This window comes from Nocardiopsis sp. MT53 (assembly GCF_019598965.1).
Classification (GTDB): Bacteria; Actinomycetota; Actinomycetes; order Streptosporangiales; family Streptosporangiaceae; genus Nocardiopsis; species Nocardiopsis changdeensis.
The window spans coordinates 518,745-980,117 of record NZ_CP080599.1; the positions used below are offsets into that span (position 1 = coordinate 518,745).

General features: G+C 73.0%; 381 protein-coding genes, 7 tRNA genes, 3 rRNA genes, 2 pseudogenes and 2 riboswitches (1 of these 395 cut by a window edge). Of the genes and pseudogenes, 138 read left to right on the forward strand and 255 right to left on the reverse strand.

Annotated features, from left to right (window positions below; translation table 11 throughout):
• Positions 1 to 2,009, reverse strand: partial view of a tetratricopeptide repeat protein gene (locus K1J57_RS33930; protein ID WP_220562811.1) — the 5' portion only. Its footprint begins 1,276 nt before the window's first position; the window shows 2,009 of its 3,285 coding nt (coding positions 1-2,009); it begins with the start codon at positions 2,007 to 2,009; its stop codon lies off the left edge, out of view.
• 160 nt (positions 2,010 to 2,169) lie between these two features.
• Complete coding sequence (locus K1J57_RS02175; RefSeq protein ID WP_220562812.1) at positions 2,170 to 3,063, reverse strand: aldo/keto reductase; 894 nt, start codon at positions 3,061 to 3,063, stop codon at positions 2,170 to 2,172.
• 44 nt (positions 3,064 to 3,107) lie between these two features.
• On the opposite strand from K1J57_RS02175, the gene K1J57_RS02180 reads away from it, so the two are divergent.
• Positions 3,108 to 3,485, forward strand: coding sequence for a MerR family transcriptional regulator (locus K1J57_RS02180; protein WP_338151190.1), 378 nt, complete (start codon positions 3,108 to 3,110; stop codon positions 3,483 to 3,485).
• A 184-nt stretch (positions 3,486 to 3,669) separates the two neighbouring features.
• Here K1J57_RS02180 and K1J57_RS02185 read toward each other — a convergent pair whose 3' ends face one another.
• Positions 3,670 to 4,113, reverse strand: a complete 444-nt coding sequence (locus K1J57_RS02185; RefSeq protein WP_220562813.1) for a hypothetical protein — start codon at positions 4,111 to 4,113, stop codon at positions 3,670 to 3,672.
• Between the two features lie 382 nt (positions 4,114 to 4,495).
• Between K1J57_RS02185 and K1J57_RS02190 the strand changes: the two genes are divergently transcribed.
• Positions 4,496 to 6,913: a glycosyltransferase family 4 protein gene (locus tag K1J57_RS02190; RefSeq protein WP_220562814.1), complete on the forward strand. Its 2,418-nt coding sequence runs from the start codon at positions 4,496 to 4,498 to the stop codon at positions 6,911 to 6,913.
• Here K1J57_RS02190 and K1J57_RS02195 read toward each other — a convergent pair.
• A complete protein-coding gene (locus tag K1J57_RS02195; protein ID WP_220562815.1) occupies positions 6,894 to 7,865 on the reverse strand; it encodes a hypothetical protein in 972 nt (323 codons plus the stop codon). The two genes, K1J57_RS02190 and K1J57_RS02195, sit on opposite strands and share 20 nt — an antisense overlap.
• 373 nt (positions 7,866 to 8,238) lie before the next feature.
• Between K1J57_RS02195 and K1J57_RS02200 the strand changes: the two genes are divergently transcribed.
• From K1J57_RS02200 to K1J57_RS02210, 3 genes are all read left to right on the forward strand, one after another.
• The gene (locus K1J57_RS02200; protein WP_220562816.1) at positions 8,239 to 9,315 is read left to right on the forward strand and encodes a pilus assembly protein TadG-related protein; all 1,077 of its coding nucleotides are present in this window, start codon (positions 8,239 to 8,241) and stop codon (positions 9,313 to 9,315) included.
• Positions 9,316 to 9,387: 72 nt separating this feature from the next.
• On the forward strand, positions 9,388 to 10,278 hold the full coding sequence (locus tag K1J57_RS02205; protein WP_220562817.1) for a hypothetical protein: 891 nt from the start codon (positions 9,388 to 9,390) through the stop codon (positions 10,276 to 10,278).
• A gap of 646 nt (positions 10,279 to 10,924) precedes the next feature.
• Positions 10,925 to 11,707: a hypothetical protein gene (locus K1J57_RS02210; RefSeq protein WP_220562818.1), complete on the forward strand. Its 783-nt coding sequence runs from the start codon at positions 10,925 to 10,927 to the stop codon at positions 11,705 to 11,707.
• A gap of 732 nt (positions 11,708 to 12,439) precedes the next feature.
• Here K1J57_RS02210 and K1J57_RS02215 read toward each other — a convergent pair.
• The 6 genes from K1J57_RS02215 to K1J57_RS02240 form a co-directional block, all read right to left on the reverse strand.
• A complete protein-coding gene (locus K1J57_RS02215; RefSeq protein WP_220562819.1) occupies positions 12,440 to 13,486 on the reverse strand; it encodes a polysaccharide lyase family 1 protein in 1,047 nt (348 codons plus the stop codon).
• A gap of 202 nt (positions 13,487 to 13,688) precedes the next feature.
• Positions 13,689 to 15,398 (reverse strand): ABC transporter family substrate-binding protein, encoded by a 1,710-nt coding sequence (locus K1J57_RS02220; RefSeq protein WP_220562820.1) that lies wholly within the window; start codon positions 15,396 to 15,398, stop codon positions 13,689 to 13,691.
• Between the two features lie 77 nt (positions 15,399 to 15,475).
• Entirely contained in the window at positions 15,476 to 17,677 is a 2,202-nt protein-coding gene (locus tag K1J57_RS02225; RefSeq protein ID WP_220562821.1) for an ABC transporter ATP-binding protein, read from the reverse strand.
• Between the two features lie 13 nt (positions 17,678 to 17,690).
• Entirely contained in the window at positions 17,691 to 18,602 is a 912-nt protein-coding gene (locus tag K1J57_RS02230) for an ABC transporter permease (protein WP_220562822.1), read from the reverse strand.
• Between the two features lie 79 nt (positions 18,603 to 18,681).
• Complete coding sequence (locus K1J57_RS02235; protein ID WP_220562823.1) at positions 18,682 to 19,662, reverse strand: ABC transporter permease; 981 nt, start codon at positions 19,660 to 19,662, stop codon at positions 18,682 to 18,684.
• A 580-nt stretch (positions 19,663 to 20,242) separates the two neighbouring features.
• Positions 20,243 to 22,030, reverse strand: a complete 1,788-nt coding sequence (locus K1J57_RS02240) for a family 2 glycosyl transferase (protein WP_220562824.1) — start codon at positions 22,028 to 22,030, stop codon at positions 20,243 to 20,245.
• 600 nt (positions 22,031 to 22,630) lie between these two features.
• Here K1J57_RS02240 and K1J57_RS02245 point away from each other — a divergent pair.
• Positions 22,631 to 23,056, forward strand: coding sequence for an ATP-binding protein (locus tag K1J57_RS02245; protein WP_220562825.1), 426 nt, complete (start codon positions 22,631 to 22,633; stop codon positions 23,054 to 23,056).
• Positions 23,057 to 23,063: 7 nt separating this feature from the next.
• Here the strand turns inward: K1J57_RS02245 and K1J57_RS02250 are convergent, their stop codons facing one another.
• From K1J57_RS02250 to K1J57_RS02260, 3 genes are all read right to left on the reverse strand, one after another.
• The gene (locus tag K1J57_RS02250) at positions 23,064 to 23,243 is read right to left on the reverse strand and encodes a hypothetical protein (protein ID WP_220562826.1); all 180 of its coding nucleotides are present in this window, start codon (positions 23,241 to 23,243) and stop codon (positions 23,064 to 23,066) included.
• A gap of 147 nt (positions 23,244 to 23,390) precedes the next feature.
• Entirely contained in the window at positions 23,391 to 26,597 is a 3,207-nt protein-coding gene (locus tag K1J57_RS02255) for an efflux RND transporter permease subunit (RefSeq protein ID WP_220562827.1), read from the reverse strand.
• 554 nt (positions 26,598 to 27,151) lie between these two features.
• Positions 27,152 to 27,508 (reverse strand): helix-turn-helix transcriptional regulator, encoded by a 357-nt coding sequence (locus tag K1J57_RS02260; protein ID WP_220562828.1) that lies wholly within the window; start codon positions 27,506 to 27,508, stop codon positions 27,152 to 27,154.
• A 110-nt stretch (positions 27,509 to 27,618) separates the two neighbouring features.
• On the opposite strand from K1J57_RS02260, the gene K1J57_RS02265 reads away from it, so the two are divergent.
• From K1J57_RS02265 to K1J57_RS02285, 5 genes are all read left to right on the forward strand, one after another.
• Positions 27,619 to 28,539, forward strand: coding sequence for a cation diffusion facilitator family transporter (locus K1J57_RS02265; RefSeq protein WP_220562829.1), 921 nt, complete (start codon positions 27,619 to 27,621; stop codon positions 28,537 to 28,539).
• Positions 28,540 to 28,658: 119 nt separating this feature from the next.
• Positions 28,659 to 30,113: a TrkH family potassium uptake protein gene (locus K1J57_RS02270; protein ID WP_255646791.1), complete on the forward strand. Its 1,455-nt coding sequence runs from the start codon at positions 28,659 to 28,661 to the stop codon at positions 30,111 to 30,113.
• A 25-nt stretch (positions 30,114 to 30,138) separates the two neighbouring features.
• On the forward strand, positions 30,139 to 30,810 hold the full coding sequence (locus K1J57_RS02275; protein WP_220562830.1) for a TrkA family potassium uptake protein: 672 nt from the start codon (positions 30,139 to 30,141) through the stop codon (positions 30,808 to 30,810).
• A 67-nt stretch (positions 30,811 to 30,877) separates the two neighbouring features.
• Positions 30,878 to 31,930, forward strand: coding sequence for a metal ABC transporter substrate-binding protein (locus tag K1J57_RS02280; RefSeq protein ID WP_220562831.1), 1,053 nt, complete (start codon positions 30,878 to 30,880; stop codon positions 31,928 to 31,930).
• Positions 31,931 to 32,211: 281 nt separating this feature from the next.
• A complete protein-coding gene (locus K1J57_RS02285) occupies positions 32,212 to 32,445 on the forward strand; it encodes a DUF397 domain-containing protein (RefSeq protein WP_220562832.1) in 234 nt (77 codons plus the stop codon).
• 235 nt (positions 32,446 to 32,680) lie between these two features.
• On the opposite strand, the gene K1J57_RS02290 is transcribed toward K1J57_RS02285, so the two are convergent.
• Together K1J57_RS02290 and K1J57_RS02295 are read right to left on the reverse strand one after the other, a co-directional pair.
• On the reverse strand, positions 32,681 to 33,559 hold the full coding sequence (locus tag K1J57_RS02290) for a helix-turn-helix transcriptional regulator (RefSeq protein ID WP_220565304.1): 879 nt from the start codon (positions 33,557 to 33,559) through the stop codon (positions 32,681 to 32,683).
• A gap of 220 nt (positions 33,560 to 33,779) precedes the next feature.
• Positions 33,780 to 34,277: an ATP-binding protein gene (locus tag K1J57_RS02295; RefSeq protein WP_220565305.1), complete on the reverse strand. Its 498-nt coding sequence runs from the start codon at positions 34,275 to 34,277 to the stop codon at positions 33,780 to 33,782.
• A gap of 297 nt (positions 34,278 to 34,574) precedes the next feature.
• Here K1J57_RS02295 and fabG point away from each other — a divergent pair, with 297 nt between their 5' ends.
• Entirely contained in the window at positions 34,575 to 35,315 is a 741-nt protein-coding gene (fabG, locus tag K1J57_RS02300) for a 3-oxoacyl-ACP reductase FabG (protein ID WP_255647101.1), read from the forward strand.
• Here the strand turns inward: fabG and K1J57_RS02305 are convergent.
• The 4 genes from K1J57_RS02305 to K1J57_RS02320 all read right to left on the reverse strand — a co-directional run bounded on the left by K1J57_RS02305 (position 35,312) and on the right by K1J57_RS02320 (position 38,404).
• Positions 35,312 to 36,298: a serine hydrolase gene (locus tag K1J57_RS02305; protein ID WP_220562834.1), complete on the reverse strand. Its 987-nt coding sequence runs from the start codon at positions 36,296 to 36,298 to the stop codon at positions 35,312 to 35,314. The genes fabG and K1J57_RS02305 overlap by 4 nt on opposite strands.
• Positions 36,299 to 36,441: 143 nt before the next feature.
• Positions 36,442 to 37,056 (reverse strand): energy-coupling factor transporter transmembrane protein EcfT, encoded by a 615-nt coding sequence (locus tag K1J57_RS02310; RefSeq protein WP_220562835.1) that lies wholly within the window; start codon positions 37,054 to 37,056, stop codon positions 36,442 to 36,444.
• Positions 37,053 to 37,748 (reverse strand): energy-coupling factor ABC transporter ATP-binding protein, encoded by a 696-nt coding sequence (locus K1J57_RS02315; RefSeq protein WP_220562836.1) that lies wholly within the window; start codon positions 37,746 to 37,748, stop codon positions 37,053 to 37,055. Before K1J57_RS02315 ends, K1J57_RS02310 begins: the two co-directional genes overlap by 4 nt.
• Positions 37,748 to 38,404, reverse strand: coding sequence for a biotin transporter BioY (locus K1J57_RS02320; protein ID WP_220562837.1), 657 nt, complete (start codon positions 38,402 to 38,404; stop codon positions 37,748 to 37,750). Before K1J57_RS02320 ends, K1J57_RS02315 begins: the two co-directional genes overlap by 1 nt.
• Positions 38,405 to 38,678: 274 nt before the next feature.
• On the opposite strand from K1J57_RS02320, the gene K1J57_RS02325 reads away from it, so the two are divergent.
• Entirely contained in the window at positions 38,679 to 39,662 is a 984-nt protein-coding gene (locus K1J57_RS02325) for a hypothetical protein (protein ID WP_220562838.1), read from the forward strand.
• 39 nt (positions 39,663 to 39,701) lie between these two features.
• Here the strand turns inward: K1J57_RS02325 and K1J57_RS02330 are convergent, their stop codons facing one another.
• A complete protein-coding gene (locus K1J57_RS02330) occupies positions 39,702 to 40,901 on the reverse strand; it encodes a lactonase family protein (protein ID WP_255646792.1) in 1,200 nt (399 codons plus the stop codon).
• Between the two features lie 386 nt (positions 40,902 to 41,287).
• On the opposite strand from K1J57_RS02330, the gene K1J57_RS02335 reads away from it, so the two are divergent.
• Positions 41,288 to 41,848 (forward strand): globin domain-containing protein, encoded by a 561-nt coding sequence (locus K1J57_RS02335; protein WP_220562840.1) that lies wholly within the window; start codon positions 41,288 to 41,290, stop codon positions 41,846 to 41,848.
• Between the two features lie 61 nt (positions 41,849 to 41,909).
• Positions 41,910 to 42,554 carry a pyridoxamine 5'-phosphate oxidase family protein gene (locus tag K1J57_RS02340; protein WP_220562841.1) on the forward strand — a complete coding sequence of 215 codons (645 nt, stop codon included), beginning with the start codon at positions 41,910 to 41,912 and terminating at the stop codon, positions 42,552 to 42,554.
• A gap of 362 nt (positions 42,555 to 42,916) precedes the next feature.
• Here K1J57_RS02340 and hrpA read toward each other — a convergent pair whose 3' ends face one another.
• A complete protein-coding gene (hrpA, locus tag K1J57_RS02345) occupies positions 42,917 to 46,861 on the reverse strand; it encodes an ATP-dependent RNA helicase HrpA (RefSeq protein ID WP_220562842.1) in 3,945 nt (1,314 codons plus the stop codon).
• Positions 46,862 to 47,033: 172 nt separating this feature from the next.
• Here hrpA and K1J57_RS02350 point away from each other — a divergent pair, with 172 nt between their 5' ends.
• Both K1J57_RS02350 and K1J57_RS02355 read left to right on the forward strand, forming a co-directional pair.
• On the forward strand, positions 47,034 to 47,597 hold the full coding sequence (locus K1J57_RS02350) for a TetR/AcrR family transcriptional regulator (RefSeq protein ID WP_220562843.1): 564 nt from the start codon (positions 47,034 to 47,036) through the stop codon (positions 47,595 to 47,597).
• Positions 47,598 to 47,693: 96 nt separating this feature from the next.
• Positions 47,694 to 48,056: a cupin domain-containing protein gene (locus tag K1J57_RS02355; RefSeq protein ID WP_220562844.1), complete on the forward strand. Its 363-nt coding sequence runs from the start codon at positions 47,694 to 47,696 to the stop codon at positions 48,054 to 48,056.
• Here K1J57_RS02355 and K1J57_RS02360 read toward each other — a convergent pair.
• The 15 genes and pseudogenes from K1J57_RS02360 to K1J57_RS02430 form a co-directional block, all read right to left on the reverse strand.
• Positions 48,043 to 55,125 carry a type I polyketide synthase gene (locus K1J57_RS02360; RefSeq protein WP_220562845.1) on the reverse strand — a complete coding sequence of 2,361 codons (7,083 nt, stop codon included), beginning with the start codon at positions 55,123 to 55,125 and terminating at the stop codon, positions 48,043 to 48,045. The two genes, K1J57_RS02355 and K1J57_RS02360, sit on opposite strands and share 14 nt — an antisense overlap.
• An 89-nt stretch (positions 55,126 to 55,214) precedes the next feature.
• Complete coding sequence (locus K1J57_RS02365) at positions 55,215 to 59,936, reverse strand: SDR family NAD(P)-dependent oxidoreductase (protein WP_220562846.1); 4,722 nt, start codon at positions 59,934 to 59,936, stop codon at positions 55,215 to 55,217.
• Positions 59,923 to 66,171, reverse strand: a complete 6,249-nt coding sequence (locus K1J57_RS02370) for a type I polyketide synthase (protein WP_255646794.1) — start codon at positions 66,169 to 66,171, stop codon at positions 59,923 to 59,925. Before K1J57_RS02370 ends, K1J57_RS02365 begins: the two co-directional genes overlap by 14 nt.
• 472 nt (positions 66,172 to 66,643) lie before the next feature.
• Positions 66,644 to 67,900 carry a styrene monooxygenase/indole monooxygenase family protein gene (locus K1J57_RS02375; RefSeq protein WP_220562848.1) on the reverse strand — a complete coding sequence of 419 codons (1,257 nt, stop codon included), beginning with the start codon at positions 67,898 to 67,900 and terminating at the stop codon, positions 66,644 to 66,646.
• A 69-nt stretch (positions 67,901 to 67,969) separates the two neighbouring features.
• Positions 67,970 to 68,527: pseudogene (locus tag K1J57_RS02380) on the reverse strand (ATP/GTP-binding protein).
• Positions 68,528 to 68,549: 22 nt separating this feature from the next.
• Entirely contained in the window at positions 68,550 to 68,909 is a 360-nt protein-coding gene (locus K1J57_RS02385; RefSeq protein WP_220562849.1) for a DUF742 domain-containing protein, read from the reverse strand.
• A 46-nt stretch (positions 68,910 to 68,955) separates the two neighbouring features.
• Positions 68,956 to 69,381: a roadblock/LC7 domain-containing protein gene (locus K1J57_RS02390; protein ID WP_220562850.1), complete on the reverse strand. Its 426-nt coding sequence runs from the start codon at positions 69,379 to 69,381 to the stop codon at positions 68,956 to 68,958.
• 80 nt (positions 69,382 to 69,461) lie between these two features.
• Positions 69,462 to 72,005 (reverse strand): sensor histidine kinase KdpD, encoded by a 2,544-nt coding sequence (locus K1J57_RS02395; protein WP_255646795.1) that lies wholly within the window; start codon positions 72,003 to 72,005, stop codon positions 69,462 to 69,464.
• A gap of 509 nt (positions 72,006 to 72,514) precedes the next feature.
• Positions 72,515 to 73,735 carry a crotonyl-CoA carboxylase/reductase gene (ccrA, locus tag K1J57_RS02400; protein WP_220562852.1) on the reverse strand — a complete coding sequence of 407 codons (1,221 nt, stop codon included), beginning with the start codon at positions 73,733 to 73,735 and terminating at the stop codon, positions 72,515 to 72,517.
• Positions 73,736 to 73,997: 262 nt separating this feature from the next.
• Positions 73,998 to 75,809: an ABC transporter substrate-binding protein gene (locus tag K1J57_RS02405; RefSeq protein ID WP_220562853.1), complete on the reverse strand. Its 1,812-nt coding sequence runs from the start codon at positions 75,807 to 75,809 to the stop codon at positions 73,998 to 74,000.
• On the reverse strand, positions 75,806 to 75,994 hold the full coding sequence (locus K1J57_RS02410) for a hypothetical protein (protein WP_220562854.1): 189 nt from the start codon (positions 75,992 to 75,994) through the stop codon (positions 75,806 to 75,808). Before K1J57_RS02410 ends, K1J57_RS02405 begins: the two co-directional genes overlap by 4 nt.
• 4 nt (positions 75,995 to 75,998) lie before the next feature.
• A complete protein-coding gene (locus K1J57_RS02415; RefSeq protein ID WP_370634589.1) occupies positions 75,999 to 77,036 on the reverse strand; it encodes an ABC transporter ATP-binding protein in 1,038 nt (345 codons plus the stop codon).
• Positions 77,029 to 78,093 carry an ABC transporter ATP-binding protein gene (locus K1J57_RS02420; protein WP_220562855.1) on the reverse strand — a complete coding sequence of 355 codons (1,065 nt, stop codon included), beginning with the start codon at positions 78,091 to 78,093 and terminating at the stop codon, positions 77,029 to 77,031. Before K1J57_RS02420 ends, K1J57_RS02415 begins: the two co-directional genes overlap by 8 nt.
• Before the next feature lie 5 nt (positions 78,094 to 78,098).
• A complete protein-coding gene (locus K1J57_RS02425) occupies positions 78,099 to 78,980 on the reverse strand; it encodes an ABC transporter permease (RefSeq protein WP_220562856.1) in 882 nt (293 codons plus the stop codon).
• Between the two features lie 6 nt (positions 78,981 to 78,986).
• Positions 78,987 to 80,075, reverse strand: a complete 1,089-nt coding sequence (locus K1J57_RS02430) for an ABC transporter permease (protein ID WP_220562857.1) — start codon at positions 80,073 to 80,075, stop codon at positions 78,987 to 78,989.
• 405 nt (positions 80,076 to 80,480) lie between these two features.
• On the opposite strand from K1J57_RS02430, the gene K1J57_RS02435 reads away from it, so the two are divergent.
• A complete protein-coding gene (locus tag K1J57_RS02435) occupies positions 80,481 to 82,118 on the forward strand; it encodes an alpha/beta hydrolase (RefSeq protein ID WP_255646796.1) in 1,638 nt (545 codons plus the stop codon).
• A gap of 64 nt (positions 82,119 to 82,182) precedes the next feature.
• Here K1J57_RS02435 and K1J57_RS02440 read toward each other — a convergent pair whose 3' ends face one another.
• From K1J57_RS02440 to K1J57_RS02460, 5 genes are all read right to left on the reverse strand, one after another.
• A complete protein-coding gene (locus K1J57_RS02440) occupies positions 82,183 to 82,773 on the reverse strand; it encodes a septum formation family protein (protein WP_220562858.1) in 591 nt (196 codons plus the stop codon).
• A gap of 140 nt (positions 82,774 to 82,913) precedes the next feature.
• Positions 82,914 to 83,462 (reverse strand): septum formation family protein, encoded by a 549-nt coding sequence (locus K1J57_RS02445; protein WP_220562859.1) that lies wholly within the window; start codon positions 83,460 to 83,462, stop codon positions 82,914 to 82,916.
• A gap of 275 nt (positions 83,463 to 83,737) precedes the next feature.
• Positions 83,738 to 83,810 (reverse strand) — tRNA-Lys (locus tag K1J57_RS02450).
• A gap of 170 nt (positions 83,811 to 83,980) precedes the next feature.
• Positions 83,981 to 84,053 (reverse strand) — tRNA-Lys (locus K1J57_RS02455).
• 111 nt (positions 84,054 to 84,164) lie between these two features.
• On the reverse strand, positions 84,165 to 84,350 hold the full coding sequence (locus K1J57_RS02460; protein ID WP_220562860.1) for a hypothetical protein: 186 nt from the start codon (positions 84,348 to 84,350) through the stop codon (positions 84,165 to 84,167).
• Positions 84,351 to 84,764: 414 nt separating this feature from the next.
• Between K1J57_RS02460 and K1J57_RS02465 the strand changes: the two genes are divergently transcribed.
• The gene (locus K1J57_RS02465) at positions 84,765 to 85,739 is read left to right on the forward strand and encodes a MurR/RpiR family transcriptional regulator (RefSeq protein WP_220562861.1); all 975 of its coding nucleotides are present in this window, start codon (positions 84,765 to 84,767) and stop codon (positions 85,737 to 85,739) included.
• A 106-nt stretch (positions 85,740 to 85,845) separates the two neighbouring features.
• Positions 85,846 to 86,829, forward strand: coding sequence for an N-acetylmuramic acid 6-phosphate etherase (locus K1J57_RS02470; RefSeq protein ID WP_255646797.1), 984 nt, complete (start codon positions 85,846 to 85,848; stop codon positions 86,827 to 86,829).
• 178 nt (positions 86,830 to 87,007) lie between these two features.
• Here the strand turns inward: K1J57_RS02470 and K1J57_RS02475 are convergent, their stop codons facing one another.
• The gene (locus tag K1J57_RS02475) at positions 87,008 to 87,736 is read right to left on the reverse strand and encodes a vancomycin high temperature exclusion protein (RefSeq protein ID WP_255646799.1); all 729 of its coding nucleotides are present in this window, start codon (positions 87,734 to 87,736) and stop codon (positions 87,008 to 87,010) included.
• Between the two features lie 87 nt (positions 87,737 to 87,823).
• Between K1J57_RS02475 and K1J57_RS02480 the strand changes: the two genes are divergently transcribed.
• On the forward strand, positions 87,824 to 89,389 hold the full coding sequence (locus K1J57_RS02480; protein ID WP_255646800.1) for a DUF885 family protein: 1,566 nt from the start codon (positions 87,824 to 87,826) through the stop codon (positions 89,387 to 89,389).
• Between the two features lie 228 nt (positions 89,390 to 89,617).
• On the opposite strand, the gene K1J57_RS02485 is transcribed toward K1J57_RS02480, so the two are convergent.
• The 3 genes from K1J57_RS02485 to K1J57_RS02495 form a co-directional block, all read right to left on the reverse strand.
• On the reverse strand, positions 89,618 to 91,045 hold the full coding sequence (locus K1J57_RS02485; RefSeq protein ID WP_220562864.1) for a hypothetical protein: 1,428 nt from the start codon (positions 91,043 to 91,045) through the stop codon (positions 89,618 to 89,620).
• Positions 91,046 to 91,064: 19 nt separating this feature from the next.
• Positions 91,065 to 91,664, reverse strand: a complete 600-nt coding sequence (locus K1J57_RS02490; protein WP_220562865.1) for a vancomycin high temperature exclusion protein — start codon at positions 91,662 to 91,664, stop codon at positions 91,065 to 91,067.
• Between the two features lie 98 nt (positions 91,665 to 91,762).
• The gene (locus K1J57_RS02495) at positions 91,763 to 92,392 is read right to left on the reverse strand and encodes a DUF1707 domain-containing protein (protein WP_255646804.1); all 630 of its coding nucleotides are present in this window, start codon (positions 92,390 to 92,392) and stop codon (positions 91,763 to 91,765) included.
• Positions 92,393 to 93,207: 815 nt separating this feature from the next.
• Here K1J57_RS02495 and K1J57_RS02500 point away from each other — a divergent pair.
• Entirely contained in the window at positions 93,208 to 95,037 is a 1,830-nt protein-coding gene (locus tag K1J57_RS02500; protein WP_220562866.1) for a UvrD-helicase domain-containing protein, read from the forward strand.
• 68 nt (positions 95,038 to 95,105) lie between these two features.
• On the opposite strand, the gene K1J57_RS02505 is transcribed toward K1J57_RS02500, so the two are convergent.
• On the reverse strand, positions 95,106 to 96,452 hold the full coding sequence (locus tag K1J57_RS02505; RefSeq protein WP_220562867.1) for a DUF6114 domain-containing protein: 1,347 nt from the start codon (positions 96,450 to 96,452) through the stop codon (positions 95,106 to 95,108).
• 4 nt (positions 96,453 to 96,456) lie between these two features.
• Positions 96,457 to 97,104, reverse strand: a complete 648-nt coding sequence (locus K1J57_RS02510; RefSeq protein ID WP_220562868.1) for a DUF6230 family protein — start codon at positions 97,102 to 97,104, stop codon at positions 96,457 to 96,459.
• A gap of 219 nt (positions 97,105 to 97,323) precedes the next feature.
• Here K1J57_RS02510 and K1J57_RS02515 point away from each other — a divergent pair, with 219 nt between their 5' ends.
• Positions 97,324 to 99,183: a GMC family oxidoreductase gene (locus K1J57_RS02515; protein WP_220562869.1), complete on the forward strand. Its 1,860-nt coding sequence runs from the start codon at positions 97,324 to 97,326 to the stop codon at positions 99,181 to 99,183.
• Positions 99,184 to 99,198: 15 nt separating this feature from the next.
• Here K1J57_RS02515 and K1J57_RS02520 read toward each other — a convergent pair whose 3' ends face one another.
• Complete coding sequence (locus K1J57_RS02520) at positions 99,199 to 99,729, reverse strand: MarR family winged helix-turn-helix transcriptional regulator (protein WP_220562870.1); 531 nt, start codon at positions 99,727 to 99,729, stop codon at positions 99,199 to 99,201.
• 84 nt (positions 99,730 to 99,813) lie between these two features.
• Here K1J57_RS02520 and K1J57_RS02525 point away from each other — a divergent pair, with 84 nt between their 5' ends.
• The 3 genes and pseudogenes from K1J57_RS02525 to K1J57_RS02535 all read left to right on the forward strand — a co-directional run bounded on the left by K1J57_RS02525 (position 99,814) and on the right by K1J57_RS02535 (position 101,469).
• Positions 99,814 to 100,347, forward strand: coding sequence for a cupin domain-containing protein (locus K1J57_RS02525; RefSeq protein WP_220562871.1), 534 nt, complete (start codon positions 99,814 to 99,816; stop codon positions 100,345 to 100,347).
• Positions 100,344 to 101,117, forward strand: a pseudogene (locus tag K1J57_RS34125) (NAD(P)/FAD-dependent oxidoreductase); the annotation flags it as partial. The gene K1J57_RS02525 and the pseudogene K1J57_RS34125, both read left to right, overlap by 4 nt.
• Before the next feature lie 79 nt (positions 101,118 to 101,196).
• Positions 101,197 to 101,469 carry a hypothetical protein gene (locus K1J57_RS02535; protein WP_220562872.1) on the forward strand — a complete coding sequence of 91 codons (273 nt, stop codon included), beginning with the start codon at positions 101,197 to 101,199 and terminating at the stop codon, positions 101,467 to 101,469.
• Between the two features lie 85 nt (positions 101,470 to 101,554).
• Here K1J57_RS02535 and K1J57_RS02540 read toward each other — a convergent pair whose 3' ends face one another.
• Positions 101,555 to 102,343, reverse strand: coding sequence for a MerR family transcriptional regulator (locus tag K1J57_RS02540; protein ID WP_220562873.1), 789 nt, complete (start codon positions 102,341 to 102,343; stop codon positions 101,555 to 101,557).
• A gap of 380 nt (positions 102,344 to 102,723) precedes the next feature.
• Here K1J57_RS02540 and K1J57_RS02545 point away from each other — a divergent pair, with 380 nt between their 5' ends.
• From K1J57_RS02545 to K1J57_RS02565, 5 genes are all read left to right on the forward strand, one after another.
• Positions 102,724 to 103,578: an SDR family oxidoreductase gene (locus K1J57_RS02545; RefSeq protein ID WP_220562874.1), complete on the forward strand. Its 855-nt coding sequence runs from the start codon at positions 102,724 to 102,726 to the stop codon at positions 103,576 to 103,578.
• 11 nt (positions 103,579 to 103,589) lie between these two features.
• Positions 103,590 to 104,504, forward strand: coding sequence for a diiron oxygenase (locus tag K1J57_RS02550; RefSeq protein WP_220562875.1), 915 nt, complete (start codon positions 103,590 to 103,592; stop codon positions 104,502 to 104,504).
• A gap of 257 nt (positions 104,505 to 104,761) precedes the next feature.
• The gene (locus K1J57_RS02555; RefSeq protein ID WP_220562876.1) at positions 104,762 to 106,273 is read left to right on the forward strand and encodes an NAD(P)/FAD-dependent oxidoreductase; all 1,512 of its coding nucleotides are present in this window, start codon (positions 104,762 to 104,764) and stop codon (positions 106,271 to 106,273) included.
• Positions 106,274 to 106,288: 15 nt separating this feature from the next.
• Entirely contained in the window at positions 106,289 to 106,639 is a 351-nt protein-coding gene (locus tag K1J57_RS02560) for a DUF4873 domain-containing protein (protein ID WP_220562877.1), read from the forward strand.
• 23 nt (positions 106,640 to 106,662) lie between these two features.
• Positions 106,663 to 107,562: an alpha/beta fold hydrolase gene (locus K1J57_RS02565; protein ID WP_220562878.1), complete on the forward strand. Its 900-nt coding sequence runs from the start codon at positions 106,663 to 106,665 to the stop codon at positions 107,560 to 107,562.
• A gap of 75 nt (positions 107,563 to 107,637) precedes the next feature.
• Here K1J57_RS02565 and K1J57_RS02570 read toward each other — a convergent pair whose 3' ends face one another.
• Both K1J57_RS02570 and K1J57_RS02575 read right to left on the reverse strand, forming a co-directional pair.
• The gene (locus tag K1J57_RS02570; protein ID WP_220562879.1) at positions 107,638 to 108,999 is read right to left on the reverse strand and encodes a four-carbon acid sugar kinase family protein; all 1,362 of its coding nucleotides are present in this window, start codon (positions 108,997 to 108,999) and stop codon (positions 107,638 to 107,640) included.
• A 92-nt stretch (positions 109,000 to 109,091) separates the two neighbouring features.
• Positions 109,092 to 110,300 (reverse strand): MFS transporter, encoded by a 1,209-nt coding sequence (locus K1J57_RS02575; protein WP_220562880.1) that lies wholly within the window; start codon positions 110,298 to 110,300, stop codon positions 109,092 to 109,094.
• A 79-nt stretch (positions 110,301 to 110,379) separates the two neighbouring features.
• Between K1J57_RS02575 and K1J57_RS02580 the strand changes: the two genes are divergently transcribed.
• Positions 110,380 to 110,991 (forward strand): TetR/AcrR family transcriptional regulator, encoded by a 612-nt coding sequence (locus K1J57_RS02580; RefSeq protein WP_220562881.1) that lies wholly within the window; start codon positions 110,380 to 110,382, stop codon positions 110,989 to 110,991.
• Here the strand turns inward: K1J57_RS02580 and K1J57_RS02585 are convergent.
• Positions 110,988 to 112,079 carry a Gfo/Idh/MocA family oxidoreductase gene (locus K1J57_RS02585; RefSeq protein ID WP_220562882.1) on the reverse strand — a complete coding sequence of 364 codons (1,092 nt, stop codon included), beginning with the start codon at positions 112,077 to 112,079 and terminating at the stop codon, positions 110,988 to 110,990. The two genes, K1J57_RS02580 and K1J57_RS02585, sit on opposite strands and share 4 nt — an antisense overlap.
• 213 nt (positions 112,080 to 112,292) lie before the next feature.
• Here K1J57_RS02585 and K1J57_RS02590 point away from each other — a divergent pair, with 213 nt between their 5' ends.
• From K1J57_RS02590 to K1J57_RS02600, 3 genes are all read left to right on the forward strand, one after another.
• The gene (locus K1J57_RS02590) at positions 112,293 to 113,648 is read left to right on the forward strand and encodes an ABC transporter substrate-binding protein (RefSeq protein ID WP_220562883.1); all 1,356 of its coding nucleotides are present in this window, start codon (positions 112,293 to 112,295) and stop codon (positions 113,646 to 113,648) included.
• Between the two features lie 89 nt (positions 113,649 to 113,737).
• On the forward strand, positions 113,738 to 114,715 hold the full coding sequence (locus tag K1J57_RS02595; RefSeq protein ID WP_220562884.1) for a carbohydrate ABC transporter permease: 978 nt from the start codon (positions 113,738 to 113,740) through the stop codon (positions 114,713 to 114,715).
• Positions 114,712 to 115,656, forward strand: coding sequence for a carbohydrate ABC transporter permease (locus K1J57_RS02600; RefSeq protein ID WP_220562885.1), 945 nt, complete (start codon positions 114,712 to 114,714; stop codon positions 115,654 to 115,656). The genes K1J57_RS02595 and K1J57_RS02600 overlap by 4 nt, the downstream gene beginning before the upstream one ends.
• A gap of 32 nt (positions 115,657 to 115,688) precedes the next feature.
• On the opposite strand, the gene K1J57_RS02605 is transcribed toward K1J57_RS02600, so the two are convergent.
• The 5 genes from K1J57_RS02605 to K1J57_RS02625 all read right to left on the reverse strand — a co-directional run bounded on the left by K1J57_RS02605 (position 115,689) and on the right by K1J57_RS02625 (position 120,906).
• Complete coding sequence (locus K1J57_RS02605) at positions 115,689 to 116,609, reverse strand: fructosamine kinase family protein (RefSeq protein WP_255646805.1); 921 nt, start codon at positions 116,607 to 116,609, stop codon at positions 115,689 to 115,691.
• Between the two features lie 10 nt (positions 116,610 to 116,619).
• Positions 116,620 to 117,150 (reverse strand): low molecular weight protein-tyrosine-phosphatase, encoded by a 531-nt coding sequence (locus K1J57_RS02610; protein ID WP_220562887.1) that lies wholly within the window; start codon positions 117,148 to 117,150, stop codon positions 116,620 to 116,622.
• Between the two features lie 77 nt (positions 117,151 to 117,227).
• Positions 117,228 to 117,662: a response regulator gene (locus tag K1J57_RS02615; RefSeq protein WP_220565310.1), complete on the reverse strand. Its 435-nt coding sequence runs from the start codon at positions 117,660 to 117,662 to the stop codon at positions 117,228 to 117,230.
• A gap of 8 nt (positions 117,663 to 117,670) precedes the next feature.
• Positions 117,671 to 119,605 carry an ATP-binding protein gene (locus K1J57_RS02620; protein ID WP_220562888.1) on the reverse strand — a complete coding sequence of 645 codons (1,935 nt, stop codon included), beginning with the start codon at positions 119,603 to 119,605 and terminating at the stop codon, positions 117,671 to 117,673.
• 23 nt (positions 119,606 to 119,628) lie between these two features.
• Positions 119,629 to 120,906 carry a PP2C family protein-serine/threonine phosphatase gene (locus K1J57_RS02625; protein ID WP_220562889.1) on the reverse strand — a complete coding sequence of 426 codons (1,278 nt, stop codon included), beginning with the start codon at positions 120,904 to 120,906 and terminating at the stop codon, positions 119,629 to 119,631.
• Positions 120,907 to 121,360: 454 nt separating this feature from the next.
• On the opposite strand from K1J57_RS02625, the gene K1J57_RS02630 reads away from it, so the two are divergent.
• The 3 genes from K1J57_RS02630 to K1J57_RS02640 all read left to right on the forward strand — a co-directional run bounded on the left by K1J57_RS02630 (position 121,361) and on the right by K1J57_RS02640 (position 123,193).
• Entirely contained in the window at positions 121,361 to 122,038 is a 678-nt protein-coding gene (locus K1J57_RS02630) for a heme oxygenase (biliverdin-producing) (RefSeq protein WP_220562890.1), read from the forward strand.
• Between the two features lie 94 nt (positions 122,039 to 122,132).
• Positions 122,133 to 122,792 carry a TetR/AcrR family transcriptional regulator gene (locus K1J57_RS02635; RefSeq protein ID WP_220562891.1) on the forward strand — a complete coding sequence of 220 codons (660 nt, stop codon included), beginning with the start codon at positions 122,133 to 122,135 and terminating at the stop codon, positions 122,790 to 122,792.
• Positions 122,793 to 122,923: 131 nt separating this feature from the next.
• Complete coding sequence (locus K1J57_RS02640; RefSeq protein ID WP_220562892.1) at positions 122,924 to 123,193, forward strand: hypothetical protein; 270 nt, start codon at positions 122,924 to 122,926, stop codon at positions 123,191 to 123,193.
• A 195-nt stretch (positions 123,194 to 123,388) separates the two neighbouring features.
• Here the strand turns inward: K1J57_RS02640 and K1J57_RS02645 are convergent, their stop codons facing one another.
• Complete coding sequence (locus tag K1J57_RS02645; RefSeq protein ID WP_220562893.1) at positions 123,389 to 124,300, reverse strand: 3'-5' exonuclease; 912 nt, start codon at positions 124,298 to 124,300, stop codon at positions 123,389 to 123,391.
• Positions 124,301 to 124,486: 186 nt separating this feature from the next.
• Here K1J57_RS02645 and K1J57_RS02650 point away from each other — a divergent pair, with 186 nt between their 5' ends.
• Together K1J57_RS02650 and K1J57_RS02655 are read left to right on the forward strand one after the other, a co-directional pair.
• On the forward strand, positions 124,487 to 125,449 hold the full coding sequence (locus K1J57_RS02650; protein ID WP_220562894.1) for an asparaginase: 963 nt from the start codon (positions 124,487 to 124,489) through the stop codon (positions 125,447 to 125,449).
• Positions 125,450 to 125,490: 41 nt separating this feature from the next.
• Positions 125,491 to 126,681: an NAD(P)/FAD-dependent oxidoreductase gene (locus tag K1J57_RS02655; protein WP_255647104.1), complete on the forward strand. Its 1,191-nt coding sequence runs from the start codon at positions 125,491 to 125,493 to the stop codon at positions 126,679 to 126,681.
• Here the strand turns inward: K1J57_RS02655 and K1J57_RS02660 are convergent.
• Positions 126,665 to 126,856 carry a ferredoxin gene (locus tag K1J57_RS02660; protein ID WP_220562895.1) on the reverse strand — a complete coding sequence of 64 codons (192 nt, stop codon included), beginning with the start codon at positions 126,854 to 126,856 and terminating at the stop codon, positions 126,665 to 126,667. The genes K1J57_RS02655 and K1J57_RS02660 overlap by 17 nt on opposite strands.
• 132 nt (positions 126,857 to 126,988) lie before the next feature.
• On the opposite strand from K1J57_RS02660, the gene K1J57_RS02665 reads away from it, so the two are divergent.
• Positions 126,989 to 128,917, forward strand: coding sequence for a DUF4153 domain-containing protein (locus tag K1J57_RS02665; RefSeq protein ID WP_277615492.1), 1,929 nt, complete (start codon positions 126,989 to 126,991; stop codon positions 128,915 to 128,917).
• A 36-nt stretch (positions 128,918 to 128,953) separates the two neighbouring features.
• On the opposite strand, the gene pip is transcribed toward K1J57_RS02665, so the two are convergent.
• A complete protein-coding gene (pip, locus tag K1J57_RS02670) occupies positions 128,954 to 129,910 on the reverse strand; it encodes a prolyl aminopeptidase (RefSeq protein WP_220562896.1) in 957 nt (318 codons plus the stop codon).
• Positions 129,911 to 130,013: 103 nt separating this feature from the next.
• Positions 130,014 to 130,883: a DUF4429 domain-containing protein gene (locus K1J57_RS02675; RefSeq protein ID WP_220562897.1), complete on the reverse strand. Its 870-nt coding sequence runs from the start codon at positions 130,881 to 130,883 to the stop codon at positions 130,014 to 130,016.
• Between the two features lie 158 nt (positions 130,884 to 131,041).
• Here K1J57_RS02675 and K1J57_RS02680 point away from each other — a divergent pair, with 158 nt between their 5' ends.
• The gene (locus K1J57_RS02680; protein WP_220562898.1) at positions 131,042 to 132,760 is read left to right on the forward strand and encodes an AMP-binding protein; all 1,719 of its coding nucleotides are present in this window, start codon (positions 131,042 to 131,044) and stop codon (positions 132,758 to 132,760) included.
• 189 nt (positions 132,761 to 132,949) lie between these two features.
• Entirely contained in the window at positions 132,950 to 134,008 is a 1,059-nt protein-coding gene (locus tag K1J57_RS02685) for a 3-deoxy-7-phosphoheptulonate synthase (RefSeq protein ID WP_220562899.1), read from the forward strand.
• Positions 134,009 to 134,088: 80 nt separating this feature from the next.
• On the opposite strand, the gene K1J57_RS02690 is transcribed toward K1J57_RS02685, so the two are convergent.
• The gene (locus K1J57_RS02690; protein ID WP_220562900.1) at positions 134,089 to 134,904 is read right to left on the reverse strand and encodes a penicillin binding protein transpeptidase domain-containing protein; all 816 of its coding nucleotides are present in this window, start codon (positions 134,902 to 134,904) and stop codon (positions 134,089 to 134,091) included.
• 173 nt (positions 134,905 to 135,077) lie between these two features.
• A riboswitch (glycine riboswitch) is annotated at positions 135,078 to 135,178 on the forward strand.
• 146 nt (positions 135,179 to 135,324) lie between these two features.
• Here K1J57_RS02690 and gcvT point away from each other — a divergent pair.
• The 4 genes from gcvT (at position 135,325) to K1J57_RS02710 (ending at position 139,746) form a co-directional block, all read left to right on the forward strand.
• The gene (gcvT, locus tag K1J57_RS02695) at positions 135,325 to 136,440 is read left to right on the forward strand and encodes a glycine cleavage system aminomethyltransferase GcvT (RefSeq protein WP_220562901.1); all 1,116 of its coding nucleotides are present in this window, start codon (positions 135,325 to 135,327) and stop codon (positions 136,438 to 136,440) included.
• 157 nt (positions 136,441 to 136,597) lie between these two features.
• Positions 136,598 to 136,975 carry a glycine cleavage system protein GcvH gene (gcvH, locus tag K1J57_RS02700; RefSeq protein WP_220562902.1) on the forward strand — a complete coding sequence of 126 codons (378 nt, stop codon included), beginning with the start codon at positions 136,598 to 136,600 and terminating at the stop codon, positions 136,973 to 136,975.
• A gap of 6 nt (positions 136,976 to 136,981) precedes the next feature.
• Positions 136,982 to 138,250, forward strand: a complete 1,269-nt coding sequence (gene glyA / locus K1J57_RS02705) for a serine hydroxymethyltransferase (protein WP_220562903.1) — start codon at positions 136,982 to 136,984, stop codon at positions 138,248 to 138,250.
• Between the two features lie 83 nt (positions 138,251 to 138,333).
• Entirely contained in the window at positions 138,334 to 139,746 is a 1,413-nt protein-coding gene (locus K1J57_RS02710) for an L-serine ammonia-lyase (protein WP_220562904.1), read from the forward strand.
• Between the two features lie 24 nt (positions 139,747 to 139,770).
• On the opposite strand, the gene K1J57_RS02715 is transcribed toward K1J57_RS02710, so the two are convergent.
• Positions 139,771 to 141,183 carry a sodium:solute symporter gene (locus K1J57_RS02715; protein ID WP_220562905.1) on the reverse strand — a complete coding sequence of 471 codons (1,413 nt, stop codon included), beginning with the start codon at positions 141,181 to 141,183 and terminating at the stop codon, positions 139,771 to 139,773.
• A gap of 170 nt (positions 141,184 to 141,353) precedes the next feature.
• The gene (locus K1J57_RS02720) at positions 141,354 to 142,187 is read right to left on the reverse strand and encodes a MurR/RpiR family transcriptional regulator (RefSeq protein WP_220562906.1); all 834 of its coding nucleotides are present in this window, start codon (positions 142,185 to 142,187) and stop codon (positions 141,354 to 141,356) included.
• Positions 142,188 to 142,339: 152 nt separating this feature from the next.
• Between K1J57_RS02720 and K1J57_RS02725 the strand changes: the two genes are divergently transcribed.
• On the forward strand, positions 142,340 to 143,593 hold the full coding sequence (locus K1J57_RS02725; RefSeq protein WP_220562907.1) for an amidohydrolase family protein: 1,254 nt from the start codon (positions 142,340 to 142,342) through the stop codon (positions 143,591 to 143,593).
• 76 nt (positions 143,594 to 143,669) lie between these two features.
• Here the strand turns inward: K1J57_RS02725 and amaP are convergent, their stop codons facing one another.
• The 8 genes from amaP to purU form a co-directional block, all read right to left on the reverse strand.
• Complete coding sequence (gene amaP / locus K1J57_RS02730; protein WP_220562908.1) at positions 143,670 to 144,260, reverse strand: alkaline shock response membrane anchor protein AmaP; 591 nt, start codon at positions 144,258 to 144,260, stop codon at positions 143,670 to 143,672.
• Between the two features lie 2 nt (positions 144,261 to 144,262).
• The gene (locus tag K1J57_RS02735; RefSeq protein ID WP_220562909.1) at positions 144,263 to 144,868 is read right to left on the reverse strand and encodes a DUF6286 domain-containing protein; all 606 of its coding nucleotides are present in this window, start codon (positions 144,866 to 144,868) and stop codon (positions 144,263 to 144,265) included.
• 86 nt (positions 144,869 to 144,954) lie between these two features.
• The gene (locus tag K1J57_RS02740) at positions 144,955 to 145,326 is read right to left on the reverse strand and encodes an Asp23/Gls24 family envelope stress response protein (RefSeq protein WP_220562910.1); all 372 of its coding nucleotides are present in this window, start codon (positions 145,324 to 145,326) and stop codon (positions 144,955 to 144,957) included.
• An 11-nt stretch (positions 145,327 to 145,337) separates the two neighbouring features.
• Positions 145,338 to 145,511: a hypothetical protein gene (locus tag K1J57_RS02745; protein WP_220562911.1), complete on the reverse strand. Its 174-nt coding sequence runs from the start codon at positions 145,509 to 145,511 to the stop codon at positions 145,338 to 145,340.
• A 24-nt stretch (positions 145,512 to 145,535) separates the two neighbouring features.
• A complete protein-coding gene (locus tag K1J57_RS02750) occupies positions 145,536 to 145,859 on the reverse strand; it encodes a hypothetical protein (RefSeq protein WP_220562912.1) in 324 nt (107 codons plus the stop codon).
• Positions 145,860 to 145,861: 2 nt separating this feature from the next.
• Positions 145,862 to 146,347, reverse strand: a complete 486-nt coding sequence (locus tag K1J57_RS02755) for an Asp23/Gls24 family envelope stress response protein (protein WP_220562913.1) — start codon at positions 146,345 to 146,347, stop codon at positions 145,862 to 145,864.
• Between the two features lie 58 nt (positions 146,348 to 146,405).
• A complete protein-coding gene (locus K1J57_RS02760) occupies positions 146,406 to 146,606 on the reverse strand; it encodes a CsbD family protein (protein ID WP_220562914.1) in 201 nt (66 codons plus the stop codon).
• A gap of 279 nt (positions 146,607 to 146,885) precedes the next feature.
• Positions 146,886 to 147,770 (reverse strand): formyltetrahydrofolate deformylase, encoded by an 885-nt coding sequence (gene purU, locus K1J57_RS02765; protein WP_220562915.1) that lies wholly within the window; start codon positions 147,768 to 147,770, stop codon positions 146,886 to 146,888.
• Positions 147,771 to 147,985: 215 nt separating this feature from the next.
• Between purU and K1J57_RS02770 the strand changes: the two genes are divergently transcribed.
• A complete protein-coding gene (locus K1J57_RS02770; RefSeq protein ID WP_220562916.1) occupies positions 147,986 to 149,224 on the forward strand; it encodes an alanine racemase in 1,239 nt (412 codons plus the stop codon).
• Between the two features lie 81 nt (positions 149,225 to 149,305).
• Here the strand turns inward: K1J57_RS02770 and K1J57_RS02775 are convergent, their stop codons facing one another.
• Positions 149,306 to 149,704, reverse strand: a complete 399-nt coding sequence (locus tag K1J57_RS02775; RefSeq protein WP_220562917.1) for a DUF3618 domain-containing protein — start codon at positions 149,702 to 149,704, stop codon at positions 149,306 to 149,308.
• A gap of 17 nt (positions 149,705 to 149,721) precedes the next feature.
• The gene (locus K1J57_RS02780; protein ID WP_220562918.1) at positions 149,722 to 150,843 is read right to left on the reverse strand and encodes a CDP-alcohol phosphatidyltransferase family protein; all 1,122 of its coding nucleotides are present in this window, start codon (positions 150,841 to 150,843) and stop codon (positions 149,722 to 149,724) included.
• A gap of 205 nt (positions 150,844 to 151,048) precedes the next feature.
• On the opposite strand from K1J57_RS02780, the gene bcp reads away from it, so the two are divergent.
• Both bcp and K1J57_RS02790 read left to right on the forward strand, forming a co-directional pair.
• Entirely contained in the window at positions 151,049 to 151,531 is a 483-nt protein-coding gene (bcp, locus tag K1J57_RS02785; RefSeq protein WP_220562919.1) for a thioredoxin-dependent thiol peroxidase, read from the forward strand.
• Positions 151,532 to 151,633: 102 nt separating this feature from the next.
• Positions 151,634 to 151,708: transfer RNA gene (locus K1J57_RS02790), tRNA-Leu, on the forward strand.
• A 40-nt stretch (positions 151,709 to 151,748) separates the two neighbouring features.
• Here the strand turns inward: K1J57_RS02790 and K1J57_RS02795 are convergent.
• From K1J57_RS02795 to K1J57_RS02810, 4 genes are all read right to left on the reverse strand, one after another.
• Positions 151,749 to 152,972 carry a serine/threonine-protein kinase gene (locus K1J57_RS02795; RefSeq protein WP_255646808.1) on the reverse strand — a complete coding sequence of 408 codons (1,224 nt, stop codon included), beginning with the start codon at positions 152,970 to 152,972 and terminating at the stop codon, positions 151,749 to 151,751.
• 361 nt (positions 152,973 to 153,333) lie between these two features.
• Positions 153,334 to 154,680, reverse strand: coding sequence for a pitrilysin family protein (locus tag K1J57_RS02800; protein ID WP_220562921.1), 1,347 nt, complete (start codon positions 154,678 to 154,680; stop codon positions 153,334 to 153,336).
• 35 nt (positions 154,681 to 154,715) lie between these two features.
• Positions 154,716 to 156,071 carry a pitrilysin family protein gene (locus tag K1J57_RS02805; RefSeq protein WP_220562922.1) on the reverse strand — a complete coding sequence of 452 codons (1,356 nt, stop codon included), beginning with the start codon at positions 156,069 to 156,071 and terminating at the stop codon, positions 154,716 to 154,718.
• Positions 156,072 to 156,194: 123 nt separating this feature from the next.
• Entirely contained in the window at positions 156,195 to 156,878 is a 684-nt protein-coding gene (locus tag K1J57_RS02810; RefSeq protein ID WP_220562923.1) for a hypothetical protein, read from the reverse strand.
• Between the two features lie 193 nt (positions 156,879 to 157,071).
• On the opposite strand from K1J57_RS02810, the gene sppA reads away from it, so the two are divergent.
• Together sppA and K1J57_RS02820 are read left to right on the forward strand one after the other, a co-directional pair.
• Positions 157,072 to 158,793 (forward strand): signal peptide peptidase SppA, encoded by a 1,722-nt coding sequence (sppA, locus tag K1J57_RS02815; RefSeq protein WP_220562924.1) that lies wholly within the window; start codon positions 157,072 to 157,074, stop codon positions 158,791 to 158,793.
• A 251-nt stretch (positions 158,794 to 159,044) separates the two neighbouring features.
• Entirely contained in the window at positions 159,045 to 159,575 is a 531-nt protein-coding gene (locus K1J57_RS02820; RefSeq protein ID WP_255646809.1) for a flavin reductase family protein, read from the forward strand.
• A 174-nt stretch (positions 159,576 to 159,749) separates the two neighbouring features.
• On the opposite strand, the gene K1J57_RS02825 is transcribed toward K1J57_RS02820, so the two are convergent.
• From K1J57_RS02825 to K1J57_RS02850, 6 genes are all read right to left on the reverse strand, one after another.
• On the reverse strand, positions 159,750 to 160,661 hold the full coding sequence (locus K1J57_RS02825; protein ID WP_220562925.1) for an ABC transporter substrate-binding protein: 912 nt from the start codon (positions 160,659 to 160,661) through the stop codon (positions 159,750 to 159,752).
• 47 nt (positions 160,662 to 160,708) lie between these two features.
• The gene (locus K1J57_RS02830; RefSeq protein ID WP_220562926.1) at positions 160,709 to 161,389 is read right to left on the reverse strand and encodes an ABC transporter permease; all 681 of its coding nucleotides are present in this window, start codon (positions 161,387 to 161,389) and stop codon (positions 160,709 to 160,711) included.
• Between the two features lie 2 nt (positions 161,390 to 161,391).
• A complete protein-coding gene (locus K1J57_RS02835) occupies positions 161,392 to 162,177 on the reverse strand; it encodes an ABC transporter permease (protein WP_220562927.1) in 786 nt (261 codons plus the stop codon).
• Entirely contained in the window at positions 162,174 to 163,283 is a 1,110-nt protein-coding gene (locus K1J57_RS02840; RefSeq protein ID WP_220562928.1) for an ABC transporter ATP-binding protein, read from the reverse strand. Before K1J57_RS02840 ends, K1J57_RS02835 begins: the two co-directional genes overlap by 4 nt.
• Before the next feature lie 213 nt (positions 163,284 to 163,496).
• Entirely contained in the window at positions 163,497 to 164,168 is a 672-nt protein-coding gene (locus K1J57_RS02845) for an HAD family hydrolase (RefSeq protein WP_255646810.1), read from the reverse strand.
• Positions 164,169 to 164,179: 11 nt separating this feature from the next.
• The gene (locus K1J57_RS02850) at positions 164,180 to 164,944 is read right to left on the reverse strand and encodes an NUDIX domain-containing protein (RefSeq protein WP_370634591.1); all 765 of its coding nucleotides are present in this window, start codon (positions 164,942 to 164,944) and stop codon (positions 164,180 to 164,182) included.
• Positions 164,945 to 165,054: 110 nt separating this feature from the next.
• Between K1J57_RS02850 and nadA the strand changes: the two genes are divergently transcribed.
• Complete coding sequence (gene nadA, locus K1J57_RS02855) at positions 165,055 to 166,053, forward strand: quinolinate synthase NadA (protein ID WP_220562930.1); 999 nt, start codon at positions 165,055 to 165,057, stop codon at positions 166,051 to 166,053.
• Positions 166,054 to 166,190: 137 nt separating this feature from the next.
• Positions 166,191 to 167,600, forward strand: coding sequence for a sigma-70 family RNA polymerase sigma factor (locus K1J57_RS02860; RefSeq protein ID WP_220562931.1), 1,410 nt, complete (start codon positions 166,191 to 166,193; stop codon positions 167,598 to 167,600).
• 31 nt (positions 167,601 to 167,631) lie between these two features.
• On the opposite strand, the gene K1J57_RS02865 is transcribed toward K1J57_RS02860, so the two are convergent.
• Positions 167,632 to 168,246 carry a TetR family transcriptional regulator gene (locus K1J57_RS02865; protein ID WP_220562932.1) on the reverse strand — a complete coding sequence of 205 codons (615 nt, stop codon included), beginning with the start codon at positions 168,244 to 168,246 and terminating at the stop codon, positions 167,632 to 167,634.
• A gap of 382 nt (positions 168,247 to 168,628) precedes the next feature.
• Between K1J57_RS02865 and K1J57_RS02870 the strand changes: the two genes are divergently transcribed.
• The 4 genes from K1J57_RS02870 to K1J57_RS02885 all read left to right on the forward strand — a co-directional run bounded on the left by K1J57_RS02870 (position 168,629) and on the right by K1J57_RS02885 (position 172,970).
• On the forward strand, positions 168,629 to 169,660 hold the full coding sequence (locus tag K1J57_RS02870) for an MBL fold metallo-hydrolase (protein ID WP_220562933.1): 1,032 nt from the start codon (positions 168,629 to 168,631) through the stop codon (positions 169,658 to 169,660).
• Between the two features lie 161 nt (positions 169,661 to 169,821).
• Entirely contained in the window at positions 169,822 to 171,156 is a 1,335-nt protein-coding gene (locus tag K1J57_RS02875) for a glycosyltransferase family 4 protein (RefSeq protein ID WP_220562934.1), read from the forward strand.
• Between the two features lie 90 nt (positions 171,157 to 171,246).
• Positions 171,247 to 171,912, forward strand: coding sequence for a class I SAM-dependent methyltransferase (locus K1J57_RS02880; RefSeq protein WP_255647106.1), 666 nt, complete (start codon positions 171,247 to 171,249; stop codon positions 171,910 to 171,912).
• Positions 171,912 to 172,970 carry a prenyltransferase gene (locus K1J57_RS02885; RefSeq protein ID WP_220562935.1) on the forward strand — a complete coding sequence of 353 codons (1,059 nt, stop codon included), beginning with the start codon at positions 171,912 to 171,914 and terminating at the stop codon, positions 172,968 to 172,970. The genes K1J57_RS02880 and K1J57_RS02885 overlap by 1 nt, the downstream gene beginning before the upstream one ends.
• Positions 172,971 to 173,045: 75 nt before the next feature.
• Here the strand turns inward: K1J57_RS02885 and K1J57_RS02890 are convergent, their stop codons facing one another.
• The 11 genes from K1J57_RS02890 to K1J57_RS02940 form a co-directional block, all read right to left on the reverse strand.
• Positions 173,046 to 176,225 carry a transglycosylase domain-containing protein gene (locus K1J57_RS02890; RefSeq protein ID WP_255646811.1) on the reverse strand — a complete coding sequence of 1,060 codons (3,180 nt, stop codon included), beginning with the start codon at positions 176,223 to 176,225 and terminating at the stop codon, positions 173,046 to 173,048.
• Between the two features lie 239 nt (positions 176,226 to 176,464).
• Complete coding sequence (locus K1J57_RS02895; RefSeq protein WP_220562936.1) at positions 176,465 to 177,097, reverse strand: class I SAM-dependent methyltransferase; 633 nt, start codon at positions 177,095 to 177,097, stop codon at positions 176,465 to 176,467.
• Positions 177,098 to 180,266: 3,169 nt separating this feature from the next.
• Positions 180,267 to 180,382 (reverse strand): 5S ribosomal RNA (rrf, locus tag K1J57_RS02900).
• Positions 180,383 to 180,476: 94 nt separating this feature from the next.
• Positions 180,477 to 183,573, reverse strand: a 23S ribosomal RNA gene (locus K1J57_RS02905).
• Between the two features lie 372 nt (positions 183,574 to 183,945).
• Positions 183,946 to 185,477 (reverse strand): 16S ribosomal RNA (locus K1J57_RS02910).
• The 16S, 23S and 5S rRNA genes sit together here, the layout of an rRNA operon.
• A gap of 753 nt (positions 185,478 to 186,230) precedes the next feature.
• Positions 186,231 to 186,836 (reverse strand): RdgB/HAM1 family non-canonical purine NTP pyrophosphatase, encoded by a 606-nt coding sequence (gene rdgB, locus K1J57_RS02915; protein WP_220565317.1) that lies wholly within the window; start codon positions 186,834 to 186,836, stop codon positions 186,231 to 186,233.
• Between the two features lie 50 nt (positions 186,837 to 186,886).
• Entirely contained in the window at positions 186,887 to 187,564 is a 678-nt protein-coding gene (gene rph, locus K1J57_RS02920; protein ID WP_305082822.1) for a ribonuclease PH, read from the reverse strand.
• 121 nt (positions 187,565 to 187,685) lie between these two features.
• Entirely contained in the window at positions 187,686 to 188,438 is a 753-nt protein-coding gene (locus K1J57_RS02925) for an MBL fold metallo-hydrolase (RefSeq protein ID WP_220562938.1), read from the reverse strand.
• A 347-nt stretch (positions 188,439 to 188,785) separates the two neighbouring features.
• On the reverse strand, positions 188,786 to 189,733 hold the full coding sequence (locus K1J57_RS02930; protein ID WP_220562939.1) for a PLP-dependent cysteine synthase family protein: 948 nt from the start codon (positions 189,731 to 189,733) through the stop codon (positions 188,786 to 188,788).
• Between the two features lie 8 nt (positions 189,734 to 189,741).
• The gene (locus tag K1J57_RS02935) at positions 189,742 to 190,020 is read right to left on the reverse strand and encodes a MoaD/ThiS family protein (protein ID WP_220562940.1); all 279 of its coding nucleotides are present in this window, start codon (positions 190,018 to 190,020) and stop codon (positions 189,742 to 189,744) included.
• 96 nt (positions 190,021 to 190,116) lie between these two features.
• Positions 190,117 to 190,524, reverse strand: coding sequence for a Mov34/MPN/PAD-1 family protein (locus tag K1J57_RS02940; protein WP_220562941.1), 408 nt, complete (start codon positions 190,522 to 190,524; stop codon positions 190,117 to 190,119).
• Positions 190,525 to 190,666: 142 nt separating this feature from the next.
• Between K1J57_RS02940 and K1J57_RS02945 the strand changes: the two genes are divergently transcribed.
• The gene (locus K1J57_RS02945) at positions 190,667 to 191,968 is read left to right on the forward strand and encodes a nicotinate phosphoribosyltransferase (RefSeq protein ID WP_220562942.1); all 1,302 of its coding nucleotides are present in this window, start codon (positions 190,667 to 190,669) and stop codon (positions 191,966 to 191,968) included.
• 47 nt (positions 191,969 to 192,015) lie between these two features.
• Positions 192,016 to 192,588, forward strand: a complete 573-nt coding sequence (locus tag K1J57_RS02950; RefSeq protein WP_220562943.1) for a nicotinamidase — start codon at positions 192,016 to 192,018, stop codon at positions 192,586 to 192,588.
• A 48-nt stretch (positions 192,589 to 192,636) separates the two neighbouring features.
• Here K1J57_RS02950 and K1J57_RS02955 read toward each other — a convergent pair whose 3' ends face one another.
• Both K1J57_RS02955 and K1J57_RS02960 read right to left on the reverse strand, forming a co-directional pair.
• On the reverse strand, positions 192,637 to 193,500 hold the full coding sequence (locus K1J57_RS02955) for an alpha/beta fold hydrolase (RefSeq protein ID WP_220562944.1): 864 nt from the start codon (positions 193,498 to 193,500) through the stop codon (positions 192,637 to 192,639).
• A gap of 102 nt (positions 193,501 to 193,602) precedes the next feature.
• Positions 193,603 to 194,619, reverse strand: coding sequence for a tryptophan--tRNA ligase (locus tag K1J57_RS02960; protein WP_220562945.1), 1,017 nt, complete (start codon positions 194,617 to 194,619; stop codon positions 193,603 to 193,605).
• An 84-nt stretch (positions 194,620 to 194,703) separates the two neighbouring features.
• Here K1J57_RS02960 and K1J57_RS02965 point away from each other — a divergent pair, with 84 nt between their 5' ends.
• Positions 194,704 to 194,970: a hypothetical protein gene (locus K1J57_RS02965; RefSeq protein WP_220562946.1), complete on the forward strand. Its 267-nt coding sequence runs from the start codon at positions 194,704 to 194,706 to the stop codon at positions 194,968 to 194,970.
• Positions 194,967 to 195,299, forward strand: a complete 333-nt coding sequence (locus K1J57_RS02970; protein ID WP_220562947.1) for a type II toxin-antitoxin system PemK/MazF family toxin — start codon at positions 194,967 to 194,969, stop codon at positions 195,297 to 195,299. Before K1J57_RS02965 ends, K1J57_RS02970 begins: the two co-directional genes overlap by 4 nt.
• Positions 195,300 to 195,304: 5 nt before the next feature.
• Here the strand turns inward: K1J57_RS02970 and K1J57_RS02975 are convergent, their stop codons facing one another.
• The 7 genes from K1J57_RS02975 to K1J57_RS03005 all read right to left on the reverse strand — a co-directional run bounded on the left by K1J57_RS02975 (position 195,305) and on the right by K1J57_RS03005 (position 202,615).
• Positions 195,305 to 196,237, reverse strand: a complete 933-nt coding sequence (locus K1J57_RS02975; RefSeq protein WP_220565318.1) for a zinc metalloprotease — start codon at positions 196,235 to 196,237, stop codon at positions 195,305 to 195,307.
• A gap of 146 nt (positions 196,238 to 196,383) precedes the next feature.
• Positions 196,384 to 198,108, reverse strand: coding sequence for a DEAD/DEAH box helicase (locus tag K1J57_RS02980; protein WP_220562948.1), 1,725 nt, complete (start codon positions 198,106 to 198,108; stop codon positions 196,384 to 196,386).
• Positions 198,109 to 198,416: 308 nt separating this feature from the next.
• Positions 198,417 to 198,680 (reverse strand): hypothetical protein, encoded by a 264-nt coding sequence (locus K1J57_RS02985; protein WP_220562949.1) that lies wholly within the window; start codon positions 198,678 to 198,680, stop codon positions 198,417 to 198,419.
• A 10-nt stretch (positions 198,681 to 198,690) separates the two neighbouring features.
• On the reverse strand, positions 198,691 to 199,497 hold the full coding sequence (locus tag K1J57_RS02990; protein WP_220562950.1) for a class E sortase: 807 nt from the start codon (positions 199,495 to 199,497) through the stop codon (positions 198,691 to 198,693).
• 42 nt (positions 199,498 to 199,539) lie between these two features.
• Positions 199,540 to 200,415 carry a heme ABC transporter ATP-binding protein gene (locus K1J57_RS02995; protein ID WP_370634592.1) on the reverse strand — a complete coding sequence of 292 codons (876 nt, stop codon included), beginning with the start codon at positions 200,413 to 200,415 and terminating at the stop codon, positions 199,540 to 199,542.
• Positions 200,412 to 201,440 carry an iron ABC transporter permease gene (locus K1J57_RS03000; RefSeq protein ID WP_255647108.1) on the reverse strand — a complete coding sequence of 343 codons (1,029 nt, stop codon included), beginning with the start codon at positions 201,438 to 201,440 and terminating at the stop codon, positions 200,412 to 200,414. Before K1J57_RS03000 ends, K1J57_RS02995 begins: the two co-directional genes overlap by 4 nt.
• A gap of 77 nt (positions 201,441 to 201,517) precedes the next feature.
• Entirely contained in the window at positions 201,518 to 202,615 is a 1,098-nt protein-coding gene (locus K1J57_RS03005) for a hemin ABC transporter substrate-binding protein (protein WP_220562952.1), read from the reverse strand.
• A 240-nt stretch (positions 202,616 to 202,855) separates the two neighbouring features.
• Between K1J57_RS03005 and K1J57_RS03010 the strand changes: the two genes are divergently transcribed.
• The 3 genes from K1J57_RS03010 to K1J57_RS03020 all read left to right on the forward strand — a co-directional run bounded on the left by K1J57_RS03010 (position 202,856) and on the right by K1J57_RS03020 (position 207,090).
• A complete protein-coding gene (locus K1J57_RS03010; protein ID WP_220562953.1) occupies positions 202,856 to 204,262 on the forward strand; it encodes an LPXTG cell wall anchor domain-containing protein in 1,407 nt (468 codons plus the stop codon).
• 128 nt (positions 204,263 to 204,390) lie between these two features.
• The gene (locus K1J57_RS03015; RefSeq protein ID WP_220562954.1) at positions 204,391 to 205,059 is read left to right on the forward strand and encodes an HtaA domain-containing protein; all 669 of its coding nucleotides are present in this window, start codon (positions 204,391 to 204,393) and stop codon (positions 205,057 to 205,059) included.
• Between the two features lie 129 nt (positions 205,060 to 205,188).
• Positions 205,189 to 207,090: an HtaA domain-containing protein gene (locus tag K1J57_RS03020; protein WP_220562955.1), complete on the forward strand. Its 1,902-nt coding sequence runs from the start codon at positions 205,189 to 205,191 to the stop codon at positions 207,088 to 207,090.
• Positions 207,091 to 207,163: 73 nt separating this feature from the next.
• Here K1J57_RS03020 and K1J57_RS03025 read toward each other — a convergent pair whose 3' ends face one another.
• The 7 genes from K1J57_RS03025 to K1J57_RS03055 all read right to left on the reverse strand — a co-directional run bounded on the left by K1J57_RS03025 (position 207,164) and on the right by K1J57_RS03055 (position 214,148).
• Complete coding sequence (locus K1J57_RS03025; RefSeq protein ID WP_220562956.1) at positions 207,164 to 207,406, reverse strand: DUF3039 domain-containing protein; 243 nt, start codon at positions 207,404 to 207,406, stop codon at positions 207,164 to 207,166.
• A 59-nt stretch (positions 207,407 to 207,465) separates the two neighbouring features.
• Positions 207,466 to 208,047, reverse strand: a complete 582-nt coding sequence (locus K1J57_RS03030) for a YqgE/AlgH family protein (RefSeq protein WP_220562957.1) — start codon at positions 208,045 to 208,047, stop codon at positions 207,466 to 207,468.
• Positions 208,048 to 208,110: 63 nt separating this feature from the next.
• Complete coding sequence (locus tag K1J57_RS03035; RefSeq protein ID WP_220562958.1) at positions 208,111 to 209,520, reverse strand: NAD-dependent malic enzyme; 1,410 nt, start codon at positions 209,518 to 209,520, stop codon at positions 208,111 to 208,113.
• A gap of 294 nt (positions 209,521 to 209,814) precedes the next feature.
• Positions 209,815 to 210,555, reverse strand: a complete 741-nt coding sequence (locus K1J57_RS03040) for an AAA family ATPase (protein WP_220562959.1) — start codon at positions 210,553 to 210,555, stop codon at positions 209,815 to 209,817.
• Between the two features lie 235 nt (positions 210,556 to 210,790).
• Positions 210,791 to 211,741, reverse strand: coding sequence for a tetratricopeptide repeat protein (locus tag K1J57_RS03045; protein WP_220562960.1), 951 nt, complete (start codon positions 211,739 to 211,741; stop codon positions 210,791 to 210,793).
• A 70-nt stretch (positions 211,742 to 211,811) separates the two neighbouring features.
• Entirely contained in the window at positions 211,812 to 213,539 is a 1,728-nt protein-coding gene (locus K1J57_RS03050) for a methylmalonyl-CoA mutase (RefSeq protein ID WP_220562961.1), read from the reverse strand.
• 75 nt (positions 213,540 to 213,614) lie between these two features.
• Entirely contained in the window at positions 213,615 to 214,148 is a 534-nt protein-coding gene (locus K1J57_RS03055) for a MarR family winged helix-turn-helix transcriptional regulator (protein ID WP_220565320.1), read from the reverse strand.
• Positions 214,149 to 214,463: 315 nt separating this feature from the next.
• Here K1J57_RS03055 and K1J57_RS03060 point away from each other — a divergent pair, with 315 nt between their 5' ends.
• The 3 genes from K1J57_RS03060 (at position 214,464) to K1J57_RS03070 (ending at position 219,397) form a co-directional block, all read left to right on the forward strand.
• Positions 214,464 to 216,149, forward strand: a complete 1,686-nt coding sequence (locus K1J57_RS03060; protein WP_220562962.1) for a glycosyl hydrolase family 18 protein — start codon at positions 214,464 to 214,466, stop codon at positions 216,147 to 216,149.
• 322 nt (positions 216,150 to 216,471) lie between these two features.
• Positions 216,472 to 218,412 (forward strand): glycoside hydrolase family 18 chitinase, encoded by a 1,941-nt coding sequence (locus K1J57_RS03065; RefSeq protein WP_255646812.1) that lies wholly within the window; start codon positions 216,472 to 216,474, stop codon positions 218,410 to 218,412.
• 172 nt (positions 218,413 to 218,584) lie between these two features.
• Complete coding sequence (locus K1J57_RS03070; RefSeq protein WP_220562964.1) at positions 218,585 to 219,397, forward strand: alpha/beta fold hydrolase; 813 nt, start codon at positions 218,585 to 218,587, stop codon at positions 219,395 to 219,397.
• Here the strand turns inward: K1J57_RS03070 and meaB are convergent.
• The 3 genes from meaB to K1J57_RS03085 all read right to left on the reverse strand — a co-directional run bounded on the left by meaB (position 219,394) and on the right by K1J57_RS03085 (position 223,115).
• Positions 219,394 to 220,338 (reverse strand): methylmalonyl Co-A mutase-associated GTPase MeaB, encoded by a 945-nt coding sequence (meaB, locus tag K1J57_RS03075; RefSeq protein WP_220562965.1) that lies wholly within the window; start codon positions 220,336 to 220,338, stop codon positions 219,394 to 219,396. The genes K1J57_RS03070 and meaB overlap by 4 nt on opposite strands.
• A gap of 227 nt (positions 220,339 to 220,565) precedes the next feature.
• A complete protein-coding gene (locus K1J57_RS03080; protein WP_220562966.1) occupies positions 220,566 to 221,753 on the reverse strand; it encodes an acetyl-CoA C-acetyltransferase in 1,188 nt (395 codons plus the stop codon).
• A gap of 129 nt (positions 221,754 to 221,882) precedes the next feature.
• A complete protein-coding gene (locus tag K1J57_RS03085; protein WP_220562967.1) occupies positions 221,883 to 223,115 on the reverse strand; it encodes an RNA-guided endonuclease TnpB family protein in 1,233 nt (410 codons plus the stop codon).
• Positions 223,116 to 223,214: 99 nt separating this feature from the next.
• On the opposite strand from K1J57_RS03085, the gene mce reads away from it, so the two are divergent.
• Both mce and K1J57_RS03095 read left to right on the forward strand, forming a co-directional pair.
• Positions 223,215 to 223,673 carry a methylmalonyl-CoA epimerase gene (mce, locus tag K1J57_RS03090; RefSeq protein WP_220562968.1) on the forward strand — a complete coding sequence of 153 codons (459 nt, stop codon included), beginning with the start codon at positions 223,215 to 223,217 and terminating at the stop codon, positions 223,671 to 223,673.
• A gap of 444 nt (positions 223,674 to 224,117) precedes the next feature.
• Positions 224,118 to 225,413, forward strand: a complete 1,296-nt coding sequence (locus tag K1J57_RS03095; protein ID WP_220562969.1) for a DivIVA domain-containing protein — start codon at positions 224,118 to 224,120, stop codon at positions 225,411 to 225,413.
• An 81-nt stretch (positions 225,414 to 225,494) separates the two neighbouring features.
• Here the strand turns inward: K1J57_RS03095 and K1J57_RS03100 are convergent, their stop codons facing one another.
• From K1J57_RS03100 to K1J57_RS03110, 3 genes are all read right to left on the reverse strand, one after another.
• Positions 225,495 to 226,235: an alpha/beta hydrolase gene (locus K1J57_RS03100; RefSeq protein WP_220562970.1), complete on the reverse strand. Its 741-nt coding sequence runs from the start codon at positions 226,233 to 226,235 to the stop codon at positions 225,495 to 225,497.
• Positions 226,236 to 226,269: 34 nt separating this feature from the next.
• Positions 226,270 to 226,599, reverse strand: a complete 330-nt coding sequence (locus K1J57_RS03105) for an ATP/GTP-binding protein (RefSeq protein ID WP_220562971.1) — start codon at positions 226,597 to 226,599, stop codon at positions 226,270 to 226,272.
• An 80-nt stretch (positions 226,600 to 226,679) separates the two neighbouring features.
• Positions 226,680 to 227,891 (reverse strand): 3-hydroxybutyryl-CoA dehydrogenase, encoded by a 1,212-nt coding sequence (locus K1J57_RS03110; RefSeq protein WP_220562972.1) that lies wholly within the window; start codon positions 227,889 to 227,891, stop codon positions 226,680 to 226,682.
• 365 nt (positions 227,892 to 228,256) lie between these two features.
• Between K1J57_RS03110 and nucS the strand changes: the two genes are divergently transcribed.
• The 7 genes from nucS to K1J57_RS03145 all read left to right on the forward strand — a co-directional run bounded on the left by nucS (position 228,257) and on the right by K1J57_RS03145 (position 235,160).
• The gene (gene nucS / locus K1J57_RS03115) at positions 228,257 to 228,934 is read left to right on the forward strand and encodes an endonuclease NucS (protein ID WP_220562973.1); all 678 of its coding nucleotides are present in this window, start codon (positions 228,257 to 228,259) and stop codon (positions 228,932 to 228,934) included.
• Between the two features lie 81 nt (positions 228,935 to 229,015).
• Entirely contained in the window at positions 229,016 to 229,909 is an 894-nt protein-coding gene (locus K1J57_RS03120) for an ABC transporter ATP-binding protein (RefSeq protein WP_220562974.1), read from the forward strand.
• Positions 229,906 to 230,730, forward strand: a complete 825-nt coding sequence (locus tag K1J57_RS03125) for an ABC transporter permease (protein WP_220562975.1) — start codon at positions 229,906 to 229,908, stop codon at positions 230,728 to 230,730. Before K1J57_RS03120 ends, K1J57_RS03125 begins: the two co-directional genes overlap by 4 nt.
• A complete protein-coding gene (locus tag K1J57_RS03130; protein ID WP_255646813.1) occupies positions 230,727 to 231,965 on the forward strand; it encodes a sensor histidine kinase in 1,239 nt (412 codons plus the stop codon). Before K1J57_RS03125 ends, K1J57_RS03130 begins: the two co-directional genes overlap by 4 nt.
• Positions 231,962 to 232,597, forward strand: a complete 636-nt coding sequence (locus tag K1J57_RS03135; RefSeq protein WP_220562977.1) for a response regulator transcription factor — start codon at positions 231,962 to 231,964, stop codon at positions 232,595 to 232,597. Before K1J57_RS03130 ends, K1J57_RS03135 begins: the two co-directional genes overlap by 4 nt.
• Before the next feature lie 74 nt (positions 232,598 to 232,671).
• On the forward strand, positions 232,672 to 233,349 hold the full coding sequence (locus tag K1J57_RS03140) for a DUF1707 domain-containing protein (RefSeq protein ID WP_220562978.1): 678 nt from the start codon (positions 232,672 to 232,674) through the stop codon (positions 233,347 to 233,349).
• 413 nt (positions 233,350 to 233,762) lie between these two features.
• Positions 233,763 to 235,160, forward strand: a complete 1,398-nt coding sequence (locus K1J57_RS03145) for a M28 family peptidase (protein ID WP_370634667.1) — start codon at positions 233,763 to 233,765, stop codon at positions 235,158 to 235,160.
• Between the two features lie 363 nt (positions 235,161 to 235,523).
• On the opposite strand, the gene K1J57_RS03150 is transcribed toward K1J57_RS03145, so the two are convergent.
• On the reverse strand, positions 235,524 to 236,162 hold the full coding sequence (locus K1J57_RS03150) for a class I SAM-dependent methyltransferase (protein WP_220562979.1): 639 nt from the start codon (positions 236,160 to 236,162) through the stop codon (positions 235,524 to 235,526).
• Between the two features lie 63 nt (positions 236,163 to 236,225).
• Between K1J57_RS03150 and K1J57_RS03155 the strand changes: the two genes are divergently transcribed.
• On the forward strand, positions 236,226 to 236,822 hold the full coding sequence (locus K1J57_RS03155; RefSeq protein WP_220562980.1) for a cob(I)yrinic acid a,c-diamide adenosyltransferase: 597 nt from the start codon (positions 236,226 to 236,228) through the stop codon (positions 236,820 to 236,822).
• A 277-nt stretch (positions 236,823 to 237,099) separates the two neighbouring features.
• Here K1J57_RS03155 and K1J57_RS03160 read toward each other — a convergent pair whose 3' ends face one another.
• From K1J57_RS03160 to K1J57_RS03280, 25 genes are all read right to left on the reverse strand, one after another.
• Complete coding sequence (locus K1J57_RS03160; RefSeq protein WP_220562981.1) at positions 237,100 to 237,615, reverse strand: hypothetical protein; 516 nt, start codon at positions 237,613 to 237,615, stop codon at positions 237,100 to 237,102.
• 67 nt (positions 237,616 to 237,682) lie between these two features.
• Positions 237,683 to 238,135 carry a DUF2550 domain-containing protein gene (locus K1J57_RS03165; RefSeq protein WP_220562982.1) on the reverse strand — a complete coding sequence of 151 codons (453 nt, stop codon included), beginning with the start codon at positions 238,133 to 238,135 and terminating at the stop codon, positions 237,683 to 237,685.
• A 17-nt stretch (positions 238,136 to 238,152) separates the two neighbouring features.
• Positions 238,153 to 238,542, reverse strand: coding sequence for a F0F1 ATP synthase subunit epsilon (locus tag K1J57_RS03170; RefSeq protein ID WP_220562983.1), 390 nt, complete (start codon positions 238,540 to 238,542; stop codon positions 238,153 to 238,155).
• Between the two features lie 76 nt (positions 238,543 to 238,618).
• On the reverse strand, positions 238,619 to 240,061 hold the full coding sequence (atpD, locus tag K1J57_RS03175; RefSeq protein ID WP_220562984.1) for a F0F1 ATP synthase subunit beta: 1,443 nt from the start codon (positions 240,059 to 240,061) through the stop codon (positions 238,619 to 238,621).
• Positions 240,062 to 240,066: 5 nt separating this feature from the next.
• Positions 240,067 to 240,987 (reverse strand): F0F1 ATP synthase subunit gamma, encoded by a 921-nt coding sequence (locus K1J57_RS03180; RefSeq protein WP_220562985.1) that lies wholly within the window; start codon positions 240,985 to 240,987, stop codon positions 240,067 to 240,069.
• A gap of 3 nt (positions 240,988 to 240,990) precedes the next feature.
• A complete protein-coding gene (gene atpA, locus K1J57_RS03185; RefSeq protein ID WP_220562986.1) occupies positions 240,991 to 242,631 on the reverse strand; it encodes a F0F1 ATP synthase subunit alpha in 1,641 nt (546 codons plus the stop codon).
• A 65-nt stretch (positions 242,632 to 242,696) separates the two neighbouring features.
• A complete protein-coding gene (locus K1J57_RS03190) occupies positions 242,697 to 243,518 on the reverse strand; it encodes a F0F1 ATP synthase subunit delta (protein ID WP_220562987.1) in 822 nt (273 codons plus the stop codon).
• Entirely contained in the window at positions 243,518 to 244,066 is a 549-nt protein-coding gene (locus K1J57_RS03195; RefSeq protein ID WP_220562988.1) for a F0F1 ATP synthase subunit B, read from the reverse strand. Before K1J57_RS03195 ends, K1J57_RS03190 begins: the two co-directional genes overlap by 1 nt.
• Before the next feature lie 30 nt (positions 244,067 to 244,096).
• Complete coding sequence (atpE, locus tag K1J57_RS03200) at positions 244,097 to 244,315, reverse strand: ATP synthase F0 subunit C (RefSeq protein WP_220562989.1); 219 nt, start codon at positions 244,313 to 244,315, stop codon at positions 244,097 to 244,099.
• 109 nt (positions 244,316 to 244,424) lie between these two features.
• Positions 244,425 to 245,279 carry a F0F1 ATP synthase subunit A gene (atpB, locus tag K1J57_RS03205; protein WP_220562990.1) on the reverse strand — a complete coding sequence of 285 codons (855 nt, stop codon included), beginning with the start codon at positions 245,277 to 245,279 and terminating at the stop codon, positions 244,425 to 244,427.
• 93 nt (positions 245,280 to 245,372) lie between these two features.
• Positions 245,373 to 245,588, reverse strand: a complete 216-nt coding sequence (locus tag K1J57_RS03210; RefSeq protein WP_220562991.1) for a hypothetical protein — start codon at positions 245,586 to 245,588, stop codon at positions 245,373 to 245,375.
• Between the two features lie 63 nt (positions 245,589 to 245,651).
• On the reverse strand, positions 245,652 to 246,089 hold the full coding sequence (locus K1J57_RS03215; protein WP_220562992.1) for a hypothetical protein: 438 nt from the start codon (positions 246,087 to 246,089) through the stop codon (positions 245,652 to 245,654).
• Positions 246,090 to 246,320: 231 nt separating this feature from the next.
• Positions 246,321 to 247,472 carry an MraY family glycosyltransferase gene (locus K1J57_RS03220; protein WP_220562993.1) on the reverse strand — a complete coding sequence of 384 codons (1,152 nt, stop codon included), beginning with the start codon at positions 247,470 to 247,472 and terminating at the stop codon, positions 246,321 to 246,323.
• Between the two features lie 40 nt (positions 247,473 to 247,512).
• Positions 247,513 to 248,310, reverse strand: a complete 798-nt coding sequence (locus K1J57_RS03225; protein ID WP_220562994.1) for an L-threonylcarbamoyladenylate synthase — start codon at positions 248,308 to 248,310, stop codon at positions 247,513 to 247,515.
• A 75-nt stretch (positions 248,311 to 248,385) separates the two neighbouring features.
• A complete protein-coding gene (prmC, locus tag K1J57_RS03230) occupies positions 248,386 to 249,249 on the reverse strand; it encodes a peptide chain release factor N(5)-glutamine methyltransferase (protein ID WP_220562995.1) in 864 nt (287 codons plus the stop codon).
• Positions 249,246 to 250,316, reverse strand: a complete 1,071-nt coding sequence (prfA, locus tag K1J57_RS03235) for a peptide chain release factor 1 (protein ID WP_220565322.1) — start codon at positions 250,314 to 250,316, stop codon at positions 249,246 to 249,248. The genes prmC and prfA overlap by 4 nt, the downstream gene beginning before the upstream one ends.
• 109 nt (positions 250,317 to 250,425) lie before the next feature.
• Positions 250,426 to 250,638, reverse strand: coding sequence for a 50S ribosomal protein L31 (gene rpmE / locus K1J57_RS03240; RefSeq protein ID WP_220562996.1), 213 nt, complete (start codon positions 250,636 to 250,638; stop codon positions 250,426 to 250,428).
• Between the two features lie 194 nt (positions 250,639 to 250,832).
• On the reverse strand, positions 250,833 to 252,647 hold the full coding sequence (locus K1J57_RS03245; RefSeq protein ID WP_220562997.1) for an L-lactate permease: 1,815 nt from the start codon (positions 252,645 to 252,647) through the stop codon (positions 250,833 to 250,835).
• A 346-nt stretch (positions 252,648 to 252,993) separates the two neighbouring features.
• A complete protein-coding gene (gene rho / locus K1J57_RS03250; RefSeq protein ID WP_220562998.1) occupies positions 252,994 to 254,949 on the reverse strand; it encodes a transcription termination factor Rho in 1,956 nt (651 codons plus the stop codon).
• 442 nt (positions 254,950 to 255,391) lie between these two features.
• Positions 255,392 to 256,354 (reverse strand): homoserine kinase, encoded by a 963-nt coding sequence (thrB, locus tag K1J57_RS03255; protein ID WP_220562999.1) that lies wholly within the window; start codon positions 256,352 to 256,354, stop codon positions 255,392 to 255,394.
• 91 nt (positions 256,355 to 256,445) lie between these two features.
• On the reverse strand, positions 256,446 to 257,510 hold the full coding sequence (thrC, locus tag K1J57_RS03260; protein WP_220563000.1) for a threonine synthase: 1,065 nt from the start codon (positions 257,508 to 257,510) through the stop codon (positions 256,446 to 256,448).
• A 234-nt stretch (positions 257,511 to 257,744) separates the two neighbouring features.
• Positions 257,745 to 259,031: a homoserine dehydrogenase gene (locus K1J57_RS03265; protein WP_220563001.1), complete on the reverse strand. Its 1,287-nt coding sequence runs from the start codon at positions 259,029 to 259,031 to the stop codon at positions 257,745 to 257,747.
• Between the two features lie 55 nt (positions 259,032 to 259,086).
• Positions 259,087 to 260,472, reverse strand: coding sequence for a diaminopimelate decarboxylase (gene lysA, locus K1J57_RS03270; RefSeq protein ID WP_220563002.1), 1,386 nt, complete (start codon positions 260,470 to 260,472; stop codon positions 259,087 to 259,089).
• A 111-nt stretch (positions 260,473 to 260,583) separates the two neighbouring features.
• Positions 260,584 to 261,672, reverse strand: a complete 1,089-nt coding sequence (locus K1J57_RS03275) for a DALR anticodon-binding domain-containing protein (protein ID WP_220563003.1) — start codon at positions 261,670 to 261,672, stop codon at positions 260,584 to 260,586.
• A complete protein-coding gene (locus K1J57_RS03280) occupies positions 261,669 to 262,052 on the reverse strand; it encodes a response regulator (protein ID WP_220563004.1) in 384 nt (127 codons plus the stop codon). The genes K1J57_RS03275 and K1J57_RS03280 overlap by 4 nt, the downstream gene beginning before the upstream one ends.
• 118 nt (positions 262,053 to 262,170) lie before the next feature.
• Between K1J57_RS03280 and K1J57_RS03285 the strand changes: the two genes are divergently transcribed.
• A tRNA-Arg gene (locus K1J57_RS03285) sits at positions 262,171 to 262,242 on the forward strand.
• Positions 262,243 to 262,345: 103 nt separating this feature from the next.
• Here the strand turns inward: K1J57_RS03285 and K1J57_RS03290 are convergent.
• Entirely contained in the window at positions 262,346 to 263,005 is a 660-nt protein-coding gene (locus tag K1J57_RS03290) for a response regulator transcription factor (RefSeq protein WP_220563005.1), read from the reverse strand.
• Positions 263,002 to 264,156, reverse strand: a complete 1,155-nt coding sequence (locus tag K1J57_RS03295; RefSeq protein ID WP_220563006.1) for a sensor histidine kinase — start codon at positions 264,154 to 264,156, stop codon at positions 263,002 to 263,004. The genes K1J57_RS03290 and K1J57_RS03295 overlap by 4 nt, the downstream gene beginning before the upstream one ends.
• A 158-nt stretch (positions 264,157 to 264,314) precedes the next feature.
• On the opposite strand from K1J57_RS03295, the gene K1J57_RS03300 reads away from it, so the two are divergent.
• Together K1J57_RS03300 and K1J57_RS03305 are read left to right on the forward strand one after the other, a co-directional pair.
• Complete coding sequence (locus K1J57_RS03300) at positions 264,315 to 265,229, forward strand: alpha/beta fold hydrolase (protein ID WP_220563007.1); 915 nt, start codon at positions 264,315 to 264,317, stop codon at positions 265,227 to 265,229.
• A gap of 139 nt (positions 265,230 to 265,368) precedes the next feature.
• The gene (locus K1J57_RS03305; RefSeq protein WP_220563008.1) at positions 265,369 to 266,139 is read left to right on the forward strand and encodes a FadR/GntR family transcriptional regulator; all 771 of its coding nucleotides are present in this window, start codon (positions 265,369 to 265,371) and stop codon (positions 266,137 to 266,139) included.
• 66 nt (positions 266,140 to 266,205) lie between these two features.
• Here the strand turns inward: K1J57_RS03305 and K1J57_RS03310 are convergent, their stop codons facing one another.
• Both K1J57_RS03310 and K1J57_RS03315 read right to left on the reverse strand, forming a co-directional pair.
• On the reverse strand, positions 266,206 to 266,907 hold the full coding sequence (locus tag K1J57_RS03310; protein ID WP_220563009.1) for an exonuclease domain-containing protein: 702 nt from the start codon (positions 266,905 to 266,907) through the stop codon (positions 266,206 to 266,208).
• Positions 266,908 to 266,934: 27 nt separating this feature from the next.
• Positions 266,935 to 268,137, reverse strand: a complete 1,203-nt coding sequence (locus K1J57_RS03315) for an MFS transporter (protein ID WP_220563010.1) — start codon at positions 268,135 to 268,137, stop codon at positions 266,935 to 266,937.
• 137 nt (positions 268,138 to 268,274) lie between these two features.
• On the opposite strand from K1J57_RS03315, the gene K1J57_RS03320 reads away from it, so the two are divergent.
• Positions 268,275 to 268,730, forward strand: coding sequence for a MarR family winged helix-turn-helix transcriptional regulator (locus tag K1J57_RS03320; RefSeq protein ID WP_220565323.1), 456 nt, complete (start codon positions 268,275 to 268,277; stop codon positions 268,728 to 268,730).
• An 80-nt stretch (positions 268,731 to 268,810) separates the two neighbouring features.
• Positions 268,811 to 269,335, forward strand: coding sequence for an LURP-one-related/scramblase family protein (locus K1J57_RS03325; RefSeq protein ID WP_220563011.1), 525 nt, complete (start codon positions 268,811 to 268,813; stop codon positions 269,333 to 269,335).
• A 46-nt stretch (positions 269,336 to 269,381) separates the two neighbouring features.
• Here K1J57_RS03325 and K1J57_RS03330 read toward each other — a convergent pair whose 3' ends face one another.
• The 3 genes from K1J57_RS03330 to K1J57_RS03340 form a co-directional block, all read right to left on the reverse strand.
• Positions 269,382 to 269,882, reverse strand: a complete 501-nt coding sequence (locus tag K1J57_RS03330; protein WP_220563012.1) for a hypothetical protein — start codon at positions 269,880 to 269,882, stop codon at positions 269,382 to 269,384.
• 132 nt (positions 269,883 to 270,014) lie between these two features.
• Complete coding sequence (locus K1J57_RS03335; protein ID WP_220563013.1) at positions 270,015 to 270,665, reverse strand: response regulator transcription factor; 651 nt, start codon at positions 270,663 to 270,665, stop codon at positions 270,015 to 270,017.
• A complete protein-coding gene (locus tag K1J57_RS03340) occupies positions 270,653 to 271,858 on the reverse strand; it encodes a sensor histidine kinase (protein WP_220563014.1) in 1,206 nt (401 codons plus the stop codon). Before K1J57_RS03340 ends, K1J57_RS03335 begins: the two co-directional genes overlap by 13 nt.
• A gap of 135 nt (positions 271,859 to 271,993) precedes the next feature.
• Between K1J57_RS03340 and K1J57_RS03345 the strand changes: the two genes are divergently transcribed.
• Positions 271,994 to 272,533 (forward strand): DinB family protein, encoded by a 540-nt coding sequence (locus K1J57_RS03345; protein ID WP_220563015.1) that lies wholly within the window; start codon positions 271,994 to 271,996, stop codon positions 272,531 to 272,533.
• Positions 272,534 to 272,572: 39 nt separating this feature from the next.
• Here K1J57_RS03345 and K1J57_RS03350 read toward each other — a convergent pair whose 3' ends face one another.
• From K1J57_RS03350 to K1J57_RS03365, 4 genes are all read right to left on the reverse strand, one after another.
• Positions 272,573 to 273,466, reverse strand: coding sequence for a bile acid:sodium symporter family protein (locus K1J57_RS03350; RefSeq protein WP_220563016.1), 894 nt, complete (start codon positions 273,464 to 273,466; stop codon positions 272,573 to 272,575).
• Positions 273,467 to 273,687: 221 nt separating this feature from the next.
• Complete coding sequence (locus K1J57_RS03355; RefSeq protein ID WP_220563017.1) at positions 273,688 to 274,221, reverse strand: ATP-binding protein; 534 nt, start codon at positions 274,219 to 274,221, stop codon at positions 273,688 to 273,690.
• Between the two features lie 245 nt (positions 274,222 to 274,466).
• Positions 274,467 to 275,993, reverse strand: coding sequence for a glycerol-3-phosphate dehydrogenase/oxidase (locus K1J57_RS03360; protein ID WP_220563018.1), 1,527 nt, complete (start codon positions 275,991 to 275,993; stop codon positions 274,467 to 274,469).
• A 47-nt stretch (positions 275,994 to 276,040) separates the two neighbouring features.
• A complete protein-coding gene (locus K1J57_RS03365; protein WP_220563019.1) occupies positions 276,041 to 276,628 on the reverse strand; it encodes a TetR/AcrR family transcriptional regulator in 588 nt (195 codons plus the stop codon).
• Between the two features lie 17 nt (positions 276,629 to 276,645).
• On the opposite strand from K1J57_RS03365, the gene K1J57_RS03370 reads away from it, so the two are divergent.
• Positions 276,646 to 278,262 carry an FAD-binding oxidoreductase gene (locus tag K1J57_RS03370; protein WP_220563020.1) on the forward strand — a complete coding sequence of 539 codons (1,617 nt, stop codon included), beginning with the start codon at positions 276,646 to 276,648 and terminating at the stop codon, positions 278,260 to 278,262.
• A 54-nt stretch (positions 278,263 to 278,316) separates the two neighbouring features.
• Here the strand turns inward: K1J57_RS03370 and K1J57_RS03375 are convergent, their stop codons facing one another.
• Positions 278,317 to 278,943 carry a hypothetical protein gene (locus K1J57_RS03375; RefSeq protein ID WP_255646814.1) on the reverse strand — a complete coding sequence of 209 codons (627 nt, stop codon included), beginning with the start codon at positions 278,941 to 278,943 and terminating at the stop codon, positions 278,317 to 278,319.
• Positions 278,944 to 279,486: 543 nt separating this feature from the next.
• Here K1J57_RS03375 and K1J57_RS03380 point away from each other — a divergent pair.
• Both K1J57_RS03380 and K1J57_RS03385 read left to right on the forward strand, forming a co-directional pair.
• Positions 279,487 to 282,111 carry an ATP-binding protein gene (locus tag K1J57_RS03380; RefSeq protein WP_220563022.1) on the forward strand — a complete coding sequence of 875 codons (2,625 nt, stop codon included), beginning with the start codon at positions 279,487 to 279,489 and terminating at the stop codon, positions 282,109 to 282,111.
• Positions 282,092 to 282,769, forward strand: coding sequence for a response regulator (locus tag K1J57_RS03385; protein ID WP_220563023.1), 678 nt, complete (start codon positions 282,092 to 282,094; stop codon positions 282,767 to 282,769). The genes K1J57_RS03380 and K1J57_RS03385 overlap by 20 nt, the downstream gene beginning before the upstream one ends.
• A 33-nt stretch (positions 282,770 to 282,802) precedes the next feature.
• Here K1J57_RS03385 and K1J57_RS03390 read toward each other — a convergent pair whose 3' ends face one another.
• Positions 282,803 to 283,735 carry an aminoglycoside phosphotransferase family protein gene (locus tag K1J57_RS03390; RefSeq protein ID WP_220563024.1) on the reverse strand — a complete coding sequence of 311 codons (933 nt, stop codon included), beginning with the start codon at positions 283,733 to 283,735 and terminating at the stop codon, positions 282,803 to 282,805.
• Between the two features lie 347 nt (positions 283,736 to 284,082).
• The gene (locus tag K1J57_RS03395) at positions 284,083 to 284,760 is read right to left on the reverse strand and encodes a sirohydrochlorin chelatase (protein ID WP_220563025.1); all 678 of its coding nucleotides are present in this window, start codon (positions 284,758 to 284,760) and stop codon (positions 284,083 to 284,085) included.
• A gap of 816 nt (positions 284,761 to 285,576) precedes the next feature.
• Between K1J57_RS03395 and K1J57_RS03400 the strand changes: the two genes are divergently transcribed.
• The 3 genes from K1J57_RS03400 (at position 285,577) to K1J57_RS03410 (ending at position 288,161) form a co-directional block, all read left to right on the forward strand.
• The gene (locus tag K1J57_RS03400; protein ID WP_220563026.1) at positions 285,577 to 286,392 is read left to right on the forward strand and encodes a nucleotidyltransferase domain-containing protein; all 816 of its coding nucleotides are present in this window, start codon (positions 285,577 to 285,579) and stop codon (positions 286,390 to 286,392) included.
• A 55-nt stretch (positions 286,393 to 286,447) separates the two neighbouring features.
• On the forward strand, positions 286,448 to 286,999 hold the full coding sequence (def, locus tag K1J57_RS03405) for a peptide deformylase (RefSeq protein ID WP_220563027.1): 552 nt from the start codon (positions 286,448 to 286,450) through the stop codon (positions 286,997 to 286,999).
• Between the two features lie 187 nt (positions 287,000 to 287,186).
• Positions 287,187 to 288,161, forward strand: a complete 975-nt coding sequence (locus K1J57_RS03410; RefSeq protein ID WP_220563028.1) for a hypothetical protein — start codon at positions 287,187 to 287,189, stop codon at positions 288,159 to 288,161.
• Here the strand turns inward: K1J57_RS03410 and K1J57_RS03415 are convergent.
• The 3 genes from K1J57_RS03415 to K1J57_RS33935 all read right to left on the reverse strand — a co-directional run bounded on the left by K1J57_RS03415 (position 288,148) and on the right by K1J57_RS33935 (position 292,717).
• Positions 288,148 to 289,323, reverse strand: a complete 1,176-nt coding sequence (locus tag K1J57_RS03415) for an MFS transporter (RefSeq protein WP_220563029.1) — start codon at positions 289,321 to 289,323, stop codon at positions 288,148 to 288,150. The genes K1J57_RS03410 and K1J57_RS03415 overlap by 14 nt on opposite strands.
• 9 nt (positions 289,324 to 289,332) lie before the next feature.
• Complete coding sequence (locus K1J57_RS03420; protein WP_220563030.1) at positions 289,333 to 290,124, reverse strand: alpha/beta hydrolase; 792 nt, start codon at positions 290,122 to 290,124, stop codon at positions 289,333 to 289,335.
• A 109-nt stretch (positions 290,125 to 290,233) separates the two neighbouring features.
• The gene (locus K1J57_RS33935) at positions 290,234 to 292,717 is read right to left on the reverse strand and encodes a CPBP family intramembrane glutamic endopeptidase (protein ID WP_277615493.1); all 2,484 of its coding nucleotides are present in this window, start codon (positions 292,715 to 292,717) and stop codon (positions 290,234 to 290,236) included.
• Positions 292,718 to 292,879: 162 nt separating this feature from the next.
• On the opposite strand from K1J57_RS33935, the gene K1J57_RS03430 reads away from it, so the two are divergent.
• Positions 292,880 to 295,030, forward strand: a complete 2,151-nt coding sequence (locus K1J57_RS03430; protein WP_220563031.1) for an elongation factor G-like protein EF-G2 — start codon at positions 292,880 to 292,882, stop codon at positions 295,028 to 295,030.
• Between the two features lie 3 nt (positions 295,031 to 295,033).
• Here K1J57_RS03430 and K1J57_RS03435 read toward each other — a convergent pair whose 3' ends face one another.
• The gene (locus K1J57_RS03435) at positions 295,034 to 295,756 is read right to left on the reverse strand and encodes a M48 family metallopeptidase (protein WP_220565324.1); all 723 of its coding nucleotides are present in this window, start codon (positions 295,754 to 295,756) and stop codon (positions 295,034 to 295,036) included.
• 87 nt (positions 295,757 to 295,843) lie between these two features.
• On the reverse strand, positions 295,844 to 297,586 hold the full coding sequence (locus K1J57_RS03440; RefSeq protein ID WP_220563032.1) for an amidohydrolase: 1,743 nt from the start codon (positions 297,584 to 297,586) through the stop codon (positions 295,844 to 295,846).
• Between the two features lie 550 nt (positions 297,587 to 298,136).
• On the opposite strand from K1J57_RS03440, the gene K1J57_RS03445 reads away from it, so the two are divergent.
• On the forward strand, positions 298,137 to 299,315 hold the full coding sequence (locus K1J57_RS03445; RefSeq protein WP_220563033.1) for an acyltransferase family protein: 1,179 nt from the start codon (positions 298,137 to 298,139) through the stop codon (positions 299,313 to 299,315).
• A gap of 93 nt (positions 299,316 to 299,408) precedes the next feature.
• Here K1J57_RS03445 and K1J57_RS03450 read toward each other — a convergent pair whose 3' ends face one another.
• The gene (locus K1J57_RS03450; protein ID WP_220563034.1) at positions 299,409 to 300,359 is read right to left on the reverse strand and encodes a CDP-alcohol phosphatidyltransferase family protein; all 951 of its coding nucleotides are present in this window, start codon (positions 300,357 to 300,359) and stop codon (positions 299,409 to 299,411) included.
• Positions 300,360 to 300,588: 229 nt separating this feature from the next.
• Here K1J57_RS03450 and K1J57_RS03455 point away from each other — a divergent pair, with 229 nt between their 5' ends.
• Positions 300,589 to 302,028, forward strand: a complete 1,440-nt coding sequence (locus tag K1J57_RS03455) for a GuaB1 family IMP dehydrogenase-related protein (protein ID WP_220563035.1) — start codon at positions 300,589 to 300,591, stop codon at positions 302,026 to 302,028.
• A 75-nt stretch (positions 302,029 to 302,103) separates the two neighbouring features.
• On the opposite strand, the gene K1J57_RS03460 is transcribed toward K1J57_RS03455, so the two are convergent.
• Complete coding sequence (locus K1J57_RS03460) at positions 302,104 to 302,880, reverse strand: endonuclease V (RefSeq protein WP_220563036.1); 777 nt, start codon at positions 302,878 to 302,880, stop codon at positions 302,104 to 302,106.
• Positions 302,881 to 303,124: 244 nt separating this feature from the next.
• Between K1J57_RS03460 and K1J57_RS03465 the strand changes: the two genes are divergently transcribed.
• The 4 genes from K1J57_RS03465 to K1J57_RS03480 all read left to right on the forward strand — a co-directional run bounded on the left by K1J57_RS03465 (position 303,125) and on the right by K1J57_RS03480 (position 307,159).
• Entirely contained in the window at positions 303,125 to 303,922 is a 798-nt protein-coding gene (locus K1J57_RS03465) for an ATP-binding cassette domain-containing protein (RefSeq protein WP_220563037.1), read from the forward strand.
• Entirely contained in the window at positions 303,912 to 306,020 is a 2,109-nt protein-coding gene (locus K1J57_RS03470; protein ID WP_255646815.1) for a YhgE/Pip domain-containing protein, read from the forward strand. Before K1J57_RS03465 ends, K1J57_RS03470 begins: the two co-directional genes overlap by 11 nt.
• A gap of 73 nt (positions 306,021 to 306,093) precedes the next feature.
• On the forward strand, positions 306,094 to 306,729 hold the full coding sequence (locus tag K1J57_RS03475; RefSeq protein WP_370634594.1) for a TetR/AcrR family transcriptional regulator: 636 nt from the start codon (positions 306,094 to 306,096) through the stop codon (positions 306,727 to 306,729).
• A gap of 13 nt (positions 306,730 to 306,742) precedes the next feature.
• Positions 306,743 to 307,159 carry a DUF3592 domain-containing protein gene (locus K1J57_RS03480; RefSeq protein ID WP_220563039.1) on the forward strand — a complete coding sequence of 139 codons (417 nt, stop codon included), beginning with the start codon at positions 306,743 to 306,745 and terminating at the stop codon, positions 307,157 to 307,159.
• A 221-nt stretch (positions 307,160 to 307,380) separates the two neighbouring features.
• On the opposite strand, the gene K1J57_RS03485 is transcribed toward K1J57_RS03480, so the two are convergent.
• Positions 307,381 to 308,466: an antibiotic resistance protein VanZ gene (locus tag K1J57_RS03485; protein ID WP_220563040.1), complete on the reverse strand. Its 1,086-nt coding sequence runs from the start codon at positions 308,464 to 308,466 to the stop codon at positions 307,381 to 307,383.
• Between the two features lie 525 nt (positions 308,467 to 308,991).
• Between K1J57_RS03485 and K1J57_RS03490 the strand changes: the two genes are divergently transcribed.
• From K1J57_RS03490 to K1J57_RS03520, 7 genes are all read left to right on the forward strand, one after another.
• Positions 308,992 to 311,526, forward strand: coding sequence for a sensor histidine kinase (locus tag K1J57_RS03490; RefSeq protein ID WP_220563041.1), 2,535 nt, complete (start codon positions 308,992 to 308,994; stop codon positions 311,524 to 311,526).
• Positions 311,527 to 311,528: 2 nt separating this feature from the next.
• A complete protein-coding gene (locus K1J57_RS03495; RefSeq protein WP_220563042.1) occupies positions 311,529 to 311,975 on the forward strand; it encodes a roadblock/LC7 domain-containing protein in 447 nt (148 codons plus the stop codon).
• Between the two features lie 9 nt (positions 311,976 to 311,984).
• Entirely contained in the window at positions 311,985 to 312,434 is a 450-nt protein-coding gene (locus K1J57_RS03500; RefSeq protein ID WP_220563043.1) for a DUF742 domain-containing protein, read from the forward strand.
• Positions 312,415 to 312,996, forward strand: a complete 582-nt coding sequence (locus tag K1J57_RS03505; RefSeq protein ID WP_220563044.1) for an ATP/GTP-binding protein — start codon at positions 312,415 to 312,417, stop codon at positions 312,994 to 312,996. Before K1J57_RS03500 ends, K1J57_RS03505 begins: the two co-directional genes overlap by 20 nt.
• Before the next feature lie 254 nt (positions 312,997 to 313,250).
• On the forward strand, positions 313,251 to 314,234 hold the full coding sequence (locus K1J57_RS03510) for an oxygenase MpaB family protein (protein ID WP_220563045.1): 984 nt from the start codon (positions 313,251 to 313,253) through the stop codon (positions 314,232 to 314,234).
• A gap of 56 nt (positions 314,235 to 314,290) precedes the next feature.
• On the forward strand, positions 314,291 to 315,268 hold the full coding sequence (locus tag K1J57_RS03515) for an oxygenase MpaB family protein (protein WP_220563046.1): 978 nt from the start codon (positions 314,291 to 314,293) through the stop codon (positions 315,266 to 315,268).
• Positions 315,265 to 316,644, forward strand: a complete 1,380-nt coding sequence (locus K1J57_RS03520; protein ID WP_220563047.1) for an MFS transporter — start codon at positions 315,265 to 315,267, stop codon at positions 316,642 to 316,644. Before K1J57_RS03515 ends, K1J57_RS03520 begins: the two co-directional genes overlap by 4 nt.
• A 42-nt stretch (positions 316,645 to 316,686) precedes the next feature.
• Here K1J57_RS03520 and K1J57_RS03525 read toward each other — a convergent pair whose 3' ends face one another.
• Together K1J57_RS03525 and K1J57_RS03530 are read right to left on the reverse strand one after the other, a co-directional pair.
• Positions 316,687 to 317,598, reverse strand: a complete 912-nt coding sequence (locus K1J57_RS03525; RefSeq protein ID WP_220563048.1) for an NADP-dependent oxidoreductase — start codon at positions 317,596 to 317,598, stop codon at positions 316,687 to 316,689.
• A 15-nt stretch (positions 317,599 to 317,613) separates the two neighbouring features.
• Positions 317,614 to 319,014 carry a DHA2 family efflux MFS transporter permease subunit gene (locus tag K1J57_RS03530; protein ID WP_220563049.1) on the reverse strand — a complete coding sequence of 467 codons (1,401 nt, stop codon included), beginning with the start codon at positions 319,012 to 319,014 and terminating at the stop codon, positions 317,614 to 317,616.
• A gap of 115 nt (positions 319,015 to 319,129) precedes the next feature.
• Between K1J57_RS03530 and K1J57_RS03535 the strand changes: the two genes are divergently transcribed.
• Positions 319,130 to 319,786 carry a TetR/AcrR family transcriptional regulator gene (locus K1J57_RS03535; RefSeq protein ID WP_220563050.1) on the forward strand — a complete coding sequence of 219 codons (657 nt, stop codon included), beginning with the start codon at positions 319,130 to 319,132 and terminating at the stop codon, positions 319,784 to 319,786.
• Here the strand turns inward: K1J57_RS03535 and K1J57_RS03540 are convergent.
• The 4 genes from K1J57_RS03540 to K1J57_RS03555 form a co-directional block, all read right to left on the reverse strand.
• Positions 319,783 to 320,535: an SDR family NAD(P)-dependent oxidoreductase gene (locus K1J57_RS03540; protein ID WP_220563051.1), complete on the reverse strand. Its 753-nt coding sequence runs from the start codon at positions 320,533 to 320,535 to the stop codon at positions 319,783 to 319,785. The two genes, K1J57_RS03535 and K1J57_RS03540, sit on opposite strands and share 4 nt — an antisense overlap.
• 39 nt (positions 320,536 to 320,574) lie before the next feature.
• A complete protein-coding gene (locus K1J57_RS03545) occupies positions 320,575 to 321,945 on the reverse strand; it encodes an FAD-binding oxidoreductase (protein ID WP_220563052.1) in 1,371 nt (456 codons plus the stop codon).
• Positions 321,946 to 321,957: 12 nt separating this feature from the next.
• The gene (locus K1J57_RS03550; protein WP_220563053.1) at positions 321,958 to 322,896 is read right to left on the reverse strand and encodes a decaprenyl-phosphate phosphoribosyltransferase; all 939 of its coding nucleotides are present in this window, start codon (positions 322,894 to 322,896) and stop codon (positions 321,958 to 321,960) included.
• Between the two features lie 72 nt (positions 322,897 to 322,968).
• The gene (locus tag K1J57_RS03555) at positions 322,969 to 323,892 is read right to left on the reverse strand and encodes a DUF3068 domain-containing protein (RefSeq protein WP_220563054.1); all 924 of its coding nucleotides are present in this window, start codon (positions 323,890 to 323,892) and stop codon (positions 322,969 to 322,971) included.
• Positions 323,893 to 324,063: 171 nt separating this feature from the next.
• Here K1J57_RS03555 and K1J57_RS03560 point away from each other — a divergent pair, with 171 nt between their 5' ends.
• The gene (locus K1J57_RS03560) at positions 324,064 to 325,389 is read left to right on the forward strand and encodes an acyltransferase (RefSeq protein WP_220563055.1); all 1,326 of its coding nucleotides are present in this window, start codon (positions 324,064 to 324,066) and stop codon (positions 325,387 to 325,389) included.
• 4 nt (positions 325,390 to 325,393) lie between these two features.
• Here K1J57_RS03560 and K1J57_RS03565 read toward each other — a convergent pair whose 3' ends face one another.
• Positions 325,394 to 327,475: a hypothetical protein gene (locus tag K1J57_RS03565; protein ID WP_220563056.1), complete on the reverse strand. Its 2,082-nt coding sequence runs from the start codon at positions 327,473 to 327,475 to the stop codon at positions 325,394 to 325,396.
• 150 nt (positions 327,476 to 327,625) lie between these two features.
• Between K1J57_RS03565 and K1J57_RS03570 the strand changes: the two genes are divergently transcribed.
• Both K1J57_RS03570 and K1J57_RS03575 read left to right on the forward strand, forming a co-directional pair.
• The gene (locus tag K1J57_RS03570) at positions 327,626 to 328,354 is read left to right on the forward strand and encodes a class I SAM-dependent methyltransferase (protein ID WP_255646818.1); all 729 of its coding nucleotides are present in this window, start codon (positions 327,626 to 327,628) and stop codon (positions 328,352 to 328,354) included.
• Positions 328,351 to 329,109, forward strand: a complete 759-nt coding sequence (locus K1J57_RS03575; protein WP_220563058.1) for a class I SAM-dependent methyltransferase — start codon at positions 328,351 to 328,353, stop codon at positions 329,107 to 329,109. The genes K1J57_RS03570 and K1J57_RS03575 overlap by 4 nt, the downstream gene beginning before the upstream one ends.
• Here K1J57_RS03575 and K1J57_RS03580 read toward each other — a convergent pair.
• Together K1J57_RS03580 and K1J57_RS03585 are read right to left on the reverse strand one after the other, a co-directional pair.
• Positions 329,083 to 330,369 carry a hemolysin family protein gene (locus tag K1J57_RS03580; protein ID WP_220563059.1) on the reverse strand — a complete coding sequence of 429 codons (1,287 nt, stop codon included), beginning with the start codon at positions 330,367 to 330,369 and terminating at the stop codon, positions 329,083 to 329,085. The genes K1J57_RS03575 and K1J57_RS03580 overlap by 27 nt on opposite strands.
• Before the next feature lie 115 nt (positions 330,370 to 330,484).
• A complete protein-coding gene (locus K1J57_RS03585; RefSeq protein ID WP_220563060.1) occupies positions 330,485 to 331,495 on the reverse strand; it encodes a LacI family DNA-binding transcriptional regulator in 1,011 nt (336 codons plus the stop codon).
• Between the two features lie 270 nt (positions 331,496 to 331,765).
• Here K1J57_RS03585 and K1J57_RS03590 point away from each other — a divergent pair, with 270 nt between their 5' ends.
• On the forward strand, positions 331,766 to 332,740 hold the full coding sequence (locus K1J57_RS03590; RefSeq protein ID WP_220563061.1) for a glycoside hydrolase family 6 protein: 975 nt from the start codon (positions 331,766 to 331,768) through the stop codon (positions 332,738 to 332,740).
• Positions 332,741 to 332,784: 44 nt separating this feature from the next.
• Here the strand turns inward: K1J57_RS03590 and ligD are convergent, their stop codons facing one another.
• From ligD to K1J57_RS03605, 3 genes are all read right to left on the reverse strand, one after another.
• Complete coding sequence (ligD, locus tag K1J57_RS03595; RefSeq protein ID WP_255646819.1) at positions 332,785 to 333,675, reverse strand: non-homologous end-joining DNA ligase; 891 nt, start codon at positions 333,673 to 333,675, stop codon at positions 332,785 to 332,787.
• Positions 333,676 to 336,122: 2,447 nt separating this feature from the next.
• Positions 336,123 to 336,509, reverse strand: coding sequence for a hypothetical protein (locus K1J57_RS03600; RefSeq protein ID WP_255646820.1), 387 nt, complete (start codon positions 336,507 to 336,509; stop codon positions 336,123 to 336,125).
• An 81-nt stretch (positions 336,510 to 336,590) separates the two neighbouring features.
• On the reverse strand, positions 336,591 to 337,142 hold the full coding sequence (locus K1J57_RS03605; protein WP_220563063.1) for a GNAT family N-acetyltransferase: 552 nt from the start codon (positions 337,140 to 337,142) through the stop codon (positions 336,591 to 336,593).
• A 50-nt stretch (positions 337,143 to 337,192) separates the two neighbouring features.
• On the opposite strand from K1J57_RS03605, the gene K1J57_RS03610 reads away from it, so the two are divergent.
• Entirely contained in the window at positions 337,193 to 337,807 is a 615-nt protein-coding gene (locus tag K1J57_RS03610) for a TetR/AcrR family transcriptional regulator (protein WP_220563064.1), read from the forward strand.
• 202 nt (positions 337,808 to 338,009) lie between these two features.
• Here the strand turns inward: K1J57_RS03610 and K1J57_RS03615 are convergent, their stop codons facing one another.
• Positions 338,010 to 338,342: an SCO4225 family membrane protein gene (locus K1J57_RS03615; protein WP_220563065.1), complete on the reverse strand. Its 333-nt coding sequence runs from the start codon at positions 338,340 to 338,342 to the stop codon at positions 338,010 to 338,012.
• A gap of 305 nt (positions 338,343 to 338,647) precedes the next feature.
• Between K1J57_RS03615 and K1J57_RS03620 the strand changes: the two genes are divergently transcribed.
• Entirely contained in the window at positions 338,648 to 339,109 is a 462-nt protein-coding gene (locus K1J57_RS03620; protein ID WP_220563066.1) for a hypothetical protein, read from the forward strand.
• A 69-nt stretch (positions 339,110 to 339,178) separates the two neighbouring features.
• Here K1J57_RS03620 and K1J57_RS03625 read toward each other — a convergent pair whose 3' ends face one another.
• The 9 genes from K1J57_RS03625 to K1J57_RS03665 form a co-directional block, all read right to left on the reverse strand.
• Positions 339,179 to 340,918 carry a bifunctional (p)ppGpp synthetase/guanosine-3',5'-bis(diphosphate) 3'-pyrophosphohydrolase gene (locus tag K1J57_RS03625; RefSeq protein WP_220563067.1) on the reverse strand — a complete coding sequence of 580 codons (1,740 nt, stop codon included), beginning with the start codon at positions 340,916 to 340,918 and terminating at the stop codon, positions 339,179 to 339,181.
• A gap of 270 nt (positions 340,919 to 341,188) precedes the next feature.
• Positions 341,189 to 342,133, reverse strand: a complete 945-nt coding sequence (locus tag K1J57_RS03630; RefSeq protein ID WP_220563068.1) for an electron transfer flavoprotein subunit alpha/FixB family protein — start codon at positions 342,131 to 342,133, stop codon at positions 341,189 to 341,191.
• A 33-nt stretch (positions 342,134 to 342,166) separates the two neighbouring features.
• Entirely contained in the window at positions 342,167 to 342,946 is a 780-nt protein-coding gene (locus K1J57_RS03635; RefSeq protein WP_220563069.1) for an electron transfer flavoprotein subunit beta/FixA family protein, read from the reverse strand.
• 497 nt (positions 342,947 to 343,443) lie between these two features.
• The gene (locus K1J57_RS03640; RefSeq protein ID WP_255646821.1) at positions 343,444 to 345,888 is read right to left on the reverse strand and encodes a bifunctional serine/threonine protein kinase/MFS transporter; all 2,445 of its coding nucleotides are present in this window, start codon (positions 345,886 to 345,888) and stop codon (positions 343,444 to 343,446) included.
• Between the two features lie 383 nt (positions 345,889 to 346,271).
• The gene (locus tag K1J57_RS03645; protein ID WP_220563070.1) at positions 346,272 to 347,060 is read right to left on the reverse strand and encodes an enoyl-CoA hydratase/isomerase family protein; all 789 of its coding nucleotides are present in this window, start codon (positions 347,058 to 347,060) and stop codon (positions 346,272 to 346,274) included.
• A gap of 62 nt (positions 347,061 to 347,122) precedes the next feature.
• The gene (locus tag K1J57_RS03650; RefSeq protein ID WP_220563071.1) at positions 347,123 to 347,911 is read right to left on the reverse strand and encodes an energy-coupling factor transporter transmembrane protein EcfT; all 789 of its coding nucleotides are present in this window, start codon (positions 347,909 to 347,911) and stop codon (positions 347,123 to 347,125) included.
• Positions 347,898 to 349,451, reverse strand: coding sequence for an ABC transporter ATP-binding protein (locus K1J57_RS03655; RefSeq protein ID WP_220563072.1), 1,554 nt, complete (start codon positions 349,449 to 349,451; stop codon positions 347,898 to 347,900). The genes K1J57_RS03650 and K1J57_RS03655 overlap by 14 nt, the downstream gene beginning before the upstream one ends.
• 2 nt (positions 349,452 to 349,453) lie before the next feature.
• Positions 349,454 to 350,065: an ECF transporter S component gene (locus tag K1J57_RS03660; protein ID WP_220563073.1), complete on the reverse strand. Its 612-nt coding sequence runs from the start codon at positions 350,063 to 350,065 to the stop codon at positions 349,454 to 349,456.
• A gap of 106 nt (positions 350,066 to 350,171) precedes the next feature.
• Positions 350,172 to 350,277: riboswitch (TPP riboswitch) on the reverse strand.
• A 157-nt stretch (positions 350,278 to 350,434) separates the two neighbouring features.
• Positions 350,435 to 352,552 carry a transglycosylase domain-containing protein gene (locus tag K1J57_RS03665; protein WP_255646822.1) on the reverse strand — a complete coding sequence of 706 codons (2,118 nt, stop codon included), beginning with the start codon at positions 352,550 to 352,552 and terminating at the stop codon, positions 350,435 to 350,437.
• 750 nt (positions 352,553 to 353,302) lie between these two features.
• Here K1J57_RS03665 and K1J57_RS03670 point away from each other — a divergent pair.
• The 5 genes from K1J57_RS03670 (at position 353,303) to K1J57_RS03690 (ending at position 363,105) form a co-directional block, all read left to right on the forward strand.
• Complete coding sequence (locus tag K1J57_RS03670; protein ID WP_220563075.1) at positions 353,303 to 355,270, forward strand: alpha-1,4-glucan--maltose-1-phosphate maltosyltransferase; 1,968 nt, start codon at positions 353,303 to 353,305, stop codon at positions 355,268 to 355,270.
• Between the two features lie 110 nt (positions 355,271 to 355,380).
• Entirely contained in the window at positions 355,381 to 357,306 is a 1,926-nt protein-coding gene (gene treS / locus K1J57_RS03675; RefSeq protein WP_255646823.1) for a maltose alpha-D-glucosyltransferase, read from the forward strand.
• Positions 357,307 to 357,308: 2 nt separating this feature from the next.
• Positions 357,309 to 358,691 carry a phosphotransferase gene (locus tag K1J57_RS03680; protein ID WP_220563076.1) on the forward strand — a complete coding sequence of 461 codons (1,383 nt, stop codon included), beginning with the start codon at positions 357,309 to 357,311 and terminating at the stop codon, positions 358,689 to 358,691.
• 588 nt (positions 358,692 to 359,279) lie between these two features.
• Positions 359,280 to 361,445 carry a 1,4-alpha-glucan branching protein GlgB gene (gene glgB, locus K1J57_RS03685; RefSeq protein WP_220565328.1) on the forward strand — a complete coding sequence of 722 codons (2,166 nt, stop codon included), beginning with the start codon at positions 359,280 to 359,282 and terminating at the stop codon, positions 361,443 to 361,445.
• 250 nt (positions 361,446 to 361,695) lie between these two features.
• A complete protein-coding gene (locus K1J57_RS03690; RefSeq protein WP_220563077.1) occupies positions 361,696 to 363,105 on the forward strand; it encodes an APC family permease in 1,410 nt (469 codons plus the stop codon).
• Positions 363,106 to 363,256: 151 nt separating this feature from the next.
• Here K1J57_RS03690 and K1J57_RS03695 read toward each other — a convergent pair whose 3' ends face one another.
• From K1J57_RS03695 to rpsB, 6 genes are all read right to left on the reverse strand, one after another.
• The gene (locus K1J57_RS03695; RefSeq protein WP_255647109.1) at positions 363,257 to 364,414 is read right to left on the reverse strand and encodes a pyridoxal phosphate-dependent aminotransferase; all 1,158 of its coding nucleotides are present in this window, start codon (positions 364,412 to 364,414) and stop codon (positions 363,257 to 363,259) included.
• Between the two features lie 121 nt (positions 364,415 to 364,535).
• Entirely contained in the window at positions 364,536 to 365,486 is a 951-nt protein-coding gene (locus tag K1J57_RS03700) for a phosphatidate cytidylyltransferase (RefSeq protein WP_220563079.1), read from the reverse strand.
• Between the two features lie 3 nt (positions 365,487 to 365,489).
• Positions 365,490 to 366,047, reverse strand: a complete 558-nt coding sequence (gene frr, locus K1J57_RS03705; protein WP_220563080.1) for a ribosome recycling factor — start codon at positions 366,045 to 366,047, stop codon at positions 365,490 to 365,492.
• 59 nt (positions 366,048 to 366,106) lie between these two features.
• Positions 366,107 to 366,832, reverse strand: coding sequence for a UMP kinase (pyrH, locus tag K1J57_RS03710; protein ID WP_220565329.1), 726 nt, complete (start codon positions 366,830 to 366,832; stop codon positions 366,107 to 366,109).
• A 184-nt stretch (positions 366,833 to 367,016) separates the two neighbouring features.
• Entirely contained in the window at positions 367,017 to 367,853 is an 837-nt protein-coding gene (gene tsf / locus K1J57_RS03715) for a translation elongation factor Ts (protein ID WP_220563081.1), read from the reverse strand.
• A gap of 122 nt (positions 367,854 to 367,975) precedes the next feature.
• Positions 367,976 to 368,899, reverse strand: coding sequence for a 30S ribosomal protein S2 (gene rpsB, locus K1J57_RS03720; protein ID WP_220563082.1), 924 nt, complete (start codon positions 368,897 to 368,899; stop codon positions 367,976 to 367,978).
• A gap of 280 nt (positions 368,900 to 369,179) precedes the next feature.
• On the opposite strand from rpsB, the gene K1J57_RS03725 reads away from it, so the two are divergent.
• The gene (locus K1J57_RS03725; protein WP_255646827.1) at positions 369,180 to 369,671 is read left to right on the forward strand and encodes a M23 family metallopeptidase; all 492 of its coding nucleotides are present in this window, start codon (positions 369,180 to 369,182) and stop codon (positions 369,669 to 369,671) included.
• Between the two features lie 32 nt (positions 369,672 to 369,703).
• Here the strand turns inward: K1J57_RS03725 and K1J57_RS03730 are convergent, their stop codons facing one another.
• From K1J57_RS03730 to K1J57_RS03745, 4 genes are read right to left on the reverse strand one after another with little or no spacing between them, the layout of a single operon-like run.
• Positions 369,704 to 370,579: a tyrosine recombinase XerC gene (locus K1J57_RS03730; protein WP_220563083.1), complete on the reverse strand. Its 876-nt coding sequence runs from the start codon at positions 370,577 to 370,579 to the stop codon at positions 369,704 to 369,706.
• On the reverse strand, positions 370,576 to 370,929 hold the full coding sequence (locus tag K1J57_RS03735; protein WP_220563084.1) for a RidA family protein: 354 nt from the start codon (positions 370,927 to 370,929) through the stop codon (positions 370,576 to 370,578). Before K1J57_RS03735 ends, K1J57_RS03730 begins: the two co-directional genes overlap by 4 nt.
• Positions 370,930 to 370,941: 12 nt before the next feature.
• Positions 370,942 to 371,805: an SDR family oxidoreductase gene (locus tag K1J57_RS03740; protein WP_220563085.1), complete on the reverse strand. Its 864-nt coding sequence runs from the start codon at positions 371,803 to 371,805 to the stop codon at positions 370,942 to 370,944.
• Positions 371,802 to 373,145 carry an NAD(P)/FAD-dependent oxidoreductase gene (locus tag K1J57_RS03745; RefSeq protein WP_220563086.1) on the reverse strand — a complete coding sequence of 448 codons (1,344 nt, stop codon included), beginning with the start codon at positions 373,143 to 373,145 and terminating at the stop codon, positions 371,802 to 371,804. The genes K1J57_RS03740 and K1J57_RS03745 overlap by 4 nt, the downstream gene beginning before the upstream one ends.
• 341 nt (positions 373,146 to 373,486) lie before the next feature.
• Between K1J57_RS03745 and K1J57_RS03750 the strand changes: the two genes are divergently transcribed.
• Entirely contained in the window at positions 373,487 to 374,614 is a 1,128-nt protein-coding gene (locus tag K1J57_RS03750; protein WP_220563087.1) for a helix-turn-helix domain-containing protein, read from the forward strand.
• 2 nt (positions 374,615 to 374,616) lie between these two features.
• On the opposite strand, the gene K1J57_RS03755 is transcribed toward K1J57_RS03750, so the two are convergent.
• The 16 genes from K1J57_RS03755 to K1J57_RS03830 form a co-directional block, all read right to left on the reverse strand.
• Positions 374,617 to 375,753, reverse strand: coding sequence for a DNA-processing protein DprA (locus K1J57_RS03755; RefSeq protein ID WP_220563088.1), 1,137 nt, complete (start codon positions 375,751 to 375,753; stop codon positions 374,617 to 374,619).
• A gap of 107 nt (positions 375,754 to 375,860) precedes the next feature.
• Complete coding sequence (locus K1J57_RS03760; protein WP_220565330.1) at positions 375,861 to 377,384, reverse strand: YifB family Mg chelatase-like AAA ATPase; 1,524 nt, start codon at positions 377,382 to 377,384, stop codon at positions 375,861 to 375,863.
• 142 nt (positions 377,385 to 377,526) lie between these two features.
• Positions 377,527 to 377,892, reverse strand: coding sequence for a YraN family protein (locus K1J57_RS03765; protein WP_220563089.1), 366 nt, complete (start codon positions 377,890 to 377,892; stop codon positions 377,527 to 377,529).
• Between the two features lie 79 nt (positions 377,893 to 377,971).
• Positions 377,972 to 378,298, reverse strand: a complete 327-nt coding sequence (locus tag K1J57_RS03770) for a DUF2469 domain-containing protein (protein WP_073379808.1) — start codon at positions 378,296 to 378,298, stop codon at positions 377,972 to 377,974.
• Positions 378,299 to 378,523: 225 nt separating this feature from the next.
• Positions 378,524 to 379,384, reverse strand: a complete 861-nt coding sequence (gene lepB, locus K1J57_RS03775) for a signal peptidase I (RefSeq protein WP_220563090.1) — start codon at positions 379,382 to 379,384, stop codon at positions 378,524 to 378,526.
• Positions 379,385 to 379,446: 62 nt separating this feature from the next.
• Entirely contained in the window at positions 379,447 to 379,806 is a 360-nt protein-coding gene (gene rplS / locus K1J57_RS03780; RefSeq protein WP_220563091.1) for a 50S ribosomal protein L19, read from the reverse strand.
• Positions 379,807 to 380,020: 214 nt separating this feature from the next.
• A complete protein-coding gene (gene trmD / locus K1J57_RS03785) occupies positions 380,021 to 380,785 on the reverse strand; it encodes a tRNA (guanosine(37)-N1)-methyltransferase TrmD (protein WP_220563092.1) in 765 nt (254 codons plus the stop codon).
• A gap of 10 nt (positions 380,786 to 380,795) precedes the next feature.
• Positions 380,796 to 381,308, reverse strand: a complete 513-nt coding sequence (gene rimM, locus K1J57_RS03790; protein WP_220563093.1) for a ribosome maturation factor RimM — start codon at positions 381,306 to 381,308, stop codon at positions 380,796 to 380,798.
• Between the two features lie 159 nt (positions 381,309 to 381,467).
• Positions 381,468 to 381,710: an RNA-binding protein gene (locus K1J57_RS03795; protein WP_220563094.1), complete on the reverse strand. Its 243-nt coding sequence runs from the start codon at positions 381,708 to 381,710 to the stop codon at positions 381,468 to 381,470.
• 1 nt (position 381,711) lies between these two features.
• Positions 381,712 to 382,155: a 30S ribosomal protein S16 gene (gene rpsP / locus K1J57_RS03800; RefSeq protein ID WP_220563095.1), complete on the reverse strand. Its 444-nt coding sequence runs from the start codon at positions 382,153 to 382,155 to the stop codon at positions 381,712 to 381,714.
• A gap of 179 nt (positions 382,156 to 382,334) precedes the next feature.
• Positions 382,335 to 383,927, reverse strand: coding sequence for a signal recognition particle protein (gene ffh, locus K1J57_RS03805; protein WP_220563096.1), 1,593 nt, complete (start codon positions 383,925 to 383,927; stop codon positions 382,335 to 382,337).
• Between the two features lie 142 nt (positions 383,928 to 384,069).
• Positions 384,070 to 385,275, reverse strand: coding sequence for a hypothetical protein (locus K1J57_RS03810; protein ID WP_220563097.1), 1,206 nt, complete (start codon positions 385,273 to 385,275; stop codon positions 384,070 to 384,072).
• Positions 385,276 to 385,654: 379 nt separating this feature from the next.
• The gene (locus K1J57_RS03815) at positions 385,655 to 386,980 is read right to left on the reverse strand and encodes an ammonium transporter (RefSeq protein WP_220563098.1); all 1,326 of its coding nucleotides are present in this window, start codon (positions 386,978 to 386,980) and stop codon (positions 385,655 to 385,657) included.
• 438 nt (positions 386,981 to 387,418) lie between these two features.
• Complete coding sequence (gene ftsY / locus K1J57_RS03820; RefSeq protein WP_220563099.1) at positions 387,419 to 388,600, reverse strand: signal recognition particle-docking protein FtsY; 1,182 nt, start codon at positions 388,598 to 388,600, stop codon at positions 387,419 to 387,421.
• Positions 388,601 to 388,690: 90 nt separating this feature from the next.
• Positions 388,691 to 389,728, reverse strand: coding sequence for an iron ABC transporter permease (locus K1J57_RS03825; protein ID WP_220563100.1), 1,038 nt, complete (start codon positions 389,726 to 389,728; stop codon positions 388,691 to 388,693).
• The gene (locus tag K1J57_RS03830; RefSeq protein ID WP_220563101.1) at positions 389,728 to 390,735 is read right to left on the reverse strand and encodes an ABC transporter substrate-binding protein; all 1,008 of its coding nucleotides are present in this window, start codon (positions 390,733 to 390,735) and stop codon (positions 389,728 to 389,730) included. Before K1J57_RS03830 ends, K1J57_RS03825 begins: the two co-directional genes overlap by 1 nt.
• Before the next feature lie 626 nt (positions 390,736 to 391,361).
• On the opposite strand from K1J57_RS03830, the gene K1J57_RS03835 reads away from it, so the two are divergent.
• On the forward strand, positions 391,362 to 393,986 hold the full coding sequence (locus tag K1J57_RS03835; protein ID WP_255646829.1) for a S8 family serine peptidase: 2,625 nt from the start codon (positions 391,362 to 391,364) through the stop codon (positions 393,984 to 393,986).
• Positions 393,987 to 394,047: 61 nt separating this feature from the next.
• On the opposite strand, the gene smc is transcribed toward K1J57_RS03835, so the two are convergent.
• The 8 genes from smc to coaD form a co-directional block, all read right to left on the reverse strand.
• The gene (gene smc, locus K1J57_RS03840; protein WP_220563102.1) at positions 394,048 to 397,593 is read right to left on the reverse strand and encodes a chromosome segregation protein SMC; all 3,546 of its coding nucleotides are present in this window, start codon (positions 397,591 to 397,593) and stop codon (positions 394,048 to 394,050) included.
• A 445-nt stretch (positions 397,594 to 398,038) separates the two neighbouring features.
• Complete coding sequence (locus K1J57_RS03845; RefSeq protein ID WP_220563103.1) at positions 398,039 to 398,227, reverse strand: hypothetical protein; 189 nt, start codon at positions 398,225 to 398,227, stop codon at positions 398,039 to 398,041.
• Between the two features lie 387 nt (positions 398,228 to 398,614).
• On the reverse strand, positions 398,615 to 398,902 hold the full coding sequence (locus tag K1J57_RS03850) for an acylphosphatase (RefSeq protein WP_220563104.1): 288 nt from the start codon (positions 398,900 to 398,902) through the stop codon (positions 398,615 to 398,617).
• 105 nt (positions 398,903 to 399,007) lie between these two features.
• The gene (gene mutM, locus K1J57_RS03855) at positions 399,008 to 399,868 is read right to left on the reverse strand and encodes a bifunctional DNA-formamidopyrimidine glycosylase/DNA-(apurinic or apyrimidinic site) lyase (protein WP_220563105.1); all 861 of its coding nucleotides are present in this window, start codon (positions 399,866 to 399,868) and stop codon (positions 399,008 to 399,010) included.
• 8 nt (positions 399,869 to 399,876) lie between these two features.
• A complete protein-coding gene (gene rnc, locus K1J57_RS03860; RefSeq protein WP_220563106.1) occupies positions 399,877 to 400,602 on the reverse strand; it encodes a ribonuclease III in 726 nt (241 codons plus the stop codon).
• 543 nt (positions 400,603 to 401,145) lie between these two features.
• Positions 401,146 to 401,322 (reverse strand): 50S ribosomal protein L32, encoded by a 177-nt coding sequence (gene rpmF / locus K1J57_RS03865; protein WP_220563107.1) that lies wholly within the window; start codon positions 401,320 to 401,322, stop codon positions 401,146 to 401,148.
• Between the two features lie 144 nt (positions 401,323 to 401,466).
• On the reverse strand, positions 401,467 to 402,045 hold the full coding sequence (locus tag K1J57_RS03870; protein WP_220563108.1) for a DUF177 domain-containing protein: 579 nt from the start codon (positions 402,043 to 402,045) through the stop codon (positions 401,467 to 401,469).
• 154 nt (positions 402,046 to 402,199) lie between these two features.
• Entirely contained in the window at positions 402,200 to 402,682 is a 483-nt protein-coding gene (gene coaD, locus K1J57_RS03875; protein WP_220563109.1) for a pantetheine-phosphate adenylyltransferase, read from the reverse strand.
• 172 nt (positions 402,683 to 402,854) lie between these two features.
• Here coaD and rsmD point away from each other — a divergent pair, with 172 nt between their 5' ends.
• Positions 402,855 to 403,421, forward strand: a complete 567-nt coding sequence (gene rsmD / locus K1J57_RS03880) for a 16S rRNA (guanine(966)-N(2))-methyltransferase RsmD (RefSeq protein WP_220563110.1) — start codon at positions 402,855 to 402,857, stop codon at positions 403,419 to 403,421.
• A 177-nt stretch (positions 403,422 to 403,598) separates the two neighbouring features.
• Here the strand turns inward: rsmD and recG are convergent, their stop codons facing one another.
• The gene (gene recG / locus K1J57_RS03885) at positions 403,599 to 405,779 is read right to left on the reverse strand and encodes an ATP-dependent DNA helicase RecG (RefSeq protein WP_220563111.1); all 2,181 of its coding nucleotides are present in this window, start codon (positions 405,777 to 405,779) and stop codon (positions 403,599 to 403,601) included.
• A gap of 378 nt (positions 405,780 to 406,157) precedes the next feature.
• Between recG and rpmB the strand changes: the two genes are divergently transcribed.
• Positions 406,158 to 406,343 carry a 50S ribosomal protein L28 gene (gene rpmB / locus K1J57_RS03890; RefSeq protein WP_013151263.1) on the forward strand — a complete coding sequence of 62 codons (186 nt, stop codon included), beginning with the start codon at positions 406,158 to 406,160 and terminating at the stop codon, positions 406,341 to 406,343.
• A 108-nt stretch (positions 406,344 to 406,451) separates the two neighbouring features.
• Here the strand turns inward: rpmB and K1J57_RS03895 are convergent, their stop codons facing one another.
• Together K1J57_RS03895 and K1J57_RS03900 are read right to left on the reverse strand one after the other, a co-directional pair.
• Positions 406,452 to 407,096 carry a cellulose binding domain-containing protein gene (locus tag K1J57_RS03895; protein ID WP_220563112.1) on the reverse strand — a complete coding sequence of 215 codons (645 nt, stop codon included), beginning with the start codon at positions 407,094 to 407,096 and terminating at the stop codon, positions 406,452 to 406,454.
• A gap of 130 nt (positions 407,097 to 407,226) precedes the next feature.
• The gene (locus K1J57_RS03900; RefSeq protein WP_220563113.1) at positions 407,227 to 408,195 is read right to left on the reverse strand and encodes a thiamine-phosphate kinase; all 969 of its coding nucleotides are present in this window, start codon (positions 408,193 to 408,195) and stop codon (positions 407,227 to 407,229) included.
• A 116-nt stretch (positions 408,196 to 408,311) separates the two neighbouring features.
• Here K1J57_RS03900 and K1J57_RS03905 point away from each other — a divergent pair, with 116 nt between their 5' ends.
• A complete protein-coding gene (locus K1J57_RS03905; RefSeq protein WP_220563114.1) occupies positions 408,312 to 408,545 on the forward strand; it encodes an Lrp/AsnC family transcriptional regulator in 234 nt (77 codons plus the stop codon).
• A 99-nt stretch (positions 408,546 to 408,644) separates the two neighbouring features.
• The gene (locus K1J57_RS03910; protein WP_220565332.1) at positions 408,645 to 409,031 is read left to right on the forward strand and encodes a DUF3515 domain-containing protein; all 387 of its coding nucleotides are present in this window, start codon (positions 408,645 to 408,647) and stop codon (positions 409,029 to 409,031) included.
• Between the two features lie 125 nt (positions 409,032 to 409,156).
• On the opposite strand, the gene K1J57_RS03915 is transcribed toward K1J57_RS03910, so the two are convergent.
• Complete coding sequence (locus K1J57_RS03915; RefSeq protein ID WP_220563115.1) at positions 409,157 to 409,963, reverse strand: DUF3105 domain-containing protein; 807 nt, start codon at positions 409,961 to 409,963, stop codon at positions 409,157 to 409,159.
• An 89-nt stretch (positions 409,964 to 410,052) separates the two neighbouring features.
• Here K1J57_RS03915 and K1J57_RS03920 point away from each other — a divergent pair, with 89 nt between their 5' ends.
• From K1J57_RS03920 to K1J57_RS03945, 6 genes are all read left to right on the forward strand, one after another.
• Complete coding sequence (locus K1J57_RS03920) at positions 410,053 to 410,784, forward strand: DUF305 domain-containing protein (protein ID WP_220563116.1); 732 nt, start codon at positions 410,053 to 410,055, stop codon at positions 410,782 to 410,784.
• 303 nt (positions 410,785 to 411,087) lie between these two features.
• Positions 411,088 to 412,545 (forward strand): cytochrome ubiquinol oxidase subunit I, encoded by a 1,458-nt coding sequence (locus tag K1J57_RS03925; RefSeq protein WP_220563117.1) that lies wholly within the window; start codon positions 411,088 to 411,090, stop codon positions 412,543 to 412,545.
• 9 nt (positions 412,546 to 412,554) lie between these two features.
• On the forward strand, positions 412,555 to 413,580 hold the full coding sequence (gene cydB, locus K1J57_RS03930) for a cytochrome d ubiquinol oxidase subunit II (RefSeq protein ID WP_220565333.1): 1,026 nt from the start codon (positions 412,555 to 412,557) through the stop codon (positions 413,578 to 413,580).
• Between the two features lie 120 nt (positions 413,581 to 413,700).
• Positions 413,701 to 415,419 carry a thiol reductant ABC exporter subunit CydD gene (gene cydD, locus K1J57_RS03935; protein WP_220563118.1) on the forward strand — a complete coding sequence of 573 codons (1,719 nt, stop codon included), beginning with the start codon at positions 413,701 to 413,703 and terminating at the stop codon, positions 415,417 to 415,419.
• Positions 415,416 to 417,182 (forward strand): thiol reductant ABC exporter subunit CydC, encoded by a 1,767-nt coding sequence (gene cydC / locus K1J57_RS03940; protein ID WP_220563119.1) that lies wholly within the window; start codon positions 415,416 to 415,418, stop codon positions 417,180 to 417,182. Before cydD ends, cydC begins: the two co-directional genes overlap by 4 nt.
• 94 nt (positions 417,183 to 417,276) lie before the next feature.
• Positions 417,277 to 418,155: an EI24 domain-containing protein gene (locus K1J57_RS03945; protein WP_220565334.1), complete on the forward strand. Its 879-nt coding sequence runs from the start codon at positions 417,277 to 417,279 to the stop codon at positions 418,153 to 418,155.
• Positions 418,156 to 418,228: 73 nt separating this feature from the next.
• Here the strand turns inward: K1J57_RS03945 and K1J57_RS03950 are convergent, their stop codons facing one another.
• From K1J57_RS03950 to K1J57_RS03965, 4 genes are read right to left on the reverse strand one after another with little or no spacing between them, the layout of a single operon-like run.
• Positions 418,229 to 419,356, reverse strand: coding sequence for a D-alanine--D-alanine ligase family protein (locus tag K1J57_RS03950; protein ID WP_220563120.1), 1,128 nt, complete (start codon positions 419,354 to 419,356; stop codon positions 418,229 to 418,231).
• 60 nt (positions 419,357 to 419,416) lie between these two features.
• Positions 419,417 to 420,625: a PLP-dependent aspartate aminotransferase family protein gene (locus K1J57_RS03955; RefSeq protein ID WP_220563121.1), complete on the reverse strand. Its 1,209-nt coding sequence runs from the start codon at positions 420,623 to 420,625 to the stop codon at positions 419,417 to 419,419.
• Between the two features lie 12 nt (positions 420,626 to 420,637).
• On the reverse strand, positions 420,638 to 421,702 hold the full coding sequence (locus K1J57_RS03960) for an NAD(P)H-dependent glycerol-3-phosphate dehydrogenase (RefSeq protein WP_220563122.1): 1,065 nt from the start codon (positions 421,700 to 421,702) through the stop codon (positions 420,638 to 420,640).
• Positions 421,699 to 422,502 carry a 1-acyl-sn-glycerol-3-phosphate acyltransferase gene (locus K1J57_RS03965; protein WP_220563123.1) on the reverse strand — a complete coding sequence of 268 codons (804 nt, stop codon included), beginning with the start codon at positions 422,500 to 422,502 and terminating at the stop codon, positions 421,699 to 421,701. The genes K1J57_RS03960 and K1J57_RS03965 overlap by 4 nt, the downstream gene beginning before the upstream one ends.
• Before the next feature lie 194 nt (positions 422,503 to 422,696).
• On the opposite strand from K1J57_RS03965, the gene cofC reads away from it, so the two are divergent.
• Positions 422,697 to 423,383 carry a 2-phospho-L-lactate guanylyltransferase gene (gene cofC, locus K1J57_RS03970; protein WP_255646831.1) on the forward strand — a complete coding sequence of 229 codons (687 nt, stop codon included), beginning with the start codon at positions 422,697 to 422,699 and terminating at the stop codon, positions 423,381 to 423,383.
• Positions 423,384 to 423,474: 91 nt separating this feature from the next.
• Here the strand turns inward: cofC and K1J57_RS03975 are convergent, their stop codons facing one another.
• The 3 genes from K1J57_RS03975 to leuC form a co-directional block, all read right to left on the reverse strand.
• Positions 423,475 to 423,756, reverse strand: coding sequence for an HU family DNA-binding protein (locus K1J57_RS03975; protein ID WP_073379845.1), 282 nt, complete (start codon positions 423,754 to 423,756; stop codon positions 423,475 to 423,477).
• 352 nt (positions 423,757 to 424,108) lie between these two features.
• Positions 424,109 to 424,702 (reverse strand): 3-isopropylmalate dehydratase small subunit, encoded by a 594-nt coding sequence (leuD, locus tag K1J57_RS03980; protein ID WP_220563124.1) that lies wholly within the window; start codon positions 424,700 to 424,702, stop codon positions 424,109 to 424,111.
• Between the two features lie 32 nt (positions 424,703 to 424,734).
• A complete protein-coding gene (gene leuC, locus K1J57_RS03985; RefSeq protein WP_220563125.1) occupies positions 424,735 to 426,141 on the reverse strand; it encodes a 3-isopropylmalate dehydratase large subunit in 1,407 nt (468 codons plus the stop codon).
• 125 nt (positions 426,142 to 426,266) lie between these two features.
• On the opposite strand from leuC, the gene K1J57_RS03990 reads away from it, so the two are divergent.
• The 3 genes from K1J57_RS03990 to K1J57_RS04000 all read left to right on the forward strand — a co-directional run bounded on the left by K1J57_RS03990 (position 426,267) and on the right by K1J57_RS04000 (position 429,489).
• Complete coding sequence (locus K1J57_RS03990; protein ID WP_277615513.1) at positions 426,267 to 426,950, forward strand: IclR family transcriptional regulator; 684 nt, start codon at positions 426,267 to 426,269, stop codon at positions 426,948 to 426,950.
• 197 nt (positions 426,951 to 427,147) lie between these two features.
• Complete coding sequence (locus tag K1J57_RS03995; RefSeq protein WP_220563127.1) at positions 427,148 to 428,716, forward strand: SDR family oxidoreductase; 1,569 nt, start codon at positions 427,148 to 427,150, stop codon at positions 428,714 to 428,716.
• A 173-nt stretch (positions 428,717 to 428,889) separates the two neighbouring features.
• Positions 428,890 to 429,489 carry a TetR/AcrR family transcriptional regulator gene (locus K1J57_RS04000; RefSeq protein WP_220563128.1) on the forward strand — a complete coding sequence of 200 codons (600 nt, stop codon included), beginning with the start codon at positions 428,890 to 428,892 and terminating at the stop codon, positions 429,487 to 429,489.
• A gap of 63 nt (positions 429,490 to 429,552) precedes the next feature.
• On the opposite strand, the gene K1J57_RS04005 is transcribed toward K1J57_RS04000, so the two are convergent.
• From K1J57_RS04005 to K1J57_RS04030, 6 genes are all read right to left on the reverse strand, one after another.
• Positions 429,553 to 429,628 (reverse strand) — tRNA-Glu (locus K1J57_RS04005).
• A gap of 120 nt (positions 429,629 to 429,748) precedes the next feature.
• Positions 429,749 to 429,824, reverse strand: a tRNA-Glu gene (locus K1J57_RS04010).
• Positions 429,825 to 429,874: 50 nt separating this feature from the next.
• Positions 429,875 to 429,946 (reverse strand) — tRNA-Gln (locus tag K1J57_RS04015).
• A 174-nt stretch (positions 429,947 to 430,120) separates the two neighbouring features.
• Positions 430,121 to 431,518: a glutamate--tRNA ligase gene (gene gltX, locus K1J57_RS04020; RefSeq protein WP_255647110.1), complete on the reverse strand. Its 1,398-nt coding sequence runs from the start codon at positions 431,516 to 431,518 to the stop codon at positions 430,121 to 430,123.
• 107 nt (positions 431,519 to 431,625) lie between these two features.
• Positions 431,626 to 432,648 carry a GDSL-type esterase/lipase family protein gene (locus K1J57_RS04025; RefSeq protein ID WP_255646832.1) on the reverse strand — a complete coding sequence of 341 codons (1,023 nt, stop codon included), beginning with the start codon at positions 432,646 to 432,648 and terminating at the stop codon, positions 431,626 to 431,628.
• A gap of 93 nt (positions 432,649 to 432,741) precedes the next feature.
• On the reverse strand, positions 432,742 to 433,542 hold the full coding sequence (locus tag K1J57_RS04030) for a fumarylacetoacetate hydrolase family protein (RefSeq protein ID WP_220563130.1): 801 nt from the start codon (positions 433,540 to 433,542) through the stop codon (positions 432,742 to 432,744).
• A 261-nt stretch (positions 433,543 to 433,803) separates the two neighbouring features.
• On the opposite strand from K1J57_RS04030, the gene K1J57_RS04035 reads away from it, so the two are divergent.
• The 3 genes from K1J57_RS04035 (at position 433,804) to K1J57_RS04045 (ending at position 436,827) form a co-directional block, all read left to right on the forward strand.
• Complete coding sequence (locus K1J57_RS04035; RefSeq protein ID WP_255647111.1) at positions 433,804 to 434,568, forward strand: DUF3152 domain-containing protein; 765 nt, start codon at positions 433,804 to 433,806, stop codon at positions 434,566 to 434,568.
• Between the two features lie 29 nt (positions 434,569 to 434,597).
• A complete protein-coding gene (locus K1J57_RS04040) occupies positions 434,598 to 435,038 on the forward strand; it encodes a Rieske (2Fe-2S) protein (protein ID WP_255646833.1) in 441 nt (146 codons plus the stop codon).
• Positions 435,039 to 435,102: 64 nt separating this feature from the next.
• Positions 435,103 to 436,827 carry a hypothetical protein gene (locus tag K1J57_RS04045; RefSeq protein WP_220563131.1) on the forward strand — a complete coding sequence of 575 codons (1,725 nt, stop codon included), beginning with the start codon at positions 435,103 to 435,105 and terminating at the stop codon, positions 436,825 to 436,827.
• 240 nt (positions 436,828 to 437,067) lie between these two features.
• On the opposite strand, the gene cimA is transcribed toward K1J57_RS04045, so the two are convergent.
• From cimA to K1J57_RS04080, 7 genes are all read right to left on the reverse strand, one after another.
• Entirely contained in the window at positions 437,068 to 438,684 is a 1,617-nt protein-coding gene (gene cimA / locus K1J57_RS04050; protein ID WP_220563132.1) for a citramalate synthase, read from the reverse strand.
• Between the two features lie 316 nt (positions 438,685 to 439,000).
• The gene (locus tag K1J57_RS04055) at positions 439,001 to 440,125 is read right to left on the reverse strand and encodes a branched-chain amino acid aminotransferase (protein WP_220563133.1); all 1,125 of its coding nucleotides are present in this window, start codon (positions 440,123 to 440,125) and stop codon (positions 439,001 to 439,003) included.
• Positions 440,126 to 440,344: 219 nt separating this feature from the next.
• On the reverse strand, positions 440,345 to 441,406 hold the full coding sequence (locus K1J57_RS04060; protein ID WP_220563134.1) for a 3-isopropylmalate dehydrogenase: 1,062 nt from the start codon (positions 441,404 to 441,406) through the stop codon (positions 440,345 to 440,347).
• Between the two features lie 591 nt (positions 441,407 to 441,997).
• Positions 441,998 to 443,578, reverse strand: a complete 1,581-nt coding sequence (locus tag K1J57_RS04065; RefSeq protein ID WP_255646834.1) for a glycosyltransferase family 2 protein — start codon at positions 443,576 to 443,578, stop codon at positions 441,998 to 442,000.
• Positions 443,579 to 443,589: 11 nt separating this feature from the next.
• A complete protein-coding gene (locus tag K1J57_RS04070) occupies positions 443,590 to 445,185 on the reverse strand; it encodes a glycosyltransferase family 2 protein (RefSeq protein ID WP_255646835.1) in 1,596 nt (531 codons plus the stop codon).
• A gap of 10 nt (positions 445,186 to 445,195) precedes the next feature.
• Entirely contained in the window at positions 445,196 to 447,175 is a 1,980-nt protein-coding gene (locus K1J57_RS04075; protein WP_220563136.1) for a glycosyltransferase family A protein, read from the reverse strand.
• The gene (locus K1J57_RS04080) at positions 447,172 to 447,873 is read right to left on the reverse strand and encodes a glycosyltransferase family 2 protein (RefSeq protein WP_220563137.1); all 702 of its coding nucleotides are present in this window, start codon (positions 447,871 to 447,873) and stop codon (positions 447,172 to 447,174) included. Before K1J57_RS04080 ends, K1J57_RS04075 begins: the two co-directional genes overlap by 4 nt.
• Positions 447,874 to 447,934: 61 nt before the next feature.
• Here K1J57_RS04080 and K1J57_RS04085 point away from each other — a divergent pair, with 61 nt between their 5' ends.
• The gene (locus tag K1J57_RS04085) at positions 447,935 to 448,231 is read left to right on the forward strand and encodes a hypothetical protein (RefSeq protein WP_220563138.1); all 297 of its coding nucleotides are present in this window, start codon (positions 447,935 to 447,937) and stop codon (positions 448,229 to 448,231) included.
• 181 nt (positions 448,232 to 448,412) lie between these two features.
• Here K1J57_RS04085 and K1J57_RS04090 read toward each other — a convergent pair whose 3' ends face one another.
• From K1J57_RS04090 to K1J57_RS04130, 9 genes are all read right to left on the reverse strand, one after another.
• The gene (locus tag K1J57_RS04090; RefSeq protein ID WP_220563139.1) at positions 448,413 to 449,159 is read right to left on the reverse strand and encodes a hypothetical protein; all 747 of its coding nucleotides are present in this window, start codon (positions 449,157 to 449,159) and stop codon (positions 448,413 to 448,415) included.
• Positions 449,156 to 451,135, reverse strand: coding sequence for a glycosyltransferase family 2 protein (locus K1J57_RS04095; RefSeq protein WP_220563140.1), 1,980 nt, complete (start codon positions 451,133 to 451,135; stop codon positions 449,156 to 449,158). The genes K1J57_RS04090 and K1J57_RS04095 overlap by 4 nt, the downstream gene beginning before the upstream one ends.
• Complete coding sequence (locus tag K1J57_RS04100) at positions 451,132 to 451,467, reverse strand: hypothetical protein (protein ID WP_220563141.1); 336 nt, start codon at positions 451,465 to 451,467, stop codon at positions 451,132 to 451,134. Before K1J57_RS04100 ends, K1J57_RS04095 begins: the two co-directional genes overlap by 4 nt.
• 319 nt (positions 451,468 to 451,786) lie before the next feature.
• A complete protein-coding gene (serA, locus tag K1J57_RS04105; protein WP_220563142.1) occupies positions 451,787 to 453,376 on the reverse strand; it encodes a phosphoglycerate dehydrogenase in 1,590 nt (529 codons plus the stop codon).
• 156 nt (positions 453,377 to 453,532) lie between these two features.
• Entirely contained in the window at positions 453,533 to 454,528 is a 996-nt protein-coding gene (gene ilvC / locus K1J57_RS04110) for a ketol-acid reductoisomerase (protein ID WP_220563143.1), read from the reverse strand.
• A gap of 74 nt (positions 454,529 to 454,602) precedes the next feature.
• A complete protein-coding gene (gene ilvN / locus K1J57_RS04115) occupies positions 454,603 to 455,127 on the reverse strand; it encodes an acetolactate synthase small subunit (protein WP_220563144.1) in 525 nt (174 codons plus the stop codon).
• 19 nt (positions 455,128 to 455,146) lie between these two features.
• Positions 455,147 to 456,907, reverse strand: a complete 1,761-nt coding sequence (locus K1J57_RS04120) for an acetolactate synthase large subunit (RefSeq protein ID WP_220563145.1) — start codon at positions 456,905 to 456,907, stop codon at positions 455,147 to 455,149.
• Positions 456,908 to 457,295: 388 nt separating this feature from the next.
• Positions 457,296 to 458,183, reverse strand: coding sequence for a hypothetical protein (locus K1J57_RS04125; protein ID WP_220563146.1), 888 nt, complete (start codon positions 458,181 to 458,183; stop codon positions 457,296 to 457,298).
• Positions 458,184 to 458,256: 73 nt separating this feature from the next.
• Positions 458,257 to 460,965, reverse strand: coding sequence for a bifunctional diguanylate cyclase/phosphodiesterase (locus K1J57_RS04130; RefSeq protein WP_220563147.1), 2,709 nt, complete (start codon positions 460,963 to 460,965; stop codon positions 458,257 to 458,259).
• Positions 460,966 to 461,373 lie beyond the last annotated feature (408 nt).

Consider the following 461,373-nt stretch of genomic DNA (forward strand, 5'->3'; position numbering starts at 1 on the left):
GGGTGCTCCTCGCCCATCGTGCGACACCGCAGTTCCCACAGGGCCCGGAACCCGGCCTCGGCCTCCCGGTGCAGACCTTCGCGCGAGGAGACCACCGCCAGCTCCCACATGGCCGCCGGGATGAGCGGGTGTTCTTCGCCCAGGGCGCGCACCGCCGTGTCGAGGATCTCCCGCAGTTGAGCACGTGCGGTGGACAGCCGCTTCAGGCCCACGTGGGACTGCGCGAGGCGGAACCGGGTCCACAGGGTGTTCTCAGCGTCCTCGCCCGCGCTCCGGCTCAGCACTTCCACGGTGGCCTCGAACTCGGCCCGGGCCCGTCTGTGCTCCCCGAGCAGGGCCAGGGTCATGCCCAGCTGGTTCCTGGCCGCCACCGTGTCCGGGTGGTCCTCGCCCAAGAGGCGCAGACGCGCCTCCCGAACCGCTTCGGCCTCGGGAAGGGCCTCTTCGAGGCGGCCTGCCCGGTGCAGCGCCAGCGCCAGGAAATACCGGGTCGACACCGTGTCCTCGTGGGCTTCTCCCAGGATGCGGAGCCGTGCGCGGGCGACCCCCTCCAGCTCGGCCGAGGCCTCGGTGAGACGCCCCCCGAAGGTCAGCACCGTTCCCAGGGAGTCCCGGAGTTCCAGGAGCACCGGGTCGTCCGGGCCCACGGTGGCCGCGCGCAGTCCGACCGCCTTACGGTAGGCGCGTTCCGCCAAGTCGTAACGCGAACGCCCCGAGGCGTCGCGCCCCAGGCCGGAGGCCGAGCCGATGGTGGACGCGTATCCCAGGATGCGGTCGAACTCCTCGTCCGTGATCGGGATGTCGTCCGGGTACAGGCTCCAGACCTCGTTCAGCACCCGTGGGGATATGCCGACGCCGTCACCTTCGAAGGGGACCAACAGGGCCTCGAACATCGCCATCGGCCCGGACGAGAACGAGAGCCGGGCCATGGGCGAGGACTCGGCCACGGCCTCGGTCGCCCAGGCCCACGCCTCCTCCAGCGTTTCGGGGACCGGACCCGACCCGCTCGGCCGTTCCTCCAGGAACCTCGTGTGCAGGTGCTCCACCAGTTCCCGGGGAACGGTCCCCTGGAAGCCGCGGCTGTACACCAGAGCCGTGGCGGTGACCAGGGCGACGCCCCGGGGGCGGGGTGTCCCGCCGACGGCCGGGTCGGCGGACCGGGCCCGGTCCCAGCGGTCGGCCAGCAGGTCGGTGTTCTCGATGCAGGAGGCGAAGCCGTAGCGGCCGCTGTTCTTGAGGACCCGGTCGAACCGGTCGTCCCCCGACCAGGATCGCACCTCCCGCACGCGGTCGCACTCGGCCTCCGACAGGGCCCGGGGCACCATCACCTCGACCGCCCGGTCCGGTTCCGCTTCCACGGCCCGACCGGGAGAGGAACGCATGAGGGTGTCCATGTACTCCTTCAGGTCCTCCTCCTCACCCTCCTCCAGCCCGGCCGGCCGCGTGGCGGTCTGAACCGCGTACGAGGGCAATGTCATGCTCCCCGCCCTGGCCAGCAGGGACCGCTCGTCCTGGGAGAGGGTCCTTACCAGCAGGCGGTGGCCGCCCAGCGGGGTGTCGAGGAAGCGGGCGAGCTCCTCCGCGGGGTTCGCCGGATCCATGCCGAGCCACAGCCACTGGATGCCGCCGTCCAGCCACAGCACGCACCGGGAGTGCCGGTCCGCCTCCCGCCACAGGTGTGCGAGCCCGGCCCCGGGACGGGGGATGAGCAGGGTGTGGTCGGTCAGGTGCGACACGGCCTCGTAGGCGCTGCGGGACCGGCCCGCGGTCCTCTCACCCGTCAGGAGGACGAGCCCGCCCGCGTCCACGGCCGCCCGGAGCCGGCCGTCGAAGTCGCGGGGGACGTAGGGCGGGACCACCGCCGTTCCGTCGGTGGTGACGACGGGGCGGCGCACCCCCCAATTCGTCGGGTCGCCCCACTGACCGACGGTCGGGGGCGTGCCGTCGGGCAGGGTCTCGTACGAGCCCTGCCTCCAGCCCGTGACGTCATCGCGCCACTGCGCGGGCATACCCTCGAGCCCCCTGCGTCTCCCGGACGACTCCGACATGTGCGACCTCCGTCGTGTTCTCCTCGGCAACACCTCTAGGACGCCAGGGGGGACACGGACGGTGCCGGGGCTCCGGCCCCGTGGCCGGGAGCGGCCACGGGGCACGGGCGGTGGCGGGCGGTCAGCCCGCCTCCGCCGGCGGGGCGTCGAGGCGGCGGACCTGGTCGTCGGTCAGCTCCAGCCGCGCGGCCACGGCGTTCTCCTCCAGGTGGCCGACCGAGGTCGTCCCCGGGATCGGCAGGATGTGGGCGCCCCGGCGCAGCAGCCAGGCCAGCTGCACCTGGACGGGGCTCGCCCCCGTCTCGGCGGCGACCTGCGCCACCGGCGAGGCGGCCACCGCCTCCCCCATCGCCACCGGGAAGAACGGCACGAACGCGATGCCCAGCTCGGCGGTGCGGTCCACCACCGGGTCGTGGTCGCGGGCCGCGTGGTTGTACAGGTTCTGGACGGCCGAGATCGGGGCGACCGCGTGCGCGCGCTCCAGGGTGGCGACGTCCACCTCCGACAGCCCGATCGCCCGCGCCTTCCCCTCCCGCTGCGCCTGTGCCAGGGCTCCCACCTGGTCCTCGACCGGGACGGCCGGGTCGACGCGGTGCAGGTAGAGCAGGTCGATCGTGTCGGTGCCCAGGCGGCGCAGGCTCGCCTCGACCTGCTGGCGCAGGTAGGCGGGGTGGCCCAGCGGCACCCATTCCCCGGGGCCCGGCCGGGTGACGCCGACCTTGGTGGCGATGGTGGCGCCCGTGCCGCGCAGCGCCTCCCCGAGCAGCCGCTCGCCCTCGCCCAGGGCGTAGGCGTCGGCGGTGTCGAAGTGGTCGATGCCCAGCTCCAGGGCCCGGCGCAGCAGGGCGATGAGGTCGTCCCGGTCGGTGGGGGCGCTCCAGACGGGGGCCGTGGCCCCGGACCGCCGGTGCGGGGCGTCGGCGAAGCGCATGGTCCCCAGGCCGATCCGGGAGGTGGAGAGGGAGTGCGCGGGGGCGGTGTTCCGCTCGATGGTGCCCGTGGTGTTCTCTGTCATGCGAGGACGTTAAGAGCTGACATCGGTGAGAGGGGCAAGGGGACGTGGCACGGATCACCGGAATGCGGATCGGGGACCTGGCCGCGCGGACGGGTGTCGGCGTGCGGCTGCTCCGGTACTACGAGGAGCAGGGGCTGCTGGCGCCGCGGCGCACGGCGGCGGGCCAGCGGGTGTACGAGCCCGGTGACGTGGAGACGGTGCACCGGATCCGCCGCCTGTTGGAGGCGGGGCTGGGCACCAAGGTCATCCGCACTGTTCTGGAGTGCGCGTGCGGCGGCGGGGGCGACGTGGAGCCCTGCCTGGACCCGCTGCTGGCACGGGAGCTGGAGCGCATGGACGACGAGCTGGCGCGGCTCGCCCGGCACCGGAGGGCCGTCGCGGCGCTGCGCCCGGAGGCGCGGACCGGCGCCGCGGCGGGCTGAGCGCGCACGGCGGGCCCTCGCCGCGGGGTCCGTCCTCCCCGAGGGCGCCTGCGCGGCGAACGGCCCCGGTGGGCCGACGAGGGGCCCGCGGGGCCCGGTACGGACCCCGGAGGCACGGGCGGCACCGCGCACGCGCCCCGGGTCCCGGCCGCCCGCCATCGGCCGGCCCGGGCCGGCGCTCGGGTCAGAAGAGGAAGTGCCCGGCGAAGCCGGCCAGGGGCAGGGCGCGGTCGTCCGCGGCCCTGCGCAGGGTGCCCAGGCCCTGGTCATGGCGGGTGCCCGCCAGGTGGACCACCGCCACGACCGCGAGGAAGACGGCGACCCCCGCCCAGGAGTAGGTCAGCGAGATGTTCGGGTAGGCCGCCACGGCGGCGGCCAGGAGCGCGACCGCCAGGGCGAGCAGCGCGCCGCCCCGCACCAGGCGCCTGGGGCGCACGCGGTCCCTGATCGACTCCAGGCTGTGGACCTCGACGGTGAACTCCTCCTCGCAGGTCGGGCAGACCACCGGGTGGATCACCGCCCCCGTGGCCGGGCGCCGCACCTTGACGGTCACCGACTGACCGGTGTGGTTCCGGCGCCTGCTGTGGGCCAGGCGGACGGTGGCGACGGGCGAGGGGCGTTCGGGCATGGGCCGGTCCTTCGTACGACGGGGGTGCGCGGACCAGGTTAGGTCACCGTGCTCCGGGGGCAGTCCCGACGGATACGGGTCCGCGGCGGACGAGCGCGGGCCGGAGCGGCGGCACGGGCCCGGAGCGGCCCCGGGGCCGCCCTCCGTGTCCTGCGGACCCGCGCCGGCGGCCCTGTGAACAGCGTGCAAAACACCGACATACCGTGGCAAACCTTCCGGCAGGAGTTCACAGGACCGCACGTCGGGGGTGGCCGCCGCTCTTAGCCTGTTCATTCCCGCACCGCTCCGCCCGCCTCGGCGGCGGGGCGTCCGGTACGGGTGGGCGACGACCGGGACCGGTCCGTGCGGGGGCGCGGACCGGCCCCGAGAACACGGGGGCCAGGTGAAGATCGCTTATCTGATCAACGACATGTACGGCATCGGTGGCACCATCCGTACCGTCGCCAACCAGGCGGCGGCCCTGGCCGCCCGGCACGAGGTGGAGATCGTCTCGGTGTTCCGCCACCGCGACGAGCCCGCCCTGCCCGTGCCCCCGGGGGTGGCCCTGCGCCCGCTCGTCGACGTGCGCGACCACGACGGTTCCACCGGGGTGGGCGGCCGGCCGCTGTACGAGGGGTCGGAACGGGCCGGCCTTCCCCCCGTCCTCTTCCCGCCCGAGGACTCCCGGGGCTCGACCCACAGCAGGCTCACCGACGACCGGCTCGAGCAGTACCTGTCCACCACCGACGCCGACGTCGTCGTCGGCACCCGGCCCGGGCTCAACGTCGTCATCGCCCGGTGCGCCCCCGACCGCGTGGTCAAGGTCGGGCAGGAGCACCTCACCTACGAGCAGCACTCCGGATCGCTGCGACGCGTCATGGCCGAGGAGTATCCGGGCCTGGACGCCTTCGTGACCGTCACCGAGGCCGACGCCCGCACCTACGCCCGGAACATGCCGCTGCCGGGCGTGCGGGTGCTGTCCATCCCCAACTCGGTCCCGGCCCCGCCGTTCACCACCAACGGGCACAACAGCCGCACCATCGTCTCCGCCGGGCGGCTGGCACCCAGCAAGCGGCACGACCTGCTGGTGAAGGCGTTCGCGTCGCTGGCCGAGGAGTACCCCGACTGGACGCTGCGCATCTACGGCCGCGGCGACCGGCGCAAGACGCTGGCCCGGCTGGTCGGCTCCCTGGGGCTGCACGACCGGGTGTGGCTCATGGGCCCGCACACGCACGTGGAGGAGGCGTGGGCGCAGGGGGCGTTCGCCGCGGTGACCTCCAGCGAGGAGCCGTTCGGGATGACCATCGTGGAGGCGATGCGCTCGGGCCTGCCGGTGGTGAGCACCGACTGCCCGCACGGGCCAGCCTCCATCATCCGCGACCAGGAGGACGGCTTCCTGGTGCCCAACAAGTCCGTGCAGGGCATCGCCGAGGGCATGTCCCGGCTCATGGCCGACGACCGGCTGCGGCAGCGCATGTCGGCGGCGGCGCTGGCCGACTCCGAGCGGTTCGACCCGGCGAACGTGGTGCGCCTGCACGAGGGCCTGTTCTCCGACCTGGCCGGGACGCCGCTGACCGCCTCCGACGTCGCTCCCCCGGTCCCGGTCCCGGCGCCGCGCACCGAGCCCCCCGTCTCCTGCCGGGTGCGCGCCGGCGGCGACGGGCTGGTGACGCTGTCGTTCACCGACCCGCCCGACCTGGTCGAGCTGGTGCGCCCCGGGCAGCGCGTCACCCTGGCCCCGGACTGGCGGGGGCAGGTGGTGGTGGACCCGGCCAGGGAGCGGCTGGCCGCCGTCACCTGGGAGGTGACCCGGGTCGACGGCGACGCCATCACCCCGGTGCGGGACCTGGAGATCCACCAGCAGGGCTACCCGTTGGCGCCCAAGCGGACGCCGGAGCTGTCCCTGGTGATCCCGACCCGCTCGGCCAAGGGCGGCCTGCTGCTGCATGTGCGCCGGTCGGCCCACCACGCGGAGGTCGAGCACGTGGAGGTCGCCGAGGGGCTCATCACCGTCCAGGGCCGGGTGCTGGGGCACGACGAGGCCGACGCCCGCGCCCGCATGGTGGTGCGGCTGCGCAACTCGCCCCGGACCCTGCGGGAGTTCTCGTCCCCGGTGGCGATCGGCGGCCTGTTCACCGCCGTCATCGACCCGGCGGCGGTGGTGCGCGGCCGCCACGGCGACTCCGAGACCTGGGAGATGCGGCTGGTGCTGTCCAACGGCACCGAGTGCAGTGTGGGGCGCCACCTGCCCGGGGTCGTCGGGTACAAGAAGATCATCGAGTACCCGGCCCAGGACGTGCGCCCCGCCCGCGGGCCGGGGTCGCGGGTGCGCCCCTACTACACGGTCAACGACCGGCTGGGGCTGCGGACCTCGCCGCTGGCGCCCACCGTGGAGGTCGAGGACGTGCGGGTGCGCGCCACCGCCCGGGGCGACCGGCTCCGGTTCGCGGTCCGGCTCACTGACGCCCTGCCCGAGGGGGTCGCGGCGGCGGTGGAGGTGGTGCGGGGCTCCGACGCCGGGCAGCGGTACCCGTTGGACGTGGAGGGCCGCCTGCTGACCGGGACGCCGCCCCTGCTGGCCCGCCCCGAGTACACCGGCACCGACGGCCTGCGGGCGACCTGGCAGGTGCGGCTGCTGGTCGGCCCGGCCGGGGCGCTGAGCCGGATCGGCGCCGGGAGCGTGCTCGGGCACACCGCCCGGCGCTGGAACCACGGCCCCTACGTGCGCTCGGTGACCGCGTCGCCGCTGGCCAACGGCGACCTGAAGGTCACCGTGGCCGACGTGCACCTGTGGTCGGCGATCAACCGGCGGCTCCGGTGAACGGGTCGCCCCCGTTGTCCGCGGTGCGGATCATGCGCTGGGCGCGGCCGAGCCGTTCCAGCAGCCAGTCGGGCATGTGGTCGGCGCTGCGGGGGAAGCGCACCGCGTCCCGGTAGAAGTCGCGGGGGTCGGGTTCGGCGTCGAACTCCGGCGGGTTGCCGTGGTCGAAGTGGACGCCGATCTCGCGGGACTCCTTGACGGTGAGCCTGGCGGTGAACCAGGTGCCCTTGCCCGGCTGGTACATGCCGGTGCGCAGCCGGTCCAGCAGCCGGGCCGCCTCCGGCGGCAGCAGGTCCCACTCGCGGCCGTCCTCGCGGGCGACCTCCACCCGGGTGGAGGCCACGCCGACCAGCGCCTTGTGGTCGATGACGATCTGCCTCCACTCGCCCCAGACCGCCGCGACGGTGCGGTCGGCGATCTCCTGGACGGTGTCCATCATCTCCTCCGGGGTCATGTCGCCCGGGTCGATGCGGCCCTCGCGCGAGGCCCCGGGGGCGGCCAGCGCCATCCACGGCGACACGGTCTCCGGGACCAGGTCGCCCTCCAGGCGCTCCAGGAGCCAGTCCGGCATGTGGGCGCGGTCCCGGGGGAAGTGCTCCAGGTCCAGCAGGTAGCTGTCGTTGTCGCGGGGCTCGTCGAAGTGGGGTTCGTTGTCGTGGTCGTAGCGGACCCGGTAGCGGGCCGGGCGCTCCAGGTCGTAGTAGACCGTGTACCAGGTCCCGGTGCGGGGGCGGGCCATCCCCGCCCGCAGCTCCCGGAGTTCGTCGAGCAGCGCCAGGGGCGGGACCCGGCCGACACGGCCGCCGTCGGGGAGCAGGGCCTCCAGGTGGATGGACTCGCAGTCGACCAGGCCCGCGTACACCAGGCGGAGTTTGATCCAGTCCTGCGGGGCGGCCTCCAGGAGCGCCGACCCGATCCGGCGCAGGGACCGGTCCTGCTCTACCGCTGTCATCGGAGTACGGGGATTCATACTCTCGCCTTCTGGTCACCGGGCCACCGCCGGCCGGGCGGTGGATCTGCTGATACGGAATGTGTCGGACAGCGTCCATCCTCTCCGCTGGAGTCGGTTTTTGTCGGACACACGCGCTGGAAAGCCGGGTGTGTCACGGAAACGATGCCGAACACACCCTTCCCGTGTTCCCGGGCGGACGCACCCCGGCGACCGCACCCGGCCACGGGCCGCCCTTCCACAGGGAACCCCGGCCCCCTACCGATCGCCGGGGCCTCGGGGTAGGCTGCGCCCGGTGGCCCCAACGTGGTCGGGTGCTCACCCCGTGCCATTCGCGGCCTTCCCCGCCCGCCCCCTTCACCCCTCGGACGACAGCATGGGATCGCCGACCCCCGCCCCCCGACGACGCCACCTGCTCGGTCACCGCGACGACGGGCAGGCCAACATCCTGCTCCTGTTCGGGCTGACCCTGGCCCTGCTCGCGCTGACGCTGCTGTTCGTGCGCGTGGGGGCGGCCGGGGACCAGCGTTCGCGGGTGCAGACGGCCGCGGACGCCGCCGCGCTGGCCGCGGTGAGCGCCCTGCAGGAGTCGGCGGCCGAGGACCTGGTGGAGGGGCGCTTCCCCATGCCCCTGTTCGACGAGGAGGTCGCCCGGGAGCGCGCCGAGGAGTACGCCCGCGCCAACGACGCGGTGGTCACCGATCTCCGGGCCAGCGACAACGTCATGGGCCGCAACGGCAACATCGTGCGGGTCGAGGTGCGCGGGGCCATCTGCCAGAAGGAGCTGGAGGAGGACGGCTCACGGCACTGGGGCGACGTGACGTGCGACGGCGAGGAGGACGGGAGCACGCGGGTGGGGACGGCCGCGGCGATCGCGATCGCGGAGTTCCCCGAGTGCGGGCGCGACGACGGCGGGATCTACTGCTCGGGCGCCGAGGTCACCAGCCTGGACCAGGCCCGCCGGGTGGTGAGCGTGCACCTGGTCGACCAGGAGGGGCGCTACGAGTTCGACCCGAGCCGGGTGGTGTTCGGCGCCGGGGCGATCGTCGACTGCGCCTCGCTGGGGCAGCTGCACCCGACCATGTGCCAGGTGCACGAGACCCTCCAGGCGGAGTTCGGCGGGTTCTACCTGACCGCGGGCGGCTACCGCAGCGAGCCCACCAGCGACCACGGCTACGGCATGGCGGTGGACTACATGATGGCGCCCATCGGGACCGTCCCCACACCGCAGATGCACGACAGCGCGGTGGGCGTGATCGACTGGATCATCCAGAACGCCCACCGGCTGGGCGTCAAGGGCCTGATCTACGACCACCACATCTGGAACGCGACCAGGGGGGACCCGGTGGGCCCCTGGATGGAGGTGCGGCGCTTCCACCAGGACACCGGGAACCTCACCCAGGACCACGTGGACCACATCCACCTGGCGGCGGGGCCGGGGAACATGCGGTAGCGGCGCGCGAGGGTTGTCCACAGGTTCGGAGAAGGGCTTGTCCGGGCCCGGGCCCGCACCGAACCTGGATCCATGACCCGTGACCCCCTGGACACCGAGAGTCCCCCCGCGTCGACGCACGAGCCCCTGCCGGACCGGGAGCTGCTGCTGCGGACACTGCGGCCGATCGTGCCCGTGCTGTCTCCGGACGCGGTGGTGCGCGACCTGACCGCCGCCTACCTGTGGGGCGTCGACCTGACCGGCCCCGAGGAGCACGTCACCCGGTCACCGCCCCGGGTGGCGCTGCCGCCGGGCACACCACTGCGGGGCCTGCCGGTGGCGGTGCGCCGGGAGGTGGTGCCGGCCGCCGACCGGGTGGTGGTGGAGGGGATCCCCGTCACCTCCGCGGCGCGCACCGCCGCCGAGATCACCGCCCGGGCCCCGTCGGTGCCGATGGCGACCGCGCGCATCGACGCCTTCCTCTCCCGGGGGCTGGCCGATCCGGAACGGGTCCTGGGGTACCGGCACCTGTTCACCGAGGCGCACTTCCGGCGGCTGCGCACGGCGGTGGGCTACGCGTCGCCCCTGAGCCAGTCCCCCGCCGAGTCGTGGCTGCGCGCGGTGATCCTGCAGGCGGGCCTGCCCCCGCCGCAGGCGCAGTGCCCGGTCCGGGTGCACCACCGGACGCTCCACGCCGACCTGGGGTGGCCCCGGTACCGGCTGGCGGTGGAGTACGACAGCCTGCTGCACCACACCGGCCCGCGGATGGAGCGCCGCGACCGGGCCCGGTACACGCTGATGCGCACGGCGGACTGGCAGGTCGTGCCGGTGACGATCCACATGCTCCAGTGCCACGCCCCGAAGCTGCTGACCCGGATCCGCGACGAGCTGTCCGCCCGGGGCTGGGAGTGCCCGCACGGGGAGCGGGAGCGGATCCGGCGGCGCATCCGGGGCTTCGAGCGCCGGCCGCCCCGGCTGCGGTGAGGGGGCGCCGTGGACCGCGGACACGCACTGGCGGAGTACGCGGCCGTGCTGGCACTGGTGGCGGTACTGGTCGTCGCGGTGCTCCCCGCCCGACCGGCCTGGGAGGGGGTGGAGCGGTCGCTGGACCGGGTGGTGCAGGGCCCCGACCCGGCCCCGGCCTGGACCCTGGACCCGGTGGCCGCGGCGGACGTGCTGCTGCGCTGCGGGCGCGGACTGCCGCGCCCAGACCCGGTGGGCAGGGTGGACTGCGCCCTGGCCGTGCTGGCGCTGCTGGACTCGGAGGTGCTGGAGGCGACCGTGCTGCGGCTGGAGGCGGAGGAGCTGTACGAGCTCTTCTCCAGCCGCTCCTTCTCGGAGGTGCCGGCCGCACGGATCGCCGTCCGGCTGCTGTGGGAGCACGCCGCGGAGGAGGTGCTGCGCCGGCTGGCGCGGACCGAGACGTTCGGGTTCCTGGAACAGGCCCTGGACTCCCCCGCCGGGGACTGGGTCCTGAGGTTCGTGGGCACGGGTGGTGATCGCGTGTACGCGATCCTCGAACAGAACGCTGCGTCACCGCGTCGTACCTTGGGCACGCACAACACCGCGATGTCGTCCGGACACCCCGGGCGGCGACCCCCCGTACCCCCCGCGATCCGCGCGTGGTCGCGTGAACCGCAGAATCGAGGTCGAGGCCGTGTCGTCGATGTCGTCGTTGCCCGACACCGCGCCCGAGGACGAGTCGGCCGCCCCGGTCGGGCGGCCCGGGTGGCCGATGACCCTGGCGATCCTCGCCGTGTGCCTGGCCGTGGTCGCCAGCGGCTGGTGGGTGGCCCGGGTGGTCCTCAAGGAGCCCGAACCCGAACGGCCCTCCCCCGAGGACGCCGCGGCGTTCGTGCTGGACGCCGCCGAGCGGATGGAGGCGGCCGACTCCTACGCGCTGACCTTCACCCGGCTCCGGGAGGGGCGGCCGGTGGGCGAGGGCACCGCGTCCTACGACCTGTCCGGGAACCCGCGGTTCGAGCTGTCCTTCGCCTACGCGGACGGCCCGGAGGTGTACCACTACGACCTGGGGGACGGGGTGCCGATCACCACGGCGGGGCACGGGCTGCAGATCCCGGAGGAACCCTCCGAGGCGGACCGGTACCTGTGCTCGGCGATGTTCGGCTCGGCCAAGCTGCGCGAGATCGCCGAGTCCTCCGAGGACCTGGAACTCGCGTCCCGGGAGGAGCTCGACACCGGTGCGGGCGACGTCACCGCCCTGCGCTACGAGGGGACGTTCACCGCGTGGGTCGGCGGCTACGACTCCGGGACCGGGACCAACACCCTGGAGTCGCTGGAGGGGGTGCCGTTCACCCTGTGGCTCACGCCCGAGGGGGACCCCCTGCGCCTGGCCTACGGCACCTCGACCGGCCTGGAGGAGCTCTACGAGTACGGCCCCCCGCCCGCCTGAGGCCTCGCCGGAGCCCGGCCCGGCCCGCCCGCGGGCCCGCCGGGCCCCGCCCGTCCGGGCACCGCCGAGGGACGGCGGTCTCGGAGCGCCGTGCCAGGGCCACGGGGGGACCCGGGCGGGCCCCGTCCACGCCGACGGCGGGCCGGGGGCGCCGTGGCCGGACCGGATGGGCCCACCCGATGCGCACGAGAGCGGACCGACCGCTAGGGGCCGGGCCCCGGGCCCTTCCTCTGCCGGTCAGCGACGACGGCGGCCCCGGGGTTCCATGCCAGGGCCACGGGGGGGGACCCGGGCGGGCCCCGTTCACGCCGACGGCGGGCCGGCCATCGCCCGCAGGCGACGAGCCGGGGCGCCGTGGCCGGACCGGGTGGGCCCACCTGATGTGGACGAGGGCGGGCCGGGGGGCGCCCACCGGCGGTGCGGCCGAGACGGCATGCCGGATCCGCGCCCCGGGGCGCCGTGGCCGGACCGGGTGGGGCCACCTGATGTGGACGAGGGCGGGCCGGCCGCCGCCCAGCGGCGGTGCGGCCGAGACGGCATGCCGGGGCCGCACCCCGGGGTGGACGGGTCCACCCGATGCGCACGAGAGCGGACCGACCGTTAGAGGCCGGTCCCCGGGCGCCTCCTGGCGGGCGCCGCGCCGGTCCCGGGCGCCGACGGCGGGTGGTGGAGACGGATACGGCGGCGGGGCCGTTGCTCAGGGCCGGGGCGCGCTCACGTGGGCGGCGCGGGTCAGTGGGGGGCGCCGGCGGTGGCGGAGACGATGTCGGGGACGTCGGCGGTGTCGTCGAGCTCGTAGGCGTAGGGAGGGTCGTCGACCGAGCCGAAGAGCTCGGGCTGGGCGGTGTCCACCAGGAGGTTGTCGCGGGTGAGGGTGGCGCCGGGCTCCTCCGGGTCGATCCGGACGGAGATCCCGAAGCCGTCGAAGTAGTTGCCCTCGACCAGGACGGCGGCGCCGTACCCCGACTCCACGCCGTACTCGGCGTCGCCCCGGTACAGGTTGTTGAACACGTGCACCTCGCCGCCGCGGACCCGGGGGCTGCGGGTCTCGGTGCCGTCGAAGAGGTTGTGGTGGACGCTGACCCGCAGCGCCCCCGGCTCCTCCTCGCGGCCGCCGATGCTCAGCGCCGCGTCGGCGTCGCGGAAGTGGTTGCGGGAGACGGTCACGTGGTCGGCGCCGCCGGTGACGGACACGAGCGGGTCGCCGCCGCCGTCCCGCAGGGTGTTGCCGTCGATCCACACGTGGTGGGCTCCGCCGCTCACCGACACCGCGGTGCCGTCGGTGTCCAGGGTCAGGCCGCTGACGATGACGTTGGCGGCCCCGTCCACGGCCAGGCGCCCCCCGGTCAGCTCGGCACCCTCGCCCGCGGCGGCGACGAGGGTCTTGTCGGAGCCGATCTCGACGGTCCCGTCCAGGTCGATACCGCCCGAGACCTCGATCACGAGCGGCTCCTCGGCGCTCAGGTGCCGGGCGAGCTCGTCGGCGCCGGTGGCGGTGACGGTCTCGCCGGCGGCGCCGCCGGTGACCGCGGGGAACTCCTCGCCGTCCCGTTCCAGCGGCTGGGCGGCCCAGCCGACGGGGGCGGCCGCCCCGTCGTCGGAGGCCGGGGCCGAGGGACCCGCGCTCTCGTCGCCCGTGTCGGGCGCCGGGGAGGCCGCCCCGGCCTGGGCGGGCTCGGAGGCGGGTGCGGGAGCGGGGTCCTCCCCGCCGGAACAGGCGGCCAGGGCGGCGCCGAGCGCCAGGGCCGTCGCGACGGCGAGGAGCGAACGTGCGGTCATGGGGAGCTTTCCAGCGAGCGGGGCGGGGGGTGGAGGGGGGATCCGATCCACACCTTGCCACAGCACGGGCCGCGGTCCCAACCCGGCCCGCACGGGCCCCGGAACACAGGAGGGCGCCGGCCCCGCGAGGGGGTCGGCGCCCGGAGGACGTTCACCGGCGGCGGGTCAGGGCCGCCCGTGCTCGTTTCTCACAGAGGGAGGGCTACTCCGCGGCCCAGCCGATGTTCTCGTAGACGTAGTCGCCGGTCAGGCCGTACTCACCCCAGTTGTGGAGGTTGTCCTTGAGGACGTACTGGCCGGGGCGCTCGAACATCGGGATGGTCAGCACCTCGTCCCAGATGGCGGCGTCGATCTGGTTGGCGATCTCGGCGTACCGGTCGGGGTCGGTCTCCTGGGCCAGCTCCTCGAAGAGGTCGTTGATCTCCGGGGTGGAGTGGAAGCTGGTGTTGTTACCCCACTCCGGACCCTCCTCGTACGGGCCGCCGTAGTTGCCGGCGCTGTCGGTCGGGTACGGGTTGGTGCCGGTGAGCACGAACGCGGCCAGCTCGTAGTTGCCCGGGATGATGTAGTCCGAGAACAGGGCGTTGCCCGGCACGTGCTGGACGTCGACCTCGATGCCGATCTCCGCGAGCATCTCGCGGGTGATGTCGGCCTCGTCCTTGGCCAGCTGCATGTCGTCGGAGGCGACGTAGCTGAGGGTCAGGGTCTCGCCGTCGGCGTTGGTGCGGAACTCCGCACCCTCCTCCAGGGTCCAGCCCGCCTCGTCGAGCAGCTCGCCGGCCCGCTCCGGGTTGTACTCGCCCAGCTCGCCGCTGTTGTCCTGGTAGCCGTGCTGGCTGGAGCGCAGGAGGCGGTTGACCTCACCGGTGATGGGCCAGTCGACCGGGCTCAGGGCGACCTCGGCGAGGGTGTCGCGGTTGATGCCCATGGCGAGGGCGTGGCGGACGTTCTTGTCGGCCAGGATCTCGCTGCCGGCGTTCACCGAGACGAAGCGGTGGCCGTTGTTGACGGCGCGGGTGAAGTACGCGCCCTCCTTGCCCTCGAGGAGCTGGTAGCCCGCGGAGTCGTAGCCGAGGTAGAAGCCGTCGATCTCACCGTTGTTGAACGCGGTGGCCTGGCCGTCGATCGCCACGTTCACGAAGACGATCTCGTCGAGCAGGGCGGGGTCGCCCCACCAGTCCTCGTTGCGGCTGACGGTGATGCGCTGGGTGACCTCGTCGAACTCGGGGTTCGCGAACGGGCCCGCGGTGACGAACTCCTCGCCCGCGGTGTAGCCCTCGGCGAACAGCTCCTCGTCCTCCATGTACTCCTTGGGGTACACGATGTCGAAGAGGGCGGGCCAGTCGGAGTAGGGCTGGGAGAACTCCAGGCTGAAGGAGAACTCGTCCTCGCCCTCGACGACCTCCTCGATGTACTGGTAGCTCTCGCCGCCGCCGACCTCGAAGTCGCCCTCGGGCTCGCCCTTGTAGGCGGCGACCGTGGCGGCGTAGTCCTCCCAGGTCACCGGCTCGCCGGTGGACCAGGTGGCCTCGGGGTTGAGGGTGAAGTCGACCGTCAGGCCGTCCTCGCTGACCCCGTACTCGAGCACGTACTCCTTGCGCGGCTCGTAGGAGCCGTCGGGCTGGAAGCGCGTGATCGAGGGCATCAGGGCGCCCATGACGCGGCGGACGTCGCCCTTGTTGCCCTGGATGTGGACCATGTTGTACTGGTCCTCGTACTCGCTGAGGGCCCAGACGAACTGGCCGCCCTCCTGCAGGTCCTCGCGGGCCGCCGGGTTCAGGTCGACGGCCTCGAGGGAGGCGTTCTCCTGCTGGGCCTCCTCGGGCGACTGCTCGTCGCCGCTGCTGCAGGCGCTGGCCGCAACGACCAGGGCCGCGACGGGGGCGAGATAACGCGCCTTCCCGATTCGCATGGGGATTCCTCCTATGGGGATGAGAGACCGACGCGCGGGGCGGCGTCGGTTCCGTGCCGTGTCGAACCGTCCGGGATCTACAGGACCGTCTGCCGCTCCGCGAAGTGGCAGGCGGTCGCCTGGTCGCCACCGTTGGTGGCCTCCAGGGCCGGTTCGACGCTCATGCACCGCTCCTGTTCGGGTTCGGAGAGGGTGATGAACTTCTGGCACCTGGTCCGGAACCTGCAACCCGATGGCGGGTTGGCGGGGCTGGGCAGGTCGCCGTCCAAGACGATGTGCGTGCGCGCGCGCTCCTTCTCCGGGTCGGGGATGGGGATCGCGGACAGCAGCGCCTGGGTGTAGGGGTGGGCGGGCCGGGTGTACACCGATTCGGTGTCGCCGATCTCGACGATCCGGCCCAGGTACATGACGGCCACGCGGTCGGCGATGTGCCGGACCACGGACAGGTCGTGCGCGACGAAGAGGTACGACAGGCCCAGCCGGGCCTGGAGCTCCTCCAGGAGGTTGACCACACCCGCCTGGATGGACACGTCCAGGGCGGACACCGGCTCGTCGAGCACCAGGAGCTTGGGCTCCAGGGCCAGGGCGCGGGCGATGCCGATGCGCTGGCGCTGGCCTCCGGAGAACTCCGAGGGGTACCGGGTGGCGTGCTCGACGTTGAGGCCGACCAGATCCAGCAGCTCGTAGACGCGGGCGGTGGTGTCGGCCTCGCTGTACCGGTGGGTACGCAGCGGCTCGGCGATGATGTCGAAGACCGGCATGCGCGGGTCCAGCGAGCTCATCGGGTCCTGGAACACGATCTGCATGTCGCGGCGGAGGGCGAACCGGTCGGCGCCGCTGATCTTGGAGGTCTCACGCCCCATCACGGTGACGGAGCCGCCCTGCGGCTTCTCCAGCCCCATGATCTCCAGAAGGGTGGTGGACTTGCCGCATCCGGATTCGCCGACCAGGGCCAGGGTCTCGCCCTCGCGGATGTCGAAGTCGATGCCGTCGACCGCGTAGACGGTGCCGACCCGGCGCTTGAACACAGCGCCCTTGGTGAGCGGGTGGTGCTTGATCAGCGACTCGACCCGCAGCATCTCGGTCCGGTCCTCGCGGCGCACCGCGGCGGCGGGGACCTCGGGGATCTCCGGGATGGGGTAGATGTCCTGGGCGGTCCAGCCGTTCTCGGCGATCTCGCCGGAGCGGATGCAGGCCACCCGCTGGACGCCCGTGTCGCCGACGGCGGCGGCCTCGGCGGGGGCGCCCGCCTCCTGGGCGGCCCGGATCTGCGCCTCGGAGGGCTGCTCGCCCACCGGGAGCAGGTCGGGTTCGGCCAGCGAGCACTCGGGCTCGGCGATGGGGCAGCGCGGCGCGAAGGGGCAGCCGGGCGGCAGCGCGGTCAGCGAGGGCGGGGTCCCCTTGATGGGGACGAGGGCGCCCTGGCGCTCCAGGTCCATGCGGGGCACGGCGCCGAGCAGGCCCATGGTGTAGGGCATGCGGCTGCCGTAGTAGATCTCGTCGACGGTGCCCATCTCGACGGGGCGGCCCGCGTACATGACGAGCACCCGGTCGACGAACCCGGCGACGACGCCGAGGTCGTGGGTGATCATGACGATCGCCGCGCCGGTCTCCTCTCGGGCGGTGCGCAGCAGGTCCAGGATCTGCGCCTGGATGGTGACGTCCAGGGCGGTGGTGGGCTCGTCGCAGATGATGACGTCGGGGTCGTTGGCCATCGCCATGGCGATCATGACGCGCTGGCGCATACCGCCGGAGAACTCGTGCGGGAACGAGCGGTAGCGGCCCTCGGGGTTGGGGATGCCGACCAGGTCCAGCAGGTGGACGGCCCGCTTGCGGGCCTCCTCCTTGGACGCCTTGGGGTTGTGGACCAGGACGGCCTCGGACAGCTGGTCGCCCACGGTGTAGACGGGGGTCAGGCCCGACAGCGGGTCCTGGAACACCATGGAGATGACCTTGCCGCGGCGGGTGGCCATCTCGCGGTCGTCCAGGCCCAGGATCTCCTCGCCGTGCAGCTTGACCGAGCCGGTGATGACGGCGTGGTCGGGCAGCAGGCCCATGGCCGCCATGGACGACACGGACTTGCCCGAGCCGGACTCGCCGACGATGCCGAGCACCTCGCCGCGGCGGACCGCGTAGCTGACGCCGCGCACGGCGTTCACGTCCGGGTTGCCGTTGAACCCCCGGAAGGTGACGTGGAGGTCCCTGACCTCCAGGACCGGGGTCTCGTCGCCCCGGCGTTCCGAGGCGGCCTCGGTGTTCTCGATGGTCTGTGCGCTCATGTGTGCTTCCCCCCTAGGACCGGCGCGACTTGGACTGCGGGTCCAGGGCGTCACGCAGCCCGTCCCCGATCATGTTCACCGCGAGTACCAGGATCACCAGGAGCACCGTGGGGAACGCGAAGATCCACCAGCTGGTGTTGGCGTAACTGGACCCGTCGGCGATCACCACGCCGAGGCTGATGTCCGGCATCTGAACACCGAAGCCGAAGTAGCTCAGCGAGGTCTCGCCGATGATCGCGGTGCTGACCGCGATGGTGGCGTCCGCGATGAGGAGCGACGACATGTTGGGCAGGATGTGCCGGAGGATGATCTTGTGCGGGGGAACGCCCATGAACCGGGCCGCGTGGATGTACTCCCGCTCCCGCAGGGAGATGGTCATGCCGCGGATCATCTTGGAGGTGACCATCCAGCTGAACGCGGCCAGCAGGACCACCAGCATGATCCAGCCCCCGTTGCCGCCGAACTGCTCGGCGAGGATGGCCAGGATGACGAAGCTGGGCAGCACCAGGGCCAGGTCGGCGATCCACATCAGGGCGCGGTCGGTGATACCGCCGAAGTAGCCGGCGAACGCGCCGACCAGGGCCGCGATGCCGGTGGACAGCAGCGCCACCAGCAGACCGATGAGCAGCGACTTCTGCAGGCCGGCGGTGGACTGCGTCCAGACGTCCTGGCCGGTCTTGTTGGTGCCCATCCAGTGCTCGGCCGAGGGCCCGTCCAGGAAGGCGGTGTAGTCGCGTTCGCCGACCTCCCAGCCGCTGACGGCCGGGCCGACGAAGGCGAGGATCGCGAGCAGGGCCAGCAGGACCAGTCCGATGATCACCCGGGGGGTGCCCAGGAGCTGGCCGACGATGGCCTTGGCCCGGTTGGGCGCCGGCGGTACGGTCGGGGCCTTTCCGAGCTCCGTGCTCGTTTCGGTGGTGCTCATGACCGGATCTCCAGCTCGATGGCAGCGGGGGCGTACTGGCGGGACGGGGTGTGCGCGGACGCGCGGTTCCTTGTCACGGTCACACCCGCACCCTCGGGTCGAGCCAGGCATAGAGGATGTCCGAGAGGAACGACGCCACCATGATCGTCACGGCCATGAAGCAGGAGGCCGCGGCCACGACGTGGACGTCCTGCTGGAAGATCGCGTCGATCAGCCAGGCCCCCATCCCGTGCCAGCCGAAGATCTTCTCGGTGAAGGTCGCGCCGGAGACCATCACGCCGAAGGTGAAGGTGAAGTACGTGATGGTGGGGATCAGCGCGGTGCGCAGGGCGTGCTTGATCAGCGCCTTGCGCCGGGTGAGACCCTTGGCCATCGCGGTGCGCACGAAGTCCGCACCGAGCACGTCCAGCATCATGTTGCGCTGGTAGCGGGCGAAGGCGGCGAAGAGCGCCACGGCGAGCACGAAGGTCGGCAGGATCGCGTGGTGGATCCGGTTGAGCAGGAGTTCCAGGGCGTTGCCCCTGAAGCCCGCCGAGTACTCGCCGGAGAACAGGAAGAGCTGGAAGCCGAGGACCCCGTTGATCTCGGCGGCGAACACCTGCACGCTGAGCGCGATGACGACGGTGGGGATGGCCAGCACGAAGAACGTGGCGACCGTCGTGGCCTTGTCGAACATCCGGTACTGGCGCACCGCCGCGTAGGCGCCGATGGCGATGCCCATGGCACTGCCCAGGAGGGTGGCCACCGTGATCAGCCGCAGGGTGACACCGGCCTTGAGCCAGATCTGCGGTGTGACGTCCCTGCCCTGGATGGTCTGCCCGAAGTCGCCCTGGGCGACACCGCTCAGCCAGGTGGCGTACCGCTGCACCAGGGGGGTCTGGTCGTTCAGGTTGAGGGTGTCGAGCTGGGCGTTGATCGCCTCGGGCGTCGGCGGCGGCTGCATCTGCTCGAAGTAGCCGCGCGGGTACAGATTGGCGGCGGCGAGCAGGTACGCGAAGCTCGTCGCGAGGAAGATCAGTACGACGTAGTTCAACAGTCGTCTGACCAGGAACTTGCCCAAAACTCTCTCCGAACCTCACAGCCGAGCCCGGCGCGGCGGTCTGCTGACAGGGCGGTCGTAGCCAAGAGCACCGGTGGAGGAGGCACGGATCCGCAAGGCTGTTGGCCTGTTAAGCATCCGTGATCCCACTACCACCGGCGGGGGTCACTCCCGGTGACTGCCGAAACACAATTGCGTCCGATTCACGATCAGTGACCGGAATGTCAAGAGTCTGGGGCATCGCTAGACACTCGACGGTAACCAGTGCATCAAGAAAAGACAACGGAGCCCTTTTGGCCGGTGAACTCGTGGCGATTTGTCAATTTTTGCACAGAAAGCCACGGGAGCGTCACTCGCAGCCAGAAAAGCGCGCTGAGCTGCGAAGACGCACCCGCCGAACCGGGCGATACGTCATCACTGTTTACATGAAACCCGACAAACCCGGCAATCATACGACCAAAAGACAGCAAGTTGTCACCACCGGGAAACACGCTTCCGCCCCGCCGGACCACCGCTCCCCTGCTCATCTCCGGGAGCGGCCGGACCCGCGAAAGGGGTTTCATGCCCCCGGACCGGCGGACATCACCCGGTGTGAGTGGTCTTAACCGGACCTAACGAGGGTGCGTGAGTCCTCCTCAGCCCGTGCGGGGTCCCGTGCGCGGGCCGCCTGCGCCACGGCGAAGTCCGGACGGTGCATCCGGGGCAGCAGCGGGGCCGCGCTGCGCGACCGCGCCATCCCCCACCAGGCCCCCAGGCCCCGGGCCGCGTCGCCGGCGATCCCCAGCGCGGTCCAGGTGAGCGGGTCGACCGGGGCGGCGCCCCGCGCGGTCCGCCAGGCCGCCGGATGCGGCGCCACCAGGGCCGCGGCGGTGGCCGCCGTGGCCAGCACCGTCGCCGCCGCGGGCCTGCGGCCGCGCCGCAGGTCCCGGGTGATCCGCACGGCGCCCAGGGTCAGAGCCGCGGCGGCCGGGGGCCACCAGGCGCCCCTCAGGGCCCGGGACGCGGCGCGGGCCTGGCGCACCAGCCCGGCCGCGACCGCCGGGGCGGTCCGGTCCGCGGGCGCGCCGGCGGCGGCCAGGGCCGCCACCCGCACCCCGCCCCCGGCGACGGCCAGGGCCGCGGCCGACAGCGGGCGGCCGACCAGCAGCGCGGCCAGGGCCGCGACGCCGGTCGGGGAGAGTTCGGGGCCGGCCGCGCGGGTGCCGCGCAGGCGGGCCAGCCGGGCCGCGGCCGCGCCGGTCCCGGCGCAGGCCCGCAGGTACCCGCCGAGGTCGGCGAGCGGCGGGACCCGTACCCGGGACCGGGGCTCGTGGCGCACGGTGAGTCCCCGGTCGGCCAGGGACCACAGCAGCGCGGGCTCGGCGGCCGTGCCCAGGGCCGGGTCGAGGAGGGAGGGGTCCACCGCGGAGCGGCGCAGGACCAGGGCGGTGACCGGGCCCAGCGGGTCGCCGGTGTCGGCTCCGGCCGGGCGGGCGAGGCCGGGGGCGGTGTGCCCCCAGGGCAGCACGGGGGCCGGGTCGGGTCCGCGGTCGGGTCCCACCCGGGCCGCGGCGACGGCGGCGACGGCCGCGGAGCCCTCCCCGCCGGAGGCCGGGAGGTCGACGAGCGTGCGCGGCAGGACGGCGGCGACGGCGGGGTCGGCGAAGTGCCCGGCGCACGCCTCCAGCCAGCCCGGCCGCGGCAGGTGGCCGGCGTCGACCAGGGCGACGAGGTCGGCGTCGGAGACGGTGAGGGCGAGCGCGCGGGCCGCGGCGCCGCCCACGGGGATGGGCAGCACCCGGGCACCGCGCTCCCGGGCGGCCCGGGCGGCGGGCCCGGTGGCGCCCACGACGATCGGCTCCGCTCCGGGGTGGAGCCGGGCGAGCCGGTCCAGGGTCGCGGTCAGTCCGCCCGCCGCGCCCCGGTCGATCACGACGATGTCCACCGTGGGACCGCCCTGCTCCCCCACCGGACGCGAGGACGGGTGGGAGGTACCGCTCCGAAGGCGTCCGTCGGGGGCGATGGCGGGAGACGAGGGGTGAGCCGGAGGCTCTCCGTCGAGGGCGGTGGAGGGCGACGAGTGGGAGGGGCTGCGCCGAAGGCGTCCGTTGAGGGTGGTGGAGGGCGACGGGTGGGAAAAGGGGTGAGCCGGAGGCTCTCCGTTGAGGGTGGTGGAGGGCGACGGGTGGGCGAGCCCGGCCGCGATGAGGTCGGCGGCGGTCGCGCCCTCTTCGGCGTCGCGCACCGGGGCCCCGCTGATCCACCTGATGAGTCCGCTGACCTGTCGCGACGTCAGGCGGACGGCGCGGGTGGGGTCGCCGCCGACGAGGAGGTGCCCTTCGTCGGCGAGGCGCACGGCGCGGTCGAGTTCGACGCCGAGGCCGGTCGGCAGGGGGGAGCGGGAGGCCATGCCCCTTACCTTGACGGGTCGTCCCCGAAGTGCGCAAGACCCCGGTATGGGATGAAAAGCCCAATTGCGTTACCGCATCGTTACTCATTCCCCTGAGTCACACCAGTCACGGAACCCTCGCCTTGACCGGTCGCATACCCTGGCCGAACACCCTCTTTAACCAGGTCAAGAGGGGTCGTTCCGACACGGCCAGGTCGGCCGGGTCCCCGGAAGAGCACGGAGCGTATGCTATGCGCGAATACGCCCTTCAGTGTCGTGGGGCACATCCGATACCAGACACGACCATTCGCCCCGGACCTCCCCCGCACCCCGTCCGCCGCCCTCCCGCCGCGCGCCCGGTCGTGCGGCACCGCACCCCTCCCTGTACCCGGGGGCCTCGACCCGTGTGTCCGCCCCGCGCCGTGACCCGTTCCGGGCATGGACGCGACACCGAGGGGCAGGCGCTGCTCCGCCCTGTCCTCCGAGAACACACCGTGGAGTGAACAGCACATGACCGCAGCAGCACCCCACGACCCCCTCGTCCACCTCGGTGTGCGCGGTGCGTCCGTCCCGGAGCGGGCCGCGAGCGTCGACTCCTCTCCTCCCGTATGTGGTCCGGCAATGGAAGAGCACAACAGACCCGCCAGACGCCGCTTCCCCGGTCTGCCGAGCCAGATCGCGTACGCGCGCAGGTTCGTCGCCCGGCAGCTGGCCGACTGCCCCGATCCCACCACCGCCACGCTGTTGACCAGCGAACTGGCGACCAACGCCATCACGCACAGCGCCTCGGGGCGCTCCACCGGCAAGTTCGAGGTCAGCGTCCACCGCGCCCCGGGCTGGGCCCGGGTGGAGGTGCGCGACCTGGGGAACCTGAACGAGACGCCCCGACCCCAGCACCGGGACCCCTACGACACGGCCGAGCACGGCCGGGGCCTGGACCTGGTCGAGGCGCTCTCCAGCAAGTGGGGCAGCGAGCCCCGCGGCGACGGCATGGGCCGCCAGGTCTGGTTCGAGCTGGTGTGGGACGAGACCGCCGAGGACGGGTGACCCGGGGTCACCCGCCCGTCGCGGTGTCCTCCTCCGGGGCCGTCCCCTCCCCCGCGGTCGCGGGCGCCTCCGGCAACCGGTAGCGCTCGTAGAGGAGGCGGGCGTAGTCCTTCGCCTCCTGGGAGGGCTCGGCGCCCAGTTCCTCCCGAACGAGATCGTCGAGTGACTTCTTCTGCGTTTCCGTCATGTATCGCAGCCTGCCGTTCCTGCGCCGATGACACAAACCAACGCTCCGGTCACAGCATGCCACCACTGCCCCGTTCCCGGGGCCGGAACGGCGACGGGCGCCCCGTGCCGGAGCACGGGACGCCCTCTCACCTGGAGATCCCCGGCGTCAGCCGACGGTCTCCTTCTCGCGCGCCGACGCGGAGGCGGCCGCGCGCTTGGAGCGGCGCAGCTCCTCGCGGGAGGCCCTGCGGGCCGCCCGGCGCTGCTTGCCCCACTCCACCAGCTGGTAGAGGACGGGGACCAGGATCAGCGTCAGCAGGGTCGAGGTCACCAGACCGCCGATCACCACGAGCGCCAGCGGGGCCGAGATGAAGGCGCCGCCGCCGGTGATGCCCAGCGCCATCGGGGTCAGGGCCGCAACGGTGGCCAGGGCCGTCATGAGGATCGGGCGCAGACGGTGCCGGGCACCCTCCACGATCGCCTCCGTGAGCGGCATCCCCCGGTTCTGGTTCTGGTTGATGAGGTCCATCAGGACGATGGCGTTGGTGATGACCACACCGATGAGCATCAGCATGCCGACCAGGCCGGCGATGCCCAGCGCCGTGTCGGTGACGAGCAGCAGCGCCAGCGAGCCGGTGATCGCGAACGGGATCGAGATCAGCAGCATGAACGGCTGGAGCAGGCTCTTGAAGGTCGCGACCATGATGAGGTAGCAGATGACCACGGCGGCCAGCATGGCCAGGGCCATCTGCATGAAGCCCTCGCTCTGCTCCTGGCTGACACCGCCCAGCGTGGCGGTGGCGCCCTGGGGCAGGTCGATCGTGTCGAGCGCCTGGGTGATCTCGGCGCTGACCGCGCCCAGGTCGGAGGCGGTGACACTGGCCTCGACGGTGGTGCTGGTGATGCCGTCGATGCGGGTGAGCTGCGGCGGCTGCTCCACCTCGACCACGTCGGCGACCTCGGACAGCTCCACCGGCCCGGCGGTCGGGGAGACGACCACCAGCTCCTCGAGCTCCTCGACGGTGGTCGGGGCCTCGACGGCGCGGACCACGATGTCGCGGCGGCTGTCGTCGACGGTGACGGTCCCGGTGTTCTGCCCGTTGAACGCGGCGCTCACCTGGCCGCCCACGGCGGCCTCGGTCAGGCCCAGTTCGGCGGCCTTCTCACCGTCGACGCGGACCTCCATGGCGGGCTGGGTGGCGGAGATGCCGTTGACGACGTCGGCGGCGCCGTCGATCCCCTTCAGCTCCTCCTCCACCAGGCCCGCGGCCTCGGCCAGGACCTCCTGGTCGTCGGCGGTCACCCGGACCTCGATGCCGGAGCCGGCGCCCATCGCGCCCATGGCGCTCATGGTCGGCTCGTAGTCGGTGTCCAGGTCCTCCAGGGAGTCGCGCAGGACCTCGCGGTTGCGCTCCTGGTCGGTGTCGGGGTCCGCGGTGATCGTGTAGTCGATCTGCGAGGCGCCGCCACCGCCGAACGGGCCGGCCATCGCGTTGCCGCCCACGTTGGTCTGGTACGACTCCACCCACGCGAACCCGGCGAGCATCTCCTCGACCTTGACGGCCTCGGCGTCGGCCTCCTCCAGGGAGGTGCCCGGGGGCAGCTCCTGGCTGAGGGCGTAGGTGTTCTCCTCCGACTGGCCCATCCAGTCGGTCTCCAGCTGGCCGGCCATGTAGACGGTGCCGCCGAAGATGACCGCGGAGGCTGCCAGGGTGACGATCGTGGCCTGCCTGCGCTTGGTGGTGATCCACCGGATGACCGGCATGTAGGCGCGCTGCAGCGGGCTGCGCAGCTCGCGCTCGGTCTCCTCGCGCTCGATCTCCTCCTGGGTGGCGTCGCCGATGTCGCGCGGCTTGAGGAACCAGTAGCAGAGCACCGGGATGATGGTGATCGACACGATCAGCGAGGCGAGCAGGGCGAGGCTGGCGGTGACCGCGAACGGCATGAAGAGCTCGCCGACCATGCCGCCGACGAAGGCCAGCGGCAGGAACACCGCGACGGTGGCGAGGGTGGAGGAGACCACCGCGCCCGCGACCTCGCGGACACCGGTCTTGACCGCCTCCATCTTCTCCTTGCCGTAGTCCAGGTGCCTGCGGATGTTCTCCAGGACCACGATGGAGTCGTCGACGACGCGGCCGATGGAGATCGTGATGGCCGCGAGGGTGAGCATGTTCAGGGTGAAGCCGAACGCCTGCATGCCCAGGAAGGCGATCAGCACCGACACCGGGATGGACACCGCGGTGACCAGGGTGGAGCGGATCGACAGCAGGAAGACGAGGATGACGATCACGGCGGCCGCCAGGCCCATGCCGCCCTCTTCGAGCATCGCGAGGATGGACTCGTTGATGTAGGGGGCCTGGTCGAAGACCACGCTGATCTCGATGTCGTCGCCGAGGACGTCGGCCTGCTCGTCGAGGACGCGCTGGACGCCCTCGGAGACCTCGACGGTGTTGCCGTCGGGGGTCTTCATGATCATGACGCCGATGCTCGGGTCGCCGTTGACGCGGGCCAGGGTGGTGGCCTCGTCGCGGACCAGCTCGACGGCGGCGACCTCGGAGAGGCGGACGGGCTCGGGCTGGGCGGCCGGGGGCGCGCCGGGCATGGCCGAGGTGGCGCCGGCCTCCGGGGCGGCCGGCCGGATCCAGATGTCCTCGACCTGCTCGACCGAGGTGAACTGGGCGCCGGTGGTGACGTTGAGCGTGCGGCCGTCGGAGTCGACGTCGCCGCCGGGCACCAGCTGCCCGCTGCCCTGGAGGGCCTGGGTGATGTCCTGAGCGGTGAGGCCCGCCTCGGCCATCTCGTCCTCGTCCGGGGTGATGACCAGGTCGGAGGAGATCGCACCGGTGACCGTGGCCGAGCGGACGCCCTCGACGGACTCCAGCTCGGGGATGAGGTGGGTCTCCAGCGGCTCGACCATGCCCTGGTCGTCGCCGTCCTCGGCGCCCGCGGCGAGCATGACGACGGGCATCATGTCGAGGCTGAAGGACATGACGCTGGTCTCGACGTCCTCGGGCAGCATGCCCGCGACCTGGTCGACCGCGATCTGGGTCTGGCGGACCAGGTCGTCCTGGTCGGCGCCGTAGTCGAACTCGACGGTGACCTGGGCGGTCCCGCTGCTGGAGGTCGAGGTGACGGTGGTGGCCCCCGCGACGCTCTGGACGGCCTGCTCCAGGGGCACGGTGACCTGGTTCTCCACGACCTGCGGGGAGGCGCCCTGGTAGGTGCCGGTGACCATCACCATCGGCAGGGACATCTGCGGGAAGAGCTCCCGCTTGGCGGCTCCGGCGGCGAGCACGCCGAAGAAGAGCACGGCCAGGGTGACGAGCAGTACCAGCGCCCGGTTCTTGAGCGACATGACCGCGAGGCGGTTCATCCGGTCGTCCCTTCCGTGCGGGGGGAGCCCGCGTGCGGGGTCCTGAAAGCCGATCTGGACATGAGAGGTTCTCGCTCCTACTCGCTGCGGACGTTGGACCGGTCGGCGCGGTGCGCGCCGGGTCGTCGCCGTCGGGCGGCGGTCGGTCCTCGAAGTCGTGTGGTGGGGATGCCGTCGAAGGCGTGCCGCCCTCGTCCGGGCGGGGCCCGCCCGCGGGACCGTCCCGTCCCCCGGGTGCTCCGCCGGGCACTGCATCCGCCGGGCGCCTCCCCACGATACGTCGCGTTATATCGGGACTTCTCGTCCTCGGACGCGGATCGGGGGGCTTTCAGGGACGCGTCAGTCTTCTGTCAGGGTCGGCCCCTGACCAAAGTTAGGGACATCCGACAGAAGTCGGAGATTCCCCGGCGGGACATGGGACTTCGTCACACTCCCCCACCCTCCGCACCCTGTAACGGGCATCACAGTGGCAGGTTCCGGTCATCCGCAACAACGGCGGCGGGAACGCGCTATGGGGGAGCCGGGCGACACGGGGGGCGGGTGCGCCGGACGGGTCAGCCCGCGCGGCGCTCGGCCCCGGCGTCCCTCCCGGCCTCGCCCCCGGGGGCCTCGTGCGGGCGCCCGGTGCCCCAGACGACGCGCAGCAGGTCCTCCAGGGCGTGGGCGAGGGAGGCGTCGACCAGTTCGTAGGCGACCCGGCGCCCGTGGGCGTGGGTGCGCACCAGTCCGCAGTCGCGCAGGCAGGCCAGGTGGTTGGAGACGTTCTGGCGGGTCAGCCCCAGGTGCTCGGCCAGGTCGGCGGGGTAGCCGGGACCCTCGAGCAGGGCCAGCAGGAGGCGGCAGCGGGTCGGGTCGGACAGGGCGCGGCCGAGCCGGTGGATGGCGGAGAGGCGCTGCTCGGAGGTCAACATGAAAACCATTGTACATAGCTTGCTGTATAGACAGCCCAGGCTGTATAAACAGTGGTGACTGAACCGACGTGCGCACGCACACGGGAGCACGCACACGAGAAGGGGGACCCATGGGCGCCGGACACGGCCACGGCCATGGCCACGGACACACCGCGGGGGCGGCCAACCGGGGACGGCTCGCGCTCGTCCTCGCGCTCATGCTCGGCGTCGCCGTCGTCCAGGTCGCGGGCGCCGCGTTCAGCGGCAGCCTCGCCCTGCTCGCCGACGCCGGGCACACCGTCACCGACTCCTTCGGGGTGGCGCTGGCCCTGGTCGCCGTGTGGATCGCCGCCCGCCCCGCCCGGGGGCGCAGCACCTTCGGCCACCAGCGGGCCGAGATCCTCGCCGCCGCCGTCAACGCCCTGGTGCTGTTCGTCCTGTGCGCGTTCATCGTCGTGGAGGCCGTCGAGCGGCTGCGCTCCCCCGCCGAGGTGTCCGGTCCCGGCATGGTCGTGGTCGCCGCCATCGGCCTGGTCGCCAACATCGCGGGCGCGCTGGTCCTGCGCTCGGGCGCCAAGGAGAGCCTCAACGTCAAGGGCGCCTACCTGGAGGTCGTCAGCGACGCCCTGGCCTCGGTCGGCGTCATCGTCGGCGGCCTCGTCGTCTGGCTCACCGGCTGGACGCAGGCCGACACCGTCGTCTCCCTGCTCATCGCCGCGATCATCGTGCCCCGCGCCTGGTCGCTGCTGCGCGAGGCCGTGCACATCCTGCTGGAGTCCGCGCCGCGCGGCATGGACCTGGACGAGGTGCGGGGCCACCTGCTCGACCACCCGGCCGTGGTCGACGTGCACGACCTGCACGTGTGGACCATCACCTCCGGGGTACCGGTCATGTCGGCGCACGTGGTGGTCCCCGAGGAACGGCTGCGCGACTGCGGGCGCACCCTGGACGAACTGCACGCCTGCCTGGCCGGGCACTTCGACGTCGAACACTCCACCCTCCAACTGGAGCCGCCCGGGCACGCCGACCACGAGGGCGCACGCCACGACTGACGGGGAACGGCGACACATCCTCGCCCGTCCCACCCTGGGACGGACCGGTCGCCCCCTGCTGGCACAATCGTTCGGGTCGAACGACGGTGACCTGCACGAAGCGGTGGAATGACGAGGACATGAGGCAAGCCCTGAGAGCCTTCACGACCCGGATGTCCCGGAGCGCCGCCGCGCTCCGGGACATCCGCGTGCGGCTGACTCCGCGCCGGCGCCACACCGGCTTCGACAGCGGGCCCGTCCACCACCGCAAGACCGCCTGGGGCAAGCCCGCCCGGGCCTTCGTCCTGATCTTCTTCGTCGTGGACCTGCTCGGGACGCTCCTGCTCATGACCCCGCTCGCGGCCACGGGCGAGCCCCTCACCTTCACCGAGGCCCTGTTCACCGCGACGTCCGCCCTGGCCGTGTGCGGCCTGAGCGTCATCGACATCGGCGACCAGCTCTCGTTCTTCGGCCACCTCGTCATCCTCGTGATGATCCAGACCGGCGGGCTGGGGATCATGACCCTGGCCTCGCTGATGGGCGTGGCCATCATCCACCGGTTCAGCCTGCGCATGGAGCTGAACGTGCAGGCGGAGAACCGGGCCCTGGCGGTCGGGGACGTCCGGGGCATCGCGACCCGGGTGCTGAAGGTGAGCCTGATCCTGGAAGGCGCCGTCCTGGCGCTCGTCCTCCCGAGGATGTGGCTCGGCTACGACATGACCTTCTGGGAGGCCCTCTACTCGGGCGTCTTCCACTCGGTCTCGGCCTTCAACAACGCCGGGCTGTCCCTGTACGGGGACAGCCTGATCCGCTTCTCCGGGGACGCGTTCATCCTGTTCCCCCTCGCCTTCGCGGTCATCCTCGGCGGCGTCGGGTTCCCCGTGCTGATCGAGCTGCGCCGCCGCTACCGGACCCCGCAGGCCTGGAGCCTGCACACCAAGATCACCATCACCACCAGCGCGGCCCTCTTCCTCATCACCATCGTGCTGGTGACCGCCATGGAGTGGAACAACCCGCTCACCCTGGGGCGTTTGGACTGGTGGGCCAAGATCACCGACGGGGTCTTCCACGGGGTGATGCCGCGCAGCGGCGGGTTCAACGTCACGGACACCGGTTCGATGTACGACTCGACCCTGCTGCTCACCGCCATGATGATGTTCGTGGGCAACGGCAGCGCCGGGACCGCCGGCGGGATCAAGGTCGCCACCCTGGCCGTCCTCTTCCTGGTGGTGTGGTCCGAGATCCGGGCGCACGACCGGGTCCACGTGTTCGGCCGCCGGCTGGCGCCTGAAGTCATCCGGCAGGCGCTGAGCCTGACGTTCCTGTCGATGACCGTGGTCGCGGTGAGCACGGTGATCCTCCTGCACACCACACCCTTCGGCTTCATGGACACCCTCTTCGAGGTCGTGTCGGCCGTCGGGGTGGTCGGGCTCTCCACGGGGATCACGCCGCAGCTGGACCCCTGGGCCCAGACCTTCGTCACCCTCCTCATGGCCGCGGGCCGCATCGGCCCGGTCACCTTCGCCACGGCGATCGCCTTCCGCGAACGCAAGCGCCGCTACGATCTCGCCGAGGCCCGCCCGATCATCGGCTGACCACGAATCCTCTAGGAGCACCCACATGCCCCAACAGACGAAACTCAGGGACAAGCGCATTCTGGTCATCGGGCTGGGCCGCTTCGGCAGCTCCCTCGCACTGGAACTGGTCAACCACGGCTGGGAGGTGCTGGGCGTCGACTCCAACCCCCGCCTCGTCCAGGCCTACGCCGACGCCCTGACCCACACCGTGATCGCCGACGCCACCGACGACGAGGCGCTGCGGCAGGTCGGCGCGCCCCAGTTCCAGCGCGCGGTGGTGGCCATCGGCACCCACCTGGAGGAGAGCATCCTGGCCACGTCGCAGCTCGTCGACATGGGCGTGCCCGACATCTGGGCCAAGGCGATCAGCAGGCGGCACGGCCGCATCCTCGAACAGGTGGGGGCCCACCACGTGGTCCTGCCCGAGCACGACATGGGCGAGCGCGTCGCCCACCTGGTGTCGGGCCGCATGCTGGACTACGTGGAGCTCGAGGAGGGGTTCTCCCTGGGCAAGACGAAGGCGCCCAAGGAGCTGCTGGGCAAGCCGCTGCGCGAGACGAAGGTGCGCCAGAAGTACGGGATCACGGTGGTGTCCGTGAAGCGCCTCCACTCGGCCTTCACCTACGCCACCGAGGAGACCGTGCTGCAGAAGGGCGACGTGATCGTGGTGGCCGGGCGGACCGACGACGTGGAGCGCTTCGCCGAGGTCACCTGAGCCGGGGGCCGGGGCCGGGCATATGGGTCAAATTGACAATCATTTTCATTTTCCCGATGATGGTCCCATGCGTACGATCCTGCGAACCGCCGCCCTGTCCGCGGTGGCACTGATGACGGCCACCGCCTGCGGTGGCCAGGGTTCCCCCGCCGGCGGAGAGGGCCCCGACCCCGCCGACGCCGACCTGACCGTGGTCACCGGGGTCTATCCCCTGGAGTGGCTGGCCCGCGAGGTCGGCGGGGAAGGCGTGGCGGTGGTCCAGCTGACCGAACCCGGCATGGAGCCCCACGACCTGGAGCTGACCGGCCGCCAGATCGGCGAGCTCACCGAGGCCGACCTCGCGTTCTACGTGGCCGGCCTGCAGCCCGCGGTGGACGAGGCCGTCGAGCAGGAGGCGTCCGACCGCGCCCTGGACGTGGCCGACGTGGTCGAGCTGCACCCGGCCGGGGAGGGCGGGCACGAGCACGGGGACGAGGAGGCCCACGGGCACGAGGAGGACGCGCACGGGCACGAGGAGGACGCCCACGCCGAGGAGGAGCACTCCGAGGAGGACGCCCACGCCGAGGAGGGGGCCGGGGGCGACGGCCACGACCACGGCGACCTCGACCCGCACTTCTGGCTCGACGTGGACCTCATGTCCCAGGTCGCCGGCGCCCTGGGCGAGCGGCTGGGAGAGCTGAACCCCGAGGCCGCCGCCGAGTACACCGCCAACGCGGAGGCGGTGACCGCCGAACTGGAGGCGATCGGCCAGGAGTACGAGGACGGCCTGGCCTCCTGCGAGCACAACGAGGTCGTGGTGGGCCACACCGCCTTCTCGTACCTGACCGAGCACTACGGCCTGGAGCAGGTGGGCATCTCCGGGGTCGACCCCGACAGCGAGCCCTCCCCCAGCCAGATCGCGGAGATCGCCGACTTCGTCGAGGAGCACGGGGTCACCACGATCTTCACCGAGCCGCTCATGCCCGAGGAGACCGCCCAGACCATCGCCGGCGAGACCGGCGCGGCGGTCGAGGTGCTCGACCCGCTGGAGGGGGTCACCGACGCCTCCCCCGGCGACGACTACCCGTCGATCATGCGCGGGAACCTGGAGACGCTCCGGACCGCCCTGGCCTGCTCCTGACCCCTGCACTCCGCGCGGCCCCGCCGGACACGCCCCCGAGGCGTCCGGCGGGGCCGCGTCGTGCTGCGCACCGGGAGGCCGTGTCCGGGTTAGCACGGTTCGTCATGGAGAACACCCCTGGTCGGGCGCCCTGTGTATCACGTGGGACTCAGGATGGCTAACTCTCGGACAAGTGGCGAGGGTCACGCTATGCTTATGAACGTGCCAATGCTCTTGCACGTGCATTTGGCAGTGCAGGCGCACGGCACATCCCCTCGAGTGACTCCGAAGGAGAAGTGGGCATGACCCCGTACAACGGCATCAACGCGACCGAGCTGACCGAGGCCGCCTGGCAGAAGGCCAAGCGCAGCAACTCCCAGGGCGCCTGCGTCGAGATGGCCCGCCTGGCCGACGGCTCCATCGCCGTCCGCAATTCCCGTTTCCCGGCCGGCCCGGCCCTGGTCTACACCCAGGAGGAGATCGACTGCCTCATCCTGGGCGCCAAGGACGGGGACTTCGACAACCTGTTGGGCTGAGGCCGCACCGCTCTCCCTCCAGGCCACGGGCGGGGGGTCGCACCCCAGGGGTGGGACCCCCCGCGCAGGCGTGGACCGGCACCGCCCGGAGAGCGGCGGACACCCCAGGCACACCGCGAAAGAGACCGCGCGGAACGCCGAAGGACCCCGTCGGGGGACGGGGTCCTTCGGCCGTGTGCCGTTCCGGCCGCTTCGGCGGGCCGGCTCGGGGGTACCGCTGCGGGGTCCGATGGGGTCAGCCCAGGCCGGCCGCCTCACCGTCGGGGTCGTCGTCGGCCTCGGTGAAGTCGGCGAGGATGGACCGGAGCATCTCCAGGCTCTCGTCGGGGGTCGCCGCCGAGACGCTCAGCCTGGTCATCGCCTTGGTGTAGGCCTCGACCACGTTCGGGCGGTCGTTGAGCTCGCCGTCGTGCAGCTGCTCCAGGTACACCATGTCGGCGAGCTCGTAGTCGGAGTAGCGCAGCAGCGTGAACGAGCCCGCCTCGGCGGCGTGCGCGCCCACCGAGAAGGGGATGATCTGGATGGTGATGTTGTCCTTCTCCGTGCTGAGCCGGATCAGGTGCTCGATCTGGCGGCGCATCACGCCCAAGCCCCGGATGCCCACGCCGATGGGGCGGCGGACCGCCGCCTCGTCGAGGACCACCCACATGCGCATGCCCTCGTCCGTCTCGACCCGCTTCTGTCTCTTGAGCCGCGCCGCCAGCCGCTGCTCGGCGACCGTGTCGGGGGCGTCGACGCCGCCGAAGATGATCTCGCGGGCGTACTCCTCCGTCTGCAACAGGCCCGGGACGAATTGCGACTCGTAGATGCGGATCTGGTCGGCGGCCTCCTCGAACCCGATGTACTGGGTCAGCCACTTGTGGAGGGAGTCGCCGTAGTCCTTCCACCATCCGGGCTTGTTGGATTCCTTCGCGACTTCGAGCATTTCCTTGATCGTGCGGCGGTCGGTGCCGTACAACTTCAGGAGGTCCTCGATATCGCGCAGCTTGAAACCGACCCGGCCGAGTTCCATGCGACTGATCTTCGACGCCGAAGCCCGAATCCGCGCCCCGGCGTCCTCCCGGCTGATACCACGCTGTTCGCGTCGGCTGCGCAGTTCCTGGCCGAGCAGCATGCGACGCACGGTGGGGCCGCTCCCCTTGCGCAATCGAGCGATATCCACGTTCGCCGCCTCCCTGTCATTCCCGCAACGGGCGTCCGCTGCGCGGGACACCCGGGTACACGATATAGCCGATGTGATCGCGGTACCGGGGTCGGCTCCTCCGGTCCCCGCCACTCCGCGGATCCGGTCCGCTCGGGGGCGGTGCGAAGGACGCCGGCCCGGCACCGGCGGTTCACACGAATTGCGCCCAAACGAACTTTCCCCCGGGGGGAGTGGGAATCACACCCCACTCTCGCGCGAAGGCGCTCACCAAGGCAAGTCCCCGACCACCCTCCATGGTCGGGTCGGACCTCCTTCTGCGCGGCAGCCGATCTCCGCCGTCGCGAACCGCGCAGATGAATTCACGGCCGCTTCTCATCAGGGAGAGTTGAATACCCCCGCCGCCCGGACCGGTCGAGACCAGCGGCCCGCCATGGCGTACCGCATTGGTGACCAATTCCGAAACGACCACGGAGACATCGGGGGACAAGTGCCCCATACCCCATTCCCGGAGCAGGGCGTCGGAAATCTCGCGTGCGGCCGACACGGAGTGGGGGCGCGGCGCGAAGGTCCACGTGACGGCGTCGTGCCGGTCCCCGCACAGGGGTGTGTTCCAGCGCCGGGAGCCGTGGGTGAGGACCCTGAGCCACCAACCTCCGGCGGGCTCCATGACCGCCTCCGCACACTCCATGCCTTCCACTCCTCCCCGAGCAGGTCGGGCGCGTGCTGCTGCACGGATCGAATGCACGTGCATCCTGGCCTTGCAGACATCGTAGGCCAAGCGGGGGCGGTGTGCAGGAAAACGGGGGGACCCGATGGCGCACTTCTTTCCGCGGTGCGGGGACGCCCAGGTGGCGGCGTACGGGCCCGGCCGGGAAGGGGCCGGATAAGGCCCCCCGGCCGCTTACCGACCGGTAGGAATGTCGATAGGATTCCCCCGCGCCCACCACGTGAATTCTGGAGGTAACCCATGTCCGCAACGCCTCGTGTGGCCATTGTGACCGGAGCGGCCCGTGGTATCGGCGCCGCCACCGCCGAGCGCCTGGCGGCCGACGGCCGGGCCGTCGCCGTGCTGGATCTGAAGGAGTCCGACGCCCAGGAGGTCGTCGACCGCATCACCGCCGCCGGGGGCACCGCCCTGGCCGTCGGCTGCGACGTCGCCGACGAGGACCAGGTCACCGCGGCCGTCGACACCGTCGCCGAGCGCCTGGGCGCACCGTCGATCCTGGTGAACAACGCCGGTGTGCTGCGCGACAACCTGCTGTTCAAGATGTCCGCCTCGGACTGGGACACCGTCATGAACGTGCACCTGCGCGGCTCCTTCCTGATGAGCCGCGCCGCCCAGGCGCACATGACCGCGCAGAACTGGGGCCGGATCGTCAACCTGTCCAGCTCCTCGGCGCTGGGCAACCGCGGCCAGGCCAACTACTCCGCCGCCAAGGCGGGCCTGCAGGGCTTCACCAAGACCCTGGCGATCGAGCTGGGCAAGTTCGGTGTCACCGTCAACGCGGTCGCCCCGGGCTTCGTGGAGACCGCGATGACCCGCGCCACCGCCGAGCGGATCGGCATCTCCTACGACGACATGAAGAAGTTCAAGGAGGCGGAGATCCCGGTCCGGCGGGTGGGCCTGCCCGAGGACATCGCCAACGCGGTGGCCTTCTTCGCCTCCGAGGACTCCGGGTTCGTCTCCGGCCAGGTCCTCTACGTGGCCGGCGGCCCCCTCGACTAGCGACCCGGTCGGCCCGCCGGGTGTCCGCCCGGCGGGTCCTCCAGGGCCGAGGTGACCGCGGTGACCAGCTCCTCGGTCAGGGCGACGCCCGAGGTGTAGTCGCGGCTGCCCTCGGACATGACCGCGATGAGGTACTGGCGGTCGGGCCCGGCCACGTAGCCGACGCTGTTGACCAGCCAGCGGCCGCCGTCGGACTCGCGGGGCGTCCAGCCGTTCTTCAGGCCCACGACGTCCCCGGGTCCGGCCGCGGCGGACACGCCCCAGGCCTGTTCCGGGGCGACCGTCTCCATCAGGCCGCGGATGTGGGCGCACTCGTCGGCGGTGAGCGGCCCCTCCTCGGTGTACAGGGCGCGCAGCAGCCGGATCTGGTCGGCGGGCGTGGTCAGGGTACCGCCCCACACGCCGTTCGGGTGGGGCTCGGTCCCGGTGAACCCGAGCCGCTCGGCCCCCTCGGCGAAGCCCGGGTTGTAGCCGATCCTCTCGTAGAGCCCGTTGGCGACGTCGTTGTCGCTGTAGCGGATCATGGCCTCGACCTGGGACCGCTCGACCGCGGTGAGCTCGCGCCCCTCGTCCCGGGCGTGCAGCACCAGCATGGCGGTGATCATCAGCTTGGCCACGCTCGCGGTGGCGAAGCCCTCCTGGGCGCCGTGGCTGAACGTCGCGCCGGTGCGCAGGTCCTGGACGGCGATCCCGGCGCGGGCCCCGCTGTCGGCGATGGTCCGCGCCACGCGGGCGTCCAGCTCCTCGTACCGCTCCGGGGTGAGCACGGCCCCGCCGGTGGCGGGCGCGGTCACGAGCGGGAGGAGGGCCTGCGGCCGCACGCCCCCGGCCGGCACCGCGCGCGCGAGCGCCGGGGCCGCCTCGGGCAGGACCCCGGAGGGAGCGGACGGGGACACGGCCAGGAGGAGGGCGAGGGCGGCCACCAGGAGGGTGCTCAGGCCGCGGGGGAACGGGGGGAGGTCGGCGGGGAGGCGCCGGGGCACACGATCACCGGTTCATCGAACGTCGCTCAGTGACTTGGTGCACCCATTATCCCGCTCGAATCCCTCTGTCCCGAGGGCCGATACGGAATCGGTACGGACGTAACACGGCCGTGAGACGGCGTTTCCTCGGCGGGAACGCGGGCTCAGGCACCGGCGTCCTCGTCGATGCCGCGGGCCACCAGGGCCTCGCCCGTGGCCTCGGCCATCCGGAACAGCTGGACGATCAGCGGGGTGACCAGCAGGTACGGGCGCCCCGACAGGCCCCGGGCGCGGTAGCCCTCGACGGCGGCGCGCCAGGCGGCGGCGACCATGGGGATGGAGCGGATCGTCAGCGCCAGCACCAGGGCCACGCGTTCGGGGGCGACGCCGAACCGGGCCAGCGGCTGGGCCAGGCGCTCGAACAGGTCGAGCATCTCGCGGACCCGGGTGGTGAGGGTGACCGCGTTGGCCAGCACCACCAGCCCCAGCAGCTGGGAGCACAGCCGGACCGCGGTCAGGGGGTCGCCGAAGACCGCCTGGAACAGCCCGATCGCCAGCAGGAACGGCCACAGTCCGCGCAGCACCCCGAGGACCCGCCGAAAGGGCAGCCCCACCGCGGGGTACAGCAGGACCGCGCCCGCCAGGAGCCCCACCGACACCCACGGGTGCGCCAGGGCGATGACCGCGACGCAGACGGCGAGCAGCCCGGCGAGCTTGGTGCCCGCGCTCAACCGGTACAGCAGGCCGTCGCCGGGGATGTAGAGGCCGAGCGTGTTCACCGGTCGTCCAGGAGGCGGTCGTCCATGAGCTTCACGTAGTGGTCGACGGCGTCGGCGGGCGGGCCGTCGAAGACGATCCGGCCCTCGTCGACCACCAGGACCCGGTCGAAGGAGCCGAGCAGGTCGAGGTCATGGGTGAACAGGACGACCTGCTGCTCCAGGGTGTCGAGCACCCGGTGGACCATGCGGGTGTTGCGCAGGTCGAGCAGGGTGGTGGGCTCGTCGCAGACGAGGATCTCGGGTTCGGTGGCCAGGACCGAGGCCAGGGCCAGCAGCTGCTTCTGGCCGCCGGAGAGCAGGTGGCCGGGGTGGTCGCGGTGCCCGGCCAGGCCGTAGCGCTCCAGCAGGGCGTCGACCCGCCGGGCCGTCTCCTCGCGCCCCAGCCTGCGGGAGCGCAGCCCGATCTCCACGTCCTCGGCGACCGTGGGCATGATGATCTGGTTGGCGGCGTCGGAGAAGACGAACCCGACCCTGCGGCGGATGTGCCTGGCGTGGCGCCGGGTGTCCCACTCCCCCAGCGTCACCCGGCCTGCGTCGGGGACGACGAGGCCGTTGAGGGTGCGGGCGAGCGTGGACTTGCCCGATCCGTTCGCCCCGATCACGCCGATGCGGTGCTCGGCGAGGTCCAGGGTGATGTCGCGCAGCACCGGCCGCGCCTCGTAGGAGTGGGAGACACCCTCCAGGCGGAGCATCAGGCGCCCTCGCCCCTGGCCGCACCGTCCCCCTTGTCCCCGGTCCCGGCCTCCTCGATCACCGGGCGCCCGGCGGGCGGGATCGGGTAGGCGCGGTAGACGGCGGCGGCGATGAGGGAGGCGATAACGGCCTTGGCCAGGTCGCCGGGCAGGTAGGCGACCATGGCCACCAGCGCGGCCAGGTGGTCGTTGCCCATGGCGACGCCCAGCCAGGGGACGCCGACGGCGTAGACGACGAGGACGCCGCCGAGGACGTTGACGGCCAGGCCCGCCCAGAACCGGTACCGGCCGCCGCGGACCATGAGGTCGGTGAGGAACCCGATGACCAGGGCGGCCGGGATCCAGCTGACGATGAACCCGGCGGAGGGCCCGGCCAGGACGCCCAGGCCGCCGGCGCCGCCCGCGAACAGGGGCAGGCCCGCCAGGCCCAGGACGAGGAAGACCGCGACGGCGAGGGTGCCGCGCTTCCACCCCAGCAGGGCGGGGGCCAGCATGATGCCCAGGGTCTGGAGCGTGATCGGCACCGGGGACAGCGGCACGGTGATCTGGCCGGAGATGCTGAGCACGGCGATGAACGCGGCGAACACGGCGATGAGCGCCAGGTCGCGCGCGGTGAGGCCGCGGTAGCGGATGCCGGCGGTCCGGGTCGTGGGCATGGGCTTCCCCTCGGGAGGCTGAACAGGAGTGGAACAGCACCCATTGTCCGTTATCGGGGTCCGCCGGCGGGATGGCGGGGATGCACAGAACCGCCCCGGCGGGAATTGTCGACCTCCCCCTGAGACGCACCTCACACCCCTGGCCTCCACGGGCCCCGGCCCGTGCCGCGGGCACCGGGGCGGGCGTGAGTGTCGCGGACGGGCGGTACGCTCCGGGTCTCCCCGTCCCGCCGCCGCGGTCCCCGGGCCCGGCGCCCACTGGAAAGACCTCCCCATGGAACCCGTCTACGCCGACCTGTCCGTCGAGCCGGCGCGCCTGGCCAACACCGCCGTGGAGTACGAGCACTGCTCGTTCGGCGGTAACCACCTCGCGCTGAACGCCGGGGGCTCCGTCAGGGCCGACTTCGATCTGGACGCCGCCGAGAGGATCGCCGAGGGGATCCTGACGGTGACGGCGCTCGTCTCCAAGAGCGGCCGCTCCGCCGGGTACGCCCCCCTGACCGTTCTGGTCAACGGCGAGCCCGTGGCGTCGCGGATGACCGTCCCCGGCGGCGGCGACCTGCCGCAGGACTGCGTGTTCTCCGTCCCGGGCGCGCTGCTGCGGCCGGGCCGCAACCGGGTGACCGTGCGCAGCGGCGCCGACGCCCGCACCCTGCTGTGGCTGTACCGGATCACGTTCGACTCGGTTCACGAGCGGGGCCTCTCGGCGCGGGCGATGCTCGCGGCCGCCGACGAGCGGTCGGTGCTGCGCTACGCCACCCGCACGCTGGTCCACGACCCGGAGGGCGGACCGCACCGCTGGGAGGACGCCGGGACGCTGGTGGTCCACGTGGACCGGGGCGAGCGGGCCCCGATCGCCCAGCTCTCCTGGCGCCGCGCGGACGGGTCCGAGGCCTCGGTGTCCTTCCAGTCGGCGCTGGAGGAGTTCCACGGCTTCCACCGGGACGCGGACGGCGGCGTGGCCGAGTACCGCGGCCGCCTGCGGGACCGCCGGGCCCACCCCGGGGGCACGGAGGGGGCGACGGTGCACCGCTTCCGGACCGAGGAGGGCTGGGGCGGGGGCTGGCACTCCTCCGGGGAGCTGCGGTTGGCCGTGGACGACGGCGGCGCCCCGCTGGAACGGGTGACCTGGCGCGACCAGCGGGAGAACACCGGCTCCGTGGCGTTCGGGGAGAGGGCCGCGGGGTTCCTCGGCTACTACCAGCGCGCCGGTGAGGGGCCCATCGGGTTCAGGGGCACGGCGGTCGCCGGGGGGTGACCGCCGGGCCGCGCCCCCGGACCCGGGCCTCGCCCGGGTTCAGGGGCGGTCGCAGGTGCGTCGGATGCGGTTGATGGGGACCGGCAGGACGCAGACCGGGACCGGGATCTCCAGGCGGTGGCCGGTGTCGGCGGGGACGCCGGTGTCGGGGTCGATGCGCAGCGAGCGGAGCTCGTCGCCATTCTGGGCGGCGACGACCAGGTGGTCGGGCTCGTCGCGGTGGCCGCGGATGACCGCGAAGTGGCGGGGCCAGTCCCCCACCGGGGTGTCGGCCAGGTGCTCCAGCCGGGCGCCCTCGTCGCGGACGGCGAAGGTCGAGACGGCGTTCGCGCCCCGGTTGGACACGTACACCCGGCCCTCGTAGGTGGTGGTCATCGGCAGGGCGTCGCCGTCGGCGATGTCGCGGCCGTCGACCTTGAGGCGGTGCAGGGCGATCTCCGCCGGGAAGTTGGCCTCGTGCAGGCCCCCCAGGGAGGGGACCGAGCCCAGGTGCTCGCCGGTGCCGCGGCGCGGGTTCCAGCGGACGACGTGGACCCGGGAGTCGAGCTCCCCGGCGACGTAGACGTGGTCGCCGTTGACGGCCATGTGGCGGGGGCCGGTGCCGGCGGGCAGCTTCACCGTGCCGACCAGGCCCTCCTCCGGGCGCGCGGGCTCCTCGTCCTCGACCGGCACGGCGTACTGGTACACGCGCAGCTCGTCGGCGCCCAGGTCGGCGGCGAGCAGGTAGCGCAGGCGGCGCTCGTGGGAGTTCATGACCACGGCGGTGCTGTGCGCGTGCGGGCCCTCCTGGCGGTCGGAGACCGGGCCGTGCCCGCGGTGTCCGAGTTCGCGGCCGGACGGGTGCGGGCGGCCCTCGGCGTCGGTGGGCACGAAGCTCACCACGCCGTCGGCGTAGTTGGCGACGGCCACCTGCTCGGGGCCCAGGTAGCGGACGTGGCAGGGCGATCCGCCGCCGGTGGGGACCTCGCCGAGCCCGGTGAGGCCGGCGTCGCCGTCGACGCGGAAGGCCGCCAGGGTGCCCTCGGCCCGCTCGTTGACCGCGTAGACGGTCGGCGGCTCGGGCCGGTAGGCCAGGAACGAGGGTCCGGGGGTCTCGGCCGCGACGCCCTGGTCGAACAGCTCCCCCGTCACCGGGTCGAAGCCGACCCGGTGGATGCCCCGGCCCGCGCCCGGGGGGTCGGAGTCCGGGGTGTAGGTGCCCACGAGCAGGAGCCGTCGTCCGCTTGCCCAGTCGCCCACCGGGGACCTCGTTTCCTCACGCGTCTGCACGAACCGTGGCCTGCGCCACCGCCGCATGCTACCGTCCCGCGCTCCGGGCCGGAGAACCGGCGCGGGACCTCGCGGGGGGTTCCTCCACGTAGCGGATCTGTTACAGTCCTCCCCAAAAGGCCACAAAAGCAACAAGGAACACTGACACCCCACGCGTCCGTTCGCTTCCCTCGGAGCCCAGGTGGAACGACCTCTGGGCCCGCGGACGGACTCACGGCCCCGGGCCCGCGCGAGACCGCGCCGCACCCGCCGAGAGACGCCGGCGCCGGCCCCTCCGACCCCGGTGACCGTGAGTGCGCGCCGCCTCGTGCGCTCACCAGCCGTGGTTCCCCGCTCATTCGAACCTTGGACCGTCCTTGACCCTTCGCCGTGTATCCGAAGTGCCGCTTCCCGACCAGGGGACCATCGAACTGGTCCGCCTCTCGTCCGTGGACATCCCCGAGGGCTCGGCCCGCCTGGCCAGGAGTTTCTACGACAACCTGTTCGAGATGGTGCCCTCCGTGCGGAGCATGTTCGCCGACGACATCAGGCCGCAGCAGCAGCGGATGGCCGACGCGCTCCTGTCCGTGGTCCGCCACCTCGACGACCCCGACGAGGTGGCCCACCACCTCAGGAGGCTGGGCCGCCAGCACCACCGGGAGCTGGGCGTGCTGCCCGAGCACTACCCGTACGTCGGGCGCGCCCTGGTCCGCGCCGTCAGCGAGGTCTCGCCCACCTGGACCTCCTCCATGAGCTCCGCCTGGGTGCTGGTCTACCAGTGGATCACCGCCCAGATGATCGCCGGGGCCGAGGGCGACGACACGCCGCCCGCGCCGCCCCGCGCCCGGGGCCTGGGCGAGGACCGGATCCCGAACGGACCTCAGTACCAGGTGCCGGGGCGGGCGCCGGCCGGGGCCCCGGGCCGGCACTCACGCTGACGGGGCGCCCGCCCGGCCCCTCCCCGAACGCACGCACGTCCACCGTCGAAAGCCCGGTTTCATGACTCAGACCAGCCACAACACCGCGACCGGCACCGAGGGCGAACGGTACGTCCAGCAGGTCATGGGGACGTCCGATCGCGCGGCGCGCTTCTACCGCGACCAGATGCTGAACCACCTCAACAGCGACATGCGGGCCTTCATCGCCCGCCAGGAGATGCTCTTCATCGCCACGGCCGACGACCGGGGCGAGTGCGACTCCAGCTTCCGGGCCGGGCCCCCCGGGTTCGTGCACGTCATCGACGAGCGCACCCTGGCCTTCCCCGAGTACCGCGGCAACGGCGTGTTCGCCAGCGCGGGCAACATCGCCCAGAACCCGCACATCGGGCTGATGTTCCTCGACTTCCAGCGCGACCGGATCGGCCTGCACGTGAACGGCCGCGTGAAGATCATGGAGGACGACCGCCTGCGCGCGCACGTGCGGGACCTGCCCCTGCCGCAGGTCCCGGGCCAGCGGGCGCAGATGTGGCTGCTGGTGCAGGTCGAGGAGGCCTATATCCACTGCCGCAAGCACATCCCCCACCTGCGCAAGGTCGGCCCGGAGGAGGACTGGGGCACCGACGACACCCTGCGCAAGGGCGGGGACTTCTTCCGCGCCAAGCAGGAGAACGACGCGCGGCGCGGCGGGGACGTCCTCGGGATCTGAGCCGGGCGCCGGGCCGTCCGGGCGGGGGCCGTATCGCGGCCCCCACCCGGACGGCCCCTCCCGGGGCGTGTCCGGCGGACGCTCCCGTGCGGCTCGGCGCCCGCGCCGAAGGAGCACGGGCGGCCTCCGGGCGGCCTCCCGCTGGACGATGAGCGAGGGCCGCCCCGGGGCCGGCCGGCCGAGCGGAGGCGGCGCCGCGGGAGGCGGCCCGGGCGCCGTGAGGCGGGCGCCGGCGCGGGTGGTGCAGGGGCGTCGAGGGCCTCCTGGCGGCCGGTGGGACGTCGCGATCCACACCGATGCCGGAGGCCCTCTTGATCCGTGTCGGGCGGGGCCGGTGCCACCGGCCTCCGTGATCAGTACACCTAGGCGGCCTTGACCGCCTCGACGGCCTTCATGATCCGCTTGTCGGACACCGGGTAGGCGGTGCGGATCGCCCCCTGCGCGAACAGGCTCACCCGGTACTCCTCCAGCATCCAGCGCAGCTCGGCCACATCCGGGTCGGCGGCGCGGCCGGGCTTGAGCGCCCCGGTGGCCCGGGCGACGGCCTGGCGCATCTGCTCGACCTTGGACATGCCGACCTGGTCGCGGCGCGGGTTCTCCGGCAGCTTCTCCAGCCGGTACTCGACCCCGCGCAGGTAGCGGTGCAGGTCGTCGAGGCGCCCGACCCCGGCGGCGGTGATGAACCCGTCGCCGACCAGCGAGCCCAGCTGCCCCTGGACGTCGTTGAGCGAGGGCAGCACCGCCAGCGACGTGGTGCCCTTGACCTTCTTGGTGACCTTGCGCCACAGCGCCAGGACCCGGGCCGCCCTGGGCAGGATCTCCGCGACGGTGTCCCCCAGGTCGGCGCGGACTCGCTCGGCCAGGGCCGCGAAGTCGTCGCCGTTCCACACCGGCCCGCCCTCGCGGACGAGCAGGTGGTCGACGGCGGCCGCCTCGGCGTCGGCGAGGAGCTTCTTGACGGACCCGTACGGGCTGTCGGCCAGGGCCAGCTTGTCGGGGTTGTTGAGCCCCTTGCTGACCGCGGCCGCCGGGGAGGGCAGGTTGAGCAGCAGGAGCCTGCGGGTGCCGAGCCGCATGGCGGCCCGCTGTTCGGCCTCGGTGTCGAAGATGCGCACGGCGACGCTGTCGCCCTCGTCGACCAGCGCCGGGTACCCCTTGACCTTGGGGCCCAGCGCCTTGCGCTCCAGGGTGCGCTCCAGCGGCCCGAAGTCCCAGGCGGTCAGCCCCTTCTTCTCCACGCCCTTGGCCTCGGCGGAGATGGCCTCGCGCAGGCGCGGCTTGAGCTTGGCCCGGAGCCGCTCCAGGTCCTTGTCCTCGGCCAGGGCGCGCTGCCGGTCGTCCACCGCGCGGAAGGTGATGCGCAGGTGGTCGGGCACCCGGGTCAGGTCGAAGGCGTCGGCCGGGATCCGCTCCCCCGACATGCGGGTCAGCTCGGCGGCCAGCGCCGCGGTGAGCGCCCCCTCGTAGGGGGTGAGCCCGCCCAGGGCGCGGTCGGCGTTGTCGGGCACGGGGACGAAGTTGCGGCGCAGCGGCTTGGGCAGCGACCGGATGAGCGCGGTGACCAGCTCGGCGCGCAGGCCCGGGATCTGCCAGTCGAAGCCGTCGGCCTCCACCTGGTTGAGGACCTTGAGCGGGATGTGCGCGGTGACGCCGTCGGAGTCGCTGCCCGGCTCGAACTGGTAGGTGAGCGGGAAGACCAGGGCCCCCTGCCGCCACGTGTCGGGGTAGTCGTCCTCGCTGACGGCGGCGACCCCGTCGTTGATGAGGTCCTCGCGGGTGAAGTCGAGGAGCTCCGGCTGCTCGTGCCGGGCCTTCTTCCACCAGGCGTCGAAGTGGGCGGCCGAGACGACGTCCGCGGGGACCCGCGCGTCGTAGAACCGGAACAGGGTCTCGTCGTCCACCACGATGTCGCGGCGGCGGGCCCGGTGCTCCAGGTCCTCGACCTCGTCCAGCAGGGCGCGGTTGTCGCGGAAGAAGTGGTGGCGGGTGTCCCAGTCGCCCTCCACCAGGGCACGGCGGATGAACAGGTCCCGGGACATCTCCGGGTCGATCCTCCCGTAGGACACCTTGCGCTGCACGACGATGGGCACCCCGTAGAGGGTGACCCGCTCGTAGGCCATGACGGCGCCGCGCTTGCGCTCCCAGTGGGGCTCGCTGTAGGTGCGCTTGACGATGTCCCCGGCCAGCTCCTCGGCCCACTCCGGCTCGATGCGGGCGACCATGCGCCCCCACAGCTTGGAGGTCTCGACCAGCTCGCCGGCCATGACGAACCGGGGCTGCTTCTTGAACAGCGCCGAACCGGGGAAGATCGCGAACCGGGCGCCGCGGCCGCCGAGATACTCGTGCTTCTCGGGGTCCTTGAGGCCGACGTGGGACAGCAGCCCGGACAGCAGGGACATGTGGACGGCGCGCGGGTCGGCGGCCTCGGGGCGCAGCGGCGGGACCTCCACGTCCATCTGCCGCAGCACCTGCTTGAGCTGCCCGTGGATGTCCTGCCACTCGCGCACGCGCAGGTAGTTGAGGAACTCCTCGCGGCACATGCGGCGGAACTGGTTGCCCGACAGCTCCTTCTGTCTGTCGCGCAGGTGGTTCCACAGGTTCAGGTACGCCAGGAAGTCCGACTCCTTGTCGGTGAACCGGGCGTGCATCTGCTGGGCCTGCTGCTGCTTGTCCGTGGGGCGCTCGCGCGGGTCCTGGATGGACAGCGCGGAGGTGATGACCAGGACCTCGGCCAGGCAGTCGCGCTTCTCGGCCTCCAGGACCATGCGGCCCAGGCGCGGGTCGACCGGCAGCTGGGCCAGCCTGCGGCCCAGCGGGGTGAGGCGGCGCTTGGCACCGGAGGGGTCCGGGTGCAGGGCGCCCAGCTCGGTGAGGAGGTTGACGCCGTCCTTGATCTGGCGGTGGTCGGGGCCGTCCACGAACGGGAAGGCGGCGACGTCGCCCAAGCCCAGGGCGGCCATCTGGAGGATGACCGAGGCGAGGTTGGTGCGCAGGATCTCGGGGTCGGTGTACTCGGGGCGGGACAGGAAGTCCTCTTCGGAGTACAGCCGGATGCAGATGCCCTCGGAGACGCGGCCGGAGCGGCCCTTGCGCTGGTTGGCGGAGGCCTGGGAGATCGCCTCGATGGGCAGGCGCTGCACCTTGGTGCGGTGCGAGTAGCGGGAGATGCGCGCGGTGCCCGGGTCGATGACGTACTTGATGCCGGGGACCGTCAGGGAGGTCTCGGCGACGTTGGTGGCCAGGACGATGCGGCGGCCGGAATGAGAGGACCACACCCGCTTCTGCTCGGCGACCGAGAGCCGCGCGTACAGCGGCAGGATCTCGGTGTTGCGGAGCTTCTGCTTCTCCAGCGCCTCGGCGGTGTCGCGGATCTCGCGCTCGCCGCTGAGGAAGACCAGGACGTCGCCGGGCTCCTCTCGGGAGAGCTCGTCGACGGCGTCGAGGATGGCCTGGGTCTGGTCGCGGTCGGTCCCGCCCCCCGGGTTCTTCTCCTCGGGGTCGAGGATGTCCTCGGAGATGGGCCGGTAGCGGACCTCGACCGGGTAGGTGCGGCCGGAGACCTCGACGATGGGGGCGTCGTCGAAGTGGCGCGAGAACCGCTCGGGGTCGATGGTCGCCGAGGTGATGACGACCTTCAGGTCGGGGCGCTTGGGCAGCAGCTGCTTGAGGTAGCCCAGCAGGAAGTCGACGTTGAGGCTGCGCTCGTGGGCCTCGTCGATGATGAGCGTGTCGTAGGCGCGCAGCATCCGGTCGTGCTGGATCTCGGCCAGCAGGATGCCGTCGGTCATCAGCTTGACGAGGGTGTCCTCGCCGGAGGTGTCGGTGAAGCGCACCTTGTAGCCGACGGTGGCGCCCAGCGGGGTGCCGACCTCCTCGGCGATGCGCTCGGCGACGGTGCGGGCGGCCAGCCGGCGGGGCTGGGTGTGGCCGATGGTGCCCATGACGCCGCGGCCCAGCTCCAGGCAGATCTTGGGCAGCTGGGTGGTCTTGCCCGAACCGGTCTCGCCCGCGACGATGACGACCTGGTTGTCGCGGATGGCCTCGGCGATGTCGTCGCGCCGGGCGCTGACCGGCAGCGACTCCGGGTAGGTCAGCTCGGGGACGGCCTCGCGGCGCAGGTCCACGCGCAGGCGCGCCTCGTCGACGTCCCTGGCGATCTGGGCCAGGACCGAGGCGCGGCGGCGCTCGTCGCGCATCTTGGCGAGGCCGTCGATACGGCGGCGCAGCCGGTGCCGGTCCACGGGCATGAGGTCGCGGAGCCGGGAACGGAGATGGTCCGCGGTGGGCGCGGGCGTGGTGGTGCTCATCAATAGTCAAGGGTAGGAGGGGCGGCAACCGGTTTTCCCGGGGGCCGCACGGAAACGGGCGCGGACGGGGTCCTCGCGGCCCCTCGGCTCAACACCCGGGCGGCCCCCGTTGTTCCGGTCTCCGTCGGGTAACGGCCGTGGTCTGTACCGCCTCACGGCCTAGCATGGAGGGATGCCCCACGACACACGTACCGTGCTGTTGGCCTCGGCCACCGCCCTCCTGGACGGCGGCGGCGTCGAGGCGGTGACACTCCGGGAGGTCGGTCGCCTGAGCGGAGTGTCCCACATGGCCCCCTACAAGCACTTCCAGGACAAGGAGTCCCTGCTGGCGGTGATCGCCACCCGGGAGCTCGACCGGCTGGCGGACATGATCGACCGCGCCGCCGACGCCCCCTACGACCCCGGCGGGACGCTCCGGTCCGTCCTGCACGCCTACGTCTCCTGGGCCCTGGAGCACCCGGTGCGGTTCCGGCTGATCTACGGGGGGCCGTGGACCTGCCCCCGGCCCGAACTGGAGAAGGCGGCCGAGCGCACGGCCGAGCTGATGTCGGACGTGGTGCGCCGGTGCCAGAACAGCGGCGAGATGCCCGACCGGGACCCCCAGCGGTGCACCTGCCTGCTGCTGGCCGCGGTGCACGGCGCCGTCCAGCTGCAGCTGGCCGGACACCTCACCTCCGGGACCGAACCGGACGCCATCGTCGACGACCTGCTGGACCTGCTGCGCTCCACCCGCTAGGGAGCGCAGCCGGACCGGTCACCCTGTCAGGATCCGGCCCCCGCCGGGAACACCGTGAACGTTCCCGCCGGGGGCCCTCGCGTCCATCATCGGGGTATGGACCCCTTCTCAGGCACCGCCCCCTTCGCCGCCCGCGTCGCCGACGTGGAGCTGGAACCCGAACCCCTGGACCCCGGGCAGGTCGAGGCGGGCGACCCGCGCGTCTCCTCCCGCACCCTGTGGGAGTCGGCCGACGGCTCCCAGAGCCGCGGCGTCTGGCAGATCACCCCGGGCACGGTCACCGACACCGAGGCCGACGAGGTGTTCGTGGTGCTGAGCGGGCGCGCGACCGTGGAGGTGGAGGGCGGCCCGGTCCTGGAGGTCGGCCCGGGCGACGTGTGCCTGCTGCGCGCGGGCGACCGGACCCGCTGGACGGTCCACGAGACCCTGCGCAAGGTCTACCACGTCACCTCCTCCTGAGCCCGGCGGTGAGCGCCTCGACGGCGGCCGCCACGGCCGCCGCGGACGCCGCGGCATGCTCTTCCATCATGGTGAAGTGGTCGCCGGGGACGTCGACGCTCGTGTGGTCACCGGGCCAGGTCCAGTCCGCCGCCAGTTCGACCCCGCCGGAGGTGACGACCGGGCTGGTCGGCCGGAGCTGGACGGTGCCGGGCACCGTCGTGGCCGGCCGCCAATCCGCGAAGAGGTCGAGGTAGGCCCCCATCGCGGTGAGGCGCACGGTGTCCATGAGGTCGAACTCGGTGGCGCGCTCCGTGGCGAACTCGGTGACCAGGGGCAGGAGGTCGTCGTCTCCGGGGACCGCCGTGTCGAGCAGGATCACTCCGTCGGCCGGTGTCCCCCGGGCCACCAGCTCCTCGGCCACCGCGTACGCCGCCCACCCCCCGGAGGAACGGCCGACCAGGACGAACGGGCGGCCCGCCGCCGCCTCCAGGACGACGTTCGTCTGGGTCCGGACGAAGGTGCCCAGATCGGCGGGGAGGGGTTCGGCGGGCAGGTAGCCGATGGCGGACAGGACGTGCAGGTCCCGATCGCCGCGCCAGGCGGCGGCGAACCGGGAGTACTCCTGGGGGCCGGAGGTCATCACCAGCGACGGATGGCAGATGAGGACCGGCTCCCGCTCTCCCGAGGCCAGTCTGACCAGCCTGGGCGCCGGGGCGTTCTCTTCGGTGTGGGTCTCCCTCTCGCGGGAGGCCCTCATCGCCAGGCTCACGGCATCCTGGTGGCGTCCCGCCCGGCAGGCATCCAGGAAGCGGCCGACCAGGCCGGCGGCCGGTCGTTCGGCGTCCTCCCGGCCGGGGTGCACCGTATCCGCGCTCATCTCCCGGTCCAGGTGGACGGCCAGTGCCCGGGGGGTGCGGTGCTGGAACACGAGGGTGGAGCGCAGGTGCAGACCGCTGACCGCCTGTAGGTGGTTGCGCAGTTCGACGGCGGTGAGCGAATCGAACCCGTTCTCCAGGAAGTCCTGGTCCGGACCCAGCCCGGCCGCCGTCCGGTATCCGAGGATCTCGGCGGCGCGTTCGCCGATCAGCCGGACCAGCAGGGCGGTGCGTTCCGGTCCCGGCCGCGCCTTCCGGACCCGGTCGGCCACGGCCTCGGCCCCCTGCTCTCCGGCCGGGGCCCGGACCAGGCCCCGCAGGATCGCGGGCAGCCGTTCCCCGGAGGCCGCCCTCGCCCTGAGGCCGGGCAGGTCCAGCGGAGCAGGGACCAGGTGGGCGTGGTCGGTGGCCAGGGCCGCGTCCATGAGGGCGCACCCCTCGTCCTCGCCGATGGCCGTGAGGCCCCAGAGCCGGGTCAGGCGGGAGGTGGTGACGTCGTCCAGTTCCTCCCAGGTCCGGCTCCCGTCGCCCCAGTTGCCCCAGGCCAGCGAGTGGGCGGGCAGGCCCTGTTCGCGGCGGTGCCGGGCCAGGGCGTCCAGGTAGAGGTTGGCGGCGGCGTAGGCGGACTGCCCCGGGTTTCCGAGCACGCCGGCCGCGGACGAGAAGAGCACGAAGGCGTCCAGGTCCAGGTGGCCGGTGAGTCGGTGGAGGTTCCACGCCCCGTGGACCTTGGGACGCAGCACGCGGTCCAGGCTCTTGGCGGTCAGCCCGGTGACGGTGGCGTCGTCGATGTCGGCGGCGGCGTGCACCACCGCCGTGAGCGGACGGTGCGGGGGGATGCCCCGCAGCACCGCGCCGAGCTCCTCCTGGTCGGCGATGTCGCACGCCTCGAAGCGCACCCGGGCGCCGAGGCGGCCCAGCTCTTCGGCCAGTTCCGCGGCTCCGGGGGCGTCCGGGCCCCGCCGCCCCACCATGAGCAGGTCCCGGATACCGTGCCGGACCACCAGGTGGCGGGCGAAGACCGCGCCGAGCCGTCCGGTGCCGCCGGTGATCAGTACCGTGCCGTCGGTCCGCAGGCGCGAGGCCAGGTCCAGAACGGTCCGGCCGACGTTGCGGCCCTGCTGCATGACCCGGAACGCCTCGGCGGCGTTCTCGATCGGGTAGCGGGTGACCGGGAGCGGAGGCAGCGCGCCGCTCTCCAGCAGGGGCACCAGCGCGGCGAAGGCGCGCCCGATGCGTTCGGGCCCGAGTTCGAGCACGTTGAAGACGAGATAGCGGACTCCGGGGTGGTCCACGGCGATCCGTCCCGGGTCGCGGAGTTCGTTACGGCCCAGTTCGGAGAAGCGCCCTCCGGGCTGGAGCAGCCGTAGAGACGCGTCGATCGCCTCCCCTGTGAGGGAGTTGAGGACCACGTCGACCCGGCCCGCGGCCGCGCGGAACCTCTCCTCGAATTCGAGGGTGCGGGAGTGGGCGATCTCCTCCTCCCGGAGTCCGCGGGAGGCGAGGAGGTCCCATTTCTCGGGGCTCGCGGTCGCCAGGACGCGGGCGCCCAGGTGCCGGGCGATGTCCAGGGCGGCCATCCCCACCCCGCCGGCGGCGGAGTGCACGAGGACGGTCTCACCGGACCGGAGACCGGCCTCCTCCACAAGAGCGAGGTAGGCGGTCAGGTAGGGGACGGGTACGGAGGCCGCGTAGGAGAGGTCCCAGCGGTCGGGGACACGGGTGAGGAAGCGGTGGTCGGCGACGGCCACCGGGCCGAACGCTCCGGGGAAGATGCCCATGACCCGGTCTCCGGGGGCGAGGCCCCCGGCGTCGGGCCCCGCCTCCAGGACCACACCCGCGCCCTCGTTGCCGATGTCGCCCGGGTCGGGGTACATGTCCACGCTCATGAGCACGTCGCGGAAGTTCAGGCCGGCGGCGCGGACCGCCACCCTGACCTCGCCGGGCCCCAGGGGCCGTTGCTGGTCGGGATCGTGCAGGACGTCGAGCCCGTCGACGACCCCGCCGCCCGTGGTGCTCAGCCGCCAGGAGGACGTCCGGGCCGGTGGGGCGAGCAGTCCTTCCCCGCCGCCGGTCCGGGTCTGAGCCAGGCGCGGCGCGTACAGGCGGCCGCCCCGCAGGGCGAGGCGGGGTTCCCCGGAGGCGGCGGCCGCGGCGACCGCCCCGTCCGTGGCGTGGTCGGTGTCCAGCAGGACGAAGCGCCCGGGGTGCTCGGTCTCCGCCGAGGACACCAGGCCCCACACCGCGGCCCCGGCCAGATCCGCCGCCCCGGAGCCGGCGCCTTCGTCAGGGAGCCGGACGGCCCCGCGGGTGAGGACGAGGAAACGGGAGCCGGACCGGTGTTCGTCGTCCAGCCACTCCTGGAGGACCGCCAGGACCCGGTGCAGTTCGCGGCTCACCTGCTCGGGTTCGGCCCGGGCCGGGCCCTCCGGGCCGCGGACGTCCAGGACGGTCGTCCCGGGGGGGACCGGTGCCCCCTCGTCCACAGCGGTGTCCAGTTCCTCCCACTCCTGGTGGAAGAGGGCCCCTCCGTCGCCGTCCCGGTCGGCGGGAGCGTCCCGGACGACCAGGGAGTCGACCGACAGCACGGGGGTCCCCGACGGGTCCGTGACGAGCATCGAGTACGTCTGCGGCCCGGTCTCCGCGAGCCGGACGACCGCCTTCGCGGGGACCGGCGCGCCGTGGAGGCGGACACCGCTCCAGGCGAACGGCATCAGCGGCCGGCCGCCCCCCTCGCGGGTCAGCCGACGCAGGAACAAGGTCTGGAGTCCCGCGTCCACCAGGGCCGGATGGGGGCCGGCCATGGTGTGGGCGTCCCCGGGCAGTGGGTCCAGGGCGACCTCGGCCCACACCCGGGTGGAGTCGGCGCGGGCCGCGCGCAGGCCGCGGAAGGCCGGACCGTAGTGGATCCGGTACGCCTCGAAGAGGGCGTGGGCCTTCTCCACCGGCAGGGGGGAGGCTTCGGGTCCGGGGGCGGACACATCGACGGGTGCGGTACCGGAGTCCGGGGCGAGCCGCCCTTCGGCGTGCACCGTCCAGGTCCGGCCGTCGGCGGACCCCGACAGCAGCCGCACGGCGCGGCGGCCCCGGACGTCGGGGGCGTCGACGGCGATCTGGACGGCGGTCCCGCCCTGGGGGGCGAGTTCCAGGGGTGTGTGGAGTGTGAGGTCGGTGATCTCGGGAGTGCCGCAGGTCCGGCCGGCGTACAGGAGCATGTCGACGGTCGCGCACCCGGCGAGCAGCAGCCGCCCGGCCAGGCCGTGGTCCGCGAGCCAGGGGGTTCGTTCGGGGTCCAGGACCCCGGTCAGCAGGAACCGGTCGGTGCCCGCGATCGGGACCCGGGCACCGAGGAGGGCGTGCCCGGCGGGGTCGAGGCCGAGCGAGGAGGGGTCCCCGGCGGCCCGGGGGCGGTTCAGCCAGAGGTGTTCGCGCCGGAAGGGGTAGGTGGGCAGCGGCACGGCGGGCGGTGTGCGGCCCTCCTCCCCCAGGACCCTGTCCCAGTCCATGCCGACCCCGTGGCAGTGCGCCCGGGCGAGGGCCCGCAGGAACCCCTCCGCGGAGTCCTCGTTGCGGCGCAGGGTGTGCAGGACCGGGGTGTCGGGGTGTCCGTGGGCCCGCAGGGTCTGGCCCATGGGAACGGACAGGACGGGGTGCGGTCCGATCTCGATGAAGGCGTCGGTGTCGGCGGCCAGCCGCCGGACGACGGGCTCCAGGAGCACGCCGTGGCGGAGGTTGCGGTACCAGTAGTCCGCGTCGAGGGAGGACCCGTCGGCCGGCCCGGGGAAGGGTTCGTCCCCGGGTTCCAGTACGGGGCGGGGGGCCACGGTGGAGTGGAAGGGGAGCTCTCCCGCCCGGGGCGCGAGCCCGGCCAGCCCGGAGAGCATCAGGTCCTCGACCTTGTCGACGAGGAAGCAGTGGGAGGTGTAGTCCACCGCGAAGTCGCGGACGTGTTCGCCCCGCCTCTCGCACTCGGCGACGAACTCGGCGATCGCCGCGCCGTCACCGGTGACGACGGTCGACTCCGGGCCGTTGGCCCCGGCCACCCCGATCCGGTCCTTCCACGGGGCGAGGAGCTCCGCGGTGCGGTGTGCGCCGAGCGAGACGACGGCGGCCCCGCCCTGGCCGGCGAGTTCACGGAGCACGCGGCTGCGCCGGGTGACGACGCGGGCCCCGTCCTCCAGGGTGAGGATGCCGGCCGTGCATGCGGCTGCGACCTCGCCCTGGGAGTGGCCGACCACGGCGACGGGTTCCACGCCCGCCGCCCGCCAAAGCGCGGCGAGGGACACCGACACCGCCCACGACGCGGGTTGGAGCACCTCGACCCGGGCGTCCGGGCCCGTCAGGGGCGGTGCTCCCGGCTCGCCGCGCAGCACGGCTTCGAGGGACCAGTCCGTGAGGGGGGCCAGGGCGAGCGCGCACTCCCGGATGGCGGCGGCGAAGACCGGTGAGGTGTCGAGGAGTTCCCGGGCCATGCCCTCCCACTGGCCCCCATGCCCGGGGAACACGAAGACGGGTCTGCGCTCACGGCCGGCCCGGGGGGCCACGCCGGTGACGATGCCGCTGTCCTCGCGGCCGTCGGCCAGGGCGCGCAACCGTTCCATCAGGCGGTCCTCGCCGGTGCCGATCACGGCGGCGCGGCGGGGCAGGAGGGGGGCGCGGGTGGCCAGGGCACGGGCGGTGTCGGCGGGCGCGGGCCGCCGGGGTCCGCTGAGGTGGTCGTGCAGGCGGTCGGCGCGGTCGGTCAGGGCCTGTTCGTCGCGGGCGGAGAGGGTCCAGATCCGGCCGCCGCTCACCAAGGGGGGCGCCGGGTTCCGAGGGGGCTCGGCCGCCGCCGGTTCGGGGGCCTCTTCGAGGATGAGGTGGACATTGGTGCCGCTGATCCCGAACGAGGACACCCCCGCCCGGCGCGGGCGCTCGCGGCGGGGCCAGGGCACCGGCTCGGACAACGGGCGTACACGGCCCGACTCCCAGTCCACCAGCGGGGAGGGTTCCCGGGCGTGCAGGGTCGACGGCAGCCGCTCGTGTTCCAGGGCCAGGACCATCTTGATCACGGACGTGACCCCGGCCGCCGCCTGGGTGTGGCCGAGGTTGGACTTGACCGATCCGAGCCAGAGCGGCTCCCGGCCCGTTCCGGGGCCGAACACCTGGAGCAGGGCCTCGGCCTCGATCGGGTCGCCCAGACGGGTGCCGGTGCCGTGCGCCTCGACCGCGTCGATGTCCTGCGGCTCCAGGCCCGCGTCGGCCAGCGCGTCCCGTAGCACCCGGGTCTGCGCGGGCCCGTTGGGAGCGGTCAGACCGTTGGAGGCCCCATCCTGGTTGACGGCCCCTCCGCGGAGCACCGCCAGGATGCGACGGCCGTTGCGGACGGCGTCCGACAGCCGTTCCAGGACGATCGATCCGGCGCCCTCCCCGAAGCCTGTTCCGTCGGCGCCGGCTCCGAATGCCTTGCACCGGCCGTCGGGCGACAGTGCGCCTTGTTTCGCCGACTCGGTGAACAGTCCGGGGCCGGACAGCACGGTCGCGCCGCCCGCCAGTGCCAGGGAGCACTCCCCGCGGCGCAGGGAGCGGACGGCCAGCAGGATCGCCACAAGCGAGGAGGAGCACGCCGTGTCGACGGTGAGCGCGGGGCCGCGCAGTCCCAGGGTGTAGGCGATCCTCCCGGAAGCCACGCTGGCGGCGGTCCCGGCCATCAGGTAGCCCTCGTTCTCCGGGGGGGCCGGCAGGATCCCCGAACGCAGCCCCTCTGCGTAGTCGACCGTGCTGATGCCCGTGAACACGGCGGTCGGGGTGCCGTCCAGAGCCGTGGGGTCGATCCCGGCGCGTTCGAGGGACTCCCAGCTGACCTCGAGCATCAAACGCTGCTGCGGGTCCATCGCCTCGGCCTCGCGCGCGGAGATACCGAAGAACGCCGCATCGAACCCGGCGACGTCGTCGAGGAACCCGCCGGACCTCGCCATACCCGGGCGCGCGAGCATGCCGTCCACGTCCCAGCCCCGGTCGGCGGGCAGGTCTCCGATGGCCTCGCGGGCGCCGTCGACCAGGTCCCACAGGGCCTCGGGGGTGTCCGTCCCCCCGGGCAGGCGGCACGCGGTGCCCACGATCGCGATCGGTTCGTTGTCGCGTTCCTTGAGCGCGTCGAGTTCGGCCCGGGTGCGGCGCAGGTCGGCGGTGACCCGTTTGAGGTAGTCCAGGAGTCGGGCGTCGTCGGTCATCGGTTCTGCCTCATCACTTCGGTTCCAGGCGCTCCGAAGGAAGCGCACTGCTCGCACTGGTCCGGGACCGGGGCCCGGAAGGGCCCCGGTCAGTCGCGCAGGGTGTCGTCGATGAAGGCGAAGAGCTCCTCCCGGGACACCGATTCCAGATCCCGGTCGACGTCCGCCTGCTCCAGGGGTGGCGGGGACAGCCGGTCCAGGAGCCGCCGGAGGCGGTCGGCCACCGCCTCCCGGCGCCCGTCGGCCCCGTCGAACTCCCGCAGGGCCGCCTCCAACCCGTCCAGTCCGGTCATGACGGCCTGTTCGGGATCGCCGAACATCCGTTCCTCGATGTCGCGGGCCAGGGCCGCGCACGAGGGTCGGTCGAAGGCGATCGCGGCGGGCAGGCGCAGCCCGGTCAGACCGCTGAGCCGGTTGCGCAGGACGACCGCGGAGGCGGAGTCCAGGCCCAGGTCCTTCAGGTTCCGGTCGGCCTCGACCTCCGCTCCGGAGGTGTGTCCGAGCACCGCGGCGACCTGGTCGCACACGAGTTCCGTGAGGCTCAGGACCCGACCGGCGCGGTCACGTCCGGCCAGCCGTTCGGTGAGGCTTCCGGGGGCGTCGGCGGGTTCGCGTGCCTCCCCTCCGGCCGGGGGGTACAGGCCCTCGACCAGCGGGTTGCGCCGTTCGCCGACGCGGAACGAGCGCAGGGCGGACCCGTCGACCTCGGCGATGGCGAGCGCGGTGACGTCCCGGTCCAGCCCCTGTCGTAGGGTGCGGAGCGCCTTTTCGGGGGCCATGGCGGGCAGGCCGTGACCGCGCAGGAGCGCCGTCACCCCCTCCCGTTCGGCCATCCCGGAGTCGGCCCAGGTCCCCCAGGAGACCGAGGTGGCCGGCAGGCCCTGTGCCCGGCGGTGGTGGGCCAGGGCTTCGCAGAAGGCGTTGCCGGGTGCGTAGTTGCCCTGTCCCTCCATGCCGAGCAGGGACGTCACCGAGGAGTACAGGACGAAGGCCGACAGGTCCAGGTGCCGGGTCAGCGAGTGCAGGTGCACGGCACCGTCCGCCTTGACCCGGAGTGCGTTCCCGATCTGCTCGGGCCGCAGGTTGTCCAGTGCCGCGTCGTCGAGTTCCGCCGCGGTGTGGAAGACCGCGTCGAGGGGGGCGTCCTCCGGGATGTCGGCCAGGACCCGGGCGAGTGCGTCCCGGTCGGCCACGTCACAGGCGACCAGGCTCACCCGGGCTCCTGCGGCGCGCAGACGGTCGGCCAGCGCGGTGCCGCCCGGGGCGTCGGGGCCGCGCCTGCTCACGAGCAGGAGGTGTTCCGCCCCCTGTTCGGCCAGCCACTGGGCCGTCCGGGCTCCCAGCCCGCCGGTCCCACCGGTGACGAGCACCGTTCCGCGGGGCTTCCAGTCCCGGACGGGCGCGGTCGTGTCCAGGGGCGCGGCGGCGAGCCGACGGGCGAACACGCGGCCGTCGCGGACGGCCAACCGGTCCTCGCCGCGTTCGACACCGCCGTCGAGGATCTCGGCCAGGACCTCTCCCGCGCCGTGGCCGTCCGCCGCCGGCAGGTCGACCAGGCCTCCCCAGCGGTCCGGGTGCTCCCTGGCGGCCACGGTGCCCAGTCCCCAGAGCAGTGCCCCGGCCGGGTCGGTGACCTCTCTCCCCGCGGTGACCGCCCCCCGGGTGAGGCACCACAGCGGAGCGGCGGTGCCGGCGTCCCCGAGCGCCTGGAGGACGGCGACGGCGTCGCGGTGCGCCGTCGTCTCCGAGGGGAGGGACGGCCCTTCGAGGGCCGGAGCGAGGGCGGTGGCGAGCAGGGCTCCGGCGAGCCGGCCGCTCACGGCCGGTACGACGGTGGCCCGGTCGGCCGGTCCCGCGAGGGACACGGGGGTGACCGTGTGTCCCCTGCGCTCCAATGAGGCCACACAGGCGGACACGGCGGGGTCACGGTCCCCGCGTTCGAACAGCAACCATGTCCCTGGCACGGTGGCAGAGGATCCGGTGGAGACGGGGACCCAGGCGTCCTGGTAGGAACGGCCCCGGTCCGGTGCCGCGGCAGCACCCGTCTCGACGACGACCCGGCCCTCGGAAGGCGGACTCATCCAGTAACGGCGCCTCTGGAAGGGGTATGTGGGCAGGTCGGCGGTCCGGGCGGCGCCGGGCAGCAGCCCTGTCCAGTCGACCGGTGCGCCGCGGGTGTACAACGCCGCGAGCCCTTCGGTGAGCAGGCGTGTCTCGGGCAGCCTTCCGCCGAGCAGAGCGGTGGCCTGGGCCGGGGCGCCCTCGGGCAGGGAGGCGGTGATCATGGACGCCAGGGCGCTCTCGGGTCCCACCTCGACGAACTCGCCGACGCCCGCCTCGTACAGGTGGGCGACCCCGTCGGAGAAGCGGACCGCCTCACGCATGTTCCGCACCCAGTAGTGGCCGGTGAGCATCTCCTCCCCGGCCCGGACCCCGCTCAGATTGGACACGATCGGCAGGCGCGGCGGATGGTAGGTGAGCGAGTCGGCGACCTTCCCGTACGGCTCGAGGGCGGGATCGACGAGCGCGCAGTGGGACGCGAGCGGGATCCTCAGCCGCCTGGTCCTGCGGCCCGCATGCGCCAAGCGCTCCGCCAGGGCCGTGACTGCGGCCTCCTCGCCGGAGAGCACCACGTCCCGCGGCGAGTTGACCGCTGCGATGGACACCGCTCCCCCTGTACCGGCCAGCAGCGGACGAACCTCGTCCTCGGCGGCCTGGACGGCGACCATGGCACCGCCCTGCGGCAGGTCCTGCATGGTCCGGCCGCGGGAGGCCATCAGTGCCACGGCGTCCTCCAGGGAGAGCACGCCGGCGACGTGGGCGGCGGCCAGTTCGCCGCCGGAATGGCCGAACACGAAGTCCGGGACCAGCCCCAGGGTCTCCAGCAGGCGTGTGAGCGCCACCCCGATCGTGAACACCCCCGCCTGTGTGTAAAGGGTCTCGTCGAGCAGGGCGGCGTCGGCCGTTCCCGGCTCGGCCCACATGACCGAACGCAGCGGCCGGTCCAGGTACTGGTCGAAGGCGTCCGCCAGCTCGTCCAGGGACCGGGCGAAGGCGGGGTGGGCCCGGTACAGGTCCCGGCCCATGCCCGGGCGCTGGACACCCTGCCCGGGATAGACGAAGGCGGTCCCCGCGCCGGAGCGGACACGGCCGGTCACCACACGCGGGTCAGGGGTGCCGGCGGCCAGAGCCGCCGCGCCGGCCGCCAGGGAGCCGTTGTCCCGGGCCAGGACCACCGCGCGGTGCTCCATGCCTGCGCGTGTGGTCGCCAGGGCTCGCGCCGTGGCCGCCGGAGCGACCCGCCCGTCGGCTCCGCGCACGTGGTCGGCAAGGCGAAGGGCCATGGCGCGCAGGGCCGCACCGGTGCGCGCGGACATCACGAACGGCAGGTCCGCCGCCGGGTCGGCGGTGTCGGCGGTCGGCGGTTCCTCCACGGCCGCCGACTCGATGATGACGTGGGCGTTGGTCCCGCTGATCCCGAACGAGGACACGCCCATCCTCGCCGGCCGGCCCGAACCCTCCAGAGGTCGCGTGGTCGTGGCCGCGACGACCGTTCCGCCGGACCAATCCACGTGCGGAGTGGGCTCGTCCGCGTGCAGGGTGGGCGGGACCGAACCGTGGCGCAGGGCGCACACGGCCTTGATCAGACCGCTCACCCCGGCCGCCGCCTGGGTGTGGCCGATGTTGGACTTGAGCGAGCCGATCACCAGCGGCCGCTCCCGGCCGGGGCCGTACGCCTCGATGAGGGCCCGGGCCTCGATCGGATCGCCGAGGGTGGTCCCGGTCCCGTGGGCTTCCACGGCGTCGACCTCGGTGGGGCCCAGGCCGGCGTCGTCCAGTGCGGAGCGCACCACACGCACCTGGGCCGGGCCGTTGGGGGCCGTGAGCCCGTTCGATGCGCCGTCCTGGTTGATCGCGCTGCCGCGGAGCAGGGCCAGCACGGGGTGCCCGTTACGGCGGGCGTCCGAGAGCCGTTCGAGGACCACCACACCGGCGCCCTCGGAGAAGCCGGTACCGTCGGCGCCCGCGCCGAACGCCTTGCAGCGGCCGTCGGGGGCGAGTCCCTGCTTGCGGGTGAACTCGGCGAGCAGGCCGGGGGTGCTCATCACCGTGGCGCCTCCGGCCAGGGCCATCGTGCAGGTGCCCTCCCGCAGTGCCCTGACCGCCAGGTGCACGGCGACCAGGGACGACGAGCAGGCCGTGTCCACGGTCAGCGCCGGCCCCCTCAGCCCCAACTGGTACGCCACCCGGCCCGAGGCGACACTGGGGTACGTCCCCGTGAGCAGGTGCCCTTCCGGCGGCCCCTCGGTCATGCGCGGACCGTATTCGGCGGCCGAGACACCCATGTAGACACCGGTCTCGGAGTCGGCCAGGGACGCGGGGTCGATCCCCGCCCGCTCCAGGGCCTCCCAGGAGACCTCCAGCAGGTGCCGCTGCTGGGGGTCCATCGCCGCGGCCTCCTTGGGCGAGATCCCGAAGAAGTCCGCGTCGAAGTCGGCGACCCCCTCCAGAAAGCCCCCCTGGTCCGTGGCGGAGAGCGGTGGCGACCCATCGGCGCCCGACAGGGCGTCCAGGTCCCAGCCGCGGTCGCGGGGCAGGGGGCCCAGCGCTTCCCGGCCCTGGGAGACCAGGTCCCACAGGTCTTCGGGGGAGTCGACGCCCCCGGGCAGTCGGCAGGCCATGCCGATGATCGCGATGGGCTCGGGTCCGGCCTCCAGAGCACGGTTGCGCTCCCGCAGCCGGGCGTTCTCCTTCAGAGCCGACCGCAGGGCGGCGACGAGTTTGGCGCTCTGATCGTTATCGGTAGCCATCGGCGGTCTCCTGTTCGCCGTCGGGTCGGGAATCGTGCATGGAGCCCATGGCCAGGTTCAGTAGCTCGTCCACGCCCATGTCGTCGATGTCGTCGTACGCGGGGTCGCCCGTCTCCCCGCGAGCGGGGTCGGACGGGGGCGCCTCGGCCGGCAGGGGTGCCGCGATCTGCGCCAGGAAGCGGGCCAGGGCCCGCGGGGTGGGGTGGTCGAACACGGCCGTGGGAGGCAGATCCAGCCCGGTTGCCCGGGCCAGGCGGTTGCGCAGTTCCACCCCGCCCATGGAGTCCAGTCCGAGGTCGCGGAAGGCCCGGTCGTCGGGGACCCCTCCCGTGCCGGAGTGCCCCAGGACCTCTGCGGTACGGGCACGGACCTCGGCCAGCAGGACCTTCTCCCGCTCGTGCGCTGCCAGGGAGGCGAGAGTGCCGGGGATGAGGGGGCCCAGGGCATGAGAACCGGGAGCCCGCGACGGGGCGGTCCTCTCCACGGGCACCATCGGCGGCCGCGGGTCCCGAACGGCCCGGCGCCGTCCGCGCGCGGACGGGATCAGCCCGTGCAGCAGCGGCAGGTCGGGGCCGTGTGCGTCGAGCAGCGCCGGGACCAGTGCGTCCCGGTCCAGGTACAGGGCGGCGTCGAACTTGGCCAGTGCCCGGTCCGGCGGCATGGGCCGCAGCACTCCGCCTGCCGTGGCCTCGTCACTCGCGGGCCCGCCCTCCTCCGGATCACCCCACAGGCCCCAGGCGAGCGAAACGGCGGGCAGTCCGCGCTCGCGCCGGTAATGGGCCAGGGCATCGGAGTACACCGCCGCGGCCGCGTGATGGGAGCGTCCGGGGGCGCCCAGGACTCCGCCCGCCGAGGTGAACAGCAGGAAAGACCCCAGGTCGCGGTCGGCGGTCAGTTCGTGCAGGTTCCAGGCCGCGTCCACCTTCGCCCGCAGGACCTCCTCCAGCCGCTGTGGGTCGCCCTCCAGGATCCCTGCGCCGTCGACCACGTCCGCGGTGTGCACCACGGCGCCCAACGGCCGGTCCAGTCCGGCGAGCAGGCGCTCGAGCGAGGCCCGGTCCGCGGCGTCGCAGGCCTTGACCTGGACCTCGGCGCCCAGAGACCGCAATTCCGCGGTACGCGAATCCTGTCCCGGGGCGGCCGCGCCGCGGCGCCCGACGAGGGTGAGGTGGCCGACCCCGTACGCCCCGACGAGATGGCGGGCCAACCGGTGTCCCAGGGCTCCGGTGCCGCCGGTGATCAGGACGGTCGTCCCCGCGGGGAACGGGTCGGGCAGGGACAGCACCGTCCGGCCGACCGTGTCGCCCCGCCGCAGAGCGGTGAAGGCCTCTCCGGCGTCCCGGATGTCGCGGACGTTCACCGGGATGGGCCGCACCACACCGGTGGCGAGCAGTTCCATGACCCTGGCCAGCATCTGCCCGATGCGCTCCGGCTCGACCTCGAGCAGGTCGAAGGTGAGGTAGGTGCGACCGGGATGGTCGGCGGAGACGTCGGACTCCGAACGCGCGTCCTCGGCTCCGAGTTCGACGAACCGCCCGCCCGGGCCGGCCCCGTCCGCGGGGGAACGCAGCAGGCGCAGAGACGCGTCGGCGAGTTCCCCGGTCAGCGAGTTGAGCACCACGTCCAGCCCGCGGCCGCCGTTGGCCCTGCGCAGCGTGTGCTCGAAACCCGGGTCCCGCGAGGAGGCCAGCCGCTCCTCCGGCAGTCCGATCTCGCGCAGCGCCGGCCACTTGTGCGGACTGGCCGTGCCGAACACCTTGGCCCCCATGTGGTGGGCCAGCTGGACCGCGGCCATGCCGACGCCGCCCGCGGCCGAGTGCACCAGGACACTCTCTCCCGGCCGTACTGCGGCCACGTTCACCAGCGCGTGGTAGGCCGTCAGGAAGGCCACCGGGACGGCGGCCGCCTCGGCGAAGTCCCATGTGTCGGGAATCGGCACCAGGCAGCGGTGGTCGGCCAGGGCCATCGGACCGAAGGCCCCGGTGAACACACCGGCGACCCGGTCCCCTACGGACAGGCCCTCGACGCCGGGACCGACCTCCACGACCACGCCCGCGCCCTCGATGCCCATACCCGCTCCGGTCCGGTCGTCCCGCAGGCCCAGGCCGACCGCAACGTCGCGGTGGGTCGTCCCGGCCGCCCGCACGGCGACGCGCACCTGGCCCGTACCCGGTCGGACGACGGGGACCTCCAGGAACGCCAGGTCGTGCAGAGCCCCGGGTTCGCGGGTGCCCAGCCGCCAGGAGGCCGCAGGCGGGACCGGGTGGCGTCCGTCGACCGCGCGGACCAGCCGGGGGACCAGGACCTGCCCCGCGCGCAGCGCCGACTGAGGGTGCCCGGAGCGGACCGCGCCGGGCAGGACGCGGTGGGAGTTCTCCGACCCGTCGGAGTCCACGAGGACCAGGCGACCGGGGAATTCGCGCTGCACCGAACGCAGCAGGCCCCACACGGGGGCGGCCGCCAGCCCGCTGACGCGGTCGTCGGGGCCGGTCACGACGGCCCGCCAGGTCACCAGGGCCAGGCGGGCGTGCGCGAACCGCGCGTCCCCCAGCCACCGGCGCACGGATGCGAGGGCTGTGGCCAGTCCTTCGCGGACCGCTTCGGGCACGGCTCCGTGGTCGGCGTACACCGCGCGTGCGGGGAGTTCGGCATAGACCACCTCCGGCACCGGTCCGTCCCGGTCCAGGGTGTCGAGGGACGGCAGGTCGAGGGGGACCGCGCCCAGGGGGCCGGGGGCCGGGACGGGCTGCCAGCTCAGGCGGTAGAGCTCCGGCTCGTCGCCGGGTGCGGGCGGAAGCGGCTGCGCCTGGATCGGGGCCAGGGTGACCTCGTCCACGGAGAGGACCGGTACGCCGCCGGTGTCCTGGGCGATGACCCGGTACCGGTCCGGCCCCAGCCGTTCCAGTTCCACCGAGACCTCGACCGGGTCGGCGTCCTCCCGGACGCGCAGTCCGCGCCAGGAGACGGGGGTGAGGAGCGGGCCGTCCGTACCCGGCCCGTACAGCAGCGCCGTGTGCAGGGCCGATTCGAGGAGCACCGGGTGGAGTCCGGCCGGAGAGGGACCGGCTTCGCGAGGCACGGCCACTCGCGCCAGCAAGGTGTCCTTCCGATGGAACACCTGGCGCAGCCCGCGCAGGCGTGGACCGTACACCCGGCCCTGCTCGGCCAGGCGCGTGTAGGCCTCGTCCGGATCCGTGTCCGCGGACGTCGCCTCGGTCGTGGCCACGGCGGCCCGGGCGCCTTCGGGCCCGTCGGCCGCCAGGTGCCCTCGGGCATGGCGGATCCAGGCCCGGGAGCCGCGTGTGTGCACGGTGACCTCCCGGTCTCCTCGGTCGTCCGCGGCCCCGACGGTCACCTGGGCCTCGACCTCCCGGTCACCGCCCGGCAGGACCAGGGGCTCTTCGAGGAGGAGGTCGGAAACGACCCCGGCGCCCACGGTGGCACCGGCATCCTGCACCAGTGCGGCCAGGGCCGCGGCGGGCAGCACGGCCCGGCCGAACAGCCGGTGGTCACGGAGCCAGGGCAGGCCGGCGGGGTCCAGCCGCGCGGTGAAGACCGTGCGGCCGTCCACCAACTCCACGCCCGGATCGAGCCACGCCCCGGTGCCGTTCTCCGCGGTGTCTTCGACCGCGGGTGAGGGCGCGGGCGCCGGCGGCGGACCGAACCGCTCCCGCTGGAACGGGTACGTGGGAAGATCCGTGCGTCGGGCGTCCGTCCCTTCGAACAGCACCGCCCAGTCGATGTCGATGCCCGCGGTGAACGCCCGTGCCGCGGCCGTGAGCAGCCGGGCCTCGTCGTCCTCACCGCGGCGCAGCGTTTCGAGGACCCTGCCCTGCACGTTCCGGTCCACGAGAGTGCTGCGGATCCCGTGGGAGAGCACCGGGTGCGGCCCCACCTCGAGGAAGGTGCGGTGTCCCGCGTCGGCGAGCGCAGCTACGGCCGCGGCGAACCGCACCGGTTCCCGGAGCCCCGTGTACCAGTAGGCGGCGTCCAGGGGCAGCGGGTCCGCCCCCGGAGCGCCTCCGGTGAGCGTGGAGTAGAAGGGCACGCGGGGCCGACGCCAGCGCACGGTGCCCAGCTGGGAGAACAGGGTCGCGCGCACGCGCTCCACGTGCACCGAGTGCGAGGCGTAGTCCACGTCCACCAGGGCCCCGTGCAAGCCCTTGTCCGTACACCGGCGCACCGCCTCGCGTACCGACTCCGGGTCACCCGACACCACCACCGCGTGCGGCCCGTTGACCGCGGCGACGTACAGGTCCGGGAGGTCCTCCGTGAGGACCCGTGCCTCCGCCTCGGCCACACCCAGGGAGGCCATCGCCCCGCTGCCCGCCAGTTCCCTGAGCGCTCTGCTGCGCAGGGCCACGACGCGTGCCGCCTCCTCCAGGGACAGCGCCCCGGCGACGCACGCCGCCGCCAGCTCCCCTTGGGAGTGGCCGACGACGGCCGCCGGTCGGACCCCCAGCACCTCCCACGCCCGGGCCAGGGACACCATGACCGCCCACAGTGCCGGCTGCACGACCTCGGCTCCGGCGCCCGGGCCGACGAGGCCGGGGGCCTCGGGGTCGCCGCGCAGCACCGCCGTCAGGGACCAGTCCACGTGGGGTGCCAGGGCGCGTTCGCACTGGCGGATCCGGCGCGCGAAGGCCCGGGCGAGCACTCCGTCGCCGGAGAGCAGGCCGCGCCCCATGCCCGCCCACTGGCCGCCCTGGCCCGGGAAGACCAGGACGGGTCCGGCGGTGTCCGCCTCGAAGCCGGACCTGCCGTCGTGCAGCACGGTCTCCAACTCTCCGGCGCCGCCTTCGTCGGAGGCGAAGACCACGGCCCGGTGCTCGAAGACGTCCCGGGTCGTGGCCAGCGAGAACCCCACGTCCTGCGGCCGTGTCCCGGTCCGTGAGGAGACATGCGCGTGCAGGGCGGACGCCTGCTCCCGCAGCGCGGCCTGCGAGCGGGCCGACAGCACCCAAGGAACGGGGTCCAGCACCCTTGGTCCGGCCGTGGACCTGTGCTCGGCGGCCCCGGGCTCGGGCAGGGGGGCGGGCCCCAGCACCAGATGGCAGTTGGCCCCGCCCATCGCGAACGCGGAGACCCCGGCCAGGGGCGCGTGCGCCGGCCAGGGCTCATCGGCGGTCTGCACGGACAGGTGCAGGGCTTCGAGGTCGATGTCGGGATGGGGCTCGGAGAAGTTGAGGGAGGGCGGCAGGGTCCGGTGCTCCAGGGCGAGTACCGTCTTGACGAAGCCGACGATGCCGGCGGCCCCCTCCAGGTGGCCGACGTTGGTCTTGGCCGATCCCACACGGAGCGGGTCGGTGCGGCCCGGGGCGAACACCTCGCCCAGGGCCCGGGCCTCCACCGGGTCGCCCACGGGGGTGCCCGTGCCGTGCAGTTCGACATGGCCGACCCGGTCCGGCCGCTGCCCGGCGTCCTCCAGCGCGGCCCGGATGACCTCGGCCTGCCCTTCGGGGGTGGGACGGGTGAGGAAGCCGCCGCCCCCGGAGTGGTTGACCGCTCCGCCGTGGACGAGCGCGTGGATGCGGTCGCCATCGGCCAGGGCCCGGGCGAGGGGCTTGAGCATCACGACGGCGCCCCCCTCGCCCCGCACGTAACCGTCGGCCCGGGCGTCGAAGGTGTGGCAGCGGGCCTGGGGGGAGAGGCCGCCGAACCGCGACACGGCCTCGGTGCCCTCCGGGACCAGGATGAGGCTGACACCCCCGGCGAGCGCCGCGTCGGACTCGCCACTGCGCAGGCTCTGCACCGCCGAGTGCACACTCACCAGGGAGGATGCCTGTCCGGCGTCGAGGGTCATGCTGGGACCGCGCAGCCCCAGGGTGTGCGAGACCCGGTGGGCGATCAGGCTCCGGTGGGTACCGGTGAGGCTGTGCCGGGTGAGGGCGTCGCGCCCGGCCCGGTCGTACAGCAGGGCGTGGTCGGCGGCGATGGCGCCGACGAAAACCCCCACCCGGGTTCCTCTCAGAGAACCCGGAGCGATGCGCGCGTGCTCGACGGCCTCACGGCTCAGTTCCAGCATCAGACGCTGTTGGGGGTCCATGGCCTCCGCCTCCCGCGGGGAGATCCCGAAGAACTCCGCGTCGAAACCGAAGACGTCGTCCAGGTAGCCGCCCCAGCCCGGGCCCCGTTCGGCCGGTGCCGGTCCCAGGCGGTCCGGCGGGGGGACGATGGCCTCACGTCCCTCCGAGAGCAGGCGCCAGAAGGAGTCCGGGTCCGGTGCACCGGGCAACCTGCAGGAGATCCCGACGATGGCGATGGGTTCCCAGGGAACCGGGGTGGGAGCCCCGGCCGATCCGCCGCTCACGATCGCTGCCTCTCACTCTCGTCTGCTCGTCCGGCCCGGGGTTGCCGAAGCGCCCGTGCCGAATGAGCTCGCATCCGCCCGTGCACTTGCACGCCATGCGCTCTTTTCCCAGGTGAAGGCGTCCGACGAAACGGGGGTACGCCGGGTTCTGCGCCGAGGAGAGGCAAGGCTCACGAGTGACCATTTGGGACTAACAGGCACCAACCTGAATAAGCGTATCCCCCGCTCACAACCCCTGACAACGAAAGATGTTTTTCGGACACGCAATTCGGACTTCACCGAACGGATGCCGGCGCCCTCTATCACATCCGTATCGCGCAACACAAAAGGCCCGGTGCCCCCAGGGGGCACCGGGCCGGAATTCGTGGTCGCCCCGGAACGCTACGGGACTCGCGCCTCAGCCTCCGTGCCTGGCCACGACCTCGGCGATGTACTTCTGCGCCTCCTCCGGATCGAACAACCAGCTCTTGTAATCGGAGGGGCAATCCCACCCCTGGATCCAGCGGTCGGCGATCTCGCGGTACTGGGAGGCGGCTCCCATGACGTTCTGGAGGTAGTCGGGCAGGTCCGCCTCCCACATGGTGGAGGCGAACTCCGCCCACATCTGGTTGTCCTGGCCGAACCTCCAGAAGCTCTCGAACGCCGAGACCATGAAGTCCTCGTCGAAGGGCCGGTCCTCGTGCGCCAGGATGCCCTCCAGGTACGCCTCGGCACAGCGGGTGGAGTTGTTCCACGTCTGCCCGACGAACGGGTCCATGGTCACGACCACGTCGGCCATGCCCAGGACCTTGCCCCCGGAGGGGAGGGTGCCCACGGGGTTGCGCACCTGCGGGGTCAGGTCCTCGACCAGTGTGCTGCGGCCGTCGACCAGCTCCGCATCGCGCACCCGGTCGAAGAACTCCGGGGCGTACTTGCGGGTCAGGTCCTTCATGCGCCGCAGTTGCTCCTCCGGGCCGGGCCTGTCGGGCCAGGCGTCCATCGGACTGCCCTTCTTGTCGACCATGAGCAGGCTGTGGCAGGGGCCCTCCTGGCTCAGAGCCGGGATGAAGATGATGTTGCCGGCCTCCTGCGTGACGGCCGCCCAACCGATGTTCTCGGATTCGTTGGGATCGGGCCAGACATCGTAGATGTAGGCCTGGGCAATGGACCTGGGCCGGGTCCCGCTGAAGCGGCTGGTGTCGTTGGCGAAGAGCTGGCCCAGCTCCCCGTGGCCGACGGCCACGACGATCAGGTCGAACATCCGGGAGAAGTAGTCGAGGTCGGTGACGGTGACACCGTGGATGACGACCTTGCCACCGCGGTCCTCGAAGAACTCCAGCCAGTCGGCCATCTTCACCCGCCGGTCGACCGAGACCGTGTACCCGTTCCCCGGGTGCGAGCTGCCGCTGAGCGTGGCCACCGGCGCACCGCCCATGTACATGAACAGCTTCTGCTCGCGGATCTGCGGGGACAGCGCGCTCCAGAAGTCCAGGTTGAACTTGCGCTCGTACTCCAGAGCGGTGGGGAAGGTGAACTGGGAGATGGAGGGGCGGCCGGTCCGGATCTCCAGTGAGGACTGCCCCGTGATCACCGTGACGTCGTAGCCGTGGGTGAGGAGCCCATGGGCCAAGTGCAGGCCGGCGTGGCCCGCGCCGACGATGAGGATCTTGCGCATGTGTCGCTAACTTTCCTGGGGAATCTTCGGGACGACCGGGGGGAGCACGCCGGGGCGACCTCCCGCCCGTCAGGCGACGGGCTCGCTGGCGCGGTTGTGTTCCAGGGCGTACCGCAGGAGGGCCTTGAGGACCTCTCCCCCGGACAGCCGCTGGCGGGCGTCGAAGTCGATGATGGGAACCTCCGGACTGACCTCCAGGGCCTCGCGGACCTGTTCGGCCGTGTAGTCCAGCTGCCCCTCGAACCGGTTCAGCGCCACGATGTAGGGGATGCGCTTGTTCGTCTCGAATTAGTCGACGGCGTCGAAGGAGTCCGCCAGCCGACGGCAGTCGACCACGACGACGGCGCCCACCGCGCCCCTGACGAGATCGTCCCACATGAACCAGAACCGCGCCTGGCCCGGTGTGCCGAACATGTACATGACGAGTTCGTCGTCGATGGTGATGCGGCCGAAGTCCATCGCGACGGTGGTGGTCGTCTTGTCGGGGGTGATCGAGGTGTCGTCGTGACCGATGCTCGCCTCGGTCATGATCGCCTCGGTTGTGACGGGCGGGATCTCCGACACCGAGCGCACCAGAGTCGTCTTGCCGGCGCCGAAGCCGCCGGCGATGACGATCTTGCTCGACATCTTCTTGCGATTGGACCGCTTGTCACTGGAAAAGTCGTTCGAGACCACGAAGAGCCCTCTCCAGAACCTGGTTTTCCGATGGACTGCTGCCGGTGATGGTCGGGTGGATGTACACCAGGTCCTGCTCGGCCAGGTCACTGACCAGAACCTGGGTGACGCCCAGGGGAATGCCCAACTCGGCCGAGATCTCGGCCAGCGACCGGGTCTCCCGGCACAGCTTGTAAATACTGATCGACTCCGGCATGAGGGTGCCAGGAGGCTCCTGCCCGGGCTCGGAGGTCGAGACCAGGGTCTGCACCATCAGCGGATGCCGCGACCGCGTCCGCCCACCGGTGAAGGTGAACGGGCGAACGCGGTTACTCCTTCGCCTGCGGAAGCTCATTGACGTGGCAACCTCATTCCTGCTGAACCGTAACGGGTCACCGTCGTCAGTTCTGGATGACTTCGCGCAGCTGCGAGCGCAGCTGCGGCGTGAGGACGTGGGCGACGTTCTCGACGAGCTTGGCCATCTGGAAGCCCACGATCTTCAGCTCGGTCCCGGGGGCGGTGAGCACCGCCATGCAGGAGCCGTCGCTGATCGCCATGATGAACAGGTGCCCGTGGTTGAAGCGCACGAGCAGCTGCTCGCACTCCCCGCGCTGGAACAGGCTCGCCCCGCCCACGGCCAGGCTGTGGAGCCCGCTGGCGATGGCGGCGAGCTGCTCGGCGTGCTCCTCGGGGAAGTCGCTGGAGTGGGTGAGGACCAGGCCGTCGGAGGAGACCACGACGGCGTGCTCGACACCGCGCACGTCGCGGACGAACCGGTCGATGAGCCACGAGAAGTTCTCAACACTGTCGTTCACGGATTCAGTCATGCTCTACCTGCCTGGGCCGAGTATCAAAGGGGTGTGGGAGGAGTCCGCGCCCGCGGACGGGCGCGGCGGGAGGAGACCGTTCACTTCTCGGCCTTTCCGCCCGGATCGTCCGTGCTGCCGTCGAGGTCCTCACCCTCCAGGGCCGCGCGCTCGCCCTCGAGGAAGTCGCCCAGTTCGTCCCGGATCTGTTCGGCCCGGGCCTCACCGGTGAGTTTGGGTGGCGTGTCCTCGCGCTTGCGCGGGGTACCGCCCGGTTCGGGGCGCGGCATCATGCGCAGCGGGGAGCCGTGCGGGGTGGCGCTGCGCCGGGGCAGGCCGGCCGCGGTGATGGTGGAGGTGCCCTGGCCGCCCGCCGTGCCGGTGTCCTTGGCCTTCGGGGCGCTGCCGTTGGCGGTGGTGGACGGCGGAGCGGCGGGGGCGGCGGCGCGCGGAGCGACGGGGCCCGACGGAACCGCCGAGGTGCGCTGCTGCCCCGGGGTCCGCGGCGTGGCCACGCGCAACAGCTCCTTGGGGATGATCACGTAGGCGCTCACCCCGCGGAAGGCCCGGGATTCGAGTTTGGCCTCCAACCCGTGCTTCTGGGCGATCCGGCTGGCGACATAGAGGCCCATGTGGCGGGGGACCTCCTCGTCGAGCACGGGTTCCCCGGACAGGCGCTCGTTGAGTTCGGCGAGCTGCCTGTCGGGGATGCCCACTCCCTCGTCCTCGACGATGACCATGAGGCGGCCGTCATCCATCTCCTGGCCGCTGATGACGACCTGGGAGTGCTCCGGCGAGTTGGCGGTGGCGTTGTCGAGCAGCTCGGCCAGGAGGTGGCTGATGTCGTCGGCCGCCATACCGGTGATGGAGGTCTGCGGAAGCTTGCCGAGCATGACGCGGGGGTAGTCCTTGATCTCGGACACCGCTGCGCGGGATACGTCGAGAAGCGGGACGATCTCGTCGTGGGCGTCCGATTCGCCGCCGTCATGTCCGGTGAGCACCAGGAAGTTCTCCCCGTTGCGCCGCATCCGGGTCGCGAAGTTGTCGATCTGGAAGAGCTTTTCGAGCAGGTCCGGGTCCTGTGCGTCGGACTCCAGTTCCTCGACCATCTCCAGAAGGGCGTCGACGAGGGAGAGGTCGCGCATGGCCAGACCGGCCAGGGCCTCGTTGAGCAGACCGTCGCCGCTCTCGGTCACCAGGGCCGCCGCGCGGACCGCGTCGAGCGCCTCGGATCCGGGAGCGGTCGGGGCCTCGGACTCCTCCTGCTCCGCGACGGGTTCGGAGGGCGTGATCGCCTCCGGCTCGGCCCCGGCCTCCTCCTCGGGAGCGGTGGCCGCCTCCTCCTCGGGTTCGGCGCGGGTGAGGGCCTTGTCCTCACCGACCTCGGTGGCCGACGCCTGCTCGGCGAACAGGGTGGCGGCGGTGTCGGCGGTGATCACCTGCGGGGGCTGCCCCGCCGTGAACACGATGACGTGCTGGACCGGCTGGCCGTAGGGGTTGGCCTGTCCCGGGTAGAACACCGGCTGGCCCTGGACCACGTAACCGGGCGGCTGGAAGGGCGCCGGGTAGACGTTGGGGTAGGGCATCGGCTGTGCCAGGGGGGCCGGGTACACGGGGTACGGATAGGCCATCGGGGCCTGCGGCGGATAGGGGTAGTCGGGCCGCTGGGGCGGCGGGGTCCGGTAGTCCTCCGGACGCGGCGCCCTCGGGTCCGGACCGTAGCCCTGCGGACCGTGGCCGCCGGGACCGTAGCCGTCATGGCCGCGCCGGCCGCGGTCGGCGTAGGCGTCGTAGCGGTCCGCGCGGGGCTCCTGCGGCGCGTAGGGGTCCCGGTAGCGGTCGTCCCAGGACGCACGCTCGTAGCGCTGGCCCTCGGGCGGGGGGACGCGATCGCCGGGCACGGCGGCGCGCTCGGAGCGTCCGCGATCGTAGGGGCCCGTGTGGCCGGTGCCGTCGGGCGGGAGCCGACGGTCGTCGTCCGCCGGGGAACGGTACCCGGACCAGGTGTCCTGGCGGTACCGCCGGTCGAAGGCGGGAGCCGGATCGGCCGTCGGGCGGGGTTCGGCCCCGCCCTCTCTCTCCGGGGAGCGGCTGCGCCGGTCCTCACGGGGCGGTTCGTGGCGGGCGGGCTCGGGCAGCGGTGCCTCCGACGAGGAGGATGCAGGGGTGAATGACACAGGGGCCTCGAATTGCTCCGTGTGGGGGTGCTCCGACGCTGCTCCGGTCGCGGGCGGGGCCTGGTCCGCGGGTGCGGACGGGGTCCGCACCGGGGCCTCCTGCTCGGACCGGTCGCGCTCCGTCGGAGCGGTGACTTCGGGCGTGCGCGGTTCGGGCTCGTCGAGTCCGGCACCGCGCCATTGGCCGACGGGCATGGCGTCAGGTGCGACGTCGTCGACCTCGACGCGGCGAGCGGTGGTGTAGGGGTTGGGGCCGCCGACGCGGGAGGTCGGCCGGTAGCCGTTCTCCGCGGAGCCGGAGAAGGGGCCGACGGGTCGCTCCGCGGGAGGGACTTCCTTGGGGGCGGCGCTGTCGCCGCCCGCCTTCGCCTCTCCGGCGGCGGGCGAGGACCCGGCGGCATACCGACCGCTGTCCCGGTCCGAGTGGCGGCCGGGTTCCTGCGAGTGCGGATGCACGGGCTGATGCACGGGACTTCCTTGCTCGGTCTCCATGGAGCGGTTTTCCTGGATCCTGACCATACGGTAGATGGCTCGGCGGAAACGCCCCTCTCGCCTGACTTCGGGCTCCTCCCCCGCCGACGCCTTCGACCCGTCCGCGGGGGACCGGGGTGCGGAGCCGTCTGCCGGCGGTGGCGCCTGTGCCACTGTCTCGTCTCCTCGGTTCAGGTGGACGCACCGTCCCAGCTCGGGTACGGGACGGTTGCCCCGTCGGGGGACGAGCACCCACGGCCCGCACGAATTCCTGCACTTCCGCCGGTAATCGTCGTTCGGTTCGTCAGACTAACAAAGGTGGACCGGCTTGGCAGACGATTCGGAGAAGCCACGGAAAACCGGACCGGACAACGCCTCCGACCTGGCAGAACAAGGATCGGAAGGCGTCCCGGGAGGCGGGTGGGCACCTGATTTGTTACATATTTCCGCTTTCAGACTATAGTCACTTTTAAGTCATCTGTCTGGTTTTTCACACCTGGGCCGGACTATCCGAGAGCGTTGACCCGCGCCACCCGGTTGCCCCACGGGTGAACGTTGTCGTGCATCTCCTGGTGCGCGGTGCCGATCTCGTCGAAACCCACGACCGAGGACACACAGGGGTCCAGCAGGCCCCGCGCCACCAGGTCGGTCACGATGCGGCAGTCCGCCGTCGTGGCGAAGTGCGATCCCTGGAGCCGTTTGAGGCGCATCCAGAGAAAGCGCAGGTCGATGTCGGAGCGGTACCCGGAGGTGGCCCCGCAGGTCACCACCATGCCCTCGTTGTCGCAGAGGTAGAGAGAGGTCGGCAGGGTGTCGGCACCGCTGTGCTCGAACACGATCCTGGGCGAGCGCCGCTCCCCCAGCTCCTCCCAGAACCGGCGGCCGAAGGCGCGCACTCCGTCGGCCCAGTGCCGGTAAGCGGGATCGTCGTCCTCGGGCACACGGCCCCAGTGGTCGAACTCCGTCCGCAGGATCGTCCCGACGGCCCCCAGGTCCCGGCACACCCGGGCCTTCTCCTCGGTGGACACCACCGCGACCGCGCGTCCGCCCGCGTTGCGGACCAGTTGCGTCGCGAAGGCCCCCAGGCTGCCCGCCCCGCCCCACACCAGCACGGGATCGCCGGGTCGGACGGTGTGGGGCTGCCAGCCGAACAGCTGGCGGTGGGCGGTGGCCGCCGCGGCCAGGAACCCTCCGGCCACCTCCCAGGTCAGGTGCTCGGGTTTGGGGTGGCACTGCACGTCGCGTACGAGGCAGAACTGGCCGAAGGAGCCGTGGTTGGACTCGTAGCCCCATGCCCGCATGCTGCGCGAGGCCGCCGGGTCGCGGCCCTGGCGGATGTCGTCGGAACGCTCGTCCCAGTCCCCCGGGGACAGGATCACGTGGTCGCCGACCTCCAGGCCGGTGACGCCCTCGCCCACCGCCCAGACGATGCCCGCGCCGTCGGAACCCCCGACGTGGTAGTCCTCGGGCTCCCCCAGCTTGCGACGGGCCGCGATCACGTCGGCGGGGCGGCCCAGGGCGGCCCAGACGTTGTTGTAGTTGATGCCGGCCGTCATGGTGTAGACGAGGACGCGGCCCGGTCCGACCTTCGGAACGGGGACGATCTCGTGCGCGAACGCCTCTTCGGGAGGGCCGTAGCGCTCCGCTCTGATCGTCATCGCGTGCATGCGTTCGGGCACGTGTCCCAGTGGAGGCATCTCACCGAGGTCGTACAGCTCTTTGGTCATGGGAGGAGAGCAGTCCTTCCATATCCGGGAGTGGGTGGGGGCGGCCGGACGTACGGCGCACACGGGGCAGGGGCCACGACACTTTGCGAGGATCGCCGCGAACGCCTCGGAAAAGCACTGTAGCGGCTTTTGGGAGCAAGATCGCTTACGGAGAGCCGGTAGCCGACATAAAAGCGTCCTGACCTCGGGACCGAAAACGGGGCGGGCCCGTGCAGGGCCCGCCCCGGGTGCCCCGGAGGTCACTCCCACCTCCGGCGGGCGGCTACTCGACCGGCTTCAGGTCGCCCTGGATGAGCGACAGGATGACGTGGTTGTCCATGTAGATCTGGTTCTGCGACGCCGGGTGGTCGTCGTCGAACTTCGCCACACGGACCCCCTCCAGGGCGGGGGCCAGGTACTTGTAGGTCCAGACGGGGATGCGCGGCAGCAGCTCGTTGAAGACGATCGCCATCGTCCTCACCGCCTCGATCTGCTCCTCCTCGGTGGGCGCGGTCTTGGCGACCTCCACCAGGGCCTCCAGGTCCACCTCGCCCTGGCTGGGGCTGTCCACCTTGAGGTCGAAGTCCTGGCCCGGGGTGTCCCCGGTGCGCGCGTTCTCCACCAGGAAGTTCATCTGGAAGGCGCCCCAGTAGGACGGGATCTCCGGGTTGCCCCAGTGGCGCACGGCCACCTCGAAGTCGCCGGCGGCCCAGATGCCCCAGGGGTTGTCGGCGGGGACGTTGGACGCCGTGGTCTGGATGCCGAAGTCGTTCCACGCCTCCTCGACCTGGGTGGCGGTGAGCTCGAAGTCGCCCCAGCCGACCACGCCGACGACCTCGAAGGAGGCCGGCTCGCCGTCCGGCAGGTGCCAGATCCCGTCCTGCTTGGTCCAGCCCGCCTCCTCCAGCAGCTCGGTGGCCTTGTCGTGGTCCAGGTCGTAGGTCGCGAACCCGGCCAGCTCCTCCTGGCTGAAGACCTGCTCGGCCTGCATGTCCACCAGGCCGGCGTAGTAGTTGACGCGGGTGTAGGCCTCGCCGCGCGCGACCTGGCCGATCTGGTCGCTGTCCAACAGGTGTGCCAGCGCCTTGCGGACGCGCACGTCCTTCAGCTCCGGCTTCTTCTGGTAGTTGAACATCAGGCCGCAGCCGTCGTAGCCGGGGTGCTCGATCCAGCGCAGGCCCTCCACGCTCTGGAACGCCTGCTGGTCCGCGGCGGAGGTCGCCAGGGTGGAGTAGTCCACCTCGCCCTGCTGGATGAGCAGGGAGGCCTGCCGGTTGTCCCCCTTGTGGATGACGACCTCGTCGAAGGCGACCTCGGTGCCCTGGTACCCGTCCTCGTTGCGCACCAGGGTGATGCGCGCGTCGGCGGTCTGGGCCGGGTCGAACTTGTACGGGCCGCTGCAGATGACGTCGGTGGGGTTGAACGCGATGAACTCGGCGTTGAACTCGTTGTGCTCGTCGTCGCCCTGGCGGACCCCGTCGGCGACCATCGCGATGGCGCGCTCGCCGAAGTCGCCGTAGGTGGACTTGGAGAAGAGGCGGTGGTCGATGACCTGGAGCTCGATGCCGGGGAACGGGTTGTCGAAGCGGGCCCGGACGCTGAGGTCGTCCAGCTTCTCCAGCTCGGTGATCTGCGGGAAGCCGATGGACCAGGCCGGGGCCTCCAGGACGCGGATGGCGAAGTTCTGGTGCAGGTCGTCGGCGTTCAGGTCGGTGCCGTCGCTCCACTTCAGGCCGGGGCGCAGGCTGACGATGAGGTCGTCGCCCTCCCAGACCGCGTTCTCCATGAGCAGGTAGTCCCACTCGTGGGTCTTCCAGTTGTAGAACCCGCCCGCGGGCAGGAACAGGTCGGCGTAGACCGAGTTCATGAGCAGCGCGCCGTCCTCAACGGCGACGTTGCGGGTCTGTGCGTCGATGTCGTAGTCGTAGACGCCGGTGAACTGGCCCGCGACGGCGTTGGACGCGTTGTCGCCGCCGGCGCAGGCCGCCAGGACGTTGGCTCCGGCGACGCCGACCGCGCCGAAGCCGACGGCCTTGAGGAGTCTCCTGCGGCTGAGGTCCTGCAGGAGGGTGTTGCGGTCGGGGGTGAGGGTCATTCCTGGCGCTTCCTTTCGATGAGGACGGCGAGCAGTCCGAGGGAGAGCACGGTCAGGCCGATCACGACGGTGACGACGCTGATCACGAACTCGGCTGTGCCGGGGGGATTCAGCAGGGCCGTGAGGCCGGCGGCCAGGGCGAGGAAGGCTCCGACGAGAAGGCCGAAACGGCCGATGAGGAGCATCCGCTCACCCCTGGCCGGCCACGTGGCAGGCGAGAAGTCGGTCATGGCCGCGCACCAGTGGCGGCCGGAGGGTGTCGCACTCCCCCGGGGCGTAGAGGGGGCAGCGCGGGTGGAAGTCGCAGCCGGGGGGCAGGGCCGTCAGGTCGGGGATGTCCGCGCTGCGCAGCCGGATCCGCTCCTTGGTCCGGGCCAGGTCGGGGTCGGGTTCGCAGACCGCCGAGATCAGCGCCCGGGTGTAGGGGTGCCGCGGGTCGTTGACCACCCGGGGCGTGGGGCCGTGTTCGACGACCTTGCCCAGGTACATGACGGCGATCTCGCCCTCCCAGGCGAAGTACTTGGCCACCGCCAGGTCGTGGGTGATGAACAGGAAGCCGACGCCCAGGTCGTCGCGCAGCCGGCCCAGGGTGTTGAGCAGGCTGACCCGGATGGAGACGTCGAGCATGGAGGTGGACTCGTCGGCGATGATCACCTCGGGGTTCATCGCCAGGGCCCGGGCGATGGCGACGCGCTGGCGCTGGCCGCCGGACATCTGGTGCGGGTACTTGTCGATGAAGTCCGCGGCCGGGGTGAGGTCGACCCGTTCCAGGAGTTCGGCGGTGACCCTGCGGGCCTCCCTGTGGTCGGCGACCATGCGGTGGCGGCGCAGCCCGGCGGAGACCGTGGAGTAGACGGTGCGCACCGGGTTGAGGGAGGCGTAGGGGTCCTGGTGGATGTACTGGACCGCGCGCCGGAACCCCGAGCGCTCCTTCTTGTCCATGGCGGTGATGTCGCGGCCGCGGAACAGCACCGACCCGGCGGTGGGGTCGGCCAGCCCGGCGGCCATCCGGGCGGTGGTGGTCTTGCCGCAGCCGGACTCCCCCACCAGGCACAGGGCCTTGCCCGGGCGGACCTCCAGGTCGACCCCCGCGACGGCGGGCACGTCGCCGCGCGCGCTGGGGAAGACCTGGTGCACGCCGCGCAGGCTCAGCACCGGGGCGGGGTCGGGGCCGGGGGCGGCCGCCCCGGCGGCCGGGGCGGGCGCGGGCACGGAACGGTCAATCACGGGTGACCCCCTCGGCGGCGAGTTCGCGGGTACGCAGGCAGGCGGCGGCGTGGCTGAGGCCGTCGCCGCGGGTGTGCAGGACCTCCAGCTCCGGGCGGGTCTCGCGGCACCGCTCGGCGGCGTGCCTGCAGCGGGGGGCGAAGGAGCAGCCCGGAGGCAGGGAGGAGAGGCCGGGCGGGCCGCCGGGCAGGGACTCGGGGACGACCAGGTCGCCGCTGACCGGGGGCACGGAGTTGATCAGAGCCGAGGTGTAGGGGTGGCGCGGCCGGTAGAAGATGTCGCGAGTGGTGCCGGTCTCGATGAGGCGGCCCGCGTACATCGTCCCGACGCGGTCGGCGAGTTCGGCGGCCAGTCCCAGGTCGTGGGTGATGAAGACCATCGAGAAGCGCAGCTCCTCGCGCAGCTCGGACAGGCGCTCGACGATGGCCCGCTGGGTGAGCAGGTCCAGGGCCGTGGTGGGCTCGTCCAGGATGAGCAGCTGCGGTTTCAGCGCCAGGGCCAGGGCGATGAGGGCGCGCTGGCGCATGCCGCCGGACAGCTCGTGCGGGAAGGCGTCCAGGACCCGGGCCGGGTCCAGCCGGACCATCTCCAGCAGGGCGGCCGACTCCTCCCGGATCGCGGAGCGGCGGCGGGCGCGGCCGGTCTCGTGTGCGCGGAAGGTGTCGACGAAGTGGTCCTCGATCTTGAGCACCGGGTTGAAGGCGTTCATCGCGCCCTGGAAGACCATGGCGGCCTCGCTCCAGCGGAACCGGCGCAGGTCCTCCCTGGCCAGGGAGCGGACGTCGACGGTGCGCCCGTCCTTGCGGCGGAAGAGGATCTCCCCGGCCGAGACGACGCCGGTGCGCGGCAGCAGGCGCAGCAGCCCCAGGCCCAGGGTGGTCTTGCCGCAGCCGGACTCCCCCACCAGGGCCATGGACTGGCCGGGGTAGAGGTCGAAGGAGACGCCGTGGACGGCGGTCACCTGTGTACGCCGACCGGTGCGGTAGCCGACGTCGACGCCGCGGACGGAGAGCAGCGGCCCCTCGGCCGGGGCCGGCGCTGCGTGGGAAGCGGTCACGTGGCTCACCTGTCCCGGAGTCGTGGGTTGAGGGCCTGCTCCAGGGACCGGGTCATGGTGACCAGGCCGATCTGGAAGAGCATGATCATCACCATCGGGGCGACCAGGAACGGCGCGGCCGAGGGGACCAGGAAGGCGTTGTTGTCCCAGGCCTGCTGGATCATCAGCCCCCAGTTGGCGGCGGTGCTGGGCAGCAGTCCCAGCAGGTACATGCCGACGACGGCGTAGATCGCGTTGGTGATCGCGATGATGAAGTTGACGAAGATGTAGCCGGCCATGTTGGGCAGCACCTCGGCGAAGAGGATGCGCGCGGTGCCCAGGTCCTGGAGCCGGGCCGCCTCGACGAACTCGCGTTCGCGCAGGGTGAGCACCTGGGCGCGGATGGAGCGCATGAGGTAGGGCCAGGTGACCAGGCCGATGATGAAGGCGACGACCATCGGCGAGGCGGTGCGGTAGAAGGACGCCACGACCAGCATCAGGACGATGAACGGGATGGTCATCGTGATGTCGGTGAGCTGGAGCAGGAAGTGGTCGATCCGGCCGCGCACGTAGCCGGCGATCCCGCCCAGGACGACGGCGATGGCGACGGTGATCAGCGCGGCGACGATGCCCACCCAGATGGGTTCGCGGCCGCCCAGGACCAGCTGGACGAAGGTGTCCTTGCCCTCGTGGTTGGTGCCGAGCCAGTGCTCGGCGGTGATCGGGCCCCAGATCTTGGTGACGTCGGTCGGGTTGTCGGTGTCGACGAAGAAGGGGCCGACGAAGGCGAACAGGAGGACGCCGACGACGATGCACAGCCCGACGAATCCGCTGGTGCTGCGGGTGACGCCGTGCCAGATGGCGCCCCAGACCCCGGCTCCGCCGGGGGCGGCGGTACTGACTGCCATGGTCTCCTACTTCCGGATGCGCGGGTCGAGCCTGCTGTAGAGCAGGTCGGCGATGAGGTTGGCGGCCACCACGCAGGTGGTGAGGACGACCAGGAGGCCCTGGAGGAGCGGGTAGTCGCGGTAGTTGACCGCGTCCAGCAGCAGGCCGCCGACCCCCTTGTAGACCAGGACCTGCTCGACGAAGATCGCGCCGCCGACGAGGGTTCCGAAGGAGATGGCGATCTGCGCGACCAGCGGCAGGATGGCGTTGCGCCCGACGTAGGACGTCGCGATGCGGCGGTCGCGCAGGCCCCGGGCCCGGGCGACGGTCACGTAGTCCTCGCTGAGGACCTCGGTGGTGGAGGCCTTCATGACGAGCATCCAGGTGCCGATGATGGCCAGCACGTAGGTGAAGATCGGCAGTCCGGCGTGGTACAGGGCGTCGCCGACGAACTCCGCGCTGAACCCGGGCTCGACGCCGGGGCTGAGGGTGCCGCGCAGCGCGATGGGGTTGAACCAGCTCAGGTACATGCCGCCGCCGACGACCAGCAGCATCGCGATGAGGTAGTTGGGGATGGCGCCCAGCACGGAGGCGACGACGCTGAGGACGTGGTCCAGCAGGCGGTTGCGGCGGTAGGCCATCACCATGCCCAGCGCCAGGCCCAGGGTGATGGAGACGAGGGTGCCCACGCCGATGCTGAACAGGGTCCAGGGCAGGTAGGCGCCGATCGACTCGGCGACGGTGAACCCGGGCCGGTTGATGGTCATGCCCATGTCGAAGGTGGCCAGGCCGACGATGAAGTCCCACCACTGCGACCACAGGGGCGCGTCGGGGTCGTAGGCCAGGGAGTTGGCGGCGATGATCCGCGCCTCCTCCAGGCTCATCCCGCCCTGGGTGAGGCGGCCGGCCATGACGTCGATGGGGTCTCCGGGCATGGCGCGGCCGAGGAAGAAGGTCACGTTGGCGACGACGAAGACGACGACGACCGCTTTGCGGACCTTGACCAGGGCGTAGTGGCGCCAGATCCGGAGGGGCAGGGAGAGGGGGGCGCCGCCGGGCGGCGCCGTGGTCCCGGCTTCCGGCGGCGGTGGCGATGCCGCGATTTCGGTGGCCACGAGTCTCCTTCGAGCGGGAGGTGGGGCTGTCGGAGGGGAGCGGGGGCTCGTCGGTAACGGGGGGCGGAAGGACGGGGGAAGGGCCGGGGTGCGCGGAATGCGCCCGGCCTGTTCTATTAGGAAAGTTTCCTAATAGAACGACAAGGTAGCCCGCGGAGTGTGGCGGACACCACCCCCGTGACCAAATGGCGTCCTTTGTGCGATGTGATCGGCATCGCAAAAGTCACGAAACGTACATATAGGGATGAACCCCCGTTCACTTCATGGCCGGATCAGGCCACGCTCCGCGATACATGACTTTCGTCGGTGTTCTACGCGAACCGGAAATACATACGGTTACCGGGCCGATGCACGCTCCCTCGGCGCCGCCCCCGCGGCCCGGGCCGGAACAGCAAGGGAACCCCCGTGCGCAGAGCACACCCATCGATCGCCGTGGGCACCCTGGTGTCCGCTCTGACCCTGTCGCTCGCCGCGGCCGCCCCGGCCGCCGCCGAGCCCGCCGACCCCCTGGCCGTGTTCCACGAGCAGGAGGTCGAGTGGGCCCCCTGCGAGGAACGGCTCCTGGAGGGGCTGGACTGCGCCTGGATCGAGGTGCCCCTCGACTACGCCGACCCCGGCGGCGAGCGGGCGTCCATCGCGATCAGCCGCCACCGCGCCACCGACCCCGGTCAGCGGCGCGGCATCCTGCTGACCAACCCCGGCGGGCCCGGGGGCGCGGGCCGCTACATGCCCATCGAGCCCCGGCCCGACCTCGGGTTCGGCTACGGGCTGGGCACCCAGCGCATCGCCGAGGTGTACGACATCATCGGGATGGACCCGCGCGGCAGCGGAGCCTCCACCCCCTACCTCGACTGCGGCGCGGACCTCCCCCTCCCGCCCTCGCGCCCCGACGACGACGAGTTCTCGGCCGTCACCCGGGCGGCCGTCTCCGTCCAGCGGTCCTGTGAGAGCGCCCACGGCGACCTCATCCCGCTCATGACCACGGCGAACACCGCGCGGGACATGGACGTGATCCGCGCCGCCCTGGGCGAGGAGCGGACCTCCTACTACGGGGTGTCCTACGGCACCTACCTGGGAGCGGTGTACGGGAGCCTGTTCCCCGAGAGGCTGGACCTCAGCGTGCTGGACTCCTCGGTCCTGCCCGACGGCATGTGGCGGGAGCTCTTCCGCACCCAGAACCGGGGCTACAAGGCCAACGTGGACCGGTACACCGCGTGGGTCGCCGAGCGCCACGACGAGTACGGGTTCGGGTCCACCCCCGAGGAGGTGCTGGCCACCGTCGAGGAGACCCGCGCCCGGTTGGAGGAGGAGCCCCGCGACGACGTCCCCGGCATGCCCGAGGGGACGCCCTTCACCGCCGACGACTTCGACTTCTACATCGGCTCGGCGTCGCGGAACCAGATGTACTGGGACCTGATCTCGGTCGAGCTCGGGTTCTTCGTGAACGACGTGCCCTTCCCCGGGTACGAGCTCCCCGAGTACCCCGACCCGGAGGTGGAGCTCTCCAACGACTCCCTGCTCATGGCGGTGAGCTGCGAGGCCGAGTGGCCATCGCGCCTGTCGGGCTACTACCGGGACATGCGCGAGGCGCGCGAGTACAACCCGTACGGCATCGGGGCGATCTGGGACTCGCCGCAGCCCTGCGCGTTCGCCTCGCGGGCGCCGGCCGAGCCGCTGGTGGAGCTGGAGCGCGAGGGCTACGCCCCCGGCCTGGTGATCGCGGCGGAGTTCGACGCCAACACCGTCTACGAGGGCGGGCCGCGGATGGCCGACAGGCTCGGCAACGCCCTGGTCACCGTCACCGACGAGGGCGGGCACGGGTTCTACGGGATGCCCGGCCACGACTGCGTGACCGCGGCCGTGGACGCCTACCTGGTGGACGGCGCGGCTCCGCGGGACGCGACCTGCGCCGGGCTGCCCCGGCCGCAGGACGCGCCGTCGGCCCTGAGGGCGCGGGAGGCGGAGGCGGCCGGCGCGGTCGTCGCCGAGATCATGTCCGAGCGCGGGCACCCGCTCGCGGCCCGGCCGTCCTGGATCGGCTGACCCCCGCACGGGAACGGCCCGCACCGCCGGTGGGCGGTGCGGGCCGTACGCCGGAACGGGTGTCCTACCGGTTGGCGCCCGCCAGGGTGCCGGTGGTGTCGCCCGCGGGGTCGTAGATCAGGCACAGGACCTCGCGGTCGCCCGCGGCCCAGCCGTCCGCCGTCGGGAAGAGCGGCGTGTAGTAGAGGGCCGAGTCGTAGTACCCGGTGCCGACGAAGGGCTCGAACGCCGCCTCGCACAGCTCGTTGGCCGAGTCGGAGACGGAGGTCTCACCGGGGTAGTCGCCGGACTCGTTGATGTTCTCGACGTGGTAGACCTCGTAGACGTGCGGCTCCGCGCAGTCGATCTTGGGCACCGAGGAGATCGAGTCCTCGTCCGAGCCGAACTCGGTCAGGCAGTCGCCGAGGTAGATGTCGAAGACATCGGTGTCCTCGGGGTCCATGGGGGTTTCCACCGGGGTCTCCGCGGGGGTCTCCACCGGAGTCTCCGCAGGGGTCTCGGTCGCTTCGGGGGACGGCGCCACCTCCGCTCCCGGACGCAGCGCCGGAGGCAGCAGCATTTCGGGGCTGCACGCCGTCAGCGACAGTGCCGCGCCGACGACCAGGGGGCCGAGCACGAGGCGCCCATAGGGCGAACGGCGCAATTCCGACAACATGGCGACTCCAACAGGGGTTCTTCGTTACCTGTCGCCGACGGACCCGGCGACACTTATCCAGATGCGCGGAGAACGGCCGTGGTTCCCGGTCCGGACGGAAAAATACCGGTCCGCCCGATAGGGGCGGACCGGTCGGGAACCTAGCGGGCGGCGCCGGCGAGGGTGCCGGTGACCATCTCGCCGCTGGTGACGATGTAGCAGACGATCTCGCGGTCGTCGACGGTGTTCCAGCCGTCCTCGGTCGGGGTCAGGTAGCTGTAGTACAGCTCCGACTCCAGGTAGGGAACGCCGATGAACGTCTCGAAGTTGGTCTCGCAGGCCTCCGTGGCGGAGGACTCGATGGCCGTCTCACCCGGGAACGCGCCCTCGGGCAGCGTCTCGATGTGGTAGACCTCCGCGTCGTGCTCCTCGGCGCAGTCGAGCGTCGGGACCTCGCTGACCTCGTCGCCGGTGAAGGAGGTGTTGAACTCGGCCTCGGTGAAGCAGTCGCCGACGGCCAGGGTGAAGACGTCGTCGCTCTCCGGCAGGAGGGAGGTCTCCTCGGAGCCGCCGGTGGCGCCGTCCGGGGCGGTCTCGGCGGGGGCGCCGCCCAGGAGGTTGTTCACGATGGCGCCGCAGCCGGTGAGGGAGAGGGCGGCGCCGCAGGCCAGAGCGGACAGGGCCAGCGCGCGGAAGGGGGACAGGGACATGGGGATACTCCGGAAGTGGTTCAGGGGAAGGGCCGGCCCGAAACGGCGGCGAGACAACATTTCACCAGGTCGGGGCCGGTGTCAATCCGTTTGTGGGATATGCCCGGAAAGCGGTGGGGGCCGAGGGGTCCGGCCGGCCTGCTTCCTTCGGGCTCGTGGGGGATGCGGTACAGCACAGCACGGGGCCACGACATTTCCCGTGCCCCCGGAGCGGGGTCCGGGACCCCGGGGATGCGGAAGGCCCCCGGTACCTGACCGGGGGCCTTCCCGCAATGTGCGTCATCAGGGACTCGAACCCCGAACCCGCTGATTAAGAGTCAGCTGCTCTGCCAATTGAGCTAATGACGCCCGTCGTCGCGCGGACCTGCGTCCGCACCGCGACCCGGTCGATCCTACCCGACCCCCAGGGGGCCGCCGCACCGCCCGGCCCGTGATACGGACCACTGCGGAACGGTCGGAGGACCGCCACGTGATCGACCCCGGTGGAAGGCCGAGCCTTCTGCCGGGGCCGTTCGCCGTGCGTCATCAGGGACTCGAACCCCGAACCCGCTGATTAAGAGTCAGCTGCTCTGCCAATTGAGCTAATGACGCCGGTCGTTCCCGGGGATCCGGGCCCTGTGGGCCGTGCTCCCCGGCGACGTCGTTAACTCTAGCAGGACTCGCGGAGTGGTCGCGAACCGTTTGTCCGGTCGCCCGCGCGGGTCAGGAGAAGGCCAGGACCAGCGCGACGACGACCGCGACGGCCGCGATCACGCCGACGCCCGCGAGGACGATCGGCAGGACGGGGCGGCGCTCGGGCGCCTCCGGTTCGGGGTTCTCGTCGACGAAACGCTGGAAGTGCTGTGTGGCCCCGGCGGGGTCCTGATTCGGATCGTTGTTCTGTGTCATGGGGTCGACACTAGCGACTCGTGTGACCCATGAGCACCGCTGCAAACGAATTCGGGCGATATCACAAGACCCCGCGTCCGTTCACTTCGGTGAAAGGCGAACGTAAGAGCCCGCCGCCAGACTCGTCACCGGCGGGCCGGAACGACCGGTACTTCCCCGCGGCCGCGATGGCCCTCCCGGGCCCGGCGCGCGAGTGCGCGGTGGACACCGCGCACGGGCCGTGTGCCGGGTCCGCCCGCGCCGCCCCCGGCCGCGCCGGCCGCCTTCCGGCGCCTTCTCCCACTTCAGCCGGGAAACCCGAGGTCCGGGGACTTCGGTACTTGCCGCGGGGCCGACCGCTTGGAATCCTGGATTCTCCCGCTTTTTCCCTTCCGCGCGTTGACTCTGCCCCGAGACCGAAAGAAACTTTCCTCCATGGCGCACATTCCGAAGCCCACGGAAGGCCGGGTGGAACCGGGGATCCCACAGGTCCCCACCACCGTGCTCCGCATCCGTTCGCTGCTGCCCTCGCTGGCACCGGCCGAGCGGCGGGTCGCCCAGCGCATCATCGACGACCCGGAGCGGGCGGCGGCCTCCTCCATCACACAACTGGCGAAGGACTGCGCGACCTCTGAAGCCACGGTCATCCGCTTCTGCCGGACCATCGACTTCAGCGGGTACCGGGAGCTGCGCCTGGCGCTGGCCACCGAGGCCGGCCAGGCGCGCGGGGCCCGCACCACCGGGGCCCCCGAGCCCGACGGGGACATCAACCCCGACGACACCCTGGTGACGGTGGTCCAGAAGATCGCCTACACCGACGCCCGGGCGGTCGAGGAGACCGGCGCGGCCCTGGACGTCGACGTGCTGCGCACCGTCATCGACACGATGTCGTCCGCACGGCGGATCGACGTCTACGGGGTGGGGGCCAGCGCGTTCGTGGGCGCCGACCTCCAGCAGAAGCTGCACCGGATCGGGCTCACGTCGTTCGCCTGGTCGGACGCGCACGTGATGCTCACCAGCGCGGCCCTGCTGGACGAGCGCGACGTGGCCATCGGCATCTCGCACAGCGGCGCCACCATCGACACCGTGCAGGCCCTGACCGAGGCCGGGCGCCGGGGCGCGCGCACCGTGGCCATCACCAACTTCCCGCGCTCCGCCATCGGGTTCGCCGACCACGTGCTGACCACGGCGGCCCGGGAGACCACCTTCCGGTCCGGGGCGACCGCCAGCCGGCTGGCCCAGCTGACCGTGGTGGACTGCCTGTTCGTGGGGCTGGCCCAGAGCCGGTACGCCGACAGCAGGGCGGCCCTGGAGACCACCGCCGAGGCGGTGCGGGGGCTGCGCATCAGCGACGACCGCAAGCGTCGCCGGGGCCGGCCCGACGACAGGGCCGCCGACGACCGGCCGTGAGGCGCGGGCGGGATTCCCCGGGCCCGGAGCACACGTCCGGGGGCGGCGGATGACGGGCGGGGCCGCGGCGGCGGACCGGGGACCGACCGGAAAGGAACGACAGCGGGTGCGGACCGAACAGGAGAGCGCTGTGGAACACTACGGCGGGGAACGGACCCCGGACGGCCCGTCGGACCCCGGGGCGCCCCCGGGCGAGACGGTGATCGTGCGCGCCCCCACCGAGGCCCGCAACCCCCGCACCCTGGACATCGACCGGTTGTCGGTCCTGGACGTCCTGCGGCGGATCAACGCGGAGGACGCCACCGTGCCCGCCGCGGTGGAGGCGGTGCTGCCGGAGCTCGCGCGGGCCGTGGAGCTGGGGGTGGCCGCCCTGGAGAGCGGGGCGGCCATCCACTACTTCGGCGCGGGGACCTCCGGGCGCATCGCCGCCCAGGACGCCGCCGAGCTGCCCCCCACCTACGGGGTGCCCCCCGAGTGGGTGGTGTCCCACCACGCGGGCGGCGGGGCGGCCCTGGTCCGCGCGGTGGAGGGCATCGAGGACGACTGGGGGTCCGGGCGCGCGGACGCCTCGGGGCTGGCCCCCGGCTCGCTGGCGGTCGGGCTGGCGGCCAGCGGCCGCACCCCGTACGTGGGCGGCGCTCTGGAGGCGGCCCGGGAGCGGTCCGCCGCGACCGTGCTCATCAGCGCCAACCCGGACGCCCCGCTGGCGGAGCACGTCGACGTGCACGTGGGCGTGGACACCGGTGCCGAGGTCATCGCCGGATCGACCCGGATGAAGGCGGGCACCGCCCAGAAACTGGCGCTGAACGCGTTCTCCACCGCCGTGATGGTCCGGATGGGGCGCACCTACTCCAACCTCATGGTGGGCGTGGACGCCAGCAACGGGAAGCTGCGCGGCCGGGTGGTGACCATCCTGGCCCAGGCCTCCGGCGCCGGCGAGGAGGACTGCGCGCGGGCGCTCACCGAGGCCGGGGGCGACACCCGCACGGCCCTGGTGTCGCTGCTGGCCGGGGTGCCGGCCGCCGAGGCCCGGGAGGCGCTGGCCGGGGCCCGGGGCCGGGTCCGCGACGCCCTGGCCGGGCTGTCCTAGGCGGGGTTCGGCGGGCGCTCCCGTGCGGCCCGGCGCTCGCGCCGGGCGCCGGGAGCGGCCCTCGGGCGATCTCTCGCAGGACGCCCGGCGGGGCCGGCCCGGGGCCGGCCGGGCATGGGCGGCGCGGCGGCCGCGGCCCGGAACGATCCGCCGGGCGTACCCCGGGTCGCGGCCCCGGCTACCCCTCGTCCTTCCGGGCGGCGGCGAGCGCGTCGTCGACGGCGGTCTCGTAGGGGCCCAGGAAGGTGGGGTCGGGGCGGAACACCACGGTGCCCAGGGCCGCCACCGCCGCGGGGACCTCCCGCGCCCAGCCGTAGCGGGTGGCCCAGACCCGCTCCTGGGCGGCGGCGTCGGCGACGCCGACCGCGTCGATGCCGGCCGCCCGGCATAGGCGCACCGCCCGGGGCAGGTGGAAGTCCTGGGTGACCACGGTCGCCTCGGTCACCCCGAACACCTCGCGGGCGCGCACGCACGACTCCCAGGTGGAGAACCCGGCGTAGTCGGCCGCGATGTGCTCGGCCGGGACCCCGGCGGCCACCAGGTGGTCGCGCATGGTGTCGGTCTCGTTGTAGTGCTCCACGCTGTTGTCGCCGCTCACCAGCAGCACCTCGGCCTTGCCGGCGAAGTACAGGTCGGCGGCCAGCTCCAGCCTCCGGGCCAGCACCCGGGTGGGGAGCCCGTCCTCGCGCACCCCGGCGCCCAGGACCAGCGCCACCGGCCGCTCGGGCACGTCGGCGACGGTGGCGTGGCGGTACCCGGAGGTCCCGGCGACCACCCACACGAAGGGGGCGAACGCCGCCACCAGGGCGAGCGCGAACAGCGGAAGCAGGAGGAGCCGGCGGCGGCGCGGCCGTTTCCCGGCCGTGGCGTCGGAGGACTCGGCGGAGGCTTCTTCGGAGGTCGTCACACCCGGGGAGACGACTGGGAGGGGCCCGGGGTTCCGCCCCCCGCACAGCGGGGTGTGCTTTCGCGGCCCGCGCTCTAAGGTCGGGGCATGCCACACCCCGAGAACCATGAAATCCCGGCCCGGCTGCGGGCCCTGGCCGACCTCATGCCCGGCGCCATGCGCGACGGAGCGGGCATGCACGAGTACGACGGCCGCGTCGCCGACCTCTCCCCCGCCGGCGTCGAGGCCGCCCTGGCGGCGCTGGGCGGCGCGCCGCTGGACGATCCCCACGACGAAGCACACCTGGCCGCGTTCGAGGCCGAGGCCCGGTACGCGCTGGGCGAGGCGCTGCAGTACCGCGCCAACCCCCTGTACCACCTGGGCGAGCTCGACGTCTCCGGCTACGACCGGGACTACGCCCCCGAGGCCGAGCGCCGCAGGGCCCGGGACGCCCACCTGGCGCAGTGGCCGCGCGGCGTGGACAACGCGATCGCCGCCCTGGACCGGATGCCCGCCCCGGTGGCGCGCTCCCTGGTCGGCGCCGTCCGCGGGCTGGCCGAGGGGCTGCCCGAGGACGTGCCCGCCCCGCTGCGCGAGACCGCGCTGGCCGCGCACGCCCGCCTGGTCGCCCATGTGGAGCGGGCCGCCGAGGAGGGGCCCGAGGACGCCTCGCTGGGCGCCGAGGGGCTGGCCCGGCTCATGGGCACCGGGGAGGCCCTGGAGGTCGACCCGGTGGAGCTGGCGGAGCGGGCGCGGGCCGAACGCGACCGGCTGCGGGCGCGGCTGGCCGAGGCGGTCGGCCGGATCGCCCCCGGCGAGGACGTCATGACCGCGGTCCGGAAGCTGACCGCGCAGGGCCCGGACGGCGACGGGGTGCTCGACGCCGCCCGCCGCTGGACGGAGCTGGCGCTGGAGTTCACCGCCGAGCGCGGCCTGGCCCCCTACGGCGACGGCGAGTGCCGGGTGGACCTGTCCCCGCCCGCCCACCGCTGGGCCACCGCGATGATGGCCTGGTCCGGGCCGTGGGAGGCCGACACCCCGTCGTTCTACTACATCACCCCGCCCGACCCCGCCTGGGACGCGGCGGAGACCGCCGAGTGGCTGGAGATGTTCAGCGACACCACGCTGCCGGCGGTGAGCGTGCACGAGGTGGCCCCCGGCCACTTCTCGCACGGGCGGGCGCTGCGGCGCGCCCCCGGCCCGGTGCGGCGGGCGCTGCACTCGATGGCGTTCGCCGAGGGCTGGGCGCACTACGCCGAGGAGATGATGCTGGAGGAGGGCTTCGGGGACTACGCCGCCGAGCGCTGCGGCGTCGGGGGGTGGACCGCCGACCACTACGAGGCGGGCGTGTGGGTGGAGGCCCTCATCCGGGTGACCCGGCTGTCGGTGGCCATCGGCATGCACACCGGGACCATGACGGTGGAGGAGGCGGCGGCGCTGTTCTCCGAGGACACCCCGCTCCAGGGCCCGGCGGCGCTATCGGAGGCGCGGCGGGCCACGTTCGACCCCACCTACGGCCGGTACACGTGGGGCAAGCTGGAGATCCTGCGGCTGCGCGAGCGGGCCCGCGAGCGGTGGGGGTCGGAGTTCTCCCTGGGCCGCTTCCACCGGGCCCTGCTGGACCTGGGCTCCCCGCCGCTGGGGCTGATCGGCACCGCCCTCGAACGGGGCTGAGAGCCCGGGGCGGGACTCCCCATCCCGGGGGCGGTGGCAGCCGCCCCCGGGGCCGGACGCGGCTCCGGTCCGGAGGGGTCCCGCGGCCCCGCGAGGGCCCGTCGGCCGCGGCCCCGAGGGGCGGCGGCGGACGGCGGGGGCCGCCGGACGGCCGGGGCGTCCCCGCTCCGGCCGTGCCGGTTTCGACGGGGGCCGCCGCGACGCGGTTCCCGCGGGGTCCGGCGGAGGTCAGCGGCCGCCGAACAGGCGGCCGAAGAGCCCGCCCTGCTGCTGCGGCGGCTCGGGGGCGGCGGGGGCCTGCGGCTCCACCACCTCGGGCTCCAGCTCCACGCCCACCGAGGTGCGGAACTCCTCGGGGTCCTCCGGCAGCCCCCAGGCGGCCAGGACCTCCCGGAACTCCGCGTCCTCCCAGGCCTGGGCGGGCAGCTCGGCGATCGCCCACATCACCTTGAGGGTCTCCTCGTCGTACTCGGCGTTGAGGTGGTCCTCGAGGGTGAACCCCTGGGTGCGCGGCCCCAGGACCAGCTCCAGCCCCGCGGCGGTGACCAGGGCGCGCGAGTCCTCCTCGCCCTTGATCAGGCCGGGCAGGATGTCCAGGCGCAGGCGGCGGGCGCGGCCCCCCGCCCGTCCCAGGGCCAGGAAGCCCAGCACCTGCGGCGAGCGCTCGCCGCAGTGCGGCCACGACTCGTTGAACAGGCCCTCGTAGCCGCTGGTGGTGCCGCCGCCGCGGCCGATCCGGCGCAGCGCCTCGCGCGGGGTGTTGCCGCCGTGGATCATCACCAGCGCCACCGACGCGGCGAAGGAGTTGTACAGGTTGCCGCCGGCCATCTGGTGGGTGAGGGCGACGGTGAGGTCGATGTCGTCCGGCCCGGCCAGCGCGCCCAGCGCGAACAGTTCCGCGGGCAGCGGCTCGGACCCCCCGGCCAAGGCCTGGTCCATCATGTCGCGCAGGCTGGAGGGCGCCTGGCGGGTGGGGCGCAGGTCCTTGGCGAGCAGGATCTGGGAGGCGCCGGTGATGCCGGCGACGATCCGGTCGGCGTCGGGGGTGAGGAAGGCCAGCAGGTAGGAGACCCACTCCCCGGCCCGGTCCATGCCGCCGCGGTTCGCCGCGCCCTTGAGCAGCTCCAGCAGGTCGGGGACGCGGGCGCGGATCGCCTCGAAGGTGTCCAGCTCGGCCTGGAGCAGGGCGGGGCCGTCGGGCAGCTCCAGGACCTCGAGCCGGTTGCGCATCCTGCGCCGCTGCTGCTCGTCCGGGGCCTCCTCCACCCAGGTCCGGTACTGCTCGACGGCCTTCCCGGTGTCGGTGGAGGTGATCCAGGCCACCTCGTCGCGCCACTGCGCCAGGTCGCGGGGCTCGGGGAAATGGTCCTCGGCGTGCACGGAGACCAGCTCCAGCAGCAGGCTCAGGGGGCGCCACCGGTCGGTGGCGGGGGTCTGCTCGGAGCAGGCCGCGTCGACGAGGAAGTCCACCGCCCGGGGGGCCGCCCGGTGGCCGGGGGCGGGGAACTCGATGATGTCGTGCAGTTCGGACAGGGCCGTGTCGCTGCCGGTGACCTCGGCCAGCAGGGAGGCGATGCGCTCGCCGCCCTCCGGGGCCAGGGCCGTCCAGTCCACGCTCTCGGGACCGGTGTGCGCGTCGTTCGGGGTCGCGTTCATGCCCCCAGTATCGCCGGGTTCAGGGGCCGGTCCGGGCGGGGGCGGGCCGCAGCACGGCGTCGCGCAGGGCCTTGACCGCGGCCCCGGCCTCGCGGGCGTACCCGATGACGGTGGAGCGGCGGCGGGCCCCCATGCTGGGATCGCCCACGCCCACGGCGTCGATACCCGCGGCCCGGGCCAGTGCGACGGTGCGGGGCAGGTGGAACGACTGGGTGACCATGGTCGCGGAGCGGACCCCGAACAGGTCGCGGACCCGCACGCAGGTGTCCCAGGTGCGGTAGCCGTGGGGGTCGGCGTCGATCCGGTCCGCGGGGACCCCGTGGGCGACGAGGTAGGCGGCCATGGTGTCGGTCTCGCGGCGCGACACCTCGCGGTTGTCGCCCGAGACGATGACGCGCTCCACCCTGCCGCCGAGGTACAGGCGCACGGCCAGGTCCAGGCGGCGGGCCAGCAGAGGCGAGGGGCCGTCTGCCCAGGCGGCCGCGCCCAGGACGACCGCCACCGGCCGGTCCGGGACGGTCTCCACCGTCCGGAGGCGGCCGACGGAGGCGGCCGTCAGCCAGATGTAGGGGCTCAACGCGGCCGCGCACACTCCGGCCGCCACGATCCACACCGACACCGTCGGCCCTCCGTCCGTTCCCGCGCCCCCGCGCGGGGCGCACCCCATGATGGCAGCCCGCGGGCCCCCGCGGCCCGCGGCCCGTGGGGCCGGGGCGGTCACACGCCGAAGAGGGAGGACCAGGAGAAGGGGCGGCGGTGGCCGACCTGGAGGGTGCCGCCGTGGCAGGTGCCGGTGATGACGAAGTGCGGAGCGGGCGGGCGGGGGATGGCGTCGGCGTCCACCTTCAGGCTGCCCAGCCAGGAGGTGTCCACGTCGACCTCGGCGGTGGCCTGCTCGGGGAGGATCACCTCGGCGCCTCCCCAGGACACCTCCAGGTGGACCTCGACGCGGTCGTGGGGGATGTCGGCCTCGCGGAAGTCGAGCCGGGTGCCCCCGTACCTGTTGCGGACCTCGATGCGGCGGGGCACCTGCCAGCGGCCCTTGCGGGAGAAGGTGTCGCCGTCGGACCGGATGACCATGACGTCCTGGGGGCGGAGGCGGTCGGCCGAGCGGTCGGCCCCCACGGCGGGGACGGGCTCGGCGGCGGCCGCCCCGGGCGCGCCGGGCAGGTCGGCGGTGATGGGCTCGAAGTCGGCGTAGGTCTTGGCGTTGAAGGCGGCCTCGAGCCGCTCGTCGAGTTCGTCGAGGGTGATGCGCCCCTCGGCCGCGGCGTCCCTGAGCACCTCCGCCACCTGCTGGCGTTCGGCGTCGGAGACCCGCATACGGGCGCTTTCGTCGGAGACCACGACCGCACCGTTCCCTTCGTCGTCCTGGTGACCACCACCGTAGAGCACGGCCGCCTCGCGAAGGGAATGGGAATGCCCCGCCCTGCGTGCTTTGGGGCGGGCGGGGCCGGGGTACCGGTGAGGGTGGTGGCGGGGCGCTCCGGAGCGCCGCGCCGCAGAGTGGGCACCCGCGGCGCACGCCCGCGGGTGGTCAGGACTCTGCCGGGGTAGGACGGACCCCGGCAGAGTCCTGGACCGCACGGATGGCACGCGGCCGTCTCCCCTGTGCGTTACACGATCTCGTGCCCGGACGGCTCTGCACAGAGCGTGTCCGAAACCGGCCACTGCGTGAAATGCCACCAGAAGACACGTCTGTACACATGCGTTACCGGATGACCGTTCTTCCGTTCGATTTTCGGTCCGCCGGTTCTCACCGGCCCATCCCGCACCGGCCTTCCCACGACCCCCGCCCGGATCAGGCATTGTCGCCCTGCGTTGCCGGGTTTCGGACAGCACTTAAACACCTTTGAGGACACTGTGGACCGCCACGGAACCGCAGGTCAGCGGACGCGCCTCCGCGCGCCCCGGAAATGCTCGGGACGGCACTCGAACAGGCGTCCGCAGAACCCCCTCCCACCTGGGACGACACCCCTCCCGAAAAGCCCCGGAAACCTGACGGGAATCGGCCCGCGAGCGGCGTTTGCCGGAATTCCGCAGAGAGCATGTTCACAGGTGAGAGGGTTCGCCGGCCCGGCCCCTCCGCCCCGACACCGCCCGCTCCGAACGCCTCAGACCCCGAGCCATCACCTGGTCGAAGACCGGAGGAGACCCACGACGTGTCCGCCCTTGCGATCGCCCCGACCTTCCTCAGCGACTTCACCCGCCTCACGCCCGACGTCCAGCTCAACACCCTGGCCGTGATGCGCGCCTACCAGGCCGGCGAACGGCCCGCCCTGGAGCCCGTCGCGGACGCCGCCGACCCGCGGGTCCGGATCGTCGGCATCGACCCCGACTGGTCCGGCGTCGTCGTCCCGGCACCCGCCGACGACGAGCCCGACGACGGGACCGGGGACGACCCCGCCGAGCACCCGCGGACCCGCTACCGCCTGCTCACCGTGCTGCCGCGCGAGGAGGCGCTGCGCTTCGCCCGCCGCCTGGTCCCGGCGTCCCCGGAGATCGTCCCGCTCGGCGGCGGCGCCCCGGCCGACCCCCGCCCCAGCGGCCCGCCCGAGCTGGCCGGCGCCCTGCGCGCGCCCTTCCGGCAGTGGCAGGTCACGCTCCACCCCGACCAGCACCGGATCACCGAGGCCCACTACAACGGCGCCGTGCAGATCACCGGCGGCCCCGGCACCGGCAAGACCGTCATCGCCCTGCACCGGGCCGCCCACCTGGCCGAGCGCGACGCCGCCGCCCACCCCGAGGACCACCGCGAGTCGGTCCTGCTGACCACCTACAACCGGGCCCTGGCCCAGTCCCTGTCCGACCGCCTCGACCAGCTGCTGCCCGACCCCGGGGTGCGCGCCCGGGTCCGGGTGGCGACCATCGACAGCCTCGCCCGTTCCGTGGTGCAGGCCCACGGCGTCCCGCCGCGCCTCATCGGCAAGGACGACCTGGCCCGCCGCTGGCGCGCGCTGGCGCTGGCCGACGGGCTGCCCTTCTCCGGCCGCTTCCTGGTCGACGAGTGGGAGCAGGTCATCCTCGCCAAGGGGATGGAGCTGCTGCCCGAGTACATCCGCTGCGAGCGCAGCGGGCGTGTCCAGCACCTGGCGCCCGAGCACCGGCGCCAGGTGTGGGAGACGATCCGGCGCTACGTCGGCGCCATGCGGGTGGAGGGGCTGTGGTCCTACCCGCAGCTGGCCGCGGAGGCCGCCCGTGTCCTGGGCCGCGGGGCGCCGCTGTTCCGGCACGCGGTGGTCGACGAGGCGCAGGACCTGCACCCGGCCCAGTGGCGGATGCTGCGCGCCGCCGTCCCCGAGGGCCCCGACGACCTGTTCATCGTGGGCGACCCGCACCAGCGGGTGTCCGACAACCGGGTCTCCCTGGCCTCGCTCGGCATCAACGTGCGCGGGCGCGGCCACCGGCTCCGGGTGGGCTACCGGGTCACCCAGGAGATCCTCGACTGGAGCATGCCCATCCTGGGCCGCAGGGCGGCGCTGGGCATGGACGACGACGCCGACACCCTGGCCGGCTACCGCTCGCTGCTGCGCGGCCCGGCGCCGGTGGTGCGCGGCTGCGCCGACCGCGCCGAGGAGCTCGCCGCCCTGGGCGACTGGGTGCGGGTGTGGCTGGAGGCGGGGGTCGACCCGACCGAGATCGCGGTGGCCGGGCGCAACCACTGGGTGGTGCGCGGGATCGACAAGGAGCTGACGGCCCGGGGCATCCCGACCGCACCGCTGGAGGAGTCCGGCGGCTCGGGGGCGGTGCGCGTGGGCACGCTGCACCGGCTCAAGGGCCAGGAGTTCCGCTGCGTGGCCCTGGTGGGGGTCGCCGACCACCTGCTGCCGCCCAAGGCCGCGATCGAGGCCGCCGACGGCGACCAGGTCGCCCTGGAGCACGCCTTCCAGCAGGAGCGGACGCTGCTGTTCACCGCCTGCACGCGGGCGCGCGACGCCCTGTACGTCTCGCACGTGGGGCGGCCGAGCCGGCTGATCGCCGAGGGCCGCTGACCCGGGCCCGGAACACGACAGGGGGCGCCGCGCGGACCGCGCGGCGCCCCCGCCGTGTCCTGCGGGCGTCAGCCCGCGAACCGGCCGTTCAGGCCGGTGATGTTCATCCGGTCGGTGCCCGCCATCGGGCTGGAGACGTCGACCTCGGTCACGAACATGTACGGCAGCAGCAGCGGCGGCGGGAAGTCCGGGGTGAAGGTGATCGGGAGGGGGATCCCGAAGATGTTGACCTTCATCCGGGTGACGTGCATGACGACGTCGCCGTCCAGGGTCATGGACGGCAGGCCCAGGCTCATCCGGGTGCCGTGCTCCTCGAACCACAGGTCCCCGCCGGTGACCTCGGCCCGGTCCATGGTGAGCCGGATGTAGCGCTGGGGGCCGTTCGCGGTCGGGCACTCCACGACGCCGTCGTAGCGGGCGCCGCTCATGGTCAGCACGTCGGCGGTCAGCCCGGAGGTGCGGACCGAGCCGCGGGAGCAGTCGTAGTCCGCGTCTGCGGGGACCTCGGGGAGCTCGTCGGCCTCCTGGGCGGCCTGGCAGGCCAGGACCGCTTCGACGAACTCGTCCTCGCTCCGGGCCAGCGCCCCCTCGCCGGTGCGGAACTCGCACTCGGCCGGGTCGGCCTCGGTCTCCTCACCGGCCTCCTCTTCCCCTTCTTCTCCCCCCTCCTCGCCGGGCTCCTCCCCCGGGTCCTCGGTGCCGGGCTCCTCCGGGGCGGGGTCGCCGCCCGGGTCGCCGGGCGAGGGGGTCGGTGACGGGGAGGGGGAGGGCGAGGCGGAGGGGTCGTCGGCGGGCTGCTCCTCGCCCCCGCCGCCCGGGAAGAGCCAGTCCCAGGGCCAGCCCAGGGTGGGGGCGGGGGCCGAGGCCAGGACGACGGCGGCGGCCAGGGGCAGGGCGAGGGCGGCCAGCGGCCGGGTCCCGGCCTCGGGCCCCCCGGCCGCGGGCAGTTCGTCGTCGGGGGCGGCCGCGTCCCCGTCCGCGGCGCCGTCCGCCGGGGCCCCGGCCCGTCGGCGCCCGCGCGGGCGCCGACGGGTCCTGGGACCCCACGCGAACACGAGCGACCCGCCGACGATGCCGAGCAGCATGCCGATGACGAACCCGCCGAAGTTGGAGGTCACGAAGGTCACCAGGGCGAGCAGGACCCCGACCACTCCGAAGAACGTGTTCTGGGCCGGCTGGAGCCAGCTCAGCACGCCGAGCACGATCAAGAGCGCCGCGATGAGGGTGCCGGAGACGCCGGCGATGCCGGCGTAGATGATCAGGTCGATCGGGAGGACGAGGGTCTGGGCGGCCGGGGCGACCAGCAGCTCGACTCCGGCCGCGATGAGGATGACGCCGCCCCAGAACGGGCGGCCGTGCCGCCACTCGCGGAACCGTCCCCATCCCGAGCGCAGGAGGGTCAGTGCACGGGTCATGGGATCAGAAGCACTCGTGGTTTCCGGGCTTGACCGCCAGCCCCAGCCCGGACAGGCGCAGGGAGCCGGAGGTGACGGCCCAGGTGGTCAGTTCCATCTCGGAGATCGTGATGCTCTCGGACTGGAGGCCGAAGCCGCCCGCCGGGCCCTGGCCGCCCTCGGCCCTGTCGAGGGTGCTGGCGTCCCGGCCGATCTCGATCTCGCCGAACTCGGCGTTGCCCTGGAGCTGCTCGATGTCGATGACCAGGTTGGTGCCCTCGACCGGGGTGGCCTCCCCCGCGGTGATGACCAGGGTGGCCTCGCCGATCGGCAGGTCCCAGAGCGAGGACAGGCAGAGGTTGTCGATCTCGGCGGTGTTGATCGCCGACAGGCCCACCGGGCGCCCGGCGCCGTCCACGGACGTGGCGACGTCGCCGTACTGGGTGAAGCCGTTGCCGACCAGGCTGTCGGCGGAGAGCTTGAAGCTGTCGCCGGAGACGGCGAACGAGGCGGCGAGCAGGCCCTGCGTGGTCATCCCGCCGAGCACGGCCGCGGCGGCGAAGCCGGGCACCGCCACGAGGGCGAAACGGCGCCAGCGGGTGCCACGCGGACCTTCGTGCTGCTCAGGCGCGTCCTGGGACACCTCAGGCGTCTCCTCGGAAGCCTTGGGCATGGAAACCTCCAGTGGTCCGCCGCCCCGGGAGGCGGCGTGGGGGAGAGGAACTTGCGCCGATGCACGCCTCGCGTGTTACATGGAACACACCTTACTCGGCGGTAGTGACGAACATTACAATAGTTATTGTCACAATTCTAGATGGCGCAAAGAATGTTGCGGACCCGTGGCCGGCGCACCTCGGGCCGACCGCAACCGACCTGATAGCGAGACCAGCACGTGCCCCGAGAGCGCAACGCGGACTCCCCCGCCACCCCCGACAAGGCCACCGGACCGACCGGGGACGACCGCTTCGACTACGACGTCGTGGTGATCGGATCCGGCTTCGGCGGATCGGTCAGTGCCCTCCGCCTCACCGAGAAGGGCTACCGTGTCGGCGTCCTGGAAGCAGGGCGCCGTTTCACCCCCGAGACCCTGCCGTCCTCGTCCTGGGACGTGAAGAACTTCCTCTGGGCGCCGCGGGCCGGGCTCTACGGCATCCAGCGGATCCACCTGCTGCGCGACGTGATGATCCTGGCCGGCGCCGGGGTCGGCGGCGGTTCCCTCAACTACGCCAACACGCTGTACCACCCGCTGGACCCGTTCTTCGAGGACCCGCAGTGGCGCCACATCACCGACTGGAAGTCGGAGCTGGCGCCCTTCTACGACCAGGCCCGGCGCATGCTGGGCGTGCGCACCAACCCCACCGTCACCGCCTCCGACCGCCATCTCAAGGCGGTCGCCGACGAGATCGGCGTGGGCCACACCTTCCGGCTGACCCCGGTCGGCGTCTGCTTCGGCGACGGCGAGGACGGTTCGGGGGCCGAGGCCGCCCCGGGCGAGTCCGTGGGCGACCCGTACTTCGGCGGGGCCGGGCCGGAGCGCAGGGCCTGCCTGGAGTGCGGCGAGTGCATGACCGGCTGCCGGCACGGTGCCAAGAACACGCTGACCGAGAACTACCTGTACTTCGCGGAGCGCGGGGGCGCCGAGGTGCACCCCCTGACCACGGTGGAGCGCGTCCGCCCCCTGGCCGACGGCGGGTACGCCGTCGACGCCCTGCGCACCGACGCCCCCCGGCGCCGGGAGAACGCCCGCACGTTCACCGCCCGCCAGGTCGTCGTCGCGGCCGGGACCTACAACACCCAGACCCTCCTGCACCGGATGAAGGACGCCGGGCTGCTGCCCCGGCTGTCGGACCGGCTGGGCACGCTCACCCGCACCAACTCCGAGGCCCTGGTGGGGGCGATGAGCCGCCACGTGCCGTGGCGGGAGGACCTGACCCACGGCGTGGCCATCACCTCCTCCATCCACCCCGACGAGAACACCCACATCGAACCGGTCCGCTACGGCAAGGGCTCCAACGCGATGGGCCTGCTCACCGCCATCCAGGTGCCGGGCGGCGGCCGCGTCCCCCGCTGGGCGCGGTTCCTGGGCCGGGCGGTCCGCCACCCGGTGGTGTTCGCCCGCAGCTTCTCCAACCGGCGCTGGTCGGAGCGGATCATCATCGGCCTGGTGATGCAGTCGCTGGACAACTCGCTCACCACGTCGGTCAAGAAGGGGCTCTTCGGCGGGGGAAGGAAGCTCACCTCCCGGCAGGGGCACGGCGAGCCCAACCCCACCTGGATCCCGGCGGGTCAGGACGTGGCCACCCGGCTGGCCGAGCGGATCGACGGCTACCCGGGCGGCACCGTCGGCGACGTCTTCAACATCCCGATGACCGCGCACTTCCTGGGCGGCTGCCCGATCGGCGACAGCGCCGAGAACGGTGTCATCGACCCGTACCACCGCCTGTTCGGGTACCCGGACCTGCACGTGGTGGACGGGGCGGCGGTCACCGCGAACCTGGGCGTGAACCCGTCGCTGACGATCACCGCGCAGGCCGAGCGCGCGCTGTCGATGTGGCCCAACAAGGGCGAGGAGGACACCCGCCCGGCCCAGGGGGAGGAGTACCGCCGGGTGAAGCCGGTGTTCCCGCACTCCCCCGCGGTGCCCGCGGGTGCCTTCGCGGAGCTGCGGTACACCGCCCCGCTGCCGCTGACCGTCGTCGAGCCCGCCCCCGTGGAGAAGCCGGCCGGGGACGCCCGGGCCGCCGGCTCCTGAGCGCCTCCCCCGGGGTCACCCGGCCCCGGGGGAGCCCTCCAGCCCGCGCAGCATCAGGCGCAGGGCCCGGTCGAGCCCGTCCGCGGTCTCCGGGTCCAGTACACCGGTGATCCGCGCCAGGTTGTCGGCGTGGTCGGCCAGCACCCCGTCGATCGCCCGCAGGCCCTCGGCGGTGAGCGCCACCAGGAAGCTGCGCCGGTCGGCGGGGTCGATCCGCCGCTCCACCAGCCCGGCCCGCTCCAGGCGGTCGATCCGCCCGGTCATGCCCGCCCGGGTCATCATCAGGGTGTCCGCCAGCTCCGAGGGGATGAGCGTGTAGGGCTCCCCCGCCCGGCGCAGGGCCGCCAGGACGTCGAACTCGCCTCCGCGGAGGCCGTGCTCGGCCAGGACGGCGTCGACCCGCGCGGAGACGAGGGCTGCGGCCCGCGACAGCCGCCCCAGCACCCCAAGCGCGGAGAGGTCCAGGTCGGGGCGCTCACGCCGCCACTGCGCGGCGATGGTGTCCATGGGGTCGGCGGGGCCGTCGGCTGCGGGGCGGTCGTTCATGGGGGGATCTTATTGACCCCTGATAGTTAGCTGCCTTACTATCACTCCACTTACTATAAGGCGGCGAACCAAAAGGAGTGCGCCATGCCCCTTCCCACCCGCCCCCTGCTGGTGCGGGGCGCCGAGGCCGAGACCCTCGGAGCCGGAGCCGACACGACCACCCTGCTGCTGGACGCGCACCATACGGGCTCGGCCCTGAACGCCGTGCGCACCCGCCTGTCCCCCGGGACCGCCGGGCCGCCCCCGCACTACCACCGCCGCGCCCCCGAGACCTTCTTCCTGCTGGACGGGGCGCTGGACGTCCTGGTCGACGAGGAGGTCGTCGCCCTGGCCGCGGGCGACGTGCTCCTGGTCCCGGCGGGGGCGGTGCACGCCTGGGCCACCCCGGCCGACGCCCCCGCGGACGTCCTCATCGCCAAGAGCCCGGCCACCGACCGGTTCGACTACTTCCGCATCGCCGACCGGGTGCGGCGCGGACTGGAGGATCCGCAGCGGATCCTGGACACCCGGGAGAGGTTCGACAACCACTTCACGGTGAGCACCGTGTGGAAGGAACACCTGGTCGCGGCCGGGCACCCCGCTCCCCTGGTGGCGTTCCCGGCGGGGAGCGGCCGATGAGCACCCACGTCGTCGTCCTGGGCGCCGGGTACACCGGCCTGGTCGCCGCCAAGCTGGCCGGCCGCCTGCCCGGGGTGCGGGTGACCCTGGTCAACGAGCGCGACCGGTTCGTGGAGCGCGTCCGCCTGCACCAGTGGGCGAGCGGGCAGGCCCTGCCGCCCCGCCCGCTGTCCGCCCTGCTCGCGGGCACCGGGGTCGACCTGGTCGTGGACCGGGTGGAGTCCCTGGACCCGGAGCGGCGCACCGTGTCCCTGCGCGGCGGGGGCCCGCTCGGCTACGACCTCCTGGTCAACGCCCTGGGCAGCCGGTCCGGGCGGCCGCCGGGGGTGGGCCCCGGCCCGCTCCCCGACCACCTGCACTCCGTCAACGAGGCCGACCACGGGGACCGGTTGCGCGCCCGGCTGGCGGGCGCCCGGTCGGTGGCCGTCGTCGGCGGCGGGCTGACCGGGCTGGAGGCCGTCACCGAACTCGCCGAGACCCGCCCGGAGCTGGAGGTCCACCTGGTCACGGGGCGCGCCGCGGGCGCGGACCTGTCCGCCCGGGGCGCCCGCTACCTGCGGAGCGTCCTCGCCGACCTGGGGGTGCGCGTCCACGAGGGCTCCCCGGCGGCGGAGGTCCCACCCGAGGGGCCGGTGCGCGCCGACGGGCGGCTCGTGCCCGCCGACACCACGGTGTGGACGGCCGGGTTCCGGGTGCCGGAACCGGCCGGCGCGGCCGGACTGGAGGTCACCGGGGCCGGGCGGATGGTGGTGGACGAGGGGCTCCGCTCGGTCTCCCACCCCGAGGTCTACGGGGTCGGGGACGCGGCCGCCGCCCGCCGCCCGCCGGTCCGACGGCCGGGAGCTGCGCATGGCCTGCGCCACGGGCATCCCGGGGGCGCAGCACGCCGTGCAGTCGATGGCCGCGCACCTGGCGGGGCGGCCGGTGCGGCCGATGCGGTTCCGCTACTTCAACCAGTGCCTCAGCCTGGGGCGGCGGCGGGGGCTCATCCAGTTCGTGCGCGCGGACGACTCGCCGGTCGAACGGATCCTGACCGGGCGTGCGGCCGCCGTCTACAAGGAGGCGATGGTCCGGGGGGCGTACCTGGCCCAGCGGCACCCCTGGATCCCGGTCTCGGCCTGAGGAGGTGCGGGCCCGGCCGCGGACGGGGAGCGTCCGCGGCCGGGCCGGCGGGGTCTGCGCGGAGGGGGTCGGCGCGGGGCGGGGGTCAGCCCTGCGCGTCGGGGGCGGGGGCGGGCACGGGGAGGCGCTCGCGCTCGTTGTTGAGCAGCTCCATGGCGTCGGCGAAGTGCTCGCCCATGACGTTGGTGAGCTGGACGGCCATCTCCTGGGCCAGCACCGCGTCCACGGCCTGCTGGGCCAGGGGGCGGACCTTGCGGATGACCTCGGCGACCTCGGCCGGGTCCTCGGTGCGCAGCACCGTGCCGGGGGCGTACTCGGCGATGATGTGGTCGGCGACCAGGCGTGTCATGTGCTCGGCGACGTGGCCGATCTTGTCGCGCAGGTTCTCGGCGATGTCGAGCACGGAGCCCACGGTCATGCCCATGCGCACCAGCTCGACGCCGGCGTGCAGCAGGCGGGGGCTGGGCACCCGGAAGCGCAGGCCGTCGCGCTCGATCACCCCCAGGTCCAGTGCGCGCTTTATGGTCTTGGGGTTCACCCCCTTGCCGAACAGTTCGCGCAGGTCGCCCAGGGTGAGGTAGTCGGCGATCTCGTCGCTCCAGGCGTCGCCGATCGCCGACTCGAAGCCGAGGATGTCGGAGAGGTCGCCGCCGCGCTCCCAGACCTGGAACATCTCGCCGATGTTGGCGAAGGTGTACCCGCGCCGCAGCAGCTGGCCGATCAGCCGCAGACGTGCCAGGTGCGCCTCGGAGTAGATGCCCACGCGGCCCTCACGGCGGGGCGGGGCGAGCAGCCCCCGGTCCTGGTACACCCGGACGTTGCGCACCGTCGTATCGGCCAGCCGGGCGAGTTCGTCTATACGGTATTCGGCCATGGCTCCAGCCTAGAGACACCCGCGAACGCTACTTGTCAGTATCTTCCCGGTGCGGACGCTAACGACCATGACAACAGACGCTGTCAGGTTTGCGACACGAGTGCAAGAACCCGCACATCCGCCCCGAGGGGGAACATCCCTCCGCCGGATCGGATCGCGGTTCCGTGACACACCGCGTCCCTTCGACCGCGCGAGGACTTCCCCAATCCCTCTTCTCGGCCACCCGAAACCCTCCACCGCCACACCCCGGCCTCCGGCACGCCCCGCACACCGGGGGCGACGGACGGTGAACCTACTCGCGAGTAAATTTCCGGCTTCACCCCATTGCATTGTGACAATGCTCGTTGTAACGTTCCGGCAATGACTGTGGAGGAGATCACATGACGACCCCCTTGCCGCGCCATCTGCGCAGGCTGCCAGGCCTGAACGCCATCGTCACCGGCGCCTCCGGGGCCTTCGGCAGCGCCACGGTGGCCGTCCTGCGGCACCTCGGAGTGAACGTCATCGGCATCGACCGCAAGCCCGCCCCCGGCGTCATCGGCTGCGACATCACCGACGACGAGCAGGTGCGCCAGGGCATCGCCGAGGCCCTCGAACGCCTCGACGGCCGGCTGGACCTGCTCATCCACTACGCGGGCGTCGGCCCGGCCGTCGACGTCGGCCAGGCCCCGGACGTCCACGTCCACCAGGCCCTGGAGGTCAACCTGCTGGGCACCTGGCGGGTCACCGCGGCCGCCGTGCCCGCCCTCCTCCGCAGCCACGGCCGCGTCGTCATCACCGCGTCCCTGCTCGCCAACCTCCAGCTGCCGTTCGCCGGCGCCTACACGGTGTCCAAGCGCGCCGTCACCGCCTACGCGGACTGCCTGCGCGCCGAGTACGGCTCCCACATCGGGGTCACCACCGTCTACCCCGGCTACGTGGACACCCCGATCCACAACAGCTCCCGTGCCACCGGCGTCGCGCTCGACGGCCTCGTCCCCGCCGAGACCGAACGCGACACCGTCATGGCCGTGGTCCGGGCCGCCGGGGCCAGGCACGCACCGCGCGACGTGGCCTCCACCGCGCTCGGAACCGCCGGACTGCACCTGTTCCGGTACTTCCCCGGCACCACGGAGCAGATCGTCGACTTGCGGATCGGTCTGCTCCTCGCCGGCGGCGCCTTCGCCGACGCGGAGATCGCCCGGGGACTCCACGCACGTCACGGCAGCCCCGTACCCCAGCCGACGGCGTCCTGAGGAGGACGAGAATGACCGCAGAGATCACCGCCAAGCCCAAGATCACCGACCGGGAGGACATCGCCAAGCGCCTCCTGCGCGGATCGGCCAAGGCCTCCTTCGACCCGCTGGTCGAGATCGACTGGGACGCCCCGGTCGACCCCGACATGTGGGCCATCCGCCCCGAGCGGATCTCCATCTACGGGACCCCGCTGTGGGACTCCCTGAGCGAGGAGAAGCGCAAGGAGCTCAGCCGCCTGGAGGTCGCCAGCGTCGCGACCATCGGCATCTGGTTCGAGACCATCCTCATGCAGATGCTGGTGCGGCACGCGTACCGCAACGACCCCACCACGCTGCACGTCCAGTACGCCTACACCGAGATCGCCGACGAGTGCCGCCACACGGTCATGTTCGCGAAGATGGTGGAGAAGCTCGGCTGGCACACCCACCGGCTCGACCCGGTCGCCTACCACCTGGGCCGCCTCTTCAAGGCGATCGCCCACGGCCCGCTGATCTTCGCCGGCGCCCTGTTCGTCGAGGAGGTCCTGGACCAGCTCCAGCGGGAGGCGATCCCGGACGAGCAGATCCTGCCCCTGGTCCGCTCGGTCGCGCGCATCCACGTGACCGAGGAGGCGCGGCACATGCGCTACGCCCGCGAGGAGTTCCAGCGCGACTGGGTCCGGCGCGGCGCCCTCAACAAGGCCTACAGCAAGGTCGTGCTGGGCCTGGTCACCTACTACTCGGCGACCCGCCTGATCAACCCCAAGGTCTACGAGCAGGTCGGGCTGGACCCCCGCGAGGCCTACAGGGCCGCGCACGCCAACCCGCACTGGACCGACACCAAGACCTGGGCGGCCCGCAAGGTCGTCGGCACGCTCGACACCGCCGGGGCCATCACCGGCCTGGGCCGCTACTTCTGGAGGAAGGCCGGCCTGCTGGGCCGCTGACCTCCCCGGGCGCCCCGGCGCCCACCCCAGACCCCGCCGTCGGAAGGCGAACGCGCCACGCCTTCCGACGGCGGACCCGGCCTCCCGGGGGCGTACGCGCCACGCTCCCGGGAGTCGGCTCCCCGGAGGGCGGAACGCGCCACCTCCCTCCGGGGCGGCACTCCCCCGGGGGCGTAACGCGCCACGCCCCCGGGGGACCACACCCCCCGGCCCGCAGCGGACCCCTCGCGCGGGCCGGTCGCACGAAGGGATCGACAGTGACCGACGCACCACCGCACTTCCGGGTGGCCATCATCGGGTCCGGGTTCGCCGGGCTCGGCATGGCCGTCCGGCTCAAGCAGGCAGGGCTGCGGGACCCGAGGGACTTCGTGGTCCTGGAGCGGGCCGACGACGTCGGCGGCACCTGGCGCGACAACTCCTACCCGGGTGCGGCCTGCGACGTCCCCTCGCACCTGTACTCCTTCTCCTTCGCGCCCAACCCCACCTGGAGCCGGACCTTCTCCCCCCAGCCCGAGATCTTCGCCTACATCAAGCGGGTCGCCGGGGAGTACGGGATCCACAGGCACGTGCGCTACGGCCACGAGGTGCTCTCCGCCCACTGGGACCCCGCGGGCAACCGCTGGCGGATCGAGACCTCCCGGGGGCCGTTCACCGCCCAGTTCCTGGTCAGCGGCGCCGGCCCCCTCGCCGACCCGGCCCTGCCGGACATCAAGGGGATCGACACGTTCGAGGGCCGGATGTTCCACTCGGCCGACTGGGACCACGGCCACGACCTCACCGGCCGCAGGGTGGCCGTGATCGGCACCGGCGCCTCCGCCATCCAGTTCGTGCCGCGGATCCAGCCCGAGGTCGGGCGGCTGTCGCTGTTCCAGCGCACCGCGCCCTGGGTGATGTTCCGGCACGACCGCGACATCACCAGGGCCGAGGGCTGGCTGTACCGGAACCTGCCCCTCACCCAGCAGATCGCCCGCAAGAGCATCTACTGGGGGCGGGAGACCTACATCCTCGGCTTCGCCAAGAACCCCCGGCTGCTGTCGGTCGTGGAGCGGCTGGGCCGGGCCAACATCGCCCGCAGCATCAAGGACCCCGCGCTGCGAGCCAAGGTCACCCCGGACTTCCGCGCCGGGTGCAAGCGCATCCTGATGTCCAACGACTACTACCCCGCGCTGGCGCAGCCCAACGTGGACGTGGTCACCGACGGGATCGCCGAGATCCGCCCGGACTCGGTCGTCACCAGGGACGCCGCGGGGCGGGAGACCGAGCACAGGGTGGACACGATCATCCTGGGCACCGGCTTCCACGTGACCGACCCGCCGGTCGCCCACCGGATCTTCAACTCCGAGGGCCGGTCCCTGGCCGACCACTGGGGGAGCAACGTGCAGGCGTTCCGCGGCACCACGATCGCGGGGTTCCCGAACGCGTTCATCCTGGCCGGCCCCAACACGGGGCTGGGCCACACCTCGCAGGTCTTCATGATCGAGGCCCAGATCCGGTACACCCTCCAGGCGCTCAAGTACCTGTGCCGCCAGGGGCTGGACCGGCTGGAGGTGCGGCCGGAGGCGCAGCGCTCCTACAACGAGATGGTCGCCAGGAGCATGGAGGGCACCGTCTGGGTGACCGGCGGCTGCGACAGCTGGTACCTCAACGAGGAGGGGCGCAACACCACCCTGTGGCCCACCTTCACCTGGGACTTCGCGCTGCGCACCCGCTGGTTCGACCCGCACAACTACGACCTGAGGGTCGACCGCGGCGCCCGCGCGGCCGCCTGAGCGAAGGAGGATGCGATGAGCGGTTTCGACGACGACGAAGAGGAGTACCGGGGCGAGGTGAGCCTCGTCCCCCTCGGCGGCGACGGCGCGCCCTCGGCCGAGCCGATCACCGCGCGGTGCCACGTGGCCGGGCACTTCTCCCCCCTCACCGGCGACTACCGGTGGTCGGGGCGGCTGTCGCCCTCCCCGGAGGTCACGGCGGCCTACGAGAACGGGGTGCGCACCGTCCTGATCCGCACCCCGGACGGGCACGAGGGGGTCGCGGCCCTGGCCGAGCCCAACCTGTGGGGCGGGCACCCGGTGAGCGGCTCGGGCACCCCGCCCTACCCGGTCCCGCAGATCGACCTGAGCGACCTGCTCGACTGAACCCCCGAACGAGAGGTATCCCGATGGCGATCCGACACCTGGGTCCGGCCCGCGAGACGCGGGTGGTCTCCGACGACGGCACGGAACTGCACGTGGAGGTGCGCGGCCCGGCGAGCGGCCCGACCGTGGTGTTCTCCCACTGCTGGGCGACGTCGCTGGCCTCCTGGGGGCCCGTGGTCCGGCTGCTCGACGAGGACCTGCGGGTGGTGCTGTACGACCAGCGCGGGCACGGCCGCACCCCGGTGCCGCTGACCCCGGCCGGGTACGGGGAGGAGAAGCTGGCCGACGACCTGTGCGCGGTGCTGGCGGCGACCGTCCCGGACGGCGAGCGCGCCGTGGTGGCGGGGCACAGCATGGGCGGGATGACGGTCATGGCCGCGGGGGACCGCGAGGTCTTCCGGGAGAAGGCCGCGGCGGTGCTGCTCACCAACACCGGGTGCACGCAGCTGACCGGGAGGACCACCGCGATCCCGCTGCCCAAGGTCCTGGGGCGGTCGGCGGCGGCCGCGTTCACGCTGCGGGCCCCGTTGCCGCTGGGCCCGCGCAACCCGGCGACCACGGCCGCGCTGAAGTTCATCGCGATGAGCCCGGGCGCCGACCCGCGCATGGTGCGGCTGTGCGCGCGCATGGTGCACGCCTGCAACCCGGTCGCGCGCGGCCGCTGGGGCGACATGATGAACCGGCTGGACCTGGACGCGACGGTCCGCGCGATCTCCGCGCCGACCGTGGTCGTGGCGGGCGCCGAGGACCGCATGACCCCGCCCTGGCACGCGCACCACATCGCCTCCCTGGTGCAGGACTGCGCGGAGGTCGTGGAGGTGCCGGGCGCGGGGCACATGGGGCCGTTGGAGTTCCCGGACGTCCTGGCCGACCGCGTCGGGAAGCTGGCCGCGAACCACCTGGGCGCCTCCCCGGCCCGCTGACCGCGCCGGCGGGCGGCGCTCCCGGACCCCTCCGGGGCCGCCGCCCGGCCTGACCGCCCGGCCGCGGCCGGGCGGTCAGGCCGGGTCGTGGACGAGGGTGGGGACCACGTGCTCGGAGACCTCCGAGTGGACCTGGTGCAGCCGCGCCTGGACGGCGCGCCGCAGCTTGGCCAGGCACTCGACCAGGGTGATGTCGTCGCCCACCAGGCCGCCCTTGGCCACCACCGGCGTCCCGTCGAGCGGGCCGCCCGTGATGTGGCCGTGGACCGCCAGGGGGACCACCTCTCCGCCCACGTCGAAGGCGTGCACGCCCAGCTCGTCGAACAGCCCCGAGACCAGGTCCCCGCCCGTCAGGTACAGCCCGCTGGGCAGGGCGTGCGCGCCCGTGCTGTCGGCGATCTCCTGGACGGTGTCCGCGACCAGCCGGGCGATGCGGACCGGCAGCTCGGCCCTGACCCGCCCCGGCAGCGCGCGCACCCGCTCGGAGGTGGTGACCACCCGCAGCACGCACACGTCCGGGAACCCCGACGCCAGCAGCTTCTCCGTCAGCTCCGCCGCGACCTCGTCGGCGTGGTCCCCGTCGGGGTCGGCGAAGGCCACCGCGTCCAGGTCCACGAAGCGGACCGCGCCGGTGCGCGCCACCGTCGCCAGCTGCCGCCGGGTCAGGTCGGTGGTGCTGGCCACCACCCCCAGCAGGGGCCCGCGGGTGCCCGCCTGGCCGCGCAGCCGCAGGGCGTAGGCGAGCAGCGCCCCCGTGGGCCCCGGGTCGACCGAGACCCATACGGTGCCGTCGTCGTGGTGGGCGGCCGCGGCGGCCTCGGCGATGTCGGTGAGGTGCTGCTCGCTGGTGGCGTCGCACAACACCACCGGCTCGTCCCCCGCCAGCAGTTCGGCGGTGAGCATGCTCTGGGTGACCTGGCGGACCGGGACGTGCCGGACGGCCAGGCCGGACTGGGCGGCCACGATGTCGGCGACCGCGCCGGTGGTCATCGGGTGCAGCGGGTCGTGGGCGAGCTCGGTGTCCTGGAGGGGGACCCCGTTGAGGAGCTGGACGCCGTTCTCGGTGGTGCGCCCGCTCCCCGGGAAGGCCGGGGCGAGCAGCACCCGCACCCGGGTCCCCGCGGGCACCCGCTCGCGCACCTCCCGGTAGGCGGCCTCCAGCTCCGCGCCGACGTTGCCGCGCAGGGTCGAGTCGGTCCGCTTGACCACCAGGCCCACCGGCCAGACCGCCTCCACCACGTCGGCGATCAGGTCGACCGCCTGCTCGGCGGGGACGTGCCGGCTGTCGAGGTTGGCGACCACCACGTCGTAGTCCCCCGCGACCCGGCTGACGTGCTCGGGGGTCACGGTGGCCACCCGCATCCCGGTGCGCGCGAACCGGGCCCCGGTCGCATTGGCACCGGTGAGGTCGTCTGCGACCACGAGGACCTGGGCCACGGGAGTCTCCTTCGGCGAAACGCTCGGGTAACCTCCCTCCAACATAGGCCCGTACGGGCGTGCGCGGGGCCGAACGGCACCGGCGGAAGGGCTCACTCCCCCCGCCGCGGGCGGCGCAGGAGCGCCAGGGAGAGGGCGCAGCCCAGGGCGAGGGCCGCGGCCGCGCCCAGCGCGACGGCGGCGAAGCCCCGCCCGGACAGGGCCGCGGCGAGCTGCGGTCCCGCGCCCGCCCCGACGAACAGCGCGAAGGTGTACAGGGCGGTGGCGGTGGCCCGGGCCCGTCCGGCCCGCGCCCCGACGGCCTGGACCAGGGCGGGGGCGGCGACGGCGACGCACCCGGCGAGGACCGCCAGGAGAACGCCCACGGCGAGGGGGCCCGCGTCGGCGAACGGGGCGAGCAGGGCGGCGGTGAGCGCCGCCCCGGCCAGGGAGGCGCAGATCCTGGCCTCGGGGGCGGAGCGGGCCAGGACACCGGAGAGCAGGGGGACCGCGAACATGGCGGGCAGCGCGCCCGCGCGCAGGGCCAGGAGCGCGCCCGGGTCCGGGGCGGGGCCGTCCGGACCGGCGAGTTCCAGCCCGCCGTACACGGCGACGAGGCCGAGCAGCACCGTGGCGGTGGCGCCGTAGAGGACGGGCAGCCCCGGGGTGCGCAGCAGGGCGGGGATGCCGCCGGGGGCTCCGGCGGCGGTGTCGGCGGGCGCCTCGTCGGGGGCCAGCGCGAACCGCAGGAGCAGCGCCGCCGCGGCCAGGCAGAGCGCTCCGGCGAAGAACACCCAGCGCCAGCCCGCGGCCTGGCCGACCGCCTGGGCGGCGAGCTGTCCGATGACGGCGGAGGCGAGGAAGGAGCTGGTGAGCCAGGTGATGGCGGTGACCCGGCGGTGCGCCGGGACGCGGGCCGCGACGTACCCGAAGGCGGCGGGGGCGAAGGAGGCCGCCGCGAGCCCCTGGAGCGCCCGCAGGGCCAGGCCGGAGACGGCGTCGGGGGCCAGCGGGAGCGCGGCCGTCAGCAGGGCCGTGGCGGGGGCTCCCAGGAGGATCACCCGGCGCGGTCCGTAGCGGTCGGCGGCCGGCCCCCAGGCGAGGAAGCCGGCGGCGTAGGCGACGGCGAACGCGGTCACCGCCCAGGCCGCGGTGGAGCGGTCCGTGTCCCAGTCGGCGGCGACGGGTCCCAGGACGGGGAGGACCGCGTAGAGCTGGCCGACGACCAGGACGCCGGTGACGGCCAGGGCCGGGACGGCGAGGGGGTGCGCGGACGCTCCCGGGCCCCGGGCGGTCCTGTCGGTGGTCTGTGGTGAGGGCATGGCACCATCATTAAAAACCAACTGGTTGGTTGTCAACAGTCGAGAAACCAACCGGTTGGTGGTGGCCTACGATCGGGGGATGCGCAACGCCGACCGCACCGAGAACACCCGCGCCCTCCTCCTCCGGGCGGCGCGCGAGGAATTCGCCGCACACGGCATCGCCGGGGCCCGGGTGGACCGGATCGCCGAGCGCGCCGGGGTCAACAAGCAGCGCATCTACGCCCACTTCGGCGACAAGGAGCAGCTCTTCCGCCACGTGGTCGCGGACGCCCTGGACGAGCTCTCCCGGGCCGTGACCCTCACCGACGACGCCGACCCCGGCGAGTACGTCGCGCGCGTCTTCGACTACCACCGAGCCCGCCCCGAACTGCTGCGCCTCTTCCTCTGGGAGGCCCTGCACTACGGGGACTCGCCCCTGCCCGGCGAGGAGGAGCGCGCCCGCCTCTACGACGCCAAGACCGCCTCCCTCTCCGAGGCCCTGGGCGGCGGGGTGCCCGAGGCCGAGGTGCGGCTGATCCTGCTGACCCTCATCGGCATGGCCGCGTGGCCGCAGATCACCCCGCAGCTGGCCCGCCTGGTGCTCGGCGGGGGCGGCTCCGGGCCCGACCCGGAGCGGCTGCGGGACCACCTGGTGCGGTTCACCCGCGACGCGGTCTCCGCACCCCGGAACGACCCGCCGGACGCCCCCTAGCGCCCCGGGAGCGCGGCGACCGTGCCCGTGCGGGCGCTGCGCCGGGCGGCCTCGATGACCTCCAGGCCGTGGATCACCTCGTGCGGGTCCACCGGCAGCGGCTCGCCCTCCCCCACCGCGTCGCGCACGCCCGCGTAGAACTCGGGGTAGGCGCCCCGGGCCGAGGGCACCCGCCGGGTGGACCCGTCCACGCCCAGCAGCCCCCAGGCCGACTCGGGCAGCACCCCCCAGTCCTCGGCGGTCGGGCTCTCCCCCGCGAGCAGGCGCGCCTCCTGCCCGTCCATGCCGTGGCTGGTGAACGCCCCCGCGTCGCCCAGCACCCGGAAGCGCGGGCCGGCCTGGGCGGTGAGCGCGCCCATCCACAGCTGGGAGCGGGTGCCCCGGGCGTGGTGCAGCGACAGGAAGACGTCGTCGTCGGCCTGCACACCCTCGCGCAGGGTGTCCACCTCGGCGTAGACCGACGAGACCGGCCCGAACAGGTTCACCGCCTGGTCGATCAGGTGCGGGCCCAGGTCGTAGAGCAGCCCCGCGCCGTTCTCCACCGCGCCGCTCTCGCGCCAGGTGCCCTTGGCCCGCGGCCGCCAGCGCTCGAACCGGGACTCGAACCGGTGCACCCGGCCCAGCACGCCCTCCTCCACCAGGTTCCACAGGGTCAGGAAGTCCGCGTCCCACCGGCGGTTCTGGTACACCGTGAGCACCCGGCCCAGCTTCTCGGCCAGGTCGGTGAGCTCGCGGGCCTGTCCCGCGGTGAGCGCGAACGGCTTGTCCACCACCACGGACATGCCCGCCTCCAGCGCCGCCCGGGCCAGCGGGGCGTGGGTGTCGTTGGGGGTGGTGACGACGGCGATCTCGTAGCGCCCGGCGTCGGCCCACAGGTCGGCGACGGTCGGGTACACGGTGGCGTCCGGGTGGCGTTCGCGGACCGTGCGGGCGCGCTCGGGGTTCCCGGTCACCACGGCGGACAGGCGCAGTCCGGGGACCGCCTCGATGACCGGGGCGTGGAAGACCTCACCCCCCTTGCCGTAGCCGATGAGGGCGACGTGCAGCTCGGGGCCGTCATGCTCGGGGACCTGCGGTGCGTTGGACATGTCCCCAATTTACGGCGCGGTGGCCCGGGCGCGGGAGCGCGCGGGCCCGGTGTGCCGCGCACCCGGCGGAACGTCGGGTCATGGGCGGTGACCAGGGCGTTTCGGCATCGTTACGAAAGTATTTGCGGATTTTGTAGACATTTTCATGCAATGCGGATTGCATCATGTTTCAACGTGCCCCGAGTCACATGTCCCCTCGCACAAGGGAGAACCATGCCGAGAACAGAATCCGGGAACCGCCGTCACCTGGCGCTGGTCGCCGCGGCGGGGAGCGCCGTCCTCCTCGCCACGGGCTGCTCCTACCTGAGCGGTGAAGGCGGCGGGGGCGGTACGGACGCCGCCGACGTCGACTGCGCCCCCTTCGAGGCGTGGTCGGACGTGGAGGGGACCGTCAGCATCTACTCCTCCATCCGCGACGAGGAGGCCGAGCGGATGGACCGCTCCTGGGCCGACTTCGAAGCGTGCACCGGCATCGACATCCAGCACGAGGGCAGCGGCGAGTTCGAGGCCCAGCTGCCCATCCGCCTGGAGGGCGGCAACGCCCCCGACCTCGCCCTCATCCCCCAGCCCGGCCTGCTCCAGCGGGTCGTCGACGACGGCTACGCGGTGCCCGTCGCCGACGGGGTCCGCGCCAACGCCGAGGAGGGCTGGGGCGAGGACTGGCTCGGCTACGCCACCTTCGACGGCGAGCTGTACGGCACCCCCTACGGCGCCAACATGAAGTCGATGGTCTGGTACTCGCCGACCTACTTCGCCGACAACGACTACGAGGTCCCCCAGACCTGGGACGAGATGATCGAGCTCAGCGACACGATCGCCGAGTCCGGCACCAAGCCCTGGTGCGTGGGCTTCGAGTCCGGCGACGCCACCGGCTGGCCCGGCACCGACTGGATCGAGAACGCGCTGCTGCGCAGCGCCGGGACCGACGTCTACAACCAGTGGGTCTCCCACGAGATCCCCTTCGACGACCCGCAGGTCGCCGAGGCGTTCGAGCTGGCCGGCGACATCGTCCGCAACCCCGACTACGTCAACGGCACCTTCGGCGAGGTGGAGAGCATCGCCGTCACCTCCTTCCAGGAGGCCGGGCTGCCGCTGCTCGACGGCGGCTGCGCCATGTACCTGATGGGGTCGTTCTACTCCGCGCAGTTCGAGGAGGGCGTGACCGTCGCCGAGGACGGCGACGTGTACGGCTTCGTCATGCCGCCGATGGAGGCGGGCGCCGAGGTCCCGGTCATGGGCGGCGGCGAGTTCGCCGTGCCCTTCGCCGACCGCCCCGAGGTCGCCGCGGTCCACGAGTACCTGTCCACCCCCGAGTACGCCAACAGCCGCGCCTCCCAGGGCGCCTGGGTGTCGGCCAACCGGAACATGGACCCGACCGTGATCGAGGACCCGGCCTCGCAGTTCGCCGCCGAGGTGCTGCTGTCCCCCGACACCGTCTTCCACTTCGACGGCAGTGACGCGATGCCCTCCTCCGTGGGCACCAACGTGTTCTGGAACGGCATGGTCGACTGGGTCACCGGCACCTCCACCGGGGACGTCCTGGAGACCATCGAGTCCGCCTGGCCGTAACGGACCCGGGGGACGGCGGCCCCGCCGCCGTCCCCTCCGCCCTTCCCACCCCTCCCTCCCTCTCCCCGAGATCACAAGGGGCCCCACCCATGGAGTTCTCGTTCCTGGACGAGCTTCCCAAGATCGTGTGGATGCTCATCGGGATCGCCGCCTTCCTCGGCGTCATCGGCCTGCTGCTGCTCCTCGTCGACGTGCCCCGCACCCGGCGCGACCGGTGGCAGGCGGTCCTCTTCCTCTCCCCGGCACTGCTCCTGCTGGCGGGCGGGCTCGTCTACCCCGTCCTGCGCACCACCTACCTGTCCTTCCACGACCGCTCCGGCGACGAGTTCGTGGGGTTGGCCAACTACATCTGGATGTTCCAGCGCCCGGAGATCCTCCAGGTGCTGTGGAACACCCTGCTGTGGGTGGCGTTCGCACCGCTGCTCGCCACCGCGATCGGCCTGGTCTACGCGGTGCTGGTCGACCGGTCCCGGTTCGAGCCGGTCGCCAAGTCCCTGGTGTTCATGCCGATGGCGATCTCGTTCGTCGGCGCGAGCATCATCTGGCGGTTCGTGTACGCCTACCGGCCCGCCGACCAGGAGCAGTACGGCCTGTTCAACCAGATCGTCGTGTGGTTCGGCGGCGAGCCGCGGCTGTGGCTGCTGGAGCAGCCGCTGAACACGTTCCTGCTGATCCTGGTGCTCATCTGGGTGCAGGCCGGGTTCGCGATGGTCGTGCTGTCGGCGGCGATCAAGGCCATCCCCGCCGAGATCGTCGAGGCCGCGCGCATCGACGGCGCCGGCCCCTTCCAGCTGTTCCGGAGCATCACCCTGCCGTCGGTGTGGCCGACCCTCCTGGTCGTGCTCATCACCATCACCGTGCAGACCCTGAAGGTGTTCGACATCGTCCGCACCATGACCGGCGGCAACTACGGCACCAGCGTGATCGCCAACGAGATGTACAGCCAGGCGTTCTCCCAGGGCCAGACCGGCCAGGGGTCGGCCCTGGCGGTGTTCCTGTTCGTCCTGGTCATCCCGCTGGTGGCCCTGCAGATCCGGCGCACCCGCAAGGCGAGGGAGCTGTCATGACCTCCACCCCCACCATCCCCGACGTCCGCGACGCGGGCCCGGCCGCCCGGGTGCGGCGCAGGCTCAGCGGGTCGGCGGCGAGCCTGGCGGCCCTGGTCATCGCCGTGCTGTGGACGGTGCCCACCGCGGGGCTGTTCATCTCCTCGTTCCGCCCCGCCGACCAGATCCGCACCACCGGCTGGTGGACGTTCTTCTCCTCGCCCCAGGTGACCCTGGACAACTACCGGGACGTGCTGTTCGGCTCCGCCAGCGACGGCCGGCTGGCCAGCCACTTCGTCAACTCTCTGGTGATCACGCTGCCCTCGACGGTGTTCGTGCTGGGCCTGGCGGCGCTGGCTGCGTACGCGCTGGCCTGGATCGACTTCCGCGGACGCGACTGGGTGTTCCTCGGGATCTTCGCGCTCCAGATCGTGCCCCTGCAGATGGCGCTGGTGCCGCTGCTGCGCTTCTTCTCGCAGGGCGTCACCGTCGGCGGCGTCCAGGTGCTGCCCGCCTGGGAGCTGACCGGGGCGATGGCGTTCACCAACGTGTGGGTGGCGCATACGGTCTTCGGCCTGCCGCTGGGCGTGTTCCTGCTGCACAACTTCATCTCGCAGCTGCCCAGGACCCTGTTCGAGGCGGCCCGGGTGGACGGCGCCGGGCACGGCCGCATCTTCCTGCGGATCGTGCTGCCGCTCATCACCCCGGCCCTGGTGTCGCTGGGCATCTTCCAGTTCCTGTGGGTGTGGAACGACCTGCTGGTGGCGCTGATCTTCACCGGCGGCGACACCGCCACCGCCCCGCTCACCGTGCGCCTGGCCGAGCTGGCGGGCACCCGCGGCGAGGCCTGGCACCGGCTGACCGCGGGCGCGTTCGTGTCGATGGTCGTGCCGCTGCTGGTGTTCTTCCTCCTCCAGCGCCACTTCGTCCGCGGCCTCCTGGCGGGCAGCGTCAAGGGATAGGGCGACCCGCTCCGCGTCCCGCGCCGCCCTCGCTATCCCCGGAGGGCGGCGCGGGCCGCTTCCAGGGCGGTGGTGCGGTAGGCGGCGCCGAACAGGCACACGTGGACCAGCAGCGGGTACAGCTGGTGCAGGGCCACCCGGGAGCGCCAGCCCGCCGCCAGCGGCGCCACCTCGTTGTAGGCGTCGCGCACCCGCTCCAGGTGGGGCAGGCCGAACAGGGTGAGCATGGCCAGGTCCGCCTCCCGGTGCCCGCCGTGGGCGGCCGGGTCGATGAGCACGGCGTCCCGGGCGCGCCACAGCACGTTGCCGTTCCACAGGTCGCCGTGGACGCGCGCGGGCGGCTCGGGCTCCCCCGCCAGGTCGGCGACCCGGTCCACCACCTTCTCCACGGTGCGCCCGTCGGACGGGGTGAGCCCGCCCTGGTCGACGGCCCGGCGCAGGCAGGGGCGCAGCCGCTGCTCGGCGTAGAAGGTCGGCCAGTGCCGGGACGGCGTGTTGTCCGCCGGCAGGGGCCCGACGTAGCCGGGCCAGTCGGCGCCGAAGTGGTCCGCCCCGGTCAGGTGCAGCCCGGCCAGCCGGCGGCCCAGGCGCTCGGCGGCGCCCGGCGTGGGGTCGTCCTCCGCCACCCAGGGCAGGACCAGGATGCGCTCGTCCCAGGCGACCGGCTGCAGCACCGGCGACCCGAAGGCGCGGCCCAGCCACTCCAGGCCGCGGGCCTCGGAGGTGAGCACCGCGCTGGGCGCGGCGTTGCGCGGCAGCGACTTCACGAACAGGCGGGTGCCGTCCTCCAGCTCCGCGTAGGAGATGTCCCAGTCATGGCTGCGCTGGGCCCGCGCGGCCCGGCGCACCGGACGGCCCAGCAGGACGGTGAGCCGCTCCGCCATGGTCCCCTTGACCGGATCCCGGCGCCGGCCCTCACCGCCCCCCGCGGCGCACACCGGTCCCTCCTCCACCCGGCCTCCGCTACCGCTGCTTGAGCAGCGCGGTGAGTTCGCCGGTCAGGCCCTTGGCCGCGGCCTCCACCATGTTGAGGACGGCGGTGAACCCGTCGTCGCCGCCGTAGTAGGGGTCGGGCACCTCGGGGTTGGGGCCCGTCCCCGGGGCGAAGGAGCGGAACAGGCGCAGCCGGGACGGGTCGAAGCCGTACTCGGCCCCGTACCGGTCGACGATGCGGCGCAGGTCGCCGAGGTTGTCCAGGTCCATGGCCAGCAGCAGGTCGAGCCCGGCCAGGTCGGCCGGGTCGAACTGCCGGGCGGTGTGGTCGGTGAGGTACCCGTGCACGCGCAGGGTGGAGGCGGCCCGGGGGTCCATGGCCCCGCCCACGTGCCAGTCGCCGGTACCGGTGCTGTCCACCTCGACGAGGCCGCTCAGCCCGGCCCGTTCCAGGTCGGCGGCCAGCACCTTGGCGGCCATCGGCGAGCGGCAGATGTTGCCCAGGCAGACCACGCCGACACGGTAGGGACCGTCGGGGTGGCGGGGTTCCGGCAGGCTCATACCTCTTACCGTAACGAAAAACCGGCGCGGCCACCCGCTCTGCGGCGGGCGCGTTCGCCGCGGTCCGGTAACGCCGTCTACCCCTTGGGCAGGCGCACCACGGTGACGAAGAAGTCGTCGATCTGGCGCACGACCTTGATGAACTGGTCGAAGTCCACCGGCTTGGGCACGTAGGCGTTGGCGTGCAGGCGGTAGCTGCGCAGCACGTCCTCCTCCGCCTCGGAGGTGGTGAGCACGACGACGGGGATGTGCGCGAGCTCCTCGTCGTTCTTGACCTCCTGGAGGACCTCCCGCCCGTCCTTGCGGGGCAGGTTGAGGTCGAGCAGGATCAGGTGCGGCCGCGGGGCCTGGGCGTACTCGCCCTCCCGGCGCAGGAAGCGCAGGGCCTCGACGCCGTCGGAGACCACGTGCAGGCGGTTGCCCAGCTTGTGTTCCTCGAACGCCTCCTTGGTCATGAGGACGTCGCCCGGGTCGTCCTCGACCAGCAGCACCTCGATGGGATGCACCAACATGACCTCGCTCAAGCCTCAGAACCCCTGTCAGGGTCCGCCCCGTCGTCGGGGGGAACCGTACCGCCATCGGACACCGGCGCGGTGGAGGTCGCCCCGGGGGAATCACCCCCGGACGCGTCCGCCTCCGGTCCGCCCCGACCCGTGGACCACCGTGCGGCCGTCGGTGCCGGGGCCGCCGGGGCGGTCTCGGCCTCCTGAACCCCGTCGTCGGCGAGCGCCTCCCGGGCGGCGGGTGCGCCGTCCGCTTCCGCGGTCTCCTCCTGCCCGGGGTCGACGGGCAGAGACCAGCATATGCGCGTTCCGGTACGGGGGGCCTCCCCCTCACCGGAGGTTTCCGATCCGTGCGAGGTGTCCAGCCAGATCCGGCCGCCGTGGAACTCGACGATCTTCTTGCACATCGCCAGGCCGATCCCGGTTCCCGTGTACTTCTCCCTGGTATGCAACCGCTGGAAGATCACGAAGATGCGCTCGGCGTACTGCGGTTCGATCCCGATTCCGTTGTCCTGGCAGCAGAAGATCCACTCGTCGCCCCGGCGCTCGACGCCGATGCGGACGCGCGGGTCCTCCTCGCCGCGGAACTTGACGGCGTTGCCCACCAGGTTGAAGAACACCTGGGTGAGCAGGGTGCGGTCGCCCTGGACGGTGGGCAGGCCGTCCCAGACCACCTCGGCGCCGGTCTCCTCCAGGCGGGTGGACAGGCTGCTGAGGGCGTCGTCGAGGGCGGCGTCGAGGTCGACCGCGGCGAAGTTCTTGGTGCGGCCGACCCGGGAGAAGGCGAGCAGGTCGTTGATGAGGGTCTGCATGCGCTTGGCGCCCTCGACCGCGAAGTCGATGTAGGAGTCGGCGCGTTCGTCGAGCTGCCCGTGGTAGCGGCGCTGGAGCAGCTGGCAGAAGCTGGCGACCTTGCGCAGGGGCTCCTGGAGGTCGTGCGAGGCGACGTAGGCGAACTGCTCCAGTTCGAGGTTGGAGCGGCGCAGCTCCTCGGCCTGGTGCTCCAGCAGGGCCGACTGCTCCTGGAGCTTGCGCCGGGCGGAGGCGACCTCGTCCAGGTCCTGGACGATGCGCTCGCGCATGGCGTCCACGTCCCGGCCCAGGCGGACGATCTCGGGTGGGCCGTGCAGGGAGATGCGGTGGGCGTAGTAGCCCTCCGACACCTGGCGCATGTGCCCGGCCAGCTCCTCCAGGGGGCGCAGCACCCACTGCTGGAGCATCACCCACAGGAACACCGACAGGAACACCACGACCAGGCCGACCAGCACCAGCAGGGCGACGACCTGCTGGGTGGCCAGGGTCAGGCCGCTGCGGGCCTCCTCGATCTCGTTCTGGAGGTTGCGCAGGGCGGCCTCGCTGGAGCGGGTGAGCTCCAGGTAGAGGACGCGGCCGCGGCGCAGGTCGTCCGGGCTGGGCTCCTGCCCGTTGCCGACCTGCTCCAGGGTGGGCTCGGCGAACTCGTCGGTCCAGATCTCCCCGGCGCGCAGCAGGGCGTCGATGTTCGACGCCAGGACCGGGTCCTCCTCGCGGCGGCTGTCGGCCAGCTCGCGCAGCAGCGCCCGCTCCTCGGTGATCTTGAGGCGGGCGTCGATGTAGGGCTGGAGGAACTCGCGCTCCTCGGTGAGGATGTAGCCCCGCAGGGCGTGGTCCTGGGTCAGGTAGGCGGAGCGGAGCTGCTCGACCGAGCCGACGGCCGGGGTGAGCTCGTCGACCTGGAGGGCCAGGGAGTCGCGGGCGCTGAAGGCGGCCAGGGTGATGATCGAGACGGCGACCACCAGGACGACCGCCACCACGGTCAGCAGGCTGGTCACCCGGCGGCGCAGGCTCCACGACTCGTGGGGCACGGCCGGCCGGCCCCGGTCTCCGTTGACGAAGTGGACGCCGCCGACGGAGGGGGTCGGGGGCGCGCCGGTGTCCGGGCGGGCCTCGGCTCCGTCGGTGTCGGTCGCCATGGCCGTCCCCTCCCCGGGAGGTGTCACTCCCGGTCTCCGTTGTTCTCCCCGTGGTCGTCGTGGGTGATGAGGAGCATCGCCACGTCGTCCTGGAGCGGTCCCCCGTTGCTGCGTTCGGCCTCGTCCACCACGTGCTCGGGCAGGCGGGCCAGGGAGACGCCCTGTTCCAGGATGCCGGTGACCAGCCGGCGCAGGCCCGCGACCTCCAGGCGCGCGGGCGGTTCCCCGTCGTAGGCGTCGACCAGGCCGTCCGTGTACATCAGCAGGCTGGAGCCGCGCGGCAGGCGGACCTCGTCGACGTCGGCGTCCTCCACCGGGAAGACGCCGAGCGGGGGCTGGGGGGTGACCGGGGTCTCCGCCACGGAGGTGTCCCGGACGATCATGGGCGGCGGGTGGCCCAGCACGCGCAGCCGGACCCGGTCGTCGCCGGTGTCCATGCTCGCCATGCACAGGGTCGCGTACATCTCCTCCTGGGCCCGCTCGCTGACGAGGATGGCCTCCAGGTTGGGCAGCACCGTGGACTCGGCGACCCCGGCCATGATGAGCGTCCGCCAGGCGATGCGCAGGCTGACGCCCAGCGCGGCCTCGTCGGGGCCGTGGCCGCTGACGTCGCCGATGATGACGTGGGTGGTGCCGTCCTTCTCGACCGCGTCGTAGAAGTCGCCGCCGACGATGGCGCGCTTGCGGCCGGGCCGGTAGTAGGTGCGGTGGCTGAGCGGCGAGCGCTGGAGCAGCACCTGGGGCAGCAGGCCGCGTTCCAGGCGCATGTTCTCGCGGGCGCGCAGGCGGGCCTCGCGGAGCTGGTGGGCGTTCTCGTCGGCGCGGCGGCGCTCCAGGGAGTAGCGCAGGCTGCGGCCCAGCAGGGAGCCGTCGACCTGGCCCTTGACGAGGTAGTCCTGGGCTCCGGCGGAGACGGCGGCGACGCCCTCGTGCTCGTCGTCCAGGCCGGTGAGGACCACGACGGCCGCCGAGGGCGCGCTCTGGAGGACCTCGCGGAGCAGGTCCAGGCCGTGCGCGTCGGGCAGGTTGAGGTCGAGCAGGACGCAGCCGCGGAAGCCCTTGAGGTGGTCCCGGGCCTCCTCGAGGGTGGCGACCCACGTGATCCGGGTGGTGAGCGCTGTCTCGGCGAGCAGTTCCTCGGCCAGGAAGGCGTCGCCCGCATCGTCCTCGATCAGCAGGACGTCAACCGATTCGACGGCAGCCTCCACCCGTTCGTTCAGGACGGCGTCGCCCAGGGCGGCGCGGCCGTCGGCGGCCACGCCGTCAGCGGGGGCGGTGTGCGCCGTCCCCGTGCCGATCACCGTCGTGGGATCGTGCCCTGTTCTCCTGGTATCCACTCATCGCCTTCGGTCTGACGGTCCGCGGGCGCTCGCCGTCGCGCCGCGTGGGCCCGAGACGGACACCCCGGGGCGGTTCGGACCGCATGGCTCCCCAAAAGATAAACGCCCCGGGGACCTGTTGACCAGCAGGCGTGGGGGAGACACATCCGACGGATTCGCGGGGAACCCCGTCGTCGGAGGGGGTCGGCGGGCCGGAACCGGCTGGGGGCCGGGGTTTTGCGCGGGGCCGCCGGGGGCGGTCCGCGGGCGCGTGCAGGGGCATGTGCACGGGGGCGGCGCTTGTGAGGCCGCACACAGGCTAAGCGACACCGCCCGTGTTTTTTATGACAGCCTGTCGTATCCTCCTTGAAGGAAGGCTCACCTAAATGACATCATGTCATCAAAGGCACCGATCGAGGAAGTACGGAGAACGCGGATGAGCGTCACGGCCGAAGCCCCCTCCACGGCCCCCGACTCGGAGCTGTTCTCCGAGCGGCTCAAGGCGGCCACCTGGAGCGCCCACCAGGCCGCCGAGGACCACGGGTTCACCCAGGCCCTGATGTCCGGCACCCTCCCCGTGGCCGGGTACACCGCGATGGTCGCCCAGCACTACTTCGCCTACGTCGCGCTGGAGGAGGTCGGCCGCGCCCTGGCCGGCGACCCCCTGGCCGGCCGGTTCCACTACCCCGAACTGGAGCGCGTGCCCGCGCTCGTGACCGACCTGGAGCACCTGCTCGGCCCCGACTGGCGCGCGCGGATCGAGCCGACCCCCGCCACCCGCACCTACGTGGCGCGCATCGAGCAGATGACCGACCACCCCGAGGGCTTCATCGCCCACCACTACACCCGGTACATGGGCGACGTCTCCGGCGGCCAGTTCATCCGCCGCACCGCCGCCGGGGCCTACGGGCTCACCGACGGGGCCGGGGTCGCCTTCTACGTGTTCGACCGCCTGGGCAGCCTGCCCCGGTTCCGCGCGGGCTACCGCGAGCGGCTGGACTCCCTGGAGATGGACGCCGCCACCGCCGACCGGCTCATCGCCGAGACCCGCCTGGCCTACCAGCTCAACACGGAGGTGTTCGCCGACCTGGGCCGGCTGCACACCGCCCGCTGACAGCCACGGCGCCCCGGGCGCGCGCCCCCGGGAGGACACCGCGGAAGAGGCCGGACCGTGCGGTCCGGCCCCTTCGGCGTGCCACCATAGAGGAATGCCCAAGATCACGGCGCCCACCATCGCCGCCCACCGTGCCCGCACACGGGAGCGCATCATGGAGGCTGTCGACGAGCTCATCCGCTCGCAGGGGATCGACCGCGTCTCCATGACCGACGTCGCCAACGCCGCGGGCATCACCCGCACCGCGCTCTACAACTACTTCCCGGACAAGCCCACCCTGCTGCTGGCGTTCACCGAGGAGGTGAACAACCGCTTCGTGGAGGACTACCGGCGCGAGCTGCCCTCGGGGGTCTCCGCGGCCCGGCGGCTGTCGGCGTTCGTCCGCCTCCAGCTCCAGGGCATCATGGCGCACCCGCACCCGCCCGCGGCCGAACTCGGCGCCAGCCTGGGCCCGCAGGCCTACCAGGCGCTGGCCGCCCACGTCGCCCCGATGCAGAGCCTGCTCACCGAGATCCTGGAGGAGGGGATCGCGGACGGCGAGTTCGACGCGATGCCCCCCGAGGCGGTCGCCCGGCTGACCCTGTCGATGGTCGGCTCCCAGCGGATCCCCCTGGTGAGCGGCGAGATCGATCCGGAGGAGACGCACGCCCTGGTCACCCGGTTCGTGCTGCGCGCCCTGGGTGTGGAGACCGAAACCGTGGACACCATCGTCCCCAACCGGACCGCGACGGAGACCGTCGGCGACGACGCATGAGCGGCGGGTGATAACGGACCGCCCGTAACGGGCGCTCCGGTGGCGATCGGGTGATACCGAGTCGAGAACCGCGGCCCGGATCCGGTAGGAATCATGACCCCGGACCCGAGTCGTGAAGGTTCACCCCCGCCGTGTCTCTCGTGCTGCTGGCGATCGGCGCCGTGCTGGTGCTGGTCGCGATGTCCAACAGGCTGCCCCGCTACGTCCCGCCCCGCCCCGTGCGCGCCCCCGCCCGCGGCGGGTCCGCCACGCGCACCGCCACACGGGCCCCGGCGCGGTCCGCCGGCCCCCGGCTGCGGCTGGTCCCGGCCCGCCTCACCGAACAGGGCCGCGCCCTGCTCACCGCCCTGGGCGGCAGCGCGATGATCGTCGCGTTCTTCCTCGCCCTCTCCGGCTACTAGGCGCGCCCCGGGTCGCCCCTCGCCGCGCCGCCTGCGCTCGGACGGCCGCCCCTCGGGGCCGACCCGCGCCGGTCGTCTCGCGAGGGACCGCCTCGCGGCCGCCCGTGCCCGTTCGGCGCGTGCGCCGAACCGCACGAGAGCACCCACCGAACACACCCCGGGCCGCGCCGCGGGGGCGCTCGGCCGGGCCCGCCCCTAGCGGCGGCGCAGGCGGCGGCCCAGGCCGGCCAGCAGTCCGCCGGCCGCCAGGCCGCCGGCCACCGCGGCGGCCGCCGCGAGGCGGCGGCGCGCCCGCGCGTCCCGGTGCGCCGCCATCTCCGCGATCGCCCGGTCCGAGGGGCCGAACGCCCCGCCGCACAGGAAGGGGTCCAGCTCCAGGGGGCGCCAGCGCGCGCCCGGCCACGGGCGCGGGACGAACAGGTCCGGCGGGGTGGAGGTGCGCGGCTTCCAGCGCACGGCCTCCGCGGGCGCGCCCGAGGGCACCGGGACCCTGCGGCGCAGCGGGACCGCGACCGGCTCGGGCTCGGCACCGTGGTAGCGCAGCTCACCCGGGGCGTTGGCGATCATCTCCACCAGCAGGCGGGCGCAGGCGCGGGCGTCGCCCAGGGCGGTGTGCTGCCCGGTCGGCCACACGCCGCTGAGCGCGTGCGAGGCCTTGGGCAGCGAGTAGCGCTCCAGCCTGACCTGCGCGCGCAGGGCCCGCAGCGTGCACAGCCCCGGCAGCCCCTCGGGCAGGCCGACGGGGACCAGCTCCGAGGCCAGGAAGCGCTGCTCGAAGTCGAGGTTGTGGCCCACCACCACCGCGCCCGAGAGCAGCCGGACCAGTTCCGGCACCACCTCGTCGACGGACGGGGCGCCGATGACGTCGCCGTCGCCGATGCCGTGGAACTCACGGCCGGCCACGTCCGCGCGCGGGTCCACCAGGGTGGTGGACTCCCGCAGCAGGGTGCCGTCGCCGCGTACCCGCACCACGGCGATCTCGACGATGCGGGCGCCCGTGCGCGGGTCCAGGCCGGTGGTCTCGGTGTCGAGCACCGCGTACTCCAGGTCCGCCGCCCGGATGCCGCCCCTGCGCCGGGTCAGCGTCCCCATCCGCAGCGTTCCCATGCCCGTCCCTCCGTTGAAAACCACCGGCTCCACGGCCATGACCCTACTCCCCGGCGCCGACGGCCCGGCCCGCGGTGCTTCCGCGCTCCCGGTGGAAACGGAAGAAAGAGGCCCGGGGTAACGTTCTGACGCATGTCCGTACACCCCCGGACACTCCACGCACCCCTCGACGATGAGGAGACCCGTATGACCAGAACCCCGCTGCCCGAGTACGTGCCCCTCGCCGAGGTGACCCGTTCCGGGATGCGCGAGAGCGTGCACTACGGGGCGGTCGTCGGTCTGTCCGCCGACGGGCGCATCGCCCACGCGCGCGGACCGGTGCACCAGCCGATGTTCCCCCGCTCCTCCGCCAAGCCGTTCCAGGCCGTGGCGATGCTGCGCGCCGGCGCCCCGCTGTCCGGGCCCTCCCTGGCGATCGCGGCGGGCAGCCACGGCGGCGAGCCCCTGCACGAGGAGCGCGCCCGGCTGATCCTCGCCGAGGCGGGGCTCACCCCCGACGCGCTGCGCTGTCCGCCCGACATCCCCGGCGGCTCCGAGGCCCGCCGCGAGTTCGTCCGCTCCGGCCGCGAGCCCGAGCGCCTCCTGATGAACTGCTCGGGCAAGCACGCGGGCATGCTCGCCGCCTGCGTCGCGCGGGGGTGGACCACCGGGGACTACCTCGACCCGGGGCACCCCCTCCAGGTGCTCGTCCGCGAGACCACCGAGGACCTGTGCGACGAGGAGGTCGCCCACACCGCCGTCGACGGCTGCGGGGCGCCCCAGCTGGCCGTCTCCCTGGCGGGCCTGGCCCGGGGGCTGTGGCGGATGCGCACCGCGCCCGAGGGGTCGCCCGAGCGCGCGGTCCTCGCGGCCATGAGCGCCCACCCCGAGTACGTGTCCGGCACCGGCCGGGTGGACACCGACCTGATGACCCGCATGCCCGGCCTGGTGTCCAAGATCGGCGCCGACGGGGTGCTGGTCCTGTCCGCGCCCTCCGGGGAGGCCGTCGCCGTCAAGATCAGCGACGGGGACGCCGCGGAGCGGGCGCGTACGCTGGTCGCACTCGACGCCCTGCGCTCCCTGGGCGTGGACGTCTCCCCCGTCCGGGACCGGCTGCGGGTGGACGTCTACGGCGGCGGCGCGCCCGTCGGCGAGGTCCGTCCGCTCTGATCGGAGGCACAGTGCGAAACATCGTCATCGTCGGCGCCGGGATGGCGGGGCTGCACACCGCGGCGGCCCTGCGCGAACGCGGTTTCGAGGGCCGTGTCACCCTCATCGGCGAGGAGCCCCACCGGCCCTACTCCCGGCCGCCGCTCTCCAAGGAGGCGCTGACCGGGGTGGGCCTGGACCCGGGTCCCCTGGCGGGCCACCGGGCGCTGCGGCTGCTGGAGGACGCCGAGGTCGACGCCCTGGACCTGGACTTCCGCCCGGGCACCCGGGCGCTCGGCCTGGACACCGCCTCCCGCACGGTGAAGCTCGACGACGGCGACGTCCCCTACGACGGCCTGGTGGTCGCGACGGGCGCCCGGGCGCGCCGCCCGGACACCGGCCTGGCGGGGGTGCACGTGCTGCGCACCCTGGAGGACGCCGAGGCGGTGCGCGCGGGGATCGCCGAGCACGGGCGCCTGGTGGTCGTGGGCGCCGGGTTCGTCGGCGCCGAGGTGGCGGCGAGCGCCCGCGCCCTGGGCGCCGAGGTCACCCTGGTGGAGGCGGCCCCCACACCGCTGACCAGGGTGGTCGACCCGCGGCTGGGAACGGTGCTGACCGACCTGCACCGGGAGAACGGCGTGGACGTGCGCCTGGGCGTCGGGGTCGACGCCTACGAGGGCTCCGGGCGGGTCGAGCGCGTGCGGCTCGCCGACGGGGAGGCCGTCGAGGCGCCCCTGGTGGTGGCCGGCATCGGCGTGGACCTCAACACCGAGTGGCTCCAGGGGGCGCTCGACCTCATGCCCGACGGGTCGGTGCGCTGCGACGAGTACTCGGCGGCGTCCGCCCCCGGCGTGTACGCGGTCGGCGACCTCGCGAACTGGCCGCACCCCCGCTACGGCGGGCGCATCCGCCTGGAGCACTGGACCAACGCCGGGGAGCAGGCCGCGGCGGCCGCGCACAACCTGCTCGCCGCCCCGCGGGAGCGCAGGCCCTTCACTCCGGTGCCCTACTTCTGGTCGGACCAATACAAAATGAAGATCCAGCTGCTGGGACAGGGCGCCCCGGCCGATGAGGTCGCCGTCGTCCACGGGTCCGTGCAGGACCGTAAGTTCGTGGCGTTCCTCGGCCGGGGCGGCATACTGACGGGCGTCCTGGGGCTGCGGTCCACCCCGCGCACCATGCGGTACCGGGGGCTGCTGGAGCGGCCGACCACCTGGGAGGACGCCCTGGCGGCGGTCAGTCCGCGACCGTGATGGCCCGCTTGGGGCACAGCTTCTCGGCCTGGCGGACCCGGTCGTGGAGCGCGGCGGGCGGCTCCTCGGTGAGCAGGTACAGGAAGTCGTCGTCCCTGACCTCGAAGACCTCGGGGGCGACGCCCATGCACAGGGCGTTGCTCTCGCACAGGTCGTAGTCGACCTCGACTCGCATGGTGTGACTCCTCGCGCGGATGGAAGTGTCCTACCGCACACTACGCCGGTGCCTCCGTGAACCGGCGGGCGAGGCCGGGAGTCCCACGCTGTACGGGGATCCCCCCGTCCAGCGTCCGAGCCGAGGGACACCATGGCAGTTCCCGAAACCCCGCACACCCACCACCCCCCGCACCCGCCGTACCTCCCGCCGGCCTACCGGCCCAGGCCGGTGCTGCCCAGGGCGCCGGGCTGGCTGCTCATCGCGGTCCTGGCGGTGGGAACGTTCTCCTCGCTGTTCGCCTCCCTGGCCCGCCCGGGCCTGGGGCTGGTGCTCACCGGGCTCCTGGCGGGGCTGACCGCCCTGGTCGCGCTCCTGGTCCGTCCGGCCATCCCGGAGGCCCCCGCGGCGGCCGGGGACGAGGACGGGGACGGCCCGGAGGAGGACCGGCGGGAAGCGGAGGCGGACGGGGGAAGGGCGGACGCCGACCCGGATCCCGGTCCCGACGACCGCCACGACGCCGCGGACGGGGACCGTGAGGCCCCCGGCACACCCGCCGCCGAGGACACCGAAAACGCCGAAGCCACCGAGGACACCGAGGACACCGAGGCCCCCGAGGGCGGGGACGCCGACGGGGCCCCGGACACGGACGGGCGGGAGCCCGCCCGGAGCTCCCCGGCCGACACCGACGCCTCGGCCCCCGCCGCCTGGAACGGCTGGGAGCCCGCGCCCGGCGGCGGCTGGCGCCCCGCGGGCGGCCCGGTGGAGGAGGTCGGCGAGCCCGACCGCTACTCCCACGCCTGGGCGGCGATCTTCGGGGTGATCGCGACCGCCCTGCTCTTCACCGCCCTGTTCCGCGACGCCGGATGGCTGCTGTTCTGGACGCTCACCGGCGCGTTCCTGACCGCCTCGCTGGCCTTCGCCGTCCGCGGCCCCCTCTCGCGCAGCGGCACGGTGGGCGTCGCCGCGGGCGCGTTCGCGCTGGTGCGCAACCTCTTCGCCACGCCGCGCTTCCTGCTGAGCCCCCTCCAGAACAGCCCGACCCGGCTGCTGCTGGGCCCCGCCGTGCTGACCGCCCTGGTCACCACTGCGCTGCTGGTGGTCTTCGGTCTGCTGTTCTCGTTCGCCGACACCGTGTTCGCCCACTACGTGGCCGACCTCTTCACCCCGCTGACCGAGGGCACCTCGTTCTCCGAGGGGATCGGCCGCCTGCTCCTCCTGGTGTTCACCGCCCTGTTCACCGGGTCCGCGGTGCTCACCGCACGGCGCCGCCGCCCCGCCCCCACCGCGCGCCCCGAGCGGGAGGCCCGGATGCCGGTGTGGGCGTGGACCATCCCCCTGGGCGCGCTGACCGCGCTGTTCGCCGCGTTCCTGGCGGTGCAGGCCGTCACCCTGTTCGGCGGCGACGACCACGTGCAGCGGGTCGCCGGGGTCACCTACGCCGAGTACGCCCGGCAGGGGTTCTTCCAGCTGGTGGTCGTCAGCGTCCTGGTCCTGGGCGTCATCGGCCTGTCCGCCCGGATCGTCCCCGCGCGCCCGCGCGGCGTCCGCCTGCTGCGCAACGCCCTGCTGGGGGCGCTGTGCGTGCTCACCCTGGTCATCCTCGCCTCGGCGATGTACCGCCTGCAGCTGTACATCGACGTGTTCGGACTCACCCGGCTCCGGGCCGTCGCGGAGGCGTGGATCGTGTGGAGCGCCCTGGTGTTCGCGCTGGTCATCGCCGCCGGGGTGCTCAACACCCTGGGTCGGCCCGCGGTGTGGCTGCCCCGGGTCGTGGCCGCCACGGCCGGGGTGTCGCTGGCCGTGTTCGCCTACGCGGACCCGGACCTGCGCATCGCCGAGAGCCACCTGGGCACCGAGCTGAACATGTCGGACGTCTGGTACCTGCGGGACCTGTCCGCCGACGCCGTCCCGGCCCTGGTCGAGCTGGAGGGCGAGGACCGCGCCTGCGTGCTCCAGCGGCAGTACCACCGCCTCGGGGACGACGGCCCCGCGTCCTGGAACCTGTCCCGGGAGCGGGCGGAGGAGCTGCTGCCCCCGCCCGTCGACCCGTACTCCTGCGTCGACCGCTACGACTGGTGACCCCTCCCGGGCGCGCCGGGGCGCGCCCGGGGCCCGTCACCGCGCGAAGCGGTCGGTCGCCTCGATGAGGCGGTCGAGGATGCCGGGTTCGCTGAACGCGTGCCCGGCGTCGTCGACGATGTGGAACTCCGCCTCCGGCCAGGCCCGGTGCAGGTCGTAGGCGGTGTGCACCGGGGTGCACACGTCGTAGCGGCCCTGCACGATCACCCCGGGGATGTGCCGGATCCGCTCGGCGCCCTCGATCAGCTGCTCCGGCGTGAAGAACCCCCTGTTGACGAAGAAGTGGTTCTCGATCCGGGCGAACGCCATCGCGTACTCGTCCTCGGCGTGGTGCTCCCGCAGCTCCTTGTTCGGCAGCAGGGTCACCGTGGAGCCCTCCCACACGCTCCACGCCCGCGCCGCCTCGACCCGGGTCTCGCGGTCGGGCGACTCCAGCCGCCGGGCGTAGGCGGCCATGAGGTCGCCGCGCTCCTCCTCGGGGATGGGCGCCAGGTAGGACTCCCACAGGTCGGGGAACATCATGGACGCCCCCTCCTGGTAGAACCAGCGCAGCTCCTCGTCGCGCAGCGTGAAGATGCCGCGGAGGATCAGCTCGGTGACCCGGTCGGGGTGGGCCTGGGCGTAGGCCAGGGCCAGGCAGCTGCCCCACGACCCGCCGAAGACCTGCCAGGCCTGCACGCCGATCATCTCGCGCAGCCGCTCCATGTCCTCCACCAGCGTCCAGGTGGTGTTGGTGGACAGGTCGGTGTCCATCCTCCCGGCGTGCGGGGTGGAGCGGCCGCAGTTGCGCTGGTCGAACAGCAGGATCCGGTACCGCTCCGGGTCGAACAGCCGCCGGTGGTCGGGCACGCAGCCGCCGCCGGGCCCGCCGTGCAGGAACACCACGGGCTTGCCCGCGGGGTTGCCGCACAGCTCCCAGTAGACGCGGTGTCCGTCGCCGACGTCGAGCATGCCCGAGTCGTACGGTTCGATGGGCGGGTACAGGGTGCGCACAGCGTGGCCTTTCCTGGGTGTTCGTCGTGTGCCCCGGAAAGGGTCTTCCGGGACGGGCCGGGCGGGGGGCGGCCGGGGTCCCTCCGGCGGGGGAACGGGAAGGCTAGAGGCGGCCCAGGAGTTCGGCCTTCTTGTCGGCGAACTCCTGGTCGGTGAGCAGGCCCTCGGCGTGCAGGCGGCCCAGCTCGCGGATCTTGGCGAAGACCTCCTCGGCGCCGCCCGGCTCACCGCCCTCCAGGGCGGGCGCGGCGGGCGCGTCACCGATGTACGCGTTGACGGTGGCCGCCATCAGGAAGGTCTCCTCGGCGCCCTTGGAGCCGTGCGAGGCGAGCGTGAAGAAGTCGTTCTCCAGGGAGGTCGCCTCGGGCAGGGTGACCCCGCGCAGCACGACGCGCATGTACCCCTCCGTGACGTCGACCTGCGGGTGCCAGTCCACCGACTCGATCTCGGCCAGCCGGTACTCGCGGGACTTCTCCTTCTCCTTGGCGGTGCTGGCCAGCCACCCGTCCCACTGCAGGCGCACCTTCTCGCCGTCGAAGGAGGCCGACCCCTCGGCGGTGCGGGCCTGCACGGGGGGCCGGGCCACCAGGGCCCGGGCGACCTCGGTGCGGTCCAGGTCGCCGGCGAGGGTCTCGCGGGCGTAGCGGGCCAGGTCCCGGATCTTGTCGGCGACGTACTCGGCGACCAGCTCGGTGTCGTGGGGGCCGCTCAGGACCAGGGGGGTGAGCGCGTCGCGGGCGGTCGCGGCCGGCCTGGTGTAGGGGTCGAGCCCGGGGAGCAGGTCCAGCCGCAGCCGCCACCCGTGCTTGCGGTCGCCCCGGTAGAAGTCCGCCTCGCGCACCGCGGCCAGCGGGACCTCGGCGCCGCCCAGTGCCTTGAACAGCGTCGGCACCTTGCGTCCGGAATCGAAGCGGATCCGTACCGTCTCGTCGTCGATCCTCCAGAGGGCGTGGTGCCCGCGCAGTTCCTCCATGGCTCACCATCCTAGGGCGTGCCCGCCGGGCCCCCGCTTCTCCCGGCCGCCGCCGGGCGCACGGCGCGGGGCGATGGGTCGCCGGGGCGCATCGGGGGTAGAAACCGCAGCACACCGGCCCCGGAGCGAGGCGGGCGGAGATCCGAAAGGTCGAAGCGATGTCCAAAGAGGCGGCGGCCGAGGGTGCCGCGGAGTTCCGTGCGGCGCGCGATCTGCTCCTGCGGCTGCGGGAGGACCGCGAGGGCGCGCACCGGGAGTTCACCTGGCCCCGGCCCGAGGTGTTCAACTGGGCGCTGGACCATTTCGACGAGGTGGCGGAGCGGCGGCCGGACCGCACCGCACTGTGGATCGTCGACGAGGACGGCTCGGAGGAGAAGCACACCTACCGGCGCATGTCGGAGCGCTCCTCCCAGGTCGCCAACTGGCTGCACGCCCAGGGCGTGCACGCGGGCGACCGCATCCTGGTGATGCTCGGACCCCAGGTGGAGCTGTGGGAGATCACCCTGGCGGCCGTCAAGCTCGGCGCCGTCGTGGTACCGACCGCCACCAACCTGACCGAGGGCGACCTGCTGGACCGGCTGGAGCGCGGCGAGATCGGGCACGTGGTGTGCTCCCCGGTGGACACGGCGAAGTTCGAGGGCCTGAGCGGCCACTGGACCCGCATCTGCGTGGGGTACATGGACGGCTGGCTCGGCTACCCCGACTCCGAGCACGCCGGCCTGGAGTTCCACCCGCCGCACCGCGTCGGCCCCGACGACCCCCTGCTCGTCTACTTCACCTCGGGCACCACCGCCACGCCCAAGCTCGTCGTGCACACCCAGCGCTCCTACCCGGTCGGGCACCTGTCCACCATGTACTGGCTGGGCGTGCGGCCGGGGGACGTGCACCTGAACGTGTCCGTCCCCGGCTGGGGCAAGCACGCCTACAGCAGCGTCTTCGGGCCCTGGAACGCCGAGGCGACGGTGCTGGTGGTGCGCCAGGACCGCTTCTCCCCCGAGCGCCTGCTGGACGAGATCGTGCGCTGCGGCGTCCACACCTTCTGCGCGCCGCCGACGGTGTGGCGGATGCTGGTGCAGACCGACCTGGCGTCGTGGAAGGTCCCCCTGCGCGAGGCCCTGGCCGCCGGGGAGCCGCTGAACGCGGAGGTGGTCGAGCACGTGCGCAGGGCGTGGGGCCTGACGGTGCGCGACGGGTTCGGCCAGACGGAGACCACCCTGCTGGTCGGCAACTCCCCCGGCCAGCACGTGGTCCCCGGGTCGATGGGCCGCGAGATGCCCGGGTACCGGATCGTCCTGGTGGACCCGGTCACCGAGGAGCCGGGCGACACCGGCGAGATCTGCGTGGACCTGTCCGACGCGCCGGTGGGGATCATGAAGGGGTACGCGGACAGCCCCGACCTGACCCGGACGGCGACCCGCCGGGGCCTGTTCCACACCGGGGATCTGGCCTCCCGGGAGCCCGACGGGCACATTACCTATATCGGTCGCGGCGACGATGTGTTCAAGGCCTCGGATTACCGCATCTCACCATTCGAACTCGAAAGCGTGCTCGTCGAACACGAATACGTGGCCGAGGCCGCGGTGGTCCCCTCCCCCGATCCGCTGAGGCTGGCGGTCGCCAAGGCGTTCGTGACCCCGGCCCCCGGGGTGCCGCCCACGGCGGAGACGGCACGGGCGATCCTGGAGCACGTCCGCGGCCGCCTCTCCCCGTACAAGAGGGTCCGCCGCCTGGAGTTCGCCGAGCTGCCCAAGACCGTGTCGGGCAAGATCCGCCGGGTGCAGCTGCGCCGGGAGGAGGCCGAGCGCGGCCCCGTCCAGGACGGCTCGCGCCGCCCCGCCGAATTCTGGGAGGAGGACTTCGCCGACCCGGAGCCGTGAACACGCGCGGGCGCCCCCGGAGAAATGCGTCTCAGTGGGCGAGACGAACATTTCACCATTGTCGCCGTTACCGGCCCCCGCCGTGTGACCCTCGTCCGAAATACCGGCGTGATCGCGTTCCGGAGCCGCGGCCGCGCTAGTGTGCAGGGTGGCGGCACCGCACGAGCGAGGACACAGGGGAGCAGCAGCATGCCCAGCACCAACGACACAAGGGTGGTCGACTACAAGCCGCTCATCGCCCCCCGGGACCTGCTCTCGGAGCTTCCCCTGGGAGCGGAGCGCACCGCCCTGGTCGAGCGCTCCCGCGCCGAGGTCAAGCGGGTCCTGGACGGTGAGGACGACCGCCTGCTGGTCGTCGTCGGCCCCTGCTCCGTGCACGACCGCGAGTCGGCCATGGACTACGCCCACCGGCTGATCGAGCTGGTCCCCTCGCTGAGCGAGGAGCTGTGCGTGGTCATGCGCGTGTACTTCGAGAAGCCGCGCACCACCGTCGGGTGGAAGGGCCTCATCAACGACCCCGGCCTCGACGACACCTACGACGTCCAGCGCGGCCTGCGCCTGGCCCGCGAGATCCTGCTGGACATCAACTCGCTGGGGCTGCCCGCGGGCACCGAGTTCCTCGACCCCATCACCCCGCAGTACATCGCCGACGCCGTGTCCTGGGGCGCGATCGGCGCCCGCACCACCGAGAGCCAGGTGCACCGCCAGCTGAGCAGCGGCCTGAGCACCCCGGTGGGCTTCAAGAACGGCACCGACGGCGACGTGCAGGTGGCCGTGGACGCGGTGGGCGCGGCCGCGGCCTCGCACACGTTCTTCGGTGTGGACCCGACCGGCGCGGGCTCGGTGGTCGTCACCGAGGGCAACCCCGACTGCCACGTCATCCTGCGCGGCGGCCGCACCGGCCCCAACCACGACGCCGCCTCGGTGGACGCCGCCCTGGACGTCATCGCCCGGGCGGGGCTGCCGCGCCGCCTGATGATCGACGCCAGCCACGCCAACAGCGGCAAGGACCACGAGCGCCAGCCGGGCGTGGCCGCCGAGATCGCCGCCCAGGTGGCCGAGGGCCAGCACGGCATCATCGGCGTCATGCTGGAGAGCTTCCTCGTCCCCGGCGCCCAGAAGCTGGGCGACCCGGCGGACCTGGTGTACGGCCAGTCCATCACCGACAAGTGCATGGGCTGGGACACCACCACCGAGGTGCTGACCACCCTGGCCGAGGCCGTCCGCGCCCGCCGCAAGACCGCCTAGCCGGCGCCCCTCCCGGACCCGCCGGGCCCCGCCCCGTCCGCCACGGGGCGGGGCTCCGCCGTCTCCCCCCGAGCCGTCCCCTACCGGGTGCCGGACTCCCGGGGCAGGACGTCCAGGGCCGCCAGCAGCTCGCGCCCCAGCGCCTCGCAGTCACCGGCCGCGCGCTCCCCCGGCTCCAGGCGCAGGGCGAAGGAGTGCGTCCGCTCCCCGGCGGCCACCCAGCCGACCCACCAGCCCGGCGCCCCGCCCCCGTCGCAGGCCGCGCGGCCGTGCAGCGTGTGCCCGGCGCCCTCCTCCACGAGGGTGGCCGCGTGCAGCGCCTCCTGGTGGGCGGCGTCCACCGGCAGCTCCCGGCGGGCCAGCCCGGCCAGGAACTCCGTCTGCTCCACCGCCGAGACCCCCAGCGGGCCCCGCGCCCAGAAGTCGCCGGAGCCGTCCTCCGGCGCGCCGATGTCGCGGTCGCCGTACTCGAACCGGTCCACCCACGTGGCCAGCCGGTCCCGGCCCACCCGCTCCACCGCGTCCCGGTGCGCCGCCCCGCCGGCGCCCACCACGGCCCCCGCGTCGGACACCGCGCCCGTCTGGAGCGCCACCAGCGCCGTCACCAGCTCGAACGTCTCCCCCGGCACCGCGCGCTCGCGCGCCCGCCCCGGGTCCACCAGCACCGAGGTGCGGTCCTGTGTGTCGTAGAGCACGAACGTGCCCGCCGCCCCGGCCCGCTCGAACACCCCGGCCAGGTCCGCCCGCTCCACCGCGGCCACGTCGCCGCCCACCGCGGCGGCGTTGCCCGCCCCCGGGACGGGGCCCGACTCCTCGCCCTCCTCCCGCGGGGCGGCACAGCCCAGCAGCGCCGCCAGCGCCGCACCGGCCACCGACGCGTAGCCGATCCGTCTCATCCTCCGCGTGTCCACCAGCACTCGGTCCCCCTCGGTGCACGAACCGCCACGACCCGTTCAGGGGACACGGTAACCCGTGCCCGCCCCCGCCGCCCGGGTTTCGCCCGCGCCGGTCGCGCGGGCGGTGCCGCCCTTGGGGGCGGCCACGGCCGCTGCTAGGCTGAACGTGTTGCTGACCCCGTACGGGAGAGTGCCCGCGCAGCCGGCGCGGGCCGCCGAAGGAGCAATCCCTCCCCGAAACAACCTCTCAGGCACAGTGGACCGTACGGGCGAGACCACTCTGGAAAGCAGGGACCGGGAGTCCCTCGCCGAAGGTGCAAGCCACGCCGAGCGCGGGGCGAAGCTCTCAGGCACCGATGACAGAGGGGGAGGATGGCAACGCCTATGCACGATACGACGCCCATCCTCTCGGGAGTACCCATGTCAGAGCCCGCGTCCGCGTCGCGGCCCACCGCCCTGCGCGCGATCCACGAGAAGGCCGGCGCCTCCCTCGTCGACTTCGCCGGGTGGCTCATGCCTCTGCGCTACGGCAGCGAGACCGCCGAGCACAGGGCCGTACGCGAGGCCGCGGGCCTCTTCGACCTCTCCCACATGGGCGAGATCCGCCTCACCGGGCCGGACGCCGGCCGCGCCCTCGACCACGCCCTGGTCGGGCACCTGTCGCAGGTCAAGCCGGGCAGGGCCCGCTACACGATGATCACCGACGCCGACGGCGGCGTCCTGGACGACCTCATCGTCTACCGGCTCGGCGAGGAGGAGTACCTCGTGGTGGCCAACGCCGCCAACGCCGACGCCGTCTCCGCCGCCCTGGCCGAGCGCGCCGCCGGATTCGACGTCGAGGTGGCCGACGAGTCCGCCGAGTACTCGCTCATCGCGATCCAGGGCCCCCGGGCCGTGGAGATCCTGGCCCCGCTCACCGACGCCGACCTCGACTCCATCCGCTACTACGCGGGCTACGAGCACACCGTCGCCGGGGTGCCCGTCCTGCTGGCGCGCACCGGCTACACCGGCGAGGACGGCTTCGAGATCTTCGTCAGGCCCGCCGACCGCGCCGTCGGGGTGTGGGAGGCCCTCATGGCCGCCGGCGCCGACAAGGGCCTGGTCCCCGCCGGGCTGTCGGCCCGCGACACCCTGCGCCTGGAGGCGGGCATGCCGCTGTACGGCCAGGAGCTGAGTACCGACCTCACCCCCTTCGACGCCGGGCTGGGGCGCGTGGTCAAGTTCGACAAGGAGGGCGACTTCGTCGGCCGGGCCGCCCTGGAAGAGGCCGCCCGCACCGCCCGCCCCCGCCGCCTCATCGGCCTCGTCGCGCGCGGACGCCGTCCGCTGCGCCGCGGCCAGGACGTCCTGCGCGACGGCGAGGTCGTCGGCACCATCACCAGCGGCGCCCCCTCCCCCACCCTGGGCAGCCCCATCGCCATGGCCTACGTGGACGGCGAACTCGACACCGCGACCGGCGCGTTCACCGTGGACGTGCGCGGCCGCGGCGAGGACGTCGACGTGGTCGAGCTGCCGTTCTACAAGCGGCAGGCCTGAGAACGTGGGTCCCCCACCAAAGGGACCCCGCGCGCCCCGCGCGGCTGAACCCCTGACCGGGATCGGCACGGGCGGGCGCGACCGGACGTAGGCCGGGCCGGGCGGCCGTCACCCGGCGGCGCGGCAGGAATGAAGAGAACCTCCAAGGAGAGTTGAAGTGAGCGTTCCCACGGAGCTGGGTTACACCGCCGAACACGAGTGGGTCTCGATCGAGGACGGGGTCGCCACGGTCGGCATCACGGCGTTCGCCGCCGAGTCCCTCGGCGACATCGTCTTCGTCGACCCCCCCGCGGCCGGGACCGCCGTGAGCGCGGGCGAGACCTGCGGCGAGGTGGAGTCCACCAAGTCCGTCAGCGACATCTACTCCCCCGTCGACGGCGAGGTCGTCGAGGTCAACCCCGACCTCGAGGGCGAGCCGGAGTCCATCAACTCCGACCCCTACGGCGCCTGGCTGTTCAAGGTGCGCCTGTCCGGGGAACCGGGCGAGCTGCTCTCCGCGGAGGAGTACACCAAGCTGACCGAAGGCGAGGACTGACCCCCGATGGCCACCGACAACACGCTCAACCAGAGCCTGAGCGAACTCGACCCGGAAGTCGCGGCCGCCGTCGACGCCGAACTGGGCCGCCAGCGCGACACCCTTGAAATGATCGCCTCGGAGAACTTCGCCCCGCAGGCCGTCATCGAGGCGCAGGGCACCGTCCTGACCAACAAGTACGCGGAGGGCTACCCCGGCCGCCGCTACTACGGCGGGTGCGAGCACGTCGACGTCGTCGAGCAGCTCGCCATCGACCGGGCCAAGGCCCTGTTCGGCGCCGAGCACGCCAACGTGCAGCCGCACTCGGGCGCCCAGGCCAACACGGCCGTGTACTTCGCCCTGCTCAAGCCGGGCGACACCATCCTCGGTCTGGACCTGGCCCACGGCGGCCACCTGACCCACGGGATGCGCATCAACTACTCCGGCAAGGTCCTCAACGCCGTGGCGTACCACGTGCGCGACGAGGACGGCACCGTCGACTACGACGAGGTCGCCGCACTGGCCAAGGAGCACCAGCCCAAGATGATCGTCGCGGGCTGGTCCGCCTACCCGCGGCAGCTGGACTTCGCCCGGTTCCGGGAGATCGCCGACTCCGTGGGCGCCCTGCTCATGGTCGACATGGCGCACTTCGCCGGCCTGGTCGCGGCGGGCCTGCACCCCAACCCGGTGCCGTTCGCCGACGTGGTCACCACCACCACGCACAAGACCCTGGGCGGCCCGCGCGGCGGGCTGATCCTCACCAAGGCCGACCTGGCCAAGAAGATCAACTCCGCGGTGTTCCCCGGCATGCAGGGCGGTCCGCTGGAGCACGTGATCGCGGCCAAGGCCGTGGCGCTCAAGGTCGCGGCGGGCGAGGAGTTCGCCGACCGCCAGCGCCGCACCGTGTCCGGGGCCAAACTGCTCGCCGAGCGGCTGACCCGGCCGGACGCCGCCGAGGCCGGCGTCAAGGTGGCCTCCGGGGGGACGGACGTGCACCTGGTGCTGGTCGACCTGGTGGACTCCGAGCTCAACGGCCAGGAGGCCGAGGACCGGCTGCACGCCATCGGGATCACGGTCAACCGCAACGCGGTGCCCAACGACCCGCGGCCGCCGATGGTCACCTCGGGTCTGCGGATCGGCACCCCCGCGCTGGCCACGCGCGGGTTCGGCGACGAGGACTTCACCGAGGTCGCCGACGTCATCGCCGAGGCCCTCAAGCCGGAGTTCGACGCCGAGTCGCTGCGCGCCCGGGTCCGGGCCCTGACCGAGAAGTACCCGCTCTACCCCAACCTGTAGGGCCCCGCCGTGCGGGGCCGCCGGGCCCCGCACGGCGTTCGTCCGGCAGGCACGGCCCTGTGCTCAACGAGGAGGACAGACCTTTGGCCATCAGCGTGTTCGACCTGTTCAAGATCGGTATCGGACCGTCTAGTTCGCACACCGTCGGGCCGATGAAGGCCGCTCGCACGTTCGTCTCCCGGCTGCGGGAGAACGGGCTGCTGGACGAGGTGGCGCACGTGCGCGCGGAGCTGTACGGGTCGCTCGCCCTCACCGGCAGGGGGCACGGCAGCGACACGGCCGTCGTGCTCGGCCTGCTGGGCCACACCCCCGAGGGGGTGGACGTGGACTCCGTGCCCGCCCTGGTGGAGCGGGTGCGCGCCGAGCGCTCGATGGCCCTGGGCGGCCCGGCCGGGCCGACGGTGGACTTCGACCCGGCCGTGGACGTGGACTTCCGCCGCAAGGAGAGCCTGCCCGACCACCCCAACGGGATGCGGTTCGTCGCCCGGGACTCCGCCGGCGCCGAGCTGGCCGCCAAGGTGTACTACTCCGTGGGCGGCGGGTTCGTCGTGGACGAGCGGGCGGCGGGGGCCGACCGCATCAAGGCCGACGACACCGTGCTGCCCCACCCGTTCGACAGCGCCGAGGAGCTGCTGGCGCTGTGCGCGGAGACGGGCATGTCGATCAGCGCGGTCATGCGCGCCAACGAACGCGCCTTCGGCCGCACCGACGCCGAGATCACCGCCGGGCTCCTGGAGGTCTGGACGGTGATGCGCCAGTGCGTGCGCCGCGGGGTGACCACCGAGGGCACCCTGCCCGGCGGCCTGCGGGTGCCGCGCCGGGCGCACCGGCTGTACCGCCAGCTCGGCGGCAACTGCGACGACGCGGGGCTGCTCGCCCCCACCGCCGACGACCCCGACCCGATGCGCGGCAGCGACTGGATCACCCTGTACGCGCTGGCGGTCAACGAGGAGAACGCCGCGGGCGGCCGGGTGGTCACCGCGCCGACCAACGGCGCGGCGGGGATCGTCCCGGCGGTGCTGCACTACTACACGCACTTCAGCCCGGGCGCGGGTGAGGAGGGCGTGGTCCGGTTCCTGCTGACGGCCGGCGCGATCGGCATCCTGTTCAAGCAGAACGCGTCGATCTCCGGCGCCGAGGTGGGCTGCCAGGGCGAGGTCGGCTCGGCCTCCTCCATGGCCGCCGCGGGGCTGGCCGAGGTCCTCGGCGGCACCCCGGCCCAGGTGGAGAACGCCGCGGAGATCGCCATGGAGCACAATCTGGGCCTGACCTGCGACCCGATCGGCGGCCTGGTCCAGGTCCCCTGCATCGAACGCAACGCGCTGGCGTCGGTCAAGGCCATCAGCGCGGCCCGCATCGCGCTGCGCGGCGACGGCAGCCACTTCGTGTCCCTGGACAAGGTCATCAAGACCATGCGCGACACCGGCCGCGACATGCACGACAAGTACAAGGAGACCAGCCGCGGCGGCCTCGCCGTCAACGTCATCGAGTGCTGACGCGGGCCGCCGCGGCCGGGGCCGTCAGGCCGGGGCGTCGGCCGGGGCCGGTTCGGCGGGCTCGGCCGCCCGGGTGCAGAGGCTGACCGCGACCAGCGCGACCAGGGCCGCGGGCAGCGCCACGATGACGGCGTTGAGCCCGCCCGGGGACCCGGCGACCTGCCAGCCGATGGTGGTGGCCGTGCCCGCCACCAGGGCGGCGACGGCGCCGGCGGTGGTCGCCCGCTTCCAGAACAGCACCGACAGGACGACCGGGGTGATCGCCGCCCCGTAGATCGTGTAGGAGTACATCTGCAGCTCCAGCACGGTCGGGAAGAACAGGCCGAGGGCGACGCCCAGGACCGCGACGCCCAGGACCGACAGGCGCTGGACCAGGAGCTTGCGGCGCTCGCCCGCCCGCTCGCCCGCGAACCGGGCGTACAGGTCGTAGGCCACGTTGGAGGCCCCCGACAGCATGTACGAGGAGCCGGTGGTGATGACGAACGCGACCGCGCCCGCCAGGATGAGGCCGCCCAGGACGGCGGGCAGGTAGCCCTCGGAGGCCAGGCTGAGGATCGCCATGTCCCCGTCGATGCCGGGCATCAGGACCGCGGCCGCCGTGGCGAGCAGCACGACCGGGACGAAGACGAAGAAGCTGCCCACCAGCATGCCGAGCGTCGAGGAGCGGGCCTCCTTCTCGTCCTTGGCGGCGGCGAGCCGCTGGTACATGTTCTGGTCGGCGAGCAGCAGCAGGAAGAGCGGGAGGAAGTAGCCGAGCAGCTGGAGGGCGGTGAGCCCGCCGCTGAAGGTGGTGGCCTGCTCGGGGAGGCCGTCCCAGTAGGCGCCCGGCCCGCCGACGGCGGTGAGCACCAGCGGCACCGACACGATCAGGCCGAGCACGATGAGGATGGCCGAGAAGAAGTCGGTGTAGGCGACGGAGAAGAGCCCGCCGGTGATGGTCAGCACGGTCACGACCACCGCGACGAGCAGCGTCCCCTGGAACGCGCTCAGCGGGGTGACCAGGCTGACCACGTAGCCGCCGCCGACGAACTGGGAGGCGGTCAGGCCCAGGTAGGCGATGGTGGTGACGGCCGCGGCGACGGTGCGGACGCCGATGCCGAAGCGCGCCTCCAGCAGTTCGGGAATGGTGTGCCGCGAGGCCCTGCGGATCCGGCGGGCGGCCAGGAGCAGGACCAGGATCCCCAGCGGGGTCCCGGCGAAGAAGACCATCCCCGCGGTCGGGCCGTAGGTGTAGGCGAAGTTGGCGCCGCCGATGATGGTCCCGGAACCGACCCAGGTGACGAGCATGGTGGCGATCATGACCGGGCGCGGCAGGCTGCGCCCCGCGAACAGGAAGTCGTCGCCGCCGCGGAGCCTGCCCGAACGCAGGAAGTACAGGGCGACCCCCAGCATGGCCGCGATGTACACGGCGAGGATCACGAGATGGGTCGTTTGCATGGATCACCTTGCGGGGTTCGGGGTGGGGAGGGGGACCGCGGGGGGTCGGCGGTAGGGGCCATGAAAACAGCCCCGACCATGAAATGCAACACTTATTGCATTCGAGGTGACCCTGATCACATCACGTGGTTCCGTGTCCCATCGCCGCAGGTGGCCCGCCCCGCGGCCGCTCAGAAGAGCTCCGTCTCCTCCCACAGGCGCTCGGTGTCGCGCACCGCGCGCAGCACCCGCTCGCCCCCGATCCGGGCCAGCTCGGCCAGGACCGCGTGGATCACCGACATCGCCGGGGTCAGCGAGGGGAACATCCCCACGCCCTCACTGGGGACCAGCAGCACGTGGGCGGCCCCCTGCGCCAGCGGGGAGTCGCGGCGGTCGGTGATCACCGCCACCGGCACGGACCGCCCCGCCGCCACCCGGGCCGCCGAGCGCAGCGCGGTCGGCAGCCGCCACAGGTCGCAGGCCAGGAACAGGTCCTCCGGGCCCATCCGCGCCAGTGCGCTGACCAGCGCGGTCCCGCCCACCTCGAAGCGCACCACGTCGTACCCCATGATCCCCGCGGCGTGCGCGAGCTGCAGTCCCGGGGCCGCGAACGTGCCCGAGCCCACCACCCCGGTCCGGCGGGCGCCGTGGATGGCCGCGGCCAGGGCGCGCACCCGGTCCGGCTCGATCGTCGCCTCCAGGCCCCGCAGCCCCTCCCGGTCCGCCCGGAACGCGGCCTGCACGGGGTCCGCGTCGGACCCGGCGTGCTCGGCCAGGACCTCGCCCGCGCTGAGCGAGGCCAGGTAGCGGGAGCGCAGCTCCAGCCGGAGCGCCGGCCAGCCGGAGAACCCGAGCGTCTGCGCGGCCCTCACCACGGTCGCGACGTTCACGCCGGCCCGTTCGGCCACCTCCGCCGTACTGGCGTAGGAGGCGAACTTCTGCTCGTCCCGGAGCACCCGGACCACGCGCTCGGCGGCCCGGCCGAGCCGGCCGCCCCCCAGCGCGGCCTCGATCCAGTCCGCCATCGCACCTCCGTCCGGGCCGCCCGCCGGACCCCCCGGCGGGCGTGCCGCTCCCCCAAGCGATACCACCACCCGGGCACCGGACCGCAAAGGATGCAACATATATTGCATATAAGGCGTGGGTCACACGCCGGACCGCTCCACCGGAGGTATCCATGACACGCCCGTCCCGCCCGACGACCCTCTTCACCGGCGCAGGCCTGCTCGACCCCGGGGCCGGGACCCGCACCCCCGGCTGGCTCCTGGTCGAGGACGGCCGCATCGCGCGCAGCGGCGGCGACCCGGCCCCCGAGGTCGGCGACGCGGTCGAGGTCGTCGACCTGGGAGGGGCCACCCTCATGCCCGGGCTCATCGACGCCCACGTCCACCCGACCGCCTTCAGCGCCGACCTGGGCGCGGCCATGGACCACTCGCCCTCCTACGTCGCCGCCTACGCGGCCCGCTCCCTCAACGACATGCTCCGCCGCGGCTTCACGACCGTCCGCGACGTCGCCGGGGGCGACTGGGGGCTGGCCCGGGCCGTCGACGAGGGGCTCGTCGACGGCCCCCGGCTGATGTTCGGCGGCAAGGCGCTGTCCCAGACCGGCGGCCACGGCGACTTCCGGGGCCCCGGCCGCCAGGGCAACGGCACCCACGCCTGCTGCCCCGGGGCGGGCCTCGTCTGCGACGGCCCCACCGAGTTCCGCCGCGCGGCCCGCGAGCAGCTGCGCACCGGGGCCCACCACCTCAAGATCATGCTCTCCGGCGGCGTCGCCTCGCCCACCGACCGCATCGACTCCACCCAGTCCTCCGAGGACGAGATCCGCGCCGTGGTGGAGGAGGCCGAGGCGGCCAACCGCTACGTCACGGGCCACGCCTACACCGCCCGCGCGGTCAACCGCGGCCTGCGCCTGGGCGTGCGCTGCATCGAGCACGGCAACCTCATCGACGAGAGCAGCATCGAGCTGTTCCTGGAGCACGACGCCTTCCTGGTGCCCACCCTCGTCACCTACCGGGAGCTCGCCCGGCGGGGCGAGCAGGAGGGGCTGCCCCCCGAGAGCCGGGCGAAGGTCGACACGGTGCTGGCCCGGGGGCTGGACGCCCTGCGCGCGGCCCACGAGGCGGGGGTGAACCTGGTCTTCGGCAGCGACCTGCTCGGGGGCATGCAGGACCGGCAGAGCGAGGAGTTCGCCATCCGCGGCACGGTGCAGCCCGCCGCGGACGTCCTGCGCGCGGCCACCGTGAACGCCGCCCGCCTGCTCGGCCTGGAGGGAGAGGTCGGCACACTGCGCGAGGGCGCCCGCGCCGACCTCATCGTGGTCGACGGCGATCCGCTGGCCGACATCTCGGTGCTCGCCGACCCCGCGCGCACCATCCGCACCGTCCTGCGGGACGGCCTGGTCCGCCACCGGCGCGCCGACTCCCTCTGACACCGCGGGCCGACGCGGTCCCGCCACGGCACGGGCCGGCCCCGCCCCCGGCGGGGGCGGGGCCGGCCCACCGCGGTCAGGCGAGGCTGCGTCGGGGGTTCTTGGCCGGGGCGGTCATGGACATGCGGACCACCGCCGGGATGCTCTCCAGCTCCAGGGAGCGGCGCAGGTCGGCCAGCGCCTCGGAGCGCACCCGCCGCCACACGCCGGCGACGTCGGCGTCGTCGTCCAGGGTCAGCGCCAGCCGCAGGTGGGGCGCCTCGGCCGACTCGGTGAGGCGGGCCCGCGCCCGGCGCACGCCCGGGTAGTCGGCGACCTCCTGCTCCAGCGCGCTGCGCGCGACGCTCTCGGGCAGCTCCACCCGGCCCTCGGCGCCGCGTTCCAGCACCAGGCGGCCGACGGTGTCGTCGAACCCCTGCACCAGCAGCCACCGCAGCGCCAGGAACGCGGCGACGAACGCCACCGCCACCACCGCGTACGGCATCCAGCCGGCGGCCAGGAGGCCCCGGACCGTGTCGTTGAGCAGGGCGCCCCCGGCCACGTCCGCGCCGAACACCCCGCGTCCGGCCGCGAACGCCGCGGCGCCGGCCGCCAGCAGCACGATCCCCACCAGCAGCAGTCCCTGCCGGTTGCCCCGGGCCGACCTGCGTGCCCTGTTCCGTGCCATGGTCACCCCTCCGCGTAACGGACGTGGGTGGCGATCCGCAGGCTGCGCAGCGGCGCCAGCTCCTCCAGCCGCCGCTCCACGGCGGCGGTGACCTCCGCCGGCAGCTCCGGCGCCTCGCGCATCCCGGTGCGCACCTGCACCCGGATACGGCTGCCGCGCACGTGCACCCCCACCTGGTCGACGCCGCTGACGTCCTGGGCGGCGGCGGCCACCGCCCGGCGCAGGGCACTGCGGGTCATGCCGACGACCAGCGCCGGGTCGTCGGTGCGCAGCGCCGTCCAGTGCCCGCGCCCCGGCGCGAGCGCGGCCACGATCAGCACGAGCCCGATCAGGGCCAGCAGCGCGGACGCGATCTGCACCGACGGCTGCGACCACGTGGTGGCCTGCGCGTACTCCGTCGCGGTCCCGACGGGGAACAGTCCCAGCGGGCTGCCCGCCAGCGCCGCGATCACCTCGGCCGCGGCGAGGACCGCGACGACGAGGATCACGAACCCGGTGATCACCGCGGGCCATGACCGGCGGGGGCGGAACGTGTGGACGGCCACTCTCCTGGCCTTCCGGTCGACCCCCTGGTCGGGACGGCCGAGCACCTCTTCCACGGTGGTCATCACAACTCCTAGTACGGCGGTCCCCGACCGGGCCGGAAGGGCGTGCCCCTCCCGGCCCGCCGTCGCGGAGCGGTGGAACGGCGCGGTCAGCGCACCGTTTCGGCGATCTCGATGTCGATGTGGTGGACCTGCTTGCCGGTGACGTGCTCCACCCGCTCCCGGACCCGGGAGCGGACGAGCGCGGCGATCCGGCGCACGGGTTCGGGATAGTCCACGCGGATCCTCAGGCGCAGCAGGACGACGTCCCCGCTCACCCGGGCGCGCACCGCCCGGCCCCGGCTCGCCGCCCCCGCCCCGGCCACCTCGTCCACGGCGCGGGCGGCCGTCTTCTCGACGACCCCGTTCGCGATGTCCGTGCGCCCGCCGGGGTCGCGCAGCTCCCCGTCGCGGACGTGCCGCCCCCGGACGGCGGTGTGCTCCCGCTGCCGGGGGACGTCCTGTGTGCGTGTTCCCACCATGGCCGCGCCCGTCAGGCCGAACGCCGCGAGAACATCTCGCTCAGGTCGACGTCGCCCTCCATGGCCCGGCCCGCGACGAATCCGGCCAGGCCCAGGACCAGCACGAGCGCGAAGGCCACGAACCCGCCGAACGCGCCCGCCAACCCCAGCACCGTCCCGTAGGACAGTCCGACTATGGGCCACATGGCATCCCCCTTCATGTCCAGCGCTCATCTCGTTTGCGGTCGGGTCCGGGTGCCCGCCGCCCCGGCGACCACGTCCTCCACGCTGACGTGGACGGCGCGGCCGCCGGCGACCGGGGCGAGCGCCCTGCGGAGCTCGCCCGCGATCTCGGGCAGCGGCCGCCCGAAGTGGACCACGACGCCGACCTCGACGGTGTCCGGACGCACCGCCACCCCCCGGACGCGGCCGCCCGGAACGGGTGTGGACAGCGTCCCGAACGACCCCGCGGACAGTTCGACCACGTCCGGGGACCCCAGGGCCGCCCGGGCCACCCGCCGGGCGATCTCCCCCGGCTCGTCGACGCCGCCCATCACTACTGGACCCTGGGTGAGGAGTCCGCGCCGCCGCCGTCGCCGCGCGCGGACTCGCCGTCGTCGTCATCGGGCAGGTGGATGTCGTCCACCCTGATGTTGATCTCGGTGACCTCGAGACCGGTCATCTTCTCGATGGCGTTGGTGACGTTGCGGCGCACGGCCGCGGCGAGTTCCTGGATGGCGGTGCCGTACTCGACGACGACGTCGATGTCGACGGCGGTCTGCCGCTCCCCGACCTCGACGGACACGCCGCGGGCCACCGACCCCTTGTCCCCGCCGCCGGTGACGGCGTCCCTGACGGCCCCCATGGCGCGGGCGGCGCCGCCGCCCATGGCGTACACGCCGCCGATCTCACGGGCGGCCATGCCCGCGATCTTGGCGACCACGCCGTCCGCGATGTGGGTGTGGCCGCCCTCCGCGGCCCCTCCCCGCCGGTCCGCCTCGCGGGCGCCCGGCACCCTGGCCTCGGTCCTGGTATCCGACACTGGTCCCCCTACGCAGTGTGCAGACGAGCCCGTTCGGGCTCCGGTCGTATGGGCGGCGTCAGCGCTTGAAGACGTTCTTGATCTTCTCGCCGGCGTTCTCGACCGCCTCCTCCGCCTTGGCCTTGGCCTTGTCGGCGGTGTCCTTGGCGCGCGCCTTGGCCTGGTCGGCCTTGCCCTCGGCCTCCTTGGACCGGTCGCCGGCCGCCTTGCCGTAGGCCTCCTTGGCCTTGCCGCCCAGGTCGTCGAAGTGCTTGCCCATGTGTGTTCACGCCCCTTCGCCCGGGAGTTCCGTCCCGGGGTTTCGGACCGAAACCCGCGCCCCGTCTTCCCCGGGGACCGAACGGGTTTCGAACTAGATCACACCATATACACACTCTGGGTAGCCAACAAGGCACTCGGAGTAAGGTTTTGTGCGACAGAACAGGTAACGTCATCCCCATCCCTGCCCCAAAGACCACCCGGGAACCCTGTCACGGGCAGAAAACGAAGGGGCGCCCGAAGGCGCCCCTGGAACGTCCGAAACCGGCCGCGGACCGTCTCACCCGAAGACGACGGTCTTGTCCCCGTTGAGGAGGACCCGCCGCTGGGCGTGCCAGTTGACGGCGCGGGCCAGCGCCACCGACTCCAGGTCGCGGCCGATCTCGGTGAGCTTCTCGGGGCTGTCGGTGTGGTCCACCCGGGCCACCTCCTGCTCGATGATCGGCCCCTCGTCGAGGTCGGCGGTGACGTAGTGGGCGGTGGCGCCGATGAGCTTCACACCGCGCGCGTGCGCCTGGTGGTAGGGCCGGGCGCCCTTGAAGCTCGGCAGGAACGAGTGGTGGATGTTGATGATCCGCCCCGACATCTTGGTGCACAGCTTCTCGGACAGCACCTGCATGTACCGGGCCAGCACCACCAGGTCGACGTCGTAGGAGCCGACCAGCTCCAGCAGCCGGGCCTCCTGCTCGCCCTTGGTCTGCGGGGTCACCGGCAGGTGGTGGAAGTCCACCCCGTAGGAGTCGGCCAGGAACTCCAGGTCCGGGTGGTTGGAGACCACCGCGGCGATGTCGATGTCCAGCAGGCCGCTGCGGTGGCGGTAGAGCAGGTCGTTGAGGCAGTGCCCGAACTTGGAGACCATCACGATCATGCGGGGGCGCACGTCGCGCGGGCTGAGCGTCCACTCCACGGAGGTCCCGCCGGCGCCGCCGAAGTCCCCGGCCAGCGCCGCGAAGGCGCCGCGCAGGTCGTCCTCGCCGACGACCCCCCGCCCGCCCGCCTCGGCCACGAACTGCATGCGCAGGAAGAAGCGGCCGGTGTAGTGGTCGCCGTACTGCTGGCTCTCGGTGATGTTGCAGCCGTGGTCGGAGAGCAGGTTGGCCACCGCCGCGACGATGCCGCGGCTGTCGGGGCACGCCAGGGTCAGGATGTACTCGCGCTCGCTCATGGAGAGAAAACCGTTTCTGGGGTCGGACCGGCCGTACGGCCGTGACGTCCCAGGATATCCGCCACGGGGCGTCGCGGGGGCCCGGTCCGGAAGCGGTGGCGACCGGCACGGCCGGCTCGGACGCGCCCCCGGGCACGGCGGGGCGATTCCGGCGGACCACACGATTTCCGCCCAGGGAATATGAAAAGTATTCATGTTCTGGCATTCTCGGAGGCATGACAAGCCTGCGTGAGAAGTACGAGGCCGCGACGCGCGAACTCCAGGCCCCCTTCGCCGTGGTCGACCTGGCCGCCTTCCGCGCCAACGCGGCCGCCCTCACCGGCCGCGCGCACGGCAGGCCCATCCGGGTCGCCAGCAAGTCGGTGCGCTGCCGCGAGCTGATGCGCACCGTGCTGGAGACGCCCGGCTACGAGGGTGTCATGGCCTTCACCCTGCCCGAGGCGCTCTGGCTCGCCCAGGGGGACCCCGGCGGCCCCCTCGGCCGCGACATCCTGGTCGCCTACCCCACCGCCGACACCGGGGCCCTGGCCCGCCTGGCCGCCGACCCCGCGGCCTTGGGCTCCGTCACCCTCATGGTCGACGACACCGCCCACCTGGACCTCGTCTCCCGGGCCGTGGCCGCCGCCGAGCGCGACGGCACCCGGCCCTCCGACGCGCCCCCCGTCCGGGTCTGCCTGGACATCGACACCAGCTGGCAGCCGCTCGGCCCGCGGGTGCGCATCGGCAGCCTGCGCTCGCCCGTGCGCACCCCCGCGCAGGCCGCGGCCCTGGCCCGCGCCGTGGTGCGCCGTCCCGAGCTGCACCTGGACGGGATCATGGCCTACGAGGCGCAGATCGCCGGGGTCGGCGACGCCCCGCCCGGGCGCCCCCTCTTCGGCCGCGTCCTGCGCGCCGTCCAGCACCGCTCCGCCGTCGAACTGGCCAAGCGCCGCGCCGCCATCGTCCGCGCGGTCCGCGAGGTCGCCCCGCTCCGCTTCGTCAACGGCGGCGGCACCGGCAGCCTGCACACCACCGGCCGGGAGAAGGCCGTCACCGAGCTCGGCGCCGGGTCCGGCCTGTACCACCCGCACCTCTTCGACTACTACAGCGCCTTCCGGGGCCGACCGGCCGCCCTGTTCGCGCTGCCCGTCGTGCGCCGCCCCGCCCGCGGCGCGGTGACCGCGCTGGGCGGCGGCTACCTCGCCTCCGGGCCCGCGGACCCCCTGCGCCTGCCCGTCCCCCACCTGCCGGCCGGGCTGTCCTACAGCGCCAACGAGGGGGCCGGCGAGGTGCAGACCCCGCTGCTGGGCGCCGCGGCCGACACGCTGGAGATCGGCGACCGGGTGTGGATGCGCCACACCAAGGCCGGCGAGCTGTGCGAGCGATTCGACACCCTGCACCTCATCGACTCCGACACCGGCGCCTACGTGCGCGCCGTCCCCACCTACCGGGGCGAGGGCCGGACCTTCCTGTGAGAGGGGCCCGCGAAAACGCCGGAGGGGCCCGCGCCACGGGCGCGGGCCCCTCCTTTCCGTTCGTCCGTGCGTCCGCCGGACCTACGCGCGCCTGCGCCGCGCGATCAGGGCCACCACACCGACCGCGATCACCGCGCCGACGCCCACCGCGAGGATCACGGCCTCGGGGGGCAGCCGCCTGCGCGACTGGTAGGTGGTCACGACCTCCTCGTCGCCCCTGAGGAGGATGCTGCCCTCCTCGGGCTCGACCAGGTGGCTCTCCACCCGCACCGCGCCGCCGCCGACGACCAGGGCCCGTGCCTCGTCCAGGATCCGGCCGCCCGTCTCCTTGGCCTTCGCGACCTGGCGCCGCGCGATGTTCGCGGGCTTGGCCGTGACCACCAACTCGTCGATGGTCTCGGCGAGTCGCCGCTGCTCGCGGTTGATCTCGGCCTCGATCTCGGCCGGGGTCCGGCGCGGTTCGGTATCGCCTGCCGCCATCTGGGCCGCCTCTCTCATTAGCGCAGAGTCGTGTGAGATCCCGTGTCCGAGCCGGTGTCCCGGCCCTCGTCCTCCGCGCCGTCGGACGGACCGGAGAATCTCAGCGCGCCGTCGATTCCGTCGACCACGCGGAAGAAGTCCCGCGTGGACAACCACAGTTTATAGATGATGGCGATCTCGAACGCGAGGAGCAAAACACCCGCCACCGCGGTGATCCAGCCGATAGCGGACGGGGCGCCCGCCAGCGCGGCCACCACCGGGGCGACCACGAACACCGCCATCTGGAACTCGATGCCGCCGACCAGGTGGGTGCGCACCCGGCGCGCGTTGAGCGCCGACCAGAACCGCTGGTACCAGGGGAAGCGCGTACGGAACTCCTGGTGCAGGTCCACCTTGGGCAGGGTCAGGTCCGGCTGCTTGCCCGCCGTGCGCCGGTTGCGGTTCTCCCGCTCGGTCTGGGTGCGCAGGATGTCCTCCAGCACCGAGATGCCGTGCCGCAGCACCGCCTGCTCGCCGCCGTCGCTCATGGTGCGCCCGCCCGCGCCGGTCGCCGCGGAGGTGTCGTCCTCGTCCGGGCCCAGCATCGACAGGGTCGCCCGCGCCCGCTCCAGCGCCGCCGCCAGGTGCGAGCGCATCTCGCGGCGCACCTTGTACACCTGGAGCGCGTTGAGGTAGCGCAGCATGTCCAGGAACACCACGGCCAGGGCCAGCCACACGAACCACACCGGGTCCGCGCCCGGGTCGGCCTCCTCGGCCACCACGTACTGGCCGCCCATCAGGGCCACCACGCACACCAGCACCCGGAACCGGTCGGTCACGTAGTCCACCCAGGCGCCGAACACCGACTCGGTGCCGGTCAGCCGGGCCAGCTTGCCGTCCATGCAGTCCACCAGGAACGACAGGTAGTACAGGACCGCGCCCAGCAGCAGGAACTCCCGGTAGCCCAGGGCGAAGCACACCGCCGCGCCCAGGCCCAGGAAGAGCGCCAGCACCGTCAGCTGGTTGGGGGTGACGGAGGTACGGTTGGCGATCGGCCGCACCAGGCGGACCGCGATCGGGTCCACGAGGTACACCGTCCACCAGGAATCGCGCTCCTTGAGCGTGCGGTCCCTGACCTCGTCGAGCGTGAATGCAGGCATCGGTGCCGAGACTCCCAACCGACCAATCGTGAAGTGCGTCAACAATAGGTGATCGAACCGCCGCCCGATCCCAAAGCGTATGAACCGAACCGGAATCGCAACCGAAGCACGGGACTCCTCCGGCCCCGACACCACAGGGTCGTTAGTGTTGTCGGCGAGGCAGACCGGGGCCGCACCGGCGCCCGGCGACAGAGAGGAATCCCACGTGAGCGACCCCATCCGGCTGGAGCCCGGCGACCAGGCCCCCGACTTCACCCTGGAGGACGCCGACGGTGAGTCCGTGACGCTCAGCGAGGTCCTGGCCCGGACCGGCAAGAGCGTCGTGCTCTACTTCTACCCCGCCGCCATGACACCCGGCTGCACCACCGAGGCCTGCGACTTCCGCGACAACCTCCGCGACTTCGACGCCGCCGGCTTCACCGTCATCGGGGTGTCCCCCGACACCACGGACAAGCTGGCGAAGTTCCGCGACAAGGAGGGCCTGACCTTCACCCTCGTCGGCGACCCCGGCAAGGAGACCCTGCGGGCCTACGGCGCCTTCGGGGAGAAGAAGAACTACGGCCGCCTCGTCCAGGGCGTCATCCGCTCCACGGTGATCGTCGGCCCCGACGGCAAGGTCGCCAAGGCCTTCTACAACGTGAAGGCCACCGGCCACGTCGACCGCGTCAAGAAGGAGCTGGGCGTCTGACCGGCCCCTCCGGCCCGCCCAGCCGCGGGGTCGCGGAGTCCCGCGGCCCGGCGGCCGGGTCCCCCGCCGATCCCGGTACAGTTGTGCCCACGGGCACGCCCGGGGGCCGTAGTCCAATTGGCAGGAGACGCCAGCTTTAGGTGCTGTACAGTGCGGGTTCGAGTCCCGCCGGCCCCACCCACTCGGGACGCCCCCGCTCGGGGGCGCCCGCTCCGCGTCAGCGGCCCAGCAGGGCCCACAGGACGATCGCCAGCAGCACCAGCACGCCCACCGCCACCGCGGCGACCCGGGCCGGGGCGCCCGCACCGGTCCTGCCGGCGTGCCGCCCGGGGTTGGTGAGCCCCAGGGTGTCGGTGGACTCGCGCAGCGAGGCCACGAACGCGCTCATCGCCTCCGGGCTGTTGCGCAGCCGGTCGCTGATGTTCTCGGCCAGCACCCGGCCGCCCGCCTTGAAGTGCTCCCGGGCCGACTCGCGCTGCTCGGGGACCGCGGCCCCCGCCTCCCCGGCGCCCTCGCCGGCCTTCTCCGCGGTGGCCTCCCCGGACGCCGCCGGCTCCGCAGGCCCGGCGGCCATCGCGGCCTCGGGCGCGTCCGCGCGCTCGCCCTCCTCGGTGCTCCACGGGGCCAGCGCGGCGATGCGCAGCATCTTGGCGGCGTTGTCCGCGGTCAGCCGCTCGGCGGCCTCCACCTTGAGCAGGCCGGCCAGCGCCGGCGCCAGCGGGCCCGCCTTGGACGCCGGGGCGGGCTCCTCCAGCGGCTCCTGCCGCAGGATCTTGATGTAGCCCTTGCGGTCGTAGGGCGTGTGCCCCTCCACCGCCGCGTACAGGGTGGCGCCCAGCGACCACAGGTCCGAGGCCGGGCCGACCGGGCCCGCCTTGGCCCGCTCCGGCGACAGGTACGCCGGGGAGCCCACGATGCGGCCGGACTCGCTGAGCGCGGACTCGCCGTTCCACGCCGCCAGGCCGAAGTCGGTGAGCACCACGCGGCCGCCGCTGGTGATCATCACGTTGCCGGGCTTGACGTCGCGGTGCACGATGCCCTCGTTGTGCGCGACCTTCAGGGCGTCGATGAGCTGCAGCCCGATCTCGGCCACCCGCTGGTAGGGCAGCGGGCCGCCGACGTCGATGATCTCCTCCAGCGTGGAGGCCTCCAGCAGCTCCATGACGATCCACGGCCGGCCGTCCTCGTCGACCACGTCGAGGACCGTGATGAGGCTGGGGTGGCTCAGCCGCCCGGCCACGCGGGCCTCGCGGGTGGTGCGCTGGAGCAGGGACTCGCGGTCGGACCGGCTCAGGGATTCGGGGAGGCGCAGCTCCTTGACCGCGACCTCGCGGTCGATCACCAGGTCGACGGCGCGCCACACGGTCCCCACGCCGCCCCGGGCGATCTCCGAGACCAGCTGGTAGCGCCCCTTCAGCAGGCGCCCCTCAGGCGCGGCCACCGGGGCCTCCTGCGGATCCTGCGGGCGCCCGGAATCGGGCGCCGGCCCCGGGCGCTGTGTGTGGGGGTTGTCTAGGGAGGACACTGTTATCCACGGGTCCATTCACCGGCCATGGTGGCCTCCTGCGGAGCATTGCGGTCGCTGTCACCACGTAGGTGCACGGATCACTCGTTATACCAGCAGGACGTCGGGGCCCTGCCGGACGTTGCCATAACACCGGCACATAGGTTCGCTTTCGTTATGTCCGGGGAGAGCGAACCCATGCATCGCCGGCCCCTCCTTCACCCGTCCCGGGTCAGGAGGGGCCCACGTCCGGATGGGACGCGCCCGGAGGCGCATCGGTTCACCCGCGTCCCGGGTTTCACACCCAGAGCTCGTCGGGGGTGCGCACCTCGATCGGGCCGACGCCGGTCCCGGCGAGCGGGGAGCGCAGCCGCTCGGCGTCGCCGACGACGATCACCACGGCCTCCTCGGGGCGCAGGTACTCGACCGCGGCCGAGTCCAGGTCCTTCTTGGTGAGCCGCTCGTACCCGGCCCGGACGGTGTCCACGTGGTCGTCGGGCAGGTCGTGGACGACCATGTCCACCAGGGCCCCGGCCATCGAGCGGGCGGTGGAGTAGGTCACCGGCAGGCCGACCGTGTTGGCGTCGCGCACCGCGGTCAGCTCCTCCTCAGTGACCCCGCCCTCGCGCAGCTTCGCCACCTGCTCCAGGGAGGAGGTGATGGAGTGCGCGGTGGTGTCCGCCTCCACCTGCGCGGACATGAAGAACACCCCGCTGTCGCGGCGCAGGTCGAACCGCGCCCCGGCGCCGTAGGTGTAGCCCAGGCGCTCGCGCAGCTCCAGGTTGAGCCGGGAGGTGAACATGCCGCCCAGCACCTCGCCGATCCCCTCGGCGCGGGGCAGGTCCACCTGCGAGCGCGAGGGCGCCCGGTGCGCGATGACCAGGGCCGACTGCACCGATCCGGGGCGGTCGACGACCAGTACGCGGGGCAGCTCCCCGGGCGGCGGCGCGGGCTCGGTGATGGTCCGCGCGGGCGCCGGCGCGGTGTCCCCGAACACGGTCTTGCCCAGCTCCACCAGGTCGACGCCGCTCAGGTCGCCGACCACCACCAGGGTGCCCGCGACGGAGGCCAGGGTGTCGGCGTGGTAGGCGGCGACGGCCTCGGGGGTGATGTCGGCCAGCTTGACCGGGCCGCCGGCCAGCGGAGTGGCGTAGCGGCCGGTGAACAGCTGCCCGCCGAGGCTGCGCATGGCCAGGGTGCTGGCGGTGGCGGCCTCCAGCCAGAAGCGCTCCAGCAGCTGCTCGCGGCGCCGGACGATGTCGTCGGGCACCAGCGCGGGGCGGCGCACCGCGTCGGCGAAGAGCCGGACGGCCTCGCCCAGGCGGCCCACCGGGACGTCCACGCCGGTGATGAACCCGTCCCAGTTGATGCGGGACACCCACTCGGCGCCGTGCCGCTCCAGGGCCGGGGCCAGGGAGCTGTTGCCGTCGGGGCCGTCCTCCAGCACCTCGCTGGTCAGGGCGCCCACGCCCATGGCGTCGAGCGGCTCGACCGCGCCGCCGTAGGGGTGCACCAGCCGCACGGAGGCGAGGTACTGGCCGGGGACGTCGATCGCGACGACCGTGCCGCCGCCGACGGTGATCCGCTCAGGCCGGGGAAAGGTGTAGGAAGCCGGGGTACCGAGGTCCGGGCGGTTCTGCGACATGCTCAGAGACTCTTTCTGTGGTGGCTCGGCGGGACTCAGGCGTCGGCGGCGTCGGCGGCCGCGGCGGAGGCCTGCGCCTCGGCCTCCAGCGCCTCGGCGGCGGCCGCGGGCTCGGGGTCGAACCGGACGACGAGCCTGTTCTCGTCGACGAGCAGCCGCTCGGCGGCGGCCCGCACCTCCTCGGCCGTGATGTCCTGCCACCGGGCCGGCCAGGTCAGGGCCAGCTCGGGGTCGTCGAACAGCTGCGTGCAGGAGCTGATCGCGTCGGCCAGCCCGGCGGGGCCGGAGATGGACTGCAGGTGGTCCCGCTCCAGGACCGCGCGCGCCCGGTCGAGCTCCTCCTCGGTGACGCCCTGCGCGACCTTGGCGACCTCGGCGAGGATCTCGGCCTCCAGGGTGTCGCCGTCCACGTTCTCGCGGGCGAGCATGTTCACCAGCAGCAGGCTGTCGGTGTAGCGGAACGGCAGGACGTCGGCGGCGGCGCCGCCGTCGTCGGCGGCGATGGGGCGGTCCACGACCAGGGACCGGTACAGGCGGCTGCCCTGGCCCTGGCCGAGCACGGCCGAGAGCAGGTGGGCGACGTCGAACCCGCGCTCGCCGTAGGCGGGGGCGCGGTAGCACAGGAACACCCCGGCGGCCGGGACGGTCTCCACGACCAGGTCGCGCAGCGGACCGCCCAGCGGGGCGCGCAGGACCGCGTCGGGGGCCTGCGGGACCACCTCGCGGGCCGGGATGTCCCCGAAGTACTTCTCCACCCGGGCCCGCACGTCCTCCGGGTCCAGCTCGCTGACCACGGTGATGACGCAGTTGTCCGGGCCGTAGTGGGCCTTGTGGAAGGACTTGACGTAGTCCAGGTCCGCCGCGTCCAGGTCGGCCATGGAGCCGATGGTCGGGTGGTGGTAGGGGTGGCCCTCGGGGTAGGCCAGGCGCAGGATGCGCTCCAGGGCGGTCCCGTAGGGCTGGTTGTCGTAGCGCTGGCGGCGCTCGTTCTTGACCACGTCGCGCTGGTTGTCCAGCACCTCCTGGGTCATCCCGTCGCGCAGGGTCGCCAGGCGGTCGGCCTCCAACCACAGGATCCGGTCCAGGGCGTGGGCGGGGACCGTCTCGTAGTAGTTGGTGCGGTCGCTCGAGGTGGAGGCGTTGATGTCGCCGCCCAGGCGCTCGATCTCCTCGAAGTGCTCGCCCTTGGCGACGTTGCCGCTGCCCTGGAACATCAGGTGCTCGAAGAGGTGGGCGAACCCGGTCCGGCCGGGCACCTCGTGGCGGGACCCGACCCCGTACCACAGGTTCACGGCCGCCACCTGGCCGGTGGAGGCGGGCGCGGTCACCAGGCGCATCCCGTTCTCCAGCCTGTACTGAACCAACCGTCCCGCCGCTCCGATGCCGGTCACCAGTGCATGCACCCCGATTCACGCCGTCGCCTGTAGCCGGTCACCGCGCCGAAGCGGTGACGACTACGACCCTACGGCCTCCGGACACCCGGTGGACACCCGAACAGGCGCACCGGCCCGGGATCAGTTGCTGTAGCCGTCGGTGTTCATCGAGGCCGCCACCTGGTCGTAGACGGCGCTGTACTGGGAGTCGGCCGACCACACGTAGAGCAGCACGTCGCTGATCGGCAGGAACCACATGCGCACTTCGAAGGTGTCGTCGTTGGCGCAGGTCACCCGCCACACGGAGTGGTGGGACTTGAGGTCGTTGGCGTGCGTGGTGAAGTCGGAGACCGTCAGCTCCGCACCGGAGACGCCGATACCGCCGGAGGCCGCGGTGTTGAGGCTGCGGCAGCTGCTCGTGTCGTCCGCCCAGCCGTCGTCCTTGGCGTGGGCGTCGCCCTTCTTGGGCCATTCCCGCGGGTTGTTCTCCGCGGCCCGCGGGGTGAGCCGGATGGACCCGTAGGCACAGGCGGCCTGCCCGGGCGGGCTGGCGCACAGGGTGCCGCCCTCGTTCTGGATCTCCCAGCCCTCGGGCATGTCGATCGTGATGCCGTCGATGGTCTGGGAGGCGAACCCCTCGGGACCGGGCGGTTCGACGGCCGGAACGACGCCGCTGGCGCCCATCTCCAGGCCGGACTCCTCGCCGCCGCCCTCGTCGGAACCCCCGGAGCAGGCCGTGAGCAGCAGCAGGGAGGCCGCCGCGGCCGCCGCTCCCGCGGCGCGCGCGCCGCGCGTCCGATCCCCTCGCCCGTGGATGCCCGCCATCGCCTCGTCCCTCTCAAGCCGTGCGTTCCGCCGGTCAGAACACAGTCGACCTTAGGGCATGTTCCGGTAATACTCACCCGTCGCGGGACGCCCGGGGACCTCTCCCCGCGCCGCGCGGACCGCCCCGGCCCCGTCGTCCACAGGCGGCCGCGGGCGCCCCTCCCGGCGGGGCCCCGCCGACTACCCTGGGGCCATGGTGGACCTCGCGAAGATCACGCAACCCTTGTCCCTCGACCGGTTCGGCCCCCGCAGGGACGGACCCCTGGTGCTGGAGCTGGACCTGACCGAGGGGGTCGCCGACGAGGCCCCCGGGGACCCGATCGGCCAGCTCGTCAACCGCCGGCGCCAGCACTACCTGGACGTGGTGGAGGGGATCCGCCGCGGCGCCCGCGACCCGGGGGTGGCCGCGCTGCTGGTGCGGGTGGACGCCCGCTCCCTGGGGTTCGCCAAGGTGCAGGAGCTGCGCGCGTGCGTCGCCGACTTCCGCGCGTCCGGCAAGCCCGCCCTGGCCTGGGCCGACTCCTTCGGCGAGGCGGGCGACGGCAACCTGCCCTACTACCTGGCCTGCGCCTTCTCCGAGATCGTCATGGCGCCCACCGGCGTGCTGGGGCTGACCGGCCTGCGGCTCAAGAGCACCTTCGTCAAGGGCGCCCTGGACAAGGTGGGCCTGGACTACGAGGTCGGCAAGCGGTACGAGTACAAGAACGCGCTCAACGGGGTCACCGAGACCGGGTTCACCGACGCCCACCGGGAGGCGACCGAGCGGATCGTCACCTCGCTGGGCGACCAGCTGGTCGAGGGCGTGGCCGCGGCCCGCCCGCTCTCCGCCGACGAGGTGCGCGCCCTGCTCTCCCAGGGGCCGTTCATGGGCGACGAGGCGGTCGGGCACGGCCTGGTGGACCGCCTGGCCTACCGCGACGAGATCTACGCCGACCTGCTGTCCCGGGTGCGCGGCCAGGACGGCCCCGAGCCGCGGCTCGCCTTCGTCACCCGCTACCACCGCCGCAGCACCCCGGGGCCGCTCCCGCGGGTGGGCGGGGACGCCGACCACATCGCCCTGATCACCGCCACCGGGACGATCAGCCTGGGGCGCACCCGCCGCTCGCCGCTGGGCGGCGGCACGGTGATGGGCTCGGACACGGTGTGCGCGGCGTTCCGGGCCGCCCGCCGGGACCCGCACGTCAAGGCGGTGGTGTTCCGGGTGGACAGCCGGGGCGGGTCGCCCACGGCCTCCGACGCCATCCGCCGCGAGGCGGAGCTGACCCGCGAGGCGGGCATCCCGGTGGTGGTGACGATGGGCGACATCGCCGGGTCGGGCGGCTACTACGTGACGCTGGCCTCGGACGCGATCGTGGCCCAGCCGGGCACGCTGACCGGGTCCATCGGCGTCATCGTCGGCAAGCCGGTGGTGGGGCCGCTGCTGGAGCGGTACGGGATCACCAGCGACACGGTGGCCGTCGGCGAGCACGCCGGGATGTTCGACTCCGACCGGCCGTTCAGCGAGTCGGAGTGGGAGCGGGTCGACAACCTGCTGGACCGGGTGTACGAGGACTTCACCGGCAAGGTCGCCGCGGCGCGGGGCATGAGCCGGGACGAGGTGCACGAGGTGGCCCGGGGCCGGGTGTGGACCGGCCGGGACGCCGCCGAGCGCGGCCTGGTGGACACGCTGGGCGGGCTGGAGACGGCGGTGCGCATCGCCCGGGAGAAGGCGGGCGGCCGCGCGCTGCCGCTGCGCCCCTTCCCGCGCCAGAACCCGCTGGACCGGCTGCGCCCGCACGAGTCCAGCGAGGACCCGGCCGCCGCCCAGCCGCAGAGCTCCCTGAGCGCCTGGGGCCCGCTGCGCCACGTCGCCGCCGCCCTGGGCCTGCCCGAGGCCGGGCCCCTCACCATGCCCGACCCCGGACGTCTGCGGTAGCCGCCGGAGCGCGGCGGCCCGCGGCGGCCCCTCGCCGGCCGGGCCCGGCGGGCGGGGCCGGTGGGCGGGGCCGGTGGGCGGGGCCGCCGGGCGGCGAGCGGACCCGTACGGCGGACGGGGCACGGGGGGCGCCCGGTGCGGGAGGCGGCCCCGTACGGCGGGCGGAGCACGGGAGAGCACCCGGTGCAGCGGGCGGACCCGCACGGCGGACGGGGCACGAGAGGGCAATCCGGTGCGGGATGATCGGGGCGATGGACGTACACGCACGAGCAGGGGGTGACGGGGTGGGCGACCCGGTGGCGACCGGTCCTTACCTGGACGCGATGGGGCTGCTGCCGGTCGGGGTCGCGGTGGTGACCGTCGCCGACGGCCGGGACGACATCGGGGCGACGGTGAGCTCCTTCGGGTCCGTCTCGGCCGACCCCCCGGTGGTCTCGGTGAGCGTGGACTCCGACGGGTACGTGGCCGAGGTGATCGAAGAGGTCGGCGCGTTCGCGGTGAGCGTGCTCGGCGGCGGCCAGACGGCGCTGGCGGGCCGGTTCTCCGCCGAGGGCAGGCCCAGCGCCCGGCGGCTGGTGTCCGGCCTGGACCACCACCGCGGGGAGCACACCCGGGCGATCGTGCTGGACGACGCCCTGGCGGCGTTCGAGTGCCGGGTGCTGGACCACGTCGAGGTGGGCGACCACACCGTGTTCTTCGCCGCCGTGACCGCCCTGCCCGCCGTGCGCGGCACGGGCCCGGCGCTGGTGCGCCGCGCCGGCCGCTACCGCCCGGTCGACTGACCGCGCCGGAGCCCGGCGGCCCCGCGCGGCCCGGACCGTCCGGTCCCGGCCGCGCGGGGCGCCTCCGCGACCCGCCCTGCGCGCCCTCTCCCGCACCGCCGCGGGTCCCCGCCCGGCCCGGCGCGCCGGGCGACCGTCGGGCCGCGGCGGAGCGAAGGCCCGGAGGAGTACCTCCTAGGCCAGGTCCTGGGCGCCCAGCCACTCCTGGGCGACGTCGGCCGCCTCCTCGTTGTCGATGATGATCCGCTCGTTGAGCGCGGTCAGCTCCTCGGTGGTGAGCGCCGCCGACACCGCGTTCAGCACGGCGCGGGCGTCCTCGTCCACCTGCTCGGAGTTGATGAGCGGGGTGACGTTCTGGGCGCCGAACAGGTTCTCCGGGTCCTCCAGGACCACGAAGCCCTGCGCCGCGATCTGCGGGTCGGTGGTGAACAGGTTGGCGGCCTGCACGTCCCCGTCCGTGAGCGCCTGCGGGATCAGCGCCGGGTCCAGTGCCCGGAACTCGCCGAACTCCACACCGTAGGTGTCGGCCAGGCCCGGCACGCCCTGGGGCCGGGTCTCGAACTCCGGCGGGGCGCCCAGGGCCATGTCACCCGCCACCTCGGCCAGGTCGGCGATGCTGGTCAGCCCGTGCTCCTCGGCGGTCTGCGGGGTCACCGTGACGGAGTCCTTGTTCTCCGCCGCGGACGACTCCAGGATCTCCAGCCCCTCCGGCAGCGCCTCGGTGATGGCCGCGTTGGTCTCCTCCGCGGTGCCCACCGGGGCCTGGTCGTCGAGGTAGGCGAGGATGCCGCCGTTGTACTCCGGGAACACCGACAGCCGCCCGGACTCCACCTGCGAGTAGTACACCTCCCGGCTGCCGATGTTGAGCTGGTACTCCACCTCGAAGCCCTCGGCGGCCAGGGCGCGGCCGTAGATCTCGGCGAGCAGCGCGCTCTCGGGGAAGTCGGCCGAGCCGACGACGATGGCGCCGGAGCCGGAGCCCTCCTGGCCCCCTCCCCCGTTCTCCTCCTGGAAGGGGTCGCTGGCGCCGCAGGCGCTCAGCAACAGGACCAGGGGGAGCCCGGCGAGGGCGATCCGTGTCTTCATCTTCGGGAAACCTTCTCTCTCGTCGGCCCGCCGTGTCGGCGGACCCCTCACCGCGCGGTCGCGGCCTGCGCGCGCAGTCCGGGGGCGACCAGCAGGCGGCGCGCCCCGGCGAACAAAAGTGTGGTGACGACGGCCAGCGCCACCACGAGGACGGAACCGCCCAGGATCATGGACAGGTTCTGCTGGGCCTGGCCGTCGAAGATGTAGCGGCCCAGGCCGCCGACGCCCACGTAGGCGGCGATGGTGGCGGTCGCCACGACCTGGACGGCGGCGGTGCGCAGTCCGATCAGGATGAGCGGCAGCGCCACCGGCAGCTCCAGGCGCAGCAGGACCTCGCGGCCGCGCATGCCCATGCCCTGGGCGGCGTCGCGCAGCCCGGGGTCGACCGAGCGCACTCCCTCGTGGGTGTTGACCAGGATCGGCGGCACCGCCAGCGCCACCAGGGCGGCGGTGACCGGGACCAGGCCGATCCCGGCCGCCATGACGACGAGGAACAGCACGCCGATGGTGGGCAGCGCCCGGGCGAAGTTGGCCAGGCTCGCGGTGAGGAACCCGCCCACACCGGTGTGCCCGGTGAGCAGGCCGACGGGTACCGCGATGAGCGCCGACAGCACCAGGGCCAGCAGCGAGTAGTACACGTGCTCGCCGAGCCGGGCGGGGATGCCGGCGGACCCGCTCCACTGGGCGGGATCGCCGAACCAGGCGATGAGGCCGTCGAGGATCTCCACGGTCACCCCTTCCCCGGCAGTGCGACCGCCGTCGATTCGAGGGCCTCGGCTCCCGCGGGGGCCGCCGCGGCCCGGCGGCGGCGCCGGAACCCGGCGCGCGGCCGGTCGCGCCGGGTCCACGGGGTGAGCAGGCGCTGGGCCAGGACGAGCAGGGCGTCGGTGGCGAAGGCCAGCAGCACCACGAGCACGACGCCCACCACGATGGGCGCGTCGAACTGGCGGCGGAACCCGTCGCTGAGGATGAGCCGCCCCAGGCCGCCCAGGCCCACCAGGGAGGCGACGCTGACCATGCTGATGGTGGCCACCGACGCCACCCGCAGCCCGGCGATGATGACCGGCACCGCCACCGGCGTCTCCACCCGGACCAGGCGGCGCAGCGGGCCGAAGCCCATCGCCACGGCCGCCTGGCGGACGTGGTCGGGCACCTGGTTCAGCCCGTCGACCACGTTGGGCAGCAGGATGACCAGCGTGTACAGCGCCAGCGGCACGATCGCCGTCCAGTCGCTGAACCCGGTGTAGGGCAGCAGCAGGAAGAACAGGGCGATGGAGGGCACGGCGTAGAGCACGTTCACGCCGGTCAGCAGCGGCGGGTACAGCACCTTCCAGCGCACGCAGGCCAGGCCCAGCGGGACCGCCAGCACCAGCCCGATGGCGATGGAGGAGTACGCCAGGCGGACGTGCTCCACCAGCCGGGGCCGGATGCCCCGCCCCGGCTCCTCGGGGAAGTACCAGTTGGCCGCCGCCCAGTCCCACACGCCCTGGGCCCAGTCCCAGACCCCGGCGCTCATTCGGTCACCGACCACAGGGCGGCGCCGAGCTCGTCCTGGCTGACCACTCCCAGCACCCGGCCGTCGCCGTCCACTCCGACGGCGCGCCCGGCGGGCGAGAGCACGGCGGCGTCCAGCGCGGCGCGCAGGGAGTCGGTCTCCACCGTGAACGTGTGCCCGTAGGGGACGGTGTCCAGTTCGCCCAGGCGGATGCCGGAGGGGACGTCGGCCAGGGAGCGCTCGGAGATCCACCCCAGGGGCGCCCGGTCGGTGTCGACGACCAGCAGCCAGGGGTGTTCGGCGGCGATGTGGCGTACGTCCTCGACCTTGAGGTCGTCCTCGAAGACGACGTCGTCGCGCAGCGACAGGGTCCGGGCGGGGAAGAACGACAGCCGGCGCACGCCCCGGTCGTGGCCGACGAAGGATTCGACGAAGTCGTCGGCGGGGGTGGTGAGCAGCCGCTCGGGGGTGTCGTACTGGGCGAGTTCGCCGCCGGGGCGGAACACCGCGATGCGGTCGCCCAGGCGCACGGCCTCGTCGATGTCGTGGGTGACGAACACGATGGTCTTGTGCAGCTCCTGCTGGAGCCGCAGCAGCTCGTCCTGGAGCCCGGTGCGCACCACGGGGTCGACGGCGCTGAAGGGCTCGTCCATGAGCAGGACGGGCGGGTCGGCGGCCAGGGCGCGGGCGACGCCGACGCGCTGCTGCTGCCCGCCGGAGAGCTGGTGGGGCCAGCGGCGGCCCATGGCGGGGTCGAGGCCGACCAGCTCCATGAGCTCGGCGGCGCGGGCGCGGGCGGCCCTCCTGGGCGTGCCCACCAGCAGCGGCACGGTCGCGATGTTGTCCAGGACGGTGCGGTGCGGGAACAGCCCGGCCTGCTGGATGACGTACCCGATGCCGCGGCGCAGCAGGGCGGGGTCGCGTTCGCGGATGTCGACGCCGTCGATGCGCACGGTCCCCCGGGTGGGCTCGACCATGCGGTTGATCATCCGCAGGGACGTGGTCTTGCCGCTGCCGGAGGGGCCGACGAAGACCGTCGTCCGGCCGGTCTCGACGGTGAGGTCGAGGTCGGCGACGGCGACGGTGCCGTCGGGGTAGTGCTTGGCGGCGCCCTCGAAGGTGATCATCGGGGTCTCCAGTCCGGGGCGGGGCGGATGGTACGGGTGCGGGCCCTGCGGGAGGGGGGACCCCGGGGGCGGACCGTTCGACGGTACCCGTGTTCGAGTCCGCCAAACGGGAAGGACGCACACCGTGACCGAATCGCCCTATTACACACTTTTCCCGTCGGCGAGAGGGGGATTGGGGAGGAGCGCCGCGGCGGCGGGGGCCGCGGCGGGCCGTCAGGCCCTTTCCAGGGCCCACTCCGCGATCCGGTGCAGGTCGTCGGCGACCAGGTCGGCCCGTGCCGCGTGGGGCGAGGCGGAGTGCCGGTACCCGTAGATCCCCCGGCGCAGCAGGGCCGTCCTCATGCCCGCCCGCAGCGCGGGCAGCACGTCGTTGTCGACCCGGTCGCCCACGTAGAGGATCTCCTCGGCCGAGATCCCGGGCCGGACCAGGGCGGCCAGGTCCAGGACCCGGTCGAAGAACTCCGGCTCCGGCTTCTTCACGCCCCAGGTGTCGGAGATGCCGATCCCGTCCACGCCCAGCCCCATCGCCTCCAGGGCGGGCCCGGCCTCGGGCGGCTGGTTCCCGGCGATGACCAGCGACAGGCCGCCCCGGCGCATGGTCTCGAACGCGGGCCGCACGTCCGGGTACAGGTCCTTCTCCCCGAAGTGCTCGCGCTCGCCGTCCGGGTCCTCGGCCCGCCAGCGCTCGCTCTCGGCCGCCAGGTCGAATCCGGGCACCAGCAGGCGGAACCCGTCGGTGAGGGTGCCGCCGTCGGCCAGGACACCGCCGATGGTGCCGAAGAACGCCATGTGCGGGATCCCGAACCGGTCCGCCCAGCGCTCGAAGATCCGCGTCTCGTCGACCAGTGTTTCCCCGACGTCGAACACCACAGTACGAATAGCCACGTCGGGGAAGTCTACTTGTCCCCCGCACCCTGTCCGGGGGGCCGCAGCACCGCGAAGGCGTCGGTGATCTGCAGGCTCCGCGACCGGAACCGGAACAGCGCCGCGGGCCGGCCGCCCGAGCGGCCCGAGGGCACCGAGCGCCCGGTCTCCTCGATCTGCCCCCGGCGCAGCAGCACCCGGCGCAGGTTGGTGGCGGCCACGTCGTGCCCCAGCGCGGCCCGGTAGTAGCCCGACAGCTCCGACATGGTGAACTCCGGCGGGGCCAGGGCGAACCCCACGTTGGTGTAGCTGAGCTTGGCTCGCAGCCTCTGGCGCCCGGAGCGGACGATGGAGGCGTGGTCGAAGGCCATCGGCGGCAGGTCGCCGGCGGGGTGCCAGCGGGTGTCGGCGGGCACCACGGGGTCGATGCCGGCCGGGACCAGGCCCAGGTAGGCGGTGGCCAGGGTGCGGCGCTCGGGGTGGCGCTCGGGGTCGCTGCGCGTCTCCAGCTGCTCCAGGTGCGCCAGGTCGCGCACGTCGACCTTCTGGGCGAGCTGGCGGCTGATGGAGGCGCCCAGGCTCTCGTCGGCCCGCAGCCTGCCGCCGGGCAGCGCCCACTCCCCCTCGCAGGGCGGCAGCGCGCGGCGCCACAGCAGGACGCACAGCTCTCCGGCGCGGATCTGGAGGACGACGGCGAGCGCCTCGTGCGCCGAGAGGCCCGTGTCCTCGACCACGGCGCCCACCACCTGTCCGTTTGCTTCCGGGCTGTTCACCCTGTCCCTTCCGTTCCCCGACATGTTAAGCTGCGACAGGTTTGTGCCTGACAGACAAAAACCCTGTCTCCCGCACCGACCAGCCACGGCGCGGCGTCCACGCCCGCCCACAGCCTCAAGGAAGTAGTACGGACATGGCACCGGTCACCGCCTCGGCGGACACCATGACCAGGCAGGAATGGGCCGCGGAGGTCCGCCGCCTGGCGCAGGAGCGCGACGCGGTCATCCTCGCGCACAACTACCAGCGCCCGGAAATCCAGGACGTCGCGCACCATACCGGCGACTCCCTGGCCCTGTCCCGCCTGGCCGCCACCGTCGACGCGGGCACCATCGTCTTCTGCGGCGTGCACTTCATGGCCGAGACCGCCAAGATCCTGGCCCCGGAGAAGACGGTCCTGCTGCCCGACCCGGCGGCCGGCTGCTCCCTGGCCGACACCATCACCGCCGAGCAGGTGCGCGAGTGGAAGGCGCAGCACCCGGGCGCGGTCGTCGTCGCGTACGTCAACACCACCGCCGCGGTCAAGGCCGAGACCGACATCTGCTGCACCTCCTCCAACGCCGCCGACGTCATCCGGTCGATCCCCGAGGACCGGGAGATCCTGTTCCTCCCGGACCAGTTCCTGGGCGCCCACGTCAAGCGCGTCACCGGCCGCGACAACATCCACATCTGGATGGGCGAGTGCCACGTCCACGCCGGCATCGACGGGCACACCCTGCGGCAGCGCGTGGAGTCCGAGCCCGACGCCGAGGTCTACGTGCACCCCGAGTGCGGCTGCGCCACCTCCGCCCTGTACCTGGTCGGCAGCGGCGCCGTCCCGCAGGAGCGCGTCAAGGTCCTGTCGACCGGCGGCATGCTCACCGCGGCCGAGAACACCACCGCCAAGAAGGTCCTCATCGCGACCGAGACCGGCATGCTGCACCAGCTGCGCAACGCCAACCCCAGGACCGAGTTCGAGGCGGTCAACTCGCGCGCCGAGTGCCACTACATGAAGATGATCGACGCCGACAAGCTGCTGAACTCGCTGCGCTTCGGCACCACGGAGATCACCGTGGACGCCGGCACCGCGGAGCGGGCCCGCCGCTCCGTCGAGCGCATGATCGCCATCGGCTCGCCCTCGCGCGGAGGCGAGTGAACCGGGCCCCTCACCCCGCGCGAGGCCCCGGAGACCCGGCGTGAGGTAACAGAAACCTCACCTTCACGCCACAGTCCCCGGATTCCCCCGCGCGGTCCGACTCCCCCCACTACCGTCTGCGGTGTGGGGGGAGAATCGTGACCAGAGGCAACGAAAGAGACGAACCGGGTCCGGAGCCGGTCGAGGCGCTCTACGACGCCTTCGCGCCGGTCCTGTACCGGTACGCCTGGTCCCTGCTGGGCGAGGGCCCCGGCACCGCCGACGCCGTGCACGACGGACTGGTCGCCGCGTGCACGCTCACCGAGCGGCCGGCCGACCCGGCCGAGCGCACCCCCTGGCTGTACGCCCTGGTCCGGGCGGCCGCCCGCCGCCGCGGGTTCGTCCACGTGTGCCCCTACGCCCGGCTGGCCACCGTGCCCGCCGAGGAGCCGGTCGCGCGCATGTTCTCCCGCCTCCCGGCCAGCCACCGCGAACTGGTCGAGCTCCACCTGCGCCACGCGCTGCCCGCCTCGGCGATCGCCCGCGTCCTGGGCCTGGACCACGACCTGTGCGCCGAGCTGTCCCGCTCGGCGGTGCGCCGCGCCGCCGACGGTCTGGCCGAGGCCCGCGACCCCCGGCGCGCCGCACGCGCCCGCGAGCGCGTGCCCGCCGACGAGGGGCCGCCCTCGCCGGCCGGCTGGCGCGCCCGGATGGAGGAGGTCTCCACCGCCCTGGCCCTGCTCCGCCCGCCGGGTCCGCCCCCGGGCCTGCGCGACCGGGTCCTGGAGACCTGCACCGACCCCGGCCTGGAGGGGGAGCGCCGCCGCATCGCCCGGGAGATGCACCCGCTCACCTCCGAGGGCTACCCGCTGCACCGCTCCCGGGCCGCCGAGGACGCCGCCGGCCTCGGCGGCGAGGACGAAGGGGACGGGACCGCCGAGGCGCGGGCGCCGCGCCCCGCCCGCGTCCTGCCGGGCGACCGGCTGAGCACCGCCGACCACCCGGTCCGGGAGGAGCACCGGGCCCCGCTGCCCGGCCCCGGGGGCGCGGACGAGGACCCCGAGGAGACCGCGCCCCGGCGCTCGCGCCGGGCGCTGCCTGTGGTCGCCGGACTGGCCACCGCCGCCCTGGCCATGGCGCTGTGGGGCTGGGCGGGCGCCTCGGAGGAGCCCGCCACCGTCATCGGCACGGGCCCGGACGCCCCCCGGCCCGCCGGCCCGGTGCTCACCGGGGCGGAGACCGCCTCCAGCGCCGCCGACACCCGGCCCGAGGCCGGCCCCACCACTCCGGGGGCACCGGCGTCGGGCGCGCCCGACGCGCCGGAGACCGGGCAGGAGGAGCCGCGGGAGGAGACCGCCCCCGAAGAGCCGCAGGCCCCGCCGGCCGCCCCGGCCGACCCCGGCGACCCGCCCCGGGAGGAGCCCCCCGCGGGGGAGGCCCCGTCGCAGTCGCCCTCGCCCGGCCCCGGAGACGACGACGCCTCCGGCGGGGAACCCGGCGATGACGGGTCCGAGCGCGGAGGCGGTCTGATCAGCGGCCTGCTGGGCCTGCTCCTGGGCGGTGGCTGACGCCCGGGTCCCTGCGGGGCGGAGGTCCGGTCTAGAAGGAGGCGAGGAGGCGCTCGGCGGCGACGTGCAGCCGCCGCTCGACCTCGTCGACGTCGCGGCGGCCCTTGAGGACCTCCACCAGCTCGAAGATCCACACGCTGGTGAGCGACCCGGCCAGCACGTAGTCCACGCCCTCGCGGTCGATGTCGGGGGCGTCCTCGCCGGCGTCCTCGACCGCCAGCGAGCCGGTGGCCACTCGCCAGACCAGGTCGGTGATGCGGACGTCCAGCTCGATCTTGACCTCGGCCATGATGAGCGAGCGCACCAGCGCGTCGGCCAGCTCCGGCTCGCGCATCAGCCCCCGGGTGGCGCGCAGCAGCACGTCCACGGCGCGGCCCGCGGGGGTGTCGGCGGTGGGCGGACGGCGGACGATGCCGCCCTCCAGCAGGTCGAGCTCCTCGGTGACCACGGCCACGACGAGGTCCATCTTGGAGGGGAAGTAGCGGTAGAGGGTGCCCAGGGCGACCCCCGCCCGCTCGGCGACCGAGCGCATCTGCATGGCCTCGACGCCGCCGCGCACGGCCAGGGCCGCCGCGGTCTGCACGATGCGCTTGCGTCGCTGGGTCTGGCTTCGCGACATGGTTCCGATCGGCGCCTGTACCGCCACAGGATCTCTCCCCTTCGTCGTCGGTCGCGCCGACTGCTCGCCGCAGCACCGAGAGGGCTACCAGGTGTGGCCGAAGCCCGTCCGGAGCACCGACCTTATGAGAACACGTTATCCAACCGCTTCCCGTTCGCGCAGCGGTTCCCTCCCATGATTCACGCCTCATTGACCGGCAGGGCAGCGGCCTTACGGAACCGATCCAGGGTTTTTGGGAACGCTGGTACAGGATTTATAGAATATGTTCTATTTCGCTCCGGGACGGGTCGTCCACCCCCGGCGGTCACGCTGGGTGAACCCCCGCCGCCGGACCTCCGCCCGGCCGCGATCGGCGCACGCCCCCCACTCTAGAATCGAATCCGATTCTGTTTCCAGTGAGAGGCCGCCCATGCCCGAGACACCCCCCGTCGAGGACCTCGGAGACGGCGTGTGGAGCCTGCCGGTGCCCATCCCCGGCAACCCCCTCGGCTTCACCTACGTCTACGTCCTGACCGGCTCCGACGGCCCCGTCCTCATCGACACCGGCTGGGACCACGACGACTCCTGGGACGCCCTGGTCAAGGGCCTGGCCCGGATCGGCCACACTGTCGGGGAGGTGCGCGGCGCCGTCCTCACCCACTTCCACCCCGACCACACCGGGCTCACCGGGCGGCTGCGCGAGTCCTCCGACGCCTGGCTGGCCATGCACCCCGCCGACATCACCGTCACCGAGCGCATGCTCGCCCTCGACGGCGACGCCCGCCTGCGCTCGCTGGCCGACCAGATGCGCGCCGCCGGATTCCCCGAGGACGACGTCGACGAACTCCTGGCCGGCCCCCGCTACTCCCCTCCCCCGGTCGTCCCCGACCTCCCCCTGGCCGACGGCGCCCGCGTGGACCTGCCCGGCCGCGACCTGCGCGCCGTGTGGACCCCCGGCCACACCCCCGGCCACCTGTGCCTGCACCTGGCCGACGGCGGACTCCTGTTCACCGGCGACCACGTCCTGCCGCGCATCACCCCGCACGTGGGGCGGTTCCCGCTGACCACCGGCGAGGGCGACCCGCTCGGCGACTTCCTCGCCTCCCAGCGGGCCGTCGGGGGCCTGCCCGGCGCCGACACGCTGGTGTGCCTTCCCTCACACGAGCGCCGTTTCACCGGGCTGGGCGCCCGGACCGCCGAGATCGTCGAGCACCACGAGGACCGCGTCGCCGAGATCCTGGCCCTGCTCCGGGCCGCGGGCCCCGCCACCCTGTGGGAGGCCGCCGCCGGCCTCACCTGGCGCCGGCCCTGGGCCGACATGAGCGTCCGCTCCCGCCACATGGCCGCCGCCGAGACCGCGGCGCACCTGCGCCTGGCCGAGGAGCGCGGGCTGGCCGCCCTCACCGGAACACCCGCCCTGCCCCGCTGGGTCGCCGTCACCGGGCCCGATGCACCGGCATAGGATCCCTACCAACCGGCCCGGGGGCCGACCCGAACACAACTGACGAGTAACATATGGGACGCCCGTACCCGCCACCGGCCCGGCCCGCGCGCGACGCCCGGCGGCGACCACCCCGCCCACCGAGGCGGCCGGGCCCCGCGACCCAACGAAGAGGTGGACTCTTGACCCAGTCGGGCAAAAGCACGGGACCGCACCCCGACCGCCCCCTGCGCGTGGCCCTGCTCTCCTACCGGAGCAAGCAGCACGTGGGCGGCCAGGGCGTGTACGTCCGCCACCTGTCCCGCGAGCTCGCCGCACTGGGCCACGAGGTCACCGTCTTCTCCGGCCAGCCCTACCCCGTCCTGGACGAGGGCGTCACCCTGGAGAAGATCCCCTCCCTCGACCTCTACAACGACGCCGACCCCTTCGTCGCCCCGCCGCTGCGCGAGTGGCGCGACTGGATCGACGCCCTGGAGGTCGCCACCATGTGGACCGCCGGGTTCCCCGAGCCGCTCACCTTCTCCCTGCGCGCCAACCGCGAGCTCCGCCGCCGCCTGGGCGAGTTCGACGTCGTCCACGACAACCAGACCCTGGGCTGGGGCCTGCTCGGCATCAAGTCCGCCGGGATCCCCCTGGTCACCACCATCCACCACCCCATCAGCGTCGACCGCCGCATCGAGATCGACGAGGCGCAGGGGTGGCAGAAGCTCTCCAAGCGCCGCTGGTACGGGTTCGTCAGGATGCAGGCCAGGGTGGCCCGCCGCCTCGACCCCATCCTGGTGCCCTCCCGGTCCTCCGCCGACGACATCACCCGCGAGTTCGGCGTGGCCCCCGAGGCCATGGAGGTCACCCCCCTGGGCGTCGACACCCGCTACTTCCACCCGCGCCCGGAGGTCCGGCGCGTCCCCGGCCGCATCGTGTGCACCGCCAGCGCCGACAGCCCCCTCAAGGGCGTCGCCACCCTGCTGCGCGCCACCGCCGAACTCGCCGCCGAGCGCGACGTCACCCTGACCGTCGTCAGCAGACCCCGCCCCGGCGGGCCCACCGACCGGCTGGTCGACGAACTCGGCCTGCGCGACCGCGTCGAGTTCGTCAGCGGCATCGACGACACCGCGCTGGCCGAACTCATCGCCACCGCGCAGGTCGCCGTCGTCCCGTCCTTCTACGAGGGCTTCTCCCTGCCCGCCGTCGAGGCCATGGCCTGCGCCACCCCGCTCATCGCCAGCCGCGCCGGGGCGCTGCCCGAGGTCGTGGGCACCGACGGCGACGCCGGCCGCCTCATCGCCCCCGGCGACCCCGGCCTGCTGGCCGCCGAGCTCGCCCGCCTCCTCGACGACGACGCCGAGCGCGAACGCATGGGCGCCGCCGCCTGGCGCCGCGTCCAGGAACGCTTCACCTGGCGGGCGGTGGCCGAGCTGACCGCCCGCCGCTACGCGTCCACGATCGCGTCCGCCACCGGCCGACGCCCCGCCGACGGGGACAGCCGCCCCGCCCCCGCCCGGGCCAACGGCGCCTGAGCACCTTTTTCGCAGAACACGAGGGAGCCTCCACTGATCACCGTCGACTTCACCCTGTTCCCCGTCGGTCCGGGCGACCGCGTGCTCGACCTGGGCTGCGGCGGCGGCCGCCACGCCTTCGAGGTCTACCGCCGCGGCGCCGACATCGTCGCCTTCGACCAGAACGTCGAGGACCTGGCCTCCGTCGAGACCATGTTCGCCGCCATGAAGGAGGAGGGCGAGGCCCCCGCCTCCGCCACCGCGGAGACCGTCAAGGGCGACGCCCTCGACATGCCCTTCGACGAGGGCTCCTTCGACCGCGTCATCGCCGCGGAGATCTTCGAGCACATCCCGCACGACACCGCCGCCATGAAGGAGCTGTACCGGGTCCTCAGGCCCGGCGGCATCGCCGCGGTGACCGTGCCCAGCTTCCTGCCCGAGCGCATCTGCTGGGCCCTCTCGGAGGAGTACCACACCAACGAGGGCGGCCACATCCGCATCTACACCCGCGCCGAGCTGGAGGCCAAGCTCAAGGCCACCGGGTTCCTGATCGGCCCGCACCACCACGCGCACGCCCTGCACGCGCCCTACTGGTGGATCAAGTGCGCGGTGGGCACCGACAACAACGACCACCCGCTCGCCAAGGCCTACCACGAGCTGCTCGTCTGGGACATGTTCCAGGCCCCCAAGGTGACCCGGGTGGCCGAGCGCCTGCTCAACCCGGTCATCGGCAAGAGCGTGGTCGTGTACGTGCGCAAGCCGCTCGACGCCGCCTGATGTCCGTCGTCACCGCACCGGACGACCTGACCCTGCGCCTGCCCGGCGTGCTGGACGCCGGGCAGCTGCTGCGCTCCGCCGACTACCTGGCACGCAGCCAGGAGGCCACCGGCGCCCTGCCCTGGTTCCCCGGCGGCCACACCGACGTGTGGGACCACGTCGAGTGCGCCATGGCGCTGACCGTCACCGGCCTGTGGGAGCCCGCGCACGCCGCGGCCGCCCGCCGCGCCTACCGGTGGCTGGCCGGCGCCCGCCACCCCGGCGGCGGCTGGCCCGCCAAGTTCCGCCAGGGCGTCCCCGCGACCGAGCTCCGCGAGGCCAACCACGCCGCCTACCCGGCCGTGGGGGCGTTCCACCACCTGCTCGTCACCGGGGACACGGCCTTCGCCGAGGAGCTGTGGCCCGTCGTCGAGGACGGCCTGGAGTTCGTGCTGGCCCTGCGCGGCGAACGCGGGGAGATCCTGTGGGCGCGCGGGGAGGACGGGTCCCCCGGCGACCACGCCCTGCTCACCGTCTGCGCCAGCGTGCACCACGCGCTGCGCTGCGGCGCCGCCCTGGGCGAGCGGCTGGGCCGCCCCCGCCCGGAGTGGACCAAGGCCGCCGACCGGCTGTCCGACCTCATCAACGACGACGAGGACCTGTTCGCCGACCGCGGCCGGTTCTCGATGGACTGGTTCTACCCGATCCTGGGCGGCGCCGTCCGCGGCGAGGCCGCCCACGCGCGCCTGGCCGAGCGCTGGGACCGGTTCGTGGTCCCGGGCCTGGGCGTGCGCTGCGTCGACGACCAGCCCTGGGTCACCGCCGCCGAGACCTCCGAACTGGTCCTGGCCCTGGCCGCCGTGGGCCGGACCGGGGACGGCGTGCGCATCCTGCGCGAGGTGCAGCACCTGCGCGACGGCGACGACGGCGTCTACTGGACCGGCTACCAGTTCGCCGAGCAGGTGCGCTGGCCGGTGGAGCGCAGCACCTGGACCACCGCCGCCGTGATCCTCGCCGTGGACGCCCTCACCCGGACCACACCGGGGTCGCAGGTGTTCCTGCACACCTGGGACGGGTGAGCCCGGGCGCACACGGCGAAGGGGCCGCGGACGTCGCCGTCCGCGGCCCCTTCGCACTCGCCCCGCCCGGCGGGGTCAGCCGGCCGGGAACTCCCTGACCTCCTCGCGGGCCGGCGGGGTCTCCCCGCCGCCGCCCTCGCCGTCACCCGGCCCGGGGAACTCCGGAACCTCCGGGACCTCCGGCGTGCCCGGGTTCTCCGGGGTCTCCGGGACCTCGGGGACCTCCGGCGTGCCCGGGTCCTGCGGCGTCTCCTCCGGCAGCTCCTCCACCGGCTCCTCCGGAGCCTGGGTGGACGGGTCCGGCGCCCAGTACTGGGTGGACCCGGCGAACGCGGGCGGCGGGAACTCCTTGCGCTCGTACCCCTCCATCGCCCGCTGCATGTAGTCGCGCCAGATCGGCGCCGCCACACCGCCACCGGAGATGTCGTAGCCGGGGATGCCGAACGACTGGTTGTTCTCGTTGTAGACGCCCACGGCCGTGGACAGCTGCGGGGTGTACCCGACGAACCAGGCGGCGACACTGTCCGAGGTGGTACCGGTCTTGCCCGCCACCGGGTGCGTCCAGAAGTTCGCCGAGGTACCGGTACCGCCCTGGACCACCTGCTCCAGCGCGTAGGTGACGTCCGCGGCGGTCGACTCCTTGATCGCCTGCCGGGACTCCACCTCGGGGCGCACCTCCTCGCCGTCGGCGTTGAGGATCGACTTGATCACGTGCGTGTCCACGTGGCGGCCGCCGTTGGCGAAGGTCGCGTACGCGCCCGCCTGGTCCAGCGGCGTCACCGTGGAGACGCCCAGCGCCAGGGTGGGCACCAGCTGGTGGTCCTCGATGCTGCCCTCGCGCAGGCCGATGTCGTACGCGGTGTCGCGCACGTTCTCGTAGCCGACCTCCATGTTCAGCTCGACGAAGCCGAGGTTGTTGGAGACGCGGGTGGCCTGGACCAGGTCCATCGGACCGCCCGGGGCGTTGCCCGCGTTCTGGATCCGCGAGCCCTGGATCTGGCGCGGGCCGCTGCCGTCCACGAAGCTGTTGAGGCTGTAGCCCTCCTCCAGCGCGGTGGCCAGCACGTAGGGCTTGAACGCCGAACCCGACTGGGCGCCGCCCAGCAGCGCGCTGTCGTACTGGTTCTCCAGGTAGTCGTGGCCGCCGTAGAACGCCAGCACCTCACCGGTGGCGTTGTCCACGGTCGCCATGCCGACGTTGACGCCCTCGGGGATGACCTCCTGCGGGATGGCGGCCTCCACCACCTCGTAGGCGGCGTCCATCATGTCCTGGTCGAAGGTGGTGACGACGGTGAAGCCCTGCCGGTTGATCTGGTCCTCGGTGTAGCCCAGCTCCTCCAGCTCGCGCATCGCGGCCTCGTACATGTAGCCGCGGTAGCCGCTCAGGTCGTTGTCGGCCCCGGGCTCGTACTCGATCGGCGCGGGGAACTCCATCCCGTCGGCCTCGGACTGGGTGATGGCGCCCGTGGTCACCATGCCGTCGACGACGTAGCGCCAGCGCTGCTCCATCTCCGGCGTGGTGTTGACGTCCGCCTCACCGAACGGCGTCGGCTGCTGGATGGCGGCGGCCAGGAAGGCGGCCTCCTCCGGAGTCAGCTCATTGGCGTTCTTGTCGTAGTAGGCCTGGGCCGCGGCCTGGATCCCGTAGGCCTGGCGGCCGAAGTAGATGGTGTTGAGGTACTGCTCCATCACCCATTCTTTGGTCTCGCTCTGGTCGACCTTGATGGAGATGATGATCTCCTGGATCTTCCGGGAGACGGTCTGCTCGAAGGACACGCCCTCGTAGTAGTTGCGGACCATCTGCTGGGTGATGGTGGAGCCGCCCTGGACCTGCTGGCCGGTGACCGTGGACCAGACGGCGCGGGTGGTGCCGCGCACGGAGACGCCGGGCTCGGTCCAGAAGCCCCGGTCCTCGGCGGAGATGACGGCCTCGACGACCTGGTCGCCGTTCTCGGTCATCTCCTCGTAGGTGATGGGGTCGCGGTCGGTGCCGCGGTAGGCGAACTCGGTCTCCCCGTCGCCGAAGTAGAAGGTCGACCCCTGCTCCACGGCGTCGGCCTTCGCGGCGTCGGGGACCTCGACGGTGGCGTAGAAGTACGCGAAGGCGCCGCAGGCGATGATGACCATCAGCGCGGAGGCCACCAGGAAGGTGCGCAGGATCCGCCACCAGAGCGGCTTCTTGCGCTTGCCCTTCTTGGCCTTGGCCTTCTTCCCGGGACCGGTGCCGGCGGGACCCGACGGGCTGGACGAACCGCTGGGACCGGTGGGGCCACCGGGACCCCCGGGGCCGCTCGGGCCTCCGGGGCCCTGGGGCGGGCGGCCCGCGCCGGCGGCTCCGACGTAGTTGGACAGCCGCTGCGGCTGCGGCCACATCGCCCCGGCCTCGGCCGCGGACTCCTCCGTGACCTGGGGGTCCGGAACGGGCCCGGCGACGGACTGCGGAGCCTCGGGTGCGCCGGGGGGCGTGGCGGGAGGCGCGGCGGACACGGGAGGCGTCGAGGGCTCGGCCACGGACCCGGCGGGCGGGACCGGCGGGGCGGCGGGAGTCCAGGACGGGGCCTCGGACGCACCGCCCTGCGCGGCTCCGGCGGGCTCGGCGGCGTCGTCGGCCTTCCCGGCCGCGGCGGTGGTGTCGTCGGCAGCGGGCACGGGTTCGGAGCCGGGCGCGGCGGCGCTCGGCTCGGACGCACCGGGCCCGTCGGGCGCGGCCCGGGGGCCGTCGGCCGGCTCGGGAGCCTGCGCCGCGGTGGCAGCGGCCACCGCGGCCGCGCCGTCGGCCTCCTCCGCGGAGGAACGCTCCCCGGATCCGTCGGCGGTCTCCCTCTCCGCCTGCGCGGACGCCGTTTCGGGCTCGTCGGCCGCCGAGTTTCCGGTCACCTCCGGAGCCGCCTCGGCGGCGGGCTCCTCCGCGGTCTCCGCGGTGGTCCTCCCCGGCTCCCGCCCGTCCTCCCCCTCGGAGGACTCGTCGAAGCCCTGCTCCGCGAGGACCTGTGCGACCCGCTCGCGGAAGAAGGTGCCGCTGGTCTTGAAAGTGATGGGCCCGGAGTCGGCCGCCGAGTCGGCGTCCTCGCCACCACCGGTGGTCGGGGCGCGGTCGGCCGTGTCCTCTCCGGCGTCGGGCAGCTCCTCCGCAGAGGTGTCGTTGGTCTCCGGCGCGACGTCCTCATCGTGCACGGGGCGCTGCCCATCCGCCCCGTTCGCGCCGTTTGTGCTCTCGCTCAGCTCCCCGCCCCCATGGCAAATCACGTCCGGCACGGTGCCGTCCTGGTATTTGACGCGCAACCGCCCCGGATCGGTTCAGTCAAGATTTGGACCGAAGTGGTCTTTCGGGGGATAACGCCACCATCGCTCCGCCCCTTCTCGACACGATACCGGGCCGTAACCATGTCAAGGCCGAATCCATAACCGGGTGGTGACTTCTTACCGAAGGCTTACCCGGCGGAGGCGTGTCCCAGGACGGTCGTTGTCCGACCGGTTCGGGGAGGTGGGAGGGCTCAGGCGACCCGTTCCAGGACCCGCATCGAACCGACCGCCGAGACCTCCTTGAACAGACCGGAGTCCAGGGCCCGGAGGTAGATGTTGTACGGGGGGCGCCCGCCGTCCGCCGGGTCGGGGAAGACGTCGTGGATCACCAGCGCGCCGCCGGGGGCGACGTGCCCGCTCCAGCCGGCGTAGTCGGCCTGCGCGGCCTCCTCGCTGTGGCCGCCGTCGATGAACAGCATCCCCAGCGGGGTGCCCCACACCGAGGCCACCTCGGCGGAGCGGCCGACCACGACGATGACCTCGTCGTCCAGCCCGGCCCGGGTGAGGGTCCGGCGCAGGTGCGGGAGCGTGTCGAACTTCCCGGTCTCCCGGTCCACGAGCGTCGCGTCGTGGTACTCCCAGCCCTCTTGGTGCTCCTCCGACCCGCGGTGGTGGTCCACGGTGACCACCTTCACGCCGGTGGCCCGGGCCGCAGCGCCGAGGAAGACGGTGGACTTACCGCAGTAGGTGCCGATCTCCACGACCGGCCCGACAGGGGCGTAACGGAGAGCGGTCTCGTACAGGGCGGTGCCCTCGTCCGTGGGCATGAAGCCCTTGGCGGCCTCGGCGGCGGCGAGCAGGTCGGCGGGGATGGGAATCGTCATGGGTGAATTGTCCCACCGGTGGGGGGCGGGTCCTCCGTTCGGCTCCGCTGATGCGTCTGTTTGTGCTCTTCCAACGCCGTGGTGGGTGACGGGTGGGGCTGTACGGGGCCCAGCTGTGGTCTGAGGGCGGATCATCTCCTTCGACTCCAGGGGCCACCGCCGAGGAGCGTCGTGGGACCTCCGCTCCAGGAGGACCATGGCCACACACCCAGCCCCAGCCCCAGCCCCAAGGACACTCTCATGCCCCTTCAACACTGTGGTGGGTGACGGGCTGGTCTGTCCGGGGCCGAGCCACAACCGGAGGGCGGATCATCTCCTTCGTCCCCAGGGGGTGGGGGTGGGTGTGCCCACCGCCCCAGAGGCCCCATCGGCGGCAGGGACTTCGGTAGGGCGGCACTCGGCCCGGCCCCCAGGGGGTCGTCCGCCCGACTGGGACCCTCAGCCACAGCCGGGGACCGTCGTGGGACCTCCGCTCCAAGAGGACCATGGCCACACGCCCAGCCCCGGGGGCTGCCCACCCACTTGGAACCCCCACCCCCCGCCGGAGGGCGTCGCGGGGCCTCCGCCACAGGGGGTGAAGGCCGCAGGTGGCTTCCCGCCCCGACCCCAGGGGTGCCTCTTTGCCCTTTCAACGTTGTGGTGGGTGGCGGGTGTGTCTGTTGGGGGCCGAGGCACTACCGGAGGGCGGATCGTCTCCTTCGGCGCCGAGGGGTCGGGGTGGGCGTTCCCGCCGCCCGGACACACGGGGGTGAAGGCCGCGCGTACCTGCGGGCCCGTCCCCAGGGGGTTTCCCACCCGGCCGGGGCCTCGGCCACAGCCGGAGGGCATCGCTGGGCCCCCGCCGCAGGGGGTGAAGGCCGCGGGCGACTTCCCGCCCGTCCCCAGGGGGTTTCCCACCCGACCGGGCCCTCGGCCACAGCCGGAGGGTGGACCGCTTCCTGCGCTCCAGGGGGTTTCCCACCCGACCGGTGTGGCCCGCCCCAGCCGTGTCAGGCCAGTGGAGCCCCTGGCCCTAGGGGGTGTTCGCCGAGGTAGTTGTAGGTTTCCAAGAGGCCGGCCGCTTGGGGTGGGCGGTCCGCGCCGGGTGGGCCCGGCCCCGGCCGCAGTCGGTGTCCGGCAGACCGCCAGGCGGGTGCGTTGGGCGCGCGTGGCGGGTGGTGGGGGTGTGTATGCCGGAGCCGGGTGCACGCGGAGCGCGCACACCCGCACCGCCTGGAAAGGTTGTGGGCGCCGGCGGCGGTGCGGGGGCTCCACGCTGTCGCCTACTCCCGCGCGTGACCGCGGTACCGGTCAGTGCCGGGGGTGAAAGCCGCACGTTTCCGCGACCCCGGCCCCAGACCGGGCACAGGACCGCGGCCCTGGCCGCAGGGGGTGAAGGCCACACACACCCACAGCCCCAAGCCCCAGGGGGTGTGGGGAAGAAGAACCGCGCACCTCAGCCCCCAGGGGGTTTCGCCGCACGTACCCGCGACTTCAGCCCCAGACCGGGCACAGGTCCGCGACCTCTACCCCAGGGGGTGTGGGAAGGCGTGATCGCAACCCCCGTCCCAGGGGGTGTGGCCGCACGTACCCGCGACCCCGGCCACAACCCGGAGGAGAAACTGGAAACCTCCGCCCCAGGGGGTGCTGCTGGACGTGTTCGCCAGCCTGTGCCCCAGGGGGTGCTGTCGCACGTACCCACAGCCCCAAGCCACAGGGGGTGCGGGAAGGCGTGATCGCAACCCCCGTCCCAGGGGGTGTGGCCGCACGTACCCGCGACCTTGACCCCGAACCGCGACCTCCACCCCAGAGGGTTGGGGAGGAAGAACCGCGACCCCGACTCCAGGGGGTTTCGCCGCAGGAACCCGCGGCCTCAGTCCCAGGCCGGAAACAGAACCGCGGCCTTGACCCCACCCGGTGAACGCCGCAAACGCCTTAAATGCCTACCCATGCCGTGGGTCAAGGCCGGCTGTCGGGAGCGGGTCTCACCCCCTGACGAAGGCTTCCGGTTGCTCCTTCCCACACCCCCTGGGGCCGGGGTCCCGGTCATGCCTCCCTGAACCCCCTGCGGCGGAGGCCGCGGTACCTCCTCCCCAACCCCCTGGGGCCGGGGCCGCAGTCCTGTGCCCGGTCTGGGGTCGGGGTTCCGGGTACGTGCGGCGAAACCCCCTGGGGCCGGGGTCCCGGTCATGCCTCCCTGAACCCCCTGCGGCGGAGGCCGCGGTGCCTCCTCCCCAACCCCCTGGGGCCGGGGCCGCAGTCCTGTGCCCGGTCTGGGGTCGGGGTTCCGGGTACGTGCGGCGAAACCCCCTGGGTCCTGGGTCCCGGTCATGCCTCCCTGAACCCCCTGCGGTGGAGGCCGCGGTTCTTTCTCCCTAACCCCGCTCTGGCTGATGCCGCGAGCCCCCACGGCTCTCACCCCCTGCGGCCAGGGCCGCGGTCCTGTGCCCGGTCTGGGGCCGGGGTCGCGGAAACGTGCGGCTTTCACCCCCGGCACTGACCGGTACCGCGGTCACGCGCGGGAGTAGGCGACAGCGTGGAGCCCCTTCACCGCCGCCGGCGCCCACAACCTTTCCAGGCGGTGCGGGTGTGCGCGCTCCGGGTGCACCCGGCTCCGGCAGTCACACCCCCACCACCCGCCACGCGCGCCCAACGCACCCGCCTGGTGGTCTGCCGGACACCGACTGCGGCCGGGGCCGGGCCCACCCGGCGCGGACCGCCCACCCCAAGCGGCCGGCCTCTTGGAAACCTACAACTACCTCGGCGAACACCCCCTATGGCCGGGCACCCCACTGGCCTGACACGGCTATGGCGGAGATCCCGGTCGGGTGAGAAACCCCCTGTGGCGCAGAAGGCGGTTCACCTTCCGGCTGTGGCCAAGGCCTCCAGGACAGGCAGAAACCCCTCGGTGTCCGGGGCAGAGGAAACACCCGCCCCGACCTCTTGCAGCCGAAGGAGACGATGCTCCCTCCGGCAACCCCCGAGACCCCGGACAGACCCACCCCCACCCCACACAGCATTGAAAAGGGAACAAGCAGAAAGACCGCTGCGGCCGCCCCCTGCGACCAAGGCCCCCAGAACACAAAAAAAAAGGGGGCCGCCCCAAGGACGACCCCCCACACACAAAACCCGCACCCCGAAAACAGGGAAAGCCCCCACCCGAAGGCAGGGGCTCTCAACCCGAAGAAAACCGTGGCGGCAACCTACTCTCCCACCCCACCACAGGGCAGTACCATCAGCGCAAGGAGACTTAACGACCGGGTTCGGAAAGTAACCGGGTGTGACCCTCCCACCATAACCACCACGGAAACCCACACCGCAACCCCACCCCAACCAGGACAGGGAAACGGAAGCTTCCACAGTTATGTGAACATGTATGCGCGAGCACCCAATTATCTGCAGCGGACAAGCCCTCGGCCTATTAGTACCGGTCAGCTCCACCCCTCACAGGGCTTCCACACCCGGCCTATCAACCCCATCGTCTCTAGGGAGCCTTACCCTCTCAAAGGAGGCAGGAGACCTCATCTCGAAGCAAGCTTCCCGCTTAGATGCTTTCAGCGGTTATCCCTCCCGAACGTAGCCAACCAGCCATGCCCTTGGCAGGACAACTGGCACACCAGAGGTTCGTCCGTCCCGGTCCTCTCGTACTAGGGACAGCCCTTCTCAAGTCTCCAACGCGCACAGCGGATAGGGACCGAACTGTCTCACGACGTTCTAAACCCAGCTCGCGTGCCGCTTTAATGGGCGAACAGCCCAACCCTTGGGACCAACTCCAGCCCCAGGATGCGACGAGCCGACATCGAGGTGCCAAACCATCCCGTCGATATGGACTCTTGGGGAAGATCAGCCTGTTATCCCCGGGGTACCTTTTAGCCGTTGAGCGACACCGCTTCCACACGCCGGTGCCGGATCACTAGTCCCAGCTTTCGCTCCTGCTCGACACGTCCGTCTCACAGTCAAGCTCCCTTGTGCACTTACACTCAACACCTGATTACCAACCAGGCTGAGGGAACCTTTGGGCGCCTCCGTTACTCTTTGGGAGGCAACCGCCCCAGTTAAACTACCCACCAGACACTGTCCCCGAACCGGATCACGGCCCAAGGTTAGATGCCCGAAACAGTCAGAGTGGTATTTCACCAACGCCTCCACCACCACTAGCGTGGCAGTTTCACCGGCTCCCACCTATCCTACACAAACCATCCCAAACACCAATGTCAAGCTATAGTGAAGGTCCCGGGGTCTTTCCGTCCTGCTGCGCGAAACGAGCATCTTTACTCGTAGTGCAATTTCACCGGGCCCATGGTTGAGACAGTGGGGAAGTCGTTACGCCATTCGTGCAGGTCGGAACTTACCCGACAAGGAATTTCGCTACCTTAGGATGGTTATAGTTACCACCGCCGTTTACTGGCGCTTGGATTCCCAGCTTCACAGGGCGAACCCCGTTAACCGGTCCTCTTAACGTTCCAGCACCGGGCAGGCGTCAGTCCGTATACAGCGTCTTACGACTTCGCACGGACCTGTGTTTTTAATAAACAGTCGCTTCCCCCCGCTATCTGCGACCCCACCCAGCTCCAGCCGCAAGGGCTCTCACCAGACAGGGCTCCCCTTCTCCCAAAGTTACGGGGACAATTTGCCGAGTTCCTTAACCATGGTTCACCCGAACGCCTCGGTATTCTCTACCTGACCACCTGCGTCGGTTTAGGGTACTGGCCGCTCACGAACTCGCTAGAGGCTTTTCTCGACAGCATGGGATCACTCACTTCGCCAAAAACGGCTCCGCATCACGTCTCAACCTTCATGGGGGGCGGATTTGCCAACCCCCCGGCCTACACGCTTACCCCCGGACAACCACCGCCGGGTAGAGCTACCCTCCTGCGTCACCCCATCACTTACCTACTACAAGCTCGGATCCCAGACCAGCACAGCAACCCGTCCCGAAGGACAGAAAGCTAAGCCAGCGTGGTTAGCATCACCTGATTCGATACTGGGCGCTCGTGCACGGGTACGGGAATATCAACCCGTTATCCATCGACTACGCCTGTCGGCCTCGCCTTAGGTCCAGACTCACCCTGGGCGGATTAACCTGCCCCAGGAACCCTTAGTCAATCGGCGGCAACGTTTCTCACGTTGCTTTCGCTACTCATGCCTGCATTCTCACTCGCACGCCCTCCACCACACGATCACTCGGCGGCTTCACCGAACGCACGACGCTCCCCTACCAACCCCACCCCAAAGGTGGAGCTTCACAGCTTCGGCGGTGTGCTTAAGCCCCGCTACATTATCGGCGCAGAACCACTTGACCAGTGAGCTATTACGCACTCTTTAAAGGATGGCTGCTTCTAAGCCAACCTCCTGGTTGTCTCAGCAACTCCACAACCTTTCCCACTTAGCACACGCTTAGGGGCCTTAGCTGATGATCTGGGCTGTTTCCCTCTCGACTACGAAGCTTATCCCCCGCAGTCTCACTGCCACGCTTCACTTCACCGGCATTCGGAGTTTGTCTGACGTCAGTAACCTTGTCGGGCCCATCAGCCAAACAGTAGCTCTACCTCCGGCAAGAAACACGCAACGCTGCACCTAAATGCATTTCGGGGAGAACCAGCTATCACGGAGTTTGATTGGCCTTTCACCCCTACCCACACCTCATCCCCCAGGTTTTCAACCCTGGTGGGTTCGGGCCTCCACGAGGTCTTACCCCCGCTTCACCCTGGACATGGGTAGATCACTCCGCTTCGGGTCCACAGCATGCGACTCAAATCGCCCTATTCAGACTCGGTTTCCCTACGGCTACCCCACCCGGGTTAACCTCGCCACACACCATGACTCGCAGGCTCATTCTTCAAAAGGCACGCCATCACCAGATACAAGACCCAGCTCTGACGGCTTGACAGCACACGGTTTCAGGTACTATTTCACGACCCCTCACCGGGGCACTTTTCACCTTTCCCTCACGGTACTAGTGCACTATCGGTCACCAGGACGTATTTTGGCTTAGCAGGTGGTCCTGCCAGATTCACACGGAATTCCTCGGGCTCCGCGCTACTCGGGGACAGCGTCAACACCCGACCAGAACCTTCACCTACGGGACTCTCACCCACTCCGGTACCGCTTCCCAACGGTTTCAGCTAGCTCTGATCTCAAGTGCTCCGGGCCGGCAGACCCGAAAAGACACGCCCCACAACCCCGCACACGCAACGACTGCCGTCTATCACACGCGCACGGTTTAGCCTCTTCCCCGTTCGCTCACCACTACTAGGAGAATCACTGTTGTTTACTCTTCCTACGGGTACTGAGATGTTTCACTTCCCCGCGTCACCACCAACCGCCCTATACATTCAGGCGGCGGCAACCCGACACAACTCGGGCTGGGTTCCCCCATTCGGACACCCACGGATCACAGCTCGGTTGACAGCTCCCCGTGGCCTATCGCGGCCTCCCACGTCCTTCATCGGCGCCTGGTGCCAAGGCATCCACCGTATGCCACTATCACTTGGCCACTACAGATAACAAGATGCTCGCGCACACTATTCACAAATCAAAACACCAACCGCGTTCTCCGCTACCACTCAGACAAACCCCCGCCCCGCCTCCCTCAGGAGAGCAGGACACACAGGAGATTCTGAGAGTTCTCAGAGGCGGTCCGCGGGAACCAACCGACCCGCCAGCCCGAAACCGGACCAAGACGAGGGTTGCTTCCTCAGACACCCAACAGCGCGCCCCCGAGGCTTCTAGGACCCCCGGAGGTGAAGTTCGATATGAATTTCTACAGCCATCCCGACCTCTCACCGGCCACCAGGGCCAGGAGCATCGGGTCCACTTTCGAGTCCGGCCAACCATCGGAAAAGTGTTGGCCTTGAAAGACTCCTTAGAAAGGAGGTGATCCAGCCGCACCTTCCGGTACGGCTACCTTGTTACGACTTCGTCCCAATCGCCAGCCCCACCTTCACTCACTCCCTCCCCGAAGGGTTAGGCCACAAGTTTCGGGTGTTGCCGACTTTCATGACGTGACGGGCGGTGTGTACAAGGCCCGGGAACGTATTCACCGCGGCGTTGCTGATCCGCGATTACTAGCGACTCCACCTTCATGGGGTCGAGTTGCAGACCCCAATCCGAACTGAGACCGGCTTTTAGGGATTCGCTCCACCTCACGGTATCGCACGCCCATTGTACCGGCCATTGTAGCATGTTTGCAGCCCAAGACATAAGGGGCATGATGACTTGACGTCGTCCCCACCTTCCTCCGAGTTGACCCCGGCAGTCTCCCATGAGTCCCCACCATTACGTGCTGGCAACATGGAACAAGGGTTGCGCTCGTTGCGGGACTTAACCCAACATCTCACGACACGAGCTGACGACAGCCATGCACCACCTGTCACCCGCCAACCAAATGACCCTGTATCTCTACAGGTCCACGGGTGATGTCAAACCTTGGTAAGGTTCTTCGCGTTGCGTCGAATTAAGCAACATGCTCCGCCGCTTGTGCGGGCCCCCGTCAATTCCTTTGAGTTTTAGCCTTGCGGCCGTACTCCCCAGGCGGGGCGCTTAATGCGTTAGCTACGGCGCGGAAACCGTGGAAAGTCCCCACACCTAGCGCCCAACGTTTACGGCATGGACTACCAGGGTATCTAATCCTGTTCGCTCCCCATGCTTTCGCTCCTCAGCGTCAGGTAAGGCCCAGAGACCCGCCTTCGCCACCGGTGTTCCTCCTGATATCTGCGCATTTCACCGCTACACCAGGAATTCCAGTCTCCCCTACCTACCTCTAGCATGCCCGTATCCACTGCAGAACCGGGGTTAAGCCCCGGTCTTTCACAGCAGACGCGACACGCCGCCTACGAGCTCTTTACGCCCAATAATTCCGGACAACGCTCGGACCCTACGTATTACCGCGGCTGCTGGCACGTAGTTAGCCGGTCCTTATTCCCCACCTACCGTCAACCCCGGGAGAACCCGGGGCCTGCGTGAGTGGTAAAAGAGGTTTACAACCCGAAGGCCGTCATCCCCCACGCGGCGTCGCTGCGTCAGGCTTTCGCCCATTGCGCAATATTCCCCACTGCTGCCTCCCGCAGGAGTCTGGGCCGTGTCTCAGTCCCAGTGTGGCCGGTCGCCCTCTCAGGCCGGCTACCCGTAATCGCCTTGGTAGGCCGTTACCCCACCAACAAGCTGATAGGCCGCGAGCCCATCCCCGACCGAAAAACTTTCCACCCCCCACCATGCGGAGGAGGGTCGTATCCGGTATTAGACGGCGTTTCCACCGCTTATCCCGGAGTCAGGGGCAGGTTGCTCACGTGTTACTCACCCGTTCGCCGCTCGTGTACCCCGAAGGGCCTTACCGCTCGACTTGCATGTGTTAAGCACGCCGCCAGCGTTCGTCCTGAGCCAGGATCAAACTCTCCATAAAGGTCTTGCACCGAACCCCACAAGGGGGCCGGAAACCTAGAAGAAATCCTGACCGAACCATGTCTGGCTCAATCAAAGGAACCTCGCACACTCGAATCTCACCGATTCTCGTGTGACGGGGCCAAAACAAACTTGGCTGTAAAAATCGAACACGCGCTGTTGAGTTCTCAAGAAGCAACCGCCCTTCCCGTACAAGCCCGGAACCCTTGGGTCCCGTGTGCTCTTCCGTGGAAGGCGTCTGCGTTTCCGCTTTGTTGTGTCTTCACTTTATCAGTGTTCCCGTTCCCCGCCAAATCGGCGTGGTCCGGAATGGACCGACCAGGAGTGAAGAATTCCTGTTTCCCTTCGCCGCCCTTTTCAGGGCCGCCTCCGAAGCCTACCGCCTGCGGGCGCATGCCCGTGACGCTCTGGTCGGAGTGAATAGGAGGTGCCGCTTCGACGCGGTCCGGGGCCGAACACGCCCTCTGGGCGCTCGCCGTCCCGCAGCGACTCGTTCGAGTGTAGGTAACAGCTGATGCGACGTCAAATCGCCTGGTCGGCGGGGCGGGAACCCCTGCCCTCAGGCGATCTCCGCGGGTTGTGGACCCCCCACACCGGGGATCGTGTGCGGCCGCGGCCGTTTCGTCGGACGAGGGTGGTCCTGCCCCTGCGGCCCCGGCCTCAAACCGGTATCGGGGAACTTTTCCCGTCATCCCAGGTCGAAAGCTTGAGGGGCGGCCCGGACGGGCCGCCCCTCGACGCGCGCGGGACCGCGTCAGACCATCGCCGCGATCTCCGCCGCCAGCTTGCGGAAGGCGATCCCCCGGTGGCTGATGGCGTTCTTCTCCTGGGGGGACAGCTCGGCCGTGGTGCGGCTCTCGCCCTCCGGGACGAAGACCGGGTCGTAGCCGAACCCGTTCTCCCCCCGGGGCTCGCGGATCACCCGGCCGCGCATCTCGCCCTCCGTCACGACCTCGGTGCCGTCGGGCAGGACCAGGGCCGCGGCGCACACGAACGCGCCGGCGCGGCGTTCCGGCGGGGTGTCCGCCAGCTGGTCCAGGACCAGCTCCAGGTTGGCCCGGTCCTGGTCGTCCGCGCCGAAGCGGCCGGCCCAGCGGGCCGAGAGCACGCCCGGCATGCCCCGCAGCTCCTCGACGCTGAGCCCCGAGTCGTCGGCCACCGCGGGCAGCCCCGTGTGGGCGGCGATCGCGCGCGCCTTGAGCAGGGCGTTGCCGACGAACGACGGCTCGGTCTCGGGGACCTCCGGTGCGTCCGGGAACGCGTCGAGGGACAGCACCTCGGCGCTCACCCCGGCGTCCGCGAGGATGGCGCGCAGCTCGGGCACCTTCTTGGCGTTGCGGGTGGCCAGCACGATCTTCACGATTCCCCCTTCTCCGGCGACGCCGCCGATCCGGGTGCCGTTGAGTACGGTCACTCCGCCAGGGCCTTCTTCTGGAGGCCGGTCAGTTCCTCGCAGCCGCCGACGGCCAGGTCGAGCAGCTTGTCGAGCAGTTCGCGGTCGAACGCCGCGCCCTCGGCGGTGCCCTGCACCTCGATGAACTTCCCGTCGCCGGTGAGGACGACGTTCATGTCGATGTCGGCGACGGAGTCCTCGAGGTAGTTGAGGTCCAGCCGGGGCTGGCCCTGGACGACGCCGACGCTGACCGCGGCCAGGGAGCCGGTGAGCGGGTTGTTCTTGAGGTTGCGGCGCTTGCGCAGCCACTTCACGGCGTCGGCGAGGGCCACGTACGCGCCGGTGATGGCGGCGGTGCGGGTGCCGCCGTCGGCCTGGAGGACGTCGCAGTCCAGGGTGATGGTGTGCTCCCCCATCGCCTTGAAGTCGACGACCGCGCGCAGGGAGCGGCCGATGAGGCGGGAGATCTCGTGGGTGCGGCCGCCGATCTTGCCGCGTACGGACTCGCGGGCGCCGCGGGTGTCGGTGGCGCGGGGCAGCATCGCGTACTCGGCGGTGACCCACCCCTCGCCGGTGCCGCGGCGCCAGCGCGGGACACCGTCCTCGACGGTGGCGGCGCACAGCACTCGGGTGTCCCCGAACTCGATGAGCGCGGAGCCTTCCGCCTGGCGCAGCCAGTTGCGGGTGATCGTCACGGGGCGGAGTTGGGTCGGAACTCGTCCGTCAGGTCGGGCCATGGTCAAGAGCGTATACGTGCGCGCTCGCCCCGGGGGCGGGTGTCGCGAAGGCGTGCGCGCGGTGGGACCCACGCCACGCTCAGCCGCCGATGGTGTGCGTCCGTCCGCTGCGGGCCAGGTCGATGGGCCCGTCGTAGGTGGATCGGGCCTCCGCCAGGGTGACGTCGTCGTCGTTCCACGGCACCAGGTGGGTGAGCAGCAGACTGCGGGTCCGGGCGCGGCTGGCGTGCTCGCCGGCCTCGCTGCCGGTGAGGTGCATGTCCTTGGGGTGCTCGACGTGGTCCTGGAAGGCGGCCTCGCACAGGAACAGGTCCGTGTCGGAGGCCAGGTCGACGAGGGAGTCGCAGGCGCCGGTGTCCCCGGAGTAGGCCATGCTGGCGCCGTTGTGCTCCAGGCGGATGCCGAAGGCCTCCACCGGGTGGTTGACGCGGTCCACGCGGACGGTGAAGGGGCCGATGCCGAGGGTCCCGGGGGTGAGCTCGTGGAAGTCGAAGACCTCGGTCATGCCGGGGTCGGGGTCCAGGCCGTAGGCCTCGGCGACGCGCTCGGAGACCCCGCTGGGGCCGTAGACGGGGATCCGGGGTTTGGCGCCGTCGGGGTGGAACATCCGGGCGACCCAGTACGAGCACAGGTCGAAGCAGTGGTCGGCGTGCAGGTGGCTGAGGTAGACGGCGTCGACGGAGTAGATGTCGACGTGCCGCTGGAGCGCGCCGAGTGCGCCGTTGCCCATGTCGAGGAGCAGGCGGAAGCCGTCGGCCTCGACCAGGTAACAGGAGGCGGGGCTGTCCGGCCCCGGGAAGCTCCCGGAGGACCCGATAATCGTGAGTCGCACGTCGTCGTCGCCTTCTCGAAGGGCCGCGCGGCTCCGTGGCACCCCCGACCGTGTGCGCGGAGTACGGATGGCGGCTGGTTCAGCGGTTGTCCCGTTGTTACGGGTCTACCCCAATGGCCGCCCGGGTGGTACAAAATGTGTCCTGCATCTCACGCGACCTCGATCACGTGTGAATTTTTCACACCATATGACACGTTCCGTGTGGTTCGTTCCCGCCGTATTACGGTCCGTTTCCGGCCCGCCGACGTGCGCGGGGGTGCCGCGTCCGCATCCGGACACCGGCCGTGGGAACACGGCGGGGGCGGCACCCCGGGTCCGGGATGCCGCCCCCTGGGGGCGCGTGCGGGTCAGGCCCAGAGCTGGCCGTCGAGGCGCTCCTCCGCCTCTTCCAGCGTCCCCTCGTAGGCCCCCGTCGACAGGTACTTCCACCCGGCGTCGGCGATGACGAACGCGATGTCGGCGCGCTCCCCCGCCCGCTCCGCCTTGCGGGCCATGCCCAGCGCGGCGTGCAGCGCCCCGCCGGTGGAGATCCCGGCGAAGATGCCCTCCTTGTCCAGGAGTTCCCGGGTCCGCCTGAGGGCGGCGTCGGCGGGCACGGAGAACCGCGTGGTGAGCACCGACTCGTCGTACAGCTCCGGGACGAACCCCTCGTCGAGGTTGCGCAGGCCGTACACGAGCTCGCCGTAGCGCGGCTCGGCTGCGACGATCCGCACGTCCGGCCGGTGCTCGCGCAGGTAGCGGCCCACACCCATGAGCGTTCCGGTGGTACCCAGACCCGCCACGAAGTGGGTGATCTCCGGCAGGTCCGCGAGGAGCTCGGGGCCGGTCGTCTCGTAGTGGGCGCGGGCGTTGGCCTGGTTGCCGTACTGGTAGAGCATCACCCAGTCGGGGTGTGCGGCGGCCATCTCCTTGGCGACGCGGACCGCCTCGTTGGAACCGCCGGCCGCGTCGGAGAAGTGGACCTCGGCGCCCCACATGGCGAGGAGCTGCCTGCGCTCCTGGGAGGTGTTCTCCGGCATGACGCAGACCATGCGGTAGCCGCGGAGTTTGGCGACCATCGCCAGGGAGATGCCGGTGTTCCCCGACGTCGGCTCCAGGATGGTGCAGCCGGGGGAGAGCAGCCCGTCCTTCTCCGCCTGTTCGATCATGAAGAACGCGGCGCGGTCCTTGATGGACCCGGTCGGGTTGCGGTCCTCCAGCTTCGCCCACAGCCGGACCTCCGGGGAGGGCGAGAGCCGGGGCAGGCCGACGAGCGGCGTGCCGCCGAGGGAGTCGAGCAGGGATTCGTAGCGCATGGGCGCGCCTAGCGGCTTCCGCCGGCCACGGCGGGCAGGATCGTGACGTTGTCGCCGTCGGAGAGCTTCGCCTCCAGGCCGCCGACGAAGCGCACGTCCTCGTCGTTGAGGTACACGTTGATGAAGCGGCGCAGCTTGCCGTCGTCCACCAGGCGCGCGCCGATGCCCGGGTAGCGGCTGTCCAGGTCGCTGAACAGCTCGCCCAGGGTGTCGCCGCTGCCCTCGACGGCCTTGGCGTCGCCGGTCAGGTTGCGCAGGATGGTGGGGATGCGGACCTCGATGGCCATAGGTGTGTCTTCCCGTGAACGTGGTTGGTGTGCGTACAGTCCCAACGAGGCGCCTCCCACGGCCATTCCGCGGGCCCCGTCGGGCGGGGCGGGGTGCTACCCGGTGATCTCCACCGGCTCCTCGGTGACCTCGCCGTCCAGGATCCGGTAGGAGCGCAGCTCCGCGGTCTCGGGGTCCCTGGTGGACACGAGCACGTAGTGCGCGTTGGGCTCGGACGCGTAGGAGATGTCGGTGCGCGAGGGGTAGGCCTCGGTGGCCGTGTGGGAGTGGTAGATCACGACGGGTTCCTCGTCGCGGTCGTCCATCTCCCGCCAGACCTTCAGCTGCTCGAGGGAGTCGAACCGGTAGAAGGTCGGGGACCGCTCGGCGTTGACCATCTCGATGAACCGTTCGGGACGGTCGGTCCCCGCGGGGCCGGCCACGATGCCGCAGGCCTCGTCCGGGTGGTCGCGACGGGCGTGGGCGACGATCTGGTCGTAGATCGAGCGATCAATCCTCAGCATGCCTCCCAGGGTATCGGAACAAATTTCCCTACCAACCGAATGGGTATTGTTAGCGTCGGCCGAGGTCACCCCGTTCGCGATCCGGTCGAATCAGGGCAGGTCGGCGTGAGGTCGCACAACTCCACGGATTAGGCTCATGCCCATGAACGACCATGGCAGCAGCGCGCTGCTGACCGACCACTACGAGCTGACGATGATCCAGGCGGCCCTGCACAGCGGGGCGGCGGCCCGGCCGTCGGTGTTCGAGATGTTCGCCCGGCGCCTGCCCGAGGGGCGCCGCTACGGCGTCGTCGCGGGGACCGGGCGGTTCCTGGAGCAGCTGGAGGGCTTCCGGTTCCGCACCGAGGAACTGGACTTCCTGTCCGACAACGGTGTGGTGGACGACACGACCCTGCGCTGGCTCTCGGAGTACCGGTTCTCCGGGAACGTGTGGGGCTACGGCGAGGGCGAGGCCTACTTCCCGGGGTCGCCGATCCTGGTCGTGGAGGGCACCTTCGCCGAGGGTGTGATCCTGGAGACCCTCGCCCTGTCGGTGTTCAACCACGACAGCGCCATCGCGTCGGCGGCCAGCCGGATGGTCGTGGCGGCCGGCGAACGGCCGTTGATCGAGATGGGCTCGCGCCGCACCCACGAGGCGGCGGCCGTCGCCTCCGCGCGCGCCGCGTACGTGGCCGGGTTCGCGACCTCCTCCAACCTGGAGGCGGGGCGCTCCTACGGGGTGCCCACCGGCGGCACCGCCGCGCACGCGTTCACGCTGCTGCACGACAGCGAGCGGCACGCCTTCTCCACGCAGCTGGACTCGCTGGGCGCGCAGACGACCCTGCTGGTGGACACCTACGACGTGGAGCGGGCCGTGCGCACCGCCGTCGAGCTGGCCGGGCCGGAACTGGGCGCGGTGCGCATCGACTCCGGCGACCTCGGCAAGACCGCGGGGCGGGTGCGCGAGCAGCTGGACTCGCTCGGCGCCACCGGGACCCGGATCGTGGTGACCGGCGACCTGGACGAGCACTCCATCCAGGCGCTGGCCGTGGCGCCCGTGGACGGCTACGGGGTGGGTACATCCCTGGTGACCGGTTCGGGCGCGCCGACGGTGTCGCTGGTGTACAAGCTGGTGGCGCGGGCGCACGGGACGTCCGCGGACCTGCCGCTGGAGCCGGTGGCCAAGCGCTCGGTGGGCAAGCCGAGCCGGGGCGGCCGCAAGTGGTCGGTGCGCCGGCTCGACGACACGGGCACCGCGATCGCCGAGGAGGTGTTCCCCTACGAGCCGCCGGAGGCGGTGGGGACCCGCCCGCTGCTGCGGCCGCTGGTGTCGGACGGCGAGGTGGTCGGCGGCGAGAGCGTGCACGACGCGCGCGAGCGCCACCGCGCCGCGGTGGCCGAGCTGCCCGAGCAGGCGCTGCGGATGTCGCGGGGCGAGGCCGCCCTGCCGACGGTGTTCCACTGACCGGCCGTGTTCCGGTGGACCGGGTTGCGAGAGGAAGGGGTGCCGGCATGACCAGAGCGCTCATTGTGGTGGACGTGCAGAACGACTTCTGCGAGGGCGGCAGTCTGGCGGTGGCCGGGGGCGCCGCCACCGCGGAGGCCGTGACCGGGCACGCGCGCTCGGGCGGGTACGACCACGTGGTCGCCACCCGCGACTACCACATCGATCCGGGGGCGCACTTCTCGGACGAGCCCGACTTCGTGGACAGCTGGCCGCGGCACTGCGAGGCGGGCACGCCGGGGGTGGAGTTCCACCCGGACTTCGACGCCTCGCTGGCCGAGGAGGTCTTCAGCAAGGGCCGGTACACGGCGGCCTACAGCGGGTTCGAGGGGACCGCCGAGGACGGCTCGACGACGCTGGCGGAGTGGCTGCGCGAGCGCGGGGTGGACGAGGTGGACGTGGTGGGCATCGCCACCGACCACTGTGTCCGGGCCACCGCGCTGGACGCCGTGCGGGAGGGGCTGCGCACGCGGGTGCTGCTCGGCCTGACCGCGGGTGTGGCGCGGCCGACCGTGGACGCCGCGCTGGCGCAGCTGGACGAGGCGGGCGTGGCCCTGGAGGGCGAGCCGCGGGTCGGCTGACCCCGACGGGTGGGAGGGCGGGGCCGTGCGGTCCCGCCCTCCTCCGTGTCAGGGGTGGGAGAGCAGGGCGCGCAGGACGTCGCCCGCGCGCGTCCACAGCAGGGAGCCGCCCTCCCCCGGCAGCAGGTGGCGGCGGGCGCCGGGGATGCGGCGGGTGAGCAGGGCCGCCCGGTCCGGGGAGTGGAAGGCGTCCAGTTCGCCGTACCAGACGTCGGTGGGGACGGCGGCCTGCTCCGGCGCCGGGTCCCAGCGGCCGGAGGCCAGGACGGTGTCGCGGGCGTACCCGGCGCCGTCGCCGGCGAAGCCCTCGGCCAGGGCGCGGCGGTAGGCGGCCGCGAAGGCGGGGGCGCGGTACACGGCCGCGTCGCGTTCGGGGGCGTGGGCGGTGACCAGGTCCCACATGCCGTCGGGGCCCAGTTGCGCGAGGTCGCGCCCGGCGCGGTCCGGGTCGGCGGCCACGGCGTCGCGCAGGGCCCGCGCGCCGGGGTCGAGGAGGTCGGCCAGGCCGGGGTGGGCGATCTCGTCGGCGGGCGAGACCAGCGCCAGGGCGCGCGCCGTGCCGGCCGCGGCGCAGGCGAGGGCGAAGGGAGCCCCCTGGGAGTTGCCCACGACGGCGGGGCGGCCCAGGCCCAGGTGGTCCGCGAGGGCGCGGGCGTCGGCGGCGAAGTCCGCGGCGGTGCGGCCCGGGGCCGGGTCCGAACCGCCCAGGCCGGGGCGGTCCGCCGAGACCAGGTGCACGCCGAGTCCGGCGAGCAGGTGGGTGCCGAAGCCCAGGGAGCGGCCGGTGGCGGCGCCGGGGCAGAGCAGGACGGGGGTGCCGCCGGGGTCGCCCCACGAGCTCCAGGCCAGGGCGCGGCCGTCGGACAGGGTGAGCGCGCCGGTGCGCTCGGGGGCGTCGACTCCGAGTTCCATGCCGGGGAGCCTAGGGGTGCCCACGCCGCCCCGACCAGTGGTTTTCCCGGACACGCGAGGGGGCGGCGGGAGGGTTCCCGCCGCCCCCTGCCGTGTCGCGGCTCAGGCGACGCCGATGGCGGCGCGGACGCGGTCCAGGACGTCGCGGGCGCGCTCGCGGGCGCGGGCCGACCCGGCTTCGAGGATGTCCTCGATCTCCTTCGGGTTCGCCATGAGCTCCTCGTAGCGCTCGCGCTTGGGGCCCAGCTCGGCGTTGACCGCCTCGAAGAGCTCGTTCTTGAGCTCGCCCCAGCCCATGCCGCCCTGCTCCAGGCGCTTGCGCACGTCGGCCGTCCTGTCGGCGTCGGCGAAGTGGGTGAGGAGCTGGAAGGGCACCGAGGTGTCGGGGTCCTTGGGGTCCTCGACGGGGGTGGAGTCGGTGGGGATGCGGCGGATCGCCTTCTTGAGCTTGTTCTCCGGCAGGAAGAGCGGGATGTGGTTGTCGTAGGACTTGCTCATCTTGCGGCCGTCGACGCCGGGGAGGATGCTCGCCTCGCTGTCGTCGATGACGCCCTTGGGCAGGGGGAAGGAGTACCCGTGCGCGCCCTCGCCGTAGCGGTTGTTGAAGTACCCGGCGATGTCGGCGGTGTACTCGATGTGCTGGGACTGGTCGCGGCCCACGGGGACGTGGGTGGCCTGCATGATGAGGATGTCCGCGGCCATGAGGATGGGGTAGTTGAACAGCCCCATGTTGACCCCGGCGTCCAGGTCGGTGATCCCGGCCTCGTTGTTGCGGTCGCGGGCGGCCTTGTAGGCGTGGGCGCGGTTCATCAGGCCCTTGGGGGTGAGGGCGCTGAGGATGGTGGTCAGCTCGAAGGTCTCGGGGACCTTGGACTGCTGGTAGATGACCGTCCTGGCCGGGTCCAGCCCGCACGCCAGCCAGGTGGCAGCCCCGGACCGGATGCTGTGGCGGAGCTCGTCCGCGTCCTTGACGGTGTTGAGCGCGTGGTAGTCCGCGACGAAGTAGTAGGTCTCGTAGACGTCCGCGGCCGCCAGGGCCGGCTGGATCGCGCCGACGTAGTTGCCCAGGTGGAAGTCACCGGTGGGCTTGATCCCGGTCAGGTAGGTGTTCGCTGCCATGCCCCAAGGAAACCACACCCCCGCGCCCCGGTTTCCGCGCCCCGGGAGCCTACTTTCGGGGGCGTGGATATGCATACTTGAGGTATGACTTCCACGGATACCACGATCAAGGTCCCCAGAGCCCTCCGCGACCGCATCAGCCGCCGTGCGAAGCGCGAGCACACCACCCTGGCCGCGGCGATCGAGCGCGCCCTGGACGAGTCCGACGAGTTGGAGTTCTGGCGGGAGGTGCGCCGGCACAACGCGGAACTGTCCGCCGGCGAGCGGGAGGCGTACACGTCGGACCGGACCCTCGGCGACGATCTCGCCGATTCCGGGGACGACGCGTTGACCGCGGAGGACGCGTGGTGAGGCGTGGCGAGATCCACATGGCCGACCTGGGCGACCCGATCGGGCACGAGCAGGCGCTGCGGAGGCCGGTGCTCATCGTCAGCGCCCAGCCCTGGCTGGACTCGAACCCTCCGGTGGTCATGGCCGTGCCCCTCACCCGCACGCGCCGGGAGAGCCCGACCCATGTGGAGATCGAGCCGGGCTCTTCCGGGTTGAAGGAGACCAGCTATGCCAAGTGCGAGGACCTGCGTGCCATCTCGCCGCTGCGGCTGGAGCGGAACTTCGGGATGGTCCAGGACACGGTCCTGTTCCGGGTGGAGCTGATCCTGCGCAGGCTGCTCGGGCTCTGACCCCGTCAGGGGCGGTGAGGGGAGCGGAAGGCGGCCCAGTGTTCGGCCATGCGGCGGGCCTGGCCCTCGGTGAAGTGGGTCATGCAGTCGTCGTCGCTGTAGTCCATGAAGTTGGTGACCGGGTCGCGGCCGCCGCGGTGCGGGCAGGAGTCGCGGCCCTGCGGGCAGCCGGCCGCGGCCTCGCGCTCGTAGGGGGTGTCGCCGACGTAGTCGCCCGGGGTGGTGCAGCCGTTCTGGAAGGTGTGGAACAGGCCCAGCCAGTGGCCGACCTCGTGGGTGCCGGTGTGGCCCAGGCCGAAGCGCTCGCGGCCGCCGCCGGGCAGGGTGTCGTGGGCCAGGACGACGCCGTCCTGGTCGGGCGCGGCGGCGTGGTCCTGCGGGAAGCTGGAGTAGCCGAGCAGCCCGGTGCCCAGGTCGGCGGTGTAGATGTTGAGCGTGTCGGCGCCGCCGCGGTGCAGCTCGGAGCGGATGCGGTCGCGGTGGCCGTTGAAGTCGGAGAACCAGGCGTCGTTCTCGCTGCGGGTGACCTCGGAGAGGGTGAACCGGAAGCCGGTGTCGGCCCCGGCGGCGTCGTAGCCGCCGGAGTAGGCGGTGTTGAGGACGTCGATCTGGTCGCGGATGCGGGCGTCGCTCACGTGGCCCCGGCCGTCGGTGGCGGAGATGACGTGGACCACGACGGGGACGGTGCCCGGCGGGGCGATCTCGTGGGACCGCAGGGAGCGCAGCGCCTCGCGCAGCCGGTCGTTGTAGCGGGCGGCCTGCTCGGGGGTGAGCTCCCCGCTGTCGGTGACGGTGTCCGATCCGGGTTCGGCGAGGCGGGCGGTGGTGCCCGGCGGGCAGTCGGGCCCGCGGACCGCCGCCGCCCGTTCGGTTCCGGCCCCGGCGGGGTCGGGCAGCGCGGTGCCCGCGACCATTCCGCTCAGGGCGAGTCCGCACATCGCCAGTCCGGTCCAGAGTGCGGCGGTCGCGCCGCGTGCGTTTCGTCCAATCACTTCACGGACTGTAGTGAAATGAACACGTATAGCACGCGAGCCCGGGCGCGAGCTTGCGAAGTGTTTGCCCGGATGGCCCGGAATACCCCCTACTACTTGCCGCCGACCGCCCAGACGCGGAGCTTCGCGATGCGCTCGCGGATCTGGTCCGGGGTGGCCTGGGCGACCGGCGGCCCGCCGCAGGCGCGGCGCAGCTCGTTGTGGATCACCCCGTGCGGCTTGCCGGTGCGGTGGTGCCAGGCGCCGACCAGCCCGCTCAGCTCACGGCGCAGGTTCGCCAGGACCTCGTGGGTGGGGCCCTCGTCCCGGACCGGCTCGTCCTTCTTGCGGGCCTTGATCTCCCCGGCCTTGATGTCGTCCTTGCGCTTGCGCAGCAGCTGGGCCACCTGCTGGGGCTCCAGCAGGCCGGGCAGGCCCAGGAAGTCCTCCTCCTCGGTGGAGCCGGGCACGCCGCCGTACTCGTTGCCGTCGTAGAGGGCGCGGTCGAACTCGGCCGACGCCTCCATCGTCTCGAACGGCAGCTCCTCCCCCGCGTCGGGGGTGTCGCGCTTCCTGTTGGCCTCCTTGAGGAGGTCCTCCTCCGGGTACTCGTCGTCCTCGGCGGGGGTGCGGTCCAGGACGTGGTCGCGCTCGCGCTCCATGTCCCCGGCGAACTCCAGCAGGGTGGGCACCGAGGGCAGGAACACCGAGGCGACCTCGCCGCGCTTGCGCACGCGCACGAACCGGCCGATGGCCTGGGCGAAGAACAGGGCGGTGCTGGTGGAGGTGGCGTACACCCCGACCATCAGGCGGGGCACGTCCACGCCCTCGGACACCATGCGCACCGCGACCATCCACCGGTCGTCGCCCTTGGCGAACCGGGTGATCTTCTTGGAGGCGGTGGGGTCGTCGGAGAGCACCACGGTGGCGCTCTTGCCGGTGATCTGGCGGATGATGCGCGAGTAGGCGCGGGCGTTCTCGTGGTCGCTGGCGATGACCAGGCCGCCGGCGTCGGCGTGGGTCTTGCGGACCTCGGTGAGCCGCCGGTCCGCGGCCTGGAGCACGCGCTTGATCCAGTCGCCCTTGGGGTCCAGCGCGGCCCGCCACGCCTGGGAGAGCGCGTCCTGGGTGAGCGGCTCGCCCAGGCGGGCGGCCAGCTCGTCCCCGGCGCGGGTGCGCCAGCGCATCTCGCCGGAGTACGCCATGAAGATGACGGGGCGCACGACGCCGTCGGCCAGCGCCGGGCCGTACCCGTAGCTGTAGTCCCAGGAGCAGCGGCGCACCCCGGCGGAGTCCTGGACGTAGTCCACGAACGGGATGGGGTTGATGTCGGACCGGAAGGGCGTGCCGGTCAGGGAGAGCCGCCGGGCCGCCGGGTCGAACGCCTCGCGGGCGGCGTCGCCCCAGGACAGGGCGTCGCCCGCGTGGTGGACCTCGTCGAAGATCACCAGGGTCTTGCGGGCCTCGGTGCGGTTGCGGTGCAGTGCCGGGTGGGCGGCGACCTGGGCGTAGGTGACGGCGGCGCCGAGGTACTGCCGTCCCAGGGCCCCCTGTCCGTTGCGGAAGTCGGGGTCGATGGGGATGTTGAACCGCGCGGCGGCCTCGGCCCACTGCTTCTTGAGGTGCTCGGTGGGGCAGACGATGGTGATGGCGCGGACGGTGTTCCGCTGGAGGAGCTCGCTCGCCAGGGTGAGGGCGAACGTGGTCTTGCCCGCGCCGGGCGTGGCGACCGCCAGGAAGTCCCGCGGCTGTCGGCGGAAGTACTCCTCGAACGCCTCCCGCTGCCAGGCCCGGAGCCCGCTGAGGCGGTCCTCGGTCGTGGTCTGCGTCACCGTCATGCGTTTCGTCCCCCGATACTCACCTGCTCGAGATTAGCGGCCCGGTCCGACCGCACAGGGTCGGCTTCCCGTGGTGCCGCGCACATCCGCGGGCCCGGTTCGGCCGCCGCGAAGGCCCGCGAACGCCCGCGCACGGGCACATACGGACGCGAACACGCACGAGCCCCGCGGGTCCGGAGGTTCTCCGGACGGACCCGCGGGGCGCGCGTGTCGCGGCGGGACGCGCCCGGGGCTCCGCACAGGAGCCGTCCGGGCCGCCCGGCACGGGCGCCGGGCCGGGCGGGGCGTCCACCGGGCCCGGACCCGTGTCACTCGGCGGGCGACTCCTCCGCGGGGGCACCGGAGTCCGCCGGCACCACACCCGACTCGTCGGCCTCCTCGGCCCCCGCTCCCCCGCCGGCCCCGCCCGCGCCCTCGATGTCGACGGCGCCGTCGTTGAACGGCATGTAGGGGGAGATCGCCGGGAACGCGAAGAACCACAGCAGGGCGGCGGCCCCGGCCAGCAGGCCGAGCGCCATGATGAACTTGGAGATCCAGGGTCCGGGCAGGATGCGCCAGATCAGGCCGTACATGCGGGTCTCCTCACTCGCTCTCGGCGGCGTCGGGGGCCATGTGCGCGATCGAGTCGGGCATGCCCTCCGACTTGGGCGTGGTCTCGACGAGTTCGCCCCACACGATGAGCCGGTGCGTGTTGTTCAGCTTGGGGGCGCAGGTGGTGAGCGTGATGATCGACCGCCCCGGCTCGGCCTCGCCCGCGCCCTCGACGTCGTCGAACGGGTCGGGTTCGATCACCCACACGTCGGTGGGCACGACCGTCTCCTCGCGGAACACCTCGTAGGTGTAGAAGTTCTCGCCGTCCTCCAGCACCAGGACGTCGCCGTTCTCCAGCAGGTCGATGTCCCAGAAAAGGCCGGGGGTGCGGTGCGCGGCGATCGCGTAGTTGCCCGCCTGCCCGGGGCTGCTGGGGTACTCGGTGTAGTGCCCGGGGCTGTAGCGGATGTCGTCCTGCGTGGTGCCGTTGACGACGACCCAGTCCAGGTCCAGGGACGGGATGTACAGCCGGCTGTCGGCGCTGCCGGGCAGGGGCTCGGAGTCGGGACCGCGCTCCTCGGCCTCCGCCCAGGCGTCCTCCAGCCCCTGGGCCAGCCCCTCCTGCTCGCGGTCGGTCTCCCACCGGGAGCCGTACACCTCGTACGCCGCGTAGAACAGCATGAGGAGGCCCGCGGTCAGCAGGATCTCGCCGACGAAGCGGACGATGCCGCGCACCACGTCGCCGGGGGTGGCCCGGCGGCGGGGCGGGGGTTTGCGGCGGCGGCCGCCGGAGGAACGGCGTCGGCCCTCCCCGGATCCGGGGTCATCCTGTGGCTGTCGTTCCGTTGTGGACACCAATACGACCTACTCCTGTGGACGTCTCGCGTGTGCTCCGTGGACCTACCGGAGGGGCACGACCAGCGGGATCCCGGTCCTCGGGTGCGGCAGGACCTCGACCTCGTGCCGGTAGACGGTGCTGAGCAGGGACGCGGTGAACACCTCGGCGGGGGGACCCTGCGCGGCGATCCGTCCCTGGGAGAGTATCGCCACACGATGGGCGTAGGCCGCCGCAAGCCCCAAATCGTGCAGGACCACGATAACCGCACCGCCGCGTTCGGCGAGTGAACGCGCGATGCCCAGCACGAGTTCCTGGTGGTGGATGTCCAGGGCGGCGGTGGGCTCGTCGAGCATGAGCAGCGGGGTGTCCTGGGCCAGGACCCGGGCGAGCATGACGCGGGCCCGTTCGCCGCCGGACAGGGTCGGGAAGCCGCGGTCGGCCAGGTGGGAGACGCCGGTGCCCTCCATCGCGGCGGCGACGATCCCGTCGTCCTCGGCGGGGTCGGCCAGCCCCGCCCAGGGGGCGCGGCCCATGGCGACCAGTTCGGCGACGGAGAACGGGAAGCCGACCGAGGCCTCCTGGGGCAGGACGGCGCGGCGCAGGGCGAGCTCGGGCGGGGTCCAGGCGCCGAGCTCGCGGCCGAAGAGGTCGATGCGGCCGCCGTCGGCGCCGCCCCTTTCCGCGGCCGCGGCGAGGTCGCCGGACGCGGCGGCCAGCAGTGTGGACTTGCCCGCGCCGTTGGGCCCGACCAGTGCCACCAGCTCCCCGGCGCGGACGGTGAGGTCCACCCCGTCCAGGAGGGCGCGTCCGCCGCGGCGGACGGTGACGCCCTCGGCGCGCAGCACGGGGTCGCCGACGGCGACGGGGCCGGGGCGCGCGGGCGGGCGGGACAGGGGGGCGAGGGCGGCCCGGGTCCGCCGTCGGAGGGTGGGGATCACGACCAGCCTCCCTGCTTGGCGCGGGTGCGGTAGAGGAGGTAGAAGAAGAACGGTCCGCCGAGCGCCGAGGTGACCACGCCCAGGGGGATCTCGGCGGGGGCGGCGGCGGTGCGGGCCAGCAGGTCGGCGGCGAGCAGCAGCAGCCCGCCGCCCAGGGCGCTGGCCGGCAGCAGCACGCGGTGCCCGGGCCCGGTGACCATCCGGACGATGTGCGGGACGACCAGGCCGATGAAGGCCACGATCCCGGCGAAGGCCACGGCGGCCGAGGTGAGCAGTGCCAGGGCGATGATGAGGACCAGGCGCATGCGCTCCACGTCCACGCCCAGGTGGCGGGCCGGCCCCTCGCCCAGGGAGAGCAGGTCCAGGCGGCGCGCGTAGAGCGGGATGACGACCATCCCGGCGACCAGGCAGGGCACGATCGCCGCGACCTTGGACCAGGTGGCGGTGGCCACGCTGCCCAGCTGCCAGAAGGTGATGGTCTGGATCTCGGCGTCCTGGGAGAAGTTGGTCATCAGGCCGATGGCGGCACCGGCGATGGCGTTGACGGCGATGCCGGTGAGCAGCAGGGTGACGACCTCGGTGCGCCCGCGCGAGCGCGCGAACACGTACACGAACAGGGTCGTGGCCAGGCCGAACACGAAGGACGACGCGATGATCGTCCAGTGGCCCAGGACGGTGATCCCGGTGAAGATGACGACGATGGCGCCGACGGCGGCCCCCGAGGAGACTCCGATGACACCGGGTTCGGCCAGGGGGTTGCCGAAGATGCCCTGCATCATGGCCCCGGCCACGCCCAGGGCCGCACCCACCGTGACGGCGAGCACCACGCGGGGGAACCGCACGTCCCACAGGACGGTGCGGGCGACCTGGTCGGGCAGGGGGCCGGCGACCGGGAGGCCGAGGGCGTCCAGGACCGAGGCGGTGACCTGCCCGGCGGGGATCGGGTAGGCGCCGATCCCCGCCGCGACGACCGAGACGACGACCAGGCCGGCGGCCAGGCCGACGAGCAGCAGGCCGGCGCGCAGGCGGCGCCGGGCCCGGCCGGCCGTGACCGGGGCGGCCCGGCCCGTCCGCTCCGCGGACGTCGGGGTTCCGACGGCGGTCACGGGCCCTCCCCCGCCGCGACCGCGGTCAGCTCCTCGGCCAGGGCGGCGATGACCTGCGGGGTGCGGGGCCCGAAGTTGAGCAGCACCCCGTCCTCGAAGTCGATGACGGCGCGGTCGCGCCCGGCGGGGGTCTGGGCGACGCCGGGGATCTCGACGAGGCCGTCGACGCCGCCGACCGATTCCAGCCCCTTGGTCATGACCAGGATCACCTCGGGCTGAGCTGCGATGAGCGCTTCGCTGGTAATGGGGGTGAAGGGGGCGGTCAGGCCCATCTCGACCCCGGCGTCGCGGGCCCCGACCTCGGCGAGCATGGCGTCGGCCCCGGAGCCGGGTCCGCCGATGAGGTAGACCCCGGCGGTGCCGCGCAGGTAGAGGAAGGCGACGAGGGGGGAGCCGACGGCCTCCGCGGAGCCCTCGCGGACCTCGGCCATCTGGGCCCGTGTGCGCTCGGCCAGGGCGGTGCCCGCGTCGGGGACGCCCAGGGCCCGGGCGACGCGTTCGAAGCGCGGGTACATCTCGTCGAAGGACCAGGCCTCCTCGATGATCACCACGGGGATGCCCGAGCGCTGGATCTGCTCGATGGCCTCGGGCGGCCCGGTCTGGGTGTCGGCGAGGATCACGGTGGGCTCCAGGGCCAGGACGCTCTCGGCCGAGACCTCGTGCCCGCTGGTGACGACGGGCAGGTCGGCGGCCTCGTCGAAGGTGGCGGCCACGTCGCGGCCCACGACCCGGTCGCCCAGGCCGAGGGTGAAGACGATCTCGGCCAGGCCGCCGGTGAGGGGCAGGATCCGCGAGGTGTCGGTGACCTCGACCTGCTCGTACTCCAGGGGGTCTTCGCTGGTCCGGTAGGGGTCGAGCACGACGGAGTCGACGGTCACCGGCAGTTGCTGGACGAAGTCCTCCTCCAGGGGCTGGAGGCGGTTCTCGGCCAGGTCGGGGATGTCCCCGGTGCCGCCGGAGGCGGTGTCGTCGGGGGCTCCGGCACCGCCCGAGCAGCCGGTGAGGGCGAGTGCGAGGGCGCAGGCGGCGGCGAGCGCCCGGGCCCCGCGTCCGGGGCGTGCGTGTGCGGAGGGCCGGAAGGCGGCTGGGGCCATTGGGGATCGCTTTCGGGTCGGACCGGGGATCGGGGTCGCCGGGGGGACGACACCGACCTTTATATGACACCTTGTCACCATCTTGACAAGCCCGATGGTTCGATGTTCAACTGTTCCGGTCGCGAACTCCGGGTTAGGTAAGGCTCACTTGACCAAGGTAAGCGTAACCTAAACCGGTTTCGCACATCACGCGGGTCACCCCTACACGAACCGGACCCGCACGAACCCCGAAGGCCCCTGATGCAAGCAGCGGTTTCCCCCCGCCCGGTCACCGGGCGGCGCCGGGGCGGGCCCCTCCCTCCCCTGGCCGCCGCCGCGGCCGCAGTACTGATCTCCACCGCACTGCCCGCGGCGGCGTACGCAGAGCCGGCTCCCCAGCAGGAGGAGACCGGACACCCCCGGATCACCACCGTCGACAGGACCGAGGGGCTGGACCCCGAGGGTGACACCGTCACCGTCTCCGGGCTCGGCCACACCCCCGGATCCGTCATCGAGATCGCGACCCTCGCCGTTCCGGCCGGGCCCGACGGCGCGGCCGACACCGGAGAGGTCCGTGAGGAGGCCGTCACCGACACCGCGAACGCGGTGACGGTCGAGGTCGGCGGGCGCGGCGCGTTCAGCGCGACCCTCGTCACCGGAGCCGGGTTCGCCGCCGAGGCCGGACTCGACGCGGCCGCGGACGCCTTCGAGATCCGCCTGGTCGAGGTGGAGACCCCCGAGGACTCCGGGCCGGTCACCGGCACCTGGGGCGGCGACGCCCCGGCCGAGGAGGTCGTGGAGGCGCCCGGCCCCGGGATGAGCGCCCCCGTCATGGCCCCGGCCGCCCCCGCCGCGGCCGTCGTGGGCCGCGTCCCCGTCACGTTCGCGGCGCCCGAGGCCGCCCCGGCTCCGGAGGCGCGCCCGCGGACCTCTCCGCAGACCCAGGCCGGCGCGCCGCAGGCGCCCCTGCCGCGGGAGCCGGGGAACCCGAGGATCTCGGTCTCCAAGACCGAGGGCCTGGACCCCGACGGGGAGACCGTCACGGTCACCGGCACCGGCTACGACACCTCCAAGGGCATCTACGTCGCGCTGTGCGACATCTCCGGCGCGAGCTCCACGCAGGCCCCGACGCCGTGCATCGGCGGTGTGGACATGGACGGCTCCGGCGGCGCCTCCGCCTGGGTCTCCAGCAACCCGCCGCCCTACGGCGAGGGCCTGGCGGTCCCCTACGACGGCTCGGGCACCGACGGCGGCTTCAGCGTGCAGATCACGGTGAAGGCGGACGACGGCACCACCGACTGCGACTCCGCGGGCGTGGAGTGCGCCGTGGTCACCCGCAACGACCACACCCGGTCCAGCGACCGCGGCCAGGACGTGTTCGTCCCGGTGGCGTTCGGATCGGGCGGATCGGGTGACGGCTCCGGGAACACCGGCTCCGGTTCCGGCGGCTCGGGTTCCGGCGGTTCCGGCTCCGGGGGCTCCGGTTCCGGGGGCTCCGGCGGCGGCAGCGGTCCGCGCCCGAGCGGCGACCTGCCGCGCACCGGCACCGACCTGACCGTCCTGCTCCTGGCCGCCGCCGTGGCGACCGCGACCGGTGCCGTCGCCCTCTTCGCGACCCGCCGGCGCCGCGGCGCCGGGGACGACGCCCCCGACGGGGCCGCGGCCTGACCGACCCCCCGCTCTCCATGGCGGGCCCGTGCCCCGGCACGGGCCCGCGGGCACCACATCCGCCGCCCCGCCCCCCGGACCCCCGGGACCGGTCACCGTCTCCACTCGACGATGGGAATCGACGAACCATGGCCCTGACGACCACCCGCGGCACGACCACGGGCCGCCGCGCCCTCCGCACCCTCACCTCCGTCTCCGCCGCCTCCGCCCTGGCGGCGGCCCTGATCGCGGTCGCGGCCCCCGCCGCCTCCGCGGCCCCCGTCTCCGGCGGCTCCGCCGCCTGGGGCGTCAAGGAGTCCTTCCGCAACTACGTCTCCGGCCCCATCGCCGGAGGCGGCTACACGGCCTCGGGCGGCGCCACCGAACTGGGCGACGGCCTGATCGACTTCCCCACCTCCGGCGGGGACGTCGACGACGCCTTCTTCATCTCCGGCGAGGTGTCGTTCACGGGCACCGTGGTCTTCACCGGCCACGACTACGGCCAGGGCCCCGTCCTGGAGGTCCGGCTCTCCGACCCGCGCGTGGAGTTCGACGGGAGCACCGGCACGGTGTACGCCGACGTCACCAGCCGCGAGTTCCACGGCGCGAACCCGGCCCTGCCCCCCGGTGCCCCGGTCTCGTACGGCGAGGTCCCCGTCACCGAGCTGACCGGGGTGAACGTCGACGTCACCGGGACCGCGATCGAGTTCACCTCCACGGGCGGCACCCTGCACGCCGGCGCCGTCGACGCGTTCGCGGGCTTCTACCCCGCGGGCGCCGCGATGGACCCGATCTCCTTCACCACCGACGTCTCCTAGGCGCCGCGACCGTGGGACGGGCGGGCCCGTGGCTCCCGCTCCGCGCGGGCCCGCCCGTCCCCCGCCCCACCGGCCCCGCCGTCACCGGGGCCCCTGCCATCCCCCTCACGATTGGAACCGAAGAACCCCATGACCAGTACGACCGGCAGCGGCACGAGCGGAAGGCTCCGCCGCGCCCTGCGCTCCCTCACCGCGTACGCGGGTGTGGCGGCGGTGGGCGGTGCGCTCGCGGTGGCGAGCGCCCCCGCCGCCACCGCCGACGAGGTGCTCCAGCTCTCCGGCGGCTCCGCCGTCTGGGGGGTCAAGGAGTCCTTCCGCAACTACGTCTCCGGCCCCATCGCCGGAGGCGGCTTCGAGGCCTCCGACGGCGCGACCGCCACGGGCGACGGCCTGATCGACTTCCCGACGGCGGGCGGCGCGGTCTCCAAGGAGGACGCCTCCGGCGATGTGAGCTTCTCCGGGACCGTGGTCTTCACCGGCCACGACTACGGCCAGGGCCCCGTCCTGGAGGTCCGGGTCTCCGACCCGCGCGTGGTGTTCGCGGACGGCACCGCCACGGTGTACGCCGACGTCACCAGCCGCGAGTTCCTGGGGGCGAACCCGAACAACCCGCCGGGCGACCTCACCGGGTACGGCGAGGTCCCCGTGGCCGACCTGACCGGCGTCGAGGTCGACGCCGAGGGCGAGGACCTGGTCTTCACCTCCGCCGCGGGCTCCCTGCGCGAGGAGGCCGTCGAGGCGTTCGCGGGCTTCTACCCGGCGGGCACCCCGATGGACCCCCTGTCCTTCACGGCGGGCATCGACGACGCCGGGGGGAACCCCGGCCCGGTGCACGACCCCGCGGTCACCGTCACCCCGGCCTCCGGCCTGGACCCGGAGGGCGACGTCGTCACCGTCTCGGGCACCGGCTTCCGGCCGGGCGCGGGCGTCTACGTGGCGCTCACCGCGATCCCGCAGGCCGCGGACTCCTACCCGGCCCACTGGTACGGCTCGGGCGTGTGGCTGCGCGGCGACACCGCGCCGGACGCGCAGGGCTCCTTCAGCACCCCGCTCGACGTGGTGGGCGCCTTCAGCAAGGGCGGCGGCGAGTACGACTGCCTGGAGACGCAGTGCTACGTCGCCGTCTTCAACGACCGCAACGACCTGGCCAACCGCGACCAGGACGTGTGGACGCCGGTCTCCTTCGCCGGCGACGGGGAGCCGACCGAGGAGCCGACGGAACCCACCGAGGAGCCGACCGAGGGGCCGACCGACCCCGAGGGGCCGCTGACCGTCCACAACGGCCGCGCCGACTGGGGCGTGCGGGAGTCGTTCCGCACCTACATCGTGGGCAACATCGCCAAGGGCACGATCGAGACCCGCGACGGCGCGAGCCGCAACGAGGACGGCACCTTCGCCTTCACCAACGGCTCGGGCGAGGTCGACCTGGAGGCGTCCACCGCCGAGATCGGGTTCGAGGGCACCGTCCTGTTCCAGGGCCACGTCTACGGCGACGACGACCCGCTGCTGCACATGACCGTCCGGGACCCGCGTGTGGTCATCGACGGCGGCGAGGGCACCCTGTACGCCGACATCGTCAGCAAGTCGCTGGACGACGCCGAGCTGGTCACCTACGACGACGTCGCGTTCGCCGACCTCGACCTGTCCGGTGTGCAGTACGACCTGACCGACGGCGTGCTCGCCTGGGAGCCGATCCCGGCGACCCTGACCGCCGAGGGCGTGCCCGCCTTCGCGGACTTCTACGGCGAGGGCGAGCGGCTCGACCCGATCACGCTGACCGTCAGCGTCGACGAGGACGTCGACGTCCCCGGCGGCGGCGACGGTGGCGGCGACGGCGGCGGGAACCCGGGCGGGGGTGACGGCGACGGCGGCAACGGCGGCCTGCCGAACACCGGTGTCGCCCTGGCCGGCCTGATCGCGGCCGCCGCGGTGGCCGTCGGCGCCGGCGGCGTGGCCGTGGCCGCGTCCCGCAGGCGCCCGGCCGGTGCCGACGGGGACGGTGCCGACGAGGACGGCGGCTCCGGGGCCTGACCCTCCCGGTGGCGCACGACGAGGGCCCCGGTGCACCGCACCGGGGCCCTTCGCGTCGCGGGGACGGGCCGGATCAGGCCATCATCTCCTCGTAGATCTTCTTGCACTCGGGGCAGACCGGGAACTTCTTCGGGTCCCGGTTGGGCACCCAGACCTTGCCGCACAGAGCGATCACGGGGTTGCCGGTGACGGCGCTCTCCGTGATCTTGTCCTTCTGGACGTAGTGGGAGAACCGCTCGCGGTCCCCGCCGTCGTGCGAGGTGTCCGGCCTGGTCTCACTGTCCGGCAGGACCTTGTTGAGGACGTCCATCGACATCGTTCTCACCTTTCGAAGTCTGCGTTCCACGGTATAGGGTGCCGCGTCCCGGGCCGCCCTCAGTTCAGGGTGGGATCGTCCGGGTAGGTCGACAGCAGCGCCAGGTCGCCGCCCTGGCGGCGCAGCACCCGCGACCACAACCCCTCCGGGTCGGTGGTGAACACGTCGGCCGCGACCGCGTCCAGGACGTACCACGCGCCCTCCTCGACCTCCCCGGCCAGCTGCCCGGCGCCCCACCCGGCGTACCCGGCGAAGACGCGGAAGCCGCCCAGGGCGGTGCCCGGCACCGGCGCGGGGTTGTCCAGGTCGACCACGCCGATACCCGTCAAACCCGAGGCGGGGTCCAATCCTTCCAGAGGGGACCAGCCGGGCGGCGGCCCGTCCGGCCCCCGGACGCCCAGGGCGATGCCCGAGCCGGTGCCGACGGGACCTCCGGAGAACATGACGGCGGGCTCACTGGCCAGCTCGCCCCAGTCGACGACCACGTCGGCCACGGGCAGCCCGAGCGGCCGGTTGAGGATCACGCCGAGGGTGCCCTCGGGGGTGTCGTCCACGACGAACACCACCGAGCGGCGGAAGGAGTCCTCTTGGAGCACCGGGGCGGCCACCAGGAGCCGCCCGGTCATCGTCGGCTGGTCCATGCCACACCCCATACCCCGGAACGGGGCCGGAACCCGTGCCGGCACCCGTTCCGGAACGGTACGTCAGGCCCGGTCGGCCTTGTGGCCGCGCTGGGCGACCTCGCGGACGGCCGTGGCCACGTGCGTCGACAGGTCCGAGTGGAACACGCTCGGGATGATGTAGTTGGGGCCGAGCTCGTCCTCGGTGACCACGTCGGCCAGGGCCTCGGCGGCGGCGACCATCATGTCGGAGGTGACGTGGTTGCTCTGGGCGTCGAGCAGGCCGCGGAAGAACCCGGGGAAGACCAGCACGTTGTTGATCTGGTTGGGGTGGTCGCTGCGGCCGGTGGCGACGACGGCGGCGTGCAGGCGGGCCACGTCCGGGTCGACCTCGGGGTCGGGGTTGGCCAGCGCGAAGATGATCGCGTCGTCGTTCATCTCGGCGATGTCGTCGCCGGTCAGCAGGTTGGGGGCGGAGACGCCGATGAACACGTCGGCCCCGGCCACGGCGCCCTTGAGGTCGCCGGAGTAGCCGGCCCGGTTGGTGTTCTCCGCGATCCAGCGCAGGTTGGAGTCCATGTCCTCGCCGCGCCCGGTGTGCACGGCGCCGTGGATGTCGCTGACGATCACGTCGCGGGCGCCGGCGTGCATGAGCAGCTTGAGGATGGCGGTCCCGGCCGCGCCCGCGCCGGACATGGCGATGCGGACCTCGTCGAGCTTCTTGCCGACGACGCGTAGGGCGTTGCGCAGGGCGGCGAGCACGACGATGGCGGTGCCGTGCTGGTCGTCGTGGAAGACGGGGATGTCCAGCAGCTCGCGCAGGCGGGCCTCGACCTCGAAGCAGCGGGGGGCGGAGATGTCCTCCAGGTTGATGCCGCCGAAGCCCGGGGCGATCAGCTGGACGGTGCGGACGATCTCGTCGACGTCCTGGGTGTCCAGCGCGATGGGCCAGGCGTCGATGTCGGCGAAGCGTTTGAAGAGGGCCGCCTTGCCCTCCATGACGGGCATGGCGGCCTCGGGGCCGATGTTGCCCAGCCCGAGGACGGCGGAGCCGTCGGTGACGACGGCGACGCTGTTGCGCTTGATGGTGAGGCGGCGGGCGTCGTCCTTGTTGGCGGCGATGGCCTGGGAGACGCGGGCGACACCGGGGGTGTAGGCCATCGAGAGCTCGTCGCGGTTGCGCAGCGGCACCTTGGACTTCATCTCGATCTTGCCGCCCAGGTGCATGAGGAAGGTCCGGTCGCTGACCTTGTGCACGGTGACGCCCTCGACGGCGCCCAGGGCGTCGACGATGGCCTGGGCGTGCTCGGTGTCGCGGGCGGCGCAGGTGACGTCGATGCGGATGCGCTCGTGCCCGGCGGCGGCCACGTCCAGCGCCGTGATCATGCCCCCCACGCGCTCGACCGCGTTGGTGAGCCCACCCACGGCCGTGCTCCCCGCGTCCAGTTCGAGGCGGACGGTGATGGAATACGAAACGCTGGGAAGGGTGGCCACGTAATGCTCCTCGGGTGGTGCCGGTGCTTCTGTGTCCGGACGTGCGGACGTCCCCTGGCGCGGCGGCGTTGATGCGCTGCGGGGCATCGGATGTGCGCGGTGCCCCCCTGGGGCGGCATCGCGTCGGACCCCTGTTCGCGTTCGGGGGTCTCGCGACGGAGTCGCCTCACCCTACCCGAGTCAAGCGACCTGAGTCAGCACAAGCCGACAATTATCGCTTCCGTGAAAAACCGATGAATTTCGCACGAGCGCCGGGGTGCCGGCGCGGGGCCGCACCACCTCAACACCGCGGATTCAGGGGGTCTTCCCGGCCGCCCGGTCGCGGGCCGCGCGGACGATGACGTCGGTGCACGCCCGCACGGAGAGGACGGCGCCGTCGAGCACCATGTGGTAGTGCCCGGGCCGGGCGGCGTCGGTCCGGTAGAAGCGGCGGACGTAGGCGGCCCGGGCGCGGTCGTTGTCGTCGCGGACCCGGGCGGTGGGCGGCCCCTCCGCGGCCCCGCGCCCGTCGGTGGCCCCGGACTCCCACAGCTCGCGCGCCCGGCGCAGCCGCGCCTCGGGGTCGCCGTCGAGCCGGACGTGCAGGGCGGTGGGGTGGCCGGCCAGGACGATGGCCCCGGCCCGGCCCAGGACGACCCCGCCGGTGTGCGCGACCCCGCCGATCACCTGCTCGGTGTGCTCGACGAACTCGTGGTCGTAGAGCAGCCGCCCCTCCTCGTTGACGGTGCCGATGAAGGCGGTGTCGACGCTGCCCAGGGTGACGGTGGGCAGCCGCGCGGCCCCGGCGAGGAGGCGCTCCAGGCCGCTCGGCGAGCGGTCGTCGTGCTGGAGGGCCTCGTCGAGGGAGCAGCCGATCCGCCCGGCGACGGCGCTGGGCACCGCCCGGTCCAGGAAGGCCACCTCCAGGGCGGCGGCGACCGCCGGGCCGACGACGGCGCCGCCCGCGCCGTAGGTCGCCGAGATGGTGACGACGGGACGGGGCGGGGACTGCGCCTCGGGTGCCCGTCGGGGACGGTCGGGGGGAGGCGGGCTCATGGGCACCTGCCGGAGAGAGGCGGACCTGGTGGCAGCGGTTGTACCCGCCGCCGGCGGCCCCTATCCCCGGAGACCGAAAACCGGGAAAGAAAGGATGGTTTTACCGCTTTGTCCGGCTACCAGTGAGTAATAATTCTGATTTCCGCACAGTGGTATCTCCACCACGGCCGATTCCGGTCCTGTGTCCCGCACCGCCGCCCCCTCGCGCGGCGGTGCGGGACGGGCCGGACACGGCCTAGAACAGGGCGGAGGTGAGCCGCCGCCGCGCGGAGGCCACCGCCTTGTCGCCCGGGGGCAGCAGGTCGAACAGCTCCAGCAGGCGGGCCCGGACGGCGTCGCGGTCCCCGTCCGAGGTCCGCTTGACCGTCGCGATGAGCCGGTCGAAGGCGTCCTCGAACTTGCCGCCGTACATGTCCAGGTCGGCGACGGCCAGCTGGGCCTGCACGTCCTGCGGGTCGTCGGCGGCGGCCTTGCGCACGGCGTTCATGTCCACCGCGCGCAGCCGCCGGACCAGCCGGACCTGGGCGAGCTTGCTCTTGGACTCGGTGTCCTTGGGGTCGGCCTCGACCGCCTTGACGTAGACCGCCTCGGCCGCCTCGAAGTCCTCCCGGTCCAGGGCCTGCTGCGCCTCGGCGTCGACGGGGCGCAGGTCCGCCTCCGGGACGCCGGCCTCGGCCTGCTCCGGGCCGCCCTCGCCGAACAGGGTGCCGGGGTGCCCGGGCGGCAGCGCGCCCTGTTCCTTGAGCGCGGCGAAGGCCTCGGTCAGCCAGGCGGTGAGCTGGTCCTCGGGGACCGGGCCCGCCGGGCCGGGCAGGAGCTGGCCCTGCACGACGACGATGATCATCGGGGCGGTCGGCACCCGCAGCGCCTGCACGAGCTGGGGGCTGGCCTCGCCGTCGACCTTGGCGAGGAACCAGTTGCCGCCGGAGGCCGCGGAGAGCTTGTCCAGCGTGTCCTCGACCTGCTTGGACTGCTCGGACCAGCCGGCCAGGACCGCCAGGACCACCGGGGCGGCCATGGACCGCTCCAGGACCTGGGCCTGGAAGTTGGCCTCGTCCACGTTCACGGCATAGGGATTGGATCGACCCGCCGACTCCGCGGCGCGCTGCTTGGCCTCGCGTTCCATGGCCGCCTTGCGCGCACCGAGGTCGACGGCACTGTTCGGGGAAAAGTCCGAAGGCTGCATGTGTCCATCCTGCCGTATGCGCGGAAAGGACGCGGACCGAGAACCGGCCCGCGTCCCGTCCCGTGCCGCGTCAGAAGCGGGGGGCCTCGGTGTAGGTACCGAACTCCTCGCCCATGGTCGCGCAGATCTCGCCGAGCGTGGCCTCGGCGCGGGCGGCGTCCATGATCAGCGGCACCACGTTGGCCTCCGACCTCACGCCCTCGAGCAGGGCGGCCAGGGCCCGGTCCACCGCGGCGCCGTCGCGGGCCGCGCGCCGCTCGGCGAGCACCCGGCGCTGCTCGTGCTCCACCTCGTGGCCGATGCGCAGGATGTCCAGCTCCCCGGAGACCGTGGGGGTGTGGGAGTTGACGCCCACGATGCGCTTCTCCCCCTTCTCCAGCGCCTGCTGGTACTGGAAGGCGGACTCGGCGATCTCGGAGGAGAAGTAGCCGTTCTCGATCCCGGCCAGGATGCCCGAGGTCATCGGGCCGATGGCGTGTTCGGCGCCCTCCCCGCCGCCCATCCGCCGGATGTGCGCGAAGATCTGCTCGGCCTCGGCCTCGATCTCGTCGGTGAGCGCCTCCAGGTACCAGGAGCCGCCCAGCGGGTCGGCGACGTTGACCACCCCGGTCTCCTCCATGAGCACCGCCTGCGTGCGCAGGGCGATCTCGGCGGCCTGCTCGGTCGGCAGGGCCAGGGTCTCGTCCAGGGCGTTGGTGTGCAGCGAGTTGGTGCCGCCCAGGACGGCGGCGAGCGCCTCGACCGCGGTGCGCACCACGTTGTTGTAGGGCTGCTGGGCGGTGAGGGAGACCCCGGCGGTCTGGGTGTGGAACCGCAGCCACTGGGACTTCTCGCTCTTGGCGCCGTACACGTCGCGCATCCAGCGGGCCCAGATCCGGCGGGCGGCGCGGAACTTGGCGATCTCCTCGAAGAAGTCGATGTGGGCGTCGAAGAAGAACGACAGGCCGGGCGCGAACGAGTCGATATCCAGGCCCCGGGACAGCCCCAGCTCCACGTAGCCGAACCCGTCGGCGAGGGTGTAGGCCAGCTCCTGCGCGGCCGTGGCCCCGGCCTCGCGGATGTGGTAGCCCGACACCGACAGCGGCTTGTAGGCGGGGATGTTCTCGGCGCAGTACTCCATGAGGTCGCCGATGAGGCGCAGCTGCGGCTCGGGCGGGTACAGCCACTCCTTCTGGGCGATGTACTCCTTGAAGATGTCGGTCTGGAGCGTGCCGTTGAGGGTGCCGATGTCCACGCCCTGGCGCTCGGCGGCCACCAGGTACATGCAGAAGGCGGGGACCGCCGGACCGCTGATGGTCATGGACGTGGTGGTCTCGCCCAGCGGGATGCCGTCGAAGAGCAGGTCCATGTCGGCCACCGAGTCGACGGCCACACCGCAGTGGCCGACCTCGCCCAGCGCGTGCGGGGAGTCGGAGTCGTGGCCCATGAGGGTGGGCATGTCGAAGGCGACCGAGAGGCCGCCGCCGCCGGAGGCGAGGATCATCTTGTAGCGCTCGTTGGTCTGGCGCGCGTTGCCGAACCCGGCGAACTGGCGGATGGTCCAGGCCCGGCCGCGGTAGCCGGTGGGGTACAGCCCGCGGGTGAAGGGGAACTCGCCGGGCCAGCCGATGCGCTCGAACCCGGGGACCTCCGCGCCGGGGGGCGGCCCGTACACGGGCTGCAGCGTGCGTCCGGACAGGGAGGTGAAGTCGGCGTCGCGCTTGCGCGCGGCGTCGTAGCGGCGCTGCCAGCGCTCGCGCCCGGCCTCGATGTCCGCGGCGCCGCCGCCGTCGGTGGTGCCGTTCGTGGTGTTCGCCATACCTGGATAGTAGGACGTCCAACTAAATATGTACAGGAGGGGGACCCGCGGCCCTGCGCGGATCCCGGCCCGTGCTCAGCGCCCGTCCGCGGCCCCGGCCACCGGCTCGGCGGCCGGCTCGGGGAAGTCCCCGAAGTCGACGCGCAGCCGGGTGAACATGCGGTGCATGTCCCACAGCTCCTCGTCGGAGTAGCAGCCCAGGCCGAAGTCCAGGTCGAGCAGGACCCGGGTGGCCCGCTCGGTGACCTCGCGGCCGGCGTCGGTGATCTCGGCCAGCACGCCGCGGCCGTCGCTGGGGTTGGGCCGGCGCAGCACGAAGCCCTGCCCCTCCAGCCGGTCGATGGTGTTGGTGACGCTGGTCGGGTGGACCATGAGGCGCTCGCCGATCTTGCCCAGCGGCAGCGAGCCGGAGGTGCTGAAGGTAAGCAGGACCAGCGCCTCGTAGCGGGCGAAGGTGAGGCCGAACGGCTTGAGGGCGCCGTCCAGCTCACCGATGAGGATCTGCTGCGCGCGCATGACCGAGGTGACGGCGGCCATGGCGGGCGAGGGCCCCCATCTCCGCGTCCAGTTGTCGTGCGCGCGTTCGATCGGGTCGAACGGAAGGTTCAAAGGGTTTCCCACGCCGCCACTCTATGGGCCCGGCCGGAGCCCCGCGCCCCACCGTTTGTGCGCCTAGCAGCACAGTCCGTACGGGTCAATACCTCCGCGTGGCCACAAGGGGACAACCGACCCCGGCCGCCACTGGTACGGCCCGCCATCTCGGAAAACCCGCACCGGACCGACCCCGGAGAGTCACCGGGCGCCGGAAACTTCCACGCGGACCGTTGACGGCCCCCGTAATTATTAGTTAAGTTTCCTAAAAATTTATCTTCCCTGGTCAGGCCCCCGGGCCCTGCAACCCCCCGACAGCAGGAGATCCACGACGTGAGAGCACGACCCTTCAGGAACCGGATCACGGCGGTCTGCGCCGCGACCGTGCTGGCGGCGCCGCTCATGGCCGCCGCGCTCCCGGCCGCCGCCGAGGAGGCGCCCGCCTCGGGCCTGACCGTCACCTACGTGGAGTCCGCCCGGTGGAACACCGGGTACACCGGCGAGATCGTCGTCCACAACGCCTCCGGAGCCCCGGTGAGCGACTGGGAGATCGAGTTCGCCCTGCCCGAGGGCAGCCGGATCCACGAGCTGTGGAACGCCACCCTGGCGGGCGACCCGTCCGGGTACACGATCACCCCGCCGCGCTGGGGCGCCACCGTCCCCGCCGGGGGCACCTACACCTTCGGGTTCAACGGCCTGCACCGGGACGGCGCCACCGACCCGCTCGCCTGCACCGTCAACGGGGCGCCCTGCGACGGCGGCGCCACCGGCCCCGGGCACGACTTCACCAGCGTCGCGTACTACACCCAGTGGAGCGCCGAGAAGCGCGACTACCACGTGGCCGACCTGGTCGAGACGGGCAGCGCCGACAAGCTCACGCACATCCAGTACGCGTTCGGCAACGTCAACGCCGACGGCGAGTGCTTCATGAGCGACGAGGAGGGCCAGGGCGACGCCCTGGCCGACTACGGGCACACGGTCCCGGCCGACGAGAGCGTCGACGGCGTGGCCGACGACCCGGACCAGGCCCTGCGCGGCAACTTCAACCAGCTGCGCGAGCTCAAGGAGCTCTACCCCGACCTCACCGTCAACATCTCGCTGGGCGGCTGGGAATGGTCCCGGTACTTCTCCGACGCGGCCCTGACCGAGGAGTCGCGCGAGCGCTTCGTCGAGTCCTGCATCGACCTGTACCTGCGCGGCGACCTGCCCGAGCTCAACGGCGCGGGCGGTGAGGGCGCCGCCTACGGCGTCTTCGACGGCATCGACCTCGACTGGGAGTGGCCGGGCACCGACGGCAACCCGCACAACGTGGTCCGCCCCGAGGACCGGGAGAACTTCACCGCCCTGGTCCAGGAGTTCCGCGACCAGCTGGACGAGTACGGCGCCGAGACCGACCGCCACTACGAGCTGACCGCCTTCATGCCCGCCGGGGGCTGGCGCCTGGACGCCGGCTACGAGCTGGACGAGGTCATGCCGAACTTCGACTTCATCACGGTGCAGGGCTACGACTACCACGGCACCTGGGAGACGGTCACCAACCACCAGTCGAACCTGGTGACCGACGCCCGCGACCCCGAGCCCGTCATCTCCGCCGAGCTCATCCGGGACGCCTACCTCTCCCGCGGCGTGGACCCGGCCAAGCTCGTCCTGGGCATCCCGTTCTACGGCCAGGGCTGGACCGGGGTCGAGCCCGGCCCCGAGGGCGACGGCCTCTTCCAGTCCGCCTCCGGCCCGGCCCAGGGCACCTACTCCACGGGCACCGAGGAGTGGCGCTTCCTCCGCGAGAAGGTCGACTCCGGCGAGTTCGAGCTCTTCCGCAACGACGAGGCGGGCACCGCCTGGATCTACGACGGCGAGACCTTCTGGACCTACGACGACGAGACCGCGGTCTCGCAGAAGACCGAATGGGCCCTGGGCAGCGGCTACTCCGGCGTCATGGTCTGGGCCATCGACGGCGACGACGCCGACGGCAGCCTCATGGCCTCCATCGACGCGGCCCTGCGGGCGGGCCGCCCCTAGAACGTCCCGGTCGGCGGAGCCCTCGGCCCCTCCCCCGCCGACCGGGAACCAGGCGGCGTCGGTGCTCTGATCCGGGGAGCACCGCCGCCACGGCCGGTGCGGACCGATGTGCGACGGTTCGCACCGGCCTCTCCACTTCTCGCACACCCCCGTCTCCCCCCGCCGGAGGCCCGCCATGCCCCGCGCTCCCCCTCCCCCTCACCGACTCCACGACACGCGACTCCTCGGGCGCACACCCGCCGTCGTCCCCCGGCCCGCCCCGCGACGGGGCCGCCGGACGGCGACCTCCCCCACCTCCCGCTCACGCACCAGGAGCACCGAAGTGAGAGCACGACGATCCCGGCTCGCGGCACTGGTCGCAGCCGTACTCCTCATCCCCCTGTCCCTCTCCCCCGCCCCGGCCGCGGCGGCCGCCTCCGACGTCACCGTCACCTACGTCGAGACCGGCAACTGGGGCACCGGCTACGGCGGCCAGATCACCGTCGCCAACGCCGGGAACACGGCGCTGAACGACTGGACGATCAAGTTCGACCTGCCCTCGGGCACGGCCGTCACCAGCCTGTGGAACGCCACCATGAGCCGGTCCGGGAACTCCTACACCCTGACCCCGCCCTCCTGGGGCGGCCCCGTCCCCGCGGGCGGCGCCTACTCGATCGGGTTCAACGGCACCAGCACCGCCGGAGCCGACACCACCCCCCTGAACTGCACCGTCAACGGCGCCCCCTGCTCCGGTGAGCCCGGCGAGCCCGACACCGAGGCCCCCACCGCCCCCACCGGGCTCACCGTCACCGGGACCGGCCCCAACACGGTGGACCTGAGCTGGACCGCCGCCACCGACAACGTGCAGGTCGCCGGCTACGAGGTGCTCTCCGGCGGAGCGGTCGTCCGCGCGGTCACCGGGACCAGCGCCACCGTGACCGGGCTGACGCCGCAGACCGCGTACGACTTCACCGTGCGGGCCTACGACACCTCCAACAACCGCGGCCCCGAGAGCGCCGCGGTGACGGCCACCACCGACGAGGAGGGCACCGTACCCGCCCCGCAGAACCGCCGGGTCGCCTACTTCACCCAGTGGGGCATCTACGACCGCGGCTACCTGGTGCGGAACCTGGACACCTCGGGCACCGCCGAGAAGCTCACGCACATCAACTACTCGTTCGGCAACATCAACGCCAACGGCGAGTGCTTCATGGCCAACCAGCTCGGCCAGGGCGACGCCTGGGCCGACTACGGCCGCTCCTTCACCGCCGACCAGAGCGTCGACGGCGTCGGCGACGTGTGGAGCCAGGACCTGCGCGGCAACTTCAACCAGCTGCTGGAGCTCAAGGCGAAGTACCCGCACCTGAAGGTCAACATCTCCCTCGGCGGCTGGACCTGGTCGGAGCACTTCTCCGACGCGGCCCTGACCCCCGAGTCGCGCGAGCGCATGGTGTCGTCCTGCATCGACCAGTACCTGCGGGGCAACCTGCCGCTCTTCGACGGCGCCGGCGGCGTCGGCTCCGCCTACGGCGTGTTCGACGGCATCGACCTCGACTGGGAGTGGCCCGCCTCCGAGGGCCACGAGCACAACACGATCCGGCCCGAGGACCGGGAGAACTTCACCGCCCTGGTCCAGGAGTTCCGCGACCAGCTCGACGCCCTGGAGACCGAGACCGGCCGGCAGTTCGAGCTGTCCGCGTTCCTGCCCGCCGACCCGGACAAGATCGACCTGGGCTTCGAGATGAACGCCCTCATGCCGAACTTCGACTACATCACGGTGCAGGGCTACGACTACCACGGCGCCTGGGAGAACAGCACCAACCACCAGTCCAACCTGCTGGTCACCCCCGGCGACCCCGGCCCGCGGATCTTCGCGGGCGAGGTGGCCATCGACCGCTACCTGGAGCTGGGCGTGGCCCCCGGCGACATGGTCCTGGGCGTGCCCTTCTACAGCCGCGGCTGGACCGGGGTCTCCCCCGGCCCGAACGGCGACGGCCTCTTCCAGGCGGCCACCGGCCCCGCCCCCGGCACCTACGAGCAGGGGATCGACGACTGGAAGGTCATCAAGAACCTGACCGGGTACGACCTCTACCGGGACGACGCCTCCGGGACCGCGTGGCTGTACAACGGGAGCACGTTCTGGACCTACGACGACGAGATCGCCATCGCCCAGAAGACGCAGTGGGCGGTGGACCGCGGCCTCGGCGGCGTGATGATCTGGTCCATCGACGGTGACGACGCCAACGCCAGCCTCATGAACGCGGTCGACGCGACGCTGGGCTGATCCACCCGCCCCTCCACCGGCCCCCGCGGGGGCCCGACGGCGGCGCCCCGTGCCGGGGGCGCCGCCGTTCCCGTCGCCCGGGCGCGGTGCCCCGGGAACGTTCCGGCCCGGGCGATGATTTCCGCGGGGCCGCCGGGTCGGTACCGGTGAGACCCGAACGAGAGGAACCGCGATGCCCGAGCAGCACACCGTGAAGACCGCCGACGGCACCCTGTACTACGAGGTCCGCGGCAGCGGCCCCGTGCTCGTCCTGAGCGGGGCGCCCATGTCGGCGCGCGAGTTCGCCCCGGTCGCCGACCTCCTGGCCGCCGAGCGGACCGTGGTGACCCACGACCCGCGCGGCATCGGCCGCAGCCCCCTGGACGACCCCCGGCAGGACTCCACGCCCCGGCTGCGCGCCGACGACCTGGTCGCCCTACTGGACGCGCTGGACGCGGAGAAGGCCGACGCCCTGGGCTCCAGCGGCGGGGCGGTGACCGTGCTCGCCGCGGCAGAGCACCACCCGGACCGGTTCGGCACCGTCGTCGCGCACGAGCCGCCGCTCCTGGAACTGCTGCCCGACGCCACCGCGCAGCGCGAGGCCACCGAGGCGATCATCGGGACCTACCACCGGGACGGGATGGGGGCCGCGTTCGCGGCGTTCATGGCCAACGCCGGGTTCCCGGTGCCCGAGGAGGACGGGGAGGGGCAGGGCGGCCCGGAGCGGGAGCCCGGCGAGCAGGACGTCGCGGACGCTCACCGCTTCTTCGTCCACGAACTGCGGGGCACCACCCGTCACGTGCCCGACACCGACGCCCTGCGCGCCGGCCCGGTGCGGGTCGTGGTCGGGCTCGGCGCCGAGTCCGGGACCCTGCTCACCGACCGGACCTCCCGGGAGCTGGCGAAGCGCCTGGGCGAGGACCCGGTGGTGTTCCCCGGCGGCCACGGCGGGTTCGCCGACGACCCCGCGGGCTTCGCCGCCGTCCTGCTGCGGACACTCGCCTAGGCGTCCAGTTCCTTGAGGACCAGGTCGGCGGCGGCGTAGGGGTCGCGGCGCCCCTCGGCGACGTCGCGGGCCGCGGACTCCAGGGCGCCGCCGTCGCCCACGCCGATCCGGGAGCGCAGCAGGTCCAGCACGATGGCCTGCACCTCCTCGCGAGCCCGGCGGCGGCGGCGCTCGGCGAGCCCCCCGCCGGACTCCAGGTGCGCGAAGTGCGCGTCCAGCCGCTCCCACAGCTCGTCCACACCCTCGTCGTGCACGGCGACCATCATGACGATCGGCGGCTTCCACTCGTCGTCGGCGCGGTCCTTCATCGCGACCATCTGGCGCAGCTCGCGCAGGGTGGACTTGGCGCCCTCCCGGTCGGCCTTGTTGACCGCGAACACGTCGGCGACCTCCAGCACGCCCGCCTTGGCGGCCTGCACGGAGTCGCCCATGCCGGGAGCGCACAGCACCACGGTGGTGTCGGCCTGCCCGGCGATCTCCACCTCGGCCTGGCCGACGCCGACGGTCTCCACCAGCACCACGTCGAACCCGGCGGCGTCCAGCACCCGCAGGGCGTGCGGGGCGGCCCAGGACAGGCCGCCCAGGTGGCCCCGGTTGGCCATGGACCGGATGTACACGCCCGGGTCGGTGGCGTGCTCCTGCATGCGGACCCGGTCCCCCAGCAGAGCCCCGCCGGTGAACGGGGACGAGGGGTCCACCGCCAGCACGGCCACGCTCAGGCCGCGGGCCCGGGCGGCGCGCACCACCGCGTTGGTGGTCGTGGACTTGCCCACGCCGGGCGACCCGGTGAACCCGATGATCCGGGCGCGGCCGGTGTGCGGGGCCAGCCCCGCCATGATCTCGCGCAGTTCCGGGGAGCCGTTCTCCACCAGGGTGATCGCGCGGGCCAGGGCCCGGCGGTCGCCCCGCAGCAGCTTCTCGACCAGTCGGGGGGTGTCCATGCGGCTCCTTCCATACGCAGCCGTCCGCGCGGCGGCGGGGCGGCGGCTCGTGACCGCCGCCCCGCCGCTCCAGGTGCGTCGTGACTCCGTGCGGGGCCCGGTCGGCCCCGGGGACACGGTGGGGAATGACTAGTTTCTGCGAGGAACCCCCGCAGGCCGGGACCGACGCGCGCGCACGGCACGGGGTTCTCCCGGCGTGCGGCGCCGTTCCGGCGGCGGACCGCGTGCTACTCGGCGGGCACCGAGAACAGCAGCGCGTCGCCCTGGCCGCCGCCGCCGCACAGCGCGGCCGCGCCCAGCCCGCCGCCGCGGCGGCGCAGCTCGTGGACCAGGTGCAGGGCGATCCGGGCGCCGGAGGCGCCGATCGGGTGGCCCAGGGCGATGGCGCCGCCGTTGACGTTGACGATGTCGGCGGACACGCCCAGGTCCTTCATGGACTGGATGCCGACCGCGGCGAAGGCCTCGTTGATCTCGATGAGGTCGAGGTCGGCGACCTCCCGGCCCGCCTTGCGCAGCGCGTGCGCGATCGCGTTGGAGGGCTGGGAGTGCAGGGAGTTGTCGGGACCGGCGACGTTGCCGTGCGCGCCGATCTCGGCGAGGACCGTCAGGCCCAGCTCCTCGGCCTTGGCCCGGCTCATCACCACGACGGCGGCGGCGCCGTCGGAGATCTGCGAGGAGGACCCGGCGGTGATGGTGCCGTCGCGGTCGAAGGCCGGGCGCAGCCGGCCCAGGCTCTCGGCGGTGGTGTCGGGGCGGACGCCCTCGTCGTGGGAGAAGACGACCGGGTCGCCCTTGCGCTGCGGGATCTCCACCGGGACGATCTCCGCGTCGAAGAGGCCCTTCTCGGCGGCCGCGGCGGCGCGCTGGTGCGACCGGGCGGCGAACTCGTCCTGCTCCTCGCGGGTGATGCCGAGCTTGCCGTTGTGCCGCTCGGTGGAGGCGCCCATGGAGTCGCCCTCGAAGGCGTCGGTGAGGCCGTCGTGCGCGGTGGCGTCCAGGACCTCGATGGAGCCGTACTTGTACCCGTGGCGGGACTTGGGCAGCAGGTGCGGGGCGTTGGTCATGGACTCCATGCCGCCCGCTACCACGACGTCGAACTCGCCCGCGGCGATGAGCTGGTCGGCCAGGGCGATGGCGTCCAGGCCCGACAGGCACACCTTGTTGACGGTGAGCGAGGGGACGTTCATGGGGATCCCGGCCTTGACGGCCGCCTGGCGGGAGGGGATCTGGCCGGCGCCGGCCTGGAGCACCTGGCCCATGACCACGTACTCGACCTGGTCGCCGTTGATCCCGGCGCTGTCGAGCGCGCCCTTGATCGCGAAGCCGCCCAGGTCGACGGCGGAGAACCCGGCGAGGGAGCCGAGGAGTCGTCCGGTGGGGGTGCGAGCCCCACCGACGATGACGGAACCGGGCATGGTAACTGGCCTCCAAGTGATCGGTGACGCACCTGGTCTGCAACGATACCCACACAGCCGTTGGCCGCAGCCGAGAGGTTCACACGTTGGCTTCTTCCCGGTCGTGAGCGGCCGGGATCACGGAACCACCTACCGGTGGTCCGGGGCGTTCGCCCCGTCGCGGGTCGCCCCGCGGCCTTCCTGCTTCGACGCCGACAGCCCCGTCCGGGAAGGCTCCCGTCGGGGTCTCACACCGGCTCCACAGGCGGACACCGCCAGCCCGGCGGCCCTGAGGTTGTTCGCCGCGTTCACATCGCGGTCGTGCACCGCCCCGCACCGGGGACAGGTCCACACGCGTACGTCCAGCGGCAGCCGCTCGTGCACGTGCCCGCACCCGGGCACCGAGCACAGCCGGGTGGAGGGGAAGAACCGGTCCACCACCACCAGCTCCCGCCCGTACCAGGCGGCTTTGTACTCCAGCATCGACCGCATGTCCGACCAGGCGGCATCGGAGATGGCGCGGGCCAGGCCGCGGTTCCTGACCATGGTGCGCACGGTCAGGTCCTCGATCACGACCACTTGGTTTTCGCGGACGAGACGAGTGGTGAGCTTGTGCAGGAAATCCTTCCGGCGGTCGGCGATCCGGGCGTGCACCCGCGCCACCCTGGTGCGGGCCCTGGCCTGGTTGGCCGACCCCGTCTGCTTGCGCGACAGCGCCCGCTGGGCCCTGGCGAGCCGGGCCCGGTCGGCCCGCTCGTGCCGGGGGTTGGTGACCTTCTCGCCCGTGGACAGGGTGACCAGCGAGGTGATCCCGGCGTCGACACCGACCGCATCATGTGGCGCCGGGGAGGATTCGACGGTGTCCTCGCACAGCAGTGACACGAACCAGCGGCCCACCGCATCACGCGACACCGTCACCGTGGACGGGGCCGCGCCCGCCGGGAGCGGACGCGACCAGACGATGGCCAACGGCTCGGACATCTTCGCCAGAGTGAGCTTCCCGTCGCGATAGCGGAACGCGCTGGAGGTGTACTCCGCGGAGGCGCGGGACTTCTTCCGCGACTTGAAGCGCGGGTAGCAGGCCCGTCCGGCGAAGAAGTGCGAGAACCCCTGCTGGAGGTGGCGCAGCGCCTGCTGGAGCGGAACGCTGGACACCTCGGCCAGGAAGGCGAGGTTCTCGGTCTTCTTCCAGCCGGTGAGCATCGCCGAGGTAGCGTTGTAGCCGATCCGTTCCCGGTTCTGGTACCAGGCCCGGGTGCGGGCTGCGAGGGCCTTGTTGTAGACCAGGCGGACACACCCGAACGTGCGCGACAGCTCCGCCGCCTGCGCACCGGTGGGGTAGAAGCGGTACTTGAACGCCCGCTTCACAGTCTTCCTCGCCATGCTTCACTTTTTAACAGCTTGTTCGTGGATACCCGACCGGAAGGAGAAGGGTGTTCCCTCCCGGTCCCGGAGGACCGGGCCTCCGCACCCGACAACCTGATGAGCAACGCCCCTGATCGCGCCGTCCCCTTCTCCGGTCTCACCCGTCTGGACCACGTCGGCATCGCCTGCCGCGACCTGGACGCCGCGGTCGAGTTCTACCGGTCGACCTACGGTTTCGAGGTGGAGCACGAGGAGGTCAACGAGGAGCAGGGGGTGCGCGAGGCGATGCTCCGGATCAACGGCACGGACGACGGCGGCGCCACGTATCTGCAACTGCTGGAACCGACCCGTCCCGACTCCCCGGTGGGGAAGTTCCTCGAACGCAACGGGGAGGGCGTGCACCACATCGCGTTCGGGACCGGGGACGTGGCCGCCTCCGCGGCGGAGGTCGGCGGGAGGGGCGTGCGGGTCCTGGACGCCGCGCCCCGGCGGGGCACCGCCGGTTCGCAGATCGTGTTCCTGCACCCGAAGGACTGCGGGGGCGTGCTCACGGAACTGGTCCAGAGCACCCGCTGACACGGCCGTTCCCGGGACCTCTCGGACCTCTGACGTCACAGGGGCGTTCCGGACACATCACATCTTGTGCGTCGGTCGCGGAAGCCACCGCAAACCCCACCGGAAGTTACCCGAAACCCTCTTCCCAGGGGTTCCCCGCTTGATAAAGTCGGTTGGCCACCGGACGTGAATCTCCGGCTCGTCCGGTCCACGTCCTGCGTCCGGTGGACCGGGTCGGCCGCGCGCCACCGCAACCCTCGCGCCGCGGCGGGCCGGTACGCACGGAACGCACCGACGGCGTCGGCGATGGTCGAGAACCGGTCGCGACCCGCCGCGTCGGTCACACCCGCGTCCGCGGATCGGACCGGAGAGCACGCCCGTCCCCGGGGCCCCGACCACCGCCCGCCAACGCGGTCCCCGGCCGCTCACAAATAGCCGTCTCGCACCCGTTCAGGATTCCGCCACATGCCGTCAAACAACATCGACACCCAACTCAACAACATCTTCGACGAGGACAACACCCCGCCCGAGTTCGACGTGGTGTTGCGCGGCTACGACCGTACCCAGGTGACGGACTACCTGGACGGTCTGCGCAACGAGGTCAAGGCGGCCAACAAGCAGGTCGAGAAGTTCAAGGCCGAGCTCAACTCGAAGAACCGCCAGCTCCAGGAGCGCGAGCGCCCCACCTACGCCGGCCTGGGCTCGCGGATCGAGCAGCTGCTGCGCCTGGCCGAGGAGCAGGCCGGGGAGCTGGTCCAGAGCGCCCAGATCGACGCCAACGACATCCGTTCGGCCGCCAAGATCGAGGCCGCCGAGATGCGGGCCGCCGCCGAGTCCGAGGCCACCGAGGTGCGCACCCTCGCCCAGCGCGAGGCCGACGAGATGCGCCAGAGCGCCGAGGCCGAGGCCGAGGAGATCTCCACCAGCGCCCGCCGCCGGGCCGACGAGCTGTCCTCCACCACCGAGCGCGAGGTCCAGAAGAAGCGGGCCGCGGTCGACCACGAGATCGCCGAGAAGCGGGCGACCTTCGAGGGCGAGATCGCCAAGCTGCGCACCACCACCGAGCGCGAGTGCGCCCAGGCCCGCGCCGCCGCCAAGCGCGAGCGGGACGAGACGATCCAGGCCGCCAAGAGCCAGGCCGAGGAGCTGCGCAAGAACGCCGAGCGCGCCTACGCCGAGTCCGAGGCCCGCCGCACCGAGCTGGAGGACCAGTTCGAGCTGCAGCTGGCCGACCGGCGCGCCGAGGCCGAGCGCCAGGACGCCGAGCGCCTGGCCGCCGCGCAGGCCGCCACCCAGAAGATGGTCGCCGAGGCCGAGGAGCGCGCCGCCAGCGCCGACCACCACGCCAAGCAGGCCAGCCAGCAGGCCGAGCAGACCCGCCGCGACGCGGAGAACCACGCCAAGCAGCTGGTCGGCAACGCCAAGAAGAACGCCGCGCAGATCGAGGCGGAGGCCAAGTCCAAGGCCGAGCACATGGTCAGCGACGCCAAGGCCGAGGCCGACCGCGTCACGACGGCCGCCAAGAAGGAGGTCGACGAGCTCAACCGCCAGCGCGACAGCATCCAGTCGCACCTGCAGCAGCTGCGCCAGCTGCTCGGCGGCGGTGCCGCTCCGGTCGCCCCCGCGGCCCCGGCGCCCGCGCCCGTCGCGGCCCCGGCCCCCGCTCCCGCCATCGCCGAGGCCGCCCCGGCCGCCGAGGAGCCCAAGCAGCCGGCCCGTTCCGGCAAGGGCGCCGACGACGAGGACTGGTGGCAGGAGTAGCCGCCCCGCGGTCCCGGGACCGCGTCTGACAGGCCGAGGGCCCGCCTCCTTCCAGGAGGCGGGCCCTCGTTCGCGCGGGGCTCAGCGCGGTGTCTGGACGTCCTTCTCGTAGGGGCCGTCCCATTCGGTGGGCAGCGGGTACGCGGCGGGGTTGACCCGCAGGACGATCTCGTCCAGGACCCGGCGCACGTACGGTTCGCCCACCCACAGGTGCTTGGCGCCGTCGACACCGATCACCTCGGCCTGGGTGAGCGGCCCGAACCGCTCCCGCGCCTGCTCCGGGCGCAGGTAGTCGTCGTGCTCGGGGACGAGGACGACCACGGGCTTGCCGGTGGCGGCCCAGTTCTCCAGGTCCGCCTCGGTGGCCCGGTGCAGCGGCGGGGAGAGCAGCAGCGCGCCCGCGACCTGCGGGTCGGCGCCCCACTTCAGGGCCAGCTCGGTGCCGAACGACCAGCCCAGCAGCCACGGGTTCGGCAGCCCCTCGAACTCGGTGAACTCGATGGCGGCCAGCACGTCGTGCCGCTCGGTCTCGCCCTCCCCGAACTCGCCCTGGCTGGTGCCGTGGCGGGAGGTGGTGCCGCGCGTGTTGAAGCGCAGCACCGCGACGTTCGCCAGCGCGGGCAGCCGGAACGACGCCTTGCGCAGGACGTGGCTGTCCATCATTCCCTCGGCGGTGGGCAGCGGGTGCAGGCACACCAGGGTCGCGACCGGGTCGCCGCCCTCGGGCAGGGCCAGCTCGCCGACCAGCTCCAGGCCGTCGGCGGTGTGCAGGGTGATGGGGCGGCGCACGGCGGGCAGCACCGTGGTGGCTCGGATCTCCATGGCTCCTCTGTCCGGGTTCTCGGCGGGGCGGGGCTCAGTAGCGGGGGGCGCGGGGGGCCCGCTGGGAGCGCCGCTCCCAGCAGGAGGAGTGCCAGTGCCGCCGGTCCTCGCCGTCGCCGTAGGGGCGCCAGGCGACGACGTGCGGCATGCCGGCGGGGATCTCCTGGGCGCAGCCGGGGCAGCGGTAGGCCTTCACCGCGGCGGACCCGGGGATGCGGCGCGTCACCCACTCGCCGTCGGGGCCGGTCTCCCGGCGCTGGCCGCCGGTGATCCGCAGCATGAGGGCGTCCTCGTCCGGGGGGCCGCCGGGGGCGCGGCCGCCGCGCGAGGACTGACGGCGGGAGGAGTTGCGACGCGGGCTCACCCATCCAGGGTAGGAGAGGAAGGACAGTGGCCGCCGCCACAGGGGTGCTGCGGCGACGGCCACCGGGGTCCTCGGGGGTGTCAGGCGTGGCAGGCGCAGCCGCCGTGGCCCTCCTCCTCCGGGGTGTCGGGCAGCTGGTCCATGAGCAGCGACGCGGGCACGGCGATGGTGGTCAGCCCGTACTCGCCCATGGCGACCAGGGTGGTGACCACGGCCTCGGCGCCGCGCTCGGCGAGCAGCTCGGTCGGGCCCTTGGGGTAGCCGCAGCCGAAGCGCATCGCGGTGTCGACGTCCTCGGCGGTGGCGTAGCCGTCGCCGATCATCCGCAGGGCGTCGTCGATCTGCGGGGCGATGAGCAGCTCGCCCAGGTCGAGGGTCTCCTCCTCGCGGATCATCTCGGCGTAGCGGCCGGTGGGCAGCGGCTCGGGGGCCTCGTCGCGGCCCGCGTAGAAGCCCCGGCCGGCCTTGCGGCCGTAGTGGCCGGCGGCGACCATGCGGCGCAGCAGCGGGGCGGCGGCGTAGCGGGGGTCGCGGTACTCGTCCCACAGCACGTCCATGACGGCCAGGCAGACGTCGATGCCGACCAGGTCGGCCAGGGCCAGCGGGCCCATGGGCAGCCCGGCGGCCTTCTTGACCGACTCGTCGATCTCCTCGCGGGTGGCGACCTTGCGCTCGTAGAGGCGGACCGCGTCGTTGATGTAGGGCACCAGCAGCGCGTTGGCGACGAACCCGGCGCGGTCCCCGACCGTGATGGGGGTCTTGCCGATGCGCTTGGCGACCTCGGTGACGACGTCGACGGTCTCGGCGGAGGTGGCGACCGTGGTGATGACCTCGGCCAGCTTCATGACGGGGGCCGGGTTGAAGAAGTGCAGCCCGACGACCTTCTCCGGGCGCCCGGTCAGGGCCGCGATCTCCGTGACCGACAGCGAGGAGGTGTTGGTCGCCAGGATCGTCTCGCTCCTGCAGATCCGGTCCAGGTCGCCGAAGACGTCGCGCTTGAGGTCCATCCGCTCGGGGACGGCCTCCACGACCAGGTCCGCGTCCGCCAGGTCCTCGCGGGACGTGGTGAACGTCAGCCGCTGCTCGATCGCGGAGCGCTCCTCCTCGGTGAGCTTGCCCTTGGCGACGGCGCGCCCGAGGGACCTGTCCAGGTGGCCGCGGCCGCGGTCGAGGGCGGCCTGGTCGATCTCGACCCCGATGACGTTGAAACCGGCCCGGGCGAACACCTCGGCGATGCCCGCGCCCATCGTGCCGAGTCCGACGACACCGACCTTCTTGAATTCCTGCACCATGAGGCCAAGCCTAGACGGCTCGCGGACCCCGGCGGCCCCCGGGACCCCCCTGCCCGTACTCGCGGGTAACACGAGTGGCGCGATGTCGGGAAATGCCCGGCGGGGCCGCCGCCCTCTCCTCGGCGGCGACCCTTCCCATCCCTCCCGGCCGGGCCGGGGCCCCGCGCGGCCCGTCCTGGCGGGCCGTCCCCCGGCCCGCACCGCGCGCTCTCTGGAGAGGTTAGGCTCCCGGCCCCGCCGCGGTCACGGGGCGTGAGGGCCACAAAGTCCTTGCCCGGGCGGTGCCCCCACCTGTCCCGGCGGGTCGTCCCCCGTTCCGGCGTTCGCGCACCGGGCACGCCGCGGAGGCGGTAACGTGACGTTTCGTGCGTCTCGTCATCGCCCGGTGCAGCGTCGACTACGTCGGCCGGCTCACCGCCCACCTGCCCATGGCCCCGCGGCTCGTCCTCATCAAGGCCGACGGGAGCGTGTCCATCCATGCCGACGACCGGGCCTTCAAACCCCTCAACTGGATGAACCCCCCGTGCAAGCTGCGCGAGGAGACCGTCGAGGACGGCCCCGACGTCTGGACCGTCACCCACGGCAAGTCCGGGGAGAAGCTGGTCCTGACCGTGGAGGAGGTCCTGCACGACTCCTCCCACGAGCTCGGCAAGGACCCCGGCCTCCAGAAGGACGGTGTGGAGGCCCACCTCCAGGAGCTGCTGGCCGAGCACATCACCACCCTCGGCGAGGGCTACACCCTCATCCGCCGCGAGTACCCGACCGCGATCGGCCCGGTCGACATCCTGTGCCGGGACGGGGAGAACCACACGGTGGCCGTGGAGCTGAAGCGGCGCGGCGACATCGACGGCGTCGAGCAGCTCACCCGCTACCTGGAGCTGCTCAACCGCGACCCCGTGCTGGCCCCGGTGAAGGGCGTCTTCGCCGCCCAGGAGATCAAGCCGCAGGCGCGGGTGCTGGCCGAGGACCGCGGCATCGCCTGCGTGGTCCTGGACTACGACGAGCTGCGCGGCATCGAGCCGGACGTCCTGCGCCTGTTCTGACGGGTGTCCTCCGACCGGAGGACACCGGACCGCCCGGTCGCCCGATACCGCCGGGGCCCGCCGCGCGCGAGGCTCGGTGGTATGAGCACAGCGGTGATCGAGGCCTCGGGCCTCCTCAAGAAGTACGGCGACCACGCCGCCGTCGCGGGGGTGGACCTGTCGGTCCCCCGCGGCGAGGTCTTCTCCGTCCTGGGCCCCAACGGCGCGGGCAAGTCCACCACCGTCGAGATCCTGGAGGGCTTCCGCCGCCGCGACGGCGGCACCGTCCGGGTGCTCGGCGCCGACCCCCAGAGCGCGGGCAGGGCCTGGCGGGCGCGGATCGGCATCGTGTGGCAGCAGGAGACCCTGCTGCCCAAGATCCCGGTGCGCGAGGTCCTGCGGCACTTCGCCGGCCACTACCCCGCCCCGCACAACGTCGACGCGACCCTGGAGCTGGTCGGCCTGGCGGAGAAGGCCCGCGCGCTGCCCGAGTCGCTGTCCGGCGGCCAGCGGCGCCGCCTGGACGTGGCCCTGGGCATCATCGGCGGGCCCGAGCTCCTCTTCCTCGACGAGCCCACCACCGGTTTCGACCCCCGGGCGCGACGCGACTTCTGGGCCCTGATCGGGAACCTGGCCGAGCAGGGCACCACCATCCTCCTCACCACGCACTACCTGGAGGAGGCCGAGGCCCTCGCCGACCGGGTCTGCGTCATGGCCCGGGGGCGGGTCCGCGCCCTGGGCTCCCCCGACACCCTGGGCGGGCGGGCCACCGCGCAGGCCACCGTGAGCTGGTCGCAGGACGGGGTGCGGCGCGAGGTCCTCACCGACGAGCCCACCCGTGTCGTCGCCGACCTGGCCGCGGGCTTCACCGGGGAGATCCCCGGGCTGCGCGTGCACCGCCCCACCCTGGAGGAGGTCTACCTGGGGCTGATCGAGGACACGGTGGAGACCGAGGACGCCGGCGACGGCGGCGAGCGGACGGAGGCCCTGGCATGAACGGCACCACCATGGACGACGTCCGGCTGCCCGGCACGCTCCGCGTGGGGCTGTCCCGGGGGTGGCTGGAGATCCGGTCCTTCAGCCGGGAGTGGGAGAGCGTGATCTTCACGTTCGCCCTGCCCGCGCTGATCCTGTCGATGTTCGCGCTGATCTTCGACGGGCTGTTCGACCTCGGCATGCCCGCCGTCGACTACTACCTGCCCGGCCTGTTCGCCATGGGCCTGATGTCGGTCAGCTTCCAGACCCTGGGCGCGGGGATCGCCACCGAACGCGACCAGGGCGGGCTGCGGAGGCTGCGCGGCACCCCGATGCCGCCCGCCGCCTACTTCCTGGGCAAGACCCTGCTGGTGTTCTTCCTCGCCCTGGGCCAGGCCGTCCTGCTGCTCGGCGTATCCGCGCTGGTCTTCGGCGCCTCCCTGCCCGACAACGCCTCCGACTGGTTCACCGTGGCCTGGGTGCTCGTCCTGGGCACGGTCGCCTGCTCCCTGCTGGGCATCGCGGTCAGCTCGCTGGCCCGCACCGCCCAGGCGGCGTCCACCATCGTGGTGGTGCCGTTCCTGGCCCTGCAGTTCACCTCGGGGGTGTTCGTACCGGTGACGGTGCTGCCCGACGGCGTGCTGGCGGTCGCCTCGCTGTTCCCGCTGCTGTGGATGGCGCAGGGCATGCGGGCCGCCCTGTACCCGGACGCGATGGCCGCGTTCGAACCCTCCGGGGCATGGGACCTGCACCTGGTGGCGCTGGCCCTGGGCGCCTGGTGTGTGGTGGGCTTGGTGCTGGTACTGCTGACGTTCCGGTGGAAGACGCGGAAGGACGGGTGAGCGCCGTGGCGGCTCGTGCTCCGGAGCAGGACGCGGCGGCGGAGCCCGTGGTCGCCGAGCGCCACGCCTGGGAGCTCAGCGGCGCCTGGTACGCGTACGTGACGGTGGCGCTCGCGATCTCCGCGGCGACGGCGGTGGTCTCCGAACCCGGGCCGCCCACCTGGACCGCCGCCGCGCTGCTGGCGGCCACCGCCGTGCTGTACCTGGCCGTGGGCCGGCGCCTGTACGACGCCGACGAGCACGCCACCGCCCCGGCCCTCGCCTTCACGGCGGCGGTGGCGGCCATGGTGACCGTCGCGGTGACCCTGGCCCCGGCGGCGACCTTCTGCCTGTTCGCCGTGGCCCCCGTGTGCTTCATGTCGGGCGGGTCGGTGTTCGGGACGGCGGCGGTCGGGGTCATCATGTTCGTCCCCACCGGCGTCCGCCTCCTCCTGGACGGGACGGAACCGGTCCCGGCACTGGTGGGCGTCGGCGTCAACCTGGTCATCCTGGGCTTCGCCCTGTGGTTCGGCCGCTGGTTCGAGAGGGTGATCGAGGAGAGCTACGAGCGCTCCCTGCTCATCCGCCAACTGCGGGAGAGCAGGGCCGAGGCCGCCCGGCTGTCGGAGGAGACCGGGGCCCTGGCCGAGCGCGAGCGCCTGGCCCGGGAGGTGCACGACACCCTCGCCCAGGGGTTCACCAGCATCGTCACCCTCGCCCAGGCCGTGGAGTCGGAACTGGACACCGACCCCGCCCTGGCCCGCCGCCACCTGGCGCTGATGCGGGAGACCGCGGCGGAGAACCTCGCCGAGGCGCGCGCCATGGTCGCCGCCCGCCGCCCCGTCCCCCTGGGCGAGGACACCCTGGAGGCGGCGCTGGAGCGCATCGGGGCGCGGCTGGGCACCGAGCTGGGCGTACCCGTCTCCGTGGTGGTCGAGGGCACCCCGCGGGAGCTGCCCGGCGACCTCCAGGTGTGCCTGCTGCGCACGGCCCAGGAGGCGCTGGCCAACGTGCGCAAGCACGCGGCGGCCGACCGGGTGGCGCTCACCCTGGCCCACACCGACGTGGGCACCCGGCTCACCGTCACCGACGACGGGCGCGGCTTCGACCCCGCGTCCCCGTCCGCGGGCAACGGCCTGCCGGGCATGCTCCACCGGGCGCGCGCCGTCGGCGGCACACTGGACGTCGACAGCGCGCCCGGCCGGGGCACCACCGTCCGCCTGACCCTGCCCGAACCGGAGGAGGAGACCCCGTGATCCGCGTCCTGCTGGTCGACGACCACCCGGTGGTCCGCGAGGGCATCCGGGGCATGCTCTCCGCCGAGGCCGACCTCGACATCGTCGGTGACGCCGCCTCCGGCCCCGAGGCCCTGGCCCGGGTCGCCGAGCTGTCCCCCGACGTGGTCCTGATGGACCTGCGCATGCCGGGCGGGGACGGGGTCGCGGCCACCGAGCGCATCACCGCGGACCACCCCGGGACGAACGTCCTGGTCCTGACCACCTACGACACCGACACCGACATCCTGCGCGCGGTGGAGGCCGGGGCCACCGGCTACCTGCTCAAGGACACCCCGCGCGCGGAGCTGGCGGAGGCGGTGCGCGCGGCCGCGCGCGGCGAGACGGTGCTGACCGGGCGGCTGGCGGGCAAGCTCGTCACCGGGATGCGCAACCGCTCCGCCCCCGCCGGCCCGGCGCTGTCCCCGCGCGAGGTCGAGGTGCTGCGCCTGGCCGCCGAGGGCGCGACCAACGCGGCGATCGGCCGCGCCCTGCACATCAGCCCGACCACGGTCAAGACGCACCTGATGCGCGTGTACGAGAAACTGGGAGTAGGGGACCGTACGGCGGCCGTCAGCCGGGCGATCCGCCAGGGGCTGCTGCCCGGGTCCTGAGGTCCCGGGAACCGGGGTCGGCTCGGGGTTCCTCCCTGATGTGCGGGAGGGTGTCGCGCCGGAAGAATCGGAATATGGTGGAGACGATGAGCGAGATCACACCCCCCGACCCAGGTCGGATGCGCGCCTCCGACGCCGACCGCGACGCGGTGGCGCACCGACTCCAGGAGGCCTTCGCCGAGGGCCGCCTGGACCCCGACGAGCACAGCGAGCGCCTGGACGCGGTCTACCGCGCCAAGACCCTCGGCGAGCTCGTCCCCCTCACCGAGGACCTGCCCGCCGCCCCCGGGCCGGCGGCCGCCCCCGCCGCGCCCGGCGGCTTCCGCTCCCCGCGGCCGGTCTACGGCGCGGACCGGGTCGTCGACCAGGCGCCGACCAGCCACAGCGCGATCGCCGTCATGGGCGGCGCCGACCGCTCCGGCAACTGGGTCCTCCCGGAGAACTTCTTCTCCTTCGCGCTGATGGGCGGCATCGAGCTGGACCTGCGCGAGGCCCGGTTCACGGCACGGGAGACCACCATCTGGACCACCGCGGTCATGGGCGGGATCGGCATCATCGTGCCCGACGACATCCAGGTCCGCGTGCACGGCCTGCCCATCATGGGCGGTTTCGGCGTGGAGGAGGGGACCCCGAGCGTGCTGGACCCCGGAACGCCGGTCGTGCACATCCGCGGCCTGGCCGTCATGGGCGGGGTGGGCATCGAGTACCGCAAGCGCAAGCACCAGAAGAGGCAGGACGAGATCGAGGAGTGAGGCCGGGCGCGGGGACCGCGCCCGGTTGGACGTTCGAGCCTCACAAAGCAGACAATCCAACCACAGTGATCACGGAAACGTAAGTCCTGTGGCTGATTGTGGCAACCTCCCGGGGGACGCTTGCCCTGGGCGGGCGAACAGTGACAGTGTGCAGCGACGACTCGCCCACCCCGGGTGTCCATCCCCCGACACGGCGGTGGACTCCCCCGTACACCGGAGGAACATCGTTGAGCACACCCCACAGACGACGGGCCGCGGTCGCCGGTTTCACCGCCCTCGTCATGGCCGCGGGCGTCGTCGCGGCCTCCCCCGCGCACGCCGAGCCCGAGTCGCAGGCGCGCGGCGGTGAGGAGGCCGAGCCGCCGGAGTGGCTGCGCCGCCCGGTCCGCCCCGAGAAGCCGTCCCGCCCCAACATGCCGCAGGAGCCCGCGGCGCCTCCCCTGTCGGAGCTGGTGACCGCCGACGCCATCAGGGCGCACATGGAGAACCTGGACACGATCGCCGAGTACAACGGCGGCCACCGGGCCACGAACTCCCCCGGCTACGACGTCTCCGCCCTCTACGTCGAGGACCAGCTCGAGAGGGCGGGCTACGAGACCTACCGCCACGAGTACGACTACGAGCTGTGGCGCGAGCAGTCCGACCCGGTGCTGGCGCAGACCGCCCCGCAGGAGGTCGTCTACGAGGGCGGCACCGACTTCCTGACCATGTCGTACTCGGTCTCCGGTGACGTGACCGCGCCCGCGGTCGCCGTCGACGCGGGCGGCGCGGACAGCGGCTGCACCGCGGACGACTTCGCAGGCTTCCCCGAGGGCGCGATCGCGGTGACGGTGCGCGGCTCCTGCCCGTTCTCGGACAAGGTCGCCAACGCCGCCGCGGCGGGCGCGGCGGCCGCGCTGGTGGTCAACAACGCCGACGAGGTCTTCTCCGGGACCGTCGGCGAGACGTCCGCGATCCCGGCCGTGGGCGTCTCCGGCGCCGCGGGCGCCGCGCTGCTGGAGGCCGAGGGCCTGGAGCTGCGGGTCAAGGTCGACTCGACCGTGGTGCAGGAGTCCTCCTTCAGCGTGCTGGCGGAGACCCCGGGCGGCCGCGAGGACAACGTCGTGGTCGTCGGCGCGCACCTGGACGGCGTCGAGGACGGGCCGGCCATCAACGACAACGCCTCGGGCACGGCGTTCGTGCTGGAGACGGCGATCCGGCTGGCCTCCCAGGAGGCTCCGAAGAACAAGGTCCGGTTCGCCTTCTGGGGCACCGAGGAGGAGGGCCTGGTCGGTTCCACGGAGTACGTGGGGAGCCTGACCGACGGCGAGGTCGACGACATCGCCCTGTACCTGAACTTCGACATGATCGGCTCGCACAACTACGCCCGGTTCGTCCTGGACGGCCGGATGGAGCTGCCGGACTCGACGGGCGCGCCCTCGGGCTCGGGTGCGATCGCGAAGGTGTTCGAGGACTACTTCGCCTCCCAGGACCAGGTCAGCGGGCCCGGCGTACTGAGCGGCCGCAGCGACTACGCCCCGTTCATGGCGGCGGGCATCCCCTCGGGCGGCCTGTTCAGCGGCGCGGACGGGATCAAGACCGAGGAGCAGGTGGAGTGGTACGGCGGTACCGCGGGCGAGCAGTTCGACCCGTACTACCACACGGCCGACGACACCCTGGAGAACGTCAACTGGGACTCGGTGGCCGACCTGGCCGCGGCGGGCGCGCACGGCGTGGAGTTCCTCGCCGAGAGCACGCTGCCGGTCAACGGCGTGCTGAGCACCCGTGCAGCCGCGCAGTTCCCGCGCCTGGGCCACGACTGGGTCCTGTGATCCGGGCCAGGGCCCCGCGGGAGCGCCCGTGACCGCGGGCCGCCCGTAGAGCGTGTTCAGTGGATCATTCCGGGTCGCGGCCGCTCCCGGCATTCGGCGCGAGCGCCGGAACACTCGAAGGCATCCGCCGAACACGCCCTGGAGCAGGGAGGGGGCGGTGGGCGTGAACCCCCCGGTTTCACGCCCGCCGCCCCCTCGCGGTGTCTCCCCCTCCGTGCCCGCCCGAGCGGCCCCCCTCATGACTCCGTTCGGGTCGGCGCGGTGAACACCGCCACGGGACTACGATGAGTAGCGCCCTCACTCCATAAGGTATCAGTGAGCCAGATCACTTCTCACCCCCTGATGCCGAACAGTTATCCTCCGTCACTCCTGTTTGCGGAACAGCAGGTGGGCCTGGGGGAACCCGCGGCGCTCGTCCTCGCTCCCGGCGATGACGAGGCGGGCCACTTCCGCGAGCCCGGCCTCCCCCGCCAGCACCGACACGCCCTCCGGCGAGTAGCGGTGGGCGGGCGCCACCCGGTGGTCGAAGGGCTCGCAGAGCACCCCGGGGCCGTCGAGGGCCTGGAAGGCCAGCAGCAGGTACCCGCCCTCCCGGAGCATCCGGTGGAACCCGGCCAGCGTCACGGGCAGCCGCCCGGGCGGGTCGTGGATCACCGAGTAGTGGGCCAGGACCCCGGCCAGGGAGCCGGCCTCCGCCACCGGGCCGGCCAGGTCCCCCACCTCGAACCGCAGCCCCGGGTACGTCTCGCGGGCCAGGTCGACCATCCCCGGCGACAGGTCCACCCCGAACGCCTCCACCCCCAGCTCCCGCAGCCGCGCCGTCAGGTGCCCGGGCCCGCACCCGGCGTCGAGCACCGGGCCCCGGCCGCGGACCAGCTCCGCGAAGACCGGGAACAGCGCCCGGTCCAGCGGCCGGTCCTCCCCCCACCGGTCCACGAGGGCCGCGTACTCCCGGGCCACCGCCCCGTAGGCGTCCCCGACCGTCTTCTCCATCTCGCTCATGCCGCCCGACACTAGCCCCCTCCGCCCCGCGGCGGCGGGCGGTCCCCCCTCTAGGGTGGGGGCATGACTCAACGGGACACGGACAAGCCGGTCGTGCTGTCCAAGATCTACACGCGGACCGGGGACACCGGCACCACCGCGCTCGGCGACATGAGCCGGACCCGCAAGAACGACACCCGGATCGTCGGCTACGCGGACACCGAGGAGGCCAACGCCGCCATCGGGACCCTGCTCGCCCTGGGCGAGGTCCCCGACGACGTGCGGGCGCTGCTCTCCCGGGTCCAGAACGAGCTGTTCGACCTGGGGGCCGACCTGTCGACCCCGATCGTCCCGGACCCCGAGTACCCGCCGCTGCGCGTCCTGCCGGAGTACGTCACCCGGCTGGAGGAGGCCTGTGACGCCTACAACGCCGACCTGCCGACCCTGCGCAGCTTCATCCTCCCCGGCGGCTCCCCCACGGTCGCGCTGACGCACACCGCCCGGGTGGTGACCCGGCGGGCCGAGCGCAGCGTGTGGGCGGCGGTCGAGGAGCACGGCGACTCCGTCAACCCGCTCACCGCGCAGTACCTCAACCGCCTCTCGGACCTGCTGTTCATCCTGGGCCGGTACATGGCGCGGGAGGGCGACGAGGTCCTGTGGAAGCCCGGCGGCGAGCGCTGACCCCCGGGTCCCTGCACTAGAGGGCCCCGGCGGCGGAGGGCGCCGCGGACCCTCCGCGCACCGCGGGCCGTGCGGACCCTCGGAGGCGGCGGCCGGGGCGTGTTCGGCGGATGCCTTCGGGCGTTCCGGCGCTCGCGCCGAACGCCGGGAGCGGCCGCAAGGCGACCTCTCGCAGGACGGCCGGCACGGGTCGGCCCGGGGCCGGCCGTCCGAGCGCGGGCGGCGCAACGAGAGGCGGCCCCGCGGCCGCGACCCGGAACGGCCCGCCGAGCACGCCCTAGCAGGCAGGCGGGAACTCCTCGGGGTCGGCGTACTCCGCCTCCCCCTCGCCGGACACGCTCGCGTACAGGCCCTGCTCGGAGGCCAGGGCCCCGGTGGTGAAGCGCAGCACCGCGATGTCGTGCTCGGTCGCCTCGCCGGGCTCGGCCTCCGCGGTGCCCACCCCCAGCACGTACTCCTCCTCCGGGGAGTCCGGCCCCATCCGGTAGACCGGGCGGCCGTCGTCGCCGACGATGCTCCAGTCCTCGCCGGGGGCGGACAGGTCCACCTCCAGGGACCGGCCCTCGAATTCTCGGGTGGCCACCAGGTGTCTTCGCTGGGTCTCACCGAGCAGGTCGATCTGCCGGGGCGGCTCCTCGCCGCACCAGGTGACCATGACGACGGGGAACTTGTGCCCGGCCGTGAAGTGGCCGGTGGCGACCGCGGCGACGTGGCCGCCGGTCGGCTGGCAGGAGACGAGGAACGGGCTGAGAAGGGCGAGGGCGGTCAGGCCCCGCAACCGCGATACCACCATGGGAACGCATCCTGCCATCCCGGGCGGCGCACCGGGCGGCGGCGCACCGGGCGGGTGCCCGGCGGGGTCAGGTGTCCCACTCGGTCCCCGGGGGCAGCGACTCCACCCAGGACAGGAACCCGGTGAGGGTGGCGTCGTTCATCGCGATCTCCACCGCGGGCCGGTCCCCGCCGCCGGGCCAGGTCAGGCGCACGACGGTGGTGTCGGCGGGCAGCTGCTCGCCGGGCTCGGGGGGACGGCGCCCGGATACGACGAGACCGCGGCGCGACAGCTCTGCCGTCGGCCGCGGTCTGATCGAGAACGCGGGGAACCAGCCCAGGTCCAGCGAACCGTACCTGCACAGTCCGATCCGCCAGGCGCCCCGGCGTCCGCCCGCGCCCGGGAAGCGCAGATGGCACTCCACCGCTCCGCCGTGCCGCAGCAGGACCCGGCGGCGCAGGACGGCGGCGGCCACGAGGGCCGCCGCGCACAGGAGGAGGGCGGGGAACACCCACCGAAGCAGGTCCAGCGGCTGTTCCATGGGCCCCGTTCCGAAGGCTAGGAGGCGTCCTCGCCGGCGGCCCGCAGGCGGCTGCGGGCGCGTCCCAGGGCGGCGGTGTCGTCACCCTCGGTCGCGTTCTTCAGCGCCGTGCGGGCGCGTTCCACATCGATGTCCTCGGCGAGCTCGGCGGTCTCGGCGAGGATCGAGACCCGGCCCTCGCCCGACACCGAGATGAACCCGCCGTGGGCGGCGGCGCGGACCTCTCCGTTCTCCCGCGCGCCCAGCACGCGGACGACCGCGTCCTCGGCGAGCAGCGAGAGGACGGGGATGTGGTTCGGCTGGATACCGATCTCACCCTCGACGGTCTTCGCGATGACCATGTCGCCCTCGCCCGCCCACACCTCGTGCTCGGGCGAGACGATCTCGACGAAAAGCTTCTTCGACACTGCCTGAACTCCTCGGCCAGGGTTGGATTGGGCGGGGGCCGCCCGCCGTGGCGGGCGGCCCCAGCGGCTACAGGGTCTAGCCCTGGAGCTTCTTGGCCTTCTCGACGACCATGTCGATGTTGCCCACGTCGAGGAACGCCTGCTCGGGCAGGTGGTCGTACTCGCCGTCGCACAGGCCCTTGAAGGAGGCGATGGTCTCCTCCAGGGGCACGAACACGCCCGGCGTACCGGTGAACTTCTCCGCCACGAACATGTTCTGCGACAGGAAGCGCTCGATGCGGCGCGCGCGGTTGACGATGATCTTGTCCTCTTCGGACAGCTCGTCCATACCGAGGATGGCGATCTGGTCCTGGAGGTCCTTGTTGCGCTGCAGGATCTCCTTGACGCGCTGGGCGACCTGGTAGTGCTCCTGGCCCACGTACTGCGGGTCGAGGATGCGGGAGGTCGACGCCAGCGGGTCCACCGCCGGGTAGATGCCCTTCTGCGAGATCGGGCGGGAGAGCTCGGTCGTCGCGTCCAGGTGGGCGAACGTGGTCGCCGGGGCCGGGTCGGTGTAGTCGTCCGCGGGGACGTAGATCGCCTGCATGGAGGTGATCGAGTGGCCCCGGGTCGAGGTGATCCGCTCCTGGAGCTGACCCATCTCGTCGGCCAGGTTGGGCTGGTAGCCCACGGCGGAGGGCATGCGGCCCAGCAGCGTGGAGACCTCCGAACCCGCCTGGGTGAAACGGAAGATGTTGTCGATGAACAGGAGCACGTCCTGGTTCTGGACGTCGCGGAAGTACTCCGCCATCGTCAGAGCCGACAGCGCCACGCGCAGACGGGTGCCCGGGGGCTCGTCCATCTGGCCGAAGACGAGGGCGGTGTCCTGGAGGACCTCCATCTCGTCCATCTCCAGGAAGAGGTCCGTACCCTCACGGGTGCGCTCGCCGACACCGGCGAACACGGACACACCGCCGAAGTTGCGGGCGATACGGGTGATCATCTCCTGGATCAGCACGGTCTTGCCGACACCGGCGCCACCGAACAGGCCGATCTTGCCACCGCGCACGTACGGGGTGAGGAGGTCGATGACCTTGATGCCCGTGACCATCATCTCGGTCTTGGACTCGAGCTGGTCGAACGACGGCGGCTTGCGGTGGATCGGCCAGCGCTCGGTGACCTTCAGCTCCGAGGTCGGCACGTCCAGGGACTCGCCCAGGGTGTTGAACACGTGGCCCTTGACGATGTCGCCGACCGGCACGCTGATGGGCTCGCCGGTGTCGCGCACCTCGGCGCCGCGGACGAGGCCGTCCTGCGGGGCGAGCGAGATGGCCCGCACCAGGTTGTCACCCAGGTGCTGGGCGACCTCCAGGGTGATGGTCTTGGTCTCGCCGCCGACGGTCACGTCGGTGTGCAGGGCGTTGTAGATGGCAGGGATCGAGCCGACGGGGAACTCCACGTCGACGACCGGGCCGGTGACCCGGGCGATCCGACCGGTGGCGGTGCCAGCCCCGGTCGTCTCTTCAACAGTCGCAGTCACTTTTCTTACTCACTTCCCGCGCTTGCAGCAGAGAGCGCGTCGGCACCGCCGACAATCTCACTGATCTCGTTGGTGATCTCGGCCTGACGCGCCTGGTTGGCCAGTCGGGTCAGGGTCTTGGCGAGTTCCTCGGCGTTGTCCGTGGCGGCCTTCATGGCGGCACGGCGCGACGCCTGCTGGGAGGCGGCGGATTCGAGGAGGGCGAAGTAGATGCGGTTGGTCACGTACTGCGGGAGCAGCCGGTCCAGCGCCTCCTCCGCGGAGGGCTCGAACTCGTACAGCGGCAGGGCCTGCCCGCCGTGCGAGGCCTCGAGCTCCGCCTCGTCGACCTCTTCCACCTCCAGCGGCAGCGCCCGCGTGGCGGACGCGCGCTGGGTCAGCATCGACACGAACTCGGTCGAGACCACGTGGATCTCGTCGACGCCGCCCTCGGAGGTGTCCTTGGCGAACCTCTCCATGAGCGCGGTGCCGATCTCCTGGGCGTGCGCGTAGGTCGGACGCTCGGTGATGCCCTCCCACTGGTCCTCGACCTTGCGGCCGCGGAACTTGTAGAAGCCCGTCCCCTTGCGTCCCACCATGTAGGTGACGACCTCCTTGCCCTGCTCCTGGAGGAGCCTGGCGAGGGAGTCCGCCTCCTTGAGGACGTTGGACGAGAAGGCGCCGGCCAGACCCTTGTCGCTGGTGATGACCAGGACGGCGGCCCGGGTGGGGTTCTCGGCCTCGGTCAGCAGCGGGTGGTCGGACACCCGGCTCGCCAGGGCCGAGACCGCCCTGGTGATCTCCCGCGCGTAGGGTCCGGCAGCCTCAGCCGCACGCTGCGCCTTGGTGATGCGCGTCGTGGCGATGAGCTCCATCGCACGGGTGATCTTCGCCATCGACTTCGTCGAGCGGATCCTCCGGCGATAGACGCGAAGCTGTGCACCCATGGGTTACTTCCCGCCCTTGGCGACCTTGATGGTCTCCTGGCCGACGTTCTCCTCTTCGAGCGCCTCGGCCTCGGCCTCGGTGCCCAGGAGGGTGCCCGCGGAGGTCTGGAAGCCCTGCTTGAACTTGTCGAGCGCGCCCTCCAGGGCCTGCTCGGTCTCCTCGCCGAACTTCCCGCTCTCGCGGATGCCGTCCAGGATCGCGGTGTGCTCGCGGTCGAGGAAGTCCAGGAAGTCGTCCTCGAAGCGGCGCACGTCCTCGACCGGGACGTCGTCGATGCGGCCGGTGGTGCCCATCCAGATGGAGACGACCTGCTTCTCCATCGCGAACGGGGAGTACTGGCCCTGCTTGAGCAGCTCCATCAGGCGGGCGCCGCGCGCCAGCTGCTGCTTGGAGACCGCGTCCAGGTCGGAGCTGAAGGCCGAGAAGGCCTCGAGCTCGCGGTACTGGGCCAGGCCCAGCCGGAGGGTGCCGGAGACGTTCTTCATCGCCTTGGTCTGGGCCGCGCCACCGACACGGGAGACCGAGATACCGACGTCGATGGCCGGACGCTGACCCTGGTTGAACAGGTCGGAGTCCAGGAAGACCTGGCCGTCGGTGATGGAGATGACGTTGGTCGGGATGTAGGCCGAGACGTCGCCCGCCTTGGTCTCGATGATCGGCAGCGCCGTCAGCGAGCCCTTGCCCAGCTCGTCGGAGAGCTTGGCGCAGCGCTCCAGGAGCCGGGAGTGCAGGTAGAAGACGTCACCCGGGTAGGCCTCGCGGCCCGGCGGGCGGCGCAGCAGCAGGGAGACGGCGCGGTAGGCCTCGGCCTGCTTGGTCAGGTCGTCGAAGACGATGAGGACGTGCTTGCCCTGGTACATCCAGTGCTGGCCCAGGGCCGAACCGGTGTAGGGGGCGAGGTACTTGAAGCCCGCGGCGTCGGAGGCGGGGGCGGCGACGATGGTGGTGTACTCCATCGCGCCGGCCTCCTCCAGGGCACCGCGCACGCCGGCGATGGTCGAGCCCTTCTGGCCGACCGCGACGTAGATGCAGCGCACCTGCTTGTCGGGGTCGCCGGACTCCCAGTTCGCCTTCTGGTTGATGATCGCGTCGATGCAGACCGCGGTCTTGCCGGTCTGCCGGTCGCCGATGACCAGCTGGCGCTGGCCGCGGCCGATCGGGGTCATCGAGTCGATGGCCTTGATACCGGTCTGGAGCGGCTCGTGGACGGGCTTGCGCTCCATCACGGTCGCGGCCTGGAGCTCCAGCTCGCGGGTCTCGGTGGACTCGATCTCGCCCTTGCCGTCGATGGGGTTGCCCAGGGGGTCCACCACGCGGCCGAGGAAGTCGTCACCCACCGGCACGGAGAGGAGGCGTCCGGTGCGGCGCACCTTCTGGCCCTCCTCGATGCCGGTGAAGTCGCCCAGCACAACGGCACCGATCTCGCCGATCTCGAGGTTCTGGGCCAGGCCCAGGGTTCCGTCCTCGAATTCCAGCAGCTCGTTCGCCATCGCCGAGGGGAGGCCACTGACGCGGGCGATGCCGTCACCGGAGTAGGTGACGGTACCGACCTCTTCCGCGCGGGTGGCCTCAGGCTCGTACGACTGGACGAAGCGCTGCAGCGCGTCCCGGATCTCGTCCGGCCGGATCGTCAGCTCCGCCATCTCTACGTTGTCCTTGCTCTCAAGTGGCGCCTGACCGGCGCCGTGCGTACTTGCCTTGCGTTTCTTCAGCCGGCCAGACGGCGCTGGGCCTCGGCGATACGCCCGGCGATGGTCCCGTCGATGACCTCGTCACCCACCTGGATGGAAAGCCCACCCACGATCTCGGGGGCGACCTCGATGTTCAGGTGGATGTCGCGGCCGTAGGCGCGCGTGAGCGCGGCCCCCAGCCGGGACTGCTGGTCCTCGCTCAGGGCGACGGCGCTGCGGACGACCGCGACGTAGCGCTTGGCGCGCTCGGCGACGATGTGCCCGTAGTTCTCCAGCGCCTGTTCCAGGGTACGGCCCCGGGGCCGGGTGACCGCTTCGCCGACCAGGGTCAGCGTCGCGGGGTCCACCTTGCCCGAGAGCAGGCTCTCCACCAGGGAGAGCTTGTGCTCGGAGCCGACACCGTCACGGGTCAGGGCCTCGCGCAGCTGCGGCTGGGAGGCGACGATCCGCTCGAAGCGGAACAGCTCGTCCTCCAGGCCGTCCAGGGCCGCGGCGCTGCGGAGCGAGGAGATGGTGGCGTAGACCGCCATCCGCTCCACGGCGTCCACGAGGTCGCGCGCGCTCGACCACTTGGCCGAGACGGCGTCGCCGGCCACGAGGACCGCGGACGGCGAGACCTTGGACTCCAGCAGCTGCCCGATGAGGGCGGACTTGGCCTCCGCCGGGTTCGCCTGGTCGGCGAGCCAGCGGCGCAGCGAGTGCTCCTCGGTGAGCAGGGCGACGACCTGGAACAGCTCGCCGCCCAGGGCCACACCGCCGGTGGCGCCGGCCGACGCCAGGACGTTCTCGTCCAGGCGCCGGGTCACCTCGGTCAGCGACGTACGGCTGATACCACGCATCAGCGCACCTCGGCTTGCTGCTTGCCCTCGCTCTGCTCCAGCTCGTCCAGGAACCGGTCGATGACGCGGCTCTGGGCGGCGCTGTCGCTGAGGCTCTCACCGACGATGCGGCTGGCGAGCTCGGTGGAGAGCGCGCCGATCTCACCCTTCAGCTGGGCGAACGCCTGCTGGCGGTCGGCCTCGATCTGAGCGTGGGCGGCGTCGACGATGCGGCGAGCCTCGGCCTGGGCCTCCTCGCGCGCCTCGGCGATGATCGCCGCCCGCTGCTCCTTGGCCTTCTCCAGCTCCTGCGCGTACTCGCGGTGGGCCTCTTCGAGCTTCTCGCGGTACTGCTGGCGGATCTCGTCCGCCTCGGCCTCGGCCTTCTGAGCGCGAGCGATGCCACCCTCGATCTGGTCGGCACGCTCGTCCAGCGCCTTCGTCAGCCGCGGCCACATCTTGTAGACGACGCCGAGGATGATGAGGAAGGCGATGAGGCCGAAGGTGAACTCGTCCCAGTGGATGCGCAGGACGTTTTCTTGTTCAGCTGCCAAATACACGGTTGGCATCCCCTTCGCGTTCTGTATGACCAGGTGTTACTAGACGGCGAACGCGAGAACGAAGCCGAGGATGGCCAGGGCCTCGATGACGGCGAAGCCGAAGATCATCTGACCCTGCAGGACACCGCGGGCCTCGGGCTGGCGGGCGATGGCCTGGACACCGAGACCGAAGACGAGACCCACGCCGATGCCGGGGCCGATGGCGGCGAGGCCGTAACCGATGCTGTTGAGGTTACCTTCGATGGCGGCGAGATCCATTGATATTCCCTTTACTACAGGCCGACGATCATGGACGTCGTCGGGCGAACGTGACAAAACGGAAAACAGGTCCAGCGGTGCGCACTGGGAGGGACCACGGGGGCCTCTCCTAGTGCGCGCCCTCCATGGCCTCACCGAGGTAGATGGAGGAGAGGAGGATGAAGACGTAGGCCTGGACCGCCATGATGAACAGCTCGAAGGCCGTGAAGACCAGGAAGCCGACCAGGGCGATGCCGGAGTAGCCGACCGAGATGGCGCCGAACAGCGGCCCCATCTGGGACATCGGGTTGAACATGTAGAACCCGGCGGCCGCGAACAGTGCGAGCAGCAGGTGCCCGGCGAACATGGTCGCGAACAGACGGATCATGTGCGTGGCCGGCCGGATGATGAAGTTCGACAGCGCCTCGATGGGCACCACGACCGGCAGGATCCACCCGGGGACGCCGCTGGGGACCAGGCGGGCCTTGAAGTGGGCGGCGGCACCGTGCTCACGGATGCCGACCACGTTCCACAGGACGAAGATGAACAGGGCCAGGACCGCGGGGAAGGCCAGGTTGGAGGTCACCGGCAGCTGGAGGCCGGGGATGAGACCCATGATGTTCATGCAGAAGATGAACAGGAACAGGGTCACCATCAGGGGGAGGTACTTGTCCCCCTTCTTGCCCATGGTGGTCCGGGTGACCTGGTCGCGGATGAACATGACCAGCATCTCGGCCATGCTCTGACCGCGGCCGGGGACGACCTTGGCCTTGCGGGTGGTGAAGTACCAGAAGGCGGCGGCGACGATCAGTGCGACCACCGCGACCAGGTAGTACTTGTTCAGCCCGGAGGTGAGGGGAAGACCGAAGTCCACCCACGGGGTCGGGTTGAAGAGGCTCACTCCCGGAGCCTCGAACCCGCACCCGTCTCCGAAGAGGTGGCAGCCTGATTCGGACGCCGCGACGACGCTCACGTCAGCACCCACGGCGATCCCTTTCGTCGTGACGCAACTCAATCCTTGGTGTTCTCGTCGGGACGGTCCCGCCCACAGCGGGGGCGGACGCACCCGGGTGTTCGGTCAGGACCGGACGTACTGGGCATAGATGAGGTAGATCGAGCCGACCAGGCCCACTCCCAGCCCGATGGGCAGGAAGAGACCCGAGAAGCCCAGGGCCCAGTCCACGACCCAGCCCACGCCGCCCCAGAAGGCGAGCCCTCCCAGCAGGTACGAGATGAGAGTGGTGGCGTTGGCGCCGGACGATTCCTCGTCCTTCTTCGCACTCGACCGACTCATGCTCTCGCTCCGGAAGATAGCAGTAGGTGATCAGGCTCGGCGCACCCCCCCGCCCGAACGGGGTCACCGGCGCGCCTCACTGTCCTCGGACTCGGACTCGTCCTCGCCCGCGGGGACGATGGTCGGCTGCTTGCTGCGCTTGACCGCCACGGCCTGGGCCGTCAGCCACGCGATGACACACGCCAGCGCCGACCAGCCGAACACCTGCGTGTCCAGTGCCTGCGTGCCCTTGAAGGTCAGCAGGACGGCCAGGAGGATGCCGAACTTGGTCGTGTAGACGAGGAAGGCCACCGGGAGGAGGAGCTCCGGACGCCGACCGCCGGTCCAGGAGATGACGAACGCCGAACTGGCGAACGCACCGATCACCAGGGCGACCGCGAAGAGGGCGCCGAGGAGTCCCTGGACGTTGCTGAGGGCGAAGCCGGCGATCATCGCGACCACGCCGACCAGTGCCGTCGGAATCGCGGCGCCGCGGAGGGTCCGGGCGTCGTGTTCCTGCATCAGAAAAGCTCCGTGAGGTTCAGTGGTTGCCTGCTCGTGAAAGCTATCACAAGGTTTTCGGTGCTGAATCCGGGGGTTCCTTAACGCGACCTTAACGCCTCGGGAAACGCCCGCTCCGCCCGCGTTTCGGGCCTTGTGTCACCTTGGCCACACCCGTCACGACCACCTCGGAGGCACCCCGTACCGGGTGCCGAAAGGGACCTGCGACCCCTTTCCGAGGTCACAGTCCTCTCACCGTTTCACACCGTCCCCGGAACGGGGGCCGCGCGCCCGGTCCCAGGGCAGCAGGCCGCGGCGGCGCAGCCGGGGCAGGGCGATGAGGCCGACCGCGCAGACCGCGACCAGGGCGGTCACCGTCAGCACGACCACCGCGGAGTCGAACACCGACAGCGCCACCGCGGCGAACGCCACGATCCCCGCCCACAGGTACATGAGCAGCACCGCGCGCACGTGGCTGTGCCCCATGTCGAGCAGGCGGTGGTGCAGGTGCCCGCGGTCCGGGGCGAACGGCGACTTGCCCGCCAGGGTGCGGCGCAGCACGGCCAGCACCAGGTCGGCCAGAGGCAGCGCGATGACCAGCAGCGGCAGCGCGATCGGCAGGAACACGACCAGGCCGGAGTTGAACTCCTCGCGGGCGGTGTTGGCGTCGAACTGCCCGGTCACCGTGATGGTGATGGAGGTGAGCAGCAGGCCCAGCAGCATGGATCCGGTGTCGCCCATGAACACCCTGGCCGGGTGGAAGTTGTGGCAGAGGAATCCGACACAGGTGCCCGCGAGGATGATCGCGATCATCGCCGGGTAGGACTGGCGGACGAACCCCTGCTCCACCGCCACCACGTAGTAGTAGGCGAAGAAGGCCAGGGCCGAGATGCCGACGATGCCCGCGGCCAGGCCGTCCAGGCCGTCGGCGAAGTTGACCGCGTTGATGGTCACCACGATGAGCAGCACCGACACCAGCGCCCCCAGCCAGGGGCCGAGCGAGAGCTGGGTGCCGGGCAGCGGCAGCCACAGCAGCTGCACGCCCGCGGCGACGAGGATGCCCGCGGCCGCCACCTGCCCGGCGAGCTTGCTCACCGGGTCCATCCCCCACCGGTCGTCGATGACGCCGATGACCGTGATGAGGCCGCCGGCCAGCAGCAGGCCGATCCAGGTGTCGGCGACGAACACGTTCTGCAGGTGCGGCAGTTGCGCGGAGAGCAGCAGGGCCACGGCGAAGCCGCCGTAGATGGCCAGCCCGCCCAGCCGGGGGATGGGCTCGGTGTGCACGTCGCGGTCGCGCACCGGCGGCGTGGCGCCGAAGGCGATCGCGAACTTGCGCACCAGCGGCACGAGCAGGTAGGTCACCGCGGCGGCGATGACGAAGGTGAGCGCGTACTCCCGCACGGCCTTGGCCCTTCTGTCTCTGTGTCCCGGGACGGGGCGGTCAGTCGCGGTCGGTGGCCTCGGGCGCGGTCTCCCCGGCGGCGGGCCCGGTGCCCGTCGCGGGGGCGTCGGCGTCGGCGGCCTCGGGGGCGTCCCCGGCCGGCGCGTCCTCACCGGCCTCCCGGGCCTTGGGGCGGTCGGGGCCCTTGCGCAGCTCGCCGATGACGGTGCCGCACACCTCGCGCAGCTTCTCGATGGGGATGGCGCCGCTGCGCAGCACCCGCGGGACCGCGTAGGTGAGGTCGACGATGGTGGAGGGCACCGGCGACTCCGCCGCCCCGCCGTCGAGGTAGACGGCGACGGTCTCCTCCCCCAGCTGCGCGATGGCCTCCTCGGCCGTGGTCGCGGCCGGGCCGCCGGAGAGGTTGGCGCTGCTGACCGCCATCGGGCCCGTCTCCTTGAGCAGGTCCAGGGCGACCGGGTCCATCGGCATGCGCACCGCGACGGTGCCCTTGGTGTCGCCCAGGTCCCAGGACAGGCTGGGGGTGGCGGCGCACACCAGGGTGAGCGGGCCGGGCCAGAACTCGTCCATGAGGTCGCGGCCGAACCGGCCCAGGTCGTCGACCAGCGCCATCGCCGCGCGGGTCGAGCCGACCAGCACCGACGGGGGCACGTCGCGGCCCCGGCCCTTGGCCGCCAGCAGGTCCGCGACGGCCTTGGGGCTGAAGGCGTCGGCGCCGATGCCGTACACGGTGTCCGTGGGCAGCACCACCAGCTCGCCTCGGCGGACCGCGGACGCGGCGTCGGCGATACCGTCCTTGCGGGCGGTCTCGTCCGCGCAGTCGTAGATGCGGCTCACCTGCGTTCACCTCGTTCTCGAGCGGGTGGGCCGGTCGGGGCCGGCCCGGGGGGCGGGATCGTGACGACCGGCCGGTCAGTCCTCGTGGTCGGCCCGGCGCATGACCACGAAGCGGTCGCGCCTGGCCAGGTCCTTGCGATTGAGGACGTCGCGCCAGCCCTTGTCCTCGGGGAAGAGCCAGGGGATGTCGATGCCCTGGCCGTCGTGGTGCTCCACGGCCATGGCCCCGCCGGGGCGCAGCAGCCTGCGGCCGACCGCCTCCAGGTCGCGGATCATGTCCAGGCCGTCCTCGCCCGACCACAGCGCGGGGGCGGGGTCGAAGTTGCGCACCTCCGGGGGGATGGCGTCGGCCTCCCGGGTGGGCACGTACGGCGGGTTGCTGATGAGCAGGTCGACGCCGCCGTTGAGCTCGGGCAGCGCGGTGCGCATGTCGCCGTGGTGCAGGGTGACCCGGTCGGCGTGCCCGCTGGCGTCGATGTTGCGCCGGGCCCACTCCAGGGCCGTCGGGTCGATCTCCACGGTGTGCACCCGGGAGCGGGGCACCTCCTGGGCGATCGAGATGGCGATGGCGCCCGAGCCGGCGCCCAGGTCGACGACCAGCGGGTCGGCGACGTCCATGGCGCGCAGCGTCTCGATGGCCCAGTCGACCATGATCTCGGTCTCCGGCCGGGGGACGAACACGCCCGGGCCGACCCTCAGTTCGAGGTAGCGGAAGTAGGCGCGGCCGGTGATGTGCTGGAGCGGCTCGCGGGCCTCGCGGCGGGCGACGCACTCCCAGTACCGGGCGTCGAAGTCGGTGTCGGCGACCGTGTGCAGTTCCCCTCGACGGACACCGTGCACGAACGCCGCGAGCTCCTCGGCGTCCGTGCGAGGCGATGCGATGCCCGCGTCCGCGAGTCTCAGTGTCGCGCGGGCGACCTCGTCGAGAAGAAGGTTCATGATCCCTGGGCCGCTTCGAGCCTTTCCTTGGTGTCCGCGTCCACGAGGGCCTTGACGACGCCGTCCAGCTCCCCGTCGAGGACCTGGTCGAGGTTGTAGGCCTTGTAGCCGACACGGTGGTCGGAGATGCGGTTCTCCGGGAAATTGTAGGTGCGCACGCGCTCGGAGCGGTCCACCGTGCGGACCTGGCTCTTGCGCTCGGCGGCGGCCTCGGCGTCCGCGCTGGCCTGGGCCTCGGCGTAGATGCGGGCGCGCAGGATGCGCATGGCCTGCTCCTTGTTCTGGAGCTGGCTCTTCTCGTTCTGGCAGGAGGCCACGATGCCGGTGGGCAAGTGGGTGATGCGCACCGCGGAGTCGGTGGTGTTGACGCTCTGGCCGCCGGGGCCGGAGGAGCGGTACACGTCGATGCGCAGGTCCTTGTCGTGGATCTCGACCTCGATGTCCTCGGCCTCGGGGACCACCAGGACACCGGCCGCGGAGGTGTGGATGCGGCCCTGGGACTCGGTGACGGGGACGCGCTGGACGCGGTGGACGCCGCCCTCGAACTTGAGCATCGGCCAGACGCCGGTCCCCGGCTCGGGGGTGCCCTTGTTCTTGAAGGCGATGGTGATGTCCTTGTAGCCGCCCAGGTCGGAGTGGGTGGTGTCGATGACCTCGGTCTTCCACCCCTGGCGCTCGGCGTAGCGCAGGTACATGCGGACCAGGTCGGCGGCGAACAGGGCGGACTCCTCGCCGCCCTCGCCGGCCTTGACCTCCATGATGAGGTTCTTGTCGTCGGCGGGGTCGCGCGGGATGAGCAGGAAGCGCAGCCGGTCGGTGAGGCGCTCGGCCTCGGCGGTCAGGCGGTCGGCCTCCTCGGCGAAGGAGGAGTCCTCGGCGGCGAGCTCGCGGGCGGCCTCGATGTCGCTCTCGGTCTCCTTGAGCGCGCGGTACGTCTCGATGATGGGGGTGAGCTGCGCGTAGCGCTTGCCCAGTGTGCGCGCCCGGCCCTGGTCGGCGTGCACCTCCGGGTCGGCGAGCTGCTGCTCCAGCTCGTAGTACTCCCCCAGGAGGTCGTCCAGCTTCACTTGTGCCACCCCGTCTTGATTCGCGTGCCTCGCCTGCCGTGTCGCCCCCGCGGGGGCCGTGGGTCCCGTGGCGCCGGGTGCGCCGGCGCCACGGGCGGAGCGGGCGCCGCTACTTGGTGCGCTTGCCGAAGCGCTTCTCGAAGCGGGCGACCCGGCCACCGGTGTCGAGGATCTTCTGCTTGCCGGTGTAGAACGGGTGGCACTCGGAGCACACCTCGGCGCGGATCTTGCCGTCGGTCACCGTGCTGCGGGTCACGAACTGGGCACCGCAGGTGCAGGTCACCTCGGTGGTGACGTACTCGGGGTGGAGGTCGGCCTTCATCGTGTGTCTCCTTGTTATGCGCGGCCGCCGGGCGCACGCCTGACGCACCACCGCTGCGGTGGGGCGTCGTGAAGGTCATGCGCGAACCGGTGCCGCGGCGATCCAGGTAAGGGGCGGCGGGTCCTCATGGAGGAGGACGGGCCGTATCCCCGACTACCAGTTTGCCAGAACCACAACCGTGCCGTGACCGGTATCTATTCCGCCCTCCCTCCCCTCCCCTCCGCGGTGCCGGCGGCGGCGCGGCGCGCGTCGGACCGCCGCAGGTACACGGCGAGCCCGGCGAGCAGCAGCAGGAGCGCCGCCAGGACGAGGGTCCCGGCGTTGAACCCGACCCCGTGGATGAGGATGTGGGCCAGGGACCCGGCCGCGACGACGTAGTAGACCATCGGGATCACCGTCTGGCGGATCAGGTCCCCCTCGCGTCCGGCGAGGCCCACCACGGCGGAGGCGGCGACCACGTTGTGCACGGTGATCATGTTGCCCGCGGCGCCTCCGGCGGCCTGGGCGGCGACCACCGTCTCGGGGGGCACGCCGATGCGTTCGGCGGTGGAGAACTGGAAGAGGGAGAACATCAGGTTGGAGACGGTGTTGGACCCGGCGACGAAGGCCCCGAGGGCGCCGATCCAGGGGGCGTAGAGCGGCCAGGCGGCGCCGCCGAGCTCGGCCGCGCCGGAGGCGAGGGTCAGGGGCATGCTCGCCAGGTCGGTCTCGCCGAAGTCGGCGCCGGTGTTGATGAAGACCCGCACCAGGGGGACGGCGAAGAGCAGGGCGACGGCCGCGCCGGCGAGCTGGGAGCCCGCCATCCCCCAGGAGGCGAGGATCTCGCGGCCCTTCATCCGATGCAGCCCGTAGGTGAGGAGGCAGACCAGGATGAAGGTCGCGCCCGGGGAGTAGAGGGGTTCGACGGCCTGGGCCACGGGCGTGCCGAAGATGTCGGAGGCCCCGACGGTGATGCCGGTCAGCCAGGCCTTGACGGGGTCGATGGTGCGGGTGGCGACGAGGATGCCCGCCACCAGGAGGTAGGGGGCCCAGGCGCGCAGCAGCCCCATGCGCCGCTCGGCGGTCCCGGTCCCGTTCTCCGGCTGGGCGAGGCTCCCGCTCCACCGGGCGAGCCAGTCCTCCCGGGGCGGGAAGTCCCAGGTCTCCTTGGGCATGAGGAAGCCCTTGCGGGCGGCCAGGACGACGATGACCAGTCCGGTCAGCCCGCCCAAGAGGCTGGTGAACTCGACGCCGAGGAAGTGGTTGTACAGGACGGAGGGGACGGTCATGGCGAAGGCCGCGAAGAGGGCGAACCTCCACACCCCGAAGCCGTCGGAGAAGCGCCTGCGGCCCCCGTAGAAACCGCAGAGCATGCAGCTGATGAACAGCGGGACGAGGGTGCCGACCGCCGCGTGCAGCAGGACGGTCTGGAACCCGATGTGGGAGACGAACTCGGGGAACGCCAGCCCCAGGACCGAGGCCCGCTCGGCGACGTCGGGCGATCCCTCCAGTCCGCCCGAGACCCCGACCAGGATGGGGGTGCCCACCGCGCCGAAGCTGACGGGGGTGCTCTGGATGACCAGGCCGACCATGACGGCCGCCATGGCGGGGAAGCCCAGGGCGAACATCAGGGGGGCGACCACGGCGGCGGGCGTGCCGAACCCGGAGGCGCCCTCGATGAAGCTCCCGAAGAGCCATCCGATGATGATGGCCTGGATCCGGCGGTCCGGGCTGATGTCGGTGAAGGTGGCGCGGATGGTGGCGATGGCGCCGCTCTTGGTGAGGGTCGCCAGCAGGAGCAGGGCGCCGAAGATGATGTAGAGGAGGCCGATCGCGAGGATCAGGCCCTGGACGGTGGAGGCGGCGACCGCCACCCATTCGGTGTTCCAGGCGGTGACGGCGATGAGGACGACGACCGCGTAGCCGACGGGCATGGCGTACTTGGCGGGGGTCCGGAACCCGACGAGCAGGACGCCGACGACGAGGATCGGGGTGAGCGCGAGCAGGCTGAGCAGGGCGAGGTTGTCCATGTGGACGGCTCCCTGGTGTTGCTGGGGGTACTCGACCGGGCCGACCCTAAATCGTTTTATGAAGCGGGGACATCCCCCGAGGGTGACCTGCAACACATCAGTGATCTTTTTCGTCTGCCAGTGCCCGTTTTCCGGATGACGAAAGAACGGCCCTCTCCTTCCGGAGAGGGCCGTCCGGTTCCCCCGCTCTCCCCCACGGGGGCGGGGCCGGTTCGGTCGCGCGCTCGGGGCCGTCCCCGGTCTTCGCGGCGGGCGCGATGACGGGCGGGACCCCGCCGGCCCGTGACGACGGACGGCGGCCCTCCCCGGGTGGGGAGGGCCGCCGTGCGCGTCACGCGGTGGGCGCTCAGGTGGTCTTCTGCACCTGGAGCAGGAACTCCGCGTTGCTCTTGGACTCCTTCATCTTGTCCAGGAGCAGCTCGATGGCCTGCTGGGTGTCGAGCGCGTGCAGGACCCGGCGCAGCTTCCAGACGACGTTGAGCTCCTCCTGCGACATGAGGATCTCCTCCTTGCGGGTGCTGGAGGCGTCCACGTCGACCGCGGGGAAGATGCGCTTGTCGGCCAGGGAGCGGCTGAGCTTGAGCTCCATGTTGCCGGTGCCCTTGAACTCCTCGAAGATCACCTCGTCGGCGCGCGAGCCGGTCTCCACCAGCGCGGTCGCCAGGATGGTGAGCGAGCCGCCGCCCTCGATGTTGCGGGCGGCGCCGAAGAAGCGCTTGGGCGGGTACAGCGCCGTGGAGTCCACACCGCCGGACATGATGCGCCCGCTGGCCGGGGCGGCCAGGTTGTAGGCGCGGCCCAGGCGGGTGATGGAGTCCAGCAGGACGACGACGTCCATGCCCATCTCGACCAGGCGCTTGGCCCGCTCGATGGCCAGGTCGGCGACGACCGTGTGGTCCTCGGCCGGGCGGTCGAAGGTCGAGTGGATGACCTCGCCCTTGACCGTGCGCTGCATGTCGGTGACCTCCTCGGGACGCTCGTCCACGAGGATCACCATGAGGTAGCACTCCGGGTTGTTCTCGGTGATGGCGTTGGCGATCGCCTGCATCACCATCGTCTTGCCCGCCTTGGGCGGGGAGACGATCAGCCCGCGCTGGCCCTTGCCGATGGGTGCGACCAGGTCGATGATGCGCGTGGTCAGCACGCCCGGCTCGGTCTCCAGCCGCAGCCGCTCCTGCGGGTACAGCGGGACGAGCTTGGAGAACTCCTGGCGGTTCTTGGCCTGGTCGGGCGACATGCCGTTGACCGAGTCCAGGCGCACCAGGGCGTTGAACTTCTCCTTGCGCTCGCCGTCGCGGGGCTGGCGGACCGCGCCGATGATGTGGTCGCCCTTGCGCAGGCCGTGCTTGCGCACCTGGGCCAGGGAGACGTAGACGTCGCTGGACCCGGGCAGGTAGCCCGTGGTGCGGACGAACGCGTAGTTGTCCAGGATGTCGAGGATGCCCGCGACCGGCAGCAGGACGTCGTCCTCGCCGATCACCGGCTCCGGCTCCTGGCCGCCCCGTCCGCCGCGCCGGTCCCTGCGGTCCCGGCGGCGGCCCCGGCGGCGTCCGCCGAACTCGTCGTCGTCGGCTGCGCCCGCGCCGCCGCGTCCCTGCTGGCCGCCGCCCTGGCCGCCCTGCTGGGAACCTCCGGCGCTCTGGTCGTCGCCGCCGCGGTTGCGGTTGCGGCGGTTGCGCTGGCGCTCACGGCCCTGCCCGGACCGGCCTTCGCGGTCCTCGGAGCTGTCGGAGCCGGTCTTCTGGGGGGTGCTGGATGTCTTGGTCACGCTGCTCGCGGAGGTAGAGGAGTCGGTGCCGTCCACCGATCGGGGCTGGTCGCCGGCCTCGTCCCCGCGCCTGCGGGTGGAGCGGCGGCTCCGGGGCGCCTTCTCGCCCCGCCCCTGGGGGTCGGTCACGGCCTGGTCCGACGACCGGTCGGCGCGCGTGCGCGCCTCGTCCGAGCCCGACGGCTCCTGGGACCGGCTGTCGGTTGCCTCGACCTTACCGGCCTCGGGCTCGGTCTCGGTCTTCTTCGGCGATTTGGCCTTGGTCGGTGCTCCCACGGGACCGCCCTGCTTGGCCTCGATGGCGGCGATGACGTCGCTCTTGCGCATGCGCCCCGTACCGGTGATGCCCAGGCTCGACGCGAGCTTCTGCAGCTCGGGGAGCTTCAGGGCGGCGAGACCGGTGCCGCGCGCCGCGGCGCGGGACCTGCTCGGCGACGTCGTGGCCGAAGCGTCGCCGGCCTCCGCTCCGGAGGCGCCGGTGCCGTTCTTGCTGTCGACCGCCGCGTCCGTTCGGAGTTCGGTGGTGTCGCTCACTAAGGGTCCTTCCCAAGGAGCGGGCTTCGGCCGTCAGCGGGTGCTGGAGCGGCCGGCCCGGTGGTGCGAACCGGCTGGGCCGGGTAGGGCGTGCCCCACGTGGATGTCGGAAACCGGCGAGAAGACGGTCCCCTACCCGATCGCGGCGGGCTCTGGGTACAGCCAGACGTCGGGGCGGGTGGCTCGGTGGTACTGCCGATCGACCGCGGCGGAACGCTCATCCGGGGAGGAGGAGCTTGCAGCGGGGATGTCGACACGTTCGCGGAGAATCCGCGGAATCGACACACCGACCACCGCTTCCGGACGGTCGTGGGACCGGACCACCGGAGTATGGGATGCGGAGGCCGCTGTGGCGGATGAGCACTCGCCCCGCAACGGGGCATCTGGTGCTTCACCTAGCCTAACATCACCAGAGGCCACGGCTATTCCTCGACACATGGTGCTACGGATGGGGAGATGGGGACCGCACCCCCGCCTGCTCGACCGGCAGGGGGCGTATGTCCCAATCATTACCCGCACTACGACGGATTGAATCAAGCGCCTCGGCGATTTCCGGCGAACCGGCCTCCGCCTCCCCCTCCGCCACGGAGCACAGCACCAGGACCGTGGGTCCCGCCCCGGAGACCACCGCGGGGAGTTCCCACTGGTCACGCAGGGCGCGTACGAGGTCGAGGGTGCGCGGCATGGCGGGCGCCCGGTACTCCTCGTGTAGCCGATCCCGGGTGGCCGCGTACAGGGTTTCGGGATGGCCACAAACGGCCGCGGTCATCAGCGCGGCACGGCCCGCGTTGAAGGCCGCGTCGGCGTGCGGGACGCTCTCGGGCAGGAGCCCGCGGGCGCGTTCGGTGGACAGCCGCCACTCCGGGACGCACAGCACCGGGAGCAGGCGCGGGTCCGGGGCCAGGGAGACGGCGCCCCAGCGGTCGGCCTCGCGGTAGGCGACGGTGTAGCCGCCGAAGACGCACGGGGCGACGTTGTCGGGGTGGCCCTCCAGGTCGGCGGCGATCTGGTAGATCCAGTCGCGGTCCGGGCCGCCGTCGGGGCCGGTGCGCCCCAGCAGGGCCGCGGCCGCGGCGACGCCGCCGACGATCGCGGAGGACGACGACCCCAGGCCGCGCGCGTGCGGGATGCGGTTGACGCAGGTCAGCGTGAGGCCGGGCAGCTTCTCCCCGGCGCGGTCGAAGGCCTCGGCCATGGAGCGGACGACGAGGTGGCGGTGGTCCGCGGGGACCTCTCCGGCGCCCTCGCCGCTCACCTCCACCCGGAGTTCGCCGTCGTCGCGCAGCACGACCTCGAAGTCGTTGAACAGGGACAGCGCGAGGCCCAGGGCGTCGAAGCCCGGCCCCAGGTTGGCGCTGGTGGCCGGGGCGCGGACGGACACCCGGTCGGGGCGCGGTGGGGTCATGGCGGGGTCTTTCGGTGGGGTCTTCCGGTCGTGCGTGTTCACGGCGGTCCCGCTCCGGCGGGGGCGTGCGGACGCCCCCGCCGGAGGGCGCTCAGGCCAGGTCCAGGGCCCGGGCCGCGGCCAGGGCGTCGACCGGCACGGTGGTGGCCGAGGAGGCCCCGGCCAGGGCCCAGTCGGGGTCCTTGAGGCCGTTGCCGGTGACGGTGCAGACGATCCGGCTGCCGCGCTCGACCAGCCCGGCCTCGACGGCCTGGAGCAGGCCGGCGACGGAGGCCGCGGAGGCGAGTTCGACGAACACGCCCTCCTCGGCGGCCAGCAGCCGGTACGCGGCCATGATCTGGCGGTCGGTGACCTTGTCGATGATCCCGCCGGAGTCGTCGCGCGCCTGCTCGGCCAGGCTCCAGGAGGCCGGGTTGCCGATGCGGATCGCGGTGGCGATGGTGCTCGGGCTGGTGACCGGGGCGCCGTTGACGATCGGGGCGGCGCCGCTGGCCTGGAAGCCGAACATGCGCGGGTTGCGGGTGGAGATCCCGTCCCGGCTGTACTCGGTGTAGCCCATCCAGTAGGCGGAGATGTTCCCGGCGTTGCCGACGGGGATGCAGTGGACGTCCGGGGCGTCGCCCAGGGCGTCGACGATCTCGAAGGCGGCGGTCTTCTGGCCCTGGAGGCGGTAGGGGTTGACCGAGTTCACCAGGGCGACCGGGTAGTCGACGCTGAGCTTGCGGGCGAGCTCCAGGCAGTCGTCGAAGTTGCCGTCGACCTGGAGCAGGCGGGCGCCGTGCACAAGGGCCTGGGCGAGCTTGCCCATGGCGATCTTGCCCTGGGGCACCAGGACGGCGCAGGTCATCCCGGCGCGGATCGCGTAGGCGGCGGCGCTGGCGCTGGTGTTGCCCGTGGAGGCGCAGATGACGGCCTTGGCGCCGTCCTCGGCGGCCTTGGTGATGGCCATCGTCATGCCCCGGTCCTTGAAGGAGCCGGTGGGGTTGAGGCCCTCCACCTTGAGGAAGACCTCGCATCCGGTGAGCTGGGATACGCGCGTGGCGGGCAGCAGGGGCGTGCCGCCCTCCTGGAGGGTGACGACGGGGGTGCTCTCGTTGACGGGGAGGCGGTCGCGGTACTCCTCGACGATGCCTCGCCACGCCCGTGCCTTGCTCACGACAGTGTCCCTTTCGGGTGGATGCGGATCCCGCTCGATACGCATGGAGAAGATGGAGAAGCGGCGGGGCGCTGTGGCCCCGTAGCGGACCCGGGACGCTGCCCCCACCTGGTACGAGTCTACGGCCAGGCCGGGATCATCTCGAATCGCGGTCGCCCTTGTCCGCATTCCGAGACGGCCGTCGGCGGGCCGGGGCCGGGGGCGGCGCGGGTGCCGCGCCCGCCCCGGCGGCGGTCAGTCCGCGAAGGTCTCCACGCGCATCACGCTGGCGACCTCGCGGACCATGTCGTGGACGCGCAGGTCCTCGACCGTGCGGCTGAGCGCGGCGTCCGGCGCGGGGTGGCTGACCAGCACCAGCTGGGCGTCGTCGCCGCGGCCCTCCTGGCGCACGTTCTTGATCGACACCTGGTGGCGGGCGAAGATCTCGGCGACCTTGGACAGCACGCCCGGGCGGTCGGCCACGTCCAGTGCCACGTGGTAGCTGGTGATGGTGTCGCCCATGTCGTGGACGCCCAGGCCGGTGTCGTGGCCGCCCTCGGCGACCGAGGTCCCCGCCCGGCGGTTGCGCGCCACCGCCACCACGTCGCCCAGCACCGCGCTGGCCGTGGGGGTGCCGCCCGCGCCGGCGCCGTAGAACATCAGCCGGCCCGCCGACTCGGCCTCCACGAACACCGCGTTGTAGGCCTCCTTGACGCCGGCCAGCGGGTGGTCGACCGGCAGCATCACCGGGTGGACGCGCACGCCCACCGACTTGTCGTCCTCCGAGCGCTGGCAGATCGCCAGGAGTTTGACCACGCAGCCCATCGCCCTGGCGCTGGCGATGTCGGCGGCCGTCACCCCCGTGATGCCCTCGCGGTGCACGTCGGCGGCGGTCACCCGCTGGGTGTGGAAGGCCAGCCGCGCCAGGATCGCGGCCTTGGCGGCGGCGTCGAAGCCCTCCACGTCGGCCGTCGGGTCGGCCTCGGCGTACCCCAGGGCCTGGGCCTCCTCCAGGGACTCGGTGAACCCGGCGCCCAGGGAGTCCATCCGGTCCAGGATGTAGTTGGTGGTGCCGTTGACGATGCCCAGCACCCGGTTGACGCGGTCGCCGGCCAGCGAGTCGCGCAGCGGGCGCAGCAGCGGGATGGCGCCCGCCACCGACGCCTCGTAGTACAGGTCCACCCCGGCCTCGCGGGCTGCCGCGTGCAGGGTCTGGCCGTCCTCGGCCAGCAGCGCCTTGTTGGCGGTGACCACGGACTTGCCCGCCCCGATCGCCGCCAGGATCAGCGAGCGCGCCGGCTCGATCCCGCCGATGACCTCCACCACGACGTCGATGTCGGGCCGGGTGGCCAGGGCCACGGCGTCGGTGGTCAGCAGCTCGGGGGAGACGCCGCGGGCGCGGTCGATGCGCCGCACCGCGATCCCGCCGACCTCGATGGGCGTGCCGATCCGTGCGGCCAGCTCCTCGGACTGCTCCTCGATCAGGCGAACGACTTGCGAACCCACAACGCCGCATCCGAGCAGCGCCACCTTCATCGCCATTTGGGCGTGACTCCCAGTTCTCTCGTGATCCTCTGACCGTCGCCGCGCGGACCGGTCAGCCGACGTCCAGGCGGAGGAGGTCCTCCTCGGTCTCCCTGCGCACGATCACGCGGGCGGCACCGTCCCGGACCGCGACCATCGCGGGCCGCGGCAGGTGGTTGTAGTTGCTCGCCATGGAGAGGCAGTACGCGCCGGTGGCCGCGACCGCGACGAGGTCGCCCGGGCGCAGGTCGGCCGGCAGGTACAGGTCGTGCACGATGATGTCGCCGCTCTCGCAGTGCTTGCCCACCAGGCGGGACAGCATCGGCCCGGCGGCGCTCTCGCGCGAGACGAGGCGGCCGGTGTACTCGGCGCCGTACAGGGCGGTGCGGATGTTGTCGCTCATGCCGCCGTCGACGCTGACGTAGGTGCGGATGCCCTCGACGTCCTTGACCGTGCCGACCTCGTAGACGGTGACCCCGGGCGGGCCCGCGATGGCGCGGCCCGGCTCCACGGCCAGGCGCGGCACCGGCAGCCCGGCCTCCTCGCACTCGCGGCGCACGATCGACGTCAGGCCGTCGGCGATGGTCTTGGGGTCCAGCGGGGTGTCGTCGGAGGTGTAGGCGATGCCCAGGCCGCCGCCCAGGTCCAGCTCGGCCAGGGTGACGCCCAGGTCGGTGTGGATCCCGGCGAGGAAACGGGTGACGCGGCGGGCGGCCACCTCGAAGCCGGAGGTGTCGAAGATCTGGGAGCCGATGTGCGAGTGCAGGCCCACCAGGTCCAGGTGCGGCGCGTCCAGCACCCGGCGGACCGCCTCGGCGGCCGCGCCCGTGCTCAGCGCGAAGCCGAACTTCTGGTCGTCGTGGGCGGTGGCCACGAACTCGTGGGTGTGGGCCTCGACACCGGTGGTGACGCGGATCAGGACCTTCGGGGTGCGGTCCAGCCCGGCGGCGACGCGCTCCAGGCGCTCGATCTCGTCCAGCGAGTCGATGATGATCCGGCCGACGCCGGCCTCGACCGCCCGGTGCAGCTCGCGCTCCGACTTGTTGTTGCCGTGCATGCCGATGCGGTCGGCGGGCACCCCGGCGGCCAGGGCGACCGCCAGCTCGCCGCCCGAGCAGACGTCGAGCTTGAGGCCCTCCTCGATCACCCAGCGGGCGACCGCCTTGGTCAGCAGGGCCTTGCCCGCGTAGTAGACGTCGGACCCGGCGAACGCCGTGGCGTAGTCGCGGGCGCGCGCCCGGAAGTCCTCCTCGTCCATGACGAAGAGGGGCGTCTGGTAGGTGTCCGCCAGCTCGCGGACATCGACGCCGCCCACGACCAGGGCGCCGTCCTCACGGCGTGCGGTGGCGGGCCACACCCGGGGGTCGAGGGCGTTGAGGTCCTCGGGCGGCAGCGGCGGGTTGTCCTCGGGGAGGATCTCCGCGTGACGGGATCCGGCGGGGTGGGCGTAGCGGCTCATAACGGGCTTTCGGCTGGAACGGCGTGACGGGAGGGACGGCACCCCTCCCCCATTGTCCACTTCTCCGATCGGAACGCGGGCGTCGGGTGCGGCCCACCGGGCGCGGCGGGGTCACAGCCTTGTGGGCGCGGACACCCCGAGCAGGAACAGCCCGGTGCGGAGAATCCCGGCGACGGCGGACGGCAGCGCCGGGTCGGCGGTGGTGTACCCCGCCTGCGCGGTCGCGGCGGAGGGACAGGTCCGCCATTCATCGTAGGCACCGGCCAGGGTTTCCAGGTATCGGACCAGGATATGGGGTTCCTCTCGGCGGGCCGCCCCGGCCAGCGCGCTGGGGCCGTCCACCAGGGCGCGGCGCACCGGGGCGGTGTGCCGCTCGCAGGCCGCGTGCCGGGGCGCCCCCTCGGCCACCCACCGTTTCCGGGAGACCGCGTGCGCGTGGGCGTAGCGCAGCCGGAAGGCCGGGTTGGCGTCGGTCAGGCGGGCCCACGCGCCCGGGTACTCCGCCGACGGCAGCACCGGGAGGTCGCGGCCGGTCGTCTCCGTCTCGCGCGGGCGCTCGGGGATGGACCGGCAGAACGCGATGCGGGCGCTGTCCTCGCCGACCGCGCCCAGCGCCCGGGCCGCGGGGGTGAACAGCCCGGCCCGGTCGCCGTCCAGGTAGGGGTCCCGCCAGGACACCTCCCCCGCCTCCGGCACCGCGGGGGGAGCGTCGCCCGTGGCCAGGGCGATGCGGGAGCGCGCGTCCGCCCGCGCCCACCGGCGGGCCTGGGCCACCGGCCCGGCACCGTGCAGGGCGGTGCGGGGCCACTCCCCCGCCCCGTCCCACCCGCGGCCGGTGAGGAAGCGGGGGCCGTCCGCGGCCGCGCCCAGCAGGTCGTCGCGCTGGCGCGCGCCCAGGGTGACGTTCAGGAAGCCCCGGTCGTCGGCGTGCAGCCGGGCGTAGGACAGGCGGCCCCGGTCGCGCAGGTCGGCCATCCGGGCGGCGATGCGCCCGGCCACCCGCAGGTGCGGCCGCCCGGCCCCGGGGGGCAGGCGGTCGCCCACCAGGCCCACCAGGCGCGGTGCCAGGGCGGTCGCGGCGTCGGCGCCGTCGGCGGCCTGGTCGCCGCGCGGCCACACGAACGGGATCCGCTCGGCGGGCAGGTCGAAGGCGTCGGCGGCGGCGGACCTCACGACCGCCTCCAGGTCGGCCGGGGTCACCCGCGCCCCCCGAGCAGGCCGCGTACGACGTCGATCAGCGCGTCGGGGTCGAACGGCTTGGTGACGTAGGCGTCCACGCCGATCCGCTCGCCCCGCCGCACGTCCTCCTCCTGGGTGCGCGCGGTGACCAGCACGATGGGCAGCGTCCGTGTCCGTTCACCGGCGCGCAACCGCTCCGCGGTCGTCCAGCCGTCCAGCCGGGGCATCATCACGTCGAGGGTGACCACGTGCGGGTCGATGTACCCGATCCGGTCGAGGCAGTCCTGCCCGTCCACGGCGGTGAACACCTCGAACCCCTCCAGTTCGAGGTTGAGGCGGATCAGTTCCCGGATCACGTCGTCGTCCTCGACGACGAGAACCCGTGCGGGCAAGGCGTTCACGGCGCGACACTACCGCCGCGGGGGCGGGCCGCACCACCGGAACGGGGGGATCCGCCGCGCGCGGCAAACGGGTGGACGAAGCGCGCGGAGCCCCTGCTACAGTTGTTCACGCAAGCCAGCCCCCTTAGCTCAGGGGATAGAGCAACGGCCTCCGGAGCCGTGTGCGCAGGTTCGAATCCTGCAGGGGGCACACAAGACGGACCAGCGGGTTCACCCCGCTGACCAGGCGAGAAGGCGTCCTTCGGGACGCCTTTCGTGTTCCACGGCACCGGGTCCTTCCACGGTGCCGGGTCTCACGACACCAGGCCGTGGCGGTAGGCGTAGACCACGGCCTGGACGCGGTCGCGCAGGCCGAGTTTGGCCAGGATGCGCGAGACGAACGTCTTCACGGTCTCCTGGCTGATGAACAGCGCGGCGGCGATCTCGCCGTTGGACAGGCCCTCCGCGAGCAGGTGCAGGACCTCCAGCTCGCGGGGCGTCAGCGGGGAGTCGGCCGGGTCGGTGCGGGAGGGCCTGATGCGCTCGGCGTACTCGCCCACCAGGCGGCGGGTGACGTCGGGGTCCAGCAGGGCCGCACCGGAGGCCACCGTCCGGATCCCGTGCAGCAGCCGCTCCGGCGGCGCGTCCTTGAGCAGGAAGCCGCTGGCGCCCGCGCGCAGCGCCTCGTAGACGTACTCGTCGAGGTTGAACGTCGTGACCACGAGGACCCTGACGGGGTGCTCCACCCCGGCGCCGGCCAGTCGGCGGGTGGCCTCGATGCCGTCGAGCACGGGCATGCGCACGTCCATCACCACGACGTCGGGGCGCAGCCGTCCGGCGAGGTCGACCGCGGTCGCGCCGTCCGCGCACTCGCCGACGACCTCCAGGTCGGGCTGGGCGTCGACGATCGTGGCCAGCCCGGTGCGGATCAGCACCTGGTCGTCGCAGACCAGGACCCGGATCGGCGCGCTCATTCCCGGCCGCCCGCCGGTGCGGGCGCGGGGATGCGCGCGTGGACGGCGAAGCCCCCGTCCCGGCGGGGCCCGGCGGCGAAGTCGCCGCCCAGGTCCTCCACGCGTTCGCGCAGACCGGCCAGGCCGCGCCCGCCGCCGGGTGCGGCGGGGGCGGACCGGGCGCGGTCGGTGCCGACGTCCACGGTGATCTCCTCGGGGCGGTGGCGGACGCGGACGGTGGTGCGGCTGCCGTGCGCGTGCTTGAGGGCGTTGGTCAGGGCCTCCTGGACGACGCGGTGCGCGACGAGGCCGGCGCCGCCGCGCGGGGCGTCCGGCGCGTCCTCCTCGGTGAACTCCACCGGCTGCCCGGCCCGGCGGGTCCGCTCCACCAGGGGGAGCAGCCCCTCGCCGGAAGGGGGTCCCGTGTGCCCGGGGTCGATCACGTCGAGCAGGCGGCGCAGGTCGCCGATGGCCTGCCGGCCGGTGCCGGCGACCGCGGCCAGGGCCCCGTCGAGCCTTTCGGGCGCCGCGGTCAGGTGGCGGGCCGCCTCGGTCTGCACGACCATCGCGGTCACGTGGTGGGTCACGACGTCGTGGAGTTCGCGGGCGATGCGGGCGCGCTCGGCGGCACGGGTGTCCTCGGCGACCCGGCGGCGGCGCTCGGCCTCGGCGGCGCGGGTGGAGCGCAGCCACGCCCCGATCCCCCAGGAGAGGGCCAGCGCCGCGTAGAACATCACCCACTCGGCGAGGGGCTCGCCCGTCCCGACCCGCGTCAGGGCGACCGCCAGCACCGCGAAGGCCGCCGTGCCCGCCAGCAGGGTGGTGCGCCGGTACCGGTCGAGGTGGGCGCCGGCGCTGATCAGCGCGAGGGGCAGCGCGGTGCCCGCCACCAGGTGGTAGCCGGCCAGCTGGTCGAGGGCGAAACCGCACGCCACCAGGGCCAGGGCCGGGGCGGGCCACCGCCGCCGCCCGGCCAGGGGCAGGCACTGGAGGGCGGCCACGGCCAGGCCCAGGGCGTCGAGGGGGCGGTCCGGGACGCCGCCGACCTGGGTTCCGTGGTGGTGCAGTGCCGGGAGGAGGGAGGCGGCCAGGAGCAGCAGGCCCAGGGGGAGGTCCCGGAGGGTGACGTCGAGTCGCCGCCACAGGAGGAGGGGGTGCCGGAGTCTGGTCACCGGTGCAGTGTAGTGGCGCTGTGACGCAACGCCCCGGGCCGCGTCCCCCGTGCGAGCTACGCGCAGGTGCCCTCTGAGCGGTGATGACCGGCGGGCCGCCGGGTCCGTAGCGTGTCGGCTGTCCGTCCGCCGTACCGTTCCCTTCCCCGGAGGCCACCGTGTCCCGTATCGTCCGCGCCACCGCCCTGACCGCACTGTGCTGCCTCGGCCTCACCGGCTGCGGGGTGGCGTCCGACGTGGAGGAGGGGCTGGGCGAGGTGCGGGAGGACCTGGAGTCCGCCGCGGACGAGGTGATGACCGACGGGGAGCTGTTCACCGGCTCGAAGACGCTCACCGTCGACGGGGGCTCCGTGCACGTCTCCTGCTCGGGCGCCCCGGCGGACGGCCGGCCGGTCATCGTCCTGATGGCCGGGATGGGCGACGGGCTGGACACCATGGCCGACCTGCAACGGACCCTGGCCGAGGACGACCGGGTCTGCTCCTACGACCGCTTCGGCGAGGGCGAGAGCGACCCGCCGAGCGGCCCCCAGACCATCGCCGACAGCGGGGAGACCCTGACCGCCGTCCTCGACGACGTCTCCCCCGACGCCCCGGCCGTCCTGGTCGGCCACTCCCTGGGCGGGCTGATCGCCGCCCGCTACGCCCCCGACCACCCGGAGCGGGTCGGGGGCCTGGTGCTGTTGGACGCCACGTCGCCGACGATGCTCGACGACATCACCGGCGTGATCCCCGAGTCCGCCACCGGCGAGGGCGCCGAGGTGCGCGCCCAGAACATCGCGGTGTTCGAGGGGGAGAACCCGGAGAACCTCGTGATCGAGTCCGATCCGCTGGTCCGCCCGGCCGGGGACGTCCCGGTGGAGGTGGTCCGGCACGGGGTCCCCTACCTCGGCGAGATCGCCGAGTACGGCGACGAGCTGGAGCGCGTGTGGGCCGAGGGGCAGGAGAAGTGGCTGGAGCTCTCCGAGCAGAGCCGGCTGACCACCGCGTCCGAGAGCGGCCACTACATCCACGTCGACCAGCCCGGGGTCGCCGTCGAGACCGTGCGGAGCGTCGTCGAGCGGGCCGCCGGCTGAGGCCCGCCGCGCGTCGCACGGCGGGGTACCGGGTGCTCCGCACCGCGGGTGCGGGGTCTCCCGGCGGGCCGCGGCGGGGGCCCGGCCCATAGGATGACGGCACCGCGACGCGACGAGGGGAAAGCGGAGGGCCGCCGGGGTGAACGAGGCGAGTACGGGCGATGCGCCCCGGGCGGAGCCGGCCTGGCGGCCGGTCCCCCGCAGCCGGGCCTACGAGCTCGTGGTCGACCGCATCGAGGAGCAGATCGTCAGCGGCGCTCTCCGGGTCGGCGACCACCTGCCCCCCGAGCGCGAGCTCGCCTCCTGGCTGGAGGTCAGCCGTGCCGCCGTGCGCGAGGCGATCCGGACCCTGGAGGCGCACGGGGTGGTCAGCTCCTCGGTCGGCTCCGGCAAGGGGGCGGGCACCGTGGTCACCGCGATGACCAGCGGCGCGCTCACCCGGATGCTGCGGCTGCACGTGGCGCTGACGAGCTTCCCGATGGTCGACGTCATCGAGGCGCGGGTGATGCTCGAACGCACCAGTGCCGCGCTGGCCGCGCGGGAGGCCTCCGCCGAGGACCTCGCGCTGATGCGCTCCCTGGTGGACGCCATGGACGACCCGGCGCTCGGCCGTGAGGAGTTCAACGAGTTCGACACCCGCTTCCACGTGGCGATCGCCGAGGCGGCCGGGAACCGGCTGGTCGCGGACATGACCATCGCCATCCGCGAGTCGATGAAGCAGCGGGTGCTGGAGGGCTTCCGGGGCGCCGCCGACTGGCCGGCCACGTCGGAGGTGCTGCGCGGCCACCACCGGGGGGTCATGGAGGCCGTCGAGGCGCGTCGGGGCGAGCTGGCGGCGGACCTGGTGGAGGAGCACATCCGCTACGCGTTCGCGCACCTTCCGGGGTTCCGGTCCGGCGGCGACCGGTAGGGGCGGTGGCCCGCGGGGCGGCCCCCGGCCCGCGCCCGGCCTGTCCCCCGGCCGGCCCGCGGCCGGTCAGCCCGCCGCCAGGGGCCAGCTCCCGTCGATGACCGCCTCCGGGTCGCGTCCGCGCCTCAGGTAGGCCTGGAAGGACGCGGCCTGCTCGGCCTTCCAGGCCGCCTGGGCGGCGTGCAGGGCGTCCAGGTCCAGGGACGCGAGCTCCTCGTGGGTCGCGCCCAGCCGCCAGGCCAGCCGCGCCGCGGCCAGCGCGTCGGCGGCGGCCCCGTGCGCCTGGCTCTCGTCCAGGGGCACCCCGTGGTGGGCGCACACGTCGGTGAGCTTGCGGCCGCCCCGCCGGTAGGGGTCGGTGTGCTTGTCGAGCACCAGGGGGTCGATCACCCGCAGCTCCCGGAGGAACCCCGAGGACAGGCCGTGGCGCTCCAGCTCCGCGGACAGCAGCCCGAGGTCGTAGGGCGCGTTGTAGACGACCACCGGCAGCCCGTCGGCGGCGACCTTCTCCAGGGCGGCGGCGATCTCGGTGACCGCCTCCACCGCGGGCCGCCCGTTCTGGCGGGCGTGCTCCGTGGTGATGCCGTGGATGGCGGTCGCCTCCTCGGGGATCTCCACACCCGGGTCGGCCAGCCAGGACAGCTTCTCCTTGGTGCCTGCGGCCGGGTCGATGCGCCACAGGGCGGCGGTGACGATCCGGTCGGTGGCGAGGTCGAGTCCGGTCGACTCGAAGTCCAGCGCGGCCATGGGGCGGGTGTGCCAGCTCATGTGGGCCCTTCCGTTCGGGGTGCAGTCCTATCGTGCCCCCTCGCGGTGACGTTCGGTGTCCGACTCCGCCGACGGGCGGGCGTGTTCTCCGCCGGGCAGCCGGGTGGCGGCGACCATGGCGGCGAGGCCGGCCAGGGTGATGAGCGCTCCGGTCCACAGCGGGGAGGTGTACCCGAACCCGGCGGCCAGGCCCAGGCCTCCGGCCCACGCGCCCAGCGCGTTGCCGACGTTGAACGCGGCGATGTTGGCGCCCGAGGCGAGCGTGGGCGCGGCCGAGGCGAACCCCATGACGCGCGACTGGAGCCCGGGGACGGTGGCGAACCCGAGGGCTCCCATGAGCAGCAGCGCGGCCACGGCCGCCCAGGGGACGTGCGCGACCAGCGCGAACACGGCGAGGACCGCGGTGAGTGCGGCGAGCAGCCCGACCAGGGTGCGGCCCGGGTCGCGGTCGGCGGCCCGGCCGCCCAGCAGGTTGCCGGCGAACAGCCCGGCGCCGAACAGCACGAGCAGCCAGGGCACCGCCCCGGAGGAGAACCCGCTGACCTCGGTGAGCGTGAACGCGATGTAGGTGAAGCCGCCGAACATGCCGCCGAAGCCGAGCACGGTGACCGCGAGGGACAGCCACACCTGGAGGCTGCGGAAGGCGGAGAACTCCGAGCGCAGCCCGCCGGGGCCGGACTCCTCGCGCACGGCGGGCACCAGGGCGAGGATGCCGACGAAGGCGACGACGCCGATGGCGGTGATGGCCCAGAAGGTGGCGCGCCACCCGGCGGCCTGGCCGAGGAAGGTGCCGAAGGGGACGCCCAGGACGTTCGCGGTGGTCAGCCCGGCGAACATGACCGAGATCGCGGCGGCCCCGCGGCCGGGCGGGACGATGCGGGAGGCGAGCACCGCGCCGATGCCGAAGAACGCGCCGTGGCACAGGGCGGCGATGACGCGGCCGAGCATCATGACGCCGTAGTCGGCGGCCAGGGCGGAGACGGCGTTGCCCGCGATGAACAGGACCATGAGCAGCAGCAGGGCGCGTTTGCGGTCGACCCGGTGGAGCAGCGCCGTCAGGCCGACGCCGCCGACCGCGACGGCCAGGGCGTAGCCGGAGATGAGGTACCCGGCGACCGCGGGGGTGACGCCGAAGTCGGCGCCGACCTCGGGCAGCAGGCCCATGATGACGAATTCGGTGAGGCCGATGCCGAAGCCCCCGAGGGCGAGGGCGTAGAGCGCGAGCGGCATGAGGAGTGCTCCCCGGAGGTACTCGGAGACAAGGAACGTTGCGCATGCACTAGTTGCAGGCGCAACGAAAATAGTTGCACGCGCTCTCTACCTGCGCAAGCTGGTATCCTGTGGCCTCTGACACCGGGAGGCTGCACATGGGCATCGCCGACGACGCCGTCGAGATCCGGGCCCACGGCTGGCGGACCCTCGCCGCCGTGCACTCCCTCATCGAGAACGCCCTGGAGCGCGCCCTCCAGGGGGAGCACGGGCTCTCCGTGGTCGAGTACACCGTCCTGGACGCCCTCGACCGGCAGGACGGCTGGCACATGCGGATGCGCCAGCTGGCCCGCGCCGCCGCCCTCTCCAACAGCGCCACCACCCGGCTGGTCACCCGGCTGGAGGACCGCGGGCTGCTCACGCGCGTGCTGTGCGCGGACGACCGCCGGGGCATCTACACCGAGCTCACCCCGGCCGGGAAGCGACTGCTGGAGCACGCCCGGCCCACCCACGACCGGGTGCTGCGCGAGGCGCTCGCCGAGGCCGGGGCCACCCCCGAGCTGGCCCCCCTGGTGGCCGCGCTGCGCGAGCTGGAGCCCCGCCCGGCCCGCTGACCCGCGGCCCGCCGGGACCGCCGTCCACAGGGCCGCCCCCGCCCCTGGTGCGCCGCGTCGCGGCCCTCTAGGTTGGGGGCATGAAATTCCTGGTACGCGAACGTTTCTTCGACATCGGCGACGACTTCTGGGTGACCACGGAGGACGGCGAGAAGGCCTACCACATCGACGGCAAGGCCCTGCGCATCCGCACCACGTTCCACCTGGAGGACACCGACGGCAACGTCCTCACCACCATCCGCCGCAAGCTCTTCAAGGTGCGCGACCAGATGCGCATCGAGCGCGACGGCGAGACCGTGGCCACCGTGCGCGAGCGCCTCTTCGACCCGCTCAAGGAGAAGCTCGTGGTGGAGATCGAGGGCGGCCCGGAGTGGGAGGTGACCGGCGACTTCCTGGGCAAGGAGTACGTGGTCTCCGACGAGCACGGCACCATCGCGCACATCTCCCGCAAGCTGCTGCGCATCCGCGACACCTACGCGGTGGACGTCAACACCCACCGCTCCGACCTCGGCGGCGACCCGGTGATGGCGCTCAGCGTCGCGGTGGCGGTGGACGCCCTCACCGCCGACGAGGACGACGACGGGCAGGACGCCCCGGCCGAGTGACGCCCCGGCCCCCGGCGCACACCCCCGCCCCCGGTGTGCCCGGCGGTCAGTCCCCGACGGGCACGACCAGGCCGCGCTCCCAGGGGAGGTAGGGCTCCCGGCGGCTGCGCAGCACCGGGCGCGGGAGGCCGCCCTCCACGGCGCAGCGGGAGATCTCGCGCGCGGCCATGGCGCCGGCCACCCGGAAGGCCCTCGGGGTGGAGTCCTCCGCGTGCCAGCGGGCGTCGACCAGCCGGACCAGGGCGGCCAGCGGGGGCGGTCCCTCGTCGGGGCCGTACTCCTCGGCCTCCTCGGCGGCCAGGGGCGTCCAGGCCTGCCGCGCGCCCTCGGCGAAGGCGCGGGCCAGCTCCGGGGGCATCCGCTCGCCGCGCGGGCCGCGCGGCGGCACCGCGGCGTCGAACACGAAGCCGTCGGGGGCCCCGGCGGGCAGCGGCTCGGCCTCCGCCCAGGCCGCGGCGAAGTGGCCGCCCCCGCAGGTGTATCGGATGCTGCGCACGTAGACGCCGGCGACGGTGCGCGTCAGGGGTATGCGGTTCCGGGAGGGCACTCGACCCCTCCTTCCGGCGCGTGGGACGACTCGGATGCAGTCCTGATTCCCACTGAAAGGACCGAAGATACCCCGCCTTCCCCCTCCTTTCGCCCTCGCGGGCCGGAGCCGGTCAACGGAGTCCGGAAGCGGTCACCGCCGCCCTCCGTCGAGGTAGGCGAGCACGGCGCGGACCCGCCGGTGCCCGGGGTCGGCGGGGGCCAGCCCGAGCTTGGCGAAGATATTGCCGATGTGCTTGTGCACGGCGTTGTCCCCGACCACGAGCCGCTCGGCGATCTCCCGGTTGTCCGCGCCCTCGGCCATCAGCGCCAGCACCTCGCGCTCGCGCCGGGTGAGCGACCCCAGCGGATCGCCGTCGCGGCGGACCAGCAGCTGGGCCACCACCTCCGGGTCCATCACGGTGCCGCCGCCCGCCACCCGGTGCAGGGCGTCCACGAACTCCCCGACCCGGCCCACCCGGTCCTTGAGCAGGTACCCCACCCCGCCGCGGCCGTCGGCCAGCAGTTCGCCCGCGTACCGGCGCTCCACGTACTGCGACAGCACGAGCACCGCCAGGTCCCGGTGGCGCTCCCGCAGGGCGATCGCCGCCCGCAGCCCCTCGTCGCGGAAGTCCGGCGGCAGGCGCACGTCCACCAGGGCCAGCCCGGGCCGGTGCCGGTCCACGGCGGCCGTCAGGGCCCCGGCGTCGCCCGCCACCTCGGCCACCTCGAAGCCCTTGGCGGTCAGCAGGGCCTCCAGCCCGGCCGACAGCAGCACGTTGTCCTCGGCGATCACGATCCGCACGGCAGCTCCACACGGACCACCGTCGGGCCGCCCGCCGGGCTCGACACCCGCACGGTCCCGTCCAGGGCCGCCACCCGGTGGCGGATGCCCCGCACGCCCGTCCCGCGCTCCTCGTCCACCCCGCCGGGGCCGTCGTCGGCCACCCGCAGGCGCAGCACGTCCCCCTCCCGGGACAGGGAGACGTCGACCGCGGTCGGCGAGCCGTGGCGGACGGCGTTGGTCACCGCCTCGGTGACCACGAAGTAGGCGGCGGTCTCCACGGCCGCCGGCAGGCGTCCCGGGTCGGCGGTGTCCAGGCGCACCGGGACGGAGGTGCGCCCGGCCAGGGAGTCCAGGGCCCCGACCAGGCCGCGGTCGGCCAGCACCGGCGGGTGGATGCCGCGGATCAGCTCGCGCAGCTCGGTCATCGCCTCCTCGGTGCCCTCGTGGGCCCGTTCGATGATCGCGACGGCCTCGGGGTGCCCGGCCAGCGCCTCCTTGGCCACGCCCAGCTGCATGGCGATGGCCACCAGGCGGGCCTGGGTGCCGTCGTGCAGGTCGCGCTCGATGCGGCGCAGCTCGGCCCCGTGGGAGTCGACCACGTCGGCGCGGGTGCGGCTCAGCTCGTCGACCCGAGCGGCGAGCAGCTCGGCGCGGGACGGGGTCAGCCGGGCCAGGGTGAGCCGGGCGTGGACCCGGGCGGCGGGGACCAGGGCCCAGCGCAGCAGGACGAGCCCGCCGACGAGCTGCCCCGCGGTGGCGCACGCGGCCGTGACCGGGTCGTTCACCGTCAGCCACAGGAACGTCGTCTCGCCGGGCAGGGCCCACCAGAACGGGAACTGCAGCGAGGCGGGCGGCATCAGTACGGCGGTCAGGCCCAGCAGGCCGAAGGGCAGCCCGAGCAGGGGGGCGACCGGCAGCCAGCGGCCCAGTCTCAGGGTGGAGGGGGCCCGCAGGAGCCTGCGCGGGCGCGTCTCCGGTGCGGGCGCCTCCGGCACGGGGGCGCCCAGCAGCAGGGCGGCGCGCGTCCGGTGCCACCGGGCCCACCCGTCCACCGTCCGCACCCACAGGGGCAGCAGGCCCAGCCGCCCGATCGGGGCGGTCAGCGCCGCGACCGCGGTCAGCGGCAGCATGACCAGTGACACCAGGGCCGCACCCAGTGTCACGACCAGGTATCCGGCCGCCCTCCCGACCGCCGCCCACGTCGCGCCCATCCGCCGTCCTCCTTCGCCCGCACCGTCGTTCACCCGACAGTCTGGGGCATGCGGAGCGCACCGGACACTACAGCGTGCACCCGGAAACGGCCGTCGGCGGGCCGGAGTGTCCCCGTCCCGCGGGATGCTGGCGGCATGGAGCACATCCCGCCGGAGAACCTGTCACAGCCCATGTCCGCCGACCGCCCTCCCCTGCCCTCGGCCGGCGACGAGAGGGAGGTGCTCACCGCCCACCTGGACTGGCACCGCGCCACCTTCGAGGCCAAGTGCGCGGGGCTCACCGCCGAGCAGCTGTCGCTGCGGGCGGTCCCGCCCTCCACACTGTCCCTGCACGGGCTGCTCCGCCATCTGGCGGGGGTGGAGCGGTGGTGGTTCCGGATCCGCTTCGCGGGCGAGGACCTGCCGCTGCTGTACTACTCCGACGACGACCCCGACCAGGACTTCGACGACCTGGCGGGCGACCCGGCACAGGCGCTGGCCCGGTGGCGGGAGGAGGTCGCGCACGCCCGGCGGATCACGGCGGGCTCCCCGCTGGACGCGCTGGGGGCCGACGCCGACCGGGGCGGCCCCACCCAGCTGCGGGTGGGCCTGGTCAAGCTGATCGCGGAGTACGCCCGCCACAACGGGCACGCCGACCTGCTGCGCGAGCGCATCGACGGCTCGACCGGGTACTGAGGGTCCTTCCGGGGGCGGCCGGGCCGCCCCCGGTCCGGGTCAGGCGGACGCCTGTTCCGCCGCGGCGTCCTCGCGGGCGGCGCGCCGGGCGAGCAGGGCCCCGGTGGCGGCGGCGGTGAAGAACATCAGCACGCCGTAGACCGCTGAGGGGACGGCGATCTCGCTGCTGTCGAGCAGCGCCGGGCTGAGCGCGATGGCCAGGGACAGCGTGGTGTTGTGCAGGCCGATCTCCATGCAGGAGGCGATGGACTCGGGGCGGCCGGTGCCGACCAGGCGCGGGGCCCAGTATCCGATGGTGAGGCTGGCGATGTTGAACAGCAGCACCAGCAGGCCCACCGCGACGATGTAGTCGGCGATGTTCTCCCGCTCCTGGTAGATGGCCACCGCCACGACGCCCAGCAGCACGAACACCGAGGCGATCTTGACCGGCTTCTCCAGGCTCCGCGCGACCGGCTCCGCCTTGGCACGGACGAGCATGCCGATGCCGACGGGGACGAGGATGATCGCGAAGACCTGGAGGATCTTGTCGAACTGGAGGCCCAGGGTGTCGCCGCCGCTCATGAAGTAGGCCAGCGACAGGTTGGTGATGAGGGGCAGCGTGAACAGCGCGGTGAGGGAGTTGAGCGCGGTCAGCGAGATGTTGAGCGCGACGTTGCCGCGGAACAGGTGGCTGAACAGGCTCGCGGTGGTGCCGCCGGGCGAGGCGGCCAGCAGCATCATGCCGACCGCGAGGGCGGGCGGCGGGCTGAAGAGCAGCACGAGGCCGAAGCAGACCAGCGGCAGCAGGACGATCTGGCAGCCCAGGATGAGGGCGACGGTGCCGGGGACGCGGGCCAGCCGGGTGAAGTCGGGGACGGTCAGGCTCAGTCCCAGGCCCAGCATGATGATGGCGAGCGCGGCGGGGAGCGCGATCGTGGCGATGGTGGAGTCCAAGGGGGCCGGCTCCTCGTGGTCGGGCCGCCGGGGGTGCGGCTCGGTGGACGGGGGGTCGCGGACCGCGTTCGGTGACGGTGCGGAGCAGCACCGGACGGACACCCGGATTCGCGCCTTCCGGTGAGATGCGTCACATCCGACCTACTGGCCGGTATGCTCCCACGCCGCCCTCGGACATGACAAGACCCCGGTCGGGGCCGGGGCCGGGTGCGCGGGCGGGGTCAGGCGGCGGGCCAGGAGCTGCCGGTCATGTCGTAGGCGAGGTGGAACCAGACCTTGCGGATGCTGGGATGGCCGTTGTCGCCCCAGGTGGTGGCGAAGCTGTCGACCAGTGCCAGGCCGCGGCCGTTCTCGGCGGTGAGCCGGTCGGCGGTGGGGGCCACCGGGGCCAGCGGCCCGTCGTGCGGGGTGCCGTTGTCGCGGCAGACCAGGGTCAGCCCGGTGGGGGTCCGCGTCACCCGCAGCACGAAGGTCTGGCCCTCCTCCCCCGACCTGCTGTGCTTGATCGCGTTGGTCGCCAGCTCCGTGCCCAGGAGCGCGAACAGGTAGCGGAAGTCGCTGTCGCGGGCGGCCGCGCAGGTGTCCAGGAAGGCGCGCGCCAGCGGGATGTTCGCGGCGCGGCCGGGGAACTCCCAGTGCCGTTTGACGAAGGGCACCGGACGGCCGTTGAAGTAGTGCCGGTACTCGTCCGGGACCCCCGCCAGGACGGTGTCCTCGGCCTCGGCCAGGGCGGGCACGGAAACGAGTGAGGGCATGGCTGACTCCTTGGGCGGGCGGCTCAGTGGGCAGGCGAACCGTGAGAGGGGGCGGCTGCGGGAGCGTCCGGCGGCACCGCGGGGGACGGGCGGCGCGGGACCGGTATGACCATACGCGATCCGGCCCCTGTGGGACAGGGGATGCCGGTGTGGCGCGTTCCTCTGCCGCCCTCCCGCGCCGCCCCGCGGGAGGGTGCCACGGCCGGCCCGGCGCCCTCGCCGCCGGACCGGCCGCTCCCCCGGCCTCAGACCCCGGCCGCCAGCGCCTCCTCGGCCGTCGGCCGCGCGGCCGCGCGGTCGGCGTCGACCAGCGCGATCCGGGTGCGCCGCTCCAGCAGGTCGTCCGCGTCCAGCGCGCCCTCGTGGCGCACCCCGAACCGCAGTTCGGCCCCGGTGATCCCGGCGGCGACCGGCTCCAGCAGGGCGGGGTCGCCCCCGGCCTCGGCCAGCACCGCGGGCGCCTCGGTCCCGTAGCGGGCGACCAGGCGGCGCGGCGCATCCACGGCGTCCAGCTCCTCCCGGGGGGCGGCGCCGACCAGCGGCAGGGCCCGGGTCCGGCAGGGGCCGGCGGGCAGCCGGTGCCGGGACACCGCGGCGTCCACGGCCTCCTGCGCCATCGCCCGGTAGGTGGTGAGCTTGCCGCCGACCACCGTGACCGCGCCGTTGGGGGCGACCGTCACCGAGTGCTCGCGGGACAGGTCGGCGCTGTCGGCGTCGCCGTGCAGCAGCGGGCGCAGCCCGGCGAACGCCCCCAGGACGTCCGACCGGCGGATCGGCGTCCGCAGCGCACGGTTGGCCTGGCGCAGCAGGAAGTCCACGTCCTCCTCGGGGACCTCGGGCACGTGCGGGGCGGGACCGTCGACGGCCTCGTCGGTCAGGCCCAGGAAGATCCGCCCGTCGGGCTGGGGCAGGGCGAAGACGAACCGGCCCGGGGCCCCCTCCACCGGGACGGTGAGCGCCACCCTGGGGTGCCCCAGGACGGCGCCGTCCAGCACCAGGTGGCTGCCCCGGCTGGGGCTGAGCCGGATGCCCGGGTCGAGCAGGTCGGCGTGGACCCCGGTGGCGTTGATGACGGCGCGCGGGCGCACCGGCAGCGGGCGGCCGGTCTCCTCGTCGCGCAGTACCGCGCCGTCGGCCGTGACGGTCTCGGCCGAGCAGCGCGTGATGATCCGCGCGCCCAGCCCGGCGGCGGTGCGGGCCAGGGCCAGCACCAGGCGGGCGTCGTCGACGAGCTGGCCGTCGAAGGTCAGGACTCCGCCGAGCAATCCCTCGGCCTCCACCCCGGGCAGGAGCCTGCGGGTGCGGGCGGCGTCCAGCAGGCGGGGGCGGGGCAGCACCGACGCGGGGGTCCCGGCCAGGCGGCGCAGCACGTCGCCCATGCCCATCCCGGCCCGGGCCAGCAGCCCGCCGGGCAGCCCGCCCAGGTCCCGGTGGACGGGGACGACCATGGGCAGCGGGCGCACCAGGTGGGGGGCGGTGGTCCGCATGAGGAGGTCGCGTTCGCGGGCGCTCTCGTAGGCGATGCCGACCCGCCCCTTGGCGAGGTAGCGCAGGCCGCCGTGGACCAGCTTGGAGCTCCACCGGCTGGTGCCGAAGGCCAGGTCCCGGCGTTCGACGAGCACGGTGGACAGCCCCCGGGAGGCGGCGTCCAGGGCGGCGCCCGCGCCGGTCACCCCGCCGCCGACGACGAGGACGTCGATCCCCGCCCCGGCCTCCAGGGCGGCGAGGTCGGCGGACCGGCGGGCGGCGTTCAGGGAGGTGCTGCTGCTCATGGGAGAGCGGTCCTTTCCGGGGGATGTGGAACGGCGTGCGCGGGGGGTCAGGGCGCCAGGTAGCCGTCGACGAGGGTGGCCAGCTCGTCGACGAGCGCCTCCTCGTCGAGGAGGTCGGCGAACAGGTGGCGCGAGGTCACGGTGTTCTGCGCGGTGACCATGACCAGGCGGGCCAGCACCGCCGGGTCCCCGGCGCGGACCGACCCCTCGGCCTGCCCCTGGGCGATCACGGGTTCGAGGATCTCCAGGGCGGCCCGGTGGCTCGTGCCCAGGCGCTGAAACGTGTAGGTGGTCATGAGCTCGGGCTCGGTGTCGACGATGCGGGTGAACAGCGGGTGGCGCAGCATCGCCCGGGCCACCCCGGCCGCGTGCAGCACCAGCCGGACCCGGACGCTCTCCTCGGCGAGGTCGTGCTCGGCGGCCATCTCCTCCTCCAGGAGGATCCGCCGCAGCTCCCGGGTGAGCAGGTCCGCCACCAGCGCGGTGACGTCGGGCCAGCGACGGTAGACGGTCGGCCGGCTGACCCCGGCGCGGCGGGCGACGTCGGTCAGCGTGGTGCGGCGCACCCCGAAGTCCACGACACAGGCACGGGCCGCGTCGAGAATGCTGTCTTCAACGTTACGTTTTGACGCCATGTGTAAAACTGTAGAGCATGGCTGACGACACCACACCCCGCACCGCCCCCGAGATGAGCTGGTTCGCCTGGGGGGACCCCGCCAGGGCCCGGGAGCTGGACCCCGGACTGCGCGACCTCATCGCCCAGGTGCTGCGCGCCCGGCTCGACGAGCGTCCCCCCGTCCCCGAGGAGGCGGTGGAGCTGGCGCCCTCCGCCCTCACCGAACGGGCCCGCGCCGCGCTGGCCGCGGTCGTGGGCGGGGAGCACGTCCGCACCGACGACGCGGCCCGGCTGCGCCACGCGGGCGGCAAGAGCACCCCCGACCTGCTGCTGCGCCGGTCGGGGGCGGCCGACCCCGCGCCCGACGCCGTGCTCTACCCCGCCGGCCACGACGAGGTGCAGAGGCTGCTGGAGGTCTGCTCCGCCGAGCGGATCGCCGTGGTGCCCTTCGGCGGCGGCACCAGCGTCGTCGGCGGGCTGACCCCGCTGCGCGGCCGCTTCGGCTCCGTCGTCGCCCTGGACCTGCGCCGCCTGGACCGGCTGGTCTCCCTGGACGCCACCTCGATGACCGCCGTCCTGGAGGCGGGCGTGCGCGGACCGGCGGCCGAGGAGCTGCTGGCCCGGCACGGGCTGATGCTCGGCCACCTGCCGCAGAGCCACGAGTACGCGACCATCGGCGGGTACGCCGCCACCCGCTCCAGCGGCCAGGCGTCCTCCGGGTACGGCCGGTTCGAGGACATGGTGGTGTCGCTGCGCGCGGCGACCCCGCGCGGGACCCTGGAGGCGGGCGGCGCCCCGGCGTCGGCGGCCGGGCCCGACCTGCGCCGGCTGCTGCTCGGCTCGGAGGGCACGCTGGGCGTGATCACGGAGGTCGGTGTACGGGTGCGTCCCCTGCCCGAAACGGTCCTGGACGAGGCGTGGTCGTTCCCCGACTTCGCCACGGGGGTGGACGCCCTGCGCGCCCTGGCCCAGTCCGACACCCGGCCCACCATGGCGCGGATCCTGGACGAGTCCGAGACGTTCGTGGGCGCCGCCCTGGGCGGGCACGAGACGCGGCCGGGCTGCCAGGCCGTGCTCGGGTTCGAGGGCACCGCAGCCGAGGTGGCCGCCCGCTCCGCGGCGGTGCGCGAGGTGCTGGCACGGGCGGGCGGCACCCCGCTGGGCGCGGGTCCGGTGGCGCACTGGCGGGAGAACCGCTTCTCCTCCCCCTACCTGCGCGACACCCTGCTGTCGGCGGGCGTGCTCGCCGAGACCCTGGAGACGGCGGCGAGCTGGACCGACCTGCTGCCGCTGTACTCCGCCGTCACCGGTGCCCTGACCGCGGCGCTGGAGGGGGACGAGGGCGGGGTCGTGGTGATGTGCCACGTGTCGCACACCTACCCGACCGGGGCGTCCCTGTACTTCACGGTGGCGACGGCGGCGGGCGGGGACCCCCTGGCGCGCTGGGAGGGAGCCAAGCGCGCCGCCTCCGACGCGATCGTCGCGAACGGGGGGACCATCACCCACCACCACGCGGTGGGCACCGACCACCGGCCGTGGATGGCCGCGGAGATCGGCCCGCTGGGCGCGGAGGTGCTGCGGGCGGTCAAGGCGGCGCTGGACCCGGAGGGCGTGCTCAACCCGGGCAAGCTCATCCCGGACGCGCGGGACTGACCGGGCGCGGGTGCGCGGGGACCGCCCGCACGCCCGCGCCCCGGCGGCGTTCCGTCACGCCCTCTCCGAGGTGCGCGAGAGCTGGCGGCGGAGCTGCCCGGAGAAGTCCTCCAGGAACTCCATCGCCTCGGCGTCGTCGACGTCCCCGGGGACGGTGTAGTGGACGTACACCTGCACGTTGACGTCCTGGAAGGCGGCGACCGCCGACCGGTCGCCGTCGTAGTCGTGGAGGGTCACGAGCCCGCCGTCGCCCGCCGGGGTGCGCGCCCACTCCAGGACGTCCTCGTCGTCGCGGCCGCGGTCCAGGTCGCCGATCCGGTCCTCCATCTCCTGGACGGTGTCCTCGAAGTACTCCCGGGAGCGCTCGTGGTCGAACAGGGCGGCGTTGACGACCAGCCCCCACTCCTCGCCGTCGTCGGAGACGTAACAGCTCAGCTGGCCGATGTAGCCGGCCTCCTCCAGCTCGGCGTCGTCGGAGTACCACTCCTGCTCGTCCATGGTGACGAACTCGCCCTCGGCCCGGGCGCCGTCGGCGCCGGGGACGGTGTCGACCACCTGCGCGGGCAGCACGTCGCGGCAGGAGGCCAGCTCGGCGTAGGGGCGGCCGCCCGCCGACTCCCACACCGCGAAGCCCAGGAGTCCGGCCACCAGCACCGCCGCGACGGCGCCGGCGGCGATCACCAATCCCTTGCGGGAGCGGCGCGGCGGCGGTCCGGGGGGCGGTCCGCCGGGCGGACCCGGGGGCGGTCCGAGCGGCGGTCCGCCAGGTGGGCCCGGGGGCGGTCCTCCGGGCGGGAGGCCGGGCGGGAGGCCGCCGCCGGCACCGGGCGGCGGGCCGTGGCCGGGTACACCGGGGACCCCGAGCGGGCCCGGGAAGGCCGGACCGCCGGGCGGACCGGGGAAGGAGCGGTCGTCGGGGGGATACGTCATCGGTTCCACGGCGCCGTTCCGGGCGGACCGGCGCCGCACCTCCTCACCGGGGGTCTCGTCGTTGGCGGGGCGGCGGGGGCCGCCTCCCAGGGGGATACCCGCCCCCGTCGGGAACGCATCCCGCCGGGGCGGCGGGTCCGGGCGGTCCCGGGCGCGGGGGCGCGCCCATGACACGGCGTTCCGCGCGGTGCACGAAGCGCTGTCACAGGTTTTCACGGATCGTGCGCCTCCCCCGCCCCACAGGGCCCGGTTTTCCGACCGATACCGGCCACGGAGCGTTCCCGCGGCACGACAATGGATGCCGTGGGACGAGGAAAACTCCGTATCTATCTGGGCTCGGCGCCCGGGGTCGGCACCACGCACGGCGCGCTGGCCGAGGCCTGCCGCCGGGCCGCCGACGGCGTCCACGTGGTGGTCACGGCGGTCGACACGCACCGGCGGGAGCGCACGGCGGAGCTGCTCTCCCGGCTGGAGTCGGTCCCGCTCCACCCCTCGGGGTCGGTCGACACCGCGGCGGTGATCTCCCGGGCGCCCCGGCTGGCGGTGGTGGACGACCTGGCCGGGCCCAACCCGCCCGGCTCCCCCAACCCGACCCGCTGGCAGGACGTCGAGGAGCTGCTGGAGGCGGGCATCGACGTGCTGTCCACCGTGGGCATCCACCACCTGGAGTCGCTCAACGACGTCGTCCACCAGATCACCGGCGTCCGTCCCGACCGCACCGTCCCCGACCACGTGGTGCGCCGGGCCGCCGAGGTCGAACTGGTCGACGTCACCCCCCAGGAGCTGCGCCGCCGGATGGCGCACGGCGACATCCACCCGGCCGAGCGGGTGGACGCCGCGCTGGCCGACTACTACCGCGAGGGCAACCTGGCCGCGCTGCGCGAGCTGGCGCTGCTGTGGACCGCCGACCAGGTGGAGGCGGGGCTGGCCCGCTACCGGGGCGAGCACGAGATCCGCCGCACCTGGGAGGCGCGCGAGCGGGTCGTCGTCGCGCTGACCGGCGGGCCCGAGGGCGAGACCCTGATCCGCCGCGCCGCCCGGGTGGCGGCCCGCTCCCGGGGCGGCCACCCCCAGCCCAGCCACCTGCTGGCCGTGCACGTGGTCCCCCCGCAGGGGATCTCCCGGGCGCCCGGCGACGACCTGCTGCGGCAGCGGCGGCTGCTCGCGGAGCTGGGCGGCACCTACCACCAGGTGGTCGCCAACGACGTGCCCACAGGGCTGCTGGAGTTCGCCCGGGGGGTGCACGCCACCCAGATCGTGCTGGGCTCGTCGCGGCGGCGCGCCTGGCAGTACATGTTCGGGCCGGGCGTGGGCGCGATCGTCGCCCGCGAGTCCGGCGACATCGACGTGCACATCGTCACGCACGAGGAGGTGGGCAGCGGGCGCTGGCCGCTGCCGCCGCCGGGGCGGGGGCTGGGCGAGCACCGCAGGCTGGCGGGCTGGTCGCTGGCCCTGCTGGCGCCCACCCTGATGTCCCTGGTGCTGGCGCTGCCGCCGTTCACCGACAGCGGCCCGGCCTCCGACGCGATGCTGCTGCTCCTGATCACCGTGTCCACGGCGGCCGTCGGCGGCCTGCGCCCGGCGCTGGTCTCGGCGCTGTGGAGCGCCATCCTGCTCACCGCGCTGCTGTCGCCGCTGCACGGGCGCCCCTCGGTGTCGGTGGACAACATGCTGGCGCTGGTGGCTTTCACCCTGGTCGGCACCCTGGTGGCGATCGTGGTGGAGATGGCGGCCCGCCGGTCGGCGCAGGCGGCGCGGGCCCGGGCCGAGGCCGACGCGGTGACGCTGCTGGCCGGCAGCGTCCTGTCCGGCAACGAGCCCCTGCACGCGCTGCTGCGGCGCATCCGGGAGACCTTCGGGCAGCGGTCGGCGACCCTGCTGGAACGGGTCGACGCCTCCGCCGGGGAGGGCGGCGACGACGAGGGCGGCCCTCTGGACGGCGAACGGTGGCGGCCGGTGCACAGGGTCGGGACCCCGGCGGCCGACTCCCCCGAGGAGGCGGACGTGCTGGTGTCGATCTCCGACACCCTGGCGCTGGCGCTGCGCGGCCGGGTGCTGCCGGCGGCCGACCGGGGGGTGCTGCGGGCGTTCGCGGCGCACATCGGGATCGCCCTGGAGCACCAGCGGCTGGAGTGGGACGCGGCCGAGGCCCGGCGCCAGGCGGCGGGCAACCGGATACGCACCGCCCTGCTGGCGGCGGTCTCCCACGACCTGCGCACTCCGCTGACCTCGATCAAGGCGAGCCTGTCGAGCCTGCGCGCCACCGACATCACGCTGACCGAGGAGGACCGGGAGGCGCTGCTGGAGACCGTGGAGGAGTCCACCGACCGGCTCAACCGGCTCATCGACAACCTGCTCGACATGAGCCGGGTGCACACCGACAGCGTGCGCCCCAAGCTGGGCCCGGTGGGCCTGGAGGAGGTCGTCCCGATCACGCTGCTGGGGCTGCCGCACGACGCCGTCACCGTGGACGTCCCCGACTGCCTGCCCCGGGTGGTGGCCGACGCCGGGCTGCTGGAGCGGGCGGTCGCCAACGTGGTCTCCAACGCGGTGCGCCACAACCCCGACCCGCGCACCCCGGTCCTGGTGGCGGCCAGCACCCACGGCGACGAGGTGCAGCTGCGGGTGGTGGACCGCGGCCCCGGGGTGTCGGACGAGGGCAAGCAGCGGATGTTCGAGGCGTTCCAGCGCCTGGGCGACGCGCCGCAGGGCACGGGGGTGGGGCTGGGACTGGCGGTGGCCCGTGGTTTCGTTGAGGCGATGCACGGCACCCTCACCCCCGAGGACACCCCCGGCGGCGGGCTGACGATGGTGTTCACCCTGAGAGCGGTGGACCCGGACGGGGACGGGGCCGCGACCGGTACCGGCGGCACGGACGACGAGAGCACGAGGGGGGCCGATGCGGGTCCTGGTCGTTGACGACGACATCCAGATCATCCGGGCCATGACGATCAACCTGCGGGCGCGCGGGCACGACGTGGACACCGCCGCCGACGGGGCCGCCGCGCTGCGGCTGGCCGCCGACCACAACCCCGACGTGGTCCTGCTCGACCTGGGGCTGCCCGACATGGAGGGGCTGGAGGTCATCCGACGGCTGCGCGGCTGGTCGCAGGTCCCGATCATCGTGCTGTCGGCGCGGCACTCGGCCGGGGAGAAGGTGCGCTGCCTGGACTCGGGCGCCGACGACTACGTGACCAAGCCGTTCGGGATGGACGAGCTGCTGGCCCGGATGCGGGCGGCCGAGCGGCGGTCGGTGCGCGCGGAGGAGGCCCCGGTGGTGCGCACCGACTCCTTCATCGTGGACCTGGGCGCCAAGCGGGTGGTGCGCGGCGGCGAGGAGGTGCGGCTCACCCCCACCGAGTGGCACATCCTGGAGATCCTGGCCCGCAACGCCGGGCAGCTGGTGAGCCAGCGCCGCCTGCTGCACGACGTGTGGGGGCCCGCCTACCAGAGCGAGACGAACTACCTGCGGGTGTACATGGCGCAGCTGCGGCGCAAGCTGGAGCCCGACCCGGGCCGGCCCCGGTACCTCATCACGGAGGCGGGCCGGGGGTACCGGTTCGAGAACACGACCTGACCCCGGGCCGGCCGGGGCCCGCCCCGGCCCCGGTCAGCGGGCGGGGGCGGGGTCCCCCGCGGCCAGCCCCATGAGCAGGTCGAACTCGTCGGCGCCGAGGTGCCCCCGGTTGATCTTGGAGACGGCCAGGCAGGGGGCGAAGGCGCGCACCCAGAGCATCATGCGCTCGGCGTCGACGTCCATCACGCGGGACAGGACGGACACCCGGCGCTCCACCTCCCCGCTGTCGCCGGCCTTCCACATCGCCCAGTCCACCGCGTCGACGGCGCCGTCGCCCAGGCAGCCGCGCGGGTCCAGCGCGACCAGGCCGCGCTCTCCCCCGTCGATGACGTTGCCGGGGTGGAGGTCGCCGTGCAGGGGGACGCCCCCCTCGCGGCCGTTGGCGAGGTCGCGGGCCAGGGCGCGGGCGCGGTGCATGACCGACGCCGGGACGACCTCGCCGGCCGGGCCCTCGCAGCGTTCGCGCTCCCACAGGTCGAAGACGAACTGCACCCGGGAGGTGAGCGGCGGCAGCTCCTGGCGCCGTTCGCGGGACACCTCGGCCGCGTGCAGGTCGGCGATGAGCGCCCCGACCGTCTCCATCTCCGGGACCTCTCCCCGGGCGGCGACGGTGTCGCCCTCCACGCGCTCCATGAACACCGCGCCGTGGCGCGGGTCCAGCCCCCAGACCTGCGGCACCCTCCCGGTCGGCTCCCACAGGCGCAGCAGCCCGGCCTCGGCGACCGCCAGGCCGCTGTCCGGGGAGAGCTTGACCACACCCCTGCGCCCGTCGGCGCCCAGGACGTGCAGGACCACGGAGGTGCGGCCGTGGGGCGCCGCGCCCTCGACGGTGAGCCGCCACTCGGCGGCGAGCTCGTCGACGACGGCGGGCAGTCCGGCCAGCCATTCGCCCACGTGCACGCCGAAGCGCCGTTCCAGACGACGGCGCTGCCGGTCGTCGACGAACTGCGTAGTGACGTCGTTCATACATCCACCTTCGGTCCGCTCACGTCGCTGTCTGCCGGGGTCGAGCCTCCGACGCGCGGGCGTGTCCGGGGCTCCGGGCCGTTCACCGGGTCGTACGCGCCCCGCGTCCCGGCCGCGGGGTCGGGGAGGGGACGCGTTACGGGCGGTCGCGCGCTCCGTGGGCGCGGTCCGGGCCGTGCCGCGGGTGCGGGGAGTTCCCGCCCTAGAGGCCCATACCCAGACCGGTCGGAGGGGTAACGGGCCGCGGCCGTCCCCTCGCCGGGGCGTTCTCCCGTTCCGCCGGTGCCGTCGCCCTCGGGGGTCATCATGTCACCTCGGGTGAGGTCCGCGCGGTCGTTCCGGACATCTCACACGAGCCGCCCCTTCGCGGCCCGGTGCTGGGCCAGCAGGGTGTCCACGACCAGTTCGGACGGCCACAGCGGCGTGGTGATGGCGGTGACGTCCAGCCCCCGCAGCAGGTCGAAGTCGGGTCCGTCGACGAGCCTCCAGGCGGCGACCGCCACGTTCTCGTGGCCGTCGCGGCGCAGCCGGTCGACCGCGTCGAACACCGACGGCGCCCAGGTGCGCAGGTAGCCGACCTGCACCGGGGAGCCCAGCCGGCGGCTGAGCATGCGGGCCACGTCCATCACGACCTGGCGCTCCTCGGTGCCGGTCGTGCCGTCGGCGGCCAGGACGACACCGTCCCCCCTCCCCCACCCGGAGTCGGAGAGGCGGGCGGCCAGGTCGGCCACGATCGAGGGCACCGCGCCCAGGGGCGGGGTGCGGCAGGCGTCGGGCATCCCGCCGAGGCCGAGGCGGGAGAGCAGGTGGGCGCTGGCGACGTCGCCTCCGGCGACGAACGCCGGCACGACCACCTTGGGCCCGCGGACGGAGCGGAGTGCGGCGGCCACCTCGTCGGGGCTGCCGAAGGCGGCCGCGACGGGCGCCTCCCCCCGGCCGGCCACCGCCTCGGCCAGTCCGCACAGGGCCTCACGTCGTTGGGCGTCACGCGAGTCGTCGGCTACGAGGACCATCGTGGGGACCATGCGCGGCTCCTTCGTCGTCTTTCCGGATCGCTGCTGTTCTGCGAGGCTAAAGGGGCACGGTTTCATGGGGGTGGCCCCGTGTTACGCACAGGAAAACAGCGGACAATGGCTGTGATGGTTATCACCAGAGCATCTCTTGGTGAACCATAACAATCGCCGAAAAATTCGGGCGTGTCCACTTCTCGGGACAGTGGTCTACACCTCATCCGGAGCCCCGTCGCCCCGGCGACTCCCGGCGCACCGCGTACACTCCATCGCCTACCTGGCAGGACTTCCCGAAAGCCCGCGCCGCGGGGTGAGGCCGACCGGCGGAGCACGGGGGGCACCGCCCCGGACGGACCGCCCGGGGGGACGCCGGAATTTACCGGGAAGTTCTCTGGAGAAATTCGCGGCAAAGCAATTCCCATGCATTCGCCTCGTGCCGATGCACGTGCCGCAGAATGTGCGCACCACATCTCCCGACATAACACCCTGAATGACACCCGGTACCGATTCGCGGGTCGGCGCCCGAAAAGCGGCCGGAGGGGCCTCTGCCCGCGCATCCTATAGCACGCCTCTCGCCGGTACGTCAAGGGTGCGCGGACCCCTCTTCCACCCTGGACCGCGCACCACTCACCCCGTGGGGGCAGGGTGCGAGTGCGGCGCCATCACTTGCCATCGCCCCGAAAGGGGACCCACACTTGAGAAGCGGAGCACTGATGTCACCGCAGGCCCGGGAGCCACAACGGCCCCGCCCGGCACATCGGCCCCGGAGGTTCCCCCGACTCCGGGTCCCGTGCTCCGCCGGAGCACCGCATCGTCCAGACTGGAGTGAGCATGGCCGTCCACCCTCGGGTACGGACACTCGCGCAGACCTTCCTCGAACACGCCGACCGGGTCTCCCCCGGCCTGGTGGAGGGCCTCTACCTGACCGGTTCGGTGGCCCTGGGCGACTTCCGCCCGCACACCAGCGACGTCGACTTCGTCGTCGTCACCTCCCGGCGCCCCGGCGCGCGTGAGAGCGACCTGCTCCGCCAGGCACACGCGCGCACCCGCGCCGACATCCCCCGCCCCCAGTTCAACGGCATCCACGTGACCTGGGACGACCTCACCCACGACCCCGCGCGGTGCGGCTCCGTCCCCTCCGTCATCGGAGGCCGGTTCCGCGACCGGGCCGCCGCCGACGTCAACCCGGTCACCTGGCACATCCTGGCCTGCCACGGCGTCACCCTGCGCGGCCCCCACCCGCTCGAACTCGACGTGTGGGACGAGCGCGAGAGCCTGCGCACCTGGTCGCTGGGCTCCCTCGACGAGCAGTGGCGCCGGTGGCGGGAGAAGGCCGGACGCCTGGTCACCCCGCGCGGCCTCGCCGTCCTGGGGTCCCTGGCCCCCTCCTGGAGCGTGCTCAGCGTCAGCCGCCTGCACTTCACCCTCAAGACCGGCGAGATCACCTCCAAGTCCAGCGCCGGCGCCTACGCCCTGCACGCCTTCCCCGAGAGATGGCAGCGCATCGTCAACGAGTGCCTGCGCGTCCGCCGGGGCAGCGGCGCGCCCTCCCTGTACGAGAGCGCCCTGGCCCGACGCCGGGCCGCCCTGGACTACATCGAGATGGTCCTGGACGACGCCCTGCGCCCCGGCCTGGCCGCCGCCTGAAGCACCGCCACGGGCGGCCGGAACGCCCGCGTGGCGCAGCGACTACCCTGTGGGCATGACCCTGCGCCCCATCGTCCGCTTCGGCGATCCCGTCCTCGTCACCCCGACCACGCCCGTCACCAAGTTCGACCGGCACACCGAAGCCCTGGTCAAGGACCTGCTGGACACCGTCGACGCCCCCGGCCGCGCCGGGGTGGCCGCCACCCAGATCGGGGTGGGCCTGCGGGTGTTCAGCTACAACGTCGAGGGGCGCATCGGCTACGTCATCAACCCCGAGCTGACCGAGCTCTCCGAGGAGACCCAGGACGGCGAGGAGGGCTGCCTGTCCATCCCCCGGCTCTGGTACCCCACCCGGCGGGCCATGCGCGCGGTCGTCACCGGCGTGGACCTGCGCAACGAGCCGGTCACCGTGTCCGGGGAGGGCCTCATGGCGCGCGCCCTCCAGCACGAGACCCAGCACCTGGACGGGGTGCTGTACATCGAGCGGCTCACCCCCGAGCTGCGCAAGCAGGCGCTGCGCGACATCCGGCGCTCGGACTGGTTCATGCCGCAGGAGGAGCCCCGGCCCGCGGGCCCGCTGCCCAGTGCCTTCGGCGGAATCGGCTGAACCCGGGGCGAAGGGGTCACTCCGGTCCTCCGGTACGGGTATCTTCGGACGCATCCCCGCACACTCCCCCACAGTCCCGTGAGTCAACGCACTAGGCATGTAACGCCACGATCTCATAGGGTCGGCTGAGCATCCTCCGCCACGGTGCCCCCCGCCCGGATGCCCCCTGACCTCTCTCGGAGCAGACATGACACCCACGCCCCGTTCACGGCGCGGTAGGCGCGCCGCGCTGTCGCTGGCGGCCGCCGTCGCCGCCCTCGCCGTCGCCCTGCCCGGAACGGCCCTCGCGGAGCCCGACGACGACGAGGTGGACATCGAGGAGCTGGAGCGGCGAGCCGAAGAGCTCGAAGAGACCTACCAGGGCGAACTGCTGCAGTTCACCGAGATCAAGGAGCGCGTCGAGAAGGCCGAGGAGGACCTCCAGGAAATCGAGGAGCGGCTCGAGGGCTCCCGGTCGGGGGTCTCGGCCATCGTCTCCACCCAGTACAAGACGAGCAGCAACGGCTTCGACCCCGCGCTCTCCGTGATCTTCTCCAGCGACCCCCAGGACGTGTACGGGGACGCCGCCACCCTCACCTACCTCGGCGAGAACCAGGCCGAGCAGATCTCCGGCCTGATCGAGACCCGCGACGAGGCCCAGGAGGTCCGCGACGAGCTCGAGACCGAGCTCGAGGACGCCGAGGAGCTCATCGAGGAGCTGGAGGAGAACAAGGAGGAGGTCGCGGAGAAGATCGAGGAGTACGAGGAGTCACAGGTGCCCGACCCGCCCGCGGGCGGCGGCACCGGCGACATCCCGCAGAGCGCCGTCGGCAGCGGGTGGGAGCAGACCACCCCCCGTATGGCCGCGATCCGCGACGAGATCATCCGCAACGTCGGCGTCCCGCTGCCGGTGGGCTGCTGGCGCGGCAGCGCCGACGACCACGGCGAGGGCCGGGCCTGCGACTTCATGGTCAGCTACGGCACCCACCCCTCGGCGGACAACCAGGCCTGGGGGCAGCGGATCGCCGACTACGCGATCAACAACGCCGACCGGCTCGGCGTGGAGTACGTGATCTGGGAGCAGCAGATCTGGCACTCGGGCAACCGCTCGTGGCGGTTCATGAACGACCGGGGCAGCATCACCCAGAACCACTACGACCACGTGCACATCACCGCCTACTGACCCGTGCCAGGGGCAGGACGGCCGCCAGCGCCACGGCCAGCACCGCGAAGGCGGGGCCGTAGCCCAGCGTCTGGATGAACAGGCCCAGGGCCATCGCCCCGGCCCCCGCCCCCGCGTCGTAGCCGATGTTCCACACCGCGCTGGCCCGTCCCTGACCGGTCGGGCCGGCGCGGTTCAGCATGAGGGTGACGGTCTCGTTCTGGACCGCGCCGAACCCCAGGCCGAACAGGGCGGCCCCGGCCAGGACCCAGCCGGCCTGGCCCCACAGGCCCACCGCGATCAGGGCGGTGCCGCAGACGGCGGCCGCCATCCCGGGGAGCAGCAGCAGGGTGCGGCCGTAGCGGTCGTAGGAGGCCCCGGCGCTCCACCGGCCGACCACCACCATCGCCGCGTAGGCGGCCAGGGTCGCGCCCACGAGCCAGGGGGTGCCGGCCAGGGGCACCGCGACGAAGGTGACGACGGCCCCGGCCGACGAGGCGGTCAGCAGCATGAGCACCAGCGGAGCGACCAGGGAGGCGCCGCGGCCGGCGGCCGCCGCCGAGCGCGGCGCGGCGCTCAGCAGCGGGCGGTTGCGGCCGCCGTCGGCGAACCAGATGCCCGCCGACAGGGCGGCCCCGATCAGGGAGCACAGGCCGGTGAGCCAGAAAGCGGTGTCGAAGCCCAGGTCGAGCGCCAGGGCGACGCCGCCCGGCAGGATGAGGACCTGCGGCAGGCCCACCGCCAGCCCGTAGTAGCCGGTGGCCCGGCCCATCTGCTCGGGCGGGACCAGCCGGGCGGCCAGCGCCGTCCCGGCGACGCTGGCCATACCGAAGCCCACCCCGCGGACCGCGGAGATCGCGATGAGGGGGGCCAGGTCGGTGCTGAGGGCGAACAGCGGGGCGGGCAGGCCCATGATGAGCGAGCCGACGGGGAAGGCCCAGCGGTAGCCGCCGCGGTCGAGCATCCGGGGCATGGCCAGCTGGGTGAGGACGGTGGTGAGCATGAACGCCGCCGTGGTGCTCCCGGCGCCGAACTCCCCCGCCCCGCCCCGGACCGCCCACAGCGGCACCAGGGGCAGGACGGCGGCGAAGCCGCACAGTCCGATGGCGGTGGCGGCGATGAGCAGGGCGAAGCCGCGGCCTCTGAGGCCCGGGGCCGCGCCGACGGGAGATGAGGGGATCATCCTCCCTTTCTAGCCCATGTACTCCGTCTCGGGGAGGTGCTCCCGCAGCCAGGAGCGCAGCCGGAGCGCCAGTTCCGGGGACACGGCGGGCTCGGCGTGGCCCATGCCGGGGACGAGCCACAGCTCCTTGGGCTCGGCGGCGGCCTCGTAGATGGCGGTGGCGTGGGAGGTGGGGAAGTAGGTGTCGGCCTCGCCGTGCACGACCAGCAGCGGGGTGGGGGCGATGTCCCCGGCGATCTCGCGGGGTTCGGCGGGCCGGGTCTGCCAGCCGCGGTCGTCGACGCGGACCTTGCGGAAGCTGCGCAGGAAGAAGCGGCCCGCGGTGCGGCCGACGCCCAGGTGGATCAGCCGCATCCTGCGGGTGCCGCGGTAGTACCAGCGGCTCGGAGCGCTGATGGAGACGGCGGCGACGACGCCCTTGTAGACCGCGGCGTGGCGCACCACGACGGCGGCGCCCATGGAGAAGCCGACCGTGGCGATGGAGGTGTAGCCCAGCCCCCGCAGGTGGGAGACGACGGCCTCCAGGTCGTGGATCTCGGCGTTGCCGACGGTGCTGTGCCCCCCGGAGCCGTGGTGGCCGCGGAAGTCGAAGGTCATGACGTCCGCGATGGAGCCGAGCGATTCGGCGATCGCCCGGGTGTGGGGGCTGCGGTAGCTGCCGGTGAAGCCGTTGGCGAGCACGACGGCGGCGGTGCGGCCGGGGGCGCCGCGCAGCAGCACGGAGTCGATGCCGACACCGTCGGCGGTGGTGAGCCAGTAGCGGTGGGAGGTCGGCTGCGGGTGGTCGATGGCGTCGGACACACTCCCATCGTGCCCGATCCGTCCCGTTCGGAAAACCCGTGCCGGGTGTGTCGGACACGACGCCCGGGCCCGGAACGCCCGTCCGGAACGGACGCGCCGGGCGGCGCGGTCAGTGGTCGCCGAAGCGCCGGTCGATGCGCTCGTCGGGGTAGAGCGGGCGGTCCCCGTCCCCGTCGGCGGGGTCGCCGCCGAGGAAGTCGCCGTCGTACCCGCCGAGGGCGTCGCCGCCCCACGCGGGCGCGCCCGGCCCGGGAGCGTACGGGGGCGGTCCCCCCGGCGCACCATGGACCCCAGGACGGAACTCCGTCCCGCCGAACGACGGCGCGCCCCCGGTGGGCGCGTCCCATGCGGGGGCACCCTGCTGCGGGCCACTGTGCGCACCGGCACCCGGGCCCGACACAGGAGCCCCAGGAGCACCCGACTGGAACTCCGCCCCACCGAGAGACGGCGAACCCTCGGCAGGAGTACCCCACGCCGGAGCCGCGGGGTGAGGACCGGTGCCCGCTATCGGGGCACCCGCCCCGGGGGCGGTAGGACGGAACTGCGGACCGTCCGGCGACGAGAAGCCCCCGGTGGAGGCGTCCCACGCAGGAGCACCCGGCTGCGGACCGCCGAACGACGGCGCGCCGCCGGTGGGCGCGTCCCAGGCCGGGGCACCCGGCTGCGGACCACTATGCGCACCGGCACCCGGGCCTGACACAGGAGCCCCAGGAGCACCCGTCTGGAACTCCGCCCCACCGAGGGCGGGCGAACCCCCAGCGGGCGTGCCCCACGCGGGGGCACCCGGCTGCGGACCACCGAAGGAGGGCGAACCCTCCGCAGGGGTGCCCCATGCCGGAGCAGCGGGGCGGGGGCCGTCCGGCGACGGCGCGCCGCCGGTGGGGGCGTCCCAGGCGGGGGCACCCGGCTGCGGGCCACCGAACGACGGCGAAGCCTCAGCAGGCGCACCCCACTCCGGAGCCGCAGGGCGGGGACCGGTGCCCGGACCGCCGAACGACGGCGCGCCGCCGGTGGGGGCATCCCAGGCGGGGGCGCCCGGCTGCGGGCCACTGTGCGCACCAGCGCCGGGGCCCGACACAGGAGTCCCAGGAGCACCTGTCTGAAACTCCGTCCCACCAAGAGACGGCGAACCCCCAGCGGGCGTGCCCCAGGTGGGAGCAGGCGGGCGGGGACCGGTGTCCGGCGTCGAGACATCAGCGACAGGAGCGCCCGGCTGGGACTGCGGACCACCGAATGACGGCGAGCCCCCCGTGGGGGCGTCCCATGCGGGGACACCCGGCTGCGGGCCACTGGGCGCACCGGCACCCGAACCCGGCACAGGAACCCCAGGAACACCCGACTGGAACTGCGTCCCACCAAGGGCGGGCGAACCCTCGGCAGGCGTGCCCCAGGCAGGAGCGCCCGGCTGCGGGCCACCGAACGACGGCGAAGCCTCGGCAGGCGCACCCCACTCCGGAGCCGCAGGGCGGGGACCGGTGCCCGGACCGCCGAACGACGGCGAGCCGCCGGTGGGGGCATCCCAGGCGGGGGCACCCGGCTGCGGGCCACTGTGCGCACCGGTGCCGGGGCCCAACGCCGGGGTTCCGGGGGCGTTCGGCCGGAACTCCGTCCCGCCGGACGACGGCGAGGCCTCGACGGGCGCACCCCAGGCGGGGGCAGGCGGGTGGGGGCCGGTGCCCGGGGGCGGCGGGGCGAGGGGGGCTTCGAGGGCCGGGGTCCCGTGCGGAGGGGTCGCGGGGGCGGAGTCGTCCTCCCCTCCCCCGTCCTCGTCCTCGTAGTCGTCGTAGGCGTACGACTCCTCGCGGAGCGCGGCCGGGGGGAAGGCCAGGGAGCGCAGGTTCAGCGCCACGTGGACCAGGACCGGCACCCAGAGGCTGCCCGTGCCCAGGTACAGCACCACGAAGAGGGTCCCCGACGCCCCCGCGCTGACCAGCCCCCACCAGCCCTGGTACAGGTAGGCCACCGCGAAGAGCAGCACCGACAGCACCGCGCCGAACCACAGGGGCACGCCCATGCTCGCCAGCAGGACGATGAACAGCCCCCGGTAGAGCAGCTCCGCGCACAGGCCGCCGGTCACCGCGGCGCCGACCGCGGCCAGGCGCTCGTTGCGCGTGTAGGGGATCAGCAGCCACCGGTCCCGCTCGGGTTCGGGCAGGGACGCCGGCCGGTCCGCGGCCGCGCGGCGGCCGCCGCGCTTGCGCCCCTTCGCCCCGCCCTGGGGCAGCCGGCCGCGCAGCCACGACGGCAGGCCGTTGACCAGAACCCACAGGGCGCCCAGGGCGAGCAGTCCGCCCAGGGCTCCGCCCACCACCGGCCCCAGCGCGTGGGGCAGCCGGAACCCGAGGTCGGCCGCGGCCAGCCCCGGGGAGGTGAACAGCACGGCCACCACCAGCACGCCCCACAGCGCGTGCACGCCCATGGTCACGGCGTGCACCCTGACCAGCGCGTTCGCGTCCGTGTCACGGCGGCGCGACAGCCAGGCGAAGGCCCGCCTGCCGAGATAGGGCTCGCCGAACGCCGCGAAGAAGAGCAGCAGGACCGTCAGCAGGGTCCCCGCGAGGCTGAACTGAGGAAGTGTCTCGGACCATGGCACGGGGCAATAGTAGGGGTCCGAAACGAGTCATAGAGCACATCCCGGTCATCGTCCCCTTGTGGTTATCCCGGCCAGGGGCGACCGTAGGGAGAGTGTCACAGGTCACATCGGGGTCGGTGACCGGCCGGCCCCGGACGGATCCCGAAGGGCAGGGCAGTGGGGATGGTCGATCGAGCCGTAGACGTACCGAGGGCCGCAGGGCCCGCACAGATCCGCAACATCGCTCTGGTCGGACCGGCCGGCGCTGGGAAGACGAGCCTGGTCGAGGCCCTCCTCTCCGCCGCCGGGACGATCCACCGGCCCGGCAGCGTGGAGGAGGGCACGACCGTCAGCGATCGTGACGAGGTCGAGATCCGCCAGAAGCGCTCGGTGCACCTGACCGTCAACCCGGTCATGGTCGGCGACGTCAAGGTGAACCTCCTGGACACCCCCGGCTACGCCGACTTCATCGGCGCCATGCGCGCCGGGCTGCGCGGCGCCGACGCCGCCCTGTTCGTCGTCTCCGCCCTGGAGGGCGTCGACGGCCGCACCCGGGTGCTGTGGGAGGAGTGCGCCGCGGTGGGCATGCCGCGCGCGGTCGCGGTCACCAAGGTGGACCACCCCCGCGCCGACTTCGAGGACGTGGTCGCCCAGTGCCGCGAGGCCTTCGGCGGCGGCGTCCACGCCGCCTACCTCCCGGCCTTCGAGGGCTCCGGCGAGGACCGGCGGCTGGTCGGCCTGTGGGGCCTGGTCTCCGAGCGCTACCACGACTACGACTCCGCCGGGGGCGGCACCCCGCCGGAGAACCTGAGCGACCGGGCCGCGGCGCTGCGGGAGACCCTCGTGGAGGAGGTCATCACCGAGAGCGAGGACGAGGTCCTCATGGAGCGCTACATGGAGGGCGGCGCGCTCGACCCGGACCTGCTCATCGCCGACCTCCAGAAGGCCGTGGCCGCGGGCGGCTTCCACCCCGTGCTGGCGATCGGCACCACCACGGGCGTGGGCGTGCGCGAGCTCCTGCGCGAGCTGCCGGTCTCCTGCCCGGACCCGACCCGCCGCCCCTTCCCTGAGGTGGTGGACCCGCAGACCCGGCCGGTGCCCGGCCTGTCCTGCGACCCGGACGGACCGCTGGTGGCGGAGGTGCTGGCGACCGCCAGCGACCCGTACGTGGGCCGGACCAGCCTGGTCCGGGTGTTCTCGGGGACCCTGTCCCCGGACTCGGTGGTCCACCTGCACGGCCACGGCGTCCCGTCGGGGCTGACCGGCTCGGACGAGCTGGACACCTCGGGCCGCGACGAGCGGGCGGGCGGCCTGTCGGTGCCGGTGGGCCGGGACGTCCACCCGGTGGGGGCGGTGGGCGCGGGCGACGTGTGCCTGGTGGCCAAGCTGCCCGACGCCCGCACCGGTGACACGCTCTCCTCGCCGGAGCGCCCGCTGCGGGTGGCGCCGTGGCGCTTCCCGGAGCCGCTGCTGCCGGTGGCGATCTCCGCGGCGTCCTCCGCCGACGAGGACAGGCTGTCGCACTCGGTGGCGCGGCTGGTGGCCGAGGACCCGTCGCTGCGGGTGGAGGTGAACCCGGAGACCCACCAGATGGTGCTGTGGACCCTGGGCGAGGCGCACCTGGACGCGGCGCTGGACCGGCTGGAGCACCGGTACGGGGTGCGGGTGGAGACCGGTGAGGTGCGGGTGCCGCTGCGCACCACGTTCTCCTGCCCGGCCGAGGGCATGGGCCGCAACGTCAAGCAGAGCGGCGGCCACGGCGAGTTCGGCATCTGCCGGATCAAGGTGGAGCCGCTGGAGTCGGGGGCGGGCCTGGAGTTCGTCGACAGGATCGTGGGCGGCGTGGTCCCGCGCCAGTACATCCCGTCCGTGGAGAAGGGCGTGCGGGCCCAGATGGCCGACGGCGTGGACGCCGGCTACCCGCTGGTGGACATCCGGGTGACCCTCTACGACGGCAAGGCCCACTCGGTGGACTCCTCCGACATGGCGTTCCAGAAGGCGGCCCGGCTGGCGCTCAAGGACGCGGCGGCCGCCGCGGAGCTGGCGATGCTGGAGCCGGTGGACTCGGTGGAGGTCGAGGTCGACGACGAGCTGCTGGGGACCGTGATGAGCGACCTGTCGGCGCGCCGCGGCCGGGTGGTGGGCTCCGAGCCGGCCCCGGGCGGCCGGGCGGTCATCCGGGCCGAGGTCCCCGAGCTGGAGATCACCCGCTACGCGGTGGAGCTGCGCTCGCTGTCGCACGGGACGGGCGTGTTCACCCGCCGCTACCTGCGCCACGAGCCGCTGCCGCCGCAGGTGGCGGCCAAACTGCCCCGGCGGCGCGACGACGCCTGAGCGTCAGAACACCCGCCCGGGTCGGCCGCGGTCGGCCAGGGCGGCGAACCTGAACGTGTTCACGGGGTGGCCGGACAGGAGGTTGACCAGGAGCACGAAGAATCCGGCGTCGGTGTGGGCACGGTCGGCGATGTCCTGGAAGTCGACGGAGCGGTACAGGTACTTGCCCGCGGCCATCACCCGGAAGCCCTGCACGCCCTCGGGGCAGAACGCGTAGGCGTGGTTGTCCGCCGTGTACTCCTGCGCCCGGCCCAGGCTGCTGCCCACCCCGGGGATGACGTTGGCGACGGAGATCCCGAACTGCCGCCAGAACGACGTGTGCCCGGCGGCGATGTGCCCGACCTCGTGCCCGATGAAGAACCGCAGCGCGTCCGGGTCGCCCAGCCGCACGCCCACCTCGAACAGGTCGCTGTTGACGGCGACGTAGCGCCGCGACCCGTGCCCGGAGGCGAAGGCGTTCAGCACCCCGTTGCCGGGCACCACGTACGCCTCGGGCACCTCCCGCATCCCGAACGCCCGCGCGGCCTCGACCACCATCCGGTGTGCCTCGGGGAACTGCTCCTCGGTGATCCGCACCCCGTTGACCCGCTGGCGCGCGTACAGCTGGCCGCGCACGAAGTACACCAGCGCGGGGATGCTGAGCAGCAGCAGCGGCTCGTTGGGGTCGCCGGAGTAGGCGCGGCTGACCGCCCCCGCCACGGTGAACAGGGTCACTCCGACGCACATCACCAGCAGCGGGATCTCCCGCGGGTGCCGCAGGGGGCGGACGCTCCCGGGGTCTCCCCAGCTGCGGGGGAGGACCCCCACCCCGGGTCAGTAGCGGTGGTCGGGACCGGGCCGCTCCTCGTCCGGCCCGGGGGGCGGCGCGTGGTGGGCGCTGCCCTGGGGCGGCGGTCCGCCGAACGCCGGGCCCGCCGGGGGCCGGCGCGGCTCCTCGTCCTCGTCGAGGAACGCGGCCATGTCCGCGGAGAGGGTCGACTCCTCGACCTTCTCGTTGCGCCACTCCTCGCGCAGCTCCTCGTCCTGGGCCTGGAACACGGCGCCCATGTCGGCGTCGTGGGTGGAGTCGACCGCCTTGGGCGGCGCGTCCCAGGAGGAGGCCAGGAAGGCGCTGTCGTAGGCGTCGTTGCCGTAGTCGCCGGCCTCCTGCGGCCCGGAGGGCGGCCCGGCCGGGTCGATCGCGGGCTCCTCGGGCGGCGGGAGCATGTCAGCGGCGGGCACGGGCACCGGCACCGGGGCGTCGTCGGGCGCGGGGCCGGGGAACACCGAGCCGGCGGGCGCGGGGGCGGGGGCGCCCTCGCGGTCGCTGCCCAGGTAGGACAGGGCGGCGACGGTGAGGGCGGCCAGCCCGGCCCGCAGGGCGGGCTCGCGCGCGGGGGCGAAGAACGGCGAGTGGTTGCTGGGCACGTTGCCGAGCTTCTCGTAGGGCGTGTCGCCGGGGGCGGCGTCCCACACGTCGTGCGGGGTGGCGCCGACGAACCAGAACACGTACGGGATGGGCTGCGGGTCGTCGGGCAGCCCGAAGTACCCGAAGTCCTCGGTGGCCGGGGACGGGTCGGGCAGGTGGATGACGTACTGGTCGCCGAAGTAGGCGCGGTGGGCGGCGGCGACCGCGGACACGGTCTCGGGGTCGTTGCGGGTGACCCCGGCGCCCTGGAAGCGCTCGATCTCGGGCTCGCGAGCGGCGCCGGAGGCGGCGGCCTCGGCGCGCACGATGCGCTCGATGGACTCCTCCAGCCGGGCGGCGACCGCGTCGTTGAGGGCCCGGGTGTTGATCTCCAGGTAGGCCTCGTCGGGGATGATGTTGGCCTTGGTCCCGGCCTGGATGCGGCCGACGGTGAGGACGGCCATCTCGCTGGGGCTGACCTCGCGGGACACCACGCCCTGGAGGCGGGTGACGATGTTGGCGGCGATCAGCACCGGGTCGACGGCGGTGTGCGGCTGGGAGGCGTGCCCGCCCTCGCCGTGCACCCGGATCCGGTAGGAGGCCGAGGAGCCGAGGATGACCCCCGCGCGGTGGGAGATGAGCCCGGCGGGCTGGGGGCCCAGGTGCTGGCCCAGGACGACGTCGGGGCGGCCGAAGCGCTCGAAGAGGCCGTCGGCCAGCATCCTCTGGGCGCCGTCGAGGGTCTCCTCACCGGGCTGGGCGACGATCATCACGGTGCCGGACCATTCCTCGCGGGTCTCCGAGAGGAGGTCGGCGGCTCCGACCAGGCAGGCGGTGTGGGCGTCGTGGCCGCAGGCGTGCATGACGGGGACCTCGGTCCCGGTCTCGTCCTCGGCGCGCAGGGTGCTCGCGTAGGGCAGCCCGGTCTTCTCCTCGACGGGGAGCGCGTCCATGTCGGCGCGGAGCATCACCGTGGGGCCGGGCCCGTTGCGGAGGATGCCGACGACGCCGGTGCCCCCGACGCCCTTGTGGACCTCGTAGCCGGTGCGGGTCAGCCATTCGGCGACGCCGCTGGCGGTGCGGTGCTCCGCGTGGGAGAGTTCCGGGTTCTTGTGGAGATCGACATAGAACCCCTCCACGAGGGGGAAGAGCTCGTCGAGGAGTCGCATGACCACTCCCCCGTGCTGGGCTGCACGGTTGGGGTCCACCGCGTGCGGCACGGTATTCCACCGCCTTCTTCAATACTCGACCGGGCCTGTCGCGCCCGGCGGGCGCCACCTGACGGCACAGCTTATCGGCGCGACCGTCACGCACCCACACTGACATGTTCGTCCCGGTCCGCACCACCGCCGGGGTCCCGAAGTGCGGCCAGGCGACTCGGATGGGTTAAGGTCTGCACACGGAACGGCGTCTTCGCACCCGAAACATGCTCACGTGTCACACGGGTCATTCCGCTCCCCGTTCGCACCAAGGAGCGGGCAGAGACCGGGAGAAGATTCCGCCGAAATCCGGAGAACCGCTGGCGCACCTTCTTACATCACAGTAGGGTAACGCAGCACGATCCGATTCATCCGATGTTCCGGTGCCCCCCTCGCGCGCCACGCGGCACCGCAACGCCCGAACGGCGTGGAACCCCCGCCCGAGTCCCGGAGCGGAACCCGTCGACGCACACGCCCCTGTGAAGTCCACCGACCCCGGAGTCCACTCGTGGCCTCATCCATGACCAGACCGGAAACCGACCGCACGAAGCCCGGGCCCGGCGCCGCCGCCCCGGCCGGCGCAGGCTCGGCGGCCGGGGCGCCAGGCACGGCCCCGTACCGCGACGCCCGCCTGGACAACGCCAAGTTCCTCCTGATCGTGCTGGTCGTCGTCGGCCACGCGATCGAGCCGCTGCGCGACATCCCGGCCGTCAGCGCCCTGTACTACTGGATCTACTTCTTCCACATGCCCGCGTTCATCGTGATCAGCGGGTACCTGTCGAGGTCCTTCGACGGCTCCTCCAACCGCGTGGAGAAGCTGGTCCTGACCGTCGCCGTCCCCTACCTGATCTTCTGGACGATCCACCAGTCCATCTACACCGTCGAGCGGGGCGGCCTGGGCGACTCCCTGTCGCTGCTCAAGCCGACCTGGACCCTGTGGTTCCTCGTCGCCCTGTTCCTGTGGCGGCTGAGCGTGCCGGTGTGGAAGCGGCTGCGGGCGCCGGTCCTCATCGCGTTCGCGATCTCGCTGTTCGCCGCCACCACCAGCCTCAGCGACACCCTGTCCCTGGGCCGCGTGGTGAGCTTCCTGCCGTTCTTCGTGCTGGGCCTGAGCCTGCGCCGCGAGCACTTCCTGTGGCTCGACAGGCTGTGGCTGCGCCTGGCCTCGCTCGTCGTGCTGGGCACCACCGCCGTGCTGGCCGTGCCCATCTCCGACCGGCTCAGCAGCGACTGGCTGTTCTGGCGGGACAGCCTGACCGACCGCGACATCGACCCGCTGATGCCGAGCCTGGGCATCCGGCTGGCCTTCATGGGCCTGGCCCTGGCGATGACCGTCGCGTTCCTGGCGCTGACCCCCAAGAGGCGGACCTGGTTCACGGACCTGGGCGCCTACACCCTGTACGTCTTCCTGGGCCACTCGGTGGTGCTCATCCTCCTCAAGGCGTCGCCCTGGTACGACGTCATGGACAACCTCACCGGCGCGGCGATCACCGTCGGCGTGGGCCTGGCGTTGGCGCTGCTGCTGTGCACCCCGTGGGTGCGCGCGGCCATGCGCTGGGCGGTCGAGCCGCAGATGTCCTGGTTCCTCAAGCGCGAGGAGCCCGCCCCGGCACCGGCCCCGGCGGCCTCCTCGGCCCCCGCCGCGGACGGCGGCGGGCAGGGCGACGGCCACCGGGAGAAGCCGGTCGCGGGGGTCTGACCCCCGCTCCCCGGTACGGCGGACACGACGGGGAAGGGGCGGTGCGCACCGGCGCACCGCCCCTTCCCCGTCCCCGGACCCGGCAGGATCGGGTCAGCTGCCGCCGACCCGGTCCTGCTGCGGGACCGCGCCGGCGGCGATCAGCTCGCGGCGGCGCACCTCGAAGCGGCGGGTGTCCTTCCACAGGCGGGCGACCAGCACGACCTCGAAGAAGCCCAGCGCCAGCACGGAGAACACGGCGATCGGGATGATGAGGCTGTTCAGCGGGGTGAACAGGGAGACCAGCACCGTGACCGGGGCGACCACGCACAGGAACATCTCGTACTCGATGCCGCTGAACAGGTGCGGGCGCACGCGGTGGCTCAGCAGGAAGTGGCGCACCCGGCCGTAGAGCCCGCTCGGCGCCGGGGCCTGCGCCGGGACGGCCGCGCCGGGCACGGAGTCGCCCTCGTCGTCCTCGGGGCCCCCGCCGCCCAGGACCGAGGCGGCGTCGGCGCGCAGCGTGTCGGTGTCGCCGGCCAGCTCGGCCAGGGTCTGGTTCATCCCGCGGCGGGTCTTGGCGACCTGGGAGCCGTTGAGGTAGCGCAGCAGGTCGAAGAACACGATGACCGGGGCCGCGATCAGGTAGGCGACCTGGTCCGTCACCAGCCACTGGCCGATGAGCAGCGCCATGACGCAGCCGAAGAACCGGATGCGGTCGAACACGAAGTCGACCCAGCTGCCGAAGACCGTGCCGGTGCCCTTCAGGCGGGCGATCTTGCCGTCCATGCAGTCCAGCACGAAGCTGAGGTGGAACAGCAGGGCGCCCAGCACCATCCAGGCCCAGTCGGCGCCGATCCCCGACACCGGCATGACGAAGCTCACCGCGGACAGCAGGCCCAGGACCCCCGCCCCCAGGGTCAGCTGGTTGGGGGTGATGTCGGTGCGGTTGGCGGTCCACACCACCAGTCGACCTGCGAGCGGGTCGACCAGGAAGACCGTCCACCAGGCGTCCTTCGCCTTGTAGGTCTCTTCCTTCACCTGCGCGAACGTGAAACGCGGCATGCGTGTGTCTCCAGGGAAGCGACGCCCCGCACCCGCACCCTGCGACAGCGGTCTGCCAGGGGCCGGGGGAGGGGCCGTGTCAGCGGGAATCGAGTCATCATGCCAGATGGGGGGTCGTCCGAGCCAATCGGTGACGGCATACTTGACTGGTAAGAGGGGGATCAACAGGCGGCCGTGTGCGCTGGCACCGGATGGTCCACCCCCTTCGGTCTCGACCGAGGTAGAGGCATTGCGTTTTCTCAACGACCAGGCGCCCCAGCAGGACCTGACCTACAGCGACGTGTTCATGGTCCCGAACCGGAGCGCCGTGGGCTCCCGGCTCAGCGTGGACCTGTCCTCGCCGGACGGCACCGGCACCACCATCCCGCTGGTGGTGGCGAACATGACGGCGGTCGCGGGCCGCCGGATGGCCGAGACCATCGCCCGGCGCGGCGGTGTCGCGGTCATCCCGCAGGACATCCCCATCGAGGTGGTCTCCGACGTCATCGCCTGGACCAAGCAGCGGCACCTGGTCCACGACACCGCGATCACCCTGAACCCGGGCAGCACCGTGGGCGAGGCCCTCAACCTGCTGCCCAAGCGGGCGCACAACGCGGTCATCGTCGTCGACGAGGCCCGCCGCCCCGTCGGCGTGGTCACCGACGCGGACTGCGCGGGCGTCGACCGCTTCTCCCAGCTGCGCGACGTCATGTCCACGGAGCTGGTGACCATCCCGGTCGACACCGAGCCCGAGGCGGCGTTCGCGATCCTGCACGACTCCCGGCACCGGCTGGCGCCGGTGGTGGACGGCGACGGCGCCCTGGTGGGCGTGCTGACCCGCACGGGGGCGCTGCGCTCCACCCTGTACAAGCCGGCCGTGGACGACCGGGGCCGCCTGCGGGTGGCCGCGGCCGTCGGCATCAACGGCGACGTGGCGGGCAAGGCCGCCGACCTGCTGGCCGCCGGGGTGGACACCCTGGTGATCGACACCGCGCACGGCCACCAGGAGAAGATGCTGTCCGCGATCGCCAAGGTGCGGTCGCTGTCGCCGTCGGTGCCGATCGTGGCGGGCAACATCGTCACCGCGCAGGGCACCCGCGACCTCATCGAGGCCGGGGCCGACATCGTCAAGGTCGGTGTGGGCCCGGGCGCGATGTGCACCACCCGCATGATGACCGCGGTGGGGCGCCCCCAGTTCTCCGCGGTGCTGGAGTGCGCGGCGGCCGCGCGCGAGCTGGGCGGGCACGTGTGGGCGGACGGCGGTGTGCGCCACCCGCGCGACGTGGCCCTGGCGCTGGCCGCCGGTGCGTCCAACGTGATGATCGGCTCCTGGTTCGCGGGCACCTACGAGTCGCCGGGCGACGTCATGCGCGACGCCGAGGGCCGCCAGTACAAGGAGAGCTTCGGCATGGCGTCGGCGCGCGCGGTCCGGCTGCGCACCGCCGACGACTCGCCGTTCGAGCGGGCCCGCAAGGCGCTGTTCGAGGAGGGCATCTCCACCGGCCGCATGTACCTGGACCCCGAGCGCCCGGGTGTGGAGGACCTGATCGACCAGATCATCGCGGGTGTGCGCAGCTCCATGACCTACGCGGGCGCGAGCTCGCTGGAGGAGTTCCACGAGCACGCCGTGGTCGGCGTGCAGAGCTCGGCGGGCTACGCCGAGGGGCGCCCGGTGCCCACCAGCTGGTGACCCGCCGCCGCGGGTGAACCGACGGACCCCGGGGAGGCGCCGCGGCGCCTCCCCCTTCGCGTCCCGGGGCCGGCCCTACTCCTCCGACGCGGTGCGGGCGGCCAGGACCTCCTTGCGGTGCTCGCCGCACAGCCGGTCGGCGTGGCGGACCGGCTCGGGCACCCGGTACTTGGGCGACAGGCGCAGCACCAGGTCGGCGGCGCCGTCCAGGTCCACCCGGTGGCCGACGGAGACGTAGACGGGCTTGACCCCGGCGCGGGTGCGCAGGACCCGGCCGATCACCTCGGCTCCGCCGGCGGCCAGGGCGGCGGAGTCGGGGACGACCTCCGAGCGCCCGGCGACCATGGGCGTCCACGACCCACGCTCCCGCCCCGGCTCCGAGTGCCTGCCGTAGAGCACCGACTTGGCCGAGCCGACGACCGGCAGGTCGAGCAGGACCCCCAGGTGGGAGGCGACCCCGAAGCGGCGCGGGTGGGCCAGGCCGAACCCGTCGCACAGGTACACGTCGGGTGTGGTCTCCAGCCGCCCGAGGGCCTCCAGCACGGGCGGCAGCTCCCGGAAGGAGAAGAGCCCGGAGATGTAGGGGAAGGACACCTCGGAGGCGATGGCGACCGACTCCACGACCTCCAGGGTGGCGGCGTCCAGGACCACGGCGGCCGCCGAGAGCGCCGAGTCGTCCTTGGCGTAGCTGACGTCGAGCCCGGCGACCGTGCGGACCGCCGACGCGTCCAGCGGTTCCGCGCGCACCCGGCCGGCCATGCGGCGCTGGAGCGCCACGGCCTCCTTGGGATCGCTCGGCCAGTTCTCCGGGTCGTCCAGGATCCGGCCGACCCGTTCGGCGATGTCCGACACCCGACGCCTCCCCTCGCTTCGACGCGGCCCGCCGGAGGCGGGCCCCTCCCCCATACAACCGCACCCGGGCCGGGATCCGGCACAGGGCGGGCCGTCCGTCAAATCCTCATGTGTTCCCGCCGCCGCAGCGTGCGTCGCGTTGTGCGCGGAGTCACGGCGTCGGATGCTCGGAGCGGCGGGCCGGGGCGGTACGGTGAACCCGCTGGTTTTGCACTGACCAGTCAGTTCAAAAAGGAGGCGGAGAATGCGTCTGGCCACCGGGGCCCGGGTCGTGGCGGAGGACGTCGCGCTGGTCACCCGCGAGGGTCCCGTGTACACGGGTGTGGACTTCACCGCGCGGCCGGGGACCCTCACCGTGTTCCAGGCCGACTCCGGCGGCGGGCGCAGCGCCCTGCTGCTGACCCTCACCGGCCGTATGCGGCCCACCTCGGGGACCGTGTACGTGGACGGCCACGAGCTGCCCCGGCGGGCGCGCCGGGTGCGCCGGATCAGTGCGCTGGGTCTGATGACCGAGGTCAACTCCCTGGACGAGCGGCTGCGGGTGGGCGAGCACCTGTCCGAGGCGGCGCTGCTGCGGTTCCGTCCCGCCGCGCGGGGGCTGGCCGACTTCGCCCTGGAGGCCGCCGACCTGGAGGACCTGGACCGGCGCACCCTGGTCAAGGAGCTGGACGCGCTCCAGCGCCGCCGCCTGGGCGTGGCGTTGGCCCTGATGGCCGAGCCCCGGCTGCTGGCCGTGGACGACGTGGACGGCGGGCTGTCCGACGAGCACCAGGCGCTGATGTGGCGCAGCCTCAAGCGGCTGACCGACGCCGGGCTGACCGTGATCGCCACCTGCGCCGACGCCGACGCCCTGGCCGAGGTCGCCGACACCGACACCCAGGGGCCGCTGCCCATCGACCAGGGCGACCCCCCGGACGGGGACGCCGGGGACTCCGAGGACTCCGGGGAGGGCGGGGAGATGCGCCTGTCCGAGCTGTTCGCCGACCGCGGGACCGCCGCCGGCGCCGAGGGAGAGGACGGGGACGACCGCCGTGACCGATGAGACCACCCGCCCCCGGTACCGCCCCTTCGCGGTCCCCCGCCTGGGACTGCTCACCGTGCGGTCCTTCCTCCGCTCCCCGCTGCCCACCGCTGCGCTGGCCGCCCTGCTGCTCATCCCCCTGCTCTACTCCGGCATGTACCTGTGGTCCTTCTGGGACCCCTTCGGCCGGATGGAGCACCTGCCCGTCGCCCTCGTCGACGAGGATCGCCCCGTCGTGGTGGACGGCGAGGAGGTGAACGCGGGCGAGGAGCTGGCCGACACCCTCGTCGAGCGCGGCGACCTCGACTGGCACCTCGTGGACGCCCAGGAGGCCGCCCGCGGGGTCACCGAGGGCGACTACTACGTGTCCCTGACCATCCCCGAGACCTTCAGCGCCGACCTGACCTCGCCCTCCCGCGACCGCGAGCGACCGGTGCAGGCGATGCTGATCGCCCACTACAACGACGCCAACAGCTTCGTCGTGCGCCAGCTGGCGGGCTCGGCCTTCAAGGAGGTCCGCGACGCCGCCGAGCAGACCGCGATCAAGGGCTACCTCGACCAGATCTTCCTGGGCTTCAACGAGATCCACGGCAAGACCGAGGAGGCCGCCGAGGGCGCCGGGATGCTGTCGGAGGGCGCGGGCGACGCCTACGAGGGGTCCGGCGAGCTGTCGACCAACCTGGGCACCGCCCACGAGGGCATGGGCGAACTGGACACCGGGCTGGGCGAGCTGTACGCGGGCTCGCGGAGCCTGGCCACCGGCGCCTCGACCGCCTCGACCGAGGTGTCCGCGCAGGTCGAGAAGATCGACGAGCTCGCCGACGAGTGGCTGCCCCGGTTGGAGGAGGACGCCCCCGACATCCAGGAGCGGGCCGAGCTGGTCGCCGACCTCTCCGGCGGCCTGGCCGACCTCCTGCACGAGCTCCCCGAGGAGATCGACACCGCGGGGCTGGAGGAGCTGGACGGGCGGCTGGACGCCTACCTGCGGGAGCACCCGGAGCTGGAGACCGAGCAGCCCGACCTCTACCTGCTGCTGTGCGACCTCCAGGAGGGGATGGGCATCGCGCTGTCCACGGCGACGTTCGTCGAGGACAACCGCGAGGACATCGTCTCCGCCGCCGACGAGGCGGCCGACCTGAGCGAGAAGGCCGCCGAGCTGGCCGAGGACCTGCCCGGGTACATCGAGGACGCCGAGGACGCCCGCGAGAAGCTCGACGAGCTGGACGAGGGCCTGGAGGAGCTGGCCGAGGGCGCCGGGGAGCTGCGCGACGGCCTGAAGGAGGCGTCCACCGCCTCCGGCGAGCTCGACGAGGGCCTGGGGCTGCTCAGCGAGGGCTCCGGCGAACTCCACGAGGGGCTGGGCGAGCTGTCCGAAGGCTCCGACGAGCTGGCCGGCGGGCTGGAGGACGGGGTCGGGGAGATCCCCACCTACAGCGACGCGGGCCGGGAGAACGCGGGCGACATGATGAGCGCCCCGGTCCGGCTGAGCAGCGAGATCGACAACGAGGCCCCCGACTACGGCACCGGGTTCGCGCCGTTCTTCGTCCCGCTGTCCCTGTGGGTGGGCGCGATGGTGGTGTTCATGGTGCTGCCGGCGCTGTCCACGCGCGCCCTGGCCTCCTCCGCCCCCTCCTGGCGGGTGGCGCTGGCCGGGCGGATCGCCCCGATGCTGCTGGGGTTCGGGCAGGTGGCCGTCATGATGGCGGCGCTGCACCTGCTGCTGGGGCTGCAGTCCTGGAACTGGCCGGTGCTCATCGCGTTCCTGCTGCTGACCGCCGCGGCGTTCGCCGCCACGGTCCAGTACCTGAACGTGCGGTTCGGCGCGGCCGGGCGGGTGGTGGCGCTGGCGCTGCTGGTGCTCCAGCTGACCTCGGCCGGCGGCACCTACCCGATCGAGACCAGCCCGTCGTTCTTCCAGGCGATCGGCCCCTACCTGCCGCTGCACTGGGGGGTGACCGCCCTGCGCAACCTGACGGGCGGCGGCGACCTGGACCTGGTCTGGCCCGCGTTCGGGGTCATGGCCCTGTGGCTCGTCGTGCCCCTGCTGCTGACCTGGATGACCGTGGACCGCAAGAGGGTGTGGACGATGAGCGCCCTGTACCCCTCCCTGAAGCTCTGAACAGGGCCGTGGGAGCGATGCCCGCGGCGGCGCCGGAGGAGTTCCGGTGCCGTTCGGGGGCAGAATGGACCGGATGAGTGTGAGCACCCCCGACCGACCCGTGAGCAACCGCCGCGAAGCCACCCGCAGGCGGCTGTTCGAGGCCGCCGTGACCCTGATCTCCGAGCAGGGGTACGGCGCCACCACCGTCGACGAGATCGCCGAGCGCGCGGGCGTGGCCAAGGGCACCGTCTACTACAACTTCGGCGGCAAGAGCGAGCTCTACACGGCGCTGATGGAATGGGGCATCACCCGGCTGGCCGACACCCTCAAGGAGGCGGCGCCCGACCCGGACGCCGACCCGGCCGAGGCGCTGACGGCGGTCCTGCGGGCCGGGGTGGAGTTCATCGGAGCGCACGAGGCCCTGGCCCGGCTGCTCATGGCCGAGGCCTGGCGGACCAACCGGACCTGGTACACCACGGTCCGCCAGATCCGCACGGAGGCGATCGGCGTCGTCACCGCGCGCCTGGACGCGCTGGCCGCCATCGGACGGCTCCGGCCGGACCTGGACACCGGGCTTGCGGGATCCGCACTGTTCGGCATGGTGGTGACGGTGGCCCTCGACTGGCGGACCCTCCAGCCGGACCGGCCGGCGGAGGAGGTCCACGCCACCCTGACCCGGATGGTCCACGGCCTCCTGGGGACGTCCGACTCCCCCGCAGACCCCTGAGAGGACGCCTGACATGGCCTCGCTGTACCCGCTGCTGCCCTTGCTGTCCGGGCTGGTCATCCTGGCGGTGGTCACCCGCGACACCCGGCTGGAGCTGCGCCTGATCCGCCACGGGGTGCGCGCCAAGGGGCGGGTCATCGGCTACCGCGAGACCTCGACGGCCTCGCGGATGGTCGTGCAGTTCCGCACCGAGGACGGCCGGGAGGTGCACGCCGAGCACGAGAACACGGGGTGGACGGCCTCGCGGGCGGGTGAGATCGTCACCGTCTCCTACGACCCCGAGACCCCGGAGCTGGCCCGCATCGTGTCGGCGCCCTGGCTGTCGCACTGGGTGCGCGGCATGTTCGCCGCCCTGGGCGCGATCCTGGTCGCCGCCGGGGTGCTGCTGGGCTACCTCGCCTGGGACCTCGACTGGGACCCGGGAAGCTAGGGCCTGTTCTTCGGGTGTTCTCCTGTGCTACCGGGGGGTTCGTGAGGCGCCCGGCGGGGTTCTGGAGGCCCCGGAGGAGCGGTCCGAGGAACGAGGACCGCGACGGAGGGGCCGAAGGTTCCCGCCCTCAGGGGGCGCCGAACAAGGTGGCCGGGCTGCGGCCGCAGGCCGTCCGTTGAGGGTGGTGGCGGGCGACGGGCGGGCCGAAGCGCAGCGGAGGTTCACAAGGACACGGCCCGGGCCGCGGCGGGTTCGCGGGGCTCGGAGTAGCGGACCAGGCGGGACGGCAGCGAGCCGTCGGTGATCGCCCGGGTGCGCACGCGGGTGCCGCACAGCAGGTCGGCCAGGCCGACCCGGTCCGGGCGGACCAGCGCCGAACTGGCGTGCACCACCACGACGGCGAGCGCGATCCACGGGTGGCCGAACGCGGTGAGCAGCGCCACCGGGGCGGTGAGCAGCGCGGTGCGCGCCAGCACCCGCGGGCGGGAGGCGGGGGCCGGGCGGGCGGGCTCGGTGAGCGCCAGCCGGACGGCGGCGCGGCCGGGGGTGCAGCGGTCCCGGCGCACCTGCGGCACGAACACCCCGAAGACGGCGGCGGTGCCCAGCAGCACGGCGGTGCGGACGTGCCCGTCGGGGTCGGAGCCGATCACGCCCACGGCGGTCATGGCGGCGGTCAGGGTGCCCGCCCCGTACCACCACAGGCCCAGGTCGAGCAGGGTGCCCAGGGTGCGGCGGGTGAGGTCGGGCGCGACCCGGTCGGGCACCGCGCCCGGCCAGCCGCGGGTGTCGCCCCAGGGCCACAGCGGCAGCAGGAACCGGGCGAGCAGCCAGCCGGCGGCGGTCCCCGCGGCGCCGAGCGCGACGAACAGCGGGGACGCCTCGGCGTAGGCGCAGGGGTACACGCCCAGCAGGCCGGTGCCGCGGACGGCGTCGGCGGCCAGGGCCAGGCCCGTCCCCAGCAGCAGGGTGACGACCGGGCCGCGGCGGAAGCGGTCGCGGGCCAGCCAGCCGACGGGCAGGAAGAGCGCGAAGGCCAGGACCGGTCCGTACCGCTCGGCGGCCCCCTGTCCCGCCCCGGGCGAGCACAGCCCGTCGACGGCGGCGGGCAGCGGCCAGACGGCGTAGGCGGCCAGGGCCAGGCCGGCCGCCAGCGCGGCGAGGCTGGCGCGGCCGGGGCGGCCGTACAGCCGGCCGTAGCGCCGGTGCTGTCCGCGCAGGTAGAGGGCGGCGGCGAGGAGGACGAGCAGGGGAACGGCGACGACGGCCACGTCCACGGCCCCCTGCCCGGTGCCGAACGGTCGGATCACGCGCACTGCCCTCCCTGCTCCCTGTCCAGGGCGCAACGGTAGTACGCCGGGCGACTCTCCGGGTGTCGAACGCCGCTTTGAACCGATATGGTCGCTTTCGAACGTCGTCACACGGAGCACTTCTTGCACTTCGCTCCGCAATATGTGACATTCGCCCTATAGGCCCCCAGGGGCCGCCCACCCCAATAGTCCCGACCCTCCAGGCGGACGTTCCGCCTCGTCATGGCAGACTGCCTCCACCACCCGGATATTTCGTCGTTTCTCTGCCGAGATACGATCCCCGACGCCGAAATGCCGCGTTTGTGGTTACCCTGCGGTAGGTCCCGTGTCGCGACACCCCCGAGCGCACGCGGCCCGCAGGGCGGGCGACCCCCTCAAGGGCCCGCGGTGTCGAGGACCGGGCACCGGTCGGGACGGCGCCCCTGATACCGCACCCCGAGAAGACTTTCGACGCGGATCGACAGGAGAACCGTGCAGGCAGTACCCCCGAGACGCGGGCGGACGATCGCGTCCCGCATCCGCGCAATGGTCACGATCCCCACGGCGGCCCTGCTCGCCCTGTGGCTGATCCTCACCCTGGTGTTGGCCTTCGACGCCGGGCTGAAGCTGATCCGGGCCTCGGCGACCGACGACATGGTCACCCCGGCCGCCGTGGGCCTGGTCGACGCCATGCGCGAGCGCGCGCGCAGCATCGCCTACATCGAGCACTCCGACGACCCGGAGCTGGCCGCCGAGCTGGCCGAGGCCCGGGAGAGCACGGACGCCTCGCTCGGTGTGGTCATCGGCGACCTCATCGGGTTCGTCGACCTGGCCCCCGGCGAGGCCGGACACCACATCACCATGCTCCACGAGGAGTACGGGCGGATCGACGAGATCCGGGCGGGCGTGGACGACGGCTCCCTCTCCCGCGACGAGGTCCTGGAGTACTACAACGAGTTGGTCCTGCACGGTGCCGACACGTTCGACAGCCAGGGCCGCACCGGCAACGAGCTGGAGTCCGTCAACCCCGGTTTCAGCGCGGTCTACATGTTCCGCACCGTCGACCTGTTCGCCCGCGCCGACGCCCAGCTCGCGCAGGGCTTCGCCGACGACGAGCTCACCTGGGAGGACCAGCTCGCCTTCGCCGAGCTCGTCAGCTCCTACCGCCACCTGCTGGATGCCAACGGCCCCTACATCTCGGGCCCCGGACAGGCCGAGCGGCTCGAAGCGGTGCTGGACAGCCCCGAGTTCGCGCGGCTCACCGAGATGGAGGCGCGGATCATCGAGCGGCGGATCGAGACCGAGTCCGTCACCGACCCGGTCACCCTCGCCGTCACCGACGTCGAGGACCTGTCCATGCCGGTGAACCGCGACGAGTGGGCCGCCGACCACGCGTACGTGCTGGGCGAGCTCACCGAGATCGGCGCGGACGAGGCGTTCTACGCCGCCGACGTCACCCGGGAGCAGGCCCACCGGGCCGTGTTCGTCGCCGTCGGCGGCAGCCTGGGCGTCGCCGCCGTCTTCAGCGTCGCCTTCCTGCTGGCCCGCCGCTCCTCCCGGTCGCTCACCGGCCGCCTGCTGCGCCTGCGCAACGACGCCAACGACCTGGCCGAGCAGCGCCTGCCCGAGCTCATGGACCGGCTGCACCGAGGCGAGCGGGTGGACACCGACGCGATGCTGCCGCTCATGGCGACCAGCGACGACGAGATCGGCGACGTGGCCCGCGCGTTCAACACCGCCCAGCGGGCCGCGGTCGACGAGGCCGTCCAGCAGACGGAGCTGCGCCAGGGCATCAACCGGGTGTTCCTCAACATCGCCCACCGCAGCCAGACCCTGGTCCACCGCCAGCTGCGCCTCCTGGACAAGATGGAGCGCGAGCAGGAGGACCCCGAGCAGCTCGCCCAGCTGTTCAAGCTCGACCACCTGGCCACCCGCTCCCGCCGCAACGCCGAGAACCTGCTGATCCTCGGCGGCGAGGCCCCCGGGCGGACCTGGCACCGGCCGATGCCGCTCATCGATGTGCTGCGCGGCGCCATCTCCGAGTCCGGTGACTACACCCGGGTCAAGCGCGAGCGGATCGCCCGCGTGCACCTCAACGGCCCGGCCGTCGCCGACGTCATCCACCTGGTCGCCGAGCTGGTCGACAACGCCGCCATGTTCTCGCCCCCGCACACCCAGGTGCGCCTGAGCAGCGACGACGTGCCCAACGGTGTGACGATCGAGATCGAGGACCGCGGCCTGGGCATGACCGAGGAGGAGCTGGCCTCCGCCAACCGGCTGCTGGCCGACCCGCCCGAGTTCGACGTCATGCGCCTCAACGAGAAGATGCGCCTGGGCCTGTTCGTGGTGTCCCGCCTGGCGCACCGGCACGGCATCAAGGTGCACCTGCGCCCGTCGCCGTACGGCGGCGTGCAGGCGATCGTCCTGCTGCCGCACGAGATCATCACCGGCGAGCGCTCCTCGCTGCCCGCCTCCGAGGAGCAGGACGGCGACATCTGGGAGGTGCGCGAGATCATCGACCACGCCCCCGGCCGCGCCCTGGAGTCCGGTCCCACCCCGGTCCTGGCCCCGGTGCCCGCGGACGCGGGGACCCCGGCCGCCGACGCGGCGGAGGACTCGCGGGCCGGTGACGCCCCGTCCGCCGGCGCGGAGTCCGGGGACGGCGCGACCGCCGGCGCCGAGGCGCCCCCCGCCACCGCCGGCACCGACGTCCTCGACGGTGTCGACGTCCTCGCCGGGGACCCCGGCCCCCGGCCGCCCCTGCCCACCCGCCGGCCCGCCATCAGCGCGGTCCCCGGTCCCGGGCCAGCCGCGCCGGAGCGGGTCGAGGCGGGCGGCGGACGGCCCTCCCTCCCCAAACGCCGTCCCCAGGAGAACCTGGCCCCGCAACTGGCCGCCGACCCCGAGCCCTCTGCTCGGAACGGTGACGCGGCGGGGGCCCCGGCCCCCGGCGCGGGCGGCGTCGACGGCGCCGAGCGGCTGGCGCGCCTGCGCCGGAACATGACCGCGTTCCAGAAGGGGACCGATCGCGGTCGGCGCGAAGGCAAGCAGCAGACCCACGAGACCGACAAGGACGACTGACAGTGACGAGTACTCCCGAACGCATCGAGCGCGAAGGCTCGGGCAAGAAGGACATCGACTGGCTGCTGGACGAGTTGCTCGAGCGCGCGGTGGGCTCCCGGCACGCCATCGTCCTCTCCGCGGACGGCCTGCTGATCGGCCGCTCGCGCGAGCTGGCCAAGGAGGACGCCGAGCACCTGTCGGCGGTCGCCTCCGCCTTCCAGAGCCTGGCCCGGGGCACGGGCCGGCACTTCGACGGCGGCGATGTGCTCCAGACCGTGGTCGAGATGGAGCGCGCCTACCTCTTCGTCACCGGCGCGGGCCGGGGCGCCTGCCTGGCGGTCCTGGCCGAGGAGAGCGCCGACGTGGGCCTCATCGCCTACGAGATGAACGTCCTGGTCGAGCAGGTGGGCCGCTACCTCGACGCGGCACCCCGCCATGAGGGAGCGACCGGAGAAGCCACGCGATAGGGGGCGGCCATGCAAGCGCACGACGCATTCGATCCGGGCACGGATCCCCACGGCCCGCCGCACCGCGACGCGGTCGGCGGGTACGGGGACGCGGAGCCGGGCGGACCGGACGGCCCGGAGGCCGGGCCGCTGGTCCGTCCGTACGTGATCGCCCAGGGGCGCGACCACGCCGACACGGTCAAGCTGGACATGATCAGCGTGGTCATCGCGGCCAAGCGGGCCGAGGTCGACGAGATGGCCCTGGAGCCCGAGCAGATCCGGATCCTGGAGCTGTGCCGCCGCCCCCTGTCGGTCGCCGAGCTGTCGGCCCACCTGGACATCCCGGTGGCCGTCGTGAAGGTCCTGCTCAGCGACCTCCTCAACCGCGGGCTCGCCCTGGCCCGCGCCCCCTACACAGCGAAGAGCCCGGTCAGCCGGGACGTACTCCAGGCGGTTCTCGATGGCATCCAGCGACTCTGACCTCTCCCGGGACATCGTTCCGTCCGCACTGAAGATCCTGGTCGCGGGCGGCTTCGGGGCCGGCAAGACCACCCTGGTGGGCTCGGTGAGCGAGATCGCCCCGCTCAGCACCGAGGAGGTGATGACCGAGGCCAGCTACGGCGTGGACGACCTGTCGGGCGTGGAGTCCAAGACGACCACGACGGTGGCGCTGGACTTCGGCCGCATCACCATCAGCCCCAGCCTGGTGCTGTACCTGTTCGGCACGCCCGGCCAGGAGCGCTTCTGGTTCATGTGGGAGGAGCTGTCGGAGGGCGCCCTGGGCGCCATCGTCATCGCCGACACGCGCCGCCTGGAGACCTGCTTCGCCGCGGTGGACTTCTTCGAGCGGCGGGGGGTGCCGTTCGTCGTCGCGGTGAACTGCTTCGACGGCGCGCACCAGTACGAGGCGGAGGAGGTGCGGGCGGCGCTGACCCTGGACCCGGCGATCCCGGTGGTCCTGTGCGACGCGCGCGTGCGCTCCTCGGCCAAGCAGGTCCTGCTCACCCTGGTCACCCGGGTCGCCGAGCGCATGGCCGCCTGAGCCGGGGCGCACCGCTCTTCTCGGGGCGGGCGGGTCGCGGACCCGCCCGCCCCGCGTGTTGCGCGGGCCCGTACGGGGGGTTACGAACCGGACACGGTTAGGGTTCGGCGGAGTGGCCACTGGGCCCGGAGTCCTTGTACAAAAGGACATTCCGGGTAAAGTGCGCTCCGTGGCACGTCACGGATGTGCCCCGCCCCGCCGACCATGGACCCGTCACGGGCGGGCCCGCAGAGGTGACTGGAGTTGACTCCCCCATGAAGCGGTTCGAGTGGCGCGACCGGATCCACGCCCTGGACGCCGAGGCAGACTGCGAGGAGATCGTGCGCATCCTGGCGACGCACGAGTTCCCGTGGGACATCGAGCAGGCGCTCGGCCTGGCCCTGTACCGGACCTACGCGGTGCCGAGCGTCGGGGAGCTGCTGGCGCACACACAGGAGTTCACCGAGCGCACCCAGCACCGCTACGACGACACCGCGCTCATCCTCAACGACATCATGGAGCACGGGTTCGGCCCGGGGCGGGGACGCGACGCCCTGCGGCGGATGAACCAGATGCACCGGTCCTACGACATCTCCAACGACGACTACCGCTACGTCCTGAGCACCTTCGTCGTCATGCCGGTGCGCTGGCTCAACGACTACGGGTACGGCTGGCGCCGGCTGTCCGACCACGAGATCGCCGCGAGCACCAACTACTACCGCAGGCTCGGCAGGCACATGGGGATCAAGGACATCCCCGGGACCTACGCGGAGTTCCACGAGCTGTTCGACTCCTACGAGAAGGAGCACTTCGCCTACACCGAGGGCGGCCGGGCCGTCTCCGACGCCACCCTCGGGCTGATGGTGGACTTCTACCCGGCCTGGCAGCGCCCGCTGGTGCGCCCCTTCACCAAGGCGCTGCTGGACGACCGCCTCATCACCGCGTTCCGCTACCCCGAGCCGTCCGCCGCCTGGCGCTCCCTGGCCGCGGGCGCGCTGCGCCTGCGAGCGAGGGCGGTCCGGTTCATGCCGCCGCGCACCGAGCCGCGCTGGGCCCGGCAGAGCCCGAACGTCCGCGGCTACCCCGGCGGCTACGACCCCTCGCGCATCGGCACCTTCCCCCAGGGCTGCCCCGTGCCCCACGGCATGGCCACCGTGGAGGTGCCCGCCACCGGCGCACGGGTCCCCGCGGACGGCCAGGCCCTGGCCCCCGAGGGGGCGACGCCCGCCGAGACCCCCGAGGCCACCGGTACCGACTGATCCCGCCGATCCCGCACGCGCCCCCCGCCTCTCCCCTAACCCCGAAGGAGCCGCTGATGAAGCGTTTCGATTTCCGCGACGAGATCCACCGCCTGGACGCCGAGGCCGACTGCGTGCGGATCATGCAGATCCTCAACGCCCACGAGTTCCCGTGGGACATGGGCCGGGCCCTGGGCATCGCCCTGTACCGGACCTACGCGGTGCCGAGCATCGGGGAGCTGCTGGGCGGGACGGACGAGTTCACCGGCAAGACCCAGAAGCGCTACGACGACACCGCGCTCATCCTCAACAGCATGATGCGGTACGGGTTCGAGCCCGGCCAGGGCCGCGACGCCCTGCGGCGGATGAACCAGATGCACCGGTCCTACGACATCTCCAACGACGACTACCGCTACGTGCTCAGCACGTTCGTCGTCATGCCGGTGCGCTGGCTCAACGAGTACGGGTACGGCTGGCGCCGGCTGTCCGACCACGAGGTCTCGGCGATCGTCCACTACTACCGCAGGCTCGGCAGGTACATGGGCATCAAGGAGATCCCGGAGACCTACGAGGGGTTCCGGGACCTGCTCGACGCCTACGAGAAGGAGCACTTCGCCTACACCGAGGGCGGTCGCAGGGTCTCCGACGCCACCCTCGACCTCATGGTGACCTTCTACCCGCCGCGGGTGGCCGGGCTGGCCCGCCGGTTCTCCATGGCGATCCTGGACGAGTCGCTGATCGAGACGTTCCGCTACGAGCCGCCGTCCAAGGCCTGGCGCAGGTCGGCGGACATCGCGCTGAAGATCCGCGCCAAGGTCGTGCGCCGGATGAAGCCGCGCGAGGAGCCGTTCTGGGCCGACCAGAACCCGAACATCCGCAGCTACCCCGGCGGCTACGACGTCAACAGGATCGGCACGTTCCCGGCGGGCTGCCCGGTCGCCCACGACGTGGACCCGGTCGCGCACGAGGAGCTGTACGGGAAGAAGGACGGCGCCTCCGCCGAGGCCGCCGAGGCCCCCGTGACCGCCGAGGCCGCAGCGGACGGGCGCGCGTGACCGCCACCTCCGAGCCCACGGCCGCCGGGACCGCCGCGCCCCCGGCGGCGGGCCCCCTGCCCCGCTCGGTGCACGCCTGGTACGGCAGCGGCGCGGTGGCCACCGGCGTCTTCAACACGGTGCCCGGCCTGCTGCTGCTCATCTACCTCACCGACACGCTCGCGGTGAGCCCGGCGGTGGCCGGCCTGGTGGTGCTGCTGCCCAAGCTGGTGGACCTGGCGGTCAGCCCCTACATCGGGGTCTGGTCGGACCGGACCCGCTCCTCCTGGGGACCGCGGCGGCCGTGGATGCTGGCCGGCGCGCTGACCCTGCCGCTGCTGTTCGCCGCGATGTTCGCCGGCCCGCCGCTCCAGGGGAACGGAGCGGCGGTGTACGTGGCGGCGGTGTTCGTCGCCGCGGCGCTGGCGTCGTCGGCCTTCCAGGTGCCGCACGCGGCGATGCCCGGGGAGATCACCTCGGACTACCACGAGCGGTCGACGTTCACCGCGTGGCGGACCGTGTTCGTGGGCCTGGCCCTGATGCTCGGCGGGGCGCTGGCCCCCGTCGTCCAGAACGCGCCCGCCGACGAGGTGGCCGGGTACCGGCTCATGGGCGCGCTGATGGGCGTCGTGCTGCTGGTGTCCATGCTGGGCACGGTGGTCGGCACCCGCCGGGCGCCGCGCACCGTGTTCCCGCACCGCACCGAGGGCATGGCCGCCCAGCTGCGGACGGCGCTGACGCACCGGCACTTCCGGGTGCTGTTCCCCGCCCAGCTGCTGATGTCCGTGGCCAGCGGCACGATGGTGGCGGGCGTGCCGTACGTGACCGCGAACGTCATGGGCGAGCCCGCCTACACGAGCATCCTCATGGTGTGCGTGCTGGTCCCGCTGATGGCCGCCGCTCCGCTGTGGCGGCGGGTCTCCGTGCGGGTGGACAAGCGCCGGGCCGCCGCCTACGCGGCCGCGGTGTTCTCCGCGGGCGCTCTGGGGCTGCTGTGCATCCCGCTGGGGGGCGTGCCGGTCGCGGTCGCCTCCTCGGTGCTGGTGGGCATCGGCCTGTCGGGGACGATGCTGCTGCCGTGGTCGATGCTGGCCGACTGCCTGGCCGCCACCGACGACGGCCGCCGCCAGGGCGGCGTGCTGTCGGGCGTGTGGACGGCGGGCGAGGCGCTGGCCCAGTCGGTGGGCACCGGCCTGCTGTCGCTGTCGCTGGCCCTGAGCGGCTACGTGGAGTCGGGCGCGGGCGAGGTCGTCCGGCAGAGCGACGAGGCGCTGCGGGGCATGCTGATCGGCAGCACCCTGGTCCCGGCCGCGGTGATGCTGCTGTGCCTGGTGCCGCTGGCGTTCTACCGCCTCACCGAGGCCGACACCGCCCCGGCCGCCGGAGCGCCGGAATGATCCGCGGGGCCCGCCGGAGCGCGGGCCCCGCCCGTGTCCCCCTCAGGGCGTGAGGACGACCGCCCCGCGCCCGTGACCGGAGTCGAGGATCCGGTGCGCGCGGGCGGCCTCGGCCAGAGGCAGGACCTCGCGCAGCTCCACCGCGTACTCGCCGCGCTCGTACAGGCCGACCACCGAGGCCAGCCGCTCGGCCGAGCGGACCCCGTCGACGGCCGCCGTGCCGAACCGGGCCGGGGCGTCCGGGGAGACCATGCTCAGCACCCTCTCCGGCGCGCCGACGATCTCCAGGACCTGCCGCAGCGAGGCGTCGTCGCGGGCGTCGTACCCGGCGTCGACCCCGTCCGGCGCGACGGCCCGGACCTGCTCGACCATGGTGTCCCCGTAGGTGACCGGGACCGCGCCCAGTGCGCGCAGGTGGCCGTGGTGGCGCTCGGAGGCCGCGCCGATCACCCGGTCCGCGCCCCGGAGCAGGGCCAGCCGCACGATCGCCGAGCCCAGGCCGCCGGCGGCGGAGTTGACGAACAGGGTGTCGCCGGGGCCCACCCCGAGCGCTTCCAGGACCATGACCGCCCCCTGCCCCCGGGCGGGCAGGGCCGCCGCCTCGGCCTCCGGCAGGGCGTCCGGCCGGGGGACGACCTGGTCGGCGCCGACGACGATGTGTTCGGCGTAGGCGCCGAAGGTGGAGAAGCCCAGGACCGGGGTCCCGGCTGCTGGTCCCGCGGTCCCCTCGCCGAGGGCGTCCACGGTTCCGGCGAACTGGTTCCCGGGGACCAGCGGCAGGTCGATCCGGTCGCGCCAGGGGAGCTCGCCCCGGCGGATCCGCGCGTCGAGGGGCAGCGTGCCGACGGCGGCCACGCGGACGCGGACCTGTCCGGGGCCGGGCTCGGGCAGGGGCAGGTCGACGGGGGTCAGGACCTCGGGGTCCCCGAAGCGGGTGATGGCGACGGCGTGCACGGTGCCTCCGTGGGTTCAGGCGTCCCGGTCGGGACGGGTGGCGGGCAGCAGGAGTGCGGGGAGCAGGGCGGCGGCGGTCAGGGCGGCCATCCACCAGAAGGCCGCCTGGAAGGCGGGGACCGGGTCGGCGGAGGCCGCGCCGCCCGTCAGGACCAGGGCGAGCCCGGCGGTCCCGGCCGCCGCGCCGACCCGTTGCAGCACGTTGAGGGCGACGGTGGCGTGCGGGATCCGGTCGGCTTCCAGCCCCCGGTAGGCGGCGGCGAGCAGGGGCACCGAGGCGGTGCCCAGGCCTGCGCCGCGGACGAAGAGGGCGGCGCCGAGCCACCACTGCGGGGTGTCGGCGGTGGCGAGCGCGAAGGGGACCGTGGCCAGGGCCGCCACGGCCAGCCCCGCGACCACGAGGTGGCGGGGGGCGAGCCGGTCGGCGGGGCCGCCGACGCAGAGGACGGCCAGGGCCACCCCGGCGCCCATGGGGGCCAGCAGCAGTCCGGCGTCCAGGGGGTCGGCCCCGGAGACGCGCTGGTGGAAGAGCGGCAGCAGGAACATGCCGCCCCAGATGCACAGCCCGAAGACGAACATGAGCGCGGCCCCGTTCCGGAACGGCGCGTGGGCGAACAGCCGCAGGTCCAGGGCGGGCGGCGGCGCTCCCTCGCGGGGCCGCAGGGCGCGCAGCGCGAAGCCGGAGAGCAGCAGGGCGCCGAGCCCGGCCCACAGGGGGCCGGCCCAGGACGTCAGGGAGGACAGCCCGTGCAGCAGGGCGACCAGGCCGAGGGAGAGCAGGGCCAGGCCCGGGGGGTCGAGGCGTTCGGAGCGGTCGGATCCACCCCGGGGGATCCCGCGCACGGCGAACAGGACGGCGACCGCGACCAGGGGCAGGACCAGGGCGAACACCCAGCGGTGGCCCAGGGACTCCAGGACCGCTCCCCCGGCGACCGGGCCGAGCACGGGGGCGAGCTGGCCGGGCACGCTGATCAGGGCCATGGCCCGGCCCACGCGCCCGGGTCCGGCGGCCCGGGCGAGGATCGCCATGGTGAGCGGCAGGACCATGCCGCCGCCGAACCCGGTGAGGGCCCGCGTCACGATGAGGGACTCCAGGGACCAGGCCGCGCAGGACAGGGCGGCACCGGCCCCGAACAGGGTGAGCGCGCCGATCCAGGCCGTGCGGGGGCCGAACCGGTCCAGGGCCCAGCCGACGACGGGGATCGCGGCGGTCATGGCCAGGAGGTTGGCGGTGACGACCCACTGCACCCGGGACACGGGTGCGTCGAAGGCGTCGGAGAGGTCGTCGACCGCGACGGTGACGACGGTGCTGTCGGCCAGGGCGGCGAAGGCTCCGGCCAGGAGGACGGCGGTGAGCCGGACCAGGGGTGCGTCGAGGCGTTCCCGGCCCCGCGTGCGGGGGGCTTTCTCGGACATGAAAAGTAAACTACACCGTGCAGTGTAGATTTGTCGCCGTGCCGTATCCGACCGCCGGATCGGGGAATACGCTGCTGGAGAGCCCGCCGCGACCCGACCCGAACGGACCCACCCGATGACCGCCCAGCGCCCCGCTCCCCCGCCGACCTGCGGCCGTCCCGCCAAGCACGCGGCCATCCTCGACGCGGCCCGGCGGGTGTTCCTGCGCGAGGGCTACACCCGCGCGAGCATGGACGCGATCGCGGCCGGCGCCGCAGTCTCCAAGCGCACCGTCTACAACCACTTCGGCGACAAGGAGGGCCTGTTCTCCGCGATCGTCGAGCAGAGCAGCGCCGCGGTCGCCGAGGACTTCGCCGCGACGGCCGCCCGCCACCTGGCCGACCCCGCGGACGCCGAGGAGGCCCTGGTCGCCTTCGGCGACGCGTGGGCCTCCCCCGGGCTGCACCGCCCCGACCACGGGGCGCTGGTGCGGCTGCTCATCGCCGAGGCGCTGCACTTCCCCGACGCCGTCCGGGTGTGGCTGGACACCGGCCCCGGGCCGGTCCGCCGGGGCCTGGCCGCGCGGCTGCGCACGATGGCCGACCGGGGCCTGCTCGACATCCCCGGCGGAGGGGAGGAGACGGCCGCCGAGCACTACGTGGCGCTGGTGCAGACCCCGGCGACCAACCGGTCGTTCTTCAACGCGGCCCCCCTGGAGGAGGCCGAGCGCCGGGCCCTGGTCCGCTCCGGCGTCACCGCGTTCCTGCGCATCTACGGCCCCGGCCGGTCCTAGCGGCCCAGGCGGCGCCAGATCGGGCGCGGCATCAGCCGCATGCCCGCGAAGACCGGGGCGAGCACGCGCGGCGCCCACACCGTGGTCGCCCCCGAGCGCAGCCCCGCCGACACGGCCTCGGCGACCTGGGCGGGGGTGGCCGGGAACGGCGCCGGGTCCACGTGCGCCGACATCCGGGTGGGCACGTAGCCGGGGCGCACCACCAGCACCCGCGCCCCGCTGCCGTGCAGGGAGTCGGCCAGCCCCTGGGCGAACCCGTCCAGGCCCGCCTTGGCCGACCCGTACACGAAGTTGAACCTGCGCACCCGCACCCCGGCCACCGACGACAGCACCACCAGCGCCCCGTGGCCCTGCTCGCGCAGGCGGGCGGCGACCGCCAGCCCGGCGGAGACGTGCCCGGTGTAGTTGACCGCCGCCGCGCGCGCCGCGGCCGCCGGGTCGGCCTCGTAGTCGGCCTGGGTGCCGAGCACGCCGAACGCGTCCACGACCACGTCGAGGTCGCCCACCAGGGCCACCGCCCCGTCGACCGTGGCGGTGTGGGTGTCGGGGGCGGTCGCGTCGAACTCCAGCGAGTGGACCTTCGCGCCCAGGGCGGCCAGGGCGGCCGGGGGCTCGGCGACGCCGCCGCGGGCGGCCAGCACCACCTCGCGGGCGCCCTCGCGCACCAGACGTTCGACGATGGCCAGGCCGATCTCGCTGCGGCCGCCGAGCAGCAGTACGGTCCGCACCGTTCCCACCGAGTCGCGCATGTGCCTTGGATGTCCTTCCGGGTGACGAACGCGGATGTTTCAGAGCAGCCGCAGGCGGCGGGCCAGGTCGGAGACGAGCACCCCGTCGGGGTCGACCCGCTCCCGGACCTTGCGCCAGGCGGGCAGGTCGGGGTACATGGCGTGGACCGTCTCCGCGTCGGCCCGGCCGTCCTTGGCCAGGTAGAGGCGGCCGTCCGCGGCCAGCAGGAGCTCGTCGAAGCGGCGCAGCATGCGGCCCAGGCCCGGCAGCCCGGCGGGCAGGTCCACGGCCAGCGTCCACCCGGGCCGGGGGAACGACAGGTGGCCGCCGGTGCCCTCGCCCAGCCTCTTGAGCACGGTGAGGAACGACGGCGCCCCCGCCCGGGACAGCCCCTCCATGATCCGGACCAGGGTGTCCTCGGCCCCGAACGGCACCACGAACTGGTACTGCACCAGCCCGTGCGGCCCGTACAGCCGGTTCCAGCCGCGGACGGCGTCCAGCGGGTGGAAGAACCCGGCGATCGGCTGGGCCTCCCCGCGCCTGCGCCGGGGCGCAGCGCCCCGGTACACGGCGTTGAACGCGCCCACCGTCCAGGAGTTGAGCAGCCCCGGCGGCGCCCACGGCGGGGCGGCCAGCGGGCTGCCCGCGCGGTGGCGCAGCGGGTCGCGGCGCAGGGCGGGCGGCAGGTCGCGCGGGCCGGCGTGGTCGGCGCGGGTCAGCACCCCGCGCCCCATCGCGCTCCCCTTGGCGAGCAGGTCCACCCAGCACACCGTGTACCGGTAGTCGGCGTCGGTGCGCGACATCAGGTCCAGGGTGGCGTCCAGGGAGTCGGTGCGGTCGGTGTCCACCCGCATGTAGGAGGTCTCCACCGGCAGCACGGCCAGGGTCGCCTCGGTGACGACCCCGGTCAGCCCCATCCCGCCCAGCGTCGCCCGGAACAGCTCGGCGTCCCCGCCGTCGGGGGTGAGGGTCAGCGTCTCCCCGGTGGGCGCGGCCAGGGTCAGGGAGCGCACGTGCGCGCCCAGGGAGGAGTCGGCGTGGTGGTTCTTGCCGTGCACGTCGGCGGCGATCGCCCCGCCCACGGTGACCTGCCGCGTCCCGGGGGTGACCGGCACGAAGTACCCGCGTTCGAGCAGGTGGGCGATGAGCCGTTCGAAGGACACCCCGGCCGGGACGGTGACCTCGCCGCGGTCGGCGTCCAGCCGGATGGGGCCGGTCAGTTCGGTGCAGTCCAGGACGGTGCCGCCGGCCGCCTGGGCGGCGTCGCCGTAGGAGCGCCCCAGGCCGCGGGCGAGCACTCCGCGCGGCCCCGCCTCGGCCAGGGCCCGCGCGACCTGCGCGGCGGAGCGGGGGCGCACGACGCGGGCGGCGGTCGGCGCGGTGCGGCCCCACCCGGTGAGGAGCACGGGGCGTTCCGGCTGCGAGGCCACGGAGGGTCCCCCTTAGAGGTAGATGCCCAGCCCCACCAGGAGGGCGAGGGAGACGAGGACGACCTGGAGGGGGCGGTCGCGCAGGGCGATCTCCTCCGGCTCCTCGCCCACGCCCCGGTCCACCAGCAGGTTGTAGCGCAGGACGAACATGATGAAGGGAACGATACTGCCCACGTGGAACAGGTTCTGCGCGCCGCCGTCCTGCTCCAGCGCCCACAGGCAGTAGGTGACGATCATCGCCGCCGACGCCATGGTGCGGGTCTGGGACAGGTACGTGGGGGTGTAGGCGCGCAGGGTGGCCCGGACCGGTCCGCCCGCGTCCCCCTTGTGCAGGGCGCGCAGCTCGGCCTCGCGCTTGCCGACCACGACCAGCAGTGCCGCCAGCGACACCACGATGACGAACCAGGAGGTCAGCGGGACGCCGACGGCGACGCCCCCGGCGACGGCGCGCAGCACGTGGCAGGCGGCGACCGCGACCAGGTCGCAGATCGCGATGTCCTTGAGGTAGCGCGTGTAGGCGAGGGTGAGCAGGACGTACCCGGCGAGGACGCCGGTGAGCAGCGGCTCGCCCAGGGCGAGGGAGGCCGCCGGGGCCAGGGCGCACAGGGCGATCCCCGCGGCCACCGCCAGAGGCACCGGGACCAGCCCGGCGGCGATGGGGCGGTGGCGCTTGCGCGCGTGGGCGCGGTCGCGCTCGACGTCGCGGACGTCGTTGAGCAGGTAGGTGCCGCTCGCCGCCGCGGAGAACAGCGCGAAGACCGCCGCGCACAGCAGCAGGGCGCGCGGTTCGGAGAGCGCCCCGGCCGCCGCCGGGGCGGCCAGGACCAGCAGGTTCTTCAGCCACTGGCGCGGGCGGCAGGCCCGCAGCAGGGCGAAGGGCAGGGTGTCGCGCAGACGGCGGTCACCGGACGGGGTCCCCCCGGTCCCGGTCCCCGGCACCACCGACGTCATCCGCTCACCCTCCCGGCCGCTCGGACGGACCCGCCCCGCCGGTCGCGGCGGGGACGGGGTCCGACGGGTCCTTCAGTTGTGGTGGGCACGGGATCGGCCGGTGAGGTGCAGGACGACTCCGATCCCGATGAAGCCGACGCCGACGATGAGGGCGGCGAGCGGGATCGTGGTGTGGATCAGCGGCAGCATGGTGCGGCCCTGCTCGGAGTTCTCCAGGGCGGTGCGGACGGAGGCGTCGTCGAAGACCAGCTCGGCGTCGAGCAGGGTCAGGACCTCCTCGCCGTCCACGACGACGACGCGGTTCTGGTGCTCGCTGACCTTGATCGGGGAGCCGGTGACCGGGTCGATCCAGTAGGTGCGGGTGATGGAGAAGACCTCGTCGCCGGTCACGTCGCCCTCGCCCTCCAGCCCGGCGACCGAGCGCGGCAGGGTGCGCTCGCCGATGACCTCGCCGTCGACGACCTGCTCGAAGCGGTAGACCTCGACGCCCTCGATCTCCTCGACGGCCTGGAACTCCATCGGGACCGGCTCCTTGACGGTGGTCTCGAAGAAGTCGTAGTCGCGCTGCTCGGTGAAGAAGGGGAACTTCCACGCCTGGCCGCTCTGGACGGTGGTCTCCTCGTTGACCATCGCGTCGCAGCAGTCGACGGCCTCGCCGGTGACCCGGTCGTGGCCGGCGCGGCGGCTGGTGGAGGTGATGCCGAAGTCGGTGTCGGCGTCCCGCAGCCAGGTGAACTGGTCCCAGACCACGATCTCGTCGGTGCTGGAGGCCACGTCGGCCCGGATGGTGACGCTGGCCTCCAGCGTGGCGTTCTCGACGAGCTCGACCTCCTCGATGTTGAAGTAGGTCGCCCCCTCGGCGACGTTGGTGTACTCGACGTAGTAGGTCAGGGGGGTCTTCATCAGGGAGCTGGACACCCACGTGCGCATGAGGGGTGCAACGGCGAGGAAGAAGACTCCAAACCCGATGAGAACGACCGCTATGGCACGGCGCATTTGCCCTCCTGGGCGATGTGAGTCTGGATCTGTAACGGGCTTCAGTGGAACTAGCTTCAGTTCCGGGTAGAGTACTGCCCAGTAGTGAACGACGTCACCAGGGCGTGTCTGAATTTTTATAACACGTTCTAGTGGACCGTGTTCCGACTCCTCCCCGTCCTGGAAGGCCCCATGGCGCCCATTCCCTCCGCGCCCGAGGACCCCACCGGCACCCCCTCCGGCGGCGCGCGCACCTCCTCCGCGGTCCCCGACCCCGCCCGGCTCCTGCCGCAGGTCGACGGCCGCCACGAGACTCTCGACGGCATCCGCGCCGTGGCCGCCCTCATGGTCCTGGTCTTCCACGTCGCCACCGAGACCGGCGACTCGCTGGCCCCCGGCGTCCTGGGCGGTGTGCTGTCGGCGTTCGACCTCGCGGTGCCGCTGTTCTTCACGCTGTCCGGGGTGCTGCTGTACCGGCCCTGGGCGCGGGCCGTCCTGGACGGGACGCCCTCCCCCTCCTCCCGCACCTACCTGTGGCGGCGGGTCGTGCGCGTGTTCCCCGCCTACTGGGTGGTGGCCCTGGCCGCGCTGCTGCTGTACTCGCGCGAGCACCTGGACTCGCCGCGGTACTGGCTGGAGGCCATGACCCTCACCTTCCCCTTCAACACCGACCCCTCGTGGGTGGGTACCGGCCCCTACGGCCTGGGGCAGATGTGGAGCCTGTCCGTCGAGGTGAGCTTCTACCTGCTGCTGCCGGTGTTCGCCCTGCTGCTGTCGCTGTGGGCCCGGCGCGGCCGGACCCCCGACGCCCGGGGCCGCCGCCTGCTGTGGGGCCTGGGGGTCATGGCGGTGCTGGGGTTCGCGGCGCTGCTGCCGCAGTTCCTGCCCGAGCCGCGCCACTACATGCACGCCTGGCTGCCGCGCACGCTGGGCATGTTCGCCGCCGGCATGGCGCTGGCCGTGCTGTCGGAGTGGGCCTGGCGCGAGTCCGGCCCCGACGGCCCGGTGCGGCGCTTCTGCCGCACCGTCGCCTCCGCCCCGGGGGTCTGCTGGGCGGCGGCGGGCGGGTTCTTCGCCCTGGCCGCCACCGACGCCACCGGCGGCCGGTTCATCGGCGCGGGCGACCTGTGGAGCTCGGCGTTCTCCTCCGCGGCCGACATCGGCTTCGCGTTCCTGATCATCGCCCCCGCCGCGCTCGCGCCCCGGCCGGCGGGCCCGCCGGCCCCGCTGCGCTCGGCCGAGGCCTGGCGCGGGGGCCGGTGGATGGAGGCGCTGCTGCGGCACCGGGTCTGCCAGTACCTGGCCAAGGTGTCCTACGGGGTGTTCCTGTGGCAGTTCCTGGCGCTGTACCTGTGGCGCGACTTCACCGGGCAGGAGATCTTCACCGGCGCGTTCTGGCTGGACATGGTGCCGGTGACGCTCGCGACGGTGCTGCTGGCCGCCGCCACCTACCGCTGGGTGGAGGAGCCGTCCCGGCGCTGGTCGCGCCGGTTCTTCCGGGAGCGGCGCCGGGCCTGAGGGCTCACTCCCCCTCCGCGGCCTCCCCGGCGTCCCCGTCCTCGGCGCCGTCCCCGGTCCCCTCCCCGGGCTCGGCGGGCTCCTCCTGGGAGAGCGGGATCGGGTGGCCGCCCTCCGCGTCCGGGGCCAGCCCGCCGATGGCCACCGCCGTCATGCACAGCTCGTCGCCCTCGGTGAGCAGGGAGAGGCGGTCCCCCTGCTGGGGCACCGGCAGGTGCCAGAAGCCGCCGTCGGGGGCCGCCGGCAGGACCGCCTCGATCCAGCCGCCGCCCACCGACACCACCAGCTGCGTGTCCGCGTCCGCGGTGTAGGCGACCGTCGCCACCTGTTGGGGGCCTCCCTGCGCCAGCGCGGGCCAGGACACCGCGCCCTCCAGCGTCCCCAGGCACTCGTCCTCGGGCCCGGGCAGGAACGTGCTGCTGAACAGGGTGTGCTCGCCCGGGACCAGGGTCCCCTCGTCGTCGAACACGTACGCGGCGGCGCCCTGCTCCGGGTGCGCGAACCGGTCCCCGTCCCGCTCCGGGGCCATCGGCGGCAGCACGTAGGAGGTGAGCCGCCGGTCGCCGTTCCAGTCCAGGACCACGTCCTCCGGGACCGGCCGCGGGTAGAACGCGCCCTCCTCCGGCAGGTCCGCCATGGAGGCGCGCACGTTGTCCATGTACTCGCGCAGCCGGTCGCCGTTGAGCGTCCCGGCGTAGGTGTAGGTGGAGTACAGGGCGCCCGCGGCGTAGCCGGCCGTCAGCACCGCGGCCGCGACCGCCCGGTTGCGCCGGGCCCGGCGGCCCGGTGCCGCGCGCGTGGTGAGCGGGACCCCGGCCGTGGAGACCGACTCCCGGGCGCGCTGCTCGCGCACCACGAGGAAGGCCAGCGCCAGGCACAGGGCGAAGACCAGCGCCGCGTCGGCCACGTACCGGGGGTCGGCCCCGGCCAGGCCGTGCCCGCGGCCGCGCGCGATCACGGTCGGGATCGCGTCCACGAAGACCAGGTAGCCCAGCAGCAGCGCCCACGCCCGCCAGGCGCGTCCGCGCAGCCACAGGCTGCTCAGGACGACGACGAGCCACATGACGCCCGCGCCCAGCACCACGAACCCGCGCGGTTCGATCAGGCCGCCCGCCGGGGTGATGATCGCCCACTCGAAGGGGCCGCCCAGCGCGCCCACCGGGAACACCTGCCCCAGCATGCGCCGCAGCAGCTCGGCGGCCGCCTCGGCCTCGGGCACCCCGGCGCCCTCGGTGCCGCTGCCGGTGTTCTGGCTGACCAGGTACAGGACCAGGTAGCCCAGGGTCATGGCGACCATCGCGGCCCAGAACGCGCGGTGCGCGCGGAACGCCCGCACCGCCCCCGCGAAGAGGCTCCCGGGGTACAGGAACGCGACGGCGAACACGAACAGCAGCGAGGGCAGGAACAGCGCCTTCACCGAGAAGAACATGCCGAAGACCACCGCGGCCGTCGTCCACCAGCCGTACCGGGGGTCGCCGGTGCGCACGTAGCGGACCGTCCACAGCAGGGCCAGCAGGATGGCCAGCTGGAACGGCACCGCGTTCAGCGCCGCCGCCCACCAGCCCAGCACCGGGATGGTCAGCGGGGCCAGCGCGTAGACCGTGAACGGGATCAGCAGCGCCCAGCGGCGGCCGAACAGCTCCCACAGCAGCCGCAGGAACACCAGCAGCGCCAGGGCCTGGAGCCCCAGCATCACCCCGGCGCTCACCCACCAGTTGTACGGCCAGAAGGCCGTCTGGAGGTAGACCAGGAACATCGCCCCGGGCATGAAGTGGCCCTTGTGCAGGGAGAACAGGTAGTCCGGGGTGAGGTCGGTGGCGTAGGCGGCGCCGAAGAACAAAAAGTCGTCCTCGACGAAGTAGGACGCGTTCAGGACGAAGACCTTGGCGGCCAGCGCCACCACCAGGACGGCCATCGCCGCGCGGAACACGTTGTCCCGGGAGGCCTCCCGCAGCGCGCGCAGGGACTCGGCCGCCATCGCGCCGATGCCGGGGCCCTCGTCCTCGGGCTCCTCGGCCGGGCGGCGTACCCTGACCTCGACCTCCGGTTCCCGATCCGGACCGGTCGTGGGGGTGGTGGACGGCATCGGTACTCTCCCCGCCGCTGGTTGGCCAAGCCGGAAAACGGATGCCAGAATACAACAGGTTCCAGTTTCGGCATCGCTGTTGACACTGGTCTTTCCACTCGGGATGCTCCGAACGGGAACTTGATTCAGAACGCCCCTGGAGGTGATGTGGTGGGACTCGAACAGGTCCGCCGCGACTGGACCCGGCTGGGGGCCACCGAACCCCTGTGGGCGGTGTGCGTCGACCCCGCCAAGCGCGACGGCGGCTGGGACGACGACGAGTTCCTCGCCTCCGGCCGCGCCGCCGTCGACCCCGCGGTGGCCCGCCTGGACGAGCTGGGGCTGCGCCCCGAGGGCGGCCGGGTGCTCGACTTCGGCTGCGGCGCGGGACGGCTGTCCAACGCGCTGGCCGCGCACTTCGACCGGGTCGTGGGCGTCGACATCTCGGCGCCCATGCTGGAGGAGGCGCGGCGGCTGGACCGCTCCGGCGGGCGCATCGAGTTCGTCCTCAACGAGCGGCCCGACCTGTCGATGTTCGAGGACGGCTCCTTCGACCTCGTCTACACCGACCTGGTGCTCCAGCACCTGCCCCCGGAGCTGGCCGAGGGGTACGTGCGCGAGTTCGCCCGGGTCGTGCGCCCGGGCGGGGCCATGGTGCTGGGCGTCCCCGAGGGCGAGCGCCGCACCTTCAAGGGGCTGGTGTTCCGGTACGCGCCCTGGCCCCTGGTGGCCTGGGCCCAGCGGACGCTGCTGCGCTACCCCGCCCCAATGCGCATGCACACCCTGCGCACCGAGCGCCTGGCCGAGCTGCTCCCCCAGGCGCGCATCGCCGCCTCCGACGAGTACTGGGGCGGCGACCACTGGCGGCACTTGCGCCACTACGTGGCGGTGGGGGGATGACCACCGTCGCCCGCCCCGACGGCACGGTGCCGTTCCGCGCCACCCTGGGCCGGTCGGTCGCGCTGTTCTCGGCGTTCCGCAGGGAGCAGACCGACCCCGCGTTCTTCTACGGCACCCTCGCCCGCGACACCGTCGCCCAGCTGCGCTCGTACACGCCGCTGGACGGCCGGCTGGTGGTGGACGTGGGCGGCGGGCCCGGGTACTTCGCCGACGCCCTGCGCGAGGCGGGCGCCCGCTGCCTGTGCATCGACTCCGACGCCCACGAGATGACCCTGCACGGGCGCTCCGCGGACGCGTTCGCCCTCCAGGGCAGCGCGCTGGACCTGCCGCTGCGCACCGGGTCGGTGGACGTGTGCTTCTCCTCCAACGTGCTGGAGCACGTCCCGGACCGGGTGCGCATGGCCGACGAGATGGTGCGGGTGACCCGGCCCGGCGGGCTGGTGTACCTGTCGTACACGCTGTGGTTCTCGCCCTGGGGCGGGCACGAGACCTCGCCCTGGCACTACCTGGGCGGCCGGTACGCCGCCGAGCGGTTCGCCCGCCGCAACGGGCGCAGGCCCAAGAACGACTTCGGCCGCACCATGTACGCGGCCCACGCGGGCGAGATGCTGCGGTGGGCGCGCCGCCGCGCCGACGTCGAGCCCGTGGACCTGCGGCCCCGCTACCTGCCGACCTGGGTCAAGCCGGTCGTGCGCGTGCCGGGGCTGCGCGAGGTCGTCACCTGGAACCTACTGCTGGTGCTGCGCAAGCGTTGAGGGCGCCAGCACCAGGCTGCTGATCACCCGGCCGTCGGCCGCGTCCACCGTCGCGCTCCATCCGCCCAGCTCGACCCGCTCCCCCGGCCCGCCGGGGATGTGGCCGAGCAGGACCAGCACCATCCCGGCGACCGTGACGTAGGAGCCCTCGGGCGGGTCGGCGACCTCCACCCCCAGCAGGGGCAGGTCGTGCACCGGGTAGGCGCCCGGGACGCGCAGCGCGCCCCCGTCCAGCCGGGCGACCCCGGGGTCCCGCTCGTCGGTCTCGTCGGCGATGTCGCCGACGATCTCCTCCAGCAGGTCCTCCAGCGAGACGATCCCGCTGACGTCCCCGGCCTCGCCGATGACCACGGCCAGCTGGCGGCGGTCGGCGGTCATCCGCCGCAGGGCCTCCGACACCGACAGCGAGTCGGGGAGCAGGAGGGGTTCGCGGATCAGGACGGCGACGTCGCTGTCGTCCCGGCCGATCAGGTCCGACCAGTGGACCACCCCGAGCACGTCGTCCACGTCCCCGGCCGCCACCACGGGGGCCCGCGAGTGGCCGTGGTCGGCGAGCATGCGCAGCGCCTCCCGGGCCGTGGTCCCCGCGGGGACCACGTCGACCTCGGGGCGCGGGACCAGCACCTGGCGGACCTTGCGCTCGCGGATGTCGAACGCCCCGGCCAGGATGTGCCGCTGCTCGGGGGTGATGTCGCCGCGCGAGACGATCATGTCCCGCAGCTCCTCCTCGGTGACGTCCTCCCGCTCCGCCCCCGGGTCGCCGCCGAAGACCCGCACCACCAGGTCGGTGGAGACCCCGAGCAGCCACACCACCGGGCGCGAAAGGGCGGCGAGCAGGTCGAGGGGGCGGGCCGCCAGCAGCGACCACGCCTCGGCGCGCTGCATGGCGATGCGCTTGGGCGCGAGCTCGCCCAGGACCAGGGTGAGGAAGGTCAGCAGCAGGGTGACCAGGACGACGGACGTCGGGGCGGCGTAGGGGCCGAGGAAGCCCAGCGGCTCGACCAGCGGCCCGGCCAGCGTGACGGCGGCGGTCGCGGAGGCGAGGAAGCCGGCGAGCGTGATGAAGATCTGGATGGTGGCCAGGAAGCGGTTGGGGTCCCGGGCGAGCCTGGCGACGGCCCGGCCCGCCCGGCCGCCCGCCTCCAGGCGGCGGATCTGGCCCTCGCGCAGGGTGACCAGCGCGATCTCGCTGCCGGCGAACAGGGCGTTCACCACGACCAAGACCAGCACGAGGCCGATCTGGGCCCCGTAGCCCTCCATGTGGTGCTCCCGTGGGTCGGTTGCGCTGTGCTGTGCTGGGATGGGGGTCTTCCCCGATTCCCCGCCCTCCACACACGTCCCGGCCGGGCCCCGCCCGGACAGGGGGCGGCGCCGCTCAGGACGTGGAGCGGACGACCAGCTCGGTGGGCAGGATCAGCGGGGTGGCCTCGCCTCCGCCCAGGACGGTGAGGAGCATCCGGGCCGTCTCGCGGCCCAGGGCCCGGACGGGCTGGTGCACGGTGGTCAGCGCGGGCTCGCGGGTGCGTGCGGTGTCCAAGTCGTCGAACCCCACCAGGGAGACGTCGCCGGGGACGTCCCGGCCCGCCGCGCGCAGGACGCGCAGGGCGCCCGCGGCCATGTTGTCGTTGGCGGCGAACACCCCGTCCACGTCCGGAAGGCGTTCCAGCAGGCGGGACATGGCGGCGGCGCCGCCGGCCTCGGTGAAGTCCCCGCGCTCGGGTGCGAGGAATTCCCGTCCGGCCAGGGCGAGGGCCTCCCGGTGGCCGCGCTCGCGGGCACGGGAGACCTCGGTGTCGGCGGGGCCGGAGATCATGGCCACCCGGCGGCAGCCGCGGGCGATCAGGTGCTCGGTGGCCAGCCGTGCGCCGCCGGCGTTGTCGACGTCGACGTACCAGCGGGGGGCGGGGCCGGGGGGCAGTCCCCCGAAGACCACCGGCACCTCGGAGGCGGCGAACACCGGCAGCAGGGGGTCGCCCTCGCGCATCGCCATCGGCATCACGCCGTCGGTGCCCCGGGAGCGCAGCAGCTCCTCCACCCGGCGGCGGCCGCGCTCGGAGGCGGCCAGGCACAGCATGAGGTGCAGGTCGCCCTCCTCCAGGGCGGCGGACAGGCCGACGATGACCTGGGCGAAGAAGGGGTCGGCGAAGATCGACGGGTCCTCGCCGGAGACGACCAGGGCGGCCGTGCCGCTGCGCCGGGTGGCCAGGGCGCGGGCCCTGGTGTCGGGCACGTAGCCCAGCTCCCGGACCGCGCGCCGGACCGCCTCGCGCTTGTCCCGGCTGACGTGCGGGGCGCCGTTGAGCGCCCGGGAGGCGACGGAGCGGGACACCCCGGCGCGGGCGGCCACGGCGTCGAGGGTGGGGGCGGGAGGGCGCTGCTCGGTCATCGCGGTCCGTTCTTCCCGGCAGGGCGGTCGTGGGCTCGACTGGAAGCGGTTCCAGTTTAACTCCGGAGTCAGCCCCGAACGGCTCCGGAGGAGATTTCCCTTCACCCCCTTGACGGTGGTTCCAGGGAAACTCATGATGTGAGGCGCCTCACCACTACCCGGGATCGGACTGGAAGCGCTTCCAATGGGAGCGCTTCCACGAAAGCCCGGGGCAGCGCCGCGCACACCGCGCGGCGTGCCACGAACAGCGCAGAGACAGGGGTACCACCCATGCGTCGCCTCACCCGCTCGATCGCGGCCGCGATCCTCGCCCTGCCATTGGCCCTCGCCGTCGCCCCACCCGCCAACGCCGCCCGCGCCGGAGACCCGGTCTCCATGACCAGCGGCTTCTACGTCGACCCCGCCTCCACACCGGGCGCCTGGGCCGCCGCCAACCCGCACGACGGGCGGGCCGCGGCGATCACCTCCTCGATCGCCTCCGTTCCCATGGCCCGCTGGTTCGGGTCCTGGAGCGGCAGCATCGGCCCGGCCACCGGCTCCTACGTCGGCCGGGCGGACCAGCAGGACAAGCTGCCCGTCCTCGTCGCCTACAACATGTACGGGCGCGACGCCTGCGGCGGGCACTCCTCGGGCGGCGCGGCCTCGCCCGCCGAGTACGCGACGTGGATCGGCGCCTTCGCCGGGGGCGTCGGCCACCGCCCGGCCGTCGTCATCCTGGAACCGGACTCCCTCGGCGACTACGACTGCATGAGCCCGGACGAGATCGCCGAGCGCCGGGGCATGCTGTCCAACGCCCTCACGCAGTTCCGGAACCAGGCCCCCAACACGTGGGTGTACATGGACGCGGGCAACCCGGGGTGGCTCGACGCCGCGACCGTGGCCGAGCGCCTGCACCAGGCCGGGCTCAGCGGGGCCCGGGGGTTCTCGCTGAACGTGTCGAACTACTTCACCACCGGGGAGAACACCGCCTACGCCCAGAGGATCAACCAGGTGCTCTCCTCCCGGTACGGGTACACGAAGCCGTTCGTGGTGGACACCAGCCGCAACGGCAACGGGTCCAACGGGGAGTGGTGCAACCCGGCGGGGCGCAGGCTGGGAACGCCCACGCGGCTGGGCGGCGGGGCTGAGATGCTCCTGTGGATCAAGACCCCGGGCGAGTCCGACGGTGACTGCGGTGTCGGACAGGGGTCCCGGGCCGGGGACTTCCTGCCGGAGGTCGCGTACAGGATGATCTACGGGTACTAGCCCCCGGCCCGTCCGCGCGCCGCCCGGGACCGGGCGGCGCGCGGTCAGGCGGCGCGCGGTCGGCCGAGCCGGTCGCGCGCCCTCTTCGGGGAGCGGGCGCGGCGGTGCATGCCCCGGAAGGGACACTCCTCCCGCTCCAGGTCCAGGCCGAAGGCGCGGGGCGACTCCAGGCCGTCCAGCTCCTCCCAGAACAGCGGCGCGGCCACCGGGGCGCCCTCGCGGACCCGGACCGAGTAGGGGGCGACCGCCAGCTGCTCGCGGCCGTTGCGGAGGTAGTCGACGAACAGGCGGCCCTCACGCTTGTTCTTGCGCACCTCCGTGGTGCGCTCCCCGGGTGCGCGCTCGGCCACCCGTTCCGCGAGGAGCTTCGCCAGGTCCCGGACCTCCTGGTCGTCCAGCTCGGGGCGCAGCGGCGAACGGACGTGCAGGCCCTTGGAGCCGGTGGTCATGACGTAGGCGGCCAGGCCCGCCTCCTCCAGGACCTCGCGAGCGTCCCGGGCGGCCGCCTTGCAGGCGGCGAACGCGCCGGGGTCGGTGTCGGGCGGGTCCAGGTCGAGGATCAGGAGGTCGGGCCGGCCCAGGCGGGGTTCGCGGGACTGCCAGGCGTGCAGGGTGATCGCGGCCTGGTCGGCGCACCACACCAGGGTGGCGGCGTCGCGGGCCTCCATCATCGGCTCGCCCTCGATCTCCAGGGTGCGCACCCAGTCGGGCACCGAGGGGTGCTTGACGAAGAACCCGGTTTTGCCGACGCCGCCGGGATAGCGCTCCAGCGCCACCGGGCGGCCCTTGAGGTGCGGCAGCATCAGCGGCGCGATCCGCAGGTGGTAGCGGGCCAGGTCCTCCTTGGTGGGGCCGCCCGCCCCGAAGAGCTCCTTGTCCGGGCGCTTCACCTCGACCACCCGGCGCCCCGCCCGGATCCTCACACCGTCCCCCACGGCGACCACCTCCCGGAGGTCCCCTACCCACACGGAGGAAAACCGTTCACCCGGAGCCCGGCAGGGCCGTGACGTGCGAGCACACCACTCCCGGCCCGGCCCCAGAGGGGGTCGGCCCACCCGACCGGGGCCCTCAACCACAGCCGGAGGCATCGCTGCTCCCCCGCCCAGAGGGGTTTCCCACCCGACCGGGAACCTGAGCCACTGCCGGAGGGCATCGCAGCGCCCCCGCCACAGGGGGTGAAGGCCGCGGGTGGCTTCCCGCTGCGGCCCGAGGGGTGTCCCATGCTCTTTCAACGCTGTGATGGGTGGCGGGTGTGTCTGTCGGGGGCCGAGCCGCGACCGGAGGGCGGATCATCTCCTTCGACCCCAGGGGGTGGGGATGGGCGTTCCCACCGCCCCGGACACACGGGGGTGAGGGCCGCACGTACCTGCCGGCCCCGGCCCCAGGGGGTTTCTCACCCGACCGGGGCCCTCAGCCACAGCCGGAGGGCGTCGCTGGGCCCCCGCCCCAGGGGGTTTCCCACCCGACCGGGGCCCCGAGCCACAGCCGGAGGGCATCGCTGGGCCCCCGCCCCAGGGGGTGAGGGCCGCAGGCGGCTTCCCGCCCCGGCCCCAGGGGGGTTGGTGCACCCGACCGGGGCCTCGGCCCCAGGGGGTGAAACGGACTGTGAGGTTTCCAAGACGTCCGCCATGTGGGAACGGCGGTCTGTGGTCGCAGCCACAGGTGACTGGTTTCCAAAAGCCCGATCGCTTGTGAAGGTACAGCCGCGGAGCGTGGATCCGTCCCCGCGCAGTCAGCCTCCGGCAGAGCGCCGGGCGGTTTCGTTGGGCGCACGTGGTGGGTGGTGGGGGTGCGCTTTCCGGGGACGGGTCCGCGCGAGGTGCGCACACCCGCACCGGTTGGAAAGGTTGTGGGCGCCGGCGGCGGTGAGGGCGCTCCACGCTGTCGCCTACTCCCGCGGATGACCGCGGTACGGACGGGAGCGGGGGTGAAGGCCGCACGCACCCGCGGCATCAGCCAGAGGGGGGTTGGGGAGGAGGAACCGCAACCCCCGCCCCAGAGGGTGTTGCCGCACGTTCCCGCGACCTCGGCCACAGCCCGGACACCGGACCGCGACCTCCACCCCAGGGGGTGTGAGAAGGAAGGCCCGCGACCCCTGCCCCAGGGAATGAAAGCGGTGCATACCCACAGCCTCGGCCACAGCCCGGATACAGGACCGCGACCCCGGCCACGGCGGGGTGAAGGTACGCGGTCTCTCCTCCGGGCCTGGGCGGGGCTCGCGAGCACGTGCACGTTCACCCCCTGTGGCTCGGGGCTGTGGGCACGCGCGGCTTTCACCCCCTGAGGCTGAGGTGCGAGGTCCTGTGCCCGGTCTGGGGCCGGGGTCGCGGGAACGTGCGGCGAAACCCCCTCGGGCGAGGGGCGCGGTCCCCCCTCCCTCACCCCCTCGGGTTGGTACCGCGCGTGCGCGCGGCCTGCACCCCCTGAGGCTGAGGTGCGCGGTCCTGTGCCCGGTCTGGGGCCGGGGTCGCGGGTACGTGCGGCTTTCACCCCCGCTCCCGTCCGTACCGCGGTCACGTGCGGGAGTAGGCAACAGCGTGGAGCCCCCGCACCGCCGCCGGCGCCCCCAACCTTTCCAGCCGGTGCGGGTGTGCGCGCTCCGCGTGCACCCGGCTCCGGCATACACACCCCCACCACCCGCCACGCGCGCCCAACGATTCCCCCCGGCGGTCTGCCGCACACCGACTGCGGCCGGGGCCGGGCCCACCCGGCGCGGACCGCCCACCCCAAGCGGCCGAGCTCTTGGAAACCTACAACTACCTCGGCGAAGACCCCCTGGGGCCGGGCACCCCACTGGCCTGGCACGGCTGGGGCGGAGGTTTCCAATCGGGTGAGAAACCCCCTGCGGCACAGGAAGCGGTTCACCTTCCGGCTGTGGCGGAGGCCCCGGTCGGGTGGGAAACCCCCTGCGGCGCAGGAAGCGGTTCACCTTCCGGCTGTGGCTGAGGAACCCGGTCGGGTGGGAAACCCCCTGGGGCGGAGGTAGCGGTCTACCTCCCGGCGGTGGCTGAGGTTCCGGTCAGGCGGGAAACCCCCTGCGGCCAGATCCCGCAGATACGCGCGGCCCCACCCCCATGTGCGCGGGGCAGCGGGAACGCCCACCCCCGCCCCTGGGGTCGAAGGAGATGATCCGCCCTCCGGTAGTGGCTCGGCCCCCAACAGACCGACCCGCCACCCACCACAGCGTTGGAAGAGCATGGGGGTGCCTCTCGGGCCGGGACGGGAAGCCACCTGCGGCCCCCTGGGCCGGGGGTCCAGCGATGCCCCCTGGCTGTGGCCAAGGGCCCTGCCAGGTGGACACCCCCTACGGCGGTTCACCTTCCGGCTGTGGCTGAGGCTGAGGCTCCCAGTCGAGTGGGAACCCCCGCGGCGAAGCCCCCGTTCACCCCCCGCTCAGCGCCGCCCTGGGACCGGACCCGCGACCGATCTCGTCCACGTCGACAGTGGTCAGCGCTTCGGCCACGGGAACACCCGTGCGCTCGGCGGCGGCCAGTCGTTCCCTGACCTGCGCCATGGTGCGTGGCCGCCATCCCGGGCCGTCGCAGCAGGTGGAGTGGAAGGTGACCCCGGCACGGAGCAGCGTCCCCAGCACCCGCCATCCGGCGTCATCTCCGCGCCGGGGCACCTCCAGATCGCTCCCGGCGTCGATCAGCTCGCCCGCACAGTTCGGGCACACCCGGGCGCGCGGTTCATCGACACGGTGCTTGAACCCGATCCGGCATTCCAGGCACACGTGATGGCGTCCGAGGTGGGTGGGGCGGGTGCACATGCGGGCAGTATCGCCCGGGTCTCCACCTGCCCGCAAGACCACGGGGACCGTTCCGCTTCGGCTCCCCTCCCCCGGATCCGCTCACCGTCCCGAACCCCGCCATTCGGGGGCGAGGATCGCCCAGATCTGCTTGTCGTAGCGCACACCCCGGTACTGCCATGCCTCGCGGCGTACGCCCTCCAACGTCATGCCGAGCCGCTCGGCCACCGCCGAACTGCGGTCGTTGTCGGCACGGCAGTGCCATTCGGCCCGGTGCAGCCCCCGGAACGTCAGCGCCCAGTCCAGCAGCACCCCGCACGCCTGCGTGACCAGCCCGTGCCCCTCGGCGGACGGCTCGAGCCAGCAGCCGATCTCGCACGTGCCGCCGACGGGGTCGAAGGCCGTGAACATCACGCCGCCGACGAGCACCCCGTCCATCCGGATGCCGTACAGGCGGGCACCGTCCTGGGCCTGGTGTTCGGCATACCGTCTGAGCGTGGCCCTCGCCCCCTCCACGTCGTCCGTGACGAAGGTGGGTCCGACCCAGGGGCGGATGTGTTCGCGGGCCCGGTCCAGGTGGTCGGCGAATTCCTCGGCGTGCCAGATCTCGAGCGGAGCGAGGCGGGCACCGTCGCGCAGCGACAGTGAGAACATGGAACCTCCCCATTCACATAACAAGCGTTATGGAAAAGTACCGTAGTCGTATGCCACGAACCAAGGGAGACCATGAGGCCCGCCGACGCGATGTCTCCGCGGCCGTCTGGCAGGTGATGGCCACCCGCGGCTTCGCCGGCCTGACCCTGCGCGCCGTCGCCGCCGAGCTCGGCGCGACCACCGGCCTGCTCACGCACTACTTCCCCACCAAGCGCGCCCTGGTGGAGTACGCGCTCGACCTGCTGGAGCAGCGCACCGTCGACCGTCCCCGCCGCCGAACGGGCGAAGGCCTGGCCGCTCTCAGGGACGCGCTTCTGGACATCCTGCCGCTGACCCCCGAGGCCGCCGACACCAACCGCATCTGGGTCTCCTCCTGGGACACCGCGCTCTCCGAGCCCGCTCTGAGCGGCGCCTACGCCCGCAAGTACGCGCAGAGCCGGCAGCGGCTGACCGAGCGCGTCATCGCAGCCCAGGAATCGGGCGAACTCCCCTCCGGCGAGCCCGCCGACATCGCGGCCCGGGCCCAGGCCTTCGTCCTCGGCCTGGTGGTCCAGGCCCTGTTCGATCCGGCGGCGTTCCCACCCCGGCGGCATATCGAACTCCTGGACGAACATCTGGCCGCCCTGGCCGCCTCGCACCGGCCGAGGCCGCCGCTCGGGCGGTGAACACCTGCCGGGCCGACCGGCTCGTGCCCGGCCGGAGCGGAGGACGGCCTCCTGCCGGAGAGCGCCCCGGCAGCCCGGGATCTCCAGATCGCGCACCACCGTGAGAATGCGGCGCGTGCCCCGCCCCCGGGGAGCCGCGCTTTCGGATGGCGGGCGCACACCCGCGTGCGCCCGCCCCGGGGACCGGCCGGAACCGCGCGGGTCAGTCGCGGGCCGGGCCGAGGGTCCCGCGGAAGAGGCGCCGCACACCGGCCAGGAGCGATCCCAGGATGAAGGACTGGACCAGGGCGCAGACGACGAGCCCGACGCCGAGGAACCACAGGGGCGCGTCCAGCCCCCAGACCGCGTCGGCGATGGTCGTCACGGCCGCGAAGGCGGGGAAGGTGAACAGGGCGGGCCACACCCAGACGAATCCGGGGTCGGCGCTGAACGCGGTGACGGCCGCGGCCATCACGATGGAGCTTCCGACGAGCCCGAGGTAGATCGCCGAGGCCGGGTTGGCGAAGGTCAGCCGGACGAGGGGATGAGCGTTCATCGTCTCCCTTGGTGAAGAGGTGGAATGCCCTCCATGGTGGGGCGCGGCCGCTCCCCTGTCGTGAGTACCCGTACTCAGGGGGAACGCGGCCCCTCCCGCCACATCCGTGCCCGACCTGGCGTTCCCCTGGCTCGTACTCGCCGCCTGGGCGGCCGGCGGGCTCCCGTCGACCCGGGCGAGCGGCGGCCCGTCGGCGTCCGAACCGCCCGGTCCCGTGCCCCGGGCCGGTCGCGAAGACCCCTCCCGTCGCCGCGGAAAACCGGGAAACCCCCACCGGCCCCGCCCGCAGGTGTGAGGATCGGACCATGCAGAAACCGATACCGCTCCCCGCCGCCGACGCCGCCGAGCGCCTCGCCGACGACATGAGGAACGAGCGCGTCTACGTCTTCTGCCCGAACAGGTTCTGGTCCTCGGTCCTGGTCGGCTGCGACGGCGGCACCCTCTACCTGCCCACCGCCCTGGGGGTGGTGTTCGTCGAGGAGACGAACACCGAACCGATGTGGGAGGTCGTGGACTCCCTCCCCCGCCCCATCGAGGCCGGGGAGTCGGTCCTCACCTGGCCCCGGACCCCCGAGGGCCACCGGGAGCTCCTCTCCGCGGGGATCGACAACACCCCTCCGCCACAGGAGGCCGGTTCGCTCCCGCTGCTCCTCATCCCCGAGGAGGGCCGGAGTCCGCGCATGCCCAAGCTGCTCACGGACGCGATCTCGGTGTACGAGCCGGTCTCGGCCGCGCGCATCCGCGCCCGCGCCCGCCACGTCACCTGAGCCCCGCGCCCGGCCGCTGCGCCCGCCGGCGCCCCTCCCGCCGGGTCCCCACCCACCGGGGCGCCGGCGTCAGGCCTGCTCGGTGTCGGTGCCCTCGCGCGGCGGGGCGGGGGCCGGGCGGGCCGGCGCGTCCGCGGGGTCGATCTGGCCGTACCCCATGGCCACGTAGTACTCCTCCAGCGTGGCGTACCCGGCCCGCCGGGCCACGCTGATCATGTCCCCCGACGACTCCGCCTCGATCAGGCTCCGGTCGCCGCCCATGGAATCCGCCATCCTGCGCCGTCCCGCGACCTCGGCGCGCTCGCGGTCCCGGGTGCGGTGCCACGCCCCGATCGCCACCCGCGCCTTGCCGGTGCGCACCGACTCCAGCCACGCCCGGTCCGGGCCCGGTTCGGCCTTGGTGATGATCTGGACGGTGTCGCCCTCCCGCACCTGGGCGCTGGGCAGCGCCAGCCGCCCGTTGACCGTCGCCGCCGAGAACCGGTCGCCGATCTCGTTGTCCAGGGCGTAGGCCACGTCCACCGGGGTCGACCCCTCGGGCAGCATGAGGACCACACCGTCCGCGGTGAGCACCGTGATGCTGTCCGCCAGGTCGGTACGCACCCCCTCCAGCAGCTCCTCCGCCGAGGCGCCCTCCTGCCAGCGCAGCAGCCGGGTCAGCCACTCCGGGTCGGTGGTGCCCCCGGCGGCCAGCCGCCCGTCGCGGCCGGTGCGCTCGTGGATCTCGGCGATGATCCCGTACTCCGACACCTGCTGGGCGCGGTTGTCGCAGATGATGATCTGCACCCGGTGCCCGGTGTCGGTGAGCACGGTCGTGTGCAGCGCCCGGTACAGGTTGTACTTGGGCGAGGCGATGAAGTCGCGGAACTTCGCGGGGACCGGCTGCCACCGGCCGTGGACCGCCCCGAGCGCCAGGTAGGCGTTGCGCTCCTCGCCGCGGACCACCACCAGGTACCGCACGGTCGCCTGCGGGTCCAGGGCGGCCAGCGGGGCGCCGGAGTGGAAGACCGACGCCAGGTGGCGCGGGCGCACCTCCACGTCCGCCTTGACCCGGAACGCCGCCAGGCTGTCGCGCAGGGCCACCGTCAGGGCCTCGGTCTCCGGCCGCGCGCGCCCCCGGACCAGGGCGGCGCACTCGCGGGTGCGCTCGAACTCCTCGGTCTCCAGGTACTCGAAACACAGGTCCTCGAGTTCCCGTTTGAGCTTGTACACGCCCAGCCGCTCGGCCAGCGGGATGAGCAGCTCCCGGGTGCCCCTGGCGATCTTCACCCGCTTGTGCGGCGGCTGGAACTGGAGGGTGCGCAGGTTGTGCACCCGGTCGGCGAGCTTGATCAGCAGGACCCGCAGGTCGTCGCGGGCGGCCACGACCATCTTGCGGAAGGTCTCGCCGGCGGCGGCGCTGCCGTACATGGACCGGTCGACCTTGGTGACCCCGTCGACCATGACGCCCACCTCGGTGCCGAACTCCGCGGCGAGGTGGGCGAGGCTGAACGGGGTGTCCTCCACGGTGTCGTGCAGGAGCGCGGCGACGAGGGTGGCGGTGTCGAGGCCGAGCTCGGCGAGGATCGTGGCGACGGCCAGGGGGTGGATGATGAAGGGCTCGCCGCTCTTGCGCTTCTGCTCCCGGTGCAGGTGGTCGGCGACGGCGTAGGCGCGCGCCAGCAGGGCGGTGTCGGCCTTGGGGTACCAGCGCAGGTGCTCGGCGATGAGCGGTTCGGCCTCGGAAGCGGGGCGGGTGGTGGCCTTGGCCTGGTTGAGCCCGCGCCACCACTCGGTGGAGGCCGTCACATCCACATCGGGAGCACCCATATGGACCCCTTCCCATCGCGCTGCGGACCGGGTATTCCGCTAAGCCTACTTATCCCCGCGCGCCTCCGGCCCACGAACCCCGCAACCCGCTCCGGAACCGGCTGCGGGCAGGGGATCGCCGTTCCCGGGAGAGGTGGGTCACCCCGTCCCCGCTCCCCCGGCCCGGGACGCGCGAACGCCCGGCCAGGGTCCTGGCCGGGCGTTCGGGGGTCGCGAGCGCGGCGCCCGCGCCGCCCGCGACCGGCGGCGGCCGGTCACGGGTGGGTGCGGCTACTTGCGCTTCTTGATCTCCTCGGTCAGCTGCGGGGCGACGGTGTGCAGGTCGCCCACGACACCGAAGTCCACCAGCTCGAAGATCGGCGCCTCGGGGTCCTTGTTGACCGCGACGATGTTCTTCGAGGTCTGCATGCCGGCCCGGTGCTGGATCGCGCCGGAGATGCCCAGGGCGATGTACAGGTTCGGGCTGACCGTCTTGCCCGTCTGGCCGACCTGGAACTGGTTCGGGTACCAGCCGGAGTCGACGGCGGCGCGGGACGCGCCGACGGCGGCACCGAGCGAGTCGGCGAGGTTCTCGACGACGGTGAAGTCGTCGGAGCCCACGCCGCGGCCGCCGGAGACCACGACGGCGGCCTCGGTCAGCTCGGGGCGCTCGCCCTGCTCCTGGACGACGCGCTCGACGACCTTGGCGGTCTTGGCGGCGTCCGACAGCTCGACGGTGACGGCCTCCTCGGCGGCGGCGCCGGCGGCGGCCTCGGCCGGGATGGAGTTCGGGCGGACCGCGATGACCGGGACGCCGGTCCGGACGCGGCCGTGGGTGACGGTGGCGCCGCCGAAGATGCTGTGCTCGGTGACCAGGTCGGCGTTGACGTCGACCACGTCGGTGAGCACGCCCGAGCCCAGCTTGACGGCGGTGCGGCCGGCGATCTCCTTGTTCTCGGCGGTGGCCGAGACGAGGACGGCGGCGGCGCCCTTGTCCTGGGCGAGCTTGGCGAGCAGCTCGGCCTTGGGCGCGACGACGTAGTCGTTGAGCTCGGCCGGAGCGACGTAGACCTTCTCGGCGCCGAACTCGGCCAGCGCGGCCTTGCCCGACTCCGCACCTTCGCCGACCCAGACCGCGGCGGGCTCGCCGATGCGGCGCGCGGCGGTCAGCAGCTCGGTGGTGACCTTCTTGACCTGTCCGTCGACGTGGTCGACGAGGACGAGGACCTCAGCCATAATCCTTGAACCTTCCTGAGTCTCTCGCCTGACCTACACGAACTTCTTCTCGGCGAGGAAGTCGGCGATCTTCACGCCGCCGTCGCCCTCGTCCTTGACGATCGTGCCCGCGGCGCGCGGCGGCGCGGCGGCGAAGTCGACGGTCTCGGTGGTGGCGTTGGCCAGTCCGACCTTGGCGGTGTCGATGCCGGCGTCGGCCGCGGACTTCTTGTCCACCGGCTTCTTCTTCGCCTGCATGATCAGCTTGAAGGACGGGTAGCGCGGCTCGTTGATCTTCTCCACGACGGAGACGACGGCGGGCAGCTGCGCCTCGACGACGTCGTAGCCGTAGTCGGTCTGCCGCTGGATCCTGATGGCGCCGCCGTCCACGTCGACCTTGCCGGCCAGCGTGAGCTGGGGCAGGCCGAGGTACTCGGCGAGCGCGGCGCCGACGACGCCGGTGCGGGCGTCGGTGGACTCCGAGCCCAGGACGACGAGGTCGAACTCCAGGGTGCCCAGGGCCTGCGCGAGCGCGTAGGCGGTCTGGAGGGAGTCCGAGCCGTGGAGGGCGTCGTCGTTGACGAAGACGGCCTTGTCGGCGCCCATGGACAGCGCCTTGCGGATCGAGTCCGTGGCCTGGTCCGGCCCCATCGTCAGGATGGTGACCTCGCCGCCGTGCTTCTCCTTGAGCAGGAGGGCTTCCTCGATCGCGTACTCGTCGAGCTCGTTGACGACGCCGTCGGACGCTGCGCGGTCCAGCGTGTTGTCGGCGGCGTTGAGCTTCCGTTCGGTCGCCGTGTCCGGGACCTGCTTGACCAAAACGACAATATTCATGGCCGGTGGCCGACCTCCCTGCACTCCATGATCCGCCGTGCGGCGGCCGGACGCTGGCGCGCCCCGTACTGCCCAACAATGTCGAACGACGTTCGGTCATCCGACGGCGGGTCCGGTCTTTCCGGTCGATCGGCCCCGCGGTGTGCTCATAGTCCAGATGTTACTGGCTAGTAGCATGAAGGCCAACCCGCGGCCCCCGCTTTTACTTAGGAAACCCTAACCCCTACGGATAGCGCGAACCGAACGAGCGGCGCCATCAGGCGTTCCACCGGTTCTGCGGGCCGTGCGCGCGCGGGGTCGGAGGCCCTTCTCACACCTTAACCACCGCGTGCCGCGGCCCCGCAGCCGCACCGCCCCCGCACCGGGGCGATCGGCGGCCCCCACGGCTCCCCCGGCCCGGCGGCCCCGCCGCCCCCACGGCCCCCGCACTCCCCCGGAAACGGGGGCGCCCCCGCTCTCCGAGGAGGAGCGGGGGCGTCCGGGACGCGCGGCGGGCGTCAGCCGCCGAACCAGTCCGAGGGGCCCCGGAGCGGCCCCAGGCGCCAGTCCGGCGCGGAGCCGAAGCCGAACGACAGGATGAGCATCGTCAGCAGCACCACCGCGACGATCACGCCGATGTACAGGTACAGGTTGCGGAACCGGACCCGCTCCACCAGCCACACCGCCTGGTGCCGGGCCTGGCGGCCGCTGGGCATCAGGTAGCTGAGCAGCATCGTCACGAACACCGCGAACCCGCCGATGTAGTTGGCCCCGGAGTCGCCGGTCTCCACGATCTGGGCGTAGACCAGGCCCACGAGGATGCCCGCCACCAGGTACACCAGGCCGAACCCGACGGTGCGCAGCAGCATCCGCCCGAACGCCCAGGGGAAGCTGAGCGCCACCACCACGCTGTCGGAGTTGCGCGGGCCGCGCGTCTGGAGCCGCTTGGCGTGCTCGGCCTTGACCACGTCCAGCGCGCTCAGCCCGGCGATGACCAGGATGCCCAGCAGGATGCCGATCCACGGGAACACCAGGCCCAGGCCGGCCAGCGCCAGCACCACCGGGATGAGGATCAGCGGGTGCATCTGGTACACCCGCTCCTCGTACTCCTCGCCGTCCCCGTCCTCGTAGAGGGAGTCGTACTCGTCGTACTCGCCGGTGTTGTTGTCGCCCCGGAAGTAGCCGCCCATCCGGTCGTTGCCGCCGCGACGGAAGCGGTTCAGCCAGCCGCCCTGCTCCTCGTCGTCCTCGTCGAACTCCTGCGTGTGCCGGCTGCGCCCGCCGTCCTCGTCGACGGGGGTGAGGATGTCCGAGAAGTCGCCCTTGTGCAGCGGCGTGTTGAAGAACTGGGTCTGCGGCGACTCGTACTGCTGCTCGTACGGCTCCTCGTAGTCGAGTGAGGAGCGCTTGCCCCGCGCCGTCTCGCGCGGGTCGAGCATCATGGTGCCCTGCGGGTCGTCGGAGCCGCCGTTCACCGGGTCGAGCATCATCGTGCCCTGCGGGTCGTTGGAGCCGCCCTCCGCCGGGTCGATCCGCACGGTGCCCTGGTCGTCGCCGGCGGACACCGGGGTGAAGCGCTGCGTTCCCGCGTCGTCGGCGAGCGGGTCGATCCGCATGGTGCCCTGCGGGTCGTCCAGGTCGTCCGCCCCCGCGGGGGCGATCCGCTCCGTGCCCCGGTCGCCCGGGTCGTCGAAGCGGCCGGGGCCGATGCGCTCGGTGCCGGCCCCGCCCAGGTCGTCGGTGGCCTCCTCACCGGCGCCCCAGCCGCCGGACAGGTCGTCCGTGGCCTCGTCCTCCCAGCCGCGGCCGCGGCCGCCCGAGAGGTCGTCGGTGGCCTCGTCGCCGGGCAGTCCGCCCGACTCCGAGCGCGCCTCCCGGCGCTGGTCGCCCGGAGCGGACCAGGCGCTGGCCGCGGGGTTGGGACCGCTGGTCCAGCCCTCGCCCCCGCCCTGCGTCATCCGGCTGGCCAGGTACCCGGCCGCGCCGCCCAGCGCCGCACCGCCCAGGGCCGCGCCCGCGGCGCCGCCCGCGCCCGACCCGGAGCCGCCCGGGTCCGCGGCGGCCGTGCCGCCGGTGTCGCTCCCGGGCACCGGCGAGTGGTAGACGGTGTGCCCGCCCGTCAGCCCCGCGGACTTGGCCCCGGGGTCCTCGGTCCAGGGCAGGTCGAGGTTGAGCCGCCCGGCCTCCTCCACCAGCTCGGCGGCGGTGGGACGGCGCCGCATGTCGCGGGAGACGGCGCGCGTGACCAGCGGCCGCAGCGCCTCGTGCATCCCGTCCATGTCGATCTCGCCGTTGAGGATGCGGAAGAAGATCACCTCGAAGGCGCCCGCGCCGTAGGGCGGGCGGCCGGTGGAGGCGAAGGCGACGGTGCCGCCCCAGGCGTGGATGTCGGTGGCCGGCCCCAGCGCGGTGCCCTCGATGACCTCCGGGGAGAGGTAGCTGGGCGTGCCGACGAAGGTGCCGGTCTGGGTGAGCTTGGCGCCGTCGACGGCGTGCGCGATGCCGAAGTCGATGACGATCGGCTCGCCGTTGGAGATGATGACGTTGCCGGGCTTGAGGTCGCGGTGGATGACGTCGACCGCGTGGATGTCCTTGATCGCCCGGGCCAGGCCGGTGATGAAGCGGGTGAGCGCGCGCCCGCGCAGCGGCCCGTGGTCGGTGACGGTGGCGTCCAGGGTGGGACCGGGGATGTACTCGGTGACCACCCAGGGCAGCTCGGCGTCGATGTTGGCGTCGATGACCTCGGCGACGTTGGGGCTCTGCACCCGGCGCATCGTCTCGACCTCGCGGGCGAGCCGGGCGCGGGCGATGCGGTCTCCGGCGACCTCGGGCTTGAGGACCTTCACCGCGACGAACTGCTGGGTCCGGGGATCTTCGGCCTGGTACACCACGCCCATGCCGCCCGATCCGATGCGGCGGCGGATCACGTAGTGGCCGATGCGCTCCGGCAGCTCCTCACCCATGGGGAAACCTGCCGACATTGCCATCGAGTACTCATCCCCTCAAAAGACCGCATAACCGCCACGTCCAGCTTATCGGCCGGGGGAATGGGTCACCATTGGCTTGTACGGGCCCCGATGGGGCCGTTGTGGTCTGTTCGGCTCCGCCGGGAAGTCTGGGGGCTCCGGCGGTCGGTCCCTCGTCGGACGACCACCACCGAGTATGACGGAAAATCCGGGCGTGCGGTTCCCCTCCACCTGTCCGAACTGGCCGGTTTCGGTCTCCGGGAAGGGTGTTTCGGTCCGTGTGTGCCCGTCCCACCCGCCCCGTCCTCCGTACCGGCCCCGCGGACCGGCGGCCCGTGCCGGGTCCCGCCGTGCCCCTTCTCACCCCGCGCCCCGGCGGGTCAGCGGCCGTTGAAGACCGCCTTGCCGGGCCCCTGCTCGATGAAGCTGCGCATGCCGGTCTTCTGGTCCTCGGTGGCGAACAGCCCGGCGAAGTGCAGGCGCTCGATCTCCAGCCCGGTGTCCAGGTCGGTCTCCATGCCGCGGTCCACGGCCTCCTTGGCGGCGGCCAGCGCCACCGCGGGGCCCTCGGCGAAGCGGGCGACGAAGGCCACCGCCTCGGCGTAGACGTCCTCGTCGGCGACGACGGCGTCCGCCAGGCCGATCTCCTTCGCCTCGGCGGCGTCCACGTGGCGGCCGCTGAAGATCATCTCCTTGGCGCGGGCCGGGCCGATGAGCCGGGGCAGCCGCTGGGTGCCGCCTGCGCCGGGGATCACGCCGAGCTGGATCTCGGGGACGCCCAGCTTGGCCTTGCTCCCCACCACCCGGAAGTCGGCGGCCAGCGCCAGCTCCAGGCCGCCGCCCAGGGCGTAGCCGGTGACGGCCGCGACCACGGGCTTGGGGATGCGCGCCACGGCGGTCAGCGCCTTCTGGAGGTCGCGGGCGTACTCCAGCATCTGCGCGTGGGTGCGCTCGGCCATCTCCTTGATGTCGGCCCCCGCCACGAAGAACCGCTCGCCGCCGTAGACCACGACCGCGCGGGCCGCCGGGTCGGCGGCGACCTGCGCGGCGGCCTCGGCGATCTCGGCGGTCAGTACCGCGTTGAGCGCGTTCACCTTGGGGCGGTCCAGCCGGATCACGGCGACCGCCGGGTGCTCGGGGTCGGTCTCCACGCGCACGAACTCGGCCACGTGCTCCACCTCTTCGCTTGTCGACGTCAGTGTCTGGGTCCCAGGGATTCCTATCACCCGGGTCACGAGAACAGCAGTACCAGGGTGCCCAGCCGGGCGGACAGCGTGTAGGCCGCCGCCAGCAGCAGCAACGCCCCGACCGGCAGCAGCGTGTCGGCGGTGCGCCAGCGGCTGTGCCGGGCGTGGCTGCGCCGTCCGGTGCCGAACGCGCGGGCGTCCATGGCGGTGGCCATGAGCGTCCCGGTGCGGATGGCCCGCACCAGCAACGCGAACATCCGCCCGAAGAACAGCGCGACCATCCGCGCCGGGTTGCGGCCCGCCTCCAGCCCGCGGGCCCGCCGGGCCAGGGTGATGGTGCGCCACTGGTCGGCCAGCAGCGGGACCAGCCGCAGCGCGGCCAGCACGCCCATGGCCGGGCGCTCGGGCACCCTCAGCCTCTGCACCAGGCCGTCGGCCATGTCGGTGGGGTCGCTCCCGGCGGCGGCGAGCAGCCCGGGCAGGGCGATGGCCAGCAGGCGCACCGCCGCCCCCACCGCCCCCTCCAGGCCCTCCTCGCCGTACAGGTAGTTGACCAGGCCGCTGGACAGGCCCATGAGGACGAACGGCCCGCCCAGGACCAGCAGGGTGCGCCGGTCCAGGCCGCTGAACGGCACCAGGGCCAGCACGCCCAGCAGCACCACGCCGCCGGTGACGGCGTCCACCGCCGGGACCAGGCCCAGGCCCAGGACCAGCGCGGCCAGCAGCTTGGCCGCGGGGTTGAACCGGGTCAGCCAGGTGCGGGCGCCGCCGTCCCCGGGCGCGTCGAAGGTCAGCGCGTCCGCGACCGGCGCGGCGGTCTCACGGTCGGCCACGGGTGCCCCCCTCCGCCGCGTCGGCGCGGCCCGTCTCCTCGGCCCGGCCGCCGGCGACCCGGATCCGCACGTCGGCCAGGCGGCGCAGCAGCAGCTCGTCGTGGGTGGCCATGACGACGGCGCGGCCCTCGGCCCGCAGTCCGCCGAGCAGTTCCACCAGCTCGGTCCAGGTCCGGGTGTCCTGGCCGAAGGTGGGCTCGTCCAGGACCAGCACGTCGGGGGCGTGCGAAGGGCCGGAACTCAGCGCGGTGGCGACCGAAAGCCGCCGTTTCTCTCCCCCGGACAGCGTGTACGGGTGCACGTCGGCCAGCGCGGTCAGCCGCAGGCGCTCCAGCAGCTCGCCGACCCACGCCTCGGTCTCCGCCTCGCCCCTCCCGGCGCGCAGCGGGGCGAACCTCAGCTCGTCCCGGACGGTGCCGGTGACGAACTGGTCCTCGGCGTGCTGGAACACGGTGCCCACGTGCCGGGCCAGCCTGCGTGCCGGCCAGCGCGCCAGCGGCCGCCGGTCGGCGTCGGCCAGCGGGCCGTGCGGGAGGACGGCGCCGCGGTGGGGCCGGGACAGCCCGGCCAGCAGGGTGAGCAGCGTGGACTTGCCGGCGCCGTTGGGCCCGGTCAGCGCGGTGGCGGTCCCGGCCCGCACCGCGACGTCCACGTCCTCCAGGACCGTGCGCCGGGGCGGGACGCGCACGCCCAGCCCGGGCGGGGTGCGGGCGTCCACCCCGGCGGCCCGCAGCAGCACCGGGCCGCCGGGGGCGGCTGCCAGGGAGGGGTCGGGCTCGTGCCCGGGCACCCACACGCCCTGCGCGGCCAGCGCGGCGCCGTGGGCGGCGAACACCTCGCGCGGCGGGCCGTCGGCGGCCACGCCGCCCCCGGCCTCCAGCACGACCACCCGGTCCACCAGGTCCACGACCTCGGCGACCCGGTGCTCCACCAGCACCATCGTCGCGGAGGTCCGCTCCAGCAGGCGGGCGAGCACCCCGCGCACGAGGGCGGCCCCGTCCGGGTCGAGGTTGGCGGTGGGCTCGTCGAGCAGCAGCAGGCGCGGGCGCATCGCCATCGCCCCGGCGATGACCAGGCGCTGCTTCTCGCCGCCCGACAGCGCACCGGTGGGGTGGCGCGGACCGTAGGGGAAACCGACGGCCTCCAGCGCCTCGCCCACCCGCTCGCGGATCTCCTCCGGCGGCACGCCCAGGTTCTCCGGGCCGAAGGCGACGTCGTCCCCGGCCCGGGCCATGACGATCTGCGACTCGGGGTCCTGGGCGACCAGCCCGACCTCGGCCCGGCCGCGGCGGGCCCGCTCCCCGTCCACCAGGAGCAGGCCCTCCTCCTCTCCGCCGATGGCGCCGTCGTCGCCGGTGAGCCCGGCCAGGGCGTGCAGCAGGGTGGACTTGCCGGTGCCGGAGGCGCCGAGCAGCAGCACCCGTTCACCGGGCCCGACGGCCAGGTCGACGCCCCGCAGGGTGTACGCGTCGCGGCCCGCGTGCCGCCATCCCCAGCCGGAGAGCTCGACGCGGGCGCCCGGGCGTCCTCGGTCGGCCACGGTCAGCCCTTGGCCGAGGCGAAGGGGGCCAGCGCGCCGGAGCGGGCCAGGGCGGTGGTGAGCAGGCGCGCGCCGACCCCGGCGATGACCGCGGCGCTGATCACCACGATGACCCCGTAGATCACCTGGTAGTGCAGCGGCCAGGTGACGTTGTAGGCGATGTTGTCGCGGATCGCCGGGGAGATCCCGGCGACGGCGGCGGCCAGGACGGCGACGCCCATGCCCCAGCGGCGGTAGCCGAAGGCCAGGAAGACCAGCTCGGGCAGGATGCCCTGGAGGGTGCCGTCGAGGAGGACCATGACCCCCCACTGGGTTCCCAGGACCGCCGACACCGAGGCGGCGGCGATCGAGGTCAGCAGGGCGGCGCCGGGCCTGCGGATGATGAGCCCGCCCAGGACGCCGGAGATCAGCCACATGCCGTAGACGGCCGCCTGCCCGGGCGGGAACGCCGCGAACAGCGGGGTGGTGATGGACCAGACGATGTTCCAGAGCCAGAACACGACGCCGACGGCGACGCCCAGCACGGCGGCGACGACGATGTCGACGGTGCGCCAGCCGCGTGCCCGCGACCTGATGTCGGCCCAGGTGCCACCGGGGGTGGTGTCGGTGCCCATTCGATGTGTCCCTTCGTCGGTGTGACGAGGGGCGGATACGGCCAAGAGCGGCACCGGGGCACTGCGGCGCCGGAAGCGGACCTCCGGCGCGCGAGACGCGCCACCGGTGGCGGTTCCCACGACTTCCTTCGCCGGCATTACCCGGATCAGGTGTGTAAGGGTCTGCGGACTCTCCGCACTCTCAGCGCTCACGCGCTCCCCTGTCGGTTCGCCACCATTATGCGCCATATGCCGGAGAAGGCCAGTCCTGCGCCGTCCCGTCTCACCTCCCGGGACGCCGCGGGGGCCGGCCCCGAACCGGGACCGGCCCCCGTCCCCTCCCCGGGGACTGCTCCGGAGGGCCCTCCCGGGCCCCTCCGCGCCTTGCGGTCAGGCGTCCTCGTCGCCCTCCTCCTTCTTCTTGGGCGGGGCCGCCGACGGGTCGCCGAAGCGGGGCGGCGACGGGGCGAAGGACTCCGCGGGCAGGTCGGCCGCGGCGCGGTTCATCGTGGCCTGCCAGATCGGCCCCGGCAGCGTGCCGCCGTAGACGATCCCGTAGTACCGGCCGCCGATCCACACCCCCTGGAGCGGGTTCTGCTCACCGCCCCGGATGTCGCCGACCACCACGGCCGAGGCCAGGTTGGGCGTGTACCCGGCGAACCAGGCGTAGGCCGCGCTGTCGGTGGTGCCGGTCTTGCCCGCGGCCGGGCGGCCGATGCCCAGGCCGTTCGCGGTGCCGCCCTTGAAGGTCTGCTGGAGCAGGTGGTTGACGCCGTCGGCCACGTGGGTCGGCACCGCCCCCTCCTCGCAGTGCGAGCGCATCCGGATCTCGCGGAAGTCCTCGTCGCCCTCGCGGCCGACGGTCACGGAGGACACCGGGCGCGGCTCGCAGTACTCGCCCCGCGCGGCGAAGGTGGCGTAGGCGTTGGCGACGGTGAGCGGGGAGACCTCCTGGTCGCCCAGGGTGAAGGAGCTCCACACGCCCAGCGGCTCGCCGTCGGCGCGGTGGATGCCGGTCCGCTCGGCCATCTCGGCGGTCTCGCACAGCCCCACCCGCCGCTGGAGCTGGGCGAAGTAGGTGTTCACCGACCCCTTGGTCCCGCTGATCATGTTGTGCGAGCCCGCGTCGCTCTCGCCCGCGTTGTTCACCTTCCACGTGGACATCGTCCCGCCCTCGCAGTTGGCCATCCCGCTCACGGAGACGCTCTTGGGCGAGTCGAAGCTGGTCCCGTACTTCAGCCCCTTGTCGAGCGCCGCGGCCAGGGTGAACGCCTTGAACGTGGACCCCGCCTGGTACCCGTGCGAGCCGCCGTCCTCATGGTCGACGGCCAGGTTGATGGAGGTCGTCCCGACCTCCTCCTCGTCGAACCCGTACCGCATGTTCTGGGCCATCGCCCGGACCTTGCCGGTCCCGGGCTCCACCAGTACCTGCGCGGCGAACTTGGTGGTGTCCCCCGGGGGCACCCGGGAGTCGATGGCCTCCTGCGCGGCCGCCTGCATCCCCGAGTCCAGGGTGGTGCGCACGGTGATGCCGCCGCGCCCGAGCAGGAACTCGCGCTCCGCGGGGTCCTCGGCCAGCTCCTCGGAGTCCTGGAGCCAGCGCATCACGTAGTCGCAGAAGAACGGCTGATCGCTGTGGTAGCAGCTGCCGCCGCGCGGCGTGGGGTCCAGCCGCAGGTCGGCCCCGCGGTACCGGTCGGCCTCCCCCTCGGACAGGTGGCCGGTGGCGACCATGCGGTCGAGCACCAGGTCGCGCCGTTCGGCGGCGGCCTCGGGGTTGGCCAGCGGGTCGTAGTAGGAGGGGGCGCGCACCAGGCCCACGAGGGTCGCCGCCTGGCCGGGGTCCAGCCGGTCCGCGGTGGTCGAGAAGTAGCGGCGGGCCGCGATCTCGATGCCGTGGGCGCCGGAGCCGAAGTAGGCGAGGTTGAGGTAGCCCTCCATGATCTCGTCCTTGCTCAGGCGGTCCTCGACGTCGATGGCGTAGCGCAGCTCGACGAGCTTGCGGACCAGGGTCCGCTCGCTGGCGCGCCGCACCCCCTCCTCGTCGGTGGCCTGCTCGATGAGCAGGTTCTTGACGTACTGCTGGGTGATGGTCGAGCCGCCCTGGGTGTCGCCCTGCGCGGTGCGCGTGGCGGCGCGCAGCAGGCCGCGCAGGTCGAGCCCGGCGTGTTCGTAGAACCGCTCGTCCTCGATCGCCATCAGCGCGGCCGGGACCCAGGGGCTGATGTCCGCCAGGCCGACGACCTCGCGTTCGCGCCGGGCCACCTCGGCGATGGGCTCGTGGTCGACGTCGGTGATGAGGACCCGCTCGGTCAGGCGGTGGATCTCCAGGTCGGCGGGCAGCGCCATGAACCCGGCCGCGGCGTCGCGGGCGGCCAGCCCCAGGCCGCCCGCCCAGGGCAGGATCAGCGCCGCGGTCAGCAGCCCCGCCAGCGCGCCCGTGCCCGCCAGCCCCAGGATCGTCCTGCGTCTCTCCTCCGGCCGGCCCTTCCGGTTCGGCTCCGTCACGTCGTCCCCCCAACGCCGTGTGGCCCCCGCCCGCGCTCGGCACGGGCGGGGCACTGCTGCGTCGACCACCCTCGCAGGGACGGGCCGCCACGGACGGCGCGGGATCGGGCGTGTCACTGAAACTCTTCATCAATCCATGGCAAAGCCAACAGATCGGACATCGCTCACGCCAGGTGCACTACTCAACGAAACGGGCATTTCAATTTCTCGACATCGAGACGAAACGAAGCCGCACGGCACGGCCCGCCGCACCGATGCACCGGATCCTGGACTAGCCGACTTCCGTGGATCATTCCGACACACGGGCATGTCCGCAATAAGGTCGGACCCCTCCTCCGGGCATTTGGTCATCCCTACCCATCCGCCACACCCCTGCAACATGACCGATGAGTTTTCCGACTTTTCACCACAGAGAATGGCAGAACAACCAGAGAGGCCCCCGAAACACGTGTCTCTTTCTGACCGATTTGCGTAGTTTACGCAGGTGAAACCAGTCAAATACCAGCAGAAAGCCCCTACGGCCAGTGTGACGAGGATCACATAAATTATCCGGCCCTGGCACTCCGCCAAACCACACGAGAGGGCACACGATAGAGAGCGGAGGGCACCGAAGCCGCAATCCGGACAGAATCCGATCCGGGCCCTTCATTAACTCCGTCTTGCCTCGGATTAACTCTGGGTTATTTCTGCCCGACGTCGCCCGAAGCGCCTCCCCGAAACGCCCGAACCACGACAATTACGGTGTAGCCAGTGATCGGACGCCTGCCCATCCTCGACATCTCTCCGGACAACGATCTCGGCCCGGTGAAAGCGGTTCCCGGTGAACGCTTCACCGTCGGCGCGACGGTCATCCGCGAAGGGCACGACTCCCTCTCCGCGGGTGTGGTCGTCTATTCGCCCAAGGGCCGCCGGGAACGCCTCGTGCGCATGAGCGAGCGCGCCCCCGGGACCGACCGCCACGAGGCGGAGATCTCCCTCCCCGCCGAGGGGAAGTGGTCCTTCGCCATCGAGGCCTGGAGCGACCCCTTCGCCACCTGGCACCACGCCGCCGAGGTCAAGCTCCCCCTGGACCAGGACACCGACCTGGTGCTGGAGGAGGGGGCCCGGCTGCTGTCCCGGGCCGCCCGCCGCGTTCCCCGCAGGCCCCTGCTCGCCCGGGCCGCCGCCACCCTGCGCGACACCTCGCTGACCCCGGCCGAACGCTACGCCGCGGTCACCCCCGAGGTGCTCGCCCTCATGCACGACCACTCGCTGCGCGAGCTCGTCACCCGCTCGCAGCGCACCAGCGTGGTCGTGCACCGCGAGCGCGCCCTCTTCGGCTCCTGGTACGAGTTCTTCCCCCGGTCCGAGGGCGCCCAGGTGGACACCGCCCCCGGCCAGGAGGTCTCCGGCACCTTCGCCACCGCGGCCAAGCGGCTGCCGGCCATCGCCGACATGGGCTTCGACGTGGTGTACCTGCCGCCGATCCACCCCGTGGGGCACGCCCACCGCAAGGGCGCCAACAACGCCCTGACCGCCGGTCCGGGCGAGCCCGGGTCGGTGTGGGCCATCGGCTCGGCCGACGGCGGGCACGACGCCGTCCACCCCGACCTGGGCACCCTCGCCGACTTCGACGCCTTCGTCGCCGAGGCGCGCGGACACGGCCTGGAGATCGCCCTGGACCTGGCCCTGCAGTGCTCCCCCGACCACCCGTGGGTCGCCGAGCACCCCGAGTGGTTCACCACCCGGGCCGATGGGTCCATCGCCTACGCCGAGAACCCGCCCAAGAAGTACCAGGACATCTACCCCCTGAACTTCGACAACGACTTCCCGGGGCTGTACCGGGAGATCCGCCGCGTCGTCCAGCACTGGATCGACCACGGGGTGCGCATCTTCCGGGTCGACAACCCGCACACCAAGCCGGTGGCGTTCTGGGAGAAGCTGCTGGCCGACGTGGCGAAGAAGCACCCGGACGTCCTGTTCCTGGCCGAGGCGTTCACCCGCCCCGCCATGATGCGGACCCTGGCCAAGGTCGGGTTCCACCAGTCGTACACCTACTTCACCTGGCGCAACGGCAAGGACGAGCTCACCGACTACCTCACCGAGCTGAGCCGGGAGACCGCCCACTACCTGCGGCCCAACTTCTTCGCCAACACCCCGGACATCCTCAACGCCTACCTCCAGGAGGGCGGCCGCCCCGCCTTCGAGATCCGCGCGGTCCTGGCCTCGCTGCTCTCACCCACCTGGGGCGTCTACTCCGGCTACGAGCTGTGCGAGAACACCCCCGTGCGGCCCGGCAGCGAGGAGTACCTGGACTCGGAGAAGTACCAGTACCGGCCGCGCGACTGGGCCGGGGCCGAGGCCGAGGGGCGGAGCATCTCCGGCCTCATCACCCGGCTCAACCGGCTGCGCCGCGCCCACCCCGCCCTGCGCGAGCTGCGCAATCTGCGGTTCCACCCGGTGGACCGGCCGGAGATCATCTGCTTCTCCAAGCGCCGCCCCGGCGAGCGCCCCGGCGACCCCGACGACCTGGTCGTCGCCGTCGTCAACCTCGACCCGCACCACGTCCGCGAGGCGACGGTGCACCTGGATCTGCCGTCCATCGGCCGCGCGTGGGAGGAGGAACTCAAGGTGACCGACGAGTTGACCGGCGCCGCCTACACGTGGGGGGCGGCGAACTACGTCCGGCTCGACCCCGAGCGGGGTACCGCGCACGTGTTCACCGTCAACGGCAGATAGCGGCCCGCGGAGCATCCGGAGGGGCGCGGCGGACGGTGTCCGCCGGCACCCCTCCCATGCCCGAGCAGCCGTTGATCCGATGTCGAACATTCATTGGTGGGGAGCAGTAGATGAGCAACGACGAGTCCGGACCGGGCCGCCCCGAACACCCCGCGCACGGTCCGCTCGCGCCGGCCACCGGGGCCGCCACCGGCCCGCTCATGTCCTCCGGCGGTACCGGTGACCCCTACTGGTACAAGCACGCCGTCTTCTACGAAGTACTCGCCCGGGGTTTCCACGACTCCAACGGCGACGGCACCGGCGACCTCGCCGGCCTGGTGCGGAAACTGGACTACCTCCAGTGGCTCGGCATCGACTGCATCTGGCTGCTGCCGATGTACGAGTCCCCCCTGCGCGACGGCGGCTACGACATCTCGGACTACTTCAAGATCCTCCCCGAGTTCGGCACCACCGCCGACTTCGTGGAGCTGCTCGACGAGGCGCACCGGCGCGGCATCCGCGTCATCACCGACCTGGTCATGAACCACACCAGCGACCAGCACCCCTGGTTCAAGGCCTCCCGGGAGGACCCCGAGGGCCCCTACGGCGACTTCTACGTGTGGTCCGACACCAAGGACCGCTACGAGGACGCCCGGATCATCTTCGTCGACACCGAGACGTCCAACTGGACCTACGACGAGGTCCGCGGCCAGTACTACTGGCACCGCTTCTTCTCCCACCAGCCCGACCTCAACTTCGAGAACCCGGCCGTCCAGGAGGCCATCCTGGAGGTCCTGCGCTACTGGCTGGACCTGGGCATCGACGGCTTCCGGCTGGACGCCGTGCCCTACCTGTACGAGCGCGAGGGCACCAACTGCGAGAACCTCAAGGAGACGCACGAGTTCCTCAAGCGCGTGCGCGCGGAGGTGGACCGGCTCTACCCCGGCCGGGTCCTGCTGAGCGAGGCCAACCAGTGGCCCTCCGAGGTCGTGGACTACTTCGGCGACCACGCCGCCGGCGGCGACGAGTGCCACATGAACTTCCACTTCCCGCTGATGCCGCGCATGTTCATGGCGGTGCGGCGGGAGCAGAGGTACCCGATCTCGGAGATCCTCGCCCAGACCCCGGAGATCCCGGCCAACTGCCAGTGGGCGATCTTCCTGCGCAACCACGACGAGCTGACCCTGGAGATGGTCACCGACGAGGAGCGCGACTACATGTACGCCGAGTACGCCAAGGAACCCCGCATGCGCGCCAACGTGGGGATCCGGCGGCGGCTCGCCCCCCTGTTGGACAACGACCGCAACCAGATCGAGCTGTTCACCGCCCTGCTGCTGTCCCTGCCCGGCTCCCCGGTGCTGTACTACGGCGACGAGATCGGCATGGGCGACAACATCTGGCTGGGCGACCGCGACGCCGTGCGCACCCCCATGCAGTGGAGCTCCGACCGCAACGCCGGGTTCTCCACCGGGGACCCCGGGCGCCTGTACCTGCCGCTCATCCTCGACCCGGTGTACGGCTACCAGGCGGTCAACGTCGAGTCCCAGCGCGCCAACCCCGGCTCGCTGCTCAACTGGACGCGGCAGATGATCCAGATCCGCAAGCGGCACCCCGTGTTCGGCACCGGGGCGTTCACCGAGCTCGACGCCAGCAACCCCAGCGTGTTCGCGTTCATCCGCGAGCACGGCGACGACCGCATGCTGTGCGTCAACAACCTGTCCAAGCACCCGCAGCCGGTGGAGCTGGACCTGTCCGGCTACCTCGGGGTGAACCCGGTGGAGTGCGTGGGCGGGACGCGCTTCCCGCGGATCGGCGAGCTGCCGTACCTGCTCACCCTGCCCGGACACGGCTTCTACTGGTTCCAGCTGCCCCCCGCCGCGGACACCGGCCCCGGCCCCGTCGTCGGCGAGGAGGACACCGCACCGACCTACGGCCTGCCCGCGGCCGGGGTCAGTGCCCGGGCCGCGCTGGGCGGGCGCTCCCCCCGCACCCGCGGCGGCCACCGCACCACGGTCACCACGCCGTCCTCCGACGAGAAGGGGAACAGGCCCGACTGATCATGTCCCAACTCGAAGAGCTCCTGGCCGTCTGGATGCCCCGTCAGCGCTGGTTCTCCGGCAAGGGGATCCCCATCCGCAACATCCGGGTCGAAAGCCGGCACACCCTGGTGTCCGCCGGCCCCGAGGGCCCCGACCTCAACCTGCTCGTCGTCCGCGCCGGGCAGCGCGGCCGCAGCTCCCGCTACCAGGTGCTGCTCGGCTCCCGGTCGTCGCGCTCCCTGCCCGCGGAGCTGGCGGGCGCCGCCATCGGCGTCCACCAGGCCCCGGGCGGGAGGTCGCGGGTCGTCTACGACGCGGCCAACGACGCCCAGCTGACCGCCATGCTGCTGGAACGCTTCGCGGCCCCCTCGGCCGCCGGGCACGTCCGGTTCCGCACCCTGCCCGGCGAGCGCATCCGCACCGGTTCCTCGGGGCGGGTGCTCACCGGGGAGCAGTCCAACACGTCGCTGGTGTTCGGCGAGGACTACGTCCTCAAGACGTTCCGGCGGGTGTGGCCCGGGCCCAACCCGGACCTGGAGCTCAACCGGGCGCTGTACGGCTCGCCGTACGTGGCCCGGCCGTGCGGGTGGATCGAGGCGGACCTGCCCGGGTACGCCGAGCCCACCACCCTGGCGATGCTCCAGGACTACATCCCCGGGGCCTCGGACGGCTGGGTGCTGGCCACCGCCGACGCCGAGGCGCTGACCCGGGGCGCCGACCGCGCGGCGCGGACCTCGTTCACCGGGGACGCCGCCCTGCTCGGGCGCACCACGGCGGAGGTGCACCGCGCCCTGGCCCGCACCCTGCCCACGGACGTGCTGTCGGTGACGGCCGTGGCGGAGCTGGCCGACGCCATGGTGGAGCGGCTGGCCATGGCCAGCGCCGAGGTGCCGGAACTGGCCGAGCACGCACCCCTGGTGATGGAGGCCTACGCCGAGTTCGCCCAGGTGGACGAGCCGCTGCCGATCCAGCGCATCCACGGCGACTACCACCTGGGCCAGGTCATCCGCACCGGGTCCGGGGGGTGGGTGCTGCTCGACTTCGAGGGCGAGCCCACCGTCTCCGTCGCCGAGCGCCGGCAGCTCGCCAGCCCGCTGCGGGACGTGGCCGGGATGCTGCGCTCCTTCGACTACGCCGCCGGGTACCTGCTGGTCGACCACCCCGGCGACGAGGGGCTGGAGTGGTCGGCGCGGTCCTGGGCGCGGGCCAACCGCGAGGCGTTCTGCCGCGGCTACGCCGACGGCGGCGGCGCCGACCCGGAGAAGCACCTGGTCGTGCTGCGGGCCTTCGAGTTCGACAAGGCCGTGTACGAGGTGCTGTACGAGGCCCGCAACCGGCCGCACTGGCTGCGGGTACCGCTGGAGTCCATCGCCGCCGCGGCGGCCCCGCCGGTGCCCCGCTGAACGGCGGCCCGCCCCCGGGCGGGCCGTCTCCGCTCCCCCGCCCCTCCCCGTTTCCTGTCCACCGTTCCTGTCCACGAGCACCACGGAGCAGCATTGTCCTCGCCACGCAGCGAACAGCGTCAGCGCGCGACCACCGATGAGGAGACCGCGAAGAAGACCGGGAGCAAGGCCGCCGGCGCGAAGAAGAAGACCGCGGGCAAGCCGGCGGCGGCCGAGGCCGCCACCGCGAAAACCACCGCGGGCAAGACCGCGGCGGGCAAGACGGCCGCCGCCAAGAGCACCGCAGCCAAGGCCGCCGCGGGCAGGACCGCCGCCGGGTCGGCGGCGGCGAAGAAGCCCGCCGCCGCGCGAACGGCCGCGGGCAAGGCGACGGCTGGCAAGGCGGCCGCCGCCGGGACGGCCGCGGGCAAGAAGGCCGCGGCGAAGAAGCCCGCGGGCCGGGCCACCGCCGCGAAGGAGCCCGCGACCAGGGCCGCCTCCGCGAAGAGGACGGCGCCCGCCACCAAGGGCCGCGCCAAGGCCGCCCCGGCGGGGAGGGCGCCCGCGCGCACCGCCCCGGCCCGCGCGGCCTCCGGGCCCGAGCAGGAGCTGCTCGCCGCCGTCGACCGCCTGGTCGACGGCCACCACCACGACCCGCACTCCGTCCTGGGCGTACACCCCCAGGGGCGGTCCACCGTGGTACGGGTGCTGCGGCCCCACGCCACCGAGGTCCACCTGGAGCTGCGCGACGGCGAGCGGGTGCGGGCCGAGCACCTGCACCGGGGCGTGTTCACCGCCAAGGTGTCCGGCACGAGGCTCGGCGACCCCGCCGACTACCGGGTCACCGCCCGCTACGAGGACGGCGCCGAGCACACGGCCGCCGACCCCTACCGGTTCACTCCCGTCCTGGGCGACCTGGACCTGCACCTCATCGGCGAGGGCAGGCACGAGGAGCTGTGGCGGGCGCTGGGGGCGCACACCCGCACCCTGGAGACCGACGCGGGCGAGGTGTCCGGCACCTCCTTCACCGTGTGGGCGCCCAACGCCCGCGGGGTGCGCCTGATCGGCGACTTCAACCTGTGGAACGGCGTCGGCCACCCCATGCGCAGCCTGGGCGGCACCGGCGTGTGGGAGCTGTTCGTGCCCGGCGTGGGCGACGGGGCGCTGTACAAGTTCCAGGTGCTGGGCGCCGACGGGCACTGGCGGGACAAGGCCGACCCGATGGCGCGGGCCACCCAGATGCCGCCGCAGACCGCGTCGGTGGTGACGACGTCGGGCCACGTGTGGACCGACCAGGAGTGGATGGCCGAGCGCAAGGGCGTTGAGCCGCACCGGGCGCCGATGAGCGTGTACGAGGTGCACCTGGGGTCGTGGCGGCCCGGCCTGTCGTACACCGAGCTGGCCGACCAGCTCGTCGGGTACGTCACCGAGATGGGCTTCACCCATGTGGAGCTCCTGCCGGTGGCCGGGCACCCCTATGACGGATCCTGGGGCTACCAGGTCACGTCGTACTACGCGCCCACGCCCCGGTTCGGCACGCCCGACGAGTTCCGGCACCTGGTGGACTCGCTGCACCGGGCCGGGATCGGCGTCCTGCTGGACTGGGTGCCCGCGCACTTCCCCAGGGACGAGTGGGCGCTGGCCCGGTTCGACGGCACCGCGCTGTACGAGCACCCCGACCCGCGCCGGGGCGAGCACCCCGACTGGGGGACGCTCATCTTCAACTACGGGCGCACCGAGGTGCGCAACTTCCTCGTGGCCAACGCCCTGTACTGGCTGGAGGAGTTCCACATCGACGGGCTGCGGGTGGACGCGGTGGCGTCCATGCTGTACCTGGACTACTCGCGCGAGGACGGCGGGTGGGAGCCCAACGCCTTCGGCGGCCGGGAGAACCTGGAGGCGATCGACTTCCTCAAGGAGCTCAACACGGTCGTCTACCGGCGCAACCCGCACGCGGTGATGATCGCCGAGGAGTCCACCGCCTACCCGGGGGTGACCCTGCCGGTGGACCACGGGGGGCTCGGGTTCGGGCTCAAGTGGAACATGGGGTGGATGCACGACACCCTCCAGTACCTCTCCAAGGAGCCGGTCCACCGCAAGTACCACCACGACGAGGTCACCTTCGCGATGGTGTACGCCTACAGCGAGAACTACGTGCTTCCGCTGTCGCACGACGAGGTGGTGCACGGCAAGGGGTCGCTGTTCAACAGGCCGCCGGGCGACGAGTGGCAGCGGGCGGCGAACCTGCGGGCGCTGCTGGCGTTCATGTGGTCGCACCCGGGCAAGCAGCTGCTGTTCATGGGCGGGGAGATCGCCCAGGGCGACGAGTGGTCGCACCTGGACGGGGTGCCCTGGTGGCTGCTGCAGTACGACCACCACGCGGGGGCGCAGCGGCTGGTCAAGGCGCTCAACGACCTGTACCGGCCGCGTCCGGCGCTGTGGTCGCTGGACACCGACCCGGCCGGGTTCCAGTGGCTGGACGGCGGCGACCGCGACGGCAACACGCTGTCGTACCTGCGGCGGGGCGAGGACGGCTCGGCCCTGGTGTGCGCGGTGAACTTCTCGCCGGTGCCGCGCCCCGACTGGCGGATCGGCCTGCCCTGGGAGGGCCGCTGGGACGCGGTGCTCAACACCGACGAGGCCCGGTTCGGGGGCTCGGAGTACCCGGCCCCCGCACACGTGGAGGCCCAGGTCCAGGAGTGGCACGGCCAGCCGTACTCGGCGCCGGTGACCCTGCCGCCGCTGGGCGCGGTCTGGTTCGAGCACCGGCCCTGAGCCCGACGAGCGCGGGAGCGGCCCCGGTCCGGTCGGACCGGGGCCGTTCCCGTGGAAACGTCATCGCGGCGTCATCCGGTGTCACGCCGATGACACCGCAGGTCACACGAACTTCATGGCCCTCCGTGAGGATCGGGGGCGCCACGGGGGATGAAACCCGTCCGGAATTCGTCCGGAACGGCCCTTTACCTCCGCGGGTCCGCGTGCTGGGGTGTCCCCCATCACAGTCACGAACGATGGGACACCCCCTATGTCCGACACCTCCCAGAGTTTCGCGAAAGTCCTCGGGCGGGGCGACGTCCTCGCCCTCGGCTTCGGCGCCATGATCGGCTTCGGCTGGATCGTGCTGGTCGGCGACTTCATCGGCGCGGCCGGCCCCGGCGGTGCCGCCGCCGCCTTCGTCATCGGCGGGGTGATCATGGCCTTCGTCGGCCTCACCTACGCCGAACTCGTCTCGGCGATGCCGCACGCCGGGGGTGAGCACCACTACGCCATGCGGGCCGTCGGCCCCCACGGGGCGTTCGTCGCCTCCTGGGCGATGGTGCTCGGCTACGTGTCGGTGGTCGCGTTCGAGGCGGTCGCCGTCCCCCAGACGCTCGTCTACCTCTTCCCCGACATGGCGGCCGGGCACCTGTGGACCGTCGCCGGGTACGACGTGTACGCGAGCCTGGTCGCGGCCGGCGTGGTGGCCGCGGCGGTGATGACCTTCGTCAACTACGTCGGGATCAAGCCCGCCGCCGTGTTCCAGACCGTCGCCGTGCTGTTCCTGGTGTGCGTCGGCGCCGTCATGCTCACCGGCTCGTTCGCGGGCGGCTCGGCGGCGAACATGGAGCCCCTGTTCACCGGCGGCGTGCCAGGGGTCTTCGTGGTCCTGGTGGCGGTGCCGTTCCTGTTCGTCGGGTTCGACGTGATCCCGCAGTCGGCGTCCGAGGTCAGGATCCCCCACCGGCTGGTGGGGGCGCTGCTGGTGGTCTCGGTCCTGTGCGCGACCGCCTGGTACGTGATGGTCATGCTCACCGCGGGGGCGGGCCTGCCCGCGGCGGACCTGGCGGCCTCGGAGCTGGCCTCGGCGGACGCGGTGGCCGCCCTGTGGAACAGCCCGGTGATGGGCGACGTGCTGGTCCTGGGCGGCATCGCCGGTCTGCTGACCAGCTGGAACGCCTTCCTCATCGGCGGCAGCCGCCTGGTCTACGCGATGGCGGCGTCGCGGATGCTCCCGGCGTGGTTCGGCCGCCTGCACCCGCGGTACCGCACCCCGGCCAACGCCGTCCTGTTCATCGGCGCGCTGTCGGCCGCGGCGCCGTTCTTCGGCCGCCCCATGCTGGTGTGGCTGACCAACGCGGGCGGGATCAACATCGTGCTCGCGTACCTGGCGGTGGTGGTGAGCTTCCTGGTGCTGCGCCGCCGCGAACCCGCCATGGAACGGCCGTTCCGCACCCCGGCCGGCCCGGTGGTGGGGTGGACCGCCCTGGTGCTGTCGCTCGGCCTGTTCTCGCTGTACCTGCCGGGCATGCCCGCCGCCCTGGGCTGGCCCCAGGAGTGGCCGATGGTGCTGGCCTGGTGGGCCGCCGGGGCGCTGCTGCTGTGGCGGCTCCCCCGCGTCCCCCCGGGGCCGGACGCCGAGCGGCGCCTCATCGCCCTCATGGACGCCCGCCGCTGAACGGGGCCGGCGGCCCCGCGGGGCCACCGGCCCGCCCGGGCGGTGCGGTCCCCGCCGGAAGGCCCGGCGGCGGACGCCCGGGCGCGAGGAGGAGGCGGTGGGCCCCCGCCGGGGCCGCGTTCGGCGGCGCGCCGCGCGGCGGGCCCCGCCTTCAGGACGCGCGGTGGTGCCAGGCGGTGAGGCGGGCGACCGCCTCGTCCAGGACCTCGTCGCGCTTGCAGAAGGCGAAGCGCAGCAGGTGCTCGCCCTCCTTCTCGCGGTCGTAGAACACCTGCGCGGGGACCGCCGCCACCCCGGCCTCCCGGGGCAGGGCGCGGGCGATGTCCACCCCGCTCGTGTACCCCAGCGGGCGGATGTCGGCCATCACGAAGTAGGTGCCCTCGGACACGCCCACCTCGAACCCGGTCTCCGCCAGCCCCGCCGCCAGCCGGTCCCGCTTGCCCTGGAGCGCGGCGCGCTGGGCGGCGACCCACTCGCCCTCGTTGTCGATGGCGTCGGCGATCGCGAGCTGGAGCGCCCCGTTGGCGCTGAACGTCAGGAACTGGTTGACCGTGCGCACCGCCGTCACCAGCGGCTCGGGGCCCATGACCCAGCCGGTCTTCCATCCGGTGACCGCGAACATCTTGCCCACAGAGGACACCGACACGGTGCGCTCGCGCATCCCCGGCAGCGTCGCCAGCGGCACGTGCGGTCTGCCGTCGAAGGTCAGGAACTCGTACACCTCGTCGGTGAACGCGATGAGGTCGTGCTCACGGCACACCGCCGCGATCTCCTCCAGCTCCTGCGCGGTGAACACCGTCCCCGTCGGGTTGTGCGGGCTGTTGACCAGCACCATCCGCGTCCGGGGACCCACCGCGGCGCGCAGCTCGTCCGGGTCGAAGACGAACCGGCCGGTCGCCGGGTCCGGGCGCAGGGTGACCGGGCGGCGGACGCCGCCGGCCAGCGTGACCATCGCGGCGTAGGAGTCGTACATCGGCTCGAACACAATGACCTCGTCGCCCTGCTCGACCAGGGCCAGCAGGGCCGCGGCGATGCCCGCCGTCGCCCCCACCGTGATGTACACCTCGGTGTCCGGGTCCAGGTCGATCCCGTAGTGGCGCGACCGGTAGCGGCTGACCGCCCGACGCAGCTCCGGCCGCCCCGGGCCCGGCGGGTACTGGTTGACGCCCTCCAGGATGTTGCGGGAGGCGGCCTCCAGCAGGGGGCGGGGCCCGTCGGTGTCGGGGAATCCCTGGCCCAGGTTGACCGACCCGGTCTCCGTGGCCAGTCGCGTCATCTCGGCGAAGATCGTCTCGCCGTACACGCGCATTCGTTCGATCAGCGGATTGTCCACGTCCCGAGCGTATCCCCCGGACCGCGGCCGCGCCCATCCGGGCGCACGCGTGGGGCGGGACCCCTCGGGTCCCGCCCCACGCGTGCGCCTCGGTCCCTCACAGGAGCAGGCTGAGCACGATCCACACCACCGGCCCCGCGATGAGCAGGGAGTCCAGCCGGTCCATCAGGCCGCCGTGGCCCGGCATGAACCGGCCCATGTCCTTGATCCCCAGGTCGCGTTTGAACAGCGACTCGATGAGGTCGCCGACCGTCGCGGCCAGGACGACGGCCAGCCCCAGGACCACGCCGACCCACCAGGGGCCGTCGAGCATCAGCACCACGCACAGGGCCCCGGCCAGGGCGCAGCCGAGCACGGAGCCGCCGAAGCCCTCCCAGGTCTTGTTCGGGCTGATCACCGGCGCCATCTTGTGCCGGCCCAGCAGGATCCCGGCGAAGTAACCGCCGATGTCGCTGGAGATCGTCACCACGATGAACGTCACCAGGCGCTGCTGGCCGTCCTCGGGGTGGGCGATCAGCAGCAGCCACGTCCCCAGCAGGAAGGGGAGGTAGACCAGGGTGAACATGCTCGCCGACGTGTCGGCGACGAACCCGTCCGCCCCGCCCCGCAACCGCCACACCAGGGCGGCGATCGCGGTCAGGGCGGTGGCGCCCAGCAGCCACTCGGGGCCGCCGAAGTAGGCGGCCACCTGCATGGCGACGCCGCCGGCGGCCAGGGGGACCACCGCGACGTCCATCCCCTTGCTGGCGAACGCCCGGTTGAGCTCGCGCATGCCGATCAGCACCCCCGCGGAGGTGATGATCGTGAACAGCGCGGGCCAGGGGAAGATCGAGAAGAAGACCAGTGCGCCCAGGAGGCAGCCGCTGGCGATGGCCACCGGGAGGTTGCGGCCCGTCTTGACCGGCTCACCTCCCGGCTTGTGCAGCACGAAGCGCTGACCGGCGGCCCTGTCGGCCCCGGCGTCGCCGGGGCCGACCTGCTGATCGTCGTCGGGTCTGTGCTCCGGCGAGTGGTCATCGCCTCCGGAGCCGCTGGAAGGAGTCGTCACCGGCTAGACCTCAAGGAGTTCCGATTCCTTGTGCTTGAGGAGCTCGTCGACGGAGGCGACGTACTTGTGGGACAGCTCGTCCAGCTCCGCCTGCGCACGGTGGGCCTCGTCCTCGCCGACCTCGCCCGCCTTGACGGCCTTCTCGAAGGCGTCCTTGGCGCGGCGGCGGACGTTGCGGATCGAGATCTTGGCGTCCTCGCCCTTGGTGCGCGCGACCTTCACGTACTCCTTGCGGCGCTCCTCGGACAGGTCCGGGAAGACGACCCGGATGACCTGGCCGTCGTCGGACGGGTTGACGCCGAGGTCGCTGTTGCGGATGGCGTTGATGATCGAGGTCCGGGAGTTGACGTCGAACGGTGAGATGACCACCATGCGCGGCTCGGGGACCGAGAAGGACGCGAGCTGGTTGATCGGCGTCGGCGCGCCGTAGTAGTCCACGGTGATCTTGTTGAACGTCGCCGGCGTGGGACGCCCGGTGCGGATCGCCGCGAAGTCCTCCTTGGCGACGATGACGGCCTTCTCCATCTTCTCCTCGGCTTCGAGGAGGGTCTCTTCGATCATGGGGCGCTCCCGGTTCTCGGCTGTGGTGTGCGTGGCTTGAGGGTGTCGCCGCGGCCGCCTCAGGCGGGGGTCGGCCCGACGATGGTGCCGATCTTCTCACCGCGGACGGCGCGCAGGATGTTGCCCTGGCTCATCAGGTCGAAGACGACGATGGGCAGCCCATTGTCCATGCACAGGCTGACGGCGGTGGCGTCCATGACCTTGAGGCCGCGGGTGAGGACCTCGTTGTAGTTGAGCTTGTCGAACTTGACCGCGTCCGGGTTGCTCCGGGGGTCGGAGTCGTAGACCCCGTCGACCTGGGTGCCCTTGAGGACGGCCTGGGCGCCGATCTCCAGGGCGCGCTGGGCCGCGGTCGTGTCGGTGGAGAAGAACGGGGCGCCCAGGCCGGCGCCGAAGATGACCACACGGCCCTTCTCCAGGTGGCGCACGGCGCGGCGGGGGATGTACGCCTCGGCGACCTGGCTCATGTGGATGGCGGTCTGGACGCGGGTGTCCACGCCCAGGCGCTCCAGGAAGTCCTGGAGGGCGAGGCAGTTGATGACGGTGCCGAGCATGCCCATGTAGTCGGCGCGGCCGCGCTCGATGCCGCCCTCGGTGAGCTGGGCTCCGCGGAACATGTTGCCGCCGCCCACCACGACCGCGACCTGGATGCCCTCGGACACGGCCTCGGCGATGGACTCGGCGACGTACTGGACGACCTCCGGGTCGATGCCCAGGCCGCCCCCGCCGGCGAAGGCCTCGCCGGAGAGCTTGAGCATCACGCGCTTCCAGCCTGCGTCGTGCATGGCGGGTTCGGTGTTCGTCGCTGCGTTCACGGCCTGTGGCCTCCCTTGTCGTCCCCGAGCGGCACAGGGTCCCCCGAGTGCTCCTGCTGCGGGCGGTGCGGGTCTTCATGCCCCCCGAAACCGCCCATATCCACCGAAGGTGCCGGGGAGATCGTTCTCCCCGGCACCTCCATCATGTCAAAACCTAGGCCTGGCCGACCTTGAAGCGGGCGAAGCGCTTGACCGTGACGCCGGCGGCGTCGACGACCTGCTGGACCGACTTCTTGTTCTCCTTGACGAACGGCTGGCCGAGCAGCGTCACGTCCTTGAAGAAGCCGTTGAGGCGGCCCTCGACGATCTTGGGGATCGCCTGCTCGGGCTTGCCCTCCTCGCGGGTGGTCTGCTCGGCGATGCGGCGCTCGTTCTCGACGACCTCGGCGGGCACCTCGTCCTTGGAGACGTACTGCGGGGCCATCGCAGCGATCTGCTGCGCGAGGTCCTTGCCGACCTCCTCGTCCGCCTTGTCCAGCTCGACCAGGACGCCCATGGTCGGGGGCAGGTCCGGGTCGGACTTGTGCAGGTAGGCGGAGACGTAGGCGCCGTCGAACTTGGCGAAGCGGCGGAACTCCAGCTTCTCGCCGATGATCGCGCTCTTCTCCTCGATGTAGCCCTGGAGGGTCTTCCCGGGCTCGATCTCGGCGGCGGCGACGGTGGCGAGGTCGTCGCTGTCCTGGGCGGCGACGAAGTCGGCGACCTGGTCGGCCAGCTCGATGAACTGGGCGTTCTTGGCGACGAAGTCGGTCTCGCAGTTGAGCTCGATGAGGGTGGCCTTGCCCTCGCCCTGCTGGCGGAGGACGACCGTGCCCTGGGCGGCGGTGCGGCCCGCGCGCTTGTCGACGGACTTGGCGCCCTTGATGCGCAGGGCCTCGACGGCCTTGTCGAAGTCGCCGTCGGCCTCGGTCAGGGCCTTCTTGCAGTCCATCATGCCCGCGCCGGTCATGTCGCGCAGCTTCTTGACGTCCGCGGCGGTGAAGTTCGCCATGACTGTTGGATTCCCTTGGAAGTGAAGTCTGTACGGAAGGTGAGCGGTCCGTACACCCCGCGTGCCGCCCCGCTCGAAGGCGGAGCGGCACCGGGGTGTCGTGGGTCCCGGGGGACCGACTGCTACTCGGCGGCCGGGGTGTCCTGGGCCGGGGTCTCCTCGGCCGGAGCCTCGTCGACGGTGGCGCCCTCGGACTCGGCGACGGCCTCGGCGGCGGGCTCGGGGGTCTGGACCGGGATCTCGGAGGTGTCCTGGCCGGCCCCGACGGAGTCGGCGGTCTCGCCCTTGCCCTCGAGGATCTCGCGCTCCCACTCGGCCAGGGGCTCCTCGGCGGCCTTCTGCTCACCGGCGCCGGAGCGGGTCAGCAGACCGTCGGCCACGGCGTCGGCGATCACGCGGGTCAGCAGGCTGACACTGCGGATGGCGTCGTCGTTACCCGGGATCGGGTAGTCGACCTCGTCCGGGTCGCAGTTGGTGTCGAGGATCGCGACGACCGGGATGTTGAGCTTCCGGGCCTCGCTGATCGCGATGTGCTCCTTCTTGGTGTCCACGATCCACACGGCGCTGGGCACGCGGGACATGTCGCGGATACCGCCGAGGGTGCGCTCGAGCTTCTCCTTCTCGCGGCGGAGGTTGAGGAGCTCCTTCTTGGTGAGCGAGGAGCCGGCGACGTCGTCGAAGTCGATCTCCTCCAGCTCCTTCAGGCGCTGCAGCCGCTTGTGGACGGTGGAGAAGTTGGTGAGCATGCCGCCCAGCCAGCGCTGGTTGACGAACGGCATGCCGACGCGGCGGGCCTGCTCGTCGATGGCCTCCTGCGCCTGCTTCTTGGTGCCGACGAACAGGACGGTGCCGCCGTGGGCGACCGTCTGCTTGACGAACTCGTAGGCGCGGTCGATGTGCGCCAGCGACTTCTGGAGGTCGATGATGTAGATGCCGTTGCGCTCCGTGAGGATGAAGCGCTTCATCTTCGGGTTCCAGCGACGGGTCTGGTGCCCGAAGTGGACGCCGCTCTCCAGGAGCTGGCGGGTCGTCACGACTGTGGCCATGACAGGTCCTCCTAGTGGTGGCGGGGATAGGGCTCCCCGCCTTCGGTTGTTCCTGACGCCCCGGCCGTACCGCCACTCCGCCGAGGCGGTGTGGACCGTGGGTACGACCCCTCCGGAGGGAGGCTGGTGGACGTGCGTAGTGTGTTCGGCCCGGTGGGCCACAGATGATTCTATCCTCCGCGGGGAACGGGCCGGACCTGCGCGGGGGGCGGCCCCCGCCGTCGTCCACAGGTCGGCGGAAAAGCCCGCCCTCCGGGCCCGCGGCGGCGAACCTGGATGTATGCGGAACCTCGTGCCCCTCCTCCTTCCCGTCCTCCTCCTGCTGGCCTGCCTCCTGCCCGCTCCCCCGGCGGCCGCCGGCGCCGACTGGCGGTGGCCGCTGGACCCGGCGCCGCGGGTGCTGCGGCCCTTCGACCCGCCCGAGCGCCCCTGGCTGCCCGGCCACCGCGGCGCCGACCTGGCCGCCGAGCCCGGCCAGGAGGTCCTCGCGGCCGGCCCCGGCCGCGTCCACTTCGCCGGGACGGTCGCGGGCACGCCCGTGGTGTCGGTCTCCCACGGCGGCCTGCGCACCACCTACCTGCCGGTGGAGACCGGCCTGGCCCGCGGCGACCCGGTGGCCGCCGGGCAGGTCATCGGCACCGTCGCCGCCGCGCCGCGGCACTGCCCGCAGCGCACCTGCCTCCACTGGGGCCTGCTCCGGGGCCGGGACTACCTCGACCCGCTCTCCCTGCTGGGCCCCGTCCCCGTCCGCCTCCTCCCCCGCACCCCCTGACCCACGGCCGAGCCGGTGAGCGCGGGCGGGGGTCAGGCGCGGGGGTGGGAGCGGCGGTAGACGTCGCGGAGGCGGTCGACGGAGACGTGGGTGTAGATCTGCGTGCTGCGGGGGCTGGCGTGGCCGAGGAACTCCTGGACGCTGCGCAGGTCGGCGCCGCCGTTGAGGAGGTGGGTGGCGGCGCTGTGGCGCAGGTCGTGCGGGGCGGCGTCCAGGCCCGCGGCGCCCAGGTGGGCGTGGACGTCCTCGCGGGCGCGGCGCACGTCCAGGCGCCCGCCACGCACGCCCAGGAACAGGGCCGGGCCGCTGGACGGGCCGACCAGGGCCGGACGGCCGGCGGCGAGCCAGTCGTCCAGGGCGTCCAGGGCCGGGGCGCCCACCGGAACGGTGCGCTCCTTGTCGCCCTTGCCGACGACGCGCACGGTGGTGCGGGCGCGGTCGACGTCGTCCACGTCCAGGGAGCACAGCTCGGCGACGCGCACGCCCGTGGCGTAGAGCAGCTCCACCACGGCGCGGCGGCGGGTGCCCACCGGGGTGTCGTCCACCGGGCGCGACAGCGCGGCCTCGGCCTGGGCCTCGTCCAGGACGGCGGGCAGCGCGCGCCGCTGGGACGGGGCGGACAGGCGCGGCCCCGGGTCGGCGGCGAGCACGCCCTCGCGGTGCAGGTAGCGGGTGAAGGCGCGGACGGCGGCCACCCGGCGGGCGACGGTGGAGCGGCCCGCCCCCCGGTCGCGGGCGCGGGACAGCCAGGCGCGCACCGCGGGCACGTCGAGGTCGCCGACCTCCAGCCCCTGCTCTTCCAGGTCCTCCAGCAGGGACCGCAGGTCCGCGAGGTAGCCGCGCACGGTGTGCGGGGAGCGGCCCAGCTCGCCCGCCAGGTGGGCGGCGAAGCCGTCGAGCGGGCTCACCGGCGGGGCAGGCAGGCGATGCCGTCGATCTCCACCATGTAGGTGGGGTCGATGAGGGCGCTCACCTCCACCAGGGTCGAGGTGGGCCGGTGCCCCTCGGGCAGGCGGGACAGGAGCGCGGAGCGGAACTCCTCCAGGTCGCTGATGTGCCGCAGGTAGTAGGTGAGTCGCACCACATGGCTCAGGTCCGCGCCGTGGCGGGCGAGGATCGCCTCGATGTTGCTCAGGACCTGCCGGGTCTGGCCGCCGATGTCCCCGGCGACCTCTCCGGCGGGACCCACCGGGACCTGGCCCGAGATGAACAGCAGCGGGCCGTCGGCGGTCAGGGCGTCACTGTAGGGCTTGGCCATGGACGCACGGTATCAGCGCGCCTCCGGCGGAGCGGTGCGCCGGACCACGCCGCGGGCGGGTTCGGCCCCGTCGAGGGCCCCGGAGCGGACCCGGGCGGCCAGGGCGCGGGCGACGATCCGGTCGGTGACCGCCGGGAGGTGCCGGGCCAGGAAGAACTCGACCGCGCCCCGGCGGGTGGTCGGCAGGTCGCGGCGGGGACGGCGCGACAGCCCCGCCAGCAGCACGGTGTCCACGACCCCGTCCAGGCTCTCGTAGGTGCTCATCCCCTCCAGGGACAGCCCCGCCCGGGCGGTCGAGTCGTGGATGGGGCTGCGCACCATCGACGGGTAGACGCAGGTGACGGTCACGTGCGGGGCCAGCTCCAGGCGCAGGGCGTCGGCGTAGGCGACGAGCGCGCGTTTGGAGGCCCCGTAGGCGGCGGCCAGGGGCAGCTGCATGACGGCCATGCGCGAGGACACCATGACCACCCGGCCCCGGGAGTCGACGAGGGCGTCCACGCAGGCGGCGCCGACCCGCCAGGCGCCGAGCAGGTTGACGTCCAGCTGGCGGCGGACCTCGGCGCTCGGGGGCAGCTCGGCCGGTGCGGGCCCGCCGATCCCGGCGTTGTTGACCAGCAGGTCGAGCCCGCCCAGCCGGGACAGCGCCCCGGCGACGGCCGCGGGCACCGCGGCGTCGTCGGTGAGGTCGCAGGCGAGGACCTCGACGGGGTCGTCCCCGCGGGGGCGGGCGTCCAGCCCGACGACCCGCGCGCCCGCGTCGCTCAGCCTCGTGCACAGGGCCCGGCCGAAGGTGCCCGAGGCCCCGGTGACCAGGACGCGCAGGCCGCGGGGGTCGCGGCGGCCGCCGGACAGCAGGTCGCGCAGGGGTCGGCTCATCGGGGGCTCTCCTGGGGGCGGGCGGGCGCGAAGGCGCGTTCGGGGCGGGCGGCCAGGCGCCTGGCCCCGGCGGCGCGCTCGCGGGGCAGGTCGGCGACGTAGTGGTCGAAGTCCACCCGCATCATGGGGCGCCTGTCGCCCCAGCGGGCGGTGGCGGCGCGCAGGTCGCGGGCGACGGCCCGGCGCTGCGCGGCCGGGTCGGGCAGGGCGTACTCCCCCGCCAGGTGGGCGGCCACGAGTTCGCCCTGGGCCTCCACGACGGGCAGGGCGGCGCCGGTGGACTGCATGAGGCCGACGAACGCCAGGCTCGGGTCGTCCAGGTGGAACACCCGCTTGTACAGGGGCAGGCGCTCGGGGTCGGGGCCGGTCCAGCGCTCGTCGAGGAAGGGGAGGGCGACGCGGTAGCCGGTGGCCCAGACGACAGTGTCGACGGCGTCCCCGCTCCCGTCGGCGAACACCGCCCGGTCGCCCTCGAAGCGCGCGATCCCCGGCCGGACGACGATCTCGCCGTGGGTGAGGCGGCTCAGGACGGTGTCGCTGACCGTGGGGTGGTTCTGGAGCAGTCCGCCGGAGGGGGCGGGCAGCCCGTAGTCCTGGGGGCGGCCCACGGCCAGCCGCAGCAGGGTCTGGGCGACGGCCTGGCGGATGCGCCAGGGCAGCACGGCCAGGGCCCCGCCGGTCGCGTCGGAGGGCCGCCCGAACAGGTACTTGGGCACGATGTGGACGCCGCGGCGGGCCGACAGCAGGACGGGTCCGCGGGCGACATGGGAGGCGTCGACGGCGATGTCCATGGCGGAGTTGCCGGTGCCGACGACCAGGACCCGGCGGCCCCGGAACGGTTCGGGGTCGCTGTAGTCGCGGGCGTGCATGTGGACGCCGGAGAAGTCGCCCGGATAGGCCGCGGCGGGCATGCGGGGTTCGCGGTTGTGCCCGTTGGCGACGACGACGGCGTCGTAGCGGGCGGTGTCCCGGCCGGCGGCCACCTCCCAGCGGCCGTCCTCCGTGCGCTCCACCGAGGTGACGTCGGTGCCGAACCGGATGTGCCCGGTCACCCCGAAGGCGTCGGCGTAGTCGGCGAGGTATCCGGCCACGAGGTCCGCCGACGGGTAGTCGGGCCACGTCCGCGGCATGGGGCGGGCGGCGAACCCGGTGCGTCCCCGGCTGGTGTTGAGGTGCAGGGAGGCGTAGGCCGGGGAGCCGGGGGCCGTGCGCACCCACAGCCCGCCGGGGCGGTCGCCGCGTTCGTGGACCACCGGTTCCAGGCCGCGGTCCAGCAGGGCCTTGGCGGCGGCCAGACCCGCCGCCCCGGCTCCGATGACGGCGACGCGTGGGCGGCTCATGGGTGGCCTTTCGTGGGGGGCGGCGCCCGCCGGGCCCTTCCCGGTTCGGCGGGCGCCGCGGTACTCGGGGGTGTTCCCGCCCCGTCGGCGCCGGGCCCGGGGCGGGGCCGGCGCCGGCGGGGCGGCCGTGGGCCGGTGTGCTCGGGGAGGGCGCGGCTTCCGGGACGCGGCCCTGTTCGGGGAGAGGGGGCCGCCGCCGCACACCGGCCGCCCGGACGCCGGGCTTGTGCGCGGGACCAATCGTAAGCGTCCCCTCGCCCGAAGGACATGGTCACGGATACACCCTTGCCCGGCCGGGTTGTGCTCCGCCACAATCCGGCGGAACGCATGAGGAGGCGCTGATGGATCCGCGGGGGGACTGGGACGGCGTGGTCGCCGTCATCGAACAGGTGGTGGCCGACGACCGGCTGCTGGCGGCGACCGTGGCCGGTGTCCGCGGCTCGGTGCGCGAGGTGGCCGCGCTCACCCCGGGCGACATGAGCGCGCACACCCGGGCTCTGCTGCTGGCCGCGACCCGGGCGGTGGCCGCCCGGCGCGGGCCCACCGAGGCCGAGCTGGGCTTCGTCCAGGAGCTCGGGGTGACCCGGGCCCTCCAGGGCGTCCCGGTGGAGGCGGTGCTGTCCGCGATCCACGTCGCCGAACGCGGGATCTGGGCGCACGTCCGGGAGATCGCCCGGGCCCACGGGGTGGGCGCCGAGCGGCTGCTCGACATGCGCGAGCTGTACGAGGACTGGGCCGAGGCGGTGCGCGGCCGCCTGATCACCGCCCACCGCGAGACCCTGGCCGACCGGGAGCGGTCCGCCACCGCCCGGGACACCGCTCTGCTGCTGCGCCTGCTGGAGGGCGGTTCGGCGGCGTCGCTGGCCGCCGCCGAGGCGGGCCTGCCCGCGGAGCTGTGGGTGGTGACGGCCCGATCCGGGGAGCCGGTGGACAGCGCCGCCCGCTGGGAGCGGGACCTGCGCGGCCCGGCGCCGGTCCTGGCGGCCGAGGTGGACGGGCTCTTCGTGGCGGTGCTGGCCCGCTCCCCCGCCCCGGACGCCCTGCCGGGGCCGGCGGGGCTGGCCGGGCCCGGGCAGCCGGAGCACGTGTCCAAGCTGCGGCGTCTGGCCGCGTCGGCGCTGGCGGCGGCCGAGGCCGCGGGCCGCACGGGGGTGGTGCACATCGCCGGCCTGGCCGCGCTGGCCGCCGTGGTGGAGCGCGACGACCTGGCCGGGGTGCTGGCGCGGCACCACGCTCCGGCCCGCCGGGCGCTCGGGGCGAACGCGCTGCCCGTGGCCCGGGCCGTGCGCACCTGGTTCGAGTGCGACCGCGACGTGGCGAGGGCCGCCGAGGCCCTGTTCGTGCACCCGAACACCGTGCGCAACCGGCTCCAGCGCTTCGCGGAGGCCACCGGGACGGACCCGTACACACCGCTGGGCGCGGTGGACGCCTGGTGGCTGTGCCGGACCTGGCTGCTCGCCGCCGAGTGACCTCACCGGACGGGCCGCCACCCGGCGGGGCAGCGCTCCACGAGCCCGGCGGCGGCCAGCAGTCCCAGCGCCCGCATGGTGGACTCCAGGTCCCGGCCGCAGGCCCGGGCGATGACGGCGGGCCCGCCCCCGCCGCGGGGGACGGCGGCCAGCACCCGGGCGCTCTCGGGCGCCAGCTCTGCGGTGACCCGCACCGGGCCGGGCGGGACCCCGCCCAGGGGCCCGATCTGGTCGAGCACGTCCTCGGCGCTCGTGACGCAGGCCGCCTGCCGGTCGCGCAGTAGCAGGTGGCAGCCCGCGGACATCGCCGAGGTGACCGGTCCGGGGACGGCCATGAGCACCCGGTGCAGCTCGGCGGCGTGCGCGGCGGTGTTGAGCGCCCCGCTGCGCAGCCCGGCCTCGACCACCACGGTGCCGGGGGTGAGCGCGGCGATGAGCCGGTTGCGGACCAGGAAGTCCTTGGCCCGCGGGCGCAGGCCGACGGGGCGCTCGCTCACCAGGACCCCGGTGCGGGCGATGTCGGTGAACATCCCGGCGTGGCCGCGCGGGTAGTCCACGTCCGGCCCGCAGGCGAGCACGACCACGGTGGCGCCCGCCGCGTGGGCGGCCCGGTGCGCGGCGCCGTCGATGCCGTAGGCCCCGCCGGACACCACCACGACGGAGCGCTCGGCCAGGTCGTAGGCGAGTTCGGCGGCGACGTGCCCGCCGTAGGGGGTGGACGCCCGGGAGCCGACGATCGCCACCGAGCGCAGGCACAGGTTGCGCAGGTCGCCGCGGCCGCGCACCCACAGTCCGTGCGAGCGGCGGCCGCCGGGGGCGTCCAGCGCCTCCAGCCTGCCGGGCCACTCGGGGTCCCCCGGCGCCACGAACCTGACCCCGGCCGCGGCCGAGGCCGCCAGCAGGGCGTCGACGTCCACCCCGCGGGCCTGCGCGTGCCAGCGCCGCCAGCGCAGCGCCACCCGGTCCCGGTCCACGACCGCCTCCCCGTCCGCCGGTCCGGCCGGCGGCGGTGCCCCGGCCACCAGGTCCGCCCACACCCGCGCCGCCCCGTGTTCGGCGAGCACCGCCCCCAGCCACGGGTCCCCGGGCGGGGCCACCGTCGTCAGCGCCGCCAGGGCCCGCACCTCGTCCTCGTCCACCGCACCGCTCCTCGCCTCGCCCGTCACCGCGGCCCGCCCCGGGCCGCGCTCCCCGCCGCCGCCCGCGTGGGCGGCCGCCCGGTGGGCCCCACGGCCCGGTCCCGGCGTCACCAGGCGCGGCCGGACCACAGCGCGAAGGCATAGGCCACCTCCTCCTCCCCGGGGCGGTCGCGGTCCGCCAGGTCCGCCAGCGTCCAGGCGACGCGCAGGGTGCGGTCCACCCCGCGCGCGCTGATCCGGCCCTGGTCCATGGCCGTCCCGAGGATGCGCAGCGCGCCGGGCTCCACCGGGAACTCCCGGCGCAGGTGGGCGCCGGGCACCTGGGCGTTGGCGGTCCACGGGGTCCGCTCCAGGCGGGCGGCCGCCCGCTCGCGGGCCGCGAGCACCCGGGCGCCCACCACCGCCGAGGACTCGGCGAAGGCCCGGTCCGCGAGCAGTTCGGCCCGGCCCACCTGGGGCAGCTCGACCTTGAGGTCGATCCGGTCCAGCAGCGGCCCGGAGATCCGGGAGAAGTAGCGGCGCCGCTCCCCCGCGGGGCAGTCGCACAGGGCGCCCGGCTTGGCGCAGGGGCAGGGGTTGGCCGCCATCACCAGCTGGAACCGGGCCGGGAACACGACCGTGGAGGAGGCCCGGGCCAGCACCACCTCGCCGCGCTCCAGCGGCTCGCGCAGCGAGTCCAGCACGCCCCGGCCGAACTGCGGCGCCTCGTCCACGAAGAGGACCCCGCGGTGCGCCTTGGACACCCACCCCGGGGCGGGGTGGCCGCTGCCGCCGCCGATGATGGCCGACCGGGTGGAGGTGTGGTGCGGCGCGGCGAAGGGCGGCACCGTGACCAGCGGGGACCCGGCGGGCAGCAGGCCGGCGACCGAGTGGATGGCGGTGGCCTCCAGCGCCGCCGCCGGGTCCAGCCGGGGCAGCACCGTGGGCAGCCGCTCGGCCAGCAGGCTCTTCCCGGTGCCGGGCGGGCCGAGCATCATCAGGTTGTGCCCGCCCGCGGCGGCGATCTCCACCGCCCGCCGGGCCACCGGCTGGCCCAGCACGTCGGCCAGGTCGGGCTCGGTGTCGGCGGGGCGGCGCGGCCGCGGCGCCGGGTCGGGCGGCCGCGCCTCGGGGAACAGGCCCTCCCGCGCCCAGCGGCACAGCTCCTCCAGGGAGTCGACCGCGACCACCTCGATGTCGGGGACCAGGGCGGCCTCGGCGGCGTTGCCCCGGGCGACCACGAAGCGGTCGTGGCCGCGCTCGCGGGCGGCGATGACCGCGGGCAGCACCCCGCGCACCGGGCGGGCCCGGCCGTCCAGCCCCAGCTCGGCGATGAGGACCGTGCCCGCCAGCGGGTCCGGCGGCACCGCCCCCTCCGCGGCCAGGACGGCGGCGGCGATGGCGAGGTCGAACATGCTGCCCGCCTTGGGCAGGCTGGCCGGGGACAGGCTGATGGTGATCTGGCCGCTGGGCCAGGCCTCGCCGCTGTTGGCCAGGGCCGCGCGGATGCGGTCGCGGGCCTCGCGCAGCGCCGCGTCGGGCAGGCCGACCAGGGTGACCCCGGGGTCGCCGCCGCCCAGGTGCACCTCGATCTCGACGACGTGTCCCTCCACCCCCAGCAGCGCGACGCAGTGGGTCCGGGCGAGCGTGATCATCGCACCCCCCGCACGGGCCGCCTGGGAGAGGGCGCGCCGTCAAGGGGCGGTGACTCCTGCCCTCCGCCCGCCCTCCCGTACCAGCGGGGGCTCGGGGGGACACGGCTCGGGGAGGGGCGGGCGGGATTCCGCGGGGCGGTCATGACAGGCCCCGCTCGTGGGAGACGTACACGCGGCCGCCGGTGAGCAGGACGCCCAGGCCGTCGACGCGCAGGGGGCGCCCGGGCACCCGGCGGGCGCGGGCCCAGGCCCGGCCCAGGCGGCGCAGCCGTCCGCGCTTGCTCCGGCCGATGGCCTCCACCGGGTGCCCGTGCAGCAGCCGGGTGCGGGTCTTGACCTCGGCGACGACCAGCACGGGGCCGTCCCGCGCCACGATGTCGATCTCCCCGGCGGGGCACCGCCAGTTGCGGTCCACCACCCGTATCCCGGCTCGTTCCAGGAACGCGGCGGCCAGGTCCTCGCCGAGGCCGCCCAGGTCCCTCCGGTACGCGGCGTACACGTCCACGTCGACCACCTCCCGTTACCACGGTCGGTGATCGGGCGGCGTCCCGCCAGGGTCGGTTCTCTTCTGTGGATAACCGGCGTCAGTCCCTGCCGCCCTCCGCGGGCGGCAGCTCGATGTCGGCCTTGGTGATCTCCTCGACGTTGACGTCCTTGAACGTCACGACGCGGACGTTGCGGACGAACCTGGCGGGCCGGTACATGTCCCAGACCCAGGCGTCCTCCATCACGACCTCGAAGTACATCTCCCCGTTCTCGGTGGAACGCGGCTGCAGGTCGACGTGGTTGGTCAGGTAGAACCGCCGCTCGGTCTCCACGACGTAGCCGAACAGCCCCACGACGTCCCGGTACTCGCGATAGAGCTGGAGCTCCATCTCGGCCTCGTACTTCTCCAGGTCCTCAGAACTCATCCACGTGCTCGCTTTCGTCTGCAGTCTCCGGCCGGGGTGTCCGGTTCCTCCCTGTCATCCACTCGTTGTCGGCCTTCGCTCTGTTCCCAACGGGGGAAGGCCCTGGGACGTTCCACGCGAGACCCACACGGTCTGGGATCCATCATGCGTCACGGAACGGACTTTCGTGCCCGGACGAGAGGATTTCCTCGGACCGATCCCGCCGACCGGCCCTCCGGCCGCCCGTCAGGCGTCGTCGTCGAGCCGCGCGAAGGTCTCCGGGATCCCCAGGCCGCCGGCCTGGTCGAAGGGCCAGATGATCACGAACGCCCGCCCGACCACGTGGTCGATGGGCACCGCCCCGCCCCCGGGGTTGCCCTGGTTGCGCCGGGAGTCGGAGGAGATCGCCCGGTGGTCGCCCATCACCCACACGTGCCCGTCGGGCACCGTGACCGGACCGAACTCCTCGTGCGAGGTCAGGCTGCCCGGGTAGAGGTACTCCTCCTCGTCCAGGGCGACGCCGTTGACCGTGACCCGCTGCTGCTCGTCGCAGCACTGCACCACGTCGCCGGGCAGGCCGATGACCCGCTTGATGTACTCCTTGCCGGTGGGCGCCGCGCCGAGCTGCTGCTGCACCCAGGTGAAGCCGCGCGAGACCGGGTTGGTCGGCTCGGGGACCACCACGGTGTTGGGGTCGTCCCACGACCCGTCGCCGTCGAAGACCACGACCTCGCCGCGCCGGATGTCCCGGATCTCGTAGACGACCTTGTTGACGAGCACGCGGTCGCCGACCTGGAGGGTGTTCTCCATCGACCCGGAGGGGATGTAGAAGGCCTGCATCACCCAGGTCCTGATCACGAACGCCAGTACCAGGGCGATCACGATGAGGATGGGCAGTTCCTTCCAGAACGACCCCTGCTTCTCCTTGCTCATCGACTCGTCCGCCTTCTCCTCCGCGTCGGCGGCCCCGGCTTCGGAGACAGCACTGGCTCCCGAGTCCTGATCGGACTCGGGAGCCAGTGGGGAGCCGTGCTCCTCAGGGCCGGGCCGGGCGGAATCCTCGTCCTGAACCCCGTCCGCGCCGAGGTCCCTGTCGTCTGTACTCATCGAGCCGAAGCTTATACCTCGCGGGAAAACCGCGGGGGCGACTCCGGAGAGGAACCAGGCGACTACTGACCGGCGGGCTCGCGGCGCTCGCGGATGCGGGCGGCCTTGCCGCGCAGGTCGCGCAGGTAGTACAGCTTGGCGCGGCGGACACGGCCACGGGCCGCGACCTCGTACTTCTCGATCGCCGGGGTGTGGATCGGGAAGGTCCGCTCCACGCCGACGCCGTAGCTCACCTTGCGGATGGTGAAGGTCTCGCGGCTGCCGGAGCCCTGGCGGCGGATGACAACGCCCTTGAAGACCTGGACACGGGTACGGTTGCCCTCGGTCACGCGCACGTGAACGTTGAGGGTGTCACCGGGGCGGAACTCCGGGACGTCGGAACGCAGCTGGGCCTTCTCCAGCTCCTGAATGGCGGTGTGCATCTGAATCCTCATCGATAGCGCTCCGCGCCCCACCCCGCCCGCTGCGGGCGTGCGGGGGTGCGCGGGCGATGGCCCGTAAGGGTCTGACTGTCGAACCGCCCGGGTGACCGACACAGAGGCCGACGTCGTGCCGCCGGCATGCGGATGCCTGAGGATCACCAGGGGGGAACCCACCCAGTTTGCCACATCCCGTGCGGCGCACCGAACCACCTGGTCAGGTGGTCTCGGGTACACCCTCCTCGGCCAGGACCTCCCGGTCCCGCCGGTCCAGGGACTCCGCGGGGATGGCGGCCACCAGGTCGGGGCGGTTGCGCGCGGTCTTGCGCAGCGCCTCGTCGCGCCGCCAGCGGTCGACCGCGCCGTGGTCGCCCGACAGCAGGACCGGCGGCACCCCGCGGCCGCGCCATTCGGAGGGCTTGGTGTACACCGGGCCCTCGACCAGGTTCTCCATGCCCCCGGAGGCGAACGAGTCCTGCACCGCGGACTCCCGGTTGCCCAGCACCCCGGGCAGCAGCCGGGTGATCGCCTCGACCATGACCAGGGTCGCCGACTCCCCGCCGTTGAGCACGTAGTCGCCGATGCTGATCTCCTCGACGGGCATCCGCTCCGCGGCTTCCTGGGCGACCCGGGAGTCGATGCCCTCGTAGCGTCCGCAGCCGAACACGAGGTGCCCCTCCCCCGCCAGCCTCTCGGCGTCGGCCTGCCGGAAGGGGCGGCCGCTGGGGGTCGGCAGGATGAGCCGGGCGGGCGCGTCGCCGACCACGGCGTCCAGCGCCTCGCCCCACGGCTCGGGCTTCATCACCATGCCGGGGCCGCCGCCGTAGGGGGTGTCGTCCACGGTGTTGTGGCGGTCGTGGGTCCACGAGCGCAGGTCGTGGACGTGCACGTCGAGCAGCCCGGAGGCGCGCGCCCTGCCGATGAGGGACAGCTCCAGCGGCGCGAAGTAGTCGGGGAAGATGCTGATGATGTCGATGCGCACGGTGCGCCCTTCAGTCGGCGAGGTCGAGCAGCCCCGGGGGCGGGTCCAGGACGATCCGGCCGCCGGGCACGTCCACCTCGGGGACCAGCTCCGCGACGAACGGGACGAGCACCTCGCGGCCGCCGGGGGCGGCCAGGACCAGGACGTCCTGGGCGTGGTGGAGCACGTCGTCCACCGTCCCGACCTCCTCGCCGCCGGTCGTCACGGCGGTCAGGCCGATGAGCTCGTGGTCGTGGAACTCGTCGGGGTCGCCGGTGGGCTCCAGGTCCTCGGAGTCGATGAGCAGGGTGGTCCCGCGCAGCTCCTCGGCGGCGGTGCGGTCGGCGACGCCCTTGAAGCGCACCAGCAGGCGGCCGCTGTGCACGCGCACCGCCCCGACGGTCAGCGGACCGCCCCCGGGCCGGTCGGTCTCCAGGACGGAGCCGACGAAGAACCGCTCCTCGGGGGTGTCGGTGCGCACGTCGATGGCGACGTCGCCGCGGATGCCGTGGGCGCGGCCGATACGGCCGACCACCAGACGCATGGGACTCCGTCCTCCCTCCCGCCCTCGCGCGGGGTAGTCGGGGAACAAGGGGAAACTCGGGTGCCGGGAACGGCGGGGGAAAAGACCGTGCCCGGGGCCGTGTGGCCCCGGGCACGGCTGCGGGGGCGCCGACCGGGATCGGCGCCCCCGCAAGGCGCGTCAGCGCACTTCGTTCAGGTCCAGCAGATCGACGCGGACGTAGCGGCCGCCGGCCAGCGCGCCGATGACGGTGCGCAGGGCCTTGGCGGTGCGTCCGTTACGGCCGATCACCTTGCCGAGGTCGTCGGGGTGCACCCGGACCTCCAGGACTTTGCCCTTGCGGAGTCGTTTGACCCGCACCTGGACATCGTCGGCGTTCGCAACGATCCCCTTCACGAGGTGCTCAAGCGCCTCTTCCAGCACGTCAGGCCTCGCCCTCGGACTTCTCGGCCTCAGCGGTCTCGGCGGCGGGCTTCTCCGCCTTCTTCTTCGGGGCGGCGGTCTTCTTCTCGGCGCCGGGGAGCACGAGCTCCTTCAGGGCGGCCTGGAAGGCGGCCTCCTTGGCCTCCGGGTCCTTGGCCTCGGCGACCTTCAGCGGGGCCGGCGCGGCCAGGCCCTTGAACTTCTGCCAGTCACCGGTCTTGCGCAGGAGGACCTTGACCGCGTCGGAGGGCTGGGCGCCCACGCCGAGCCAGTACTGGACCCGCTCGGAGTCGACCTCGATGAGGCTCGGGTGCTCCTTGGGGTGGTACTTGCCGATCTCCTCGATCGCCTTGCCGTCACGCTTGGTGCGGGCGTCGGCGACGACGATGCGGTACTGGGGCGTACGGATCTTGCCCATACGCTTGAGCTTCAGTTTGACAGCCACTGGAGTGGTCTTCTCCCGATTAACGGTTGAGGCGCCCGGCGGGGCGGCCACGTGGGGTTGTGGAGCCCACCGGAACAGACGTGGGCGGCGGGCTAGTTAGAGGGCCGGCCCGCCACCGTTAGTCGACTACTCATTGTGCCAGACACCCGCGGGTTCCTTGGACAGCCCCACGGCGTGGCCTACTTCTCAGGCAGCTTGAATCCCGACAGGTCGGGCATGTTCGGCATTCCGCCGCCGCCGAACGCGGGGGGCAGCTGCGGCTGCTTGCCGCCGCCGAGCCCCGGCGGAAGCTGCGGCTGGGCGTTCTCCTGCTGCTCCTTGCGGCGCTGCTGGCGCTCCAGCTCCTGCTGGCGGGCCTTCATCGGGTTGCCGCTGCGCTGCTTGCCCTTCTTCTTCTGCTGGGCCTTGGCCTTCTTGCGGGCCCCGCCGCCACCGCCCATGCCGGGCATGCCGGGGATCCCGGGCATGCCGCCGTTCTTCATCTTGCGCATGACCTTCTGCGCCTCGAAGAACCGGGTGACCAGGTTGTTGACGTCGCCGACCTGCGTGCCCGAACCGTTGGCGATGCGCAGCCGGCGCGAGCCGTTGATCATCTTGGGGTTGGCCCGCTCGCCGGGCGTCATCGACTGGATGATCGCCTGGAGGCGGTCCAGGGCCTTGTCGTCGATGTTGTCGATCTGCTCGCGCATCTGGCCCATGCCGGGCATCATGCCGAGCAGGTTGCCGATGGGGCCGAGCTTGCGGACCATCATCATCTGCTGGAGGAAGTCGTCCAGCGTGAAGTCCTCGTCCGACGCCATCGTCGAGGCCATCTTCTGGACCTCGGCCTCGTCGAACGTGCGCTGCGCCTGCTCGATGAGCGTGAGCACGTCACCCATGTCCAGGATGCGCGAGGCCATCCGGTCCGGGTGGAACAGGTCGAAGTCGTCCAGCTTCTCGCCGGTGGAGGCGAACATGATGGGACGGCCGGTGATGTGCCGGATCGACAGCGCGGCACCGCCGCGCGCGTCGCCGTCGAGCTTGGTGAGGGCGACCGCGTCGTAGCCGACCCCGTCCAGGAAGGCCTGGGCGGTGTTGACCGCGTCCTGGCCGATCATCGCGTCGACGACGAAGATGATCTCGTCCGGCGACACGGCGTCGCGGATGTCCGCGGCCTGCTGCATCATCTCGGTGTCCACACCGAGGCGGCCGGCGGTGTCGATGATGACGATGTTGTGGTTGTTGCGCCGCGCGAACTCGATGGAACCGCGCGCGACCTCGACCGGGTCGCCCACGCCGTTGCCGGGTTCGGGCGCGAAGACGGGGGCGCCGGCGCGCTCGCCGACGACCTGGAGCTGGGTGACCGCGTTGGGACGCTGGAGGTCGGCGGCGACCAGCAGCGGCGTGTTGCGCTGCGCGGCCAGCCACTTGGCGAGCTTGCCCGCCAGGGTGGTCTTACCGGCGCCCTGGAGGCCCGCCAGCATGATGACGGTGGGCGGGTTCTTGGCGTAGCGGATCTGCCGGGTCTCGCCGCCGAGGACCTCGATGAGCTCCTCGTTGACGATCTTGATGACCTGCTGGGCCGGGTTGAGGGCCTTGGAGACCTCCTCGCCCCGGGAGCGCTCCTTGATCCGCGCGATGAAATCACGGACCACGGGCAGGGCGACGTCCGCCTCCAGCAGCGCGAGACGGATCTCCCGCGCGGTCGCGTTGATGTCCTCCTCGGACAGGCGCCCCTTGCCCCGCAGCGAGGAGAAGACCGATGTCAGCCGGTCGGAAAGCGTCTCGAACACGAGTGTGGCCAGTCCTTCGTCTCGGAATTGGTCTCTAAGCCTACCCGGACCTCGTCACACCGGCGGAAACCCGTCGGGGGCCCGGAACGGGGAGGAGGGGCCGGGAAACCCCGGCCCCTCCCCCACCCGGACGCGGAGCGTGTCAGTTGCCGCCCCCGTCCTCCTCGCTCTCCTCGCCCGCGGGCTCCCCGCCGCCGGACAGCGTGGCCTCGCGCTGCTCGTTCAGGGCCTCCAGCATGCTCTCCTGCTGGCTTCCGGGCAGGCCCCGGGTGCTCAGGGTGGCGTTGCCGTCGATCGTGTACGTCTGCTGGGTCTGGCTGACGATGTTGTAGTCGGCGCTGCACGACAGGTCCAGCGTGCCGCCCGCCTCCAGGTTCCCGCTGTCGTCGCAGGTCTGCTCGCCGATCTCGGAGTTGCTGAAGGTCACGTCCATGCGGACGGCGACCGTCCCGCTGCCGGTCCCGGCGGCGTCGCGGACGGTGCCCGACCAGGTGCAGTTGGGGCCGTCCTCGCAGGTCATCTCGGCCTGGCCCTCCCAGCCGACCTCGATGCGCGCGTCGCGCGAGGAGCCGAGCTCGTCCGTGGTGGCGGCGATGACCCCGTCGTAGAGCTCCTCGACGGCGGCGGTGTCGGCCTCGGCCAGGTCCAGGCGGACCTGGGGGCCGCTCTCGGCCTCCGGCGCCACGAGCTCCTCGATGGCGATGCGCTTGATCTGGCCGCTCTCGGCGTCGATCCATATCTGGTTGCGCTCGCCCGCCAGGTCGACGCGGTGGGTGAGGGTGCCGTCCAGGTTCTCCTCGACGGCCTCGTCCGACTCCAGCTCGATGCCGCCCAGGATCTCGGCGAGGACCGGCGGGGCGAGCACGGCGCTGGGGTCGATCCCGGCCTGCGCGCCGGAGGCCCGCACCCAGTTGCCGCCGAACTCGTCGAAGTCGGGCGCGAAGACGCCCTGGTCGAGCCAGAAGTCCTCCAGCGCCCGGATGAAGATCCGCCCGTCGGCGCTAATGAGGTCGGCCTCGATGCTGCCGGAGCGGATGGTGCCGTTGGCGGCGCCGCCGTCGGCGACGGTGAGCGAGGCGTCGCGCACGTCGGCGCCCACGCTCTCGGCGACCTGGCCGGTGGCGACCAGGCCCTGGTACCCGGCGAGGTCGGTCAGCGCCTGCTCCACGAGGGGCGCGGCGGCCACCGGCTCGGCGGGCTCGGGGCTGGGCTCCTCCTCGCCGCCGCCGGGGCGCAGGTTGCTCAGGTCGATGGAGCATCCGGCCAGGCCGAGCACGACCGTCGCACCCGCCGCGGCGAGCACGGTGCGCCCGCCCCTGCGAAGCCTGTTGTGAATGACCGGCGCCATCTTGCCTCCTGACCCCGCGGTGCGGGGCACGTACGAATCAGCGTGGTTTCTTCCGGGAGTCCGGCCGGGGTGCACCCCCTCGACCTGTTCGCCCCCTGGGATGCGCCCGCGCGCCCCCGGGTTCGGGTCGGCATGGGCGCTTCGCGCGATCCGGCCGTACGACCGGCCTCGGCGGCGTCCGGCGCCCCGACCGCGCCGCCCCGCCAGGGTATCGAACCACAGCACAGAACACGGCCAACATCCGGTACGAATGCCCCCATATGCCACATCGGCGGTGGTTCCGTGGACGACGACGGGGCCGGCGGGGATCACTCCCCGCCGGCCCCTGGGTCACCTCACCGCGTCAGCGGCGCAAGACCTCCGGCCTCAACGTTGAAGACTAGGCCTTGACCTGCGATGAGGCCGTCTCCCCGCCCGGAGGCGTCGGCGAGGAGACCGCTTCCGCCTCCAGCTCGTCGAGTTCGTCGAAGGCGTAGGCCGACTCGGCGTGGAGCTCGTGGTCGAGCCCGTTGGTCTCGACCTCCTCGGGGATGCGGAACCCGATGATGAGGTCGATGACCTTGCCGATGACGAAGGTGATGACGAAGGAGTAGAGCATGACGCCGACCACGGAGACGGCCTGGACGGCGAGGAGGCCGACACCGCCCCCGTAGAAGAGGCCGGCGGAGCCGCCCGTGACGTCGGCGGCCAGGAAGCCCAGGGCCAGGCAGCCGATGATGCCGCCGACCATGTGGATGCCGACCACGTCCAGGGCGTCGTCGTACTTGAACTTGAACTTCCAGCTGATGGCGTAGGCGCAGACGCCGCCGGAGACGAGGCCGAGGATGATCGCGCCGACCGGGGTGAGGTTGGCGGCGGCCGGGGTGATGGCGACCAGGCCGGCGACGGCGCCGGACGCGAAGCCCAGGGCGCTGACCTTGCCGTAGCGGATGCGCTCGACGAGCATCCACGCGGCGGTGGCGGCGGCGGTCGCGACCTGGGTGTTGACCAGGGCCAGGGCGGCGGTGCCGTCGGCGACGTAGGCAGAGCCGGCGTTGAAGCCGAACCAGCCGAACCACAGGAGCGCGGTGCCCAGCAGGACGAACGGCAGGTTGTGCGGGCGCATCGACTCGGAGCCGAAGCCCTTGCGGCGGCCGAGCACGAAGGTCAGCGCCAGGGCCGCGGCGCCGGCGTTGATGTGGACCGCGGTGCCGCCGGCGAAGTCGATGACGTTGTAGCCGCCGATGGTCATGCTCTCGATCCAGCCCTCGCCCCAGACCCAGTGGGCGACGGGGAAGTAGACCAGCAGGGCCCACACCGGGACGAACAGCAGCCAGGCGCCGAACTTGGCGCGGTCGGCGATGGCACCGCTGATCAGGGCGACGGTGATGATGGCGAACATCATCTGGAAGCCGGCGTCGACCAGCAGCGGGTAGGAACCGGGGCCCTCACCCGAGTTCTCGCCGATCAGGCTGGTGAGGCCGACGTAGTCGAAGCCGCCGATGAACGCCTGCAGGGGCCCGAAACCCTCGGAGTAGGTCAGCGAGTGGCCGACCAGGACCCAGAGCATGCTCACGATGGCGATGCTGGCGAAGCTCATCAGCATCATGTTCAGGACGCTCTTGGCCCGCGACATGCCTCCGTAGAAGAAGGCCAGGCCCGGTGTCATGAGCATCACGAGCGCGGCACTGGTCAACAACCAGGCTGTCGTGCCGGTGTCAATCATTACGTCGCCTCCATAGGACGGACGGGGGATTGTCTGTGAGGGCGGCAGTCAGCGAGCGCATCATCGGGCCCGATGCAGAACACCACGCAGGCAACTGTCCGACCGGGGTGTTTCTCGGTGGCGCCCCACGTGTTGCACGGGCGTAAAAGGACAGCCAGCCGTGTTAACGCCCCGTGAACGGACCCCCCGCATGCGGCCAATGCACGTGCACCGGCGCAGGGCGACCGCCCTCGCATCGACTCTGGGCGACGTTCGCGCAACACAGCGTCACATCTCACGGCGATAACGGAGTCATTGCCAGGAAGTCACCCCTCCGTGTAACACCGGTATTTCAATTGCATGACGTGGGTCACAGTAAGCTCGCGCGACTCCCCCGGAGACGCCGGCGGCCTACCGCCCCGTGTCGGGGGCGGCCGGCCGCCGTGGAGGGGTCCGCGCTCAGCCGAGGATGGCGTCCACGAACACCTCGGGGTCGAACGGCGCCAGGTCGTCGGGGCCCTCCCCCAGGCCGACCAGCTTGACCGGCACGCCCAGCTCCCGCTGGACCTGCACGATGATGCCGCCCTTGGCGGTACCGTCCAGCTTGGTGAGCGCGATGCCGGTCACGTTGACCACCTCGGCGAACACCCGCGCCTGGCGCAGGCCGTTCTGGCCGGTGGTGGCGTCCAGCACCAGCAGCACCTCGTCCACCTGGGACTTCTTCTCCACCACGCGCTTGACCTTGCCGAGCTCGTCCATCAGGCCCGTCTTGGTGTGCAGGCGCCCGGCGGTGTCGATGATGACGGTGTCGGCGCCGTCCTCGATGCCGCGCGCCACCGCGTCGAAGGCCACGCTGGCCGGGTCTGCGCCCTCCTCCTTGCGCACGACCGGGGCGCCCACCCGCGACCCCCAGGTCTGGAGCTGCTCGCTGGCGGCTGCGCGGAAGGTGTCGGCGGCGCCCAGGACGACCGAGCGGCCGTCGCCCACCAGCACCCGGGCCAGCTTGCCCGTGGTGGTGGTCTTCCCGGTGCCGTTGACGCCGACGACCATGATGACCGCGGGGCGGTCGCCGTGCGGCGCGGTGTGCACCGCCCGGTCGGCGTCGGTGCGGATCTGGGCGAGCAGCTCCTCGCGGAGCAGGGCGCGGACCTCGTCGCGGTCGCGGGTCCCCAGCACCTTGACCTTGGTGCGCAGGTTCTCCACGATCTGCGTGGCCGAGGTGACGCCGATGTCGGCGGTGATGAGGGTGTCCTCGATCTCCTCCCAGGCGTCCTCGTCGAGGGAGGAGGAGGACAGGAGGTTGAGCAGCCCCTGGCCCAGGGCGCTCTGCGAGCGGGCGAGCCGGGCGCGCAGCCGGACCATGCGTCCGGCCGAGGGCGGGGGCGTCTCCAGCTCGGGTTCGGCGGGCGGTGCGGGGGCCGCGGTCGCGCCCGCCGGAGGTGCCTGGGCGGGCGGGAGGAGGTCGGCCCCGCCGTCCTTCTCCCGGTCCTCCGGGGTGGTCGGCTGGGGCTCGCGGGTGACCTCGGGAGCGGTCTCCTCCTCGCCCGGCGCGACCGAACGCCGGGTCCTGACCAGGAAGAATCCGCCGACGGCCGCGAGCACGAGGACGATGGCAAGACCTGCGTACAAGTAGATTTCCATAGCCCGCCCAGTCTCCCAGAGTGTTCGACGCATTCGCATCACACCGTGGTGGCGTGCCGGGAACGAACCGGTGACCGGGCACGGGCCCGTTCAGACGGAGCGGTGGCGTGTGGTGCGCAGGATCAGCACGAAGAACGGCGCCCCCAGGAACGCGGTGACCACCCCGATCGGCAGTTCGGCCGGTGCCGCGACGGTGCGCGCGACGATGTCGACGGCGACCAGGAAGGCCGCGCCGACGATCATGGTCACCGGCAGGACGGCCCGGTAGCTCGACCCCACCAGCCGGCGCACGATGTGCGGCACCACGATGCCGACGAACCCGATGAGGCCGCTCACCGAGACCGCCGCGGCGGTGGCCAGGGAGGCGGCGGAGATCACGGTGATCCGCACCACGGCCGGGTCCAGCCCCAGGCTGACGGCCTTGTCGTCGCCCAGCGCGAGCATGTCCAGCAGGTGGCCGCACACCAGCAGGACGAGCATCCCGGTCACCGCGTAGGGGGCGATCAGGCGCACGTCGTCCCAGCCTCCCCGGCCCAGTCCGCCCAGCAGCCAGGCGTAGATGCGCTGGAGCTGGTCGGTGCCCATCTGCTGCACGAACGTCTGGACGGCCGACAGGAACGAGGACACCGCCACCCCGGCCAGGACGAGCGCGGCGGTGCCGCCCCCGCCCGCGGTGGTGCCGAGCAGGTAGGCGGCGGCGACCCCGGCCAGGGCCCCGGCGAAGGCGGCCACCGGCACCAGGGCCCGGGGCTCGTCGCTGATCTGGGCGCCGAAGACGATGACCGCGGTGGCGCCCAGCCCGGCCCCGGCGGCGGCCCCCAGCAGGTAGGGGTCGGCCAGCGGGTTGCGGAAGACGCCCTGGTAGGCGGCGCCCGCGGTGGCCAGCAGGGCTCCGACCACGGCGCCCATGACCACCCGGGGCAGCCGGAGTTCGACCAGCAGGGCCGCCTGCCGCTCGGTGAGCGGTGACTCCACGTCGAGCGGCAGGAGGCTCAGCAGGTGCAGGACGATGTCGGACGCGGACAGGGAGGCCGCTCCCGCGGAGACCCCGAAGAGGACGGCCGCGGCCAACAGGACCAGGCCGCCCGCGCCCCAGCCGAGGGGGACACCGACAACGCCCCGGGGCACTACTTGTCCGCGTTCTCGAGGACGGCGTCGCCGACGAGCCGGGCGAAGTCGACCACGCGCGGCCCCCAGCGGGAGGCGATGTCGGCGTCGAGCAGGTAGACGGCGTCGTTCTGGACGGCGGTGACGGTGTCGAAGGCGGGGCGCTCGGCCACGGCCCCGACGGCGGCCTCGTCGCCGTAGGACAGGAAGATCAGGTCGGGGTTCTCCTCGACGATGTACTCCTGCGAGAGCTGCGGATAGCCCCCGGCGGTGCCGTCGTCGGCCGCGTCGGCGATGTTGACCAGGCCGAACGAGGAGTAGACCTGGCCGACGAAGGTCTCGGAGGTGGCGGCGAAGGGGGTCTCGTCCAGCTCCTGGTAGAAGCTCAGGCCGCTGTCGCCCGCCTCGGCGCAGACCTCTTCGACGACCTCGGCGAACTCGGTCTCGACCCGGGTCGCCTCGGCGTCCGCGTCCTCGCTGTGGCCGGTGGCGTCGCCCAGCAGGCGGATCTGGGCGTAGGTGTCCTCCAGGGTGGCGGCGGCCGGCAGGACCAGGGTGGGGATGTCCACCTCGCCGAGCTGCTCGGCGACCTCGGCGGTGCTGTCGGACATGACGACCAGGTCGGGGTCGTACTCGGTGACGGCCTCCACGCTGGGGGTGAACCCGCTCAGGTCGGTGGTGGGCGCCTCGGGCGGGTGGTTGGAGTACTCGTCGGCCGCCTCCACCAGGTCGCCCGCGCCGATGGCGAAGAGCATCTCGGTGTGGCTCGGGGAGAGGGAGACGATCCGCTCGGGGGCGGCCTCCAGGGTGACCTCGCCGGTGGCGTCGGTGAGGGTGACCGGGAAGGTGCCGTCGCCGACGCCGGGGCGGTCCGGGTCGGCCGCGGGCGGCGCGCAGGTCGCGGCGGCGGTGTCGGTACCCGGCTCGGCGGACTCGGCGGGCTCGGGCTCCTCGCCCTGGCCGCCGCAGGCGGTGAGGGCGAGTGTCGCGCCCAGCAGGACGGCGGGAAGTCGGTGTGCGATCCGCACGGTGCTCCTTGGGGAACCGGGGGAAGGGGAGCGGCCATGGCGGAGGACGGCCCTGTCCCTCCCACGAGGACGGTGGCGTGCGGTGTCGGTCAGGCGACCCGGCTCGTCCCCGCCGGGGCGGGGCTTCACGGTTGCGGGGCAGCGCCGGGTTGGGCGGCCGTGGCGGGCCGCGGTACCGGACTTCGCTTTGTCGACACCGGCCGGTCGCCCGTGTACGGGGCGGATCGGCCCCACCACTGTACTGGCCGGCGCCCGGCGGGCACCGGCCGGGGCGGCGCCGGGTCCGGCCCGGCGTTCGCGGCGGGCGAGGGCGGAAAAGGGACCCGGTACCACAATTCAGGACTCCGGGAATCTACCCAAAAGTGAACTTCATCCGCTTTCTCACCTTGCGAAACACACGTCACTTGGGAGCGTTTTCATCCTCTGTGTGGCCATATTGAGTCTTGGTGAACATTGACACGGAGATGGCACACAGCAATGATCTCGTTGCTATGCGCGCCATTTAACCGAGTAAGGACTTGACGCGGTGTATAGCCCCAACCGTGTACCCCGTACCCCCACGGGCTGTCCCGCCACCATTCCCCCGGCGTCCCGAGGCGCGCGCAGAGAAGGGATGTGTTGACAAGGTGGCACCCCACCGTAAACACCTGGCGTCACTCGCCGGGCTGACCCTGCTGGCGGGCCTCGTCTCCGCCGCCCCGGCGGGAGCCGACGAGATCTCGGAACTCGCGCCCCTGCACCCCGTTCCCGCCCCCGGCGACGGCGAACTGGTCCACCAGGCGAACGGCCTGTGGTTCATCGAGCTGGAGAGCCCGCCCACCACCCAGGGCACCTCCGAGTCGAAGGTCGACGCCGAGCAGGACGAGTTCCGCACCGAGGCCGAGGCGTTCGGCCTGGAGTACGACGAACGCCACTCCTTCAGCGACCTGTGGAACGGCTTCTCCGTCGAGATGGACGACGCGCAGGTGAGCACCGCGCGCGAGATCCCCGGCGTCCGGGCCATCTACCCCGTCGTCACCTACCAGATCCCCGAGGTGGACGAGAGCGTCCCCGACCTCGACACCGCCCTCCCCATGACCGGCGCCGACATCGCCCAGAACGAGCTCGGCCTCAGGGGCGAGGGCGTCCGGGTCGCCGTCATGGACACCGGCGTCGACTACACCCACCCCGACCTGGGCGGCGGCGGCTTCCCCAACGACCGCGTGGTCACCGGCCACGACTTCGTCGGCGACGACTTCAACGCCCAGGACCCGGCCGCCGTCCCGGTGCCCGACTCGGACCCCCAGGACTGCAACGGCCACGGCACCCACGTCGCGGGCATCGTCGGCGCCGAGGGCGAGGTCACCGGTGTGGCCCCCGACGTCGAGTTCGGCGCCTACAAGGTGTTCGGCTGCTCCGGCTCCACCACCTCCGACATCATGATCGCGGCCATGGAGCAGGCGCTGGCCGACGACATGGACGTGCTCAACATGAGCATCGGCTCCTCCCACTCCTGGCCGCAGTACCCGACCGCCACCGCCGCCGACAACCTGGTCGACGAGGGCATGGTCGTCGTCGCCTCCATCGGCAACGAGGGCGCCACCGGCCTGTACTCGGCGGGCGCCCCCGGCCTGGGCGAGAACGTCATCGGCGTCGCCTCCTTCGACAACACCCACGTGCGGACCGCCACCGCCCTCGCGCGGCCCGGCGGCGAGCCCGTCCCCTACATGGAGATGGACGACGCCCCGGTGCCGCCCACCTCGGGCGCCACCGACCCGCTCGCCGAGGCCGGCCGGGCCTGTACCGCCCTCGGCGACGAGGTCGGCGACATGACCGGGCGGACGGCGCTCGTCATCCGCGGCGGGTGCACCTTCGCCGAGAAGTACGACGCGGCCGTGGCGGCCGGCGCCACCGGCGTCGTCATCTACAACAACGTGCCCGGCCTGTTCGCCGGCGGCGGCGTCGCGGCGGGCGACGCCTTCTCCGTCGGCGTCTCCGACACCTCCGGCGCCCACCTGCTGGAGCTGCTGGAGGGCGGCGAGCCCGTCACCCTGGAGTGGACCGAGCAGACCTCCACCGTCCCCAACCCCACCGGCGGCCTGATCAGCTCCTTCAGCTCCTACGGCCTGGCCGCGGACCTCTCCGTCAAGCCGGACATCGGCGCCCCCGGCGGCCTGATCAACTCGACCTACCCGATGGCCAAGGGCGGCTACGCCACCATCAGCGGCACCTCGATGGCGTCGCCGCACGTGGCCGGCGGCGTGGCCCTGCTCCTCCAGGCCCGCCCCGACCTGGACGCGCACGAGGTGCGCACCGTCCTCCAGAACAGCGCCGACCCCCGGGCCTGGTGGGGCAACCCCGGCCTCGGCCTCCTGGACAACGTCCACCGCCAGGGCGCGGGCATGCTCGACGTCCCCGGCTCGGTGCTGGCCGCCTCCACGGTCACCCCGGGCAAGCTGTCCCTGGGCGCGACCGGGGGGCCGGCCACGGAGACCGTCACCATCACCAACGACGGCGACGAGGAGGCCGTGTACGAGCTCTCCCACGAGAGCGCGCTGGGCACCCACGGCGACACCTTCGCGCCGAGCTTCAACGACGGCTCCGCCGACGTGGCGTTCGACTCCGACAAGGTGACCGTCGCCGCGGGCGACTCCGTGGACGTCCGGGTCACCGTCACCCCGCCCGCCCGCGACTACGAGCAGATGGTCTACGGCGGCTACGTGGTGGTGTCCCAGGTCGGCGGGGAGACCTTCCGGGTCCCCTACGCCGCCTACAACGGGGACTACCAGGAGATCACCGCGGTCACCCCGACCGAGTACGGGCTGCCCTGGCTGACCCGGATCACCGGGTGCGCCGCGTTCTCCGGCCTGGAGTGCGCCGACGGCGGGACGTTCGAGAACCGCCCCGACGGCGAGACCTACACCCTGGAGTGGGTGGACGGCCTGCCCGACGCCCCCTACGTCATCGCGCACCTCGACCACCACGTCTCCAGGCTGGAGCTGGTGGTCATCGACGAGCGGACCGGCCGCCCGGTCCACCCGCGCAACAACATCGCGGTGTCGGTCGACCACGTCGGCCGCAACGCCACGCCGACCTCGTTCCACAGCTACGTGTGGGATGGCACCTACGTCGACGCGCACGGCCGCGTCAAGGACGTGAGGGACGGCGAGTACCGGCTGGAGCTGCGCGCCCTCAAGGCGCTCGGCGACGCCGGGAACCCCGACCACTGGGAGACCTGGACCTCCCCGGTCATCACCATCGACCGGGGCTGACCCCTCCCCGGCCCGCGGCCGTCCCCTCTCCGGGAGGGGGCGGCCGCCCCCTTTTCCCGGGTCAGGCGGAGCGCTCGATCTTCTGGCTGATGACCTGCGAGATGCCGTCGCCCTGCATGGTGACGCCGTACAGCGCGTCGGCCGCCTCCATGGTGCGCTTCTGGTGGGTGATGACGATGAGCTGGGAGGACTCCCGCAGCTCCTCGAAGATCACCAGCAGCCGCTGGAGGTTGGTGTCGTCCAGGGCCGCCTCGACCTCGTCCATCACGTAGAACGGCGACGGGCGGGCCTTGAAGATCGCCGCCAGGAACGCCACCGCGGTCAGCGAGCGCTCGCCGCCCGACAGCAGCGACAGCCGCTTGACCTTCTTGCCGGGCGGGCGGGCCTCCACCTCGATGCCGGTGGTGAGCATGTCGTCGGGGTCGGTGAGCAGCAGCCGCCCCTCACCGCCCGGGAACAGCCGGCCGAAGATCGCCGAGAACTCGCGCTCCACGTCCAGGTAGGCGGAGGCGAACACCTCCTGCACGCGGGCGTCCACCTCCTGGACGATGTCCATGAGGTCGCGCCGGGTCTTCTTGAGGTCCTCCAGCTGGGCGTTGAGGAAGGCGTGCCGCTCCTCCAGAGCGGCGAACTCCTCCAGCGCCAGCGGGTTGATCTTGCCCAGCTGGTTGAGCTGGCGCTCGGCCGCCTTGGCCCGCTTGAGCTGGACCTCGCGCACGTACGGCACCGGGACGCCGTCCTCGCCCGCCTCGGCGGGCGGCGGCACCGGGACGGTCGGACCGTACTCGGCGACGAGGGTGGGCACGTCCACGCCCATCTCCTCCATCGCCTTGGTCTCCAGCTGCTCCAGGCGCAGGCGGCGCTCGGCGCGGGCCATCTCGCCGCTGTGCGCCGAACCGGTGAGCTTCTCCAGGTCGACGGACAGCTCGCGGACGCGGGCGCGCACGGTGCGCAGCTCGGCGTCGCGGGCCTCCTTGCCCGCCTCGGCGGCGCCCCGCTCGGACTCGGCGGCGGCCAGCGAGGCGGCGATGCGCTCCAGGGCCAGGCGGGCGCCCTCGGCGACGGCCTCGGCGAGGGTGGCCTGCGCTCCGCGCAGGGCGCGGCGCTGTGCCGCGCGCTCGGCGGCCCGCCGCTCCTCGGCGGCCTGGACGAGCAGCTGCTCGGCGCGGCCCGCGACGGCGCGGGCGCGCTCCTCGGCGGTGCGCACCGCCAGGCGGCGCTCCATCTCGGCGGCGCGGGCGCGCGAGGCCTGCGCGGACAGCTCGTCGCGCACCTCCGGGTCGGGGGCCTCCTCCTCCAGGGAGGCGGTCATCTCCTCGGCCTCGGCGTGCCGCTCCTCCAGCCGGGCCAGCTTCTCGACGTCCTCCGCGCGGGCGGCGGCCGCCTTGGCCGCCGCAGCGGCGTACCTCGCGGACTCGGCCTCGGCGGAGCGGGCCTGCCCGCCGAGCTTGCCCAGGCGCTGGGCGGTCTCGTTGCGCTTGCGCTCGCCCTGGCGGCGGCGGGCCGCCAGCTCCTGGACCCGGGCGGACAGCTCGGCCCGCTCGGCCTTGGCGGCGTCCAGCTCCTCGGCCGCGGCGGCCGCGGCCGCGGTGGCGGTCTCCAGCCTGGCGGCGGCCTCGTCGACGGCGGCCTGGACCTCCAGCAGGCTGGGCGCGGCGGCCGAGCCGCCGTGGGCCAGCGCCCCGGCCAGCACGTCGCCGTCGGGGGTGACGGCCCGCACCGCGGGCAGCTTGGCGACCAGGTCGCGGGCGGCGGCCAGGTCGGCGGCGAGCAGCACCCGGTCCAGCAGCGCGGTGACCGGCCCGGCCAGGTGCTCGGGGGCGGTGACCGCGTCCACCGCGTAGCGGACCCCGGGCGGGGGCTGGGGCCAGTCGGCGCGCGGCACGGCGGGCACGGCCCCGGCGATGACGATCCCGGCCCGGCCCGCGTCCTCGGCGCGCAGGAGTTCGAGGGCGGCGACGGCGGTGTCGGGGTCGGCGACCGCGACGGCGCCGGCGGCCGCGCCCAGCGCGGCGGCCACCGCGGCCTCCCGGCCGGGCTCCACCTGGACCAGGGACGCCAGCGAGCCGAGCAGTCCGGGCAGGTCGGAGCCGAGCAGGGCGGCGGCGCCGTCCCTGCCCGCCAGCCCCAGTTCGAGGGCCTCCTTGCGGGCGGCCAGCGCGGCCCGCTCGCCCTCGGCGGAGCGCTCGGCGTCGCGCAGCCGGTTCAGCTCGGACTCGACCGCGGCGAGCGCGGCGGCGGCCTCCTCCTGGGCGGCGTCCAGCTCGGCGTCGCCCTCGTCGAGGCCCGCCGCCTCCTCTGCGGCCATCTCGTACTCGGCCTGGGCCTGCTCGGCGCGTTCGGCGGCCTGGGCGGCGGCCTCCTCCAGCCGGGTGATCTCGGCCTCGCCGGAGGACAGGCGGCCGCGCAGCCCCTCCACGCTCGCCGACAGGCGGACCAGCTGCTCGCGGCGCTCGGCGGCGGCCCGGCCCGCGGCCTCCAGGCGCTTCTCCTCGCGGTACAGGGCGTCCTCGGCGGCGCTGCGCTCGGCGACGGCGGTCTCCAGGACCTCGCGGGCCTCGTCCAGGCGGGCCAGCAGCTCCTCCTCCTGGGCCGCGGCCTCCTCGGCCTCCATCTCCAGTTCCGCGGGGTCGCGCCGGTGGGCGGGCTCGTCGCCGACGGAGGCGAGGTTGCGGAAGCGCTCGGCGGCCAGTCCGCGCACGGCGTCCAGTCGCTCGGTGAGCCGGGACAGCGCGTGGTAGGTCTCGGTGGCGCGGGCCAGGGCGGGGGCGGCCTCGGCGGCCTGGGCCTCCAGCTCGGACTCGCGCTCCTGGGCCTGGGCGAGGGAGGCCTCCACCGCCGCCCGGCGGCGCAGGACGTCCTTCTCGTCGGCCTCCTCCTTGGCGAGCTGCTCGGTGAGGGTGACGATGTCGTCGGCGAGCAGCCGCAGCCGGGAGTCGCGCAGGTCGGCCTGGATGACGGCGGCCCGGCGGGCCAGCTCGGCCTGGCGGCCCAGCGGCTTGAGCTGGCGGCGCAGCTCGGCGGTGAGGTCGGTGACCCGGTCCAGGTTGCCCTGCATCGCGTTGAGCTTGCGGATCGCCTTCTCTTTGCGCTTGCGGTGCTTGAGGATGCCCGCGGCCTCCTCCACCAGCGAGCGGCGCTCCTCGGGGCCGGCGTGCAGGACGGTGTCGAGCTGGCCCTGGCCGACGATGACGTGCATCTCGCGGCCGATGCCGGAGTCGCTGAGCAGGTCCTGGATGTCGAGGAGGCGGCAGGTGTCGCCGTTGATCGCGTACTCCGAGCCGCCGTTGCGGAACATGGTCCGCTTGATGGTGACCTCGGTGTAGTCGATGGGCAGCGCGCCGTCGGTGTTGTCGATGGTGAGGCTGACCTCGGCGCGGCCCAGCGCGGGGCGGGTGGAGGTCCCCGCGAAGATGACGTCCTCCATCTTGCCGCCGCGCAGCGACTTGGCACCCTGCTCGCCCATCACCCAGGACAGGGCGTCGACGACATTGGACTTGCCCGAGCCGTTGGGGCCCACCACACAGGTGATGCCCGGTTCGAAGCGCAGGGTGGTGGCCGACGCGAACGACTTGAAGCCGCGCAGCGTCAGATTCTTCAGGTACACCCACACCTCCCGCAGTGGCCACCGGGCGTTCGCGCCGCGCTTTCCGGGGAGGGAAGGCGGGCCGACCCGTACAAGGGTGCCACGAAGAGGCGACAGGGGTGCGGGGGTCGGCGCGGTGTGCCGGTGGGGGACGCGCCGCCGGGCGGAGCAGGTCCGCCCTGCGCGTCGCGTGTTCGTACGTTTCCTCCCGGCTTTCCCGGGAGGAGTCGAGGAGGGGGGATCACCGGCGGACACGGAGGGTTGTGACGGAGTCCGCCGGGTACTAAAAGGAAAAGAGGCCGCAATGGAAAAGGAAAGACTGCGGCGCGGTGGACTTGTGGATCCGGTGGGAATCCCACCGGTGAGGATTCAGGGACGCCCGGACGATACAGCGGAAAGGCGTCCCCACTCCTGGATTCGTGCGCGGTGCGCGCGGCCGGTCATCGCCGGGCGCGGAACGCGCGGATCAGGCGAGCGCGGGCTCGCGGTCGGTGGCACCCGCGACGTCGCTGACCGCCATGCTGAGCTGGTCGTTGCGCGCCTGGAGCCGGCTGACCTCGTCCTCGAGGTCGCGTACCCGCTTCTGAAGCCGTCGCATCTCCTGGACCATACGAGGGTCGGAGCCGCCGACGTGGCCGAACAGAGCCTTCGCCATGATGTGGGTCCTCCACACTGAGTGACCAGTTGTGATTTTGCGCATGCGACACCCCGCGGGATTTCTTTCTCCATGATGTGCGATTCGCTTTCATGGACGTTTCTTCCACGCGGGTGGAAGGCTGCGCGGTGTGCCTTCCAGAGTCTCACTAGGCGCGCCACTGGTCAAGATTGGATTACAAACACTCGGTAACCACTCTGATCCGGAGTGAGAAGACCCGGGCAGGTGGTGTCAACACGATGCGAAGAAGGCCGCCCCGGCCGGGCCGGAGACGCGCGGGAACGCACGATGACGGCCGACGCACCTCACGAGACCCTGCCACGAGCCTTCGGTACCGACCGTCGCGGTCGCGGGGTGCGCTCGAATCGCGTTACCCCTCCAGGATACTCACCGCTCGACGAAACCGGTGAACGTACCCCCGACCGGACCCCAACGTTCGACCACAGAGTCCACACGGCCGGGTGTTCCGCCGCCCTTGAGGCGTTCAAGAAGCTCCTCGCAGGCTTTCCGGGAACCCTCCGCCACGACCTCCACACGGCCGTCCGCGAGGTTCGTGGCGGCCCCGACCAGCCCCAGTTCCAGCGCCCGGGAACGCGTCCACCAGCGGAAACCCACTCCCTGGACATGTCCGCGCACCCACGCGGTCAGTCGGACGACCTCGTCGCCGCCGCTCATTGACCGTTCCTCTTCCTTACCTTGGGGAGACACTTTCCTCACTGTGCGGTCCTCTGGGCCGTTCCGACCCGGAAAACCCCACCCGCCCCACCCGTCACAGTCCCGTCAGGCGGTGCGGGACCTCCGCGGGGGTCTCTGGCACGAGGGGCAGCTGAACGAGGAGCGGTTCATGAACGACTCCCGCACGATCGGGGAGGCGCACCGGCCGCACGGCCGGTCCTCCCGCCCGTAGGCGTTGAGTCCCCGGGCGAAGTAGCCGCTCTCGCCGTTGACGTTGACGTAGAGCCCGTCGAAGGTGGTGCCGCCCACCGCCAGCGCCTCCGTCATGACGTCGCGCACGTGCCCCAGCAGTTCGGTCGCCTGGGCCCGGGTCAGCCCCCGGGTGCCGCGCCGCCCGTGCAGGCCGGACCGCCACAGGGCCTCGTCGGCGTAGATGTTGCCCACGCCGCTGATCAGCGACTGGTCCAGCAGCGCCCGCTTGACCTCGGTGTCCCTGGCGCGCAGCGCGCGCACGAACGCCTCCGGGACGAACTCCGCGTCCAGCGGGTCCAGGGCGATGTGGTCGACCGACGCCGGCACGTCCGCCCGCTCCCCCGGCACGTCCACCATCAGGTGGCCGAAGGTGCGCTGGTCGACGAACCGCAGCTCGTTGCCGTCCGACAGCGGCAGCCGCACCCGCAGGTGCTTCTCGTCCGGCTTGCCCTGCGGCTGGACCAGCATCTGGCCGCTCATCCCCAGGTGGGCCAGGAGCATCGACCCGTCGTCCAGGGCCAGCCACATGTACTTGCCGCGGCGCAGCGCGGCCGTGGGGGTGCGCCCCTCGAGCCGGGCCGCGAAGTCGGCGGGGCCGGGGGTGTGCCTGCGCACCGCGCGGGGGTGCAGGACCTCGACCCCGGCGACGGTGCGTCCCACGGCGTGGGCGGCCAGCCCCCGGCGTACGACCTCGACCTCGGGCAGCTCGGGCATCGGGGTACCTACCTCTTTCCGTTTCCGGCGGCCTCGGATCGGGCCTTGATCGCCTTCCAGGCGGACTCGGCGGCCTGCTGCTCCGCCTCCTTCTTGCTGCGGCCCTCGCCCAGGCCGTAGCTCTCCCCCGCGACCCTGACCGTGGCCCGGAACGTCTTCTGGTGGTCGGGGCCCGACTCGTCCACGTGGTACTCGGGCACGCCCAGCATCTCCGCGGCCGTCAGCTCCTGGAGCGAGGTCTTCCAGTCCAGGCCCGCGCCCAGCCCGGAGGCGGTCGCGATCAGCGGGTCGAACAGCCGGTGCACGAACTCCGAGGCGGTGTCCAGGCCCCGGTCCAGGTAGACCGCGCCGATGATGGCCTCCAGGGTGTCGGCCAGGATCGACGACTTGTCGCGCCCGCCGGTGCCCTCCTCGCCGCGGCCCAGCCGGATGTAGGCGCCGATGCCCAGGCCGCGGGCCACGTCGGCCAGCGCCCGCATGTTGACGACCGCGGCGCGCAGCTTGGCCAGCTGCCCCTCGGGCAGGTCGGGGTGCTTGCGGAAGAGCGTGTCGGTGACCACCAGGCCGAGCACGGAGTCGCCCAGGAACTCCAGGCGCTCGTTGGTGGGCAGGCCGCCCTTCTCGTAGGCGTAGGAGCGGTGGGTCAGCGCGCGGACCAGGATCCTGGGGTCGACCTCGACCCCGATGGCCTGGTGGAACGCCTTGGTCTCGGCGGAGGAGAGCTGCGTGGCCACTCGTTTCACTTCCCTGTTCGGGCACGCCGGTGCGGCGCGCGTGCGCGGTCGCGGACGCACGGCCCGACCAGGGTGCTCGAAAACGAGGTGAGCGTCGCGGGAGCCGACGCCGGACACGGCGCCCGCTCCCCCGGCGGCCACCACGAACTCGGGAACTCCGGTGCGGTCCGCGGGCCGGCCGTCGCGTGGACGGTAGGACGGGGCGGGGGCGGCTCGGGGCGTGTTCGCTCGCGTCCTCCGGTCCGTCTCTCGCGGCGCCGCCCGCGTCCGGAGGGCCGGACCCGGGCGGGCCCCGCCGCGCGGTGCCGCGCGGCACCCCGGAACGGTCGTCCTGCGAGAGATCGCCTGGAGGCCGCTCGTGCCGGACGGCACGAGGACATCCGCGGAACACACCCTGGGCCGTCCCTCGGTCACACTCTACAAATCCCGGCCCGTCCGCGCCTCCCCCGCGGGCCCCGGACAGCGTTCGGGGCGGGTCCGTGGTACGGACCCGCCCCGGGGGCAGGAGTCGGGTGCGGTGACCCGAAGACCTGGCATACGCGGTTACGCCGGGTTGACGACCTGGCGGTTGTTGTAGGTGCCGCAGTTCGGGCAGGCGACGTGGGGCTGCTTGGGGTCGCGGCAGCGCGGGCAGTTGACCAGCACCGGGCGCGACGCCTTCCACTGGGAACGGCGGGTCCGGGTGTTGCTCCGCGACATCTTCCGCTTCGGGACGGCCACTTCAATCCTCCTGGGTCACCCCCGCGCGGATCGCGGGAGGTCGCTTATCTGGTCAACCCCGCGCACTGCGGGGTGTGCTCCGTAGAACGGGGCGCCCGGCACGGGGCCGGGATCATCCCCGTGGTGCACGGGGAAGGGCTGTTGTCACTCGCCGGGCCGCTCCGCGAGGTCGCGGAGCGCCTCCCACCGGGGGTCGACCCGGTCGTCGTGACCGTGGTCGGGTCCCGCGTCGGCGAGTCGGGCACCGCACTCCGAGCACAGGCCCGGGCAGTCCGGGTCGCACAGCGGCGAGAGCGGGAGGGCGAGGACGACGGCGTCTCGGACCACGGGTTCGAGGTCGAGCAGGTCGCCCTCTAGATAGTAGTCCTCATCGTCGTCGTCCGCTTCCAGGTCCTCCTGGTGGAGGCCGTCCTCGTCGGCGGTGTACCGGAACATCTCCTGGAAGCCCGCCTCGAAGTCCTCGGAGAGGGGGTCGAGGCAGCGCGAGCACTCGGCCGTGACCTGCCCGCGCACGGTCCCGGTGACCAGGACGCCCTCCATCACCGCTTCGAGGCGCAGGTCGAGCTCCAGCTCGCGGCCCTCGGGCACGGAGGACATCGCGTTCGCGAACGCCTCGGGGACGGTCACGATGCGCTGGACCGTCCGCATCGACCCCGGCTGGCGGCCCAGCGCCTGGGTGTCGACCACGAACGGGTCACGGGGATTGAGACGAGACAGGGTCATCGGGCTTTCACGAGGATTCCGGGAGCCGGGCGGTCCGCCGGTGGCGGCCGGTACCGGCCCGCGCGCACGCCGAAGACGGCGACGCACATGGTCGAACCTGGATTCTACCCATCACGTCCCCGAGCACCCAAATCAGCTCCGGAAGGCCCGCGTATCAGCCGTTCGCGGTGTACTTCTCGCGCAGCCGGTCCTGCACGTAGGGCGTCACCAGGTTGGAGACGTCGCCGTGGTACTGGGCGATCTCCCGGACCAGGCTGGAGGACAGGAAGGAGTACTGCGGGTTCGCGGTCATGAACACCGTCTCCACCCCGGACAGACGGTAGTTCATCTGGGCGATCTGGAGCTCGTAGTCGAAGTCGCTGACCGAACGGAGGCTGCGCACGATGGTGTCGATGCCGTTGGCGCGGCAGAAGTCGACCAGGAGCCCGTCGAACTCGGCGACCTGCACGTTGGCGAGGTCCTCGGTCCCCACGCGGAGCATGTCGAGCTTCTCCGGGACCGTGAACAGGCCCCTCTTGTTCACGTTGTTGAGCACAGCGGCGACGACCTCGTCGTACTGCTTGGCCGCCCGGCCGATGATGTCGATGTGACCGTAGGTCACCGGATCGAAGGAACCCGGGCAGACGGCACGGCGCACGGTGGATCGCCCCTTTCGGACATGGCGTTCGAGTACCGCGATCGTAGGGGTCGCCCCCGGTACGGATTCGGGCAACTCCCGCTTAGTGGCCACTTTCCCCCCGTCACCCCCACTGCGGGAGGAGGCGCGCCGGGGAGTCCGGGAGGCGCGGCGCCTTGGCTACGGTGGTGCCATGACCCGCATCATCGCCGGGACGGCCGGGGGGCGCCGCATCTCCGTCCCCGACGGCCGCACCACCCGCCCCACCAGCGACCGGGCCCGCGAGGCCCTGTTCGCCTCCGCCCAGTCCGACCTCGGCCCGCTGACGGGGCTGCGGGTCATGGACCTGTACGCGGGCTCGGGGGCCATCGGCCTGGAGGCCCTGTCCCGGGGCGCCTCCCACGCGCTGCTGGTGGAGGCCGACCGCAAGGCGGCCAAGGTGGTGCGGGACAACATCGACGCGCTGGGCCTGCCCGGCGCCCGGCTGGCCGCCGACCGGGTGGAGCGGGTGGTCGCGCAGGACAACCCGGACGGGCCCTACGACCTGGTGGTGGCGGACCCGCCGTACGCGGTCACCGACGCCGAGATCGCCGCCGTGCTCGCCGACCTGGCCTCCCGCTCCTGGCTGGCCGACGGCGCGCTGGTGGTGGTGGAGCGCTCCAAGCGCACCGCCGAGCCCGCCTGGCCCGCCGGCCTCGCCCGCGACCGCAGGCGCGGCTACGGCGAGGCCGTCCTCTGGTACGCCCACTACTCCGCCTAGGCCGGGCCCTCTCGTACCTCCGCCGCGCTTCGGCCCGCCCGCCGGGCGGCGGAAGGCCCCCGACGGACGGCCCACGGCCGCAGGCCTTCCTCGAGGACCGCACCTCCGGCCCCGCCGGGCGCCTCACGAACCCCCGGCGGCACAGGCGTTCGGAGAACAGGCCCCGGGGCCCGGGGCTCAGGTCTTGTCGAGGTACTCGGCGCGCTCCTCCGGGAGCAGCTCCTCCAGGGCGCGGACCAGGGGCGGGTGGGCGGTCAGCTCCGGGTCCTCCTCCAGGTAGGCGGCGGCGCGCTCGCGGGCCTCCTCGATGACCTTCTCGTCCTTGAGCAGGGTGAGCAGGCGCAGGCTGGAGCGGCCCGACTGGGCGTCGCCCAGCACGTCGCCCTCGCGGCGCATCCGCAGGTCCTCCTGGGAGAGCACGAAGCCGTCGGTGGTCGAGGCGACCACGTCGAGCCGCTCCCGGGCGGGCGAGCCCTCCTCGGACTCGGTGACCAGCAGGCACAGACCCGGCAGCTTGCCGCGGCCGACCCGGCCGCGCAGCTGGTGCAGCTGGGAGACCCCGAACCGGTCGGCGTCCATGATGACCATCACAGTGGCGTTGGGCACGTCCACGCCCACCTCGATGACGGTGGTGGACACCACCACGTCGGTGGTGCCGGCGGAGAAGCGGCCCATCACCGCGTCCTTGTCGTCGGGGGCCATCCGCCCGTGCAGCACCTCCACGCGCAGGCCGGCCAGGGGGCCCTCGGTCAGCCGGGCGGCGATCTCCAGCACCGACAGCGGGGCGCGTTCGCCCTCCTCCCCCGCGGCCTGGGCGTCCTCGGCGGAGTCGCCGTCGCCGATGCGCGGGCAGACCACGAAGGCCTGTCGGCCCTGGGCCGCCTCCTCGCGGATCCGCTCCCAGGCCCGGCTGAGGTAGTGGGGCTTGTCCTTGGCCGGGACCACGTGGGTGGACACCGGCGCCCGCCCGGCGGGCAGCTGGGTGAGGGCGACCACGTCGAGGTCGCCGTAGACGGTCATGGCGACGGTGCGCGGGATGGGCGTGGCGGTCATCACCAGCACGTGCGGGCGGCCGTCGGCGGCCTTGGCCCGCAGGGCGTCGCGCTGCTCCACACCGAACCGGTGCTGCTCGTCGACCACGACCAGGCCCAGGTCGGCGAAGGACACGTGCTCCTGGAGCAGGGCGTGCGTGCCCACCACGATCCCGGCGGCGCCGGAGGCGGCGTCCAGCAGGGCCTCGCGCCGGGCGGCGGCCCCCATGGACCCGGTGAGCAGGGCGGTCCGGGTGGCCCGCTCGGCCCCGTCGATCTGCCCAGCCCGGCCCAGCGCGCCGAGCATGGCGCCGATGGAGCGGTGGTGCTGCTGGGCCAGCACCTCGGTGGGGGCGAGCATGACGGCCTGGCCGCCGGAGTCCACCACGCGGAGCATGGCCCGCAGCGCCACCAGGGTCTTGCCCGCGCCCACGTCGCCCTGGAGCAGGCAGTGCATGGGGTGGGCGGAGTCGAGCCGCGCGGCGAGCAGGTCGCCGACCTCCCGCTGGCCGTCGGTGAGGGTGAACGGCAGCTGCGCGTCGAAGGCGTCGAGGATGCCGCCGTCGGCGCCGGGCCGGGGCACCGCGGGCAGGCTCTCGGCGTCGCGGCGCCGGCGGGCCAGCGCCAGTTGCAGGACGAACGCCTCGTCCCACTTCAGGCGGCGGCGGGCGGAGCCGATGTCCTGGTCGCTCTGCGGCCGGTGGATCCTCCGCAGTGCGTCGGCGATCCCCGGGCGGTCGCCGAGGACGGCGGGCGGCAGCGGGTCGGGCAGGTCGTCCACGACGCCCAGGGCGACCTCGACGGCGCGGCCGATGGTGGCCGAGTCCATGCCCTTGACCGCCGGGTAGACCGGGATGAGCTCGTCGGCGTAGGCGCGGGCCCGGTCCACCTCGGAGCCGTCCTCGTCGAGGAGCTCGTACTGCGGGTGGTCGAGCTGGCGGCGCCCCTTGAAGGTGCCGACCCGGCCGGAGAACATGGCCAGCCGCCCGGGGGTGAGCCGGGTCTGGTGGTAGGCGCCCTGGTTGAAGAACGTGAGGTGCAGCCGGCCGGTGCCGTCGGTCACGACGACCTCCAGCAGGTCCATCCGCCGCCGGCCCTGCCGGGGCGGGACCGTGCGCCTCTTGGCGTCCAGGACGCGGGCCTGCACGGTGGCCTGCTCGCCCTCGCGCAGCAGGGCCAGGTCGGTGAGGTCGCCGCGCCGGTCGTAGCGGCGCGGGTAGTAGCGCAGGAGGTCGCCGAGGGTGTGGAGGTCGAGCTTCTCCTCCAGGGCCTTGGCCGTCTTGCCGCGCAGCGGGCCCCGGCCCAGCGGTTCGTCCCAGGTGGTCATGGTCTTCCTCTTCAGGATCGCCGGTCACGGCCAACGCTAGTGCCCCGCTGCGACGCTCGGCGGCGCCTCCCGGGAGCGGGGCGGCGGCGGGTCGGCATTCTCCCGGGACGGGGCCGAAGGCACGGATGTCCGCCGACGTCTCCGGCGGCGCTATACTCGTGTGAGTTCATCGTGTTTCCGCCGTGCCCGCGTGGCGGCGGTCGATGGTCCTTCCGGCGGCACCACGTCCCGCCGGCGCACGCTGGGGGCTTTTCACCTCCCCTCGTGTACTCTTCCACGGTTGGCGTTCGCGCCGACCTGTCCGCCCGGCCCCTTCCGGCCGGTTGAACCTTCGCGTGCGGCGACGTGCGCGATCCCGAACACTTGAATGGAGTTACCGTGGCTTCCGTCTGCGACGTCTGCGGCAAGGGACCAGGGTTCGGTAACAGTGTTTCCCACTCGCACCGTCGCACCCGCCGCCGCTGGAACCCCAACATCCAGACCGTCCGCACCCGCGTCGGCGGCACGCCCAAGCGCGTGAACGCCTGCACCTCGTGCATCAAGGCCGGCAAGGTGACCCGCTAGGGAGCACCGCCCCCGACAGGTCTTCGAGGCCCTCCGACTCCGGTCGGGGGGCCTTCGCCGTTCCCGGGACCGGACGGAGGGGGCGGCGCCGGAACACGGTGGGACCGCTCACAGGCTGCAGATGTGCCCGTTGAGGGAGCAGCGGGTCGGGCTCTGCGCGGCGCCCAGGGCCTGGAAGGTGAGCGAGGCGCTCTCCCCGGGCTCGAGCCCGTCGGCGCTGCCGGGCTGGCGGGCCAGGATGCCGTCGTCGATGGCCTCCCAGTCGGCGCCGTCGACGTGGGTGACCTCGGCGTCCTCGAACGCCAGGGCCAGTTCCCAGGCGTCGAGCCTGCTGCGGGAGGTGTTGGTGACCGTGACCTGCGCGCTGAAGCCCGCCTCGCCCGACTCCACGACGCGGTAGGAGACGGTGGTGGGCTCGGTGCCCGCCTGGGTCTGCGGCGCGGGCGTCCCGGCGTCGGGCTCGGGGGTGACGCCGCCGCTGGGGCCCACCCCGTCCTGGGTGCCCGGGTTCTGTGCGGTGCCCCCGGGAGTGCCGCCGAACTGGAGGTAGATCTGGGTGGTGCTGTAGCCGAAGAGGAGCAGGCCCAGGATCACGCCGGAGACGACGAGCACGTTGAGCAGGCGCGGGGGCTCCACGCGCTTGGGGACGGTGCTCTCGATGAAGCCGCCCAGCCTGCGCAGCGCCCCGGTGTCAGCGGGCTCGTTGCGGTGCGCACCGCGACGGGTGCCCTGCCGCTGGCCGTGCCGCCCCATGGACCGCCTCTCCCCGGGATCGGAAACCGATCTCGCCCTGCCCGGTGGCCGCCGCTCGGTGCGAGCGGGACCGGGCGATTCCCGGCCGCAAGCCTAGCGCGCGAGCCAAAACAGACAAATCCAAACGCGCTCATTCGCCGGGGAAATGATCCCATCCGGTGCGTTCGGGGACCCGCCCGCCGACGGTGACGCGGCGCTCCCCCTCCTCGGCCGGGAGGACGGTCCCGATGCGGTGCCAGTGGTCGGGCAGGTCCGCTCCGGCGGGGAAGGTCGCGGCCAGGGCGTGGTCCTCGCCCCCGGAGACCATGAACGCCAGGGCCCGGCCGGGCCCCCCGCCCAGGACGCGCACGGCCTCGACCAGCGCGGGCTCGGGGCGCAGCAGGTCCGGGTCCAGGTCGATGCGCACCCGTGAGGCCCGGCACACGTGGCCCAGGTCCTGGGCGAGGCCGTCGCTGACGTCGAGCATGGCGGTGGCGCCCAGCCGGGCCGCCTCGGGTCCCGCGGAGTAGGGCGGGGAGGGCCTGCGGTACTCGTCCAGGCAGGCGGCGGGCCCGTCGGTCCCGGCGGTGAGCAGGGCCAGCCCGGCGCCGGACAGGCCCAGGTGCCCGCAGTAGGCGACGACGTCGCCGGGGCGGGCGCCGTCGCGGCGGACCGGGGCCCGGCCCTGGAGGTCGCCCAGCGCGGTGATCGCGACGGTGATGGTGTCGGAGCCGACGGTGTCGCCGCCCACCACCGCGCCGCCCGCGGCCGCGCACTCGTCGCGCACGCCCAGCGTGAACTCCTCCGCCCACTCCAGGGGCAGGTCGGCGGGGGCGGCGAAGCCGATGAGCAGGCCGGTGGGGCGGGCGCCCATGGCGACGACGTCGGCGAAGTTCTGGGCCACCGCCCGGTGGCCGACGTCGCGGGCCGTGGACCAGTCGCGCCGGAAGTGGCGGCCCTCCACCAGTAGGTCGGTGGTGGCCACGGTCCGGCCGTCGGGGGCGGCGACGACGGCCGCATCGTCACCCGGACCGAGGATTACATCGTCCGTCCCGGGGAATTGGCCCGTCACGCGTCTGATCAGAGCGAACTCGCCCAGACCCCCAATGGTGTTCTGCACAGGGAACAGGGTACGGTGACGCTCCGGCGCGGTGGTCCAGACCCACGTTCGTCACACGTTCGTCATCGGCCTCACCGTCGGGTGCTCCCGTACCCGGCATGCACGAAGGAGTACACATGGTGCGGGCATACATCCTGATCCAGACCGAGGTCGGCCGCGCCGCCGAGGTCGCCGAGCGCATCCGGGGCATCGAGGGGGTCACGGAGGCCCACGACGTGACCGGCCCCTACGATGTGATCGTCCAGGCCGAGGCCGACGACGTGGACGCCCTGGGAACGCTGGTGGTGGCCCGCATCCAGCGTCTCGAGGGGATCGCCCGGACACTCACCTGTCCCATCGTCAACATCTGACCCGACCCTTCGGAGAATGTGGTGCGCGTACTCCTGCGGCTGACCCCCGTGCTCCTCCTGCTGGGCGCGGTCGCGGGGTGCGGGGCGCAGACGGTGCGCATGGAGCCGCCGCTGCCCGACGCCGCGGCCGAGGAGCTGTGCACGGCGCTGGTCGCCGACCTGCCGGACACCCTCATGGACGCCGAGCGCGTCGACGTCCGGCCCGCGTCCGATCTCACCGCCGCCTGGGGCGACCCGGCGATCGGCCTGCGCTGCGGGGTGGAGCGGCCCGTGGCACTGGCCCCGGACTCCCTGCTCGAGGAGGTCAACGGGGTCCCGTGGCTGTCCGAGCCGGCCGACGCCCCTACGGTCTTCACCGCGGTCGGCCACGAGGCCTACGTCGAGCTGCTGATCCCGACCTCCTACGGCCCCCCGGCCGCGGCGCTCACGACCGTGAGCGACCTGGTCTCCGAGCACCTGCCGCCGCTGCCCGACGGGGAGCTCTAGGCAGGGTCCTCCCGAACCTCCGCCACACCGGGGACCGCCCGCCGAACGGCCCGCAGAACCCGGAAGGGGCGGTGCGACCGTGGTCGCACCGCCCCTTCCCTCCGTCTTCCGACAGGGGGTGTCCGCTACTCGGACCCCTCCTCGGCGGGAGCCTCGCTCTCGTCCCCGGCGGGGGCCTCGCTCTCCTCCTCGGCGGGGGCGTCGCTCTCGCCCTCGGCCGGCGCGTCGCCCTCGGCGCCCTCGGCGGGGCCGTCCATCCCCTCGGGGAGCTGCTCCTCGCCGCCACCGCCGGCGAGCATGGCCTCGACCTCCTCGGCGTTCTCGGCCACGCCCTGGGAGCACAGCGCGCCCGGCTCCGGCACGTCGCTGCTCTGCTCGAAGGCGCGGACGAAGCGCTGGAGGCTCTCGTCGGTCGGGCTGTCCACGGCGACCTGGCGGCCCCAGGCGGAGGCCACGATCGGGCCGTCCATCTCACCCTCGTACGGGGTGACCAGCAGGTAGGAGCCCGGCGTGTAGAAGCCGTTCAGCTGCTCGACCTGGTCCGCGGGCAGCTCGGGGTCGTAGGCGATCCACACCGCGCCGTGCTCCAGGGAGTGCACCGCGAACTCGGGGGTCACCGGCGAGGGGTAGACGCCGCAGTTCTGCCAGGCGCTCCAGTGGTCGCCGCCGACCGGCGGGCTCTGCTCGTAGTCGACCTTCTCACCGGTGTCGACGTGGAGGTAGGAGCCGATCTCGTGTTCCGCCATACCGGGGATCTGCCGGCTGCGATGATCCATGTAGAAGAGGAAACCGATGAGACCCACGACCACCACGGCCGCCAGCGCGCCGCCGGCGATGCCGAGGATCTTGCGCTGTCTCTCCTTGCGCAGGCGTTCCGCCTTGAGGGCGGCGGCGCGCTGGCGACGCTCCTCCGCCGTCTTCTTCTTGGCCACTGGGTCTCCTGAGGTGGGTGGTGGGGCCTGGGACTTACCTATCCTCTACTTTGGCATCAGAGTCGGGCGATTTGACCAGGATGGTTCCCATGGGAGACGAAAGCGGTACCGAGCGCGACCCGATCGGTGACCTCGGCCACACCGCGGACGGACCCGGGGACGACGGCGGGGAGGCCGTTCCGGGGGAGTTCCCGGAGGAGTCCGAGCCCCGCAGGACGTCGTTCGCCTCCGTGCCGACCTGGGCCGCAGTGATCCTGGTCGCAGTCGCCCTGCTCGGCGGCTACCTGCTGGGACGCCCCTCGTACCCGCTGGACACCGGTGCCGACGCGGGCTTCCTGCGGGACATGAGCGTCCACCACAACCAGGCCGTGGACATGTCGATGATCATCCTCGACAAGACGGAGGACCCCGAGCTGCACACCGTCGCCACCGACATGGCCCGCACCCAGCAGGCCCAGGTGGGGCGCATGCAGGGGTGGCTGCTGGCCTGGGACCTGCCGATGCGCGCCCCGGACCGGCCGATGGCCTGGATGGCGGGGCACGACCACGGCGGCGGGGACGGCGGGGTGCCCGAGGCCATGCCGGGGCTGGCCACCGCCGAGCAGCTCGACGGGCTCCGGGCGGCCGAGGGCGTGGAGGCCGAGATCGTCTTCCTGGAGCTGATGATCGCCCACCACCTGGGCGGCATCGAGATGGCCGAGGCCGAGGTGGACCTGGGCCGGGAGGAGATGGTCGTGGACTTCGCCCAGGGCATGATCGACGCCCAGGGGGCCGAGGTGGACCTCATGGAGCGGATGCTGGCCGACCGCACCGACACCTGACCGACTCCGTCGACGCCGAGGCGGCGCATCCCCGCGGGGGTGCGCCGCCTCCGTCGTTCCCGGGATGGCCCCGCATGTGTCCGAGTCCACAGACACGGCTCCCCGGCCTCCGGGGATTCCGCGTCCTCCCAGGTCAGAATGGTCACGCGACCGCGTTCCGACCGTTCTCCCCCGGCCGGGACCCCCTCTCCCTCCCCCTCGGAAGCCTCTCGGGGACCCTTCGCGGACCCCCGGAGGCGACTACGACACGTTGTAGAACTACGATGTGTAGTACTACCGGTGGTCGGTACCTGAGAGGCGGGTATGGAAGCCCTTGAACTCGCGCGGTGGCAGTTCGGTGTCACCACGATCTACCACTTCCTGTTCGTTCCGTTGACGATCGGCCTGTCGTTCATCGTGGCCGTCCTCCAGACGGTCTGGTACCGCACCGGCAGGCACGAGTACCTCCAGGCGACCCAGTTCTTCGGGAAGCTCTTCCTGATCAACTTCGCCATGGGCGTGGTCACCGGCATCGTCCAGGAGTTCCAGTTCGGCATGAACTGGAGTGAGTACTCCCGGTTCGTCGGCGACGTCTTCGGCGCCCCGCTGGCGATGGAGGCGCTGCTCGCCTTCTTCCTGGAGTCCACCTTCATCGGCCTGTGGATCTTCGGCTGGCACCGGCTGCCCCGCGCCGCCCACCTGGCCTGCATCTGGATGGTGGCGATCGGCACCAACCTGTCGGCCTACTTCATCCTGGCCGCCAACGCCTGGATGCGCCGCCCCGTCGGGTTCGAGGTCAACCCCGAGAACGGGCGCGCCGAGCTCAACGACATCTGGGCCGTGCTCAGCAACGACCAGGCCTGGTCCACCTACCTGCACACCGTCTCGGCCGCGTTCATCACCGCCGGGCTGTTCGTGGTCTGCGTCAGCGCCTACAAGCTGTGGCGCAACCAGAGGCACAACGACACCGGGATCCGCGGCACGACCCCGCCCAAGGGCGACTTCGCCCTCTTCCGCGGCACGCTCAAGGTCGGGCTGGTGTTCACGCTCATCGCCGGTGTGATCGTGGTGTTCTCCGGGGACCACCAGGCCAAGCTCGCCGCCCAGTACGAGCCCATGAAGCTCGCCGCGGCCGAGGCCCTGTGGGAGACCGAGGAGGGGGCGCCGTTCTCCGCGTTCGCCGTCGGCGACACCGAGGCGCGGTACAACCCCATCGACATCACCATCCCCAACATCCTCAGCTTCCTCGCGACCGGCGAGTTCGACGGCGAGGTCCACGGGATCAACAACCTCCAGGAGGCCTACGAGGCCGAGTACGGCGAGGGGGACTACGTCCCCAACGTGTTCGTCACGTACTGGTCGTTCCGCCTCATGATGGGCCTGGGCATGGCCGGGGTCGCCGTCGCCGCGCTCGGGCTGTGGCTCACCCGCGGCGGCCGGACGCCGTCCGTGCACGGCAGGCTGACCCGCTGGTTCTACCCGCTGGCCGTGCTCGCCCTGCCCGCCGCCCTGTCCGCCAACATCTTCGGCTGGGTGCTCACCGAGATGGGCCGCCAGCCCTGGACCGTCCACGGCTACCTGCTCACCGCCGCCAGCGTCTCGCCCGGCGTGAGCCTGGGCACCGTCGCCCTGAGCCTGACCGGGTTCACCCTCGTCTACGGCGTCCTCGCCGTCGTCGAGGTCGGCCTGCTGGTCAAGTACATCAAGGCGGGCCCGTCCCACCTCGTCCCCGACCTCGAGAGGGACGGCGACGAGTCGAAGATCCCTCACTTCAGCTACTAGGACATGACCATGGATCTGGCCGTCATCTGGTTCATCGCCATCTCGGTCCTGTGGATCGGGTACTTCGTCCTGGAGGGGTTCGACTTCGGCGTCGGCACCCTGATGCCGTTCATGGGCAGAAGGGACTCCGTCGACCGCAGGGTCGCCATCAACTCCATCGGACCGGTGTGGGACGCCAACGAGGTCTGGCTGATCACGGCGGGCGGGGCCACGTTCGCCGCGTTCCCCGCCTGGTACGCCTCCCTGTTCAGCGGGTTCTACCTGCCGCTGTTCGTCATCCTCATCGCGCTCATCCTGCGCGGTGTGGCGTTCGAGTACCGCGGCAAGCGGGACGACCCCGTCTGGCGGCTGTGGTGGGACCGGGCCATCTTCTTCGGCAGCGCCGCGCCGGCCCTGCTGTGGGGGATCGTCTTCGCCAACGTCGTCCGGGGTGTGGCCATGGACGCCGACCACATCGTCACCGCGTCCCTGGTGGACCTGTTCAACCCGTACGCGCTGCTGGGCGGGCTCACCACCCTGTCGCTCTTCACCCTGCACGGGGCGGTGTTCCTGAGCCTGAAGACCGACGGGCCGGTCCGGGTCCGCGCCCGCGCCGCCGCGCTGCGCACCGCCTGCGTCGCCGTGCCCGCCGCGGCCGCGTTCCTGCTGTGGACCCAGCTCGCCCACGGGCAGGCGTGGACCTGGCCGCTCGTGGCGCTGGCCGCCCTCGCCCTGGTCGGCGGGGTCGCGGCGGCCCGGGCGCGGCGCGAGGGCCTGGCGTTCGGGCTCATGGTGGCCACCATCCTGGCCGCCGTGGTCACCCTGTTCGGGTCGCTGTTCCCGGACGTGCTGCCCTCCACCACCGACCCGGCGTTCAGCCTCACCGTCGAGAACGCCTCCTCGGCGGACTACACGCTCACCATCATGACCTGGGTGGCCGTCGTCTTCCTGCCGCTGGTGCTCCTCTACCAGGGCTGGAGCTACTGGGTGTTCCGCAAGCGGGTCACCGGTGCCACCGTCACCGGCGAGTCCGTGGCCCAGCGCTCCGGCGCCTGATCCGAAGGGCGCGGCCCCCTCCCCCATCGCCCGGGGCGGGGGCCGTGCCCGTATCCGGTGTCCATCGGCGAGACTGGGCACGAACGCCCACCGTCCACCGCCACCCTCAAAGGGGTCCCATTGAAACCGCTCGATCCGCGCCTGGTGCGGACCGCGTCGGCGGTCCGCACCCACCTGGCCGTCTCCGTGCTCAGCGGGGTGGCGATCACCGGGCTGATCCTGGCCCAGGCCTGGCTGCTCGCCCACGTCATCTCGGAGGTGTTCGCCGGGTCGGGGTTCGCCCCCCTGGGGTGGGCGGTCGCCGCCGTCGCCGGCATCGCCCTGGTCCGCGCCCTGCTGTCCTACGCGGCCGAGGCGTCGGCGCTGCACAGCGCCGCCCGCACCAAGTCGATCCTGCGGCGCCGGCTGATCGACCGCGTCACCGGCGACGGGACGGTGTGGACCGCCCAGCGCGGCGAGGACGGGGAGGCGCCCAAGGCCGGGGAGCTGGTCACCCTGGCCACGCGGGGCCTGGACGCGCTCGACGACTACTTCGCCCGCTACCTGCCCCAGCTGGTGCTGGCGGCGATCGTGCCGGTCGCGGTGCTGGCCGTGGTGTTCTGGGCCGACTGGATCTCCGGGGTCGTCATCCTGGTGACGGTGCCGCTCATCCCCGTCTTCATGGCGCTCATCGGCATGCACACGCAGAACCGCACCGAGCGGCAGTGGCGGCTGCTGAGCAGGCTCGGCGGGCACTTCCTGGACGTGGTGGAGGGGCTGCCGACCCTGGCGGTGTTCCGCCGGGCCAAGGCGCAGGCGGCGCTCATCCGGCGGGTCGGCGAGGAGCACCGCAGGGCGACCATGGGGACGCTGCGGATCGCGTTCCTGTCCGCGTTCGCCCTGGAACTGCTGGCCACCCTGGCGGTGGCGCTGGTCGCCGTGGAGGTGGGGCTGCGGCTGCTGGGCGGGTACATGGACTACCAGACCGCCCTGCTGGTGCTGATCCTGGCGCCGGAGGCCTACCTGCCTCTGCGCGAGGTGGGCGCCCGGTTCCACGCGAGCATGGAGGGCGTGGCCGCCGCCGACCAGGTGTTCACCGAGCTGGAGCGGCGCCGGACCGCAGACGGCGGCGCGCCCGCGCCCACCGGGGAGCGGTCCCCGGCGACCGGCGGCGACCTGCGGCTGAGCGGGGTGTCGCTGACCTACCCGGGGCGGGACCTGCCCGCCCTGTCCGGGGTGGACCTGACGGTGCGCTCGGGCGAGCGGGTGCTGCTCACCGGGCCCAGCGGGTCGGGCAAGACCACCCTGCTGTCGCTGCTGCTGCGGATGAACACCCCCTCGGAGGGGCGGGTCGAGGTGCGCGCGCCCGGCGGCGCGTGGGAGCCGCTGGAGTCCGTCCCCGCCGACGACTGGCGGCTGGGGGTGGCCTGGGTGCCCCAGCACCCCTACCTGTTCGACGTTTCGGTGGCCGACAACATCCGGCTGGGCGCCCCCGACACCCCCCTGGAGCGGGTGCGCGAGGCCGCCCGGCTGGCCGAGGCCGACGGGTTCGTGTCCGCGCTGCCCGACGGGTACGACACCCGGCTCGGCGAGCGCGGCGCCCGGCTCTCGGCGGGCCAGCGCCAGCGGATCGCGCTGGCCCGGGCGTTCTGCCGGGACGCCCCGCTGGTGCTGCTGGACGAGCCCACCGCCCACCTGGACCCGGAGAACGCCGCCGCGGTCCGCACCGCCGTGGACCGCCTCCTGCGGGGGCGCACCGCGGTCATCGTCGCCCACGACACCGGCTGGGCCGAGGCCGTCCTCGGCGCCCGGGTCGTGGAACTCCCGCTGCCGGGCCGTGAAGGGGCGCTGAACCGATGAGCACGACCGATACCGCCGACGCCGCGCCCGTGCCCGAGGCGGAGCGCCGCCGCGACCCGCTGCGGCGGATGGTCGCGCTGGCCCGGCCCCGGGCCGGGAGGTTCGCGCTGGGCGTCCTGCTGGGCGCGGTGGCCACCGGCTCCGGTGTGGCGCTGCTGGGGGTGGCCGCGTGGATGCTGGCCACCGCGGCCTCGCACCCGGGGATCACCGCGCTGGGGGTCTCGGTGGTGGCCACCCGGGCGCTGGGCGTCGGCAAGGGGGTGAGCCGGTACCTGGAGCGGCTGGTCACCCACGACGCCGCGTTCCGCACGCTGGCCGAGGTGCGGGTGCGCGTGTACCGCAGGCTCGCCGCCACCGAGCCCTTCGGCCGGTTCCGGTCCGGCGACCTGGTGTCGCGCCTGGTCAACGACACCGAGGCGACCCTGGACCTGCTGGTGCGCGGCCTGACCCCGCCGCTGGTGTCCCTGGTGACCGGCGGGGTCACCGTCCTGGTGGTCACCGCCGTGTACGCGCCGGGCGGAGCGCTGCTGGCCGCGGGCCTGCTGCTGGCGGGGCTGGCGGTGCCCTGGGCGGCCGCCGCGCTGGGCCGGGCCCCGGGGCGGCGCCAGGCGGTGGCGCGCGGGCGGCTGTCGACCTCCCTGGTGGACACCCTGCACGGGGCGCCCGACCTCATCGCCTACGGGGCGATGGACCGCCAGGTGGCCCGCGTGTACGAGGCCGACGAGGAGCTGACCCGGATGGCGCGGCGCGACGCCGCGGTGCTGGGGCTGGGGGCGGGCGCGACGACGCTCATCACCGGGCTGAGCGTCTGGGGCACCCTGTTCCTGGGGGTGCTGGCCGTCGAGGGCGGGGAGCTGGACGCGGTGTCGCTGGCGGTGCTGGTGCTGGTGACCCTGGCTGCGTTCGAGATCGTCGCCCCGCTGCCCGCGGTCGCCGCCCGGCTGGGCGCGATCCGGGAGAGCGGGGCGCGGCTGTTCGGGGTGCTGGACACCCCGGCGGCGGTCGCCCCGGCGGTCCGCACGGGACTGGACCCGGACGGGGACTCCGCGGTCCGGGTCCGCGGGCTGCGGGTGCGCTACACCCCGGACGGGCCGTGGGCCCTGGACGGCGTGGACCTGGACGTCGCGGCGGGCGAGACGGTCGCGGTGGTGGGGCCCAGCGGCGCGGGCAAGAGCACGCTGGCCTCCGTCCTGCTGCGGTTCCGCGACCCCGACGCGGGGCGCGTGGAGCTCGGCGGCGCCGACATCACCGGGTACCCGGCCGACGAGGTGCGCGCCGTGGTCTCCGGGGTGCCGCAGGACCCGCACGTGTTCGCCTCGACCCTGCGCGAGAACCTGAGGCTGGCCCGGCCGGAGGCGTCCGACGACGACCTGTGGGCGGCGCTGCGCCGGGCCCGCCTGGCCGACGACGTCGCGGCGATGCCCGACGGCCTGGACACCCGCGTCGGCACCCACGGCCTGGGATTGAGCGGCGGCATGGTACAGCGCCTGGCGCTGGCCCGCGCCCTGCTGGCCGCGCCCCGCGTGCTGGTGCTGGACGAGCCCACCGCCCACCTGGACCCGGACACCCGCGACGCGGTGGTCGAGGACCTGCTGGCGGCGGCCGAGGGCTACTCGACGCTGCTCATCACCCACGACCTCACCGGGCTGGAGCGGGTCGACCGCATCGTCGTGGTCCGCGACGGCCGCGTCGTGCAGTCCGGCACCCACACCGAGCTGCTGGCCCGCGACGGCTGGTACCGCGACGTGCACCCCGGCCTCTGAGCCGGGCGGCCCCCGCCGCGGAGGCGGGGGCGTCCCGGGGGGACGGGCCGACTGGCAGGCGCGGGCGGGATTGCCCTAATGTTCCAGCGTGGCCATTCCCAATCCCGTTCGTGAAGTCTTCGGCGGAGTCGGCGCGCTGGCGCGCGGCTTCGGCCTGCTGCTGCGCAGACCGCGCCTGTTCCTCCTGGGCGCGCTCCCCGCCCTGATCACGTCGCTGCTCTTCCTCGCGCTGTTCGTGCTCCTGGTGATGAACCTGACCGACCTGGCCGCGTGGGCGACGCCCTTCGCCGACGGCTGGGACGAGGTCTGGCGCAACCTGCTCCGCGGCGCCGTCGCCGTCGGCGCCCTGGCCGGGACGGTCCTGCTGATGGTGGTCTCGTTCACCACCATCACGCTGGCCCTGGGCGCGCCGATCTACGACAAGATCACCGACCTGGTCGAGCAGGAGCTGGGCAACGCCCCCGCCGAGTCCGACGAGTCGGTCTGGTCGTCGCTGGGCCGGGCGGTGCGCCAGTCCCTGGTGATCATCCTCGCCTCGCTGCTGGTGACGGTCCTGGTGTTCGCCATCGGGTTCGTCCCGCTGGCCGGCCCGGTCGTCGGCTCGGTGCTGGCCGCCCTGCTGGGCGGCTGGCTGCTGGGCATCGAACTGGTGGCGGGCTCGTTCGACCGCCGCGGGTTCCTCACCATCAAGGAGCGCCGCAAGTGGATGGGCACCCGGCGGCTGCGGGTGCTGGGGTTCACGGTCCCCACCTACCTGCTGCTGGCGATCCCGTTCCTGGCGGTCGTGGTGTTCCCGGCCGCGACGGCGGGCGGCACCATCCTGGCCCGGCAGCTGCTGGGCGTGCCCGACGCGCCCAAGGGCGTCGCTCCCCCGCCCGGGCGGCCGCCCGTCCCCCCGCCCCCGTACAGCCGGCCGCCGGTCGCCCCGCCGCCCGGGCACCCGCAGGGACCGCCCCCGCACCCCGGGGCCTGAGAACGCGAAGAGGACACGAAAAGGGGGGCGGCCCGAGCGGGCCGCCCCCCTTTCCCGTACGTACCGGTTCGCGTCAGCGCAGGCCGGGCGAGCGCCGCAGCGCCGTCGTGATCATCCGGTCGACCAGCGCCGCGTAGTCCAGCCCGGTGGCCGCCCACATCTGCGGGAACGCCGACGCCGGGGTGAACCCGGGCATCGTGTTCAGCTCGTTGACGAGGACCTCGCCGTCCTCGGTGTAGAAGAAGTCCACCCGGGCCAGCCCCTCGCAGCCCATCGCCTCGAACACCTCGGCGGCCAGCCCGCGCAGCCGCGCCGTGACGTCCTCGGGGATCTCCGCCGGGATGGTCAGCCCGCTGCTGGACAGGTACTTGGCCTCGAAGTCGTAGAAGTCGAAGCCCTCCGCCACGTGCACCTCGGCCGGGAAGGACACGTCGGGGACGCCCCCGTCCTCGGCCTCCAGCACGCCGCACTCGATCTCGCGCCCGACGACCTGGGCCTCGACCAGCACCTTGGGGTCGTGCTCGCGCGCCGCCTCGACGGCCGCGACCACCGCGTCGGCGTCGGAGGAGTCCCGCACCTTGCTGATGCCCACGCTGCTGCCCGCCCGGGCGGGCTTGACGAACACCGTCTCCCCCAGCTCGGCGATGTCGTCCAGGACCTTCTTGCGCTCGGTGCGCCAGCGCCGGTCGGTGATGGCCACGTAGTCGCTGGTGGGGATCCCGTTGCCGGTGAGGATGGCCTTCATGAACACCTTGTCCATGGCGGCGGCGCTGGAGAACACCCCGGCGCCCGCGTAGCGCACGCCCATCATCTCGAACAGCCCCTGGATGGTGCCGTCCTCGCCGAAGGGGCCGTGCAGCAGCGGCAGCACCACGTCCACCTCGGCCAGCCGGGAGGGCCCGTCCGCGGGGTCCACCACCATCAGCTGCCCGGCGGCGTCGAACGGCAGGGCCAGGTCCTTGCCGCCCTCCTCCGCCACGGTCGGCAGGGCCTTGGTGCCCTCCTCGATGCGCAGGAGCTCCGGGTCGCCGGAGGTCAGCACCCAGTTGCCGGTCTTGGTGATGCCGACCGGCACGACCTCGTAGCGGTCGTGGTCGATCACCGACAGGACGCTGCCCGCGGTGACGCAGGAGATCTCGTGTTCGGAACTGCGACCGCCGAAGACGACGGCGACCCGGATCCTTCGCTGCTCGGACGACATGGTGCTGACCCTTTGTACTCGTTGCCGGAAGGGGCCGGGGTTCTCCCGGCCCGCTGTGTGTCAGTTGCCCCCGAGGGCCGCCAGGGCGTCCCCGATGAGGTCCTGAGGGTCCTCCAGGCCGATGGAGAACCGCACCGCACCAGGTGAGATGCCGGCGGCCGCCAGTTCGACGTCGTTCATGTTCCGGTGCGACGTGGAGGCGACGTGACCGGCGAGGGTGTGGGTGCCGCCCAGGGACGCGGCGATGGTGGCGACCTTCAGGCGGTCGGCGAAGGCCATCCCCGCCTCCCAGCCGCCGCGCGGGTGGACGGTGACGACGGCCCCGTACCGCCCGGGGTCGAACAGCTTGGCCGCCAGCCCCGCCTGCGGGTGCGAGTCCAGGGACGGGTGGTCGACCCGCTCCACCAGCGGGTGCTCGGCGAGCGCGGCGGCGAACGCCGCGGCGGTCTCGCACTGGCGCTGCACCCGCAGCGGCAGCGTCTCCAGGCCCCGGTGCAGCAGGTACGCCTCGTCGGGGGCCAGGCAGGGCCCCAGGTCGATCCGGGCCGACCGGATCCGGTCGATGAAGGAGGGCGCGGCGACGGCCACGCCGCCGGTGGTGTCGCTGTGTCCGCCGATGTACTTGGTGGCCGAGTGCACCACGATGTCGGCCCCGTACTCCAGGGGCCGGCACACCGCCGGGGAGGCGAACGTGGAGTCCACCACCAGGGCGGCCCCGGCCTCCCGGGCGATCTGGGCGAGCCCGGGCAGGTCGGAGACGGTCATGGTGGGGTTGGACAGGGTCTCGGTGAACAGCACCGCCGTGCCCGGCCGCACGGCCTCGCGCACCGCGTCCAGGTCGGTGATGTCCACGAAGTCGGTCCGCACCCCGAACCGGCGCAGCAGCCGGTCCAGCAGCGAGTAGGTGTTGCCGTAGATGGACCGCGCCGCGACCACGTGCGAGCCGGCCTCGGTGAGCGCCATGAACACGGTGCTCAGCGCGCCCATCCCGGAGGCGAACGCCTGGCCGCGCACCCGGTCGGGCAGGCCCGCGCCCTCCAGGGCCGCGACCGCCTCGGCGAAGGCGTCGACGGTGGGGCTGTCGATGCGGGCGTAGGAGTAGCCCTGCTGCGCCCCGGACAGCACGTCCGCGTAGTCCTGGGAGGTGTCGAAGGCGTAGGTGGTCGCCCGGTGGACCGGCATCCGCATGGGACGCTCGGCGGGGACGGCCGCGGGCGGCGGGGAGACCGCCCGGGTGTGCTCGCCCCCGGCCGCGGGTGTGTACGACATCGCTGCTCGCTCTCAGACCCCGTAGCGCTCGGGTTTGGCACTGCGCGCCATGAAGGCGACGAGCGCCTCCGCGGGGCTCAGGTCGTGGTGCATCATCTTGACGACGGCCTCGGTGATCGGCAGGTCGACCCCGCGGGCCCAGCCCAGTTCCAGGACCGACTCCGAGGACTTGACCCCCTCCGCGGTCTGCCGGGTCTCGGCGATGACCTGCTCCAGGGTCTTGCCCTTGCCCAGTTTCTCACCGAAGGTCCGGTTCCGCGACAGCGGCGACGAGCATGTCGCGACGAGGTCGCCCATTCCGGCCAGTCCGGACAGGGTGTGCTCGTCGGCGCCCAGGGCCACCGCCAGGCGTGTCGTCTCGGCCAGGCCGCGGGTGATGAGCGACGCCTTGGTGTTGTCGCCGAAGCCCATGCCCTCGGCCACGCCCACGGCCAGCGCGATCACGTTCTTCATGGCGCCGCCGATCTCCACGCCCACCAGGTCGGTGCTGGTGTAGGGGCGGAAGTACGGGGCCTTGAACAGCGCCTGGAGGCGGACGGCCGTCTCCTCGTGCGGGCAGGCGACCACGGCGGTGGCGGGCTGGCGCTCGGCGATCTCCCGGGCCAGGTTGGGGCCCGAGACCACGGCGATGCGCTCGGCGGGCAGCTCCAGCACCTCCGCGATGATCTGCGAGGCGGTCAGGTGGGTGCCCAGCTCCACGCCCTTCATGAGGCTGACGACCACGGCGTCCTCGCGCAGGTACCCGCGCCACTGCGCCAGGTTGTCCCGCAGCGACTGGGTCGGCACCGCCATCACGACGACCCCGGCCTCCGCCAGCGCCTTGGCGGCGTCGGTGGTGGCGGTCAGCCGCGGGTTGAGCGTGAGCCCCGGCAGGTAGTCGGGATTCTGGGAGGTCCGGTTGACGGCGTCGACCACCTCGGCCCGCCGCCCCCACAGGACGACCTCCGCGGCGGGGGCGGACGGGTCCTGGGACAGGGTGTGGGCGGCGGCGTCCGCGATGACGTTCGCGAACACGGTGCCCCACGACCCGGAGCCCAGGACGGCGATCCGCGCGCTGTCGTTGCCCGTCGCCGTCACTCCGCCGCACCCTTCGTCGTGTCGTCGCCGCCGGCGTCCCCGGCCCTCTTCTTCTCGGCCTCCTCCAGACGCGCGCGCTTGAGGTCGTAGCGCACCGCCGGCGGCTGCTCGCCGCGGATCTTCGCCTGGAGGGCGGTGATGTCGTCCATGATCGCGTCGGTGGCCTCCTTGAGGACCGTCGCGGTCAGCGGCCGCCCCCGGAAGCGGTCCAGGTCGACCGGGGGGCCGGCCAGGAACTCCAGGCGCTTGCGCGGGAACAGCCTCGGCTTCTTGGAGCCGTAGGGCAGGATGTTCTGCTCGCCCCAGTGGGCCACCGGGACGACGGGGACGCCGGTGGTCAGGGCCAGCCGGGCGACACCCGTCTTGGCACTCATCGGCCACAGGTCCGGGTCCCGGGTGCAGGTGCCCTCGGGGTAGAAGATCACCGACGAGCCGTCCCGGGTGAGCGCCAGCTCGGCCTCCTTGAGGGCCTTGACGGCGTCGGTGGTCCCGCGCTTGACCGGGATCTGCCCCGTGCTCTTGGCGACCGACCGCACCACGGGGATCTTCATGACCCCGTCCTTCATCGTGAAGGTGGGCCAGCGGCGGGCCCCGATGTAGAGGAAGTGCGCCACCGTCAGCGGGTCCGTCAGCGACAGGTGGTTGGTCGCGATGATCACGCCGCCCTGGGCCGGAACGTTCTCGGTGCCCTTCCAGTCCGGCTTGGTGAAGAACCACAGGACGAAGCGGACGATGCGGGAGACGACCGCCTTCACCCACCGCGATTCTCGTTGCTTGGCCTTGGCCACGGGACTCCTCATTCCATCGCTCCCGGGTCCCTAACGGACCTCGAAGCACAATCGGTTCAGTCTAGGACGCTCCCGGCCCCACTCCCGCTCCGCAAGGGCAGGTCACGGTGCCGGAACGTCTCCGGGCCCGGCCGCCGCCCGGCCCCGCCCCCGTGAAGCCCTACCCTCGTCACTGTCGTGGCCGTACGAGCGTCCCGGGGGAGAGCGTGGCCGGCGTCGGAGAGCGGGAGGGGGTCGCGGGCCCCGGGGTGCGCTGGTCCCTGGTCATCCCAGTCAAGCACCTCGGGCTCGCCAAGTCGCGCCTGGCCCCGGCCCTGGGCCCCCGGCGCGAGGAGCTGGCCCTGGCGTTCGCCTGCGACACGGTGGCCGCCGCGCTCGCCTGTGCGGCGGTGGCGGAGGTGTTCGCGGTCACCGAGGACCCGAGGGCGGGGGCGGAGCTGGCGGCGCTGGGGGCGGCGGTGGTGACCGGGGAGCCGGGCACCGGCCTCAACCCGGCGCTGGAGCACGGGGCGCGCGCGGCGCGGCTGCGGGCGCCGGGGGCGGGCGTGTGCGCGCTGTCGGCGGACCTGCCCGCGCTGCGCCCGGCGGAGCTGGGCCGTGTGCTGGCGGCCGCGGCCGGGCACGGCCGCTCGTTCCTGGCCGACGCCCCCGGGGTGGGGACGACCCTGTTCGCGGCGTCGCCGGGGCACCGGTTCTCCCCCGCCTTCGAGGGCGCCTCGCGCGAGCGGCACCTGGCCGCCGGCGCGGTGGAGCTGCCGCTCCCAGACGTGGAATCGGTGCGCCGGGACGTGGACACCCCCGCCGACCTGGCGGCGGCGCTGGGGCTGGGTGTGGGCCCGCGCACGCGGTCGCTGGCCGCCGCGCTGCTCCAGCCCGGCCCCGGGGCCCCCTGACGGGCGCCCGCCCGCCCCGGACCCCGGACACGACTCCGCCCGGGTCCGTGCGGACCCGGGCGGAGCGCGGTCACGGTCGGATCGACCGTGCCTACTTCTTGTCCCCGTTGACGAGTGCCTTGAAGTCGGCGCCGGCCCGGAACTTCGGAACGAAGCTCGCGGGAACGTCGATGGTGGCGCCGGTGGCGGGGTTGCGAGCGGTGCGCGCGGCCCGCTCGGCCTTCTCGAAAACACCGAAGCCGGTGATGGCGACCTTGTCGCCCGACGCCACGGTGGCCTGAATGGTCTCAAGCACAGCGTTGACCGCTTCGGTCGCGGTCTTCTTGTCTCCGAGTCGGTCGGAGATCGCGTCGATCAGGTCACGCTTGTTCATAAGGTTCCTCCGGTTCCCCCTTGCTCGCACGAAATTAGGGGACACAGAGGCCCTTGCACAAATACAAACGCCTGCGGTTAGGGCGTGTCGGGGCCGGTCCGACCTGCGCGGTCACTCTCCGGGACGGCTTCGCCGTGCACTCGGAGGCATCCCGACGGGTCCCTTTTGCCCCTCTCTGTGATCCTCAAATGCCTATGTATAACCGGATTCCGGGCGAGCGGTGGACCCTGTTCACGGATACGGGGAGCACCACAGTTCGGTCACGCCAAGTAAAGGTAAAATATTTGGGGGCCGGCGGGTGCGCTGCGTCACACAGCCCCGCCGACCCCCGTCCCGTAAGGGGTTCGGACCGCTACAGGGTCACCGGCAGCCACGGCTTGCGCCGCTCCTCGAACTCCGCGATCGCGTCCGTGTGACGCAGAGTCAGCCCGATGTCGTCCAGGCCCTCCAGGAGCCGCCAGCGGGTGTAGTCGTCCAGCTCGAACGCCTCCTGCACGCCGGCCCCGGGAGCGCGCACCTCGCGCTCCACCAGGTCCACGGTGATCTCGGTGGCCGGGTCGGCCTCGACGGCCTTCCAGAGCCGCTCGATGACCTCCTGCGGCAGCAGCACGGTCAGCAGGCCGCCCTTGAGGGAGTTGCCGCGGAAGATGTCGGCGAACCGGGAGGACAGCACGGTCTTGAAGCCGTAGTCCTGCAGCGCCCACACGGCGTGCTCGCGGGACGAGCCGGTGCCGAAGTCGGGCCCGGCCACCAGCACGGACGCGCCCTGGTACTCGGGGCGGTTGAGGACGAAGTCGGGGTCCTCTCGCCACTCGGCGAACAGGCCGTCCTCGAACCCGGTGCGGCTGACCCGCTTGAGGTAGACGGCGGGGATGATCTGGTCGGTGTCGACGTTGCTCGCGCGCAGCGGCACGGCCCGACCGGTGTGGACGTTGAACTTCTCCATGGCAGGTCTCCTCCTGTCGTGGTCGGGCGCGGCTACAGGTCGGCCAGGTCGGCGGGCGAGGACAGGGTTCCGCGCACCGCGGTGGCGGCGGCGACCTGCGGCGACACCAGGTGGGTGCGGCCGCCCTTGCCCTGGCGCCCCTCGAAGTTGCGGTTGGAGGTGGAGGCGCTGCGCTCGCCGGGCTTGAGCTGGTCGGGGTTCATGCCCAGGCACATGGAGCAGCCGGCCTCGCGCCACTCGGCCCCGGCCTCCTCGAAGACCGCGCCCAGGCCCTCGGCGTTGGCCTGCTCCTTGACCCGCATGGAGCCGGGGACGACCAGCATCCGGACGCCCTCGGCGACCTTGCGGCCCCTGATGATCTCGGCGGCGGTGCGCAGGTCCTCGATGCGGCCGTTGGTGCACGAGCCCAGGAAGACGGTGTCCACCCGCACCTCGCGCATCGGGGTCCCGGCCTCCAGGCCCATGTAGGCCAGGGCCTTCTCGGCGGCGGCGCGCTCGGAGGGGTCGTCGTAGGAGGCGGGGTCGGGCACCGCGGCGTCCAGCGGGACGCCCTGGCCCGGGTTGGTGCCCCAGGTGACGAACGGGCTGAGCTCGTCGGCGTCCAGCACCACCTCGGCGTCGAAGACCGCGCCCTCGTCGGTGCGCAGGGTCTTCCAGTGCTCGACGGCGGCCTCGAAGTCGGCGCCCTGCGGGGCGTGCGGGCGGCCCTCGATGTAGTCGAACGTGGTCTGGTCGGGCGCGATCATCCCGGCCCGGGCGCCCGCCTCGATGGACATGTTGCACACGGTCATGCGGGCCTCCATCGAGAGGGCCTCGATGGCCTCGCCCCGGTACTCCAGGACGTAGCCCTGGCCGCCGCCGGTGCCGATCTTGGCGATGACCGCCAGGATGATGTCCTTGGCGGACACGCCCGGCCTGAGCTTCCCGTTGACCGTGACGGCCATGGTCTTGAACGGGGCCATGGGCAGGGTCTGGGTGGCCAGCACGTGCTCGACCTGGCTGGTGCCGATGCCGAAGGCCAGCGCGCCGAACGCGCCATGGGTGCTGGTGTGGCTGTCGCCGCAGACGATGGTCATGCCGGGCTGGGTCAGGCCGAGCTGGGGGCCGACCACGTGCACGACGCCCTGCTCGATGTCGCCCATGGGGTGCAGGCGGACGCCGAAGTCGGAGCAGTTCTTGCGCAGCGTCTCGACCTGCTTGCGGGAGACCGGGTCCGCGATGGGGGCCAGCAGGTCCATGGTGGGGACGTTGTGGTCCTCGGTCGCGATGGTCAGGTCCGGGCGGCGCACCGAGCGGCCCGCCAGCCGCAGGCCCTCGAAGGCCTGGGGGCTGGTCACCTCGTGGACGAGGTGGAGGTCGATGTAGAGCAGGTCCGGCTCGCCCTCGGCACGCCGGACGACGTGCTCCTCCCAGACCTTCTCGGCCATCGTGCGTGCCATGGGCGATCGCCTCTCTCGTTCGTTCCGTGCGCGGACTCTGACTTGCATTCCATATTTCGAGACGGCAATATCAAGTCATGGACAACTCTAGCTCATCCAGCGGCGTCGGAGTACTCGACAAGACGATGTCCGTCCTGGACGCCCTGGAATCCGGACCGGCCTCCCTGGCCCAGCTGGTCCAGATCACCGGCCTGGCCCGGCCCACGGCCCACCGGCTGGCGGTCGCCCTGGAGCGGCACCGCATGGTCTCCCGGGACAGCCAGGGGCGCTTCGTGCTGGGCCCGCGCCTGGGTGAGCTGTCGATCGCCACCGGGGAGGACCGCCTGCTGGCCGTGGCCGCGCCGGTCCTGGTGCAGCTGCGCGACCTCACCGGGGAGAGCGCCCAGCTCTACCGCCGCCAGGGCGACGTGCGCGTGTGCGTGGCCGCCTCCGAGCGCACCAGCGGCCTGCGCGACACCGTGCCGGTCGGCAGCGAGCTGCCCATGAACGCCGGCTCCGCGGCGCAGGTGCTGCTGGCCTGGGAGGACCCGGACCGCATCCGCCGCTCCCTGGTGGGCGCCCGCTTCACCGCGGCCAGCCTGGCCCAGGTCCGCCGCCGCCGCTGGGCCCAGAGCGTGGCCGAGCGCGAGCAGGGCGTCGCCTCGGTGTCGGCGCCGGTGTCCGGGCCGGGCGGGCGCGTGATCGCCGCGGTCTCGGTGTCGGGCCCGATCGAGCGCCTGACCCGCTCGCCGGGGCGCATCCACTCCCAGGCGATCCTGTCCGCCGCCGAGAAGATCAGCGAGTCCCTGCACAGCGTCGAGGCCCACTGACCCGCACCCCGCCACACTTCCCCGCGGCCGCACGCCCCACGGCCGCCACAGCGCGCACGACCCCGTCCGGCCACCGCCGGCGGGGTCTTCCGCGTCCGGGCCCGGGGCCGCCCGTGGACGCTTACTGACGGGTTGTCTAACATGACGCGAAGTCTCACACGAGCACGTCCGGGACCCCGCCCCCCGAGGAGAGCCGAGTGCACCAGTACGTCACCGCCCCCGACGGCCAGCGACTGGCCGTCCGCGCCACCGGCCCCGCCGACCGCCCCGTCCTACTGCTCGTCCACGGCTACCCCGACAACTCCTCGGTGTGGGACGCCCTGGTCGAGGAACTGGCCGGGGAGTACCGGATCGCCGCCTACGACGTGCGCGGCGCCGGGCGCTCCACCGCCCCCGACACCCGCGCCGGCTACCGCCTGGACCGGCTGGCCGCGGACGTCGCCGCCGTCGCCGACGCCGTCGGCGCGGGCCGGCCGGTCCACCTGGTCGGCCACGACTGGGGGTCCATCCAGAGCTGGCACGCCGTCACCGAGCCCCGGTACGCGGACCGGTTCGCCTCCTACACCTCGATCTCCGGACCGGACCTGGACCACGCCGGGCACTGGTTCCGATCGGCCCCCGACGGCCTGCGCGCCGTCCTGCGCCAGGCCGTGCGCTCCGGCTACATCGGGTTCTTCCACACCCCGCTGGTCCCGGAGCTGTTCTGGCTGACCGGGCTGGGCGGGGCGGCGCTGGCCGGGCTGGAGCGGGCCGACGGCGGGCCGGTGCGCCCCGCCCGCCGCGCCACCCGCGACTACGTCAACGGCCTGGCGCTGTACCGGGCCAACATGGCCCCCCGGCTCACCCGCCCGGCCGAGCGCCGCACCGCGGTCCCGGTCCAGGTGCTGGCGCCCACCCGCGACGCGTTCATGGTCGGCCCGCTCCAGTCCAACGCCGGCCGCTGGGTCGACGACCTGCGCTTCCACCGCTTCCACGGCGGCCACTGGTCGCTGCGCTCGCGCCCGGCGGCGATCGCCGGCCGGCTGCGCTCCTTCGTCGCGGAGGTGGAGTCCGGAGCGCCCCGGCCCCGCCGGTCCCCCGGGTCCGCCCGCCGCCACGGCGGCGCCTTCGCCGGACAGCTCGCGGTGGTCACCGGGGCGGGCGGCGGCGTCGGCCGGGCCCTGAGCCTGGAACTGGCCGAACGCGGCGCCCGGGTGGTCGCCGTGGACGCCGACGGCCCCGCCGCCGAGCGCACCGCCGAACTGTGCGCCCGGCTCACCCCCGGCGCCGTCCCCCGGCGGGTGGACGTCGCCGACGCCTCGGCCGTCCACGGGCTCGCCGCCCGGCTGCGCGAGGAGTCCGGGGTGCCGGACCTGGTCGTCAACAACGCCGGGACCGTGCCCGCCGGGCCCCTGCTCCGCATCCCGGACGCCGACCTGGAACGCCTGGTCGACGCCGGCCTGCGGGGCGTGGTCCACGGCTGCCGCGCCTTCGGCCCGGTGATGGCCGGGGCCGGGGGCGGCGGCCTCATCGTCAACACCCTCTCCGCCGCCGGCCCGGCCCCGCGCGCGCACGGGGCGTACCCGGCCTCCAGGGCCGCCGTACTGGCGCTCAGCCGCTCCCTGCGCCGCGAACTGGCCGCCTCCGGCGTCGGCGTCACCGCGGTCCTCCCCGGCCCCGTGGGCGCCGGGGCCGCCGCCCGCCCGTACCGCCGCCGCGGCCTCACCCCGGAGGAGGCGGCCCGCCGCATCGCCGACGCCGTCGCGGACGCCCCGGAGTGCCGGTGACCGCCGCGGCCGCCGGTGTCGGTGGTCGCCGGTAGGTTCGGGAGAAGGGATAGAGGAACTTTCGGGAGGTCGTCACCACGGTGGTGTCCCACAGGACCGACCGTCACCGGGCGCGGGTGGCGGGTTCGGAGCCCACGGCGGACCGGCCGGGGCCGGGGCGGCGGCCCCGCCGCATGGCGCCGCACGAACGCCGGGAGGACCTGATCCGGACGGCGCTGGGCGTCTTCGCGCTGCGCCCACCCGGAGAGGTCACCCCGGAGGACATCGCCGAGGCCGCGGACGTGTCCCGCGCGCTGGTGTACCGCTACTTCCCGAACATGGCGCGATTGCGCCGCGAGGCCCTGGAACAGGCCATGTCCGAGCTGCTGGAACGGCTGGTGCCGCCCGCGGGCCTGCCGCCGCGGGAGCAGCTGCGGGGCTCCCTGGTCCGGTTCGTCGAGTTCGCCGACTCCTACTCCCCCGCCTACGTCGCGCTGCTGCGCGGCGGCTCGGTGATCGCCACCGAGGAGACCGAGGCGGAGATCGACCGGGTGCGCACGGGGGTGCTGGAGCTCCTCCTGGACCGCGTCGGCCCGCGACCGCCCTCCCCGCCGGTGCTGATGGCGCTGCGCTGCTGGATCTCGGTGGTGGAGACCGCGGTGATGCTGTGGCTCCGGGAGCGCGGGCGGACCGCGGAGGAGCTGGCCGACTGGCTGCTGGACCAGCTGGTCGCGATGGTGCTGGCCGCCGGGGCGCCGGAGGAGGGGCTGAGCGCCCTGACCTCCCGGGGCTGACCCCGGGAGGCCGGGCCTCCGGGAACGACGAAGGCCCCGCCCTGGTGGGCGGGGCCTTCGTGCTGGTACCCCCGAGCGGATTCGAACCGCCGTTACCGCCTTGAGAGGGCGGCGTCCTAGGCCACTAGACGACGGGGGCCTGAACTGCTGGTGCAGTGGTCGGCGTGACCACCGACCCTACGATACCCGGTCGAACCGGACACCGGTGACGAACACCGGCCAGAAAGAAGCCCCTCACGATGGTGGGAGGCGCTCCCTGTGGTACCCCCGAGCGGATTCGAACCGCCGTTACCGCCTTGAGAGGGCGGCGTCCTAGGCCACTAGACGACGGGGGCGCGTGCCGGGCCCTTCGGACCCGATAGCCCGAGCTCTCACTCGGACCGCGCTGGGGTACCAGGACTCGAACCTAGACTAACTGAACCAGAATCAGTCGTGCTGCCGATTACACCATACCCCAGTGCTCTGGGAGGACCCGGTCCGCTTTTCCGCTTTCCCTGTCCCCCTCGGCGACGTGGATAACTCTAGCGGAACTTCAGAGTGCTCGCGAACCGAAAACGGGGTGGGGGGTCCGTGACCCCGACCACCCCGTTGGGCGCCCCTCTGAGCAGCGGATCCTCTGCTCCGGTGAACGCTAGGACTGCTCGGCGGGTCCCTGGGCGCGCAGCTTCTCCAGGGCCGCGCCCAGCCGCGCCAGGACGCGCTCGCGGCCCAGCAGCTCCAGGGACTCGAACAGCGGCAGGCCGACCGTGCGGCCGGTCACCGCGACGCGCACGGGCGCCTGGGCCTTGCCGAGCTTGAGGCCCAGGCCGGCGCCGGTCTCCTCGGTGGCGGTCTTGAGCGCCTCGGCGTTCCACTCCAGGGACGGGTCGGCGAAGCGCTCCAGGGAGGCGGCGAGCATCTCCTCGCCCACACCCGGCTTCATCGCCTTGGCCCAGCTCTTCTCGTCCTCTACCGGCTCGGCGAGGAACAGGAAGTCGACGTTGGGCACGATCTCCGACAGCACCGCGACCCGGCTCTGGGCCAGCGGCGCGACCGCCCGGAACACCTCCGGGTCGAAGTCGGCGGCCGCCCACGGGGTGTCCTCGCCGGTCACCCAGGGGGCGCAGCGCTCGACGAACTCGTCCACGCCCAGCGCCCGGATGTACTCGCCGTTGAAGGCGCGCAGCTTCTTCTCGTCGAAGAACGCGCTGGAGCTGTTGACGTCCTCGATGCGGAACAGCGGCACCATCTCCGACCACGGCATGATCTCGCGGTCGTCGCCCGGCCCCCAGCCCAGCAGCATCAGGTAGTTGACCATCGCCTCCGCCAGGTAGCCCTCCTCCTGGTAGGACTCCAGGGCGACCTTGTCGCGGCGCTTGGACAGCTTCTTGCGCTGCTCGTTGACGATGACGGGCAGGTGCGCCCACACCGGCGGGGTGTGGCCCAGCGCCTCCCACAGCAGCTGCTGCTTGGGGGTGTTGGACAGGTGCTCCTCGCCGCGGACGACCTGGGTGATGCCCATCTCGACGTCGTCGACCACGTTGGCCAGCACGAACAGCGGGGAGCCGTCGGCCCGGGCGATCACGAAGTCCTCGATGGCCGAGTGGGCGAACTCCACCCGGCCGCGGATCCGGTCGTCCACGACCGTGGGACCGCCGTCGGGCACGCGGAACCGCAGCGCCCGGCCGGGGCCGGCCTCCAGGCCGCGGTCGCGGCAGAAGCCGTCGTAGCCCAGGTTGGGGTTGTCGCGGCGGGCCTCCAGCTGCTCGCGGGTGCAGTCGCAGTAGTAGGCGCGGCCGTTCTTGTACAGTTCCTGCGCCGCCTCGCGGTGCTTGTCGGCGTAGGCGGACTGGAAGTAGGGCCCCTCGAAGTGGGGGTCGTCCTCCCCGATGCCCAGCCAGGCCAGGGCCCTGATGATGCCCTCGGTCCATTCCGGGCGGTTGCGCGCGGCGTCGGTGTCCTCGATGCGCAGCACCATGCGCCCCTCGGGCTGCTGCTGTGCCAGAGCCCAGTTGAAGAGCGCGGAGCGGGCGCCGCCGACGTGGAACATGCCCGTAGGGGACGGGGCGAAGCGGGTACGAATCGAAGTCTCGGTCACGCCTTCCAGGGTAGGGCCGAACGGACCGCGCGGGCCCCGCCCGGCCGTTCCCGGCGTGCTCAGGAGGGTTCGGGGAGCGGCCGGGGGTAGGGCCCGCCCACCCCGTAGGCCTCGGAGAGGGCGTCGGCGAAGGCCGCCGCGATCTTGATCTCGCCCCGCGCGTTGGGGTGGGTGCCGTCGTAGGTGTCGGCCTTCACGTCCCACTCCTCGCGCTCGGCGATGTCGACGCTGATCACCGGGGAGCGCTCGGTGGACAGCTCCCCGGCCAGGTCCCGGATGAGGACGTTGTAGGAGTACGTGCGCAGCGCGAACCCGGGGTCGTTGTCGGCGTAGGCGATGGGCAGCGCCTCGGCCAGGACGATCCTCACGTCGGGGTTGCCCTCGCGGGCGCCCTCGATGTACCGGCGCAGCCGCTGCTCCATCTCCTCCATCCCGATCGGCCACAACAGGTCGTTGACGCCGATGAGGGTGCACAGCACGTCCGGCTCGTAGCGGCGCACCTCCTCCTCGATGCTGGCGGAGGCGTCGCGCAGGGTGCGGCCCCACACGGCGTTGTGGTCCTGGTCGAAGTCGGGGTCGCGGTACTCGCCGGTGCCGGCGTCCCCGTCGGCGCCCGGCCAGCCGTGGCCGGCGGGCTCCGTGGGGCTCCCGGAGTCCTCGGGCTCCGCCCCGGCGGCCCCGTCGGCGCGCCGCTCGTCGGCGGGCCCGTCCGCGGTGGGCCCGTCGGAGGGCGAGTCCCCGTCGGAGGGCCGGGCCTCGTCGGTGGGCACCGGGATGATCATGTCGGTGGTGGCCGGGTCGGTGTAGGGGCCGACGAAGTCGAGCCCCTCCACGGCGGGCTCCAGGTGGTTCCACAGGTGGTAGCGCCACGTCCGGTCGCCGTTGGCGCCCTGGGTCATGGAGTCTCCGGAGAGCATGACGCGCAGTGATCCGCTCATGGGTGTTCCAGCCTCCGCTCGGGGGTCGGTTCCGCGGTCGTCGGTGCGTGTCACCCACAGGTAGCCGCCGCCGGCGACCAGGGCCAGCGCGACGAGACCGGCCAGGACCAGGGTGCCGGTGCGTCGGGACGGGAGGATGGCCACTTCGGAGCCCTTCCGGTGAGGCGTCGGGCGGCGGCCGGGGCCGCCGCCCGGGGACGGTGCGGCCCGGCCGGGTCGCGGCCGGGCCGGAGGCCTTCAGTCCCGGGCGACGACCCGGTTGCTGATCGTGCCCAGCCGCTCCACCGTCACCGAGACCTCCTGGCCGACCCGCACCGGGCCGACGCCGGCGGGTGTGCCGGTGAGGAGGACGTCGCCGGGGAGCAGCGTCATGAATGAGGTGACGTAGGAGATCATGCCCGGGATGTCGTGGATGAACTGTGATGTTCGTCCACTCTGCCGGACCTCGCCGTCCACGGTGGTGGTGACCGCCAGGTCCTGCGCCTCGTCGATGCTCAGCCCGGTGGTGATCCACGGGCCGATCGGGCAGAAGGAGTCGAACCCCTTGGCCCGGGTCCACTGCTTGTCCTTCTGCTGCAGGTCGCGGGCGGTGACGTCGTTGGCGACGGTGTACCCGAAGATGACGTCGGCGGCCCGCTCCCGGGGCACCTCGCGGCAGGGCCGGGAGATGACGATGGCCAGCTCGCCCTCGAAGTCGACCCGCTCGGAGACCGCCGGGTGGAAGATCGGGTCCGTGGGCCCGGCCACTGCTGTGGACGGCTTGAGGAAGACCACGGGCTCCTCCGTGGTCTCGCCCGTGATGTCCTGCATCTCCGCGACGTGGTCGGCGTAGTTCTTGCCGATGCAGACCACCTTGGTGGGCAGGACCGGCGACAACAGGCGGACGTCGGCGAGCTTGGCCCTCTCCCCGGTCAGCTTGATGTCGCCGAGCAGCGGGTGCCCGTTGAGCCTGGCGACGTACTCGTCGCCGCTGTCGGTATCGGTCTCCACGAGGCCGAACCCGACCTCGTCACCGGCCGCGAACCGTGCGATGCGCACTGCTTGTCCTCCCAGATCGACACGTTTGCGCTTGCAGGTTATCCGCGCCCGCCCCCGACGGCACGACGGCGGTGCCGCACCTCCGGCTTGGCCCTCCCCACGGCCGCGGTCATGGCATGCTGGGGTCCGTCGTCCGTTACTGAGAGGTGCCCCGTGCCCACGTCCGCTCCGTCCCCGCGGGGCCGTCGCCGCCGGCCCCGCCGGTACTCGGCGGGTCTCGCCCTCGGCCTGTGCCTGGTCTCGGGCGCCTCCGCCGTGCTGATGGTCAGCGTGCCGCCGCCGTTGCAGGACTCGGGCACCCCCGCGGGCTCCTCCGGGCCGGTGGGCGACGGGGCGCCCGGCGCGGCCGGGACCCCGCCGGAGGCCAGTGCCGACGGGCGGTCCGAGGAGGCGGCCGCCCCGGCGTCCCCCTCCCCCTCTCCCTCCGAGGAGGAGAAGGAGGAGGACGAGCCGGTGCTGCTGCGCTCGGTCGTGGAGGAGGTCGACACCGCCGACGGCGAGTTCTCCGTGATGGAGGGCGAGGGCGACGTCATGGGCGAGGGGCCGGTGACGACGTTCGCGGTGGAGGTCGAGAAGGGCCTGCCCGGCGAGGCCGAGGACTTCGCCGAGGCCGTCGAGCTGATCCTGGGCGACCCGCGCAGCTGGGGCGACGACGGGAAGCGGTCGATGCAGCGGGTGGACGGCGACGACGCCGACATCCGGGTGCTGCTGGCCGCCCCCGACACCGTCGACCGCCTGTGCGCGCCGCTGCGCACCAACGGGTACGTCTCCTGCGCCAACGGCAACCGGGCCATCATCAACCAGAACCGCTGGGTGGCCGGGGTCCCGCACTTCGACGGCGACCTGGAGACCTACCGGATCTACCTGATCAACCACGAGGTGGGCCACACCCTGGGCCACGGCCACGTGTTCTGCCCGGGGGAGGGCGAGACCGCCCCGGTGATGCAGCAGCAGACGCTGGACCTCCAGGGCTGCGAGGCCAACGGCTGGGTGTACCCGGACAACGACCCGCCCGGGGACGACTGACCCCGGTCCCGAACAGAGAGGCCGCACCCGTGAACGTTCCCTTCCCGCTGAGCAGGAGGGCGGTCCTGGGCGCGGCCGCGGGCGCGGCCACCGGCGCCGTCGCCGCCTGCTCGGGCCCCGGCCAGGGCACCGGGGCCCCGGCCTCCCCCGCCCCCGAGAGCGCTCCGGCGCCCTCGCCGGAGGAGTCCTTGGCCACCGTCGAGGAGGTGCCGGTCGGCGGCGGCGTCGTCCTGCCCGGGGCCGCCGTGGTCCTGACCCAGCCGGAGGAGGGCGAGTTCCGGGCGTTCTCCACCACCTGCACCCACGAGGGCTGCCCGGTGGACGAGGTGGTCGGCGACGAGATCGTGTGCCCGTGCCACGGCAGCCGGTTCTCCATCGCCGACGGCTCCCGGACGGACGGCCCGGCGTCCGAGCCCCTGGAGGAGTACCCGGTGACCGTCACCGGGGAGGGCGGCCTGGTCGTCGGCTGACCGCGAACCGCGGCGGGCGCCGGGGGATCCCACCGCCGACACCGACCGGTACGAAGGGCCGCCGATGACGTCTTCCGCAGCACGCTCCTGGGCCGAGGCGCAGGCCGGGGGGTTCGCCCTCTCCCCCGCCGCCGCCGACCTGCTCGAGGAGCTGTACACCCCGTCCCTGCCCGCGGCCGCGGCGGAGTTCGACCGCGAGGTGGCCGCCCTGCCCGCGGACCACCTGCCGACCTGGGGGCTCACCAGCCGCCGTCCCGGCACGGGGGCGGACCTGCTGCTGGACGGCCTGGACCACGACACGCTCCGCCGTGTCCTGGTGTGGTCGCTGGCGACCATGCCGCCGTACGCGGGGCCGGGGGAGGCGGCACCGGCCCGCACCGAGGAGGAGGTCCGGCGGCACCGGCGGATCCAGCGCCACTTCTCCCGCTCCGCGCTGGACTGGGACGGCGCCACCCTCCCGCTGCTGCTGCGCACCTGCGCCCTGGGGCCGCGGCCCTCCGACCTGGCGGTGAACGCCTGCGCGAAGGCGCCGCGCCACGTCCTGGCCGCCTCCGCCGACACCGTCCGCGCGGTGGCCGCCCACCTGGAGGAGTGGCTGGTGTCCGTCCCGGCCGAGGACCGGGACCGGGAGCAGGCCCACCACCGGCTGCTGGGGGCCCTGCTGGAGCTGGGCGAGGCCCCCGCCTCCCTCGACGGGCTCTGCTACGCCGGGGACCGGTTCTTCGACCGGCTGCGCGCCGCGCGCCCGGACCTGCTCACCGCGCCGGGGCTGCCCGCCCTGCTCGTGCACTCCCTCCAGCCCTTCCACGGGGACACCTGGCGGCAGGGCCTGCCCGACCTGCTCGCCGGGTTCACCGACCTCGACGGGGCGCTGCGCGGGTTCCTGGAGGTGGCGCTGGACCTGCCCGACCTGCCCGAACCCGTCCCCGCCCTCACCGCGCGGGACCGCCTCGACCACCGCCTGCCGGGGCACGTCCGCCACCGCGGGGAGCAGTACATCGGCGTGCACGCCGGCCACCTGCTGCGGGGGATGTCCGAGCTGTTGCCCCTACTGGACCCGGTCCCGCGGTGGGCACCGGACCTGCTGCGCCGCCTGGTGCTGCACCTGGGCGTCCCCGCGGCCGGGCGCGGCCCCCGGGCGCTGGACAGGGCCCGCTCCTTCCTCCTCGCGTTCAACCGGCTGCCCGGTCCGGAGTCGCTGGCGGCCCTGGTGGAGATCCGCTCCGAGCTCCGGGACCGGACGGCGGTGGGGTACGCCGACGCCACGCTGAGGACGGTGGCCGACCGCATGGGCCTGTCCGCCGCCGAGGCCGCGGAGCGCACCGTCCCCGCGCACGGGCTCGGCCCCGACGGGACCCGCACCGAGCGGGTCGGCGGCCACAGCGTGACGGTCGCCGTGACGGAGGGGGGCGTGGCCCTGCGGTACACCGGACCCGACGGGAGGACCGGCTCCCGGGCGCCCCGGGAGCTGGCCGCGGAGCACCCCGAGGCACTCAAGGAGGCCAAGGACCGGGCGGCGCGCGTCCGCAGGACCTTCAAGGCCGAGCAGGAGCGCCTCGGCGCCCTCGGGGACCACGCCCCGGCGCTGGGCGTCTGGGTCTCCTCCTACCTGGAGCACCCGGTGACCGGGCCGGTCGCCCGCGGCCTGGCCTGGGCGGTGGACCCCGACGGCCGGCCCGGCACCCCCGAACGCGACGGCGGCCACTGGCTGCTGCGCGCCGACGACGGCGGGGTGCTCCTGCGCACCGCCGACGCCCCGCCCGCGACCCGCGTGCGCCGCGCCCCCTGACCCGCTCCGGGCCGGAGGACGCCCGGGCCGGGCACGGCATCCACCACGAACCGGCCGGTCCGGACACCGACGCATGCCGGAAAGGCCACCCCGGCCGCGGGCCGGGCCGGAGGCCGCACCCGGGCACGGCGTCCACCGGCCCCGAAGGGCGGCGGGCGCGGTCGGGGGACCCGGCGGAACGGGGCGGGCCCCTCGTCCGGGGTCATCCGGTCGGGGGCCCGTGCCGCGGCGGGCGACCCGTCACACGTCGCGTTCGCGCGGGTACCCCTGGCGCAGCAGGCCGTAGTTGAAGGCCTGCTCCAGGGCCACCCAGGAGGCGTCCACGACGTTGGGGCCCACGCCCACGGTCGTCCACTCCCCCGCGCCGTCGCTGAACGTGACGAGCGTGCGGGTGATGGCGTTGGTGCCCGAGCTGCCCTCCAGGATGCGGACCTTGTAGTCCACCAGCTCCAGCCCGGCCAGCGCCGTGTACACGCCCTCCATGGAGGAGCGCAGCGCCCGGTCCAGCGCGTTGACCGGGCCGTTGCCCTCGGCGGTGGCGATGACCCGCTCGCCCTTGACCGTCAGCTTGACGGTGGCCTCGGTCAGGCTCTCGTACGCGCCGAACAGCGGTGCCCCGTCCCGGGGGCGGCGTTCGGTGATGACCCGCCACGACTCCGTCTCGAAGTAGCGGACCGGCTCGCCCATCTCCTCCCGCAGCAGCAGCTCCAGGGAGGCGTCGGCCGCCTCGAAGCTGTACCCCGACAGCTCCAGGCCCTTGACCCGCTCCACGACCCGGCCCGACAGGGCGCGGTCGCCGGCCAGGTCCAGGCCCAGCTCCTGGGCCTTGAGCTCGATGGACGCGCGCCCGGCCATGTCGGAGACGAGCATGCGCATGGTGTTGCCGACCAGCGCCGGGTCGGTGTGCTGGTACAGGTCGGGGTCGACCTTGATCGCGGAGGCGTGCAGCCCGGCCTTGTGCGCGAACGCCGACACCCCCACGTAGGGGCGGTGCGTGTCCGGGGCCAGGTTGACGATCTCGGCGACGGCGTGCGACACCCGGGTCATCTCCTCCAGGCAGCCCTGGGGGAGCACGTCCATGCCGCGCTTGAGGGTGAGCGCCCCCACCACGGCGAACAGGTCGGCGTTGCCCACCCGCTCCCCGTAGCCGTTGGCGGTGCACTGCACGTGGGTGGCGCCGGCGTCCACGGCGGCCAGGGTGTTGGCCACGGCGCACCCGGTGTCGTCCTGGGCGTGCATGCCCAGCCGGGCGCCGGTGGCCTCGCGCACCTCGGTGACGGTGCGGAAGACGTCGTCGGGGAGCATGCCCCCGTTGGTGTCGCACAGGATCACGACGTCGGCGCCGGCCCCGGCCGCGGTGCGTACGACGTCGAGGGCGTAGGACGGGTCGTGCCGGTACCCGTCGAAGAAGTGCTCACAGTCCACGAACACGCGCTGGCCGTGTTCGCGCAGGTAGGACACCGTGTCGGCGATCATGGCGAGGTTCTCGTCGAGGGTCGTGCGCAGTGCGCGCTCGACGTGCCGGTCGTCACTCTTGGCGACAAGGGTGACGACCGGCGCGCCGCTGTCGCGCAGCGCGGCCACCATGGGGTCGTCGGCGGCCCTCACACCGGCCCGGCGGGTCGCGCCGAACGCGGTGAGTTGCGCGTGCTTCAGCGAGAGCTCTTGTGAAGCCCGCTGGAAGAATTCGGTGTCCTTGGGGTTCGCCCCCGGCCACCCTCCCTCGATGAACCCCACCCCGAAGTCGTCCAGCAGCGCGGCGATGGCCAGCTTGTCGGAGACCCGGAGATTGATCCCCTCGCGCTGGGCCCCGTCGCGCAGCGTGGTGTCGAAAACGTGGAAACCGTCGTTCCTCATGGGTGGAACTCCCGAAGGTGGATGCTGTGGAGGACCGACCCGGACCCGGCCAACAAAAAAGACCCCCCATGGACATGAGAGGTCTGCGCGCCGGCCAGGTCCGTTGTCAGCCGGCGCGCCTCACGATGATGATCACCTGAGACGGCATGCGGCCAGTGTGCCACAGGACGACGTCCGTGACCCCGCCCGCGGACCGATTGTCCCAACATGTGGGACAGTGATTTCTCCCACTGGACGAACCGGGCGGGGCCGGGCCGGACGCCGCGGGCCGCCGGGGAGACCCCGGCGGCCCGCGTTCGGTGTCCCGCGTCCGGGTCTACTTCCCGAAGCGGGTCACCCAGCCGTGCTCGTCGGGGCGCTGCCCGGTCTGCACGCCCACCAGCTCCTCGCGCAGGCGCATGGTGATCGGGCCGGGGGTGCCGTCGCCGATGGTGAACTCGCCCTCGTCGCTCTTGACGAACCCGACCGGGGTGATCACCGCGGCCGTGCCGCAGGCGAAGACCTCGGTCAGCTCGCCCGACTCGGCGGCCTTGCGCCACTCCTCGGTGGAGATCGGCTTCTCCTCCGCCGGGATGCCCAGGTCGGGGGCGAGGGTCAGCAGCGACTCGCGGGTGATGCCGGGCAGCAGCGTGCCGGTCAGCGGGGGCGTGCGCAGGCGCGCGTTCTCACCGGAGCCGAACACGAACCACAGGTTCATGCCGCCCATCTCCTCGACCCAGCGGTGCTCGCGGGCGTCCAGCCAGACCACCTGGTCGCAGCCCTTCTCCACGGCCTGGGCCTGGGCCAGGAAGCTGGCCGCGTAGTTGCCCGCGAACTTGGCCGCGCCGGTGCCGCCGGGGGCGGCGCGCGTGTAGTCCGTGGACAGCCAGACGGTGACCGGCTTGATGCCGCCCGAGAAGTAGGAGCCGACCGGGGAGGCGATGAGCAGGTAGACGTAGCTGCGGGAGGGGTGGTTGACCCCCAGGCCGACGTCCGTCGAGATCATGAACGGGCGCAGGTAGAGGCTGAAGTCGGGCTTGGTGGGGACCCACTCGCCGTCGTGCTCCAGCAGCAGCTCGATGGACTTGAGGAACAGGTCCTCGGGAAGCTCCGGCATGGCCATGCGGGCGGCGCTCCGGTTGAAGCGGGCCGCGTTGGCCTCGGGCCGGAAGGAGGCCAGGGAGCCGTCGGGGTGGCGGTAGGCCTTGAGCCCCTCGAAGATCTCCTGGGCGTAGTGGAGCGCGGAGGTGGCCGGGTCCAGGCTCAGCGGGCCGTAGGGCTCCAGCTTCGCGTCGTGCCACCCCTTGCCCTCGGTGTAGCGGATGCTCACCATGTGGTCGGTGAACACCTGGCCGAACCCCGGACTCTCCAGCAGTGCCTCTCGCTCCTGCGGGGTCTTCCGCCGGTCGGAGAGCTGGATGTCGAACGCCAACCCGCTCGTGGTGGTGTTGTCGTTGGTCATGACTCGTCGGTCCTCTCGGGTGCATCAGGTCGGCAGCGCCGCCGACCTGGGATCTAGTCTGTCGGAAGAGCGCACCCTGTGCCAGAGCGGGAGCAACGGGCCCGTAACACGGCGAGGGCGCGCCCGGGGATGTCCGGGCGCGCCCTCACGGGTGTTCGCGGTGGCTGTGCCGGTCGGCCGCGCCCTGGTCCATCGACGGGGCAGGGCCGACGCGGGGCGTCAGCCCTGCTCGGCTACTCGCGCGGCGAGGTCGTCGCCGATGCGGGAGGTGGAGCGGGTCTCGCCGGGGGCACGGGACTTGAGGTCGGCGGAGACCGCGGCCTCGATGCGGCGGGCCGCCTCGGGGACGCCGAGGTGGTCCAGCAGCATGGCGGCCGACAGCACGGTGGCGGTCGGGTCGGCCTTGCCCTGCCCGGCGATGTCGGGGGCCGAGCCGTGGACCGGCTCGAACATGCTCGGGAAGGTCCGGTCCGGGTTGACGTTGCCGCTGGCGGCCAGCCCGATGCCGCCGGTGATGGCGGCGCCGATGTCGGTGATGATGTCGCCGAACAGGTTGTCGGTGACGATCACGTCGAACCGGGCGGGCTGGTTGACGAAGAACATCGCCGCGGCGTCGACGTGGCAGTAGTCGACCGAGACCTGCGGGTACTCGGCGCCGACCTCGCGGACGACGCGCTGCCACAGCTCGCCCGCGAAGGTCAGGACGTTGTCCTTGTGGACCAGGGTGAGCTTCTTGCGCGGGCGCTCGGCGGCCTTGGCGAAGGCGAAGCGGACGACGCGCTCCACGCCGAAGCGGGTGTTGACGCTGTCCTGGGTGGCGATCTCGTGCGGCGTGCCCTTGCGCAGGACGCCGCCGGCCCCGGCGTAGGGGCCCTCGGTGCCCTCGCGGACGACGAGCATGTCGATGTCCTCGGGGCCCACTCCGGCCAGCGGGCTCTCCACGCCGGGGTACAGGCGCACGGGGCGCAGGTTGACGTAGTGGTCGAAGTCGAAGCGCAGGCGCAGCAGCAGGCCGCGCTCCAGGACGCCGCTGGGGACCGTGGGGTCTCCGACCGCGCCCAGGTAGACGGCCTCGTGCTGCGCCAGCTCCGCGGCGACGGAGTCGGGCAGGGTCTCGCCGGTGCGGTGCCAGAGCCGGGCGCCGAGCTCGTACTCGGTGGTCTCGACGGCGAGGTCGTGCCGGGCGGCGGCGACCTCCAGCACCTTGAGGCCCTCGGCGACGACCTCGGGTCCGATCCCGTCGCCGGGGATGACGGCCAGTTTCACCGTGCGCGCTGCCATGCGGCCTGCCTCTGCTCCGATCGCGATCCCACCGGCTACTTCTCACATGGTGAGATCAGAATGAACACTGAATGAGACAACCATACCGGTCCGCGAGACCGGCGGCGTCCGCCGCCCGACCTTTCAGTCGCGGCGGTTCAGGGCGTCCTGGAGCGCGCGGTGGATCTCGTCGTCGACGTCGGAGGCGGACGGGTACTCGACCATGTCGTACATCATGTGGGACTCCGATTGCGGTGCGTGACCGGCATCGCGTGCACTCGGGCCGGATGGGCGCGCCGTGCGGATGCCGCGGTCCACGGTGACCGCGAGAGATGAGAGAAAGACGGGAGCGTGGTTCCCGGCGGGGTCGCCGGGGCCGCCTCCGCGGACCCGGGTGGGGGCGGGCGGAAGCGGCGGACGGCGGCGTCGACCGGTGGAGTCGGACACCGCTGGCTCCTAGGACGACAGAATATCGGATGTCCAACTATGTGGCCAGAAGTTCTCACGATGTGAGATGACCGCGTGTCGTCGCAGGTGGGAGCGCCCGCATTCCACCTCGGAACAGGACGAAGGGGCGCGGCCTCCGGTCGGACACCGCGCCCCTTCCTGTCGTCAGCGCGTCCCCCACAGGGTCAGCCCCGTCCAGCGGCCCCGCGTGAGCGCCCGGATCCGACGCTCCCAGCGGTCGGCCTCCTCCTCGGCCCGCTCGGCCTTCCGGAGCGCTTTCTTCAGGCGCCTGTCCCAGTCCGAGGGGGGCGGCTCCGGCGCCTCCCCCGTCGCGGCGACCGCGTCCCGCTCCGCCTCCGCCGTCCCCCACACATCGGCCACGACGGCGTCCAGGTCCTCCGGGGAGGCGCCCAGGAGCCGGGCCCGGGCGAAGGCCGAGGTCCGCTCCAGCCGCGGTCCCCCGCCCCGGGTCAGGACCAGCCCAGCCCGCTCCCTGTCGGCGATCCCCGCCATCACCGCCAGGGCATGGGGCGCCACCGGGAAACCCGCCGGCACCAGCAGCCGGAAGGGCGCGTCCGGGTGCGGCTCGAATCCCCCCTCGCAGAAGCGGACCCTCGGTTCGCAGCGGTAGTACTCCTTCAGCAGGCGCACGTCGAGGTCCGGGTCGTCCAGCATCCCGTGCCGTCCGGGGCCGGCCTTGGACCACTCCCCCGAGAGCACCACCTCGATGTCCGCGGGCGCACCGCCCAGGAGTCCGTCCACCACGGCCGCGACCCCGTCGTAGCCCTGCCCCCGGGTGTCCACCGCGATCTGCGCGTAGGGGACCCGCCAGGAGCGCCACGCCGCCTGTCGGCGGCTCCACATCAGGGGGATCCGGTCCTCCTTGGCGGGCCGCGAGGCCCGCAGGACCCGCGGTCCGTCGTGCTCCGTGGCGGGCACGCCCAGGTGCCGGCCGACCGCCTCGGGGTCGGGGACGAAGACGGCCCCCCGCTGGGCCAGGCGGTAGCCGAGCTCGCTGTCCTCGCCCAGGCTCAGCGCGGGGTCGATGCCCCCGGCCTCCTCCAGGAAGGCCCGGCGGACCGAGAACGAGGCACCGGTGAACACCTCCCAGGCGCGGTGTGCCGCACCCGCCGGCCCCGCGACGGCCTCCAGCAGTTCGGCGATCCACGCCGGCCGGGCGGCGTTCTCCCGCCGGCGGCGCGGCCACTCGGCGGCGAGGACCATCCTCCTCACCCCCTCGGGGGTCAGGTCGTGGAAGGGGCCCTCCTCGAACACCGTGTCACCCAGGACCGCGAGGTAGTCGGCCAGGTGGTGCCAGCGCATCTGCGCCTCCAGGTGGTCGCGGAACACCACCATGTCCGCGTCCAGCCGGAGCACCACCTCGCCCTCGGAGGCCAGGACCCCCGAGTGGACCGCGTGCCCCGGCCCCCATCCGCCGGGCAGGGAGGGCACCAGCCGTGTGTTCTCCGGGCGCAGCTCCGGCAGCCGCAACGCAGGAGCACTCCCGTCGTCCACCACCACGACCTCGGTCAACGACGACGGATACCCCTGCGCCGCCAACGACGCCAACGTCAGGTCCAGCTTCTCCTGCCCCCCGAACGCAGGAACCACCACACTCACACCCAGCACCGGAGACCACTCCCCCAGCGCCGGAGGGTCCAGCACGGTGTGGTCGTTGCGCCGGACCACGGGCCGCGGCGCACGCGCCGCGCCCGCGGGGAGGCCCTCGGAACGGACACCCGTCACAGCGTCACCCCTCATCCCAGGACCCGCCACAGCAGCCGCCCGAGCCCGCCCCCGGTCAGCCGGCGGAACCTGCCCTCCAGGGCCCGGGCCCGAGCGCGGTGCCCCTCGGCCTCCGCCAGGGCCCGCGCGACCCGCTCCTCCCAGTCGGCGGGGGCCTCCGGCGCCTCCTGGAACAGCTCCGAGTCGCCGTCCATCCAGTGGACGCCGTAAACGCGGTCGACCATCGCCTCCAGGTCCTCGCCCTCCCCGGCCAGCCGGCGCGCCCGCGCGAAGGCCGCGGTGCGTTCGAGCCGGGGTCCTCCCAGGTCGTTCCCGAGGACGGTGGCGCGCAGGAGCCCGCACCGGCTCTTCTCCATCCGGTCGACCATCCGGTCCACGGCATGGGGGGCGAGGACCTGACCGGGTGCCAGGAGGAGGCGGAAGGGGACGTCCGGGTCGGCGCCGGGCACCGCGGCGGCGAAGCGGACCCGGGGCTCCGCGCCGTAGTGCTCCCGGATCAGGCGCAGGTCCGGGCCGGGGCCGTCCGCCGGTCTGCTCCGGGCCGCCCGCTCGGGCTCCCAGGCGCCGACCAGGGTGATCCTCAGGTCCGACGCGTCACCGCGCAGCAGCGCGTCGACGGTGGCCGCGACCTCCTCGAACGTGTGCCCTTCGGTCTCCACCACCGCGTCGACCCCGGGGACCTGCCACCGCCGCCCCCGGACGCGCCGGGAGTCCGCCATGTAGGGGAGGCGGTTGCCCACGAAGGTCCGGTTGAAGCGCATCGCCTCCGCGCGGCGCCTCTCCATGTGGGGGAGGCCCAGGTGCCAGCTGCCCGCGGTGCGCTCGGGAACGAAGACGGCTCCGTTCTGGAGCATGCGGAACCCCAGATGGGTGTCCTCGCCCAGCAGGAGGGTGGGGTCCATGCCCCCGCACTCGTGGTAGAAGGCCCGGTGGACCGAGCCCGTGGCCCCGATGAAGCACCGGTGCGCCCGGGGGCCGGCCTTCCGCAGGTCCCCGGTCGTACGGTAGGCCTTGGCCAGCCACTCCATCTCCCGCCCCGGCCCCTCGACCAGCCGCTCCTCCTCCCCTCGCTCCACGGCCTCGAACACCTCCCGCGGGGTGGGCGGGCGTCCGGTGTCCTCGACGACGCGCAGGTTCCCGGTGACCGCGAGGTAGTCGGCCAGGTGGTGCCAGCGCATCTGCGCCTCCAGGTGGTCGCGGAACACCACCATGTCCGCGTCGAGGAACAGCAGCACCTCGCCCCCGCAGGACAGGGCGCCCGAATGCACGGCGTGGGCACGCCCCCAGCCGCCGGGCAGGGCCGGTACCAGCCGCGTGTTCTCCGGGCGCAGCTCCGGCAGCCGCAGAGCGGGAGCACTCCCGTCGTCCACCACCACGACCTCGGTCAACGACGACGGATACCCCTGCGCCGCCAACGACGCCAACGTCAGATCCAGCTTCTCCTGCCCCCCGAACGCCGGAACCACCACGCTCACACCCAGCACCGGAGACCACTCCCCCACCGGGGGCGGCTCCAGCGCCGAGTAGTCGTTGTGCCGCAGGACCGGCGGCGGTGCGGGTGCGGTGGAGCCGAGTACCTGCTGCCCGGCATGGTCGACGAGTGTCACGGCCGTCTCCTCAGTCGCTCGTGCTCTGCCCGGAGGGGGTCGCCCGCTCCGGTGCCCCGGCGGGGCCCCCTGCCTCTCCGGGGGGCGCGTCGCCGGGGTCGCTCTCCAGCAGGGCGCTGGGCCGCCAGCCCCGCCACTGCGTTCCCCTGTCGCGCAGGAAGAACCCCGTCCGCTCCAGCCAGGTGTGGCCGCGCCCGGCCCGGCGGATGACGTGCCCCAGGCCGTGTGCGCGGTAGACGGCGGCCCCGGCGGCCCGGGCCCCCTCCAGGAGCGCGGCGTCCTCGTTCACCGGGAGGGGGCGGAACCCGCCGACCTCCTCCAGGAGGGTCCGGTCGGTGAGGAGGCAGGCACCGGAGACGTGCTCGGCGAAGCATTCGGAGAAGGTGTCCCACCGGACGGTGAGGGACAGGGGTTCGAGGTAGAAGTACTCGGCCGCGGTTCCCACCAGGTCCGCACCCGAATAACGACGCGCCCACACCAGATCCGACAGATGATCGGGCCCGTACCAGTCGTCATCGTCCATCTTCGCCACCAACGACCCCGACGCCCGCGCCACCGCCCCGTTCAACACCGCACCGAACACCCACTCACCCGGCGCCTCCCACACCACCAACCGGCCACCCGACGCCCGGAACCCCTCCACCGCCTCCCGCACCCCCGGCACACCCGCACCGAACCCGTGCAGCGCCAACACCACCTCCACATCCACACCCCGCTGCCGCCCCACCTGCCGCAACGCGAACCCCACCATCTCCGGCCGCCGCGTGCACAACACCACCGACACCGAAGCCACCGGAACCGGCCCCACCCCCGCCCGCACCGCCGACCCCCGCCACCGCGCGGCCACACTGTGCGACCCCAACGCCGCACGACGCAACCGCACACTGAACTCCTCACGCACCTGCGCGTCCGCCAGCCCGGCCACCGACACCGAACCCATCAACCCCACCAACGAACCGCCCAGACACCCCGCCCACACCGGCACACCCGACGACACCACCGGAACACCCGCCACCGCCAACGCCGCCACCGCACGCACCGCCGCCAACGGACCGCTATGACGCCCCCACTCCACCCGCACCGCACGCAGATCACGCACCGCCGCCACATCCACATCGGTCACAGACCCGTCATCGGGAACCCGCCACCGCTCCCGACCACCCGCGACCAGCACCCACCGCCCCTCCCGACACACCAACCGCCCCACCACCGACGAACACCCCCGCACGAACCCCACCGGATTCACCACACGCTCATCCACCGGAGGCACATCCCCCACGGAGGGCAGGGGGGAGCACAGGTCCGCGGCGCCGGGGGAGCCGATCCGTTCCCAGGAGCCCTCCGCGAGGGAGCGCCGCGGGGGCGCTCCCCGGTCCCCGGTCCCCTCCCCGGCCTCCGGGAGGACCTCCGAGGCGAGTTCGCGTCCGCTCCCGCCGGCCGCCCGCAGCGGGACCTCGCCGGGGCGCCACAGGCCGGCGTCGGGCCCGGCCGTCTCCGCGGGGGGCGCCGGGGCGGTACCGCGACGGCCTCCCAGGAACCCCCGGGCCACCCCGGCCAGCACCTCGGCCACCGACACGGGGGACTCGAAGAAGAGGTCCGCCGTCCACCCCCAGCCGACCGACCGGCGGACCCGCACGTCGAGGAGGCCGGTCCACCGGCCCGCGTCCGGCAGGGCCGGCAGCGGCGGGCGCCGGGCGGTGGCGGGCGAGCGGACGCAGACGAGGACCCGGGCGGCCTCGGGGAGCCCCGCCGCCACGGGGACGGCGCGGCGCAGGTCCGTGATCGACCCGGCCAGCACGGCGACGAGGTCGAGGGGCCCGTCCCCCGTCCCCGGCGGAGGGGCCGCGTCGGCTTGCGCGAGGTCCGTGGGCCGGACGTCCGCCGTGGCGGCGGCGCGGGCGAGGCGGGAGGTGCCCTGCCCGATGTGGCACAGCAGGGCTCCGCGCGGGGAAGCGGCGCGCAGCGCGCCGCCGAGCTCCGTCACACTCACCGGGCCGCCTCCGCGGGCGCCCTCCGGGCGGGCTCCTCCCCCGCCGTCCACGGGTCCGTTCGGCGCGCTCCCGGCGGCCCCTCGCCGGGCCCGGCCTCCAGCAGCGCACTGGGCCGCCACCCGGGGAGGGGGCGTTCGCCCCCGTGCTTCAGGAAGTAGCCGCTCCCCACCCTCCAGGTGTGGCCGGACGCCTTGCGGCGCAGCACGTAGTTGCCGCCGTGGCCGCGGTGGATGCGGCCGCCCATCCTGCCGATGGCCAGGTTCAGCCGGGTGTCCTCGCCGGTACGGACCTCCGGGAAGCCCCCGGCCTCCTCCAGGGTCCTGCGGTCCGTGAACAGGGTGCCCCCCGCCGCGGTGTGCCAGGCGCACTCGGTCGGCTGGGCCAGCCTGACCGTGACGTCCAAGGCCTCCAGGTACACGAATTCGGCCGCGGTTCCCACCAGGTCCGCACCCGAATAACGACGCGCCCACACCAGATCCGACAGATGATCGGGCCCGTACCAGTCGTCATCGTCCATCTTCGCCACCAACGACCCCGACGCCCGCGCCACCGCCCCGTTCAACACCGCACCGAACACCCACTCACCCGGCGCCTCCCACACCACCAACCGGCCACCCGACGCCCGGAACCCCTCCACCGCCTCCCGCACCCCCGGCACACCCGCACCGAACCCGTGCAGCGCCAACACCACCTCCACATCCACACCCCGCTGCCGCCCCACCTGCCGCAACGCGAACCCCACCATCTCCGGCCGCCGCGTGCACAACACCACCGACACCGAAGCCACCGGAACCGGCCCCACCCCCGCCCGCACCGCCGACCCCCGCCACCGCGCGGCCACACTGTGCGACCCCAACGCCGCACGACGCAACCGCACACTGAACTCCTCACGCACCTGCGCGTCCGCCAGCCCGGCCACCGACACCGAACCCATCAACCCCACCAACGAACCGCCCAGACACCCCGCCCACACCGGCACACCCGACGACACCACCGGAACACCCGCCACCGCCAACGCCGCCACCGCACGCACCGCCGCCAACGGACCGCTATGACGCCCCCACTCCACCCGCACCGCACGCAGATCACGCACCGCCGCCACATCCACATCGGTCACAGACCCGTCATCGGGAACCCGCCACCGCTCCCGACCACCCGCGACCAGCACCCACCGCCCCTCCCGACACACCAACCGCCCCACCACCGACGAACACCCCCGCACGAACCCCACCGGATTCACCACACGCTCATCCACCGGAGGCACATCCCCCACGGAGGGCAGGGGGAGCACAGGTCCGCGGCGCCGGGGGAGCCGATCCGTTCCCAGGAGCCCTCCGCGAGGGAGCGCCGCGGGGGCGCTCCCCGGTCCCCGGTCCCCTCCCCGGCCTCCGGGAGGACCTCCGAGGCGAGTTCGCGTCCGCTCCCGCCGGCCGCCCGCAGCGGGACCTCGCCGGGGCGCCACAGGCCGGCGTCGGGCCCGGCCGTCTCCGCGGGGGGCGCCGGGGCGGTACCGCGACGGCCTCCCAGGAACCCCCGGGCCACCCCGGCCAGCACCTCGGCCACCGACACGGGGGACTCGAAGAAGAGGTCCGCCGTCCACCCCCAGCCGACCGACCGGCGGACCCGCACGTCGAGGAGGCCGGTCCACCGGCCCGCGTCCGGCAGGGCCGGCGGCGGCGGGCGCCGGGCGGTGGCGGGCGAGCGGACGCAGACGAGGACCCGGGCGGCCTCGGGGAGCCCCGCCGCCACGGGGACGGCGCGGCGCAGGTCCGTGATCGACCCGGCCAGCACGGCGACGAGGTCGAGGGGCCCGTCCCCCGTCCCCGGCGGAGGGGCCGCGTCGGCTTGCGCGAGGTCCGTGGGCCGGACGTCCGCCGTGGCGGCGGCGCGGGCGAGGCGGGAGGTGCCCTGCCCGATGTGGCACAGCAGGGCTCCGCGCGGGGAAGCGGCGCGCAGCGCGCCGCCGAGCTCCGTCACACTCACCGGGCCGCCTCCGCGGGCGCCCTCCGGGCGGGCTCCTCCCCCGCCGTCCACGGGTCCGTTCGGCGCGCTCCCGGCGGCCCCTCGCCGGGCCCGGCCTCCAGCAGCGCACTGGGCCGCCACCCGGGGAGGGGGCGTTCGCCCCCGTGCTTCAGGAAGTAGCCGCTCCCCACCCTCCAGGTGTGGCCGGACGCCTTGCGGCGCAGCACGTAGTTGCCGCCGTGGCCGCGGTGGATGCGGCCGCCCATCCTGCCGATGGCCAGGTTCAGCCGGGTGTCCTCGCCGGTACGGACCTCCGGGAAGCCCCCGGCCTCCTCCAGGGTCCTGCGGTCCGTGAACAGGGTGCCCCCCGCCGCGGTGTGCCAGGCGCACTCGGTCGGCTGGGCCAGCCTGACCGTGACGTCCAAGGCCTCCAGGTACACGAATTCGGCCGCGGTTCCCACCAGGTCCGCACCCGAATAACGACGCGCCCACACCAGATCCGACAGATGATCGGGCCCGTACCAGTCGTCATCGTCCATCTTCGCCACCAACGACCCCGACGCCCGCGCCACCGCCCCGTTCAACACCGCACCGAACACCCACTCACCCGGCGCCTCCCACACCACCAACCGGCCACCCGACGCCCGGAACCCCTCCACCGCCTCCCGCACCCCCGGCACACCCGCACCGAACCCGTGCAGCGCCAACACCACCTCCACATCCACACCCCGCTGCCGCCCCACCTGCCGCAACGCGAACCCCACCATCTCCGGCCGCCGCGTGCACAACACCACCGACACCGAAGCCACCGGAACCGGCCCCACCCCCGCCCGCACCGCCGACCCCCGCCACCGCGCGGCCACACTGTGCGACCCCAACGCCGCACGACGCAACCGCACACTGAACTCCTCACGCACCTGCGCGTCCGCCAGCCCGGCCACCGACACCGAACCCATCAACCCCACCAACGAACCGCCCAGACACCCCGCCCACACCGGCACACCCGACGACACCACCGGAACACCCGCCACCGCCAACGCCGCCACCGCACGCACCGCCGCCAACGGACCGCTATGACGCCCCCACTCCACCCGCACCGCACGCAGATCACGCACCGCCGCCACATCCACATCGGTCACAGACCCGTCATCGGGAACCCGCCACCGCTCCCGACCACCCGCGACCAGCACCCACCGCCCCTCCCGACACACCAACCGCCCCACCACCGACGAACACCCCCGCACGAACCCCACCGGATTCACCACACGCTCATCCACCGGAGGCACATCCCCCACGGTCAGCGAACGCAGTGGAGCGATGTCGGTACCGGCCCGGCCCACGGAACCCCAGGAGAGCTCCGCCCCGGCGGGCCTGGCCAGGTGCGGGGACCGGACGTCGTCGTTGCGGGTCCCCGCGCCGGTGAGCAGGGTGAGGTCGAGCGGTTCCACGGGAGCGCGGAAGGGCTCCCCGGGCCGCCACACGCCCGCGTCGGGGCCCAGCGCGCGGCCGACGGGGAGGGGAGGCGCCCCGCGCCGGCCGCCGAGCGCGCCGCGGGCCACCCCGGCCAGCACCTCGGCCGTCGGTGCCGGGCCGTCGAAGACGAATTCGACCAGGCGCCCGCCGCAGGGGAGCACACGGCCGCGGAAGTCGAGGAGTTCGGGGCCGGGGAGGGACGCGGGGAACGCCGGCACGGGCGAGCCCGGCCCGAGGAAGGCCTCGATGAGGACCGAGAGCCGGGGCACGGACGGGATCAGGTGCGCGTGCGGGACCAGGGCCCGTAGGCGGAGCACTCCGGGAACGACCACCATCGCCTGCGCGTACCCGGGTTCCCCGTCGAACGCGGGGCGTTCCCCCCGGATCAGTTCCTCCAGTTCGAGGAACACCGCGTTCCCGGGAAGCGGGGACGGGGGCGGTTCGCCCTCCCCGCCGTAGCGGCACACCAGCACGGGGCCGCGTCCCAGGAACCCGGCGAGCCGGGTCCGCCGCGCGGGGCTCATGAGAGGTTCCGCAGGCTCTGGGCGGCGTCCGCGTCACGGCCGTCCAGCGTGATCCGCACCCCCGTGGAGGCGAGCCGGAGTTCGAGGCGGGTCAGGCGCTCGGCCAGGTCGTCGGCGCGGCCGACGAGCTCGACGCGGTTCTCCCCGGAGATCTCGGCGAACTCCCGGACCTGCCGGTCGAATCCGGCCCGGAGCGCCCGGAGCTGGCGGTTGACCCGGTGGAGCACCAGGACCAGGACCAGGCACGTGCCGAGGAGCGCCGTGCACACCAGCAGCTGGACGGCGTCCTGGAAGGAGAGGCGGCCGAAGGCGACCAGACCTCCCAGGAACACCACCTCCATTCCGGCGAAAAGTGCACCGAGAAAGAGAATTCGAGAACGCGAAAGCTTCAACCCCGCCCCCAGGGAAAACCGTTCGACTCATATGTCCCAGGAAACCTTATGAGCCCCGGCCGCAGAGGGCGCCGCCGGAAAAGGAAAGCAGGAGTAAACAGAGGCACCGAATACCGAAAGACCCGGAGCCGATCGGCAGGAAATCCCTCACCGACCCCAGACTTCACAGAAAAGGCGAATTCCAAGAAAAGCCGTGTAACATCGGAAAAGGGGCCGCACCTCACGGTGCGGCCCCTCCTCGTCCCTCGGCGCGGCCGGGTCAGTCCTCCAGGTCGACCTGGCGGGTGACCTCGGCGTCGATCTCGGCGGAGATCGACGCCAGGACCGCGTCCGGCACCGCGGAGTCGACGGTCAGCGCGATGAGCGCACGGCCGCCCTCCTGGTCCCGGATGACCTGCATGCCGGCGATGTTGACGCCGGCGTCGCCCAGCAGGGCGCCCACCTTGCCGACCACGCCGGGGCGGTCGTCGTAGGACAGGAACACCATGTGCTCGGCCAGGCCGATCTCCAGGGTGTAGTTGTTGACCTCCACCAGCTTCTCGACCTGGCGGGGGCCGGTGAGCGTGCCCGACACCGACACCCGGGTGCCGTCGGCCAGCACGCCGCGCACCGCGATGAGGTTCCGCCAGTCGCCGCTCTCGTCGCTGGTGACGAGGTCGACCTCCACACCGCGCTCCTTGGCGAGCAGCGGGGCGTTGACGAACGTCACCGTGTCCTCGACCACGTCGGCGAACACGCCCTTGAGGGCGGCCAGCTCCAGCACCTTGACGTCGTGGGCGGCGATCTCCCCGCGCACCTCCACGTCGATGCGGCTGGGCAGCGCGCCGGCCAGGGCGGTGAAGACCCGGCCCAGCTTCTCGGTGAGCGGCAGGCCCGGCTTGATCTCCTCGGCCACGCCGGTGCCCTGCACGTTGACCGCGTCGGGCACGAACTCGCCGGACAGCGCGAGCTTGACCGAGCGGGCCACCTGGGTGCCCGCCTTCTCCTGCGCCTCGTGGGTGCTGGCGCCCAGGTGCGGGGCCACGACCACGTTCTCGAACTCGAACAGCGGGCTGTCCGTGCACGGCTCCTTGGCGAACACGTCGATGCCCGCGCCCGCGACCCGGCCGTCCTTGATCGCCCGGTACAGCGCGTCCTCGTCCAGGATCCCGCCGCGCGCGGCGTTGATGATCCGCACGTTCGGCTTGACCTTGTGCAGCGCCTCGTCACCGATCAGGCCGAGGGTGTCCTTGGTCTTGGGCAGGTGGATGGTGATGAAGTCGGAGCGTCCGAGCAGGTCGTCGAGCGTGGTCATCTCCACACCCATCTGGGCGGCGCGCGCGGGCTGCACGAACGGGTCGTAGGCGATGACCCGGGTCCCGAAGGCCAGCAGGCGCTGGGCGACCAGGGCGCCGATGCGGCCCAGGCCCACGACGCCGATCGTCTTCTCGTACAGCTCGACGCCGGTGTACTTGGACCGCTTCCACTCGCCGTTGACCAGCGCGTTGTGCGCGGGGGCGGTGTTGCGGGCGCTGGCCAGCAGCAGGTTCACGGCCTGCTCGGCGGCGCTGACGATGTTGGAGGTCGGGGCGTTGACCACCAGCACGCCCGCCTTGGTGGCGGCCTCCACGTCCACGTTGTCCAGGCCGACGCCGGCCCGGGCGACCACCTGGAGGCGGGGGGCCGCGGCCAGGGCCTCGGCGTCCACCTTGGTGGCGCTGCGCACGATCAGCGCGTCCACGTCGGCCAGGGCCGGCAGGAGCCGGGACCGGTCGGCGCCGTCGACGCGGCGGACCTCGAAGTCCTCTTCGAGCAGCGCGATTCCGGCGGGCGAGAGTTCTTCCGCTACGAGTACGGCGGGTTTGGACACAGGGGTTCCTTTTCGGGTGGTGCGTCCCGATTCGCGCAGGTCAGGCCCTACCGCGATCGGGTGAGGACGGCCGGGAGGAAGTCTACTGCGGAGGTAGGGAAGCCCGATGGGGGCGGGTGGTCGTAGCCACCCACCCCCATCTCACGAGGACTCCGCTCAGCCCTTGAGCCAGCTCATCAGCGGGCGCAGCTCGGCGCCCACCTTCTCGATCTGCTCGTTCTGCTCGGCCTCGCGGCGCTTGGTGAACGTCGGCTGCCCGGCGTCGAACTCGTCCATGAGCTCCTTGGCATAGGAGCCGTCCTGGATCTCGCGCAGGATCTTGCGCATCTCCTCGCGGGTCTGCTCGGTGATGAGGCGCGGACCGCGGGTGTAGCCGCCGTACTCGGCGTTGTCCGACACCGACCAGTTCATCTTGGAGATGCCGCCCTCGTACATGAGGTCGACGATGAGCTTCAGCTCGTGCAGGCACTCGAAGTAGGCGATCTCCGGCTGGTAGCCCGCCTCGACCAGGGTGGCGAAACCGGCCTTGACCAGCTCCTCGGTGCCGCCGCAGAGGACGACCTGCTCACCGAACAGGTCGGTCTCGGTCTCCTCCTCGAACGTGGTCTTGATGACGCCGGCCTTGGTGCCGCCGATGCCCTTGGCCCACGACAGCGCGAGGTCCCAGGCCTGGCCGCTGGCGTCCTTCTCGACCGCGACCAGGCAGGGGACGCCGCGCCCGGCCTCGAACTGGCGGCGCACCAGGTGGCCCGGGCCCTTGGGGGCGACCATGGCGACGTCCACGCCCTCGGGCGCGGTGATGAGCCCGTAGCGGATGCTGAAGCCGTGGCCGAAGAAGAGGGCGTTGCCCGGCTCCAGGTTGGGCTCGATCTCCGCGGCGTACAGGTCGCGGTGGATGTGGTCCGGGACCAGGATCATGATGACGTCGGCCTCGCGGGTGGCCTCCGCCGGGGTGAGGACGCGCAGGCCCTCCTCCTCCGCCTTGGCGCGGCTCTTGGAGCCCTCGGCCAGGCCGATCCGGACGTCGACGCCCGAGTCCCGCAGCGACAGCGCGTGCGCGTGGCCCTGGCTGCCGTAACCGATCACGGCGACCTTCTTGCTCTGGATGAGCCCGAGGTCCGCGGCGTCGTCGTAGTACATCTGTGCTGCCACTTGGGGTTACTCCTTGTTCTTCACATTCGTTGGGGGACGCGGGGGCACCCGGCCGTGTCCGGGCGCCGGGATCCTCAGGCGGTGCGTTCGACCGCCCGCAGGGAGCGGTCGGTGATCGACCGCGGCCCGCGCCCCAGGGCGACCAGCCCTGACTTGACCAGTTCCCGGATGCCGAACGGCTCCAGGTTCTTCACCAGGGCATCGAGCTTCTCGGGGTCGCCGGTGGCCTCGATGACGACGACGTCCGGGCTGACGTCCACGACGTGCGCGCGGAACAGCTCGGCCGTCTGAAGCACATGGGTGCGGCTCGACGCGTCGGCCTTGACCTTCACGAGCAGCAGCTCGCGCTGGACCGACGCGGTGGTGTCCATCTCCACGATCTTGACGACGTTGATCAGCTTGTTGAGCTGTTTGGTCACCTGCTCCAAGGGGTGGAGGTCGCAGTTGACCACGATCGTCATCCTGGACAGGCCCGGATACTCGGTGGTGCTGACACTGAGCGAGTCGATGTTGAACCCGCGGCGGGAGAAGAGGGCAGAGGCTCGGGCGAGGATGCCCGGGGTGTCCTCCACCAGGACGGAAAGCGTGTGACGGCTCATGGTGGTCGGCCTGCTCCTCTTAGTCCTCGGTGTCCCAGCTCGGCGCCATGTCGCGCGCGTACTGGATGTTGTCGTTGCTGACGCCGGGCCCGACCATCGGCCAGACCATCGCGTCGTGGTTGACCGTGAAGTCGATGACGACCGGGACGTCGTCGATCGCCATGGCCTTCTCGATGGTGGCGTCGACGTCCTCCGCGCGCTCGCACCGCAGGCCGACACAACCGTACGCCTCCGACAGCTTGACGAAGTCCGGAATGCGGACCTTCTCGTCGCGGGGCGAGGTCTGCAGGTCGGTGTTGGAGTAGCGGCCCTCGTAGAACAGGGTCTGCCACTGCCGGACCATGCCCAGGTTGCCGTTGTTGACCACGGCGACCTTGACGGGGATGCCCTCGATGGCGCAGGTGGCCAGCTCCTGGTTGGTCATCTGGAAGCAGCCGTCGCCGTCGATCGACCAGACCGTGCGGTCCGGGTCGCCGACCTTGGCGCCCAGGGCGGCGGGGACGGAGAAGCCCATGGTGCCCAGGCCGCCGGAGTTGACGAACGCGCCCGGGCGCTCGTAGTCGATGAACTGGGCGGCCCACATCTGGTGCTGGCCGACGCCCGCCACATAGGTGGCCTCGGGGCCGACGACCCTGCCCAGCCGCTCGATGACCATCTGCGGGGAGAGGGTGCCGTCGTCGGGGGCGTCGTAGCCCTTGGGGTAGGTCTCCTGGAGGCGGCCGAGCTGCTGCCACCAGGCCCCGTAGTCCCCGGCGCGGCCCTTCTCCTGGTCGCCGCGGACGGCGACGACCAGGTCGGCGAGCACCTCGCGGCAGTCGCCGACGATGGGGACGTCGGCGTGGCGGTTCTTGGAGATCTCGGCCGGGTCGATGTCGGCGTGGACGATCTTGGCGTCGGGGGCGAAGCTGTCCAGCCGGCCGGTGACGCGGTCGTCGAACCGGGCCCCCAGGGCGACGATCAGGTCGGCCTTCTGGAGGGCGCCGACGGCGGCGACGTCGCCGTGCATGCCCGGCATGCCGACGAACTGGGGGTGGCTGTCGGGGAAGACGCCGCGGGCCATCAGCGTGGTGACGACCGGGACGCCGGTCAGCTCGGCCAGGACGCGCAGCTCGGCCGAGGCGCCGGCACGCAGGACGCCGCCGCCGACGTACAGGACGGGGCGCTTGGCGTCGAGGATCATCCGGGCGGCCTCGCGGACCTGCTTGCCGTGCGGCTTGGTGACCGGGCGGTAGCCGGGCAGGTCCAGGCGCTCGGGCCAGACGAACTCGGCGCCGGCCTGGAGCGCGTCCTTGGAGATGTCGACCAGGACCGGGCCGGGGCGGCCGCTGGAGGCGATGTGGAACGCCTCGGCGACCGTGCGCGGGATGTCGCGCACGTCCTTGACCAGGAAGTTGTGCTTGGTGATCGGCATCGTGATGCCGCAGATGTCCGCCTCCTGGAAGGCGTCCGTGCCGATCATCGGGGAGGCGACCTGCCCGGTGATGGCGACCATGGGCACCGAGTCCATGTAGGCGTCCGCCAGCGGCGTGACCAGGTTGGTGGCACCGGGGCCGCTGGTGGCCATGCAGACCCCGGGCCGGCCGGTGGCGTAGGCGTAACCCTCGGCTGCGTGACCGGCGCCCTGCTCGTGGCGCATGAGGATGTGGCGCACCTTCGCGGAGTCGTAGAGGGGGTCGTAGGCGGGAAGGATGGCGCCGCCGGGAATCCCGAAGACGGTGTCGACACCGACCTGCTCCAGCGACCTGATCAGCGATTGTGCGCCGGTCATCTGCTCGGTCATCTCAAGATCCTTAGCGAGGGCCCAGAGCGGCACGGGGGCTCTGGTTCGTGGTGGGACTGACTCGTCGTGGCCTGGTGCGGCAATAAAAAAACCCCCACCGCCCATGGCGGTCGAGGGGTGGCGCGCAGCAGAAGTGACTCAGTGGGCTGCGCGCCGACCAAGTACGAGAATCAGGGAGTTGCTCTTCACGCTCCCAACCTTGGCCGAAGAGGCGTCCGCCCGTCAACCAGAACTTCATATTGTCTCGCATACTGAGACACCAATGTCAGCATGCGACCGCCGTTGCCCCGCGGACACCCCCCTGAACAGGACGAACACCGAAAAAGCCCCTGTTACGTGTAACGGAGAACACGTAACAGGGGCCATGGAGTCAACCCGTTAGCCCGCCTTAACGTCCCTCGCCGAAGACGTCCTCGGCCCGTTCGGCACGAGCTGCCCGGTTCAGCCAGATGTCCAGCTGGTCCCGGTCGGTCTCGCGCTCGATCCGCTGCCGGGCCTCCTCGGAGACCTCGACCCCCCTGGCTTCGAGCACGGTGAGCACCGCCCCGGCCTTGCCCTTGGTCTCGCCCTCGCGGAAGAGGCGTCCAACGAACTCGGTCTTGAACTCGTAGTCCTTCAGCTTCATGAGCGTCTCCAGGATTCCGGGGGCCGTGGCCTTCAAGGCCGCGAGCACATAGTCAGAGTACAGCGACGTCGAGGAGCCATCGAGGCTTCGCAGAGCCGCGTTCAACGCGGACAGCACGGCTTCGTCCTCACCCTTGGGCGGATTATTGGCCAGGGACAGGATGGTCAGCATCGGCCGGGCCGCGGCCGTCTTCGTATCGGTGATCGGCCGGAGGGTGTCCAGGGCCAGGACCAGGGGACGGATCTCCCCGCAACCCAGATCGATGGGCTCGGCGAAGTGCCGGGCCAGCGATGACGTGGGAGTGAGCACCAGGAGTGCCACCGGACACTCCAGACGCATGCGGGTGTTGGCGACGTAGGCGGGCCAGCGGTAGTACTTGCGGTCGTCCCGCTTGTTCTGGGGCTCGACGATGACCGCCAGCACCGGGACCGGGTCGTCTCCCTTCTCATGCGGGTAGGGCGGCCGCTCGCAGACCACCACCGAATCCGAGGTCAGGTGGGTCATGGCCGTACTGGTGGCCTCCGCGGCGTCGCAGCGGACGCGGGTGAACTCCGGCAGCGATTCACCGGCGATCTCCTGGAGGAGCTCCACCGCCGACTCCGGATCATTGCGGATCAGGTCGAGGGGGAACTCGTGCTGATAAGAGGGCATGGTGGAAAAGTAGCGACCTCATCAGCGTTTCCGCAGGTGAACGCCGCTATTTCCGCATTGCGTACGAATTGTCCTACAGGTTGGCGCCGGCCTCGCCGCCGACGAGGGACTCCACACCGGAGGCGGCCATGGGGCGGGCGACCAGGAAGCCCTGGCCGCGGTCGCAGCCCATCGCCCGCAGCTGCTCCAGCTGCTCGGGGCGCTCGATGCCCTCGGCGACCACCTGGACGCCCAGGTCCCGGCCGAGCTGGATGATCGTGTGCGTGAGCAGGGTGACCGTGTCGTCGCGGCCCAGGTCGGCGATGAACGACGGGTCGACCTTGATGGCGTCCACGCTCAGCCGGCGCAGGTGCGCCAGCGAGGCGTACCCCATGCCGTAGTCGTCGATGGCCAGCTGCACGCCCAGCTCCCGCAGCTCCGCCAGGCGCTGCACCGCCTCGCCGCCGCCGTCGAGCAGGACGTCCTCGTCCACCTCCAGGGTGAGCACCTCGGCGGACAGGCCGGATTCGGCGAGCGCCGACTCCACCGCCTCCACGAAGCGCGGCGACAGCACCTGCTTGACGGACAGGTTGACCGACAGGCCGATGTCCCAGTCCGAGACCCGCCACACCGCGACCTTCTCGCACGCCTCCCGCAGGATCCACTCCCCCAGCGGCACGATCAGCCCGGACTCCTCGGCCGCGCCCAGGAACCCGTCCGGGCCGACGGTCTCGCCGTCGCGGTTCCAGCGCACCAGCGCCTCCACCGACGTCACCTGGGACGTGCCCAGGTCCACGATGGGCTGGTACTCCAGGAAGAACTCGCCCTCCGCCAGCGCCCGGCGCAGCCGGATCTGGAGCTCCAGCCGGGACACCACCGTGTCGTGCATGTGCGCCGCGTACACCTCGACGTTGCCCGGCCCGCGCTCCTTGGCCCGGGTCAGCGCCACGTCGGCGTTGCGCAGCAGGTCGCCGCTGTCGGTGTCCGGCTCGGCGAAGGCCACCCCCAGGCTGGCCGTCAGCACCAGCTCCCGGTCGGCCACCTGGAACGGCTCCGAGGCGATCACCCGGCCCAGCCGCTCGGCCAGGTCCACCACCCGCTGCGCCCGGGGCACGCCCTCGATGAGGACGGCGAACTCGTCGCCGCCCCAGCGCGCCAGCGTCGCACCCGACTCCAGCTCCCCACGCAGCCTGCGCGCCGCCTGCGCCAGCAGGTGGTCGCCGCGCACGTGCCCGGCGGAGTCGTTGACCGCCGTGAACCCGTCCAGGTCCAGGAAGAGCACCGCGATGTCCCCGGTGAGCTCGTCGCTGATCGCCCGGTGCGCCAGCACGTCGCTGGCCCGCTCCTCCAGGTAGGCCCGGTTGGGCAGCCCGGTCACCCCGTCGTGGAAGGTCAGGTGCTCGACCTCGTCCTGGAGCGCCACCTGCGCGCTGATGTCCCGGGTGGTCACCAGCAGCCGGTCCGGCTCGCCGGGCTGCTCGTACAGGGACACCGTGGACTCGGTGTGCCGCCAGGTGCCGTCCGCCGCGCGTACGCGCAGCCTCAGGTGCACGCCCTGGCCGTCGCGCGCGTCGAACAGGGCGGTGACCGCCTCGACGCGGTCCATGTCCTCGGGGTGGATGAGCGCCGTCACCGGCGCGGCCAGCACGTCGTCCAGCCGGTACCCGAACGCCTCCGCGGTGCCCGGGCTGACGTAGGTCACCCCGCCGTCGCGGTCCAGCACCAGGATGACGTCGCCGCTGTTGCGGGCCAGCTCGTGGAAGTGCCCCTCGCGGTTGCGCACCATCCGGGTGAGGGTCGCGTTCTCCTCCAGCATGCCGAGGATGCGCACCAGCAGAACGAGCACGGCGGTGCCCGCCGCCAGCGGCAGCACCGGGGCCACCCCCGGCAGCCGCAGGCCCGCCACCGTGAGCACCACCGCCGAGATCGCGACGGCGCCCACCGCGGCCAGCTCCGGGGCGAACCGGTACAGGCCCCGCCCGGTGATCCTGCGCGGCCGGGCGCCGGGGCGGTGCTCCACCAGCCACGGCAGCGCCCCCATCAGCGCGAACCCCAGGAAGCGGACGGGGTGCTCCAGCCCGCCCAGCACCGGCGGCCCGGTCAGGCGGCTGATGGCTCCGAGCATGTCCGAGGCGGCGATGACGATGAGCGCGCCGATCGCCAGCAGCACCGCGCGCCGCGTGCTGTGCGGCGACATGAAGACCAGCGGGATCAGCAGGCACAGCACCGCGATGTCGGCCACCGGGTACACCAGGGCGAAGCCCAGTACCCCCGAGCCCTCGCCCAGCTCGTCGTAGAGCGGCGAGAACAGCAGCAGCCACACCACGGCGAAGACGGCGGCCGCGCACACGTAGCTGTCGGTGATGTGCCGCAGCGCGGTGCGCAGGCCCCCCGGCCAGGGGGCGAAGCGGGTGAACCCCACCACGAACAGCGGCAGCGCCGCCAGCGCGAACAGGTCGCCCAGGGTCAGGGACAGCACCGACCCGGAGCTGAGTATCCGGGTGATGCCGTGGGTGACGCCGCCCGCGCACCAGGCCAGGGCGGCGAAGCCGAGGTTGCGCAATGCGGCCGGGCCGTCCGCTCCGTCGGCGTGGGCCTCCCGGTCGGCGCCGGTGGCCGCCCAGCGGCGCGACGCCAGCAGCAGGGACGCGCCCGCGGCCCCGGCCGCCGCGGAGGCGGGCCACTCGCCGAGCAGGGACGCGACGGTGCCCTCCTCCCCGACGGGGACCAGGGTCGCCGCGAGGTAGACGAGGAACAAGGCGACGAGCCCGCTGACCGACAGGCGACGTGCCCGGGTTCCCATTACCGACCTCCCAGCGGGCGCGCTGTGGACTCCGTGGCGGATCGCCGCGGACACGCTCTCTCCTCGGACATGGAGCACCCACCTCGCGTCGTGACGATTCCGGGCGCGCTCGGACGTGCGGCGCGCGGACCGGCGATCTCGTGGGACCGGGACGTCCCGGCGGCGGGCGGTCGCCGTCGACCGCGGCACCACCGTGCGGTCGCAACCCTATGCAACCAAGGTCACATGGCGATTGAGGACCGGACGAGAGATGACGACGGAGTCGTCACCCATCGTGACCGCCATAGCGGACGCCGGAGTCCCCTGAATGCTCCCGGGTGTGCCGCGCCCGTCATCCGGCAACCGCGGCACACCCTGAACCCTAGGGGATCCGGGACGGGCACCGTCCCGCTCCCGGCGTGGCGCCGG

Coding starts and splice junctions, on each gene's coding strand:
- K1J57_RS02175 (WP_220562812.1), bottom strand. CDS start 3,063: ATGACAGAGAACACCACGGGCACCATCGAGCGGAACACCGCCCCCGCG.
- K1J57_RS02185 (WP_220562813.1), bottom strand. CDS start 4,113: ATGCCCGAACGCCCCTCGCCCGTCGCCACCGTCCGCCTGGCCCACAGC.
- K1J57_RS02195 (WP_220562815.1), bottom strand. CDS start 7,865: ATGACAGCGGTAGAGCAGGACCGGTCCCTGCGCCGGATCGGGTCGGCG.
- K1J57_RS02200 (WP_220562816.1), top strand. CDS start 8,239: ATGGGATCGCCGACCCCCGCCCCCCGACGACGCCACCTGCTCGGTCAC.
- K1J57_RS02205 (WP_220562817.1), top strand. CDS start 9,388: ATGACCCGTGACCCCCTGGACACCGAGAGTCCCCCCGCGTCGACGCAC.
- K1J57_RS02215 (WP_220562819.1), bottom strand. CDS start 13,486: ATGACCGCACGTTCGCTCCTCGCCGTCGCGACGGCCCTGGCGCTCGGC.
- K1J57_RS02220 (WP_220562820.1), bottom strand. CDS start 15,398: ATGCGAATCGGGAAGGCGCGTTATCTCGCCCCCGTCGCGGCCCTGGTC.
- K1J57_RS02225 (WP_220562821.1), bottom strand. CDS start 17,677: ATGAGCGCACAGACCATCGAGAACACCGAGGCCGCCTCGGAACGCCGG.
- K1J57_RS02230 (WP_220562822.1), bottom strand. CDS start 18,602: ATGAGCACCACCGAAACGAGCACGGAGCTCGGAAAGGCCCCGACCGTA.
- K1J57_RS02240 (WP_220562824.1), bottom strand. CDS start 22,030: ATGGCCTCCCGCTCCCCCCTGCCGACCGGCCTCGGCGTCGAACTCGAC.
- K1J57_RS02245 (WP_220562825.1), top strand. CDS start 22,631: ATGGAAGAGCACAACAGACCCGCCAGACGCCGCTTCCCCGGTCTGCCG.
- K1J57_RS02250 (WP_220562826.1), bottom strand. CDS start 23,243: ATGACGGAAACGCAGAAGAAGTCACTCGACGATCTCGTTCGGGAGGAA.
- K1J57_RS02255 (WP_220562827.1), bottom strand. CDS start 26,597: ATGAACCGCCTCGCGGTCATGTCGCTCAAGAACCGGGCGCTGGTACTG.
- K1J57_RS02260 (WP_220562828.1), bottom strand. CDS start 27,508: ATGTTGACCTCCGAGCAGCGCCTCTCCGCCATCCACCGGCTCGGCCGC.
- K1J57_RS02265 (WP_220562829.1), top strand. CDS start 27,619: ATGGGCGCCGGACACGGCCACGGCCATGGCCACGGACACACCGCGGGG.
- K1J57_RS02270 (WP_255646791.1), top strand. CDS start 28,659: ATGAGGCAAGCCCTGAGAGCCTTCACGACCCGGATGTCCCGGAGCGCC.
- K1J57_RS02275 (WP_220562830.1), top strand. CDS start 30,139: ATGCCCCAACAGACGAAACTCAGGGACAAGCGCATTCTGGTCATCGGG.
- K1J57_RS02280 (WP_220562831.1), top strand. CDS start 30,878: ATGCGTACGATCCTGCGAACCGCCGCCCTGTCCGCGGTGGCACTGATG.
- K1J57_RS02285 (WP_220562832.1), top strand. CDS start 32,212: ATGACCCCGTACAACGGCATCAACGCGACCGAGCTGACCGAGGCCGCC.
- K1J57_RS02290 (WP_220565304.1), bottom strand. CDS start 33,559: ATGCTGCTCGGCCAGGAACTGCGCAGCCGACGCGAACAGCGTGGTATC.
- K1J57_RS02295 (WP_220565305.1), bottom strand. CDS start 34,277: ATGGAGTGTGCGGAGGCGGTCATGGAGCCCGCCGGAGGTTGGTGGCTC.
- K1J57_RS02315 (WP_220562836.1), bottom strand. CDS start 37,748: ATGCTCCGCCTGGAGGGTGTCTCCCACTCCTACGAGGCGCGGCCGGTG.
- K1J57_RS02320 (WP_220562837.1), bottom strand. CDS start 38,404: ATGCCCACGACCCGGACCGCCGGCATCCGCTACCGCGGCCTCACCGCG.
- K1J57_RS02325 (WP_220562838.1), top strand. CDS start 38,679: ATGGAACCCGTCTACGCCGACCTGTCCGTCGAGCCGGCGCGCCTGGCC.
- K1J57_RS02340 (WP_220562841.1), top strand. CDS start 41,910: ATGACTCAGACCAGCCACAACACCGCGACCGGCACCGAGGGCGAACGG.
- hrpA (WP_220562842.1), bottom strand. CDS start 46,861: ATGAGCACCACCACGCCCGCGCCCACCGCGGACCATCTCCGTTCCCGG.
- K1J57_RS02350 (WP_220562843.1), top strand. CDS start 47,034: ATGCCCCACGACACACGTACCGTGCTGTTGGCCTCGGCCACCGCCCTC.
- K1J57_RS02355 (WP_220562844.1), top strand. CDS start 47,694: ATGGACCCCTTCTCAGGCACCGCCCCCTTCGCCGCCCGCGTCGCCGAC.
- K1J57_RS02360 (WP_220562845.1), bottom strand. CDS start 55,125: ATGACCGACGACGCCCGACTCCTGGACTACCTCAAACGGGTCACCGCC.
- K1J57_RS02365 (WP_220562846.1), bottom strand. CDS start 59,936: ATGGCTACCGATAACGATCAGAGCGCCAAACTCGTCGCCGCCCTGCGG.
- K1J57_RS02375 (WP_220562848.1), bottom strand. CDS start 67,900: ATGCGCAAGATCCTCATCGTCGGCGCGGGCCACGCCGGCCTGCACTTG.
- K1J57_RS02385 (WP_220562849.1), bottom strand. CDS start 68,909: ATGAGCTTCCGCAGGCGAAGGAGTAACCGCGTTCGCCCGTTCACCTTC.
- K1J57_RS02390 (WP_220562850.1), bottom strand. CDS start 69,381: ATGACTGAATCCGTGAACGACAGTGTTGAGAACTTCTCGTGGCTCATC.
- ccrA (WP_220562852.1), bottom strand. CDS start 73,735: ATGACCAAAGAGCTGTACGACCTCGGTGAGATGCCTCCACTGGGACAC.
- K1J57_RS02405 (WP_220562853.1), bottom strand. CDS start 75,809: ATGACCCTCACCCCCGACCGCAACACCCTCCTGCAGGACCTCAGCCGC.
- K1J57_RS02410 (WP_220562854.1), bottom strand. CDS start 75,994: ATGCTCCTCATCGGCCGTTTCGGCCTTCTCGTCGGAGCCTTCCTCGCC.
- K1J57_RS02425 (WP_220562856.1), bottom strand. CDS start 78,980: ATGGCAGTCAGTACCGCCGCCCCCGGCGGAGCCGGGGTCTGGGGCGCC.
- K1J57_RS02440 (WP_220562858.1), bottom strand. CDS start 82,773: ATGTTGTCGGAATTGCGCCGTTCGCCCTATGGGCGCCTCGTGCTCGGC.
- K1J57_RS02445 (WP_220562859.1), bottom strand. CDS start 83,462: ATGTCCCTGTCCCCCTTCCGCGCGCTGGCCCTGTCCGCTCTGGCCTGC.
- K1J57_RS02460 (WP_220562860.1), bottom strand. CDS start 84,350: ATGACACAGAACAACGATCCGAATCAGGACCCCGCCGGGGCCACACAG.
- K1J57_RS02465 (WP_220562861.1), top strand. CDS start 84,765: ATGGCGCACATTCCGAAGCCCACGGAAGGCCGGGTGGAACCGGGGATC.
- K1J57_RS02480 (WP_255646800.1), top strand. CDS start 87,824: ATGCCACACCCCGAGAACCATGAAATCCCGGCCCGGCTGCGGGCCCTG.
- K1J57_RS02485 (WP_220562864.1), bottom strand. CDS start 91,045: ATGAACGCGACCCCGAACGACGCGCACACCGGTCCCGAGAGCGTGGAC.
- K1J57_RS02505 (WP_220562867.1), bottom strand. CDS start 96,452: ATGACCCGTGCACTGACCCTCCTGCGCTCGGGATGGGGACGGTTCCGC.
- K1J57_RS02510 (WP_220562868.1), bottom strand. CDS start 97,104: ATGCCCAAGGCTTCCGAGGAGACGCCTGAGGTGTCCCAGGACGCGCCT.
- K1J57_RS02520 (WP_220562870.1), bottom strand. CDS start 99,729: ATGAACGACCGCCCCGCAGCCGACGGCCCCGCCGACCCCATGGACACC.
- K1J57_RS02525 (WP_220562871.1), top strand. CDS start 99,814: ATGCCCCTTCCCACCCGCCCCCTGCTGGTGCGGGGCGCCGAGGCCGAG.
- K1J57_RS02535 (WP_220562872.1), top strand. CDS start 101,197: ATGGCCTGCGCCACGGGCATCCCGGGGGCGCAGCACGCCGTGCAGTCG.
- K1J57_RS02540 (WP_220562873.1), bottom strand. CDS start 102,343: ATGGCCGAATACCGTATAGACGAACTCGCCCGGCTGGCCGATACGACG.
- K1J57_RS02545 (WP_220562874.1), top strand. CDS start 102,724: ATGACGACCCCCTTGCCGCGCCATCTGCGCAGGCTGCCAGGCCTGAAC.
- K1J57_RS02550 (WP_220562875.1), top strand. CDS start 103,590: ATGACCGCAGAGATCACCGCCAAGCCCAAGATCACCGACCGGGAGGAC.
- K1J57_RS02560 (WP_220562877.1), top strand. CDS start 106,289: ATGAGCGGTTTCGACGACGACGAAGAGGAGTACCGGGGCGAGGTGAGC.
- K1J57_RS02565 (WP_220562878.1), top strand. CDS start 106,663: ATGGCGATCCGACACCTGGGTCCGGCCCGCGAGACGCGGGTGGTCTCC.
- K1J57_RS02575 (WP_220562880.1), bottom strand. CDS start 110,300: ATGCCCTCACCACAGACCACCGACAGGACCGCCCGGGGCCCGGGAGCG.
- K1J57_RS02580 (WP_220562881.1), top strand. CDS start 110,380: ATGCGCAACGCCGACCGCACCGAGAACACCCGCGCCCTCCTCCTCCGG.
- K1J57_RS02585 (WP_220562882.1), bottom strand. CDS start 112,079: ATGTCCAACGCACCGCAGGTCCCCGAGCATGACGGCCCCGAGCTGCAC.
- K1J57_RS02590 (WP_220562883.1), top strand. CDS start 112,293: ATGCCGAGAACAGAATCCGGGAACCGCCGTCACCTGGCGCTGGTCGCC.
- K1J57_RS02595 (WP_220562884.1), top strand. CDS start 113,738: ATGGAGTTCTCGTTCCTGGACGAGCTTCCCAAGATCGTGTGGATGCTC.
- K1J57_RS02600 (WP_220562885.1), top strand. CDS start 114,712: ATGACCTCCACCCCCACCATCCCCGACGTCCGCGACGCGGGCCCGGCC.
- K1J57_RS02610 (WP_220562887.1), bottom strand. CDS start 117,150: ATGAGCCTGCCGGAACCCCGCCACCCCGACGGTCCCTACCGTGTCGGC.
- K1J57_RS02615 (WP_220565310.1), bottom strand. CDS start 117,662: ATGTTGGTGCATCCCATCGAGGTGCTGCTGGTCGAGGACGACCCGGGC.
- K1J57_RS02620 (WP_220562888.1), bottom strand. CDS start 119,605: ATGGCGACCGACACCGACGGAGCCGAGGCCCGCCCGGACACCGGCGCG.
- K1J57_RS02630 (WP_220562890.1), top strand. CDS start 121,361: ATGAGCGTCACGGCCGAAGCCCCCTCCACGGCCCCCGACTCGGAGCTG.
- K1J57_RS02635 (WP_220562891.1), top strand. CDS start 122,133: ATGCCCAAGATCACGGCGCCCACCATCGCCGCCCACCGTGCCCGCACA.
- K1J57_RS02645 (WP_220562893.1), bottom strand. CDS start 124,300: ATGGGAACGCTGCGGATGGGGACGCTGACCCGGCGCAGGGGCGGCATC.
- K1J57_RS02650 (WP_220562894.1), top strand. CDS start 124,487: ATGACCAGAACCCCGCTGCCCGAGTACGTGCCCCTCGCCGAGGTGACC.
- K1J57_RS02655 (WP_255647104.1), top strand. CDS start 125,491: ATGGCGGGGCTGCACACCGCGGCGGCCCTGCGCGAACGCGGTTTCGAG.
- K1J57_RS02660 (WP_220562895.1), bottom strand. CDS start 126,856: ATGCGAGTCGAGGTCGACTACGACCTGTGCGAGAGCAACGCCCTGTGC.
- K1J57_RS02665 (WP_277615492.1), top strand. CDS start 126,989: ATGGCAGTTCCCGAAACCCCGCACACCCACCACCCCCCGCACCCGCCG.
- K1J57_RS02675 (WP_220562897.1), bottom strand. CDS start 130,883: ATGGAGGAACTGCGCGGGCACCACGCCCTCTGGAGGATCGACGACGAG.
- K1J57_RS02680 (WP_220562898.1), top strand. CDS start 131,042: ATGTCCAAAGAGGCGGCGGCCGAGGGTGCCGCGGAGTTCCGTGCGGCG.
- K1J57_RS02685 (WP_220562899.1), top strand. CDS start 132,950: ATGCCCAGCACCAACGACACAAGGGTGGTCGACTACAAGCCGCTCATC.
- K1J57_RS02690 (WP_220562900.1), bottom strand. CDS start 134,904: ATGAGACGGATCGGCTACGCGTCGGTGGCCGGTGCGGCGCTGGCGGCG.
- gcvT (WP_220562901.1), top strand. CDS start 135,325: ATGTCAGAGCCCGCGTCCGCGTCGCGGCCCACCGCCCTGCGCGCGATC.
- glyA (WP_220562903.1), top strand. CDS start 136,982: ATGGCCACCGACAACACGCTCAACCAGAGCCTGAGCGAACTCGACCCG.
- K1J57_RS02715 (WP_220562905.1), bottom strand. CDS start 141,183: ATGCAAACGACCCATCTCGTGATCCTCGCCGTGTACATCGCGGCCATG.
- K1J57_RS02720 (WP_220562906.1), bottom strand. CDS start 142,187: ATGGCGGACTGGATCGAGGCCGCGCTGGGGGGCGGCCGGCTCGGCCGG.
- K1J57_RS02725 (WP_220562907.1), top strand. CDS start 142,340: ATGACACGCCCGTCCCGCCCGACGACCCTCTTCACCGGCGCAGGCCTG.
- amaP (WP_220562908.1), bottom strand. CDS start 144,260: ATGGCACGGAACAGGGCACGCAGGTCGGCCCGGGGCAACCGGCAGGGA.
- K1J57_RS02735 (WP_220562909.1), bottom strand. CDS start 144,868: ATGACCACCGTGGAAGAGGTGCTCGGCCGTCCCGACCAGGGGGTCGAC.
- K1J57_RS02740 (WP_220562910.1), bottom strand. CDS start 145,326: ATGGTGGGAACACGCACACAGGACGTCCCCCGGCAGCGGGAGCACACC.
- K1J57_RS02745 (WP_220562911.1), bottom strand. CDS start 145,511: ATGTGGCCCATAGTCGGACTGTCCTACGGGACGGTGCTGGGGTTGGCG.
- K1J57_RS02750 (WP_220562912.1), bottom strand. CDS start 145,859: ATGGGCGGCGTCGACGAGCCGGGGGAGATCGCCCGGCGGGTGGCCCGG.
- K1J57_RS02760 (WP_220562914.1), bottom strand. CDS start 146,606: ATGGGCAAGCACTTCGACGACCTGGGCGGCAAGGCCAAGGAGGCCTAC.
- purU (WP_220562915.1), bottom strand. CDS start 147,770: ATGAGCGAGCGCGAGTACATCCTGACCCTGGCGTGCCCCGACAGCCGC.
- K1J57_RS02770 (WP_220562916.1), top strand. CDS start 147,986: ATGACAAGCCTGCGTGAGAAGTACGAGGCCGCGACGCGCGAACTCCAG.
- K1J57_RS02775 (WP_220562917.1), bottom strand. CDS start 149,704: ATGGCGGCAGGCGATACCGAACCGCGCCGGACCCCGGCCGAGATCGAG.
- K1J57_RS02780 (WP_220562918.1), bottom strand. CDS start 150,843: ATGCCTGCATTCACGCTCGACGAGGTCAGGGACCGCACGCTCAAGGAG.
- K1J57_RS02800 (WP_220562921.1), bottom strand. CDS start 154,680: ATGTCGCAGAACCGCCCGGACCTCGGTACCCCGGCTTCCTACACCTTT.
- K1J57_RS02810 (WP_220562923.1), bottom strand. CDS start 156,878: ATGGCGGGCATCCACGGGCGAGGGGATCGGACGCGCGGCGCGCGCGCC.
- sppA (WP_220562924.1), top strand. CDS start 157,072: ATGGTGGACCTCGCGAAGATCACGCAACCCTTGTCCCTCGACCGGTTC.
- K1J57_RS02820 (WP_255646809.1), top strand. CDS start 159,045: ATGGACGTACACGCACGAGCAGGGGGTGACGGGGTGGGCGACCCGGTG.
- K1J57_RS02825 (WP_220562925.1), bottom strand. CDS start 160,661: ATGAAGACACGGATCGCCCTCGCCGGGCTCCCCCTGGTCCTGTTGCTG.
- K1J57_RS02835 (WP_220562927.1), bottom strand. CDS start 162,177: ATGAGCGCCGGGGTCTGGGACTGGGCCCAGGGCGTGTGGGACTGGGCG.
- K1J57_RS02840 (WP_220562928.1), bottom strand. CDS start 163,283: ATGATCACCTTCGAGGGCGCCGCCAAGCACTACCCCGACGGCACCGTC.
- K1J57_RS02850 (WP_370634591.1), bottom strand. CDS start 164,944: ATGTCGGGGAACGGAAGGGACAGGGTGAACAGCCCGGAAGCAAACGGA.
- nadA (WP_220562930.1), top strand. CDS start 165,055: ATGGCACCGGTCACCGCCTCGGCGGACACCATGACCAGGCAGGAATGG.
- K1J57_RS02870 (WP_220562933.1), top strand. CDS start 168,629: ATGCCCGAGACACCCCCCGTCGAGGACCTCGGAGACGGCGTGTGGAGC.
- K1J57_RS02885 (WP_220562935.1), top strand. CDS start 171,912: ATGTCCGTCGTCACCGCACCGGACGACCTGACCCTGCGCCTGCCCGGC.
- K1J57_RS02895 (WP_220562936.1), bottom strand. CDS start 177,097: ATGACGATTCCCATCCCCGCCGACCTGCTCGCCGCCGCCGAGGCCGCC.
- K1J57_RS02930 (WP_220562939.1), bottom strand. CDS start 189,733: ATGCGCTACGAATCCCTGCTCGACTCCCTCGGCGGCACGCCGCTCGTC.
- K1J57_RS02935 (WP_220562940.1), bottom strand. CDS start 190,020: ATGGCCATCGAGGTCCGCATCCCCACCATCCTGCGCAACCTGACCGGC.
- K1J57_RS02940 (WP_220562941.1), bottom strand. CDS start 190,524: ATGCTGAGGATTGATCGCTCGATCTACGACCAGATCGTCGCCCACGCC.
- K1J57_RS02945 (WP_220562942.1), top strand. CDS start 190,667: ATGAACGACCATGGCAGCAGCGCGCTGCTGACCGACCACTACGAGCTG.
- K1J57_RS02950 (WP_220562943.1), top strand. CDS start 192,016: ATGACCAGAGCGCTCATTGTGGTGGACGTGCAGAACGACTTCTGCGAG.
- K1J57_RS02955 (WP_220562944.1), bottom strand. CDS start 193,500: ATGGAACTCGGAGTCGACGCCCCCGAGCGCACCGGCGCGCTCACCCTG.
- K1J57_RS02960 (WP_220562945.1), bottom strand. CDS start 194,619: ATGGCAGCGAACACCTACCTGACCGGGATCAAGCCCACCGGTGACTTC.
- K1J57_RS02965 (WP_220562946.1), top strand. CDS start 194,704: ATGACTTCCACGGATACCACGATCAAGGTCCCCAGAGCCCTCCGCGAC.
- K1J57_RS02975 (WP_220565318.1), bottom strand. CDS start 196,237: ATGTGCGGACTCGCCCTGAGCGGAATGGTCGCGGGCACCGCGCTGCCC.
- K1J57_RS02980 (WP_220562948.1), bottom strand. CDS start 198,108: ATGACGGTGACGCAGACCACGACCGAGGACCGCCTCAGCGGGCTCCGG.
- K1J57_RS02985 (WP_220562949.1), bottom strand. CDS start 198,680: ATGTACGGCCTGATCTGGCGCATCCTGCCCGGACCCTGGATCTCCAAG.
- K1J57_RS03005 (WP_220562952.1), bottom strand. CDS start 202,615: ATGGCCCCAGCCGCCTTCCGGCCCTCCGCACACGCACGCCCCGGACGC.
- K1J57_RS03010 (WP_220562953.1), top strand. CDS start 202,856: ATGCAAGCAGCGGTTTCCCCCCGCCCGGTCACCGGGCGGCGCCGGGGC.
- K1J57_RS03015 (WP_220562954.1), top strand. CDS start 204,391: ATGGCCCTGACGACCACCCGCGGCACGACCACGGGCCGCCGCGCCCTC.
- K1J57_RS03020 (WP_220562955.1), top strand. CDS start 205,189: ATGACCAGTACGACCGGCAGCGGCACGAGCGGAAGGCTCCGCCGCGCC.
- K1J57_RS03025 (WP_220562956.1), bottom strand. CDS start 207,406: ATGTCGATGGACGTCCTCAACAAGGTCCTGCCGGACAGTGAGACCAGG.
- K1J57_RS03030 (WP_220562957.1), bottom strand. CDS start 208,047: ATGGACCAGCCGACGATGACCGGGCGGCTCCTGGTGGCCGCCCCGGTG.
- K1J57_RS03040 (WP_220562959.1), bottom strand. CDS start 210,555: ATGAGCCCGCCTCCCCCCGACCGTCCCCGACGGGCACCCGAGGCGCAG.
- K1J57_RS03045 (WP_220562960.1), bottom strand. CDS start 211,741: ATGCAGCCTTCGGACTTTTCCCCGAACAGTGCCGTCGACCTCGGTGCG.
- K1J57_RS03050 (WP_220562961.1), bottom strand. CDS start 213,539: ATGGCGAACACCACGAACGGCACCACCGACGGCGGCGGCGCCGCGGAC.
- K1J57_RS03070 (WP_220562964.1), top strand. CDS start 218,585: ATGCCCGAGCAGCACACCGTGAAGACCGCCGACGGCACCCTGTACTAC.
- meaB (WP_220562965.1), bottom strand. CDS start 220,338: ATGGACACCCCCCGACTGGTCGAGAAGCTGCTGCGGGGCGACCGCCGG.
- K1J57_RS03080 (WP_220562966.1), bottom strand. CDS start 221,753: ATGCCCGGTTCCGTCATCGTCGGTGGGGCTCGCACCCCCACCGGACGA.
- K1J57_RS03085 (WP_220562967.1), bottom strand. CDS start 223,115: ATGGCGAGGAAGACTGTGAAGCGGGCGTTCAAGTACCGCTTCTACCCC.
- mce (WP_220562968.1), top strand. CDS start 223,215: ATGAGCAACGCCCCTGATCGCGCCGTCCCCTTCTCCGGTCTCACCCGT.
- K1J57_RS03095 (WP_220562969.1), top strand. CDS start 224,118: ATGCCGTCAAACAACATCGACACCCAACTCAACAACATCTTCGACGAG.
- K1J57_RS03100 (WP_220562970.1), bottom strand. CDS start 226,235: ATGGAGATCCGAGCCACCACGGTGCTGCCCGCCGTGCGCCGCCCCATC.
- K1J57_RS03110 (WP_220562972.1), bottom strand. CDS start 227,891: ATGGTGCAGGAATTCAAGAAGGTCGGTGTCGTCGGACTCGGCACGATG.
- K1J57_RS03120 (WP_220562974.1), top strand. CDS start 229,016: ATGAGCACAGCGGTGATCGAGGCCTCGGGCCTCCTCAAGAAGTACGGC.
- K1J57_RS03125 (WP_220562975.1), top strand. CDS start 229,906: ATGAACGGCACCACCATGGACGACGTCCGGCTGCCCGGCACGCTCCGC.
- K1J57_RS03140 (WP_220562978.1), top strand. CDS start 232,672: ATGGTGGAGACGATGAGCGAGATCACACCCCCCGACCCAGGTCGGATG.
- K1J57_RS03145 (WP_370634667.1), top strand. CDS start 233,763: ATGCCGCAGGAGCCCGCGGCGCCTCCCCTGTCGGAGCTGGTGACCGCC.
- K1J57_RS03150 (WP_220562979.1), bottom strand. CDS start 236,162: ATGAGCGAGATGGAGAAGACGGTCGGGGACGCCTACGGGGCGGTGGCC.
- K1J57_RS03155 (WP_220562980.1), top strand. CDS start 236,226: ATGACTCAACGGGACACGGACAAGCCGGTCGTGCTGTCCAAGATCTAC.
- K1J57_RS03160 (WP_220562981.1), bottom strand. CDS start 237,615: ATGGTGGTATCGCGGTTGCGGGGCCTGACCGCCCTCGCCCTTCTCAGC.
- K1J57_RS03165 (WP_220562982.1), bottom strand. CDS start 238,135: ATGGAACAGCCGCTGGACCTGCTTCGGTGGGTGTTCCCCGCCCTCCTC.
- K1J57_RS03180 (WP_220562985.1), bottom strand. CDS start 240,987: ATGGGTGCACAGCTTCGCGTCTATCGCCGGAGGATCCGCTCGACGAAG.
- atpA (WP_220562986.1), bottom strand. CDS start 242,631: ATGGCGGAGCTGACGATCCGGCCGGACGAGATCCGGGACGCGCTGCAG.
- K1J57_RS03190 (WP_220562987.1), bottom strand. CDS start 243,518: ATGCGTGGTATCAGCCGTACGTCGCTGACCGAGGTGACCCGGCGCCTG.
- K1J57_RS03195 (WP_220562988.1), bottom strand. CDS start 244,066: ATGCCAACCGTGTATTTGGCAGCTGAACAAGAAAACGTCCTGCGCATC.
- atpE (WP_220562989.1), bottom strand. CDS start 244,315: ATGGATCTCGCCGCCATCGAAGGTAACCTCAACAGCATCGGTTACGGC.
- K1J57_RS03210 (WP_220562991.1), bottom strand. CDS start 245,588: ATGAGTCGGTCGAGTGCGAAGAAGGACGAGGAATCGTCCGGCGCCAAC.
- K1J57_RS03215 (WP_220562992.1), bottom strand. CDS start 246,089: ATGCAGGAACACGACGCCCGGACCCTCCGCGGCGCCGCGATTCCGACG.
- prmC (WP_220562995.1), bottom strand. CDS start 249,249: ATGAACCTTCTTCTCGACGAGGTCGCCCGCGCGACACTGAGACTCGCG.
- rpmE (WP_220562996.1), bottom strand. CDS start 250,638: ATGAAGGCCGACCTCCACCCCGAGTACGTCACCACCGAGGTGACCTGC.
- K1J57_RS03245 (WP_220562997.1), bottom strand. CDS start 252,647: ATGGACAACCTCGCCCTGCTCAGCCTGCTCGCGCTCACCCCGATCCTC.
- thrB (WP_220562999.1), bottom strand. CDS start 256,354: ATGACCCCACCGCGCCCCGACCGGGTGTCCGTCCGCGCCCCGGCCACC.
- K1J57_RS03265 (WP_220563001.1), bottom strand. CDS start 259,031: ATGGCGATGAAGGTGGCGCTGCTCGGATGCGGCGTTGTGGGTTCGCAA.
- lysA (WP_220563002.1), bottom strand. CDS start 260,472: ATGAGCCGCTACGCCCACCCCGCCGGATCCCGTCACGCGGAGATCCTC.
- K1J57_RS03290 (WP_220563005.1), bottom strand. CDS start 263,005: ATGAGCGCGCCGATCCGGGTCCTGGTCTGCGACGACCAGGTGCTGATC.
- K1J57_RS03310 (WP_220563009.1), bottom strand. CDS start 266,907: ATGAGCTGGCACACCCGCCCCATGGCCGCGCTGGACTTCGAGTCGACC.
- K1J57_RS03315 (WP_220563010.1), bottom strand. CDS start 268,137: ATGCCGCTCGCGCTCTACGCCCTCGCCCTCGGGGGCTTCGGCATCGGC.
- K1J57_RS03320 (WP_220565323.1), top strand. CDS start 268,275: ATGGGCATCGCCGACGACGCCGTCGAGATCCGGGCCCACGGCTGGCGG.
- K1J57_RS03325 (WP_220563011.1), top strand. CDS start 268,811: ATGAAATTCCTGGTACGCGAACGTTTCTTCGACATCGGCGACGACTTC.
- K1J57_RS03340 (WP_220563014.1), bottom strand. CDS start 271,858: ATGGGCGCGACGTGGGCGGCGGTCGGGAGGGCGGCCGGATACCTGGTC.
- K1J57_RS03345 (WP_220563015.1), top strand. CDS start 271,994: ATGGAGCACATCCCGCCGGAGAACCTGTCACAGCCCATGTCCGCCGAC.
- K1J57_RS03355 (WP_220563017.1), bottom strand. CDS start 274,221: ATGCCCTCACTCGTTTCCGTGCCCGCCCTGGCCGAGGCCGAGGACACC.
- K1J57_RS03360 (WP_220563018.1), bottom strand. CDS start 275,993: ATGAGCAGCAGCACCTCCCTGAACGCCGCCCGCCGGTCCGCCGACCTC.
- K1J57_RS03365 (WP_220563019.1), bottom strand. CDS start 276,628: ATGGCGTCAAAACGTAACGTTGAAGACAGCATTCTCGACGCGGCCCGT.
- K1J57_RS03370 (WP_220563020.1), top strand. CDS start 276,646: ATGGCTGACGACACCACACCCCGCACCGCCCCCGAGATGAGCTGGTTC.
- K1J57_RS03380 (WP_220563022.1), top strand. CDS start 279,487: ATGGATGCCGTGGGACGAGGAAAACTCCGTATCTATCTGGGCTCGGCG.
- K1J57_RS03385 (WP_220563023.1), top strand. CDS start 282,092: ATGCGGGTCCTGGTCGTTGACGACGACATCCAGATCATCCGGGCCATG.
- K1J57_RS03390 (WP_220563024.1), bottom strand. CDS start 283,735: ATGAACGACGTCACTACGCAGTTCGTCGACGACCGGCAGCGCCGTCGT.
- K1J57_RS03395 (WP_220563025.1), bottom strand. CDS start 284,760: ATGGTCCCCACGATGGTCCTCGTAGCCGACGACTCGCGTGACGCCCAA.
- K1J57_RS03400 (WP_220563026.1), top strand. CDS start 285,577: ATGGCCGTCCACCCTCGGGTACGGACACTCGCGCAGACCTTCCTCGAA.
- def (WP_220563027.1), top strand. CDS start 286,448: ATGACCCTGCGCCCCATCGTCCGCTTCGGCGATCCCGTCCTCGTCACC.
- K1J57_RS03410 (WP_220563028.1), top strand. CDS start 287,187: ATGACACCCACGCCCCGTTCACGGCGCGGTAGGCGCGCCGCGCTGTCG.
- K1J57_RS03415 (WP_220563029.1), bottom strand. CDS start 289,323: ATGATCCCCTCATCTCCCGTCGGCGCGGCCCCGGGCCTCAGAGGCCGC.
- K1J57_RS03430 (WP_220563031.1), top strand. CDS start 292,880: ATGGTCGATCGAGCCGTAGACGTACCGAGGGCCGCAGGGCCCGCACAG.
- K1J57_RS03435 (WP_220565324.1), bottom strand. CDS start 295,756: ATGTGCGTCGGAGTGACCCTGTTCACCGTGGCGGGGGCGGTCAGCCGC.
- K1J57_RS03440 (WP_220563032.1), bottom strand. CDS start 297,586: ATGCGACTCCTCGACGAGCTCTTCCCCCTCGTGGAGGGGTTCTATGTC.
- K1J57_RS03445 (WP_220563033.1), top strand. CDS start 298,137: ATGACCAGACCGGAAACCGACCGCACGAAGCCCGGGCCCGGCGCCGCC.
- K1J57_RS03450 (WP_220563034.1), bottom strand. CDS start 300,359: ATGCCGCGTTTCACGTTCGCGCAGGTGAAGGAAGAGACCTACAAGGCG.
- K1J57_RS03465 (WP_220563037.1), top strand. CDS start 303,125: ATGCGTCTGGCCACCGGGGCCCGGGTCGTGGCGGAGGACGTCGCGCTG.
- K1J57_RS03475 (WP_370634594.1), top strand. CDS start 306,094: ATGAGTGTGAGCACCCCCGACCGACCCGTGAGCAACCGCCGCGAAGCC.
- K1J57_RS03480 (WP_220563039.1), top strand. CDS start 306,743: ATGGCCTCGCTGTACCCGCTGCTGCCCTTGCTGTCCGGGCTGGTCATC.
- K1J57_RS03490 (WP_220563041.1), top strand. CDS start 308,992: ATGGTCACGATCCCCACGGCGGCCCTGCTCGCCCTGTGGCTGATCCTC.
- K1J57_RS03500 (WP_220563043.1), top strand. CDS start 311,985: ATGCAAGCGCACGACGCATTCGATCCGGGCACGGATCCCCACGGCCCG.
- K1J57_RS03505 (WP_220563044.1), top strand. CDS start 312,415: ATGGCATCCAGCGACTCTGACCTCTCCCGGGACATCGTTCCGTCCGCA.
- K1J57_RS03510 (WP_220563045.1), top strand. CDS start 313,251: ATGAAGCGGTTCGAGTGGCGCGACCGGATCCACGCCCTGGACGCCGAG.
- K1J57_RS03515 (WP_220563046.1), top strand. CDS start 314,291: ATGAAGCGTTTCGATTTCCGCGACGAGATCCACCGCCTGGACGCCGAG.
- K1J57_RS03530 (WP_220563049.1), bottom strand. CDS start 319,014: ATGTCCGAGAAAGCCCCCCGCACGCGGGGCCGGGAACGCCTCGACGCA.
- K1J57_RS03535 (WP_220563050.1), top strand. CDS start 319,130: ATGACCGCCCAGCGCCCCGCTCCCCCGCCGACCTGCGGCCGTCCCGCC.
- K1J57_RS03540 (WP_220563051.1), bottom strand. CDS start 320,535: ATGCGCGACTCGGTGGGAACGGTGCGGACCGTACTGCTGCTCGGCGGC.
- K1J57_RS03550 (WP_220563053.1), bottom strand. CDS start 322,896: ATGACGTCGGTGGTGCCGGGGACCGGGACCGGGGGGACCCCGTCCGGT.
- K1J57_RS03555 (WP_220563054.1), bottom strand. CDS start 323,892: ATGCGCCGTGCCATAGCGGTCGTTCTCATCGGGTTTGGAGTCTTCTTC.
- K1J57_RS03560 (WP_220563055.1), top strand. CDS start 324,064: ATGGCGCCCATTCCCTCCGCGCCCGAGGACCCCACCGGCACCCCCTCC.
- K1J57_RS03565 (WP_220563056.1), bottom strand. CDS start 327,475: ATGCCGTCCACCACCCCCACGACCGGTCCGGATCGGGAACCGGAGGTC.
- K1J57_RS03575 (WP_220563058.1), top strand. CDS start 328,351: ATGACCACCGTCGCCCGCCCCGACGGCACGGTGCCGTTCCGCGCCACC.
- K1J57_RS03580 (WP_220563059.1), bottom strand. CDS start 330,369: ATGGAGGGCTACGGGGCCCAGATCGGCCTCGTGCTGGTCTTGGTCGTG.
- K1J57_RS03585 (WP_220563060.1), bottom strand. CDS start 331,495: ATGACCGAGCAGCGCCCTCCCGCCCCCACCCTCGACGCCGTGGCCGCC.
- K1J57_RS03590 (WP_220563061.1), top strand. CDS start 331,766: ATGCGTCGCCTCACCCGCTCGATCGCGGCCGCGATCCTCGCCCTGCCA.
- K1J57_RS03600 (WP_255646820.1), bottom strand. CDS start 336,509: ATGTGCACCCGCCCCACCCACCTCGGACGCCATCACGTGTGCCTGGAA.
- K1J57_RS03605 (WP_220563063.1), bottom strand. CDS start 337,142: ATGTTCTCACTGTCGCTGCGCGACGGTGCCCGCCTCGCTCCGCTCGAG.
- K1J57_RS03610 (WP_220563064.1), top strand. CDS start 337,193: ATGCCACGAACCAAGGGAGACCATGAGGCCCGCCGACGCGATGTCTCC.
- K1J57_RS03615 (WP_220563065.1), bottom strand. CDS start 338,342: ATGAACGCTCATCCCCTCGTCCGGCTGACCTTCGCCAACCCGGCCTCG.
- K1J57_RS03620 (WP_220563066.1), top strand. CDS start 338,648: ATGCAGAAACCGATACCGCTCCCCGCCGCCGACGCCGCCGAGCGCCTC.
- K1J57_RS03625 (WP_220563067.1), bottom strand. CDS start 340,918: ATGGGTGCTCCCGATGTGGATGTGACGGCCTCCACCGAGTGGTGGCGC.
- K1J57_RS03630 (WP_220563068.1), bottom strand. CDS start 342,133: ATGGCTGAGGTCCTCGTCCTCGTCGACCACGTCGACGGACAGGTCAAG.
- K1J57_RS03635 (WP_220563069.1), bottom strand. CDS start 342,946: ATGAATATTGTCGTTTTGGTCAAGCAGGTCCCGGACACGGCGACCGAA.
- K1J57_RS03640 (WP_255646821.1), bottom strand. CDS start 345,888: ATGGGTGAGGAGCTGCCGGAGCGCATCGGCCACTACGTGATCCGCCGC.
- K1J57_RS03660 (WP_220563073.1), bottom strand. CDS start 350,065: ATGGGCACCGACACCACCCCCGGTGGCACCTGGGCCGACATCAGGTCG.
- treS (WP_255646823.1), top strand. CDS start 355,381: ATGAGCAACGACGAGTCCGGACCGGGCCGCCCCGAACACCCCGCGCAC.
- K1J57_RS03680 (WP_220563076.1), top strand. CDS start 357,309: ATGTCCCAACTCGAAGAGCTCCTGGCCGTCTGGATGCCCCGTCAGCGC.
- K1J57_RS03690 (WP_220563077.1), top strand. CDS start 361,696: ATGTCCGACACCTCCCAGAGTTTCGCGAAAGTCCTCGGGCGGGGCGAC.
- K1J57_RS03695 (WP_255647109.1), bottom strand. CDS start 364,414: ATGCGCGTGTACGGCGAGACGATCTTCGCCGAGATGACGCGACTGGCC.
- frr (WP_220563080.1), bottom strand. CDS start 366,047: ATGATCGAAGAGACCCTCCTCGAAGCCGAGGAGAAGATGGAGAAGGCC.
- pyrH (WP_220565329.1), bottom strand. CDS start 366,832: ATGCACGACGCAGGCTGGAAGCGCGTGATGCTCAAGCTCTCCGGCGAG.
- tsf (WP_220563081.1), bottom strand. CDS start 367,853: ATGGCGAACTTCACCGCCGCGGACGTCAAGAAGCTGCGCGACATGACC.
- rpsB (WP_220563082.1), bottom strand. CDS start 368,899: ATGGCCACAGTCGTGACGACCCGCCAGCTCCTGGAGAGCGGCGTCCAC.
- K1J57_RS03725 (WP_255646827.1), top strand. CDS start 369,180: ATGCGGAACCTCGTGCCCCTCCTCCTTCCCGTCCTCCTCCTGCTGGCC.
- K1J57_RS03735 (WP_220563084.1), bottom strand. CDS start 370,929: ATGGCCAAGCCCTACAGTGACGCCCTGACCGCCGACGGCCCGCTGCTG.
- K1J57_RS03740 (WP_220563085.1), bottom strand. CDS start 371,805: ATGAGCCGACCCCTGCGCGACCTGCTGTCCGGCGGCCGCCGCGACCCC.
- K1J57_RS03745 (WP_220563086.1), bottom strand. CDS start 373,145: ATGAGCCGCCCACGCGTCGCCGTCATCGGAGCCGGGGCGGCGGGTCTG.
- K1J57_RS03750 (WP_220563087.1), top strand. CDS start 373,487: ATGGATCCGCGGGGGGACTGGGACGGCGTGGTCGCCGTCATCGAACAG.
- K1J57_RS03770 (WP_073379808.1), bottom strand. CDS start 378,298: ATGAGTTCTGAGGACCTGGAGAAGTACGAGGCCGAGATGGAGCTCCAG.
- lepB (WP_220563090.1), bottom strand. CDS start 379,384: ATGAGTACAGACGACAGGGACCTCGGCGCGGACGGGGTTCAGGACGAG.
- rplS (WP_220563091.1), bottom strand. CDS start 379,806: ATGCACACCGCCATTCAGGAGCTGGAGAAGGCCCAGCTGCGTTCCGAC.
- rimM (WP_220563093.1), bottom strand. CDS start 381,308: ATGCGTCTGGTGGTCGGCCGTATCGGCCGCGCCCACGGCATCCGCGGC.
- K1J57_RS03810 (WP_220563097.1), bottom strand. CDS start 385,275: ATGGCGCCGGTCATTCACAACAGGCTTCGCAGGGGCGGGCGCACCGTG.
- K1J57_RS03815 (WP_220563098.1), bottom strand. CDS start 386,980: ATGATTGACACCGGCACGACAGCCTGGTTGTTGACCAGTGCCGCGCTC.
- ftsY (WP_220563099.1), bottom strand. CDS start 388,600: ATGGAAATCTACTTGTACGCAGGTCTTGCCATCGTCCTCGTGCTCGCG.
- K1J57_RS03845 (WP_220563103.1), bottom strand. CDS start 398,227: ATGGCGAAGGCTCTGTTCGGCCACGTCGGCGGCTCCGACCCTCGTATG.
- K1J57_RS03850 (WP_220563104.1), bottom strand. CDS start 398,902: ATGAGCGGCGGCGACGAGGTCGTCCGACTGACCGCGTGGGTGCGCGGA.
- mutM (WP_220563105.1), bottom strand. CDS start 399,868: ATGCCCGAGCTGCCCGAGGTCGAGGTCGTACGCCGGGGGCTGGCCGCC.
- K1J57_RS03870 (WP_220563108.1), bottom strand. CDS start 402,045: ATGACCCTGTCTCGTCTCAATCCCCGTGACCCGTTCGTGGTCGACACC.
- rsmD (WP_220563110.1), top strand. CDS start 402,855: ATGACCCGCATCATCGCCGGGACGGCCGGGGGGCGCCGCATCTCCGTC.
- recG (WP_220563111.1), bottom strand. CDS start 405,779: ATGACCACCTGGGACGAACCGCTGGGCCGGGGCCCGCTGCGCGGCAAG.
- K1J57_RS03895 (WP_220563112.1), bottom strand. CDS start 407,096: ATGGGGCGGCACGGCCAGCGGCAGGGCACCCGTCGCGGTGCGCACCGC.
- K1J57_RS03905 (WP_220563114.1), top strand. CDS start 408,312: ATGGTGCGGGCATACATCCTGATCCAGACCGAGGTCGGCCGCGCCGCC.
- K1J57_RS03910 (WP_220565332.1), top strand. CDS start 408,645: ATGGAGCCGCCGCTGCCCGACGCCGCGGCCGAGGAGCTGTGCACGGCG.
- K1J57_RS03920 (WP_220563116.1), top strand. CDS start 410,053: ATGGGAGACGAAAGCGGTACCGAGCGCGACCCGATCGGTGACCTCGGC.
- K1J57_RS03925 (WP_220563117.1), top strand. CDS start 411,088: ATGGAAGCCCTTGAACTCGCGCGGTGGCAGTTCGGTGTCACCACGATC.
- cydB (WP_220565333.1), top strand. CDS start 412,555: ATGGATCTGGCCGTCATCTGGTTCATCGCCATCTCGGTCCTGTGGATC.
- cydC (WP_220563119.1), top strand. CDS start 415,416: ATGAGCACGACCGATACCGCCGACGCCGCGCCCGTGCCCGAGGCGGAG.
- K1J57_RS03950 (WP_220563120.1), bottom strand. CDS start 419,356: ATGTCGTCCGAGCAGCGAAGGATCCGGGTCGCCGTCGTCTTCGGCGGT.
- K1J57_RS03955 (WP_220563121.1), bottom strand. CDS start 420,625: ATGTCGTACACACCCGCGGCCGGGGGCGAGCACACCCGGGCGGTCTCC.
- K1J57_RS03965 (WP_220563123.1), bottom strand. CDS start 422,502: ATGAGGAGTCCCGTGGCCAAGGCCAAGCAACGAGAATCGCGGTGGGTG.
- K1J57_RS03975 (WP_073379845.1), bottom strand. CDS start 423,756: ATGAACAAGCGTGACCTGATCGACGCGATCTCCGACCGACTCGGAGAC.
- leuD (WP_220563124.1), bottom strand. CDS start 424,702: ATGGAGAAGTTCAACGTCCACACCGGTCGGGCCGTGCCGCTGCGCGCG.
- leuC (WP_220563125.1), bottom strand. CDS start 426,141: ATGGCACGCACGATGGCCGAGAAGGTCTGGGAGGAGCACGTCGTCCGG.
- K1J57_RS03990 (WP_277615513.1), top strand. CDS start 426,267: ATGTCCGTCCTGGACGCCCTGGAATCCGGACCGGCCTCCCTGGCCCAG.
- K1J57_RS04000 (WP_220563128.1), top strand. CDS start 428,890: ATGGCGCCGCACGAACGCCGGGAGGACCTGATCCGGACGGCGCTGGGC.
- gltX (WP_255647110.1), bottom strand. CDS start 431,518: ATGTTCCACGTCGGCGGCGCCCGCTCCGCGCTCTTCAACTGGGCTCTG.
- K1J57_RS04035 (WP_255647111.1), top strand. CDS start 433,804: ATGGTCAGCGTGCCGCCGCCGTTGCAGGACTCGGGCACCCCCGCGGGC.
- K1J57_RS04045 (WP_220563131.1), top strand. CDS start 435,103: ATGACGTCTTCCGCAGCACGCTCCTGGGCCGAGGCGCAGGCCGGGGGG.
- cimA (WP_220563132.1), bottom strand. CDS start 438,684: ATGAGGAACGACGGTTTCCACGTTTTCGACACCACGCTGCGCGACGGG.
- K1J57_RS04055 (WP_220563133.1), bottom strand. CDS start 440,125: ATGACCAACGACAACACCACCACGAGCGGGTTGGCGTTCGACATCCAG.
- K1J57_RS04060 (WP_220563134.1), bottom strand. CDS start 441,406: ATGGCAGCGCGCACGGTGAAACTGGCCGTCATCCCCGGCGACGGGATC.
- K1J57_RS04095 (WP_220563140.1), bottom strand. CDS start 451,135: ATGAGCCCCGCGCGGCGGACCCGGCTCGCCGGGTTCCTGGGACGCGGC.
- ilvN (WP_220563144.1), bottom strand. CDS start 455,127: ATGAGCCGTCACACGCTTTCCGTCCTGGTGGAGGACACCCCGGGCATC.
- K1J57_RS04120 (WP_220563145.1), bottom strand. CDS start 456,907: ATGACCGAGCAGATGACCGGCGCACAATCGCTGATCAGGTCGCTGGAG.
- K1J57_RS04125 (WP_220563146.1), bottom strand. CDS start 458,183: ATGCCCTCTTATCAGCACGAGTTCCCCCTCGACCTGATCCGCAATGAT.
- K1J57_RS04130 (WP_220563147.1), bottom strand. CDS start 460,965: ATGGGAACCCGGGCACGTCGCCTGTCGGTCAGCGGGCTCGTCGCCTTG.